Annotated in this window: 406 protein-coding genes, 3 tRNA genes, 15 pseudogenes and 1 riboswitch (2 of these 425 only partly in view); of the genes and pseudogenes, 182 read left to right on the top strand and 242 right to left on the bottom strand. The window is 60.2% G+C overall.

All coding sequences use genetic code 11. From position 1 onward, the window contains the following. Together OKW98_RS18120 and OKW98_RS18115 are read right to left on the bottom strand one after the other, a co-directional pair. Positions 1 to 700 carry the 5' portion of a MotA/TolQ/ExbB proton channel family protein gene (locus OKW98_RS18120; protein WP_265386016.1) on the bottom strand. It extends 8 nt beyond the left edge of the window, so 700 of the gene's 708 nt are visible here — the first part of the coding sequence; it begins with the start codon at positions 698 to 700; its stop codon lies off the left edge, out of view. Positions 701 to 752: 52 nt separating this feature from the next. Beyond that, complete coding sequence (locus OKW98_RS18115) at positions 753 to 1,592, bottom strand: energy transducer TonB (RefSeq protein ID WP_265386015.1); 840 nt, start codon at positions 1,590 to 1,592, stop codon at positions 753 to 755. A 1,198-nt stretch (positions 1,593 to 2,790) separates the two neighbouring features. Here OKW98_RS18115 and OKW98_RS18110 point away from each other — a divergent pair. After that, on the top strand, positions 2,791 to 3,903 hold the full coding sequence (locus tag OKW98_RS18110) for a DUF2817 domain-containing protein (protein ID WP_265386014.1): 1,113 nt from the start codon (positions 2,791 to 2,793) through the stop codon (positions 3,901 to 3,903). An 81-nt stretch (positions 3,904 to 3,984) separates the two neighbouring features. On the opposite strand, the gene OKW98_RS18105 is transcribed toward OKW98_RS18110, so the two are convergent. Together OKW98_RS18105 and OKW98_RS18100 are read right to left on the bottom strand one after the other, a co-directional pair. Continuing rightward, positions 3,985 to 4,827, bottom strand: a complete 843-nt coding sequence (locus OKW98_RS18105) for an NAD-dependent protein deacetylase (RefSeq protein ID WP_265386013.1) — start codon at positions 4,825 to 4,827, stop codon at positions 3,985 to 3,987. Positions 4,828 to 5,606: 779 nt separating this feature from the next. Next, complete coding sequence (locus OKW98_RS18100) at positions 5,607 to 6,431, bottom strand: HDOD domain-containing protein (RefSeq protein ID WP_265386012.1); 825 nt, start codon at positions 6,429 to 6,431, stop codon at positions 5,607 to 5,609. Between the two features lie 280 nt (positions 6,432 to 6,711). Between OKW98_RS18100 and OKW98_RS18095 the strand changes: the two genes are divergently transcribed. Continuing rightward, complete coding sequence (locus OKW98_RS18095; RefSeq protein ID WP_265389767.1) at positions 6,712 to 7,731, top strand: branched-chain amino acid aminotransferase; 1,020 nt, start codon at positions 6,712 to 6,714, stop codon at positions 7,729 to 7,731. A gap of 758 nt (positions 7,732 to 8,489) precedes the next feature. Here OKW98_RS18095 and OKW98_RS18090 read toward each other — a convergent pair. The 5 genes from OKW98_RS18090 to OKW98_RS18070 form a co-directional block, all read right to left on the bottom strand. Then, complete coding sequence (locus tag OKW98_RS18090; protein ID WP_265386011.1) at positions 8,490 to 9,416, bottom strand: LysR family transcriptional regulator; 927 nt, start codon at positions 9,414 to 9,416, stop codon at positions 8,490 to 8,492. A gap of 36 nt (positions 9,417 to 9,452) precedes the next feature. Further along, complete coding sequence (locus OKW98_RS18085) at positions 9,453 to 10,382, bottom strand: AEC family transporter (RefSeq protein ID WP_265386010.1); 930 nt, start codon at positions 10,380 to 10,382, stop codon at positions 9,453 to 9,455. Between the two features lie 169 nt (positions 10,383 to 10,551). Beyond that, positions 10,552 to 10,872, bottom strand: coding sequence for an RcnB family protein (locus OKW98_RS18080; RefSeq protein ID WP_265386009.1), 321 nt, complete (start codon positions 10,870 to 10,872; stop codon positions 10,552 to 10,554). Between the two features lie 82 nt (positions 10,873 to 10,954). Next, positions 10,955 to 11,263, bottom strand: a complete 309-nt coding sequence (locus OKW98_RS18075) for an RcnB family protein (protein WP_265386008.1) — start codon at positions 11,261 to 11,263, stop codon at positions 10,955 to 10,957. Between the two features lie 117 nt (positions 11,264 to 11,380). Next, positions 11,381 to 12,238 (bottom strand): SDR family oxidoreductase, encoded by an 858-nt coding sequence (locus OKW98_RS18070; RefSeq protein WP_265386007.1) that lies wholly within the window; start codon positions 12,236 to 12,238, stop codon positions 11,381 to 11,383. Positions 12,239 to 12,321: 83 nt separating this feature from the next. Here OKW98_RS18070 and OKW98_RS18065 point away from each other — a divergent pair, with 83 nt between their 5' ends. The 5 genes from OKW98_RS18065 to OKW98_RS18045 all read left to right on the top strand — a co-directional run bounded on the left by OKW98_RS18065 (position 12,322) and on the right by OKW98_RS18045 (position 19,451). Continuing rightward, a complete protein-coding gene (locus OKW98_RS18065; RefSeq protein WP_265386006.1) occupies positions 12,322 to 12,735 on the top strand; it encodes a winged helix-turn-helix transcriptional regulator in 414 nt (137 codons plus the stop codon). 333 nt (positions 12,736 to 13,068) lie between these two features. After that, positions 13,069 to 17,706: an RHS repeat-associated core domain-containing protein gene (locus OKW98_RS18060; RefSeq protein ID WP_265386005.1), complete on the top strand. Its 4,638-nt coding sequence runs from the start codon at positions 13,069 to 13,071 to the stop codon at positions 17,704 to 17,706. Between the two features lie 4 nt (positions 17,707 to 17,710). Further along, a complete protein-coding gene (locus tag OKW98_RS18055) occupies positions 17,711 to 18,061 on the top strand; it encodes a hypothetical protein (protein ID WP_108123085.1) in 351 nt (116 codons plus the stop codon). A 248-nt stretch (positions 18,062 to 18,309) separates the two neighbouring features. Next, entirely contained in the window at positions 18,310 to 18,810 is a 501-nt protein-coding gene (locus OKW98_RS18050) for an SUKH-3 domain-containing protein (RefSeq protein WP_265386004.1), read from the top strand. Positions 18,811 to 19,115: 305 nt separating this feature from the next. After that, on the top strand, positions 19,116 to 19,451 hold the full coding sequence (locus OKW98_RS18045) for a hypothetical protein (protein ID WP_265386003.1): 336 nt from the start codon (positions 19,116 to 19,118) through the stop codon (positions 19,449 to 19,451). A 233-nt stretch (positions 19,452 to 19,684) separates the two neighbouring features. Here the strand turns inward: OKW98_RS18045 and OKW98_RS18040 are convergent, their stop codons facing one another. The 4 genes from OKW98_RS18040 to OKW98_RS18025 all read right to left on the bottom strand — a co-directional run bounded on the left by OKW98_RS18040 (position 19,685) and on the right by OKW98_RS18025 (position 25,186). Continuing rightward, entirely contained in the window at positions 19,685 to 20,794 is a 1,110-nt protein-coding gene (locus OKW98_RS18040; RefSeq protein WP_265389766.1) for an SMP-30/gluconolactonase/LRE family protein, read from the bottom strand. A 652-nt stretch (positions 20,795 to 21,446) separates the two neighbouring features. Continuing rightward, positions 21,447 to 22,673 (bottom strand): c-type cytochrome, encoded by a 1,227-nt coding sequence (locus tag OKW98_RS18035; protein WP_265386002.1) that lies wholly within the window; start codon positions 22,671 to 22,673, stop codon positions 21,447 to 21,449. Next, positions 22,670 to 24,433: a GMC family oxidoreductase gene (locus tag OKW98_RS18030; protein ID WP_265386001.1), complete on the bottom strand. Its 1,764-nt coding sequence runs from the start codon at positions 24,431 to 24,433 to the stop codon at positions 22,670 to 22,672. Before OKW98_RS18030 ends, OKW98_RS18035 begins: the two co-directional genes overlap by 4 nt. 6 nt (positions 24,434 to 24,439) lie before the next feature. Further along, the gene (locus OKW98_RS18025) at positions 24,440 to 25,186 is read right to left on the bottom strand and encodes a gluconate 2-dehydrogenase subunit 3 family protein (RefSeq protein WP_265386000.1); all 747 of its coding nucleotides are present in this window, start codon (positions 25,184 to 25,186) and stop codon (positions 24,440 to 24,442) included. A 521-nt stretch (positions 25,187 to 25,707) separates the two neighbouring features. Here OKW98_RS18025 and mrdA point away from each other — a divergent pair. The 9 genes from mrdA (at position 25,708) to OKW98_RS17980 (ending at position 37,761) form a co-directional block, all read left to right on the top strand. Next, entirely contained in the window at positions 25,708 to 27,642 is a 1,935-nt protein-coding gene (mrdA, locus tag OKW98_RS18020) for a penicillin-binding protein 2 (RefSeq protein WP_265385999.1), read from the top strand. 323 nt (positions 27,643 to 27,965) lie between these two features. Next, positions 27,966 to 29,687 (top strand): ubiquinone-dependent pyruvate dehydrogenase, encoded by a 1,722-nt coding sequence (gene poxB, locus OKW98_RS18015; protein WP_265385998.1) that lies wholly within the window; start codon positions 27,966 to 27,968, stop codon positions 29,685 to 29,687. 774 nt (positions 29,688 to 30,461) lie between these two features. Further along, positions 30,462 to 31,313, top strand: coding sequence for a MurR/RpiR family transcriptional regulator (locus OKW98_RS18010; protein ID WP_265385997.1), 852 nt, complete (start codon positions 30,462 to 30,464; stop codon positions 31,311 to 31,313). Positions 31,314 to 31,417: 104 nt separating this feature from the next. Beyond that, the gene (gene ddpX, locus OKW98_RS18005) at positions 31,418 to 31,936 is read left to right on the top strand and encodes a D-alanyl-D-alanine dipeptidase (protein ID WP_265389765.1); all 519 of its coding nucleotides are present in this window, start codon (positions 31,418 to 31,420) and stop codon (positions 31,934 to 31,936) included. Between the two features lie 210 nt (positions 31,937 to 32,146). Then, positions 32,147 to 33,703 carry an ABC transporter substrate-binding protein gene (locus tag OKW98_RS18000; protein ID WP_265385996.1) on the top strand — a complete coding sequence of 519 codons (1,557 nt, stop codon included), beginning with the start codon at positions 32,147 to 32,149 and terminating at the stop codon, positions 33,701 to 33,703. A 123-nt stretch (positions 33,704 to 33,826) separates the two neighbouring features. Then, complete coding sequence (locus tag OKW98_RS17995; RefSeq protein WP_265385995.1) at positions 33,827 to 34,843, top strand: ABC transporter permease; 1,017 nt, start codon at positions 33,827 to 33,829, stop codon at positions 34,841 to 34,843. A gap of 1 nt (position 34,844) precedes the next feature. Next, a complete protein-coding gene (gene ddpC, locus OKW98_RS17990) occupies positions 34,845 to 35,744 on the top strand; it encodes a D,D-dipeptide ABC transporter permease (RefSeq protein WP_265385994.1) in 900 nt (299 codons plus the stop codon). Next, positions 35,741 to 36,781: an ABC transporter ATP-binding protein gene (locus OKW98_RS17985; RefSeq protein WP_265385993.1), complete on the top strand. Its 1,041-nt coding sequence runs from the start codon at positions 35,741 to 35,743 to the stop codon at positions 36,779 to 36,781. Before ddpC ends, OKW98_RS17985 begins: the two co-directional genes overlap by 4 nt. Beyond that, a complete protein-coding gene (locus OKW98_RS17980) occupies positions 36,778 to 37,761 on the top strand; it encodes an oligopeptide/dipeptide ABC transporter ATP-binding protein (RefSeq protein ID WP_265385992.1) in 984 nt (327 codons plus the stop codon). Before OKW98_RS17985 ends, OKW98_RS17980 begins: the two co-directional genes overlap by 4 nt. Positions 37,762 to 37,831: 70 nt before the next feature. Here the strand turns inward: OKW98_RS17980 and OKW98_RS17975 are convergent, their stop codons facing one another. The 7 genes from OKW98_RS17975 to urtA form a co-directional block, all read right to left on the bottom strand. Next, positions 37,832 to 38,179 carry an FmdB family zinc ribbon protein gene (locus OKW98_RS17975; protein WP_265385991.1) on the bottom strand — a complete coding sequence of 116 codons (348 nt, stop codon included), beginning with the start codon at positions 38,177 to 38,179 and terminating at the stop codon, positions 37,832 to 37,834. Between the two features lie 76 nt (positions 38,180 to 38,255). Then, a complete protein-coding gene (gene fmdA, locus OKW98_RS17970) occupies positions 38,256 to 39,485 on the bottom strand; it encodes a formamidase (protein ID WP_074887566.1) in 1,230 nt (409 codons plus the stop codon). Between the two features lie 176 nt (positions 39,486 to 39,661). Beyond that, a complete protein-coding gene (gene urtE, locus OKW98_RS17965; protein WP_133775383.1) occupies positions 39,662 to 40,351 on the bottom strand; it encodes an urea ABC transporter ATP-binding subunit UrtE in 690 nt (229 codons plus the stop codon). 10 nt (positions 40,352 to 40,361) lie between these two features. Beyond that, entirely contained in the window at positions 40,362 to 41,123 is a 762-nt protein-coding gene (gene urtD, locus OKW98_RS17960; RefSeq protein WP_265385990.1) for an urea ABC transporter ATP-binding protein UrtD, read from the bottom strand. Then, positions 41,120 to 42,301: an urea ABC transporter permease subunit UrtC gene (gene urtC / locus OKW98_RS17955; RefSeq protein ID WP_265385989.1), complete on the bottom strand. Its 1,182-nt coding sequence runs from the start codon at positions 42,299 to 42,301 to the stop codon at positions 41,120 to 41,122. The genes urtD and urtC overlap by 4 nt, the downstream gene beginning before the upstream one ends. Before the next feature lie 23 nt (positions 42,302 to 42,324). Beyond that, positions 42,325 to 43,242 (bottom strand): urea ABC transporter permease subunit UrtB, encoded by a 918-nt coding sequence (gene urtB / locus OKW98_RS17950; protein ID WP_265385988.1) that lies wholly within the window; start codon positions 43,240 to 43,242, stop codon positions 42,325 to 42,327. 156 nt (positions 43,243 to 43,398) lie between these two features. Beyond that, positions 43,399 to 44,643: an urea ABC transporter substrate-binding protein gene (urtA, locus tag OKW98_RS17945; RefSeq protein ID WP_133775380.1), complete on the bottom strand. Its 1,245-nt coding sequence runs from the start codon at positions 44,641 to 44,643 to the stop codon at positions 43,399 to 43,401. Between the two features lie 233 nt (positions 44,644 to 44,876). Between urtA and OKW98_RS17940 the strand changes: the two genes are divergently transcribed. From OKW98_RS17940 to OKW98_RS27600, 19 genes and pseudogenes are all read left to right on the top strand, one after another. Further along, positions 44,877 to 48,278, top strand: a complete 3,402-nt coding sequence (locus tag OKW98_RS17940) for an ATP-binding protein (protein ID WP_265385987.1) — start codon at positions 44,877 to 44,879, stop codon at positions 48,276 to 48,278. Continuing rightward, on the top strand, positions 48,253 to 48,924 hold the full coding sequence (locus OKW98_RS17935; RefSeq protein WP_265385986.1) for a response regulator: 672 nt from the start codon (positions 48,253 to 48,255) through the stop codon (positions 48,922 to 48,924). The genes OKW98_RS17940 and OKW98_RS17935 overlap by 26 nt, the downstream gene beginning before the upstream one ends. A 532-nt stretch (positions 48,925 to 49,456) precedes the next feature. Continuing rightward, a pseudogene (locus OKW98_RS27615) lies at positions 49,457 to 50,443 on the top strand (cache domain-containing protein); the annotation flags it as partial. Positions 50,444 to 50,584: 141 nt separating this feature from the next. Continuing rightward, complete coding sequence (locus OKW98_RS27610) at positions 50,585 to 51,349, top strand: methyl-accepting chemotaxis protein (RefSeq protein WP_416148510.1); 765 nt, start codon at positions 50,585 to 50,587, stop codon at positions 51,347 to 51,349. Between the two features lie 1,586 nt (positions 51,350 to 52,935). Then, positions 52,936 to 53,769 (top strand): phosphonate ABC transporter ATP-binding protein, encoded by an 834-nt coding sequence (gene phnC / locus OKW98_RS17925; RefSeq protein WP_265385984.1) that lies wholly within the window; start codon positions 52,936 to 52,938, stop codon positions 53,767 to 53,769. Positions 53,770 to 53,842: 73 nt separating this feature from the next. Beyond that, entirely contained in the window at positions 53,843 to 54,847 is a 1,005-nt protein-coding gene (gene phnD, locus OKW98_RS17920; RefSeq protein ID WP_265385983.1) for a phosphonate ABC transporter substrate-binding protein, read from the top strand. A gap of 90 nt (positions 54,848 to 54,937) precedes the next feature. Further along, the gene (gene phnE / locus OKW98_RS17915; RefSeq protein WP_265385982.1) at positions 54,938 to 55,726 is read left to right on the top strand and encodes a phosphonate ABC transporter, permease protein PhnE; all 789 of its coding nucleotides are present in this window, start codon (positions 54,938 to 54,940) and stop codon (positions 55,724 to 55,726) included. A 39-nt stretch (positions 55,727 to 55,765) separates the two neighbouring features. Continuing rightward, positions 55,766 to 56,500 carry a phosphonate metabolism transcriptional regulator PhnF gene (gene phnF, locus OKW98_RS17910; protein WP_265385981.1) on the top strand — a complete coding sequence of 245 codons (735 nt, stop codon included), beginning with the start codon at positions 55,766 to 55,768 and terminating at the stop codon, positions 56,498 to 56,500. A gap of 14 nt (positions 56,501 to 56,514) precedes the next feature. Next, the gene (gene phnG, locus OKW98_RS17905) at positions 56,515 to 56,997 is read left to right on the top strand and encodes a phosphonate C-P lyase system protein PhnG (protein ID WP_265385980.1); all 483 of its coding nucleotides are present in this window, start codon (positions 56,515 to 56,517) and stop codon (positions 56,995 to 56,997) included. Between the two features lie 26 nt (positions 56,998 to 57,023). After that, positions 57,024 to 57,671 carry a phosphonate C-P lyase system protein PhnH gene (gene phnH / locus OKW98_RS17900; protein WP_265389764.1) on the top strand — a complete coding sequence of 216 codons (648 nt, stop codon included), beginning with the start codon at positions 57,024 to 57,026 and terminating at the stop codon, positions 57,669 to 57,671. Next, on the top strand, positions 57,671 to 58,744 hold the full coding sequence (locus OKW98_RS17895) for a carbon-phosphorus lyase complex subunit PhnI (protein ID WP_265385979.1): 1,074 nt from the start codon (positions 57,671 to 57,673) through the stop codon (positions 58,742 to 58,744). Before phnH ends, OKW98_RS17895 begins: the two co-directional genes overlap by 1 nt. Further along, positions 58,741 to 59,634, top strand: a complete 894-nt coding sequence (locus OKW98_RS17890; protein WP_265385978.1) for an alpha-D-ribose 1-methylphosphonate 5-phosphate C-P-lyase PhnJ — start codon at positions 58,741 to 58,743, stop codon at positions 59,632 to 59,634. The genes OKW98_RS17895 and OKW98_RS17890 overlap by 4 nt, the downstream gene beginning before the upstream one ends. Next, positions 59,631 to 60,461 carry a phosphonate C-P lyase system protein PhnK gene (phnK, locus tag OKW98_RS17885; RefSeq protein ID WP_265385977.1) on the top strand — a complete coding sequence of 277 codons (831 nt, stop codon included), beginning with the start codon at positions 59,631 to 59,633 and terminating at the stop codon, positions 60,459 to 60,461. Before OKW98_RS17890 ends, phnK begins: the two co-directional genes overlap by 4 nt. A 22-nt stretch (positions 60,462 to 60,483) precedes the next feature. After that, positions 60,484 to 61,233, top strand: coding sequence for a phosphonate C-P lyase system protein PhnL (gene phnL, locus OKW98_RS17880; protein WP_265385976.1), 750 nt, complete (start codon positions 60,484 to 60,486; stop codon positions 61,231 to 61,233). After that, on the top strand, positions 61,227 to 62,402 hold the full coding sequence (locus OKW98_RS17875) for an alpha-D-ribose 1-methylphosphonate 5-triphosphate diphosphatase (RefSeq protein WP_265385975.1): 1,176 nt from the start codon (positions 61,227 to 61,229) through the stop codon (positions 62,400 to 62,402). Before phnL ends, OKW98_RS17875 begins: the two co-directional genes overlap by 7 nt. After that, positions 62,402 to 62,968, top strand: coding sequence for a phosphonate metabolism protein/1,5-bisphosphokinase (PRPP-forming) PhnN (gene phnN / locus OKW98_RS17870; protein ID WP_265385974.1), 567 nt, complete (start codon positions 62,402 to 62,404; stop codon positions 62,966 to 62,968). Before OKW98_RS17875 ends, phnN begins: the two co-directional genes overlap by 1 nt. After that, complete coding sequence (phnP, locus tag OKW98_RS17865) at positions 62,959 to 63,708, top strand: phosphonate metabolism protein PhnP (protein WP_265385973.1); 750 nt, start codon at positions 62,959 to 62,961, stop codon at positions 63,706 to 63,708. Before phnN ends, phnP begins: the two co-directional genes overlap by 10 nt. 137 nt (positions 63,709 to 63,845) lie before the next feature. After that, a pseudogene (locus OKW98_RS27605) lies at positions 63,846 to 64,679 on the top strand (cache domain-containing protein); the annotation flags it as partial. Between the two features lie 33 nt (positions 64,680 to 64,712). Further along, positions 64,713 to 65,852 (top strand): methyl-accepting chemotaxis protein, encoded by a 1,140-nt coding sequence (locus OKW98_RS27600; RefSeq protein WP_416148508.1) that lies wholly within the window; start codon positions 64,713 to 64,715, stop codon positions 65,850 to 65,852. Between the two features lie 379 nt (positions 65,853 to 66,231). Here the strand turns inward: OKW98_RS27600 and tssA (OKW98_RS17855) are convergent. Then, a pseudogene (gene tssA, locus OKW98_RS17855) lies at positions 66,232 to 67,110 on the bottom strand (type VI secretion system protein TssA); the annotation flags it as partial. Positions 67,111 to 67,181: 71 nt separating this feature from the next. Between tssA (OKW98_RS17855) and ltrA the strand changes: the two are divergent. After that, the gene (gene ltrA / locus OKW98_RS17850) at positions 67,182 to 68,675 is read left to right on the top strand and encodes a group II intron reverse transcriptase/maturase (RefSeq protein ID WP_416147332.1); all 1,494 of its coding nucleotides are present in this window, start codon (positions 67,182 to 67,184) and stop codon (positions 68,673 to 68,675) included. 682 nt (positions 68,676 to 69,357) lie between these two features. Here ltrA and OKW98_RS17840 read toward each other — a convergent pair. The 45 genes from OKW98_RS17840 to OKW98_RS17630 form a co-directional block, all read right to left on the bottom strand. Beyond that, on the bottom strand, positions 69,358 to 70,452 hold the full coding sequence (locus OKW98_RS17840) for a fatty acid desaturase family protein (protein WP_265385971.1): 1,095 nt from the start codon (positions 70,450 to 70,452) through the stop codon (positions 69,358 to 69,360). Next, positions 70,445 to 71,578, bottom strand: a complete 1,134-nt coding sequence (locus OKW98_RS17835) for a sterol desaturase family protein (protein WP_265385969.1) — start codon at positions 71,576 to 71,578, stop codon at positions 70,445 to 70,447. Before OKW98_RS17835 ends, OKW98_RS17840 begins: the two co-directional genes overlap by 8 nt. Beyond that, a complete protein-coding gene (locus OKW98_RS17830) occupies positions 71,575 to 72,195 on the bottom strand; it encodes a phosphatase PAP2 family protein (RefSeq protein ID WP_265385968.1) in 621 nt (206 codons plus the stop codon). The genes OKW98_RS17835 and OKW98_RS17830 overlap by 4 nt, the downstream gene beginning before the upstream one ends. After that, the gene (locus OKW98_RS17825; RefSeq protein ID WP_265385967.1) at positions 72,192 to 73,475 is read right to left on the bottom strand and encodes a F390 synthetase-related protein; all 1,284 of its coding nucleotides are present in this window, start codon (positions 73,473 to 73,475) and stop codon (positions 72,192 to 72,194) included. Before OKW98_RS17825 ends, OKW98_RS17830 begins: the two co-directional genes overlap by 4 nt. Then, positions 73,472 to 74,278, bottom strand: a complete 807-nt coding sequence (locus tag OKW98_RS17820) for an MBL fold metallo-hydrolase (protein ID WP_265385966.1) — start codon at positions 74,276 to 74,278, stop codon at positions 73,472 to 73,474. Before OKW98_RS17820 ends, OKW98_RS17825 begins: the two co-directional genes overlap by 4 nt. Next, entirely contained in the window at positions 74,271 to 75,287 is a 1,017-nt protein-coding gene (locus OKW98_RS17815) for an NAD-dependent epimerase/dehydratase family protein (protein WP_265385965.1), read from the bottom strand. The genes OKW98_RS17820 and OKW98_RS17815 overlap by 8 nt, the downstream gene beginning before the upstream one ends. Continuing rightward, entirely contained in the window at positions 75,284 to 76,291 is a 1,008-nt protein-coding gene (locus OKW98_RS17810) for a 3-oxoacyl-[acyl-carrier-protein] synthase III C-terminal domain-containing protein (protein WP_265385964.1), read from the bottom strand. The genes OKW98_RS17815 and OKW98_RS17810 overlap by 4 nt, the downstream gene beginning before the upstream one ends. Positions 76,292 to 76,430: 139 nt before the next feature. Further along, complete coding sequence (locus tag OKW98_RS17805) at positions 76,431 to 76,859, bottom strand: DUF2628 domain-containing protein (protein WP_265385963.1); 429 nt, start codon at positions 76,857 to 76,859, stop codon at positions 76,431 to 76,433. Between the two features lie 292 nt (positions 76,860 to 77,151). Next, entirely contained in the window at positions 77,152 to 78,015 is an 864-nt protein-coding gene (locus OKW98_RS17800; RefSeq protein WP_265385962.1) for a hypothetical protein, read from the bottom strand. Further along, entirely contained in the window at positions 78,012 to 78,293 is a 282-nt protein-coding gene (locus OKW98_RS27595; RefSeq protein ID WP_416148506.1) for a hypothetical protein, read from the bottom strand. The genes OKW98_RS17800 and OKW98_RS27595 overlap by 4 nt, the downstream gene beginning before the upstream one ends. A 59-nt stretch (positions 78,294 to 78,352) precedes the next feature. Beyond that, on the bottom strand, positions 78,353 to 78,730 hold the full coding sequence (locus tag OKW98_RS27590; protein ID WP_416147328.1) for a DUF2515 family protein: 378 nt from the start codon (positions 78,728 to 78,730) through the stop codon (positions 78,353 to 78,355). After that, complete coding sequence (locus OKW98_RS17795; RefSeq protein WP_265385961.1) at positions 78,727 to 81,492, bottom strand: type VI secretion system Vgr family protein; 2,766 nt, start codon at positions 81,490 to 81,492, stop codon at positions 78,727 to 78,729. The genes OKW98_RS27590 and OKW98_RS17795 overlap by 4 nt, the downstream gene beginning before the upstream one ends. A 187-nt stretch (positions 81,493 to 81,679) precedes the next feature. Further along, positions 81,680 to 82,021 carry a hypothetical protein gene (locus OKW98_RS17790; RefSeq protein WP_265385960.1) on the bottom strand — a complete coding sequence of 114 codons (342 nt, stop codon included), beginning with the start codon at positions 82,019 to 82,021 and terminating at the stop codon, positions 81,680 to 81,682. Between the two features lie 167 nt (positions 82,022 to 82,188). Further along, positions 82,189 to 83,172, bottom strand: a complete 984-nt coding sequence (locus tag OKW98_RS17785; RefSeq protein WP_265385959.1) for a T6SS immunity protein Tli4 family protein — start codon at positions 83,170 to 83,172, stop codon at positions 82,189 to 82,191. Positions 83,173 to 83,182: 10 nt separating this feature from the next. Further along, on the bottom strand, positions 83,183 to 84,874 hold the full coding sequence (locus OKW98_RS17780) for an esterase/lipase family protein (protein ID WP_265385958.1): 1,692 nt from the start codon (positions 84,872 to 84,874) through the stop codon (positions 83,183 to 83,185). A 54-nt stretch (positions 84,875 to 84,928) separates the two neighbouring features. Further along, positions 84,929 to 87,637: a type VI secretion system Vgr family protein gene (locus tag OKW98_RS17775; RefSeq protein WP_265385957.1), complete on the bottom strand. Its 2,709-nt coding sequence runs from the start codon at positions 87,635 to 87,637 to the stop codon at positions 84,929 to 84,931. 188 nt (positions 87,638 to 87,825) lie between these two features. Beyond that, positions 87,826 to 88,167 carry a hypothetical protein gene (locus tag OKW98_RS17770; RefSeq protein WP_265385956.1) on the bottom strand — a complete coding sequence of 114 codons (342 nt, stop codon included), beginning with the start codon at positions 88,165 to 88,167 and terminating at the stop codon, positions 87,826 to 87,828. A gap of 115 nt (positions 88,168 to 88,282) precedes the next feature. After that, complete coding sequence (locus tag OKW98_RS17765; RefSeq protein WP_265385955.1) at positions 88,283 to 89,368, bottom strand: T6SS immunity protein Tli4 family protein; 1,086 nt, start codon at positions 89,366 to 89,368, stop codon at positions 88,283 to 88,285. Between the two features lie 297 nt (positions 89,369 to 89,665). Beyond that, the gene (locus OKW98_RS17760; RefSeq protein WP_265385954.1) at positions 89,666 to 90,751 is read right to left on the bottom strand and encodes a T6SS immunity protein Tli4 family protein; all 1,086 of its coding nucleotides are present in this window, start codon (positions 90,749 to 90,751) and stop codon (positions 89,666 to 89,668) included. After that, the gene (locus OKW98_RS17755) at positions 90,732 to 91,250 is read right to left on the bottom strand and encodes a hypothetical protein (protein ID WP_265385953.1); all 519 of its coding nucleotides are present in this window, start codon (positions 91,248 to 91,250) and stop codon (positions 90,732 to 90,734) included. The genes OKW98_RS17760 and OKW98_RS17755 overlap by 20 nt, the downstream gene beginning before the upstream one ends. 225 nt (positions 91,251 to 91,475) lie before the next feature. Continuing rightward, complete coding sequence (locus OKW98_RS17750; RefSeq protein WP_265385952.1) at positions 91,476 to 91,703, bottom strand: hypothetical protein; 228 nt, start codon at positions 91,701 to 91,703, stop codon at positions 91,476 to 91,478. A 158-nt stretch (positions 91,704 to 91,861) separates the two neighbouring features. Next, positions 91,862 to 92,191: a hypothetical protein gene (locus tag OKW98_RS17745; RefSeq protein ID WP_265385951.1), complete on the bottom strand. Its 330-nt coding sequence runs from the start codon at positions 92,189 to 92,191 to the stop codon at positions 91,862 to 91,864. Positions 92,192 to 92,282: 91 nt separating this feature from the next. Continuing rightward, positions 92,283 to 93,305, bottom strand: coding sequence for a sel1 repeat family protein (locus OKW98_RS17740; RefSeq protein ID WP_265385950.1), 1,023 nt, complete (start codon positions 93,303 to 93,305; stop codon positions 92,283 to 92,285). 3 nt (positions 93,306 to 93,308) lie between these two features. Continuing rightward, positions 93,309 to 95,267 carry a phospholipase D-like domain-containing protein gene (locus OKW98_RS17735; RefSeq protein ID WP_265385949.1) on the bottom strand — a complete coding sequence of 653 codons (1,959 nt, stop codon included), beginning with the start codon at positions 95,265 to 95,267 and terminating at the stop codon, positions 93,309 to 93,311. A gap of 3 nt (positions 95,268 to 95,270) precedes the next feature. Then, positions 95,271 to 98,171, bottom strand: a complete 2,901-nt coding sequence (locus OKW98_RS17730; protein ID WP_265385948.1) for a type VI secretion system Vgr family protein — start codon at positions 98,169 to 98,171, stop codon at positions 95,271 to 95,273. Between the two features lie 49 nt (positions 98,172 to 98,220). Then, positions 98,221 to 99,060 carry a hypothetical protein gene (locus OKW98_RS17725; protein WP_265385947.1) on the bottom strand — a complete coding sequence of 280 codons (840 nt, stop codon included), beginning with the start codon at positions 99,058 to 99,060 and terminating at the stop codon, positions 98,221 to 98,223. A gap of 182 nt (positions 99,061 to 99,242) precedes the next feature. Further along, positions 99,243 to 100,040, bottom strand: coding sequence for a hypothetical protein (locus OKW98_RS17720; RefSeq protein WP_265385946.1), 798 nt, complete (start codon positions 100,038 to 100,040; stop codon positions 99,243 to 99,245). Between the two features lie 52 nt (positions 100,041 to 100,092). Next, positions 100,093 to 101,088, bottom strand: coding sequence for a DUF2515 family protein (locus OKW98_RS17715; protein ID WP_265385945.1), 996 nt, complete (start codon positions 101,086 to 101,088; stop codon positions 100,093 to 100,095). Next, positions 101,085 to 102,242 (bottom strand): hypothetical protein, encoded by a 1,158-nt coding sequence (locus OKW98_RS17710; protein WP_265385944.1) that lies wholly within the window; start codon positions 102,240 to 102,242, stop codon positions 101,085 to 101,087. Before OKW98_RS17710 ends, OKW98_RS17715 begins: the two co-directional genes overlap by 4 nt. Positions 102,243 to 102,252: 10 nt before the next feature. Then, entirely contained in the window at positions 102,253 to 102,507 is a 255-nt protein-coding gene (locus tag OKW98_RS17705) for a PAAR domain-containing protein (RefSeq protein ID WP_265385943.1), read from the bottom strand. A 33-nt stretch (positions 102,508 to 102,540) separates the two neighbouring features. Then, on the bottom strand, positions 102,541 to 103,629 hold the full coding sequence (tssA, locus tag OKW98_RS17700; protein ID WP_265385942.1) for a type VI secretion system protein TssA: 1,089 nt from the start codon (positions 103,627 to 103,629) through the stop codon (positions 102,541 to 102,543). A gap of 104 nt (positions 103,630 to 103,733) precedes the next feature. Continuing rightward, a complete protein-coding gene (locus OKW98_RS17695; protein WP_265385941.1) occupies positions 103,734 to 104,252 on the bottom strand; it encodes an Hcp family type VI secretion system effector in 519 nt (172 codons plus the stop codon). Between the two features lie 147 nt (positions 104,253 to 104,399). Then, entirely contained in the window at positions 104,400 to 106,895 is a 2,496-nt protein-coding gene (tssM, locus tag OKW98_RS17690; protein WP_265385940.1) for a type VI secretion system membrane subunit TssM, read from the bottom strand. Further along, a complete protein-coding gene (tagF, locus tag OKW98_RS17685) occupies positions 106,895 to 107,815 on the bottom strand; it encodes a type VI secretion system-associated protein TagF (protein WP_265385939.1) in 921 nt (306 codons plus the stop codon). Before tagF ends, tssM begins: the two co-directional genes overlap by 1 nt. A 34-nt stretch (positions 107,816 to 107,849) precedes the next feature. Beyond that, the gene (locus OKW98_RS17680) at positions 107,850 to 111,743 is read right to left on the bottom strand and encodes a type VI secretion protein IcmF/TssM N-terminal domain-containing protein (RefSeq protein ID WP_265385938.1); all 3,894 of its coding nucleotides are present in this window, start codon (positions 111,741 to 111,743) and stop codon (positions 107,850 to 107,852) included. 27 nt (positions 111,744 to 111,770) lie between these two features. Continuing rightward, positions 111,771 to 112,484, bottom strand: a complete 714-nt coding sequence (gene icmH / locus OKW98_RS17675; protein ID WP_265385937.1) for a type IVB secretion system protein IcmH/DotU — start codon at positions 112,482 to 112,484, stop codon at positions 111,771 to 111,773. Next, positions 112,481 to 113,824 carry a type VI secretion system baseplate subunit TssK gene (gene tssK, locus OKW98_RS17670; protein WP_265385936.1) on the bottom strand — a complete coding sequence of 448 codons (1,344 nt, stop codon included), beginning with the start codon at positions 113,822 to 113,824 and terminating at the stop codon, positions 112,481 to 112,483. The genes icmH and tssK overlap by 4 nt, the downstream gene beginning before the upstream one ends. After that, positions 113,821 to 114,531, bottom strand: coding sequence for a type VI secretion system lipoprotein TssJ (tssJ, locus tag OKW98_RS17665; protein ID WP_265385935.1), 711 nt, complete (start codon positions 114,529 to 114,531; stop codon positions 113,821 to 113,823). The genes tssK and tssJ overlap by 4 nt, the downstream gene beginning before the upstream one ends. A 79-nt stretch (positions 114,532 to 114,610) precedes the next feature. Then, on the bottom strand, positions 114,611 to 117,214 hold the full coding sequence (gene tssH, locus OKW98_RS17660; RefSeq protein ID WP_265385934.1) for a type VI secretion system ATPase TssH: 2,604 nt from the start codon (positions 117,212 to 117,214) through the stop codon (positions 114,611 to 114,613). After that, positions 117,211 to 118,281, bottom strand: a complete 1,071-nt coding sequence (tssG, locus tag OKW98_RS17655; RefSeq protein ID WP_265385933.1) for a type VI secretion system baseplate subunit TssG — start codon at positions 118,279 to 118,281, stop codon at positions 117,211 to 117,213. Before tssG ends, tssH begins: the two co-directional genes overlap by 4 nt. Further along, positions 118,245 to 120,077 carry a type VI secretion system baseplate subunit TssF gene (tssF, locus tag OKW98_RS17650; RefSeq protein WP_265389763.1) on the bottom strand — a complete coding sequence of 611 codons (1,833 nt, stop codon included), beginning with the start codon at positions 120,075 to 120,077 and terminating at the stop codon, positions 118,245 to 118,247. The genes tssG and tssF overlap by 37 nt, the downstream gene beginning before the upstream one ends. Further along, complete coding sequence (tssE, locus tag OKW98_RS17645; protein WP_265385932.1) at positions 120,077 to 120,559, bottom strand: type VI secretion system baseplate subunit TssE; 483 nt, start codon at positions 120,557 to 120,559, stop codon at positions 120,077 to 120,079. The genes tssF and tssE overlap by 1 nt, the downstream gene beginning before the upstream one ends. 31 nt (positions 120,560 to 120,590) lie before the next feature. Further along, on the bottom strand, positions 120,591 to 122,093 hold the full coding sequence (tssC, locus tag OKW98_RS17640) for a type VI secretion system contractile sheath large subunit (protein ID WP_265385931.1): 1,503 nt from the start codon (positions 122,091 to 122,093) through the stop codon (positions 120,591 to 120,593). Positions 122,094 to 122,107: 14 nt separating this feature from the next. Further along, the gene (gene tssB / locus OKW98_RS17635) at positions 122,108 to 122,641 is read right to left on the bottom strand and encodes a type VI secretion system contractile sheath small subunit (protein WP_055010619.1); all 534 of its coding nucleotides are present in this window, start codon (positions 122,639 to 122,641) and stop codon (positions 122,108 to 122,110) included. Between the two features lie 68 nt (positions 122,642 to 122,709). Further along, positions 122,710 to 123,459 (bottom strand): hypothetical protein, encoded by a 750-nt coding sequence (locus OKW98_RS17630; protein ID WP_265385930.1) that lies wholly within the window; start codon positions 123,457 to 123,459, stop codon positions 122,710 to 122,712. A gap of 595 nt (positions 123,460 to 124,054) precedes the next feature. On the opposite strand from OKW98_RS17630, the gene OKW98_RS17625 reads away from it, so the two are divergent. Continuing rightward, positions 124,055 to 124,822: a hypothetical protein gene (locus OKW98_RS17625; RefSeq protein ID WP_265385929.1), complete on the top strand. Its 768-nt coding sequence runs from the start codon at positions 124,055 to 124,057 to the stop codon at positions 124,820 to 124,822. Between the two features lie 413 nt (positions 124,823 to 125,235). On the opposite strand, the gene OKW98_RS17620 is transcribed toward OKW98_RS17625, so the two are convergent. The 4 genes and pseudogenes from OKW98_RS17620 to OKW98_RS17605 all read right to left on the bottom strand — a co-directional run bounded on the left by OKW98_RS17620 (position 125,236) and on the right by OKW98_RS17605 (position 126,737). Continuing rightward, the gene (locus OKW98_RS17620) at positions 125,236 to 125,796 is read right to left on the bottom strand and encodes an HD domain-containing protein (protein ID WP_265385928.1); all 561 of its coding nucleotides are present in this window, start codon (positions 125,794 to 125,796) and stop codon (positions 125,236 to 125,238) included. A 5-nt stretch (positions 125,797 to 125,801) separates the two neighbouring features. Continuing rightward, positions 125,802 to 126,157, bottom strand: a pseudogene (locus tag OKW98_RS17615) (immunity protein Tsi6 family protein). Positions 126,158 to 126,170: 13 nt separating this feature from the next. Further along, positions 126,171 to 126,434: a hypothetical protein gene (locus tag OKW98_RS17610; RefSeq protein WP_265385927.1), complete on the bottom strand. Its 264-nt coding sequence runs from the start codon at positions 126,432 to 126,434 to the stop codon at positions 126,171 to 126,173. Positions 126,435 to 126,476: 42 nt separating this feature from the next. After that, positions 126,477 to 126,737, bottom strand: a complete 261-nt coding sequence (locus OKW98_RS17605; RefSeq protein ID WP_265385926.1) for a hypothetical protein — start codon at positions 126,735 to 126,737, stop codon at positions 126,477 to 126,479. A gap of 156 nt (positions 126,738 to 126,893) precedes the next feature. Between OKW98_RS17605 and OKW98_RS17600 the strand changes: the two genes are divergently transcribed. Further along, positions 126,894 to 128,144, top strand: coding sequence for an IS256 family transposase (locus OKW98_RS17600; protein WP_265385925.1), 1,251 nt, complete (start codon positions 126,894 to 126,896; stop codon positions 128,142 to 128,144). Positions 128,145 to 128,288: 144 nt separating this feature from the next. On the opposite strand, the gene OKW98_RS17595 is transcribed toward OKW98_RS17600, so the two are convergent. From OKW98_RS17595 to OKW98_RS17565, 7 genes and pseudogenes are all read right to left on the bottom strand, one after another. Next, complete coding sequence (locus tag OKW98_RS17595) at positions 128,289 to 128,795, bottom strand: SRPBCC family protein (RefSeq protein ID WP_265385924.1); 507 nt, start codon at positions 128,793 to 128,795, stop codon at positions 128,289 to 128,291. Positions 128,796 to 128,863: 68 nt separating this feature from the next. Further along, positions 128,864 to 129,250, bottom strand: coding sequence for a nuclear transport factor 2 family protein (locus OKW98_RS17590; RefSeq protein ID WP_265385923.1), 387 nt, complete (start codon positions 129,248 to 129,250; stop codon positions 128,864 to 128,866). A gap of 61 nt (positions 129,251 to 129,311) precedes the next feature. Continuing rightward, entirely contained in the window at positions 129,312 to 130,055 is a 744-nt protein-coding gene (locus OKW98_RS17585) for an SDR family oxidoreductase (RefSeq protein WP_265385922.1), read from the bottom strand. A gap of 114 nt (positions 130,056 to 130,169) precedes the next feature. Next, positions 130,170 to 131,273, bottom strand: coding sequence for an alkene reductase (locus OKW98_RS17580; RefSeq protein ID WP_265385921.1), 1,104 nt, complete (start codon positions 131,271 to 131,273; stop codon positions 130,170 to 130,172). 57 nt (positions 131,274 to 131,330) lie between these two features. After that, positions 131,331 to 131,912: a TetR/AcrR family transcriptional regulator gene (locus OKW98_RS17575; protein WP_265385920.1), complete on the bottom strand. Its 582-nt coding sequence runs from the start codon at positions 131,910 to 131,912 to the stop codon at positions 131,331 to 131,333. 70 nt (positions 131,913 to 131,982) lie between these two features. Continuing rightward, on the bottom strand, positions 131,983 to 132,468 hold the full coding sequence (locus OKW98_RS17570; protein ID WP_265385919.1) for a GNAT family N-acetyltransferase: 486 nt from the start codon (positions 132,466 to 132,468) through the stop codon (positions 131,983 to 131,985). A 49-nt stretch (positions 132,469 to 132,517) separates the two neighbouring features. Beyond that, positions 132,518 to 132,691: pseudogene (locus OKW98_RS17565) on the bottom strand (LysR substrate-binding domain-containing protein); the annotation flags it as partial. A 107-nt stretch (positions 132,692 to 132,798) separates the two neighbouring features. Between OKW98_RS17565 and OKW98_RS17560 the strand changes: the two are divergent. Beyond that, positions 132,799 to 133,494 carry a tRNA (adenine(22)-N(1))-methyltransferase gene (locus OKW98_RS17560; protein ID WP_265385918.1) on the top strand — a complete coding sequence of 232 codons (696 nt, stop codon included), beginning with the start codon at positions 132,799 to 132,801 and terminating at the stop codon, positions 133,492 to 133,494. A 26-nt stretch (positions 133,495 to 133,520) separates the two neighbouring features. Here the strand turns inward: OKW98_RS17560 and OKW98_RS17555 are convergent, their stop codons facing one another. Both OKW98_RS17555 and OKW98_RS17550 read right to left on the bottom strand, forming a co-directional pair. Then, on the bottom strand, positions 133,521 to 134,942 hold the full coding sequence (locus tag OKW98_RS17555; protein ID WP_265385917.1) for a sugar porter family MFS transporter: 1,422 nt from the start codon (positions 134,940 to 134,942) through the stop codon (positions 133,521 to 133,523). A gap of 108 nt (positions 134,943 to 135,050) precedes the next feature. After that, positions 135,051 to 137,714, bottom strand: coding sequence for an ATP-binding protein (locus tag OKW98_RS17550; RefSeq protein ID WP_265385916.1), 2,664 nt, complete (start codon positions 137,712 to 137,714; stop codon positions 135,051 to 135,053). A gap of 280 nt (positions 137,715 to 137,994) precedes the next feature. On the opposite strand from OKW98_RS17550, the gene OKW98_RS17545 reads away from it, so the two are divergent. Next, positions 137,995 to 140,898: a chemotaxis protein CheB gene (locus OKW98_RS17545; RefSeq protein WP_265385915.1), complete on the top strand. Its 2,904-nt coding sequence runs from the start codon at positions 137,995 to 137,997 to the stop codon at positions 140,896 to 140,898. A gap of 14 nt (positions 140,899 to 140,912) precedes the next feature. Further along, on the top strand, positions 140,913 to 143,162 hold the full coding sequence (locus tag OKW98_RS17540) for a putative bifunctional diguanylate cyclase/phosphodiesterase (RefSeq protein WP_265385914.1): 2,250 nt from the start codon (positions 140,913 to 140,915) through the stop codon (positions 143,160 to 143,162). On the opposite strand, the gene OKW98_RS17535 is transcribed toward OKW98_RS17540, so the two are convergent. Next, positions 143,122 to 143,958, bottom strand: a complete 837-nt coding sequence (locus OKW98_RS17535; RefSeq protein ID WP_265385913.1) for a phosphatase PAP2 family protein — start codon at positions 143,956 to 143,958, stop codon at positions 143,122 to 143,124. The genes OKW98_RS17540 and OKW98_RS17535 overlap by 41 nt on opposite strands. A 353-nt stretch (positions 143,959 to 144,311) precedes the next feature. On the opposite strand from OKW98_RS17535, the gene OKW98_RS17530 reads away from it, so the two are divergent. Beyond that, the gene (locus OKW98_RS17530; RefSeq protein ID WP_265385912.1) at positions 144,312 to 144,998 is read left to right on the top strand and encodes a histidine phosphatase family protein; all 687 of its coding nucleotides are present in this window, start codon (positions 144,312 to 144,314) and stop codon (positions 144,996 to 144,998) included. Positions 144,999 to 145,020: 22 nt separating this feature from the next. Here the strand turns inward: OKW98_RS17530 and OKW98_RS17525 are convergent, their stop codons facing one another. The 6 genes from OKW98_RS17525 to OKW98_RS17500 form a co-directional block, all read right to left on the bottom strand. Then, entirely contained in the window at positions 145,021 to 145,314 is a 294-nt protein-coding gene (locus tag OKW98_RS17525) for a winged helix-turn-helix domain-containing protein (RefSeq protein WP_265385911.1), read from the bottom strand. A 90-nt stretch (positions 145,315 to 145,404) separates the two neighbouring features. Then, on the bottom strand, positions 145,405 to 146,784 hold the full coding sequence (locus OKW98_RS17520) for an ATP-binding protein (RefSeq protein WP_265385910.1): 1,380 nt from the start codon (positions 146,782 to 146,784) through the stop codon (positions 145,405 to 145,407). After that, the gene (locus OKW98_RS17515) at positions 146,760 to 147,425 is read right to left on the bottom strand and encodes a response regulator (protein ID WP_265385909.1); all 666 of its coding nucleotides are present in this window, start codon (positions 147,423 to 147,425) and stop codon (positions 146,760 to 146,762) included. Before OKW98_RS17515 ends, OKW98_RS17520 begins: the two co-directional genes overlap by 25 nt. 123 nt (positions 147,426 to 147,548) lie before the next feature. Further along, on the bottom strand, positions 147,549 to 147,989 hold the full coding sequence (locus OKW98_RS17510; protein ID WP_265385908.1) for a hypothetical protein: 441 nt from the start codon (positions 147,987 to 147,989) through the stop codon (positions 147,549 to 147,551). A 27-nt stretch (positions 147,990 to 148,016) separates the two neighbouring features. Continuing rightward, positions 148,017 to 148,781 (bottom strand): hypothetical protein, encoded by a 765-nt coding sequence (locus tag OKW98_RS17505; RefSeq protein ID WP_265385907.1) that lies wholly within the window; start codon positions 148,779 to 148,781, stop codon positions 148,017 to 148,019. A gap of 160 nt (positions 148,782 to 148,941) precedes the next feature. Beyond that, the gene (locus OKW98_RS17500) at positions 148,942 to 150,873 is read right to left on the bottom strand and encodes an LTA synthase family protein (RefSeq protein ID WP_265385906.1); all 1,932 of its coding nucleotides are present in this window, start codon (positions 150,871 to 150,873) and stop codon (positions 148,942 to 148,944) included. Between the two features lie 455 nt (positions 150,874 to 151,328). On the opposite strand from OKW98_RS17500, the gene OKW98_RS17495 reads away from it, so the two are divergent. Beyond that, a complete protein-coding gene (locus OKW98_RS17495; protein ID WP_265385905.1) occupies positions 151,329 to 152,807 on the top strand; it encodes an ArnT family glycosyltransferase in 1,479 nt (492 codons plus the stop codon). A gap of 700 nt (positions 152,808 to 153,507) precedes the next feature. On the opposite strand, the gene OKW98_RS17490 is transcribed toward OKW98_RS17495, so the two are convergent. The 9 genes and pseudogenes from OKW98_RS17490 to OKW98_RS17450 form a co-directional block, all read right to left on the bottom strand. Then, positions 153,508 to 154,902 (bottom strand): UDP-glucose dehydrogenase family protein, encoded by a 1,395-nt coding sequence (locus OKW98_RS17490; protein WP_265385904.1) that lies wholly within the window; start codon positions 154,900 to 154,902, stop codon positions 153,508 to 153,510. Continuing rightward, positions 154,880 to 155,279: pseudogene (arnF, locus tag OKW98_RS17485) on the bottom strand (4-amino-4-deoxy-L-arabinose-phosphoundecaprenol flippase subunit ArnF). Before arnF ends, OKW98_RS17490 begins: the two are co-directional and overlap by 23 nt. A 53-nt stretch (positions 155,280 to 155,332) precedes the next feature. After that, positions 155,333 to 155,677, bottom strand: a complete 345-nt coding sequence (gene arnE / locus OKW98_RS17480; RefSeq protein WP_265385903.1) for a 4-amino-4-deoxy-L-arabinose-phosphoundecaprenol flippase subunit ArnE — start codon at positions 155,675 to 155,677, stop codon at positions 155,333 to 155,335. Continuing rightward, the gene (gene arnT, locus OKW98_RS17475; RefSeq protein WP_265385902.1) at positions 155,674 to 157,326 is read right to left on the bottom strand and encodes a lipid IV(A) 4-amino-4-deoxy-L-arabinosyltransferase; all 1,653 of its coding nucleotides are present in this window, start codon (positions 157,324 to 157,326) and stop codon (positions 155,674 to 155,676) included. Before arnT ends, arnE begins: the two co-directional genes overlap by 4 nt. After that, positions 157,323 to 158,204, bottom strand: coding sequence for a 4-deoxy-4-formamido-L-arabinose-phosphoundecaprenol deformylase (gene arnD / locus OKW98_RS17470; protein ID WP_265385901.1), 882 nt, complete (start codon positions 158,202 to 158,204; stop codon positions 157,323 to 157,325). Before arnD ends, arnT begins: the two co-directional genes overlap by 4 nt. Next, on the bottom strand, positions 158,204 to 160,216 hold the full coding sequence (gene arnA / locus OKW98_RS17465) for a bifunctional UDP-4-amino-4-deoxy-L-arabinose formyltransferase/UDP-glucuronic acid oxidase ArnA (RefSeq protein WP_265385900.1): 2,013 nt from the start codon (positions 160,214 to 160,216) through the stop codon (positions 158,204 to 158,206). The genes arnD and arnA overlap by 1 nt, the downstream gene beginning before the upstream one ends. Continuing rightward, positions 160,213 to 161,226 (bottom strand): undecaprenyl-phosphate 4-deoxy-4-formamido-L-arabinose transferase, encoded by a 1,014-nt coding sequence (gene arnC, locus OKW98_RS17460; RefSeq protein WP_265385899.1) that lies wholly within the window; start codon positions 161,224 to 161,226, stop codon positions 160,213 to 160,215. Before arnC ends, arnA begins: the two co-directional genes overlap by 4 nt. Beyond that, positions 161,223 to 162,371, bottom strand: a complete 1,149-nt coding sequence (gene arnB / locus OKW98_RS17455) for a UDP-4-amino-4-deoxy-L-arabinose aminotransferase (protein ID WP_265385898.1) — start codon at positions 162,369 to 162,371, stop codon at positions 161,223 to 161,225. Before arnB ends, arnC begins: the two co-directional genes overlap by 4 nt. 1,161 nt (positions 162,372 to 163,532) lie before the next feature. After that, positions 163,533 to 164,912 carry an HD domain-containing phosphohydrolase gene (locus tag OKW98_RS17450; RefSeq protein WP_265385897.1) on the bottom strand — a complete coding sequence of 460 codons (1,380 nt, stop codon included), beginning with the start codon at positions 164,910 to 164,912 and terminating at the stop codon, positions 163,533 to 163,535. A 299-nt stretch (positions 164,913 to 165,211) separates the two neighbouring features. Between OKW98_RS17450 and OKW98_RS17445 the strand changes: the two are divergent. Then, a pseudogene (locus tag OKW98_RS17445) lies at positions 165,212 to 166,120 on the top strand (ATP-binding protein); the annotation flags it as partial. A gap of 3 nt (positions 166,121 to 166,123) precedes the next feature. On the opposite strand, the gene OKW98_RS17440 reads toward OKW98_RS17445, so the two are convergent. The 3 genes from OKW98_RS17440 to OKW98_RS17430 all read right to left on the bottom strand — a co-directional run bounded on the left by OKW98_RS17440 (position 166,124) and on the right by OKW98_RS17430 (position 168,957). Continuing rightward, the gene (locus tag OKW98_RS17440; protein ID WP_265385896.1) at positions 166,124 to 166,939 is read right to left on the bottom strand and encodes a DUF1206 domain-containing protein; all 816 of its coding nucleotides are present in this window, start codon (positions 166,937 to 166,939) and stop codon (positions 166,124 to 166,126) included. 334 nt (positions 166,940 to 167,273) lie between these two features. Further along, on the bottom strand, positions 167,274 to 168,248 hold the full coding sequence (locus OKW98_RS17435) for an alpha/beta hydrolase (RefSeq protein WP_265385895.1): 975 nt from the start codon (positions 168,246 to 168,248) through the stop codon (positions 167,274 to 167,276). Positions 168,249 to 168,321: 73 nt separating this feature from the next. After that, the gene (locus tag OKW98_RS17430) at positions 168,322 to 168,957 is read right to left on the bottom strand and encodes a LysE family translocator (RefSeq protein ID WP_265385894.1); all 636 of its coding nucleotides are present in this window, start codon (positions 168,955 to 168,957) and stop codon (positions 168,322 to 168,324) included. Between the two features lie 406 nt (positions 168,958 to 169,363). On the opposite strand from OKW98_RS17430, the gene OKW98_RS17425 reads away from it, so the two are divergent. Continuing rightward, complete coding sequence (locus OKW98_RS17425; RefSeq protein ID WP_241090298.1) at positions 169,364 to 169,666, top strand: transposase; 303 nt, start codon at positions 169,364 to 169,366, stop codon at positions 169,664 to 169,666. Further along, a complete protein-coding gene (locus OKW98_RS17420; RefSeq protein WP_322114189.1) occupies positions 169,663 to 170,499 on the top strand; it encodes an IS3 family transposase in 837 nt (278 codons plus the stop codon). Before OKW98_RS17425 ends, OKW98_RS17420 begins: the two co-directional genes overlap by 4 nt. Positions 170,500 to 171,028: 529 nt before the next feature. On the opposite strand, the gene gspD is transcribed toward OKW98_RS17420, so the two are convergent. The 12 genes and pseudogenes from gspD to OKW98_RS17360 all read right to left on the bottom strand — a co-directional run bounded on the left by gspD (position 171,029) and on the right by OKW98_RS17360 (position 181,456). After that, positions 171,029 to 173,368, bottom strand: a complete 2,340-nt coding sequence (gspD, locus tag OKW98_RS17415; RefSeq protein WP_265385893.1) for a type II secretion system secretin GspD — start codon at positions 173,366 to 173,368, stop codon at positions 171,029 to 171,031. Next, positions 173,365 to 173,880 (bottom strand): general secretion pathway protein GspN, encoded by a 516-nt coding sequence (locus OKW98_RS17410; RefSeq protein WP_265385892.1) that lies wholly within the window; start codon positions 173,878 to 173,880, stop codon positions 173,365 to 173,367. The genes gspD and OKW98_RS17410 overlap by 4 nt, the downstream gene beginning before the upstream one ends. 134 nt (positions 173,881 to 174,014) lie before the next feature. Next, positions 174,015 to 174,605 (bottom strand): annotated as a pseudogene (gspM, locus tag OKW98_RS17405) (type II secretion system protein GspM); the annotation flags it as partial. After that, the gene (locus OKW98_RS17400; RefSeq protein ID WP_265385891.1) at positions 174,595 to 175,626 is read right to left on the bottom strand and encodes a PilN domain-containing protein; all 1,032 of its coding nucleotides are present in this window, start codon (positions 175,624 to 175,626) and stop codon (positions 174,595 to 174,597) included. The gene OKW98_RS17400 and the pseudogene gspM, both read right to left, overlap by 11 nt. Further along, entirely contained in the window at positions 175,623 to 176,351 is a 729-nt protein-coding gene (locus OKW98_RS17395) for a type II secretion system protein GspK (RefSeq protein WP_265385890.1), read from the bottom strand. The genes OKW98_RS17400 and OKW98_RS17395 overlap by 4 nt, the downstream gene beginning before the upstream one ends. Continuing rightward, a complete protein-coding gene (locus tag OKW98_RS17390; protein WP_265385889.1) occupies positions 176,348 to 176,959 on the bottom strand; it encodes a prepilin-type N-terminal cleavage/methylation domain-containing protein in 612 nt (203 codons plus the stop codon). Before OKW98_RS17390 ends, OKW98_RS17395 begins: the two co-directional genes overlap by 4 nt. Then, positions 176,956 to 177,324, bottom strand: a complete 369-nt coding sequence (locus OKW98_RS17385) for a type II secretion system protein (protein WP_265385888.1) — start codon at positions 177,322 to 177,324, stop codon at positions 176,956 to 176,958. Before OKW98_RS17385 ends, OKW98_RS17390 begins: the two co-directional genes overlap by 4 nt. Continuing rightward, positions 177,321 to 177,758, bottom strand: a complete 438-nt coding sequence (locus OKW98_RS17380) for a GspH/FimT family pseudopilin (RefSeq protein ID WP_265385887.1) — start codon at positions 177,756 to 177,758, stop codon at positions 177,321 to 177,323. The genes OKW98_RS17385 and OKW98_RS17380 overlap by 4 nt, the downstream gene beginning before the upstream one ends. A gap of 1 nt (position 177,759) precedes the next feature. Beyond that, positions 177,760 to 178,185: a type II secretion system major pseudopilin GspG gene (gene gspG, locus OKW98_RS17375; RefSeq protein WP_265385886.1), complete on the bottom strand. Its 426-nt coding sequence runs from the start codon at positions 178,183 to 178,185 to the stop codon at positions 177,760 to 177,762. A gap of 10 nt (positions 178,186 to 178,195) precedes the next feature. Beyond that, complete coding sequence (gspF, locus tag OKW98_RS17370; RefSeq protein ID WP_265385885.1) at positions 178,196 to 179,398, bottom strand: type II secretion system inner membrane protein GspF; 1,203 nt, start codon at positions 179,396 to 179,398, stop codon at positions 178,196 to 178,198. A 2-nt stretch (positions 179,399 to 179,400) separates the two neighbouring features. Further along, positions 179,401 to 181,125, bottom strand: coding sequence for a type II secretion system ATPase GspE (gspE, locus tag OKW98_RS17365; protein ID WP_265385884.1), 1,725 nt, complete (start codon positions 181,123 to 181,125; stop codon positions 179,401 to 179,403). 103 nt (positions 181,126 to 181,228) lie between these two features. After that, positions 181,229 to 181,456, bottom strand: a complete 228-nt coding sequence (locus tag OKW98_RS17360) for a hypothetical protein (RefSeq protein WP_265385883.1) — start codon at positions 181,454 to 181,456, stop codon at positions 181,229 to 181,231. A gap of 468 nt (positions 181,457 to 181,924) precedes the next feature. Here OKW98_RS17360 and OKW98_RS17355 point away from each other — a divergent pair, with 468 nt between their 5' ends. After that, positions 181,925 to 184,666, top strand: a complete 2,742-nt coding sequence (locus OKW98_RS17355) for a beta-glucosidase (RefSeq protein ID WP_265385882.1) — start codon at positions 181,925 to 181,927, stop codon at positions 184,664 to 184,666. Between the two features lie 141 nt (positions 184,667 to 184,807). Here the strand turns inward: OKW98_RS17355 and OKW98_RS17350 are convergent, their stop codons facing one another. After that, positions 184,808 to 185,434: a TetR/AcrR family transcriptional regulator gene (locus OKW98_RS17350; protein ID WP_265385881.1), complete on the bottom strand. Its 627-nt coding sequence runs from the start codon at positions 185,432 to 185,434 to the stop codon at positions 184,808 to 184,810. Between the two features lie 290 nt (positions 185,435 to 185,724). Between OKW98_RS17350 and OKW98_RS17345 the strand changes: the two genes are divergently transcribed. After that, positions 185,725 to 185,946, top strand: coding sequence for a hypothetical protein (locus tag OKW98_RS17345; RefSeq protein ID WP_265385880.1), 222 nt, complete (start codon positions 185,725 to 185,727; stop codon positions 185,944 to 185,946). 29 nt (positions 185,947 to 185,975) lie between these two features. Here OKW98_RS17345 and OKW98_RS17340 read toward each other — a convergent pair whose 3' ends face one another. The 6 genes from OKW98_RS17340 to OKW98_RS17315 form a co-directional block, all read right to left on the bottom strand. After that, the gene (locus OKW98_RS17340) at positions 185,976 to 186,116 is read right to left on the bottom strand and encodes a DUF2256 domain-containing protein (protein ID WP_265385879.1); all 141 of its coding nucleotides are present in this window, start codon (positions 186,114 to 186,116) and stop codon (positions 185,976 to 185,978) included. Continuing rightward, entirely contained in the window at positions 186,113 to 187,651 is a 1,539-nt protein-coding gene (locus OKW98_RS17335; protein WP_265385878.1) for a cryptochrome/photolyase family protein, read from the bottom strand. The genes OKW98_RS17340 and OKW98_RS17335 overlap by 4 nt, the downstream gene beginning before the upstream one ends. 147 nt (positions 187,652 to 187,798) lie before the next feature. Beyond that, complete coding sequence (locus tag OKW98_RS17330) at positions 187,799 to 188,104, bottom strand: protealysin inhibitor emfourin (protein WP_265385877.1); 306 nt, start codon at positions 188,102 to 188,104, stop codon at positions 187,799 to 187,801. A gap of 38 nt (positions 188,105 to 188,142) precedes the next feature. Continuing rightward, positions 188,143 to 189,207, bottom strand: a complete 1,065-nt coding sequence (locus OKW98_RS17325) for a M4 family metallopeptidase (protein ID WP_265385876.1) — start codon at positions 189,205 to 189,207, stop codon at positions 188,143 to 188,145. Between the two features lie 1,002 nt (positions 189,208 to 190,209). After that, positions 190,210 to 190,956 carry a response regulator transcription factor gene (locus tag OKW98_RS17320; RefSeq protein WP_265385875.1) on the bottom strand — a complete coding sequence of 249 codons (747 nt, stop codon included), beginning with the start codon at positions 190,954 to 190,956 and terminating at the stop codon, positions 190,210 to 190,212. After that, on the bottom strand, positions 190,941 to 192,239 hold the full coding sequence (locus OKW98_RS17315) for a GAF domain-containing sensor histidine kinase (RefSeq protein WP_265385874.1): 1,299 nt from the start codon (positions 192,237 to 192,239) through the stop codon (positions 190,941 to 190,943). Before OKW98_RS17315 ends, OKW98_RS17320 begins: the two co-directional genes overlap by 16 nt. A gap of 245 nt (positions 192,240 to 192,484) precedes the next feature. Here OKW98_RS17315 and OKW98_RS17310 point away from each other — a divergent pair, with 245 nt between their 5' ends. From OKW98_RS17310 to OKW98_RS17290, 5 genes are read left to right on the top strand one after another with little or no spacing between them, the layout of a single operon-like run. Continuing rightward, positions 192,485 to 193,525: an ABC transporter substrate-binding protein gene (locus OKW98_RS17310; RefSeq protein WP_265385873.1), complete on the top strand. Its 1,041-nt coding sequence runs from the start codon at positions 192,485 to 192,487 to the stop codon at positions 193,523 to 193,525. 59 nt (positions 193,526 to 193,584) lie between these two features. Next, entirely contained in the window at positions 193,585 to 195,042 is a 1,458-nt protein-coding gene (locus tag OKW98_RS17305) for a sugar ABC transporter ATP-binding protein (protein ID WP_265385872.1), read from the top strand. Continuing rightward, positions 195,039 to 196,028, top strand: a complete 990-nt coding sequence (locus OKW98_RS17300) for an ABC transporter permease (RefSeq protein WP_265385871.1) — start codon at positions 195,039 to 195,041, stop codon at positions 196,026 to 196,028. Before OKW98_RS17305 ends, OKW98_RS17300 begins: the two co-directional genes overlap by 4 nt. Beyond that, on the top strand, positions 196,025 to 196,981 hold the full coding sequence (locus tag OKW98_RS17295; RefSeq protein WP_265385870.1) for an ABC transporter permease: 957 nt from the start codon (positions 196,025 to 196,027) through the stop codon (positions 196,979 to 196,981). The genes OKW98_RS17300 and OKW98_RS17295 overlap by 4 nt, the downstream gene beginning before the upstream one ends. A gap of 16 nt (positions 196,982 to 196,997) precedes the next feature. Then, on the top strand, positions 196,998 to 197,909 hold the full coding sequence (locus OKW98_RS17290; protein ID WP_265385869.1) for an SMP-30/gluconolactonase/LRE family protein: 912 nt from the start codon (positions 196,998 to 197,000) through the stop codon (positions 197,907 to 197,909). Between the two features lie 46 nt (positions 197,910 to 197,955). Here the strand turns inward: OKW98_RS17290 and OKW98_RS27585 are convergent, their stop codons facing one another. Then, the gene (locus OKW98_RS27585; RefSeq protein ID WP_416148504.1) at positions 197,956 to 198,660 is read right to left on the bottom strand and encodes a methyl-accepting chemotaxis protein; all 705 of its coding nucleotides are present in this window, start codon (positions 198,658 to 198,660) and stop codon (positions 197,956 to 197,958) included. A gap of 159 nt (positions 198,661 to 198,819) precedes the next feature. Next, positions 198,820 to 198,930: pseudogene (locus tag OKW98_RS27580) on the bottom strand (HAMP domain-containing protein); the annotation flags it as partial. 1,048 nt (positions 198,931 to 199,978) lie between these two features. Here OKW98_RS27580 and OKW98_RS17280 point away from each other — a divergent pair. Beyond that, entirely contained in the window at positions 199,979 to 200,221 is a 243-nt protein-coding gene (locus OKW98_RS17280; RefSeq protein WP_265385867.1) for a hypothetical protein, read from the top strand. Positions 200,222 to 200,482: 261 nt separating this feature from the next. Beyond that, positions 200,483 to 202,321 (top strand): EAL domain-containing protein, encoded by a 1,839-nt coding sequence (locus tag OKW98_RS17275; RefSeq protein WP_265385866.1) that lies wholly within the window; start codon positions 200,483 to 200,485, stop codon positions 202,319 to 202,321. Between the two features lie 140 nt (positions 202,322 to 202,461). Here the strand turns inward: OKW98_RS17275 and gloA are convergent, their stop codons facing one another. Further along, positions 202,462 to 202,992, bottom strand: coding sequence for a lactoylglutathione lyase (gloA, locus tag OKW98_RS17270; RefSeq protein WP_265385865.1), 531 nt, complete (start codon positions 202,990 to 202,992; stop codon positions 202,462 to 202,464). 200 nt (positions 202,993 to 203,192) lie between these two features. Between gloA and OKW98_RS17265 the strand changes: the two genes are divergently transcribed. Beyond that, the gene (locus OKW98_RS17265; protein ID WP_265389761.1) at positions 203,193 to 203,696 is read left to right on the top strand and encodes a DUF4946 domain-containing protein; all 504 of its coding nucleotides are present in this window, start codon (positions 203,193 to 203,195) and stop codon (positions 203,694 to 203,696) included. 481 nt (positions 203,697 to 204,177) lie between these two features. Here OKW98_RS17265 and OKW98_RS17260 read toward each other — a convergent pair whose 3' ends face one another. The 6 genes from OKW98_RS17260 to mexE all read right to left on the bottom strand — a co-directional run bounded on the left by OKW98_RS17260 (position 204,178) and on the right by mexE (position 212,877). Continuing rightward, positions 204,178 to 204,543, bottom strand: coding sequence for a histone-like nucleoid-structuring protein, MvaT/MvaU family (locus OKW98_RS17260; RefSeq protein ID WP_265385864.1), 366 nt, complete (start codon positions 204,541 to 204,543; stop codon positions 204,178 to 204,180). A 423-nt stretch (positions 204,544 to 204,966) separates the two neighbouring features. After that, on the bottom strand, positions 204,967 to 205,668 hold the full coding sequence (locus OKW98_RS17255) for a haloacid dehalogenase type II (protein ID WP_265385863.1): 702 nt from the start codon (positions 205,666 to 205,668) through the stop codon (positions 204,967 to 204,969). Positions 205,669 to 205,733: 65 nt separating this feature from the next. Continuing rightward, positions 205,734 to 206,831, bottom strand: a complete 1,098-nt coding sequence (locus OKW98_RS17250; RefSeq protein WP_265385862.1) for a tetratricopeptide repeat protein — start codon at positions 206,829 to 206,831, stop codon at positions 205,734 to 205,736. Between the two features lie 203 nt (positions 206,832 to 207,034). Further along, positions 207,035 to 208,432: an efflux transporter outer membrane subunit gene (locus OKW98_RS17245; protein ID WP_265385861.1), complete on the bottom strand. Its 1,398-nt coding sequence runs from the start codon at positions 208,430 to 208,432 to the stop codon at positions 207,035 to 207,037. Further along, positions 208,432 to 211,623: an efflux RND transporter permease subunit gene (locus OKW98_RS17240; protein ID WP_265385860.1), complete on the bottom strand. Its 3,192-nt coding sequence runs from the start codon at positions 211,621 to 211,623 to the stop codon at positions 208,432 to 208,434. The genes OKW98_RS17245 and OKW98_RS17240 overlap by 1 nt, the downstream gene beginning before the upstream one ends. A 12-nt stretch (positions 211,624 to 211,635) precedes the next feature. Further along, positions 211,636 to 212,877: a multidrug efflux RND transporter periplasmic adaptor subunit MexE gene (gene mexE / locus OKW98_RS17235; RefSeq protein WP_265385859.1), complete on the bottom strand. Its 1,242-nt coding sequence runs from the start codon at positions 212,875 to 212,877 to the stop codon at positions 211,636 to 211,638. Between the two features lie 478 nt (positions 212,878 to 213,355). Here mexE and OKW98_RS17230 point away from each other — a divergent pair, with 478 nt between their 5' ends. The 4 genes from OKW98_RS17230 (at position 213,356) to OKW98_RS17215 (ending at position 217,914) form a co-directional block, all read left to right on the top strand. After that, the gene (locus tag OKW98_RS17230) at positions 213,356 to 213,865 is read left to right on the top strand and encodes a sigma-70 family RNA polymerase sigma factor (RefSeq protein ID WP_265385858.1); all 510 of its coding nucleotides are present in this window, start codon (positions 213,356 to 213,358) and stop codon (positions 213,863 to 213,865) included. Then, entirely contained in the window at positions 213,862 to 214,827 is a 966-nt protein-coding gene (locus OKW98_RS17225; protein ID WP_265385857.1) for a FecR domain-containing protein, read from the top strand. Before OKW98_RS17230 ends, OKW98_RS17225 begins: the two co-directional genes overlap by 4 nt. A gap of 68 nt (positions 214,828 to 214,895) precedes the next feature. Continuing rightward, complete coding sequence (locus tag OKW98_RS17220; protein WP_265385856.1) at positions 214,896 to 217,298, top strand: TonB-dependent receptor; 2,403 nt, start codon at positions 214,896 to 214,898, stop codon at positions 217,296 to 217,298. Positions 217,299 to 217,467: 169 nt separating this feature from the next. After that, positions 217,468 to 217,914 (top strand): NUDIX hydrolase, encoded by a 447-nt coding sequence (locus OKW98_RS17215; protein ID WP_265385855.1) that lies wholly within the window; start codon positions 217,468 to 217,470, stop codon positions 217,912 to 217,914. A 95-nt stretch (positions 217,915 to 218,009) separates the two neighbouring features. On the opposite strand, the gene OKW98_RS17210 is transcribed toward OKW98_RS17215, so the two are convergent. After that, positions 218,010 to 219,179: a mandelate racemase/muconate lactonizing enzyme family protein gene (locus OKW98_RS17210; RefSeq protein WP_265385854.1), complete on the bottom strand. Its 1,170-nt coding sequence runs from the start codon at positions 219,177 to 219,179 to the stop codon at positions 218,010 to 218,012. Positions 219,180 to 219,279: 100 nt separating this feature from the next. Here OKW98_RS17210 and OKW98_RS17205 point away from each other — a divergent pair, with 100 nt between their 5' ends. Beyond that, entirely contained in the window at positions 219,280 to 220,188 is a 909-nt protein-coding gene (locus OKW98_RS17205; RefSeq protein ID WP_265385853.1) for a LysR family transcriptional regulator, read from the top strand. 5 nt (positions 220,189 to 220,193) lie between these two features. Here OKW98_RS17205 and OKW98_RS17200 read toward each other — a convergent pair whose 3' ends face one another. From OKW98_RS17200 to namA, 3 genes are all read right to left on the bottom strand, one after another. After that, a complete protein-coding gene (locus OKW98_RS17200; RefSeq protein ID WP_265385852.1) occupies positions 220,194 to 221,738 on the bottom strand; it encodes a Fic family protein in 1,545 nt (514 codons plus the stop codon). Between the two features lie 137 nt (positions 221,739 to 221,875). Next, positions 221,876 to 222,259 (bottom strand): nuclear transport factor 2 family protein, encoded by a 384-nt coding sequence (locus tag OKW98_RS17195; protein WP_265389760.1) that lies wholly within the window; start codon positions 222,257 to 222,259, stop codon positions 221,876 to 221,878. Between the two features lie 124 nt (positions 222,260 to 222,383). Further along, positions 222,384 to 223,496: an NADPH dehydrogenase NamA gene (gene namA, locus OKW98_RS17190; protein WP_265385851.1), complete on the bottom strand. Its 1,113-nt coding sequence runs from the start codon at positions 223,494 to 223,496 to the stop codon at positions 222,384 to 222,386. Positions 223,497 to 223,539: 43 nt separating this feature from the next. Between namA and OKW98_RS17185 the strand changes: the two genes are divergently transcribed. Further along, positions 223,540 to 223,929: a winged helix-turn-helix transcriptional regulator gene (locus OKW98_RS17185; RefSeq protein ID WP_265385850.1), complete on the top strand. Its 390-nt coding sequence runs from the start codon at positions 223,540 to 223,542 to the stop codon at positions 223,927 to 223,929. 210 nt (positions 223,930 to 224,139) lie between these two features. Here the strand turns inward: OKW98_RS17185 and OKW98_RS17180 are convergent, their stop codons facing one another. From OKW98_RS17180 to OKW98_RS17165, 4 genes are all read right to left on the bottom strand, one after another. Beyond that, positions 224,140 to 225,117: an IS5 family transposase gene (locus OKW98_RS17180; RefSeq protein ID WP_265385849.1), complete on the bottom strand. Its 978-nt coding sequence runs from the start codon at positions 225,115 to 225,117 to the stop codon at positions 224,140 to 224,142. 86 nt (positions 225,118 to 225,203) lie between these two features. Further along, complete coding sequence (locus OKW98_RS17175; protein WP_265385848.1) at positions 225,204 to 225,794, bottom strand: SMI1/KNR4 family protein; 591 nt, start codon at positions 225,792 to 225,794, stop codon at positions 225,204 to 225,206. A gap of 58 nt (positions 225,795 to 225,852) precedes the next feature. Beyond that, entirely contained in the window at positions 225,853 to 226,359 is a 507-nt protein-coding gene (locus OKW98_RS17170; protein WP_265385847.1) for a DUF4303 domain-containing protein, read from the bottom strand. Positions 226,360 to 226,608: 249 nt separating this feature from the next. Further along, entirely contained in the window at positions 226,609 to 227,058 is a 450-nt protein-coding gene (locus OKW98_RS17165; RefSeq protein WP_265385846.1) for a hypothetical protein, read from the bottom strand. A gap of 311 nt (positions 227,059 to 227,369) precedes the next feature. On the opposite strand from OKW98_RS17165, the gene OKW98_RS17160 reads away from it, so the two are divergent. Then, entirely contained in the window at positions 227,370 to 227,930 is a 561-nt protein-coding gene (locus OKW98_RS17160) for a hypothetical protein (RefSeq protein WP_265385845.1), read from the top strand. 27 nt (positions 227,931 to 227,957) lie between these two features. Continuing rightward, positions 227,958 to 228,107, top strand: a complete 150-nt coding sequence (locus tag OKW98_RS17155; RefSeq protein WP_265385844.1) for a hypothetical protein — start codon at positions 227,958 to 227,960, stop codon at positions 228,105 to 228,107. Between the two features lie 49 nt (positions 228,108 to 228,156). Here OKW98_RS17155 and OKW98_RS17150 read toward each other — a convergent pair whose 3' ends face one another. Together OKW98_RS17150 and OKW98_RS17145 are read right to left on the bottom strand one after the other, a co-directional pair. After that, positions 228,157 to 228,534 (bottom strand): hypothetical protein, encoded by a 378-nt coding sequence (locus OKW98_RS17150; RefSeq protein ID WP_265385843.1) that lies wholly within the window; start codon positions 228,532 to 228,534, stop codon positions 228,157 to 228,159. A gap of 40 nt (positions 228,535 to 228,574) precedes the next feature. After that, entirely contained in the window at positions 228,575 to 229,489 is a 915-nt protein-coding gene (locus tag OKW98_RS17145) for a LysR family transcriptional regulator (protein WP_065990323.1), read from the bottom strand. A gap of 474 nt (positions 229,490 to 229,963) precedes the next feature. Here OKW98_RS17145 and OKW98_RS17140 point away from each other — a divergent pair, with 474 nt between their 5' ends. The 5 genes from OKW98_RS17140 (at position 229,964) to pgm (ending at position 239,282) form a co-directional block, all read left to right on the top strand. Next, positions 229,964 to 230,986, top strand: a complete 1,023-nt coding sequence (locus tag OKW98_RS17140) for a zinc-dependent alcohol dehydrogenase family protein (RefSeq protein ID WP_265385842.1) — start codon at positions 229,964 to 229,966, stop codon at positions 230,984 to 230,986. 528 nt (positions 230,987 to 231,514) lie between these two features. Further along, positions 231,515 to 233,017 (top strand): hypothetical protein, encoded by a 1,503-nt coding sequence (locus OKW98_RS17135; protein ID WP_265385841.1) that lies wholly within the window; start codon positions 231,515 to 231,517, stop codon positions 233,015 to 233,017. A 103-nt stretch (positions 233,018 to 233,120) separates the two neighbouring features. Continuing rightward, a complete protein-coding gene (locus OKW98_RS17130) occupies positions 233,121 to 234,518 on the top strand; it encodes a PLP-dependent aminotransferase family protein (protein WP_265385840.1) in 1,398 nt (465 codons plus the stop codon). 675 nt (positions 234,519 to 235,193) lie between these two features. After that, entirely contained in the window at positions 235,194 to 237,464 is a 2,271-nt protein-coding gene (locus OKW98_RS17125) for an ATP-dependent DNA helicase (protein WP_265389759.1), read from the top strand. Between the two features lie 174 nt (positions 237,465 to 237,638). Further along, positions 237,639 to 239,282: a phosphoglucomutase (alpha-D-glucose-1,6-bisphosphate-dependent) gene (pgm, locus tag OKW98_RS17120; protein ID WP_265385839.1), complete on the top strand. Its 1,644-nt coding sequence runs from the start codon at positions 237,639 to 237,641 to the stop codon at positions 239,280 to 239,282. Between the two features lie 832 nt (positions 239,283 to 240,114). On the opposite strand, the gene OKW98_RS17115 is transcribed toward pgm, so the two are convergent. Continuing rightward, positions 240,115 to 240,810 carry a pirin family protein gene (locus OKW98_RS17115; protein WP_265385838.1) on the bottom strand — a complete coding sequence of 232 codons (696 nt, stop codon included), beginning with the start codon at positions 240,808 to 240,810 and terminating at the stop codon, positions 240,115 to 240,117. 374 nt (positions 240,811 to 241,184) lie between these two features. On the opposite strand from OKW98_RS17115, the gene OKW98_RS17110 reads away from it, so the two are divergent. Continuing rightward, on the top strand, positions 241,185 to 243,647 hold the full coding sequence (locus OKW98_RS17110; RefSeq protein WP_265389758.1) for a UvrD-helicase domain-containing protein: 2,463 nt from the start codon (positions 241,185 to 241,187) through the stop codon (positions 243,645 to 243,647). Here OKW98_RS17110 and OKW98_RS17105 read toward each other — a convergent pair. Continuing rightward, positions 243,634 to 243,897, bottom strand: a complete 264-nt coding sequence (locus OKW98_RS17105) for a DUF1652 domain-containing protein (protein ID WP_265385837.1) — start codon at positions 243,895 to 243,897, stop codon at positions 243,634 to 243,636. The genes OKW98_RS17110 and OKW98_RS17105 overlap by 14 nt on opposite strands. Positions 243,898 to 244,305: 408 nt before the next feature. On the opposite strand from OKW98_RS17105, the pseudogene OKW98_RS27575 reads away from it, so the two are divergent. After that, positions 244,306 to 245,028, top strand: a pseudogene (locus OKW98_RS27575) (MCP four helix bundle domain-containing protein); the annotation flags it as partial. Positions 245,029 to 245,067: 39 nt separating this feature from the next. Then, positions 245,068 to 245,931, top strand: a complete 864-nt coding sequence (locus OKW98_RS27570; protein ID WP_416148501.1) for a methyl-accepting chemotaxis protein — start codon at positions 245,068 to 245,070, stop codon at positions 245,929 to 245,931. Between the two features lie 351 nt (positions 245,932 to 246,282). Here the strand turns inward: OKW98_RS27570 and OKW98_RS17095 are convergent, their stop codons facing one another. The 5 genes from OKW98_RS17095 to OKW98_RS17075 form a co-directional block, all read right to left on the bottom strand. Next, positions 246,283 to 247,263 (bottom strand): 2-hydroxyacid dehydrogenase, encoded by a 981-nt coding sequence (locus OKW98_RS17095; protein ID WP_265385835.1) that lies wholly within the window; start codon positions 247,261 to 247,263, stop codon positions 246,283 to 246,285. Between the two features lie 15 nt (positions 247,264 to 247,278). Then, positions 247,279 to 248,595, bottom strand: a complete 1,317-nt coding sequence (locus OKW98_RS17090; RefSeq protein ID WP_265385834.1) for an MFS transporter — start codon at positions 248,593 to 248,595, stop codon at positions 247,279 to 247,281. 69 nt (positions 248,596 to 248,664) lie between these two features. Continuing rightward, positions 248,665 to 249,630 (bottom strand): sugar kinase, encoded by a 966-nt coding sequence (locus tag OKW98_RS17085; protein ID WP_265385833.1) that lies wholly within the window; start codon positions 249,628 to 249,630, stop codon positions 248,665 to 248,667. Further along, positions 249,623 to 250,444 carry a sugar phosphate isomerase/epimerase family protein gene (locus tag OKW98_RS17080; protein ID WP_265385832.1) on the bottom strand — a complete coding sequence of 274 codons (822 nt, stop codon included), beginning with the start codon at positions 250,442 to 250,444 and terminating at the stop codon, positions 249,623 to 249,625. The genes OKW98_RS17085 and OKW98_RS17080 overlap by 8 nt, the downstream gene beginning before the upstream one ends. A 117-nt stretch (positions 250,445 to 250,561) precedes the next feature. After that, a complete protein-coding gene (locus OKW98_RS17075; RefSeq protein ID WP_322114188.1) occupies positions 250,562 to 251,545 on the bottom strand; it encodes a LacI family DNA-binding transcriptional regulator in 984 nt (327 codons plus the stop codon). A gap of 938 nt (positions 251,546 to 252,483) precedes the next feature. Between OKW98_RS17075 and OKW98_RS17070 the strand changes: the two genes are divergently transcribed. From OKW98_RS17070 to OKW98_RS17035, 8 genes are all read left to right on the top strand, one after another. Then, entirely contained in the window at positions 252,484 to 253,128 is a 645-nt protein-coding gene (locus OKW98_RS17070) for a hypothetical protein (protein ID WP_416148499.1), read from the top strand. Between the two features lie 261 nt (positions 253,129 to 253,389). Next, on the top strand, positions 253,390 to 254,310 hold the full coding sequence (locus OKW98_RS17065) for a DNA-3-methyladenine glycosylase family protein (protein WP_265385829.1): 921 nt from the start codon (positions 253,390 to 253,392) through the stop codon (positions 254,308 to 254,310). 148 nt (positions 254,311 to 254,458) lie between these two features. Beyond that, complete coding sequence (locus OKW98_RS17060) at positions 254,459 to 254,998, top strand: methylated-DNA--[protein]-cysteine S-methyltransferase (protein ID WP_265385828.1); 540 nt, start codon at positions 254,459 to 254,461, stop codon at positions 254,996 to 254,998. Between the two features lie 84 nt (positions 254,999 to 255,082). Further along, complete coding sequence (locus tag OKW98_RS17055; RefSeq protein WP_265385827.1) at positions 255,083 to 255,886, top strand: isocitrate lyase/PEP mutase family protein; 804 nt, start codon at positions 255,083 to 255,085, stop codon at positions 255,884 to 255,886. A 121-nt stretch (positions 255,887 to 256,007) separates the two neighbouring features. Beyond that, positions 256,008 to 256,625: a transcriptional repressor LexA gene (gene lexA / locus OKW98_RS17050; RefSeq protein WP_265385826.1), complete on the top strand. Its 618-nt coding sequence runs from the start codon at positions 256,008 to 256,010 to the stop codon at positions 256,623 to 256,625. Further along, positions 256,625 to 257,242 carry a translesion DNA synthesis-associated protein ImuA gene (imuA, locus tag OKW98_RS17045; protein ID WP_265389757.1) on the top strand — a complete coding sequence of 206 codons (618 nt, stop codon included), beginning with the start codon at positions 256,625 to 256,627 and terminating at the stop codon, positions 257,240 to 257,242. Before lexA ends, imuA begins: the two co-directional genes overlap by 1 nt. Before the next feature lie 7 nt (positions 257,243 to 257,249). After that, positions 257,250 to 258,677, top strand: coding sequence for a Y-family DNA polymerase (locus OKW98_RS17040; protein WP_265385825.1), 1,428 nt, complete (start codon positions 257,250 to 257,252; stop codon positions 258,675 to 258,677). After that, the gene (locus OKW98_RS17035; RefSeq protein ID WP_265385824.1) at positions 258,674 to 261,775 is read left to right on the top strand and encodes an error-prone DNA polymerase; all 3,102 of its coding nucleotides are present in this window, start codon (positions 258,674 to 258,676) and stop codon (positions 261,773 to 261,775) included. Before OKW98_RS17040 ends, OKW98_RS17035 begins: the two co-directional genes overlap by 4 nt. A 938-nt stretch (positions 261,776 to 262,713) precedes the next feature. On the opposite strand, the gene iolG is transcribed toward OKW98_RS17035, so the two are convergent. Together iolG and OKW98_RS17025 are read right to left on the bottom strand one after the other, a co-directional pair. Further along, on the bottom strand, positions 262,714 to 263,712 hold the full coding sequence (iolG, locus tag OKW98_RS17030) for an inositol 2-dehydrogenase (RefSeq protein WP_265385823.1): 999 nt from the start codon (positions 263,710 to 263,712) through the stop codon (positions 262,714 to 262,716). A 58-nt stretch (positions 263,713 to 263,770) separates the two neighbouring features. Further along, the gene (locus OKW98_RS17025) at positions 263,771 to 264,796 is read right to left on the bottom strand and encodes a LacI family DNA-binding transcriptional regulator (RefSeq protein ID WP_265385822.1); all 1,026 of its coding nucleotides are present in this window, start codon (positions 264,794 to 264,796) and stop codon (positions 263,771 to 263,773) included. Positions 264,797 to 265,013: 217 nt separating this feature from the next. Between OKW98_RS17025 and OKW98_RS17020 the strand changes: the two genes are divergently transcribed. After that, positions 265,014 to 265,865: an urea carboxylase-associated family protein gene (locus OKW98_RS17020; RefSeq protein WP_265385821.1), complete on the top strand. Its 852-nt coding sequence runs from the start codon at positions 265,014 to 265,016 to the stop codon at positions 265,863 to 265,865. Between the two features lie 54 nt (positions 265,866 to 265,919). Here OKW98_RS17020 and OKW98_RS17015 read toward each other — a convergent pair whose 3' ends face one another. Next, positions 265,920 to 266,321, bottom strand: a complete 402-nt coding sequence (locus OKW98_RS17015; RefSeq protein ID WP_265385820.1) for a hypothetical protein — start codon at positions 266,319 to 266,321, stop codon at positions 265,920 to 265,922. Positions 266,322 to 266,622: 301 nt separating this feature from the next. On the opposite strand from OKW98_RS17015, the gene OKW98_RS17010 reads away from it, so the two are divergent. From OKW98_RS17010 to OKW98_RS17000, 3 genes are all read left to right on the top strand, one after another. After that, the gene (locus OKW98_RS17010; protein WP_265385819.1) at positions 266,623 to 267,633 is read left to right on the top strand and encodes a zinc-binding alcohol dehydrogenase family protein; all 1,011 of its coding nucleotides are present in this window, start codon (positions 266,623 to 266,625) and stop codon (positions 267,631 to 267,633) included. 11 nt (positions 267,634 to 267,644) lie between these two features. Beyond that, positions 267,645 to 268,775 (top strand): mannitol dehydrogenase family protein, encoded by a 1,131-nt coding sequence (locus tag OKW98_RS17005; RefSeq protein ID WP_265385818.1) that lies wholly within the window; start codon positions 267,645 to 267,647, stop codon positions 268,773 to 268,775. Between the two features lie 587 nt (positions 268,776 to 269,362). Then, complete coding sequence (locus tag OKW98_RS17000) at positions 269,363 to 270,070, top strand: FadR/GntR family transcriptional regulator (RefSeq protein WP_265385817.1); 708 nt, start codon at positions 269,363 to 269,365, stop codon at positions 270,068 to 270,070. Between the two features lie 269 nt (positions 270,071 to 270,339). On the opposite strand, the gene OKW98_RS16995 is transcribed toward OKW98_RS17000, so the two are convergent. Next, positions 270,340 to 271,383, bottom strand: coding sequence for a mannonate dehydratase (locus OKW98_RS16995; protein ID WP_265385816.1), 1,044 nt, complete (start codon positions 271,381 to 271,383; stop codon positions 270,340 to 270,342). A 338-nt stretch (positions 271,384 to 271,721) separates the two neighbouring features. Here OKW98_RS16995 and OKW98_RS16990 point away from each other — a divergent pair, with 338 nt between their 5' ends. Next, entirely contained in the window at positions 271,722 to 273,011 is a 1,290-nt protein-coding gene (locus OKW98_RS16990) for an MFS transporter (RefSeq protein ID WP_265385815.1), read from the top strand. Between the two features lie 371 nt (positions 273,012 to 273,382). On the opposite strand, the gene OKW98_RS16985 is transcribed toward OKW98_RS16990, so the two are convergent. After that, the gene (locus tag OKW98_RS16985) at positions 273,383 to 274,291 is read right to left on the bottom strand and encodes a LysR substrate-binding domain-containing protein (protein ID WP_265385814.1); all 909 of its coding nucleotides are present in this window, start codon (positions 274,289 to 274,291) and stop codon (positions 273,383 to 273,385) included. Positions 274,292 to 274,472: 181 nt separating this feature from the next. Here OKW98_RS16985 and OKW98_RS16980 point away from each other — a divergent pair, with 181 nt between their 5' ends. Continuing rightward, positions 274,473 to 275,816: an MFS transporter gene (locus tag OKW98_RS16980; protein ID WP_265389756.1), complete on the top strand. Its 1,344-nt coding sequence runs from the start codon at positions 274,473 to 274,475 to the stop codon at positions 275,814 to 275,816. Between the two features lie 45 nt (positions 275,817 to 275,861). Then, entirely contained in the window at positions 275,862 to 277,136 is a 1,275-nt protein-coding gene (locus tag OKW98_RS16975; RefSeq protein ID WP_265385813.1) for a glucarate dehydratase family protein, read from the top strand. Positions 277,137 to 277,654: 518 nt separating this feature from the next. On the opposite strand, the gene OKW98_RS16970 is transcribed toward OKW98_RS16975, so the two are convergent. The 5 genes from OKW98_RS16970 to OKW98_RS16950 all read right to left on the bottom strand — a co-directional run bounded on the left by OKW98_RS16970 (position 277,655) and on the right by OKW98_RS16950 (position 283,155). Then, positions 277,655 to 278,461 (bottom strand): ABC transporter ATP-binding protein, encoded by an 807-nt coding sequence (locus OKW98_RS16970; protein WP_265385812.1) that lies wholly within the window; start codon positions 278,459 to 278,461, stop codon positions 277,655 to 277,657. After that, positions 278,458 to 279,489, bottom strand: coding sequence for a FecCD family ABC transporter permease (locus tag OKW98_RS16965; RefSeq protein ID WP_265385811.1), 1,032 nt, complete (start codon positions 279,487 to 279,489; stop codon positions 278,458 to 278,460). The genes OKW98_RS16970 and OKW98_RS16965 overlap by 4 nt, the downstream gene beginning before the upstream one ends. Positions 279,490 to 279,500: 11 nt before the next feature. Beyond that, positions 279,501 to 280,502: an ABC transporter substrate-binding protein gene (locus OKW98_RS16960; protein WP_265385810.1), complete on the bottom strand. Its 1,002-nt coding sequence runs from the start codon at positions 280,500 to 280,502 to the stop codon at positions 279,501 to 279,503. 142 nt (positions 280,503 to 280,644) lie between these two features. Next, a riboswitch (cobalamin riboswitch) is annotated at positions 280,645 to 280,841 on the bottom strand. A 535-nt stretch (positions 280,842 to 281,376) separates the two neighbouring features. Then, positions 281,377 to 282,099 carry an aspartate/glutamate racemase family protein gene (locus OKW98_RS16955; RefSeq protein WP_265385809.1) on the bottom strand — a complete coding sequence of 241 codons (723 nt, stop codon included), beginning with the start codon at positions 282,097 to 282,099 and terminating at the stop codon, positions 281,377 to 281,379. A 60-nt stretch (positions 282,100 to 282,159) separates the two neighbouring features. Further along, positions 282,160 to 283,155 carry an aldo/keto reductase gene (locus tag OKW98_RS16950; protein WP_265385808.1) on the bottom strand — a complete coding sequence of 332 codons (996 nt, stop codon included), beginning with the start codon at positions 283,153 to 283,155 and terminating at the stop codon, positions 282,160 to 282,162. Positions 283,156 to 283,369: 214 nt separating this feature from the next. Here OKW98_RS16950 and OKW98_RS16945 point away from each other — a divergent pair, with 214 nt between their 5' ends. After that, positions 283,370 to 283,534, top strand: coding sequence for a hypothetical protein (locus tag OKW98_RS16945; protein WP_265385807.1), 165 nt, complete (start codon positions 283,370 to 283,372; stop codon positions 283,532 to 283,534). Positions 283,535 to 283,546: 12 nt separating this feature from the next. Here the strand turns inward: OKW98_RS16945 and OKW98_RS16940 are convergent, their stop codons facing one another. From OKW98_RS16940 to OKW98_RS16915, 7 genes and pseudogenes are all read right to left on the bottom strand, one after another. Continuing rightward, entirely contained in the window at positions 283,547 to 284,347 is an 801-nt protein-coding gene (locus OKW98_RS16940) for an endonuclease/exonuclease/phosphatase family protein (protein ID WP_265385806.1), read from the bottom strand. A gap of 183 nt (positions 284,348 to 284,530) precedes the next feature. After that, on the bottom strand, positions 284,531 to 285,757 hold the full coding sequence (locus tag OKW98_RS16935; RefSeq protein WP_265385805.1) for an MFS transporter: 1,227 nt from the start codon (positions 285,755 to 285,757) through the stop codon (positions 284,531 to 284,533). A gap of 449 nt (positions 285,758 to 286,206) precedes the next feature. Continuing rightward, positions 286,207 to 287,793, bottom strand: coding sequence for an ABC-F family ATPase (locus OKW98_RS16930; RefSeq protein WP_265385804.1), 1,587 nt, complete (start codon positions 287,791 to 287,793; stop codon positions 286,207 to 286,209). A 333-nt stretch (positions 287,794 to 288,126) separates the two neighbouring features. Then, positions 288,127 to 288,657, bottom strand: a complete 531-nt coding sequence (locus OKW98_RS16925; RefSeq protein ID WP_265385803.1) for a GAF domain-containing protein — start codon at positions 288,655 to 288,657, stop codon at positions 288,127 to 288,129. Between the two features lie 147 nt (positions 288,658 to 288,804). Further along, positions 288,805 to 289,236: pseudogene (locus tag OKW98_RS27565) on the bottom strand (methyl-accepting chemotaxis protein); the annotation flags it as partial. Positions 289,237 to 289,344: 108 nt separating this feature from the next. After that, positions 289,345 to 290,025, bottom strand: a pseudogene (locus tag OKW98_RS27560) (PAS domain-containing protein); the annotation flags it as partial. A gap of 320 nt (positions 290,026 to 290,345) precedes the next feature. Next, positions 290,346 to 290,714: an NUDIX hydrolase gene (locus tag OKW98_RS16915; RefSeq protein ID WP_265385801.1), complete on the bottom strand. Its 369-nt coding sequence runs from the start codon at positions 290,712 to 290,714 to the stop codon at positions 290,346 to 290,348. Positions 290,715 to 291,299: 585 nt separating this feature from the next. Between OKW98_RS16915 and OKW98_RS16910 the strand changes: the two genes are divergently transcribed. The 8 genes from OKW98_RS16910 to OKW98_RS16875 all read left to right on the top strand — a co-directional run bounded on the left by OKW98_RS16910 (position 291,300) and on the right by OKW98_RS16875 (position 297,937). Further along, the gene (locus OKW98_RS16910; protein ID WP_265385800.1) at positions 291,300 to 292,148 is read left to right on the top strand and encodes a transporter substrate-binding domain-containing protein; all 849 of its coding nucleotides are present in this window, start codon (positions 291,300 to 291,302) and stop codon (positions 292,146 to 292,148) included. A 75-nt stretch (positions 292,149 to 292,223) separates the two neighbouring features. Next, positions 292,224 to 292,886, top strand: coding sequence for an amino acid ABC transporter permease (locus tag OKW98_RS16905; protein ID WP_265385799.1), 663 nt, complete (start codon positions 292,224 to 292,226; stop codon positions 292,884 to 292,886). 12 nt (positions 292,887 to 292,898) lie between these two features. Then, complete coding sequence (locus OKW98_RS16900) at positions 292,899 to 293,561, top strand: amino acid ABC transporter permease (protein WP_265385798.1); 663 nt, start codon at positions 292,899 to 292,901, stop codon at positions 293,559 to 293,561. Then, on the top strand, positions 293,558 to 294,349 hold the full coding sequence (locus OKW98_RS16895; RefSeq protein WP_265385797.1) for an amino acid ABC transporter ATP-binding protein: 792 nt from the start codon (positions 293,558 to 293,560) through the stop codon (positions 294,347 to 294,349). The genes OKW98_RS16900 and OKW98_RS16895 overlap by 4 nt, the downstream gene beginning before the upstream one ends. A gap of 24 nt (positions 294,350 to 294,373) precedes the next feature. Then, on the top strand, positions 294,374 to 294,763 hold the full coding sequence (locus tag OKW98_RS16890; RefSeq protein ID WP_237254455.1) for a RidA family protein: 390 nt from the start codon (positions 294,374 to 294,376) through the stop codon (positions 294,761 to 294,763). Between the two features lie 192 nt (positions 294,764 to 294,955). Beyond that, the gene (locus OKW98_RS16885; protein WP_265389755.1) at positions 294,956 to 295,720 is read left to right on the top strand and encodes an IclR family transcriptional regulator; all 765 of its coding nucleotides are present in this window, start codon (positions 294,956 to 294,958) and stop codon (positions 295,718 to 295,720) included. A 57-nt stretch (positions 295,721 to 295,777) separates the two neighbouring features. Next, complete coding sequence (locus tag OKW98_RS16880) at positions 295,778 to 296,983, top strand: amino acid deaminase (protein WP_265385796.1); 1,206 nt, start codon at positions 295,778 to 295,780, stop codon at positions 296,981 to 296,983. A 12-nt stretch (positions 296,984 to 296,995) separates the two neighbouring features. Continuing rightward, a complete protein-coding gene (locus tag OKW98_RS16875) occupies positions 296,996 to 297,937 on the top strand; it encodes a sugar kinase (RefSeq protein WP_265385795.1) in 942 nt (313 codons plus the stop codon). A 169-nt stretch (positions 297,938 to 298,106) separates the two neighbouring features. Here the strand turns inward: OKW98_RS16875 and OKW98_RS16870 are convergent, their stop codons facing one another. Then, the gene (locus OKW98_RS16870; RefSeq protein ID WP_265385794.1) at positions 298,107 to 298,382 is read right to left on the bottom strand and encodes a peptidylprolyl isomerase; all 276 of its coding nucleotides are present in this window, start codon (positions 298,380 to 298,382) and stop codon (positions 298,107 to 298,109) included. Positions 298,383 to 298,662: 280 nt separating this feature from the next. Here OKW98_RS16870 and OKW98_RS16865 point away from each other — a divergent pair, with 280 nt between their 5' ends. Further along, a complete protein-coding gene (locus tag OKW98_RS16865) occupies positions 298,663 to 299,829 on the top strand; it encodes a PilT/PilU family type 4a pilus ATPase (protein ID WP_265385793.1) in 1,167 nt (388 codons plus the stop codon). 198 nt (positions 299,830 to 300,027) lie between these two features. Here OKW98_RS16865 and OKW98_RS16860 read toward each other — a convergent pair whose 3' ends face one another. The 11 genes from OKW98_RS16860 to OKW98_RS16810 form a co-directional block, all read right to left on the bottom strand. Next, positions 300,028 to 300,798 (bottom strand): 3-hydroxybutyrate dehydrogenase, encoded by a 771-nt coding sequence (locus OKW98_RS16860; RefSeq protein ID WP_265385792.1) that lies wholly within the window; start codon positions 300,796 to 300,798, stop codon positions 300,028 to 300,030. A gap of 10 nt (positions 300,799 to 300,808) precedes the next feature. After that, positions 300,809 to 302,200 (bottom strand): GntP family permease, encoded by a 1,392-nt coding sequence (locus OKW98_RS16855; protein ID WP_265385791.1) that lies wholly within the window; start codon positions 302,198 to 302,200, stop codon positions 300,809 to 300,811. A gap of 257 nt (positions 302,201 to 302,457) precedes the next feature. Then, positions 302,458 to 303,873, bottom strand: coding sequence for a sigma-54 interaction domain-containing protein (locus OKW98_RS16850; protein ID WP_265385790.1), 1,416 nt, complete (start codon positions 303,871 to 303,873; stop codon positions 302,458 to 302,460). A gap of 63 nt (positions 303,874 to 303,936) precedes the next feature. Continuing rightward, complete coding sequence (locus tag OKW98_RS16845; protein WP_265385789.1) at positions 303,937 to 305,520, bottom strand: ABC transporter ATP-binding protein; 1,584 nt, start codon at positions 305,518 to 305,520, stop codon at positions 303,937 to 303,939. A gap of 1 nt (position 305,521) precedes the next feature. Beyond that, positions 305,522 to 306,544: an ABC transporter permease gene (locus OKW98_RS16840; protein WP_265385788.1), complete on the bottom strand. Its 1,023-nt coding sequence runs from the start codon at positions 306,542 to 306,544 to the stop codon at positions 305,522 to 305,524. Continuing rightward, a complete protein-coding gene (locus tag OKW98_RS16835) occupies positions 306,544 to 307,608 on the bottom strand; it encodes a microcin C ABC transporter permease YejB (RefSeq protein ID WP_265385787.1) in 1,065 nt (354 codons plus the stop codon). The genes OKW98_RS16840 and OKW98_RS16835 overlap by 1 nt, the downstream gene beginning before the upstream one ends. After that, positions 307,608 to 309,476, bottom strand: a complete 1,869-nt coding sequence (locus tag OKW98_RS16830; RefSeq protein WP_265385786.1) for an extracellular solute-binding protein — start codon at positions 309,474 to 309,476, stop codon at positions 307,608 to 307,610. Before OKW98_RS16830 ends, OKW98_RS16835 begins: the two co-directional genes overlap by 1 nt. Positions 309,477 to 309,688: 212 nt before the next feature. Further along, a complete protein-coding gene (locus OKW98_RS16825) occupies positions 309,689 to 309,970 on the bottom strand; it encodes a peptidylprolyl isomerase (protein WP_265385785.1) in 282 nt (93 codons plus the stop codon). A gap of 107 nt (positions 309,971 to 310,077) precedes the next feature. Beyond that, positions 310,078 to 310,959, bottom strand: coding sequence for a triacylglycerol lipase (locus OKW98_RS16820; protein ID WP_265385784.1), 882 nt, complete (start codon positions 310,957 to 310,959; stop codon positions 310,078 to 310,080). A gap of 337 nt (positions 310,960 to 311,296) precedes the next feature. After that, a complete protein-coding gene (locus OKW98_RS16815; RefSeq protein WP_265385783.1) occupies positions 311,297 to 312,382 on the bottom strand; it encodes a 3-deoxy-7-phosphoheptulonate synthase in 1,086 nt (361 codons plus the stop codon). Positions 312,383 to 312,971: 589 nt separating this feature from the next. Further along, the gene (locus tag OKW98_RS16810) at positions 312,972 to 313,202 is read right to left on the bottom strand and encodes a DNA-binding protein (protein WP_265385782.1); all 231 of its coding nucleotides are present in this window, start codon (positions 313,200 to 313,202) and stop codon (positions 312,972 to 312,974) included. A gap of 81 nt (positions 313,203 to 313,283) precedes the next feature. Here OKW98_RS16810 and OKW98_RS16805 point away from each other — a divergent pair, with 81 nt between their 5' ends. The 6 genes from OKW98_RS16805 to OKW98_RS16780 all read left to right on the top strand — a co-directional run bounded on the left by OKW98_RS16805 (position 313,284) and on the right by OKW98_RS16780 (position 317,143). Further along, positions 313,284 to 313,634: a helix-turn-helix domain-containing protein gene (locus OKW98_RS16805; RefSeq protein ID WP_265385781.1), complete on the top strand. Its 351-nt coding sequence runs from the start codon at positions 313,284 to 313,286 to the stop codon at positions 313,632 to 313,634. 191 nt (positions 313,635 to 313,825) lie between these two features. Further along, positions 313,826 to 314,470, top strand: coding sequence for a UvrY/SirA/GacA family response regulator transcription factor (gene uvrY / locus OKW98_RS16800; protein ID WP_265385780.1), 645 nt, complete (start codon positions 313,826 to 313,828; stop codon positions 314,468 to 314,470). Further along, positions 314,471 to 316,294, top strand: a complete 1,824-nt coding sequence (gene uvrC, locus OKW98_RS16795) for an excinuclease ABC subunit UvrC (protein WP_265385779.1) — start codon at positions 314,471 to 314,473, stop codon at positions 316,292 to 316,294. It abuts the gene before it with no gap. A gap of 32 nt (positions 316,295 to 316,326) precedes the next feature. Beyond that, the gene (gene pgsA / locus OKW98_RS16790) at positions 316,327 to 316,887 is read left to right on the top strand and encodes a CDP-diacylglycerol--glycerol-3-phosphate 3-phosphatidyltransferase (RefSeq protein WP_265385778.1); all 561 of its coding nucleotides are present in this window, start codon (positions 316,327 to 316,329) and stop codon (positions 316,885 to 316,887) included. Between the two features lie 61 nt (positions 316,888 to 316,948). Beyond that, a tRNA-Gly gene (locus tag OKW98_RS16785) sits at positions 316,949 to 317,024 on the top strand. A gap of 45 nt (positions 317,025 to 317,069) precedes the next feature. Next, positions 317,070 to 317,143: transfer RNA gene (locus OKW98_RS16780), tRNA-Cys, on the top strand. Between the two features lie 174 nt (positions 317,144 to 317,317). Here the strand turns inward: OKW98_RS16780 and sodC are convergent. Next, positions 317,318 to 317,836, bottom strand: coding sequence for a superoxide dismutase [Cu-Zn] SodC (gene sodC / locus OKW98_RS16775; protein ID WP_265389754.1), 519 nt, complete (start codon positions 317,834 to 317,836; stop codon positions 317,318 to 317,320). A 233-nt stretch (positions 317,837 to 318,069) separates the two neighbouring features. Here sodC and OKW98_RS16770 point away from each other — a divergent pair. Together OKW98_RS16770 and OKW98_RS16765 are read left to right on the top strand one after the other, a co-directional pair. Beyond that, positions 318,070 to 318,156: transfer RNA gene (locus tag OKW98_RS16770), tRNA-Leu, on the top strand. A 163-nt stretch (positions 318,157 to 318,319) separates the two neighbouring features. Then, a complete protein-coding gene (locus tag OKW98_RS16765; RefSeq protein WP_265385777.1) occupies positions 318,320 to 319,546 on the top strand; it encodes a tyrosine-type recombinase/integrase in 1,227 nt (408 codons plus the stop codon). On the opposite strand, the gene OKW98_RS16760 is transcribed toward OKW98_RS16765, so the two are convergent. From OKW98_RS16760 to OKW98_RS16735, 6 genes are all read right to left on the bottom strand, one after another. Next, positions 319,543 to 319,758, bottom strand: a complete 216-nt coding sequence (locus OKW98_RS16760; protein WP_265385776.1) for a helix-turn-helix transcriptional regulator — start codon at positions 319,756 to 319,758, stop codon at positions 319,543 to 319,545. The genes OKW98_RS16765 and OKW98_RS16760 overlap by 4 nt on opposite strands. A gap of 21 nt (positions 319,759 to 319,779) precedes the next feature. Next, positions 319,780 to 320,037 carry a hypothetical protein gene (locus tag OKW98_RS16755; protein ID WP_265385775.1) on the bottom strand — a complete coding sequence of 86 codons (258 nt, stop codon included), beginning with the start codon at positions 320,035 to 320,037 and terminating at the stop codon, positions 319,780 to 319,782. A gap of 281 nt (positions 320,038 to 320,318) precedes the next feature. After that, entirely contained in the window at positions 320,319 to 321,062 is a 744-nt protein-coding gene (locus OKW98_RS16750; protein ID WP_265385774.1) for a morphogenetic protein, read from the bottom strand. Beyond that, on the bottom strand, positions 321,059 to 321,445 hold the full coding sequence (locus tag OKW98_RS16745) for a hypothetical protein (RefSeq protein WP_265385773.1): 387 nt from the start codon (positions 321,443 to 321,445) through the stop codon (positions 321,059 to 321,061). The genes OKW98_RS16750 and OKW98_RS16745 overlap by 4 nt, the downstream gene beginning before the upstream one ends. Positions 321,446 to 321,510: 65 nt before the next feature. Then, positions 321,511 to 321,948, bottom strand: a complete 438-nt coding sequence (locus tag OKW98_RS16740; RefSeq protein ID WP_265385772.1) for a hypothetical protein — start codon at positions 321,946 to 321,948, stop codon at positions 321,511 to 321,513. Continuing rightward, entirely contained in the window at positions 321,945 to 322,415 is a 471-nt protein-coding gene (locus OKW98_RS16735) for a hypothetical protein (protein ID WP_265385771.1), read from the bottom strand. The genes OKW98_RS16740 and OKW98_RS16735 overlap by 4 nt, the downstream gene beginning before the upstream one ends. A 219-nt stretch (positions 322,416 to 322,634) precedes the next feature. On the opposite strand from OKW98_RS16735, the gene OKW98_RS16730 reads away from it, so the two are divergent. After that, entirely contained in the window at positions 322,635 to 323,747 is a 1,113-nt protein-coding gene (locus OKW98_RS16730) for a hypothetical protein (protein WP_265385770.1), read from the top strand. 7 nt (positions 323,748 to 323,754) lie between these two features. Here the strand turns inward: OKW98_RS16730 and OKW98_RS16725 are convergent, their stop codons facing one another. After that, positions 323,755 to 325,944 carry a DNA cytosine methyltransferase gene (locus OKW98_RS16725; RefSeq protein ID WP_265385769.1) on the bottom strand — a complete coding sequence of 730 codons (2,190 nt, stop codon included), beginning with the start codon at positions 325,942 to 325,944 and terminating at the stop codon, positions 323,755 to 323,757. 74 nt (positions 325,945 to 326,018) lie between these two features. Here OKW98_RS16725 and OKW98_RS16720 point away from each other — a divergent pair, with 74 nt between their 5' ends. After that, entirely contained in the window at positions 326,019 to 326,741 is a 723-nt protein-coding gene (locus OKW98_RS16720; RefSeq protein ID WP_265385768.1) for a DUF4145 domain-containing protein, read from the top strand. 17 nt (positions 326,742 to 326,758) lie between these two features. Here OKW98_RS16720 and OKW98_RS16715 read toward each other — a convergent pair whose 3' ends face one another. After that, complete coding sequence (locus OKW98_RS16715) at positions 326,759 to 327,877, bottom strand: DNA-methyltransferase (protein ID WP_265385767.1); 1,119 nt, start codon at positions 327,875 to 327,877, stop codon at positions 326,759 to 326,761. 128 nt (positions 327,878 to 328,005) lie between these two features. On the opposite strand from OKW98_RS16715, the gene OKW98_RS16710 reads away from it, so the two are divergent. Next, a complete protein-coding gene (locus OKW98_RS16710) occupies positions 328,006 to 328,203 on the top strand; it encodes a hypothetical protein (RefSeq protein ID WP_265385766.1) in 198 nt (65 codons plus the stop codon). Positions 328,204 to 328,207: 4 nt separating this feature from the next. Here the strand turns inward: OKW98_RS16710 and OKW98_RS16705 are convergent, their stop codons facing one another. Beyond that, a complete protein-coding gene (locus OKW98_RS16705) occupies positions 328,208 to 328,609 on the bottom strand; it encodes a hypothetical protein (protein WP_265385765.1) in 402 nt (133 codons plus the stop codon). A gap of 123 nt (positions 328,610 to 328,732) precedes the next feature. Here OKW98_RS16705 and OKW98_RS16700 point away from each other — a divergent pair, with 123 nt between their 5' ends. After that, complete coding sequence (locus tag OKW98_RS16700) at positions 328,733 to 329,017, top strand: hypothetical protein (protein ID WP_265385764.1); 285 nt, start codon at positions 328,733 to 328,735, stop codon at positions 329,015 to 329,017. A gap of 359 nt (positions 329,018 to 329,376) precedes the next feature. Here OKW98_RS16700 and OKW98_RS16695 read toward each other — a convergent pair whose 3' ends face one another. The 12 genes from OKW98_RS16695 to OKW98_RS16640 all read right to left on the bottom strand — a co-directional run bounded on the left by OKW98_RS16695 (position 329,377) and on the right by OKW98_RS16640 (position 339,149). Continuing rightward, positions 329,377 to 329,685 carry a LexA family protein gene (locus tag OKW98_RS16695; RefSeq protein WP_265385763.1) on the bottom strand — a complete coding sequence of 103 codons (309 nt, stop codon included), beginning with the start codon at positions 329,683 to 329,685 and terminating at the stop codon, positions 329,377 to 329,379. 97 nt (positions 329,686 to 329,782) lie between these two features. Next, positions 329,783 to 330,595 carry a DUF2303 family protein gene (locus OKW98_RS16690; protein WP_265385762.1) on the bottom strand — a complete coding sequence of 271 codons (813 nt, stop codon included), beginning with the start codon at positions 330,593 to 330,595 and terminating at the stop codon, positions 329,783 to 329,785. Between the two features lie 29 nt (positions 330,596 to 330,624). After that, on the bottom strand, positions 330,625 to 330,972 hold the full coding sequence (locus OKW98_RS16685) for a hypothetical protein (RefSeq protein WP_265385761.1): 348 nt from the start codon (positions 330,970 to 330,972) through the stop codon (positions 330,625 to 330,627). 243 nt (positions 330,973 to 331,215) lie between these two features. Beyond that, positions 331,216 to 331,458 (bottom strand): hypothetical protein, encoded by a 243-nt coding sequence (locus OKW98_RS16680; protein ID WP_265385760.1) that lies wholly within the window; start codon positions 331,456 to 331,458, stop codon positions 331,216 to 331,218. Continuing rightward, positions 331,455 to 333,104 (bottom strand): YqaJ viral recombinase family protein, encoded by a 1,650-nt coding sequence (locus tag OKW98_RS16675; RefSeq protein WP_265385759.1) that lies wholly within the window; start codon positions 333,102 to 333,104, stop codon positions 331,455 to 331,457. Before OKW98_RS16675 ends, OKW98_RS16680 begins: the two co-directional genes overlap by 4 nt. Beyond that, positions 333,101 to 333,988, bottom strand: coding sequence for a RecT family recombinase (locus tag OKW98_RS16670; RefSeq protein WP_265385758.1), 888 nt, complete (start codon positions 333,986 to 333,988; stop codon positions 333,101 to 333,103). Before OKW98_RS16670 ends, OKW98_RS16675 begins: the two co-directional genes overlap by 4 nt. Before the next feature lie 361 nt (positions 333,989 to 334,349). Continuing rightward, positions 334,350 to 334,574 carry a hypothetical protein gene (locus OKW98_RS16665; RefSeq protein ID WP_265385757.1) on the bottom strand — a complete coding sequence of 75 codons (225 nt, stop codon included), beginning with the start codon at positions 334,572 to 334,574 and terminating at the stop codon, positions 334,350 to 334,352. Beyond that, a complete protein-coding gene (locus tag OKW98_RS16660) occupies positions 334,571 to 334,807 on the bottom strand; it encodes a hypothetical protein (protein ID WP_265385756.1) in 237 nt (78 codons plus the stop codon). The genes OKW98_RS16665 and OKW98_RS16660 overlap by 4 nt, the downstream gene beginning before the upstream one ends. Then, positions 334,804 to 335,091, bottom strand: a complete 288-nt coding sequence (locus OKW98_RS16655) for a hypothetical protein (protein ID WP_265385755.1) — start codon at positions 335,089 to 335,091, stop codon at positions 334,804 to 334,806. The genes OKW98_RS16660 and OKW98_RS16655 overlap by 4 nt, the downstream gene beginning before the upstream one ends. Positions 335,092 to 335,144: 53 nt before the next feature. Beyond that, entirely contained in the window at positions 335,145 to 335,348 is a 204-nt protein-coding gene (gene csrA / locus OKW98_RS16650) for a carbon storage regulator CsrA (RefSeq protein ID WP_265385754.1), read from the bottom strand. An 834-nt stretch (positions 335,349 to 336,182) separates the two neighbouring features. Then, entirely contained in the window at positions 336,183 to 338,171 is a 1,989-nt protein-coding gene (locus OKW98_RS16645) for an ATP-binding protein (RefSeq protein WP_265385753.1), read from the bottom strand. Between the two features lie 105 nt (positions 338,172 to 338,276). Further along, on the bottom strand, positions 338,277 to 339,149 hold the full coding sequence (locus tag OKW98_RS16640) for a LexA family transcriptional regulator (RefSeq protein ID WP_265385752.1): 873 nt from the start codon (positions 339,147 to 339,149) through the stop codon (positions 338,277 to 338,279). A gap of 107 nt (positions 339,150 to 339,256) precedes the next feature. Here OKW98_RS16640 and OKW98_RS16635 point away from each other — a divergent pair, with 107 nt between their 5' ends. The 9 genes from OKW98_RS16635 to OKW98_RS16595 all read left to right on the top strand — a co-directional run bounded on the left by OKW98_RS16635 (position 339,257) and on the right by OKW98_RS16595 (position 344,329). Beyond that, complete coding sequence (locus tag OKW98_RS16635) at positions 339,257 to 339,463, top strand: Cro/CI family transcriptional regulator (RefSeq protein ID WP_265385751.1); 207 nt, start codon at positions 339,257 to 339,259, stop codon at positions 339,461 to 339,463. 278 nt (positions 339,464 to 339,741) lie between these two features. Continuing rightward, positions 339,742 to 340,173 carry a phage regulatory CII family protein gene (locus tag OKW98_RS16630; protein WP_265385750.1) on the top strand — a complete coding sequence of 144 codons (432 nt, stop codon included), beginning with the start codon at positions 339,742 to 339,744 and terminating at the stop codon, positions 340,171 to 340,173. Positions 340,174 to 340,236: 63 nt separating this feature from the next. Beyond that, positions 340,237 to 341,082, top strand: a complete 846-nt coding sequence (locus tag OKW98_RS16625; RefSeq protein WP_265385749.1) for a replication protein — start codon at positions 340,237 to 340,239, stop codon at positions 341,080 to 341,082. Continuing rightward, the gene (locus OKW98_RS16620) at positions 341,063 to 341,881 is read left to right on the top strand and encodes an ATP-binding protein (RefSeq protein ID WP_265385748.1); all 819 of its coding nucleotides are present in this window, start codon (positions 341,063 to 341,065) and stop codon (positions 341,879 to 341,881) included. The genes OKW98_RS16625 and OKW98_RS16620 overlap by 20 nt, the downstream gene beginning before the upstream one ends. Further along, entirely contained in the window at positions 341,881 to 342,084 is a 204-nt protein-coding gene (locus OKW98_RS16615) for a hypothetical protein (RefSeq protein WP_265385747.1), read from the top strand. The genes OKW98_RS16620 and OKW98_RS16615 overlap by 1 nt, the downstream gene beginning before the upstream one ends. After that, positions 342,081 to 342,482, top strand: a complete 402-nt coding sequence (locus OKW98_RS16610; RefSeq protein ID WP_265385746.1) for a recombination protein NinB — start codon at positions 342,081 to 342,083, stop codon at positions 342,480 to 342,482. The genes OKW98_RS16615 and OKW98_RS16610 overlap by 4 nt, the downstream gene beginning before the upstream one ends. A 114-nt stretch (positions 342,483 to 342,596) precedes the next feature. Beyond that, a complete protein-coding gene (locus OKW98_RS16605; protein WP_416148496.1) occupies positions 342,597 to 343,166 on the top strand; it encodes a recombination protein NinG in 570 nt (189 codons plus the stop codon). Further along, complete coding sequence (locus OKW98_RS16600; protein WP_265385744.1) at positions 343,163 to 343,744, top strand: hypothetical protein; 582 nt, start codon at positions 343,163 to 343,165, stop codon at positions 343,742 to 343,744. The genes OKW98_RS16605 and OKW98_RS16600 overlap by 4 nt, the downstream gene beginning before the upstream one ends. Before the next feature lie 9 nt (positions 343,745 to 343,753). Then, on the top strand, positions 343,754 to 344,329 hold the full coding sequence (locus tag OKW98_RS16595) for a hypothetical protein (RefSeq protein ID WP_265385743.1): 576 nt from the start codon (positions 343,754 to 343,756) through the stop codon (positions 344,327 to 344,329). Between the two features lie 110 nt (positions 344,330 to 344,439). Here the strand turns inward: OKW98_RS16595 and OKW98_RS16590 are convergent, their stop codons facing one another. After that, entirely contained in the window at positions 344,440 to 344,826 is a 387-nt protein-coding gene (locus OKW98_RS16590; RefSeq protein ID WP_265385742.1) for a hypothetical protein, read from the bottom strand. Positions 344,827 to 344,949: 123 nt separating this feature from the next. Between OKW98_RS16590 and OKW98_RS16585 the strand changes: the two genes are divergently transcribed. Together OKW98_RS16585 and OKW98_RS16580 are read left to right on the top strand one after the other, a co-directional pair. Beyond that, complete coding sequence (locus OKW98_RS16585) at positions 344,950 to 345,279, top strand: MFS transporter (protein WP_265385741.1); 330 nt, start codon at positions 344,950 to 344,952, stop codon at positions 345,277 to 345,279. Continuing rightward, positions 345,276 to 345,626, top strand: a complete 351-nt coding sequence (locus OKW98_RS16580; protein ID WP_265385740.1) for a hypothetical protein — start codon at positions 345,276 to 345,278, stop codon at positions 345,624 to 345,626. The genes OKW98_RS16585 and OKW98_RS16580 overlap by 4 nt, the downstream gene beginning before the upstream one ends. Positions 345,627 to 345,884: 258 nt before the next feature. Here the strand turns inward: OKW98_RS16580 and OKW98_RS16575 are convergent, their stop codons facing one another. Continuing rightward, complete coding sequence (locus OKW98_RS16575; protein WP_265385739.1) at positions 345,885 to 346,160, bottom strand: hypothetical protein; 276 nt, start codon at positions 346,158 to 346,160, stop codon at positions 345,885 to 345,887. A gap of 74 nt (positions 346,161 to 346,234) precedes the next feature. On the opposite strand from OKW98_RS16575, the gene OKW98_RS16570 reads away from it, so the two are divergent. Genes OKW98_RS16570 through OKW98_RS16550 form a run of 5 tightly spaced genes read left to right on the top strand, consistent with a single transcriptional unit; the run spans position 346,235 to position 351,165 of the window. Further along, complete coding sequence (locus OKW98_RS16570) at positions 346,235 to 346,858, top strand: putative metallopeptidase (RefSeq protein ID WP_265385738.1); 624 nt, start codon at positions 346,235 to 346,237, stop codon at positions 346,856 to 346,858. Between the two features lie 31 nt (positions 346,859 to 346,889). Then, on the top strand, positions 346,890 to 347,366 hold the full coding sequence (locus OKW98_RS16565; RefSeq protein WP_172612037.1) for a DUF2280 domain-containing protein: 477 nt from the start codon (positions 346,890 to 346,892) through the stop codon (positions 347,364 to 347,366). After that, complete coding sequence (locus OKW98_RS16560; RefSeq protein WP_265385737.1) at positions 347,338 to 348,639, top strand: terminase large subunit domain-containing protein; 1,302 nt, start codon at positions 347,338 to 347,340, stop codon at positions 348,637 to 348,639. The genes OKW98_RS16565 and OKW98_RS16560 overlap by 29 nt, the downstream gene beginning before the upstream one ends. After that, entirely contained in the window at positions 348,639 to 350,105 is a 1,467-nt protein-coding gene (locus OKW98_RS16555) for a DUF4055 domain-containing protein (protein ID WP_265385736.1), read from the top strand. Before OKW98_RS16560 ends, OKW98_RS16555 begins: the two co-directional genes overlap by 1 nt. Then, positions 350,080 to 351,165: a minor capsid protein gene (locus tag OKW98_RS16550; protein ID WP_265385735.1), complete on the top strand. Its 1,086-nt coding sequence runs from the start codon at positions 350,080 to 350,082 to the stop codon at positions 351,163 to 351,165. The genes OKW98_RS16555 and OKW98_RS16550 overlap by 26 nt, the downstream gene beginning before the upstream one ends. On the opposite strand, the gene OKW98_RS16545 is transcribed toward OKW98_RS16550, so the two are convergent. Next, entirely contained in the window at positions 351,160 to 351,702 is a 543-nt protein-coding gene (locus OKW98_RS16545; RefSeq protein WP_265385734.1) for a hypothetical protein, read from the bottom strand. The genes OKW98_RS16550 and OKW98_RS16545 overlap by 6 nt on opposite strands. 105 nt (positions 351,703 to 351,807) lie before the next feature. Here OKW98_RS16545 and OKW98_RS16540 point away from each other — a divergent pair, with 105 nt between their 5' ends. From OKW98_RS16540 to OKW98_RS16465, 17 genes and pseudogenes are all read left to right on the top strand, one after another. Beyond that, entirely contained in the window at positions 351,808 to 352,524 is a 717-nt protein-coding gene (locus OKW98_RS16540; RefSeq protein WP_265385733.1) for a hypothetical protein, read from the top strand. A 10-nt stretch (positions 352,525 to 352,534) separates the two neighbouring features. Then, the gene (locus OKW98_RS16535; RefSeq protein ID WP_265385732.1) at positions 352,535 to 353,500 is read left to right on the top strand and encodes a major capsid protein; all 966 of its coding nucleotides are present in this window, start codon (positions 352,535 to 352,537) and stop codon (positions 353,498 to 353,500) included. A gap of 42 nt (positions 353,501 to 353,542) precedes the next feature. After that, positions 353,543 to 353,893, top strand: coding sequence for a hypothetical protein (locus OKW98_RS16530; RefSeq protein ID WP_265385731.1), 351 nt, complete (start codon positions 353,543 to 353,545; stop codon positions 353,891 to 353,893). Next, on the top strand, positions 353,890 to 354,393 hold the full coding sequence (locus OKW98_RS16525) for a DnaT-like ssDNA-binding protein (protein ID WP_265385730.1): 504 nt from the start codon (positions 353,890 to 353,892) through the stop codon (positions 354,391 to 354,393). Before OKW98_RS16530 ends, OKW98_RS16525 begins: the two co-directional genes overlap by 4 nt. A gap of 439 nt (positions 354,394 to 354,832) precedes the next feature. Then, positions 354,833 to 355,201, top strand: coding sequence for a hypothetical protein (locus OKW98_RS16520; protein WP_265385729.1), 369 nt, complete (start codon positions 354,833 to 354,835; stop codon positions 355,199 to 355,201). Then, positions 355,198 to 355,854 carry a hypothetical protein gene (locus OKW98_RS16515; protein ID WP_265385728.1) on the top strand — a complete coding sequence of 219 codons (657 nt, stop codon included), beginning with the start codon at positions 355,198 to 355,200 and terminating at the stop codon, positions 355,852 to 355,854. The genes OKW98_RS16520 and OKW98_RS16515 overlap by 4 nt, the downstream gene beginning before the upstream one ends. Further along, the gene (locus OKW98_RS16510) at positions 355,851 to 356,261 is read left to right on the top strand and encodes a phage tail terminator-like protein (protein WP_265385727.1); all 411 of its coding nucleotides are present in this window, start codon (positions 355,851 to 355,853) and stop codon (positions 356,259 to 356,261) included. The genes OKW98_RS16515 and OKW98_RS16510 overlap by 4 nt, the downstream gene beginning before the upstream one ends. A 69-nt stretch (positions 356,262 to 356,330) precedes the next feature. Beyond that, the gene (locus tag OKW98_RS16505; RefSeq protein ID WP_265385726.1) at positions 356,331 to 356,981 is read left to right on the top strand and encodes a phage tail protein; all 651 of its coding nucleotides are present in this window, start codon (positions 356,331 to 356,333) and stop codon (positions 356,979 to 356,981) included. A gap of 3 nt (positions 356,982 to 356,984) precedes the next feature. Further along, on the top strand, positions 356,985 to 357,377 hold the full coding sequence (locus OKW98_RS16500; RefSeq protein ID WP_265385725.1) for a phage tail assembly chaperone: 393 nt from the start codon (positions 356,985 to 356,987) through the stop codon (positions 357,375 to 357,377). Between the two features lie 17 nt (positions 357,378 to 357,394). Then, on the top strand, positions 357,395 to 357,688 hold the full coding sequence (locus OKW98_RS16495; RefSeq protein ID WP_265385724.1) for a DUF1799 domain-containing protein: 294 nt from the start codon (positions 357,395 to 357,397) through the stop codon (positions 357,686 to 357,688). A 10-nt stretch (positions 357,689 to 357,698) separates the two neighbouring features. After that, a pseudogene (locus OKW98_RS27350) lies at positions 357,699 to 358,818 on the top strand (phage tail length tape measure family protein); the annotation flags it as partial. 288 nt (positions 358,819 to 359,106) lie between these two features. Then, complete coding sequence (locus OKW98_RS16490; protein WP_416148494.1) at positions 359,107 to 360,849, top strand: phage tail tape measure protein; 1,743 nt, start codon at positions 359,107 to 359,109, stop codon at positions 360,847 to 360,849. Position 360,850: 1 nt separating this feature from the next. After that, the gene (locus OKW98_RS16485) at positions 360,851 to 361,189 is read left to right on the top strand and encodes a phage tail protein (protein WP_265385723.1); all 339 of its coding nucleotides are present in this window, start codon (positions 360,851 to 360,853) and stop codon (positions 361,187 to 361,189) included. A gap of 9 nt (positions 361,190 to 361,198) precedes the next feature. Further along, positions 361,199 to 361,948 (top strand): phage minor tail protein L, encoded by a 750-nt coding sequence (locus OKW98_RS16480; RefSeq protein ID WP_265385722.1) that lies wholly within the window; start codon positions 361,199 to 361,201, stop codon positions 361,946 to 361,948. 1 nt (position 361,949) lies between these two features. Then, the gene (locus tag OKW98_RS16475; protein ID WP_265385721.1) at positions 361,950 to 362,708 is read left to right on the top strand and encodes a C40 family peptidase; all 759 of its coding nucleotides are present in this window, start codon (positions 361,950 to 361,952) and stop codon (positions 362,706 to 362,708) included. 245 nt (positions 362,709 to 362,953) lie between these two features. Beyond that, the gene (locus tag OKW98_RS16470) at positions 362,954 to 363,439 is read left to right on the top strand and encodes an ImmA/IrrE family metallo-endopeptidase (protein ID WP_265385720.1); all 486 of its coding nucleotides are present in this window, start codon (positions 362,954 to 362,956) and stop codon (positions 363,437 to 363,439) included. After that, a complete protein-coding gene (locus OKW98_RS16465) occupies positions 363,436 to 363,855 on the top strand; it encodes a hypothetical protein (RefSeq protein ID WP_265385719.1) in 420 nt (139 codons plus the stop codon). The genes OKW98_RS16470 and OKW98_RS16465 overlap by 4 nt, the downstream gene beginning before the upstream one ends. Before the next feature lie 207 nt (positions 363,856 to 364,062). Here OKW98_RS16465 and OKW98_RS16460 read toward each other — a convergent pair whose 3' ends face one another. Next, on the bottom strand, positions 364,063 to 364,524 hold the full coding sequence (locus OKW98_RS16460; RefSeq protein ID WP_265385718.1) for a hypothetical protein: 462 nt from the start codon (positions 364,522 to 364,524) through the stop codon (positions 364,063 to 364,065). Between the two features lie 270 nt (positions 364,525 to 364,794). Here OKW98_RS16460 and OKW98_RS16455 point away from each other — a divergent pair, with 270 nt between their 5' ends. The 11 genes from OKW98_RS16455 to OKW98_RS16400 all read left to right on the top strand — a co-directional run bounded on the left by OKW98_RS16455 (position 364,795) and on the right by OKW98_RS16400 (position 373,905). Beyond that, positions 364,795 to 365,217 (top strand): hypothetical protein, encoded by a 423-nt coding sequence (locus OKW98_RS16455; protein ID WP_265385717.1) that lies wholly within the window; start codon positions 364,795 to 364,797, stop codon positions 365,215 to 365,217. 112 nt (positions 365,218 to 365,329) lie between these two features. Then, complete coding sequence (locus tag OKW98_RS16450) at positions 365,330 to 365,926, top strand: tail assembly protein (RefSeq protein WP_265385716.1); 597 nt, start codon at positions 365,330 to 365,332, stop codon at positions 365,924 to 365,926. Positions 365,927 to 365,985: 59 nt separating this feature from the next. Beyond that, positions 365,986 to 366,228 carry a DUF4177 domain-containing protein gene (locus tag OKW98_RS16445; RefSeq protein ID WP_172612060.1) on the top strand — a complete coding sequence of 81 codons (243 nt, stop codon included), beginning with the start codon at positions 365,986 to 365,988 and terminating at the stop codon, positions 366,226 to 366,228. Continuing rightward, the gene (yidD, locus tag OKW98_RS16440) at positions 366,228 to 366,431 is read left to right on the top strand and encodes a membrane protein insertion efficiency factor YidD (RefSeq protein WP_265385715.1); all 204 of its coding nucleotides are present in this window, start codon (positions 366,228 to 366,230) and stop codon (positions 366,429 to 366,431) included. Before OKW98_RS16445 ends, yidD begins: the two co-directional genes overlap by 1 nt. A gap of 44 nt (positions 366,432 to 366,475) precedes the next feature. Continuing rightward, positions 366,476 to 370,039: a host specificity protein J gene (locus tag OKW98_RS16435; RefSeq protein WP_265385714.1), complete on the top strand. Its 3,564-nt coding sequence runs from the start codon at positions 366,476 to 366,478 to the stop codon at positions 370,037 to 370,039. Between the two features lie 320 nt (positions 370,040 to 370,359). Next, entirely contained in the window at positions 370,360 to 371,040 is a 681-nt protein-coding gene (locus OKW98_RS16425) for a hypothetical protein (protein ID WP_265385713.1), read from the top strand. 34 nt (positions 371,041 to 371,074) lie between these two features. Then, positions 371,075 to 372,190: a phage tail protein gene (locus OKW98_RS16420; RefSeq protein WP_265385712.1), complete on the top strand. Its 1,116-nt coding sequence runs from the start codon at positions 371,075 to 371,077 to the stop codon at positions 372,188 to 372,190. Continuing rightward, positions 372,190 to 372,537 (top strand): hypothetical protein, encoded by a 348-nt coding sequence (locus tag OKW98_RS16415; RefSeq protein WP_265385711.1) that lies wholly within the window; start codon positions 372,190 to 372,192, stop codon positions 372,535 to 372,537. The genes OKW98_RS16420 and OKW98_RS16415 overlap by 1 nt, the downstream gene beginning before the upstream one ends. After that, entirely contained in the window at positions 372,534 to 372,902 is a 369-nt protein-coding gene (locus OKW98_RS16410; RefSeq protein ID WP_265385710.1) for a phage tail protein, read from the top strand. The genes OKW98_RS16415 and OKW98_RS16410 overlap by 4 nt, the downstream gene beginning before the upstream one ends. Positions 372,903 to 372,964: 62 nt before the next feature. After that, positions 372,965 to 373,390 carry a cell wall hydrolase gene (locus OKW98_RS16405; RefSeq protein ID WP_265385709.1) on the top strand — a complete coding sequence of 142 codons (426 nt, stop codon included), beginning with the start codon at positions 372,965 to 372,967 and terminating at the stop codon, positions 373,388 to 373,390. Beyond that, positions 373,387 to 373,905 (top strand): lysis system i-spanin subunit Rz, encoded by a 519-nt coding sequence (locus OKW98_RS16400; protein WP_265385708.1) that lies wholly within the window; start codon positions 373,387 to 373,389, stop codon positions 373,903 to 373,905. The genes OKW98_RS16405 and OKW98_RS16400 overlap by 4 nt, the downstream gene beginning before the upstream one ends. Here the strand turns inward: OKW98_RS16400 and OKW98_RS16395 are convergent. Further along, positions 373,902 to 374,264, bottom strand: coding sequence for a hypothetical protein (locus OKW98_RS16395; RefSeq protein WP_265389863.1), 363 nt, complete (start codon positions 374,262 to 374,264; stop codon positions 373,902 to 373,904). The two genes, OKW98_RS16400 and OKW98_RS16395, sit on opposite strands and share 4 nt — an antisense overlap. Before the next feature lie 91 nt (positions 374,265 to 374,355). After that, positions 374,356 to 375,041: pseudogene (locus OKW98_RS16390) on the bottom strand (SOS response-associated peptidase); the annotation flags it as partial. 98 nt (positions 375,042 to 375,139) lie between these two features. Between OKW98_RS16390 and OKW98_RS16385 the strand changes: the two are divergent. The 3 genes from OKW98_RS16385 (at position 375,140) to OKW98_RS16375 (ending at position 378,412) form a co-directional block, all read left to right on the top strand. Then, positions 375,140 to 375,436 (top strand): hypothetical protein, encoded by a 297-nt coding sequence (locus OKW98_RS16385; protein WP_265385707.1) that lies wholly within the window; start codon positions 375,140 to 375,142, stop codon positions 375,434 to 375,436. 19 nt (positions 375,437 to 375,455) lie between these two features. Further along, positions 375,456 to 375,779 (top strand): LexA family protein, encoded by a 324-nt coding sequence (locus tag OKW98_RS16380; protein ID WP_265385706.1) that lies wholly within the window; start codon positions 375,456 to 375,458, stop codon positions 375,777 to 375,779. 980 nt (positions 375,780 to 376,759) lie between these two features. After that, on the top strand, positions 376,760 to 378,412 hold the full coding sequence (locus tag OKW98_RS16375) for a methyl-accepting chemotaxis protein (protein WP_265385705.1): 1,653 nt from the start codon (positions 376,760 to 376,762) through the stop codon (positions 378,410 to 378,412). A 163-nt stretch (positions 378,413 to 378,575) separates the two neighbouring features. Here OKW98_RS16375 and OKW98_RS16370 read toward each other — a convergent pair whose 3' ends face one another. The 7 genes from OKW98_RS16370 to OKW98_RS16340 all read right to left on the bottom strand — a co-directional run bounded on the left by OKW98_RS16370 (position 378,576) and on the right by OKW98_RS16340 (position 386,385). Continuing rightward, a complete protein-coding gene (locus tag OKW98_RS16370; RefSeq protein WP_265385704.1) occupies positions 378,576 to 381,242 on the bottom strand; it encodes an excinuclease ABC subunit UvrA in 2,667 nt (888 codons plus the stop codon). 37 nt (positions 381,243 to 381,279) lie between these two features. Next, a complete protein-coding gene (locus OKW98_RS16365; RefSeq protein ID WP_265385703.1) occupies positions 381,280 to 381,453 on the bottom strand; it encodes a hypothetical protein in 174 nt (57 codons plus the stop codon). Then, positions 381,450 to 382,520: a DNA topoisomerase IB gene (locus OKW98_RS16360; RefSeq protein ID WP_265385702.1), complete on the bottom strand. Its 1,071-nt coding sequence runs from the start codon at positions 382,518 to 382,520 to the stop codon at positions 381,450 to 381,452. Before OKW98_RS16360 ends, OKW98_RS16365 begins: the two co-directional genes overlap by 4 nt. Before the next feature lie 96 nt (positions 382,521 to 382,616). Continuing rightward, on the bottom strand, positions 382,617 to 383,705 hold the full coding sequence (gene modC / locus OKW98_RS16355; protein WP_265385701.1) for a molybdenum ABC transporter ATP-binding protein: 1,089 nt from the start codon (positions 383,703 to 383,705) through the stop codon (positions 382,617 to 382,619). Next, the gene (modB, locus tag OKW98_RS16350; RefSeq protein ID WP_265385700.1) at positions 383,702 to 384,388 is read right to left on the bottom strand and encodes a molybdate ABC transporter permease subunit; all 687 of its coding nucleotides are present in this window, start codon (positions 384,386 to 384,388) and stop codon (positions 383,702 to 383,704) included. The genes modC and modB overlap by 4 nt, the downstream gene beginning before the upstream one ends. Further along, complete coding sequence (gene modA / locus OKW98_RS16345) at positions 384,389 to 385,156, bottom strand: molybdate ABC transporter substrate-binding protein (RefSeq protein WP_265385699.1); 768 nt, start codon at positions 385,154 to 385,156, stop codon at positions 384,389 to 384,391. Between the two features lie 152 nt (positions 385,157 to 385,308). Further along, positions 385,309 to 386,385, bottom strand: a complete 1,077-nt coding sequence (locus tag OKW98_RS16340; RefSeq protein ID WP_265385698.1) for an NAD(P)H-dependent flavin oxidoreductase — start codon at positions 386,383 to 386,385, stop codon at positions 385,309 to 385,311. A gap of 80 nt (positions 386,386 to 386,465) precedes the next feature. Between OKW98_RS16340 and OKW98_RS16335 the strand changes: the two genes are divergently transcribed. Together OKW98_RS16335 and OKW98_RS16330 are read left to right on the top strand one after the other, a co-directional pair. Continuing rightward, positions 386,466 to 387,104, top strand: coding sequence for a TetR/AcrR family transcriptional regulator (locus tag OKW98_RS16335; RefSeq protein ID WP_265385697.1), 639 nt, complete (start codon positions 386,466 to 386,468; stop codon positions 387,102 to 387,104). A 48-nt stretch (positions 387,105 to 387,152) separates the two neighbouring features. Next, positions 387,153 to 388,136 (top strand): MDR family oxidoreductase, encoded by a 984-nt coding sequence (locus OKW98_RS16330; RefSeq protein ID WP_265385696.1) that lies wholly within the window; start codon positions 387,153 to 387,155, stop codon positions 388,134 to 388,136. Here the strand turns inward: OKW98_RS16330 and OKW98_RS16325 are convergent, their stop codons facing one another. Next, on the bottom strand, positions 388,137 to 388,580 hold the full coding sequence (locus tag OKW98_RS16325; RefSeq protein WP_265385695.1) for an RES family NAD+ phosphorylase: 444 nt from the start codon (positions 388,578 to 388,580) through the stop codon (positions 388,137 to 388,139). Continuing rightward, positions 388,580 to 389,029, bottom strand: a complete 450-nt coding sequence (locus tag OKW98_RS16320; protein ID WP_265385694.1) for an antitoxin Xre/MbcA/ParS toxin-binding domain-containing protein — start codon at positions 389,027 to 389,029, stop codon at positions 388,580 to 388,582. Before OKW98_RS16320 ends, OKW98_RS16325 begins: the two co-directional genes overlap by 1 nt. 256 nt (positions 389,030 to 389,285) lie before the next feature. On the opposite strand from OKW98_RS16320, the gene OKW98_RS16315 reads away from it, so the two are divergent. Continuing rightward, positions 389,286 to 389,558, top strand: coding sequence for a CopG family ribbon-helix-helix protein (locus tag OKW98_RS16315; RefSeq protein WP_265389752.1), 273 nt, complete (start codon positions 389,286 to 389,288; stop codon positions 389,556 to 389,558). 41 nt (positions 389,559 to 389,599) lie between these two features. Here the strand turns inward: OKW98_RS16315 and ada are convergent, their stop codons facing one another. The 5 genes and pseudogenes from ada to OKW98_RS27555 form a co-directional block, all read right to left on the bottom strand. Then, a complete protein-coding gene (gene ada, locus OKW98_RS16310) occupies positions 389,600 to 390,691 on the bottom strand; it encodes a bifunctional DNA-binding transcriptional regulator/O6-methylguanine-DNA methyltransferase Ada (RefSeq protein WP_265385693.1) in 1,092 nt (363 codons plus the stop codon). A gap of 108 nt (positions 390,692 to 390,799) precedes the next feature. Next, on the bottom strand, positions 390,800 to 391,663 hold the full coding sequence (copD, locus tag OKW98_RS16305) for a copper homeostasis membrane protein CopD (protein ID WP_265385692.1): 864 nt from the start codon (positions 391,661 to 391,663) through the stop codon (positions 390,800 to 390,802). Between the two features lie 4 nt (positions 391,664 to 391,667). Then, positions 391,668 to 392,054: a copper homeostasis periplasmic binding protein CopC gene (gene copC, locus OKW98_RS16300; RefSeq protein ID WP_265385691.1), complete on the bottom strand. Its 387-nt coding sequence runs from the start codon at positions 392,052 to 392,054 to the stop codon at positions 391,668 to 391,670. Positions 392,055 to 392,276: 222 nt separating this feature from the next. Continuing rightward, positions 392,277 to 393,461, bottom strand: a complete 1,185-nt coding sequence (locus OKW98_RS16295; protein ID WP_416148492.1) for a methyl-accepting chemotaxis protein — start codon at positions 393,459 to 393,461, stop codon at positions 392,277 to 392,279. Beyond that, positions 393,453 to 393,914: pseudogene (locus OKW98_RS27555) on the bottom strand (MCP four helix bundle domain-containing protein); the annotation flags it as partial. The gene OKW98_RS16295 and the pseudogene OKW98_RS27555, both read right to left, overlap by 9 nt. A 637-nt stretch (positions 393,915 to 394,551) precedes the next feature. Here OKW98_RS27555 and OKW98_RS16290 point away from each other — a divergent pair. Further along, positions 394,552 to 395,874: an OprD family porin gene (locus tag OKW98_RS16290; RefSeq protein ID WP_265385689.1), complete on the top strand. Its 1,323-nt coding sequence runs from the start codon at positions 394,552 to 394,554 to the stop codon at positions 395,872 to 395,874. A gap of 244 nt (positions 395,875 to 396,118) precedes the next feature. On the opposite strand, the gene OKW98_RS16285 is transcribed toward OKW98_RS16290, so the two are convergent. The 3 genes from OKW98_RS16285 to gcl all read right to left on the bottom strand — a co-directional run bounded on the left by OKW98_RS16285 (position 396,119) and on the right by gcl (position 399,869). Further along, positions 396,119 to 397,021 (bottom strand): 2-hydroxy-3-oxopropionate reductase, encoded by a 903-nt coding sequence (locus tag OKW98_RS16285; protein WP_265385688.1) that lies wholly within the window; start codon positions 397,019 to 397,021, stop codon positions 396,119 to 396,121. A 223-nt stretch (positions 397,022 to 397,244) separates the two neighbouring features. Next, entirely contained in the window at positions 397,245 to 398,027 is a 783-nt protein-coding gene (gene hyi, locus OKW98_RS16280; RefSeq protein ID WP_265385687.1) for a hydroxypyruvate isomerase, read from the bottom strand. A gap of 66 nt (positions 398,028 to 398,093) precedes the next feature. Further along, complete coding sequence (gene gcl / locus OKW98_RS16275) at positions 398,094 to 399,869, bottom strand: glyoxylate carboligase (protein ID WP_265385686.1); 1,776 nt, start codon at positions 399,867 to 399,869, stop codon at positions 398,094 to 398,096. A gap of 108 nt (positions 399,870 to 399,977) precedes the next feature. Here gcl and OKW98_RS16270 point away from each other — a divergent pair, with 108 nt between their 5' ends. Then, positions 399,978 to 400,886, top strand: coding sequence for a LysR family transcriptional regulator (locus OKW98_RS16270; RefSeq protein WP_265385685.1), 909 nt, complete (start codon positions 399,978 to 399,980; stop codon positions 400,884 to 400,886). Between the two features lie 276 nt (positions 400,887 to 401,162). Here OKW98_RS16270 and OKW98_RS16265 read toward each other — a convergent pair whose 3' ends face one another. Together OKW98_RS16265 and OKW98_RS16260 are read right to left on the bottom strand one after the other, a co-directional pair. Continuing rightward, entirely contained in the window at positions 401,163 to 401,927 is a 765-nt protein-coding gene (locus OKW98_RS16265) for a 2-keto-4-pentenoate hydratase (protein WP_265385684.1), read from the bottom strand. Positions 401,928 to 402,205: 278 nt separating this feature from the next. Then, positions 402,206 to 403,117 carry a LysR family transcriptional regulator gene (locus tag OKW98_RS16260; protein ID WP_265385683.1) on the bottom strand — a complete coding sequence of 304 codons (912 nt, stop codon included), beginning with the start codon at positions 403,115 to 403,117 and terminating at the stop codon, positions 402,206 to 402,208. Between the two features lie 222 nt (positions 403,118 to 403,339). On the opposite strand from OKW98_RS16260, the gene OKW98_RS16255 reads away from it, so the two are divergent. Further along, a complete protein-coding gene (locus tag OKW98_RS16255) occupies positions 403,340 to 404,227 on the top strand; it encodes a DMT family transporter (RefSeq protein ID WP_192173934.1) in 888 nt (295 codons plus the stop codon). A gap of 12 nt (positions 404,228 to 404,239) precedes the next feature. On the opposite strand, the gene OKW98_RS16250 is transcribed toward OKW98_RS16255, so the two are convergent. Next, positions 404,240 to 405,517, bottom strand: a complete 1,278-nt coding sequence (locus tag OKW98_RS16250) for an MFS transporter (protein WP_265389751.1) — start codon at positions 405,515 to 405,517, stop codon at positions 404,240 to 404,242. A gap of 332 nt (positions 405,518 to 405,849) precedes the next feature. On the opposite strand from OKW98_RS16250, the gene OKW98_RS16245 reads away from it, so the two are divergent. The 6 genes from OKW98_RS16245 (at position 405,850) to OKW98_RS16220 (ending at position 411,859) form a co-directional block, all read left to right on the top strand. Then, the gene (locus OKW98_RS16245) at positions 405,850 to 406,533 is read left to right on the top strand and encodes a TetR/AcrR family transcriptional regulator (protein WP_265385682.1); all 684 of its coding nucleotides are present in this window, start codon (positions 405,850 to 405,852) and stop codon (positions 406,531 to 406,533) included. A gap of 40 nt (positions 406,534 to 406,573) precedes the next feature. Further along, positions 406,574 to 407,968 (top strand): DHA2 family efflux MFS transporter permease subunit, encoded by a 1,395-nt coding sequence (locus OKW98_RS16240; RefSeq protein WP_265385681.1) that lies wholly within the window; start codon positions 406,574 to 406,576, stop codon positions 407,966 to 407,968. A 141-nt stretch (positions 407,969 to 408,109) separates the two neighbouring features. Beyond that, the gene (locus OKW98_RS16235) at positions 408,110 to 408,877 is read left to right on the top strand and encodes an SDR family NAD(P)-dependent oxidoreductase (protein WP_265385680.1); all 768 of its coding nucleotides are present in this window, start codon (positions 408,110 to 408,112) and stop codon (positions 408,875 to 408,877) included. Between the two features lie 16 nt (positions 408,878 to 408,893). Continuing rightward, positions 408,894 to 410,105, top strand: coding sequence for an acetyl-CoA C-acyltransferase (locus OKW98_RS16230; protein WP_265385679.1), 1,212 nt, complete (start codon positions 408,894 to 408,896; stop codon positions 410,103 to 410,105). An 84-nt stretch (positions 410,106 to 410,189) separates the two neighbouring features. Further along, the gene (locus OKW98_RS16225) at positions 410,190 to 410,963 is read left to right on the top strand and encodes an enoyl-CoA hydratase (RefSeq protein WP_265385678.1); all 774 of its coding nucleotides are present in this window, start codon (positions 410,190 to 410,192) and stop codon (positions 410,961 to 410,963) included. 191 nt (positions 410,964 to 411,154) lie between these two features. Next, a complete protein-coding gene (locus OKW98_RS16220) occupies positions 411,155 to 411,859 on the top strand; it encodes a YebC/PmpR family DNA-binding transcriptional regulator (protein WP_265385677.1) in 705 nt (234 codons plus the stop codon). 361 nt (positions 411,860 to 412,220) lie between these two features. Here the strand turns inward: OKW98_RS16220 and OKW98_RS16215 are convergent, their stop codons facing one another. Further along, positions 412,221 to 413,504, bottom strand: a complete 1,284-nt coding sequence (locus OKW98_RS16215; protein ID WP_265385676.1) for a leucine-rich repeat-containing protein kinase family protein — start codon at positions 413,502 to 413,504, stop codon at positions 412,221 to 412,223. Positions 413,505 to 413,595: 91 nt separating this feature from the next. Continuing rightward, positions 413,596 to 414,144 (bottom strand): TetR/AcrR family transcriptional regulator, encoded by a 549-nt coding sequence (locus tag OKW98_RS16210; RefSeq protein ID WP_265385675.1) that lies wholly within the window; start codon positions 414,142 to 414,144, stop codon positions 413,596 to 413,598. Positions 414,145 to 414,249: 105 nt separating this feature from the next. Between OKW98_RS16210 and OKW98_RS16205 the strand changes: the two genes are divergently transcribed. Then, positions 414,250 to 415,455, top strand: a complete 1,206-nt coding sequence (locus OKW98_RS16205) for an MFS transporter (RefSeq protein ID WP_265385674.1) — start codon at positions 414,250 to 414,252, stop codon at positions 415,453 to 415,455. Between the two features lie 6 nt (positions 415,456 to 415,461). Here the strand turns inward: OKW98_RS16205 and tspO are convergent, their stop codons facing one another. After that, positions 415,462 to 415,902 (bottom strand): tryptophan-rich sensory protein TspO, encoded by a 441-nt coding sequence (gene tspO, locus OKW98_RS16200; RefSeq protein ID WP_265385673.1) that lies wholly within the window; start codon positions 415,900 to 415,902, stop codon positions 415,462 to 415,464. A gap of 98 nt (positions 415,903 to 416,000) precedes the next feature. Further along, positions 416,001 to 416,936, bottom strand: coding sequence for an aromatic alcohol reductase (locus tag OKW98_RS16195; RefSeq protein ID WP_265385672.1), 936 nt, complete (start codon positions 416,934 to 416,936; stop codon positions 416,001 to 416,003). Between the two features lie 47 nt (positions 416,937 to 416,983). On the opposite strand from OKW98_RS16195, the gene OKW98_RS16190 reads away from it, so the two are divergent. Then, the gene (locus OKW98_RS16190) at positions 416,984 to 417,475 is read left to right on the top strand and encodes a winged helix-turn-helix transcriptional regulator (RefSeq protein ID WP_265385671.1); all 492 of its coding nucleotides are present in this window, start codon (positions 416,984 to 416,986) and stop codon (positions 417,473 to 417,475) included. On the opposite strand, the gene OKW98_RS16185 is transcribed toward OKW98_RS16190, so the two are convergent. The 4 genes from OKW98_RS16185 to OKW98_RS16170 form a co-directional block, all read right to left on the bottom strand. Next, on the bottom strand, positions 417,472 to 417,714 hold the full coding sequence (locus OKW98_RS16185) for a hypothetical protein (protein ID WP_265385670.1): 243 nt from the start codon (positions 417,712 to 417,714) through the stop codon (positions 417,472 to 417,474). The genes OKW98_RS16190 and OKW98_RS16185 overlap by 4 nt on opposite strands. Before the next feature lie 86 nt (positions 417,715 to 417,800). Then, positions 417,801 to 418,823, bottom strand: a complete 1,023-nt coding sequence (locus tag OKW98_RS16180; protein ID WP_265385669.1) for a sensor histidine kinase — start codon at positions 418,821 to 418,823, stop codon at positions 417,801 to 417,803. Continuing rightward, a complete protein-coding gene (locus tag OKW98_RS16175) occupies positions 418,816 to 420,315 on the bottom strand; it encodes an ATPase domain-containing protein (RefSeq protein ID WP_265385668.1) in 1,500 nt (499 codons plus the stop codon). Before OKW98_RS16175 ends, OKW98_RS16180 begins: the two co-directional genes overlap by 8 nt. Further along, positions 420,312 to 420,746 carry a hypothetical protein gene (locus OKW98_RS16170; RefSeq protein ID WP_265385667.1) on the bottom strand — a complete coding sequence of 145 codons (435 nt, stop codon included), beginning with the start codon at positions 420,744 to 420,746 and terminating at the stop codon, positions 420,312 to 420,314. The genes OKW98_RS16175 and OKW98_RS16170 overlap by 4 nt, the downstream gene beginning before the upstream one ends. A 692-nt stretch (positions 420,747 to 421,438) precedes the next feature. On the opposite strand from OKW98_RS16170, the gene OKW98_RS16165 reads away from it, so the two are divergent. From OKW98_RS16165 to OKW98_RS16155, 3 genes are all read left to right on the top strand, one after another. Next, positions 421,439 to 423,034, top strand: coding sequence for a lactate dehydrogenase (locus tag OKW98_RS16165; protein WP_265385666.1), 1,596 nt, complete (start codon positions 421,439 to 421,441; stop codon positions 423,032 to 423,034). A 302-nt stretch (positions 423,035 to 423,336) separates the two neighbouring features. Further along, the gene (locus tag OKW98_RS16160) at positions 423,337 to 424,422 is read left to right on the top strand and encodes a catalase family peroxidase (protein WP_265385665.1); all 1,086 of its coding nucleotides are present in this window, start codon (positions 423,337 to 423,339) and stop codon (positions 424,420 to 424,422) included. Continuing rightward, positions 424,419 to 424,964 (top strand): cytochrome b, encoded by a 546-nt coding sequence (locus OKW98_RS16155; RefSeq protein WP_265385664.1) that lies wholly within the window; start codon positions 424,419 to 424,421, stop codon positions 424,962 to 424,964. Before OKW98_RS16160 ends, OKW98_RS16155 begins: the two co-directional genes overlap by 4 nt. 112 nt (positions 424,965 to 425,076) lie before the next feature. Here the strand turns inward: OKW98_RS16155 and OKW98_RS16150 are convergent, their stop codons facing one another. The 3 genes from OKW98_RS16150 to OKW98_RS16140 form a co-directional block, all read right to left on the bottom strand. After that, entirely contained in the window at positions 425,077 to 426,219 is a 1,143-nt protein-coding gene (locus tag OKW98_RS16150; protein WP_265385663.1) for a M14-type cytosolic carboxypeptidase, read from the bottom strand. A 156-nt stretch (positions 426,220 to 426,375) separates the two neighbouring features. Continuing rightward, positions 426,376 to 426,915: a DUF4880 domain-containing protein gene (locus OKW98_RS16145; protein ID WP_265385662.1), complete on the bottom strand. Its 540-nt coding sequence runs from the start codon at positions 426,913 to 426,915 to the stop codon at positions 426,376 to 426,378. Between the two features lie 448 nt (positions 426,916 to 427,363). Continuing rightward, positions 427,364 to 427,831, bottom strand: coding sequence for an Lrp/AsnC family transcriptional regulator (locus OKW98_RS16140; RefSeq protein ID WP_265385661.1), 468 nt, complete (start codon positions 427,829 to 427,831; stop codon positions 427,364 to 427,366). Positions 427,832 to 428,042: 211 nt separating this feature from the next. On the opposite strand from OKW98_RS16140, the gene OKW98_RS16135 reads away from it, so the two are divergent. Then, positions 428,043 to 431,528, top strand: coding sequence for an indolepyruvate ferredoxin oxidoreductase family protein (locus OKW98_RS16135; protein WP_265385660.1), 3,486 nt, complete (start codon positions 428,043 to 428,045; stop codon positions 431,526 to 431,528). A gap of 122 nt (positions 431,529 to 431,650) precedes the next feature. Here OKW98_RS16135 and OKW98_RS16130 read toward each other — a convergent pair. The 8 genes from OKW98_RS16130 to OKW98_RS16095 form a co-directional block, all read right to left on the bottom strand. After that, positions 431,651 to 432,834, bottom strand: a protein-coding gene (locus tag OKW98_RS16130; RefSeq protein ID WP_265385659.1) for an IS3 family transposase whose coding sequence is annotated in 2 segments (ribosomal slippage) — positions 431,651 to 432,570 and positions 432,570 to 432,834 — 1,185 coding nt in all. Because the reading frame shifts where the segments join, the coding sequence is not laid out codon by codon here. Between the two features lie 747 nt (positions 432,835 to 433,581). Then, positions 433,582 to 435,558 carry an acetyl/propionyl/methylcrotonyl-CoA carboxylase subunit alpha gene (locus tag OKW98_RS16125; RefSeq protein WP_265385658.1) on the bottom strand — a complete coding sequence of 659 codons (1,977 nt, stop codon included), beginning with the start codon at positions 435,556 to 435,558 and terminating at the stop codon, positions 433,582 to 433,584. After that, positions 435,558 to 436,397: a gamma-carboxygeranoyl-CoA hydratase gene (locus tag OKW98_RS16120; RefSeq protein ID WP_265385657.1), complete on the bottom strand. Its 840-nt coding sequence runs from the start codon at positions 436,395 to 436,397 to the stop codon at positions 435,558 to 435,560. Before OKW98_RS16120 ends, OKW98_RS16125 begins: the two co-directional genes overlap by 1 nt. Before the next feature lie 17 nt (positions 436,398 to 436,414). Next, positions 436,415 to 438,022 (bottom strand): carboxyl transferase domain-containing protein, encoded by a 1,608-nt coding sequence (locus OKW98_RS16115; RefSeq protein WP_265385656.1) that lies wholly within the window; start codon positions 438,020 to 438,022, stop codon positions 436,415 to 436,417. 16 nt (positions 438,023 to 438,038) lie between these two features. Beyond that, positions 438,039 to 439,202 carry an isovaleryl-CoA dehydrogenase gene (locus OKW98_RS16110; RefSeq protein WP_108119325.1) on the bottom strand — a complete coding sequence of 388 codons (1,164 nt, stop codon included), beginning with the start codon at positions 439,200 to 439,202 and terminating at the stop codon, positions 438,039 to 438,041. Positions 439,203 to 439,889: 687 nt separating this feature from the next. Beyond that, entirely contained in the window at positions 439,890 to 440,789 is a 900-nt protein-coding gene (locus OKW98_RS16105) for a hydroxymethylglutaryl-CoA lyase (protein ID WP_265385655.1), read from the bottom strand. A gap of 54 nt (positions 440,790 to 440,843) precedes the next feature. Continuing rightward, on the bottom strand, positions 440,844 to 441,224 hold the full coding sequence (locus OKW98_RS16100; RefSeq protein WP_265385654.1) for a MerR family transcriptional regulator: 381 nt from the start codon (positions 441,222 to 441,224) through the stop codon (positions 440,844 to 440,846). A gap of 778 nt (positions 441,225 to 442,002) precedes the next feature. Continuing rightward, positions 442,003 to 442,950 (bottom strand): LysR family transcriptional regulator, encoded by a 948-nt coding sequence (locus OKW98_RS16095; RefSeq protein WP_265385653.1) that lies wholly within the window; start codon positions 442,948 to 442,950, stop codon positions 442,003 to 442,005. 157 nt (positions 442,951 to 443,107) lie between these two features. On the opposite strand from OKW98_RS16095, the gene OKW98_RS16090 reads away from it, so the two are divergent. Continuing rightward, a complete protein-coding gene (locus OKW98_RS16090; protein WP_265385652.1) occupies positions 443,108 to 444,316 on the top strand; it encodes an acyl-CoA dehydrogenase in 1,209 nt (402 codons plus the stop codon). A gap of 125 nt (positions 444,317 to 444,441) precedes the next feature. Here OKW98_RS16090 and OKW98_RS16085 read toward each other — a convergent pair whose 3' ends face one another. Together OKW98_RS16085 and xthA are read right to left on the bottom strand one after the other, a co-directional pair. Next, entirely contained in the window at positions 444,442 to 445,788 is a 1,347-nt protein-coding gene (locus OKW98_RS16085; RefSeq protein ID WP_265385651.1) for a phosphate ABC transporter substrate-binding/OmpA family protein, read from the bottom strand. Positions 445,789 to 446,043: 255 nt separating this feature from the next. Further along, the gene (xthA, locus tag OKW98_RS16080; protein WP_265385650.1) at positions 446,044 to 446,856 is read right to left on the bottom strand and encodes an exodeoxyribonuclease III; all 813 of its coding nucleotides are present in this window, start codon (positions 446,854 to 446,856) and stop codon (positions 446,044 to 446,046) included. Positions 446,857 to 447,077: 221 nt separating this feature from the next. On the opposite strand from xthA, the gene OKW98_RS16075 reads away from it, so the two are divergent. The 3 genes from OKW98_RS16075 (at position 447,078) to OKW98_RS16065 (ending at position 453,214) form a co-directional block, all read left to right on the top strand. Next, complete coding sequence (locus OKW98_RS16075; protein WP_265385649.1) at positions 447,078 to 447,728, top strand: GNAT family N-acetyltransferase; 651 nt, start codon at positions 447,078 to 447,080, stop codon at positions 447,726 to 447,728. Between the two features lie 66 nt (positions 447,729 to 447,794). Next, entirely contained in the window at positions 447,795 to 449,525 is a 1,731-nt protein-coding gene (locus tag OKW98_RS16070) for an autotransporter assembly complex protein TamA (RefSeq protein ID WP_265385648.1), read from the top strand. 62 nt (positions 449,526 to 449,587) lie between these two features. Further along, positions 449,588 to 453,214: a translocation/assembly module TamB domain-containing protein gene (locus tag OKW98_RS16065; RefSeq protein WP_265385647.1), complete on the top strand. Its 3,627-nt coding sequence runs from the start codon at positions 449,588 to 449,590 to the stop codon at positions 453,212 to 453,214. A gap of 115 nt (positions 453,215 to 453,329) precedes the next feature. Here OKW98_RS16065 and OKW98_RS16060 read toward each other — a convergent pair whose 3' ends face one another. Further along, complete coding sequence (locus tag OKW98_RS16060; protein ID WP_265385646.1) at positions 453,330 to 454,325, bottom strand: aldo/keto reductase; 996 nt, start codon at positions 454,323 to 454,325, stop codon at positions 453,330 to 453,332. Positions 454,326 to 454,451: 126 nt separating this feature from the next. On the opposite strand from OKW98_RS16060, the gene OKW98_RS16055 reads away from it, so the two are divergent. The 4 genes from OKW98_RS16055 to OKW98_RS16040 form a co-directional block, all read left to right on the top strand. Further along, on the top strand, positions 454,452 to 455,381 hold the full coding sequence (locus OKW98_RS16055; RefSeq protein ID WP_265385645.1) for a LysR family transcriptional regulator: 930 nt from the start codon (positions 454,452 to 454,454) through the stop codon (positions 455,379 to 455,381). 87 nt (positions 455,382 to 455,468) lie between these two features. Beyond that, positions 455,469 to 455,969 (top strand): thiol peroxidase, encoded by a 501-nt coding sequence (gene tpx, locus OKW98_RS16050; RefSeq protein ID WP_265385644.1) that lies wholly within the window; start codon positions 455,469 to 455,471, stop codon positions 455,967 to 455,969. A 197-nt stretch (positions 455,970 to 456,166) separates the two neighbouring features. Next, the gene (locus OKW98_RS16045) at positions 456,167 to 457,504 is read left to right on the top strand and encodes an MdtA/MuxA family multidrug efflux RND transporter periplasmic adaptor subunit (RefSeq protein WP_265389750.1); all 1,338 of its coding nucleotides are present in this window, start codon (positions 456,167 to 456,169) and stop codon (positions 457,502 to 457,504) included. Beyond that, positions 457,501 to 459,316 carry the 5' portion of an MdtB/MuxB family multidrug efflux RND transporter permease subunit gene (locus OKW98_RS16040; RefSeq protein WP_265385643.1) on the top strand. It continues 1,280 nt past the right edge of the window, so the window shows 1,816 of its 3,096 coding nt (coding positions 1-1,816); the start codon lies at positions 457,501 to 457,503; the stop codon falls past the right edge of the window. The genes OKW98_RS16045 and OKW98_RS16040 overlap by 4 nt, the downstream gene beginning before the upstream one ends.

Below are 459,316 nucleotides of genomic sequence, written 5' to 3'. Positions count from 1 at the left end.
CCTCCCGCACAGCCTGGCTGTGCTTGCTGGCGATGGCCTGACGGTTGATGGCGAAGGCGCTGCGTTGGGCGAGGGCGTCGAAGTCGTGGGCGAAATCATCCATGTCGGCGACGGCGAGCTTGAGGCGACGCAGGAAGAAGTTGTAGATCAGCACTGCCGGGACTGCGACGGCGATGCCGACACCGGTGGCAATCAGGGCGTGACCGATAGGGCCGGCCACGGTTTCCAGGCTCGCCGAACCGCTGGCGCCGATGCTTTGCAACGCTTCCATGATCCCCCAGACCGTGCCGAACAGGCCAATGAACGGCGCGGTGCTGCCGATACTGGCGAGGATGGCCTGACCGGCTTCCAGGGCGCGGCGTTCTTTCTGGATCTGCTGGCGCAGGTTGCGTTCCAGGCGGTCGGAGCGGTTGATGGTGTGGGCGAGTTGCTGGGTGTTGCGCGGGGTGTCATCCACCGCCATCGCTTCGAAACCGCTGTTGGCGATCCGCGCCAGTGAACCCGGGTACTGCGTGGAGTGCTCGGCGGCGGTGAGCAGATCCGGCGCCGCCCAGAAGGCTTTGGTGAACTGTTTGTTCTGGGTCTTTAAGCGTAAGTACTGCGCGGATTTGATCAGCAACAGTCCCCAGCTCAGCACTGAAAACACTACCAGCGCCCAGAGTACGCCGGGGACAATCATCGAAGAGATCGATTCGTTCATGGTTACACCTCACCCGCTCTATAAAAAGTTGTTGTTGATTGGCTGACCGGGTTCATTCGGGCAGCTTGAAGTCGATGGTTTGCGTCGCGAAGCCTTCGATCGGGGTGTCGCCGCGCTTGGCCGGAACAAACTTCCAGTTGCGCACCGTCTCTACCGCCGCATCGTCCAGCACCTGCTTGCCGCTGGATTTGGTCACCTCGACCGTGCCGGCGCGGCCGTTCGGCAACACCTTGATGCGCAGGATCACGCGGCCTTCCATGCCTTTGCGCAGCGCCGCGCCGGGGTATTCCGGTGGCGGGTTGCCCAGGCTGGCGAGCCCGGAAATCGCGGCCGATTCCTTGGCCGGTGCCGGTGCCGGCGCTGGCGGTGCAGGGGATGGCGACGGTGCGGCCGGCGCAGGTGTGCTCGGCGCAGCGGGTGCAGCAGGGGCGGGCGGTGTTGGCTTTTTCACCGGTTCAGGCTTCTTGACCGGCTTGGGCTTCTCGACCTTCGGCTTTTCCACCGGTTTTGGCGGCGGCTTGGCGGCGTCGGGGTCCTCGACCGGCTGCTCCGGTTCAGGAGGCGGCGGTGGAGGCGGAGGTGGCTCAGGTGGAGGCGGCGGTGGTGGTGGCTCAGGTGGAGTTTCCGGGGTTGGCGGTGTCGGGCTGGTCAATTCCACGGTCATTTCGGGCACTTGCGGCGCAACTTCCGGGACGTCGGCTTTAGCGGTCTGCATATACCACCAGAGGGCGCCGTGAATAAGGACCGAGGCGGCAATCAATATCAACACGTGCGTGCGGCTTAGTTCACCAGGGCGCGATGTGTTTTCCTTGAAAGGAATACGCGGCCAGGCCATGGACAGTGCGTCCGGCGCCGGGTCAGGTATGGCTTTCGTTTTTACCGCGTCATTCATTAAAGCTCCCTCGGGTGGTTGAAGGGCAATAAGGGTCCGTTCAAACAAGTTGCCGTGTTTGAAGTTGACGTCCGTGCTGTCGGTAGCACGAGGCCTGGGGGAGCAGGTCTTTAAAGAACCACTCTTATATAAGTGCTGCTGCGCGTTAGCTATGGAGACGACATTGCAGTTCCCTGAATGCTTGTTGAGTACGGAGATGTACGTCTTTGTTTCAGAATGACTACCTAACGATGATCGCTATTGCAACCGCTATGCCAGTGCAGGGCTCTGGGCCGCCATTTCTGGCCTGGATCGGGGCGATGTCGCATTCCTGTAACTTTTTAGCGAATTTCATCAGTTCTGTCTCAGTTGGCTCTATAGAAGCAGGGCAAGTTGCCTGACCAGGGGGCGAACCTATCCACTCAGGTTCACCGCGTGTTTGCGCGTTGACCTGTTCCGGTTGGATCAGAAGTGCAATGCACCAAACGTGATTAAGTAGGTGCAAGTTGGTGCGTGAGCGTTCAAGTGATCATTGTGGTGTGTCCTGAACGTGTGACTTGTCGGTCAGAGTGTGAAGGGTCGTTATCGTTCGCGCGCACTTCTTAAAAACGATCAGTGATGGTTTTTAGTGTGCGTGAATGAACAGCGAGCGATCCCGCGCTATTAAAACTTTTAGTGGGGTAGGCGCACCTGTGCCGAACAGGAGCAATAAAAAGTGGCTACCTGATCGCTATAAAAGCGACAGCCATTAACATCAAAAAAATGTCGGGCACTGCAGCGAATAGGCGTTGCGTTTCAGCCGGAGCGCTGAAGGGAGATGGGGCGGATGGCAGGCTCGCTGACGGATGCGTGCAGCGGAAAAAGCAAGGCGCGGTGTAGGCGGATCGGGTGTGAAGGGCGCATGTCTGGCACGAATCGAATTCCTTATCGACGGACGCCAGACTTCTGGTCGGCGTCCTGCACTGTTTCGGACGGGGTAATGTCCGGTTCCTGCCCATGGGTGCGTTGTGCGCACCGTTTGGCAGCGTAGACTCGCGGCAGCTTGGGCTGGACGCGAAGCGTTTCGTGGTACTGACGTTCCACAAGAGAAACACTAGAAAGAAGTGTGCCAAAACGTGTCCGGTTGTAACATTTTTGACGCAGTGCCCTTTTTAGCGTGGCTGTCGGCTTGTCTATCCCGGCTATGGCCGCGCTGTCGCATGGTCTATGGAGAGCATCAATGAGCCACTTTTTTCCTGATCGTCCGGGTTATCGCCAGCTTCGCGAGCGCTTCCTTGCAGCCGCGACGGCAGCTGGGGCGCGGTTAAGCGAATACGTCCACCCGATGCCGGGGCCGTTTGGCGAGACCCTGACCACGGACGTGGCCTGGCTGGGCGACCCGGATGCGCAGCGGGTGCTGGTGGCGTTGAGCGGCACCCATGGCGTCGAGGGTTATTACGGCTCCGATTGCCAGAGCCGCTGGCTCGAGGGGTTTGACCCACGCTCGCTCCCCGAGGGCGTGGCGATCTTGATGATCCACCTGATCAACCCTTGGGGCACGGCGTGGATGCGCCGGGTCAATGAGGACAACCTCGATCAGAACCGCAACTACCTGGACTTCAGCAAGCCGCTGCCGGACAACCGCGCCTACGCCGACGTCCACAACATTTATGCCTGCGAGCAGTTGCGCGGACCAAAGCGCGATCATGCTGATGCGATGTTTCAGGCAGCGATCGACGCGCGGGGTTGGGCAGGGTTGATGTCGGTGGTGGAGGCGGGGCAGTACGCATTCCCTGACGGCCTGTTTTTCGGCGGCAGCGAGCCGAGTTGGTCCAATCGCACCCTGCGCGCCATCGTCGGGCGTTACTTGCGGGACGCCGAAGTGGTGACCTGTTTCGACCTGCACACCGGCGCCGGGGATTACGGTCATCCGATGCTGATGAGCATCGTCGAGTCAGCCTATCCGGCGCTGGACGATGCCAAGGCGTTGTTCGGGCCGTGGCTGTTCACGCTGATCACCGGTGCCAATCGGGTTAGCGAAACGGGTGTCGCGGCGACATCGACCGGCTATACCTCGCAGATGCTCCTCGACGCGCTGCCGGGGGTGCACTTGATGCCGTTTGTCATTGAGTGCGGCACATACCCGGGCGCGGCGGTGCACGGGCATTTGCGTGATGATCACTGGCTGCACCTGCACGGCGATCCGCTGGACGAGACCGGGCGGCGGATCAAGGAAGGGCTGCTGGAGCAGTTTTACCCCGCGGACCCGGACTGGCAGGAAGTGGCGTGGGTGAGGACGCGGCAGGTATGGGACCGGGCTTTGGCGGCGTTGCCGGGGATTCGCTGCGTTTAGACGTGTGACTGGCTGTATGCCGGATTTTCTTCAACACGGTCTTTGTAGGAGCGCGCTTGCCCGCGAAGAGGCCTTCAATGCCTACGCCTCCAGCAACCGTTCCGCCAACGCCGGCAACAGCACCTCGCACGACGCTTCGATCTTCAGATTGAGCAGGTCATCCGCCCGGGTTTTGCCCAGGTTGATGGCGATCAGCGGTTTGCCCTGATCGCGGATGGCGCGGCACAGACGAAACGCCGAAAACGCCATCAGCGATGAGCCCACGACCAGCAGGCCCTGGGCTTCTTCCACGCGCTGCATGGCCTTGGCCGCCGTGGGTGGCGCGACGTTCTCGCCGAAAAACACCACGTCAGGTTTCATGCGTTCACCCCCGCAGTGGGGGCAGTGGGGCACCTGGAAGCGCTCCTCGAAAGCCGGGTCGAGCAGGGTATCGCCATCGGGCGCCTGCACCGCATCAACCCCCGCCAGGTAGGGGTTTTGCTCGACCAGGGTCAATTGAATGATGTCGCGCTCGGTGCGCTGGCCGCAGTCCAGGCACAGCACCCAATGCAGGCTGCCGTGCAATTCCACCACATCATGACTGCCGGCCTGATCGTGCAAGGTGTCGACGTTCTGGGTGATCACGCCACTGATGAGGTCGTGCTGCTGCAAGCGCGCAATCGCCTCGTGGGCCGGATTGGGTTGCGCGACACGAACACGCGGCCAGCCGAGCATTGCCCGGGCCCAGTAACGACGCCGGGCTTCAGGGGCATTGAGGAATTCCTGAAACATCATCGGCTGCCGACCCCGGCGCACGCCCTCGCTGTCGCGGTAATCCGGAATCCCGGAAGAGGTGCTGATACCGGCGCCAGTTAGCACGACGAACGAGCGGTCGTGCATCCAGTGAAGCAGGGTATCGACGTGGGTGTCAGGAACATCAGGCATGCACAGGTCCTCAAGAGCGGCTGTGCGCTGATACTAGTAGGACCGGCTTCAACCGGGAAGAGGCCCGAGTGAGCGCCATCAGTTTTGCAGCGTGACGCCTGCAGCTTTCCCGGCTGAAGCCAGTCCTACAGTCGAGGTCTCCGCCGGTCTTTCTGAGTGCATGCGATCTGTTAGTGGGACCGGCTTCAGCCGGGAAGGGGCCTGAGTGAGCGCCATCAGTTTTGCAGCGTGACGCCTGACGCTTTCCCGGCTGAAGCCGGTCCCACAGTCGAGGTCATCGCCCGTTTTTCTGAGTGCATGCGATCTGTTAGTGGGACCGGCTTCAGCCGGGAAGAGGCCCGAGTGAGCGCCGTCAGTTTTGCAGCGTGACGCCTGACGCCTTCCCGGCTAAAGCCAGTCCTACAGGTTGACCGCGTTGTGTCAGTCAGACCGCGATCCATTAGTGGGACCGGCTTCAGCCGGCAAGAGGCCTGAGTGAGCGCCATCAGTTTTGCAGCGTGACGCCTGACGCCTTCCCGGCTAAAGCCGGTCCCACAGTCGAGGTCACCGCCTGTTTATCTGGGTGCATGGGATCTATTAGTGGGACCGGCTTCAGCCGGGAAGGGGCCTGAGTGAGCGCCGTCAGTTTTGCAGCGTGACGCCTGACGCCTTCCCGGCTGAAGCCAGTCCTACAGGTTGACCGCGTTGTGTCAGTCGGACCGCGGTCAATTTGTGGGACCGGCTTCAGCCGGGAAGAGGCCGGTTCAGGCGCCATCCACTTCAGACCATGATTGCTTTCCCTAACTCAACAACTCCGCAAACGCCTTGTCATCCTCCAGCACCTTCGGCAGCGCGGTGAACACCGCATCCAGGTCAACCCCCTCCAGCAACGGCCCATCCACTTCCTGCTTGGCCTGCGCGGTGGCGCCGCCGTGATTCTCCAGTGCCGCAGAAATGGTCAATGCCTGAGCCACGATGCGGGGCTGGATCGCGTTACCCGGCGCCTGCATGGGCCGCGCCTGATACGCGATGGCGTTCTGGATGACCTCGGGCAATCCCCAGCGCCGGGCCAGTTCTGCGCCGACTTCCGGATAACCAAAGCCCAGCTGCAACGTTTCAATGGCCGCGCGGCCGGTTGTGCCGGTCTTGGTCACGCTGTTGATGCGCTCGGCAACGGCTGGCGCCCCGGTCTGGATCAGCAGTTCGCCGATGTCGTGCATGACCCCGCAGGTGAAGGCGATTTCCGCATCCGCACCGGACTGTTTCGCCAGCAAACGGCAGATCCCGGCCACTTGAAAGCTCTTCAGCCAGAAGCCCTTCAAATCAAAACTCGGCCCTGCCTTGAACGCGCCGGTCACCGCCGACGCCAGCACCAGCGTGCGCAAGGTATTGAAGCCCAGACGCATGGCCGCGTCCTCAATGCTCGACGATTCCCGCGCGCCGCGAAAACGCGCGGAGTTGGCCAGCCGCAGGATCTTCGCCGCGATCACCGGGTCCTTTTCGATGTTGCCGGCGATGCTGCCCAGATCCGACGACGGGCTGTCGAACTGCTTGATCAGGTCCTGCGCCACCTTGGGAATGCTGGGAAGACTGCTCAAATCGGCGAACAACTGATCGATACCCATGGGTGCTGCTCCTGTCTCAGACGATGTACACACCATAGGCAACATTGGCGAATCTGCACACGTCCAGTAGTGCTTTTGCTACAGACGGCACAAACCTCGGCGCTTGAGGCGGGCCGCAGCGTATCTTTTTCAGCTCATCTGCCGCCTAGGCGGTTTGCAGGGAGAAAAATCAGTAAGATGGCGACACACCGGAACGGGTCGCGTCCTGTACCGGGCCTTATTGATGAAACGCCAGACGCCGGAACCTACCGGCCGCGCTGGCCTGGACATAGAGGGTGTCATGGGTAACGAAAGCATTAACTGGGACAAGCTCGGCTTCGACTACATCAAGACCGACAAACGCTACCTGGCTCACTGGCGCGATGGCGAGTGGGACCACGGCACCCTGACCGAAGACAACGTGCTGCACATCAGCGAAGGCTCGACCGCGCTGCATTACGGCCAGCAATGCTTCGAAGGCCTTAAGGCCTATCGCGCCAAAGACGGCTCGATCAACCTGTTTCGCCCCGACCAGAACGCTGCGCGCATGCAGCGCAGCTGCAGCCGTCTGCTGATGCCCCACATGCCGACCGAGCAGTTCATCGAAGCGTGCAAGCAAGTGGTCCGCGCCAACGAGCGTTTTATCCCGCCGTATGGCACTGGCGGCGCCTTGTACCTGCGTCCGTTCGTGATCGGCGTTGGCGACAACATCGGCGTGCGCACCGCGCCCGAGTTCATCTTTTCGGTGTTCTGCATTCCGGTTGGCCCGTACTTCAAGGGCGGCATGAAACCGCACAACTTCGTGATCTCCAGCTACGACCGCGCCGCGCCACAAGGCACCGGCGCTGCGAAAGTCGGCGGCAACTATGCGGCGAGCATGATGCCGGGTGCCGAGGCCAAGAAAGCCAACTTCGCCGACGCCATCTACCTGGATCCGTTGACCCACACCAAGATCGAAGAAGTCGGCTCGGCCAACTTCTTCGGGATCACCCACGACGACCAGTTCATCACACCGAAATCGCCGTCCGTGCTGCCGGGCATCACCCGTCTGTCGTTGATCGAACTGGCGCAAAGCCGTCTGGGCCTGAAGGTCACCGAAGGCGAGGTGTTCATCGACAAGCTTGACCTGTTCAAGGAAGCCGGCGCGTGCGGCACCGCTGCGGTGATCACCCCGATCGGCGGCATCAGCTACAAAGACAAACTGCACGTGTTTCACAGCGAAACCGAGGTCGGTCCCGTGACCCAGCGCTTGTACAAAGAGCTGACCGGCATTCAGTCCGGCGACATCGAAGGCCCGGCGGGCTGGATCGTCAAAGTCTGATCCGACGCGTCCTGCACGCCTGAAAAACCACCGCCTTTGTGCGGTGGTTTTTTTTCGCCTTCGATACGGTCAGGTGTGCAATCGCCGACGTCGGGCTATGAAACGACTGAACTGACCCCCCAGTGCAATTCCGGTGGGTGGGCTATGGTTCTAGCGGGCTGCTTTGGTCTGCAGTCTGATAGCATCCACACCATCAGCACTGCTTATATTGGACGTAAGAGGACGTTTTTTAAAAAACTCGCTTAAGAAGTTTTATAACAATCATCCATTAAGAGTTGGGGCGCCGGGGAACGTGGTTTCTTCCTCGTCTGGAGAGCTAAATTGAAAAAAACGCTAAAAGAAAAAGTTTCAGAAATGGATTTAGAAACCAAAAGGCAATTCTTTAGAAGCTCCTGGCTCACAGGTACTTTTGTCTTCGGCGTCATAATGACGTGTGTGATGTTCAGCGATGGTATTGTGGACACTCCGAAGATAACGATCGCGGCAGTGGTCTTTTCGATTGTGTCGCTATTACTGTTTTTCCACTTTAAAACGTTGGTGTATTCAAAGTCATGAGTGCGGGGCAAAACTTACTGAACATTTTCAGAGCTTTTAGTGGGTTTTTGATGTGGTTTAGTTTGATCTACGCTGAAATGTTGTAAATAAACCAGTCCCCTTTAAAAACACTGGATGTACGCGATCCTTAGTGGGACCGGCTTCAGCCGGGAAGAGGCCGGTGTGTGCGCTATCAATTTCACGCTGTGACACGGGACGCCCGGCTAACGCCGCTCGCGCGAGCCCTTCGGCTCGACCCCATATTCCGCGAGTAACACCTCCAGCCAATCCATGAACACCCGGCATCGCTGGGGCAGGTGCCGGCGGTGGGCGTAGAGCAGTGACACTGGCATCGCCGTCGGCCGGTACTCGGGGAGGATTTCGATCAACGCGCCGCGTTGCTGCTGGTAAGCGTCGGCCAGGCGCGGAATCTGGATGATCCCGAGCCCGCCGACACACGCCGCCTCATAAGCTTCGATGTTGTTGACCGTCACGCTGCAGGGCATCGGCACATAGAAGTCCTTGCCTTCGCGGCAATACTCGAACAGCGCATCGGCAGTGCCAAACGCGGGCGCATAGTTGACCAGCCGGTGCTGCTGCAGCGCTTCCAGATTCTGCGGAATGCCGAAGCGGTCTGCATACCCTTGGCTCACGCAGTTGATCATCCGGAGCAGGCCAACGTTGCGCGCGACCAGCGGCGTGTCCGGCAACGCGCCGATGCGCAGTACGCAATCAAACCCCTCGCGGACCAGATCGACGCGCCGGTCCGTGCTGCTGATTTCAAGCTCGATCAGCGGGTGCCGCTCAAGAAATTCACTTAGCCGGGGCATCACCAGCCGCCGCGCGATGGCGGTGGGCATGTCGACCCGCAGACGCCCGCTCAGCACCGAGCTGTCCTGCCGGAACAAGCCTTCAAGCTCGTCCATCTGGCCAAGCAGATCCTTGCTGCGTTCGTACAGCGCCTGGCCGTCGGGGGTCATTTGCACCTTGCGCGTGGTGCGCAAGAGCAGACGCGCGCCGAGCAATTCTTCGAGGCTGCGAACGTGCTCCGACACCGTCGAGCGCGGCAGGCCCAAGGCATCGCCGGCGTGGGTGAAGCTCGACAGCTCGGCGACCCTGACGAAGGTTTTCAGCAAGTCCAGCTTGTTCATGGCGACGCACCCCACCTTATGCCCGACGTCAGCCCGTCAGCCGTTGATGTAATAAATGCACAGCGACAGCGTCACCAGCGAGCCCAGCGTCGAGATCAGGATCGTGCTCGACACCACCGACGCCTCGCGCTTGTAGTACTCGGCCAGCATGAACGGCCCGGTGCCGGTGGGCAGGGCGCTCAACAGCAGGGCCGAGTTGGCCCACAGCGGCGACAGGTGGAACACCCGAAACGCCAGAAACCATGTGAACAGCGGGTGAGCGATCAGCTTTATCAGCACCAGCAACGTCGTGCCCTCACGGGGGCCTTGCTGTTTTTGAGCGAGAAACAGGCCCAGGGAAATCAGCGCACAAGGCGTCGTCGCGGCACCCAGCAGGCTGAGGAATTTGTCCAGCGCGCCCGGCAATGCCACGCCGGTCGAGGCCCAGCAGGCGCCAAGGATCGGTGACACCACCAGAGGATTTTTCGCCAGCGCCAGCAGCACTTTGAGCACGATGCGATGCACGCGGGCCTCGCTTTGCAGCCCGATTTCGATGCACACCAGGGCGATGCCGAATACCACGCAGACCACCAGCAACGAGGCGATGAGCGCCGGTTCCAGGCCTTCCTGCCCCAGGACCATGACGCACAACGGAATGCCGATGTAGCCGGTGTTGGCGTAGGACGCGCTGAGGGCATCAATGCTGGCATCGGCGAAATGCCCGGCCTTTCTGCGCCGCAGCAGCAAGGTAATGACGAACATCGCCAGGGTCGACAGGGTGAAGGTCAGCACGAAACCCGGGTGCCAGATCTGCGCCCAGGTGGCGTGGGCAGTGGCGGTGAACAGCAGGGCCGGCAAGCACAGCCAGACCACCATTCGGTTGATTTCAGAGGCGGCGGTCGGCCCGAGGCGGTTGGTGCGGCGACAGAGGTAGCCCACCAGAATGAGCGCGAAGATCGGAAGTAGGACATTCAAGACGGAAGACATCGAACCCGGGCCTATGGCGCAACAAACGAGAGCCGCAGAGTAGAGGGCGCAATCGTTAGGGTGCAACCTTTCTTGTCAGCGGTAACCGGAGGGGAAGGGCGTTTGCACGAGTCGGGATGGCAAAGCGGTGCCCGACGGGTATCGGGCACGGTGGACGGTATATCGGCAATTACTTTTTAAGCGGTTTGAGGTTGCCCGGCGCGATGTCGAGGACCTTGCCGTCTTCCATGTTGATGAGCGCGTATTTATCGCTGATCAGCACCCATTGCGTGCCTTCCTTGGGTGCGGTCAGGCCTTTGCCCTGCCAGTCCTTGACGCCGACGCGTTCGTCTTTGTAGAGGTCATGGGTGGTATCACCGACCTTGTACTGTTCATTGGTGTGTTCCGCCTGCACGCTTTTGGTTGCAGGGGTTTGCGCCATCGCCGCGAAGCTGGTGCCGCTCAGACATGTGACCACGGCCGCGCAGGCCATCAGGTTTTTCATGTTCATGGGAATTCCTTTGGGCGTTCTTATAGGTTCTTTTCAGCGATGCGCGCCCTGTGAACCCGGCGCGCTGGGTCAATGACCCGACTTATTTCTCGATCGGGACAATCTTGGTGATCTGGCCGTTGGTGGTCTGCACTTCGACGTATTTGTCGTGGATGCGCGTCCACTGGCTCATCTTGGCCGGTTCTTCCAGGCCCTTGGCTTTCCAGTCTTTGATCGCGGCGTCTGGACGCTGAAATTCCTGCGGCGAACGGCTGCCGACTTCTAGCTCGCGCATGTTGTCTCTGGAAGGTTGAATGGTCGGCTCCGTTGCGTTGGCGGCCTGCACCGTGAAACTCGCGACGGAAATGCTACCCAGAATCGCCAGACCGGCAATGAGCGATTTGCTGTTCATTCGAAACTCCTTGGCCAGCGCGTGGTGCGCTGTCATTAGTTCCGACCGTGGTGAGCGCAAATCATTCAGTGGACGTGCTGGCGCGCCGCCCGCTGTTGCAGGTGGTGGCGGCGAATGTCAATGGGACAGCGCCTCAGTAATGCTGGTGGACAGTGGCGTGGTCGGCCGGCCCATCAGGCGGCTCAACTGCCCACCGTCGTCGAACAGCGCACCTTTGGCCGCGGCGGCATCGGAGTTGGCGAGCAACTCGGCGACGAACTCCGGAAGCCCGGCCTGCAGCAACGCAGCCTTGTACTCAGCTTCTGGAAGATCGGTGTAGACGACAGGCTTGCCGGATTGCTCCGCGATTTGAGCGGCGAATGCCTTCAGCGTGTAAGACTCGTCGCCGGCCAATTCGTACACCTTGCCCGCCTGATCCTCAGTTGACGTCAGCACAACGGCCGCCGCCGCTGAGTAGTCCGCCCGCGCGGCTGAGCTGATCCGGCCTTCACCTGCGCTGCCGTAATGCGCGCCGTTCGCCACCGCGTGGGCCACGCCGGCCGTGTAGTTTTCGTGATACCAACCGTTGCGCAACACCACCGCCGGAACGCCGGACTGCGCCAGCGCCGCCTCGGTCTGCTTGTGCTCCTCGGCCAGGCCCAGCGCGGAGGTGTCGGCGTGGAGCACGCTGGTGTAGCCCAGCAGTTTCACGCCGGCGCGTTTGGCGGCATCGATCACCGCGCGATGCTGAGCCACGCGCTGGCCCACTTCGCTGGAGGAAATCAGCAGGACCTTCTCGGCGCCTTCGAAGACGCGGTCCAGCGTGTCCGGCTGCGAATAATCGGCTTGACGGACCTGCACGCCTTGGGCGGCGAGATCGGCCACTTTCTCAAGGTCACGGGCGGCCGCAATGATCTGCGAGGCAGGCACGGTTTCGAGCAGTTGAGCGATGACGAGGCGGCCCAGCTGGCCTGATGCACCGGTGATGACGATCATGATGATTCCTGAACAAGGTGAATGAGCGATCAGCATAGTCAGCGTGCTAACCTTTCGTAAGTACGTACGAAAAGGTAAGTGTGATGAACGATATTACTTCTCCCTCTGTAGGCACTGTCTCTTTGCTCGAGAGAATCCGTACCGGTGAGGTGCTGGCTCGGGATTGCCCGTCGCGGGACATCCTCAATCATGTGTGCAGCCGGTGGGGTGTACTGGTGCTGGTGGTGCTGCTGGACGGCATGCACCGGTTCAGCGAGCTGCGCCGCAAGATCGGCGGCGTCAGCGAAAAGATGCTTTCGCAGACACTGCAGAGTCTGGAACAGGACGGGTTCGTTGATCGCAAAGCGCTGCCGGTGGTGCCGCCCCATGTCGAATACCGACTGACCGCGATGGGCGAGGAGGTGGCGTTGCAGATGGACGGGCTAACGACTTGGATCGAGGAAAATCTGCCGCGCATTCTGGCGGTGCGGGAGGGTAGAGCGGTGGTGCTTGAGTGATCGGGTTAGCCCGTTTAGAGCGTTGGTATTTTATTGCCATGATGCGCAAGAAGTTGCGCACTTGATTGTATGTTTTAGGGTGCCTTCTGCTCTGTAAGCCACGTCTTTTGTGGCTTGCATGCGAGTGCGCAAGAAGTTGCGCAGGGGTGCGCAACTTCTTGCGCACTTTTACTTTGTTATCGGGTTTGGCGTTCGCTAAAGCCTGCTGTTTTCTTTCTTAAGCTATTGATTTTGTTTGACTAATCTCTAGTTGGCATAAGCCTTGATATCTCCGTGGCCCCCGGTTTGGCATTCACGCCTTTTCGGATGGTTTTTTGAGCACGGAGAGCATCCTTGGCGACCCCCCTAAATCTGCCCGTTGGTGGTGAGAAACGCGAACCTCAAGTGGCGATCGTTCCACTTGATCAGATCCAGCTTGAGGACGTCGGGCTGGGTGCGGCGAATGTCGATGCGTGGCTGCAGGACATCAGCGGCGGGGTTGTCACGCTTGAACGGATCAAGACCGTGGCCGGCGGACTGCCGGTGGTGGGCAACATCATGGCGCTGGTTGATGCGCTGAATGACATCGTTCGGCTTTCTACAAGCTCGGAGCGAGACCCGCTGGATTGGGTGAGTCTGGGCATCAACCTGATCGGGATGGTACCGATTCCGCCGGGCATGGCGGCGGCGAGGATGAGCCTGCGGCCGATGCTGTTTCTGGTGCGCCAGGAAATGCGTCAGGCGGGGAAGATGGTGTTGGGCGACGCGCTGATCGAGATTCTGATCGGGCACCTGAATGCAACCATTGTCGGCACCCTTGATGACTTTGCGACACAGGCGCAGGGGAAGCTCCCCGGGATTCTCGAGGATGCGGGGAAACTGGGCGAAGGCGTGCTGCTTCAGCTTGCAACTGGCCTGGAGAGGTTGGCCAATCCGGATCTGAACGCCAAGGCAGATTTGCTTGAGGCGGAGCAGTTGGTTCAGGCCGCTGGTGATCTTTGGGCCTACGATCCTCAGGCTGCGATCGGCAATATTTTCGCGGCGGCTGCGGATGTTTGCGTTGCGGCGGGTAAGGGTGCGGTCAACGGTGCTGCTGAATACCTCGTGCCTGAAGCGGTTAAAAAAGAGGTGGGCAGGCAGGCCAAGTTATTGCGTGATCTGGCTCCTCAGCTTCGCACGCAGATCACAGGGTTGGGGAATCCCGGAGCTCAGCATTCTATCGCTGCGTTGCTGGTTAGTTTGGAGGGTGCGGTCGTCAGCTGGCGCTCGCGCAACGGGCATGGGCAATCTTTCAACATCAAGCCTGGCGTTACTAATCAGGCCAAGCGCCGGGGCGGGGAAGGCAAGCTTGAGGCTGTTCAGTTCGAGAAACCTGCCAAGGGCTTGCCTAATCCGGAAATAAACTGTGCCTGTGCTTATACGGGCCACAGCATCAGCTTTGCGATGGGCTCGGAGTCGGTCAGTCATACCGATTTCAGTTTGCCGGGGCCGTTTCCCATTGAATGGACGCGGACTTATTGCTCGAGTCTGGATGCGTTCGATGGGGATGTTATCGGCGCACGCTGGATCACGCCGTTTACGACACGCTTTGATCTCGTCGGTGATGGTTTGGTGTTTCATGACTCCGATGGGCGTAGCCATGAATTCCCTCTTCCCAAGGTCAAGCTGTTTCACTTCAACGCCATTGAAAACCTGACCGTCGTTCGCCTCAGCAAAGATCGGTTATTGCTGATGCGGGGCCTTGAGCACAGGGAAACCTATGTTCGTCGAGGTGATCGGTTTGTCCTGATCAACAAGGTTCTGCCCAACGGCGCCGGAGTCATGCTGCATCACGAGCATCGGCATGATGGGGATTCGGTGCTCTCCGAGTTGGTCACTTACTCGGAAAAAGATGCCAACAAGGTCCATCTTCGCTTGGGCACTTTGATTGATGATCTGGGGCGGCTGACGGGTCTTTGGGAAATTCGGGACGGCGACGTCAAACGCCAACTCTGTGCGTATCAGTACGATGATTCCGGCGATCTTGTTCTGGCCCAAGACGAGCACGGCTCGGCCTGGCGTTATCAGTATCAAAATCACCTGATCACTCGCTACACCGACCGCACCAATCGTGGCTTGAATCTGCAATGGCAAGGAACAGGCCCCGACGCGAAAGCTGTCCGTGAATGGGCTGACGACGGCAGTTTTGATACGCGATTGGCGTGGGATAAAAACATCCGCCTGACCTACGTCACTGACGCTTTGGGCCACGAAACCCGGCATTACTACGACAGCCTTGGTTATACCTATCGCATTTGCCACGCGGATGGCCGCTCCGAGTGGTTCTTTCGTGATCAGGCGAAAAACATCATCCGCCACGTCCACACCGACGGCAGCACCGACCGTTATCGCTACGACAAGCTAAGCAACCTCACCGAACACACCCGCGCTGATCACAGCGTGATGAATTACGCCTACGACGACAAAAGCCATCTGATCAAGATCAGCGATGGCGAAGGTGGGCTGTGGAAGCGTGACTACGACCTTCGCGGAAATCTGATCGAGGCGATCGACCCGCTAGAGAACGTTACCGAATACGCCTACAACAAATTCGGCCTTCCTACCGCGATCAAGGACGCCAACGGGAATACCAAGAAACTTGAGTACAACGCTGCGGGCCAGTTGCTTAAGTACGTTGATTGCTCCGGTAAAACCAGCAGCTGGGAATACGACGAACGCGGCCAGATGGTTCGCTTCGCCGATCCCGCAGGCCACGCGACTGAGTACGAGTACAAAGCCGGCCACCTGGTGCTGATCAAGCACCCGGACAAAACCGAAGAGCGCTTTAGCCGGGACGCCGAAGGTCGTTTGCTGGCCCATTCCGATGGCCTGGAACGCTGCACGACATGGCGTTACAACGCTGCCGGCTTCATCGCCGAACGCGTGGACGCCGCCGAGCAAACCCTGCGCTACCGCTGGGACAAACTCGGCCGGTTAATTGCGCTGGAAAACGAAAACGAACGCAGCGCCCATTTTCACTACGACCCGGTTGGGCGCCTGCTGGAAGAGCGCAGCTTCGACAATCGCTCGACCCGCTATCAGTACGATCCGGAAACCGGGCGTCTTGCCGAGATTATCAACGTCCAACGCAGCATTGCTCTGACCTTCGACCCCGTGGGCCGCCTGACCGAACGCCGCGCCACCCTCGGCGAACAGTCCCAGAGCGAAACCTTCGCCTACGACGGCAATGGCCATCTGGTCATGGCGACCAACGCCATCAGCAAGCTGCAATGGTTTCACGACCCGGCCGGCAATCTGCTGCGCGAGCATCAGCATTACTCGAATCTGGACAAGCCACTGGTTGCCGTTTGGCAGCACGAGTACGACGCGCTGAATAACCGCGTCGCCACTGTTCGCCCGGATGGACACCGCGTCAGTTGGCTCACCTACGGCAGCGGTCATCTACTCGGCCTGAAGCTCGATGAGCATGAACTGCTCAGCTACGAGCGCGACGACCTCCACCGCGAGATCAGCCGGCACCAAGGCAATAACCTGCTGCAAACCCAGCAATGGGACCCGGCAGGACGCCTTCAAGAACAGCTACTGGGCCGAGCAGACGATAAAACCACGCTCATCAAACGCGCATACACCTACGACGCCGCAGGCCAACTTACCGATATCAATGACAGCCGTCGCGGTCCGCTCTCATATCGCTACGACCCGGTCAGTCGTCTGCTCACCGCCACCAGTCGTTTGGGTATGGAAACCTTCGCCTTCGACCCTGCAAGCAACCTGCTCAACGAAACCGCCGCGCCGGTCCGCCGGCCTTTAGATCCTGAGCCAGTCCGCCACAAGCTGATCGACAACCTGCTGCGCGACTACGCCGGCGGCCACTACGAATACGACGAACGCGGTAACCAGACCGAGCGCTGGACCAACGGCCTGCGCAGCGAACTGCACTGGGACCTCTTCGATCGTCTGGTGCACTTCTGCGATCCGCGCCTTACCGCAGACTTCGGTTACGACCCACTCGGACGGCGCCTCTACAAACTCTCAAAAGCCCATTACCGACCTCGTCCAGAAGCCGGTACTGGCTGGAACGAAAACGAACACGCCCGTAAAGAGCGCGAGCTCGGCTGCGGCTTCACGCTATACGGCTGGGACGGCGACAACCTGGCGTGGGAAAGCAGTCCACCGCCGTACGCCGGAGCTCTCGGCCGCACGGTGCATTACATCCACGAGCCCGGCACTTTCGTCCCGGTGGCCCAGGCCATTCGCCACGAAACGATTCGTCTCGTCAGCCAGCCGACCTATCAGGGCCGCTACAACTTCAAGGAAGACCCGCTCTGGACCTACAAACCGGTCGCACTGCCCATCGACGTCCTCGCCTGGTACCAATGCGACCACCTCGGCACACCCCAGGAAATCACCGACCAGAACGGCAACACCGCCTGGAGCGCGCAATACAAAGCCTGGGGCGAAGCAACCGAACAGCGCTCCGAATTCGCTCACCAGATCGGCCTGACCAACCCAATCCGCTTCCAGGGCCAATACCACGACCACGAAACCGGCCTGCACTACAACCGCCATCGGTACTATGATCCAGAGCTCGGGCGGTTTATCAGTAAGGATCTGATTGGTTATGAGGGTGGCATTAATGTTTATCAATACGCGCCGAATCCCTCAGGCTGGACAGATCCGTTGGGGTTGGCTGCCCATCGTGGCCGGATCCAGGCTCAAGGTGCGAAGCTCGAGGAGTCGGTCGCTTGGAACCAGGATAAGCCCCTGACCGCGAGTGAAGCCAAACAAAAGCTGAGTGAGCTGAAGGCAAAACTTCACAAAAAGGACCTTTCCGTCCGTGAGGATGCTTTCAAAAAAGCGGAAAAATACATCGACAACGCGGCTAAGTGCGGGGGTGCAGATGCTTCCATCAGTCACACTTTTAAGGTGAAGGACACTAAGCACGAACGTGTTGATATTGAAGTAATCACTGGCAAGGCGTTTACGGAGTAACTGAATGTTTGATGAGTACTTGAATGACGAGCAGTGCTATATTGAACTGGAGCAGTATCTATATGATCGGTTCTTTCTTGAGTGTGACGCGAACGGCGTAGAATTAAAAAAGTTTAAAGTGCCTTTTTATAATACGGCCTTTTCTAATGGCACGCCGTTCAGGGAGGGTAATCCTATATTCTCCGCACGAAATGAAGCCGCCGGCACTATTCTCAGAATAGTCCTTGATGAAGACACTGATTCATTAGTGTCTTATCGCGACAAAGATATGGGGTGTGAGCTCGTTATTATAGCGAGGATAACTTCATTGGCGGACATCACCGAAAAGATGGCCGAATGGGTTAGATCTCAGTAACTGAGTTCGGAGCTGTTGGGACTTTATCTGTTTAACGGAGACGAGTGTGTAAGACGAAGGACCTTACGATATGCGCGTAATACAAGAGGAGTTTAAGGGGACGGACCCCTTTAACTCTCATTTGCGAGCCCTTGTGCAAGGAGGAACCTCAACGACACTTAGAAACGACGCAAAGCCGCTCGTTTTTGTGGACTTAAGGGGATAGACCCCTTTAACTCTATAGCACCCACTAACAGCTTGGTAAAATCGTGACCGACACACTAAACGTACCCCCGCTGATCGAACTCCCTGAAAGCCTGAGCCCACTTTTTCTTGCAGCAGGCTGGCCCAGCACTTCCACCGTGCCACTACCGCGTTACGTTCCACACGACCATCCTGCCGCTGCTCTACTTAAACAGCTTGCCGGGGTGCAAGTGGGCATCTGCGGCGCAGGAGAGGAGTGTGCTACCAGCGATGTCGCCTTTGGCACATTTGAACATCTGCATGAAAGCGAAGATTTCCTTGAGTGGGAGCAACGCCTAGGCACCACCTTGGTGAGCATCGCCGAAGTCCATCACGGCCACGGCGCGCTGTTGATCGACGAAAAGGGTTGCTGCTACCTCTTGAGCCTCATCCACGACGGGCTTTGGATACAGGGACTGGGCTTTGTTCAAGCCATGGAGAACTTGATATTTGGGCGTAAGACGGGTGAGCAGGCGCAACTCGCAACGCCAGGCGCAATACCGATCTTTTTTACCGGCACCCTATGACAGACCTATGCTGCGTTCGGGGGCAGAAAATCTCGCAGGGTTAAAGGGTTAAAGGGGACGGACCCCTTTAAATCTAACGGCCAAGTAGCGCTGAATAACTCAGTTCAAGTTAAAGAAACATCCCATAGACGAGTCGGGGTAGATGTAGAGAATAAGGAGTTTGTCGTGCTGGATAGGACCGAAACTTACCCAAATGGAGACGAAGAATTTCATGGGCACGTACGTTGCTGGTGCGATTTGCACAATGAACAACAATCGGCATTCAGAAAAGCTGGCATGGTAACAGGCAAAGGGAAGATCAAAAAATGAGCGCTACCACCCCCCCATATAACCAAGAGGAGCTAGATGTTATGTTGCGGTCGGAAGATGCGGAGGTAGCTACGGATGCACTTATGTATCTGTGTTTTAACATTGATGATCCGCAATGGATTCAGCTTAAGTGCATAGAAGCAATAAGGAATCATCGCGACGAGGACGTCAGAGGACTGGCCCTGACATGCATAGGTCATGTTGCCCGCATGCACAAAATAATCGACAAATCTTTAGTCATGCCGGTCCTACTAGAAAAACTAAAGCACAGGACCTTGTCTGGTAGAGCTCAGGATGCTCTTGACGACATTGAAATCTTTATCAACCGATGACTATGCCTAAAGTGAGAGGGGCGACCCCCTTTGACCCTTTGAGGCGCAAACCATTTGAAAGATATAGCAGCAGCTCCATTACTCTCTAATGCGTTTAAACATCAGTTTGCTTTCTTTGTCAGCGTTTTGGATACATCGGAAATCTACTTTGCGGTCTAAAGGCGCGGACCTTTTAACGAGAGCCCAACCCAAGTCGACGGCCGCTCGGCCGCCGATCCAGCAAGTAAATACCCCTACACCGCAAACCCAGTCCCGCGCGTATTCACAAACAGCGAGTAAATCGAGTGACTGCTCGCCATGAACAACCGATTCCCTTCGCGTCCGCCGAAGCACAGGTTCGGGCAGCGCTCAGGCAACGAGATGTGCCCGATGGCCTTGCCCTGGGGATTGAACACGCGCACGCCGTCGAGTTTCTCCAGGTCGGCCTTCGGGTCGCCGTTGCCGCCCCAGCCGCACCACAGGTTGCCGGCTTCGTCGCATTTGATGCCGTCGATGGCGGCGTAGTCCAGGCCTTCGATGTGTTTGCGGCGTTCGCCCAGGGTGCCGTCGTCCTTGACCGCGATGGCCCAGATCAGGCGGTTCGGTTTGGCGCGGCCTTCGACGACGTACAGGGTCTTTTCGTCAGGGGAGAAGCACAGGCCGTTGGGACCCGCCAGGTCGTCGATCACCCGGGTGACTTTCCTGCTCTCGCCGTCGATGCGGTAGACAGCGTGGGGTTGAGTCGGGGTGATTTTGTGGCCTTCGTAGTTGTTGCTGGTCTGGAAGGGCGGGTCGCTGAACCAGATCGAGCCGTCGCTTTTGCAGGCGATGTCGTTGGGGGAGTTGAAGGGTTTGCCGTCGAAGCTGTCGGCCAGCACGGTGATGGTGCCGTTGTATTCGGTGCGGGTGATGCGGCGGCCTTCGCTGGTGGTGGTGGAGCCCTCGCAGACGATGAGGCGGCCCTGGCGATCGCGGCACATGCCGTTGGAGAAGTTGGAATGCTCGCGGTACACGGTGAAGGTGTCGGTGATTTCGTCCCAACGCATGATGCGGTTGTTGGGGATGTCGCTGACCAGCAAATAACGCCCGTCGCCGACCCACACCGGCCCCTCGGCCCAACGCATGCCGGTGGCGAGTTTTTCCACGCTGGCGTTGAAGACGCGCAGTTCGAGAAAGCTGTCGTCGAGAATGTGAACGAGCGGATCCGGGTAGCGCTGGCTCAGGGGCTCTGCAGCAGACCCGAGGCGGGGCAGAGCGCCGCTGCCAACCGCGGCCAGTGTGGCAGAAACGGCGAGGGATTTTTTCAGGAAACTGCGGCGGGTGTTGCCGCTTGAGCGCTCAAGGGTTTCAGCGTGTTCGGGCATGGCGGACAGGGATGAGTCCATGTAGCGATCTCCGTTCTATTATTTTTTTACGGGTCGCTAGTAATACCTCGTGATAAGACATCGTACAAGTGAATGATGGGAGGGGTATTCAGCTCGCCGTCAAAAAATATCGGTGCCCAGACTGGCCTCTTCCCGGCTAAAGCCGGTCCCACTAAAAGCATCGCGTGCAGCCAGTGGGACCCGCTTTAGCCGGGAATGGACGCAGAGCGTCCTGGGATGCATGCCCACGCGGAGCGTGGGAACGATCATCAAATGATCACAGAGGGTTGAGCAGCAAGATTGATGGTGCCCGAGCGGGCGTCTTCCCGGCTGAAGCCGGTCCCACTAAAAGCAACGCATGCAGCCAGTGGGACCGGCTTTAGCCGGGAAGCACCGGGACTGCACGTGATCTGCTTTTGATCTTCATACGCAGGAAGTTCATACACCACAGATCGCGACTTGGGTGCAGGCTGAACGCAGGGCCCACGGAGCGAGACCGGAGTGAAGGAACCCCGACGAAGGAGGGGCCCAACCGAGAGCAAGCACCCTTGGTTACTTGGGGTGCTTTTCCAAGTAACTCGCCGAAGGCGAAACGTCTGCCCCTAGGCAGACGCTCTTGATCTTGATCTCCAACGTCAGGCAAACGAAAAACCTACTTCGCCCTCAACCCCTCACGTACATCCTTCACATCCGAAGCCGAGACCGCCGGCGCCGCATTGCCCCACGTATTACGCACATACGTCAGCACATCCGCGACATTCTCATCCGACAGATTCCAGCCAAACGCCGGCATCGCCGGAGCCGTCGGCGCAGCATCCGTCGCACCCGCCCGACTGCCCGCCAGCACCACACGAATCAGCGACGACGGATCATTGCTATTCACCAACGGCGCCATCGCCAGTTTCGGGAACAGATTGGCCGCGCCTTCACCCGTCGGCGTATGACACGCCGAACAGCGATCCGCATAAATCGCCTTGCCCGCCACCATCGCCCCATCGTCCGCAGCGACTGGCTTGGCTGCCTCGACCGGCTTGGCGCCATCCTTCAAGTACACCGCCACCGCCAGTAAATCCTCATCCTTCCAGTGCTGCGAAGAATGCTCGACTTCCTCGGCCATCGGCCCGGACGCGATGTCGAAACGGTTCGCGCCGGTCTTCAGGTACTTGACGATGTCCGCCTCGCTCCACGCGCCAATGCCATCGTGGCCAGTGGAGGTGATGTTCGGCGCCACCCAATTCTGCAGATTGGCGCCAGTGAGGAACTGATCGTTCTTGTCACCGCCAATCAGGTTCTTCGGTGTGTGGCACGTGCCGCAGTGACCCAGACCTTCCACCAGATACGCGCCGCGGTTCCACTGCTCGGACTTCTGCGGATCGGCCTTGAACTCGCCTTCCTTGAAGTTGATCAGGTTCCAGCCGATCAGGCTGGTGCGCACGTTGAAGGGGAAGGGCAGCTGGTTGGTTTCAACCTTGTTCTCCACCGGATCGACCGTCTTCAGGTACGCGAAGATCGCCAGGTTGTCCTCACGCAGCACCTTGGTGTACGCGGTGAACGGCATGGCGCCGTACAAACGCTTGCCGTCCAGGCCGTGGCCCTTGGACATGGCGTTCTGGAAGTCGTCGAAGCTCCAGCGGCCGATGCCGGTCGCCAGGTCCGGAGTGATGTTCGCGCCTGCCAGCTTGCCGAACGGGGTATCAAGAATCACGCCGCCGGAAAACAGCGGCTTGCCCGGTATCGTGTGGCACGCCGTGCAGTCGCCCAGAGTGGTCAGGTAGCGGCCCTTTTCCACGATGTTGTACGAATCGGCGCCAGTTGCGCCATGAGCCAGGGAAACAGACAGGCCGATAACGCCTGCGCAGACCGTCAGAAGAGTCTTCATACGCTGATCATCTCCCCTGGACGCTTGAGGTAGCGGGTGCGGATGGCATCCGCCGCTTTGAAGGCCAGTGCCGCGACGGTACCGGTCGGGTTGTAGCCCGGGTTTTGCGGGAAGGCGGAGGAGCCAACCACGAACAGGTTCGGCACGCCCCACACTTGCAGGTGTTTGTTCACCGAACTGTTCTTCGGGTCGGCACCCATGATGAAGCCGCCGACGATGTGCGACGACTGATACGGCGCGCTGTTCCAGTGCCCTTGCTGGGAGCTGGGCACCATCTGCCGCGGGTTCATGCTCTTGGCGATCTCACCGACCTTGCCGGTGACGTACGCAGCCATCTTGCGATCGTTCTCCGGGAAGTCGAAGGTGATGCGCAGCAGCGGGCGACCCAGCGGATCTTTGTAGGTCGGGTCCAGCGACAGGTAGTTGGTGCGGGTCGCGTAACTGCTCGCTTCGCAGCCGATGGACATGGAGCTGGCGTAGTTCTTGACCGTGGCTTTCTTCCATTCCGAACCCCAGGCCGGGGTGCCGGGCGGGAGAGGGCGGGAGTCGATGGGCGCTGCGCCGATGGGCGTCACGCGGGTGCTGCCGCCGCCGACGAAACCGAGACCCGAGTGGTCGAAGTTGTCGTTGTTGAATTCGTCGATGCCCATGCCGATGGCACCGCCGCCGATAAACGGGTTGAAGTTCTTGTCATCGAAGAACATGCGCACGCTGTTGGCGGTCTGGTAGGCGTAATTGCGGCCCGTGGTGCCGGTGTTGGTCACCGGGTCGTACGGCTGGCCGACGCCGGACAACAGCATCAGGCGCACGTTTTCGAAGATGAACGCGCTGATCACCACCAGTTCGGCGGGCTGTTCCCACTCTTCGCCGTTGGAATCCATGTAGACGATGCCGGTGGCGCGTTTGCCGCTGCTGTCCATGGTCACGCGCAACACTTCGCAGTTGGTCATCGCGGTGAAGTTCGGCTTGCGCACCAGCACCGGCAACACCGTGGTGATGGCGCTGGCCTTGGAGTAGTTGGCGCAGCCGTAGTTGGTGCAGAAACCACAGAAGGTGCAGGCACCCATCGCCACGCCGAGGGAGTTGACGTAAGCGCGCGATTGCAGCGCCGACGGCACCGGGAACGGTTTGTAACCGAGATTCTTGGCGGCCTCGGCGAACAGCGTCGGCGCGTAGGTCTGTTGCGTCGGCGGGTTCGGGTATTCCTCGGAGCGCGCGCCTTCGAAGGTGTTGCCGCCTTCCTGAATCACGCCCTTGATGTTGCCGGCCTTGCCGGAGATCCCCGCCAGGCGGTCGAACTTGGTGTAGAACGGCTCCATTTCATCCCAGTCGGTGCCCCAGTCCTGCAGGGTCAATTCAGGCGACAGCTCTTTGCCGTAACGCTCGGTCAGGTGACTGTGCAGCCGGAACTCATGGGGCTGGAAGCGGAAGGTGATACCGGCCCAGTGATTACCTGCGCCGCCGGTGCCGTTGCCCGGGTGAAACGAGCCCCAGCTGCGCATGGGTAGCGCTGTCTCGGTGACGCTGTTACGAATAGTCGTGGTGTTTTGCCGGGTTCTTGCCATCAAGTCCTGACGGCGGCTGTAGCGCAACTCGTCCGCAGCCGAGGCCACGTTGAAGTCAGCCGCGGTATCGCGCCATGGGCCGCGTTCGAAGCCGATGATTTTCAGATTTTCATCCGCCAGTTCATTGGCAATGATGGATCCGGCCCAGCCGAGCCCGACTACCACGACGTCCGTGGAAGGTAGTTTTTTGGCCATGTCGAATTAACCCTTTTTGGTCCAGGCGGAGCTGCCGATGATGGAGAGCGGCACCAGATTCAGCTTCTGGTTGTGCAGACCGATGTACTCGCGGTAGTCGTAGCGGGCACCGGGGAAGCCGATCATTTTCCACGACACCATGTCGCGGTTGCCGCCGTAGACCGGGTCGGCGAAGAAGCCTTCCATGGTGTTGCCGAGCACTTGCTGAAAGAACAGTTTGGCGTCGATGCCATCCAGCGTGATCTCGGCTTTGTCCAGACCGGTCAGGACCTTGTCCTGTTGTTCTGCGGTCAGGGCGCTGAAGTTTTTCTGGAACTGCTTCTGGCAGTAGCCTTCGAGGCCGGCGAGGCCCAGGCGATAACGCTGGCGCGGCACCAGTTCCGACTGGTCACCCTGCATCGGCGTGCCTTGAACGAACGGGCCCTGCATGTAAAGACGGCTGAAGGTGCCGTACTCGCCCGCCAGCTGGCGGTCGATGAACACCGCGCAGCCGGCGTCCTTGCCGCTGACGCTGAGGTCATCGGCGGGGATCAGTCGGGCGACAATGGCTTCCACGGCAGTGGCCTCGGCGTCGGTGAAGAACTGCCAGCCGGGGGTGTCGTAGTGCATCGGACCGTTGTGGTCGAAGGGCACCCACTGCGGCACACCGACGACGGTGGCGGCCTGGGCCGTGGCAGCTGCACCGACGGCCAGCGTTGTGGCTGAACCTTTCAGCAACTGGCGGCGGGTGAGGCCTTTGGGTTTTTCTGTCATTCTGGGCTCCTGCAAAACCACGCCCCCACAGTCCATTGGGAATGGTCCGTGCCGGGGCTGTGCTCTGCGTTCTTTATCACGGGTATTGCCGCGCATACGATGTGCACGGCAAGTGGCTCTTGGCGGGGTGTGACACTGGGTCTCTGGCAGGCCTGCGAGCGAATAGCGCACGCTAGGCGGGGAATTGCCGAAACTGATCCGCATCTTTTCACGCCAACTGCCATGATAGATGTGTTACCCCGTGTTGCAGCCGGTCAAATCGGTAAATCACTCTTACCGATTGCGCAACAGTCGCCTCGCAATCGAGTAACAATGGGTCAGATCGGGGTTGGTGGCATTTCGCCGATGCAGTCCCAGGGTGGTGCAGGTGGGGCCGACAATGGCCTGAACCTGACAGAATCTTCATAAAGCCAAGTCCTTTGCCACGGCGACTTCTTGGTATCGTGCACGCCATTTGCGTCCCGCCTATTCACACGGGGTGCTGACTGTGCCGTCCATCTGTTCACCGAGTAGCGACAGAAATGCCCGATCCGATACCCTTAAAAGACCACGAGAAGGAAACCCGGCTGGTCAATAAACGCTTGATCGCCTGCGCCGTGTTCGTGGCCATGCTCAGCGTCGCGCTGGTGTGCCGCATGTATTTCCTGCAAGTCACCGAATTCGCATACCACTCCACCATTTCCGAAAACAACCGCGTCCACGTGCTGCCGATTCCGCCGGAGCGCGGGCTGATCTTCGACCGTAACGGCGTGATCCTGGCCGACAACCGCCCCAGCTTCAACCTGACCATGACCCGCGAGCGCGCAGGGGACTGGCACGCGGTGATCGACGAACTGATGCAGATCCTCAACCTGCCGGACGAGGACCGCATCATCTTCGACAAGGCGATGAAAAACTCGCCGCACCGCTTTGTGCCGGTGACGCTGCTGTATGAGCTGACCGAAGAGCAGATCGCCCTGTTGGCGGTCAATCAGTTCCGCCTGCCGGGGCTGGACGTCGAGGCGCAATTCGTTCGCCACTATCCGCTGGCTGAGCATTTCGCCCACTCCATCGGCTACGTCGGGCGGATCAACGAGAAGGAAGCGACCCAGCTCGATCAGGTGGAATACCGCGGCACGCAGTCCATCGGCAAGACCGGCGTCGAGCGGTTCTACGAGAGCGAGCTGCACGGTCATGTGGGCTACGAAGAAGTCGAAACCAACGCCCAGGGCCGCGTGTTGCGGGTGCTTAAGCACACCGATCCGGTCGCCGGCAAAAACATCACGCTGAGCCTGGACATCAAGCTGCAAGAGGCCGCAGAGCACGCGCTGGGGGATCGTCGCGGCTCGGTGGTGGCGATTGATCCGGCCACCGGCGAAGTCCTGGCGATGGTCAGCAAGCCGAGCTTCGACCCGAACCTGTTCGTCACCGGGATCAGCTTCAAGGAATATTCGGCGCTGCGGGATTCGGTCGACCGGCCGCTGTTCAACCGCGTGCTGCGCGGGTTGTACGCCCCGGGTTCGACAATCAAGCCGGAGGTGGCCATTGCCGGCCTGGACAGCGGCGTCATCACGCCATCAACCCGAGTCTTCGATCCGGGTTATTTCCAGCTGCCGGACTTCGACCACAAGTACCGCAACTGGAACCACAGCGGCGATGGCTGGGTGGACCTGTACGCGGCGATCATGCGCTCCAACGACACCTATTTTTATGACCTGGCGCACAAGCTGGGCATCGACCGCCTGCACGATTACCTGACCATGTTCGGCATCGGCCAGAAGGTCTCCCTGGACATGTTCGAAGAATCGGCGGGCCTCATGCCGTCCAAAGAATGGAAGCGCATCACCCGCCGTCAGGCGTGGTTCCCGGGTGAGACCGTGATCCTCGGCATCGGCCAGGGCTACATGCAGGTCACACCGCTGCAACTGGCCCAGGCGACGACGCTGATCGCCAGCAAGGGCATCTGGCACCGCCCGCATCTGGCCAAGGAGATCGGCGGCGTGGCGCCGGTCGATGAGCACCCGATGCCGAACATCGTGCTGCGCGATTCCCACGAGTGGGACCAGGTCAACAACGGCATGCAAGCGGTGATGCACGACCCGCGCGGCATCGCACGTGCCGCCGCGCAAGGCGCGCAATACCGCATCGCCGGCAAGAGCGGCACCGCGCAGGTGGTGGCGATCAAGCAGGGCGAACGCTACAACCGCAACAAAACCCTGGAACGCCACCGCGACAACGCCTTGTTCGTCGGTTTCGCCCCGGCGGCCAATCCCAAGATTGTCGTCGCGGTGATGATCGAGAACGGCGAGGCGGGCGGGCGCGTGGCCGGTCCCGTGGTGCGTGAAATCCTCGATGCCTGGCTGCTGGATCCGGACGGCCACCTGAAACAGCAATACGCCACGCCAAGCGCAACGCCGGTGAACCCCAAAGTGCAGATCGCCGAACCGAGCAAGGCGGTGGGCCAGCCGCCGGTGTGATGTGCGGGGCCTCATTGCTGCCTTCGCGAGCGATGCGGTGCCTGGCGCATGACGCATTCCCTGCACGGGGGATGCGGACCTGGCTCATGACGCATTGCCCTGTAGGAGCCGGCTTGCTGGCGAACCCGATCCGTCAGTTACGCAACCGGTGACTGACACAACGCGTTCGCCAGCAAGCCGGCTCCTACGGCATCCGACCCTCTCAAAAATGGCGCCCGCCCACACGCACTGAACTGTCCCCGGCGCGACAGGTCGATTTGAGACCACGCGCGATGTCTGTTCCGGCCTCGCGCGCTCATTCGACTCGACAAGGAACTTACCCCATGTCCAGCAGAACCATCGCCGATTACCTCGCCCAAACCCTCGCCGCAGCCGGCGTCTCGAAGATCTGGGGCGTCAGCGGCGACAGCCTGAACGGCCTGACCGACAGCCTCCAGCGCCTGGGCAAGATCAAGTGGATGCACACCCGTCACGAAGAGGTCGCGGCGTTCGCGGCAGGGGCGGAAGCAGCGTCTACCGGCAAGCTGGCGGTGTGTGCGGGCAGTTGCGGTCCGGGCAATCTGCACTTGATCAACGGCCTGTATGACTGCCACCGCAGCGGCGTGCCGGTCCTCGCCATCGCTGCGCAGATCCCGTCCTCCGAGATCGGCCTGAATTACTTCCAGGAAACCCACCCCACCGACCTGTTCAAAGAGTGCAGCCACTTCGTCGAAACTGTCAGCACCCCGGAGCAATTCCCCCGGGTGCTGGAGCGGGCCATGCGCGCGGCCATCAGCCAGCGCGGCGTCGCGGTGATCGTGATTTCCGGCGACGTCGCCCTGAGCGCGGCGCCCGACATCAAGCCCCAGTGGGTTGATCACGCGCCTGCGCGGGTCATCCCGGCAGAAGCCGACCTGCAACGCCTGGTGGACCTGCTGGACACATCCAAAGCCGTGACCATTCTCGCCGGCGCCGGCTGTGCCGAGGCCCACGATCAAGTGGTGGCGCTGGCGGAAAAACTCTCCGCACCCGTGGTTCATGCCCTGCGCGGCAAGCAGTACATCGAATACGCCAACCCCTTCGATGTCGGCATGACCGGGCTCATCGGCTTCAGCTCCGGCTACCACGCTATGATGGCCTGCGACACGCTGGTGATCCTCGGCAGCAGCTTCCCGTACCGCAATTTCTACCCGGAAAAAGCCAAAGTCATCCAGATCGACATCGACCCGACCGCCATCGGCCGTCGCGTGCCGGTCACCCTCGGCCTGGCAGGCGGCATCGCTGAAACCCTCGACGAACTGTTGCCGCGTCTCAAGCCCCACACCGACCGCAAATTCCTCGACAAGGCGCTGGATCATTACGCCAAATCCCGCGAAGAACTCGACGAACTGGCCACGCCATCGGGCCATGGCGAGCCGATTCACCCGCAGTATCTGACGCGACTGGTCGATGCCTACGCTGACCCGGACGCGATCTTCACCGTCGATGTGGGGACGCCGACTTTGTGGGCGGCGCGCTACCTGACCATGAACGGCAAGCGCTCGCTGTTGGGCTCGTTCAACCACGGTTCCATGGCCAATGCCATGCCCCAGGCATTGGGTGCCAAGGCGGCATTCCCACAACGGCAAGTGGTGGCGCTCTGCGGCGATGGCGGCTTGTCGATGCTGATGGGCGACCTGCTGTCGATCCGCCAATTGAACCTGCCGATCAAGCTGGTGGTGTTCAACAACAGCTCTCTGGGCTTCGTGGCGATGGAAATGCAAGCCGGCGGTTACGTGCCCCATGACACCGATTTCGACAGCACCAATTTTGCCAACATCGCCATCGGCGCAGGGATTCTGGGGATTCGCGTGGAGGACTCGGCTGACCTGCCCAATGCCCTGAAGAAAGCCTTCGAACATCCGGGGCCTGTGGTGGTGGACGTGGTGACTGCGAAGCAGGAACTGGGCATGCCGCCGAAGATCAAGCTCGCCCAGGCAAAAGGCTTCAGCCTGTTCATGCTCAAAGCCGTCATGAACGGCAAAGCCGACATGGTGCTGGAATTGGCGAAAACCAACCTGCGCTGAATTGGGTAGGTAATGGGTCCGCGGATACACCGCGGACCCATTGCAGGATCGCGCACTCATTGTAGGACCGGCTTCAGCCGGGAAAGCGTCAGTCGATACACCGCAAAAGCGAGGGTGTTCACACGGGCTTCTTCCCGGCTAAAGCCGGTCCCACAATTACACCGCGCACCCATGTGGGACCGGCTTCAGCCGGGAAAGCGTCAGTCGATACGCCGCAGAATTCAGGATGTTCACACAGGCCTCTTCCCGGCTAAAGCCGGTCCTACCAGTACACCGCGCACCCATGTGGGACCGGCTTCAGCCGGGAAAGCGTCAGTGGATACGCCGCAGAATTCAGGATGTTCACACAGGCCTCTTCCCGGCTAAAGCCGGTCCCACAATTACACCGCGCACCCACGTAGGACCGGCTTCATCCGGGAAAGCGTCAGTCGATACACCGCAAAAGCGAGGGTGTTCACACGGGCTTCTTCCCGGCTAAAGCCGGTCCCACAAATACACCGCGCACCCCTGTGGGACCGGCTTTAGCCGGGAAGAGGCCGGTACTCCTGTTACCCATTTACAACCTGCCACACCCCTCATTTTCGCCCCGCAATCGCGCATTTTTCCTCACCCTCGCACCACCCTGAATCACGAAAATTACCCGCCTGAAATCTTTTGAAAAAAGCGTTGTAAGCCCTCGAAACGCGATGTTATGTTGCTAACATTCTGTCGCAAAATGACCGTCTAGTAACATTAATCCGGTCCCTATAACCCGGCTCCACTGGCGAAATTCCCATGGATAAAAGCCCTTTCCTCGATGCTCTGGAACAGCGGTTCAGTGACCTGACGCCGACGGGCAAGCGCATCGCCGGCTACCTGCTCGCCAATCCGCAGAAGCTGCCGTTCGAGACCGCTGACAGCATCGCCCAGCAGACCGGTACCACCGGCATTTCGGTAGGGCGTTTTCTGCGCTCTCTTGGCTATCGCAACATCGACGACGTCAAACAGAGCCTGCGCGGTGACAGTGCCAGCCCCTGGGTGATCACCGATCGGCTCGGCGCGTTTCGCGAAGAAAACACCCAGGGCGATGCACTGGAGCGCTCGATGAACCGCGAACTGGAAGCCATCCAGCGTGTTTACGCGCTGGCACGCGGCGAAACCTTCGCCCGCATCGTCGATCGGCTGTACAGCGCAGACGCCGTGTTCATCGTCGGCATCCAGACCACCCGCGGCATCCTCAACGCCTTTTTCAGTCACCTGGAGTACATCCGGCCCAAGGTGTATTACGTCGACGGCCTGTCCGGCACCTACGCCGAATCGTTGAACTCCCAGTTCGAAAACCCCTACGCCGTAATCGCCGACTTCCGCACCTATTCCGCTGTCACGCGGACCTTCTGCGAAGTCGCCCATCAGCAGAACGTCGGGCTGGCGTTCATTACCGACTTTCACTGCCCGTGGGCCCGGGATTACCCGAGCGATCTGCTGCAGCTCAACGCCGACGTGGGGCAGTTCTGGGATTCCCTGGCGCCGCTGACCTGCCTGTTCAATTTGATGGTGTCGGCGGTGGCCGAGCGTTATGGCGACCGGCTCGACCAGAGGCTGGCGAAGAACCGTGAGCTGCAACAACTGTTTGGCCAGTTTGAATAGATAGAGCTTCCCGGCTAAAGCCGGTCCTACTGAAGCAACTCGCACACGCTGATCTGGAGTGCCGTTACGTGAATAGCCCCCTCGTCGAAGTCGATGCCCACGCGATGCAGGTCGAGATCGACCTGATCTACGCCGGTGTCGACAACCTCGCCGGCAAGCAGATTTACCAGGACCCGCGCTGCCTCCTGCACCGCGACGCCGAGCAGTGTCTGCGCAAGGCCAGCACCCTGGCGAGGCAGGCCGGGTTGCGGTTGCGCATCTTCGACGCGTATCGCCCGGCTTACGCCCAGTACCTGCTCTGGCAGGCGCTGCCCAACCCGGAATACGTGCGCGACCCCGCTTTGGGTTCGCACCACACCCGGGGCGTGGCCGTGGACCTGACCCTGATCGATGCCAGCGGCAACGCCCTGGACATGGGCACCGGCTTCGATGACATGCGCGAGCAGTCCCATCAGTTCTTCGCCGACCTGCCCATCGACGTGCAACGCAACCGCCTGCTGTTGCTGGGGATCATGCTGGCGGCAGGGTTCACCTACATCGACAGCGAGTGGTGGCATTACGAACTGCCCGACGCCGAGGACTATCCGCTGATCGACGACGGCTCGATCCAGCCCGCTGACTGAACGCCCAACACGCAGTACTCAACACAAAACAAAACACACGAACACACGATCGGGACGACCACGAATCCCGGCTGAATCTGGCGCCACCCGACCTCGCAAGAGCAGGGCACGCCATTTCGCAGGCCTTAGGCCTGTGAGCTTTAACTGCCCGGTATAGCTTCAATAACAAACCTGACGAACTTTCAGACATCGAACGATCAAGGAACCGGCATGAAATCAATCCTTACCCCACGCACGCTGGCGATGGCAGTCCTCTGCACCGCCATGGGCCTCGGCGCCTGGCAATCGGCCAGCGCAGCCGTGCCCCAGGACACCCTGATGATCGGCAAACCGTCCGACCCGCAGACCCTCGACCCGGCCGTGACCATCGACAACAATGACTGGACCGTGACCTACCCGGCGTACCAGCGGCTGGTCACCTACAAGGTCGAAAACGGCAAGGGCAGCACCGAAGTGGCGGGGGAGCTGGCCAGCGGCTGGACCACCTCGGCAGACAACCTGACCTGGGAATTCAAGCTCAAGCCCGGCAACAAATTCGATGACGGCGCCGAGGTCAATGCCGAGGCGGTGAAGTTCTCCTTCGACCGGGTGATGAAGCTCAAGCAAGGGCCGTCCGGTGCGTTCCCCGATGACATGGCGGTGTCGGTGGTCGATCCGCTGACCGTGCGCTTCACCCTGAAAGCGCCGTACGCGCCGTTCCTCTCGACCCTGGCCCATAACGGCGCGGCGATCATCAACCCGGACGTGGCGAAGAAGGCCGAAGGCGCCGACGCGTACCTGTCGAACCACACCGCAGGTTCGGGCGCGTTCAAGCTGGTCAACTGGCAGAAAGGCCAGGCCCTGACCATGGAGCAGAACAGCTACTACGCCGGCCCCAAACCGACCCTGAAGAAAGTCGTGGTGAAGATCATCAGCGAGGCCTCCGTGCGCCGTCTCCAGCTGGAACACGGCGACCTGGACATCATCGAAGACATGCCCGAAGACCAGCTCGAAGCGCTGGCGAAGAAGTCCGGCATCGTCGTGGGTGACTACCCATCGCTGCGGGTGACGCTGCTGTACCTCAACACCCAGAAAGCGCCGATGAACAACCCGGATGCGCGGCGTGCCATTGTCGAATCCCTGGACTACGACGGCATCATCAACGGCATCCTGAAAGGCAAGGCCAAACCCCTCAATGGCCCGATCCCCCAAGGCATGTGGGCGTATGACGAGAAGCTGCCGGCGTTCAAGCAGGACATGGACAAGGCCAAGGCCGATCTTGCGAAAGTCTCGCCCAAGGTCAGCAACCTCACGTTCATGTACTCCGACAAAGACCCGAACTGGGAACCCATCGGCCTGACGCTGCAAGCCGGTCTGCAACCCCTGGGCGTGAACCTCAAGCTGGAGAAGCTCGCCAACGCCAGCATGCGTGAGCGCCTGGGCACCGGGGACTTCGACATCGCCATTGGTTCGTGGAGCCCGGACTTCGCCGACCCCTACATGTTCATGAACTTCTTCTTCGACTCGAAGCTGAAAGGATTGGCCGGCAACCGTTCGTTCTATGACAACCCGGCTGTGGACAAACTGATTCGTGAATCGGCGACCACCAACGACATGGCCAAGCGCACCGAGCTGTACCAGCAGGCGCAGAAGATCGTGCTCAACGACAGCGTCTACGCCTACCTCTACCAAAAGGCCTACACCTTGCCGATGAGCGACAAGGTCAAGGGTTACGTGTTCAACCCGATGCTGGAACAAGTGTTCAACGTCGGCACGATCACCAAGTAAGCGCTGCATCCCGTATATCGCTGTGACTCACAGGACCCTGCAAGGGAGGCGGGGTCCTGTGACGCAGCGCTGTGTCCGCGAGCTGTTTCGCGTTATTGATCGACTGCGTGACCGAGGTGCCCCATGGCCTTCCTGAATATGCTGCGCAAACGCCTGGGCGGCCTGCTGCTGGTGGTGTTCGGCGTTTCCCTGATTACCTTTTCCATCTCGCACCTGATTCCGGGCGACCCCGCGCGACTGATCGCCGGGGACCGCGCCACCGACGCCATCGTCGACAACATCCGCCACCAGTTGGGGCTGGATCTACCGCTGTATCAACAATACGGCCGCTACATGCTCGACCTGCTGCACGGCGACCTGGGCACGTCGATTCGCACCCATCGTCCGGTGCTCGAAGATTTGCAGGCGTTCTTCCCGGCAACGCTGGAACTGGCGCTGGCGGCGCTGACCTTGTCGATTCTGGTGGGCGTGCCGTTGGGCGTGCTCTCGGCGGTGTACCACAACCGCTTCATCGACCAGGTCGCGCGCACCCTGGCAGTGACGGGGATTTCGACCCCGGCGTTCTGGCTCGGGCTGGGCCTGATCGTGTTGTTCTACGGCCACCTGAACTGGCTGCCCGGTAGCGGGCGTCTTGACGAAGGGCTGGACCCACCCCGCACCATCACCGGCTTTTACCTCATCGACACGCTGCTGGCCGGCGACACCGCACTGTTCGCCAATGCGCTGCAGCACCTGATTCTGCCGACCATCACCCTGGGCTTCGTCAACCTCGGCGTGGTCGCTCGGCAGATCCGCTCGGCGATGCTCGACCAGCTCGGCGAAGACTACATCCGCACTGCGCGCGCCTACGGCCTGTCGAAATGGGCGGTGATTCTGCGCCACGCCTTGCCCAACGCGCTGATTCCCTCGGTGACCGTACTGGGCCTGACCCTGGGGGATCTGCTCTACGGCGCGGTGCTCACGGAAACCGTGTTCGCCTGGCCGGGCATGGGCGCCTACGTGGTCAAGTCGATCCAGTCGCTGGATTTCCCGGCGGTGATGGGCTTCGCGATCATGGTTTCCTTCATTTATGTGCTGCTGAACATGGCGATCGATCTGCTGTACCGCCTGATCGATCCGCGCATTGGCGAGGTCAACTGACATGACTACCCCGATCACCGCGCCCACCGTGGCGCCACTGCCGGCCGCCTCGCGCTGGCAAGACAAATGGGCCTACCTGGCCCATCAGATCCGCCGCAGCCCGCTGACCATGGCCGGGCTGCTGATCACCGTGATGGTGCTGTTGGTCATGGCTTTCGCACCCTGGCTCGCGTCCCATGATCCCAATGCGCTGAACCTGACCCAGCGCCTCGCCGCGCCGTCCGCCACCCATTGGTTCGGCACCGACGAAGTGGGCCGGGATCTGTTCAGCCGCGTGCTGTACGGCAGCCGGCAATCCGTCGGCGTCGGGCTGTTCGTGGCCTTCGCTTCGTGCTTTGCCGGCGGCTTGCTGGGCTGCCTGTCCGGGATCATTGGCGGACGCTTCGACGGGCTGATCATGCGCCTGATGGACATCATGCTCTCGGTGCCGTCGCTGGTACTGATCATGGCCCTGGCCGCCGCGCTGGGCCCGAGCCTGTTCAACGCCATGCTGGCGATCACGCTGGTGCGGATTCCGTTCTACGTGCGCCTGGCCCGGGGTCAGGCTTTGAGCATTCGCCAGATGGGTTACGTCAAGGCCGCCGAAACCTTCGGCGCCGGTCGTTGGCACATGGTCATCTGGCACGTGGCGCGCAACGCCATGCCGCCGTTGCTGGTGCAGCTGAGCCTGGACATCGGCAGCGCCATCCTCATGGCCTCGGCGCTGGGCTTCATTGGCCTGGGCGCGCAACAGCCGACGGCGGAGTGGGGGGCGATGGTCGCGACCGGGCGCAACTACATCCTCGATCAATGGTGGTACTCGACCTTTCCCGGCGTGGCGATTTTGATCACGGCCACCGGTTTCAACCTTTTGGGCGACGGCGTGCGTGACTTGCTCGACCCACGGCAGCAGGGGAAATGACCATGCAGGCTTCCGTTCAAACACCCCTTGCCGAGCAAGCCCCGGTGCTGGTCATCGACGACCTGCGCATCGAATTCCCGGCTTACAAAAGCACGGTCAAGGCGCTCAACGGTGTCTCGCTGCACGTCAATCCCGGCGAGATCGTCGGGGTCATCGGCGAGTCCGGCTCGGGCAAGTCGGTCACCGCGATGCTCAGCCTGCGCCTGCTGCCGGAGCGTTCCTACGACGTGAAAAGTGGCAGCCTGAGCATTCTGGGCCGCGACATGCTCACCGCCAAAGAGAAGGACCTGCTCAGTGTGCGTGGCCGTGACGCCGCGATGATCTTTCAGGAACCCATGACCGCGCTCAATCCGACCCGCCGCATCGGTCGGCAGATGCTCGACGTGATCATTCATCACCAGCGCCTGGGCAAGGCCGACGCCAAGGCCAAGGCCATCGCGTTGCTGCGGGACATGCACATCGCCGACCCCGAGCAGGTGATGAACAGCTACCCCTTCGAGCTCTCCGGCGGCATGCGTCAGCGGGTGATGATCGCTCTGGCTTTTTCCTGCGATCCGCAATTGCTCATCGCCGACGAACCGACCACCGCGCTGGACGTCACGGTGCAGCGGCAGGTGCTGTTGCTGCTGCGGGAAAAGGCGCGCGCGCGGGGCACGGCGATTTTGCTGATCACCCACGACATGGCGCTGGTGTCGCAGTTCTGCGACCGGGTGTACGTGATGTACACCGGTGCGGTGGTGGAGCAGGGCGTCACTGCGCAGGTGATGGCCGACCCGCAGCATCCGTACACCCAAGGCTTGCTGAGTGGCTTGCCGGAGCAGGTCGAACCGGGCCAGGACCTGATGACCATTCCCGGGCAGGTGCCCAACCTTTCGGCGTTGCCGGAGGGCTGCACGTTCCTGGATCGCTGCGCCTTCGGCACGGCCCAATGCCTGCAACGCCCGCCGATGCAGATCATCGACGAAGCCGCCGACCGCAAAAGCGCTTGCTGGTTGAGCGCGCCCTCACACGCCACCGTACAGGAGTCGCGGCCATGAACCGTTCAGCCCTGCAGACCTTACCCGGTGAAAGCCCGACCATCCTCGGCCTGCAAGACGTGCGCGTGCATTACCCGATGGGCAAGGACTGGCTCGGGCGCCCGAAGGCCTTGGCCCATGCCCTGAACGGCATCGATCTGCAGGTCTGCGCCGGTGAAACCCTCGGCGTGGTCGGGGAGTCCGGCTGCGGTAAAAGCACCCTGGCGCAGTTGCTGATGGGCTTGATCAAGCCAACATCCGGGCGACTCGACTGGATCTACAACAGCGACAAGGAACGCAGCAGCAACGTGCAGATCGTCTTTCAGGACCCGCAGTCGTCCCTCGACCCCAGGCTGCCGGTGTGGAAAATCATCACCGAGCCGCTGTTCGTGCAGCGTTCGGCGCCGCGCCACGAGATGCGTGCCATTGCGGCGAAGGTGGCGGCTCAGGTGGGCATTCGCACGGAGTACCTGGACCGTTTTCCCCACCAGTTTTCCGGCGGTCAGCGTCAGCGCATCGCGATTGCCCGGGCGCTGTCCTCCAACCCGGACATCATCGTCCTCGACGAACCGACCTCGGCGCTGGACATCTCGGTGCAGGCGCAGATCCTCAATCTGTTGGCAGAGCTGCAGCGTAGCCGCGACCTGACGTACATCCTGATCTCCCACAACGTCTCGGTGGTGCGGCACATGGCCGACCGGGTGGCGGTGATGTACCTGGGGCAGATTGTTGAGTTGGGTACGGCGGCGGAAGTGCTGGAGCGGCCGCGTCATCCGTATACGCAGCTGTTGCTGGAGGCCGTGCCGCGTCTGGGGGTGTCGGTGGACGAGGGGCAGGTGTCGGCGCCGACTGAGCTGCCGGGCAATCGGACGCTGCCGACGGGGTGTTACTTTCGTGACCGCTGCCCGAAAGCCACCCACGGCTGCGAAAAGCCGCAAGCGTTAGTACCGGCCAAAGACGTTGGGACATCCGTGCGCTGTCATCTGGCCTCCCACCACTGATGCGCGGCCACGGCCCCTTTACTGCCCCCTTCACCTGACGTGAAGGGGCCGGTTGACCCCCATGAGTCGATCAATGGCTGATCATCCACGGTCGGCCCGCTGGCTTGCCTTTCAGGGCGTGTGGATTGGCTTTGGTGGGTTCGAGTCTTTTCGTCGGGCCGCAGCAACTGCAACCGCTGGGGTGGCCCCGGCTTTCCTTGTACTGGTCCAGGGTTTTTGGCGCGTGGGCGCTTTGCTCGTTGCGGGCGATGGCGCTGCGGGTGTTGCCGGCCATCGTGCTCAGCCCCGGCGCGGACAGAATCACCCGCAGGCTCGAAGCGCCGCATGCCGGGCACTCGCACGGCAGCGCGCTCTCGGCCATGGGCCGCAGCGAAGTGAAATCCCCACAGTCGGGGCAGTCGTATTCGTACATGGGCATGGCTAAAATCCTTTAGTCGGCGTGCGTTCTGCAGGCGCGAATTCATTCGCGCCTGCAGGGGGGACTCAGCCCGGCGTTACTTATCCTGCGCGATCGGCAAGTCCACGGTGCCGTCGATGAATTTCGTCGGGCCGTTGGCGTTGGGGTTGATGTCGAATTTGAATATCTCGGTCGGCAGCCACAACGTCGCGCACGCGTTGGGGATGTCGACCACGCCGCTGATGTGACCCTGCACCGGTGCCGAGCCCAACAGCGAATAACCCTGGGCCGGGGAGTAACCGAACTTGGTCATGTAGTTGATCGCGTTCAGGCACGCCTGGCGGTAGGCGACGTTGACGTCCAGGTAGTGCTGCTGGCCGGCTTCATCGACCGAGATGCCTTCGAAGATCAGATAGTTGTTGTAGTTCGGCACGATAGGGCTTGGCTTGAAGACCGGGTTTTTGATCCCGTACTTGGCCATGCCGTCCTTGATCAACTCGACGCGCATGTGCACCCAGCCGGCCATTTCGATGGCGCCGCAGAAGGTGATTTCGCCGTCGCCCTGGCTGAAGTGCAAGTCGCCCACGGACAGACCCGCGCCGTCGACGTAGACCGGGAAGAACACTTTCGAGCCCCGGGACAGGTCCTTGATGTCGCAGTTGCCGCCGTGCTCACGGGGCGGCACCGTGCGTGCGCCCGTGGCGGCGGCCAGGTCGCGGGCCGGGCCTTTGAGTTTGCCCAGGTGCGCCGTGCTGGCGCAGGGCGGACAGGCCAGTGCCGGGACGCGGTCCGGGTCGGTGTCGATCAGTTCCTGTTCGCGGCGGTTCCACTCGGCGAGCATCTTGTGGTCCGGCAGACAGCCGATCAGGCCGGGGTGAATCAAGCCTGCAAACTCGACGCCGGGAATGTGCCGGGAGCTGGTCATCATGCCTTTGAAATCCCAGATGGATTTCTGTGCCAGCGGGAAATGCTCGGTGAGGAAGCCGCCGCCGTTCTGCTTGGAAAAGAAGCCGTTGAAGCCCCATTGCGAATCGGCTCGGGCGCCGATGTCCAGCAGCTCCACCACCAGCAGGTCGCCTGGCTGAGCGCCATGCACACCCACCGGCCCGGACAGGTAATGCACGGTGGTCAGGTCGACGTCGCGCACGTCGCTGGCATCGTCGTTGTTCTTGATCGCGCCAGCGGTCCAGTCGTAGGTTTCGAGGATGAAATCATCCCCCGGCTTGACCCAGCAGGCCATCGGGATGTCCGGGTGCCAGCGGTTGTGGATCTGCTCGTTTTCGGTGACAGGCTGGTTGAGGTCGACTTTGATCAAGGTATCGGTCATGGGGGGTTCTCCTTGGGTTTCGGGTCAATCCGATAGAAATGTGTTGGTCCGGGTGACGTCTTCGCGGGCAAGCGCGCTCCTACAGTTGGCCGCATTCCTCTGTAGGAGCGACCGGGGTGGCGGCCCACCTTGCTCGCGATGGCGTCCGATCTAACGCTGCATATCTCCGGGCATTACTAAACCGACAAATACCGACTGATCGTCGCTTCATCGACATTGGCCCGGGTTTCTTCGATGACGAAGCGGCCTTTCTCGATCACCAGCAACCGGTCGGCGATTTCCAGGGTGAAGGACAGCACCTGCTCCGAGACGATGATCGTCAGGTTGCGCAGGGTGCGGATCTCTTTGAGGGTGCGGGCGATGTCCTTGATGATCGACGGCTGGATGCCTTCGGTGGGCTCGTCGAGCAACAACACCTTGGGATTGGTCGCCAGGGCCCGGGCGATGGCCAGCTGCTGTTGCTGGCCGCCGGACAGGTTGCCGCCGCGTCGGCCGCGCATGTCGAACAGCACCGGGAACAGCGCGTACAGGTCTTCCGGGACCTTGCCGCCGGCTGAGGCGGGGAGGCCGGTCTGGATGTTTTCCAGCACGCTCATCGACGGAAAAATCATCCGGCCCTGAGGCACGTAGGCCATGCCCTGGGCGACCCGGTTGTGGGTTTCCAGGCCGGACACGTCTACGCCGTCCAACTGAACCTGGCCGCCCCATTGCGGCAGGATGCCCATCAGGCTTTTGAACAGCGTGGTCTTGCCCATGCCGTTGCGGCCCATGACCGCGACGATTTCCTGTTTCTGCACCGAGAGGTTCAGGTCGTGGAGGACCTGACTCTGGCCATAACCACACGCCAGCTGCTGAATGTTGAACATGCTGCGCTCCTTAATGGCCCAGATAGACTTCGATGACTTTCGGGTTGCTCTGCACCGACTCCATGCTGCCTTCGGCCAACACCTTGCCCTGATGCAGCACCGTGACCTTGTGCGCGATGCTCTTGACGAACTCCATGTCGTGCTCGATCACCAGCACCGAGCGGCCCTGGCTGATGCGATTCAGCAGGTCGGCGGTTTGCGCACGCTCGCTGACACTCATGCCCGCCACCGGCTCGTCGAGCATCAGCAGTTCCGGGTCCTGCATCAGCAACATGCCGATCTCCAGCCACTGCTTCTGGCCGTGGGATAACAGGCCCGCCTGTTGCTGCAGCAAGTCACCGAGAAAGATGTCGGCGGCCACCTGATTGACCCGGTCCAGCACCGCCTGGGTGCGCTTGAAAAACAGCGCGCCGAACACCGACCGGCCCGCCGGAAACGACATCTCCAGGTTCTCGAACACGCTCAGGTTGTCGTAGATCGACGGCGTCTGAAACTTGCGCCCGACCCCTGCACGGACGATGTCGTACTCGTTCATTTTGGTCAGCTCGCGGTCCTTGAACTGGATGCTGCCGCCCGTGGCCCGGGTCTTGCCGCAGATCAAATCCAGCACCGTGGTCTTGCCCGCGCCGTTGGGGCCGATGACCACGCGCACTTCGTTGCGGTCGATGTACAGGTTGAGGTCGTCCACCGCCTTGAAGCCGTCGAACGAAACGGTCAGCCCTTCGATGGCCAGGACCGGTTTGTTCATCTGAAAGCCTGTGGGGCTGGTCATGGCTGAATCTCCATCGGGCTGGCGGCTTTCTTGTCAGCGGGGGCGGGCGTTGGCGTGATGGTCGGGGCAGGGGAGGCCAGTACCGGGGCAGGTTTGCGCTTGAGGCCCGACAACCATTTGCGCCCGTGGCTTTCCCATAAACCGGCCAGGCCGTTGGGGAAATACATGACCACGGCGATGAACAGCCCGCCCATGAGGTACAGCCACAATTCGGGGAACGACTCGGAAAAGTAGGTCTTGCCGTAGTTCACCAGCAGCGAGCCGTACACCGCACCCAGCAGCGACATGCGCCCGCCGACGGCGGCGAAAATCACCATCTCGATGGACGGCACGATGCCCACGAACGAGGGCGACATGAACCCCACCTGCAAGGCGAACATGGCCCCGCCGATGGCCGAGAAACAGGCCGCGACGCAGTACACGAAGACCTTGAACGCCGCCACGTCGTAACCGGAAAAGCGCACCCGCTCTTCCTTGTCGCGCATGGCCATCAGCAGCCGGCCCAGCTTGGAGTTGAGGATGAATTTGCCAAACAGGATGCAGCCGAACAGCAGGCCTGCGTTGATGAAGTACAACACCAGCTTGGCGCTGTCGCTGCGGATGTCCCATCCCAGCAGCGTCTTCAAATCGGTGATGCCGTTGATCCCGCCGGTCAGCCCTTGCTGGCCGATGATCAGCACCGTGAGGATCAAGGCGATGGCCTGGGTGACGATGGAAAAATACACATCGCCCACCCGGCGTCTGAACAGCGCGACGCCAATGATCAACGCCAGCAGGACCGGCAGCACGATGACCGCCATCACCGTGAACGTGAAGCTGTGAAACGGCACCCACAACCAAGGCAGTTCGGTGATCTGGTTCCAGTCCATGAAGTCCGGAATGCCCGGGGTCGACTGGATCTTGGTGCTCTCCGGATCAGACGCTTCCAGCTTGAGAAACATCGCCATGCAGTACCCGCCCAGGCCGAAAAACACGCCTTGCCCCAGGCTGAGAATGCCGCCGTACCCCCAGCACAACACCAGACCCACGGCGACGAACGCGTAGGTCAGGTATTTGCCGACCATGTTCAGGCGAAAGGCGTCCAGGGTCAGGGGGAAGACCACCAGAATCAGGGTCGCAAGGATCAGCAGGCCGACCACGCCCTGGCGTCCGCCGAGCATTTTGTTTAGCGCGTTCATGGGGCTACCTCTCTGGCGCACACTTATTTACGAACCTTGCTGGCAAACAACCCTTGGGGGCGCATCAACAGGATCAGAATCACGATGGACAGGGTCAGGACCTTGGCCATCGAGCCACTCATGAAAAATTCCGACAGCGATTGGGTCTGGGCAATGGCAAACGCCGAGGCAATGGTGCCGAACAGGCTGGCTGCGCCGCCGAAAACCACCACCAGAAAGGTGTCGACGATGTACAGGGAGCCAGCGGTGGGGCCGGTGGAACCGATGGTGGTGAACGCCGCGCCCGCGACCCCGGCAACGCCGCAGCCCAGGGCGAAGGTCATGCGGTCGACCTTGCGGGTGTTGATGCCCACCGCCCGGCTCATGATGCGGTTCTGCACCGTGGCGCGGACATGCAGGCCCCAGCGGGTGCGGTACAGCATCAGGAAAATGCCGCCGGTCATCAGCACGGTCAGGCCCATGACGAACAGGCCGTTGCGCGGGATTTCGATGGCGTCGGTGAGGTTGACCGCGCCCATCAGCCATTCCGGCGGGTTGGCGCTGACTTCGCGGGCGCCGAAGATGGAACGGAAGGCTTGCTGCATGACCAGGGACAGGCCCCATGTCGCCAGCAGGGTGTCGAGCGGTCGGTGGTAGAGGCGACTGATCATCACCCACTCCACCACCCAGCCCACTGCACCGGCCACCACGAACGACAACGCGATGGCGAAGAAGAAATAGTACGGCTGCATCCACGGGCAATAGCTCTGCACCAGGGTCGACAGCATGTAGGTGGTGTAGGCGCCGATGGTGAGGAATTCACCGTGGGCCATGTTGATCACGCCCATCTGACCAAAGATGATCGCCAGCCCCAGGGCCATCAACAACAGCACGCAGAACACGGAAAGCCCGTTGAACCCCTGCATGGCCGCGATGGCACCAAATTCCGATAGCCATTCCATGATGATGGTCTCCGAGGTGAGGTATATGAGCGCCGCACGTGTAGGAGCGCGCTTGCCCGCGAATGCCATGTGTCAGGCGCTAGAAATGCAGCGGATGTACTGACGTCTTCGCGGGCAAGCGCGCTCCTACAGTGGAGCGCGCGGTTCCATCAACTGTTATTGATAACCTTTTGGAAACGGATTCGGCTCGATCAGATCCGACTCGTAAACCACTTTGAACTGGCCGTCGGCCTGGACTTCACCGATGCGGGTCTTGCTCCACAGGTGATGGTTTTCGTGAATCTTCACGTAGCCTTCAGGTGCGGTTTTCAGCTCGATGCCCGGGGACGCCGCGACCACTTTGTCGACATCGAAGCTGCCGGCTTTCTCGACCGCCGCTTTCCACAACCACGGACCGAGGTAGGCGGCCTGGGTCACGTCGCCCATCACCGAATCCTTGCCGTACTTGGCCTTGAACGCCTCAACGAACGCTTTGTTGTTGGGGTTATCCAGGCTCTGGAAGTACTTCATGGAGGCGTAGAAGCCCTTCATGTTTTCGCCGCCAATGCCCAGCAGTTCGTCTTCGGTGACCGACAGGGTCAACAGCGTCTGCTTGGTGGAATCGACGCCCGCGGCTTTGAGCTGCTTGTAGAACGCCACGTTGGAACCGCCCACGACCGCAGCGAACACCACGTCAGGTTTCTTCAATTTGACTTTGTTGATCAGCGAGCCGAACTGGGTGTTGCCCAGCGGGTAGTAGTCTTCGCCGACCACGGTGCCGTGGAGCACGTTTTCGATGTGCTTGCGGGCGATCTTCATCGAGGTGCGCGGCCAGATGTAATCCGAACCGATCAGGTAAAAGGTCTTGGCGCCCTTGGTCTTGGCGATCCAGTCCAGGCTGGCAAGGATCTGCTGGGTGGCTTCCTGGCCTGTGTAGATCACGTTTTTCGACTGTTCCAGCCCTTCGTAGAAGGTCGGGTAATACAACAGGCCGTTTTCTTTTTCGAACACCGGCAACACCGCTTTACGCGACGCCGAGGTCCAGCAGCCGAACACCGTGGCCACCTTGTCGTTGACCAGCAGCTTGCGGGCTTTCTCGGCGAAGGTCGGCCAGTCGGACGCGCCGTCTTCCTGAATGATCTTGATCTGGCGCCCGAGGATGCCGCCCGACGCATTGATCTGGTCGATGGCCAGGCGTTCGGCCTGGATCGAACCGGTTTCGGAGATCGCCATGGTGCCGGTGGCCGAGTGCAGCTGGCCGACGGTCACTTCGGTCGGCGTGACGGCCAGGCCGGTGGTGTTGGCGTCATCGGCCAGGGTCATCTGGCTGAACACGCTGGCGGCGATCAGCGAAAGGGCTGCCGCCCCCAATGCCAGCCGTCGGGGGAAAAAGCGCGTGGGGCCTGTCAGTCGTGAATCCATGTTCCCGCTCCTGTGCTGGTGATTCGCGGCGGCCGGGTGAGGGTCCGTCGCGAGCTGCGAGCAAGCATGAGGCGGGCGCGGGAATCGGGGTATACGCAGCGTGACGTATGCGCGTACGTCATTTGACGTAGGGCCGGTAACGCCGGACAAAGGCATGATTGCGCCCGCGGCACAGAAGTTGCTCTTTGAATTTTAGCGGTCTCAATTCGCTCCCTCTCATCAGGAACCCCTCAGTGCGACCCTCCGGCTCTCAACGCATCATCAAGGTGCGCCGCGATTACAATCGTCTGGTCGCCGACGAGACCATGGAAGACTACGCGTTGCGTTTCACGCCCAAGTCCTTTCGCAAATGGTCGGAGTTCCGCATCGCCAACACCGCAGTCGGTGCCGTGTCATTCCTGGCACTGGAAGCCATCGGCGGCGCGCTGGTGATGAGCTACGGCTTCACCAACACCTTATGGGCCATCATCGCCATGACGGTGGTGATCTTTCTCACCGGGCTGCCCATCAGCTACTACGCCGCGCGTTATGGCGTGGACATGGACCTGCTGACCCGTGGCGCCGGCTTCGGCTACATCGGCTCGACCATCACCTCGTTGATCTACGCCAGTTTCACCTTTCTGTTCTTCGCCCTCGAGGCGGCGATCATGGCCCTGGCGCTGGAGCTGTACACCCACATTCCGTTGGCGCTGGCGTACGTGATCTGCTCGATCATCGTCATCCCGCTGGTGGCCTACGGCATCACCCTGATCAGTCGCCTGCAAATGTGGTCGCAACCGTTGTGGCTGACGTTGTTGATCGTGCCGTACGTGTTCGTGATCTGGAAAAACCCTGACGCGCTGTCCGACCTCACCAGCTTTGCCGGGCGCGAAGGTGAGGGCGGCACCTTCAATCTGCTGCTGTTCGGCGCCGCGTTCAGCGTGGCGTTGTCCCTGGTGACGCAGATCGGCGAGCAGGTGGACTACCTGCGCTTTCTGCCGGAAAAAACCCGCCGCAACCGCAAGCGCTGGTGGGCCGCGCTGCTGATGGCCGGGCCCGGCTGGGTCATCCCCGGCGGCCTGAAAATCATGGCCGGGGCCTTTCTTGCTTTCCTCGCCCTGCAACATCAAGTGCCCATCGAACGCGCGGCTGAGCCGACGCAGATGTACCTGGTGGCGTTCAATTACGTGTTTGCCTCCCCGGAGTGGGCGCTGGCGGCCATGGTGCTGTTCGTGATCATTTCCCAGATCAAGATCAACATGACCAACGCCTACGCCGGGTCCCTGGCCTGGTCGAACTTCTTCGCCCGGGTCACCCACAGCCATCCGGGCCGGGTGGTCTGGCTGGTGTTCAACGTCGCTATCGCGCTGATTCTCATGGAACTCGGCGTGTTCGACGCCATTGAGGAAGTGCTTGGCCTCTATGCCAATGTCGCCATCGCCTGGATCGGCGCGCTCGTGGCCGATCTGGTGATCAACAAGCCCCTCGGTCTCTCGCCCACGTACATTGAGTTCAAGCGCGCGCACCTGTACGACATCAACCCGGTGGGCGTCGGCGCGATGTTTATTGCGTCACTGCTGTCCATGTGTGCCCATTTCGGTGCGTTGGGGGAGGTGGCCCGCGCCGCGCCACCGCTGATTTCCCTGACCACGGCGCTGATAGCGGCGCCGTTGATCGCCTGGCTGACCAAAGGCCGTTACTACATCGCCCGGGAAAGCGACCCCGGCCTGCTGTTCCCCCTCGGGCGCCAGACCAGCCTGCGCTGTGGCGTGTGCAGCAATAGTTTCGAAACCCCGGACATGGCCTGGTGCCCGGCGTACGGTTCGCCCATCTGCTCGTTGTGCTGTTCGCTGGACGCCCGCTGCGGCGATCAATGCAAAACCCGCTCGCGGCTGTCGATGCAGTTCGAGGACCTGATCGGCCGCCTGCTGCCCCGCTTGCCACGCCAATACCTGCACACCCGGCTGGCGCAATACCTGGGCCTGCTCACCGTGCTGGTGCTGACCCTGACCGGGGCGCTGACGATGATTTACAGCCAGGTCTCACACGGGCTGATCGATCAGTCGCCTCAGGTGCATCACACCCTGATGCTGGCGTTTCTCAAGGCGTTCCTGACCTTTTGCGTGTTCGCCGGCGTACTGGCCTGGTGGGTGGTGCTGACCCGGGAGAGCCGGCGCGTGGCCCTGGAAGAATCCGAGCGGCAGACGGCGTTGTTGATACAGGAAATCGAGGCGCACCACAAAACCGATCAGGCGCTGCAGGAAGCCAAGGAAGCCTCGGAGGCCGCCAACGCCGCCAAGAGCCGCTATGTCACCGGGCTGTCCCACGAGCTGCGCACGCCGCTCAACAGCATTCTTGGTTTCACCCAGATCCTGCAACGGGACAGCGCCACCCCTAGCAAACATCTGGATTCCCTGGCGACCATCATGCGCAGCAGTTCGCATTTGTTGTCGCTGATCGACGGCCTGCTGGACGTGGCCAAGATCGAAGCCGGCAAACTGCGGCTGGAGCCGACCGAAATCCTGTTCCAGGAGTTTCTCGACGACCTGGAGAAAATGTTCGCCAGCACGGCCCGGGAGAAAGGCCTGCACTTTCGCCTGGAGCTGATCGGGCGCATGCCGGAAGTGGTGCGCGGCGACGAGAAGCGGGTGCGGCAGATCCTGATCAACCTGCTGGGCAACGCGATCAACTTCACTGACAGCGGGGAAGTCTGCCTGCGGGTCAGTTACCGCCGCGAAACAGCGACCTTCGACATCATCGACACCGGTATCGGCATCGCGCCGGAACAGATCGAGCGGATTTTTCAGCCGTTCGAACGCGGCGGGCTGGTACGGCAAGACAACGGTGTGGGTCTGGGGCTGACCATCACGCGGATGCTCACGGCGTTGATGGGCGGCGCCCTGTCCGTCAGCAGCCAGCCTGATGAAGGCACGCGGTTTCAGGTGCGGCTGTTCCTGTCCGAAGTGCGGGTGCCCAAGGCGATCATCGACGTCAACCACGACGTCATCGGTTACGACGGTCAGCGGCGGCTGATTCTGGTGGTGGACGATCACATCGAGCACCGCAAGGTCATCAGCGGCATGCTCATGCCGCTGGGTTTTGACGTGGCGCAGGCGGCCAACGGGCAAGAAGCGGTCAGGCAGGTGTCGCTGCTGCACCCGGACCTGATCCTGATGGACCTGTCCATGCCGGACATGGACGGTTGGGCGACCAGTCGGATGATCCGCCGCAACGCGCTGTCCCTGGCGCCGATCATCGTGCTGTCGGCCAACGCCAATGCCTTCGCCGATGACAAGGAACGCAGCTTGCAGGTCTGCAATGACTACCTGGCCAAACCCCTGCATTTGCCGCAACTGCTGGACCGGATTCAGCACCATCTGCAACTGACCTGGCAGCGGCGTTTGCGCAGTGCCCCGTTGCTGGTGCAAACGCCGGGGGTGTTGCCGTCGCGCGAAGATCTGGAAGAGCTGTATGAGCTGTGCGGCCTGGGCTATATCCGTGGCATTCAACAAAAACTCGACGCCATCGAGCGCGAGAACATTTACAGCGCCGGTTTTGTCACCCGCCTGCGAACCCTGGCGTCAGGTTTTCGCCTGGATGAACTCAGTCTTCAATTGAAGGAGGCCCTTAATGGACGCCATGACCCGAGCCGCTGAAAACGGCGTCATCCTGATCGTCGATGACGTACCCGATAACCTGGCGCTGCTGTCCGATGCGCTCGACGAGGCGGGGTACATGGTGCTGGTGGCGCTGGACGGGCACAGCGCGTTGACCCGCATCCAGCGTCGGCGTCCGGACCTGATTCTGCTGGACGCGATGATGCCCGGCCTGAACGGCTTCGACACCTGCCGCCTGATCAAGGCGCAGCCGGACACCGCCAACATTCCTGTGCTGTTCATGACCGCGCTGACCGACAGCGAGCACGTGGTGCAGGGTTTCGAGGCCGGCGCTATCGACTACGTCACCAAGCCGATCGAGTGCGCCGAAGTGCTGGCCCGGGTCGCTTCGCACTTGCGCACCGCGCGCATCCTGCAATCCGCCCGCACGGCGTCGCAGCCGGTGACGTTTGAAGACAAATCCGCCTACGGCAAACTGTCCCGGCGCTTCCAGCTCACCGACCGGGAAATCGAAGTGCTGCGCTGGGTGTCCTGCGGCAAAACCAACAAAGACATCGCCGACATCCTGCAACTGAGCCCGCGCACGGTGAACAAACACCTGGAACACATCTACATCAAACTCGGCGTCGAAACCCGCACCGCCGCCACCTCCGTGGCCATGGCGGCGATGACCGATCGGGTGTGATCCCCGGGATACGAAGATCAAAAGCAGATCAAGAGCTTCCCGGCTGAAGCCGGTCCTACAGTCGGAGTCGGTCGCAATGAATGCACGCGCTGCTGTTAGTGGGACCGGCTTTAGCCGGGAAGAGGCCGGTTTGAGCGCTGCCAATTCTGCGGTATGAACCTTGATCGCCTGATCGTTCCCCCGCCCCGCGTGGGAATGCATCCCCTGGCGCTCCGCGTCGCAGGTCTCACTGACGGGATGCGGTGCTTTTGTAGGACCGGCTTCAGCCGGGAAGGGGCCAGTCTGCACACCCTCAATCTTTGGATCCAGCCACCACGTAAACGCCCCTCATTTGGATAGAGACTCAACCGCTTAACCCCTCAAATAACCACCCTGAATCTTCATTAGTACCCGGCCCTAAACTCCCTGCGTCCGCTGCCGAAACATCTTTCAGGCCGTGCCTTCTCTTTCCCTGCAGCACCCGTGCAAAGCGCAGCGCACCTATCGGCATCGCACTCTCGTCGCTGTCATCTCTGGTTATGGACACACGCATATGATCAAACGTCTGGGTTTCAGCAAAAAGATCCTGCTGGCCGCTGCACTCATCGTGGTAGTTGCTTTCTCGTGTTTCATTCTGGTGAACGATTATCGCCAGCGCGAAACCCTGAAGAACAGCGTCGCCTCCGAACTTCAACAGATGGGAAGCCTGACCACTCAAAACATTCAAACCTGGCTCGACAGCCGCACGCAGTTGCTCAACTCCATGGCCCAGCAGATCGCGGTTGACGGTCCGGCGGCAGGCAGCCTGCAGCGGGTGATCGGTTTGCCGGTGTACCCGGACAATTTCCAGCTCAGTTATTTCGGCAGCAAGGACGGCGTGATGTTCTCCGTGCCGACGGGCAATCGCCCGGCCGACTATGACCCGCGGGCCCGTGGCTGGTACAAGGCCGCCGACGCGGCGCAGGGCATTATCGTGACTGAACCGTACATCGCCGCGTCGTCGGGCAAGCTGGTGGTGACACTGGCCACGCCGGTGCGACAGCAAGGGCAGATGATCGGCGTCGCGGGCGCGGACATCTCCCTGGACGCGATCAGCAAGACCATTAACTCGCTGAACTTCGGCGGCCATGGCTATGCGTACATCGTCAGCGCCGACGGCAAGATTCTCATCCACCCGGACAGCAAGCTGATCCTCAAGAACGTCAGCGAGGCTTACCCGAGCGGCGCGCCGACCATCGCGCCGGGCGTGGCGGAAATCGAATCCGGCGGCAAGGCGCAGATCATCTCGTTCACCAAGGTGGAAGGGCTGTCCTCGGCGAACTGGTACGTGGCACTGGTGCTCGACCGCGACGCGGCCTACTCGATGCTCAGCGAATTCCGCTCTTCGGCGATCTTGGCAATGGTCATCGCGGTGGCGATCATCATGCTCCTGCTGGGCCTGCTGATCCGTACCCTGATGCAGCCGTTGCACCAGATGGGCCGGGCAATGCAGGACATGGCCGACGGCGAGGGCGACCTGACCAAGCGTCTGGCCATCGTCTCCCAGGATGAATTTGGCGCGCTCGCGCAGTCGTTCAACCGTTTCGTGGAACGTATCCACGGCTCGATCCGCGAAGTGGCCTCGACCGCTGGGCAACTGGGTGAAGTCGCGGCGCGCGTGGTTGGGGCTTCCAACTCGTCGATGGGCAATTCCGATCAGCAGACCAGCCGCACCAGCAGTGTGGCCGCCGCGATCAACCAGCTCGGCGCCGCCGCCCAGGAAATCGCCCAGAACGCCGCGCTGGCGTCCCAGCATTCCAGCGAAGCCACGCAACTGGCCAGTGAAGGTCAGAGCGTTGTCAGCCAGACCATCAAGGCGATGAACCAGCTGTCCGAGAAGATCAGCGAGTCGTGCGCCAACATTGAAACCTTGAACAACAAGACGGCGAACATCGGGCAGATTCTGGAAGTGATTACCGGTATTTCCCAGCAGACCAACTTGCTGGCGCTCAATGCCGCCATCGAAGCGGCGCGGGCAGGGGAAGCGGGCCGTGGTTTTGCGGTGGTGGCGGACGAGGTGAGGAACCTGGCTCACCGTACCCAGGATTCGGCGCAGCAGGTGCAGGGCATGATCGAGGAATTGCAGGTCGGTGCGCGCGACGCGGTGATCAACATGACCGAGAGCCAGCGCCAGAGCGAGAACAGCGTGATCATTGCCAATCAGGCCGGTGAACGCCTCAACAGCGTGACCCGCCGGATCGGCGAAATCGATGGCATGAACCAGTCGGTGGCGACTGCGACCGAGGAGCAGACGGCGGTGGTCGAGTCGATTAATGTCGATATCACTGAGATCAATACGCTGAACCAGGAAGGCGTCGATAACCTGAAGTCTACGCTCGACGCTTGTACGCACCTGGAGCATCAGACGGCGCGGTTGCAGCATTTGGTGGGGACCTTCAGGATCTAGATCAAAGGCGTCTGCCTGGGGGCAGACCGTTTCGCCTTCGGCGACTTACTTTTGAAAAGTCGAAAGTCGCACCATCCAAAAGTAAGCAAAAGTGCCTGCTCCTGGTTGGGCCCCTCGTTCCTCGGGGTTCCTTCACTCCGGTCCCGCTCCGTGGGCCCGCCGCCATCCGCCATCCATGGCGGGGGGCGGCTCTCGCGGCATCCATGCCGCTCGGCCCACTCCGCGAGACCTGCGTTCAGCCTGCACCCAAGTCGCGATGGGCGTCGTCTGAACTATTTGTGTTTGAAGATCAAGATCAAAAGCACATCAAAGGCTTCCCGGCTAAAGCCGGTCCCACTAGGTACGAGGTGATCGTTCCCTACGCTCCGCGTGGGAATGCATCCCCTGACGCTCCGCGTCACAGGTCTCACTGACGGGATGCGGTGATCTTGTGGGACCGGCTTCAGCCGGGAAAGGGCCAGTCTCCACACCCTCAATCCCGCAGCGCGCCACCTGACGCTTTCCCGGCTAAAGCCAATCCCACCAACGCAGGCACGACGCGAAACTGAGCCGGCTTGCTGGCGAACCGGTTTCGTCATCCGACACTTTCGGTTCTGGCCCACCGCGTTCGCCAGCAAGCCGGCTCCCACAGAATGCCGCCCGACCTCAATTCTGCAGCGCGCCATCCGACGCCTTCCCGGCTAAAGCCGGTCCTACGGTCGAAATGCATTTCCATAGTGGGACCGGCTTCAGCCGGGAAGAGGCCAGTGTGTACACCCTCAATTCTGCGGCGTGACGCCTGACGCTTTCCCGGCTAAAGCCAATCCCACCAACGCAGGCACGACGCGAAACTGAGCCGGCTTGCTGGCGAACCGGTTTCGTCATCCGACACTTTCGGTTCTGGCCCACCGCGTTCGCCAGCAAGCCGGCTCCCACAGAATGCCGCCCGACCTCAATTCTGCAGCGCGCCATCCGACGCCTTCCCGGCTAAAGCCGGTCCTACGGTCGAAATGCATTTCCATAGTGGGACCGGCTTCAGCCGGGAAGAGGCCAGTGTGTACACCCTCAATTCTGCGGCGTGACGCCTGACGCTTTCCCGGCTAAAGCCAGTCCCACCAACGCAGGCACGACGCGAAACTGTAGGAGCCGGCTTGCTGGCGAACCGGTTTCGTCAGCCAACACTTTCGGTTCTGACCCACCGCGTTCGCCAGCAAGCCGGCTCCTACAGAACCGCTGCCAGGCATCAGTACGGCGGCGTAACACCCGTCGCTTTCCCGGATAAAGCCAATCCTGCTAGGGCAACAGACCAACGGCACGAATTATTTGTTTCAGGCCCATCCTTAACCCCGCCATCCAGCCTTCAACATCCGCGCAACTTGTCTAGCCCGCACAGCGGCTAAACCGCCCTTCGACGTCCTGATGTCCACAAAACCCCCGAAAAATCCCGTAGCAAAGCGTCTCCGAACTGCCACCCCGCGGTCATCTTCGATTCATGGAACTGCCACAGCCTACCCCTAATGTCACTCGCACCGAACGCGGCCATGGACGGTCGTGCGGCTGATCACTCACCCCGGCAGGACGCTGGAATCACAAGACCAGAGAAGCCCATGAACGCAGCCATCCACGTCGACCGCTTGAACAAGACATTTGCTGGAAAGTCCGCCTTGGTTGACCTCGCATTGTCTATACAACACGGGGAAATGGTGGCGCTGATCGGCGCTTCCGGTTCCGGCAAGTCCACGCTGTTGCGCCATCTGGCCGGGCTGGCCTGCTGCGATCGCAGCAACGGTGGCAGCGTCCAGGTGCTGGGCCGCGAAGTGCAGGCTTCGGGCCGCCTCAACGGCAAAGTGCGGCGCCTGCGCGCCGACATCGGCTACATCTTCCAGCAATTCAACCTGGTCAACCGCCTCAGCGTGCTCGACAACGTCCTGCTCGGCTGCCTCGGCCGTATGCCGCGCTGGCGTGGCAGCCTGGGCCTGTTCAACGCTGAGGAGAAAGCCCGCGCCATGGCCAACCTCGACCGCGTCGGCCTCGCCGATCTGGCACCGCAGCGGGCTTCGACCCTGTCCGGCGGCCAGCAGCAGCGAGTGGCCATTGCCCGCGCGCTGACCCAGCAGGCCGAAGTCATTCTCGCCGACGAACCCATTGCATCCCTCGACCCCGAGTCCGCCCGCAAGGTGATGGAAATCCTCGCCGACATCAATCGCAAGGACGGCAAGACCGTCGTCGTCACCCTGCATCAGGTGGATTACGCCGTGCGGTATTGCGCGCGTGCCGTGGCACTCAAGGGCGGGCGCATTCACTTCGACGGCAACGGCTGCGAGCTCAACAGCCAGTTCCTCAACGACCTGTACGGCGCCGACGCTGACACCAGCCTGATGTTCGACGGCAGCGCACGGGACTCTGAACGACCCCCGCAACTGATGATGGCCCGCGCCTGATTCAGCTGCAGCACTGACAAACCACATAAACCAGACAACACCCCAACAACCAACCCAGCTCCGGGAGTTCCCCATGTTGAACCGTATCGGGCGCGTATTCGCGTCTGCCGCTGTCGTCGCCGGTTGCCTGATGGGCACTGCGCAGGCCGACGACAACGTCATCAACTTCGGCATCATGTCCACTGAGTCCTCGCAAAACCTGAAGAGCGTCTGGCAGCCGTTCCTCGACGACATGACGAAAAAGACCGGGCTGAAAGTCAACGCCACATTCGCCTCCGACTACGCCGGCCTGATCCAGGGCATGCGTTTCAACAAGGTGGATGTGGCCTGGCTCGGCAACAAGGCGGCCATGGAAGCGGTTGACCGGTCCGGCGGGGAGATCTTCGCCCAGACCGCTGCCGCCAACGGTGCGCCCGGCTACTGGAGCGTGATCATTGCGCGCAAGGACAGCCCGATCAATTCGGTCGAGGACATGCTCAAGCACGCCAAGGAACTGACCTTCGGCAACGGCGACCCGAACTCCACCTCGGGCTATCTGGTGCCGGGCTATTACGTGTTCGCGCAGAACCACGTCGACGCCGCCACCGCCTTCAAACGCACGCTGAACTCCAGCCATGAAGTCAACGCCCTCAGCGTGGCCAAAGGGCAACTGGACGTCGCCACCTTCAACACCGAAAGCTGGGACCGTCTGGAAGTCACCCAGCCGGACAAGGCCGCGATGCTCAAGGTGATCTGGAAATCGCCGCTGATCCCGGCCGACCCGATGGTCTGGCGCAAGGGCCTGTCGGACGCGGACAAGAACAAGATCCGCGATTTCTTCGCCAACTACGGTGACACCGACGAAGAAAAGGCCGTGCTGAAGAACATGCAGATGGGCAAGTTCCTCAAGTCCTCGGACGACCAGTTGCTGACCATCCGCCAGCTCGAGCTGTTCAAGCAGAAGACCGAAACCACGGCCAGCAACACCCTCAGCGCCGACGAGAAGGCCACCCGCCTGAAAGACATCGACGCCGGGCTGACCAAGCTGCAGGACCGTATTTCCGAGCTGGAAAAACAAGGCACCGCCAAGGCGGGTTGATGCACGGGGCGCGCTTGCCTGTGTGGGTAAACCACGTGCAGGCACAGCGCGCCAGTCATGACGCTTTACCCGTTCGCAACCGGACTTTTTATGACCACTCACGCTGCTTACATCCAGGCCGCTGGCAAGCGCAGCTGGCCGCAATACCTGGGCTGGGGCCTGTTCCTGGCGATGATGGCCTGGGCCTGGCACGGCGCGGAAATGAACCCGCTGGCGTTGTACCGCGACTCCGGCAACATGGCGACCTTCGCCGCCGACTTCTTCCCGCCTGACTTCCACGAATGGCGCGCCTACCTCAAGGAAATGATCGTCACCGTGCAGATCGCCCTCTGGGGCACGCTGCTGGCGATCGTCTGCTCGGTACCGCTGGGCATTCTTTGCGCCGACAACATCACCCCGTGGTGGATTCACCAGCCGCTGCGCCGGGTCATGGATGCCTTCCGCTCGATCAACGAAATGGTCTTCGCGATGCTCTTCGTGGTGGCTGTCGGCCTGGGCCCGTTTGCCGGGGTCCTGGCGTTGTGGATCAGCACCACCGGCGTGCTCGCCAAACTGTTCGCCGAAGCGGTGGAAGCGATTGATCCGGGCCCGGTCGAGGGCGTGCGTGCCACCGGCGCCAGTGCCTTGCAGGAAGTGATCTTCGGGGTCATCCCGCAGGTCATGCCGCTGTGGATTTCCTACGCGCTGTACCGCTTCGAATCCAACGTGCGCTCGGCGACGGTGGTGGGGATGGTCGGTGCCGGCGGCATCGGCGTGATCCTCTGGGAAAACATCCGCGCCTTCCAGTTCACCCAGACCTGTTCGGTGCTGCTGGTGATCATCGTGGTGGTGAGCGTCATCGACATCTTCTCCCAGCGCCTGCGCAAGCAGTTCATCTAATGACCACGACAGGAGAGGGTGCGAACCCTTTTTTTAGCCATGCAGTTGTCTAGACAATCCGAACCGCTTCATCGAGAACCCATTCACCGGGAACCCAGGTACCGCGAACTGGCGCAGACCCTGCGCAGTGAACTTGACCGCTACATCGCCGGCGAATACCTGCCCGCGGAAGTCCAGCTGGCCGCGCGCTTCGAGGTCAACCGGCACACCGTGCGCAGGGCCATCGACGAACTGGTGCGCGAAGGCAGTTTGCTGCGCCGCCAGGGCAAAGGCACCCAGGTACTGGGGCGTCCGCTGGTGTACCCGGTTGCCGCCGGCAGCGCGTACAGCGAATCCCTCGCCGCGCTGGGCCACGGCGTTGAAGCGGTGCTGCTGCAACGCAGGCTCTGCACGGCGACGGCGGAGGAGGCCGGGCACCTGGGCCTTGAACCCCACGCGCCGCTGATCGAACTGCAAACCCTGCGCCGCCTCGACGGCCAGCCGGTCTGCCTGATTCGCCACCGTTACTGCGCCACCCGCGCGGCGTTGATCGCTGACTACATCAGCGGCTCGGTGCGCCAGTTCCTTGCCGAACGCCAGTTGCCGTTGACCCGCACCTTCAGCCTGATCGGCGCGCGCCTGCCCAGTCGCGAAGAGGCCAGCGTGCTGCTGATGCCCCGTCATTTGCCAGCGCTGACGGTGCTCACCCTTTCCCACGATGCGCACGGAAACCCGGTGGAGATTGCCCATTCCACCAGCCGCTCCGACCGCTTCCAGTATCAGATCGTCACCTGACGGAGATGCCCTCGATGACTGCCACATCCGTTTCCTCCAGCGCGCCCGACGCTTCAGCCCCCGAACAGTCTGCCCGCCAGCACTGGATTGGCGTGCTCTCGCGCAGCCGCCGCGCCGAACTGCTGGCCCACGAAGCCGCGTTGCGTGACGCCGACTACCAACTGATCCGCGCCCCGGAAATCGGCATGACCCTGGTGCGGGGCCGCATGGGCGGCAGCGGCGCGCCGTTCAACGTCGGCGAGATGACCGTGACCCGTTGCGTGGTGCGTCTGGCCGACGGCCGCACCGGCTTCAGCTACCTGGCCGGGCGCGACAAGACCCACGCCGAACTCGCCGCCCTGGCCGACGCGCATCTGCAGGGCGCCCAACAGGCGCACTGGATCAGCGACCTGATCGACCCGCTGGCCCGCGCGCAAGACCTGCGCCGGGCCCAACAACAAGCCGAAACCGCCGCGACCAAAGTGGACTTCTTCACCCTGGTCAGAGGAGAAAACTGATGAGCACGTCTCTCGCAACTCAATCCTTGCCCGCCTCGCTGTTGCAGCCGGCATTCGCCGATCCGGTGCTGGATGCCCAGCGCAGTTTTCGCGCCGCCCTCAAGGCGCTGGCCGGGCCCGGTGTCGCCCAGAGCCTGCTCGCCACGCAAACCCCGCCGCACCTCGAAGGCCTCGCCGCGGCCAGTCACGCCCTGTGCCTGGCGCTGTTGGATATCGACACGCCGCTGTGGCTCGCCCCCAAGTTCGACACCCAGGCCATTCGCGCCAACCTGACCTTTCATTGCGGCTGCCCGATCGTCAGCGACCGGCAGAACGCCCGCTTCGCGCTGCTCGACGACAGCCAGCTGCACGACCTCAGCGGTTTCGACCTGGGCAACGATCGCTATCCCGATCAGTCCTGCACGCTGCTGGTTCAGTTGCCGAGCCTGCAGGGCGGCACGCAACTGGCGTGGCATGGACCGGGCATCGAAAGCAAAAACCACGTCAGCCTGCCGTTGCAGGAAGCGTTCTGGCACGAGCGCGAAGCGCGCAATGACTTCCCCCGCGGCATCGACGTGTTCTTCGTCGCCGGCAGCGAATTGCTCGGCCTGCCGCGCAGCACTCAGGTGGCGTTCAAACCGTTGCCGCCCAAGCCGCAGCCGTCGAGTCCTCAACCCACGAGAGGAGCCGCCTGATGTACGTCGCCGTCAAGGGTGGCGAACAGGCCATCGACAATGCCCACAAACTGCTGGCGAAACAGCGCCGGGGCGACACCTCCGTTGCCGAGCTGGGCGTTGAACAGATCCGCCAGCAACTGCCGCTCGCCGTCGCCCGGGTGATGACCGAGGGCTCGCTGTACGACGCCGAACTGGCGGCGCTGGCGATCAAGCAGTCGGCCGGCGATCTGGTTGAAGCGATCTTCCTGCTGCGCGCCTACCGCACCACACTGACCCGCTTCAGCGCCAGCCTGCCGATCAACACCTCCGCCATGCAGCTCAACCGGCGTCTGTCGGCCACGTTCAAGGACGTGCCCGGCGGTCAGTTGCTGGGGCCGACCTTCGACTACACCCACCGTTTGCTGGACTTCACCTTGCTGGCGGAAGGGGAGTTTCCCGGGCCTGAAGTCCAGGCCGATGCCGCCGTTCAGGACTGCCCGCGGGTGCTGGGGCTGCTGGCCAAAGAAGGCCTGATCAAGGAAGAACAGGACACCGGCGCGCCGGTCGCCGACATCACCCGCGAGCCGCTGGAGTACCCGGCCAGCCGCGCCGAGCGCCTGCAAGCACTGGCCCGGGGCGATGAAGGCTTTCTCCTGGCGCTGGGCTATTCGACCCAGCGCGGCTACGGCCGCAACCACCCGTTTGCCGGCGAAATTAGGGTGGGTGACGTGGAAGTGTGGATCGAGCCGGAAGAGCTGGGCTTTCCGATCGCCATCGGCGCCATCGAGGTGACCGAGTGCGAAATGGTCAACCAGTTCGTCGGGTCCGCCACCGAGCTGCCGCAGTTCACCCGCGGCTATGGCCTGGCCTTCGGGCACGCCGAACGCAAAGCCATGGGCATGGCGCTGGTGGACCGCTCGCTGCGCGCCGGTGAATACAGCGAGGAAATTGTCTCGCCGGCCCAGCAGGAAGAGTTCGTGCTCGCCCACTGCGACAACGTCGAGGCCGCCGGTTTCGTCTCGCACTTGAAACTGCCGCACTACGTGGACTTCCAGTCCGAACTGGAACTGATCCGCAAACTGCGCAAGCCCTCCAAGGAGCAGGCTCAATGAACGCCGCCACGCAGCCACGTCCGCAGCCACAACCACAAGCCCCGCGAGACGAGGCCTACAACTTCGCGTATCTGGATGAACAGACCAAACGCATGATCCGTCGCGGCCTGCTCAAGGCCGTGGCCATTCCCGGTTATCAAGTGCCCTTCGGTGGCCGTGAAATGCCGTTGCCCTATGGCTGGGGCACCGGCGGCATGCAACTGACCGCCGCGATCCTCGGCGCCGAAGACGTGCTCAAAGTCATCGATCAGGGCGCCGACGACACCACCAACGCCGTGTCGATCCGCCGTTTCTTTGCCCGCACTGCCGGTGTCGCCACCACCGAGCGCACCCCCGAAGCGACGATCATCCAGACCCGTCACCGCATCCCGGAAACGCCGCTGCACGCCGATCAGATCATGGTCTATCAGGTGCCGATCCCCGAGCCGCTGCGCTTCATCGAGCCCTCGGAAACCGAGACCCGCACCATGCACGCCCTGAATGATTACGGCGTCATGCACGTCAAGCTCTACGAAGACATCGCCACCTTCGGCCACATCGCCACGGCCTACGCCTACCCGGTGACCGTCGACGGGCGCTACGTCATGGACCCGTCGCCGATCCCCAAATTCGACAACCCGAAACTCGACATGAGCCCGGCGCTGATGCTGTTCGGCGCCGGTCGCGAGAAGCGCCTGTACGCGGTGCCGCCGTTCACCCGCGTCACCAGCCTGGACTTCGAGGATCACCCTTTTGAAGTGCAGAAGTGGGAACACAACTGTGCGATCTGCGGCAGCCATGACTCGTTCCTCGACGAGCTGATCCTCGACGATCAGGGCACCCAGAGCTTCGTCTGCTCGGACACCGATTACTGCGCGCAACGGGTCAGTCAGGGGAGGGCCGCGCAATGAATGCTGCTCAACCGATTGACCGGGATGCCGCCAGCGATCGCACCCAGCCGCTGCTGAAAGTGCGCGGACTGACCAAGTTGTACGGCCCGGAGAAAGGCTGCCAGGACGTCAGCTTCGAGCTGTACCCGGGGGAGGTGCTGGGCATCGTCGGCGAATCCGGCTCGGGCAAATCGACCATGCTCTCACTGCTCAGCGGCCGTTGCCCGCCCGACCGCGGCGTCATCGATTACCGCCTCGCCGACACCCATAAAAATGCCGGTGAATGGCTGGACCTGTACAGCGCCAGCGAGGCCGAGCGCCGCACCTTGCTGCGCACCGAGTGGGGCTTCGTCGAGCAGAACCCCCGCGACGGCCTGCGCATGGCGGTGTCGGCCGGGGCCAATATCGGCGAGCGGCTGATGGCCCAGGGCGTGCGCAATTATCAGGCGCTGCGGGCGGCGGGGCTGGACTGGCTCAATCAGGTGGAGATCGACCCGGCGCGCATCGACGACTTGCCGCGGACCTTTTCCGGCGGCATGCAGCAGCGCCTGCAAATCGCCCGAAATCTGGTGTCCGGCCCACGGCTGGTGTTCATGGATGAGCCCACCGGCGGCCTCGACGTGTCGGTGCAGGCGCGTTTGCTCGACCTGATGCGCGGGCTGGTGCGTGAGCTGGACCTGGCGGTGGTCATCGTCACCCACGACCTGGCCGTGGCCCGCTTGCTCGCCGATCGGCTGATGGTCATGCGCCGTTCCCACGTCGTGGAAACCGGCCTGACCGACCAGATCCTCGACGACCCGCAACATCCGTATTCGCAGCTGCTGGTGTCTTCGGTGCTGCAGCCATGATCCGACTTTCAGGATGCCTCCAATGAACGCTCTGATCGAGGTCCGTGACCTCTCGAAAACCTTCACCCTGCACCAGCAAAACGGCGTCGTGCTCAACGTGCTGCGCGGCCTGAATTTCTCCGTCAGCGGCGGCGAATGCCTGGTGCTCCATGGCCATTCGGGCGCGGGCAAAAGCACGCTGCTGCGCACCCTGTACGGCAACTACCTGCCGGCCGGCGGCAGCATTCGCGTGCAGCATCAGGGCGAGTGGCTGGAACTGGTCGGTGCTGCGCCCCGGGACGTGCTGCAAGTGCGCCAGCACACCCTCGGCTACGTCAGCCAGTTTCTGCGCGTCATCCCGCGCGTCGCCACCGTCGATGTGGTCATGGAACCGGCCCTGGCCCGTGGCTGGAAGCGCGAAGACGCCCAGGCCCGCGCCGAGCATCTGCTCGCTCGGCTGAACATTCCCCAGCGCCTCTGGCAGCTGGCGCCGGGGACGTTTTCCGGTGGCGAACAGCAACGCGTCAACATCGCCCGCGGCTTCATGGTGCCGTGGCCGGTGATGCTGCTGGACGAGCCGACTGCCTCGCTGGACGACGGCAATCGCCAGGTGGTCCTCGAATTGATCAATGAAGCGAAGTGCGCCGGCGCCGCAGTGATCGGCATCTTCCACGACCGACTGGCCCGGGAAGCGGTGTCCGACCGTAATCTGGACATGACCCCACCCGACCTTGACCCGCAGGCGTCGATGGCGTCGATGGCGTCGAGCCTGAAGGAGACCGAACAATGCTGAACGAACAAATCCTGACCAACGCCAAGATCGTCACTGCCAAGCACGTCTTTATCGGCACCGTGGTGCTGCGCGACGGTTTGATCAGCGAAGTCGATGACAGCATCAGCCAGCTGTCCCAGGCGCAAAACCTCAACGGCGATTACCTGCTGCCGGGGTTGGTCGAGCTGCACACCGACAACCTCGAAAAACACCTCAGCCCGCGCCCCGGTGTGGACTGGCCCTCGGCCTCGGCGGTGATGAGCCACGATGCGCAAATCATCGCGGCGGGCATCACCACGGTGTTCGACGCGCTGTCCATCGGCGACGTCAATCCCAAGGGCAAGCGCATGCAGCAACTGCCGGGCATGATCGAGGCGATCGCTTCGGCAAACGCTGCCGACCTGACCCGCGCCGAGCACCGCCTGCACCTGCGCTGCGAGGTCTGCCACCCGGACACCCTCAGCGTGTTCCGCGACCTGGTCGAGCAGCCGCTGGTTCAACTGGTGTCGGTGATGGACCATTCGCCGGGGCAGCGCCAGTTCGCCCTGAAATCCAAGTACCGTGAGTACTACATGGGCAAGTACCACCTGAGCAGCGAGCAGATGGACGCCTTCATCGTCGAGCAGGTGGCCAATTCCAAGACCTACAGCGACCGTTATCGCCGGGCCATCGTTGACATCTGCCTGGCGCGCGGGCTGTCGGTGGCCAGTCATGACGACGCCACCCTGGCTCATGTAGAAGAGTCGGCGGCCTACGGCATGAGCATCGCCGAGTTCCCGACCACCCTTGAGGCGGCGCAGGGCTGCCGGCGTCTGGGCATGAGCGTGTTGATGGGTGCGCCGAACATCGTTCGCGGTGGCTCGCACTCGGGCAACATCGCGGCGGCGACATTGGCCAAAGAAGGGCTACTGGATATTCTCTCCAGCGATTACTATCCGGCCAGCCTGCTGCAGGCGGCGTTCACCCTGGGCGCCCAGTTGGATGAGTCGCAGGTGTCAGCGGATGCGTCGACAGGCGCCGGACTGGCCCGCGCGGTGACCACGGTCAGCCTGGCGCCGGCCCGCTCAGCGGGCTTGCACGATCGCGGCGAAATTCGTGTCGGCCTGCGCGCCGACCTGATCCAGGCACGGGCTCTGGGCACACTGCCGATCATTCAACAAGTCTGGCGACAAGCGAAGAGGGTGTTTTGATGGCAGGCAGGTTGATCTATCTCATCGGGCCCTCGGGTTCGGGCAAGGACAGCCTGCTGGACGCGGCCCGCGAGGCATTGGCCGCGCGGGACTGCCGCATCGTGCGGCGGGTCATCACCCGATCGGCGGAAGCCAAGGGCGAAGCGGCCCAGGCCGTCAGCATTGAGCGCTTCGACGAACTGCAGGGCCAGGGCGCGTTTGCCTTGAGCTGGTCGGCCAACGGCTTGCATTACGGCATCCCTATAGAGATCGATCAATGGCTGGCCGGCGGTCACGACGTGCTGGTCAACGGCTCGCGCGGCCATCTGCCTCAAGCGCGGTCGCGTTATCCGTCGCTGTGTGTGGTGCTGCTGACCGTGGATCAATCGGTATTGCGGCATCGATTGCTCAGTCGCGCGCGGGAATCGGCCGAAGACATCGAAACCCGACTGGCGCGCAATGCACAGTTTGCTGACGACGTGCAGGTGAGCGACCCGTCGTTGATCGTGCTGGACAACTCCGGCGCGCTGGAGCAAACCGTCGCCCGATTGATGCAGCGACTGGAGCGCGCCCCCGCATGCGCCTGACCCTTTTGGGCACAGGGGATGCGCGGCAAGTGCCGGTCTACGGCTGTGAATGCGCAGCCTGTCACGCCGCCCACGCCGACCAACGCCTGCGTCGACGCCCGTGTTGCGCGCTGGTGGAACTGGGCGAACAGCGCTGGCTGATCGACAGCGGCTTGCCCGACCTGACCGAACGCTTCCCGCCGCGCAGCCTCAGTGGAATCCTGCAAACCCACTACCACGCCGACCATGCTCAAGGTCTGCTGCACCTGCGCTGGGGGCAGGGGCTGGTCATCCCGGTCCACGGCCCGGTGGACGCCGAAGGGCTGTCGGACCTGTACAAACACCCCGGCATTCTCGATTTCAGCCAGCCGTTCATGCCCTTCGAAAGCCGCGCGCTGGGCGAACTGCAACTCACCGCACTGCCGCTGCTGCACTCCAAACCGACGCTGGGTTATTTGCTCGAAGGCGGCGGCCGGCGCATCGCCTATCTCACCGACACCGTCGGCTTGCCCCACGACACCCGGGCTTTTTTGCAGCGCGAGGCGCTCGACGTGCTGGTCCTCGACTGCTCCATGCCGCCGCAACCGCAGACGCCGCGTAACCACAATGATGTGAATCTGGCGCTGCAGATCATTGAAGCGCTCAAGCCTACGCGAGCCGTGCTGACCCATGTCGGGCATACGCTGGATGCGTGGTTTTTGGAACATGCCGCGGAACTGCCCGACCACATTCAGGTGGCGCGGGACGCAATGGAGGTCTGACCGGGGGGCGGGGAGACGCTTGGCGAGTCGTCCTATAACCACCTGTCGCCGATGTCGCTTAAACATCGTTCCGGCTTCAACTTTTTCCTGTCACGGCCGTTGCAAATGTAGCCCTACATTTCCTTCGGAGTTTGACCATGTCTTTGATTCCCCGCCGTATTGCTGGACGAATGACTCTGGGGATCCTGGCATTGCTGGTGCTCACGGCGGTGGCGATTTTTGCGGTCATGACCCTGGGGGGCAAACCCCAACTGGTGGCCGCCGGCACTGAGTCGGCGGAGCAGTCAGCCAGCGCCATCACCCGTCAGCTGGCGTTGCCCTTGAGCCGCATCGAAGGGACCGCTGCTGCCATGGCGCTGCTGGCAGAGACGCTGCCCCGCGAAGAAACCCTGTACATGAGCAATTTCCCCGCGCTGATCGACAGCCAGGGGGATTCCGCCATCGCCGGTGGCGGCGTGTGGCCGGAGCCCAACGCATTTGCTGCAGGCACCGAGCGTCGCAGTTTTTTCTGGGCACGGGACGCGGGCAATCGGCTGGACTTTTCGGACGAATACAACCAGGCCAAAACGCCGCCCTATCAGGCTGAAACCTGGTACACCGGGGCCAAATCTTCACCGGCAGGCCGTTGCGTCTGGTCCGATGCGTACCAGGACCCGGTCAGCGGCGTGGCCATGACCACCTGCAGCGTCCCTTATCGGGCGCAGGGCGCGTTTGCCGGGGTCGCGACCATCGACCTGAAACTTGACGGTCTGGCGGCTTTCCTCAAAGAGAAAGGCGGCGTCACCGACGGCTACGCATTCGCGGTGGATCCTTCAGGCAACGTGCTGTATTTCCCCGATGCGAAAGGCACCAAGGGCCTGCTGACCATTACCGGATTGAGCCAGGAGCAACCTTGGTTGAAGCCGGTGGCTGATCAGCTCGCGAGCAACACCTCGGCCCTCTCAACTCTGAGGATTGAGCAGGATGGCCGGCTCAACGGCCCGGCCTACGTCACCTTGGCGACCATGGCCGGCACGGGCTGGCGCATTGGCCTGGTGACCCCGGAAGCCCGCGTCGTCGGCCTGGCCAACCGCCTCACCGGACAAATTCTGTTATTCCTGTTGCCGCTGTTGGGCGTGCTGCTGGGTCTGGCCTGGCTGGCAGGCAAGCGGCTGCTGGCGCAACTGGAGGAAACCACCGCGCAAATCGACAGCCTGGGGCAGGGCGGGCGTACCGACACTCAACTGGCGATTTTGCGGGCTGACGAGATCGGCGCGCTGCGTGAGTCGGTCAACCGATACGCAGGTTCCCTGCGCAACATGCTGCACCGCATCGCCGAGGAATCGGTGTCCCTGGAACGCCAGGCCAACGACCTGGCGCAGCTGTCCCAAGGCGTCGCCGAGCGGGCCGAATCCCAGCGCCAGGACAACACCTTGCTGGCGACCGCGATCACCGAGATGTCGGCCAGTGCCAACGAAGTCGCCCAGAACACCACGGACTGCTCCGACACCGCCCGCCGTTCGCTGGGCGATGCGCAGAAAAGCCAGGATCAGGTCAACAGCAACAGCCAGTCCATCGAAGTACTGGCAACGGACATTGCCGGGGCGGCGGGCGCCATCACCCAATTGGGCGATGACATCGAGCGCGTGGGCAGCGTGCTGGAGGTGATCAAATCGATCTCGCAACAGACCAACCTGCTGGCCCTCAACGCCGCCATCGAAGCAGCGCGCGCAGGCGAACAGGGGCGTGGCTTTGCGGTGGTGGCCGATGAGGTCCGCACCCTTGCAGGGCGCACCCAGGCCTCGGCGAACGAGATTCAGGAGATGATCTCGCAACTGCGTCAGGCCTCCACTGCGGCGGTCTCGACGATGCAGAACGGCGCCACGCGCACCCGTGAGTCGGTGCAACAGGCCGTCAACGTCGCCGCCACACTGGGCACCACCGTCTTCAGCTTCGACGACATCGTGCAACGCGCCCATCAGATCGCGGTGGCCGCCCAGGAACAGAGCCATGTCACCCACGAAATCAATGAGCTGGCGGTGCGCATTCACGCCTCCAGCGAACAAGGCGCGCGGGATGCCGGCACCTTGCGCGAACTGGGCAAAGGCATGCAGTCGATCTCCGGTCGCCTGGGTGCATTGAGCCGGGGTGGCAATCAGACCTGAGGTACCTTGTAAGGCCGCGACATCGCGACTGGCCACACCGGCCTCTTCCCGGCTAAACCCGGTTCCACTAGAAAGACTGCGTGCGGTCACCAGGACCTGCTTCCGCCTGGAAGCCATTGATCCGATTTATTCGGTTTGTAGGAGCCGGCTCGCTGGCGAACGCAGTGGGTCAGTCGGCATCTCCAGTCCAGCGCCACCACGTTCGCCAGCAAGCCGGCTCCTACAGTGAGTGCGCGTGCATTCAGTGGAAATGGTGGTGACACCAGCCTCTTCCCGGCTTAAGCCGGTCCTGCAGTCAGAGCTGTTTATGGGGACAGATTGATTTACAGGGCTTCACCCTAAATCAATCTGTCCCCGGCAACCGCACTTGCGTGCCGTATCAGCCCTTCGGCTCTTTGGTCCCCAGCACGTCGCGAATGCTGTCCACCACGTTGCTGTCCTTGATGACGTCGTTCAGCCAGCCTTCCAGCGGCATGTTGCCCCATTTGATCGCGCGTTCGATCAGGTACGGCACCGGGCTTTGTGGCTCGGTCTGTTTGAAGAACTGGGCGACGCCGGCGAGCATGGTGAAGGCTTCGTCGCGGGTCAGCGGGGTGGTGCGCAGGGGCACTGACGCGGTGTCTTTCACGGTGATGGTCATGGCAGGCCCCGCAGCGGGTTGATCGGCTGTTTCGGCGACAGGCTCGACGGTCGGTTGCGCGGGCGCCGGATTGACCTCCACGCCACGGTCCTTGAGCAGTTTTTCCGCCAGTTGCGCGGCGCGGGAAAGGATCTCGCTCAGGCCGGCGAAGCTTGGCGCCTCAACACCAAACAGACGATCCGCCGTGGCTTGCAACGCCCGGCAGGCCTGCAGGCTGTCGGTGATTTCCGAGGCCTTGCGCAGGAAGTGTTCGGTGTCGGTCAGCACCACCGAACGCTGGAAGATTTCCGCGTTGATCTTGCCTTCGTCCAGCGCGATGCGCATGGCCTGGGGGTTTTGCAGCGCCAGGTTCTCGATGTGCCGGGACTCGTCGTAGCGCAGCAGGCCGAACGAGTCGCCCTGGGTGATCGGCAGCCCGCCCACCACGTCGGCCAGGGTGGTCTTCAGCCAGGCCAGGCGCGCGGCGCGTTCTTCCAGGCCTTCGTCCAGCGCCGGGAACAGGTCATCCCAGAAGCGTTCAAGAATCCGCTCGGCCAGGGTCAGGCCGAAGGTGATGCCGAGAAAGTGGTATTTGTGCGCCAGGGCTTCGCTGAGCCAGGCGACGAGCATCAAATCGCGAGGTGCAGGGTGAAGCGTTGACAGGGGAAACCGATGGGCCAGCCATTGAGCCGCGTAATCAGGAATCCGGGATGCCGATGCTGTTAAGCGAAGCAGAAGGCAATACGGAGCATGGCGCTATACGCCAGTCATTCTCTGATCCCGCGCGGTCGGAGACCCTGTGCACGTCGGGAAGTCCTTTGCACAGAAACTGGGAGATCTCAGCGGCGCCCGGTGCGCAAGCACCGGGCGGAGCAGGAAAGGCCAAAAGCCGTAACCCTGCTGCTTACGCCGCTGAGAAGTCGGATACGTCCGTAGTACCTGAGAAGCCATCGAACAAAGGGCTTGGCCCTGCGGAGATGGTGGAGGAAAGGGACGTAGCCAAGGGAAACACCGACAGGCCTCCCGTGCCCCGGACACAGAGCCGGATCAGTTGCGCGTCGATGGGGCTTGAAGGTGTACGTGAAGCAGTCCGCAGGAACAAGGGCATGCAGTTCACGGCATTGCTACACCACATCACACCACAGTTATTGGCGCAGAGCTTTTATGCGCTGCGTCGCGATGCTGCGGTAGGCGTGGACGGTATGTCGTGGCGAGACTATGAGGAAGGTCTTCTCCAGCGTGTGACGGAGTTGTACGGAAGGCTTCACAAAGGAGCTTTTCGAGCAACGCCATCGCGGCGGGTCTACATTCCCAAAGCCGATGGCAGGCAGCGCCCGTTGGGTATTGCTTCTTTGGAGGACAAGATCGTACAGCAGGCGGTTGTCACCGTTCTGAATGCGATCTATGAGGAAGACTTTCTTGGGTTCTCGTATGGGTTTCGACCGGGCCGCAGTCAGCACGATGCGCTAGATGCGTTAACGGTCGCGCTGAAAAGTCAAAAGGTGAACTGGATACTTGATGCGGATATCACATCGTTCTTTGATGAGATCGGCCATGAATGGATGCTGATGTTTCTGGGGCACCGGATTGCAGACCGGCGCTTGCTCGGGCTTAGCTGCAAATGGCTTCAAGCGGGTGTTATGGAGGATGGCCGTAGGGTGGCTGCGACCAAGGGGACGCCCCAAGGGGCAGTGATATCGCCGCTGCTGGCAAATATCTATCTTCACTACGCGCTGGATCTATGGGCAAGGCAGTGGCGCGAGCGCCACGCCCGTGGCGATGTGATTGTCGCGCGCTATGCGGATGACAGTGTGGTGGGGTTCAGGACGAAAATGCAGGCTCAGCAGTTTCTGGTGCAGTTGCAGGAACGGTTGGCCAGGTTCGGTCTATCGCTCAACACCTCGAAAACACGACTGATTGAGTTTGGTCGTTTTGCCGTGATGAATCGCAGGAAACGAGGTTTGAGAAAACCGGAGACTTTTGATTTCCTGGGTTTCACCCACTGTTGTAGTGTCAGCCGACGCGGTGACTTCCAAGTACTGCGACTGACTGTCAAAAAGCGTATGCGTGCGACGTTGCTGGCTATCCGGGGTGAGTTGAAATACCGGCGTCATGAACCCATCCAGGTTCAAAGGCAATGGCTTACCCGGGGGTACGTGGGTACTTCAATTACCACGCGGTACCGGGAAACTCAAAGCGGCTGAGTGGCTTCAGGAAAGCCGTTTGTCGATATTGGCGCCAGGCGCTCATGCGACATAGCCAGCGGAATCGGCTGCAATGGTCTCGCTTCGGGTTGCTCACAAATCACTACATATCCAGCCTAAAGAATGCACACCCATATCCTGAGGATCGCTTCGCGTCACGTACCCGAGGCAGGAGCCGTATGCGGTAGTTCCGCACGTACGGATCTGTGCGGGGGGGGCGGGTAACTGCCATCCCTACCGCGATCACGCGGTGGAGGGATTTGGCCATTTCCGACCTGGTCCGTCCCCCGTAGCATTGGATCCATCAAGTGGTGAGCAGGAGTTCACCAGGATCAAGGACGATCGACCATCGCCTCGGAGGCAGCCGACAGGGAGTCGGGATGGTCTTGGAAAAACCCGCTTCGGCGGGTTTTTTGTTGGGGGCGGGAAAGTCCTCGGTCATCCCGGATCATGTGCGCGTTACCTTCCACTTGCGCAGGCTCTGACGATGTTTCTCGAGATATTTACGGCGACAAATCTCCAGACAGATCTCCTTGCGCTAGGACCGAATGAGCGCCCACTGCACACTCAATTCGCGACTGCGCCGGCTGTTGAGCGACAAAATGCCCCACAACGGGAAAAGTAGACAAACAATATTAATGCGGTGGTGCCAGAAGTCACAAAGCTTCTGGGTCTGAGTTCTTCAGGTGATATTCGTCACCTGCGTGCTCTGCCCCATGCTGCGCAGGAACTTTCGCTGCTGCCTGAGCAACTCACGGTAGTCAATACAGCGATAGTGCATGCCGTGGCGGGGGGCCAGATCGGCGATGATGTTTGCCAGCGCCGGGTAGTGTCGATGACTCCAGCCAGGGAACAGGTGGTGAGTCAGATGAAAATTCAGCCCGCCCACGACATGGTGCAGCCAGCGTGGATTGGTTTGCCAGTCACAGGTTGTCGCGAAGTTATGTCGATACCAGCCGTGTGGCATCAACGGACTGCCTGATGGCTGATAGAACTCTGCTTCTGCCCAGTGCGTACCGAGCAGCAGAAATACCACCCATAGAGAGGCGAGCATCTGGCTCACAAAGTAGGCGATCAGTACCGTCGCCCAGCTACCCTCGAATATCAACAGCGGCACTATCAGTACCAGCAGCAAATGGCATGCCTTACTGGCCAGAAATACTGCCCAGCCTTTGTTTCCCGGAAGAGTTCTTTTGACTTTTAGCGGCGTCTTCCCAAGGCGGTCCGACCAGTCGAATATCCATGAGATGTAGGGCAGCGACAGCGCTGCGACCATGGGCCAGTAAATATGTTGATAGCGCATGTGTTTACGCCAGCCCTGGAAGGGCGACTGTCGCAGGACGCCATTTTCCTCGGTGTCCAGATCGTAATGTTCAACGTTGGCATAGGCATGATGAAACTGCACATGCCTGACTCGCCAATAATCTGGATCAATCCCGAGCGGCAACGTCATCAACCTCCCCACCAGTCGGTTTGCCCAGGCTTCCCGGAAAAAGGCATTGTGGGTGGCGTCGTGAAACACCATCACGTTGAGTAGCATGCCTGTCAGGACAAACATGAAATAGCAGCCCACGAATGCCCACGCATTGTGTTGCATAAGGCTCGAGGCATAAAAACCACCGCACAGCAGTATAAGAAGCAATGCCGTCACCTTTTGCCGAATGCTTGCGTAGCGATGATCGTCTGCCAGATAGGCATGGGCCGCTCGTTTGAGGGCGTGGTGAAATGCCTGTTCGCCATCGGCAGGGAATGACAAGGGGGCAAGTGACTCAGCCATGATGTTTTTCCACCGGATTTGCGGTTGAAAGGTTGTAGCCGCGAGAAGAAAGGGCCACCCATGCCCCGTGCAAGGCCAGGGCGACCATCGGCAATTGCCAGTACACCTGCGACCAGCCGTAATAACCCAGAAACAGCAACGCCAGCCCCAGGCATACTACCAGCCAGACAGGAACACTCCAGGTCCTCGCTTCGGTCATTCCCCCCAGCGCCACCGAGCCCATCACGAGAAAGACGAACAGGACGACCTGCGGCCAGGTGATGTCGCTGTAGCCATAGCCGTACTGATAGATGTAACCCACCACCAGCGCGAAAAGCAGCAACGCGCCGCTGAAAATGCTCAAGCCCGAGACGCGCGAGCGGGTCGGCTCGTCCGATGTTATCGACAGTCGCAGGTAACGCAGGAAGGGCACGTTGCTGGCCCAGAACGGGTTAGCGGAAGAGCGAGGTCCACCGATTCCGAATGTGTAAGGGGTATCGGGCAGGCTGGAAAATGTACCGAACAGCTTGTCCCAGAAAATGAAAGTGCCACCGAAGTTCTTATCGGAATAGGCCCTGTCTTTGACGTGATGCACACGATGATGGGTTGGGGTGACGAAAATCTTCTCCAGCACGCCCAGCTTGGGTATCAGCGCATTATGGTTAAAAAACTGCATCGAGTAATGCAGGATCGACACTGCGACAAACACATGCAGTGGCACCCCCAGCACGGCCAGCGGAATGAAGAACGGAATCGAGGTGAGCGATGAATACCACGAATTACGCACACCCAAGGACATGTTAAAGTGCTCACCCTGGTGATGCACCACATGCACGGCCCAGAGCAGGCCAACGTGGTGGTGAAGGCGGTGCAACCAGTAGAAACAGAAATCCCATGCCAGCAACGCGAACGCCCAGACCAATAGTGGCGGCCATGTATCCAGCAGGCCAAGGCTCAAGTAAGTCACAGCAAGTCCGTAACAGGTTACTTCCATGCCACGGAACAGCCACAGCATGAGGTGGCCGGAATTCAGATTGAACACCACGTCATGCCAGTCAACCGGCTTGCGCTGCATCCACTGCAGAATGACGGCTTCGCCTGTTACGGCCAGCAGCATGATTATGATCGGAATGGCCAGATCACTCATTGCATATTCCCTTTGAGTGCGACTTGCCTGCTTCGGCCGAGCGCATCGACCAGCAAGCCCGACACCATTGCGAGCATGGCGCCACTGACCACGTCGATGAACAGATGGCGGCGCAATTGCAGGATCGAATAGGCAATGGCGGCCACCCATAAGATAAACACTGCAGTACGTACGCTACGCTTTGCGGCACTGATCCCCCAGACTGCCAGCACCATCAGGGCCATGTGCAGGGATGGCAGGCAATTCTGGGTCGAGTCCACATAAGTCAGCGTTGCCAGCAGGGTAGAGCTTAATGTTGTGCCCTCATCGACCGGATACACCATCGTTGTTGGCCACAGCAGGTAGACCGTTCCGGCACTCAGTGCGGTAAGGCGCATGGCGCGAGACAGCCAGCGTACTCGATCGAGTGGGGTCATCAGATAGCCCAGTGGAACAACCACGAAGAACGACAGGTAAAGCCAGATTGCGTGCGGCGTGAATGCGATCATCCGGTCGAGCGGTGAGGGTGTCATGACTTGGCCGGTCCTCTGCAAATGGTCGGTCAGCGTATAGATCAGACCGACTGAACCCCAGCCAAGCAGCATGTGCCACAACCGGAACATCACGGGGTTGCTCATGCTTCTGCCTGCCGGACAATACGGCGTCGTTTGCGATCGAAGTTCGGCATCACGTTCTGCACCGTCAGTTGCCATTCCAGTTTGTCAGTGGCGATACCCTGTTGTGTGAACAGTGCGACAAGTTGTCTGCGGCCGTGCTCCAGTTCGGTTTGCGTACAGTCTGCAATCAACTGCAACCGGGTTTTCGAGAGCTGAATCAAGCGGTAGTCACTGGTCAGAGGCAGTGCATTGGCAATTGCCCGACTGCACAGGTCGGCAAAGATAATCTGCATCTCACCGTGCTGGTCAGGCAGCGAAAGCTGATCGTCGCGGCGACCTTCGATTCGGGAAATTGCCATCGAATGCTGACCGCACGGGCAGGGCGCGGATTGCCTGACCAGTACATCATCCAGTCGGTAGCGTACGATAGGTTGGGTACTGCGAGTGAAGTCCGTGATCAACGGCGTGAAGCGATGCTCATCAAGCCACTGGGGCTCAATATGCACGAACTCTTCGTTCAAATGCAGCGTGCCATGAGAACATGTGGCCGCCAGAAAACCTTCGGTTGCCTGATAGACCTCGCCGACCTCGCGGAACACCGTGTTCAGCAACTGGCGATCCTGCGCATCCAGGACTTCGGCGACGGAGATCACTTTCTTCACGTCGAGTTGGATCTGCCCGCCCAGAGCGGCCAGGGCCAAAGCGCGCAGCACCTGTGCTGGCGCAACGATAATGGTAGGCGCCTGCGCCTGTAAGCGAGGCAACTGCTCAATGAACGGCGTGAACAGGTCATAAAAGGCCAGGCTCAGCCAGCGATTGTCGACGCTGTGGTACAGGTTATTGTCCGCACGTAAAAACAGCGCCACTCGCTCACCCGCGAAAATACCGTCTGGCAGCATCTTGGCAAGCATCCCGCCCGCCCAGATCTGCTGTTCCTGCGGGCTCACAACAAAAACGCCGCGCTGCCCTGACGTGCCCGAGGACAGCCCGACGCTAAAGCGGCCGATGCGTGGCGTGAAGTCGCGTTCGGCTTCGCCGCGCCTTGCGCAGGCCAGCAACTGATCACGTTGCAGACCTGCGGTGTTCATCTGGTCGAACTGCGTCATCATCAGCGCTTTGTCCATCAGCGGCCATTCGTTGAATGGCAGAGCGCTGTAAGCCCGAAAATAAGGACTTTTGGCCAGCAACCTATGGGCAAAGCGCTTCAGTTGCCTGTTCTGAAAATGCTCTAGTGCCTGACGACTGGAAAAGCGCCGGCGGCGCGCTCGCCAGTAGTGCCAGAGCGTCATCACCGGGATCATAAATCGCCCTCGTGGCACAATCGGATATCCACATGACCTGCTGCCCACAACAGGTTCAGACGATTCAGCGTCTGGTAGTAGGCCTTGCTGTCATCCATCAGCACGTTGGCAAGCACAGAAGGCCCGCGCAATTCTTGATAGCTCAGCGGCGACCATGCGGAATCACTGGCCAGCAGTGTCCAGCCATCTTCTGTAAGAATAAATGCACCTATGTGTCCGGCCGCATGACCTGGTAGTGGCACCAGAAAAATCTGCCCGTCACTGCCCGGTAGTTCGTAGCCATGTGTAAACGGTGCCAGTTGCCCGGCCAGGCTCACCTGCTCAAAGCCCTCGACGAACTGCAACGCTGCCTCGAAACCTTCGGGAATCAGTCCCGGTACGAAGGCGCGCTTGAGCGCGGCGATGCCACGTAATGAGCGGGTTTTCTGCCAGCCTTCGCCCGAGCAGATAAAGTTGAGATGACTGAAGTCCCGCAGGCCGGCGATGTGATCGGCATGGAAGTGGGAAATGATCAGCGCCTGAATATCGTTGGCTGCGTAACCCGCATTACGCAGTTGATCCAGTAGCGTTTCACCCGCATCCAGATATACCGGGGTAACCTGGCTGTAGATGCGGAAAACCCCCGACCGGGTATGCTCCTGAAAATGGTTGGCGTAGCCGGTATCCCATAACCAGCGGCGATCGCCAACCTCCAGCAGATATGCCCTGGACGGAAATTTGCAGACCCGCAGGCCGGCGCCTTGCAACGCCATACAACCGATATGCGTGCAGTAACCCACTTCAAAGGTGGTAATGCTAGCCATAGGGTTTCACCGCGTGAGACTTAAGCCACTCTCCCGTGAGCTGAACGCCTTCTTCCATCGAGTACCGAGGCCGGTAGCCCAGTTCTTCAATGGATCGCGTCTGGCTTAGGGTCATATCGAAGTTCACCGCCGCCACACTGTATCGAGTCAGCACGGGCTCCTTGCGCGTTATACAGGCCAGAAGCTCGAGTGCCGTCGCCAGCGAGTGCAGCAATCGGTAAGGCACGCGCTGCACACGATAACGAATGCCGAGTTGTTCGTGCAGTAACAACTGCAAGCTATCCACCAGTCGCATGGGCTGATGATTGGTAACGTTGTAGGCAGCGCCGGAAGACAACGAATTGTTATGGCTCGCCAGGTCCATGGCGTGCACAACGTTCAGTACGAACGTCAGGTCCAGCACCGCCTGACCACCACCCGGCAAACGCAAAACGCCATGATCGCGTTCTATCTGGCTCAGGATCCGGGGCAGAATTACCCGGTCATAGGGGCCGAACAAGCCACGAGGCCGCAGGATAATAAACGTGGTCTGTGGATAAAGCGGTACCAGCGCCTGTATGGATTGCTCTGCCTGGTACTTGCTGTTGGCGTAGTGATTGGCGAATCGTCGGGCACGGTATTGCTCGTCAATACACTCATGGTCTTGAAAGTTGAAATAGATCGCAGGGGTGGATATGTGCACGAAGCGCGAAACGCCGCAGCGGCCAGCTGCCTCGGCCAGATTTTCTGTGACGACTACATTGGCCTCATGAAACTCGGCCTCGCTACCCCAGGGAGAAGACTTTGCTGCGCAGTGCCAGACCACGTCACTGCCGAGCATCAATTGCTCACATTGCTGTGCTGTAGCCCGGGTCAGATCCAGGACGGTGAACTCCGCTCCTTTTTCTCGCAGCAGATTCCCCACTGCCGAGTCCCGTCCGGTGGCATGTACCTTATGGCCTGCGCTCAACAGCCACTCTGCTGCATTACGTCCGAGGCCGCTGGTGGCGCCGGTCAGCAGAACCTTCATGGCAGCAGCACCATGCCCGCCAATGTCAAACCGGCAGCGGTACCGATCAGCATTACTGGTTTGCCGCTTGTAAAACGACCGGTGGTAAAAGCAGCGTGCAGCGCCGTCGGAATCGATGCCGAGACCTGGTTACCGTGATAGCGATAAATATCCACCAGTACCTCAGGTCGTACTCCAAGCCTTTTCCGCATGTGCTCAAGCGACAGATGGCTGGCCTGATGGGGGACCACGGTGGCGATCTCGGCAAGCGTCAATCCGCTCCTTTCCAGAAGGCGTGCGAGGTAGCCCTCAATCAACGCGGCAGCCTGACGAAACAGCTGCTTGCCCTTCATATGGAACAGAAAGTTTCTGTCAGTCATGCCTGTACGTGGATTGCGACGTGTGCCGCCTGCTTGAATCTCGCACAGGTCGCTGCCCTGCGGATAAGTCTCGGATAGGCTGCTCAGAATGCCGCTGCTCCCGTCACCGCGTTCGACAATGGCACAGGCTGCTCCGTCGCCAAGGATCAGCGAGCTTTCTTCGTCATCCCAGTCGATACCGCGCGAAACGAGATCTGCCGACACGATCGCGATGCGCTTGTAGATTCCGGCATTGAGCAAGCCTGCGGCGACCTGTAGCGCTGTAATGAAGCCGACGCAACTGCTGTTGATATCAAAGCCGGGGGTACCCGACGGCAGGTGTGCCGCTTTGAGAATCAATGCTGCCGTGCAGGGTAGGGCCTGCATGGGTACTGCCGAAGCCGAGATCAACAGATCAATCGAATCCGCCGGGATCTGCTCTCTTCTCAAGGCATCCTGAAGTGCTTGTGCTGCAAGTTCGGCCTGGCTGGCATCGAGTGTTGCGTGAAAACGGCAATATACGCCCGAGCGCTTTTCGACATAACCCGCAGGCTTGTTCAATAACGTGTCCAGCGCAGACGAGTCAACTCGATTTGCGGGCACCGCTACGCCCGTCGCAATAATTTTCAGTGGCAGCAAGGCTGCGTGGGAAGAGGGCGCTGTCATTGGAGTCCTGGCTTCGCATCCATGTGGCAATTACCTGAATGACTGATTCAAATATGACGCTGGTTGAATAGGGTATTGGTCGATGGACTGCGAACCTTTATGCTCGGCAGGGGGCGGTGCCATCGGTTACCTTTTCGGATTAGAGACGCATGCCTTTGAACGGATTCCAGCCTTGCTCGCCTTTTACTTCTTTTAGGTAATAGGAGTAGTTGACGGTCAGGGCATACATCAGGGCGTAGGCCACATTCAGACCTCCCCCCAACGCGTAAGGAACCTCGGTTCCCAAAAGCGTGCATACAAGAAGGATCAAGGCGTTGGTCGCGAGCATTATGCCAATCAACGCAATGCCTTTTTTCCACAGGCCCAGCACGAAGAAATAAACGGGACCAAAGAAATACGCGATGACGTTGAGGTTGATGAGCATTTTCTTCCTGAAGCCGGGAAGTGATTTGAGGCCGGCCTTGAAGCGTGGATCGTTCGGCGCACCATACGTCTCGAAGAAATTGAAGCGCTCCTGCCACTTGGCGCTATACGTGCCAATGCTGCGCGTCTGATCTGCTGTGCTCATGGTGCTGCTCCTGATGTTCCATAGGGTGACGTTTTCTTCCAGGAAATCCTGTGTTCTGGCGTTTTTCTGATCAGGGTGCTGAGTGTATGGAGTTTTTGGGTTGTGTACTACGCAACCGCGTAGCCTGGGCGCTAAATCGCCACAATTCTTCATCTGGTCAGCTCCTGATAGGCGGCCATTGCCTAAAGCCGCTCGTTTTTTCTGGGCAGGTTGCTGCCAGCTTATCGGCTGTCGTGGCTGACCCGTCCCCATGACCGGACGTGCATCAATCATCTTGCCAAGCGCATCAGGTTCAATGCTGTGCTTCCAGGATGCTGATCGTTGGATTCTGGTAACGCTCGTCAATGGCGACTCCCAGTTTCTTCAATTGGCTTTCCGCGGTCGCACGTTGCGATGCCAGCTTTTTCAGTAGGTCGGGTAACAGCTCTTTCATGCGATTGCGATCAGATGAATCAAAATATTCTGAAAAAAATCTTTTTTCGGATTTGAAGGTGAGCGTAAAAAGATAGGTCCCGGTTTTAGAGGGTTCTTTTTCACTGTCTTCCCGTTGAACACTCACTGTAAGGTATTCATTACCACGGTAAAATGACCAATCACTAAAGATGGGCATTGACCGCCATAGCTCTTCGGGTAGGCGTATTGACGGGTCACTCCAAGGTCCTGTCATGACAGGCTTACCGAGCACTTCATTCACCGTGTCAAGCTTGTTTATTTCCGTTCCGGAAATTCGTGGTTCACCGAGACGTATATACCGTTTCCAACCCGCATTTTGGAGTGACGTCAACAGCTCATAAAATTTTGATTCCGCTTCGGTGTGTAATGAATCTTCGGGTACTTCGAGGGGGTTCAGACTGATCAGCTCGATTTTGTTGCCGTCCTGAGTGTAGATCGGTACTGAAAAAGCAAAGACTCGCTGGATTTCAAATCTGGATTTTTCTCCACCTAACATCATGGTCAGAAATTTTCCGCTACGTACGGGTTGTCGATGCCGATACCAGCACAGCTCAGAGTCACAGTCACTGGAAAGATCTGATCCTAGATTTTTCTTGGTGGTCTCGATAGTATCTCCAAGCCAGAATTGCACAGCGCTGTTTTTTGGCACGTTATCCCAGCATCCAGAGAGCAAAAGAAAGGTTAGGCATAAAACAAATCTCATGTTCGCTCGTTCCAGGTGGAAATAGTACTGATTGCCGAGTTCATATAGGACGCTGAAGAAAACATTTTCTCGTGATAGCTGTTCGCAATTTCAGTAATAAAGACCATTCGGTCAATTTTGTCATAAAGTTCCCCCTTGGTCATGACTTTGAGATTATTGATTTTTGGTACGGCCGCACTAAACCAGGGGAGTTTTTTAAAGCTTGCTTGAAAGTTATCTTCACAGTCTCCAATGCTTCGACTGTCTATGCATTCAAAGAGCTGCTCGGGGTGGTTTATATAGAACCAATACCAAACAAAAATATCTTGAAAAAGCCAAAATTCCCCATGCCTAAAAACTATTTTGACAAGTCCATCGATAAGTCCATTAACGGAACCGCCCTCATCTTAGTGTGGGTCGTATAGTCCAGCGCACACATGACCTGCTTGCTGGCGAATGCTGCCAACCCGGTCCAGTAGAATCGCCCTTTTAACTCAGGTTTTCCTTTGTGCTCAAGCTCAAGATAGATTCGGGCGTAATTACCTGCGATACGCGCAGCGCGCGTGCTGAAGTCGCTTATCAACTGGTATCGGGGTGGTTGCTGATAAGGTGCGCGTGTCTGTACGCTCAACCGCCTTACGGCGACTTGCTGACCGATGGACCACAACTGTCTACACTTCGGGTTCAGATCGTTGATCGAGCAAGCCTGAGTGTTAAATTTAAAGTCATTCTTCATGGTTTTTTACTCGGAGAATATTCGTCCGATCCCGCGGGCACGACCAACTCGTCAGGCACAAGCGTAACCTTGCCATTACCAGGCTTGTCGCTAAAAATCCGTGGAATATTACCGTCTTGGTCGGTAAAAAATATTTTCTTGCCTTCGTCAGGAATATCAACCTCGACCGCGACATCCTCAAGCGGTACACCGTGGGTGGTCATGAGGCGATTTTGCTCGTCATACAGCCCTGCGGGCACTGCGATGGGAAGCTCCTTATTTGCGTAGTCCATGCTTGCGGGACCGCTGAGGGTCTTTTTGGCACCTTTGATGTCTATTGTGCCTGGCGCATGCACCTCGATATTGCCGCGTATGATCCTGATATAAGCGCCGCCACTGGTCAGCAAAATTTCCTTCTGTGCAGACATTTCTACTAACTGTGCAAGGGAGGTGATTTTCATGCCCTGCTGCGCGGTCAGCTCCATCGCATCACTCTGCGCCTGCAACTCGATCTTGCCCTTTGCCGCAAACAGTTTGGCCCCCGCGTTCTGTGCAAACAGGCTGATGCTTTGCGCCACGCTGGCCAGCAAGGATTTACCGCTGGCGATGCTTACGTCTTCGCCGGTGCTCAGGGTCAGGTGTTTGCCGCTGTGCAGGTGGGTGCTTTTCGGCGTGGCGGTGGCGATATCGGCAGGGGAGGAGGCGATCAGCAGAGGTTGCTGGTAACCCGGTGTCTTGCCGCGTCCGCCGCTGCGTATTGCCCAGGCGGTGTCGCCGCCGTTGCGTTGTTGTTCGCCGGGGCCCTGGCTCGGGGTGCCGTCGTCGCTGCCGTAGGTCACATCGGCGTCGCTGTTGAGCTGGGTCAGGCTGTCCAGGCCTTCCTGCATGGGTAGGGCATTGTGCTGTTGCGCGGTGTCGGACAAGGTCTTGACGCGCTGCTCGCTGTTTTTCAGTTGTTGCTGCGCTTCGCTGGCATCGATCTGTGCGCCCTGGGCTCCGCTGCGTTTCCAGGTGCTGAGGTAAAGACCTTGCTGAGCGCGCAGTGCGCCGTAGGCATCGGTGCGTAACTCGAAACCCGTGCCGCGCAAGCCACCCCGGTTGTTACCTCGCTGGTCGATCAGGTAACCAAGGTTAAGCTGCGTATGCCCGTGGCTGCTGTGGATCTGGGTACGGACCTGTCCGGTTGAGTCGTCCATCACCCACTGGTTGAAGCCACCGCCGCCGACTTCCTTGCTCTTGTAACCGGCCATCAGCCCGCTGGAGTGCCAGGCCGGCTTATGACCGCCGTAGACCTGGCCCATGACCAGTGGCCGATCAATGTCGTTATCCAGGAAGGTGATGACCACCTCTTCACCGGCACGCGGCACATGCACACTGCCCCAGTCCGGGCCGCTGCTCGGTTGCATCATGCGCAGCCAGCATGAGCCCAACTCGCCATCCTGAGACAGGCGGTCCCAGTGGAAGCGTACGCAGACCCGGTTCAGAGTGTCTGTAAACACCTCATGACCGTTGGGTGTGACTACCACGGCGGTCTGCGGGCCGGGATTATTCGGCTTGAAATGCTCAGCGGGGCTGCGAAACGGCACGCTGTGCAACTGGCCTTCGAAGCGGTTGAGGAAGAAACCATGACTGCCCACGCCCAAGGTGTCCGCTACCTTGTTCACGACCCCAATTCCTGAAGGCTCAGGACGAACAGTTCTGAACAGCGCCGCCAGACTGCCCGGCACTTCGCGTCTCTCCTTGGCCAGCGGCAGGTTGCTCTCGGCGAAGATCTCGACTTCGATCAGCAGGAACTGACGCTCTTCAGCCGCCTTGCGTTCGTACAGCGGATGCTGGGTCAGCTCAAACCAGCGTCCGGCTTCCATCTGCCGCACGCCGCTTTGACCTTGCACGCGACGAGCCTGCGACTCACGCTGCTCGATCTGTACCCGGCTCAGCCATTCGCCGCGATCCTGTTTCTGCCAGCCGTACTGGCCCTGATACTCGTAACGCTCCAGCGCCTGCGGTGCCGAAGCGGCCTGCAAGGCAGGCATCACGGTCTCCCGCGGCTGGCCGTGGGCCAGGTAATCGACACTGCGCCAGTGCAGCTTGCCACTCAACAGTTGTGAGCCGCTGCTCCATTGGGTAATGCCGTCCTGTTTTTCGGTGACGTTCTGGGTATGAAAGCGAATGCTCTGCGGCGCCAGCGCGGGCAGGGTATCGACGGTGTCAGTGAAGACAATGCAATGCTTGTCCGCGGTGTGTTCGATGTACCAGAAAATGCCTTCCTGTTCGCACCAGCGCTGCACGAAGTTGGCATCGCTCTCATTGAACTGGGTGACGTAGGAAAGCGGGGCGTATTCACGACGCAGGTCCAGGCGGTAGTTGCCCTTGGCCTGTTCATACAGTGAGAAAACGGCTTCCAGAATCGTCGGCAGGTTCTTGTCCTGCCAGATGCGGCAGTCGAGGCGGTATTCAAGCAGGCTGAACCAGGGGGCGAAGACCAGTTGCCAGTCGTGCAGGCCGCCGTCATTACCCAGATAACGCACGCTCTCGACCAGGCCATGGCGCTGCGCGGGAGAACCGTCATCGCAGAGAATGGCCAGGCTGACGGGCTGGCCGATGAGTTTTTCAGGATCGTATTCGGTGTCCTGCACCACCACGTCGAGGGTGTAGCGAGGCACGCGCCCGATGCGCTCGACCCCGTGCACGCGCAGGGCCTGGAGCTGATGCTCGCCCAGCGGCGTGGTGAGTTGCAGCAAGCGTCCGCTCTGGCTGAGGGCGGTGCCGAAGGTCAGATCCATGATGTAGCTCCTTTACTCTGGATATATCCGCGTAACTTTGACGCGGCCGAGGCAACCGCTCAAGTTTTTTTACGCGCGAATCTGCCTTAGTGGCCAAATGGTCTGGATAAAAAGGCAATGTCAATGGCAAGATAATGGGTAATGGCCGTGTATTAGGCGAGTAAGCCCACTATCCTGATTGACTCATCTATAGAAAATTTTTCTTATGGGCATAACTGATCAGCGCCGCTATGGCTAAAGCTAAACTTGCGTATAGACAGAATTCACTAATATGTGATGCTGTATCAAGGAGTTGTTGGTTTTCTGTGCTGCCTCCTGATCCGCTAATGCCGCTGGCAGATCCGCCTAAAAAAATAGCTCCCGATGTTATACCTACCGCCAAAAATGAGAGTGACATTTTAAATAAAGTAGTGCAGGTGAGAATGTTTGAAATGCCTCCTTTGGCATCCGCATTGACAATACGAAAAATTACGGTTGCCACATAAGCTATTCCAAACAACGCAGCTGCGAAAAGAGCGACTGTTATCATTGTTTTTCTCCGTAAATTAATTGTCTAATATTTTTATTGGTATCGATCGTGAAAAGCTGTATCGATTAATCGGGTCGATAAGTAGGTAAGCTACAACGTCAGGCATTTGATTGCTTCGCATAAGCTGCTATCTACACTTACAATGGCTTAAGGTCGAGATAACTGGATCAGGGCAGTGGTTTCAAACTGTCTACTAACTTATCCCAAAAAGCCAACGCTTCATCGTCTGACTTGAAATCACTGCCCTTTTCGTGAGTACCTAATTCTAAAGCTATATAGGGTTCAGTATTAGATTTCAAAGTTCCCTGGTATTCAACTTGGAAATTGTAAAACGTTTTTCCATCGGTTAACGCCTTAACTGCAACTTCCTCGGCTTTGATATTGCCTATCATTCTTTCCTTTTTTCTGAGTGTTTTAGTTATGCTCGCCAATGCTTTCAGTTCTTTGGAGAGTGCGCTATTTTGCGGGTTTTCAAAACGCTGTATCAATCCGTCTTCTTTTTTGGCTATGCGCTGTGTTAATAAGCTTACATATGTGCCGGGATGTCCTGCTATCTGTGCTCCCATATAAATTGTTTCTTTTGCATAGGTGTTTGGTAAAGTAGTGTAACCCGCCTCCAATGCGAACGCACCAGGCGCTGGTGCATCTTGAGGTCTTCTAAAAAAAATAGCATCACTGAGTTTTCGAATTTTTTCGATAGCACTCTCGAGATTTTCTGCAGATATGGCAGTTGCGGTCATGTTATAAAGAGTGTTTTTAGTAGTCAGCAAATAAACGTTTAGTGTGTAGTACTCTTGGCGCTTAGACAGAACAAGAGCGCTGCCATTGCTAAGAGGGATAGTTTTCTCGTATACAGTGGATTTGCCGCGGACTAAATCATCTTTTAAGTCGATTATGTTTTTTTCTATGTTGTAGTTGATATCCTTTTTTCCGTTTTTGCTGATCAACTTAATTTTTTCATTAAAGATTTTATAGTCTGTCAAGATGTCGGAGTTGCTGGGTAAATCTATTTTGAATCTGCCAAAATAATTTGTGGTCCATGGAGTCATAAAGTCACCTTCTACTGGATTGGCCAAAGCAGCTTGATTTTGAGTTAGGGCAAAAGCTAAAATACAAAATAAGTTTAGTATTTGAAAGGATTTTTTTTTCATGTTGATCATCTCAATATATTTTTTCAGATAACCTGACTAAGCTGTACAGAGTAGAATAGAGGGTTCTTCCTGCTTTGTCAGTATAGGCACCTTGGTGAACATAGCCGGTTGTATTATTAAATTTTCCTTCTTTGCAATAACTATTTAGAAGGCTGGCATTCTTGCCGTGAGCGAATGCGCCAAGTACTCCTGGCTTTCCTCTAGGAGCCGAAGCAGAGTACACCGGCACAGTGCCGTCCCCAGCATGAGTTTTTTCACCGACGATAAGCTGAAGTTTCCCATTTAGTTGAATGTGAGCATCAAGATTATCGCTAGTTAGTTTAGCAGACTCAAGGTCTACGTCATTTAGGTTCTTAGTGGTCCATTCTATGCCGCCCCAAGTAAAAAAGTCTTCTGACTTAGCCTCGGCGCAATAATGAACGTAAGTTTTTTCATGGTACTTTGATTCAAGCAGTTTGTGAACGTCTTTTACTGAATTTATTATGTCATAAAACTTATCGCGTAAGGAGTTACCTTTGCTGTGTAAGTCGCCGTCATCTTCTCCGCTAGTTTCAACAAGGCCCGCTGGGTCGAATAAATTATCATTGCTCTCTGGGATCAATGCCCACCATTGTGTAGACTTGTAAATTTCTTCGTAGGGGCATTTTTTAGGTAGGTTTAACTCTTTTTTTCCAGTTGATTGTTCTCGTACAAACAACCACGGTTGCGCATCGTTATAATCTCTAGACGGTAGTAGTTCCATAAGCCCCTGAGCAAATGCCATAACTGCTACGGCATCGGCGGCATCACGGCCTAGTATTTTTTTCTCTGCGAGCGCCTCAAAGCCGGCCCGTACACGCTTATAACTAGCTGGCGCACCTGTGGCAGGCATTGCCCCATGTACAATACCATATATATTACTGTAGCCATGGCAGGCGACCATCGCTCTTGCAACAAGTCCACCCATGGAGTGGGTGACAATCAACACCTTTTCTGCTTTTCCAGAGTAGTGAGGTATAACAGTATTTTCTATATACTTGATTATATCTCCTGCCGAGAGTTCGTTGGATTGTAGCCAGTTGTAACCTGCTGGCCAAACTTCATATTGCACATCTGCAGCAGCCTTTAAACCGCTTGCGTCTCCCAATTGGGAGAGACTTGGGTTTTCTTCCCAGTCTCCCCATTCCGACGGTGCTTGCTCAACACGAGCCTTCCATTCACCCTGAAGTACTCGCTCTATCATGATGTTGTTCATCTGACGTTGCATTTCATTAATGATCGGATGATATGAGGTTCGCATGATTGAACCCCACTTACGGGTACGTAATTCATCTTCAGTTAAGCCACTTTCGCCGCCATCAACTTCACCATCTTCATAAACGCCAACCGCGCCCGGCGTAGAGTCTAACTCGGCTTGGCGTTGCTTTGCTGACTTGAACACGCTTCCAAGTAACAAGCCTAACGTTTTGATAACAGGAAAAATACCGTCAACATTCGGTGCCACCCACACTGGCTTTCTGGTCTTCATATTCATCAAATTAGTACCCATCACTCCAGGTATGAAGATAATGGGCACAACCTTCCCGCTTTTACACGGAATAGATTTCTCAACCGGATCGTTTGACCGTGACATGGTCGTCGTTGCCATTAGCTCGCCATCTGCATCATGTTCCTGAGGCAGATGGAGCGTATTATCAGTTGGGGGTGAACTGTTATTTCCCATGGTTAGCCTCCATGCGTTGGTCTGTCTGGGTTACGAAGAAAGAGGAGTCAAGCATTACGCCTCTCCCAGCACTTTGATTTTTACGAATTCTGCAATCTGACTTTGCTGAAGCGGTATCTTGCCAGCGGCATCAGAAACGTACTGCATGACACTCCCATCTGCGCGGGTCACTTCGACTTTCATACCAGCAGCAGGTTCTCCAGTGCTCTGTTTGCGAACCACATAAGGGTCCGCAAAGTCGGTCTTGGGCATTTCGTTGTAACTGTGCGACAGACTGGTCGGCCCGCTAAACGTCTTCTTAGCCCCTTTGACATCAATTGTCCCTGGCGCATGGATCTCGATGTTGCCGTCCTTGATGCGAATATAGCCGCCACCGCTGGTCAGCAAAATACCTTCCTGTGCAGCAATTTCTATTCCGGCTGCGGTCGAGGTGATTTTCACCCCCTGCTGCGCCGTCAGCTCCATTGCATCACTTTGCGCCTGCAACTCGATCTTGCCCTTTGCCGCAAACAGTTTGGCCCCCGCGTTCTGTGCAAACAGGCTGATGCTTTGCGCCACGCTGGCCAGCAAGGATTTACCGCTGGCGATGCTTACGTCTTCGCCGGTGCTCAGGGTCAGGTGTTTGCCGCTGTGCAGGTGGGTGCTTTTCGGCGTGGCGGTGGCGATATCGGCAGGGGAGGAGGCAATCAGCAGAGGTTGCTGGTAACCCGGTGTCTTGCCGCGTCCGCCGCTGCGTATTGCCCAGGCGGTGTCGCCGCCGTTGCGTTGTTGTTCGCCGGGGCCCTGGCTCGGGGTGCCGTCGTCGCTGCCGTAGGTCACATCGGCGTCGCTGTTGAGCTGGGTCAGGCTGTCCAGGCCTTCCTGCATGGGTAGGGCATTGTGCTGTTGCGCGGTGTCGGACAAGGTCTTGACGCGCTGCTCGCTGTTTTTCAGTTGTTGCTGCGCTTCGCTGGCATCGATCTGTGCGCCCTGGGCTCCGCTGCGTTTCCAGGTGCTGAGGTAAAGACCTTGCTGAGCGCGCAGTGCGCCGTAGGCATCGGTGCGTAACTCGAAACCCGTGCCGCGCAAGCCACCCCGGTTGTTACCTCGCTGGTCGATCAGGTAACCAAGGTTAAGCTGCGTATGCCCGTGGCTGCTGTGGATCTGGGTACGGACCTGTCCGGTTGAGTCGTCCATCACCCACTGGTTGAAGCCACCGCCGCCGACTTCCTTGCTCTTGTAACCGGCCATCAGCCCGCTGGAGTGCCAGGCCGGCTTATGACCGCCGTAGACCTGGCCCATGACCAGTGGCCGATCAATGTCGTTATCCAGGAAGGTGATGACCACCTCTTCACCGGCACGCGGCACATGCACACTGCCCCAGTCCGGGCCGCTGCTCGGTTGCATCATGCGCAGCCAGCATGAGCCCAACTCGCCATCCTGAGACAGGCGGTCCCAGTGGAAGCGTACGCAGACCCGGTTCAGAGTGTCTGTAAACACCTCATGACCGTTGGGTGTGACTACCACGGCGGTCTGCGGGCCGGGATTATTCGGCTTGAAATGCTCAGCGGGGCTGCGAAACGGCACGCTGTGCAACTGGCCTTCGAAGCGGTTGAGGAAGAAACCATGACTGCCCACGCCCAAGGTGTCCGCTACCTTGTTCACGACCCCAATTCCTGAAGGCTCAGGACGAACAGTTCTGAACAGCGCCGCCAGACTGCCCGGCACTTCGCGACGTTCCTTGGCCAGCGGCAGGTTGCTCTCGGCGAAGATCTCGACTTCGATCAGCAGGAACTGGCGCTCTTCAGCCGCCTTGCGTTCGTACAGCGGATGCTGGGTCAGGTCAAACCAGCGTCCGGCTTCCATTTGCCGCACGCCGCTTTGGCCCTGCACGCGACGAGCCTGCGACTCACGCTGCTCGATCTGTACCCGGCTCAGCCATTCGCCGCGATCCTGCTTCTGCCAGCCGTATTGGCCTTGATACTCGTACCGCTCCAGCGCCTGCGGGGCCGAAGCGGCCTGCAAGGCCGGCATCACGGTTTCACGTGGCTGGCCGTGGGCCAGGTAATCGACACTGCGCCAGTGCAGCTTGCCGCTGAGCAACTGCGAGCCACTGCTCCATTGAGTAATGCCGTCCTGTTTTTCAGTGGCGTTCTGGGTGTGGAAGCGAATGCTCTGCGGTGCCAGCGCGGGGAGGGTATCGACGGTGTCGGTAAAGACGATGCAATGTTTGTCAGCCGTATGCTCGACGTACCAGAAAAGACCTTCCTGCTCGCACCAGCGCTGCACGAAGTTGGCATCACTTTCATTGAACTGGGTGACGTAGGACAGCGGGGCGTATTCGCGCCGCAGGTCCAGGCGGTAATTGCCCTTGGCCTGTTCGTACAGCGAGAAAACCGCTTCCAGAATCGTCGGCAGGTTTTTGTCCTGCCAGATGCGGCAGTCGAGGCGGTATTCGAGCAGGCTGAACCAAGGGGCGAAGACCAGTTGCCAGTCGTGCAGACCTCCGTCATTGCCCAGATAGCGCACGCTCTCGACCAGGCCATGACGCTGCGCGGGAGAACCGTCATCACAGAGAATCGCGAGGCTGACGGGCTGGCCGATGAGTTTTTCAGGATCGTATTCGGTGTCCTGCACCACCACGTCGAGGGTGTAGCGAGGCACGCGCCCGATGCGCTCGACCCCGTGCACGCGCAGGGCCTGAAGCTGATGCTCGCCCAGCGGCGTGGTGAGTTGTAGCAGGCGTCCGCTCTGGCTGAGGGCGGTACCGAATGTCAGATCCATGGTGTAGCTCCCTTACTCTGGATATCCGCGTAACTCTGGCGCGGTCAGGACAATCGCTCAAGTGTTTTCTTTAAGCGGGAGCCTGCCTTAGTGGCCGAATAGCCTCGATAAAAAGGCAATGTCAATGGCAAGATAATGGGTAATGGCCGTGTATTAAGCGAGTAACCCCACTATCCTGATTGACTCATCTATAGAATATTTTTCTTATGGGCATAACTGATCAGCGCCGCTATAGCTAAAGCTAAACTTGCGTAGAGACAGAATTCACTAATATGTGATGCTGTATCAAGGAGTTGTTGGTTTTCTGTGCTGCCGCCTGATCCGCTGATGCCACTGGCAGATCCGCCTAAAAAAATAGCTCCCGATGTTATACATACGGCCAAAAATGAGAGTGACATTTTAAATAAAGTAATACAGGTTAGGATGTTTGAAATGCCCCCTCTAGCATCCGCATTGACAACACGAAAGATCACGGTTACCACATAAGCTATTCCAAACAACGCAATGGCAAAAAAAACGAGCATTATCATTGTGTTCTCTATAAATTAATTGTCAAATACTGTTCTCAGTGGTAGCACATGATGTGCTGCATTGATTATGTACGCGGGTCAGTCATTCACCCTAGTCCTGCTTCTGGCAGCCATACTATCGAAAGCTAAAAGAATCAAGAGCTGTGTCCCAGATATGCATAAAGTCAGCTTCGGTTATGTCACTACCTGCGGTCTTGTCAAAAAAACCTGCAGGGCTTGAAGGTTTTTTATCTACGGTATAACTGTAATCTAGCTGTATCGTAATTTCTGGTTTTTCAGCAACGCCTGGAATGCCTGGGTAATACCATTTTGCGTTGACTTCAATCAGATAATTCCCCGCTGATTTTTGAACGCTTGCCTCGATAACCTCTTCACCAGATAAGTCGTGCAAAATGCGTTTCGCATTTCGATAAGTGTGGTGCTGATAGTCCGATTTCATAATCCAGTCAGCTTCATCACCTAAATCAATTAGGGTAGAGCTTAGCTTCCTTTCAGACAAGGCTGAATTAGCTTCACCGCCATACTGATCTGATTGAAATTTCGCTTTAAGATTTGCTATATCTGAAAGCTCAAAATTTATGTCTATGGCCTCATCTCCAGTTTTTTGGCTTATGCAACCTGTCACGTAGCAAAGAGATGATTCTTTAAGGTCTTTTGACTCTGCTTCAAGCTTGTTGATCAATGCTTTAATTTCGTTGTCTTTATTTAGCGCGCCATCTCCACCTAAGGTGAAGAACGTATTGTCCCTCCAGATGTAGGCAAGTGTCGAAAAGGCGATTTTATCTATCGCTGAGCCGTCAAGCCCTTCGCCCTGTATGCGAATGTGGTTATACTTTAAAAGTTGTGTATTGTTAGGTAGGATTTCTCGTTCCGCAGATTGTATTTTGTTAGTGATATTTTTTTCATATATTGATGTCCATTCCTTTTCGGCAGCGTGTATAGCTCGAGCCTTTAAATAGTCAGGCTGGATTTTTATGGGTACACCACTAACCACTAAGTTTGCCTCCACCATTTTGGCACTAGCCGGCAAGCTAATTACGTAACGTCCAGTTAAAAATTTTTTCATGTCCGTCTTTCTGTCGGAAATCATTTCCTGCTGCTCCTTACATGTGTTTAATGTCGTAAATAATAGCGCTAGTAAAAACATTGAAAATAGGATTAGTATGTTTTTTTTGCTTCTTTCCGTATTGAGCTTTAACATAAATTTTGAGCTTCTTTAGCGATTTTATCTGGGATTTCCCGTTTTTTCCGATTAGTTAAATGTCTTCGTTGTATATCTTGTAGTCGGTTATAACTTTAGAACTTGCAGGAAGCTCTAGTTTGAATCTTCCAAAGTAATGCGCATCCCATTTTTCGGTAGTTATGTAGTTTTTTCCGCACTCTTGAGCTAAGGTTGGCTCGCTATGAATAGTAATTAATATTGCCGAAAATACGCACAATTTTATGAATTTGAATAGGCTTTTCATGTGTTATCGGTATTCTAAGTCTTAGCGGATTTTTAGAGTTTATTCGGATGGAAAGACTCAAGCAAATTGTTCCAAGATGAGAGAAATTCTTCTTCAGTCAAAACTTTTTGTGATCGGCTTGGGAAACTAGGGGCGATGTCAGGTAAATGATCGGAGGTGAACGAGTAAGTCGCGGTTATCCTGATTTCTGGTTTCTGAACGTCTTCCGGCATGCCGGGGTAGTACCACATACCGGTGATTTCAGTTAGGTACGTGCCATTCAGCTTTTGAGTTGTGCCTTCAATAATCTCTTCTCCATTAAAATCGCGTATCACTCTACTGGAGTTTTTAAATTTTTTGATTCTATTGTCTGAGTCACTGAGCCATTTTAACGCGCCAGGTAATTCCAAGTCAGGGACGCTTGGCGTCCGATCAGAAAGTGGAAGGTTAGGTTCGCCTTGGTAGGTGTCAATGTTGAATCCGATATTAAATCCCTTGATGTTAGTGTCTTCAAAAGAAACACTTACGGACTCACGTTCATTTTCGTTACCTTCAATACAGCCTTTGACAAAACAAAACCCGCTATTCCTATCATCTGATACATCAAAGCGTGACATTAAGAAAGCAATGCGAGATGGATCTTCTAAAGTGCGCTCTCCGCCTACCTCCAGCAGTATATTTTTTTTCCACACAAATCCTAGAGAGCTGTTTGAAATCTCGTTCATCGGTTTACCATAGACATCAACACCTGTCACGCGTTTGTGATTATATGCAATCATCCACGCAGTGTCCGATGGGCGTGATATCTCCGCTGGCTTTTCTATAGTTTTACGGCCTGTCTCATTATTCTTTATCGCCGCCAATGAACTGTCGACTAATCGTTCTGTACGCGGTTTTATATAATCAAAGTATACCTTTATAGGAATGCCATTCTTGTTGAGTGCAACATCAGCGAGCTTCATGCTCTCTGGTATCTCAACACTGTAGCGAGCGATGGCCGCGGAATATGTTTTGGTATTTTTGGCGGTTCGCATTTTTGCGAGTTCCTCTTTGTAAAATAGCATAAAAATAATTGATAGGCTGATGGCAAAGCCGAGTGCTATGATTACATAGTTCTTTTTAGGTTGCGCGGTCAACATAGCTTTTTGCTCTTTTAGCTATATTTATTATAGAGTGTACGGTTACTGCTCTGACTGTTTGGTTATCATATGATGTGCCGTGGGCGAAACCTTTAAGCATTGCAGAAAATTTTACGTGAGCAGTAGGCGCTTGTCCGGACAGTGTTGACACCGTTCCATCGCCGCCCTCATCTTGCTTGCCCATGTGGGCACGGTAAGCATCCCCAGCATAATCTGCGCCGATTACGCCTTGCCCATTAAACGTGCTATAGGCTATGTTCCCTGCAGTTTCAAGATTTCTCACGACTAAGCTATTACTGCCAGTATCAGAATTTAATTCTAGACTTGGAGTCTGCTGTTGATTCAGTTTTGATGCCCAAATCATGGCGTTATTTTTTAATGGAGTAATTATCCAGGTTATTTTATTCCAGGCTGGTTGTTTTCTATCTGCTCCAAAATGCACATAAGTTGGGTTAAAGTAGTAGTTTTCGAGTTCCGCATGGAACTCTTTTGCTGTCATAAGATCCGTAATATATTGTTTCCAGGGTCTATAAGATAAGGATTCATTAGGCGCTACCACTTGTTAGGGATAGCATAAATCTCGTTATAAGGATCGTTGTTTTTAGTGATTGCATTAGTAAGCCACCAGTATTATTTTCCCACCGTGCTGATAGCCAATTGTTACCATATAAATGATTAGTCAAAAGCTGTAGCGGTCCTGGAGACGCAAATATTGGGGTCACTTCTACAGCGTTTGCACCGATCGCCAAGCGGCCTGCGATATCTTCCCATCCCGCACGCACCCTGTAATAAGCCGTTCCTGCGCCGATAGCAGGTTGAACACCATGTACAATACCCATAATATTATGTGGGTTTTCTTTGCACACATTCTTGCTACTAACCCACCCATTGAATGAGTTACTATGATTACTTTTTCACATGTATATTTAAGACGAGTCTTGCAGTCGTTCAATACGAAATTTATATAACTCTCAAGATTCTTTGCGGAGTCTTCGTTGCTTTTTAACCAGTTATAGCCGCATGGACTTTTCTAGGTTAAGGAATGAGGCAATCTTACGTCAGCAACTGGGGCAGTCCAAGATCAGCGTCCACACATATCATGATAGACATTCATTTCAAAAAACGCCTGATCAAGGCTGCCGCTGCTAAAGCTAACGTCGCATATACGCAAGACTCACTTATGCTCAGCATCGTCTCTAGCATTTCCCGACCCTCGGCACTACCTCCGGAACCGCTGATTGCGCCAGCAGTGCCTCCCATAAAGACAGCCCCTGAAGCAATACACAGGGTGAGGAACGCGCAGGCCATTTTTAATAGTGTACCGGCAGTCAATACGTTTAAAATGCCCCCTTTTTTGTTTGACCTGATGACCCAGAAAATGACGTAGCCGATGTACAGCAATCCAAAAGAAACACTAGCGAACAGAAATAATGGAAACATGGTATTCACCTCACGTATATATTTTTTCTTGGTCGTACGCGCCACGTCGCTTACGTCTGTTAGCACCCATTAGAAATCGCATGATGGTTTTTCAATTTTTCGGCAAGGGTAGGCCCGTCGCGGGGTCCAGGTTTTTTTCTTTGCTCAGCCGTTGAATCAATGCGTCGTCAGGATTGTTAGGAACTGCTTTTGCGGTACGTTCTTTTTGCCATTGAAAGGTTCCATCCCAAGCGGGAAGTTTGGCAGGGGGGAGCGGAACTATAGAGTCAATATCTGGGACTTTGGGACTCAGTTGTTCGTTTTGCTCAAGGAAATTATTAATAGCAGCATACCTTTTTGTCCGCTCTTCGTCAGCAGTTAATTTCATGTAGTAAAGGTCATCCGTTGATGATGGACCTTTAAACGCCTCAGCAAGTCTTCTAGCTGAGGTAGCATCACCCGATTTTGCGCCTTGATGATATGCACTAACGGTTTCTTCATATTTTTTTCTTACACGCAAAAAACCCGCCAATTCACGTGCCGCTTGTGTATGGCCTTGGTAGGCCGCGCAGCGTCGCATTTGGACCATGACATCCTTGGGACCTGTCATTCTACCTAGTAATTTTGCTATATAGAATTGTGCATCAGGACTTCCCATATCCGCTGCTTTTCGAAAATATGCATTAGCTTTTTCATTGTCCTGCTCAACGCCGTAACCTGCTTCAAGATAATGCGCCATATCGTAGTAGGCACCGGGAACGCCCAGTGCCATATACTGCTCAACCAGATCAATAGTTTCCTTTTGAGCATTTGGAGAGCGGGCGAGGCCTTCAGAAATCAGCGCTTGCAAATTGGTAGCCGCCTTATAGTGTCCGTTAGCAGCGGCTATTCGGTAATATCGAGCGGCTTCGTTGAAATCCTTGGGACCCTCTTTTTGCTGAAGGTAGAGACCATATTTATAGATAACATCCACCTCTTGGCTAATGGGGGGGAGTGCATCTGCCTGTCGGTGGCATTCAAAGGCGAGGTTTTCCTGAATGATATCTTGTTCATTTTTATTTGACATGGCATTAATCTCAGGTATCACGAATAAATAAAGTAGGATGGGCAGGGAGTAAGCTATTAAGTTGTGCATGATCTAGTCCATGTTCGTACGCGCGTCGCTGTCTCGATAAAACTCGACAAGCGAAACTATTGGCGATAACTTTTCTTTTACTTCTGGGTCGTTATTGCCTTCTCGTCGGTTATTGTTCTCTTCGAGCATATCTAGCCACTTGCTAAAAGCAACCGCTACATCGTCCTGCCCACCTTTATTATCCGTATGTATATTCCATAGCTCCTGGCGAAGCTTCTTGGACAGACCTGGATGTTCGTGACAGATATTCAGCTCACTGTCAACCTCCATGCTTCGTATGTTGATATTCGCAGAACCAAGCGTTGTGAAGACGTCATCAATGATGGCTAGCTTGCTATGAATATAAACCGGCATCCAGTTTCCTGGTGGGGAGTCGGGAGCTACCAGCGTACATATGTGAATTTTTAGCCCTCGGATGGGGATCGGTACAATATTCTCTTCTTTTGCAGAGGGCATTGCATGTTCTAGTTTTTCTTGATGTTCCTGCGCCTCATCCAATTTGGCCTGTCGATCTGCCTTTAATTTCTCAAGCGCTGTGGGGCTTAAGCGCATCCGAGGGTCGCTCAGACGAGCAAGGGATTGTCGCGCATTGATTGTTTCAATTTTCGCAGCTTCCAGCTCGTGATCCAGCGCCTCGTTTCTTTCTATTCTGGATACACTGGGCAGCACATTTTTTTTTCCTAAACTGTCTAGCATTCTATAAGTGTTCATAGTGCCTGGTCCTATTCCTTCATCGTTAGAGTTCGTGACGACGAACAGATGAACCGCCCCATGCTTGTCAGGATCACGTCCTCCTTTGATTTGGTCTTGCACCGACTTTTTGATAGCCGCGGCGAGAGGTTCCCATCGAAAATACTGATTTTCTAAATATATATAGCTAGTGACATTGTTCACAGCATTCAAATAAAGCTGTTTAATGTCATGAACACCTTCTTGGCTTTGAGTCCTCAGTATTTGCGCCATGACTGGTGTTCCTGCCACTGAGTTAAGCCTTAACTCGGCAGCTAATGCCTTTCGTGACAAAAGCAAGTCGATACTCGTTTGTCGTTTCCATGCGTCGCAAAAATTGTGGTTCAAGTGTTCCAGTATTGGACCGGTTACCATGCTCGAGATATCCTGTCTCGGAGTTGCACCATTCCTGCCAAATCGGGCATGCATTCTAACATAACTGTGTCTGTCCTTATCCCAGTAAGCATCTAGCGTGTTATGACCCATAACAAAGCCTACTGCTCTCTCTGGCTTTTCGTAATCAACCAATACTACTTTTTGATGATGGGTTGGCCAAGCAGCCATCACTGCCGTGCTCTGCAGTTTGTTGTTTGTGGTGTTTTTCTTGTCAGTGCTGTGAATTGCCAACTGCCATATGATTTCTGCGCGATCTTTGGCATTAAAGTCGCGCGTTGCAAATTCAATATTTTTCAGATATGAACTTTCGTCTCTCGATGGTATCCGCATTTTTTCCAGAGCGACACGCTCAAGCATACCTTGGTTCGTCTTGTTCAATTGCTTAACTTTTCCGTACCACTGTTTATCGTAATCCTCTTGAGCGTCGTTGCGGTTTTGCTTGCCTTTTTCAAAGTAACTTATAGTGTTGTTTCCGGGTGTCGGATTTTCTTGAGTTTGCGCCACATGCGTTTTGTCATACCAGCACAAGATTCGAACCTTTACACCTTCCAGTCCTTTTTTAATTAATAAGTCACCGATGCAAAGCTCACCTGCGCTTCCGGTTCTTTTAAAATACATGGACGGCTGAAACCCCCAACAAACATAGTCAATGCTCACTTTCGCCGCCATTATTGACTTGTAGAGCGCGCCAAATGCTCGCTCTCCGTTTACTAGAGGTCTAAAAGTTGCAGGAACTGGATGATACTCAGTACGTTGCAAAAACCAAGGTAGGTTCAAATTGGCCGAGTTCTTTTTACAGATTGCTATCGGAGTGGTGATTGAATTAGACGATGTCATTTATTAAATCTCCGGCTCTGACATTGAGTTATTTAGAAGTGCGTAGTTCGCCCGAAAATCACTTCGACTTCCGGGCTGTGTAACGTCAGGATGTGTATTACTTTCGTGGCGATGAAACCCGCTATTGGCGAGTTCAGCATTCGACTCCTCACCTTGGTACTGCCCGCCTACAGGTATTGCATAACGAAGGCCATTCGCTAACTCGACAGTGTAATCACTGGTAGAGGGATGGTGATCCACCTCCACTATTCCGGTTTTGTCCATCACGCCCTGTTTGACCACCGCCCCTCCGGCAAGAAGCTTATAAGGCATGCCCGCCCACGCGTTAGAGCCTCCTGCATTGGATTGCCCTGCGTAAAACGAAAGGGATTGGGTTACAGAGGATTCTGGCCAGCCAGGGTTATCACGATTAAGCTGGGCTGGCCCGCTAAAAGTCTTCTTCGCCCCTTTGACATCAATCGTCCCCGGCGCGTGAATCTCGATGTTGCCGTCCTTGATGCGGATGTAGCCACCACCGCTGGTAAGCAATATGCCGTCCTGGGCGGCGATCTCTATTCCGGCGGCGGTCGAGGTAATCATCACCTTCTGTTGCGCGGTCAGTTCCATCGCATCACTTTGCGCTTGCAACTCGATCTTGCCCTTGGCTGCAAACAGCTTCGCTCCCGCATTCTGCGCGAACAGGCTGATGCTTTGCGCGACGCTGGCGAGCAGGGATTTGCCGCTGGCGATGCTGACGTCTTCGCCGGTGCTCAGGGTCAGGTGCTTGCCGCTGTGCAGGTGGGTGCTTTTCGGGGTCGCGGTGGCGATGTCGGCGGGGGACGATGCGATTAACAGCGGCTGCTGGTAACCCGGCGTTTTGCCACGTCCGCCGCTGCGGATTGCCCAGGCGGTGTCGCCGCCGTTGCGTTGTTGTTCGCCTGGGCCTTTGCTCGGGGCGCCGTCGTCGCTGCCGTAAGTCACGTCGGCATCGCTGTTGAGCTGGGTCAGGCTGTCCAGGCCTTCCTGCATGGGCAGGGCGTTGTGCTGTTGGGCGGTATCGGACAAGGTCTTGACGCGCTGTTCGCTGTTCTTCAGTTGTTGCTGCGCTTCGCTGGCATCGATCTGTGCGCCCTGCGCGCCGCTGCGTTTCCAGGTGCTGAGGTACAAACCCTGCTGGGCGCGCAGTGCGCCGTAGGCATCGGTGCGTAACTCGAAACCCGTGCCGCGCAGGCCGCCACGGTTATTACCGCGCTGGTCGATCAAATAGCCAAGGTTAAGCTGGGTATGCCCGTGGCTGCTGTGGATCTGGGTACGAACCTGGCCGGTGGAGTCGTCCATCACCCATTGGTTGAAGCCTCCGCCGCCGACTTCCTTGCTCTTGTAGCCCGCCATCAAACCGCTGGAGTGCCATGCGGGCTTGTGGCCGCCGTAGACTTGGCCCATGACCAGCGGCCGGTCGATGTCGTTGTCCAGGAAGGTGATGACCACCTCTTCACCGGCACGCGGCACATGCACACTGCCCCAGTCCGGGCCGCTGCTCGGTTGCATCATGCGCAGCCAGCAGGAACCCAGTTCGCCATCTTGGGAAAGGCGGTCCCAGTGAAAACGTACGCAGATCCGGTTCAAGGTGTCGGTAAACACTTCATGGCCACTGGGCGTGACGACCACGGCGGTCTGTTGGCCGAGGCTCTTAGGCTTGAAATGCTCCGACGGGCTGCGAAATGGAACGCTGTGCAACTGGCCTTCAAATCGGTTGAGGAAGAAACCATGGCTGCCGACGCCCATTGCATCGGCCACCGCTGCCACACCTGGCAACCCCGACGGCTCAGGGCGCACCGACCTGAACAGCGCGGCCAGACTGCCCGGCACTTCGCGTCTCTCCTTGGCCAGCGGCAGGTTGCTCTCGGCGAACATCTCGACTTCGATCAGCAAAAACTGGCGCTCTTCAGCCGCCTTGCGCTCGTAAAGCGGATGCTGGGTCAGCTCAAACCAGCGTCCGGCTTCCATCTGCCGCACGCCGCTTTGACCTTGCACACGACGCGCCTGCGATTCGCGCTGTTCGATCTGCACGCGGCTCAGCCATTCGCCCCGGTCCTGCTTCTGCCAGCCGTACTGACCCTGATACTCGTAACGCTCCAGCGCCTGTGGTGCTGAGGCGGCTTGCAAGGCAGGCATCACGGTTTCGCGGGGCTGGCCGTGGGCCAGGTAATCGACACTGCGCCAATGCAGTTTGCCGCTGAGCAACTGCGAGCCGCTGCTCCACTGGGTAATGCCGTCCTGTTTCTCGGTGGCGTTCTGCGTGTGAAAGCGAATACTCTGCGGCGCCAGCGCGGGCAGGGTATCGACGGTATCGGTAAAGACGATGCAATGCTTGTCTGCCGTATGTTCGACGTACCAGAAAAGACCTTCCTGCTCACACCAGCGCTGCACGAAGTTGGCGTCACTTTCATTGAACTGGGTAACGTAGGAGAGCGGGGCGTATTCACGTCGCAGGTCCAGGCGGTAGTTGCCCTTGGCCTGTTCGTACAGTGAGAAAACGGCTTCCAGAATGGTCGGCAGATTCTTGTCCTGCCAGATTCGGCAGTCGAGGCGGTATTCAAGCAGGCTGAACCAGGGCGCGAAGACCAGTTGCCAGTCATGCAGGCCGCCGTCATTGCCCAGATAGCGCACGCTCTCGACCAGGCCATGACGCTGCGCGGAAGAACCGTCATCACAGAGAATCGCCAGGCTGACGGGCTGGCCGATAAGTTTTTCAGGATCATATTCGGTGTCCTGCACCACCACGTCGAGGGTGTAGCGGGGCACACGCCCGATGCCCTCGACCCCATGCATGCGCAGCGCCTGGAGCTGATGCTCGCCCAGCGGCGTGGTGAGTTGCAGCAGGCGTCCGCTCTGGCTGAGTGGGGTGCCGAAGGTCAGGTCCATGGTGCATTTCTCCTTTGCTGCTTGAATCGGTTTGCGACGTATCTTCGGTTTAACCCGCTTCTACGGGAGGTTTGGCATCTATATAGTTTTCATCAATCTCGATACCCATTTTTTTCAGTTGTGCCTCTGTCTTTTGACGCTCTTTTGCCATTCGGGTTAATGTTGCGGGTAGCAGTTCTTTCCAGAGTTTACGGTCGTCGGCTTTCACAAATAGGGCGTAGAATTCTTCTTCTGATTTGAACGTCCATGAGAATAAGTAAGATCCACGGTTCTGTGGATCGTCTTGGCTATTTTCCCGTTGTACCATCAGGTCAAGGTATTCATGGCCGTTGTAAAACATCCAAATATTGGTCGTGGGCAGTGAGACCCACATCTCCTTGGTAAGTTTGAGGTTTGGGTCCATCCCGGGGCCTGTGCCAACAGATTTACCTAGTACTTCATCCAAGCTGTTAAACTTGCTGGCCTCTGAACCGGGTATTCTCGCTTCATTAGGCAGAATATAACGCTGCCATCCCGCAGCGTTTAGATTCTGTACTTGTTGATGAAAGTACGCTATTGCGTCTTCATGTTTCGCATTGGTTGGCACTCCTGCTACATACACGTCCATTTCTGTAATGAGCCCTGAGGGAGTGGTAACTATAGTGGTCGAGCTAACATTGTCTATCGCTAATGTGCTGGATGCTGAGTGCATCTTGACAGTGATCAGTTCAGAGGATTTGGATGGCACCACGAAGTGGTAGAGGCACATCGTATCATCACAGTCTTTTCGCAGTTTTACTGATGTTGAAGCCAGGACAGTCTCTATCGACCCTCCAAGAGAAAGTTCGATCTCACGACTTTTTGAATTCGTCTCCGAGGCCCCACACCCGGTCAGTAAAATGAAGACCATGGCCAGATACCTGGTCATAGCCGTTCACTCAATTCGCGCACGCACGAGACCTTCAACTGATTTTCACCCAGTGGCGTGGTGATTTGCAGCAGATGTCCGCTCTGGCCGAGGGCGGTGCGAACGCAAGGTCCATGGTGCATTTCTCCTTTTGCTACGTGAGTCGTTTTGCGACGGAATTTGATTCAATCAGTCTCTACGGGAGGTTTGGCATCTTTATAGTTTTCATCGATCTTGATGCCCATTTTTTTCAGCTGCGCCTCTGTCTTTTGGCGCTCTTTCCCCATTCGGGTTAATTCAGCAGGCAGGAGCTCTCTCCAGCGTTCACGGTCTTCGGCTCTCACGAATTCGGCGTAGAACTCACTTTCTGATTTGAACATCCATGTGAATAAGTAAGAGCCACGGTTCTGCGGGTCGTCTTCGCTGTTCTCGCGTTGTACCATCAAGTCAAGGTATTCATTGCCGTTGTAAAATCTCCACGGATCGAACATGCGCATCGAGACCCAGATCTGCTTGGAAAGCTTGAGGTTCGGGTCCATCCAGGGGCCTGTACCGACATTTTTACCTACCACTTCATTTAAGTTGGTAAATTTGCTGGCTTCTGCACCGGGTATTCTCGCTTCATTAGGAAAAATGTAACGCTGCCATCCCGCAGCGTCTAGATTCTGTACTTGTTGATAAAAGTACGCCATTGCGTCCTCATGCCGTGCGTTACTGGGCACACCCGCTGTATAAATGACAAATGAGGTGATAGCGCCTGAAGTCGTAGTGAATATTTGCAACCCCGACACCTTGTCCAGATGCAAGTTCTTTTTGCCCGAAATGATGTTTGCGGTGGGAAGGTTGACGGAAGCCGAAGGGAGATCGAAGTTGTAAGCACAAAAAGAAGAGTTACAATCCTTCGTCAATTTGATTGACGTCGATGACAGAGAGTCTTGGATGCTGCTGTCAAGCTTCAAATCAATTTTTAATTTATTGTCCATGTCCGGCTTCCCGCAGCTTGTTAAAAAAAATGCCATTAGTAACGTTACAAATCTAATCAACACGCTCACTCCATGTCGCAATAGTACTTATTATCTGCTCCATCTGAGCAGGGCGTTTGATCATCAATTTATGGTAGGTAACGGCGATTGTAGTTATGAATTTCATTCTGTCAGTCGGGTCATAGAGATCACCCTCTGTCATCACTGCCTCTGTCTGCGGGTCCCCCGTCTCACACTGGGTACTGAATGCAGCAAGTCGACGCGGGACGCCAAGATGGCCCTCGAGTAGGGCTTGGCTATCTAATAGCTTTCTGAATAACGTACTGTCGTATATTAGCGGCTGCAATATCTTCAGTTGTTCATGTTTGGCAATTTTTACCAGAGACTGAAACTTGTAAGTTTCACGCCCTGCACCTTCTGGTGTCTTTTCAATGAGCGATATCAGTTCAAAGCCTTCTCGCAGATAATCAGTCACTTTCAAGTTGTTTATCCTTGGCAGTGCATCATCAAACCACGGCAGTTCGGCAAAGTTTTGCTTGAACGCCGGGTAGCAGGCGTCGAGATTTCGATTTGTTATGCATTCATTGAATTGCTGTGGGTAATTGATATAAAACCAGTGCCAGACAAAAATATCCTGGAACAACCAGAAATTTCCTTTTCCTAAGTATTGCTTTGTCATTTCAAAAGCGGCTATTGCAACAGGGCTTGCATAACGCCATTTGGAAGTGCTGGAATAGTCCAGCGCACACATGACCTGTTTGCTTGCAAACGCCGCTAACCCTGTCCAGTAAAAACGTCCCTTTTGATCAGGCTGACCGTTGCGCTCCTGCTCCAGGTAAATACGTGCGTAATTACCTGCGATCCGCGCAGCCCGCGTACTGAAGTCCTTGAGCAGTTCGTACCTGGCTGGTTGCTTGTATTCAGCGCGGGTCTTTACGCACAAGCGCCTGACAGCCACTTGTTGGCCAAGTGTCCACATTTCAACACAACCTGGATTCAGGTCATTGACGGAGCAGGGTTTTGAATTGAGTCCAAAGTCTTCTTTCATGAATCTTTACTCTGTCCATCTTGTTCGATTCCAAGCGGGTCGGCGGTCTCATCGTCGGCCTGCGCCGTCGCCGTGCCCCTACTCACTAACCAGGCTTGTGTTTGAGTGGACGCGTACCTGTCGAACGCCAGAACTGATCCGTCTTGTGCTTTGGCGGCGTGAAAAGCAAGCGCAAGCGAAGTGAGCTGACGCGCACTCTTTCCTCGCTCGCCTGCCAATGACGCCTGGCCGGCAACGTGCTCCGACACTACAACGTGTGGCAGGTGGGTACCGACGTAATGAGAAAGCTGCTCGAGACGCCTGTCGTGAAGATGACCGTCGATGATGAGTGCCTGGATGTCGTTCGATGTAACACCACCCTGTTCGCAAAGGGCTTCTGCGAGCTGTTGCAGATCAGCGCTACTTTGCCTTGGCTGCAATGCACGTGGAGAGTGTTCGCGGGTCATTGCCGGATAGAGTTGCCAGGTATTTTCTTCGTCAGGGTTGGCATGGTCCACGCGCTGCAGGTGCACTATTGCAATGCTTTCACCGACCATGGTGTCGTTGGACAAAGCGCCAGCCCGGGTTTTTGTCGCCCAGGTGTCTATGCTGACGCATAGCAGGCCCGACGCGTCCGTATTGTTTTGAAGCGCCCAAGGCAACCATTCATCGAAGTCTAACGACGGACTGTCGAAACCCTCTCCAGGCAGGTAATCAAACGGCCAGATTTCTACGACTTTGTTCTCCCAGGCTGATGGGGAGACGTCCGTCGGCGCAAACAGGATGACCTTTGTGTTTTCCCAGTCGATGTTGGCTGTGAAATCGTCCCATTGTGCGAGCATGCCTTGAAGTAGCTGCAATGCCCGGGGCAACGTATCTATTTCCGGCTTGTGCTGGGGCAGACGAACGCGGCGCAGGTTATAACGGTGGCCCGATTGGCTGACCAGCCTGGGGTCGTGTTCAAAATCTCCGTTAACGGCTCCCAGCCATGTGCCTGACGCCGCTTGAGCCGGCTCCAGGTTCGGCAGCCACAGCCAGGCGTTGTCTATTTTGACGCGTGTCAGGTCGTAGTCCGCTGGTGGGCGCGCCGGAGGTGCCAGACGTTGTTCCTGTTCGCGTCGTTCGCCAATGACATCCCATAAAGAGCGATGGCCTTGTCCATAGGGCTTCAACATGCTGATGTCCTTAAAATATTCCACAGTCGCTGTTGGTGGCGATCAGACTTGAGCCACAGGCAGTTTTGTCGCCATGGCGGGCAATTGCTCTGCCATCCACCAGCGTTGAGGCGTCCCCAGTGGCGATTGCACAGACCCCGTGCGGGCACATGACCTTGTCGCCAACTCTGGCCACAAGTCGGCCATTGACCAGAGTAGTGGGTGACCCTTCAACGACGACGCCGGCCTTGTCGGTCGGATCGTTCAGCAAAATGATCGGGCGCATGTTGATACTCCTTGTGGTTGGCTGTCAGAACTTTCAATCGCGCTGCGGCAGAGTGCCCAGCACATCGCGAATGCCATCGACGACGCTACCGTCCTTGATCACGTCGCTCAGCCAGCTTTCCAGCGGCATATTGCCCCACTTGATGGCGCGCTCTACCAAGTAGGGCACCGGGCTATGTGGTTCTGTCTGTTTGAAGAATTGTGCGACGCCTTGCAACAAGGAAAACGCTTCGTCACGGGTTAGTGGCACGGTGCGCATGGGGGCGTTGGCTGCCGGGTTTTCGACTCGCGTTACGGGACGCTCGCTGACTGGTTCGACTTCAGCTTCATCTTTTTGTTGATTAGCGGGTGCTGCCACCTCGACACCCCGATCCTTAAGCAATCGTTCTACCAGTTGTCGGGCGTGGGTAAGTACGTCGTTGAGCGCAAGAAAGCTGGGTATGTCGCGCGCGAAGACGCTGTCGATGGTCGACTGCAATTGTTTGCAGGCAACCAGGCACTCACTCATTTCGGCGTACTTGCGGTTCAGGTGCTCGGTATCGGTAAGCACGACCGAGCGCTGGAACAATTCCGCGTTGATCTTGCCTTCCTCGAGCGCCTGATTCATCGCCGATGAGTTCTGTCGAGCCAGGTTTTCCACCTGTCGTGACTCATCATATTTGAACAGACTGTAGCCTTGCCCTTGCGTAATAGGCAGCGTGCGAACCACTGCTGCGAGGGTTGTATTGAGCCACCCCAAGCGAGCGGAGCGCTCTTCAGTGCCATCCTCCAAAGAGGGAAACAGTCCATCCCAGAAATCTTCCAGCAGGGCTTGAGCCACTGCCAGGGAAAAGCGGATACCGCGAAAATGATACTTGTGCGCCAGCCCTTCACCCAGCCAGGCTACCAGCATCAGATCCTTGCTTTGTTCTGTGATACCTGCAGCTGCCAGTTGCACAACTTGTTCCCAGTCGGCCTGTTTCAGATCGGTCTGCCAGTCGCCCTGAGTCAGGTAGTCGACATCGGCGCGGCGTGCCTCCTTGATCTGATCGAACAGGCTGGAAAAACTCAGGTCTTCGCCCGCACCGCCCTGGATGGGGGTGCGTAATGTGTCCAGCGATAGGTCGTCAAGGATGTCAGACATGGACGGCTCTGCATTCAAAGGTGAAAAGAGAAGGCCGCCGCGCCTTTTCAAGCGCGGGACCCTCGATTGGGCGGCCGAACAACTTCAGTCGCCCGAGGCCTTACTCAGGAGTAGACCTTGTTCAGCGAGCGGTCCCAGCCGCCAGCAACTTTACCGCCGCCTGCGCCATCGGAACGCTTCTGCTGGGTGTAGGCGATCTTGATGCGGGAGAAGTTGAACTTGATCTCTTCCATCGGCAGATCACTTTCAGCCTTGGTTTCACCAGCCACAGGCATGTTGCCCAGGAAGGTGACGGAAGAGATCACTACTTCTTCCAGTGTGATGGTCATGTAGGTCAGCTTGTCGCCGCCAGCACGGTTCAGGTTAAGAACAACTTCCTTGATGTGCTGGCCTTTGCAGCATGACTCGAAGGCTTTTGGAGAAGCCTTGTCAACGTACTTGATCACCGTGAAATCGCTCAGGTTAACGCGCTCGGAAGATGCGCCCCCAGACGAGCTGGCAGTAGCCGAGGTCGCCTGTGTAGCACCGTGCGTGTAGCTCAGGATTTCGATCCAGTCCTTGAACTTGTCGTCCAGACTTTCACCCGGGATACCGTCAATTTTGAGGAAAGCGTCAAATGCCATTTTTCATTTCTCCTTAAAAGGGCTTTCGTTGATCCACGTGTTGGATCGCCCTGTGTTTGACCCTGCCATTTGATGGCTGGGCCGTTTTGAAGCCATGCATGCCGAAGCAGGCGCACACATGACGATCGTTTTTATCTCGAGTGGGGCTCAGTTAAGCGCGCGCACCTCGATTTCCACTCGTCTGTTGGGCTCAAGGCAGTGAATCAGCTCGGCGCGCGGCATCTGCATGTCGCAATGCACCAAGGGCTTGTTGCTACCTTCGCCGACCGCTTCGACCAGCTCACTTGGCAGGCCTTTGCCTACCAGGTAGGTTTTGATGGTTTGCGCACGCTGTTTGGAAACCTGCAGGTTGCTCTGCGCGTCGCCAATCTGGTCGGCGTGACCCGTGATCACGATCTTGCCCACGTTCGGTGTGTTCAGCAGTTTCCCTGCGATGGCGCTCAACTGGCGTTGCCCGGCAAGCTCAAGGCTTTGAAAGTCCGCGCGGCCAAATGCGAACAGGGTGTCGGACTCCAGCGTGATGGTTTCGATAGCGCGCAACGACTGTGAGAGCAGGCTATTTATGTAATTGCGCGAGCTGGAGATCAAGAATGCATTGTTGAGAATGCGTGGTACGTCAAGCTCACGGATCTGATCGCTATAGAACGCTATCTGACGCCCGGCAAACTGATAGTCATCGACCTCACCGGCCGCTTGCGCGGACATGCCGTTGGCGCGGGGTACCTGTTTGTAGATCGCCGGATACCAGTAGTCCGGAATACGCGCTTTGAGTACTGCGGGATCGGCTTGCTCTCGTTGTGCCTTGGACAGCATCAGATAAGTGTCGAGCGTGGTTTTGCCAAAAGTAGCAACAGACTGGGCACGGTTATCCACCGGCAGCGCGCGGGGTTCGACGCTGTCGATTCCGGTGACTGTTGTCAGTGTCGGAGCATTGCGCTGATATATCTTGATACTGCTCAACAGGTAGAGCGAGCGGGTCAGGTTATCAGCGGTCGGCTTGAGCATTACGCTTTCAAGACGTGCGAAATATCGCTGGCGTACAAATGGCTCTATGTCATAACCCTTGTATAGCCCCAAACGCATACTCAAAGGCACTCCGCCGCCATGATGGCGAGCATAGAGGTCTGCCGCAGTCTGTCGCAGTTGATCCAGCGTCTGCCACTGGGTGTATTGGCCATTGGTTTGTTCGTCTTTTTGCTGCCCTGCGGCCAAACCGCTGGAGATTGTCTGGATAGCTGTTTTGTTGTTGCTATACGAAACTCCCCAGCCTGCGCAGAGAAGCAGGCCTGCCAATGTGGCTGCACCGACCCATATGCTTTTGCGCCGTGTTTCGCTGCGATTGCTGGTGTACAGCGCCACAAGATGTTGATCAGGAATAATGACTTTCTGGAACAGGCTATTGATGAAAATAGGTTGCGCCTGAGCAGATACAGGCAGCTCGGCTGACGAGTCCTCCAGCGCGAAGCGCTCGGTGACATGCCGTGCATACAATCCTTGGGTGGCCTTGTCAGCGTCGAGAGCGCTGGTGAAATAGAAGCCGCGGAGCAGCTCTGCACTCTGATACGGGTTCGCTCTGAGCAAGTCGGTAACGAAAGTCTCAAGCAATGGTTTGAGCGCTGTCAGTTCCAGAGGGAAGCGATACGCCGCCGGGTCCTGTCTGGTCAGCTGAATGTCCTGTTGCACCAATTGCTGATCGGCAATTTGCTGCCAATGGTCTACCAATTCGCCCATTGCCGCGGTGAAGCGCTTGGCCCAATCGGACTGCCTGAAACCTTCGTGAGCAAACGTCTTGCCCATTACTTCGCCACGAGTCTGGTTATCGAGCTGACGATAGAAGTGAGTGAAGCCTGGTATCAGGTCGCATTTGGTGAACACCAGATAGATAGGCAGGCGCAGCTCAAGCAGATCATGCGCTTCCTGAATGCGTTCGCGCAGGCGCTTGGCAAGACGATCGAGGCTGTCGGGCGTTGACTTCAGAACATCTTCTACACTCACTGCGACGATTAGGCCGTTAAGCGGGCGCCGTTGCCTGTGTTGTCGAAGCAGACTTAAAAACGCACGCCATTTGCCAGCCTCTTCCTGGTTATCCATATAGCGGCCGGCAGTGTCCAGTAACACTGCTTCAGAACTGAAAAACCAGTCACAGTTGCGAGTGCCGCCTAGTCCTGCGACGCGTGCGCCTTCGCGCTCCGCATAGGGAAAATTCAATCCGGACTGATACAGCATGGTGCTTTTGCCGGACGCGGGCTGGCCGATTACCAAGTACCAAGGCAGGGCATAGAGTGCGTCTTTACTGGATGCGTTCTTCCCTGAATTGCCCTGCAGGCGCTCGATGCTTTGCAGCAGGCGCTCGCGTAGCAGGCTGACTTCCTCGCGATCCTGCGGGCTGGAATTCAACACGGCCTGATCGGCGTCATCACGTAGCAGCGCTTCAAGGTCGTGGCGAGGTGCGTGGCTTCGTCCCATAAAAAGGACATAACCAGCCGATAGCAACAGAAACACTCCTATCCCGGCCAACAGGCTGTGAAGGGAAGAAAACCCCATCGCTACACCGATCGACCACACCAGGAAGATGGCCAGGAAGAATGCAATCCCCAGAACATATGGCTGGTACTTGAGAAAGTAATATTTGAGCCTGTTCATCAATACTGTTCATCCCGAGCGCCTATAAAGCGCTCAATAAAGTCGTTCAATGCGAGGTGATCGGCAGGCAACAACAGGGCGGTTGCAGATGCAGGTTCCGGTAGAGGGTCCAGCAGGTTGTAGCGATCCTCGGGTGCCGCAATACCGGTAAGCATCCGATACATTTCACTATTCCCCCGCGACGGAAAGCACAGCAGTCCCGGACGCATAAAGCTGTCTACCAGCACGCTGACATCCGGCATGCCCGTTTTGCCGCGCAGACGTGATAGAAATGTGCACCACAAGTCAGCCATCGGGCGCTTCAGACCGCTCTCTGCTGGCAGAGGCAGGCTTATTGCGGGCGGCTCATTGTTCCTCATGGCCGTGCGCAGTTTGTAAAGGCTGGCCAGCCCCGACTGGGTACCGAACTCCGGATAGCTATGTCGCAGTGGCCGCGACACATCACGCAGGTTAAAGTCCATAAGAAACTTGTCATGCACACGTCGATAGAGATCCAGATCGTTGGCGGTCCACAGACGCATGGTTCTGAGTCGAGCAAAAATCTGTTCTATATCCGCTCCTTGCGCGCCCTGCATGAGAAGCGGTTTGATCTGCCCGGCGAACAATTCGCACAATGTGTGCGGATTGATGAACGGGTCGCTCGAATCCACCTTTATGCTTTGAAACACCATAAATGGATAACGTCTGCCGCTGGCGTCCTGCGAGCTTATGAATCCACCCAGCAGCCACTGTCCATTGCGACTGCGGTATGAGAAAAAACACACGGGCAACTCGTCAAACAATTCCCGCCAATCCTCACGCGTCTGCATGCGTCCCAGACTGTTTTGTAGCCACAGATCGAACTCACATACCTCAGGCATGGCTCCGTTCAAACTGACGAAGTCGGCACTCGCGGGCACTTTGCCAAAACATCCGATCATCAGCCTGTGCCCCCTCTGCGATGGCTTGCCATAGTCAGTTTTTCTGTCCGGAGTCGTTAAGCACGCTTAATGATTTGACCTGTGCCAGGTCAGTCATCTTCACACCCCCATAGTTACGAACGACCAGGCTTACCGGCCCGGCGGCCGACTGCCAGTTGAAACGTTGCTGAACCGTGTCCAGATCGGTGACGCGAGCACTGTCGTTCATCTTCAACAAGCCCCACCGGCCTGGGTAGTCGAAAACAGTGATGCGCTGGCCTTCCAGAGTTACTACTTCCAACCGTGCTCCAGGCGCATTGGTTGTGCCCGGCCAGGAAAACCTGTTCCAACTGGTGCGACCGTTTCGATAATGCTGTTCTTGCCCATCAAGGGTAAAAATGATGTCGGTGTAACGAGCTGACGGCTCCAGCATGATTTCGAAGCCATTTTCACGATCAGACAGACTTGCGATGACCTGTCCGACGGAACTGGCTTTGTCGATGCTGTCGATCATCCGCGTATTGACCAGTGGAGCAGGGCTAGTTCCTGTGCCCATGCCCAAGCCTTCCCCTCCAGCCAGGTTGCCGATTTCGTTGCGCTTGAATGCTGGCAAAATACCGGTTTCGGGGTCAACGAATCGCTGTAAATCCTTGACTGAAGCCTCATTCTCACTGCCAGCCACGATGGGGTAACGGTAGGCCATGACTTGTGTCCAGGGACGAGCGACATCCTGCGACCATGCCTTTGCAATCTGTTGTCCAGCTGGGTCGCGCAGCGTTTCCCACGCATATTGCAGTGGCGAGTTGAACAGACGTTGCAATGAACTCGACAGACCGCCTTCACTAGTGTCGACGCTGGTCTCAATGTAATTGCGCACCTGCGTGACTTCAGACGGCTGACCTTCCAGAGTTTCACTGATCAACAGCTTGCTGTTCTTGCCTACGTCTTGCGATCGTTGAATATTGGTCAGACGTACTTTGAGCTTGCGCAACGCTGCCAGATACCGGTCCATAACCGTGCTGTCCGCGCCCTCAGCATTTTGCGTGGCGAACAGGCGTGCGACGGGTTCGAAGCGTTTTGCCAGACTCCCGTCGTCGACACGGGGCAATGTCACTACCAGGCTTTCGGCTTGCTCGCTCTGGGTACTGAAGGTGCCTTTGATTCCACTCCAGAGTCCGTCATCCGCTTTATTCTGTGAAGCGGTCGAGTTGGCTTTGGGCAAGTCCCAGATGGTGTTCTGATTCACCGTGTGTAGCAGGCTTTTTACCGGTGAGTTCTGTACGTCACTGAGCACTGATAGGCGCTCGGTAGCATTAGCCATGTCATTGAAATGACGTACGCCCACACCTCTTAGCATCCGGTACCAAGCCTCTGCATAATCGGCCTTGTAGCGAGCCATCAGTTCACGAACGAAGTTGGCTTTCTGAACCATGCCATTACTCCCTTCGCTATCCAGTACCCAGTCGCTGTCGTTTCGCAGATTGCCTGACAGCAACTTGATCAACTCGGGTTGCATGAACTCCTCCCAACCCTGCCGGGTGTAGATGGCAGGCACAGCCTCCGCCGAAAACAACTGATCGCGTCCCGCTGCGGGCACCATGTCCGATAGCGTAAGCGACGGGAACTGACGGCTCGACTCCAGCTGAAGGCGCAGATACTCACGGTCCACAAGTGAGCTCGCGATCATAAACGAACGCAGGCTCTGGCGCGTTTCAGTCACCAGCTGCTCGTTACGACGTAGAGCAGGCGCGGTGCCTTGTTGCAGGTAGCGCACGTACATGGCGGTATTGGCTTCAATCAGTGCTGGACTGATCTCCTGGCCCTCTGCCTGTGCCGCCAGTGCCCAGGCTTGAGGAAGTTCATCAGCAACGAATTCGGCATCGCGGTGTTCATCCGGGCGCGACAGAATCAAGTAAAGTTTAAGTGCGCTGTAAGCCTTGATCACTGAAGACACTTGTTGCTCTGTCAGCCGGCTGAGACTGTCTTCCGACAGTGACAACCCGGCAGTCAGTGCGGTGTCTTCGGCAAGATCCGTAGTTGATTCGGATTTGGCGTTATCGCGAAGAGCATCCAGCGTTCTGCGACGTCCGGCTTCACCTGCTTCGTTGATTCCCGAGCGTAGCTGTCCGGTCAGATCTGCGCTGTTACGCGGAAGTCTGACAGCCGCTGTCAGCGCGCTGATGCTCGGTGTTTTTGCCGGTTTTTTTAGCGGGGACTTGGTCGAGCGACGTTTGTCGGTCGGCGCCAGTGGGCTCCGATCCACTGTCTGGGCAAACTGGTTAAGCTCGCGCAGTTGCACCTGCAAGTACTTGCCAATAGGCTCCAGCGCTTGGGTGCGTAGCTGCTGTAGGTACGCCTCACGTAGCGGGAGCAGCAGATCATCGCCGCTGTAAAGGCCTGCGCCTAAAGCGAAGGGTACGCCGTGATTGCCGTATCCTTCGAACTCACTAAGGTAAACACGCAATGTTTCCATCGCCTGCCCTGAGCGCAACCGATTTGACCGATCGGGTGCAGTCTCAAGCTGTGTCAATTCGTTTGCGATGCCCGCCAGCATTTCACGGTTTTTGTTATAAGAAACCGCCTCCCACGCTATCAAGCCTATACCTGCCAAAGCCGCTATCGCGATCAATGCAGGGGTCAAAGATCGTGTACGACCCAAGCGTGAGTAGTAAAGGCTCAGGTTGCGATCCGGGAACACCACCTGACGAAATGTCTCAGTAATGAAGTAGCTCTTGTCGCCTGTCTTTCTACGTGTATCGCTGTGTATTGGATGCTCTTTGGGCTCAAGCGCGTAGTAATCTCCAAGAGCATCCTCATAGACAGGTGGCAACTGCTCATCTGTCTGCAGGGCGCTGGTGAAATAGACCCCTCGCACGATGGGAGGCGTATGCCCTTGCGCTGAGCGTTCAAACTGGTCAAGAAAACCGGATATAACGGTCGACAGCTCGGCAAAGTAATTGGGAAATTGCAGCAGCTCGGCGCTGGCGGTTTTGCTCCCGATAATGAGCTGAGTATCCACGTGGTGTCGCACGCTCTCCAGCAAATGGGCAAACTTGGCTTCCATGACTGCTCGCAGGCCTTTGGCGCGCACATCCGACAAGGCGAACGTCATGCCCAGAGGCTGCTGGCGTTGTGCAGTGTCCATACCGTCGAAAGCCTGGTTGAAGCCTGGTAGCAGATCTGTCTTGCTGAGCATCAGATAAAGCGGAGGGTTGACGCCCAAGCACTCGCTGTATTCATCGATACGAGAAACCAGACGGGCAGCCAGGGCTTCGCGTTCGGCCAACGTGGCAGAGACAATCTCTGGGAGGCTCACCACCAGAATCAACCCGTTAACGGCGGGTTTGGCGCGTTGTTTGCGCAGTAGCTTGAGGAACGAGGCGAATTCGCTGGCTGACTGGTCGTCGCGCAAGTAACGGCCCGCAGTATCAATCAAGACTGCGTCAGGACTGAAATACCAGTCGCAGTGCTGAGTCCCGCTGTCCATGCCGCTCGCCTGAGCACCGGCAATGGTCGCTGACAGACCTGAACGTGTCAGTAGCGAGGTTTTGCCCGATGCTGACATGCCGACGACCAGATACCATGGCAGATCAGAAAGCGCAGATGCTCCTCCGCCACCCGCAGAGCGCGATGAGCGCAGCATCGATATCGCGTGTTTGAGGCGCTCGCGCAGTACGTGTTGGTCACGAAACTCGCCCTCGGCTCCTAGCGACCTGTCTACTTCAAGTTGCACCAGGCTTTCGATGTTCTGTTCGGCGCGAATTCTGCGGTACTGACGCAGCACAATAAGCAGCAGGCAGAAGGCGCTGATCAGCGCCATCGCTACGTAAATGTTTTCCCGCGTGAAATTCCAGCGCGGGAGTGCCAACCAGCAGGCGAGTAAACCGACGGTCCACAGGAGTGCCAGTGCAAACCAGAAATTTTTCAAACAACGCAATAATGCTTTCATGTCTTCCTGACCGGATCCGTAACTGAATTAAACGCCGAACAGCTGACGGACCTGTTCGGCCAGTGCTGCCACCTCTTTGCCCAGAAGCCAGTCCAGGGTCAGGTAAACGGCACCGCATATCAGTGCGATGAGTACCAGGTAGAGCCATAAGGGGACTTCATAACGGAACATCTGAGACACTTGGTCGGGCAGTGCCCAATCAGGGGAAAGCGCCTTGCGTGGGGTTCGGTAACGAGCGATGTCCTGCCCCAGGGTATTGGCGACGTAACGAAGTTGATCTTTTTTCTCGAGGCTGTATTTGCCTTCAAAGCCCAGTGCCAGGCACAGGTGATAAACCTCTAGGACATCAAGGTTGCGCTTCACGTCGGTACGTAGTGTCTCGAGTTTCTCGAAGAAACCCTGACCAGCCAAATGCACACCAAAATACTGAAATTGCAGTGGATTAACTTCAATCTGATTGCGTATTTCACTCTGTCCGGCATTCAGGACGCTTTCATCCAGAAACGCACATAGCGCGTATTGCGCATCCCTGACCTGTTCGACGCTGTAGTTGGCGCGACGCGCATCCCGCTCAAGCGCGGGAAAGAATTCGTCTACGCTGGCACGCAGCCTGGAGACGTCGCGTACCTTGCTTCCGCGACGGATCATCAGCGCCATGGTCATGAAGTCCTTGACCATATCCTTGAGTGTCAGTGTTTGCGCTGGGGCAGTAACGCCGCCTTGCATCACGGCATCATTCATTTGAGCACCGCCATCAGTTCAAGCTTGAGATTTTTAAATGCGCTGGGTACATAGAACGCGATGGCGTTAGCTTTCATCATGCGTTCGTAGACCCGGCCATGGGGTTCGATCGAGAAGTATTGATTGTCCAGACGAACGGGAATGGCATTTGGGGTTCGCACGCAGTGACTGAGCGACGCCCCCGGCATTGCCGTGTTGACCACTACTTCAATGTCTTCCGGCGAGCCGACCTTGAAGGCACGTGGTACCAGTTCAAGAACCTGAGCACCTGGCATGTCTGCATGAACCGCAATGTAAAAGTCAGCCTCACTCAAGCGTGGATCGTTCAGGCGGCCCACAAAATAGGACGTACGAGTCTGTTCGAGGCTGATCGGAATATATTGGTTGGGCACAACACTGTTGAGCAGTTCGCGAACCAGCCTGTCGAGCTTTATCATCGAAGCGGCGGGATCATGATGATCGTAGGCAGGGATGTCATTGAGCTGCGCACTCAGGGAAAAAGTCAGCAGACTGCCCGCAAGCTCAGCCAGAAAGCGATACAGTTGCTCCGGATGCAGCCTCGGGTGCTGAAGCAGGTGAGCAAGACCCGGATACGCGCGATTGACGGTATATAACAGCCAGAACAGGCTGACATCGCTAGACCCGAATTCAGCGATCTGGTCAGCTCTTTCCCGGCGGCGACCAGACAGTGTTTCGCTCTTGCTCTGCAGAAGTGCGAGCAAGCGCTGGGCAATTTTCAGCAACGTCTCATGCGACCCGATGTGCAGGGCAGGATGAATGAACTGAGTATCCAGGCTAAATCCATTAATGTTATTGCGCTGTAACAAGGTCAGAGGGCAATAGCTGTAGCCATCGAGTGAATCACCATCGATCAGCAGCACCACATTGAGTCGCAGGCTGGTGATTTCGTTTTCCAGCTCGCCTTCGTTGATATCAGGCAACATATCAAAGGCTTTACGGTATCGACGCGCACCTTTGCGCTCTTCGCCTTCGTCGAGGTAATTGGCGCTGTACGGTTCGGCCAATTTCAACGCCGCATACACCTTCAGCTCCGAACCGTGCTGCACATCTTTCAAATCGCGCGCAGCAGGCAGGGGGTCGTGTTGCGGTGCGTCAAAAAGCGAGCCGTCCGGGAAAACCATCTGTAGCCGCTTGAGTTGCAGCACTCCGTTGACCAAGGCTTGCTCATCCACCTCCAGAAGCTGCACGCCCCAATGAAATGGTGACGAGCGCAGCGTCGCCTGAGCCAGCTGGTTCTGGTGGAACTCATCCTGATACTGGAAGTGCTGTGGCAGAAGGAACATGCCCTCTGACCACATTACACGGCTCTTTTTACTCATTTAGCACCTTCCAGAGCTGAATCAAATGTATTGCTCAGCGACTTCTTAATAGAATTGTTGGCAGCGTCTTCGGCAGATTCAGCTGCCTTTGACTGCATGCGCTCCATAACCCCAGGCTCCGTACGCTCTGGCTGGGCTGGCTGTAATGGCGCGATGATTTGTTCTTCAGGCATCTGCAGCACATCTTGCCCTCGCTCGGCACTGATGCGGTTCACGTCCAGAAGCACGCGACCGCCCTTGGATGAAAACAGAATTCCGTCCTTGCGAAACGCGTCGGCATTGAATGCCATTTTCCAGCGGCCGCCGCTGTCATCACGAAAGAATGCCGCTACTGCGATGTACCGTGCTTCCTTGGCCAGTGGCCAGGTCTGGACCTGACCCATCCCGGGCAAAACCACGAGTTCGCGGGTATCGAGCACGGTGTTCCCGAGCACCTTTTCTGGGTGGTCCAGCAGCGTGTTTGAGTCCGCACTGTTGAACTTGTCCAGCGAGGTCAACTGATAAACCCTGGTCACGACGGACAAAGGCATGCCGGAGGTATTGGGGTTCAACTGGTTACCGCCGTCCACGGTCAGAACGATCTTTTCATCGCTGCTGAACAGCATGTCGCCTGCCCATGTGTCATCGACTCGTTTGCCTACACGGTCAGTGATGCCGCAGGCGGTCAGCCCTAGCAACATGATTAAAACACCCAAATACCTGCCCATTTTGCTGCTCCTGAAACACTTCCCATCGACGCCCGGCAATTCGGACGACGCTGAATCTCATCCGGATTCCGGTTGTCGTCTACGCCACGGTGTACGAAAAGCCTCCGGCCTCATCAAGGCCGATGCTCATGCTATTGACGGGTTTATCTTCTGCCATCCGCGCCAGCACATGCTCTGCCAATTCAGGCATCAATGTGCCGGACAGAATGTTGTCGATGTTCCGGGCTCCACTGTCGACTTCTGTGCAGCGCGCGGCGATCGTGGGCACCAGCTCTGGGCTGAACTCTAAAGAGGCTTGATGATTTCGCTCGAAACGCTCACGGATACGCGCGAGCTTAAGACCGACAATGCGCTCGAGCACGGCATCCTGTACCGGGTAATACGGAACAATACTCAAGCGTCCGAGAAATGCAGGTTTGAACACGTTGTTGAGCTGGTCGCGCAGGTCTTCGACGATCTGGGCAGGTGCGGGCAGTTCGCTGACCCCGAGACACGTTTGCATGATGTGTTCGGTGCCAACATTGGATGTGAGGATGATCACCGTGTTACGGAAGTTGATTTCGCGTCCTTCGCCGTCATCCAGTACGCCTTTGTCGAATACCTGGAAAAACAGTTCAAGCACGTCCGGATGGGCCTTTTCGACTTCATCCAGTAATACGACGCTGTAGGGTTTGCGACGCACAGCTTCAGTCAGTACGCCGCCTTCGCCGTATCCGACATAGCCCGGTGGTGAGCCCTTGAGACTGGAGACAGTATGTGCTTCCTGATACTCGGACATATTGATCGTGATGACATTGCGTTCACCGCCGTACAGCGTATCGGCCAATGCCAGTGCGGTTTCCGTTTTGCCAACACCGCTTGGGCCAAGCAATAGAAATACGCCGATTGGCTTATTGGGGTCTTCCATGCGCGCACGGGAAATCTTGATGCGTTTGCCTATTTCATGCAGAGCATGGTCCTGACCAAGAACGCGTTCGGCCAGCAGTGCAGGTAAGCGCTGGACGGTATCAATCTCGTCGCGCAGCATTTTGCCAAGTGGTATACCTGTCCAGCCGGAGATCACTTCACCAATGGTGGCCCCGTCTACCAGCGCATGCACCAAAGGCTGCTCACCCTGAACTTTTGCAAGCTCGGCCCGGAGGTCGGCCAGATCGGCGCGGTTGTCCTGCCCTGTGGTCTGGTCGCTAAGTTCGTGCAACTGTTTGACCAGTTCCAATTCGCGTTGCCACTGTGTGACCAGTTCCTGTTCGCGTTTCTCTGCGTCGGTCAGTTCTGCACTGAGTTGAGCAAGTCGGCGCTGATGGTCGCTGCCTTTGATCTGTTCCTTTTCCAGCAGAGATATTTCAGTGCGCAGGTTGTCAATCATGCGCCGGCAATCTTCGAGCATGCCGGGCTGTGAGGTCTGGCCCAGCGCGACCCGCGCGCAGGCGGTATCCAGTACGCTGACAGCCTTGTCCGGCAATTGCCTGCCCGTGATGTAACGATTGGACAGGCGGACAGCCATGACGAGCGCTTCGTCCATCACGGCTACCCGATGGTGCTCCTGCATTTTTTCCAAGAGGCCACGCAACATGTAGATTGCCTGATCTTCTTCCGGCTCCTCTACTTTTACGACTTGAAAGCGACGGGCGAGGGCAGCATCCTTCTCGAAATATTTTTTGTACTCGGCCCACGTAGTGGCGGCAATAGTTCGCAGTTCGCCGCGTGCCAATGCTGGTTTGAGGAGGTTGGCCGCATCGTTCTGTCCTGCTTGGCCACCTGAGCCAATCAGCGTATGGGCTTCATCGATAAAAAGAATGATTGGATGTACGCTGCGCTTTGTTTCTTCGATCACTGATTTGAGACGGTTCTCAAACTCGCCCTTGATCCCTGCTCCTGCCTGCAGCAGGCCCAGATCAAGCGTGTGAATAGCGACATCCTTGAGTGGCGTCGGCACATCGCCCAGAGCAATACGTAATGCCAGGCCCTCAACTACCGCGGTTTTACCGACACCGGCTTCTCCCGTCAAAATCGGATTGTTCTGCCGCCGACGGGTGAGGATATCAACCATCTGGCGCACTTCGAATTCGCGTCCCAGTACCGGATCGATACGTCCTTCCCGCGCGCTGCGGGTCAGGTCCACAGTGTATTGATCCAGAGCTGGAGTCTTGCCGTTGCCCTTGCTTGCCGGTCGAGGAATATCACTTCCCGCTGGCAAAGAAGCGCTTTGCTGTGACTCGTTACTGGCTGAAATGAAGTCCTCGAGATTGGCTTTCAGATCGTCGACATTGATCTTTTCCAATTCTGGAGCTGAAGCGGCTATGACCCGGCGCAGTTCCTTGTCGTCGAGCAAGGCCTGTAGCAAAAAGCCGCTTCGGATAAGGCTTTGGCCATATTCGATCGAAGCCAGTACCCAAGCTCGCTCGATCAGTTGGGTTATGTGCGGGGACAGGGCGGGGGTGCGTGTGTTTCCGGTCTTGAAGTCACTCATTGCACTCGCCAACTGCGACTGCAAACGCTCCATCACTACATCGTAATGACGCAAGATCGGCAGCAGGTCGTTATCGTCGCCTTCGAGAAGCTGCAGCAATACATGCTCGATATCGACTTCGTAGTGACGTTCCGCGAGGCACAGCGCAGCAGCGCTTTCGGTTGCGTTGCGGCAAGTGTCATTGAGCTTGGCAAAGAGTGACTTAAGGTTCACAGGGCGACCCCATCAAAAGGAATACGGAAAACAGCGCAACGTGACGGATTTACTTTCTCGCCAGGCCGTTTCAGCCAGCCAAGCCAGCCCAGCGCTGTGTTTGTGTTGCGGCCTAGACGCGCCAAAGGGATCGCCTCAGGCTTGAGCTGCGGAGCAAGTTCAAAGTCAAGGGTGGGACCGAGGTAGAAACGCACCACATCAACCAGCTTTCTATAGTCGTCATTACCTGGTTGAAAACGCTTATATTCAGCGAGGTCCAAGGGACCAATGTCGATACGCACGCAGGATTGGTAGTCCCATACGCGATTGCCAGCTACCGCGCTTTCACCGAGAGTTGCATTGGCACGTCCCAGTTGCGAGCACTGCTCCGGTTCAAGTTTCAGCCAGCGTCCGGCAAAGGGGCGCAGTGAGAAGGGCTGTCCAAAGTAGAAGCTCAACATCACTTCCAGGTTGTGTGGATTGCGAGGTCGCTGTGTGAACAAACCCGAGAAATAAGTGAATAACTCCTGTCGAACAGGTGAGGCGCTCGCGCCAAATTTTCTCTTTTGACTTTGCTTGCCAAAGCCCACCAGATTGAGCATGTAGCGCTCAAAATCCGATGAGCCTTTGCGCTCATGGTCGATGTGAAACTTGTACTTCTGCCAGGACTGATAGAAGAGAGCGATCATGCGATGCGAGAACACGTCCAGAAATGCATGGGCACCATCGTCCCGCTGCTGAATATGCCGGTTCAGGAGCATTTCAGTGTAGGGACGGGGCAATACTCCTGAGGGCCCTATCAATCCCATGAACGTGACCTGTACTTCGGTCAATGCCTGTTTGGCAGCAGTCGAATCCTCGAAGCGTTCAAATTTGAGATCGCTGACTTCGCTTACCGGAAAATTCAGCGAGAGCTGGGTACGGAAACGTAGCGGGTCCTCATGGGGGCGCGCTTCCGGATCAATGCGTCCTGCTCTGCTGTAATGCAGGCGCAACAACCTGACCAGCTGGAAAAACTCAAACCGGTACGGCTCTGCGCGTGCCTGATCGATCAGACCAGAGGTTGATCGCCCGTTCTGGGTGGCCATTGCACAATTCTCTTTTCCCGCTGGCGGGTACGAAGGGTAAGTTGGGTAAAACTGTTGACGGTGCAGTACTGACCGAAAAAGTGATCAAGGACTTTGCCGAACAGGAATACGCCGCTGCCGATGTATTGGCTTTCGTCGAGCTCTAGAGTAATGCCTACCCCACGCACGAAGTTGGGACGGGGGTGACCGATACGCACCACCACAGCCTCACTCTTGATCGACAAGATTCCGCTGATCTGTTTTCTAACTGCCAGTCCGCGTCGATAATTGTAGAGGCTCAGCATTTCCTGAAGCACTTCCTTGCCCTGCGACACCAGCGACATGTGATTCAGGGACAAGTGAGAAATCAGCCGCCATATCAAGCCATCGCCCAGAGGGACGCGCGCTGTCACCGTAGGTTTGCGCAGTAGGCGGATACCGTCGACCACACCATCATTTTCAAATATGAAGTCGCTCTGGCTGCCTCCGTAACTGAGCAGTTGCGGTAAGTCCCGGTTGCTGCAAGTTAGGGAAATGCTCAAGGAGTCGCTGCCCGCATCAATCAGATCGAGTTCTCGGTCTACAACGCGGATCACCATTTCTGTGCCGCCCTGTTTGCTATGTCTGGACGGTCGTCTACGACCAATCCAGTAACAAGCATTAGGGCCGAGGTCGCCACGAGGTTCAAAAAAGGGATTGCACTCGCTGACTGTATCGATACCGGCGATCTTCTTGACCCGCTGTACTCTGTCAATGGACACCACCTCCGCATGCCCTTGCAGACGAACGTCCGGCGTAACCTGGTACTCGTGGCGTGTATGGGTAAGCTTGATTGGCTCGGCTTGTTGCTTGAACAGATTGATGATCGGAGTGCAGCCGAGTTTGAAATTATTACGTCCCAGGTTCTGCGCGAGACGTGCAAGTCGATCTCCCATTTCGTAATGAGCAAAATAGAAGTTGATCTCGATATCCTTAAGGTCTTTTCCGGCCAGAGAGCGCTGTAAGCCCCCGATATCGACGAACATGAATTTGTCCGGAAACGTGAAGTAGTCGTGCAGCAACCTGTAGCCGAGGAATGAGCGTTCCGAGTAATCCACCAAGCCTTCATCGCGCTCGAAGCCAACTGCTTTCAACGCCCCCTGTGGCAAGCCGATTTCCCGGCGTTTTCCCTGCTCTGTAAAGCTCACGGTGGCTTTGGCCAAGTTGTTGAACAGCAACTCGTAAAGCTGCAGCATCAGCGTGCTTTCTCCATCCAGGAAAAAGCGCAAGGTATCGACACTCAGTTGGCCGAAGTGAAGGTGAGTAGTGGCGGTGAGGCCGATTTTCAGGCACGCCACGAGGTCAGCGCTGTGACCGTTAAAGGCCGAGCGCTCTAATTCAATGAACGAAGCGTCGCGCACTGCGATAGGCCAAAGATCGACCGGATAGCATGTTCTGAACTTGCACGACACGCCCTCAACGTTCTTTGAGCTGATTTCTGTATGCCGCTCGATGGTGTAGCAGGTCGTCAGCGTAGAGGTCGTTCCACTGCTGAACTCTGCAATGGACAGTGCCGGTGTAGGCCGTAAATAGTGTGGATAAAGCACTTCCAAAAAAGCCTCGACGATCTCTGGAAACTCGTCATCAAGTTTTTTGTGTATACGAGCAGCCAGAAAAGAAAAGCCTTCAATCAAGCGTTCAGCATGCGGATCTTCACAGTTATCACCCTCGATTAGCAATCGTGAGGCAATCTTTGGGTACTCGCGCGCAAACTCCTGCCCCAGAAAGCGCAGGTGCGAGAGTTCCTTCTCGTAATAGGGCAGCAGATCGTCGAGAATCAATTGAGGTTCTGCACTTTGTATTCCTGGGTATTGACTTGCAACACCGCGTCGAATGAAACCTGACGAGTCGCATCTTGAAGATGCAGCACTGCGTCAACCCTAAAAGTAAGCATGCGATGACCAGCTTGCTGATTCAGCAACTGTACCTTCACAGCGCGAAAGCGCTGATCGCCAACGGTGATGGCTCGCTCCAACTGAGCCTGAATCTGACGCCTGTCTTCAGGATTCAGCACTCCCTTGCTGGTAAAGTCTGGCATGCCATATTCGAGTATTGTTCCCGCCAACTCTGGATAGTCCTCAAGTCTTGATGCGACGAGGCATTGGCGTGTATTGACCAATATTTCGAGATCCCGGATCAAACTAGCCTTGTACTCACCCAATGAGCACAGCCGCTTGGAAACCGCCTCGCTTGTTTGATGAGGTGCATCATCAAGCAAGCGATCAAGTAACGTTGGTACTAACTGAGGGGAACGACTCATTCAGCTATGCCTCCCTGGCTAATGAATAGGGTCAGCTGCGCGTTGACTGTGGCAGTTCTGCCACAAGACGTAGCGAGGCTGTCAGCTCATCTAACTGATAATGAGGTCGCAGGAACGCAACGGCTTTATAAGCACCTGGTTTTCCGGGTACTTCGACTACTTCTACGCTTGCTTCGCGTAAAGGAAACTTGGCTTTGGCTTCCTGGCTGGCGGTGTCATCAAGCAGGACATAGTCAGACAGCCATTCATTTAGGAAAGACTCGACATCCTTGCGAGAGGCAAAGCTACCGATCTTGTCGCGCATGATCGCTTTCATGTAGTGAGCGATACGCGAGGTCGCGAAGATGTATTGCAGTTGCGCCGAGAGACGGGCGTTGGCGTTTGCAATATCGGTGTTGTACTGCTTCTGCTTCTGGGTTGACTGGGTGCCGAAGAACGCCGCGTAGTCAGTGCCTTTGCAGTGCACCAGCGGAATGAACCCCAGGTCCGACAGCTCTTTCTCGCGACGGTCGGTGATGGCAATTTCAGTCGGGCATTTCAGCGCGATTTCGCCGTCATCGGTCTTGAACGTGTGAGTCGGCAAGCCTTCAACCAGGCCACCGCCTTCAACACCACGAATCGCAACACACCAGCCGTAGCGGGAAAATGCGTCGGTTACGCGGGTGCCCAGGGCATAGGCAGCATTCATCCACAGGTATTTGTTGTGGTCACGGCCATCGACGCTTTCGACAAAGTTGAATTCTTCGACAGGCGTGGTATCCGGACCGTAAGGCAGGCGACCCAGCACGTGCGGCAGAGTCAGGCCTACATACCGGGAGTCTTCGGAAGCACGGAAAGACTTCCATTTGGCGTACTCGACAGTGTCGAAGATCTTCGCCAGATCGCGCGGACCAGCCATGTCAGTGAATGAGTCCCAGCCGAACAGTTCAGCCGAGGCTGCCGAAATGAACGGTGCATGGGCTGCAGCGGCAACATGGGAGATCTCTTCCAGCAGGTACATGTCCTCAGGGCTGCGGTTGAACTCGTAGTCACCCAGCAACATGCCGAACGGCGCACCACCGAAGGTCCCGTACTCTTCTTCGTAGATCTTTTTGAAGAGTGCGCTCTGGTCAAACTCGGACGAGGCTTTGAGGTCTCGAACCAGATCTTTCTTTGAAGCGTTGAGCAAGTGAATCTTCAGCGTGGTGCTGGTCTCTGTCTGGTCAACCTGATATTTCAGGCCGCGCCAGGACGCTTCCAGTTGCTGGAATTCACGGGCATGCATGATCTCGTTCATTTGCTCGGAGAGCATCGCATCGATTTCAGCGATGCGCGCGTCAAGCACGGCAATCAGATCCTTGCTTGGCGTCATTTCGCCTTCCAGGACCTGCGCCACAAGTTCGCCGATCAGATCGCGAGTGCGGGTACGCTCGGTTTCGGAGCGCGCGACGCGGCTTTCGGAAATGATGCTGTCGAGCAAAGAGGATTGCGGGGCGAAGTTTTCAACTTCTACCAAAGCGCCGTCCTGCTGAGTCGCGGTTTGCTTATCGGTCATCGTCAGGCTCCTCCTTACTCTTTGCTGTCAGTGGCTGGCACGGCGGCTTCGCGGCCGAATTCCTTGCCCAGGGTTTTAAGCTTTTCAGTGTTCTGCAGCACGTCCATCAACAGCTCTTCAAGCTTGTCGTTGCCGCCCATCTTGTTACGCAGGTCTGCCAGCTTGTTGCGCACTTCCAGCAGCTTGCGCAGTGGCTCTACCTGACGCACGACGTTCTGCGGTTCGAAGTCTTCAAGCGCGTTGAAATTCAGCTCGACACCGAGCTGAGTTCCGTTCTTGGCCAGGGTGTTGTCGACGCGATACGCCAGGCGCGGCTTGATGCCTTTGAGGACGCCGTTGAAGTTGTCGCGATCGATGAAGATGAACTTGCGATCCTTGAGCTTGGGCAGCGGCTCCAGCGGGTTGCCTGAGAAATCTCCCATGACACCTACGACGAACGGCAGCTCTTTCTTTTCCTGAGCATCGCCAATTTCCACGTCGTAAGTGATGTGAACCCGAGGGGCGCGAACGCGGTCGAGTTTGTGCTGGGTACTTTCCTTCTTCGCCATCGTGTTCTCCTGTGCGAGCAACTCGCTGCAAGTCATTTGCGTGTCGGCTCGACGTTGAGCCGAGTGCTTTACAGTCCTTCGATCGTCATCAGCAGCCGCTGACGAATCTCATCTTTCATGTCCATGATGCTGTCCTGGCCCACCAGTTCTTCAAAACTGGCGTTGCCGGCAATCTGCGTGCTGCTGCGAATGACCGAGTCGTCCGGCAGCGTCGAGCGCACCGGGGAGCTGATCACGCAGAACGGCAGGTCGCCAAAATCCTTCAGTCGCTCGAAGCTCACCGGAAACCGCAGGCCGTCGAACAGACGCCCCAGGCCCGGTGATTTGCTCACGCAGTAAAACAGCACCAGGTAGTGCACGACGAAGCGGTACAACTCGGCGCTGCTGCGGTTGGGGTCTTTGATGACGCTGCGAAAGCGCGCCAGGTCAAAGGAGTTGAACCCGATCACCCAGCGCGTCGGGCTGGTGATGCGGATGGTCTGACCGCTGTCGGCCAAGACCTTGTCGTATTCCAGCGGGAACAGTTCGGGCGTGGTGCTGATCAGGTTCAGTGGCACTTCCATCTCATTGACCAACTGGAACGGAGACGCCGAACCAATCCTGTCGCACAGCTCTTTGAGTTCCTTGAAGTGATGCTGAGTCTCCCGGCCACTGCTGCGCTGGGCACCCTGAAGGTACTCACCGAACAGATTCTGGGGACGAATCAACAGCGCCAGCGTGGCCAGGTAATCGGACGCCTGTGCTTTAAGCACGTCGGAAATAGCCCGGGTCTGGCTGCGCAGCTTTATGAGTGCTTCTACGTCAAACGTTTGAGTCATGGGTACTTCGTCCCTGAACCTTTCTCAACAATGCGGCGAATGCGGCGAGACATAGTGAAGAGATCGCGTCGCCCGGCTGGCACACCTTCTCGAAAAGCTGATTCGGATCAACGTCATCCCGAAAACTCGCTGCGAAGGTTAGGTGCATGAAACGTGGCCGAACACCGATAGCTAGTAGCCAGCAGTGTCAGCTCAGGCAGTTAATTGTGTGGGAAAGTTCCTACAGACGCGAAGTTTTTCTCAAAATTGATACAGGCCGCAATGATGCTTTATGGCCACTATGATTCTGGCGGTGGGCCTGAAAATGGCTCCAGGCCTTATGGTTCAAGGGCTGCAGGGTTTTATTGGATCCCTTCGGCAGGTGTAAAGAAAAGGGTGGAATGGTGAATCGGTTCACCTACTGATCTGAACTAGTTGGGCAACTAAGGAAAATCGATGCAGAAGGTTCTTCCGCGAGCGTTGAGGAATCTGGGTTTTTTTGGAGGGATATGGATTTCCTTGGGGCAGGGGTGGTGTAGTTTGCCGGGGTGTGGCTTGAGTGGATGGCTTGGGTTGAGCGTGGCTTTGTGGACGGAATTTACTGAGGGAGCGGGTTATGGAAGTGCGAGGCTGGTCGAGGGCAGTTCTGGGGCGCGAGGGGCGGGTGGAGGAAGTTGTGCCGCGTGCGGAACCGGATTCAGCTTCTGCCGACGGCGAGAGACGCTGTCAGGAGCCGACGGACGAACCGTTGTCGCGTGTTGAGCAGAACCTAAGCTGGCTGCCGGTTTATCAGGAGCCTTCACCTTTTTCGTTGCCTTTACCCGGCTGGCCGCTGCACTGGAAAGAGGACGCAGCGTTGCACCGCCGCTACCTGGCTTACGTGAACAACGCGGAACGGATTGGCTGGCAATCTCTTGCAGAGGCTGACCGGCAGGCAGGGCGCGAGCTGGCGTCGCAACTGTCGTCCAGGGCGATCGATCTGGCAAGCGCCAAAGCCACCGAGCAATTGGCCGAGAATTACTGGTTCTTCCAGGCCGCCGCCGTGGCGTCGCTGTTCGCGGACGGACCGGAATCGGAAGCCTTTGCCCGCTACAGCAGGGATGCGGAATCGTATCGGGGATGGCGCAGGGTGAGCGGTCAGGTGCAGTTGTTTGATGAGTATGTGAGCGTGATTGCGTCTGGCGCACAGCTCAGACCGGGCACCAGAGAATTTGGTGCGCCGAGTGCTACTTGTGCGATTGACCGGGGTGGCGCTCCACCTTGCTCACGAAAGCGGTGTGTCAGTCGATACGTCCGTTTCAGCACCATCGCTTTCGCCAGCAAGCCGGCTCCTACGGATTGCCTGAGCGCCGACAATTGTGTGCGTTGCCAAAATCCCCTGTAGGAGCGCGCTTGCCCGCGAACGCAATCTGCCTGTGACGAATGCCTTGCCTGACACCGCGCTTTCGCAGGCAAGCCGGCTCCTACGGATTGCGTGAACGCCGACGATGGTGTGCGCTGCCAAAATCCCATGTAGGAGCGCGCTTGCCCGCGAACGCAATCTGCCTGTGACGAATGCCTTCCCTGACACACCGCTTTCGCAGGCAAGCCGGCTCGGATTGCCTGGGCGCCGACAATTGTGTGCGTTGCCAAAATCCATTGTAGGAGCGCGCTTGCCCGCGAACGCAATCTGTCTGTGACGAATGTCTAGCCTGACACACCGCTTTCGCGGGCAAGCGCGCTCCTACAGGGAATCAGGTGGCATCGAAGATCCGCACTGGACGCAACACCACTGAGACCCTGCTCACAAAGAACACTTCAGATATGTTCGCGCTGCTCATCAACGTACAAAGATTTGTACCGCGCCATGGCATCCGTGAGCCGGCGATTCAGGTAATCATTGGCATGCCCAAGCGCCGCCAGAATCTGCGCAGATTCCTCATGATAGGACGCGCGCTTTTCCAAAGACCACGTCGATGGCGCGGATTGAAGATTGGTAATCCGGTCGCACAACTTGATCGCTGCCGCTTCCCGGGAATGCGCGGCGATTGCCTGGAAATAGCGCTCATCCGAGAACGGCACGATCAGGTTCTTGCTCAGGCAGGCGACGGTCGATGCGACAGCGGCGCCGAACACTTCAGCCAATGCCTCTTCTGACGTTCCAGTGTCCTCGATCACGTCGTGCAGCAGCGCGGCAGGCATCGCGATTGCCAGATCACCGATGTCACTTTCCCTGTCCGCGAAAATCAGCTCGTTGGCGACCATCGCGACATGGGTGGTATACGGCAGATCTGACCCCTTCATCATCTGCCCGACGTGGGCGTGAGAAGCGAACAGCCAGGCTTTGTTGTAGAGATGCTGCAGGTCGGTGCACGTCAATCAATTCACTCCTGAGATGGGGGAGATGGGCGGTGAAGGCTTTCCAGGGGCTGGCCGTCGGGTAGCTTGATTTTTAAACCGCGACCGATCTGGATGCCGATGTAGTAGGCGATGCCGAGTGCATGGGCAAACTCCGGATCCGTCTCCTCGAACTCCTTCCCGGCCCACGCGCCAATGGTCAATTTGTGCAGGCGGCTCTTGTCTTTTTCGGTGCCCAGCAAAATGTTTCTGATGAAGTCGAGTTGGATCAGTGAGCTCGAATAAGGGGGAACGCTGGGCACGATGCCTCCCTCAGGCGGGTGATCGCAATAGCTTCGTCGATGTAGTCGATGGCTTTTTTCAATTCGTCGTTCCCTGTCATGCGGCCGCGTTTGCTAGATCGCGCTGCCTCGGTTCGAACCTGGCTTCTGCATTAATAATTCGTCCAGCTCTCGCCGGCGGCAGCGGTTGACGAATTGAAGCGCCGAGGGGAGATCGTGCTGGAAGCGTTCGAACATGTGCGCGTCAATTGCGTAATATTCTTCGTAGTCCGCGAAGCCGCTGCTCACTGGAAATGATACGTAGAATTGGCCTGAGGTTTCTTCAACTCCCAGGGAGAACATTTCTTCTCGGTTTACGTGGATCCGGCTGAATTTCATGCTGAGGTACCTAAGATCGTTTGGGAGTGCGCTGCATTGCTATCAAGCGAAGCCTCGTTTCGAGCCTGGCTTTTGCATCAGCAACTCGTCCATCTCTCGCCGACGGCAACGGTTGACGAATTCAAGCGCTGAGGCGAGATCGTGGTGGAAGCGTTCGGACATCTGTTGGTCTATTGCGTAATATTCCTCGTACTCGATCAGGCCGTTGAATACAGGGAATGACGCAAAGAACTGGCCTGAGGTTTCCTCGATGCCCAGAGAAAACCTTTCTTCACGGTTTACATAAGTGTCATTGAATTTCATGCTGAAGAACCTACAGATTGTGAAGTCGTCTGTGAGCGGCGCCTCATCGTGAAGCTGATGCGCCAGATGCTGAATATGTTCGGCGATGGGTCATCGGGTTGCCTGGGGGTGTCAGAAATTTTGTGTTCGGGCATAACATGAGTAAGAGGTGCATGTATGCCAACCAAAAAGAAACCTGCGCTACGCGAGCTACCGAAAATCCCAAAAGAGCTGCTTGAGCAGTTCGGCGGCGGATTGATGACCGCTGAAGCCATCGAAGACGCCTCCGCGGCGTTCAAGAAGGCGCTAATCGAGCGAGCCCTCAATGCTGAGCTCGGTCATCACCTGGGCTATCCGCCGGGCGCGCAGCGCCCAGAGGATGAAACAAACCAGCGTAATGGCAAAAGCGGCAAGACGGTTTTAACGGGGGATGGCCCGATCCGGCTGGACATCCCCCGTGACCGGGACGGCAGTTTTTCGCCCATTCTGATCCCCAAGCACGAGCGCCGTTACACCGGTTTCGACGACAAGATCATCGCGATGTACGCCCGAGGAATGACGGTCAGGGAAATCCGTGCATTCCTCTCCGAGCAGTACGGTACGGACGTTTCGCCTGACTTCATCAGCTCTGTCACCGACGAGGTCATGGCAGAGATCGGTGCGTGGCAACAGCGGCCTCTGGAGCCGATGTATCCGGTTATTTTCTTCGACGCCCTGCGGGTCAAAATCCGCGAAGAAGGACTGGTTCGCAACAAAGCGATCTACTTGGCGCTGGGTGTTCTACCTGACGGCACACGGGATATTCTCGGCATCTGGATCGAAAATACCGAAGGCGCGAAGTTCTGGATGAAGGTTTTCAACGACCTCAAAACACGTGGCGTTGAAGATGTACTGATCGCCGTTACTGATGGACTCAAGGGCATGCCGGAAGCTCTTGGCGCGGTCTTTCCAGCCACGACACTGCAAACCTGTATTGTTCATCTGATCCGTAACAGCCTTGATTACGTGGCGTGGGATAAGCGTCGCGAACTGGCCAAGGCGCTCAAGCCGATCTACCAGGCGGTCACCGCCGAAGCGGCCGAACAGGCGCTGGATGCGTTCGAAGCCGGGCCATGGGGCAAGCAATATCCAACGGTAGTAGCTTCATGGCGGCGTGCGTGGGATCGCGTCATTCCATTTTTCGTTTTCCCGCCAGCGATCCGAAAGGTGATCTATACCACCAACGCCATCGAGAGCATCAACGCTCAGCTACGAAAGATCATTAAGACTCGCGGCCACTTCCCGACCGACGATGCGGCAACCAAACTGATCTGGCTTGGGCTGCGCAATATCACTGCAAACTGGGGCTCTGCAGCCCATGACTGGAAAAGTGCGATGAATCAATTTGCGATTCTGTACGGAGATCGATTTATCAGGCCGACCTGGTAAAAAACAGCGGCCTGCCTAACGGCAGGCCGTAACGGCCTGCACACAAAAAATCTGACAGTCCCGGTTGCCTTACTCATGTTATGCCCGAACACAACATTCCTGACACCCCCCGCCGGCCCCCAATTCACTCGCAGACCCCCACCATCAACCCCGAACAACCCCCTCCAAACCCTCATGCCCCTGCACAATCAACCCCCTGACCAACTCCTCGAACGCCTCTTCAGTGCCAGCCTCCCGCACCTCAAACCGCGCGCTCCAGCGCACAACACACTGCTCCACCAAGCCCGCAACCTCATCCACCCGAACCTGTGCCCGATACCCATCCACCGGCAACGGAGATTCCTCAAACACATAAGCCAACTCCCGACCCCCATCATCAAGCTCGATCAACCGCTCCCGCAACACCGCACCGTCCGCAAGCGCCAGCCGCCTGATCGCACCCACCCGCAAATCCCCAGACTCACCCTCAATACCACTCTTCACAATCGCCGGATGCCAATCCGCGATCCCGCCAAACGCCCGCAGCACCTTCCACGCCTCATCCGCACTGCACGGCAAACCCGCGTTGTACTCAACTAAAACCATCTCTACTGTCTCCCAAATAATTAACACTGCAGCGCTTAAAACCAAACGCGAACTAACAAGCTGCACTAACCCGTCCCGCAAGCCCCGAAGCCAAAGCCCCAAGACCTGCGTCCATAACAAAACCGCTGTAAAACCTACCCCTCAAACTGGTGGTAAACCTTGGCAATCACCTTCCAGTCCCCATTGATCTTGATCAACGTCAGGTAGTCGTTGTAATCCGCGCCGATCGCATCCTTCTCCATATCCACCCGCACCACTGCCGTGGTCGGCGTAATCGCCAACACGTCCAGACGCGTCGTGATGTCCGCCGCCTTGCCGTTGCTCTCGACAAAGTCATACAGGTTGCTGATCGGCCCACCCAGCAGTTCGCCGTTGGTGAAACCGTACATCACCGCCTCTTCATGAAAGGCCTGCTTGATCGTCGCAACACTGCCTTCGCGCAGCCCTTCAACGTAGCGGCTGGCGATGGTGATGACGGCGTTGTAGTCGTGGGTGGCAACGGCTTTGATGTTCTTGCTCATGTTTATGACTCCAGGGTTTGAGTTAGATAAGCGATAGCTTCAATGACCAACAGCCGCGCCATCACCAGTCCTGTCGGGTGGGTGAAATGATCAGGTCGTTGACGGTGACGTTGGCCGGCTGATTCAGCGCGTAGATCACGGCGCGGCTGATGTCTTCCGGTGCGATGGCAATTTCATTGAGCGCCTGGGCGGCTTTGCGGCCAGCGGGGTCGGTGACTTTGTCTGCCCAGCCGGTGTTGATGACGCCCGGGCTGACGGTGTTGACGCGGATACCGTGCTGCACGCCCAGTTCTTTGCGCATGGATTCGGTCATGGCCTGGACGAAGAATTTGGTCGCGCTGTAGACGCCGGCGCCGGGGCCGACCTGGTGGCCGGCCACCGAATTCATGTTGAGGATCTGCCCGGACTTCTGTTCGAGCATGAAGGGCAGGGCGGCGGCGATGGTGTTCAGGTAGCCCTTGATGTTGACGTCGATCATGGCGTTCCAGTCCTGTGTCACGAGATCGACCCAGTTGGAGAACAGCATCAGGCCGGCGTTGTTGACGAGGATGTCGACCGAGCCATAGGTGTTCTTGGCGAACTGAGCCAGGGCGCGGGTCTGTTCAGCGTCGGTCACGTCGGTGACGAAGCTGGATGCCTCAAACCCAGCCGCGCGGAGTTCACTGACAAGGGCTGCGAGGCCTTGCTCATCCAGTGCAGCCGCTACGACGTTGACCCCTTGAGCCGCCAATGCGCTGGCCGTTGCAGCGCCGATGCCTGATGAAGCGCCGGTGACGATGGCGGTTTTCTTTTCCAGATAATTCATGTTCTTGTTTCCTCAAATTCAAGGCGTGCGGGCAGCGTCGGCTTTCCTGGGAAAGCCTAGCCGTTTAGCCGTTATTGAATGCGGTACTTGAAAGCGGTGCGGTTGCCAGCGCTGTTAGTAAGTGCCCAGCGGCCAGTCGGTGTAGCCCTTGGCGCCGCCGCCGTAATAGCTTTCGCGCGGGGCGATGGTCAGTTCGGCGCCGTGGCGCAGACGCGCGACAAGGTCCGGGTTGGAGATGAACAGGCGACCGAACGCGACGGCGTCGATCTTGCCCTGGGAGCGGCGCTCGACGGCCATGTCCAGGTCGTAGTTATTGTTGCCAATGAACGGGCCGTTGAACTGGGCACTCAGCGCGTCCATGTCGACGCCTTCCGGCACTTCACGGGAGGTGGCGGTCGCGCCTTCGACAAAGTGCAGGTACGCCAGATTGAAGCGGTTCAACTGCTGAATCAGGTAACCGTGCAACGCCATGACGTTGCTGTCCGGCGGCGTGTTGCCCGCGTCGGGCGTCACCGGCGACAGGCGAATGCCCACGCGGTCGTTGCCCCAGATGTCGACGATGGCCTGGGTGACTTCCAGTGTCAGCCGGGCGCGGTTTTCAATGGAGCCGCCGTATCGGTCGGTGCGCTGGTTGGTGGAATCGCGCAGGAACTGGTCAAGCAGGTAGCTGTTCGCCGAGTGAACCTCAACACCGTCAAAGCCTGCGCGCTTGGCGTTCTCGGCAGCGTGTTTGTACTGCTCGATGATGCCGGGGATCTCGTCGGTCTCCAGCGCGCGGGGCATCGACACCGGGACGAAGCCGTCGACCGTGTAGGTGTTGCCCTCGGCCTGAATGGCGGACGGCGCGACCGGGGCTTCGCCGTTGGGTTGCAGGTCCACGCTGGAGAATCGGCCGACATGCCAGAGCTGGCTGACGATCTTGCCGCCGGCCGCGTGCACGGCGTCGGTGACGGTGCGCCAGCCGGCGACCTGCGCTTCGTTCCAGATCCCGGGCGTCGCCGCATAGCCGCGTCCCTGGGCCGAGATGTTGGTGGCTTCGGCAACGATCATCCCGGCGGTGGCGCGCTGGGCGTAATAGGTGGCGTGCAGTTCACCGGGCACGCCGTCTTCTTCGTAGCGGCTGCGGGTGACGGGTGCCATGACGATGCGGTTGGCCATTTTGATGGCGCCCATGTGCACGGGGGAAAACAAGTCGGTGTTGTTGCCGATGTCAGTCATCGATAATTACTCTCATATTTGACCGGTCGTCTACAAATCTTTCAAAAAAAGCGCCTGCTACCGGAGCAGGCGTTGGGTCAGGCTCATGGCCGTGTCGAAGGATGCGGTGGACTTGTTGACCTTCACCAGAAGGGAAGCGCCCAGCCACAGTTGGTACAGGGTTTCGGCGAAGGCTTCGCTGCCCTCTTCGATGTGCAGACTGCCGTCTGCCACGCCCATGTCCACGCAGGCGGTGATGCGCTTGATGATCTTCGCGGTGCCGGTCTCCAGCACCCTGCGCATGTCCTCGGACAGGTCGCAGACTTCCGGGCCCAGTTTGACCACCAGGCATTTGCCTTCCGGGTGATCGGTGCCCTGGGTCTCGATCCAGTAGTCGAAGTAGGCCAGCAGTTTTTCGACGCCGCTGCCTGATCGCGTCATGACGGTGTCGACGCGGCCCAGGTACTCGGAGAAGTACTCATCGAGCAACGCGGCGCCGAACTCTTCCTTCGATTTGAAGTAATAGTAAAACGAGCCCTTGGGCACGCCCGCCGCGCTTACTACTTCAGCCAGGCCCACGGCGGTATAGCCCTTGTGGGTCATCAGCGACTTGGCGACGTCGATGAGGTGTTGGCGCATTTCCAGGTTGGGTTTCTTCATAATGCGAAGCACCTTAAAACAAAACTGACCGGTCGTCTACAAAGTGTCGGGTGCGTACGATGAATGGTGCTCACGTCAGGTGCATGCCCATTTCAAAGGCCCGCGTCTCAAAGCCGAGCTCTTCATACAGCCGCCGCGCATTGGTATTGAAGCCCCACACCGTCAGCCGAATATCCTGGGCACCGCGCTCCAGCGCCCAGGCTTGCACGTGCTGGATCAGGCCACGGCCCAAGCCTTTCCCCCAGTAAAGCTGAGCCACGCACACCGAACCAATCCGCGCGAACGCCATCGGCCGCATCAACGGGCCACCGGCTGAAAACATCCCGGCACTGACAAAGCCCGCCGCTCGATCCCCGACAAACGCCAGGAAAATAACCTGCTCCGGATTGTTCAGAAAGCTCATCCAGTGCGGGGCATCGCGCGTGTAATCCAGTGTTTCAGCCGCATAGATGTCAGGGCGCTCCGCGTGGTGAATCGCGTTGAGTAACTGCCCCAATTCGCAGATCGCCGCCACATCCTCGACCGTGGCTTCTCGGTAGCTGATCACTTCGTCCATGGCGCGTTTGTCCTTGTTCAATCGTTGCGGAAGATCGGCTGTTGTACCCGTCGCCCATCAACTCCACAACCCAGTCGATGAACACCCGCAGCTTGAGGCTGATATGCCGGTTGGGCGGGAAGGCCACGTACATGGGCATCGATTCCAGCTGCCAGTCCTCGAACAACGCGACCAGCTCACCGCTGAGCACGGACGGTTGGGCCATGTATTGCGGCAGCCAGAGTGGGCAGCCCCGCGTCGCCGCAGTTGAAATCCTCGCCACCGCCCGACAGACTCACGGCCCGTTTCGGCAGGTCGTGCCGGGCGGTGGCGAGCAAAGGGGCTGCAACGTTGAACGAACACACATTGTCCAGGCGTCTGGAGCGCGTGGCGGCGCTGGTGCCGGCCGGCGCGCGACTGGCCGACATCGGCTCCGATCACGCCTACCTGCCGGTGGCGTTGATGCGCCGCGGAACCATTGCGATGGCCGTGGCGGGGGAGGTGGCGACGACGCCGTTCAGCGCCGCACAACGTACGGTGCGCGAGAACGGTTTCGAGCAGCACATCCATGTGCGCCTGGCCGATGGCCTTGCTGCGATTGAGGTGGAAGACGGTATCACCGCGATCAGCCTCTGCGGCATGGGGGGCGAGACCATTCGCGACATCGTCGAGGCCGGCAAAGGGCGGCTCAACGGAAGGGAACTGTTGATTCTGCAGCCCAATGGCGGCGAGCCTGAGCTGCGCCAGTGGTTGATGGACAACGCGTATCGCATCGTCCACGAGGACGTGCTGCGGGAGAACCGCTTCGACTACGAAATCATCGTCGCCGAACCCAGCGGGCCGGTGGTGTACAGCCCTGAAGCGCTGTACTTCGGCCCGCTGTTGATGACGGAACGCAGCCCGGCGTTTCTCGAAAAGTGGCGGCGCCTGCTGCGTTACAGGCAGCGCACGTTGGCCAACTTGCAGCAGGCGCGGCAGGCAGTGCCGGAAGACAAGCTTCGCGACACCGCGCAGCAAGTGCGCTGGATCACCGAATTGCTCGGCTGAACGCGCGCGGTTTCAGGAGCGGGGGCTCACAGCTCCTTCTTCATGTGCTTTTCGATCTGCTCAAGGGACTTGCCCTTGGTTTCCGGCAGGCACAGGAACACGAAGATCAGCGAGCCGATGTTGATCGCCGCAAACACGAAGAAGGTCGGGTTGCCAAGGGTGTCCACCGCGATCGGGAAGAGGAACGCGACGGTCGCGTTGAACAGCCACTGCATCGACACCGCCGTGCCGGTCAGCAAGCCGCGCGCCTGCATAGGGAACAGCTCGGACATCAGCAGCCAGTACACCGGCGAAATGCACATCTGCATGAACAGCAGGAACACCAGAATGCACGCCAGCGCGGCATAGCTCTGGGTCAGGTTCTGCGGCATGAACATCAGCACGCAACCCAGCGCGGCCTGCATCAGGACCACGATGACCAGACCGGTCATCAGCAAGTGCCGACGCCCGTAACGGCCGATCGCCCAGATCCCCAGCAGCGTGGCGATCACCGAAACGATGCCGTTGCCGATGGTCGCGGTGAGTGCAGCGTTGGTGCCCATGCCGGTGTGTTTGAGGATGATCGGCGTGTAGTACATGAACGCGTTGACGCCGGTGAACTGCGCGGTAAAGCCAAGCCCGACACCAATCATCAGCAGCTTCAACACCCACGGCTGACGCAGCAAATCGCGCGCGGCGACGCGCTTGTGGGCCTCTTTCTCCTGGGTTTTCATTTCCTCGACTTCGCGCTTGGCGGCGTCTTTGGTGTCACGCAATTGTTCGAGCACCTTCTGTGCTTCGTCGAAGCGGCCTTTCGAGGCCAGCCAGCGCGGCGACGGCGGCACGAAGAACGTACCGATCAGCAGCAACACGCCCGGGACCATGGCGATGGCCAGCATGTAACGCCAGATGCCGGGGGTGTGCAGCAACGCCGCGAGCACCGCGCTCAGCACGTAGGCCAGCAGCTGGCCGCTGACGATCATCAGCTCGTTGCGGCTGACCAGTCTTGCGCGGCGTGACGGCCCGGCGATTTCGGCGATGAACACCGGCACTGTGGCCGAGCCTCCACCGACGGCGATACCCAGCAGAAAACGCGCGGCGACCATGAACGGCACCGACGGCGCCGTGGCTGTGCCGAGGGCGCCGACGATGAACAACAGCGACAGCATGCGCAGGGTCACGCGGCGGCCAAAACGGTCGGAGAGGTAACCGCTGGCCAGTGAGCCGAAGGCGGCGCCGACGATCAGCGATGCCGTGATCAGCCCTTCGCTGACGGGGTTCAGGCCGAGACCGCCCTGATCGAGGGGCAAGGTCATGAAGGGCAGAGCGCCCGCGATAATGCCCGTGTCGTAACCGAAAGCGAGTGCGCCCATGGTGGCGACAAGGACCGAGATGAAAATCAGACGACGCGGCGAGGTGCGCTGCGCGTCTGGTTGGCCTATGGCGGCGGATGGGTTGCTGGAAGACATGGAAACCTAAACCTCTCGTGGAACAGGCGTTATGCCGGTTCGCTGACGTCGTGGTTAGGGGCATGCCGGCCCTGTGAGTTCCGTGGCTGGGCGAAAAAAACTGACTGATCAGTCGTGAGCGGATGCGCCAGCCTGGAGCATCTCGCCGACCTTCTGCGCGAAACTGGTCATGCCAAAGGGCTTGAGCAATACCGCCATGCCGGTCTCCAGTTGATCGCCGCCCACTGCCGAGTTCTGCGCGTAACCGGTGACGAACAGCACGTCCAGGGAAGGCAGCAGGGCGCGCGCGGCGTCGGCGACCTGCCGGCCATTCATGCCGCCGGGCAGCCCGACGTCGGTCACCAGCAGGTCAATCGATGCCATCGACCGCAGCATCTGTAACCCCGACGGCCCGTCCATGGCTTCGCTGACCTGATAACCGCGTTCGCGCAGGGCGTCGCACATCAGCATGCGCACGTGAGGCTCGTCGTCGATTACCAGCACGGTTTCGCCCGCAGTGCCGGGCTGTGACGGGCAGCGGGCCGGCGCCTGCTCGCCCTCACCGTGAAAGCGCGGCAGGTACAGCGAAATCGTCGTACCGGCGCCCTGGGTGGAGCGCAGGTGGACCGTGCCACCTGACTGGTGAACGAAACCGTGGATCATCGACAGCCCAAGGCCGGTGCCCTGGCCAATGGGTTTGGTGGTGAAGAACGGGTCGAAGACCCTGTCGAGAATCTCCGGGGCAATGCCGGTGCCGGTGTCGCTCACGCTGATTTCCACGAAGTCGCCGTCGGGCAGTTGCGCCGCAACACCCGCAGCGCTGGTGCCCGAGACGTTGCGGGTCTGCACGGTGAGTTCGCCGCCGTTCGGCATGGCGTCGCGGGCGTTGAGGGTCAGGTTGACCAGCGCGCTTTCCAGCTGCGGCGCGTCGATCTTGCTCAGCCACAGGTCGCCGCTGGCGATGGTGCTGATGCTGATGGACGGCCCGATGGTAGACGAGATCAGCTGACCCATGCCCGCGACCAGCCGGTTGACGTCCGTGGGCTTGGGGTCGAGGGTCTGGCGACGGGAAAACGCCAGCAGCCGCTGGGTGAGGTTGGCGGCGCGATTGGCCGAGTCGTGGGCGGCGCCGACGTAGCGGTCCAGGCCGTCCACCCGGCCATTGGCGATGCGCCGCTCGATCATTTCCAGACTGCCGATGATTCCGGCGAGCAAGTTGTTGAAGTCGTGGGCAATACCGCCGGTGAGCTGCCCGACGGCTTCCATCTTGTGCGCCTGGCGCAGAGCCAAATGGGCTTCGGACAGTTCCTGCGAGCGGGCCAGCACCCGCTGTTCGAGGGTTTCGTTGGCGCTCTGAACCTGCTGGAACAGCGTGGCGTTATCGATGGCAATGGCGGCTTGAGCGGCCAGGGCCGACATCAGTTTTTCATGGCGCGGGGTGAATTGGCCGGGCTCGGGATGGCCATAGAACAGCCCGCCCAGCACTTCGCCCGAGCGCGACACCACCGACACGGCCAGATAACTGCGCAGCGGCACGTGGCCTGTCGGCAGGCCGAAATGCGGAGAGATCCGCCCATAGCGTGGGTCCCGCAACATGTCGTCGGAACGCATCACGCCCGCCGTCAGGAACGCGGGCGCGAACACCGGGCTGGAACGCGGGCCAGGCAGCAGGGCCAGTTCCGGCGAGTGGACACCAGACAGGGTGAAGAGATCAAAATGATCGTTCGCGGCGTTATGAAAGTATCCGCCGATCTCGGCGCCGGTCATCTCGCGGCCGGCGTCGGTCACGGTCTGCACCAGTCGCTTGAGGTCCAGTTCGAGAGCCAGTTCGGCATTGACCCGGTTGAGCGTTTCCAGGGTGCGGGTTTCCTCGCGTAACGCGGCTTCGCTGGCCTCCAATGCGGCCCGAGAGATATGCGCCTCGGTGACGTCGTAGCCTTCACAGAAAATACCCGTCACTTGGCCCGATTCATCCAGCAGCGGCTCATAGATGAAATCCAGGTAACGCACCTCGCTCGGCGCATCGGGGTGATTGAGCTGGATCGGCGTGCGTTGCTGCACCAGCCGCTCGCCGGTGCTGTAGACCCCGTCCAGCCACTCGTAAAACCCTTGACCGGCCAGCTCCGGGAACGCTTCGTAGATGGTTTTGCCCACGTAATGGCGCTCGCCGAACAGCCGAGTGTAGGACTGGTTGACGAATTCGAAGCGGTGCTCGGGGCCGTTGAGGACGGTAATGAAACCGGGGGCCTGCTCGAACATCTTGCGCTGGCGGACCAGTTCCTGCGCCTTGCGCCTCTCGGCCAGGATCCGTTCGGTGACTTCGTGACCCTGGTTGAGGATCCCTGCGATGCGCCCGTTTTCCCCACGGATCGGCGTAAAGCTATAGTTCCACCACGTCTCGTGCAGGCGCCCGCCGCGCTCCATCATCAACAGCTGGTCGAATGCTGAAAAGCCTTCGGCATTTATGACGGCGTCTTCAAGCTGCGGCCCGACGATGTCCCAGATACTCGACCACACTTCCTGCCCAGGGCGGCCCAGCACCGCCGGATGGCGTTCTGCCGGAATCGGCGCCCAGGCGTCGTTGTACAGCAGGCAGAAATCTTCGCCCCAGTAGATCGCCGTCGGAAAACTCGAATGCAGGCAAATGCTGATGGCCGAACGCAGCGACTGCGGCCAGCCCGCCGGATCGCCCAGTGACGTCGACGCCCAATCGAAGTCCCGGATCAGCTGCCCCATTTCGCCGCCGCCAAGGAGGAAATCCAGGGGGCCGATGTGTACGGTGTCCGACTTCATGGGCGACATCTCGACACAGTGATTCAGAGAAAGGGATGGACTGGGGAAGCGGGAGGAGATTTCCGCGACTGGATGAACGGCATTGCCGCGCGACGCTGCGACCCGACATACGCAGAGTATGGCACAGAGCTATCAGGGGCAGCCGGGCGCCAGTCTGACATCAATATGATCGCCTGTCCGGCTTATTGAGCCGCCAGCGGGGTCTGGCGGCATATCCGCCATTGCCCGGCTGACCGGCAGCGGGCATCATCCCCGTCCATTCGACACATGGAGGCGTCCCGTGCCCGATACCGCGCTGCACAACCGCCCACAAGGCCGCCTGCTCGTCGGGCTTGGCGCTTCAGCGGGGGGCCTGGAAGTGTTGCAGCGCTTCCTGCGCTTGATGCCGAGCGATTCCGGCATGAGCTTTCTGGTCATCCAGCATCTTGCGCCGGCCACGCCCAGCCTCCTCACAGAAATCCTCGCCCGTTCGACGCGCATGACGGTCGTCGAGGCCACCCATGGCGCAACCCTCGACGCCGACACCCTTTACGTGATTCCGCCGCAGCACGCCTTGAGCGTCACGGCCAATGCGCTGGTCCTGACCCGCTACGAAGGCGAGCGCGGCCACCATTTGCCCATCGACGCCTGCTTCGCGTCGATGGCCGAGCACCACGGGACGAGGGCGGTCGGCGTCATTCTGTCCGGGACCGGTGCGGACGGCACCGCGGGCTGCCGGGCGATTCTCGACCATGGCGGCAGAACCCTTGTGCAGTGGCCGGAAGAGGCGACCTACAGCGGCATGCCCAATAGCGCGATTCAGGCGGGCAACGCCAGCCATGTTCTGAGCGTCGAGCAGATGCCCGGCGTACTGACTGGCGCCAAGGATCCGGACGGCCCCGCACCGTCAATGACGCCGGGGGATGCCATGCAGCAGATTCTTCTGCACCTGCGCAGCATGACCGGCCATGATTTCACGCAGTACAAAAAGAGCACCATCGCCCGGCGGATCGAGCGGCGCCTGCAGATCATGCACCTCGCCAGTGAGGATGATTACCTGCGGCTGCTGAAGGGATCGGCGGAGGAGTGCAAGTCGCTGTTCAACGAGTTGCTGATCAATGTCACTCAGTTCTTTCGTGACCCTGCCGCGTTCACGGTCATGCAGCGGGAGATCCTCCAGCCGATGATCGACGCCAAGGCTGCCGATGAGCCGCTGCGGGTATGGATCGCCGGTTGCGCCAGCGGCGAAGAGGCCTACTCGGTGGCTATTGTTCTGCACGAACTGCTGCACGCGCAGGATCAGGCCGCCGGGGCGCCGCCGGGCATTCAGGTGTTTGCCAGCGACCTGGATGCCGAAGCCATCAGGACCGCCCGCGCCGGGTTTTACCCGCTGACCATCGCCAGTGACGTCAGTGCTGAACGCCTGGAGCGCTATTTTAGCCGCGTTGAAGGCGGCTACCGGGTGAAGACGGAAATCCGCGAGATGATCGTCTTCGCGGTGCAGAACGTGATCAAGGATCCGCCCTTCACCCGCATTGATCTGCTGTGCTGCCGCAACCTGATGATCTACCTGGGGCATGCGCTGCAGAACCGCCTGATCCCGACCTTCCATTACGCGCTCAAGCCTGACGGCGTGCTGTTTCTTTCACCTTCCGAGAGCATCGGCGGGCATGTCACACTGTTCACGCCGTTGCAGCGCAAATGGAAATTCTACCGGGCCGTGAAGACCCGAACCCCCAAATCCATGCCGATGGACAGCACGCTGTCGTGGCTGCCCAGCCCCATCAGCCGACCTCCGGACCGCCCCGCGACCATGACCAAGGAAACCAACATTGCCGAACTGACCCGCCGGGCGCTGCTGCAGGACTTTGGCCCTGCCTCGGTGGTCACCGATCTGGCTGGCAACATTCTGTATGTACACGGCGACACTGGCCGCTACCTGCGCCCTGCGCCGGGGCAACCCAGCCTCAACGTCGTCGAAATGGCCCGCGAAGGCCTGCAGCTGGATCTGCGCGGTGCGGTACAACGTGCCGCCCTCAGCGCCGAACCGACCTCGACCCAGCCGCTGCCCGTCACCAACGATGGCGCGAAGCGCTGGGTCAGCCTCAGCGTGCGCCGGATGGGCAACACCGCGCAGGGAGAGCAATTGCTCCTGATCACGTTCCAGGAACCGGCCAGCGGCGCGGATATCCCGCTCGACTCAGTGCCCGACACCGCCGCACATCTGGCGCCCGAACGGGTCAGGCTGCTGGAGCACGACCTGGCTTACACCCGAGAGAACCTGCAGGCGACCATCGACGAATTGCAGCACCTGAACGAGGAGCTGGGCGCGGCCAACGAAGAGATGCAATCGACCAATGAAGAGCTGCAGTCATCCAACGAGGAGCTGGAAACCTCCCGTGAAGAGCTGCAATCGGTCAATGAGGAACTGGTCACCGTCAATGCCGAGCTTCAAGCGAAAATCGAGCAGCTCGGCGACATGCAAAATGACATGAAGAACCTCCTCGACAGCATCAATATCGGGACTATATTCCTTGATACAAAGCTGATTATTCGCCGCTTTACGCGCGATGCCGTGAAGATCTACCGCCTGATTCCCAAGGATGTGGGGCGGCCATTGGCCGATATCTCTTCGTACATCCACTCCATTGACCTACTGGTCCCCGCGCAGGAGGTGCTCGACATGCTGATCCCGCAAGAGATCGAACTGTGCACTGTCTCGGGCAACTGGTTCCTGGCGCGGCTGGCACCGTACCGCACGCTGGACAACGTCATCGACGGCGTGGTGATGACCTTTCACGACATCAACAGCCGCATCGCCAACCAGAAGGCCGTGCAGGCTGCGCGGGAACTGGCCGAGGCCATCGTCGACACGGTGATCGAGCCGTTGCTGGTGCTGGATGAAAACCTCTGCGTCGTGTCCGCCAGTCGTTCCTACTACCGGACCTTCCCGACCACCGAGCCGTTGACCACCGGCCGCAGGCTCTTCGAACTCAACAATCGCCAATGGGACATCCCTGCGCTGAGGCAAAAGCTCGGCACGATTCTGGAGAGCGACACCAGCTTCGATGGTTTCGTCGTAGAGCATGAGCTGACCGGCTCAGGGCCGCGGGCGATCACCCTCAATGCCCGTCGGGTAGCGGGGGACGGTACCCGCCCGCACCTGATTCTGCTGGCGATGCAGCCTGAACGTTCTCTCACCTGAGGCCAGGGAGGACTATGAAGACGCCGCCCCCCGCGCCCCCTATCGTCCACTCCGCGAATCCGCCTGACAGCCTGGACGCAAATGCCCGGCTGCTGCATGACTTGCGATTGCACCAGGTCGAATTGCAGATGCAGAACGAGGAACTGCGCGCTACGCAATTCGCCTTGGAAGCCTCGCGCGATCTCTATCTGGATTTGTATGAGAACGCGCCGGTGGGCTACCTGACGCTGACCCCGCAAGGGGTCATTGAAGCCGTCAACCGCACCGGCGAGACACTGCTGAGCTACCCGCGTCACCGCCTGTTGCAGCGCCGTTTTGCCGCCCGCGTCGTCAGCCGTGACCGCGATCATTGGCAGCAGGTATTCGGCCGGGTCTGTCGCAGCGGCCAGGCGCAGGAGTGCGATCTGAGCCTGGAGCGCACCGACGGCACGCACTGGCAGGCGCGACTGAACTGCGTGCGCCACGGCGGTGAGTCGGGCGGCATCCGAGTCACCCTTAGTGACCTCACGGCACGGCGGGAAGTCGAGCAGCGTCTCAACCTCGCCGCGAGCGTCTTCACCCACGCGCGGGAAGGCATCATGATCACCGATCCGGCCGGCGCAATCATTGAAGTCAACGAAGCCTTCACGACCATCACCGGCTATGAACGCAGCGAATCCATAGGCAAAAATCCGCGCTTTCTCTCCTCCGGCATGACTCCGCGCGCGCAGTACGTGGGCCTGTGGAGCCGTTTGCTGTCGGAACATTACTGGCAAGGCGATCTGTGGAACCGTCGGCGTGACGGTTCTGCCTACGCCGCGCGCCAGACCATTACCGCCATTGTCGACGCTGATGGCGTGACCCAGCATTACGTCTCGCTCTTTACCGACGTCACCGAACTGCACAGTTACCAGCGGCAGCTCGAATACGTGGCCCACTACGACCCGCTCACCCACTTGCCGAACCGCGTTTTGCTGGCCTCGCGCATGCAACAAGCCATGGCCAGCGCGTTGCGCTCGGGCACGACCCTGGCGCTGGCGTATCTGGACTTGGACGGTTTCAAGGCCATCAACGACCTGCACGGGCATGACGTAGGTGATCGGGTGCTGTCCAGCGTCTCCCGGCGCATGCAGCACGTGCTGAACGACGCCTGCACCCTGGCTCGCCTGGGCGGGGACGAATTCGTGGCGTTGATCGTCGATCTCGAACATGTGTGCGACAGCGCGCCGACCCTTGAGCGGCTGCTGGCGTCGGCCAGCGAGGTGGTGCAGTTGGGGGCGTTGAATGTTGCCCTGTCTGCGAGCATCGGCGTCAGTTATTACCCGCAGGACGACGACATCAGCGCCGACCAGTTGCTGCGCCAGGCGGATCAGGCGATGTATCAGGCCAAGCTGGAGGGGAAGAACCGGTTTCACGTCTTCGACGCGCAGCACGATCAGGAAATGCGCGGGCATAACGCTCGGCTTGACCGCATCTATCAGGCCATCCGCGATCAGGAACTGCGCCTGTATTTCCAGCCCAAGGTCAATCTGCGCACCGGCGCAGTAGTCGGCGTGGAAGCATTATTGCGTTGGGAGGATCCGGAGCGGGGCCTGCTATTGCCCAGCAGTTTCCTGCCACTGATCGAAAGCAACGCACTGTCGGAAGTGGTGGGTGACTGGGTGCTTGAAACGGCTCTGGATCAGATCGAGCGCTGGCAACAGGAGGGGCTGCAACTGGCGGTCAGCGTTAACGTCGGCGCGCGGCAGCTTCAGCACCCCGACTTCGTGACGAATCTGACCAAACGGCTCGCGGAGCATCCCGGTGTTTATCCCGGGATGCTGATGATCGAAATCCTCGAAACCAGCGCGATGGAAGATGTAGAGGGCGTCTCGCGCACGCTGCGCAACTGCGAGCAACTGGGCGTGCGCTTTGCTCTGGATGACTTCGGTACGGGGTATTCGTCGCTCAGCTACTTGAAGCGATTGCCGGTCGCGCAGTTGAAAATTGATCAGACGTTTATCCACGGCATGCTCGACGCGCCTGGCGATATTTCGATCTTGCAGGCGATTCTCGGGCTGGCCAATGCGTTCGGTCGGGAGGTCATCGCTGAGGGGGTCAACAGCCTGGAGCAGGCGCAACGCCTGCTTCAATTGGGCTGCGAAATCGGTCAGGGTTTTGGCATCGCCGAGCCGATGCCGGCCACCCAGATGCGCGGCTGGATCGACGGATGGACGGCTGATCCGCTGATCCGGTGGCTGCAAGTCAGTGACTCTGTTGAGTCTGAACGCCGCCCGCTTGGGTAGCACCGGGCATGTGCCCCTGGGCGGGCGAGGGCGCAAGCTGCCGCCAACCATAAAAGGCGAGGGCAGTGAGCAGTGCGCTGATCCACACAATCACGCCGGCCCAGAAGGTGTGCGACATGAAATGCCAGCCCTGCAGGACGCGGGTGGTGCCGTAAATCGCACCCAGGACCATCGACGCGTAGAGGATCGCCCGTGCATGGCGCCATTGGTAGCGGCGCGCAACGAAGTACAGCGCGACCATGGTGAAGCCGCCCGACGCATGTCCGCCCGGCCAGCAACGACCGGGGCCGGCTTCATGGAACAGGCTGAAATTCTCGAACCATTCTTTTTTCTCCATCGTCCCGCCGTACAGCGTGGTTTCGACCGGGCAGTAGATGCTGGTGTGGCTTTTAAAAAAATGGATCATGCCGGTGATGATTGCGAACGACACCACGATGAACAGGAAGTCCCGCCGGTGGCGAGCGGCGAAACGCAGCACCGGGGCAATGCGCAGTGTCTCCAGCAACCTGATAAGCCGGTCGTGCCGCCCTGGTTTTAACAGCGGCCAGAGGAACGACAGGATTGATCCGATGATCGCGGCTTCTCCCGTGAGATCGGGAATAATTCGCGGCCAGCGGTGGGTCAGGTTTTCGAACAGGCGACTGTGGCCGAACGGGAATTCATGGTTTGGGTAATACAGCCAGTTGCTGATGACCTCGTCCAGTGACGTGAGGTCAAAGACTACGAAGATCGCCAGCGCAATGGCGATCGGCAAACCCAGGTTCCACGCGTAAAATCTTGATCGTTCGTTTGGCACGCTTAGTGTCCCGATGAGTGTGGTTCATAAACTTCGCCGGGAGGGTATCCGGCGCTGACTGAACATACGCGTTTGCAGGTCAGCCGGCAGTGAAGAAGATGTGAAAACTCCATTCATGTTTACACCCTTCTGCGGGCTCTTTAAGCATGGAGTAAAGAGGGCTGTAAAACTGGGTTGACGCATGGTTTTAACCCCGCGCATCTTGCCCACGGGTGGAAAGTGCGCGACGTTTAAAAATCACTGTTTTTTTCACGTGCCGTTTACCAAATAACCATGCATCGCTGCTTACGCTTGTTGTCATTCAATGACGCAGACTTCCATCTGCCGATGGACTGAACAGTCGGAGCAACACGATGCGCGAACACGTCAATGTCCCGCCCGCACGCAGCGCGGGCAAGTTACTCAAAAGCGCCAAAAAATACCGTGTTCTGTTGACCGCTGGTGCGATCGTCGTGTCGCTGCTGCTGTTGACGGGTTACACCTACTGGCCACGCTCGCCGATTGACCTCGTCAGGGGCCAAAACATGAGCAGGGCGGGGCTGTACGAAAGCTGGAAGAGAGGTGAAGTGGTCGTGCTGGTGCGCCATGGCGAACGCTGCGACCGTTCGGATAATGAGTGCCTTGGGCCAAAGGACGGGATAACCCGCAACGGCAGCGAAGTATCTGCCGACGTGGGGCGTTCGCTCAGCCAGTTGGGTTTGGCGCAGACCGACATCCTCGCCAGCCCGTCCACACGCACGGCGCAGACCGCCGAATCCCTGTTCGGCCATGCGATACCTGCCGAGGACTGGCTGTTTGATTGCGAGAAGATGAACCTTCCCCAGGTTATGTCGCACAAGGCGAACAACCGTAACCTGGTGCTGGTTACCCACAGCGGTTGCATCAGTCAGATAGAAAGCAAGCAGGGTTACCCCCACGCCGATACCAGCGAATACGACAGCGCGGTATTTATCTCGCTGGACAAACGCAGCAGGCCCGTCATCAGAGGCGTGCTTAATCCGCAGGACTGGAAGCAACTGGCGATGAAGGGAAATCAGTAAAAACGAGGTAAGAGGGTTGCGGCTATTTACGAAGTTGATACCCGACGCCATAGACCGTATGAACCAGCGGGAACGCAAAACCGTCATCAACCACTTTTCTGATTTGATGGACCCGCGTACCCAGGCCGCTGCTCTTGTTCACGCCCAGTTCGCCCCACAGCATTTGCGCGATCTCTTCCTTGCTGACAGTGCCGGGACTTCTCAGCATCAGCAGCGCGAGTATGTCGATATTGGTCGGGTTGAGCTTGAGCGATTTTTGCGCGCGGGTCGCCCGGTATTTGCTTGTGTCCAACACCAGATCCTCGACAACCAACATAGATAAAACCCGCCACTCTAAACGTTGCGCGATCCTAGACAGGCGTTTGTCAAAAATAGGTTCGGCTGCCGTGAATATCTTGTCGTTTGCTCAGGTGCTGCTGTCGGCATCAGCGGGTTTAGCGCCGGTGGGCAACCAGACCGTCACGCACAAGCCGCTGCGGTTGAGTTCATCGGTGTAGTTCAAATGAACGGTTGCCCCCGCACGCTCCACGATGGTCCTGACGATTGAAAGGCCAAGTCCGGAACCCACCTGTTCTGTGCCCAGCGTCCGATAGAAAGGGTCGAACACGCGCTCCCGTTCTCCGATGGCAATGCCGGGCCCTGAGTCGCTTACTTGCAATTTTGCCTGGCCACCTGCGAGGTCAACCGACAGATCCACACGACCGCCGGACGGGGTGTAGCGAATTGCGTTGTCGACCAGGTTCTTGACCAGCGTGAGCAGGTCCACCTCATGCATGAACACGTGCACATCCTGATCACCTTCAATGCCGATATCGAGCTGGCGGGCCTCGGCCAGCGCCATCAGATCTTCAAGCACGCGCCGATAGACGCCCCGCACCGAAATCGCCTGTGTCGGTGAGCGGGTTATCGACTGAGCCGTGGCAAGGGACAACAGCTGATCGATAAGCTTGCGACCGCGCTCGATACCCCGGCGCAACGGTTTGAGACGTTCGTGTGCGTGTGCCGGCATTTCGGTCTGCGCCAGGCGCTCAGCCTGCAAGGAAAGCGCCGTGAGGGGCGAGCGCAACTCATGGGCAGCGTCGGCCACAAAACGGCTCTGGGTTTCCATCGCCTTGCGCACCCGCTCCAGCAGTCGGTTGATGGCCACGACAAAGGGCCGGACCTCGAGCGGCACGTGACGTTCGTCGATGGGGTGCAGTGCCTGACTTTCGCGTAGGTCAATCTCCCGAGAGAGCAGGGCGATAGGGCGAAACAGTTTGCGGACCAAATCGCTCATGACCAGCAGCAGCACCGGGAACAGAATCAGGAATGGCAACAGGCTGCGCCAGGCGCTTTCCCGCGCATCCTTGTCGCGAGCCCCGACTTCCTGAGCCACGGCAATACGCTGGCCATCGGTGGTGGTCTTCACCAAAACCCGAAAGGGTTCGCCACCGACATCAAGCGTCCGGAGTCCATCTGACAAGGTTGTCGGCAGTGGCAACGGGGTGCTTGCATCACCGTTGTGACTGGCGTTGGCGCCATCGGCCAGATACTGGATCACCACACGAGACTCTTCATCGTCGTCTTCGGTGGCAGAGGGCTCCGCGTAGCGCAATGTCATGCGCTGACGCTCGAACAGGTCGGCGACCTGGCGCAGGGTGGCGTCCTGCATCTCATGCGCTTCATCGAATGCGGACACGAACGCGAACACGCCGGCGGCCATCGCGACAATCAGGAGTACCAGCGACAGTGACGCCGAAAGCCTGAGCTGGACCGATTCCCTCAGGCGGGTTTTGAAACCATCCATCCCACACCTCTGACGTTCTTGATGACATGGCTGCCCAGCTTGCGCCGCAAAGCGTGAATCAGAAACTCGACGGCGTTGCTTTCGACCTCGTTACCCCAGCCGTAAATACGGTCTTCGAGATCGGCCCGGGAAAGAATGGCCCCTGGCCGGATCAACAGCGCGTGCAGCAGTGCAAACTCACGGCCGGAAAGTTGCACGGCAGGCTGTTGCTCGGTACTCGCCTGCCTGGAGCTGGGGTCGAGCGTCACCACGCCGTTGCCCAGCAAGGGTGAGGCGCTGCCGCCTTTGCGGCGCATGACCGCGCGCATCCGCGCCAGCAATTCAGCCATCTGGAACGGTTTGAGCAGGTAGTCGTCTGCGCCGCCGTCCAGGCCTCGCAAGCGTTCATCTAGGCTGTCGCGTGCGGTAATGATCAACAGTGGAACGGGGTTGTTCTGCGCACGAATGCTGCTCAGCACGGACTGACCGTCTTTGCCCGGAAGTCCGAGATCGAGCAGCACCAGATCGTAGTGGTGAGTGTCCAGCGCAGCAAGCGCGACCAGGCCGTCTTTGACCCAGTCAGCGGCGTGACTGGCGTCCATCAGCGCGCCTTGAATGGCTTCGCCGATCATCGGGTCGTCTTCGACAAGCAATATGCGCACGTGGGTCTCCATCGCGAACGCCCTCACAGGGAGGGCGTCCATTGAAACATCAAGCCTGGCGGGATTAAACCCGGTGGAAGGCGCGGCGCCTGAAACGACAAGGCGGGCCAGCGAGCAGGCCGATCACTTCCCTTGCAGCGAGTCGAACGTCTTCATGAGGTCGCTCATGGCCGCCTTGCAATCATCCTGCCTGGGGTTGGTGGCACGCAACGCCGACAGCGCGCGGTCGATGGACTTGTCCAGCACGTGCCAATCGCTTGCTGCACGGGGTTTGATCCCGGCCTCGGCGGCGTCCCATGTCGATTCCAGGTCCTTGATACGCGTTTTTGCGCCGGACAGATCGTTTTTGTCGACCTTTCCGGCGACGTCCGCTGCGATGGTCCTGAATTCAGACAGATCGCCCAGACTGGATACGCCTGGCTGGCCGCTGTTGCTCTGTGAGGCCGTCGCGGTCCCGGCAGCATGTGGCGGCGTGGCCGGCTTGGAGCAGCCTGCGGCCACACTGAGCAGAAAGATCGAGGAGACGATAGCAATGTGGCGGATAGCGTTCTGAAAATAGCGCATGGTTTTACCTTTCTGAGTATTCAAGAGTTATTGAGCCGTTGCTTTGCGGTGGCCGACAGTGAGCTGTGCCGCGACCACCAGAATGAGGATGACGCAGAGGAAAATCGCACTGGTCCAGGTCGCGCCCATTCCCAGGCCACCGTAGGTTTTAGCTTGGGTCAGAAGGTCGCCCAGGGAGGCACCGAAGGGTCGGGTGAGGATGTAGGCCAGCCAGAACGTCAGCACGGGATTGCTGCCCATGCGCCAGGCAATCAGAGTCGCGGCGATCAGCGCGCCGAAAATCACTGCGCCTAGCGTGAAGCCCAGTCCCAGCGCTTCGGTGGCCAGGTCCCCGGCGGCGGTGCCAAGGGCGAACGTGCAAAGCACGGTGGTCCAGTAAAACAGCTCCCGCCGACGGGACGTGATCTGGCGAATCGACAGGCTGCGCTCGGTCTGGTACCAGACCAGAAAGTTCACCGCCAGCAGCACCGAGAACACCACCGTGCTGGTGTCCAGACTGACGTCCAGCACGTCGGTGAGCACATCGGTTATCTGCGTGCCAACGATGCTGACCAGCACCACGGTGAGCCAATAGATCCAAGGCGTATAAGCGCGGGTACGCAGTTGTCCGAACAGCGCGATGGCCAGCAGCAATGCCATGCCCACCGTGGTCACACCTGCGCCAAGGCCGGCGTCGACGGCAAGAAAATCGGCGACGGTTTCACCCACCGTCGTGGACAGGATCTTGATCACCCAGAACCCCAGAGTGACTTCGGGCACCTTGTTCAGCCAGGCGGCAGTGGTTGAATTCATGTGGAACGCTTCTCCTTGGCAGCGCAGCAATTGCGCAGGGGAGAAGGTACGCCGCGAAACTTAGCGCAGACTGAGGGCGCCGTATAAATGAGCGACGGAGGTTGTGGGCGGGCAATTCACGACGTGGTCGCGTCTTGCCCGCTCCGCATTGGCAGGGTGATTACGGCTTTGGAACGTCAGGCTTCCAGTCCAGCAAATGCTGTTTGAACCCCTCGCTTGCCACCTGGTAATAGGCGATGGCGCGCGCAATCAGTGGATCGGCAGAGGTTGATTGGCTTTCGACACTTTCCCCCAGCGCGTTGTCGTGGCGGCGCAGGGCCTGGCGCGGGCTGAGAATGGCCAGATCCTTGCCGTCGAACAGTCCGAGGTGCTGGTAATTACCGACCACCACCCGGGGCGGCAAGGCCGAATCGAGGAACAGGTTGCGGCCAAAGAAGGTGGACTGATAGTCCAGATTCAGCAGCCCCAGCAGCGTGGGCGCCAGATCGATCTGGCTCGCCAATTGAGAGAACTCCCGGGGCTGGAGCATCTTCGGCGCGTAGATGAACAGCGGAATGAGGTAGTTGTCGATGGGCAAGTCTTCCTTGCCTGCGCTGCCGGCCGTGTGGTCGGCGACGAAGACGAACAGCGTGTTGTCGAACCAGGGTTTCTGGCGGGCGCTTTCAAGGAACTTGCCGATGGCGTAATCGGTGTATTTCACCGCGCCATCGCGACCGTTGCCCGAAGGGATGTCAATGCGCCCCTCCGGGAACGTGTAAGGACGGTGATTGGACGTGGTCATCAATTGCAGCAGGAACGGCTTGTTCGCAGCGAAGTCGGCATCCGCCAGGTTGAGCGCCTGCTGGTAGAGATCTTCGTCGGCCATGCCCCAGGCATTTTTGAAGTGAATGTCCTGTTCATTGACGCTGCTCTGGTCCACCACGCGGTAGCCGTTGCCGCTGAAGAATGCATTCATGTTGTCGAAATAGCCGCGGCCGCCGTAAACAAAAACGCTGTCGTAACCGACGCCCGCCAGCTGCTGGCCCAGGCTGGCGAAACCGCTCTCGCGACCGACGCGCTTGACGATGGAACGTCCGGGCGTCGGCGGAATGGACAGGGTAATGGCTTCCAGGCCGCGATCGGTTCGTGTGCCGGTGGCGTAGAAATTATTGAAGTACACGCTTTGCTTGCGCAGCGCATCCAGGTAGGGCGTCAGATTGCGCGTGTCGCCGTTGCTGCCCAGGTATTTGGCGCTCAGGCTCTCAATGGTCACCAACACGATGTTGGCTTTGCGCGTCGTGCCCGGGTTGTCGATCGCGCGCCGGATATCCACCGGGTCATTGCCGACAAATCGGCTGTTCGGCTCGGCCAGCTCCCGGCGCATCTGCTCGGCGACTTGAGGGTCGGGCAGGGTGGCGTAGAACTGCTGATAATCCAGCTCGTTGTTTCTGAACGCTGCGAAAAACTGGTACGGGCCGTTGCTCGCCAGTTCCCGCTGATAAGCGTTGCCGCCCAGACCGCGAGGATTATCCTGATCGACAAATTGCAGGCTGATGGCCGCCAGCGCCAGCAACAGTGCGATACCGGCCAGTCTGCTGCGCAGCGGCGGTGTCGGGGCTTTGATCGAGGCCGCGACGGCGCGGCTGATGATCGCGCTCAGCACTATTGCCACGATCGCCAGGGCGGTCAGCAGTTTGCCGATGGGGTAGGACTCGAGGATGTTATTGAGGACCTCGTCGGAATAAACCAGATAGTCCACGGCGATGAAGTTGAATCTCACGCCGAACTCGTCCCAGAAGAGCCATTCGGCCACAGCGACAAACAGCATCACGAAAATACTGAGTGTCATCAGCCCTTGCAGGAACCAGCGATGCCCGCGAGCGCGCCATAAGCGTGGCGGGCAGAGCAGGACATAGATACCCAGTGGCACGGCGGCGTAGGTCAGGAATGCCAGGTCATAGAGCAAGCCGGTGGCAAAAGTGGCGACTACTTGATGGCCGGCCTCATCCAGATGGGTGGTGAATAAAACGAGACGGGTGAGAAAGAAGAGAGCGAGCCATGTGCCGGTTGCCAACAGCAGGAATCGGGCAGGGGCCGATGAGTGAATCCGCATGTGTCTAATCCTTTGGACAGGTGTATCCGGTTGCAGTTATCTGGCGCTGCGGCTCCTTTACCGTTGTTCAACGGTGGGCACATAGCGCAAATACTTTTATTGTCAAATTCTGATGATTTTAAATACGTTTCAAATTGTCACTCCTTTGCACGGGTACATTCATAACAGCCATCCATGGACTGTCGGGCGGGCGGCGTAAAAGTTATGTGGCCTGAGTGTGAAAACCCCGTCAGTGTTTAATGTTCGATTGAACACTTATAGGTGCCTGGGCGCTTTGAATTGCGGTGAAGAGTATGCCAGTGATCATCCGTGAGTGCGCGTCTGTCAGCTATCCTCTGAAACACTCGGCCGCCCGATCAGGTGTTGACGGGGCGTTGACAAGACTTCAACAAAGCGCTGCCCATACTGCCGGCAGCCATCAATTGATGATTCTTTCCCCAGCCGGTGTTGCCTCGATGACGTCCCGTGCGCTCTCGCTTTTCGTACTCGCTGCTGTGCTGTTTTTTTTCGCCTTGGGCAATCACCAACTGCAAAACTCGACGGAGCCGCGGGTGGCAGGCATCGCCATGGAGATGCACCTGAGCAACAACTGGGTAACCCCGACCCTCAACGGACAGCCTTTTCTTGAGAAGCCACCCCTGAGCGTCTGGCTGGATGCGGCGGCGATCCGCGTATTCGGCGCCAACCCCTGGGCGGTGCGCCTGGCGTCGGCGTTCGCCGGGCTGTTCAGCGTGTTGCTCCTTTACCCCATGCTGTTGCGCTTCGGACGCCCGGCCTCTGTGGCCTGGCTGGCGGCGTTCATGCTGGCAACAACGGCCAGCTTCTGGAGCAATGCGCGGCAAGTGGGCGAGGACGCGTTGCTGTCCCTCGGCGTGACCCTGGCGCTGCTGGCGTTTTTCCACGCCAGCGAGCGCGCGCGACGTGGGTCGCCGGCACTGTGCCCCTGGCTTGCGTTCACGCTGGGCATCGTGATTTCGACCTTGAGCAAAGGGGTGCTGGGACTGGCGCTGCCGGGCGTGGTGATCTTCTTCTGGCTCGTCGTTGAGACGGTTCGGCACAGACGCCTGGAGGTGGCCGACTGGGTTCGCCCGGCAGCCTTCACGCTGCTGGCGTTGGTGCCGCTTCTCGTCTGGTTGGGTTTTCTGTACGGGCAGGGCGGTGCCGAGTCGCTGAAGGAGGTGCTGTGGACCAACAGCGTTGGCCGGTTCAGCGGCTCGTTCACCGAAGCCGGGCACTACGAGCCGTTCTATTACTACCTGGCGAAACTGCCGGAAGCGTTTCTGCCGTGGAATCTGTTGGTGTATCTGGGGCTTTGGCACTTTCGCAAGCAACTGCTGAGCAACCGCTATCTGTTGTTCTTCAGCCTGTGGCTGGGCGCGCAATTCCTGTTGCTGACGCTGGCGTCGAGCAAGCGCACGGTGTACCTGATGTCCCTGGCGCCGGCCGCTGCGGTGATTGCTGCCGAATATGCCTGGGTGCTCTGGGCCAGGATTGGCACGCATTCAGGCGTATCGGCGTTTGCGGCGGCGGTGATGCGCCATCGTCGAAGCATCAGCGGGGCGGGTGTCTTGCTGGTGGTCGTCACCTACCTGGGTGCAGCGCAATGGCTGGCGCCGCGCGAGGACAGGCAGTTGTCATTTCTGCCCTTGACGGAAAAAATCCATGACCTGCAACAGCAAGGGGTGCAGGTGGCACTGTTTCAACCCAGCGAGCGACTGGCGGGCGCCGGCGTGTTCTACAGCCAGAGCCTGCTCGACAGTGTCATGGCGGGGGCGGACCTTGAGCGCTTTCTGGCACTGGGCGCTGACCGGGTGGTGGTGATGGAAAGCGAATCCGCGCCGCAGCCTCCTTTGCGGGTGCTCGACCGGTTCGAGATTGGAGGGCGCATCTACTATTTCGTGGCTGGCACCCCGGGTGCAGACCGCCGTTCATGAACGCGGAGCGTCCCGGGCTGCATTCCCACGCGGAGCGTGGGGACGATCATGCATCCAGGCATCGCGTGCATTGAGTAGGGTGGGCGCCGGACACCATTGTGGGACCGGCTTCAGCCGGGAAGGCGTCAGGCGTCACGCTGCAAAATTTACGGCGCACTCAAGGGCCTCTTCCCGGCTGAAGCCGGTCCCACTAAAAGCAACGCGTGAATTCAGTAAGGTCGGCGCCGGACAAAACTGTGGGACCGGCTTCAGCCGGGAAGGCGTAATGCGTCACACCGCAAAATTTACGGCGCACTCAAGGGCCTCTTCCCGGCTGAAGCCGGTCCCACTAAAAGCAACGCGTGAATTCAGTAAGGTCGGCGCCGGACAAAACTGTGGGACCGGCTTCAGCCGGGAAGGCGTCAGGCGTCACGCTGCAAAATTTACGGCGCACTCAAGCGCCTCTTCCCGGCTGAAGCCGGTCCCACTAAAAGCATCGCGTGCATTCAGTGGGCTGGTGCCGGTCCCACTAAACGGATCGAGTGCATTCAGTAGGGTCGGCGCCGGACACCATTGTGGGACCGGCTTTAGCCGGGAAGGCGTCATGGGTCACACCGCAAAATTTACGGCGCACTCAAGGGCCTCTTCCCGGCTGAAGCCGGTCCCACCAAAAGCATCGCGTGCATTCAGTGGGGCCGGCGCCGGACCCCATTATCGGCCGCTACACCATCACCCCACCCGCCACGTTTTTGTACGGCAGCCACTGTTTCTGCGGGATCGGCAATTCGCAGGATTCCCCACGGCCGATCGGGAAGTAGTGAAACCCGCTCTGCGCCAGCCGTTCTGTGTCGTACAGGTTGCGGCCGTCGAAGATCACCGGCGCGGCGAGGCGTTGCTGGATCAGCTCGAAATCCGGGGCCTTGAACTGTTGCCACTCGGTGCAGATGATCAGCGCGTCCGCATCGTTCAACGTCGACTCCGGCGTGCCCATCAGAATCAGGTCCTTGCGGTTGCCGTAGAGGCGCTGCGTCTCTTGCATGGCCTCGGGGTCAAACGCCCGCACCGTGGCGCCGGCGTCCCACAAGGCTTCCATCAGCACCCGGCTCGGCGCGTCGCGCATGTCGTCGGTGTTCGGCTTGAACGCCAGCCCCCACAAGGCGAACGTCTTGCCGCGCAGATCACCTTCGTAAAAGGCTTTCACTCGCTCGAACAGTTTGTTCTTCTGCCGCTCGTTGATGGCCTCGACCACCGCCAGCAGGTCGTTGGAGCAATGGGCTTCACGGGCGCTGTGGATCAAGGCGCGGATGTCCTTGCCGAAGCACGAGCCGCCATAACCGCAGCCGGGGTAGATGAAGTCGTAGCCGATCCGTGAGTCCGCGCCGATGCCCAGCCGGACCGATTCGACGTCTGCGCCCAGGTGTTCGGCCAGTTCGGCGATCTGGTTGATGAAGCTGATCTTGGTCGCCAGCATGCAGTTGGCCGCGTACTTGGTCAGCTCGGCGCTGCGCAGGTCCATGAACATGATCCGGTCATGGTTGCGGTTGAACGGCGCGTACAGCTCGCGCATGACTTTGCGCACGGCGTCGTTGTCGCAGCCGATGACGATGCGGTCCGGGCGCCGGCAGTCATTGACCGCCGAACCTTCCTTGAGAAATTCCGGGTTGGAGACGATATCGAACTGCAGCAAGCGGCCGGCCTGGCGCAGCGCCTTGTCGATGTGCCCGCGCAGGGCGTCGCCACTGCCGACGGGCACTGTGGACTTCTCGACGATGATCAGCGGCTCGGACCGGTACGTCGCGATGGCCTCGCCAACCGCGAAGAAGCCTGTCAGGTCGGCCGAGCCGTCATCGCGGGACGGGGTGCCGACGGCGATGAACAGCACCTCGGCGTGCTCGACCGCCAGCTGGGTGTCGGTGGTGAACTGCAGGCGCTTGTTCTCCAGGTTCTCTCGCACCAGGCTGGCCAGCCCCGGTTCGAAAATATGCACCTGGCCCTGGCGCAACTGCTCGACCTTGGCCTGATCAATGTCCATGCAGACCACGTCGTGGCCCACTTCAGCAAGCACGGTGGCTTGCACCAGACCGACATACCCGCTACCGAAAACGCTGATTTTCATGAAGAAACGCCCTGTGAAGGTGTGCTGGAAATGCGCCGAAGGTTGATGGTCAGCACACCCATCACGATCAGCATGACGCCCAAAGTTTTCGATACCGTGAACGTCTCATGGAAAAATGGCAGTGCCGCAGCAAGCCCATACACCAGCACGTAGCTGACGCTGAGCAGGGAATAGGCGCGACTCAATGGCAGATCGCGCAGGGCCAGCAGCCAGGCCAGCATCGACAGCGCGTAGGCGAGGACCGATCCGCCGATCACCAGCACCGCCGCGAGGTCCAGCTGCACCTTCGGGTCCAGCCAAAGCTCAGGCGAGGGCAGACGACTCATGCCCCAGCGCATGCCCAACTGCGCCGAACTCACCAGCAGCACGCTGCCCATCGCCCACGCCGTTGCCCCGCGTCTCCTGCCCGACTGGCAAATGTTTGAGCGGCTCATGCCTGACGCCCCAACAAAACGACGCCAGCCAGAATCAACGCGACGCCCAACCAATGGACGGCGTCGGTGGATTCCTTGAAAACAAAACGGCCGGCCAGGGTGATCAGCACCACGTTCAGGCCCAGCATCGGGTAGGCGATGCCGACGTCCAGTCGCTGCAACACCAGCAACCAGCTGATGAGGCCCAATCCCAGACAACCCACCGCCAGCCACAACCAAAACGAGCGCGCCGCGGCGCGCACGCCGGGAAAGGTGCCGCGCCAACGCTCCACTGCGCACTTCTGCGCGACCTGGCCCAGGCAGGTCAGCCCGCAGGTGGCCAACAGCAGCAGCCAGGTCATGGCGCTGACTTCGCGTAAATGAGGATGATCAGATTGCCTTCGTCGTAGCGCTCGGCGTCCTTGGGCAGCAGTTCAAGTTCGCGCAGTTCCTCGTCGGTTCTGCCGCGCATGACCACCCCGACCTGGCCCTCGCTCCGGGCTTTAGTCATCCAGGTGTTGATCCTTTTCAGGGTCACTTCGCGTCCTGTCGCGTCGGGATAGGCCAGGCCATATTCCAGCTCGTTCCAGGTGTTGAAAAACGACACGTCGGTTCTGTTCAGGCGCCAGGCCAGGGCCGACGCAGCGCCCAGATCATTGCTCAACAGGTGCGTGCTCGCCGCCAGTTGCGCCTGATGGGCAAGCACAAACTGGTCGGGTGTCTTGTTGTGCACGACGTCATAGGGAAGGGCCGCGGGCAACAGCGCGACCAGCAACCAGCTGCCCAGTGCCGGTGCGGCCCAATACTTCCAGGGGCGAATGCCTTGCAGCGCATTGCTCGCACACCAGCCTGTCAGCACGATGATCGCCAGCAGCAGGTTCAGCGGCTCGTGTTCGTACACCGGCTGTTTGAGTTGCAGGTACACCAGCGCCAACAGCCCGATCAACCCGGCGGTAGCGTTCAGCCACCCGTTGATGCGCAAGGCAGTGAGCTGACCTTGCTTGAGGCGTTCGATCAGCGCATCGGCCATCAACAGCGCCAACGGCAGCAGGCACGGCAGAATGTAGGTCGGCAGCTTGCCGTTGCTGAGGCTGAGAAACGCCAGCGGCAGCAGCAGCCAGATCAGGAGAAAGCCGGTTTCAGGGCGACGCTTGCGCTGCCAGGCCTGGCGGAACGTGACCGGCAGCAAGGCGGCCCACGGCAGGCAGGACACCACCAGCAGCGGCAGGTAAAACCACCAGGGTTCGGCGTGCTGGGCATCGGTCCCGGCAAAGCGACGGATGTGCTCGTGCCAGAAGAAAAACCGCCAAAAGTCGGGTTCCTGCCCATGCACCGCGAGCACCCACGGCAGGCTCACAAGGATGGCAATCAGCACCGCCAGCGGCCCGTAGCGCAGCAGTTCGCCGAGGCGCCGCTGCCAGAGCATGTAGGGCAGGGTGACCATCACCGGCAGCGCCCAGGCCAGAAATCCCTTGGTCATGAAGCCGATGCCGCAGGCCAGGCCGATCAGCGCCCAGGCACCCAGTCGAGCACGCCCGCTGCTGTGGACAGCACACCAGAACCCCACCAGCGTCAGGTTGGCCCACAGGGTGAACTGAGGATCGAGGTTGGCGTAACCGGCTTGCCCGGCGATAAACGCGAAGCTCATGAACAGCAGCGCACTGGCGAAGCTCTTGCGCGGATCGTTCCACATCCGCGCGGCGAGCCAGTAAGCGAGCATCACGCTTAGACCGGTGCTCAGCGCTGAGACGATGCGCACGCCAAACAGGTTTTCACCCAAGATGGCTTGCCCCACGGCAATCAGCCAGTAGCCCGCAGCGGGTTTCTCGAAATAACGCAGGCCCATGAAGTGTGGTGCGGCCCAGTGACCGCTGTGCAGCATTTCCTGACTGATCTGCGCGTAGCGGGTCTCATCGGGAATCCACAACCCGTGGGACCCCAGCGGCAGCAGATAGAACAGGACGAAGGCCAGCACCAACAGTGCGATGTTGCGGTGTTCGGCTTTGATCATCGCTGCACCCCCAACCAGCCTTCGCGACCGCGCAATGCGCCACGCACCAGATGGCCCGAAGGCAGCTGATCCAGCGAATCCGGCAGCAGCGCGCCAAGGGGCTGAAACTCAATGCTTCGGGTTTTCGCCTCACTCAATAGCGCACGAAAAGCCGGGGCCATGACGATGCCTTCGACCTCGGCGTGAACGGTGTAGACGTTCAGCTTCCAGGCCGCGAAACGCCGAAGTATGTCGTCGTTGAAAGACTGTGCGTCGAGCTGTGGCGACACCAGTTCGTCGTAGGTCGGCAGGTCCACCGGAATCTGCGGCGTGCCCAACGCGCGGTCGGCCAGCACCGGCCGGAATATCGACATGCCCCGGCAGTCGCTGTTGTAGCGGAAACCAAATGCCTCTTTCGCCTGCACCACGCGTTCATCGGCGCGCCAGCCGGCGGCGGCGGAGCAGGTCACCGGGTGGCCGAGAATGTCGCTGAGAACGTCAACGCCGCGCTGGATCTGATCGCTCAGCTCGGCCTCGCTCCAGCGCCCGGCATGGGCCTGCCAGGCGTGGTGATCCCAGGCGTGCAAGCCGACTTCATGACCGGCGTCCCGGGCCCGGCGCATCAGCGGCCCGAGGTCGCGGCCAATGGGTTTGCCCGGCCACGCGGTGCCCGCCAGCAGGATGTCCCAGCCGTACAGACTGGCCGCCCGCGAACGCAGCATTTTCCAGAGGAACTGCGGCCGCGCCAGACGCCACAGATGTCGCCCCATATTGTCAGGGCCGACGCTGAAGAAGAATGTCGCCTTGACCTGGGCTTCGTCGAGCAGGTCCAGCAAGCGCGGCACGCCGTCGCGGGTGCCGCGCCAGGTGTCGACGTCGATGCGCAACCCGGCCTTCATCAGCCGCGTGCGCCGGGGGTAACGGTCACTTCGGCCTTCTCGGCCATGGCTTCGCGGAGGAAGAAGTCCAGGGTCTTGCCGATGGTTTCGCTCAGTTCGATGGTCGGCGTCCAGCCGATCAGCCGTTTGGCGTTGTCGATGCTCGGCTTGCGGTGGCTGACGTCCTGATAACCCTTGCCATAGAACGACTGGCTCTCGACTTCACGGAAACCGGCGAAGGGCGGGAAGTTATTGCGCAGCGGGTGGGCCTCGAACTGGCGCAGCAACTCGGTACCCAGTTGGCGAATGCTGGCTTCGTTGTCGGGGTTGCCGATGTTGATGATCTGGCCGTTGCACTGGCCGCCCTTGTTTTCGATGATCCGCGCCAGCGCTTCGATGCCATCGACGACGTCGGTGAAGCAGCGCTTCTGCGCGCCGCCGTCCACCAGCCGGATCGGCGTGCCTTCCACCAGATGCAGAATCAGCTGGGTAATGGCGCGGGAGCTGCCGATGCGCGCAGAGTCCAGCCGGTCAAGCCGTGGCCCCATCCAGTTGAACGGACGGAACAGGGTGAACTGCAAACCCTTCTGCCCGTAGGCCCAGATCACCCGGTCCAGCAACTGCTTGGACACCGAGTAGATCCAGCGCTGCTTGTTGATCGGCCCGACCACCAGATTCGAGGTGTCCTCGTTAAAGCTGGCGTCCTGGCACATGCCATACACCTCCGAGGTCGACGGGAAGATCACGCGCTTGTTGTACTTGACGCAGTAGCGGACGATTTTCAGGTTTTCTTCGAAGTCGAGTTCGAAGACCCGCAGCGGGTTGCGCGTGTATTCGATGGGCGTGGCGATGGCCACCAGCGGCAGCACCACGTCGCACTTCTTGATGTGGTACTCGATCCACTCGGAGTGGATGCTGATGTCGCCTTCGATGAAGTGGAAATTCGGTCTGGCGCGCAGCCGTTCGATGGCGTCCGAACCGATGTCCATGCCATAGATTTCGTAACGGTCATCCTGCAGCAAACGTTCCGACAGGTGATTGCCGATGAAGCCATTGACGCCGAGGATCAGCACGCGGGTGCGTCGGACCGAGCGTCGCAGGTCCATGCCCTGCAAGCGCGAACCCTCCACCAGACCAAACTCGCGGGCCAGTTGCGCGCCGCTGAGGTACAGACCGTCGTCGCCACGCTGGCCGGCGCTGATCACCAGGGAGCCTTCGCCGCAGGCAATGCGCAACGGCTCGCAACCGAGCACGGTGCCGGGCGCCTCGCCGCTGTTGCCGGCCTCTGAACGCGCGGCCCAGACAATCAGTTTGTGCTCACCCACCGGGCAGAAAGCGCCGGGGTAGGGCTGGGTGACTGCCCGCACCAGATTGCCCAGCCGGGTTGCCGGCAGCGACCAGTCGATCAAACCGTCGGCAGCGGTGCGCCGGCCGTAATAGGTGGCGGCGGATTCATCCTGGGTTGTCCCCGACAATTTACCTTGAGCGAGCAACGGCAGGGTTTCCGAGAGCAGGTCCGCAGCGGCTTCACGCAACTTGCCGTGCAGGGTCAGGGCCGTTTCAGTCGGACTGATGGAGATCCGCTGTTGCGCCACGATCGGCCCTGCGTCGGCGCGCTTGACCATCTGGTGCAAGGTCACGCCGGTTTCGCTTTCGCCGTTCACCAGCACCCAGTTGGCCGGCGCCCGGCCGCGGTATTTGGGCAGCAGCGAACCGTGCAGGTTAAACGCGCCGTCTTTGGCACAGGCCAGCAGCGGTTCGCTGAGCAACTGGCGGTAGTAGAACGAGAAGATGAAATCGGGTTCGAGCCGGGCGATGCGCTCAAGCCACAGCGGGTGATTGGGGTCTTCCGGCGCATGCACGGGAATCTCGTGGCGAGCGCACAGCTGGGCCACCGAGCCGAAGAAGGTTTTTTCCTTCGGGTCGTCGGCGTGGGTGAACACCGCAGCAATCTCATACCCGGCGTCGAGCAGGGCCTGCAGGCCAACGCAGCCAATATCGTGGTAAGCAAAAACGACAGCTTTCTTGTTCATGGCGCAACCTTGTTGGCGTAAGCGGGGGCAGAAGAATGGGGGGCGTCGAGCGCAACCACGGGAGATCCGCGCACGACCTTTTCAATGAAGAAACGCGGCCGTGCGCGCACGTCGCTGTACATGCGGCCGAGGTATTCGCCGAGCAGGCCCATGCCGATGAACTGCCCGCCGGTGAAGACGAACAGCACCGCAAACAGGACGAAGGTGCCGTGCCCGGCCCACGGCGCGCCGAAGATCAGGCGCAGGACCACCAGCGCCAGGGCAAACAGCACACCCAGGACCGCCATGCCGACACCGACGATGCTCAGCAGCCGCAGGGGCGTGGTGGTCATGCAGGTGATCAGGTCGAACATCAGGTTGATCAGGCGCATGGGGCTGTACTTGGAATCGCCGTGCTCGCGCTCGGCGTGCTCGACCAGGATTTCCGTGGTGTGCCGGGCGAAGCTGTTGGCCAGAATCGGGATGAAGGTGCTGCGTTCCCGGCAGGCGAGCATGGCGTCGACGATGGTGCGCCGGTACGCGCGCAGCATGCAGCCGTAGTCGTTCATCGCCACGCCGGTGGAGCGCTGCACGGCGAGATTGATCAGCTTCGACGGCCAGCGCCGCCAGGCGGAATCCTGCCGGTGATTGCGCACCGTGCCGACTACGTCGTAACCCTGTTCGGCAAGGCGCACCAGACGCGGGATTTCTTCGGGCGGGTTCTGCAGGTCGGCGTCCAGGGTGATCACCACGTCGCCCTTGCACTGCTCGAAACCGGCCATGATCGCCGCGTGCTGGCCGTAATTGCGGTTGAGAATGACCGCCACCACATTGCTGCCTTGTCGCTCGGCAGCCTCTTGAAGCAGATCGGCGGAGGCGTCGCGGCTGCCATCGTCGACCAGCACGATTTCGAAGGCATGGCCGAGCAGGGCGCAGGCGGCCTCCGTGCGGCGCAGCAGTTCGGGCAAGCTTTGTTCCTCGTTGTAGACCGGGATGACGATGGACACACAACGGACGGGATAGGCTTTCAACGGCGCGCTCCGACGATGGACTCAATGGCGCGGACCACCCGCTCGACATCGTCGCGGGTCATGTCCGGGAACAGCGGAATCGAGCACAGCCGTGCCGAATTCCATTCGGTGTTCGGCAGGTGCACGGCCGGGAAGCGCTGGCGGTAATAGCGGTGCAGGTGCGTAGCGATGAAGTGAATGCCGGTGCCGATGCGGTGCTCTTGCAGCGCCTTCATGAACCCGTCGCGGTCCAGACCGCAGCGCTCGGGGTCGATGCGCAAAATGAACAGGTGCCAGGCGTGCTGTTGCGGGTAGGCGGGCTGCGCCAGCGGCATGACCGGGCTGTCTGCCAGTCGGTCCAGGTAGTGGCTGGCCAGCCGGCGGCGTTGCTCGTTGATGTGATCGAGCCGGTGCAATTGCACAAGGGCGATGCTGGCGTTGATGTCCGCCAGGTTGTACTTGAAGCCGGGTTCGATGACTTCAGCCTGGGGTTTGCGGCCCAGGGTCAGGCGGTCGTAGGCATCGACGCCAAGGCCGTGGAATTTCAGCTGGCGCACCCGGTCAGCCAGTTTCGCGTCATCGGTGACGAACATCGCGCCTTCTGCGCAGGTCATGTTCTTGATCGCATGGAAGGAAAAGATCGCCGTGCCGCGGCTGCCCACCGGCTGGCCCTTGTAGCCCGTGCCTGCCGCGTGGGCGGCGTCCTCGATGACAGCGATGCCGTGGCGGTCGGCCAGCGCGTAAATCGGGTCGAGGTCGCAAGCGGCGCCGGCGTAATGCACCGGAACAATGGCTTTGGTGCGCGGGGTGATGGCCTGTTCGATCAAATCGGCGTCGGTCATCAGTGTGTCGCGGTCGACGTCGACAAACACCGGCGTTGCCCCCAGCAGGCAGATCATGTTGGCCGTCGAGACCCAGGTCTGCGAGGGCGTGATCACTTCATCACCGGGGCCGACCCCCAACGCGAGCAAAGCGATGTGCATGGCGCCTGTCGCGGAGGAAACCGCCACCGCGTGCAGGGCACCGACCCGTTCGGCGAACTGCGCTTCGAGCTGCTGACATTCGGGGCCCGTGGTAATCCAGCCGGAGCGCAGGACGCGGGTAACCGCCGCCACTTCTTCATCGCCGAGGCTCGGTCGCGAGAAAGGAAGAAAAGCCTCATTCATAGTTTGAACGTCCCCGTGAAGTCCGATGTTTGGCAATGCGAACCGCAAGCAGAGTGATGCCCGGATCGTCAGTTTTTTATTAAGTACGTGTGGTGGGTCAGCAGTGTGATCTTCGCCGGATATACCGATCAGGAGCGTCGATTAAACATGTTCTGGCGGATCATTGAATCGCAGGTTAGTCGCTCAAATATGAAAATAATGTCTGTGGAGTGTAGGTATTCTGTCTTGCAGGTTTGCTGTCAGGGTCAATGATCTCGGGCGTACCAGCTCGTTGTGACAATTGTTCGTGCGGGTTCATATTTCAGCCTGTTTATCAACACTGGGGTCGCTGTTATTTCGATGGCAGACAGCATCTGTTCAGTAAGGTGTTTATTCAAGTTTGGTCGGATTCAACACCGTCTATGTCGGAAACAACACTACGCCCACCATTAATATGTAATGATCCACGCAGCAATTATCCTCTGCTTCCAATGGGTGTGTACATTTCAAGGTAGTCCACCTATCGGGATTTCGCGAATGTGTTCGTAAAGGCCTGCGTTTACAAAGAGCGGGGTCACGCTCTTTCATGGCCGCTCCCTTAACCTAGCGCCCGCATACTTAATCGCAGCTGAACATGAAGCACTGAAGTGATCCCGGCTAACGCCGGTCCCACAATTCGGCGTCGCCGCCAGTCTCACTGGGTACACGCGATGTTTTTAGTGGGACCGGCTTCAGCCGGGAAGAGGCCAGTGCATTCACCCTCAATTCTGCAGTGTGACCGCCGACGCCTTCCCGGCTAAAGCCGGTCCTACAATCGTGTTCCATCGCCAGTCCCCTCGGTGCATGGCATCTGTGGTGGAACGGACTGGACGAACACGCTGCTCTTCGTAGCCGGCTTGCTGCGGGCTCCTACAGATTGTGTGTGCGCCGACGATTACGTGCGTTGCCGAGATCCCCTGTAGGAGCGCGCTTGCCCGCGAACGCGGTGGGTCAGTCGACATCTTCGTTTCAGACCCCCCGCGTTCGCCAGCAAGCCGGCTCCTTGATTTTGTGTGCGCCGACGATTACGTGCGTTGCCGAGATCCCCTGTAGGAGCGCGCTTGCCCGCGAACGCGGTGGGTCAGTCGACATCTTCATTTCAGACCCGCCGCGGGCTTTGACGCGGTGATCCGTACCGGCAGATCACCCGACCTGAGTCCAGTGGGTTTTCGGCGGTTCTGAACCGGGAACATGCTCGGGCAGACGCACAAAAATGCTGTAGTGGGCCTTGTTGTCAATGGCTTCGAAAGCCGCCAGCTTTTCGATCAGCGCGGCGTTGACCACCTTGCCCGCGTTCAGCAGCAGCATGCCGTTGTCGGCGTTCAGGTTGCGCACCAGAATCATCCCCGGCACCAGTTCGCGGGTGGTCACGGCCTTGACGGCTGGGTCGTTGAGCACGGCATCGTCCAGGTACGCCGCGCAGGCGTTGGCGAAGTCCTCGATCAGGCCGGGGTCGTAAAGCTTGCCGGCGTAGCGGCGAATGAACAGCAAGGCCTCGCCGCTGCTCAGGTGCCGTTCCAGAATCAGCCCGCGCTGCAGTTCGATGAAGTCCACGGCCAGCTTGAGCAGCCGTGCGCCGTAGGGGATTGCTTCACCCTTGAGATGCGCCGGAAAGCCGCTGCCATCCCAGCGCTCCTGATGGTGCAGAATCAGGCTGGCGGCGTCCTGAATCGGTTCGAGGGTCATCAGCAACGATTCGCTCTGCCGCGGGTAACTGCGCCAGGTGTCACGGTCGGCGTGGCTGACCAGGTCCGACGGGATGTTGATCAACGCGTCGCTCCAGCCCAGTTTGCCGATGTTGTACAGCGCGGCGGCCATGCACAGGTCGCGGCGCGTGGACTCGTCCAGATTGAGGTGGTTGCTGCACGCATTGATCAGGTCGATGACCTCGCGGTTGGTCTGCTTGTCCGCGGGCAGGCGCTGATTGACCAGCATCGAAAACACTTCGGTACCGGTGGCGTAGCTGTGCTTGAGCTCTTCGTAGGCCAGGTCGAGCATGTCGGCGGTCTGCTGCAACTCGGCGGTGCGCGCCAGCACGCGTTTTTCGAGTGTGGCGTTGAGGCTTTTCAGCTCGTCGTTCTGCCGCTGGGTGAGCTGCTCGAGGCGCTGTCTTTCACGCTCGGAAAACTGGAACGCCAGGGACTGGCGCAGGGTCAGCACCAGTTCTTCGTCGGTCCAGGGTTTGGCGATGTAGCGATGCACATGACCCTGGTTGATGGCTTTGACGATGGTTTCGAGGTCGACGTAACCGGTCAGCAGGACGCGCGTGGTGTCCGGGTACAGGCTGTAGACCCGCGCCAGCAGCGCCGCGCCGTCCATGCCCGGCATGCGCGCGTCGCTGACGATCAGGTCGACCGGTTGTTCGGCCATGATCGCCAGGGCCTGTTCGCCACTGGTGGCCAGCAACACGTCGTAGGGTTGCTCGCGAAGCAGGCGACGCAGGCTGTTCAGAATCGACTCTTCATCGTCCACCAACAAAACGGTGGGGCGTTGCTGCACCGAAACACTGGCTGGGGCTTGCATGGTTGAGCCTCTCGTCGTCGCCATCTTGATCGAAACGGACGGCTGGATGCCGCAAGGTTAGTTGAGATATGGCCACTCTTCGCGGCGTCTGAGCAATAAATCAGGGCCTCAACTTCGCGCTCGACGGGCCGACACTTAGGCATGAGTCCACGCGACGAGGCGCTCGATTGATCATGTTGCTCCTGCAGATATTCTCGATCATTTCCGTCTGCCTGCTGGTGCTGCTGGGCCGATGGCTGTTGCACAGTTATCAGGTGATCAACCGGGTCAACGAGGACCTGCAGGCCGCCAACGAAAGCCTGGAGCGCCGCGTCGAGGAGCGCACCCGGGCATTCAAGCAGGCGAGCCACGCGTTACAGGTCGAGATCGACGAGCGCAAGCAGCTGGAAAGCCAGTTGATCGGCGCTGAAAAGCTGGCCTCGCTGGGGCAGATGGCCGCCGGCATCGCCCACGAGATCAACAACCCCATTGGTTTCATCTCATCGAACCTGGGCACGCTGGCGGTCTATTTCGGCAAGATCCAGGAAGTGCTCGAGGCCTACAAAGCCGCCGAGCATCAGTTGGGGTCGCCTGAATGTCTTGAGGTGCTGGAAGGCGTGAAAACGCGTCTGGACCTGGCCTTCATCGAGGCGGAAGTCCCGTTGCTGATTCAGGAATCCCGGGACGGCGTGGCCCGCGCTGCGCAAATCATCAAGGACCTCAGAGAGTTCTCCCGGGCCGACACCAACCCTCAGTGGCAGTGGGCGAGCCTGCAACGCGGTATTGATTCGACGCTGAACATCGCTGCCAACGCGGTCAAGTACAAGGCCGACATCGTCAAGCACTATGTGCCATTGCCGGACATCGAATGCCTGCCGGCGCAGCTTAATCAGGTGATCATGAATCTGGTGGTGAATGCCGCCCAGGCCATCGGCCCGGAGCGCGGCACCATTACGCTGCGCAACGGCGTGCAGGGGGACAGCGTGTGGCTGGAGATCAGCGACACCGGGACCGGCATTGCGCCGGAGGTGCTGCCGAAGATTTTCGACCCGTTCTTCACCACCAAACCGGTGGGCCAGGGGACGGGGCTGGGGTTGTCGTTGTCCTACGGGATTGTGCAAAAGCATCGCGGTACGATCAGCGTGCGTAGCCTGGAAGGGGTTGGCACCACCTTTCGCATCGAACTGCCGGTTCGCCAGCAGCGCCCTGAACAGGGCGCATTGAACTGAGACTCAGGCGTGGGCCATTCCGGGCACGTCCATGTTGATCCGCCGCCAGGCGGCTTCGGCAAAGCTGTACACCGAAAACGCGATCAGACCCAGCGCCATGACCATCAGCACCACGCCACCGGCCGGCAGGTTTTGCAGCGCGTTGAGCGCATCTTTCAGCCCGGGCGGGTGCATCGCCTGATAGCTCGAACCGCTGATGGCCAGCAGCACGCTTATTTCAACGAACGCCACCCCGCGCGCGATCAAGCCGAAGCGGGACACCGGGGTCACGTATTTCATGACCTCTTCGTCCGCCTCGAAATACTTTTCGAACGAGGCTTTCCAGCCCTTGAAGAAATGCGCGACGCCGACGCCGAACGGCACCAGCGCGACGAGGTACACCACCAGGTTCGAGTATTTCCATGACAGCAGAGAGGCGAGCAGGTCTTCGGTCTGACCGCCGCCGGAGCCCCCGGAACTGCGCAGGCCGTCGATCAGCAGGCCCAGGGCAAAGAACGCCAGCGCACCGTTGACCAGCCCGCCCGCGAGCAACCCGCCGCGAATGACCAGACCCTTGAGTTCGGTGCCGTGATGGTCAACATCGCGGGTGGCTTGCAACACCCGCCAGGCGGCGAATGCCAGCAGGCCGGCGACTACCAGCCCGACCAGAAAGTGGCCGAACGGCTGGCTGAACAGGGCCTCGAGGCTGCTGTGGCTGTCTTTGGGCCGTGATGAATCGCGGGCCGCCAGCAGGGCGAAAATACCGATGATCAGGTACAGAACGCCACGGGCGGCGTAACCGGACCGGGCGAGCAGGACAAGGGTGTGATGCGGGGACATCGAAGGTTCTCCGGGTAAGCGATAGATCAGCAGACCCGGGAGCGCGCGAGGGGTTCGATCGGGTTGCTTTTAGTGGGACCGGCACCACCGGGAATCCCAACCGCTGCAAGCGACGCTTTTTAGTGGGACCGGCTTTAGCCGGGAAGAGGCCGGTGAATACACCATGATCGTTCCCACGCTCCGCGTGGTAATGCATCCGCCAACGCTCCGTGTCAAGGCGGTGGGCGCGGAGCGTCCCGGGCGGCATCCCCACGCGGAGCGTGGGGACGATCATTATGCGGTGTGGCTGCCGGCGCCTTCCCGGCTGAAGCCGGTCCCACTAAAACCTATCCGGTCAACCCGCTGCGGTTTGAATGCGCTGGCGAATCCAGGCGCGGCTGTGCTCCAGCACGCGGTCCGCCATCATGGTGGGGAAATGGATGAAGCCATGGGGCGCTTCCGGCAACAGATGCACTTCGACACCGGCGGTTTTCGCCCAGCGATCGGCCAGTTGCAGGGTGTCATCGCGCAGCGGGTCCAGTTCACCGACCCACATCAACGCGGGCGGGAAGCCTGTGAAATCGCCATACAGCGGCGACAGCGGCGGCGCCTGACGCTGGGCATCGCTGATGTCCGGCGTCAGCATGCGCAGGGCGTCGACCATCCCAGGGCCGTCCAGCACCAGCGTGTCGGGGCCTGCTGTGCGCACGCTCGGCGTGCCGGTCAAGTCGTAAACGCCGTAATAGAGCAGGGCGCCGCACACCCGCTTGAACAGCTCGGGCCAGGCCTTGAGCTGCAACAGCGTCGCCCCGGCCAGATGCCCGCCGGCGGATTCGCCGACGACGATCACCGGCAGCCCGGCGAATTCCGGGCAACCGTCACCCAGCAACCAGCGCGCCGCGATCAGGCAATCCTCCATCAGCCCTTCCACCGGCGTAGAACCGGCGAGCCGGTAATCGACCGAAACCACCGCCACATCGCAGGCCCTCACCATGGCCATGTTGAGGTCGTCGTTCATCTGCGCGTTGCCGATCACCCAGCCGCCGCCATGAATGTCCAGCACCACGCCTTTGGCCGGGCCTTTGGGCCGGATGATCCGCACCGGCACCCGGTGACCGTCGACATGTGCCGTGGTGGTTTCAGCGTGGAGGCCATGGCGGGCCAGCTTGGCCGCACTGTTGAGCTGACCTGCGCGCAGCAGCGACTGAATCAAAAGGGGCGTGAAGCGATTGCGGATACGAAACCGCGGCAGCCAGCCCAGCTTCTTGTTGAACTGTCGCGCCTGCGCCAGTTCGTCGTCGTGAAAATGCAAACCGTCGTTGCTGTCCAATTGCGTGCGCTCTCTCGGGCTTATGCCCGCCAGTCAGGGGTACTGACTTGGTGTGCGCGGGCGGCTCAGAGTTTCACGCGCGTGACCACAGCAGTTTGACGCCGGCCGTTGCGTAAACCAGGGCGAGGGTGCCTTCGATCCAGCGCCGCGCCCTGCGGTAGGCGAGGATCATCGGCGCGGTCGAAAAGACCAACGCATAGCCACAGAAGATGGTGACGCTGAGCACCGCGCAACCGGCGAGGATGACGGCGATGGTCTGCGGCGTTGCCTGCGCGCCCAACCCCAGCGTCATCGTCGCCACCCAGCCTAGCAGCGCCTTCGGGTTGGTCAGGTGCATGAGCAGGCCACGCTGGTACAGGCGCACGCCCGAAACATCCGGCGCAGCCGCGATTGCGCGTTCGACCTGTTCACTCGACGTCATGGCGGAACGCGCCGCTTTGAAAGCGAGAAACAGCAAGTAGGCGCCGCCAAGGATTTTCAGCAGCGTCAGCGCCTCGGCGTATTGCGTCAGCACGGCGGAAACGCCGGTGGCCGCCATCGCACCCCAGAAAAACGACCCGCTGATCACGCCGGCCGCCAGCATCAGCGCAGCGCGCCGGCCCCGGTGCATGGCCACCGCCATGATGCGCATGTTGCTAGGTCCCGGACTCGCCGCGCCGACGATGTAGGCGGTGTACACCAGCAGAAGGTGATGGAGATCGAAGGGCATGGGCCTTGGTCGTTTAAGGTCGCGGTGAGCGGGTCGTTTGAAAACCTGTTTTACCACGGCCCTGCGGTAACAGAGGGGACAACTCCCCCCATGGTCCATCCCGTGCAACCCTGCACACGCCTCGTCGGCCACCCACCTGTAGGAGCGCGCTTGCCCGCGAAGGCGGTGTGTCAGTCAATCGATTCGTCACAGGGACAATGCTTTCGCGGGCAAGCGCGCTCCTACACTGATCTCGGCACCCCGCACAATCTCTGGCGTGCGCAAAATCCGTAGGCGCCGGCTTGCTGGCGAATGCACTCTCGCGTTGCCGGCCACCCACCTGTAGGAGCGCGCTTGAACTGGCTTAATGATTTTGGACATCTCAATCGGGCGCTAAGATAGCGCCCAAATCCGAGGTGTTATGGGCATGCGTACTTCTTACTCGAACGAATTCAAACTCAAGGCAGCGGCCATGGTGCTGGACGAGGGACAATCGGTCCCTGAAGTCTGCGACAACCTGAGCATTGGCCGAACCGCGCTGCGTCGCTGGGTCGAACAGGTGCGTGCGGAGCGCCAAGGCGCGACGCCTGTGGGTGCCAAGGCGATTACCGCCGAGCAACAGGAAATACAGCGACTCAAGACCTTGCTCAGGCAGAAGGACCGGGATATCGAAATCCTAAAAAAGGCCAGTGCTCTCCTGCTTTCGGACTCCAAAGATCATTCGAACTGATCAGCGAGCTGGGCGAGCACTACGGCGTTCACGATTGTTGCCGCGCGTTGGGAGTCAACCGCAGCAGTTTTTACGCCTGGCGCCAGCGCCAGGGCGTCGTCAACCGCACCCGTGCGAGGCTTAGAACTTTGTTAGTCAGATTTCATAAGGAGTCGCGGGGATCGGCGGGGGCAAGAACGCTGGCCAGTGACCTTCGCAGCGAAGGGCATCAGGTTGGCCGGTACATGGCCCGCACTCTCATGCGTGAATCCGGGGTCGTGAGCTGTCAGCGTCGCCCGCACAAATACAAATCTTCAGGGGTCGAGGCATTGGTGGCGCCGCATCTGCTCAAACGCAAGTTTGATGTGGATGCCCCCAATACTGTTTGGTGCGGGGATGTAACGTACATAAAAGTGGGTAAGCAATGGATGTATTTCGCTGCAGTGCTCGACTTGTTTGCACGCAGGATTGTGGGTTGGTCCTTTTCGATGACGCCCGACGCTTCGCTGACTTGTGAGGCATTGAGAATGGCGGTTGAGCTTCGCGGGCGCCCTAAGGACGTGCTGTTTCACTCGGATCAGGGCTGTCAGTACACCAGCCATAAATTCCGCAATGAGCTGGTGACCCATGGTTTGAGACAGAGCATGAGTCGCAAAGGCGAGTGCTGGGATAACGCCCCGATGGAGCGATTTTTTGGCAGCCTGAAATCGGAATGGGTGCCTAAAGAAGGATATTCGTCAGCGCATGAAGCACAGTTGGACGTGCAGCGTTATGTCATGCGTTACAACAACCGTCGCCCCCACAGCTACAACGGCTACCGGTCGCCTGTAACTGCGGAGCGGGCGGCAGCTTGAAAACCTAAACGGGTGTCCAGAATTACTTGACCAGTTCAGCTTGCCCGCGAAGGCGGTGTGTCAGTCAATCGATTCGTCACAGGGACAATGCTTTCGCGGGCAAGCGCGCTCCTGCACTGATCTCGGCACCCCGCACAATCTCTGGCGTGCGCAAAATCCGCTGGAGCCGGCTTGCTGGCGAATGCATTCTCGCGTTGCCGATCACCCACCTGTAGGAGCGCGCTTGCCCGCGAAGGCGGTGTGTCAGTCAATCGATTCGTCACAGAGACAATGCTTTCGCGGGCAAGCGCGCTCCTGCACTGATCTCGGCACCCCGCACAATCTCTGGCGTGCACAAAATCCGCAGGAGCCGGCTTGCTGGCGAATGCATTCTCGCGTTGCCGGCCACCCACCTGTAGGAGCGCGCTTGCCCGCGAAGGCGGTGTGTCAGTCAATCGATTCGTCACAGGGACAATGCTTTCGCGGGCAAGCGCGCTCCTACACTGATCTCGGCACCCCGCACAATCTCTGGCGTGCACAAACGATCAAACTACCGGGTACCCATCGGCGGCGTTGGCTTGATCAACTGCAGCTGCTGACGATAGTCATCGGTCACTTGTCGCGCCTGGCTGTTGCTGGTGATGACCCGTGGGGTGATCAGCACGACCAGCTCGGTGCGTTTCTTGCTCTTGACGGTGTTGCCGAACAGCCAGCGCAGGCCCGGGATGCTACCCAGATAAGGCACCGCGGACACGGTGTCGGTGTTGTCCTGTTTGATCAGGCCACCGAGCAAAACCGTCTGGCCGCTCTGCACCGCCACCTGAGTCGACACCGAACGCGTCGAGATCCGCGGGTTGCCGTTGCTGTCGGTGACGTTGTCGTTGGCGTCACTGACCTGCTGCTGAATGTCCATGTACACCAGACCGCCCGGATTGATGCGCGGCGTGACGTCAAGGATGACCCCGGTCTGCACGTATTCAACGCTGCTCAGGGTGGAGGTGGTGGTCGTTGTGTTGACCGTGGTCTGGCTGATCGGGATGTTGTCGCCGACCTGGATCTGCGCCTGCTGGTTGTTCATCACCACCAGCGACGGCGCCGACAGCACCTGCGTCCGACCACTGGTTTCCAGGGCGTGAAGGGCGATCTGCAGGTTATTGCTGACGAACGAATAAAACAGCGAATCGGTGGCGCCAAGGCCTGCGCCACCGCCACCGAGTGCGCCCTGACTGCCGGTGGTGTTCGCGACCGTGGTGCTGCTGGAATTGCCGGCCAGCCGGCCGAGGTACCACTGCACGCCAAGGTCCAGCTCACCGGTCAGGTTCACTTCAAGAATTCGCGTTTCGATCTGCACTTGCATCGGCGCGTTGTCCAGCCGCTTGATGGCGGATTCGATCTCGGCCCATTGCGCCGGGCGCGTGCGGATCAGCAGCTGGTTGCTGCTCTGCTGCGCCGTGATCCGCGTGCTGTCATCCAGACGCTTGCTGGCGCCCGAGCCGCTGGCTGCGGCGTCCGAACTGTCGCCCTGACCGCTGCTGTCGCCGCTGTCTTCGGAGCTTCCGCCGTCCTGCTCCTCTTCACCTTGGGTGCCATTCTGCAAACCGCCATTGCCGCTGCTGTTACCCATGCCAGAGCCCATGCCGCCGCCCAATCCGGAGCTGCCGCTCAGGCCCTGACCGCTGCCGCTCAAGCCGCCGCTGCTGCCGGTGCCAGTGCCGTTGAGCGAGGACAGCGAACGGGTGCGCAGGCCCGGCGCCACCTTGGCCGCGCTGTCTTCCTTGATCTGGCCGTTGCCGTAGATCTGCCGCAGGTATTTGGCGAGATCCGAGGCCTTCATGTTGCGCACGTCGTAGACGTACATCTGCGGCTCGTTGCCGCCGCCTTCATCGATGGTGTGAATCCAGTCACCGACTTCGCTCAGGTAGCGCGGTTGCGAAGAAATCGCCACCACCGAGTTGGTCCGCTCGATGGGCAGAAACTTGACCATACCGGCCAAGGGCATGCCGCTGTCCGGGCCGAACATCTTCTGCAGCTCGGGCATCAACTCGCCGACGCTGGCGCGCTGCAGGCCATACACGGCGATGGACATGCCCTTGAGCCAGTCGACGTCGAACGTATCGATGGTGTCCTGGTAGTTGGCCAGTTCATCCGGCGTACCGGCCAGGCTCAACACGTTGCGCGCCGGATCGACCAGCAGGAACGCATTGTCCCGGGCGAACGGCTTGAGCAGCTTCTGCATCTCGGTGGCCGAGATAAAGTGCAGGGGGAACAACCGCGCCGACAGCCCGGTGGCCGGTCGCGCCACCGGCATCTCCGGCACCAGCTTGCCGGCCACGGCCTGGTTGGCCGGGAGGATCACGTATCGGTCGCCCTGGCGGATCATCGCGTTGTCGGTCCACGACAGCAGCGTTTCGAGGATCGACAGGGCCTGCTGCTTGTTCACCGGTTGCGAGGTGGAGAAGCTGACGTCGCCTTTCACGCCCTGATTGATGCTGTAGTTCTCGTGCAGCAAATCGCCGAGAACGGTGTTGATCACCGCTTCGATGGGCTGATTGGCGAAGTTGAAGGTGATGTCGCCGGCCGGCGCCGACGCGCCTTTCGCACCCGCGCCGCTCTGCGCCGGGACCGAACCGCGCACGAACGTCTGGTTGCCACGAATGATCTGCTGGCGCGCGGGCGCAGGCCTGGCGCCGGGGTTGTTCGGGCTCGGCGCTTCGACCGGATCGCTGACCGGGCCTCGCTGCGAGCCGGTGCCATTGAGTGCTTCCTGCATCAGGGCCGGATCGTTTTCAAAACGTTCCGGAGTGGACGCGCATCCGGCCAGGGCCACGGCGGTGGCCAGGCACAACAACGGGCTGCGCAGACGGGAAAACTCAGGGGTGCGATTGTTCATGGTGTGGGTACGTTTGGAAGAGTAATAGGGGGGACTTTCGACGGCGGCGGAAGGCGCAGCATTGGCAGTCGCAGTTCGCGGGTCTGGCCCTGATGACTGAACGTGGCGTGTTGCGGCGTGACCGAATCCAGGGTCCAGCCATTGTCCAGCGTGCTGCCGACGGCCAGCTTCAGGCGGCGCTTCTGCGGCAGTTGCAGCAGCACCCACTGTGAAGCGCCGTCGATGATCACGGCGCTCAGGCTGATGCCGTCCAGGGACGAGGCCTGGGATTTGCCGGTGACCAGATCAGGCTTGCGGTCCGGGCTGAACATCGATTGCTGCCAGGTCAGGGTGAGTGCCTGGGCCGGCAGCGCAGGCAATGCCGCAGGCCCGGCGGTTGGCGCGGCTTCACGTGCCTCGCCGGCCGGCAACCAGTCGATGTCCTGACCGGCGCCCGTGCTCAGGCTGATGGCGACGGCGGCGAGGACAACAGTGGCAACGCCGAGCGCCAGAGTGAGGGAGTCGAACTTCATGCGTCAGGCTCTTCGGACGGTGTCGGTGGTTCAGATGGATCAGCCAGATCGGATTGCTCAGCGGGGTCAGGCTGCTGTCGTGACTCGGTCGGCGGCTCGTCGGCTGGCGCTTTGGACGGCAGCGCCTTGTGCGGCGCGGCCTGTTGCAGATAACCGCGCAACAGCAGATGCACCTGCAAGCGTCCGGCGCCGCCGCTGGCCGGTGCCGAGGTGGCCCGGCGAATGCTCAGGTTGTCGATAAACAGGAACGGCTGGCCGTATTCCAGTTCGTGCAGCAAACCCACCAGCGGCTCCATGGCGCAGTCCAGGGTCAGGCTGACTTTGACCTGACGATACGGCTCGGCACTGTCGCGCTCGGGGGTGATCGGCATGCGCTGGGTGACCTGGCAACCGGGGCCCTGATCGGCGTGGGCCTTGACCAGATCGAGACTGCGCTGCATCAGATCGGCCGCCACGGCGCTGGGGTCTTCGCCCGGCAACAGGCTGCTGCGGCTCGACGGGTCGCGGCGTGCCGCCTGCAACTGCTGCTCAAGGCTGTCGCGTTGAGCGAGCGCGCCGGCATAGCGTTGCTCCTGGTGGCGCAGGGTGTCGGCCTGGTCCTGCAGGTCGCTCAACGGATCGAGGAACCAGCTTTGCACCAACAGCCACCACGCTGCCCACAGCACCAGGGCCAGGGCGATCAGCGCGGCGCCGCGACGTTCGCGCGGGGTCAGTTCACGGCGCATCGGCGGCCTCCTTGTGCAACTGGGCACGCAGGGAAAAGCGCTCTTTGCCGGTTTGCGCGTCGGGCTGAATGATCCCCTGGAACTGCGCGTCGGTGAGGCTGCGGCAGTCTTTCATGCGGCTGATGAGGGCGCTGGCCTTGGCGCTCTGGCCGCTGATCGACACGCTGCCGCCGTCAGAGATTTCCAGTTGCTCGACCCAAGTGTCGGCACCCAGGCAACCGGTGAGGTCGGCGAGCACGCTGGAGGTGGTTGGCTGCGCGGCCTTTTGCTGGGCCAGGTAACGCGCGGCGCCCTGGGTGTTGATCAGTTCGCGGCGCAGGTTCTGCACGGCTTGCACCTGGCTGCGTTGCTCGTCGACGTGCTGTTGCATCGCTTCGACCTGGGCCGTGCGAGCATCCAGCCAGAGCACCATGCAGGTCAGCAGCAAGGCGCCACAGACCACGGCGAGGACACGCGGCAGGCGCGCGGAACCTGCGGATGCCGGCTTCAGCTCGGCCGGCAGCAGATCGACGTTGAGCCGTTCGCCCTTGGCGTTTCGCGCATCCACGGCATACAGCGAAACACCCTGCTGACGACAGGTGTCGATGATCGGCTGCAAACGCTCGCGCAGCACCGCCACCAGCAGCACCTGGGCCAGGGTTTTGCCCTTGGCGGTGACGCGCGCGACGTATTGCATCTGCTCGCGGGGGTAGGGCGTGTACTTGTCCAGTTCGAAGCCGACCACGCTGTGCAGATCCCGCAGCGCCGCCAGCGGCAGTTGCAGCGGCTGCGCCAGCACCATGCCGGCGGGGAGCATGAGGATCAGCCGCTCGCCGGTCTCGTGTTCAATGTGCTCGGGCAACGGCCAGTCAATCAGCCGCTCACGCACCTGGGGCATCAGCCGTGCGCGGACACTGGCGGGCAGCAGCGCCTGCAACTCCTCGAGCCAGGCCTGCCACAGGTGCTGCGCCGGGCTGTCACGCCACTGACTGCGCACCCGGGCCTGCAAGGGCGCCAGCTGCTGTAAAAGTGATTGCTTCATTCTTGCCAACGCAGAACGCGATACGGTCGCGCTCCCTCCTTCGATGGGTTCAATAACAACGTGACGTTGAGCGTCGTGGTGTAACCACCGGGCAATGTCGCCTGGCTTCGAATACTGATGACCGGGCCTGCGTCTTCGGTCGCCGGCCCCGCTTGCGGCAGACCCAGCGCTTGCCGCAGCCAAGGCGACGTCATGCGGGGATCCGGCGCGCTCAGGCCGCTCCATAACGTGACGTGCGGGCTGGCGCACTGGTACAGCGGCTGGCCGATGCCCGGCAGTTCGCGCACTTCCTCGACCATCCGCAGCGGTGCCCGGCCGCCGCCCCGCCGTTGCTCCAGGCCCTGCGCCACTTGCCGGGCCATGTCCGGATTCGCCCCGCACGCCACCAGCAGGCGGGCGAAGGATTCGGCGGGCGCCGCGTTGAGGTCCAGCTTGCCGGTCTCGCTGCCCAGGCTGACCGCCAGCGCGGCATCATCAAAACGCAATTCGTGGGGCTGATTGTCGGCTTTCCAGTGCCGCTCCGGGTCGCGGTCCAGCTGCGCCAGCACCGCCATGCCGATGCCGGCTTCTGCAGAGAGCACCGCCTGGGTGTGCTGGCGCTGCCACAGCGCCTGACGATTCTGCAGATGCACCCAGCCGAGCAAACCGGCGAGCAGGGTACTGAGCAACGCCAGCACCCACAACACCAGCAGCAGCGCGACGCCCTTTTGCCGACGGACGTTCATAAGGTGTGCGCCTCGCCGGACAGGTCCAGGCGCAGATTGATGCTTTGCAACGGCCACGGCACGGGGCCGGCCAGTTGCGCGTCGATGCGCACGCTGATGGGTAATCGTCCCGGCCACGGCCAGTGATCCAGCCACGCCGTTGATTCACCGGTGGGGGACACACCGCGGTAGCTCAGTTGCAGCGAGCGCACGTCATGCAACAGCACCTGCGGCTCTTCGGCCGGCAGCAAAGCCTGACCGCGTAACCGCTCCAGGCTGATCTGCAACCGCTGACCGGCCGCCAGCGTCACGCTGTGCCGGTACAAACCGCCGCCCAGGGTGGCGGGCAGCGGCGCATAGAAACTCAGGGTCTGGGCGTCACCCTCGAAGACTGGCGCCTGGCCGGGCTCGGATCCGCCGGCCGCCAGTGGCAACGCCTGGCCGATGGCGTTGCGCAGAAAATTCTGGGTCGAACGAATTTCGTCGAGCCGCGTGCTGTAACGCTCGGCCTTGGCCATGGCACGGTTGGCCCCGGTGATCGCGGCGCCGACCATGGTCAGCAGCACGCCGAGCAGGCTCAGCACCACCAACACTTCGAGCAAGGTAAAACCCTGAGCGCTGCGCTTCATTGCGCAGCACCTGAGGCAGCGCTGCGCACCTGGAGGCTGCTGTAATGGGCGCGGCGCGCGCCGTCGCTCACTTGCAGATCCAGTCGCCACGCCGTCGCCGGGTTGTTGCCCCGGGGCAGGGCGCTGACATCCATCTGCCAGTTCACGCCGCTCCAGCGACCTTCAGTCCGGCCCGGCTGCAAGCGACCGGCGCTGGCTTCATCGATGAGCGAGCGCGCCGCCAGGCTCAGCCGGTCGCTGCGTTGCGCCTGTTGCAAAGCCCGCGCGCTCTGCCCGAACGCTACTACCAGCACGCTGCTGCACACCGCCAGCACGGCCAGGGCAGCGAGCATTTCCAGTAATGTGAAACCGCGCTGACGCGTCAATTGAGCGTGCGCAACTGAACGTTGCCGGTCAGCCAGTTGATGTCCACGCGCCAGTGTTTGTCGCCCCGAGCCAGCAGCAGATGGCCGCCGCTGGAACCGCCGTCGGGGTAGAACTCGAACGCCGGGCCCAGGCCGTCAGCGGTCTGCAGTTGCACGCGCATGTCGGTAGGCAGTTGCACCGGCTTCAGGTGCGGGCCCTGTAGGCGGCCGTGGCGCAGGTCAAAGCGCGTCTGCGCCGGTTGCCCGGTGACGATCGCCTGCACCCGCGCGGCGCGCAGGGACTGCACCACTTCGCTCAACGCGCGACGTTCACTGGCTGCCTGCAAACCCCGACCCACGCCGAAGCTCACCAGGCCGACGCTGATGCCGATCAGAACGATCACCACCAGCAATTCGAACAGGGTGAAGCCGCGGGCGCGGGGCAGGGCGTGCATGTTATTCCCAGTTACCGATGTCGGCCTTGTAGCCTTCACCGCCAGGCTGGCCGTCCTGACCGTAGAAGATCAGGTCAAAGCTGCCGTGCTCGCCCGGGTAGCGGTAGCCGAACGCATGGCCGAACGGGTCTTTCAGGTCCGAAGGCTTGGCATACGGCCCGGCCCAACCGGTGGCGTTGGCTGGCTTGGTGACCAGCTGCTGCAGATTGGCCGGCGGCGTGCCGACATCCAGGCCGTAGCTTTCGACCTTCATGCCAAGGCTGGCGAGTTGTGCCTTGCCGGCGCCGTATTTGCCCTTGTCGACGTTGCCGCCCACCTGACGCACGACGATGGTGGCGACGATGCCCAGCAGCACGATGACCGCGAGCATTTCCAGCAGGGTGAAACCGCCCTGGCGACGGCCTTGGGCAGCGTTGAATCGGGACATGTTTATTTCCTCAAATGTTACTGGTAAGGCTCATCAGCGGCAGCATGATGGCGAGCATGATCACCGCCACCATCACCGCCATGACAACGGTCAGGCTCGGCACCAGCGCCGCGAGCAGACGGTCGATGCCGCGCTTGGCTTCGACGTCGAACACGTCGGCGACCTTGAGCAGCATGCCGTCCAGATTGCCGGCCTGTTCGCCGACTTCGATCATCTGCAGCGCCAGTTCAGGCAGCAGCGGTTGCTCGCCGAACGCCTGGGCCAGCGTACCGCCACCCTTGACCCACTCGGTGGCCTGCTCGACCTGCGCACGCAGGGCGTAGTTGCCGCACACCTGACGGACGATGGTCATCGCCTGCAACAGCGCGACGCCGTTGCTCAGCAGCGTGCCGAGGGTGCGCGCCAGACGCGCGGCCTCGATCCGCTGCAACAGCGGGCCGATGACTTTGATAAAGAGCAGGCGCCGGTCATGACGCTGGCGCCGTTGCGGATCGCGGCGCAGCACGGCGACGGTCCAGATCAGCCCGACGATGGCGCCGAGCAGCAGCAATCCGTAGGCGCTGAGAAATTCACCCAGCCACAGAATCGCCTGGGTGATGAAAGGGATCGGTACGCCCAGGTCGCGAAAGATCGGCACGAACTGCGGCACCACGTAGGCCAGCAGCAGGGCCAGCGAACCGAGCACGCCGACCACCAGAAAGATCGGGTAGATCAGCGCATTGATGACTTCGCCGCGCAGCATCTGGCTGCGCTCCAGGTATTCGCTGAGCTGACGCAAGGTGTTTTCCAGGGACCCGCCGGCTTCGCCTGCGCGGACCATGCTGATGTACAGGCTGGAAAACTGGCCGTGCTCTTCTTCCAGCGCCTGACTCAACGGCTTACCGGCCTTGACCTGTTCACGAATCCGTTCGAGCAGCGCCTGGCGCTTGGGCTCGTGGGTCTGCTTGAGGAGGATGGTCAGCGCGCGTTCCAGCGGCTGGCCGGCACCGAGCAGGGTCGCCAGTTGCTGGGTGAAGCTCACCAGCGCCGCGCCGTTCATGGCGCCACGGCGCATGGCCGCGCGCAGGCCGCTGTTGGCACTGGCTTCGAGGCTGAGCAGCAACAGGCCGCGCTTGTGCAGCGCTGCTGTGGCCGCGGTCTGATCCGCCGCTTCGAGGGTGCCGTGTTGGGCGACGCCGTCGGCGTCCAGTGCGCGGTATTTGAAATGGGCCATGGTCAGTCGCCACGCGTAACGCGCAGCACCTCTTCAAGGGACGTCACACCGGCCACCGCCTGGCGCAGGCCTTCTTCATATAAAGTGCGCAGTCCACCACGGCGGGCAGCCTGTTCCAGCGTCGAGGCATCGGCCTGACGCATCAGCAAGCCGCGCAGTTCTTCGTTCATGACCAGCAATTCGGTGATGGCGCTACGGCCGTGATAACCGCCGCCGGGCAACTCGCTGGCGGGGCGATACAGGGTAATCGGGCGCTGATCGGTAAAGCGATCCAGACCGTGTTCGGCGACGAGTTCCGCCGGTGCTTCGAAGGCGATGCGCGTGAGCGGATCGAGCCTGCGCACCAGGCGCTGGGCCAGAATGCCTTTGACGGTGGAGGCGATCAGGTAGCTTTCGACGCCCATGTCCAGCAGCCGCGTGATACTCGCGGCGGCACTGTTGGTGTGCAGGGTCGAGAGCACAAGGTGACCGGTCAGGGACGATTGAATGGCGATGCGGCAAGTTTCCAGGTCGCGCATCTCACCAATCATGATCACGTCCGGGTCTTGCCGGACAATGGAGCGCAGGGCACCGGCGAAGTCCAGGCCGATGGCCGGCTTGACCTGAATCTGGTTGATGCCCTCAAGCTGGTACTCGACCGGGTCTTCAACGGTGATGATCTTGCGCTCGGCGGTGTTGAGCCGTGACAGCGCGGTGTACAGCGTGGTGGTCTTGCCGGAACCGGTGGGGCCGGTGACCAGCAGAATGCCGTGGGGGTTTTCCAGCACGTCGAGGAAATTCTGCAGACGCTCGCCGTCCATGCCCAGGCTGGGAAAGTCGAAACTGACGGTCTGCCGGTCCAGCAGACGCATCACCACCGATTCACCAAAACTGGTGGGCACCGTACTTACCCGCAGGTCCAGCTCTTTGCCCTGGATACGCAGCATGATGCGGCCGTCCTGGGGCAGGCGCCGCTCGGCGATGTCCAGCCGCGCCATGATCTTCAGTCGCGAAATGATTGCCGCCGAAGAGCTGGAAGGCGGTGCTTCCGCTTCGTGGAGCACGCCGTCAATGCGGTAACGCACTTTCAGCTGGCTTTCAAACGGCTCGATATGAATGTCCGAGGCGCGTTGCTCGACGGCACGTTGCAGGATCAGGTTGACCAGTCGAATGACCGGTGCCTCGGACGCGAGGTCCTTTAGATGCTCGATGTCTTCTTCGGCGCCGCCGTGCTCATCGAGGGTCTCGATCAGCGAGCCCATGGCCGAACGGCCCTGGCCGTAATAACGCTCGATCAGCCCGTCGACTTCACTGCCAGCACCGACCGACACATACACCGGCGCCTGGCAGGCGTAGGCCACGGCGTCCAGCCCGTAGGCATTGCCCGGGTTGGCCGCCAATACATGCACGCCATCGGCATGGGCGCCGATGGGCAGCAGGCGATAGTGCCGCAGGAAGCGTTCGCTCAACTCTGGCAAAGGCTCGCCGGACAACGTCACGTGTTCCGCCAGCAGCAACGGCGCTTGTAGCGTCGAAGCCCATGCCTTGGCCAGGTCCAGTTCGGACACCAGCCCCAGGCGCGTCAGCAATTCAGTCAGCGAACTGCCTTCGGATTCCTGGGCCAGTCGCTGTGCCCGCTCCAGATCACCTGTCTTGAGCCCGGCATTGGCCAACAGCCACGCACACAGCGCTTCGGCCGAGTGCGCGGTGAGTTGTTGGCTATTGATGGGGGACAGATGAGTGGACACAGCACCGGTTCAAATAAGAGAGGCCTCTGACGAGACCTCTGGGGTGTGAATTAACAATGTGGAATAACAGTATGCTGCTTAACCACAACTAAACGGCAGTGCGTTAGTTTGTCGCGGACGAAGTTTTAGCGGTCGGACGGCCACGCTTGCTTTCATCAGGCTGATTCTGTTTGGTGGATTTCTTCGCGGCTTTTGCATCTTGCGTCTGGGTCATGACGGTAGAATCTGCTGCGCCGGAAACAGTTTCCTGAGTGTCGGAATCAGCGGCCATTGTTGCAGTTGCAAACGACAGGGTCAGTGCGGCGATGGCGCCCAGTACTGGCAGTTTCATGTTAAGTTTCTCCAATGTTTGTCATGTGTTTGAAATGATCGCAACGCTGGGCTTCAGCGCAGGTTCGCTGCCTTCCCCTGGGATCTTGCCCAGTGTTTACGGGGGTTAAGGCGGCGATACGTGAAAATTGCTAAACCTACAGACCTGTAGGTTTAGCAAGAGTTCAGCGGATGTATCAAAAAATGTCGCGTTTGTTGAAGATTGATTATTTTGTTTGACATCAACTGAAAACAATTGCCTTAATTTAAACGTCTCGGGCAATGCTCGTGCGGTTCGGTGGCTCATCGCCATTAACGTTAGTTACATAAGATCATATTGCCCCCGCTTTTCGTGTTGTTGTGACGCCACTTTTCCGTCGCCGAGGTTCTTTCGAGAAACTTTGGTGCAGGTCGGATAATGCCTGAGATAAAGGCCTGTGGCGTGTCAACTGCGACAAAAGAGCGCGGGCGATACTTGGAGAGCGTCCCCATGCAAAAACGTAAATCTTTCGGTGCCCACTCGGCACTGGCTTTGTTGAGCCTGGCCATCGGCCACGCCAACGCAGCCGACACCACGACCCAAGAGCAACTGGCGGCCAAGGAACTGCGCGCTGACAAAGCAGCAGAAAAAACCCTGGCGAAAATGACTCAGGAAGAAAAGCTGAACTACATCGGCGGGATCGGCGGCTGGGACGTCAAGCCGCTCACCCAGTACGGCGTACCGCAGATCCACGGCGCCGACGGCGGCGCGGGCGTCCGTTACGTCAGCGAAGGCAATGATCCGGGCGTGGTCTATCCGTCCGGCCCGAACCTGGCGGCCACCTTCAACCCGCGTCGCGCCATCGACTTCGGTCGCGCACTGGGCTATGACACCGCCAGCGGCGGCTACCAGTTCGTCACCGGTCCCGGCATGAACCTGTACCGCATGCCGTGGAGCGGCCGTGCCTTCGAATACCTCTCCGGTGAAGACCCGTTCCTCGGCGCCAGCCTGGGTCCTGCGGTGATCAACGGTATTCAGCAGCGTCGCGTCTGGGCGGAAGCCAAGCACTACGCCGGCAACGACCAGGAAACCAACCGTTTCATCCTCAACCAGATCATGCCTGAGCGCGTCCTGCGTGAGATGACCCTGCCGCCGTTCGAATCTGCCACCAAGAACAGCGCCGTGGCGATGATGATGTGCTCGTTCCAGAAAGTGAACGGCGAGTACGCCTGTGAGAACAAGCACCTGATCGCCGATATCCTGAAGAAGGAATGGGGCTTCAAGGGCCTGGTACAGAGCGACTACAACGCCGTTGTCGACGGCCTGCCAGCGGCACAAGCCGGCACCGACCTGGACATGATGGGCTACCAGATGAACAGTACGGTGCTCAAGCCGTACCTGGACAGCGGCGAGCTGGACATGGCGACCATCGACGACAAGGTCCGCCGCATCCTGAAGAACATCTACCTGTACCAGTTCGACAAGTTTGCACCGCTGACCACGCACAACATGAACAGCGCCACCAGCAACAAGGTCGCTCTGAACATCGCCCGCGAAGGTATCGTGCTGCTGAAAAACCAGGGCGACGTGCTGCCGCTGGACAAGAACAAGGTCAAGCGCATCGCCGTCGTTGGCGACCTGGCCAAGTACGCGCCGCCGACCGGTTTCGGCAGTGCTCACGTTGACGCCATGCGTTACATCAGTGAGCTGAGCGGCCTGCGTCAGATCGCCCCGGGCGCCAAGGTCGAGTTCCTCGACACCCTGTCCCTCGATCCGACGGCGATGCACTGGACCACCACCGACAGCAAAGGCAATAGCGTTGCTGGCATGAAGACCGAGTACTTCACCAACGCCACCTGGTCCGGTGACCCGTCGGCCACCCAGATCGACACCTACGTCAATCTGGACTGGGACACTGACACCGTGCCGAGCAACGGCGACACCGCCAATACTTCGATTCGCTGGAGCGGTCAGGTCACCCCGACCATCAGCGGCGACCAGGTCTTCAAAGTCCGTGCCGACGGCGCTGTGCGTCTGTGGGTCAACGGCGAGAAGATCATCGACAACGGCGACGGTGAGAACATCACCAACAAGAGCATTCCGCCGACCATCCCTGTTTCCGGCAAAATCAAGCTGGAAGCCGGCAAGGCCTACGACGTGAAGCTTGAGTACTCGCGCCGTGACGGTTACCTGGCGTCCTTGGGCGGCCTGGTGGGCGTGCAATTGTCGACCGCTTCGCTGACCGCGCCTTCTGACCTGTCGCAATACGACGCCGTCGTGGTTGCCGTGGGTAACAGCTCGGAATACGAAGGTGAAGGTTTCGACCACAGCTTCGATCTGCCTGAGTACCAGAACGAGCTGATCCAGAGTATCGCCAAGGCCAACCCGAACACCGTGGTGACCATGCACGGCGGCACCGCGCTGAAAATGGGCGACTGGATCGACCAGGTTCCGGCCGCGCTGCACGCGTTCTACCCGGGCCAGAACGGTGGTCAGGCCCTGGCCGAGATCCTGTTCGGCAAGGTCAACCCGTCGGGCAAGCTGCCGATCAGTATCGAGCGCAACATCGAAGACAATCCGCTGTATAAGGATTTCCCGAACTTCGATAACACCCGCACCAAGGTCAAGGAAATCACCTACGCTCACGACCTGACCATGCTCGGCTACCGCGGCTACGACAAAACCGGCACCAAACCGCTGTTCGCGTTCGGTCACGGCCTGTCGTACACCCAGTTCACCTACAACAACATCTCGGTCACCCCGGGCGTTGCAGTGGCCAACACGCCGATCAAGGTCTCGTTCGACCTGACCAACAGCGGCAAGCGTGCCGGTTCCGAAGTTGCCGAGCTGTACGTCGGCCAGCAGAACCCGACAGTCGAGCGCGCCGTCAAAGAGCTGAAAGGCTACAAGAAGGTGTTCCTGCAGCCGGGCGAAACCCGTCGCGTCACCATCGAACTCAACGACCGTTCGCTGGCGTACTTCGACGAGGCAAGCAAGCAGTGGGTGGTCGATGCTGACACCTTCAACATCAGCCTGGGCGCGGCCTCCGACGACATCCGTCTGAACGCCAAGCTGGTCAACTCTTTCCGTCAGGAACTGTCGACCACCACCAGCAACCCGCTGCCACGTTCGGCGCTGAACTCGGTCAAAGTGACCTTGCCAGCAGTGAAGACCGGCGGTGTGCTTGATCAGACCGAAAGCACCGACGCAGCCAATGGCAGCACGGACTACGACGGCAACACCGAGTACTGATTGATCACAACGGGAAAGGGCTGAAACACTGGCCGGCGTCGGGAATTGATCCTGGCGCTGGCCGAGGCCTGAACCGGGTGACAACCAGAGCTTGAGAGACAGAGAGTGAGGCGATCCGGCCAGCCCGGATCGCCTCATTTTTTATGCGCGGATATCGCGCTCGACCTGCGCCATGTAGCTGTCGAAACGCTGCACCAGATCCACTTTCTCAGGGAAGCGCAGCCATTGCAGCTGCAGCCCGTCCATCATCGCCAGAATCTGGTGAATGAGCGCGTCCAGATCCACATCCCCACGCACTTCGCCGGTGGCCACCAGATGGTCGAGCCGCGCGCGCATGCGCCCGTGAATCGTCACGTAGCGGGACTGAAACCACTCCCACCCCGGATGACTGTCCACCAGGCTCTCAGCGTTGAGCATGCTGAAGGCGCGAATCACGCCGGGCGCCGTCGCGTTGGAACGGTTGATCTGCCGCAGGCCGCTGACGAAGCCCTGCAGCGTCGGCTCGCTGTGCAGGCTGCTTATCACCTTGCCATTGACCTCGTCGCGGCGGGCCAGCACCCCCATCAGCAGGGCCACCTTGTTGGGGAAGTGATGCAGCACCCCGGCCACCGAGATACCGACGATGTCGGCGATGCGGGCAATGGAGGCACCGGTGTAGCCCTCCAGTGAAAACAGTTGCAATGCGGCGTCGAGCAGCTCTTCGCGGCGTTTTTCACCCTTGGGTGCGCGACGGGTGCGGGGGAGTGTGTCTGACGTATTTCCTGTCATCGGGTTTACCTGGCGTCTCCATGATTTGCAGGTGGTGTGGCGGTTCAGCAGGCCCGCCGCCACGCCGGGTTGCGTGGAAGCAAAGGGCACCAGGGGCATGGCAAGTGGTCGCGGGCGCTGAGACGGCAGGGTCTGTTTAAGGGCGTAACCGGTTTTTGGCAAGCGAAAACTGATATTCAGCATCGACGGCAGGGCAGGACCACCGTTCGGATGGGGCCTGTTTAGAAAGTGGGAACTCCCGCAGTGCGCACCCCTCCTTTGAAGTAACTGCCATGCAAGGAGGATCCACAGTGAACGACCAAACCCATCCAGGAATTGCCTATCTGATCGAATGCGCCGGGGAGACGAATATTGATTCGCGGCTGTTTGCCATTTATGAGGCGCTGGCCGAGGCAGGCGGGCTCATACCCCAGGAGTATTTGATCAAGGTGGCGCGCGAGACCTCGGCAGGTCCCAAGCAGCAGTTACTGATCAGACTGATCGGCAGGGCCAGTCGCGCGCAGGTTTATTGATCGAACCGGGCAGGCGACTGTGCCACCTTTCACTGCTCGGAGTGCTTGCCCCGCCGGCAACGCTCCGAGCAGTAACGCACCTCATCCCAGCAGCGCGCCCATTTTTTTCGCCAGGTGAAGGGCAGTCCGCAGACCACGCAGGTTTTGACCGGCAGCTCGCTCTTCTTCAAATCGCCTCTCCGGCGTCGAGTTTGCCCAGCAGCGACTCGCCCCTCTGCCACAGCGCATCCTGTTTCGCTTCGGTCATCCGCTCAAGATTCTTGTAGACCATGCCCATGCGCTGATTGGCGCGCAGCAGGTTGCTGTGGCGCATCACGAAATGCCAGTACAGGGAATTGAACGGGCAGGCGTCCTCCGTCGTGCTTTCCTTGACCTTGTACGCGCAGCTGCCGCAGTAGTTGGACATGCGCTTGATGTACTGGCCGCTGGCGCAATAGGGTTTGGAACCGAGGTAGCCGCCGTCCGCGTGCATGACCATGCCCAGGGTGTTGGGCAGCTCGACCCAGTCGAAGGCGTCCATGTAGATCGCCAGGTACCACTCGCAGATCTGCCTCGGCGCGATGCCGGCCAGCAGGGCGAAGTTGCCGGTGACCATCAGCCGTTGAATGTGATGAGCGTAAGCGTGTTCAAGGCTCTGGCCGATGGCCTGGCTCATGCAGTTCATCTTCGTCTGGCCGGTCCAGTAGAATTCCGGCAGCGCGCGGGTGTTGCCGAATGCGTTGCCGTCGGCGTAGTCCGGCATCTTCAGCCAGTAGACGCCGCGCACGTATTCCCGCCAGCCGATCAGCTGGCGGATGAATCCCTCCGCCGCGTTCAGCGCGACACCGCCGGACCAGTACGCCGACTCCACGTCGTTGCACAGTTGGCGCAGGTCGAGCAAGCCGATGTTCAGCGCCGCGCTGATGCGCGCGTGGAAGAGGTACGGCTCGTCGATGGCCATGGCGTCCTGGTAGTCGCCGAAGGCCGCCAGCCCGTAATCGAGAAAGTACTGCCACAGCGCCTGGGCGTCGGCGTGGGTCACCGGGTAGTCGAAATCGTCCAGCGAGCCGTAGTGACCTGAAAATCGCTCACGCACCCGCTCAAGCACCTCGCGGGTGATGGCGTCCGGGGCGAAACGCGCGGGGTAGGGCGCCGAGACCTTCTTGGGCAGCGCCTTGCGGTTTTCGGCGTCGAAGTTCCACGCACCGCCCACTGGCGTGCCGTCGCTGTTGAGCAGCAGCCGTTGCTTGCGGCGCATCTCGCGGTAGAAGAATTCCATCCGCAGCTGAACCTTGCCGCTGGCCCACGTGGCGAATTCCTCGCGGGAACACAGAAAGCGCGTGTCGCTGTGCCACACCAGCGGCAGGCCGCACTCCCTGATGGAGTGCTCCAGACGCCAGTCACCGCACTCGGTGGCGTGGACTTCTTCGGCCTGAAACGAGGCGTGCCAGCGCTGCAGTTCGGTGGGCACCGAGCCGCTGTTCAGTGGGTCGTCCAGCGTCACGTATTGGACGATGATGCCGCGCGCCTGCAATGCCTGAGCGAAATGGCGCATGGCGCTGAAGATCAGGGCGATTTTCTGCGGGTGATGGGGGACATGGGTGGCTTCTTCCATGACCTCGACCATCAGCACGGCGTCGCGCTCAGGGTCGAGTTCAGCGAGGCAAGCCAGGTCGAAGGACAACTGGTCGCCGAGGACCAGGCACAGACGGCGAACAGGCATCATCGATCATTACCTTGTAACGGCGAGGGCGTACCGGGCATCGGGTTGGCCTGAGCGGCAGGAGGCGAGTGGAGTTCGGACACGGGATTCCTGAAGCGCAGGGAGTGAAGGCGCCAAGCATAGCGGTTTGCTCCGCGCGCGGTCATGGGACTAGCCGGAGACGTGGCGCCTGACGCACTGCATCAACCCCTGCAACGGCCCGGACTCCACTGGCGCAGGAACGCAAACCGTGCGCTCCCGGTCGCCTTCGCTGATGGTCAGCGTGTAATGCTGCATGCCGCGCAGCGCACGGGCCGGGCGCCGACCTTCCGGCATGGCGAAGAATTCGGACGCGGCGACCAGCTGGCGCAGCTCCTTCTGGTCGCCCTCGGGCAGGGCGTCCACTTCAATGGTGTTGGGCTTGTTCAGCCCGGGAAAAAAGGCGACCCCGCCGCTTTCGCTGAATGAGATGCGCATGTTCGTGGTTCCTCGTAGTGGCTCCTCGTCATGGCGGATCATTGCGCGTCGATGCCCACGGCCGCCCAGCCTTCTTTTACCGCGATTTGTGCTGCTTCGCCTACACCGTACAGCCGGCCGGCCACATCGTGGGTGATCCGCGCAAAGCGCACGAACCCTGCGTTGGGGCGCAGACGTGAGTCGCGCAGCGCGTCGTACCAGATGCGCCCGGCTTTTTCCCAAGCATGACCGCCAATGCGCGTGGCGACTTGATAAAACGCATGGTTGGGGATGCCTGAGTTGATGTGTACGCCGCCGTTGTCATCGTAGGTGTGGACGAAGTCGTCCATATGGCCGGGTTGCGGGTCCTTGCCCAGCACTTTGTCATCGAAAGCGGTACCAGGGGCTTTCATCGAGCGCAGGGCACTGCCGGTGATCTGGTCGGTAAACAGGCCTTCACCGATCAGCCAGCTTGCCTGCTCGGCGGTTTGTTTCAGGGCGTACTGCTTGATCAGCGAGCCGAACACGTCAGACATGGATTCGTTCAGCGCGCCGGCCTGGTTGAAGTAGACGAGGCCGGCTTCGTCTTCGGTGACGCCGTGGGCCAGTTCGTGGCCGATCACGTCCAGGGCGATGGTGAAGCGGTTGAACAGCGACTGGTCGCCGTCGCCGAAGACCATCTGCGCGGAGTTCCAGAAGGCGTTGTTGTAGTCCTTGCCGAAGTGCACGGTGGCGTCGAGGGCCATGCCGGCGTCGTCGATGGAGTTGCGGTCGAAGACGTCGAAGAAGAAATCGAAGGTGGCGCCCAGGCCGTCGTAGGCTTCGTCGACGGCCACATCGCCGCTGACCGGTTGGCCTTCGCCGCGCACCAGCGTACCGGGCAGGGTTTCGCCGCCGTCGGCGGTGTAGATCGAACGGCGTTTGCCGGTGAGTGGCGCGGCGGCCAGGTGCACGAGGCGCCGGTCGGGTTGCGCGCTGAGGCGCAGGGAGCGAAAGGTGTTGTCCTTGGCCCGCGTGCGCAGTGCCGCGTCGCGCTGGGCCTTGTTGCCGTTGCGGGCGATCTGATCGAGCAGATACGGGGGGATCAGGCAGAGAATGGGGTTACGCGTGTGGTTCCTGCACATGGGCAATGCTCCTGGGTGGCATCGTTCGATTAAGCGACGCGTCGCGGTCTCGCTTTAATCGACAAGCGGGGATGCTGTCGTGTTCCCCGGGGTCAAAAGCGTCTGCCTGGGGGCAGACTGTTTCGCCTTCGGCGAGTTACTTGGAAAAGCACCCCAAGTAACCAAGGGTGCTTGCTCCTGGCTTGGTTCCTCCTACGTCGGAATACCCTCACTCCGACGACGCTCCGTGGGCCCGCGCCGAACGGACATCCATGTCCTGACGGCGCTCTCGCCGCATCCATGCGGCTCGACCCACTGCGCGTCTTCTACGTTCGGCCAGCGCCCAAGTCGCGATTGGTGGCGTCTGAACGTTATGTGTATGAAGATCAAGATCAAGTACAGATCAAAGGCTTCCCGGCTAAAGCCGGTCCTACAGTCGGCGCCCATCCCGCTGGATGCATGCGTTTTTCAGTGGGACCGGCTTTAGCCGGGAAGAGGCCAGCTCATGCGCCGACATGATCGTTCCCCCGCTCCGCGTGGTAACGCAGCCCCGGAAGCTCCGCGTCCCTAAGACGACGCGCATTCAGGCCTGAGGAGGTGACGCGGAGCGTCACAGGATGCATTCCCACGCGGAGCGTGGGAACGATCACCAAAGCTTCCCGGCTGAAGCCGGTCCCACAGTGTACGCGGTGCTTTTAGTGGGCGGCTTCAGCCGGGAAGCCTTTGATCTGCTTTTGATCTTCGTACACAAAAAGTCCAGTCACCGCAAAACGCGACTTGGGTGCAGGCCGAACGCAGACGACGCGCAGTGGGCCGAGCGGCATGGATGCCGCGAGAGCCGCCCCCCGCCATGGATGGCGGATGGCGGCGGGCCCACGGAGCGAGACCGGAGTGAGGGTACTCCGACGCAGGAGGAGCCAAGCCAGGAGCAAGCACCCTTGGTTACTTGGGGTGCTTTTCCAAGTAACTCGCCGAAGGCGAAACCGAGGCCCTTAGGCCGACGCTCTTGATCTTGATCTTCCCTCAGTCCCCCCTAAACAGTTGCCGCCCGGGGTTTTTCAGCCACAGTTGCAGTTCGGCCTCTGCCTGTTCCAGCGCGGTGCGGTTGAGCAGGCGGCGGAGCAGGGCGATGTTGACGGCGCGGGCGCGGAGGTTGAAGGCGGTGCTGCGCTCGCCAGCCGCATCGGGCTGGTAGACACCGAGCTTTTCATAAAGCTGCTGCAGCCGGTTCTGCACGCTGCGCAGCGACAGGTTGCGGCGGGTGGCGATGGTGCGGTCGGTCAGGCCGAGGGCGATGTCCTGCAGCACTTCGTATTCGCCATCACTGAGCCCGGACAACTGATCGTGGGCTTTCAGCTGCACGCCGCGAATCTCCCGGTCGATCACGCACTGCTGCTCGATGAACAGCCCCCGCAATGCCAGACGCAATCGCTCCTCCGAGGCCGTCTTGAGGATGTAACCGTAGGCCGCGCCCTGGGGCACGATCCGCGCGATGCCCCGCACGTAGGCCTCGTCCGAGTAATTGGACCAGAACAGAATCGACGTATCCGGCTGCTGTCGCCAAATGGTTTTGGCCGCTTCGACGCCAGTGCGGCAGGGCATCTGCAGGTCCATCACCACCGCATCCACCGGGCTCTCGCTGAACAACCGCTCGCCGATCTGACCGTCTTCAGCCTCCAGCAAGCGCGTGCATTCCGGCAGCGCCACTTCGATCACTTCACGCAGGAACGCCCGATGCACCGGGTCGTCTTCAATCAGCAGGACTTGCATGGCACCTCCGTTAACACCGCAGGCCCGGAAACAGCTGCCGCCTCATCGACAAGGGCGAGGGCAGCCAGCGGCAGACACACCCTGACCCGCGTGCCTCGCTCATGGGGCCCGCGTTCGATAAACAACTGTGCCGCCATCAGTTGCGCGCGCACCTGCATGTTCTGAATGCCGCCGCTGTTGAGCCGGTGGCCCACGTCCAACCCAATGCCGTCATCGTCGATGGTCAGTTGCAACACGCCGCCTGTGTGGCTGATGTGGATGACAATGCTGTCCGGCATCGCGTGCTTGATCGCGTTGTTCACCGCTTCCTGAATGATGCGGAACACCGCGACTTTCACCGACTCCGGCAAGCGGTCGCCCATGCCGTCGGTGCTGTCCTGCAGGCGCGTTTCGATGCTCAGGCCGCTGTCGCGTACGCTGCGCCGCAACAGGTCTTCGACGCCTTCTTCAAAGCCGAACAACTGCAGCACGGTCGGCTTTACCGCGTCGATCAGTTGCCGCAGCTCCTGCATGCTGTCCTTGAGTGAGCGTGCGATGCCGCGCAAATCCTCGCCCGGCACGCTGGGCAGGGTTTGCAGGCGGGCGATGCGCCGGTGCAGGCGGGTCATGTCGGCGAGGGTCTGGTCATGCAAGTCCATGCCGACCCGCTGACGTTCGCGCTCCAGCTCCTCGGTCAGGCGCAGCGCACCCTGACGCAGGCCTTCCTCCCGCGCACGCACTTGGGCTTCGGCGATTGCCAACTGCTTGGCCTGTTCGGTCTGGCGCAGGGCGTACACGTAAGAGGCGAGGAGATCGGCGACGTGCTGGGTGTGGCGCACGTCATCGAGGGTGTAGAAATGCTCGGCGTGTTTCGAGCAGCTCAGGGCACCGATGATTTCACCGCGCGCGCGCAAGGGCACGTGCAGGCGGCTGCGCAAGCGGGCGTCGAAAATCGGGTGGTTGACGGCGCCGGGGAAGGCAAAGCGCGCGTCGTTCATGGCGTCGTGGGTCAGCAGAAACGCCTGCTCGCCCAACAGCACGGCGCGAATGGGGCTGGTGTGCACTGGCATCGGCTGGGCCACGTCGCCCCACAGCGTGTGGACGCCGCTTTCGTAGGTGATGTGCTCGCGGCCGTCGAGGATAAACAGGCACACGTCGAGGTGGTCGTGGGGCAGGATCGGGCTGATTTCCCGGGAGACGGCGTCGATCATCGACTGGAAATCCAGCTGACCGGCGAGGGCGCGGGAAATACCGAGAAAATGATGCAGCACGTCTTCGGCAAGGGTGTGCGGTCGCTGTGCCATGGGCTCCAACCTGTTTTTATTTTTTGGAATCAAACGAGAGGGCAGCCGGGACAGTATGGCCCCTGTGGGCTAAAAAGAACGCAGGATCCTGCAGGTCGGTTGCGGGATCCCGCATCAGGTCTGCACGATTGACCACTGACGCTCCGCACCGGCCAGTGCAGACTCGCCGCGTACTGTTCGTAATAAGGTGCGACCGACGCCGTCGGCCACCCTGCAGCCCCCATAAAAATAACAAGGGTTCAACTATGAAAAGTCGTCTTCATCCGCTACGCCGTTCGTTGCTCTGTGCCGCCCTGGCGGTGGCGCCCCTGATGGCTCTGCCCGTCGCTGCCCACGCCGATACGGCCGACAAGAAGATCGCGCTCTCCAACAATTACGCCGGCAACTCCTGGCGCCAGCTGATGCTCGCCAGCTGGCAGCAGACCACCGACAAAGCCGTCAAGGATGGCCTGATCGCGTCGGCTGACAGCTTCACCACGGCGGAAAACCAGGCCACCGAGCAAGCGGCGCAAATCCAGAACCTGATCCTTCAGGGCTATGACGCCATCGTCATCAATGCCTCGTCGCCGACGGCGCTCAATGGCGCGGTGAAGCAGGCCTGCGACGCCGGCATCATCGTCGTCTCCTTCGACGGCACCGTCTCCGAACCCTGCGCCTACCGCATCTCCATGGACTTCAAGCAGACCGGCATCGAGCAGATGGACTACCTCTCCGAGCGCTTCCCCAAGGGCGGCAATGTGCTGGAAGTGCGCGGGCTGGCCGGCGTGTCGGTGGACGAGCGCATTCACTCCGGCATCACCGCCGGCGCGCAGAAACACCCGAACCTGAAAGTGGTCGGCGAAGTGAACGGCAACTGGTCACCGACCGTGGCGCAGAAAGCCGTTTCCGGCGTGCTGCCGAGCCTGCCGAAAGTTGACGCGGTGGTGACCCAGGGCGGTGAAGGCGTCGGCATTGCCCAGGCCTTTGTCGCGGCAGGGCGTCCGTTGCCGTCGATCATCTTCGGTAACCGCGAAGAAGAGCTGAGCTGGTGGAAAAAGCAAAGCGACACCCAGGGCTATCAGAGCTTCTCGATCAGCAGCGGACCGAGCATTTCCAGCCTGGCGTTCTATGTCGCGCAGCAGTTGCTCGACGGCAAGCAGATGCCCCATGACCTGTTGTCGCCTGCGGTCACCGTCACCCAGCAGACCCTCGACGCCAGCCTGAAGGACCTGCCAAAGGGCGGGATCGTCAGCGAGACCTACAGCGTCGACGACGTCGCCAAGCTCAAGCCCGCCGCTTCCCTGTGAGCTTCTCCCTGTGAGCATCGCGGGCCGCGCTGCCAGCGGCCCGCCAAGGAATTCCGACCATGAACGCAAATGGACCTGTGCGGGTGGCCTTCGCCGGCGCCGGCAAATCGTTCGGCGCCGTGCGCGCCCTGAGTGACGTCGACCTGAGTGTGCGCGCCGGCGAGTGCCTGGGCCTGATCGGCCACAACGGCGCGGGCAAATCGACCCTGATGCAAGTGCTCGCCGGCACCCTGGCCGCCGACTGCGGCCAGTTGTTGATCGAAGGCCGCGACCTGCGCGAAGGCTATTCGGTGCACGTGGCGCGGCAGCACGGCATTCGCTGTGTGTTTCAGGAGCTGTCGCTGTGCCCGAACCTCAACGTGGCAGAGAACACCCGGCTGATGTCACCGGCCCTGCGTGGCTTTGGCTGGCGGCGTAAGGCCGGTGCGCTGATCGAAGCCATGCTGGAGCAGATTTTCCCCGACCATGGCATCCAAGCCGATGACATCGTCGCTGACCTGTCCATCGGCAAGCGGCAGATGGTGGAGATCGCCCGGGCGTTCATCAACGTCGACGAGCGCCTCGACCTGATCATCCTCGACGAGCCCACTTCATCCCTTGACGCGCGAGTCGCCGAACAGCTCTTGCGCCATGTGCGACGGTTCGTCGAGGGCGGCGGCAGCATCGTGCTGATCAGCCACATCCTCGGCGAAATGCTCGGCACCTGTGACCGCATCGCGGTGATGCGTGACGGCAGAATCGTCGAAACCCGTTCGGCACGGGACTTCACCCATGATTCGCTGGTGGACGTCATGGGCGGCACGGCGCGCGAACAGCAGCAGGCTACACAGGATTTCGCCTCTCGGCGTGAGCAGGGCAGCCCGCGGGTGCAACAGCGCCCGGCGCGGCAGGCCGATGGCCGCTCCGTGCAGGCGTTTGCCGGGGAGATCGTCGGCCTGTCCGGGCTGGCCGGGCACGGCCAGAGCCAATTACTGACCCAGGTGCTGCGCGACTGCGTCAAGCACGGCACCGGCGCCAGTTTCGTCGCCGGCGACCGCCAGACCGATGGCGTGTTTGCGCTGTGGTCCATCGGCGAAAACATCACCATCGGCTCGCTCAATCAGCTCAAGCGCGGCCTGCTGCTGAACCCCGATGCCGAGCAGGCCATGGCCGACGACTGGATGAAGCGCATGAGCATCCGCACCCCGGACATGGGCAATCCGATCCTGTCGCTGTCCGGCGGCAACCAGCAAAAAGCATTGTTTGCCCGGGCCTTGGCGTCCGACAGCCAGATCATCCTGATGGACGACCCCATGCGTGGCGTCGACGTCGGCACCAAGCGCGAGGTGTATTCGATCCTGATGGAAGAGGCCGCCCGCGGCCGCACGTTCATCTGGTACACCACCGAGCTTGAAGAGCTGACCTATTGCGATCACGTGTATGTCTTCCGCGACGGCCAGGCCGTGCTCGACATGCCGCGCAGTGAATTGAGCGAGGAGCGCATTTTGCGCAGCTCCTTCGCCGAGGAAACCCCATGAATGCCCCGTTGAATCCCGTTGCCCGCGCACCCGTCGCGACGCGCAACAATGCCGCGCGGCGTGCCCGCATGCTTCGCGCCGCTTTGCCGGCGGTGTCGCTGGTGGTCTTGCTGGCAACCATCTTCATCATGCAACCCCGTGCCATGAGCTACATGGGCCTGAACCTGATGCTCAACCTGGCGGTGCCGATCGCGCTGGCGACCATCGCGCAGATGCTGATCATCAGCGTCAACGACCTCGATCTGTCCATGGGCAGTTTCATCAGCTTCGTCGCCTGCGTGGCGGTGACGCTGCTCGATCAGCACCCGTTCCTCGGCTGGCTGGCACTGGCCGGGTGCGTGGGCGTGTATGCCTTGCTCGGCGCACTGATCCACAGCCGCAATCTTCCGTCGATTGTCGTCACCCTGGGCATGTCGTTCATCTGGGTCGGCGGTGCGATTCTGCTGTTGCCGTCGCCCGGCGGGACGGCGCCGCAGTGGCTGCAAGCGCTGGTGCGGATCAAGCCACCGCTGATTCCGCTGGCGATCATCGTGTGCATCGTGCTCGGGCTGGCGATGCACTTTTTCCTGATGCGCTCCACGGTCGGCGTGGTGCTGCGCGGCGCTGGCGGCAATCCCCTGGCGATCGCCAAGGCCGGATGGTCGCTGCTGCGCATCAAAGTGGCGATGTACGCCATGGCCGGGGGTTTCGGCGTGCTGTCGGGGTTGTTTCTGGTGGGGCTGACCACCTCGGCCGACGCCAACGTCGCCCTGCGTTACACCCTGTTGTCCATTGCCGGGGTGATTCTCGGCGGCGGCGAGTTCGTCGGCGGCCGCGTGTCGCCCATGGGCGCGGTGCTCGGTGCGCTGACCCTGGTGTTGGCCGGTTCGCTGCTGTCGTTCATCCGCATCTCGCCCGACTGGCAGATCGGCGCCCAGGGCGCGATTCTGATTTTCGTGCTGGCGCTGCGTGCGGCGGTCAATCGTCTGGAGGTACGCCCGCTATGAGCACTTCAACCTTCGCAGCGCTGCGCGGCAAGCCGTGGCTGTGGTCATTCCTGGCGGCGTTATTGATCTGGGCGGCGACGCTGGTATTCACCGGCGGGCAGGGCGCAGGCGCCTTACTGTCTGGGGCGCTGGCGTTCTCGACGTTTTTTGCGATTGTCGGCATCGGCCAGATGTTCGTCATCAGCACCGGGCCGGGCAACATCGACCTGTCGATCCCGGCCAACATCGCCCTGAGTGGCGCGCTGGGCATGAAGCTCATGGACGGCCAGGACGCGAACATCTGGCTCGGCGTGATCGGCGTGCTGGGCATCGGTGTGCTGGTGGGTTGCGGCAATTTTGCGCTGATCCGCCTGTTGCGTATTCCGCCGATCATCGCGACCCTGTCGGCGAGTTTCATCCTGCAATCCCTGGCCATCGCCTATGGCCGCAGCGTGCGGGTGCCGCCGCCGGACAGTTTCTACACCTTCGCCACCGGCCGCGTGTTCGGCGTGCCGTATCTGGCCCTCGTGGTGATCGCCGTGGCGGTGCTCATGGGGTATGTGCTGACCCGCACTCGCTACGGCCGGTCGGTGCTGGCCATCGGGCAGAACGCCCGCGCCGCTGAACTGGCCGGCATTCGGGTCGGGCGCATGCGCTTTGCCACCTACGTGCTTTGCGCGGTGTTCGGCAGCCTGTGCGGCCTGACCCTGGCCGGGTTTTCCGGGGGCGCGTCGCTGGGCATGGGCGAGGAATACCTGCTGGCCTCCATCGCCGTCGTGGTGATTGGCGGCACCTCGGTGGCCGGCGGGTTTTCCAACGTGCCGGGCATCTGGGGCGCGTCGCTGTTTCTCTACCTGCTGGTAAGCATGCTCAACACCTTTGGCGCCAGTGCCGGGGTGCGGCTGATCCTTACCGGCCTGATCATCATCGCGGTGATTACCGCTGTCAGCGGGCGCAAACATGCCCGCGCCTGAAACAAGGATCGACCTCGTGTCCGACGACCTCTACGAATGCCATGACAAGCGTTTCCACCGCCTGATCCTGCCCAACACCCAGCTCGAGCGCCTGTACGACCAGTGCCGCTGGGCCGAAGGGCCGGTGTGGTTCAACGACGGCGGGTACCTGCTGTGGAGCGACATTCCCAACCAGCGCATGTTGCGCTGGACCCCGGAGCAGGGCGTGTCGACCTTCCGCAGCCCGTCGAATTTCGCCAACGGCAACACCCGCGACTTGCTCGGCCGGCTGATCACCTGCGAGCACGGCACGCGCAGCGTCACCCGCACCGAACCGGACGGCTCGATCACCGTGCTGGCCGAGCGATTTGAAGGTAAACGCCTGAACTCGCCGAATGATGTGGTGGTGCACCGCGATGGCGCCGTGTGGTTCACCGACCCCAGTTACGGCATCCTCACCGACTACGAGGGCTATCAGGCCGAAGAAGAGCAGCCGGGCCGCCACGTCTACCGCATCGACCCGGACAGCGGCGAGATCGCCTGCATGGCCAACGATTTCGTGCAACCCAACGGCCTGGCCTTCTCCCCGGACGGGCAGACTCTGTACATCGCCGATTCCGGCCGCTCCCACGACCCCGATGGCCCTCACCACATCCGTGCATTTGAGGTCATCAATGGGCGTGAGTTGGGGCAGTCGCGGGTGTTTGCGGTGATCGAACCGGGCGTGCCGGACGGTATGCGCGTGGACGTGCAGGGCAATGTCTGGACCAGTGCCGGCGATGGCGTTCAATGCTTCGCCGCCGACGGTACCTTGCTGGGCAAGATCCGCCTGCCGGAGAAGGTCGCCAACCTGACCTTCGGCGGCCCGCGCCGCAACCGCCTGTTCATCACCGCCAACACGTCGTTGTACTCGGTGTACGTGGCAGTGGCGGGGGCCCAGGTGCCTTGAGCGATGGCTGCATGGCGCGCGGCGGTTAGCGCCGCGCGCCCGGTCCTCAGAGCTTGAAGCGACCGACCACGGTGCGCAGTTCGCCGGCCAGCAGCGACATTTCATCCGCCGTTACCGCGTTGTCCTCGATGCCTTCCATCAACACGAAGGTGCCGTTGCGGATCTCGGTGACGTTGCGGTTGATGTCCTCGGACACGGCGTGCTGCTGAACGGCAGCGCTGGCGATCTGGGTATTCATGCCGACGATCGACTCCACGCCTTCGTTGATCGCGTTCAGGCTTGAGGACGTCTGATCGGCCGACGTCAGGCAATCCTGCGCCCGGTCTTTGCCCGCTTTCATCTGCTCCACGGCGGCGCTGGTTGCCACCTGCAATTGCTGGATGATCCGCTGGATTTCGGCGGTGGAGTTCTGCGTGCGGGAAGCCAGGGTTCTCACTTCGTCCGCGACCACGGCAAAGCCACGGCCTTGCTCGCCGGCGCGGGCGGCTTCGATGGCGGCGTTGAGGGCGAGCAGGTTGGTCTGGTCGGCGATGTTGCGGATCACTTCAATGACCCCGCCGATCTCCTGACTGTGCAGCGCCAGCGCCGCGACTTTCTGCGCGCTGAGGTCGACTTCGCCGGCCAGCGCCTCGATGGTCTGGCGGGTCTGCTGCATCACGCCCAGGCCTTTGCCCGAGGCCTGGCTGGCTTGTTCCGCTGCACGTGCCGCGCCTTCGGTGTTCTGGGCGACGTCGGCGACACTGGCAGTCATTTCGTTGATGGCGGTGGCAACCTGTTCGGTTTCGCCTTGCTGGGCGTTCATCGACACCTTGGCGCGGTCGATGGACGCCGTCAGGCGTGTCGCCGCGTCGGACACCGAGCGCGAACTGCGCTCGACCTGGCCAAGGGATTCGCCGAAGGCCTGGACCATGTGGTTCAAGCCGGTGCCGATGTCGGCCATTTCGTCTTTACCGACCACGTTGACCCGTGCAGTCAGATCGCCCTGGGCGATGCGGCGGGTGGCGCTCAACATGTCTTCCATGGCCCGGCGCATGGCGCTGTAGATGCCGCTGAAGGCGTAGATCAGCAGCAGGCCGGCGATGGCGAACATGGCCAGCATGGCGGCGCGTTCTGCCGACTTGTCCTTGAGCCGTTGCTCCAGCACTGCGGACAAGGCCGCTTGCAAGGCGTCCTGCGCCTTGTACAGCTCGGCCACGACGGCGTTGCCTTTTGCCGGCAGACCCTGCACGCCGGAGACGGTGCCTTGAGGGGAGGCGATCAAGGTGTCCAGGTCACTGCGAAAGCTGTCCAGGCTCGAAAGCCCGCTGCTGACGGGCGACTGGATGCGATCCGTGAGGGCCGGTTCCTGACGACGGAGCAGGCTGAGACTCTGCAGCAATTCCTGGCGAATCTGGGTTTCTTGCTTGAGCAACGACTTGATTGTGCCCCGGGTGGCGTCCGTCAGCGGCTGCCCTTCGTGGAGGCCGCTGGACAGGCCGCGCAACTGGCCAACCACGTTGATCTGGCGCGGCAGGCGTATGGTGCTTTGATCGATCAGGAACAGCGAAGCGTAATCTTCGTCGAGGACCATCCCGGAGGTGGCGGAGACGAAGTAGATGAAATTCAGGGTCTGGGTCAGCTGGTCACTCCACCCGTCAAACATGCCCGCCTGATCGGCGCCCGCACGGGTCTGGTTGATCAGCCCGTCGGCCCCGGAACGCAGGCGCTGCACGCGGTCGCCGGTTTCCAGCTCGACGGTGAACTGGCGGTCCGTGCTTTCCAGTTTGGTGAAGGCTTCCTGCAGTTTGGCCTGGTTGGCCGCGAGGTCAGGCTGGGCTGTTTGATCCCCGCTGAGCAGGCGGTTGGTCAACGCCCGTTGCAGCATCGACAGGCGCAGTACGGGGGTGACGTCCATCAGGTAGCGCTGACCCACTTGCTCGGAACTTATGTTCTCGATGCTGGCGTTGAGCTGATGCAGCAGACGCGCACCCAGGAGGGTCAAGGGCAGCAGAACGATGATGGCCAGGAGTGCGAACTTGGCGGGAAAGCGCAGGCGGTTGGTCAGGTACACGGCAGGGGCAAGAATATTCATGCAGTTCTCACAGCCCCTTAAATGGGGCGCTTGGGTTGTTGTCGGTGAGAACGGTCCTTTTTCTCGGGATTCACTGGCGTTGGCGACGTTATTGCGGAAAGCGCTATGGCTGGCTGCGCGTTGCTCTGATCCATCTGTCGGCAGCGATCGTATTAACTTTATTAAATCTTGTACAAAACTTTATTTCTGTATAGCTTTGGAACTGAAACGTTTAAGTGATGTCTTTGTGCTATCGGTCTGATTAGCCTGATTTTCTGGGTCCTTGCGGCCGTTTGTGATTAATGGCCACCAGGATGCCGCCATGCGTGGGTTGTACAAATCGACGCGTGCTCAGGTATTTCGCGCGTTCATTTTCAACATCGCGTCCTGAGTTCCGTGCCCTGCACATGCCGCCGATTTACAGCTGATCGCCACACCTGACCTTCCGTCCTGACGAGGTGTCAGTGATGATGGCTATGCGATATCATTCATCACGTATTTTTTAGAGTCGAGGGCACACGCCATGACCTGTTCGCTGAGCATTGAGCAGAAGCGCCTTTCGGCTGTTCATGCATTGCAATGGCTGGAAACCGCACATAACGAGGATTTTGACCGTCTGTGCCGCTTGGCCGCTGCGCATTTTCGCGTGCCGACGGTGCTGGTCTCCCTGGTGGAAAAAGACCGCCAGTGGTTTCCCGGCCGGGTGGGTTTCGGCCCGAGCCAGACGCCGATCGAACAGTCGTTCTGTCGCTACACCATCCAGAACTCCGAAGTCATGGTGGTCAATGATGCCCGCCTGGATCCGCGCTTTGCCGATAACGCGCTGGTCACCAAGCCTGATGGCATCCGTTTCTACGCCGGGGCGCCCCTGTGCAATCCGCACGGCGATGTGCTCGGCAGTTTTTGCCTGATTGATAAAGTACCCCGCGAGCTTCAACCGGCCGAAGTGGCCGTCCTCGAAGATTTTGCGCAATTGGTCATGGGGCAGGTCGAACAGTGCCAGATGATGCGCTACCGCCACCCGGTCAGCCGTCTGCCCAATTTGCAGCAGTTCTTGCTGGACACCCAGGGCGTTGCGGTCACCGGGAGCCAGGTGCGGCTGATGGTAGTCATCCGCACCCAGCCGGTGGCGAGCGCTGCGGATGTCAGCGTGAGCAGCAACCTGGATGCGCAACAGACGCGCCACGACATGGCCGCCTGCTTGCGTCGCCGTCTGGATGGCATCGCGGAGCTGTATCACGTCAGCGACCTGGATTTTTGTGTGCAGATGAGCTGCGACCGGTCTCGCCGGGACGATCTGGTTCGCATGCTGTTGGCGCTGATCACCGAGCCTTTCACCCATCAGCAGGTTGCCGTGGGGCTGGCGTGCTGTGACGACGGTCAGAACTCCGCCGCTGCGCTCATGGGCAAAGCGACCCGCGCGGCGGGGAGGGCGGTTTATCGACAGGTGCCGTGGGCGGCCTATGACGAGGCCGAGGATTGCGCCCAGCGGCGCGCCTTGACCCTGCTCAACGAACTCGCCGAGGCGCTGGTCAGTGGCGATATCTATCTGGAGTACCAGCCCCGCTTCAGCCTGCAGGATGGTCGTCTGCTCAGCGTCGAGGCGTTGATTCGCTGGGTGCATCCGGTGATGGGCAAGATCTGGCCGGGCGAATTCATTCCGCTGGTCGAGAGCGCCGGCAAGATCAGCACTGTGACGCGCTGGGTGATCGACCGCGCGCTGACCGACCTCAGCGGCTGGATCGACGAAGACGTGCGCCTGTCGCTCAACCTGTCGCCGCTGGACTTCGCCGATATGGACATCGCCCTGACGCTGCAAAGCGCCTGCGACAGACACGGCGTCCAACCCACACGGCTGGAAGTCGAGATCACCGAAGGCGAGTGGATTCGTGCCGACAAGCGTGTGATCGAGCAGCTCACCCGCATCCGCGAGCTGGGCGTCGACGTGGCCATTGATGATTTCGGCGCGGGCTACAGCAACTTTGCTTACCTGCACGAGATTCCGGCCAACATCCTCAAACTGGACAAATCCCTGGTCACGGACCTTGAGACGAATCCGCGCAACCGCATCATCGCCCGATCGGTGCTGCACCTGGCCCGTGAGCTGGGCTATCGGACGGTGGCGGAAGGCGTCGAAACGTTCCGTTGCATGAGCCTGGTGCGTGAGTTCGGCTGCGAGGAAGCGCAGGGCTATTTCCTGAGCCGGCCGCTGAAGCTGCAACAGCTCAAGGAGCAGTGCCAGAATATCGCGCTGACGTTCATCGCCGAGGTCATCAGTGGGCATGCCGATGATGATCTGGAGGGCGAGGTGTTGGTGGATGAAAGTCTGATTGATGTGCATCAAACGACAGAAGCGGCGTGACGCCTGACGCTTTCCCGGCTAAAGCCAGTCCTACGGTCGAGGTCAGGGCCGGTCCCAGAGTCGAGGTCATGGCCGGTCCCACAGTCGAGGTCGCAGCCAGTCCTATCCCTATTAAGGCCCGTCCCACCGAGCGATCGTGATTACTCGCCCGTTACCGGCGTTGGCTGGATGATTTCGACCCAGTAGCCATCCGGGTCTTTGAGGAAGGCCAGGCTTTTCATGCGGCCGTCGGTCAGGCGTTTCTGGAAGTCCACGCCCAGTGCCTCAAAGCGCGCGCAGGCAGCCTTCACGTCGGGCACCGAGATGCAGATGTGCCCGAAGCCGCGCGGGTCGGCGTTGCCGTTGTGATAGGAAAACTCAGGGTCTTTTTCGGTGCCGTGGTTGTGGGTCAGTTCGAGCACGCCGGGGATGCCTTTCATCCAGACGTTGCGCGCAGCATCGTCCTGCGGGATTTGCGCTTTGTCCACCAGCGCCAGGAAGTACAGGCTGAATTCCGCTTCCGCGAAGTCGCGTTTTTCCACCAGGCTAAAGCCCAGCACGCGGGTATAGAAGTCGAGGGAAGCGGTGGCGTCCTTGACGCGCAACATGGTGTGGTTGAACACGAATTGTGCGGTCGAGGCGTCCGGGGTGGCCGTGACGCCGGGGAAAGTGTTCAGGTCGTGCAGACTCATGGTGGTCTCCGGGTTAACGCTAAAATGTTGCGTAATGATACGGGCTCATGGCCGGCGCGCCAAACCGAAGGCGCATAAAGCGCGGCGTTCCGCTTGTGGGCAAGGGATGACCGGCTCACACTTCTCGGCTCGACATTCAGGTACCGCCCATGCATCTCTCATTGCGCTCATGCGCCCGCGTTGCTTTCTGTTTCGTGCTGATGATCCCGGGCGTCGCGTCTTCGGCGGACGCCATGGTCATCTGGCCCGAAGGCTGGGACGTTGAAGCGCTGCCCCAGCCGCCGGCGAGCGAGGGCCAGCCGGCCGTGCAACTACGACAGCGTGCAGTCAAAAACGATCAGAACGGTGATCCGGCCATGGTGGTCGAGCTGACCCAGACGCAGCTGCAGCCCGGTCATTCGGTCAACGTACAGAGCGTGTTGCTGGAAATGCGCAAGGCGGTGCAAGTCAATTTTGCCCGCGGCGGCTTTCAGAGTGTCTGCACGCGGATGAAGGACAGCACACTGAGCAACGTCCCGGCGATGGAGACCACGTGCACGATCACCCAGAACGGCAATCACGTCATGACCCAGACGCTGGTGGCGGCGGCCAGTCCGGAACTGGCGTGGTCGTTGTCATACGCCGGCTCGGCGCAAGGCTATGCGGCCCATAAAGACGAAGTGTTGCAGATCAGGAATGGCCTGCGCCTGGGGTCGGCGCCTTAGATCGAGGCGGGGTTACACAAATCGCGGGCATAAAGAAGCCCGCCGAAGCGGGCATTGGGGCACTAATCCTTTAGTAGCCTCTATCCTGTACAAGCCGGTGTGAAAAAAATGTGAAGCTCAGGAGCCAATCATCCGTAGAGGGGAAAATTTCATCCGTCGATGTATGAAGGCTTATAGCCAGCTTTAACGCTCACCCAACCCTACTTGATGGTATTAAGAAAGCTGGCCTAGCTAAACATTCGAGGATGCTTTAAGCCATCGGTGTAAGGAAAGCGATATATCTCGCTAATAGAAATCTGTTCAGCTAATTGTCAGGTTGAATATTCAATGCCGGGGCTGCACCCGCACGCATTATTTAAAATCCGCAAGACGTCGGTTGCTATCATCAGCGTTAACGCGCTTGTTTCATTGCCCTATCCCTACACTTGCAGAGAAGCCCCGCGAGCAGAGCGTCCTCTCCAATGTTGTTGGGAGTGCAGCACTAGCGGCCGCGCAACCAGGCATCAACGGTTTCAGCGCCGTACTGTAATTTCCAGTTTTTCAAACCGCGATGGTTGCCGCCTTTGGTCTCGATGACTTCGCCGGTGTGGGGATTCTGATAGACCTTGACGACCCGCGGACGACGGCGTTTCGGGGCCGCTGGCGTGGAGTTGGACGCACCGGTATGAGGGTCCAGGATGGCGATGATGTCGCGCAAGGTCTTGTCGTACGTGCTCATCAGGGCCTGCAGCTGTTGCTCGAACTCGATCTCCTTTTTCAATCCGACGTCGTTCTTCAGAGACTCCAGCTGGGCCAGCTGCTCCTGAAGGGCTTTTTCTGCTGCGCGAAATTCGGCAAGTCTGGACACAATGATACTCCGGCAATTAATGGCTGTTGTCAGCGCAATACAAGCAACAATGCAAGCAGCAAGGACGCGCCTCTGGGTCTGCTGCTTTTGGTTTCACCACGTTCTACCGCGCCCTGGACATCAGGGTCAGCCGTCGGCACTAACTTCATGAGATGAACGCTGGTATCACGACGGGGTAGTTCAGTTGTGGTGCGAGCAAATAATGCACGTTTTTTACGCGTTGTAAAATAGCGGATGACTTATTGTTAAGTGAAACATCCCGATGACGATAAGCGGGTCTGACAAAAAAACAATAATGGGCGCAATTCGTTGTAAGTAATTTCTTATACTTTAGCGTCGTTGGAAACTATCCATCTAGAAGAGCAGCGGCAAACAGCCGTCTCTTTGCACCGGGCGAACCACGCCGGCCAGGAAGGCCTCAGGCTACGCCTGTCCGCCCCAGCGTTGAATGATCTGCTCGGTCAGGCCTCCCAACTCGGGTGCCATCAGGTCTGGCATTGGCACTTCGTCCATGAACAGCGGTGCGTTGTGCGGCCGGGTCAGCAGGGCGCCAAGGCACCCCGCAGCTTGCGCGCCTGCCGTATCCCAAAGATGACACGCGACCAGAAGCAAGTCCGCCAGTTCGACATTCAGCTCCCTGGCAACCATCTGATAGGTTTCCGGTGCAGGCTTGAATTTTTTAACGGCCTCAACACTGAAACTGCGCTCAAAAAATGTCGCTAACCCGGCGCGCTCGAGGGCCGAAGGGGATGCACCGCTGGCCGAGTTACTCAGCGTCACCAGCCGAAAGCCGGCGTCACGCAAGCAGTTAAGGGCGGGCAGCACATCAGGGTGTGCTGGCAGGGTGCTCATCCGAGCCTGCAGTTCGTCAATATCAGTGGCGTCGAGGGCGACATGATGGATAGACGCGAGCATGCGCAGAATGCCCACCGCCAGTGTGCCAAAAGGGCTGTAACGGCCACTGAGCGTCATCGTTTGCGAGTAGAGGATGAGGTTGGCGAACCACTCGCGCAAAATCGCTCGGTCACCAAAGACACGCTCAAACAGCGGCTCAAGGGTGGTGATATCAAGCAACGTTTCGTTCACATCGAAAACGATGATCGGCGCTGATGTTTGCACGGCCATAAATATCCTCTGCCAGTGAGTAGTGCACGGGTGCTTCAGCCTGATCGAAACGTGTACAGACTGTCTTAGAGCCCTTGCTGCAGGGCAGGATCATCGGCGTTCAGCTGTTCCAGTTCAGCCAGCAGCACCTGCACTTTCTGTAGCTGCCCGGCCTCGGTCCAGTAACGAATCAGCAGAATCCTCGCGCGGCGGTCGGCGGGTTGGCGCCGGAGGATGTCCTCCAGTTGACGCTGGGCGGCTTCGAGCTGGTCGAGATCGTGGAGCGCGACGGCCAGATCGTAACGGTAACCGATGTTGTCCGGTTCCAGCTCAATGGCCCGGGTCAGCGGGAGCAGGGCGTATTCGGTTTGTTTATGACGCAGCAGCCATTGGCCGAGTGCGTGTTGCGCGAGGGACGACTGGGGCTGTTTTTCCAGCCACTGGGCGAGCAACTGACGCGAGCGATCGGCCTGGCCCTGGCGGTCGAGCAACTGCACCAGCGCCAATCCGGTCTCCAGGTTGTCGGGTTCCAGTTTTGCGGCCAGTTCCAGCGCCTCGATCGCTTTTTGCGGCGTGCCGTTGTTGACGTAGAGCCGCGAGAGCGCGAGCTGGCGTTGCGCGCTCGGCGGCTCGGCGATCAGGGCCTGTTCATATTGCTGAGCGGCTTCCTGCAACGCGCCGTAGTACAGGCCCACTTCATCCGGGCTCAACGGCAGCAGAGCCCGCACCGCGCCGAAGCGCACCTCATCGTCGGCATCGTCCAGCAGCGGACCGATCAGCATGCTGCGTTGTTCTTCCGGCAGCATGGCCGTCACCGCCTGGATGGCCGCCTGTTGAACCAGCGGAGCGGGGCGCGTGAGATCGCCGCGCAGAATTTTCACCGCCTGCGCGCTGGGGTAATTAACCAGTTCGGCGAGCAGCCCCGCACGACGAATGTCGGACAGGTCGGTACGGGTGAATTGTTGATACAGCACCCGCGCGGCGCCTGGCTTGCCGCCATGGGCCTGCTCCAGTGCTTCGGCGTAGCTGTGATTGACCTGCGGGGCAGCCGGCGGCGCATGCCAGTTTCGCACCAGCATCGCCATGGCGATGATCAGCAGCAACAGCGCCAGCGCAATGACCACCTGCCAGCGGCGTCGAGCCTTGAGCTGAGCGGGTGTGCGCCGGGAAGACGATTCAGACATATCGGTTTCCGTGTGTGCGTGTGCAGCAGCTTCGGGGAGAGACCGCCGAGTGTCAAACGCTGTGGGGAGTGATGGGGCCCTCGGCCGCTCGATCGGTGTTTATCAACGGTCCAGAAAAAAGCCCCGAACCTTGTGGGTCCGGGGCTCCTTCATGGCTACAGATGGGCCGCCGTTTGAGCGACCCTGCCGTTCATCCCATGACGTCAGGCGTTCGGCTGCCAGCCACCACCGAGGGCTTTGTAGATCGCGACGATGCCGCGATACAGATCGATCTCGGCCAGGGCCTGGCTGTCTTCGGCGGCCAGACGCTCACGTTCGGCGTCCAGCAACACGAGGAAGTCAGCCGTGCCTTCACGGTACTGGATGTTCGCCAGATTGGCCGCCGAACGGCTGGCTTCACTCTGCCGCACCAGCGACACCAGACGCTGCTGACGCTTGTCGTAGTCGCTGAAGGCATTTTCGGTTTCTTCCAGGGCCAACAGCACTTGCTGCTCGTAATTGGCCAGTGCGCCTTCGGCATCGGCGTTGGCGCCGCGAATCCGCGCCCTTACGCTGCCCAGGTCAAACGCCGCCCAGGTGATGCTTGGGCCGAGGCCCCACGCCTGAGCTGCGCCGGAGCCGATCTGCGAACCACGGCTGGCCGTGAAACCAAGGAAACCGCTGAGGCTGACCCGTGGGAAAAGGTCGGCGGTCTGCACGCCAATGCGCGCGGTCTGCGCTGCCAGTTGCCGTTCGGCACTGCGCACGTCCGGACGGTTTTCCAGCAGCTTGGTCGGGTCACCGATCGGCAGGGCCTTGGAGATCGCCGGCAGTTTGGCCGGGGCGAGGGTCACGGTCATGGCGTCCGGACGTTCGCCGAGCAGGGTGGCGATGCGGTTGCGTTCGCGCACCTGTTCCGCCTGAAGCTGCGGAATGGTGGCTTCCACCGCCGCCAGACGTGCATCGGAACGCACCACGTCGAGTTCGTTGCCCACGCCTTCGTCACGCAGTTGTGCGGTCACTCTGCGGGATTCCTGCTGGTTTTTCAGGTTGTCCCGGGCAATGTTCTCGCGCAGTTGGGCGCCGCGCAGCTGGCCGTAAGCGTCCACCAGTTCGGCGATCATTGTCACCTGCAGCTGATAGAGGTTGGCCTCGGCGGCCTGCTGGTCGGCGTCGCTGGCTTCCAGTTCGCGCTGAATGCGGCCGAACAGGTCCAGTTCCCAGGCCATGTCCAGGCCCAGGTCGTAACGTTCCTGATTGACCCGTTTCTCGGTTTCACCCGGCACCTGAGCGCGGCCGATCTGGCTGCTGGCGCGGCTGGTGACCACCGGCATGGCGTCGTTGCTGATGTCGTCCCGAATCGCACGGGACGCCTTCAGACGGGCGAAGGCGACGCGCAACTCGCGGTTGCCCTGCAGCGATTCGGCGACCAGTTTGTTCAGGGTCGGGTCGTCGAACTGCTGCCACCAGATGGTCTCGATGTGGCTGCGGTCATAGGCCCGCTGTGTGGCGGCCTGGATGTTGGCCGCCGCGGTTTCCGGTTTCTTGTAGTCCGGGCCGACGGCGCAGGCCGCCAGCGCCAGCACCAACAGGCTCGGCAGGAAGAGTTTTGCAGCCTTCATCAATGAGCCTCCGGGGCGGTGGTCTGAATGCGTTGAGCCTTGGCCGCCTTGCGTGCCTCTTTGCGTCCAACGTAGTTACGAATCAGTACATAGAAGACCGGCGTCAACAGCAGGCCGAAGAAGGTCACCCCGAGCATCCCGGAGAACACCGCCACGCCCATGGCATGACGCATTTCGGCACCGGCGCCACTGGAAAGGACCAGCGGAACCACACCCATGATGAACGCGAAGGAGGTCATCAGGATCGGCCGCAGACGCAGGCGGCAGGCTTCAAGCACAGCCTCCAGCGGGGTCTTGCCCTTGTCTTGCTCATCCTTGGCGAACTCGACGATCAGAATCGCGTTCTTGCACGCCAGGCCCACCAGTACGATCAGGCCGATCTGGGTGAAGATGTTGTTGTCGCTTCCGGCAATGATCACACCGGCAATGGCCGACAACAGGGTCATCGGCACGATCAGGATCACCGCCAGCGGCAGGCTCCAGCTTTCATACAGCGCCGCCAGTACCAGGAACGCCAGCAGTACGCAGAGCGGGAAGACCAGCAACGCGGTGTTGCCCGACAGGATCTGTTGGTAGGTGAGGTCGGTCCACTCGTAGGTCATGCCGTTGGGCAGTTCTTCCTTGAGCAGTTTTTCCATCGCCACCTGCGCCTGACCCGAGCTGAAACCCGGACCCGCCGCGCCGTTGATCTCGGCGGTGATGAAGCCGTTGTAGTGCATGACGCGGTCCGGGCCCGAGGTGTTGGTGACTTTCAACAGCGTCGCCAACGGGATCATTTCGCCGCGGTTGTTGCGCACTTTCAGCTGACCGATCTGCTCAGCGTCCTGACGGAACTGCTGTTCAGCCTGCACGTTGACCTGATAGGTCCGGCCGAAACGGTTGAAGTCGTTGGCGTACAGCGAGCCCAGGTAGACCTGCAGGGTGTCGAAGATGTCGCTGATCGGCACGCCAAGGGTCTTGGCTTTTTCGCGGTCGATGGCGGCATCGACCTGGGGCACGTTCACCGTGTAGCTGGTGAACAGCGCGGCCAGTTCCGGCACGCTGCGGCTTTTGCCGATGATGTTCATCGTCTCTTTGTACAGCTCGTCGTAACCGAGGTTGCCACGGTCCTCGATCTGCAGACGGAAACCGCCGATCGTGCCCAGGCCTTGTACCGGCGGTGGCGGGAAGATCGCCATGTAGGCTTCCTGAATCCCGGCGTATTTGGCGTTGAGGGCACCGGCGATGGCGCCTGCAGACTCACTGGCCAACTTGCGCTCATCAAAGGATTTGAGCGCGACGAAGACGATGCCGGAGTTGGGGCTGTTGGTGAACCCGTTGATCGACAGGCCGGGGAAGGCAATCGCGTTTTCCACGCCCGGTTGTTCCAGGGCGATGGCAGACATCTTCTTGATCACATCTTCGGTACGGTCCAGGCTCGCGGCGTCCGGCAATTGTGCGAAGGCGACCAGGTACTGTTTGTCCTGGGCCGGCACGAAACCGGTTGGCGTGGTGGAGAAACCCAGCCAGGTCATGACGATCAGGCCTGCGTACACCACCAGCGCCACACCGCTGAAGCGGATGACCCGGCCGACCGAGTTCACATAGCCGTTACTGGCCTTGACGAAGAAGCGGTTGAACGGTCGGAACAGCCAGCCGCCAAACAGTTTGTCGAGGACGCGGGAGAAGCGGTCTTTCGGCGCATCGTGAGCGCGTAGCAGAACCGCGGCCAGCGCCGGCGACAGGGTCAGGGAGTTGAAGGCCGAGATCACCGTCGAGATGGCGATGGTCAGCGCGAACTGTTTATAGAATTGCCCGGTCAGGCCCGAGATGAAGGCCGCCGGAATGAACACCGCACACAGCACCAGCGCCGTGGCGATGATCGGGCCGGTCACTTCACGCATAGCGATCTGTGTGGCCTCCATCGGCGGATGGCCGAGCTCGATGTTCCGCTCGACGTTCTCCACCACCACGATGGCGTCGTCCACCACGATACCGATCGCCAGTACCAGCCCGAACAGCGACAGCGCGTTGAGGGAGAAGCCGAACAGGTGCATGACTGCAAACGTACCGATCAATGACACCGGCACGGCAACCAGCGGGATGATCGAGGCACGCCAGGTCTGCAGGAACAGGATCACCACGAGTACAACGAGGATCAGCGCTTCGAACAGCGTGTGTACCACCGCTTCGATGGAGCCGCGCACGAAGATCGTCGGGTCATAGACGATGCTGTAGTCCATGCCTTCCGGGAAGTTCTTCTTCAGCTGTTCCATCTCGCCGCGCACTTCGTTGGAAATGTCGATGGCGTTGGAGCCTGGGCGCTGGAAGATCGGGATCGCCACCGCCGGCTGGTTGTTCAGCAACGAACGCAGTGCGTACTGGCTGGAGCCCAGTTCGACGCGAGCAATGTCTTTGACCCGGGTGATTTCGCCGTTGTCGCCGGCGCGAACGATGATGTTCTCAAACTCTTCTTCAGAGACCAGACGGCCCTGGGTGTTGATCGACATCTGGAAGCTGGTGGCGCTCGGGGAGGGCGGTGCGCCCAGTTGACCGGCAGCCACCTGACGGTTCTGCTCGCGAATGGCGTTGACCACGTCGGTCGCCGTGATGTTGCGCGAAGCGGTTTTGTTCGGATCGAGCCAGACACGCAGCGAGTAGTCGCCCATGCCGAACAGCTGCACGTCGCCGACACCGTTCAGGCGCGCCAGCTCGTCCTTGATGTTGAGGACCGCGTAGTTGGACAGGTACAGCATGTCGTAGCGCTGATCCGGCGAGGTCAAGTGGACCACCATGGTCAGGTCAGGCGAGGCCTTGTCCACGGTGATACCGATGCGCGTTACTTCTTCCGGCAGCTTCGGCTCGGTCCGGGTGACCCGGTTCTGCACCTGCACTTGCGCGGTGTCGAGGTTGGTCCCCAGCGCAAACGTGATGGTCAGGGTCAGCTTGCCGTCGGCCGTGGCCTGGGAGGACATGTAGAGCATGTTCTCGACGCCGGTGATCGCCTGTTCCAGTGGCGCGGCGACGGTTTCGCCGATCACTTTCGGGTTGGCGCCGGGGAAGTTGGCGCGCACGACAACGGTCGGCGGCACGACTTCCGGGTATTCACTGATCGGCAGCTGGAACAGCGAGATCGCGCCGGCGATCAGGATCAGCAGCGAGAGCACCGCCGCGAAGATCGGTCGCGTGATAAAGAACTTGGAGAAATTCATCGAGTGTGTCCCTTAACCGCGTGGCGTGGCGGAAGCAGCCACCTTGGCGTCCAGCTTCGGCTGGGCCTTGGGTTGGTTGCTGGCTTCTAACGCCTGGCGTTGTTGTTGCAGTGCGGTGAGTGTTTCGGCGCTGGCCATCGGCGTGTCCTGCGGGTCAACCGGCGAACCCGGACGTACGCGCTGCAGGCCGGTGACGACGATGCGGTCGTCTTTGCTCAGGCCGCTGCGCACGATGCGCAAGCCCTCAAGCTTGGGCCCCAGATCGACGCTGCGGTAGATCGCCTTGTTGTCCTTGTCGACCACCAGCACGAATTTCTTGCCAAGGTCAGTGCCGACCGCTTCGTCCTTGATCAGCATGGCCGAGTAGGTGCCGCTGCCGACCAGCTTCAGGCGTGCGTACAGGCCCGGGGTGTATTCGCCCTTGCTGTTGTCGAACACGGCGCGGCCACGGATGGTGCCGGTGCGCGGATTGACCTGGTTGTCGACGAAGTTCATCTGACCCAGGTGCGGGTTTTCCGCTTCATTGGACAGGCCCATGTACACCGGCGTGGTCGCGCCGCGTTTGCCGTCGCGGGCCAACTGGTTGTACTTGAGGAACACGCGCTCATCGGCGTCGAAGTAGGCGTAGACCTTGTCGGTCGAGACCAGGCTGGTGAGGATGCTCTGGTCGGCGGTGACGATGTTGCCGGCGGTGATTTCCGCGCGGCTGACGCGGCCGGTGATCGGCGCAGTGACGCGGGTGAAGCTCAGGTTCAGGCGCGCCAGATCAAGCTGCGCCTGGATGGCGGCAACGGCGGCTTTGGATTCCTGGGCGGTGGTGGTGCGTGAGTCGGCGAGTTCGGCGGAGATCGCATTGTTGGTGCGCAGACGTTCGCCGCGCTGTGCTTCGTTGGTGCTGCGCTGGGCTGCGGCCCTGGATTGCTGCAGTTGCGCTTCCAGACGATGCACTTCGGCTTCGAACGGGCGGGGGTCGATCTGGAACAGCAGGTCGCCTTTTTTCACCAGCTCGCCGTCAGTGAACGCAACCGAATCAATCTGGCCGGAAACACGCGGGCGAACCTGAACGGTTTCCGGCGATTCGAGGCGGGCAGTGACTTCGTCCCACTCGTTGACCGGTTGCTCGATCACCTTGGCCACGTTGACTTTCGCCGCCGCCGGCGCAACCGTCGCTTCAGGCGTCCGGCCGCACGCGCTGATGACCACCAGGGTCAACGCGGCGAGGGGATAGCGCAAAGGAGTTAAAGACTGAAGCATGGGAGAATCCGCCGATGTTATTGAGATGGGCGGATAATGTTCTCGGGGGTGTTATTGCACGAATCGAATGGCGCGAAGGTAACTATCAGTATTAATGATGTTCGGCGTAATAAAAGGTCTGTAATCGATAGTCTGCACCTTCATGCAGCATAAGCCTGTTTTGCCCGGATGCGCGGTGATTTAGTAGGACCGGCTTTAGCCGGGAAGGGGTCGCAATGAACACCCTCACATTTGCAGCGTGATCACTGATTCATTCCCGGCTAAAGCCAGTCCCGCTAATGCACGCGGGTGCTCAGTGGGAACCGTAGCAGGCCTATTGGCGTGCGCAGCAAATTCACGGCCTGTCCCGCGTTTCAGGCCCCAATCACGGATGATGTGGGCAATCGAAAGGGGCCATTTAAAAAAGAGCGTGGACTCGGCATAGGCCAGTGATTAGAATCATTCTCATTTGGCGCATCCATCGCTCAAGGCTCTTGTCATGATTGACACAGCGACGCTACCTCCGCAGACCCTTCACTCCCTGTACCGCGACCACCACGGCTGGCTTGAACACTGGCTGCGCAGGCGTATGGGCAATGCCTGGGATGCTGCAGACCTGAGTCAGGATACCTTTTTACGGGTGCTGTCCAGCTCGCAACAGATCGCCGATATGCGGGAACCACGGGCGTTTTTGCTGACCGTGGGCAAGCGCCTGCTCAGCAATTTCTACACGCGGCGCAGTCTTGAACAGGCTTATCTGGAGGCGCTGGCCCAGTTGCCTGAGGACAGTGTGCCGTCTCCCGAGCAGCGTTGGCTGCTGCTGGAAACCCTGCAGGCACTCGACCAATTGCTGGACGGTCTGCCAGCGCCGGTACGCCGGGCATTTCTCTGGAGTCAGCTCGAAGGCCTGGGCTATCGCGACATTGCGCAGCGCCTGGAGGTGTCCGAGCGCACCGTCAAGCGCTACATGGCCCAAGCCTATGAGCACTGCCTGCTGGTGGATTGGTGATTCGTTCGGCACCCTCGAACGAAGAGCGCGAGGTGGTTCGCAGGGCTGCACGATGGCTGGCCCTGCTGGAATCTGGCAGTGCCAGTGAGGAAGATCACGTCATGCTGCAGCACTGGCGCGACAGTTCGGTTGGCAACGAGCGTGCCTGGCAAAAAGCTCAGCAGCTGCGTCAGCGCTTTTCGGCCTTGCCCGCCAATCTGGCGATGGCGACGCTGGACCGTCCCGACAAGGCTCGACGCACCGCGCTTAAAAGTATATTGGGCGTTGCCGCACTGGCTCCGGCGGTATGGCTGTTGGGACGTCAGTTACCGCTGGAGGTCTGGCGCGCCGACCTGCACACCGCCATTGGCGAACACCGGCGGCTGACACTGGCCAATGGCAGCGTCCTGGAACTGAACACTGACAGCGCCGTCAATGTCGATCTGGGTGCCCGGCAGATCACGCTGATACGCGGAGAAATCGCACTCAACGTGACGGGCAGCGCGCCTTTGTCCATCGACGGTCCATACGGTCGTGTTGTGGTCAGTCAGGGTGAAGTCTGCGTCCGTCTTGACGCGAGCGACTGCCGGGTCTCGGTGGTCCGCGGCTCGGTGCAGGTGCATCCGCTGCAAGGCCCTGCGCTGGTTTTGCAGGCGCAACAGCAGATCAGCCTGCAACGAAACGGCGCAGGGCCGGTCACCGCCTTCGACGCCATGCTGCCCGGCTGGCGTGACGGCGTGCTGACTGCGCAGAACCAGCCGTTGGGCAATTTTCTTCGAGAGCTCGGTCGATACCGCCCCGGTCTGCTGCGCTGGGAGCCCGAGCTTGAAGGGTTGCGGGTCACCGGCAGTTTCCAGCTCGATAACACTGACCGGGTCCTCTCGCTGCTGGCAGCCAGTCTGCCGGTAGACATTCACATGCGTACCCGCTACTGGGTCACCCTGGCTCCACGAAAAAACACACCCGCAAAAAATAATGCGTGAAGCCTGTCCCTTTTTTTCGTCCCACTGGTCATTCCAGGTAGTGAACAAAATGACGAGAGCTTCCCTTTATGTCCGCAGTTTCTTCCCATCGTTTGCGGCCGCTGCTGCATTTCAGTCTGCTACTGACCCTGAACTCAACGCCTCTGTTCATCTCGACCAGTTGGGCCGACACCGCGAACAGGCGCGCCTATGAAGTGCCCGCTGGCACGCTGAGCGCCGCGCTGACCCGGTTTGCCGGGCAGGCTGGCGTTAACCTGTCGGTAGACCCTGCGCTGGTGAACGGACGCAACAGCGCCGGGTTGTCGGGCGACTTTGCCGTCGAAGAAGGCTTTGCGCGACTGTTGCAGGGCACCGGTCTGCAATTGGTGTCCGTCGGCGATCACGCGTACACGCTGATTCCAGCCGTTCAGAGCACGAGCATGCAGCTGGCGCCGACGTCGATTGTCGGCGACGGCGGCTCCACAGACGGTCAGGAATATGCAGGCGGTCAAGTAGCGCGCAAAGGCTCACAAGGCATGCTCGGCTCGCGGGATTTCATGGAAACGCCGTTCAGCATGACCACTTACACCAAGGATGCGGTGAAAAACCAGCAGGCCCGCACGTTGGGCGACCTGATTGCCAGTGATCCGTCGGTGCGCTCCACCAACCCGGCGGGCGGACGCTACGAACAGTTCACCATTCGTGGTTTCAGCCTGTTCAACAGTGACGTTTCCTACAACGGTCTTTACGGCATTCTGCCCACCTACACCATCGACATGGAAATGGCCGAGCGGGTCGACATCCTCAAAGGCCCGAGCCAGATGATCAACGGCATCTCGCCGCGTGGCAGTGTCGGCGGCGGCATCAACGTGGTGCCGAAACGGGCAACCGACAAGCCAATCACTGAATTCACCACCAGCTATGCCTCCAAGGGGCAGGTCGGTGGCGCCGTGGATGTGGCTCGCCGGTTCGGTGAAGACGACAAATTTGGCATCCGCTTCAACGGCGTGAAGCAGTCCGGCGATACCGAGTGGGATCACCAGAGCGTCGACCGCGAGATGGCTGTGCTGGGGCTGGACTTCCGCGGCGAGCGTTTGCGCCTGTCGACCGATATCGGCCACACCGAACGTGATACCGACGCACCCCAGGAGCGCGTGCAGGTCGGTGCCAATGCCAAAGTGCCAAACGCCAACGATGTGCGAGACAACTATGCGCAGGCCTGGAGCAAGGCGCGCACCCGTGACACGTTCGGGGCGGTGAATGCCGAGTACGACGTCAATGATTCGGTCATGCTCTATGGCGGCGTCGGTGCGCGCAAAAGCAACCATGAGTTCCTGCGCCATGCGGTGTCGGTGACGAACAATGCGGGCGATTTCAGCGTGCAGCCCCGCGACTTTACCCGTGACGAAAATGTCCGGACGGCCAACGCCGGGGTGCGCAACTGGTTCCACACCGGTCCGGTCAGCCACGAGGTCAATCTGTCTGCCAGCTATTTCTACATGGACTTCGAGAACGGCGGCGCGCGCTATGCGTCCTCGCCCAGCAATCTTTACGACCCGGTCGAGACGCCGACACCGGTCAACCCGACTCGATCCGACGCCAAGGTCTACACCGAAAACCGTTTTAGCGGCGTGGCCTTGACCGACACACTGGGTTTCTTCGATGACCGCCTGCTGCTGACACTCGGCGCGCGCTGGCAGCGGGTCAAGGTTGATGACTGGACTGACAACGTCAAGGGCGACACCGCCTACGACGAAGAGAAGGTCTCGCCTTCAGGGGGCATTCTGTTCAAGGTCACTGATGACTTTTCGGTGTACGCCAACTACATGGAAGGCCTGAGCCAGGGCAAGATCGCGCCGTCGACCTCGATTAACGAAGACGAGATATTCCCGCCCTTCGTCAGTCGCCAGGTTGAAGTCGGTGCCAAGTATGACCTGGGATCGTATGCGTTCACCGCCAGTGTGTTCCGTATCAAACAGCCGGCTTACGAGACCAACACCACGTCGCGGGTCTTCGGCCCCAATGGCAAACGTCAGAATGACGGCGTCGAGCTAACGATGTTCGGTGAACCCCTCAAGGGCTTCCGCCTGCTGGGCGGGGTGATGTACATCGACAGCACACTCACCCATACCGTTAACGGTCAGTTCGATGGCAACCGGGCACCTGCCACGCCCGAATACAATGTCAACCTGGGTGCCGAGTGGGACGTGCCGCAGGTCAAGGGCCTGACCCTTACGGGGCGGGGCATCTACACCAGTTCGCAGTATCTGGACCAGGCCAACAGCAAAAGCATCGGTTCTTCCGAGCGTTTCGATGCAGGTGCGCGTTATGCCTTCAAGGTCGACCAGAAGGACATCACGCTGCGGGCCAATATCGAAAACGTCATGGACAAGCGTTACTGGGCCTCCGCCGGCGCCTCGGATGACAGCGAGCCCGGCCTGACGCTGGCCACTCCCAGAACCTACCTGCTGTCAGCAACCATCGGTTTTTGAATGCAGTTGACTGCCCCGACTATCGGGATACGCGGTGCTCTTAGTGGGACCGGCTTTAGCCGGGAAGAGGCCGGCATGAGCACCCTCACATTTGCGGCGTGGCGCCCAACGTCTTCCCGGCTAAAGCCTGTCCTGCATCCGACTTCAGCATTCACACACTGGAAACCCCATGTCGCCACCTCGCATTCGCAACATCGCCATCTGCGTCTTCCATCACCAAGGCAAGATTCTCGTCAACGCGTTCCCCGACCCAGTGAAGCAGCAAACGCTGTTTCGTCCTCTGGGCGGCGGCATCGAATTCGGTGAGCGGAGTGCCGACGCCATCGTTCGGGAAATCCGCGAAGAGCTGAATCTTCCGATCCGTAACGTTCGTCTGCTCGGCACCCTGGAAAGCCTGTTCACCTACCTCGGTAACCCCGGCCATGAAGTGGTTCAGGTGTACGACGCCGAATTCATGGACCCGCAAGTCTACGAACAAAACGGCCTGGAAGGGCAGGAGAGTAACGGCGAAAGATTCACCGCCGTGTGGCTCGACAGCAACAGGTTGAGCCACGACGGCGTGCTGGTGCCGGAGGGGTTGCATGAGTTGCTGCGGTCACTGTCGCTGCTGCCATAATTCTTTTTAGAGCAAGCAGGACCCGCTCTCATCCCGCCCGGTGCGCCGAGTCTCGCGAGTGCATCCCAACTGCCGACCACCGACGCCATCGCCGGTCAGCCTTCACCCAACTCGCGCATCACGGCGTACAAGGCGGACTTCGCTTCAAAGCCAACCCCAGGAATATCCGGCAACCCGACATAGCTGTTTTCCACCTTGATCCCGTCAGCGAAACCGCCGAAGGGCTGGAAGACGTCCGGGTAGGATTCGTTGCCGCCCAGGTGCAGGCCGGCGGCGATGTTCAAGGACATCTGGTGACCACCGTGGGGCACCACGCGGCGGGACGACCAGCCCATGTCTTCCATCACCTTCAGGGTGCGCATGTACTCCACCAGTCCGTAGGACAACGCGCAGTCGAACTGCAGAAAGTCGCGATCAGGGCGCATGCCGCCGTGGCGCAGCAGGTTGCGGGCGTCCTGATGGGAGAACAGGTTTTCACCGGTGGCCATGGGCAATTCGTAATGATTGGCGAGTTCGGCCTGGAGCCCGTAATCCAGCGGATCACCGACTTCTTCGTACCAGAAGAGGTTGTACGGCTTGATCGCTTCGGCGTAGGCAATGCCGGTTTCCAGATCAAAACGGCCGTTGGCATCGACCGCCAGCCGACGGCCGTCCCCGACCACCTCCAGCACCGCTTCGATACGGCGGATGTCTTCGTCCAGTGGCACCGCGCCAATCTTCATTTTGACCACGTCATAACCGCGATCCAGGTAGCTCTGCATCTCTGCCTTGAGCTTGGTCTGGTCCTTGCCGGGGTAGTAATAGCCGCCTGCGGCATAGACCCAGACTTTGTCATCGGCCACGCCGTTGCGGTAACGGTCAGCCAGCAGGCGATACAGCGGTTTTCCTTCAATCTTGGCGACCGCGTCCCACACCGCCATGTCGATAGTGCCCACCGCGACCGAGCGCTCACCGTGGCCGCCCGGCTTTTCGTTGGCCATCAGCGCTTTCCAGATGGCAAACGGGTCGAGGTTATTGTTTTCGTGATCGACGAAGGTGTCGGGGTCTGCTTCGGTAATGCGCGCCAGAAAGCGATCCCGCATCAGCGCGCCCTGGCCATAGCGACCGTTGGAATTGAAGCCGTAACCGATGACGGGTTTACCGTCGCGAATCACATCGGTGATCACCGCAACCACCGAGCAGGTCATCTTGGAAAAATCGATGTACGCGTTGGCGATGGGCGAGGCAATCGAAACGGTTTTCTCACGGATGTCGACGATGCGCATGACGAGCTCCTCTTGTTGTTCGTGGCCCCACGTTAGGCTTTGCGACGCCACCCGCCCAATGCTATTAATGCCGCACCCTATGCAAAGGAGGCATGGCCCCTTGGAACTCGTCTGGCTTGAAGACCTTTCAGCGCTGGCGGAGTACGGCAGCTTCGTCCGTGCCGCCGAAGCACGGCATGTCACCCAGCCGGCCTTTAGCCGCAGGGTCCGCTCGCTGGAGAACTGGATGGGGGTGGAGCTGTTCGTGCGCACACCCCAAGGCGCAACGCTGACGGAAGCCGGCCGGCAGATTTTGCCCAGTGCCCAGGAGGCCGCCCGGCACCTGTACCGGATGCGCAACGAGGCGCAAGAAGCAGCCGGGATGGCCGCACGGTCACTCAAATTCGCGGCCACCCATTCGCTGTCGTTCACCTTCTTTCCCAAGTGGCTGCGAAGCTCGGAAAACGGCGCGCTCATCGAGGCTGTGCAACTGCACTCGGACAGCATGGCCGTTTGCGAGCAGATGCTGATCCACGGCCAGGTGCAGTTTCTGCTCTGCCACCGTCACCCTGACGTTCCGCCGCTGCTTGCCCCTGATCAGTTCATCAGCAAGAAGGTGGGTGAAGACGTGTTGGTGCCCCTGGCGAGCACGTCGACCCGTTTCGGCACCGCGACTGCGGCACTGCCGTATCTGGCGTACACCCATGAATCCGGTCTGGGACGTATCGTCGCGCACAGACTGCGGGGCAAGGAAGATTACCTTCACCTCAAACCGCTATTCAGCAGTCACCTTGCGGCGGTGCTGATGTCCATGGCGCTAGAGAGCAAAGGCGTGGCGTGGCTGCCGAAAAGCCTCACCGAGCAGGAAGTGCTGGAAGGGCGCCTGGTCAGAGCGCTCGATGAAAGCTGGGACATTCCGCTGGAGATTCACCTGACCCGGCCAAAGGCGCAGCTGAGTCAGGCGGCGGAGGCGTTTTGGGGGGAGGCGGGCGGTGACGCCAGGCTGGCGTTGGGCGGACGGGCGGGTTGAATCAATCACTCTTCGCTGCGACCCGATTCTCGTTCTTCGAATGCCGAGCGCACGGCCGCCACCACACGTTCGGCCCGATCAGTGTCGTCCAGGAGCGGATACGCTTTCTTCAATTTGCCGGAGACCTGCCAGCCGTTTTCTTTGAGAGAACGAATGATACGGTTCGCGTCCTGATCCGGCATTTCAAGCACCTCTTTGAGGCGCTCCTGAGCACGCTGGAAAATAACCAGCACACGGGCCTCATCGGCCATCTCGGTACGGATCGTATGGGCCACGACCTCTGCCGTATAAAGGACGTGTTCGGTTAAATCGAGATAGCGCCATGCAAATTGAGCGTCGGCATAGTCATCGAACACCAGGTTGCTCGAGGTGCCGTCCTCATAGACGAAGAGTTCGCCAAACCGGTAGGACGCGGCGTAGCGCTGCATGAAGGGACGCGAAAACACTTCCAGTGTCCGGTCGTAGCGCGCCCTGAAATCGATTGAGCTGGTGATGGTCGCCGAAACCGGCAGGATCACCCCTTCTGGTACTGCCTTATCGCGGATCAGCGTGTCGTTGATCAGAAACCGGTGGATCCGGCCATTGCCGTCTCGCATGGGGTGGATATACACGAAAGCGAATGCAATCGCCGCCGCTCGAGCCAGCGGCTCGGCGCCTTGTGTGGCCAGTTCGAATGCTTTCAGTCCTTCGAGCAGTTGGCTCAGCACCTCAAATGGCGGCGCAATGTAATGCACGATGTCCTCGCGCATGGTCGCCTGTCCTACGAACACCGGCGAGCGACGCAAACCCAGCCCAATGGACTCGTGACCCAAAATACCGGTTTGCAACGTGTGGAGGCTGGTGTTGCTCAAAGGATCTTTGATCTGTCCACAGTATCTGGCGATCACGTGGGCAAACCGCTGGATCCTGTCGGCCTGGTCCGCTTCTTTCTCGATCAGAAAGCTTGCACGTGATTCCTTGAACGTCAGCCAACTTGCCGTGCGCATCAGGATGTCAGCGCCGAAGGTCTGGTTCAGCTGGCGCAGTGCCTCATCCAGGTCAAACTGCAGCGCTTGCTGTACGGCATCGGTACGACGGACCAGAGGGCAGAACTCCGGTGCGCCGGGTAGATTGTCGTTGATGCGCCAGCGCCGTATCCGCAGAGGCTCAACGCGAGTCAGGTACTGCTGCGATGAAACGGCATCGACATAACCGCCGTTGGTGACATCGGGTACATCCAGTTGCTGGCCTGTTAGCCACTCGTACAAAAAGCCGGTCCGACGGGCGTATTGCCCAAAAGGCGCTTGTCGGCACCAGGCTTCGATGGGCTCCGGTCCGACCGCAGCAAACAGACGGGCGAAAAACTCGAGGTGAATTTCCTCGTATTTCAGCCCAAACTCGAAATGCCCCGCAAAGGTGTCGATTGGCTGGTAGCTGGCGGGGTACTTGTTTTCGACGTGGCCGTTGCTCTCGCGGCTCATGCGTGTCGTGGCGATCACCGATTCAACACGCAGGGGTTGTGCGAGAACGATGGCGTAGTGATCGGCAAGTGCCTTGAAGCCTGCCTGCATGGTCGAATCCCCTAACGAGAGCTAAAAAACGGTAACGAGAAGGGGATGGTACGCGAAAACAGTAACGAGGTAGTGCTGGAGAGTTGCCGTCGGCGCGACAAGCACCCACCTCGGGACGTCAATCTATGTGGGCTCCATCAAGACCCATCATGGGCCTGGAAAATCTTGCTGACCACCGTCCACTTGCCCTCGACTTTCAGCAGATGGAAGAAGTCAGTGAAAGAGAGGCCTGACATGTCATTGGCGTCGATCCGGGCGCTGGCTGCAGCACCCACGATCTCGATACGGGTTATAGCGGCCTTGGCCTCAGGAGACGGCCGAAAATCCTCATCGATGCCCTTGAACAGAATCGGAATCGCACCGCCTGCGAGCTTGCCATCGGCACCGACGCTGTACATCGTCGCCTGCTCGTCGAAAGCGGGTTTCATGATGCTGCTTTTGGCCTGCTTGCAGCCTTCGATGTATTTATTGAGCACCTCGGTGATGGCCTGGTATTCATCTACGTAGGTAGGTTTATTCACGACGGTATGACTCACTTGTTTTTCATGGGGTTGGGTATCTGCCTGAGCAATTGCGCCCAGACTGGAAATCAGGGCGACAAAAAGCCAACTCGTCATTGAAGTCATTTTCATGTGTTCACTCTTATCAATGAGCAGTGGTATCCAGCCAGACAGATCCATAACGCGTGTAGGCGGTAGGTATTTCGATGATTTCTTTTAGATCATCGGCAGCGGTGCGAACCCAGAATGGATCCCGCAGGATTTGCCGGCCCACGAACACCAGGTCAGCTCGGCCGTTTTGTAGAATTTCTTCGGCGTGGCGTCCACTCTGAATCACACCCACGGCGCCTGTAGCAATATGCAGTTCTTTGCGCAGCAACTCTGCGGCCGGCACCTGATAGCCCGGGTAGGTCCGCACCTTGACCATCTTGATACCGCCGGAACTGCAGTCGATCAGGTCGACACCTTGCTCTTTCATCCACCGACCGTATTCAAGGAACGACTCAGGCGTGTTGCCGCCTTGCGCATAATCAGAACTTGATATGCGAACGAACAGTGGGCGATCCCCCCAATGGGTTTTGACTTCCTCCAGCACTTCGCGCAGGAAACGATAGCGACGTTTGGCATCGCCGCCATATTCGTCGTCGCGGGTATTGGCCAGGGGCGAGAGAAACTCGTTCAGCAAATAACCGTGCGCGGCATGGATCTCAAGGACGTCGAATCCGGCGGCGCTGGCGCGTCGTGCGGCATCGCCGTAAAGCTTGACCAGCCCCGGAATTTCCTCCGCCGCGAGTGCACGGGGAACCGGGCTGGTGTCGGTGAAGGGAATGGCCGATGGCGCGATGTGGATCAGATTGGGCAGATCAGCGTTGCGCCCGGCATGGCCGATCTGGGCGCCGGCCTTTGCGCCAAAGCCATGAAGCAACTCAACCAGCGCTTTCAAGCCGACGACGTGTTCATCGCTCCAGATACCGAGGTCACCGGCGCCGATACGCCCGTCAGCGTGGACAGCCAGTGTTTCTGGAAAAATCAGCCCCGCCTGACCCAACGCGCGAGCGCCGTAATGAACGCGGTGCCAGTCAGTGACGAAGCCATCGTCCGCCGCCATGTGCATGCACATAGGGGACATAACAACGCGGTTTTTCAGTGTGAGGCCTTTGATTTCGCAAGGGGACAGCAACAAGCTCATCTGGCGGATTCCATAGTGATCAATATGGAATGATGCTAGCGTACGCAGCACTGGCGAGTAAGTACGCACAATAATGTGCTGTAGGCACACTTTTTATACCGTGGTGATAAACGTGAAGAAATGTAATCCTCAGGACGAACTTGAAGCGTTCGCATGCCCCGTCGCGTTTACGGTCGATGTCATTGGCGGAAAGTGGAAATCGCTCATCCTGTTCCACCTGATGTCAGGCACGCAGCGCTTCAATGAGCTGCGTCGCTCAATACCTGACATCACCCAGAGGATGCTGACACTGCAACTGAGAGAGCTGGAAACTGACGGGGTTATTCATCGCGAGATCTACCGCGAAGTACCGCCCAAGGTGGAGTATTCGCTGACGCAACTGGGCAACTCTCTCGTGCCATTGGTGAGTGCCATGCGCGAGTGGGGCGCGGTGCATGAACGCACGATTCTGGAACTGCGGCGGTCCGCGGTTGCTGACGATAAGCTGGAATCTATGGCTTGAGTCTGGGCGCTTCCGCCATGGATTGAAGTTGCCGCGTTTGCCGTTCAGGGTCCGCAGATCCTTAGGGAAGGTCTGAAGTAGGCACGCGTTTTTAACAGCCCCGTTGCTTGAGGCTCAAAAAATGTCGACTCAATCGAAAATTAGACCTTTTGCTCTCTCAATCCCCGCTTTTTTCTGCGTACAAGCGCTTTTCAGCACTCATTTTCCGCATTAAAGGCGTACCTCTCCTGCATTGAGTAATCGTTTTCGCATCATCCACAGGTTCGACAGAGCAAACAGCGTGGTCTGCTGCGCAGTGTTTTTCAGCAGGCCTCGGAAGCGTACTTTCGTATAACCAAACTGGCGCTTGATTACTCGAAACGGATGCTCAACCTTGGCGCGCAGTTGAGCTTTCGCGTATTCGATTTTGCGACGCATGCGCCCGATCAGACTCTTCTTTGCATGCTTTTTATAGCTGCTGGGCCGCGCAGCAATCGACCAGATCATTTGGCGATCTTGATGCTCGGGGCGCTTTTCGACGCCGGTGTAACCGGCATCGCCAGAGACGTAAGTTTCTTCTCCGTGCAGTAACTGATCGACCTGGGTTACGTCCGCCACATTCGCCGCAGTGCCCACTACGCTATGCACCAAACCGGATTCGGCATCGACACCGATGTGCGATTTCATCCCGAAATAGTATTGATTTCCCTTCTTGGTTTGATGCATTTCAGGGTCGCGTTTGCCGTCCTTGTTCTTGGTCGAACTCGGCGCATGAATGATCGTCGCATCGACCACGGTGCCTTGGCGCAACAACAAACCACGGTCGCCCAAATAGCCATTGATGACCTGCAAAATCCCACCGGCCAGCTCATGTTTTTCGAGCAATCTGCGGAAGTTGAGGATCGTGGTTTCGTCTGGAATCCGATCCAGATGCAGCCCGGCAAACTGGCGCAGAATCGTAGTTTCGTACAGCGATTCTTCCATAGCTGGGTCGCTATAACCGAACCAGTTCTGCATCAGATGAACCCGCAACATCGCCATCAACGGGTATGCCGGACGACCACCTTCTCCCGTTGGATAGTGCGGCTCGATCAGTTTGACCAAGCCATTCCAGGGCACGACCTGATCCATCTCGATCAGGAAGCGTTCACGGCGGGTTTGTTTGCGTTTGCCAGCGTATTCGGCGTCAGCGAAGGACATCTGCTTCATCGGGACTCAACCGTTCAGTGCTTGGGACTGGCGTATTTCACCAGATTTGGAAGTCTTTTTCAGAGTTTCCTTAGCGGCACGCGGACTTAATCTTCATCGTCGAACAGGAAGGCGTAGTCGTCATCGATCAGCTGTTGCAGGTAGTGATCGAAGCTCGGCGCAATCACCTCATAGTTATCCGGGTCATGCAGAAAGCGCATGACCTGACCCACCGTGCCGCCTGGCGTGGGATTGAAGTCGATGTACAGCTTCGAGCTTCCCCCATTGTTCATGCAATGTGAGAAACATAGCCGCTCATGCATGCCCAGCGTTATGTCGATTCCGGGGCCGATCAAGTCGGGCATCTCATCCAGATAGCCTGCATATATTTGCGCAATGCTCCGGGTGTACGTGTCACTTTCTTCAAGGATTTGATCGATCGAACTCAGGTAGTAGGGGTACTCCAATACATCGGAGCCTAGTACCAGCACCAAGACTTTGCCGTCCGGGTAATCCCGATAATGTGTGCCGTCAATCCGGCCAAGCAGTTCCACCAGGCTCGCGGAGCACAATGGATAACGCTCGGTTAGCCGCTGCACGTCTGCTGCACAAGCCCCGTGCGCATGCTTCAGCTCACTGAGTTTTTCGGCTGGCAATGCCTTGCGCAGACCGGCGAGGTAAGTATCGACGAGGCTCATGATTGGAGTCCTTGCAAACATATTGACTATCCAGTGATCCGAGTCTCCAGCTGGACGCTTATTCCATCCATGTCCTGAACTCGTCGGCCTGGTCTGGAGTGTTAAGAGCGGTTACCCAGGCAATCTGATCTTCTATGCTTTCAAAGTCAGACACCAAAAATACATAAATGGCCGTGTCGAACGTCGTCGTCAGTTTTTTCAGGGCGATGACACATTGCTCAAATATATGCCTGCGATGCGCCACGAAATTGCTTTCGGTGGTCGCGTCGGCCATGTTCCAGAGCATTTTCGACAGATCGTTAAAGAATTCCCCGCCGTAGGCTTCGTGGCTCCATTCGGCGGGGGACCACTTGAAGTATTGCTCCTCACCCGGGTATTCGGCTTGGACGCGGGCCAGATAGTCTTGAGTGTTGAAAGAGGGTGCCAGTGTTCGTGCATCGGCGTCGGAATACAGCGCGAATCCACAGACCTGCGTCTTCGGAAAGTCCGCTCGAAACTGTTCGATGGCGCTCATGGACGCGCTGAGGACATCTCGTTGAAAATGCACGATATTCAAAGTGGACATGGGTCTCTCGTCGCAGGTTTGGCTAACCATTATTGGGGCATCAGCGCAGGTCTGGGCGTCATTTCAGAAACGTAGCGTCTTTCTATAGCGCCTAACGTCGGGCTCTTCAGTCAAGCGCCAAACCACCGCCACCAGGCAGACAACAATCACAGCCTAAGGGGTGAGGACAGTGATGCGATCAGCTCAAGGCTGGCGGGCACTGCCGTAGGGGTTGCTGCCAACTGCGCCAGCAGGTCATCGAAAGCACGTTCAATTAAAAAATTCAGGCCGCCCGGCTGCATTCCAGGCCGCGAAGCGTGCGTCCATCACGCCCGACAGCTGATCGTAATTAGCCCAGCTGTCCTCAACGCCGTAGAGGGTTTCAAGGCCGACACCGAAGGTCAGCAGGTAGTCGTCAACGTACCGACTGTCGTTGTTCAAACCTTCGTAATAAGCAACGGCAAACGCATTGCCGGCTTCAGAGAACTCCTGGTCAGTCAGTTTTTCGTCCAGCACGGTCATTACGAACTGTGCCCCGGTGAGGGTGCGATCCTTGAGTTGGGCGAGTTCGCTCTCGGCGTCTTCCTCCAGTTCTTCGCTGGCCAGGCCATTGATCAGCATCCATGCGAGAAACATACCGATATGCGTGGCGCCAGCTGTCTTTGGCAGATGTTTGGGGAAGGTGCCCCCGTAGTGCCAAGAGGCATCGTCGTATTTCATGTGTGCTCCAGTGATAGGGGGTAGATGATCTTCAGTGACTGGATAATCATGCTCGCAGCGAGTCCCTTCAGAACCATTGGCCTGACGGCGCGTTGCCTTTAATCAGGCTGAGGACATTCAAGAAGGTACTCTTCCTTGCGCGGCTCGGGCTCATCGTCGCATTAGAGATCGGCTTTTGAAATGATGGTTCAATAGTCTGCTGATTCGAAACGTCGCGAAAAGGGTTCTGGAGCCATGTCACAAGTGGGAGCAGCACTACCCGATTGATTTCCGGGTCATGGACGAAACGAAGCTGGCTCTTCGAAAGCGCGATGCTGCAGATCAACCAATTTGAAAATGAGATTGAAACCGTAGAGCGCGAGTCCCTGATGGAGGCGTTTTACCAGTTGGGGAAAGAGTCGGTCTGTCCAGAGACACCGAGTTTCTCGAAGAGTGGAGGGGAGACTGGTAGCGGCGGGGCGCTTTCTTTATTGTTTCGCAATACCCCGGCCCAGCGCCCGTTACAAGAGCACACACACGTGAGCGACATCGAAATACTGTCCCTGTCTCCAGACGGTCGCTACCAAGTCCAGGCGATCCCGTGGGAAGCAGGCAACTCCCATTGGGTGTTCCCGCCGCAAATCATTGATACCCAAAACGGGAACGTGGTGTTTGGCTTCGAGGATGATCTGTGGTCGGCAGACCGCAGCACCTGGCTAAGCCCGACCCGGGTTGAACTCAAGCTGCGTAAATACCCGGGCCACCGGGGACGTCTGGGACTCACGGTGATAATAGAATGCGCGCTGCGCACCGCCGAATATGGCGATGGCACCCACATCGAATTGGCGCTTCTGGAAAGCACCCTTGATGGCATGCTCGACCTGCTCGGCTGAACCCAGTAGTCAGCAAGGAGCTGAATGATGAATTGGAAAGCTCTGGAACAGGCGCTGTTCGACGCCGCCAGACGTACATTGCAAATCCTGCTCGATGAAGGCGTCAGCCCTTTGTACGCTGCAGTGTTTCATGCCAACTATCGGGAAGAAGAGGCGGTTCTGTCGGTGGCCGGCTGAGCCGCAAATTGCCGGGAAGATAGCCCAGTAGCTTTTTATGATTCAACTTTCATTGCCTCGGCAGCGAGTAGTGCTTGATGCGGCAAGGATAAGCATTACCGTCGCCTTTACAGGTGCCGTCCAGGTACCGGTAATCAAAGCGCACCACTTGCCCTTTTTTTGGCCAGCTTCGGCGTGGAATCACCGCCTGATAGTCCGACGTTTCGGGCGTAAACATGAAAGTCGTGCCCTGCTTCGGGCAGATGACATTGGCCGCCTTTGCGCTTACTTTCAGGATATCGGCCTGCAATTGTGGAAAGGGTTGTGTCACGACATCAGTAATACGCAACTCCATCCTGCAGATTTGCCACGACGATGCCAGGACGGGTTGGCAGAACAGTGAAAGCATCACAGTGAACAGCGCGTAGCAGGGAGTTGGATGTTTCATTGTTGGCGCTGCTCTTCAATAAATGTCCACGGGCCATCCATCACAAGCTATCCGGATCCCCAAAAAACATCTGAATCCGCGACCTTAACCATCTTTCCCCCGGATCATTGTCCTGCGACCCGCGCCAGGCCATGTGCAGCTCAAACGTACGCGATTCAATCGGCAACTCTTCCGAGCGCACCCCCCCTGCAGCCGTCAGCACGGCGGCGGCGTAGTCCGGCACGGTCGCGACGATGTCGGTCCCGGCAATCAGCGTCGCCAGCCCGTTGAACTGCGGCACCGCCAGCACCACGTGACGTTTGCGGCCGATTTTTTCCAGGTGTTCGTCGATGAACCCGCCCAGGTCGCCGGCGAAGGACACCAGGGCGTGGGGGCGGGCGCAGAAGTCGTCCAGGGTGATCGGCCCCGGCATGGTATCGGCGCGCAGCAGTTTGGGTTTGCTGCGGCGCAGCACTTTGCGCTTGGCGTTGGCGGGGAGGTCGTCGGTGTAGCTGACGCCGATGGAGATTTCGCCGGAAGACAACAGCGCCGGCATGAGGATGTAGTTGGTGCGACGCACCACCAGCACGATGCCCGGTGCCTCCGAGCGCAGGCGCTTGAGCAGTGACGGCAGCAGGGCGAACTCGACTTCATCGGACAGCCCGATGCGGAACACCGCCGTGCTGGTGGCCGGGTCAAAGTCGGCAGCGCGGCTGACAGCGGTGGAAATGGAGTCCAGGGCAGGGGACAGCAGGCCGAAGATCTCGATGGCCCGAGCAGTGGGTTCCATACTGCGCCCGGTGCGCACGAACAGCGGATCGTCGAACAGCCCGCGCAATCGCGACAACGCCGCACTGATCGCCGGCTGGCCGAGGAACAGCTTCTCGGCAGCGCGGGTGACGCTGCGTTCATGCATCAGTGTTTCGAAAACGATGAGCAGATTGAGGTCGACGCGACGCAGGTCGTTGCGATTCATGACGGGGGTCTCGGGGGCATAGGTCGATACATGTTCAAAACAGCAGCGGCGGCCCAGACGCGCGCCACGTGTTCACCTCAGGCAGGGATATTACGGGTAAATACCGATTGTCTGCATTGTTGAATTTTCCCACACCGGTATAAATGCGCTTTGCGCCATGCCGCTGATAGGCGCCCATGAGACCTTGACGGGTAAAAAGACACCAATCCCTAGGTACTGGCCCTTTGTAATCGGCTCCGATGCAGGCGGCGTGGAGCCCTGGATTCATTGATGTTCGACCTTCGGGTTGCAATGTCGCGGCGAGCACCCAACAATGTGCGGCCTGCAGGCCCGGGACGGCCGCTTCGGATTCAGCGGGCGCCTGCATCATCAGAATCGACAGCAGGCATGTTGACTATTAATAGCCACTGATAGTGTTACCGGCGGCGTCCGGATAGAGTTCATGGCATCAAGGTTCATAAGGCGAGGTTCGAAATGTCCCGCACGATCCGTTTTCATCAGTTCGGTCCGGCCGAGGTGCTCAAAGTAGAAGAGCTGCCGGTCGCGTTGCCTGCCCCCGGTGAGGTGCAAGTACGCGTTCAGGCGATCGGCGTTACCTGGTACGACGTGCTGTGGCGACAAAATCTGGCTTCATCCCAGGCGCGCCTGCCGGCCGGTCTGGGTTCCGAAATGGCGGGCGTCATTACCGCCATCGGCGATGGCGTGACCGACCTGAAAGTGGGCGACAAGGTCGCCAGTTTCCCTTCGGCTGACGTCAATGTGTACCCGGTCTACGGCGAGCTGATTCTGATGCCCCGGACTTCAGTGACCCGCTATCCGGACGTGCTCACGCCCAATGAGGCGGCCGTTCACTACACGCCGATGCTGGTGGCGTACTTTGCTTTCGTCGAACTGGCACGGGCAAAACCCGGGCAAACGGCGCTGGTCACCGATGCCAGCCATTGCGCGGGCCCTGCGTTCCTGCAACTAGGCAAGGCGCTCGGCATCAAGGTGATCGCGGCGACCAAGACCGACGCGTGCCGCGAATACCTGTTGAAAATGGGTGCGGACAAGGTGATCGTGACCGAAGAAGAGGATTTGCTTCTGACGATTAACCGCTACACCGACAACCGTGGCGTGGACATTGTCCTCGACGGTCTGGGTGGCCCGCAGATGTCGATCTTGGGTGATGTGCTGGCGCCACGGGGCAGTCTGATTCTCTATGGCCTGCAAGGCGGTAACCAGACGCCATTCCCGGCGTGTGCAGCGTTTCAGAAGAACATCCAGTTCTTTGTGCACTGCGTGGGCAACTTCACCGGCAAGCCTGAGCTGGGCATCAAGCAGGACGAAGAGGCGATCAAGCGTGCGTTGCGCGACATCAACCAGATGACGGCTGATGGCATGCTGGTGCCGCAGATCACCAAGGTGTTTCCCTTCGATCAATTGATCGAAGCCCACCGTTTGATGGACGGTTGCCCGGTGGGCGGTCGCGTGGTGATTGAGGTTGATCCATCCTGAGTGCAGACCATCGCGCTCATTGCATGCTCGACGCTTTTGACCAAGCGTCGGCATTGAGGTGTCGGAGCCCGGTTTGAAGGTGTCCGCCCTGTCAGTCACGGGTCATGTTGTCTCACTTGAGCCTTCCCGAATATTCTGGAGGGCTTTTTTGTTTATGGGGTGTTTAATTTATTGATCAAAGCACTAAGTGTGTGATGTTGATGAATATTTAAGTGCCCTTGAATCAAGCTACTGTTCTGTTAAATAAACGCTCATTTAAACATCCCTGTTTAATTTGGATACGGATTCGTGGAAAAGAGAACCTTCACGTGTCGGTGACGGCTGGCTTGTAATTGTGCTTCAAGCGTCGATAATAGTTCCAATAATTAACTGCTCAAGGAACGAGAAGATGCTAGTTGATCTGTCGCCGTCTGCGTCGCGTGATAATCAATCCGCCGCGCCCGTCACTGTTGGGTCCGTCGTCTGCCTACCTATTAAGCCTTTCATGGAGGACAGTGTGGCCGGGCTGATCAACCAGGTATTGAAACCATGAGTTCAATGCATGAACAGGCAATGAACTACGTCTATCAGCAAGTGCTGCAACGCCTCTCGGGCTATATGAATCGCAACGAACGAACCGCGCTTCAGTTATTGATTCAGCGTCTGATTGTTGCTGCGGGCGGAATTGACAGGATCGGCGGTTATAAAGCGCTGGTCGCCTTCAGCGGTGGCAAGGACAGCGCCTATACCGTGGCCATGTTGCGTGCCGCGCAACTGAGCATTGCCGCACGGGGGCCGGCAACGTTCAGGCTGCGGGTGGCCAATATGCGCCATGCGGGCATTACCTCGGCGGTGATGGGCAACATCGACCGCTGTTATTCAGCACTGTTTCTGCACGACGACCCGAGGGTCGAGCTGCTGGTGATCGATCATCAGTACGTGCAGATCTTCGAGCCCGACTTGCCATTTTCGACGGCGGGTCGTGAGCAGAATCGCTCCGACCTGCTGCTGGGCGGGCACCTGACGGCGGGTGATGCGCGGACCACCTTCTGCAACAGCTGTTATCTGGGCATGGCGGATTTCATGGTCCGCGCCGCCAGCTGGGGGGACGGCGTCAATGCGGTGATCAGCGGCGACTCGCTCAAGGAGCAGAAGCAATATGCGACGTGGATCATGCGTCTGGCGCGCCATGGCGGGCAGAAAATCGAGCCTTGGCACACGTTGGGTTTCAGCGGCGCGTTGAGCGTCATCGACCGTGTGGGTCGCGCTTACTACGAGGAGCTGTACGGCGAGTCAGCCGACGCGTCGGACTATGGCCGGCCACCGATCTACCTGAACCGAACCATCGCCCCGACCTTGCTGACCGCCGCGGACCTCATTGGCTTTCGCACGGAAGAACACTGGGGGCTGCTCACTGACTTTCTGGGCTTCCGGTTCGATGACCTGGCGTTTAACTTCAGTGAGTCCGACTGTGCCAACCCGCTGTTGATGGCCCATCTGCGCGGGCTAAAGGCCGAATTCATTGAGGGGCGGGCGTACAGCGACGGCATCGCCGAGTACCTGGAGCTGGCGGCAGCCATGATGCGCCGCAAACGGATGCCGGCGCGATTGATCGCCCAGGCGCTGGCAGCCTACGACAGCCCGGAAAAAATCGGCGATCGCCGCCAGCTTGCCGAAGGCTACGGCCAGGAGGCGTTTGGCCTGGGCGAGACCCAATGGGTGTGCCTGCTGTTTTCACCCTTTGTGGACGGAGGCGCGCGGCTTGAGGATTTCCTGCGTCGCTATCACCCCGGCATGCTGGTCGGGCTCAGCGATCTGCACAAGACGCTCGCCGGACAGCTCGTCCCGGACCTGGTGCCGCACTGGCTGGTGGAAGTCAGCGGTCTGAGCCTGAAGGGCCTGCAATCGCTGTACGCCAAACGCCATGTGGACTTCAACGACGACCGATCGATCATCGCCCGGGTACGCGCCAGCGATCCCGACAAACGCCGGGTGGCGACGGTCGATCCGCACACTGGCGCCCTGACCACGGAATTGATTTCGGGGCGCTGAAGGCTGCCCGATGAACTGATGCGACGTGCTGCGCTGAGCCTCGGGCGGTGGACGCGGCGCTTTCTCAATGACCCTGCGCCTGGCGCACGGATGGGGGTGTTCGATGAATAACAACAAGACCGATTTTGCCTACCAGATGGTGTACCGCTACCTGCTCAGGCTGACCAACGAGCTGTCCGCCGGGCCGGCTGTGCGCCTGCCTTCGTTGCGGTTGCTGGCACGACGGCTGCGGGTGTCGATTTCCACGGTGCAGAACGCCTACAGCCTTCTCGAAAAGGAAGGGCGCATCTGCTCCGTACCCAAATCCGGCTATTTCGCGCTGCCCAACCCCTGCAACGATCTGCCGCTGGAAGGCGGTGACGTGTTCACGCGCTTTCATGCCAGCGCCCGGCGCCCGGACATGTTCGTCTTCGGCGCCGATGAGCCGACGCTGCTGGTGTCACTTCACGGCGCGCTGCTGAGCGTTGAGCGCGACCTCATGCGTCATTATCCCTGCCAGCCCGACCCGCGTTTTCAACCCTTCGGCGATGTCGAGTTGCGCACGGCGCTGGCGGCTCACTACACCTCGTCGACCGAGCATTGCTGGCACCCGGACAACGTGTTCATCGGGCCGGACAAAACCGGTGTGCTGAAGACCGTGATCGAAGCCCTGCAACTGCGCGACGGCGCCGTGCTGGTGGAGTCGCCGTGCGGCTGGAGCATCCTGCGTACGCTGCAGGCATACGGGATTCAGGTGATTGAAGTCTGTACCGACGCTCAAGGGGGGGTCGACGTCGATGAGCTGGGTGCGGTGATCCAGCGGGAAGACGTGAAGATGGCGATTGTGTCGTCGCAGATGGACCCGGTTCGCGGGCAGAGGATGCCGTGCGCCCAGCGCGCGCGGATGGCGCAGGTGTTGAACCTGCATGGGTTGTGGGTGCTGGAGAACGATACCCATGGCGCCCTGTATTTCGAGGATGACCGTTCGCCATTCCGGGAGTTGATTGATCCGCAGCGGCTGTTGGTGGTGGGTGCGTTCGACAAGATGATCGGGCTGGAGGCGCCGTTCGGGTATCTGTTGAGCCGGCATTCACGAACGCTGTTGCATCAGCAGTGGGTGTTGCGTTCGTTCCGTTTGCCGCCGGTCCGGCAGAAGGCGATTGCGCGGTTGTACGCGTCGGGGCAGCTGGACCGGCACCTGCGGGATTTACGGGGCGGGCTTGAGCAACGGGTCGGTGAGTTGGTCAGCGGGGTGGAGCAGTATCTGGGGGATGAGGTGGCGTTTGTGCGTCCTCGGGGTGGGGCGTCGATCTGGCTGGAGAGTGTGCATCGGGTGGATACGGCGCGGGTGTTCGATCGGTTGCTGGAGCAGCGGATCGTGGTGGCGCCGGGGGAGTTGTTCAGTGTGCGGGGGTTGCATCAGCAGTGTTTGCGGATCAGCGGGACGGTGGATTGGGATCAGAATATTGAGTCGATGCTGGTGATTATTCGCAATGCGTTGGTGCAAGAGCGGCTTCTTTAGTTGCGTGGCTTATGTAGATCAAGATCAAGGGCGTCGGCCTAACGGCCTCGGGTTTCGCCTTCGGCGAGTTACTTGGAAAAGCACCCCAAGTAACCAAGGGTGCTTGCTCCTGGTTTGGCCCGACTTCGTCGGGTTCCCTCACTTCGACGACGCTCCGTGGGCCCGCGCCGAACGGACATCCATGTCCTGACGGCGCTCTCGCCGCATCCATGCGGCTCGGCCCACTGCGCGTCGTCTACGTTCGGCCTGCACCCAAGTCGCGTTTGGTGGTGTCTGGGCTTTTTGTGTATGGAGATCAAAAGCAGATCAACAGCGGATCAACAGCTTCCCGGCTAAAGCCGGTCCTACAGTCAGAGTCAATCCTACTGACTGCACGCGCTGCTTTTCGTGGGACCGGCTTTAGCCGGGAAGAGGCCAGTAGGTGCGCCATAAATTTTGATGGTGAAAACCAGCTCCAGACTGCACGCGTTCATCGTACCCATGCTCTGCGTGGGGATGCATCCCTTGGCGCTCCGCGCCGAAATCCGGCCGCCAATCCATTTCCGTTTGCCTCGACCGCGTTGAGCTGTTATCTGTACGTCCGTCCAGTGTTCCGATCGACGGCCAGCCTTTTCAGTGACTTCCATTCCCAGCATTTCCCCCGATACCCGCGCAGCTTCTGTCGAGCCTGGGGCGGTGGCGGCTGTCGATCCGGAGACGGGGTATCGGGTCGCGGTGCGGGAGTTGTGTGAGTTCACGGCAAAGGCGGGGGATCTGGATTTGCGGTTTACGCCGTCGCCCACGGCGCAGGAAGGGATTGCCGGGCATCGGACGGTGGCGGCGCGGCGGGGGCCGCAGTATCAGGCCGAGGTGGCGTTGAGCGGGGTTTTTCATGAGCTGAAGATTCGGGGCAGGGCAGATGGCTACGATGCTGCGCTGAACCAGCTCGAGGAGATCAAGACCTATCGCGGCGATCTGAGCAGCATGCCCGCCAACCACCGGCAGCTGCACTGGGCCCAGGCGAAGGTCTATGGCTGGCTGCTTTGCCAACAGTTGCAGTTGGCCGAGGTCAATCTTGCGCTGGTGTATTTCAACATCATCAGTGAGCAGGAGACGCTCATTCAGCAGCGTTTCACGGCGGCCGAGTTACAGGCGTTCTTCGAAACTCAGGCAGGGATCTTTCTGCAGTGGGCGCGGCAGGAACTGGCCCACCGCGATGCCCGCGACCACGCGCTGAGCGCTCTGAAGTTCCCCCACGCCGATTTCCGTACCGGGCAGCGGGCGTTGGCCGAGTCGGTGTACAAGGCGGTCAGCACCGGGCGCTGTTTGATGGCTCAGGCGCCCACCGGCATCGGCAAGACCATCGGCACGGTGTTCCCGATGCTCAAAGCCGCGCCGACGCGCAAACTGGACAAGGTGTTCTTTCTCACTGCGAAGACGCCCGGACGCAAGCTGGCGCTGGATGCCTTGAGCGTGATTGGGCGGAGTGCTCCGGAGCTGAACCTGCGGGTGCTGGAAATGGTTGCCCGGGACAAGGCCTGCGAATACCCGGACAAGGCCTGCAACGGGGATTCATGCCCGCTCGCCAAAGGTTTTTACGACCGGCTACCGGCCGCACGCAGCGAGGCAATGACCAAGCCGTGGCTCGATCAGGCGGGCGTGCGTGAGGTGGCGCTGGGTCATCAGGTCTGTCCGTATTACCTGAGCCAGGAACTGGCGCGCTGGTCGGACGTGGTGATCGCCGATTACAACTACTATTTCGACCTCAGCGGCATGCTGTTCGGGCTCAGTCAGTTCAATCAGTGGCGCGTCGCCGTGCTGGTGGACGAGGCGCACAACATGGTTGAACGGGCGCGGTCGATGTACAGCGCGACCCTGGATCAGCACAGCATGAACCAGGTGCGGCAGAGTGCGCCGGAGCCGGTGAAAAAAGCCTTGCAGCGGCTCAACCGCGACTGGAATGCCCTGCACAAGGAACAAGTCGCCCCTTACCAGGCCTACGCCGCCACACCGGCCAAATTTCTCAACAGCCTCAATTTGTGCATCACGGCGTTCGGCGACTATTTCAACGAGCACTCCCACGCGGCCAACGGCGAGCTGCAAAGCTTCTATTTCGAGGCGATCCAGTTCGGTCGTATTGCCGAGCTGTTCGACGAGCACTTCCTGTTCGATATCAGTAAGCGTGAGCTGGGCAGCAAGTCGCTGTCCCGGCTGTGCCTGCGCAACGTCGTGCCGGCCGGTTTTGTGCGTCCGCGCCTGACGGCCGCGATCAGCGCGGTGCTGTTCTCCGCGACCCTCAATCCACGGCATTTCTACCGGGACTTGCTGGGCCTGCCCGACACCACGGCGTGGGTCGATGTCGAGTCGCCGTTTCAACGCTCGCAGCTGGACGTCGAGATCGTCAGCCGCATTTCCACCCGCTACACCCACCGGCAGGCGTCGCTGGCGCCCATCGTCGAGTTGATGGCGCGGCAGTTCGAGGCGCGACCGGGCAATTATCTGGCGTTCTTCAGTAGCTTCGATTACCTGCAGCAAGTGGCCGAGTTGATGGAGCGCAGCCACCCTGATGTGCCGGTGTGGAAGCAGTCCCGGGGCATGGCGGAGGCCGAACGGCAGGCGTTTCTGGAGCGCTTTACGCCGGCCAGCCAAGGCATCGGTTTTGCGGTGCTGGGCGGGGCGTTCGGCGAGGGAATCGACTTGCCGGGCGCGCGATTGATCGGGGCGTTCATCGCCACCCTGGGTCTGGCGCAGATCAACCCGGTCAATGAGCAACTTAAACAGCGGATGAGTCTGTTGTTTGCCGCCGGTTACGACTACACCTATCTCTACCCCGGCATGCAGAAAGTGGTGCAGGCGGCCGGCCGAGTGATTCGGGGTCTGGACGATCGCGGCGTGGTGGTGTTGATCGACGATCGTTTCGCCGAGCGCAAGATTCAGCAGCTCTTGCCGGCATGGTGGCAGCTGTGATGTGGGTCAGCTAAATGTCTCAGGACGTTACGGATCAATAGCCGCGCGCCATGGTCCAACTGCCAGTAAACTGCCGCGCTAATGGCGTTTCAGGCGGCGGTTAAGGTTGTTTCCCGCCCCGTCGGGACCTTTTCTTTTTGTCATTTCCCTATTTTTCATCCACGGAGGTTTCGCATGAGTATCAGTCCATTCGCGGGCAAACTGGCGCCTGCAGAATTGCTGGTCGATCTTCCTCGTCTGGTGACGGCCTATTACACCGGTCAGCCCGACGCGTCGGTGGCGACCCAGCGTGTTGCCTTCGGTACCTCCGGGCACCGCGGCAGCTCCTTTGAATTGAGTTTCAACGAGTGGCACGTGCTGGCCATCAGTCAGGCGATCTGCCTGTACCGCCAGGCCAACGGTATCGACGGGCCGCTGTTCCTCGGCGCTGACACCCACGCCCTGTCAACCCCGGCGGCCGCTTCGGCGCTGGAAGTGCTGGCGGCCAACGGCGTCAACGTGATGATTTCCGAGGGTGACGAGTACACCCCGACGCCGGCGATCTCCCACGCCATCATCTGCTACAACCGCGGGCGCACCACGGGCCTGGCCGACGGCATCGTCATCACGCCTTCGCACAACCCGCCGGAGAGTGGCGGCTTCAAGTACAACCCGCCCAACGGCGGCCCGGCTGATTCGCACATCACCAAGTGGATCGAGAACAAAGCCAACCAATTGCTCGCCGAGCGCATCGTCAACGTCCAGCGCATCACCTACGAGAAAGCCCTGCGCGCCGACACCACCCATCGCCACGACTACATCAACACCTACGTGGCGGACCTGAAAAACGTCATCGACATGGACGCCATTCGTGGCGCCAACCTGCACTTGGGCGTTGATCCGCTGGGTGGGGCGGGCGTGAATTACTGGTCGGCGATCGGTGAGCACTACGGCCTGAATCTGGAAGTGGTGAACAAGTTCGTCGACCCGACTTTCCGCTTCATGAGCGTGGACTGGGACGGCAAGATCCGCATGGACCCGTCGTCCAACTTCGCGATGCAGAGCCTGATCGGTTTGAAGGATCGCTTCCAGGTGGCCTTCGCCTGCGACCCGGACCACGATCGCCACGGCATCGTCACGCCGACCGGCGGCCTGTTGGCGCCGAACAACTATCTGGCGGTGTCCATCGATTACCTGTTCCAGAACCGTCCTGAATGGCGTGCGGATGCCGCTGTCGGCAAGACGGTGGTCAGCAGCGGCATGATTGATCGTGTGTCCCAGCGTCTGGGCCGCCGCCTGTATGAAGTGCCGGTGGGCTTCAAGTTCTTCGCCGAAGGCTTGTTCGAGGGTTCGCTGGGCTTTGGCGGTGAGGAAAGCGCCGGTGCGTCGTTCCTGCGTCGTGACGGGACGGTCTGGACGACGGACAAGGATGGTTTGATCCCGGCATTGCTGGCAGCGGAAATCCGCGCGCGCAAGGGCCGTGACCCGAGCGAGATGTACAAGTCGTTGACCGATGAGTTGGGCGAGCCGGTGTCGACCCGGGTCGAGGCGAAGGCCAACTTCGAGCAGAAGGCGCTGTTGAGCAAGCTGTCGCCGGAGCAGGTGACGTCCACTGAGCTGGCGGGGGAGAAGATCGAAAGTATCCTGAGCAAGGCGCCGGGCAACGATCAGGCGATTGGTGGCCTGAAGGTCATTACCGAGAACGGCTGGTTTGCCGCGCGGCCGTCGGGGACTGAGGATATCTACAAGATCTATGCCGAGAGCTTCAAGGGCGAGGATCACCTCAAGCGTCTGGTGGCTGAGGCGCAAGTGCTCGTGGACGGCGCTATAGCGCCTTGAAGCTTTTGTGTCGTCCCTGAGATCGCGGCGTGGCTGAGAGAGTCTGCCTAACGGCAGACGTTTCGCCTTCGGCGAGTTACCTGGAAAAGCACCCCAAGTAACCAAAGGTGCTTGCTCCTGGTTAGGCCCGACTTCGTCGGGTTCCCTCATTCCGACGACGCTCCGTGGGCCCGCGCCGAACGGATATCCATGTCCTGGCGGCGCTCTCGCGGCATCCATGCCGCTCGGCCCACTGCGCGTCGTCTGCGTTCGGCCTGCACCCAAGTCGCGATTTGTGGTGTTTGAGCCATCGCGGCAGAAGATCAAGATCAAGATCAAGATCAAGATCAAGTGCAGATCAAAGGCTTCCCGGCTAAAGCCGGTCCTACTGCAGGAATTCGGTCTGTGGGAGCCGGCTTGCTGGCGAATGCATTCTGTCAGTGGCTCTATTCATACCTGACCCACCGCTTTCGCCAGCAAGCCGGCTCCTACAGTGAAATCGCATTCACCCAGTGGGACTGGCTTTAGCCGGGAAGTCTTTGATCTGCTTTGGCTCTGCTTGTGATCTTCGTACACAAAAATCCCAGTCACCGCCAATCGCGACTTTGGTGCAGGCTGAACGGAGGTTTCGCGGAGTGGGCCGAGCGGCATGGATGCCGCGAGAGCCGCCCCCCGCCATGGATGGCGGATGGCGGCGGGCCCACGGAGCGGGACCGGAGTGAAGGAACCCGACGAAGTCGGGCCCAACCGAGAGCAAGCACCCTTGGTTACTTGGGGTGCTTTTCCAAGTAACTCGCCGAAGGCGAAACAGTCTGCCCTTAGGCAGACGCCCTTGATCTTGATCTACCGCTTTTCAAGCCACATCCACGAGGACGATCTCGCTGTCTTCGAGGGCCGTCACCCGCAACACACGCTCATCTTCAACCGCCACACCATCGCGCGCTTCAGCACGAACGCCGTTGACCTCGACAACGCCTGTCGCAGGCACCATATAAGCCCGGCGGCCCGCATCCAGTACGTATTCAGCCGTCTCACCGGCCTTCAGATTCGCCGCCACCAACCGGGCATTCGCCCGAATCCGCAGCTCGATATCATCGTCCGCCTTGCCGCTCGCCAGCGTCACAAAGCCTTCGCGGTCGCCTTTCGGGAACGGCTTGGCACCCCAGGACGGCGGAGCACCGACCTCGTCCGGCATGATCCAGATCTGGAAAATCCGCGTCTCCTTCGACTCCAGATTGTATTCACTGTGGGCCACACCCGTGCCGGCACTCATCACCTGCACATCGCCCGCTTCGGTACGGCCACGGTTACCCAGGCTGTCCTCGTGAGTAATGGCGCCCTCACGCACATAAGTAATGATCTCCATGTCCCGGTGCGGATGACGCGGAAAGCCCGTGCCGGCTTCGATTACGTCATCGTTCCACACACGCAGCTGGCCCCAGTTCATGCGGCTCTCGTCGTAGTAACTGGCAAACGAGAAATGGTGATGGGCGTTCAGCCAACCGTGGTCTGCGCCGCCTAGGGATTTAAAAGGTCGAAGTTGCAGCATGATCAGTTCCTCCGAAGCAGGGCCAGGCCTGTGGCAGGGCGCCGCTGGTGATGACTTGTTCAGTCGATGGACTAATGATCCATCAACCAAATATCGATAAAAAGCGTAAGTTCTGCATGAATGCAATCGGTTAATTCGATGTATAGACGGGTAAGCAGGCGATAAACACGCTGCCCTTGATCGGCTAACTCCCTGACGGCAAAGCATTTCACTGGAGCTGAAACAAGAATGGGGCGACCATAGGCGCCCTGTCGAAAACGCTGATACCCGGAGCCCGCGTGCCACACGATTTTTCCGCCGAGCTACCCACCGAACCAAACCCACTGCCGCCCGACCTGAACACCCCCGAACGCCTGCCGTTCTTCAAACGGCTCATGGCCCGCATGATGGGTGGCGGCTTGTCGCGCATGCAGGCGCAGCACGTGCCGTCCTGGCACCAGGGCCACGCCGATGGATACCTCAACGGCCATGCCGAGGGCATGAACGAGGGTTACGCCGAGGGTCATCTGGATGGCATCGAAGCAGGCCGTCAGGTGCTGGTCATCCGCGACACCCGGCCCCTTGAGCACCGCAGTCCGAGGGTTGACGATCACCTGTTCGACGACTGGCGCCTGCCACTGACTAACGAGCTGAAGAAGCGGATCAAGGCAGACGTCGCCGAGAAACTGCCCGCCCACGCGCAACCCACCGCCGCCCAGTGGAAGATGATTTTCAGCGACACCCCGTCGACCTACGTGATCGCTGGCGCTGGCGCGGGCAAGTCGACCTCGCTGGTGTTGCGGGTGCTGCTGCTCAACCACTACCTGGGCTTTGAGCTGGACTCGATGACCGTGGTGACCTTCACCCGCGAGTCGCGCAAGGACTTCATCAACAAGCTCATCGAGATCATGGCGCTGTGGGGCCATGAGCTGACCCCGCGTCAGGCCCGCGAGGTGGTGCGCACCTTCCACTCGCGGATCCTGCCGCTGGTGCGCAGCCTCCCGGGTTTCGAGCAATTGCAGGCGTTCGAGAACCTCAGCAGCCAGTCCGGCCAGCTGTTCGACGACAGTGCCGACAGCAACCCTTTCGACCTGCGCATCAATGACGCGCAACGCCAGCAGATGAACCTCTGCTACCGCGATCTGTACGCCGCCAATCCGCGCTTTCGCGAAGTCATGGCGCCCTTGTACCGGCAGTCCCTGCAACTGAAAGAGCTGGACCGCGATCACCCGGACGTGCAGAAGCGCATCACTGTGATGGGCCTGTCGTCCAAGCGCGACGAGGAGCTGTGTGACGTTATCGAAGACCTGTGGATTCGGGCCGGCGCGTGGCCGATTCAGGGCGTCGAGCCGATGCGCCAGACCGTCGAGGTCAGCGGCCTGACCTTCCATGTCCACGGTTATGCGGCCGAGCTGGATGCCTGGATCGTCCTTGGCTTCGACCCGAGCGAGGACCAGCACCTGCGCCGCCCGGACGCCAAGCTGCCGGTGTGGGCCGAGTGGGTGATCAAGCGCACGCTGTTCCAGGCGTTCTGCCGCAAGCCGGTCATCTGGCTGGAAAACTACCAGGCCTCGCGGGGCATGATGCAGTCATTGTCCGGCGCGGCAGTGGCGGGCCCGGGGTTCGATTACAAAGTCAAAGGCGAGCTGAGCGCGGCGCCCCTGCTGGACTGTTTCGTGGCTGCGGCCAGCTTCATCGAAAACCTCGGGCTGGACGTGCCGGACGCCGTAGCGCAGATGAGCTTTTCCGATCAGGACCCTGACCGGTTTTTCTTCGAAGCGCTGAGCCTGTTCTGGAAGGCCTTCGAGAATCACCTGCTGGAGCAATCGCCGCCGGTGATGACCTACAACCGGATGTTCTCGCTGTTCGGCGAAAACTCCCCGGAGAACCTGAAGCTGGTCAGCGATGCAGGGCTGCGACCGCTGTCGCATTTGATGATCGATGAGTTTCAGGACGTCTCGCCGCAAATCGTCTCGTGGATCCGCGCCAGTCTGCGCGAGATCCGCAGTCGCGGCCCGGCGCTGCATGTCGGTCGTGGAGCGCAGCGTTCATCGCTGCTGTGCGTGGGCGATGACTGGCAGTCGATCTACGGCTGGCGGGGCAGTTCGCCGAAGTTCTTCATGGAGTTTGCCAAGGAGTTTTCCTCGCCATCGACCACCAAGGTCATGCTCAGCGACAACTTCCGCAGCCACCAGCACATCATCGACGCCGCCGAACACATCGTTCGCGCCGCGCCGGCGATCAGCGGCAAGAAAGCCCGCGCCAGCGGCCCGGAGCAGGAGCTGATGCCGGTGACCGTGCTGGACCGCGATGACGACCGATTGCTGGCCAGCCTGACCGAGCATTACCAGGCCGGCGACTCCGTGCTGCTGCTGTACCGCAAAGGCAGCGAACGCAGCCGCTTGCCGCAAGCGCTGCAGGATCTCGCCGATGCCGATTACAGGCTCCCGCCCCAGGATCGTCGCCTGAAGCAACTGACCTATCACAGCGCGAAGGGCCTACAGGCCGACGCGGTGTTTCTGCTCGGTGACTGTCAGCATCTGACGCAATCGCCCTACAAGAATCAGGTCTATCAGCTGGCGGGTCTGGGGCGGGAAGGGGATCTGGAAGCGTTCGACAATGCGCAGAAAGATGAGGTGTTGCGCCTGGCCTATGTGGCCATCACCCGCGCCGTTCGCCACTGTTACTGGTTCATCGACGCTGCGGGCAATGACGATGGGAATAACCCGCGCGCCTCGGCGCGGGTTGCAGGAGACAAGGCATTTTTCGATGATCGCCGAGGGGCCGCTTCACTTGGCGCACCCGTGGATGAGGGCAGTCGAACAGGGCAGAACGCCCAGTCGCTCAGGCCCGATTGAGGTACAGAGAGCGCCTCGGAATGAAGGTTTCGACCTCCAGCTCAATGGCCTCAATGATGCGTTCCACGTCTGCCGCATTCATCACGGTGGCGCAGGGGATGGCGGCGATGGCAATGACGGTCTCGCCGCTGGCCCGGTCAAAAAGACGGGCCACCATGCTGCCGGGCGCATCCATGTTGGCTTCGAAGCCCACCGGATGAAAATGCCAGCGCATCAGCTGGCAGGCGTTCGGGAACGTGACTTTGTTCATGGCCCACCTCGTTCAATCAAGCACTTCACAAGCTCCGCAGGGTACGAAAACGGCTGGTCTGTCCAGGCTTCTGCAGCGATCGACACGTCGCTTGAGTACGCCTGGCCCGCAGACCACGAGTCAGGTAAAGGTAGCACCGCGTTCTGACAGTGTCGGGAAATAAATCCTGCATAACTGAGAATTTCATGTTTCATTTAACTTTGTCATGAACCGCTTATATCCAGGCGCATGGTTTAACAAGGGCTGAATCGTTATAGCTATCTAAAAGCGCTGGCACCCCGTTAGTTAGCGTAAATATAGGTCTCTCAGTGATTAAAGTTCCCGCATGAAAGATGATGCGCGGCCGATAGCAGGGCGAGCGTCAATAAAAAGACTCGACGCCACATTTGCCTTCCAGAGAGATCATCCATGTCGATAAGAAACATGAACATTGCGCCTCGCGCATTCCTGGGATTCGCGTTCATTGCCGCACTGGTCATTGGCTTGAGCGTTTTCTCGGTCAACCGGATGGCGGCGATTCGCCAGGCCACCATCGACATGGAGTCCAACCAACTGCCCAGCATCGCCAGTCTGAGCGAGATGCTGGAAAACACTTTGCGCTTGCGCATCACCTCATTCCGAACCCTGGTCAACCGTGAGCCTGCGTCGCTGCGTGAAACCGAGGCGCGCATTGCCGAACTGATCGGCAAGTTGCAGAACGCCAGGAAAAACTACTCAGCGCTGCCTGCGGATGGCGAAGAGCTAGCGGTGTACAACCAGTTTGAAGCAACACTTGCAACGTTCCTTGATGTTCAGGCCAAGGTGCTGGACTTGTCGCGTCAGGACAAGACTGAAGAAATGCGCGCGATGATCAACACCCGTATGAAAGAGGCCACCGACCTCATGGGTGTTCAGATCAATCAACTGATTGCCATCAACAAGAAAGGCGCCACTGATGCAGCGGCTTTTTCCAGGCAGGAATACGACAGCGCCAACGTGAGCATCATCGCTGTTTCGGTTGCCTCCGTGCTGCTGACGATACTGCTCGCGTGGTTGCTCACCCGAAGTATCGTCAACCCGATGACCCGAGCGGTTCGCGCCGCAGAAGACATTGCAGCCGGTGATCTGACCCGTCCCATCGAAGTCGACGGCAAGGATGAAGCGGCGCAGCTGTTGCGTGCCCTGGCGACGATGCAGCGTAGCCTGCGCCAGACCATCGAGTTGATTTCCGGCTCGTCCACGCAGCTGGCGTCGGCGGCTGAAGAGCTGAGCGCGGTGACAGAAGAGTCCTCACGCGGTTTGCAGCAGCAGAACAACGAAATTGAGCAGGCGGCAACGGCGGTCAACGAGATGACGGCGGCGGTCGAGGAAGTCGCGCGCAACGCGGTGTCGACGTCCGAAGCGTCAACGCAGTCGAACCAGACCGCGCGTCAGGGCCGTGATCGGGTGGTCGAGACGGTCAAGTCAATTGAGGACATGGCCCAACGGCTCCAGGCCACGTCCGGATTGGTCGAAGGCCTGGCGGCCCAGGGTCGTGACATTGGCAAGGTGCTGGACGTGATTCGTTCGATCGCCGAGCAGACCAACCTGTTGGCACTCAACGCCGCCATCGAAGCCGCTCGTGCGGGGGAGGCGGGTCGCGGGTTTGCCGTGGTCGCCGACGAAGTCCGCGCGCTGGCCGACCGCACGGCGCAATCGACCACGGAAATCGAACAGATGGTCGCCGGCATTCAGACCCGCACCGGCGACGCCGTGCAATCAATGGCACACAACACCGACAGCACCCGCACCACGCTGAGCCTGGCGAGTTCCGCGGGCGATGCACTGGAGTTGATTACCGAAGCCATTGCGCAGATCAACGAACGCAACCTGGTGATCGCCAGTGCATCGGAACAACAGGCGCAGGTGTCGAGGGAAGTGGACCGCAATCTGGTCAACATCCGCGACCTCGCCGCGCAAACGGCGGCGGGCGCTAACCAGACCAGCGCGGCCAGCCATGAGCTGTCACGACTGGCGGTGGACCTGAAAGCCATGGTGGCGCGGTTTGTGATTTAACGCAGACGGCGCACGCCGGGATTTTGTGTGCGCCGACGATTACATGCATTGCCGAGGTCCATGGTAGAAGCGCGCTTGCCCGCGAATGCGATCTGCCAGCGCCAGCCATTTAGCCTGACCCAGCGGATTCGTCCGATCGCGGCCCGCAGCAAGCCGGCTTCGGGTGGGATCTTCGGCTCACCCTTTCACTGCGTCGAACGCAAACTATCCTGTAGGAGCAATCGGAGGTTACGACGGTCGCGAAGGCGGCGGGTCTGTGACGTCGGCGTTGTTTGACCCAATGCTTTCGCGGGCAAGCGCGCTCCTACAGTTTTGTGCGCGTGCTCGAGCCGGCTCCTGCCGTCTGGATCCTCAACCGCGCCAAGCTTCGGGGTTGACCAGATCCTTCGGCCGCTTGCCTGCCAGGGCCGCCAGCACGTTGTCCACGGCGCAGCGGGCCATGGCCTCGCGGGTCTCATGGGTCGCCGAGCCCATGTGTGGCGTGGCCACCACGTTGTCCATCCTCAGTAACGGCGAGTCCGGGTTCACGGGCTCGTGTTCGAAGACGTCCAGGCCCGCCGCCCGTATCTGGCCGTTCTGCAACGCGGCGATCAGCGCCTGCTCGTCCACCACCTTGCCCCGGGCGATGTTGATGAAGATCGTCTCCGGGCGCATCAGCGCGAACTGCTCGGCACCGATCAGCCCCTCGGTTTCGGCGGTCAGCGGCACGGTCAGGCAGACAAAATCAGCCTCGCGCAGCAATTCATTCAACGTGCGATAGCCCGCGTCAAACCGGGCTTCCACCGCCGGCTTCGGTGAGTGACTGTGATAGATCACTGGCATCCCGAAACCGAAATGACCCCGTTGCGCCACCGCCTCGCCAATCCGCCCCATGCCGATGATCCCCAGGGTCTTGCCGTGCACGTCTGAGCCGAAATGCAGCGGCCCAATGTTCTGCTTCCACTGTCCGTCGCGAACCATATTCGCCAGCTCCACCACCCGGCGCGCCGTGGCCATGATCAGGGCGAAACCGGTGTCGGCTGTGGTTTCGGTCAGCACATCCGGCGTGTTGGTGAGGAGAATGCCGCGCCGGGTCAGGTACTCGATGTCGTAGTTATCGACGCCCACCGAGACGCTGGACACCGCCTTGAGCTTCGGCGCCAGGTCCAGCAATTCAGCGTCCAGCTTTACGCTCGCGCCGAGCAGGGCATCGGCGTGGGGCAGGGCGTCGCGCAGGCGGGCCAGGCCGGCGCTGGATTTCGGGTCATCGATCAGCGTGACCTCGGCGTGGCCCTGCAGGCGTTGCATCAACGGGGCCGAGAGTTTCTTGTAGAGCACAACATGGTTCGTCATCAAAAGGATTCCCGATCAAGAATGGGCAGGCGCAGGACGAGCGCCGGGCTTGTCGCTCAGGGGCCGGGCCTTGCTGTCCGGCTTGAGCAGCAGCGTCAGCACCACCGACACCAGCAGCGCGCCGCTCATGAACAGGTACGAAGCGCTCAGGGTGCCGGTGACGCCGTTGAGGTAGCCGACGAGGTAGGAGCCGGCGAACGAACCCAGCGCGCCGAGGCTGTTGATCAATGCCATGGCGCCGCCCGCGACGTTGGCCGGGAGGATTTCCGGGACGATGGCGAAGAACGGGCCATAGGGCGCATACATGCAGGCGCCGGCAATGACCAGCAGCGAGTAGGACCACCAGAAGTGTTCGGTGCCCAGTGCGTAGGAGCCGTAAAACGCGACGGCGGCCAGCAGCAGTGGCGGCCAGACAAACGCTTTGCGCTTCTGGGTTTTATCCGACGCCCACGACACCAGCACCATGCCGATCACGGCCGCCAGATACGGCATGGCCGAGAGCCAGCCGGCTTCGACCATGTCCATCTGCATGCCTTTCTTGATGATCGTCGGCAGCCACAGCACGAAACCGTAAACGCCGATGCTCCAGCAGAAATACTGCGCGGCCAGCAGCAGGACGCGCGGAGAGCGGAAGGCTTCGGCGTAGTTTTTCACCGGTTTGATACCGACCTGTTCGGCGTCGAGGCGCGCTTGCAGTTCGGTCTTTTCTTCAGCGGTCAGCCACTTGGCCTGGGCCGGACGCTCGTCCACCAGACGCCACCAGATAAACGCCCAGATCACTGCCGGCAAACCTTCGACGATGAACATCCAGCGCCAGCTGAAGTGCGCCACCAGATAGCCGGAGACCACCGACATCCACAGCATGGTCACCGGGTTGCCGAGGATCAGCACGGTGTTGGCGCGCGAGCGTTCGGCCTTGGTGAACCAGTAGCAGAGGTACACCAGCATGGCCGGCATGACGGCCGCTTCGACCACGCCGAGCATGAAACGGATGCCGATCAGCATGTAGGCGTTGGAGACGATGCCGGTCAGTGTGGCCAGGCCGCCCCACAGAATCAGGCTGACGAAGATGAGTTTCTTGACGCTCTTCTTCTGCGCATAGATCGCGCCGGGCACTTGGAAGAAGAAGTAGCCGAGGAAGAACAACGCCCCCAGCAAGGACGACATGCCCGGCGTGATGTGCAGGTCTTCGGCCATCCCCGAGGCCGCGGCGAAGCCGTAGTTGGCGCGGTCCAGGTACGCCAGGCTGTAGGTGATGAAGACGATGGGCATGATCAATAGCCAGCGACGTTTGAGGCCGGCGTGTTTCACGGATTCGAGTAGCTTTTCCATTTCAGGCTCCCTGAGCATGTTGTTTTTGTCGCAGCAGGTGATGGAGGTTCGGTGTGCGAAAGCGAGGTGTCAGGCGCTCTGTCGTCGTGCGCCTCCCGAGATGTCGGCGGCCTCGAGCCAAGCACGGGTGGGCAGGCCTTCCATGTCGCCACGGCTTTGCACCGCCTGGCTGCCGACCCAGTTGCCACGGGCAGTGGCCTGTTCGAACCCGAGGTTTTCCAGCAGTGCGCTGATCACGCCGACGGCGAAGCCATCGCCTGCGCCCACGGTGTCGACCACGTTGGCCACCGGCACGCCGGGCAAGAACGCCTCATTGAGCTGGGTGCGGTAATACGCGCCCTTGGCGCCGAGCTTGATGATCACCGCCTCTACGCCCATGTCCAGGTAGAAACGGGCGATGTCAGCCGGCGTGTCGAAACCGGTGAGCAATTCACCCTCGGCCAGCCCCGGCATGACCCAGTGGGCGTGGCTGGCGAGGTGGTTCACTTCGCGGATCATCGTCGCCTGGCTCGACCACAGCGAAGGCCGCAGATTGGGGTCGAACGACACGCTGCGACCGGCGTCGCGCATTTGCGTCATCAACACGTGGGAAAGCTCCCGGCAGGTGTCGGACAGTGCCGCCGGAATGCCAGTGGCGTGCAGGTGCCGTGCCTTCAGCAGCTCGGGGACGATGTCGTTGACCGACAGGTGACTGGCCGCCGAGCCGCGACGGAAGTACTCGACCACCGGGTCGGCGCCTTCCAGCTCCAGTGATTTGAACTGGAAGCCGGTGGGGTGGGCGGCGTCCACGGTGACGTGGGCACAATCGACGCCTTCCTGCTGCAGGCTGTCGGTGACGAAGCGGCCCATGGAATCGTTGCCGACCCGGCTCAACCACGCCACTTTGAAGCCGAGCCGCGACAGGCCGATCGCCACGTTGCTGTCGGCGCCGGCGATGCGTTTCTCGAAGTGGCGGACCTGCGCCAGATCTCCGGTTTGCTCGGCCACCAGCATGGTCATGGTTTCGCCGAAGGACAGAATGTCGATCTCAGACATGGCTCAGCGCCTCCGTTTCCGTCGCGTTGGAGTGAGTGGGTCGCGACTGGCCAAGGCGGGCGAGCAGGGCAACCTGTTCGCGGGTCACCTGCAGCAGGTCCTCGCCTTGCAGCGGGTATTCAACGGCGCGGGGCAGGTTCACTGGCATGTGCTTGATGAGCTGCTCCCACTGCTGCAGATCCGCCGGCGAAGGCGGCACGGCGATGAGCTTGCCCGCTGCGTTCAGCGTGATCGCCTTGCAGTGCAGGTACTCAACGTAACGCCCCAGCTGTTGCGCGGCGTCGCTGGCGGACTGGTCCTGCCAGCGCCAGTTGCCGATGTCGAAGGTCATGCCGATGGGCATTTGCAGTGCGGTGATCTGCGCAAAGAACTGCACGAAAGGCTCGATGCGGCCGCCGTGTTCGGTCTGGTCGTTTTCCACCAGCAAGTGAACGTCGTAGGGCGCCAGGCGATCGGCCAGCGCGGCAACGTCGCAGTGCTCGCCAAAATGCCCCAGCGACACTTTGAGCCAGAACGCACCGCACTCGGTGGCGCGTTCAAGGGTTGGCTTAAGTGCGGGGTTCGGTTGACTGTTGCCTTCTAGCCACAACTCAAGGGGCGCCGAGTACAGGCATTCCAATCCCTGGGCCTGAATGGCGTGGGCGAGGGCAGGGAAGTCTTGATCGTTGATGCCGGGGCTGAACAGCTCCTCACGCAGCTCGATGCGCTTGACGCCAGCATCGACGAGTAACGGGATAAAACTGGCCTGGCCTTGCGCCCGGACAAGATCTGCACCGAAGGCGCCGAGGCTGATGGCAACGGATGGTAGGGTCATTATTATTGTCCTCTGAAACCGGTTACATTTTTGTTCGAACGAGCGAACCGGGTAAAAGTTCGCGTCGGTGTGCAGGGTCTGACCTGCGGTATCTGTTGGGGATTGTCAGTTCTGTTGTCAGGTCTGTCGTCGGGTCGATCCGCGCGCGATCAACTGCGCGGGGAAGTCGTACAGACGCACCGGCTCCTGGTCGCCACGCAGTCGATTGAGCAGGCACTCGAAGGCGGTGATGCCCATTTCATGGGTGGGTTGCGCGAGCGATGTGATGCCGCTGCCGACCAGCGGGTACCAGTCCAGCTCGTCGAGGGCGATCAGGCCGATGTCGTTGAACAGGTGGCAGCCCAGTTCGTGCAGTTGGCGGGTGGTGATCAGGGTGGCGATGCCGTTGGCGGTGAACAGCGCTTTAGGGCCGGGGCCTTGTTGCACGAGGAAGTCGCGCAGCCGATCACGCAACGACTCGCCGGTCTCGCAGACCTGCCCACGCATGTCGGTTCGCTGGGCAATCTGGCCTTTGAACGCGTCGACCCGCTCGATTCGCGAACTGGTGCCGTCCTGGGGTTCGGTGACCATCAGCACGTCGCGATAGCCTGCTTCATGCAGATGGTCCAGCGCCTGCCGGATCGCGGCGACGTTATCCAGGCCGACGAGGTCGCTGTGCAGTTCATCGACCTTGCGGTCCACCAGCACCATCGGCAGTTCGCGGTGCAGTTCACGCAGTTCGTCCAGGTGATGGCCGAGGGTGTTCACGATCAGGCCTTCGATGTTGTACGAGCGAAGGGCCGCGAGGTGCAGGCGTTCCTGTTCGTCGTCGCGGTCGGTGTTGCACACGACGAGGCTGTAGCCGTGCTTGCGGCAGGCCGTTTCGACACCGTGCATGACGGCGATGGAGTAGGGGTTGCGGATGTCGGCGACGAGCATGCCGATCAGGCGGGTGCGGCCGCGTTTGAGGCCGCGGGCCATTTGATTGGGGCGGTAGCCAAGGGTGTCGATGGCGTGTTCGATGCGTTTGGCGATGGCGTCGGACAGCAGTTGGCGGTTATCGCCGATGAAGCGCGAGACGCTGGCCTTGGAGACGCCGGCGAGGTCGGCGACGTCGTTCATGGTGACGCGGGTGCGCGTCGGGATGGAGATGCTGTTCACGGCCTGGACCTTATTGGATTTATCAGCAGGCTTAATGGAGAGAGCTATTTGGCTCTGAAACCGGTTTCAGGAGACACCAGATTCGGGGTTGGCGTCAATAACGCTTTAAGAGCATCTGCCTAACGGCAGATATTTCGCCTTCGGCGAGTTACTTGGAAAAGCACCCCAAGTAACCAAGGGTGCTTGCTCTCGGTTGGGCCCGACTTCGTCGGGTTCCTTCACTCCGGTCTCGCTCCGTGGGCCCGCCGCCATCCGCCATCCATGGCGGGGGGCGGCTCTCGCGGCATCCATGCCGCTCGGCCCACTGCGCGAGACCTGCGTTCAGCCTGCACCCAAGTCGCGATGGGTGTCGTCTGGGCTTTTTGCGTAGGAAGATCAAGATCAAGAGCGGATCAAGAGCAGATCAAGAGCTTCCCGGCTGAAGCCGGTCCCACAATGTGTAAGCGGTGATTTTCTTGATGATCGTTCCCCACGCTCTGCGTGGGAATGCATCCCCCCGACGCTCCGCGTCACCGGTTTCACTGATGCAACGCGTGCTATTAGTGGGACCGGCTTTAGCCGGGAATGGACGCGGAGCGTCCTCGTATGCATACCCACGCAGAGCGTGGGCAGGATTAGAACTCGCTGAAGGCGAAACCCGAGGTCATTAGGCCGCCGCCCTATGTCATAAGGCCTTCAGTTGACCGTTCGGCGATTAATTCGGCAAATCAGGCGGTTGCGTGCAACCTCTTGAGCGTTTTCTGATCTGATGGGCATTCGTTATACGGAAATATTTGCTCGCCATACTGCACCGAGCCGCACGCTGACAAGGACGTTGCATCGGGCGTCATGCCCATCACGAGCCATCAGAATTCCATGCCGATATGAGCCTTTCAACGTCTCCCCTGTGGTCCCGCGCGATGCAGCGCATGACCTATTTTCTGTTGCCGACCCTGCTGATCGCTTCGGCGATTTTCTGGTTCGCCGCCGGTAAAGGCGTGCACGCCGAGGCGAAGAACGGCACCCAGACCCTGGTGTTTCTGCGCCACGCCGAGAAGCCCGAAAGCGGCCTGGGTCAGCTGAACTGCCAGGGCCTGAACCGCGCCATCGACCTGTCCACGGTGCTGCCTAACACGTTCGGCAAAGCCGACTTCATCTTCGCGGCGAACCCCAGCCGCCATGTTGAAGAGGGCGAGCACGATCATTCCTACAGCTACCTTCGCCCGCTCATGACCGTCGGCCCCAGCGCAATCAAACTGGGCCTGCCGGTCAATATCGACTTCGCCGCCAACGACACCGGTGATCTGGCCGATGAGCTGATGCGCGACAAATACCACGACGCCACCATCTACACCGCCTGGTCCCACGGTTACCTGCCGGAGCTGATCAACAAGGTCGCCGAGGAGGCGTCGGGCGAGAAGATAAAACTGGTCAAAGACTGGGTCGCCGAGGACTTCGACTCCGTGCTGGTGCTCACGCTCAAGTGGAACGACGGCAAAGCCACGCTGCAGTACGAAAACTACAAGCAGAACCTGGATGGCGGGGCAGTGGGCTGCCCGAGCTGATGGGCATCTCCGCGATGGCATTGTAGGACCGGCTTCAGCCGGGAATAGGCCACTTTGCTCACCCTCAATTTTGCGATGTGACGCCTGACGCTTTCCCGGCTAAAGCCGGTCCTACAGTTAGAACGCGATTCCATGTAGGACCGGCTTCAGCCGGGAAGAGGCCCGTCAGATCACCCGCAATCATGACTACCAGCCCGAAAGGTTTGTGCCCCTCCATTGATTACGCTAGCGTCAGCCGACCCTGACTGACGGCGGTTCCCCATGCTTCAATCTCTCCAACCCCTCGCCTCGCGCCTGATCCCTTTCCATTCGCCGTTCGACTGGCAGCGCATGCTGGATTTCTTCGCGGCGCGGATGACGGCGGGCGTGGAGGCGGTGGTCGGGGGCGTTTACATGCGCAACATCGAGTTCATGGGCAGCGAAGGTGCCTTGACGGTAGAACTGGCGGCGGACGGGCAGCACCTGCTGGCGACGGCCCACGGTGAGGTGAGCCGGCACATTGATGAGCTGATCGTGCCGGTTTCACACATGTTCGATCTGTACGCCGAACCTCAGGTCATCGACAAAGCCCTGTCACAGGACCCGTGGCTGGCATCGCTGGTGCAGCGTCGTCCGGGGCTGCGCGTCCCGGGGGCGTTTTCCGGATTCGAACTGGCGGTGCGCACGGTCGTCGGGCAGCAGGTCAGCGTCAAGGGTGCCACGACGATTGTCGGTCGCCTGGTGCAGCGCGCCGGGGTTCAGGTCAGCGAGGGGCTGCATGAACAATTGGCCTGGCGATTCCCGACGCCCGACGCCCTGGCGCAGGCGAACCTGGACAAGATCGGCATGCCCGGCAAGCGCGTCGACACCCTGCAGCGTCTCGCGGCGGCGGTGGCCTGTGGCGAGCTGTCCCTCGACGTCCGCCATGGCGACCTCGGCGATGTGCGGCGACAGTTGCTGGCCATGTCCGGCATCGGCCCCTGGACCGTGGAATACATCGCCATGCGCGCCTGGCGTGACCCGGACGCCTGGCCGGCCGCCGATCTGGTGCTGATGAATCTGATGACCCTGCAGGAGCCGACGCTGCTTCGCCTGCCGCAGCACAAGGCGCGGGCCGAAGGCTGGAAACCCTGGCGCGCCTACGCCGCGATGCACATCTGGAATTCCGCAGCGGATGCGGCGGGCAGGCAGAAGGGTGGCTGACCCAGGAGTTTGAGCGCAAGAACCGGGTGGTTCGTGCAGAGCGCGCGAGTAGTATGTCGGCATTCGACTCGCCCGAACCATCTCGGATCATCTCGGATGATCCAGGCGCGCTGTTACCCAGAACAAGAGTCAGAGCAGGAGCCAGACGATGACCTTCACCTACCGTTTCATCGACTCCCCGGTCGGTCAGTTGAAACTGATCGCCAAGGGCCCGCGTCTGGCGGCCGTGCTGTGGCAAAACGACCGCCCGAACCGCGTGCTGCTCGGGGCGATGAGTGAAGACGCCGGCAGCGATATCCTGGACCGGACCGAGCACCAGCTCGCTGAGTACTTCTCCGGACAGCGTCAGCGCTTCGAGCTTGAGCTCGAATTTCATGGCACTGAATTTCAGCAGAAAGTCTGGCAGGCCTTGCTGACTATTCCCTTCGGCGAAACCCGCAGTTATCTCGACATAGCCCTGCAGATCGGTAATCCCGCCGCCGTGCGCGCCGTCGGTGCCGCCAATGGCAAGAACCCGATTTCCATCATCGCCCCGTGCCACCGGGTGATCGGCAGCTCCGGTGCGCTGACCGGTTTTGCCGGTGGACTCGACGCCAAGCACCTGCTGCTGACGCTTGAGGGTTATCAGCCCGCACGGCGGGGCAAGCGCGTCATGGCGACGGCTTCGACCCAGGCGTCCCTGTTCTAGACTGGCGCACCCACCTACTCGTACACCCACACGCACACCCTAGAAGTCACAACTCGCACAGAAACCGAATCAATGGAGATGATCATGCCCGGTTCCGCTCAGACGTTTCGCTCACTGCACCACCAATCCACCGTTTTGCGCCTGCCCAATGCCTGGGATGCCGGCAGCGCTCGACTGTTCGAAAGCCTCGGCGCCACGGCCATCGCCACCACCAGCGCCGGGGTCGCCTGGGCGCAGGGGTATGCCGATGGCCGCGTGTTTCCGGTGGACATCGCGGTAAGCGCTGCGGCCAGCATCGCGCGGCTGATCAAGGTGCCGCTGTCAGTCGACATCGAAAACGGCTACTCGGACGACCCGCAGACCGTGGCGGAAAACGTTAAGCGGGTACTGGAGGTGGGCGCGGTGGGCATCAATCTGGAGGACGGTTCCGACGCGCCGGAGCTGCTCGCCCGCAAGATCGAGGCGATCAAAAGCATGGCCGCCAGCAACGGATTTGACGTTTTTATCAATGCCCGCACCGACGTTTACCTGGCGAGTCTGGTTGCTGAACATGCGCGCGTCGAAGAAAGCCTGAAACGCGGCCAGATGTACCGGGAGGCGGGTGCGGACGGCCTGTTCGTGGCGGCATTGGTGGATATCGAGCAAATCAAGACCGTCGTTGCAGGCGTCAATCTGCCCATCAATCTGTTGGCGCGGCAGGGACTGCCCGCCGCCGACGCGTTGGCCGCATTGGGCGTACGCCGTTTGAGCGCCGGGTCCACCATCACGCAGACCTTATGGGGTCAGGCCGAGCAACTGGCACGGGGATTTCTGCAGGAAGGGCGATCGGAAGCGGTCACCGAAGGCAGCCTGACCTATCCGCAGATCCAGGCGTTGTTTGAGCGCTAGAGAGCACTCATCGCAAGCAGTGAAACAAGGGGTGGCGATTCTCAGGATTCGCCGCTCTGTTACAAAATTAGCGGCGGGATCGACGAGAGGCGCTAGCTAGGTTTAGTCGGAAAGAGTACAAATGTGCTCCATGACGAACCTATCCCCCAAACGCGCTGCCATCCTCACGTTCATTCGTGACCGCATCGCCCAGAACGGCCAGCCTCCCAGCCTGGCTGAAATTTCCGAAGCCTTCGGTTTTGCTTCCCGCAGTGTCGCGCGCAAGCACATCGTGGCCCTCACTGATGCCGGTTTGATCGAGGTCGTCGCCAATCAGGCCCGCGGCATCCGCCTGGTGGACACCCGTCCCCGGCCGCAGATGCTCGACATCCCTGTGCTCGGTCGGGTGGCCGCCGGTGCGCCCATCGGGCCCGACCTCGACAATCACGATATCTTCACGCTGGACAGTCGCACCTTCATGCGCGTCCCGGATTACCTGTTGCGGGTGAGCGGGGATTCGATGATCGACGACGGCATCTTCGATGGCGATCTGGTGGGCATCCTGCAAAGCGCCGAAGCGCGCGACGGGCAGATCATCGTGGCCCGGCTGGACGGCGAAGTGACCATCAAGCGCCTGGAACGCGGCGATGATCAGCTGCGCTTGCTGCCGCGCAACCCTGCGTATCAACCGATCATCGTGCGGCCCGACCAGGACTTCGCCATCGAAGGCGTGTTCTGTGGCCTGGTGCGCCGGGAATGATGGGCGCGGTGGTCAGCCTAGACGCGCTGCTGGACGAGCGACGTGTCTGGAAGGGGCGGCAGCAGGTGGCTTCGGTGGCCGCCCAGCCCACCGGCCATGCGGCCCTCGACGCGGCGTTGCCCATGGGAGGCTGGCCCCCTGCGGCGATGACCGAAGTGCTGGTGGCGGCCAACGGCAGTGGCGAGTTGCGGCTGATGTGGCCGACCCTGGCGCGGCTCGCTGACAGCGGCGAACGCATCGTGCTGGTCGCGCCTCCCTATCTCCCCTATGCCCAGGCCTGGCAGATGGCGGGCATCGACCTGAGGCAGTTGTCGATCATCCACGCCAATGAGCGCGATGCCTTGTGGGCGGTCGAGCAATGCCTGCGATCGGGCAGTTGTGGCGCAGTGTTGTGCTGGCCCACCAAGGTTGATGACCGTGCCTTGCGTCGGTTGCAGGTGGCCGCCGAAACCGGTGAAACCCTGGCCTTTGCCTGTCGCGGGCATGAGGCAGCGGCCAATCCGTCTCCGGCCGCGCTGCGCATTGCCATTGACGCGCGCCCCAGTCAGTTGCGGGTGCTCAAGTGTCGCGGCGGGCTGGCGCCTTCTTGCCCCGTTCCGTTCACCGCTGACGCGTGAGGTTGCCATGCTCTGGGCCTGTGTCCTCCTGCCGCAGCTGGCGCTGGACGGCGTCATGCGTCGTCGCGAAAACCCTGAAGAACCGCTGGCGCTGATCAGCGGCACGGCGCAGCGCCGGGTGCTGCAGACGGTCAACCCGGCGGCCCGCGCGATGGGCTTGCGGGCCGGCCAGTCGTTGACGGCAGCTCACGCCATGACCCGAGAATTCGCCACCGTCGAATACGACCCGGACGAAACCGAGCGCTGGCATCGTCTGCTGGCGGCCTGGGCCTACCGTTTCAGTTCCCATGTCAGCCTCAAATACCCGCGCGTGCTGTTGATGGAGGTGGAATCCAGCTTCGGCCTGTTCGGACCGTGGCCGATGTTCGAGGCGCGAATGCGTCAGGAGCTGACCGAGCTGGGCTTTACCCACCGCATCGTCGCAGCGCCCAATCCGCTGGCGGCCCGCATGCTTGCCAACGGCCATGATGGTCTCGCCGTGACCGATGGCGACACGCTGCATGAGGTGCTGGCACAGATGCCGGTCAACCGCATCGGCCTGCCAACCGAGGTGGCCACCGCACTGGCGCGCATGGGGCTGCACCGCGTGCGACAGGTTCATGGGTTGCCCCGTGACACCCTGGCCCGGCGTTTTCCGGCAGCCGTGCTGCAACACCTAGACACCCTGTTCGGACGCAGGCCCATGGGGCTGGAGTGCTATGTGCCGCCGGACCGTTTCGATACCCGGATCGAGCTGAATTTTGACGTCGAGTCCCACCAGGCGCTGCTGTTCCCGCTCAAGCGCATGATTGCCGATCTGGCGGTGTTTCTGGCCGGGCGCGACAGCGGCGTGCAACGTTTCGTGATTCATCTGGAGCACGTGCCGATCGCGGGTAGTGTGGCGCCGGACACGCAGATTCCCGTCGGCCTGCTCAGCGCCGAGCGTGAAGCCAACATGTTGTTCGAACTGGCACGCGGGCGTCTGGAGCAAATCGAAGTGCCGTCGCCGGTTCGCGCGCTGAGGTTGCAGGCCAAGGATCTGCCGGCGTTCGTGCCCACCCACCGCGAACTGTTCGACGACCGTCCGCAGCAAACCATGCCCTGGGAGCAACTGCGCGAGCGCCTGCGTGCACGGCTTGGTGATGAAGCCGTGGCAGGCCTGGGTTTCAATGCCGACCATCGCCCGGAACACGCTTCGTTGCCCGCTTCCCCGAGCAAACCGCTGGCGCTGACCCATAAAGTGCCGCGCCCCGGCTGGCTGTTGTCTGTGCCCGAATTAATGACCGAGCCCGGCTTGCGTGTGCTGGCCGGGCCGGAGCGCATCGAGTCGGGCTGGTGGGATGGCGGCGACGTGCGTCGCGACTACTACCTCGTCGAAACCCGCAACGGCCAGCGTGGCTGGGCTTACCGCAGCGTTGGCGACAGCAGCCTGTTGCTGCACGGCTGGTTTGCATGAGCGGGGGATACGCCGAGCTGCATTGCCTGTCGAACTTCACCTTTCAGCGTGGGGCGTCGAGTGCAAAGGAGCTGTTCGAACGGGCAAAGCTTCACGGCTATCAAGCGCTGGCGATTACCGACGAATGCACCCTGGCGGGCATCGTGCGTGCGTGGCAGGCCGCGAAGGAATGTGAGCTGCCACTGATCATCGGCAGCGAAATCACCGTCGAGAACGGGCCGAAAATCGTCTTGCTGGTGGAGAATCTCGCCGGTTACCAGGCCTTGTGTCGCTTGATCACCCAAGGTCGGCGCCGCAGCAAGAAGGGTGAATACCGCTTGCTGCATGAGGACTTTCAGCCGCCGCTCTCGGGGCTTTTGGCGCTGTGGCTGCCCGATCTTGATCAGGACGTCCCGACACGGCGGGAACAAGGCATCTGGCTGCGCGGGATCTTTCAGCAGAACCTGTGGCTGAGCGTCGAGCTGCATTGCGGTCCCGATGACCGAAAGCGCCTCAACACCTTGCTCGGCATGGCGCGGGCCATGGCGATTCCTGCCGTCGCCAGTGGCGACGTGCACATGCACGCCCGCGGTCGTCGGGCGTTGCAGGACACCATGAGCGCTGTCCGCCATCACACCACCGTGGCGGAAGCAGGGCATCGGCTGTTTGCCAACGGCGAGCGGCATCTGCGGCCGTTGTCGGTACTGAGCGAGGTTTACCCGGCGAGCCTGCTGATTGAAACCGTGAAGATCGCCCGGCGCTGCACCTTCGACCTCAGTGAGTTGCGCTACGAATACCCCCATGAACTGGTGCCACCTGACCAGTCCCCCAGCAGCTGGCTGCGGCATCTGACCGAACAGGGCGCGGGCCGTCGCTGGCCTCAGGGCGTGCCGGAGGTCGCCCGCAGCAACATCGAAAAAGAGCTGAAGGTCATCGCGGCCAAGCGGTACGAGAGTTACTTCCTCACGGTGCATGACATCGTCAGCTTCGCCCGCGAGCAGCACATCCTCTGCCAGGGCCGTGGCTCGGCGGCCAACTCCACGGTGTGTTTCGCCCTGGGCATCACCGAGCTGGACCCATCAAAAAGCAACCTGCTGTTCGAGCGTTTCATCTCCGAAGAACGCGACGAGCCCCCGGACATCGATGTCGATTTCGAGCACGAACGGCGCGAGGAAGTGCTGCAATACGTGTTCCGTCGATATGGCCGGGGCAGGGCAGCGCTCACCGCCGTTGCCAGTACGTACCACGGTGCGGGGGCCGTCCGGGATGTGGCCCGCGTCCTCGGTTTGCCGCCCGACCAGATAAACGCCCTGGCCGACTGCTTCAGCCGCTGGAGCGACAGCATGCCGCCCGCCGAACGCCTGCGCGAATGTGGTTTTGAACCTGACAGCCTGACTCTGCGCCGGGTGCTGACACTCACCGGCGAACTCATCGGCTTCCCCCGGCATCTGTCCCAGCACCCCGGCGGCTTTGTGATTTCCGAGCACCCGCTGGAAACCCTGGTGCCCGTGGAAAACGCCGCTATGGCCGACCGCACCATCATTCAATGGGACAAGGACGACCTCGATCTGGTGGGCCTGCTCAAGGTCGATATTCTGGCGTTGGGCATGCTCAGCGCGCTGCGCCGGACCTTCGATCTGGTCAGGGGTTATCGCGGTTACGACCTGACCCTCGCGACCATCCCCGCCGAGGACAAACCGACCTACGACATGATCACCCGGGCCGACACCATCGGCGTGTTCCAGATCGAGTCACGGGCGCAGATGTCCATGCTGCCGCGGTTGAAGCCCAGCACGTTCTACGACCTGGTGATCGAGGTGGCCATCGTCCGGCCCGGGCCGATTCAGGGCGGCATGGTGCATCCGTACCTGCGCCGCAAGAACGGCGAAGAGGCAGTGACGTACCCCTCCGACGAACTGAAAGTGGTATTTGAGCGCACCCTGGGCGTGCCGCTGTTTCAGGAGCAGGTCATGCAACTGGCGATTGTCGCCGCCGATTATTCCCCCGGCGAGGCGGACCAGTTGCGCCGTTCCATGGCGGCCTGGAAACGCCATGGCGGTCTCGAGCCCCATCGCATCCGCCTCAGCGAGCGCATGAAAGAAAAGGGCTACCCGGACGAGTTCATCCAGCGCATTTTCGAGCAGATCAAGGGCTTCGGCAGTTATGGTTTCCCGGAATCCCACGCCGCCAGCTTCGCCTTGCTGACCTACGCCAGTTGCTGGCTCAAATGCCACGAGCCGGCGGCCTTTACCTGCGCGCTGATCAACAGCTGGCCCATGGGCTTTTACAGCCCGGACCAGTTGCTGCAGGACGCCCGGCGCCACCAGATCGACGTGCACCCGGTGGACGTGCGACACAGCGACTGGGACTGTTCGCTGGAACCGGTGGCCGGCCGGGAATACAACCAGAACCTCGCGATCCGCATGGGCCTGCGCATCATTCGCGGCTTTCGCGAGGAGGACGCCAAGCGCATCGAACAGGCGCGTGGCGTACGTGATTTCAAAGACGTGGCCGACCTGTGCATTCGTGCCGAACTGGACAATAGGGCCCGTGCTGCGCTGGCGGATTCCGGTGCGCTGCGGGGGCTGGTGGGGCATCGGCATCGGGCGCGCTGGGAGATCGCCGGTGTCGAGATGCAACGGCCGCTATTCGGCGACGACTGTTTTGGCGAAGAGGCCCAGGTCGCGCTGCCACTGCCGAGTGTCGCCCAAGATCTTGCGGCGGACTACGACACCCTCGGCACCACGCTCGGCCCGCACCCGCTGGCCCTCCTGCGCCCTAAACTCGCTGCGAAGCGTTTTCGCAGTTCAAAGGATTTGCTGGATGAAGAGCACGGCCGAAGCTTCAGCGTCGCCGGGCTTGTCGTCGGTCGACAACGCCCCGGCACCGCCAGCGGCGTGACCTTTGTGACCCTGGAAGACGAACACGGCATGATCAACGTCGTGGTCTGGCGTGATCTGGCCGAGCGCCAACGCAAGGTGTTGGTGGGGTCGCAGTTGATGCAGGTGTTCGGCAAGTTCGAATTCCAGAAGGGCGTGCGCCACGTCATCGCCCAGCGATTGTTCGACCTCACGCCGATGCTCACCGGGCTCGACGTGCGCAGTCGGGATTTCAAGTGAGTCAAAGGGCATGTGGCGGTCCGCTCACCACGTGAGATCAGTCCCGGGCCGATCGCGCGGATGTGACTGACCACAACCACTCTGTAGCAGCCGGCTTGCTGGCGAACTCATTTGGTCAGTCAACACTGCTGCGGTTGACATGCCGGGTTCGCCAGCAAGCCTTCTCAGACTGGCCAGTGCTGCAAAATTGATGGCGTTTGCGCTGGCCTCTTCCCGGCTGAAGCCGGTCCCACTGGATGTCCTCGATTTCACCGTAGGAGCCGGCTTGCTGGCGAAGGCGGCCTTTCATTCAACACTGCAGTGAGTGGCCAGACCGGTTCGCCAGCAAGCCTTCTCAGACTGGCCAGTGCTGCAAAATTGATGGCGTTTGCGCTGGCCTCTTCCCGGCTGAAGCCGGTCCCACTGGATGCCCTCGATTTCACCGTAGTAGCCGGCTTGCTGGCGAAGGCGGCCTTTCATTCAAGACTGCAGTGAGTGGCGGGACCGGTTCGTCAGCAAGCCTTCTCAGACTGGCCAGTGCTGCAAAATTGATGGCGTTTGCGCTGGCCTCTTCCCGGCTGAAGCCGGTCCCACTGGATGTCCTCGATTTCACCGTAGGAGCCGGCTTGCTGGCGAAGGCGGCCCTTCATTCAACACCGCAGTGAGTGGCGGGACCGGTTCGCCAGCAAGCCGTCTCAGACTGGCCAGTGCTGCAAAATTGATGGCGTTTGCGCTGGCCTCTTCCCGGCTGAAGCCGGTCCCACTGGATGTCCTCGATTTCACCGTAGGAGCCGGCTTGCTGGCGAAGGCGGCCTTTCATTCAACACTGCAGGGAGTGGCCAGACCGGTTCGGCAGCAAGCCGGCTCCTACGGGTTATGCACCGTGGTTGAAGTACGCTGGCCGTCTGCTACGGCCCCTCATGCCCGTACCCAGAAACGGGCCCTGAACACCTTGGGACTCAGATATCCACCTTCACAGCCCGCCCGGTCTTGATCGACTCGATGGCGCAGTTGGCCAGATGCAAGGCTCGCAAGCCGTCCCGGGCGTTGGTCGGCAAGGTTTCGTTGCTGCGCACCGCGTCGATGAACTGGTTCAGCTCGATGCGATACGACGCGGCGTAGCGTTCGAGGAAGAAATTCTCCAGCGGCTCGCGCACTTCTGTTTGCGTGGCGCTGTAGCTGCGCACGGTGCTCGGGCGATGGTTGTCGTTGAGGATCATCCCCTTGGAACCGAACACCTCCAGGCGCTGGTCGTAGCCATACACGGCTTCGCGGCAGCAATTGATGTGGCACTGCTTGCCCGACGCGGTGCGCAGCAGGACCATCACGCTGTCGTAGTCGTCGATCTGCGCCAGTGCGGGCTCCACGAGGCGGCTGGCGATGGCGATGACTTCGATGGGTTCCTCGCCGAGCAGCGTGCGCGCGGTGTCGAAGTCATGGATGGTCATGTCGCGGAAGATGCCGCCGGAATGGGTCAGGTATTCCACCGGCGCCAACCCAGGATCCCGGCTGGTGATGACCACCTGGCGCACCTCGCCGACGTCACCGCGGGCAATGGCTTTGCGCATCTGCAGGGTGTCCGGGTCAAAACGGCGGTTGAACCCGAGCATCACCTTGCCATTCAGGCGCTCGATCTCTTCCACCGCGCGGGCGGCTTTGGCGAAATCCAGGTCAATGGGTTTCTCGCACAGCACCGGTTTGCCCAGCTTTACCGCCCGCAGCATCAGGTCGATGTGGGTGTCGGTCGGCGTGCCGATGACAATCGCATCCACATCGTCCCGGGCAATGGCTTCGGCGCAATCGTAGGCCGCGGCGCAACCCAGCTTGCCAGCCAGGGTGTCGACGCCTTCGCGCCATGGGTCAGCGATCACCGTCAGTTGCACGTTAGGGTTAGCGGCCACGTTGGCCGCGTGAATGTTGGCGATACGGCCTGCGCCGAGGACAGCAATGCGTAGCATGGGTGGATCTCCGGGATTGTTGTTATGGGGTGATCGGCGTAACGGGTGCGGCTGCACATCAGTGGGTCAGGTTGAACGGCGTGACCACCTGTACGTGGGAAACGGGCATCGGCACCGCCTTCCACAGGCGATGAAACTGCAGGATGTGCACAAACGCGTTGCGCGCGTCGGTTTGCAAGTTGTGATCGATGATCGCGGCAATCTTTTCCTCCGCCAGCAGTTGCCGGTTTTCCTGATCGAGGTCGTGCCCGATGAACACATCCAGGGGCCGATTGAGTGCGGCGAAGGCGTCGACGATCGCGCGGTTGCCGCCGCCGACGCTGTAAATGGCTTTGATCGACGGGTTGTCCTGCAACGCTCTGGTCACCTTTTCGAAGGTCGGCTCATGCACGCCGAACCCTCCGGTGACGTCGACGACGCGCAGATGGGCCGCACGGCTGCGCAGCCAGGTGCGGAAACCCATCTCCCGCTCTTCCTCGCCACGAAACAGCTCACTGCTGATCACCACGGCCACGTCTTGGGCGGCATGGTCGAGCCAGCGCGACATCAGGTACGCCGCCGTTTGCCCGGCGGTGCGATTGTCCATGCCGATGTAACCGATGCGCTCACTCTGGGGCAGATCGGAAACAAACGTCACCACCGGCACACCCGCCGCCGTGGCCTGATTCACCGCTTCGTTGATCGGCAACTCATCTGCAGCTTTGATGATCAGCCCCTGACTGCCTTTGCCGACGCAACGCAGAATCAGGTCGTGCATCTGCTGCGGGCCGATGGCCTGATACAGGTGAAAGCGCGGAAAGATACGAAACGGCGCGAGACTGCCGAGCTGCGCGAGAATCGCCTCCTGCACCGCGTCGCTGAAGCGTTTGGGTGTGTGCAGGATAACGTCGATGTGGAAGGTGCGGCCCACCGCAGGCCCGGACTTTTCCTGGGCTTCGAGTTCTTCGAGGGCTTGATGAATGCGGCGGTGGGTCTGGTGATGCACGCTGCCGCGCTGATGCAGGACGCGATCAACCGTTGCCTTGCTCACGCCGGCCTGGGTTGCGATCTGCTTGATGGAAAAACGTCTGGCGCGTTCGAGCATGTGAATCCCCTGAAGCCTCTCGGTGAGGTCTTGTTGAGGTCGATTCGGGGCCTCGGTGAGGCTGTCGCAATGCTAATCGCTGTTCTATTACTTGTACAGATGGAAATTAAATTCCAAATCCGAGATTGTTGATCTGCGTGTTGAACGACTCAAAGCCCTTGGCACGGGCTGTGCTGTGCTCAATGTGTCAGATGAAAATCATTCGCCAGGAGCACCCATGTACAAAGACTATCCCGCTGCGTATCAGGTCAGCAAAGGCTCGGCCCTGCAGGTCGACACGGCGTTTTACCAACGCATCCGCGAGGCCCGGGAAAGCCGCACGCTGGTCGAGCAGTTCGAAGTGCCAGTCCGCACCGGTCGGGCGTGGAAGGTCAAGGCCGGTCAGGTGTTCCGCGTGACCACCCCGGTGGGTCCGCAAGTGGGCGACTTCAATGTCTGGAGCGCCGATGATCCGCGCGAGAGGATGTGGGCTGCGCGCACCCGGCAATTGCAGGGCGCGCACGTCACGACCCATGACCGGTTGTGGTCGAATCTGCCGTTCCTGCGGCCGATGGTCACCATCACCGACGACAGCCTCGCCAGTTACGGCATCGACGAACACGGCGGTCGACTGCATGACCTGCTCGGCACCCGCTGTGATCCCTACGTCAACAAGATGCTCACCGGCGAGGACTTTCACCACCACTGCCATTCGAATCTGACCCGTGCCGTGTTGCCCCATGGCCTGACCGAATTTGACGTGCACGATGTGCTGAACATCTTCCAGTGCACCGGCTTGAACCACGACGACCTGTATTTCATGAAAGCCTGCCCGGCAAAACAAGGGGATTACCTTGAGTTCTTCGCCGAGATCGACCTGCTCTGCGCATTGTCGACATGCCCCGGGGGCGATCTTTCATTGCCGATGTGGGGCCCGGACGCCCAGGACCCCCTGACCGTGTGCCGGCCGCTGGGCGTCGAGATCTACGACATTGATCCGACGCTGCTGCAAGGCTGGGAGCAGCCCAAACGAGCGGCGTACAACGGTTTGCACGGATTGAAGATCGACAAGGCGGACTGGGAGAAGTAAGGCCGGACTTTTTGTGGTGTTTCAGTGAGAGGTCTCGCAGCCATCTCAACGCCTTCAGGCATCCCGAAACAAGTCGTGGGCGTTGAGCAGGCGCCAGGCGATTTCGGGGTTCTTTTCGAGGCCCCGGCGGATGGCGGCGGGGATGGCAGCGCGGGTCTTGCGGCACATGCCGGGCAGCTCGGCGATGTCGATGACCATGCCGCGCATGGTGCGCACTTCATTGAAGCCGGGGCCGATGTCCAGGCGGATGCCCAACTGGTCGAACATCCGCTGTTGCAGGCGCTGCAGATCTTCCAGCGTGGCGATATTTTCCAGACGCTCAAGCAGGCGCTTCTCTTCCTGACGGGTCAGGCGAAGGATGCGCATGTCCGCCCCGTCCAGCGCCAACAGTCGTTCGCGGTCGCATTGACAGGCGCCGGGCGGGCAGGGCGTGCGGATCGGCAATGGGGAAGTCATGGGCTGCGATCATAACCATGGGCTGCGGGGATTTATAGCCGTGGCACGGGCGATCGTGCTGAAAGCTCGAATGGCTAGTTTGGTAAGGCCAATATCATAATTATTTAATTGGTCTTGCCAATGACCGGGCGGCTGTGTAGTTTTTTCCTGCAGCGCCGCACGTGTCATCGCCCAAGCCACTGCAACGGCGGCCCGCGCTTCCAGAATCCATCCGTCACCTCACAACAACAAGATCACTGCCCGGTAACCGGCGGCTCTGGCCGTTTCAGCGATGCCGGCATGCCTGGTCTGGAGAGAGAAGATGCTCACCGTCGTCTGCGAAAAACCCGGTTCCCTGCTGGCCCTCGACCGTCCGAAACCCGAACGCGCACCCGGCGAGACGCTGGTCCGCATCAAACGGGTCGGGGTCTGTGGCACTGATCTGCATATCTTCAACGGCAATCAGCCGTTTCTCGAATACCCTCGGGTCATGGGCCACGAGTTCTCCGGCATTGTTGAGCAAAGTGAGGCGGGCAGCGGGCTGGAAGCCGGCGACGTGGTGTATGTCATGCCGTACCTGTCCTGTGGCGACTGCATCGCCTGTCGTCAGGGCAAGACCAATTGCTGCGTACGCATTCAAGTGCTGGGCGTCCACCGCGACGGCGCGTTCACCGAATACCTGAGCCTGCCCCACGGCTTCGTGCTCAAGGCCGACGGGGTCACGCTGGATCAGGCGGCCATGATCGAATTTCTGTCCATTGGCGCCCACGCGGTGCGTCGCTCGGACGTGCAATCCGGCCAGCGCGCGCTGGTGGTCGGCACTGGTCCGATAGGCATGGCCGTGGCGATTTTCTCCCGCCTGCGGGGAGCGAAAGTCACTGTGCTCGATACTCGCGAGGACCGCCTGGCGTTTTGCAAGCAGCACCTGCAGATCGACTCGGCCGTGCTGATCGGGGAGGACGACAAACAGCAACTGGAGCAACTGACTCAGGGCGAATTCTTCGATGTGGTGTACGACGCCACCGGCAACGCCAAGGCCATGGAGCGCGGTTTCGAATTCATCGCCCACGGCGGCAAATACGTGCTGGTGTCCATCGTTCGCGACACCATCAGCTTCTCCGACCCCGAATTTCACAAGCGCGAAGCGACGTTGATGGGCAGCCGTAACGCCACCGTCGAAGACTTTCGCTACGTCGAGCAGTGCCTGCGCGACGGCCTGATCCCTGACGCCGCGCTCAACACCCATCGCATGGCCCTGAGCGAAGTGACCGAGCGCTTCACCACGCTGCTCGACCCTGCGCAGCGGGTCGTCAAAGCCATCGTCGAATGCTAGGAGGCGCGGGCATGCATGCAACCCCGTTCACCCCGATCCTGCAGTTCGGCACCAGCCGCTTTCTTCAGGCCCATGCCGACTTGTTCATTTCCCAGGCCCTTGAGAAGGGCGAAGCGCTGGGCAGAATCACCGTTGTGCAAACCACTGGCAGCGCCGACAGTGCCCAGAGGGTTGCGGCGCTGGCCGGTGGCACGGGTTATCCGGTGCGCATCCAGGGCACGGAAAACGGTTGCACGGTGGATGAAGAGCATTGGTCGACATCGATTGCCGGCGCGCTGCAAGCCGGCCCCGACTGGGCGTTGATTCGTCAGGGGATACGGCACGACGTACAGGTGGTGATTTCCAACACCGGTGATAAAGGCTACGTGCTGGACGCGGCCGACACGGCGTCTTGCCTGGCTGCCGAGGCGCCGACACCCCACAGTTTTCCGGCGAAACTGCTGGTCTTGCTCCATGACCGCTGGCAGGCGAATCCTGAGACGCCGTTGTCGCTGTTCCCCTGTGAGCTGGTGTCGCGCAATGGCGATGTGCTGCGCGACCTGATCATTGAGCTGGCGGCGGCGTGGGGCATCGACGCCGGCTTTGCGCACTATCTGCGAGGCACCTGTCGCTGGGCGAATTCGTTGGTCGATCGCATCGTCTCGCAGCCCATCCAGCCTGTGGGCGCCATCGCCGAGCCGTACGCCATCTGGGCGATTGAGCGTCAGCCGGGGCTGGTGCTGCCGTGTACGCACCCTTGCGTGGTGGTGACGGATGAGCTGGAACAGTACGAGCAGTTCAAGTTGTTCATGCTCAATCTCGGGCACACTTGGCTGGCCGAGCGTTGGTTGAAGGATGGCCGGCCTGAGGGTGAAACGGTGATTCAGGCGATGAATGATCCGCGGCTGCGCGGGAGCCTGGAGGATCTGTGGGAGCGTGAGGTGCTGCCAGTGTTTGCGGCGAAGGGGCAAATGGACCAGGCGCGGGATTATGTGGGCAGCGTACGCGACCGCTTCCTGAACCCGTTCTTGCAGCACCGGATTGCCGACATCGCGCAGAACCACGAGGAGAAGAAACGCCGCAGGTTCTTGCCGGTGGTGGAGATGGGGCGGGGGATTACGGGGTTGGAGCAGCCGAAGCTTGAGGGTGCGTTGGCGGATTGATTCCCGGCTGAAGCCGGTCCCACTGACACATCGCGTGCATCCATTGGGACTGGCTGAACTCCAATTGTAGGACCGGCTTTAGCCGGGAAGGCGTAAGTGGGTGCACCCAACATTGCGAGTGCTCACACCGGCCATTTCCCGGCTAAAGCCGGTCCCACTAAAACACGGCGTGCATCCAGTGGTGTGCCGCCCGAGACGCTCCGCGTCAATCAAACTGACACACCGCGCCTTAGATAGTGGGACCGGCTTTAGCCGGGAAGGCGTCGGTGGGTACACCACAACATTGAGGGTGAACGCACTGGCCTCTTCCCGGCTAAAGCCGGTCCCACTAAAACACTGCGTGCATCCAATGGTGTGCCGCCCGAGACGCTCCGCGTCAATCAAACTGACACACCGCGCACTTAATAGTGGGACCGGCTTTAGCCGGGAAGGCGTCGGTGGTCACACCACAACATTGAGGGTGAACGCACTGGCCTCTTCCCGGCTAAAACACCGCGCGAATCCAGTGGCGACCGCGTCCATGGCCACGCCACAAGGCGCCTCAACGCCTGTGATATCCTCCGGCGCATCCTGATGGAACGTGATTGATGACCGCGCCAAGCCCTGCACCCGAACGCCGCCTTTACCAGATCACCGCCGACCGATTGCGCGAGCACATCCGCAAGCATGGCATCGCCCCCGGCGCGCGGCTGCCGCCCGAGCGCGATCTGGCGCAGTTGCTCGGCGTCTCTCGGCCTTCCTTGCGCGAAGCCCTGATCGCCCTGGAAATCGAAGGCAGCGTCGAGATTCGCATGGGGTCCGGCATCTACGTCTGTGAGCACCTGCTGGGCGTCAAAGGCAAAACCCGCACGCTGGGGGAGAGCCCGTCCGAGCTGATGCAGGCCCGGGCGTTGATCGAAGGTGAGAGCGTGATGCTGGCCTGTCTGCACGGCAGCAAGGCGGATTTTCGCTACCTGCAGGGGTGCATCGACAAGATGCGCGAAGGTGCGCTCAAAGGTGTGCCGGCGCTGGATGACGACCGCAAATTCCACCAGCGGCTCGCGAAAATGAGCGGTAACTCGACCCTGGTGCGCATCATCACCTCGTTGTTCGAAGAGCGTTACAGCCCGCTCACCGCCCACGTCAGCGAACACTCCGAAACCAGCGAAACCTGGGCCATGGCCGTTGCCGAGCACGAAGCCATCCTCCACGCCGTCCAGACCCGCGACCTGATCGGCGCCCAGACCGCCATGCGCGAACACCTGCGCCGGTCAGAAGCGCGCTGGCTGGACGGGATGGATGCGGAGTTGCGTTAGAGCGAGTGGCTTCGGCGAATCCCTTGGCGCTTCGTGACACCCCAGACGCCTGCGCCCTTTGGCTTAACGCTAAATCGCCTGTGAACCGGATGAAAGTGTAGGAGCGCGCTTGCCCGCGAACGCGTGGGTACAGACCCTGAAGATGCGTCGGATGTACCTACGATTTCGCGGGCAAGCGCGCTCCTACAGTTCGTGGGGATTCTGAGGACGGTTTCCAATCCGGGATCGCGAGCCCTGAGTCCTGAGCTACGAGTTACGAGTTACGAGCCTCACGCCATCGTCTTGCGAATCCCTTCCCACAAGCCATTCAGGTACACCGCGCCCAGCGCCCGGTCGTACAGGCCGTAGCCCGGTTTGCCGGTTTCGCCCCAGATCATCCGTCCGTGGTCTGGCCGGTAGTAACCCTCGAATCCCGTCTCCACGTAAGCCTTGACGATCTCGGCCATGTCCAGCGAGCCGTCTTCCGAGCGGTGCGCGGTCTCAAAAAAATCACCGGCTTCGTTGACCTTCACATTGCGCAGATGGGCGAAGTGAATGCGCCCCTGACCGCCGAATTCCCGCACAAGCGAGGGGATGTCATTGCCCAGATCCGCACCGAGTGAGCCTGAGCACAGGGTCAGGCCGTTGGCCGGGTCATCGACCATGGCCAGGATGTGCGCCAGGTCTTCGCGGTTCTTCACCACCCGTGGCATGCCGAACATCGAGCACGGCGGATCGTCCGGGTGCAGGGCCATCTTGATGCCCGCATCTCGCGCCACCGGAATGATGCGCTCCAGAAAGTACGCCAGCCGTTCACGCAGGGTGGCTTCGTCGACCTGGGCGTATTCGTTGATCAGCGCGCGCAGGACTTCCGGCTCATAGCTAACGTCCCAGCCGGGCAGGCTGATGCCGTTGTCCAGGTTCGCCTGCTCGATCACCGCCACGTCGAACGCCAGCGTGGTCGAACCGTCCGGCAACTCCATGGCCAGGGTCGAGCGGGTCCAGTCGAATACGGGCATGAAGTTGTAGCAGACCACCTTGATCCCGCAGGCCGCCAGGTTGCGCAGGGTCTGGCCGTAGTTGTCGATCAGTTGATCGCGGGAAGGCAAACCACGCTTGATGTCTTCGTGGACCGGCACGCTCTCGATGACCTCCAGATCAAGCCCGTGGGCATTCACCGAGGCCTTGAGGGCGGCAATTTTTTCCAGCGGCCAGACCTCGCCCACAGGGATGTCGTAGATGGCTGAAACCACGCCGGTCATCCCGGGAATCTGGCGAATATAGGGCAGGGTGACGGGATCGCTGTTGCCGTACCAACGGAAGGTCATCTTCATTGCGCAGTCCTTGTTGTTAGGGGAGGCAAGCCGCTCTAGACCGCGAGTGCCTCACTGAAGGCGGGCGGAAGGTGGCTTGCGCAGCAGCATAGATTGGTCAGGCCAAATTACGCAAATGCCGACCGTCGAGCCATAAATTGGCAATTAAATCGCCTTTTCGATTTCCATAACTCGGATTGCGGGTCTAGTATCCGCTGCATTCGGATATTTGGTCAGGCCAATTCTGCGGTTCTCGAAGGATGCTTTATCCCTCGTTGAACAGCGTGTGAATCAAGGGCTGGGCGCTAGACGAAGCTCTAACGACGTCTTACTCATAAAAATAATTAGGAGGACTCGCCATGCAGAAAGGGCGCTGGTTGGTAATTTTTCTGTGCTTCCTCGCGGTGGCCATCAACTACATCGACAGGGCCAACCTCGCGGTTGCCGCCCCCTATATCCAGAAAGAACTCGGTCTTGGCTCAGGGCAAATGGGCCTGCTGCTCAGCGGTTTCTTCTGGACCTACGCACTTATGCAAATGCCGTTTGGCTGGTTCGTCGACAAGGTCGGCGCGCGCATCGCGCTGCCCCTGGCGGTCGCCTGGTGGTCGCTGTTCACGGCGGCCACGGCAGCGGCCGGCAGCCTGGCGTCGATGTTCGGTTGCCGGCTGATGCTCGGCGTGGGCGAGGCGGGAGCGTATCCATCCTGCGCGAAAATCGTCAGCCAGTGGTTCGACGTCAAGGAACGTGGCTTTGCCACCAGCATCTTCGACAGCGGTTCACGGGTCGGTTCGGCGCTGTCCATCCCGCTGGTGGCGTTGATCATCGAGCTGTGGGGCTGGCGCGCGTCGTTCATCATCACCGGCGCTGTCGGCGTGATCTGGGTCGTGGGCTGGTTCCTGATCTACAAAGAGCCTCAGGCCGTTGCCGCCATCGAGCAGCACGAGGCGGGCAAGGCGGCGACCCTCGCGGCACGGCCCAAGGTCAAATGGGCGTCGCTGTTTCGCCACCGCACCCTGTGGGGGATGATGCTGGGCTTCTTCTGCCTGAACTTCGTGATCTATTTCTTCATCACCTGGTTCCCGACCTACCTGGTCACCGAACGCGGTTTCTCGCTGAAATCCCTCGGGACACTGGGCACCATTCCGGCGGTGGCTTCCATCCTCGGCGGCTGGATCGGCGGGCTGACCTCCGACGCGCTGTACCGCCGGGGCTGGAGCCTGACTGCTGCGCGCAAGACCTGCATCGTCGGCGGCATGCTGATGTCATCGAGCATTTCCCTGTCGGTGTTCGTCGACGGCACCTGGGCAATGCTCGGCTTTTTCAGTCTGGCCTACGCAAGTCTGGCGTTTGCCGGCGCGAGCATCTGGTGCCTGCCAGCCGACGTGGCGCCATCCCCGGCTCATGTGGCGTCGATTGGTGGCATCCAGAACTTCGCGTCGAACACCGCCGGGATCTTCATCACCACCTTCACCGGTTTCATGCTGGTGATCGGCAACGGCTCGTTCACCGCGCCGCTGCTCACCGCCGGGGCGTTTGCGCTGTTGGGGGCGTTCAGCTATCTGTTCATTGTCGGCAAGATCGAGCCGTTTTCCACGACGCCGGAGGATGCCGCGCCGCTGGACACGCCAGCGGTCGCCCAGCGCACCTGAGTGTTGAAACGGATGCGGACCTCACTTCTGTGGTGTGCCCACTGACGCTTTCCCGGCTAAAGCCGGTCCCACAGGTCGGCGTTCCAGCCAGTCCCATTGAATGCACGCGGATGGTTTAGTGGGACTGGCTTTAGCCGGGAAGAGGCCAGCGCAAGCAGCGTTACTCTCGCGGTGTGCCCACTGACGCTTTCCCGGCTAAAGCCGGTCCCACAGGTCGGCGTTCCAGCCAGTCCCATTGAATGCACGCGGATGGTTTAGTGGGACTGGCTTTAGCCGGGAAGAGGCCAGCGCAAGCAGCGTTACTCTCGCGGTGTGCCCACTGACGCTTTCCCGGCTAAAGCCGGTCCCACAGGTCGGCGTTCCAGCCGGTCCTATTGCGCGGTGCGCCCTTCGGCTTTCACCGCCGCGCGAATCGCCTCCAGCAGCATCTGACACGCTGGGTTGTCGTTGTCCGAGCGCCAGACCAGATGCAGCTCGCTCTGCACCCCCTCACCCAGATCGATATCGCGGAACGTCACGCCCTTGAACACCACATTGGTGGCGCAGCGTGGCACCAGCGCCAGGCCCATGCCGGCGTTCACCAGTGCCAGAATGGTCAGCGACGAACCCAGCCACTGCACGTACTCGGGCGCCACTTGCGCCGAGCGAAACATGCCGGTGAGCAGTTCGTTGAACGGCGGGTAGGCCGAGTGCGAGTACATGAGGAAGGGCTGGGCGTCGAGTTCTTGCACGCTGATGCTCCGGGCGTTCGCCAGTGGATGGCTGCTGGGCACCGCCAATACGAAAGGCTCGCGCACCAGGCATTCGGTCTCATAACCGGGTTGCAGCAGCGGCGCGCGCACGATGCCCAGATCAATACGCCGGGCGCGCAGGGCTTCGTGTTGCTGATAGGTATTGAGCTCAGTCAGGGAGATTTTCACGTGGGGCTGGTTCTGCCGGGCTTCGGCGATGACCCGTGGCAGAAACTCGTACACCGCGCTGCCGACGAAACTGATGGTCACCGAGCCGATGTCGCCTTCGGCAAAACGCCGCGCTGCGATGGCGGCCTGATGCGCACGCTCCAGCAGCGTCTGCGCTTCGATGAAAAACGCCCGGCCCGCCGCAGTCAACGCGACGCTGCGGGTGCTGCGGTTGAACAGCTGAACGCCCAGCGAATGCTCCAGCAACTGAATCTGCCGGCTAAGCGGCGGCTGGGTCATGTTCAGGCGTTCGGCAGCCCGGCGGAAGTTGAGTTCGGTGGCGACGGTGGTGAAGCAGCGCAGCTGGGCAAGCTCGAACATTGATCTAATCCAGGTATCAATCAACAGTCAATCTAGATTAGACGGGAACAATGCTGCGGTCCATGATCGGCTTATCACACGCTCTTCCTATGCCAATCCCACAAAAAATACAAAGACCGGGAGTCGCACCTTGAACCGCACCGTTCCCATCAATGAACCCATCCGCAGCGCCGATCCCACCGTGCTGGCCCGCGCGGCCACAAAAGTGAAGCGTCATGTGTTGCCGTTGTTCGTGATCATGTTCATCGTCAACTACATCGATCGGGTCAACATCGGCTTCGTTCGCAGCCACATGGAAACCGATCTGGGCATCGGCGCTGCCGCTTACGGGCTAGGCGCCGGGCTGTTTTTCGTCGGCTACGCGCTGTTCGAAGTCCCGTCGAACATGCTCCTGCAACGCTTCGGCGCCCGCGCCTGGCTGACGCGCATCATGTTCACCTGGGGCGCTGCGGCCATGGCGATGGCCTTCGTGCGCGGCGAAACCAGCTTCTATGTGCTGCGCTTCATCCTCGGCGCCGCAGAGGCCGGGTTCTTCCCCGGCATCATTTATTACTTCACCCAGTGGCTGCCTTCGAGCGAACGCGGCAAGGCCATGGCCATCTTTCTCAGTGGCTCGGCCATTGCGTCGGTGATTTCCGGGCCGGTGTCCGGCGCGTTGCTCGGCGTCAGCGGTATGAACCTGCACGGCTGGCAGTGGATGTTCATCATCGAAGGCTTTGCCTCCATCGCCTTGTGCGGCTTCGTCTGGTTCTGGCTGCAGTCCCATCCCCGCGAGGCCAAGTGGCTGAGCGAAGAAGAGAAGGGCGCACTGATCAGTGCCATCGACGCGGAGCAGCGTGCCCGGGAAGCGGCGCAAGTGGTCAAGCCGTCGATCTTCAAGCTGCTCGCCGATCGGCAGATCATGCTCTTTTGCTTCATCTACTTTTCCGTGGCCTTGACCATCTACGGCGCGACCTTCTGGTTGCCGAGCATGATCAAGAAGATGGGCAGCCTCACCGATTTCGAAGTCGGCCTGTTCAACTCGATCCCGTGGATCATCTCGATCATCGCTATGTACGGCTTCGCGGCGCTGGCCGCCCGGTTCAAGCATCAGCAGGCGTGGGTCGCCGTCACCCTGGTGATTGCCGCCTGCGGGATGTTCATGTCCACCATCGGTGGGCCGATCTTTGCCTTCGTCGCCATCTGCTTTGCGGCTATCGGTTTCAAGGCGGCTTCGGCGCTGTTCTGGCCGATTCCCCAGGGCTATCTGGACGCGCGCATCGCGGCTGCCGTGATCGCGCTGATCAACTCCATCGGCAACCTCGGCGGCTTCGTCGCGCCCACAGCGTTCGGCTTTCTGGAGCAGAAAACCGGCTCCATCCAAGGCGGCATGTACGGCCTGGCACTGACCTCGCTGGTGGCGGCCGTGGTGATCTTCTTCGCCCGTACCACGCCGAAGGGCGACCCACACCGCCCGAAGCTTGAAGACGCTGCGCCCCTTTGCGCAGCCACCTCGCTCAGCCCACCTTCGAGCCTTAAACCCTAGGCCTCAAGCCTTAGCCTCACACCCTGATTGACCGGGAGAAGTCATTTGAAAATCACACGCGTCACCGTCACCCCGATTGCCTTCCGCGATCCGCCGTTGCTCAACGCCAGCGGCATCCACGAGCCCTTCGCCTTGCGCTCGATCATCGAAGTCGAAACCGACAACGGCTACCTCGGCCTCGGCGAAAGCTACGGCGATGCCCCCGCGCTGGCGATCCAGCAGCACCTGCAGAGCCAGTTGATCGGCATGGACCCGTTCAACCTCAACCACCTGCGTGCGGTGGTCAAAGCGACCGTTGCTGCAAACAAACCGGCGAGCATTGCCGGGGCCGAGCTGGCGCCGGGTTCCCACGCCAGCAAGGCGGTGAGCAATGCCTATTCGGCGTTCGAAGTCGCCTTTCTGGATGTGCAGGCGCGCTCGATGAACCTGCCGCTGGTTGACCTGCTGGGCGGTGCCGTTCGCGACCGCGTGCCGTTCAGTGCGTACCTGTTCTTCAAATATGCCCAACACGCTGACTCGCCCTACGCGCCAGACAGCTGGGGTGAAGCGCTGAGCGAAGAACAGATCGTCGCCCAGGCGCGGCGAATGATCGAAGCCTACGGCTTCAAAAGCATCAAGCTCAAAGCAGGGGCGCTGGACCCGGAACACGAAGTGTCGTGCATCAAGGCGCTGAAAAAGGCCTTTCCGGGCTATCCGCTGCGCATCGACCCGAACGGCAACTGGTCGCTGGAAACCTCGATTCGCATGGCCGAACTGCTCGGCGACGACTTGCAATATTACGAAGACCCGACGCCCGGGCTGGAAGGCATGGCCGAACTGCACAAACGCACCGGCCTGCCGCTGGCGACCAACATGGTCGTCACCGACTTCGACGAATTCCGCCGCAGCGTTGCGCTGAACAGCGTGCAGATCGTCCTCGCCGACCACCATTACTGGGGCGGCTTGCGCGACACCCAGGCGCTCGCAAAAATGTGCGACACCTTCGGGCTCGGCGTCTCCATGCACTCCAACTCCCACCTGGGCATCAGCCTCATGGCCATGACCCACGTCGCCGCCGCCGTCCCCAACCTCGACTTCGCCTGCGACACCCACTACCCGTGGCAGGAACCGGACGAAGAAGTCATCAAAGGCGGCAAACTGCCCATCGTCGACGGCTGCGTCCACCTCACCCGCGAACCCGGGTTGGGCCTTGAGCTCGATTACGACCAGTTGGGCAAACTCAACGACCAATTTCTAACGTGTGGGATTCGTCAGCGTGATGATGTGCGGCAGATGCAAAAATACAAACCGGAGTGGAAGGCGGTGAAGCCGAGGTATTGAGGTGGGGGTGAGAGCTATCAGCGGGCCGCTGTCCGAAACGCGGGATGACGCCGAGCGTCACGGGATGCATGCCCACGCGGAGCGTGGGTACGATCAGCGTTGGGCAGCGAAATTCCCGTTGCCCATACCGGCCTCTTCCCGGCTAAAGCCGGTCCCACTAAAAAGCAACGCGTGCAGTCAGTAGGCCCGGCTTCAGCCGGGAAGCTTTGATCTGCTCTTGATCTGCTCTTGATCTGCTCTTGATCTGCTCTTGACCTGCTTTTGATCTTCCTGCGCAGAAGGTCCAGACACCGCCAATCGCGACTTTGGTGCAGGCCGAACGTATACGACGCGGAGTGGGCCGAGCCGCATGGATGCGGCGAGAGCGCCGTCAGGACATGGATGTCCGTTCGGCGCGGGCCCACGGAGCGTCGTCGGAGTGAGGGAACCCGACGAAGTCGGGCCAAACCAGGAGCAGGCACTTTTGGTACTTTTAGTGCTTTTTAAAAGTAACTCGCCGAAGGCGAAACAGTCTGCCCCTAGGCAGACGCTTGTGATCCTGGCGCCCTCAGCCTTAGCACTCGGGCCCCGTCAAACGGATCAACCAGCCAATGCCCCCGCACCCCAAAAACGTCACCCAATAGCGCCGGCGACAACACATCAAAGGGCGAACCCAGCGCCACCAACCGCCCACCGTCCATCACCGCCAGACGGTCACACCCCAACGCCTGATTCAAATCATGCAACGCCACCACCGTCGTCACCGGCAAATCCTGCACCAACCGCAAAATCGACAACTGCTGCTGAATATCCAGATGATTCGTCGGCTCATCCAGCAACAACACCTGCGGGTGCTGCGCCAACGCCCGCGCAATATGTCCCCGCTGCTGCTCCCCACCCGACAACGTATGCCACGCCCGATGCACCAGGTGCTGCAAACTCACATCCGCAATCGCCTGCGCCACAATCCGGTCATCGTCCTCGCCCCACGGCGCCAGCGCCGACAGCCACGGCGTACGCCCCAGCTCAACCGCCTGCAACAGACTGATCGAATCGCCGGTCTGCGCATGCTGCTCCACCACCGCCACCTGCCGCGCAATATCCCGCCGGTTCAGTGCCGACAAGCGCTTGCCGCCCAAACGAACTTCGCCTTGAGACGGCGTCTGAATCCCCGCCAGCAACTTCAACAGCGTCGACTTCCCCGAGCCATTGGGCCCGACGATCCCCAGGTTTTCCCCCGGCCGAATCGCCAGGCTCACCCCACTGAGCAGTGGCGCGCCCTTGACCGAGTAACTCAAGTCGCTGCCTTCGAGCATGGCGCCGGGCACCTCCTGACGGGCGTTCATCGAGGACGATTCCCACGGACCAGAATCATCGCAAAGACCGGTGCGCCCACCAGCGCCGTGATCACCCCGATCGGCAACACCTGACCCTTGATCAACGTGCGCGACAGCACATCGGCGGCGATCATGAACAGCGCGCCGATCAAGGCGCTGAGAGGCAACAACCGCGCATGGCGCACACCGGCCATCAGGCGCACCGCGTGGGGAATCACCAGACCGACGAAGCCGATGGAGCCGACGATCGACACCATCACCGCCGTCATCAGCGCGGCGGTCAGGATCAGCACGGCCTGCACCCGGCGCACCGGAATGCCCAGCGACGCGGCCGAATCGCTGCCGAACGTGAACGCATCCAGCGCGCGCCGATGCCACAGGCACACCAGCAAGCCGAGCACCACGACCGGTACCGACAGCGCCACCGACGACCAGCGCACGCCGCTGAGATTGCCCAGTAACCAGAACATGATTCCGCGGGCCTGCTCGGCATTGGCTGACTTGGTGATCAGGAAGGACGTCAGGGCGTTGAACAACTGGGACCCGGCGATGCCCGCCAGGATGATCTGGCCGGCAGCGGTCTGGCCCCGAGAGGCGCGGGCGAGCAGGGCGACCAGCGCGAAGGCAGCGATCGCCCCGGCAAACGCGCCGGTGGACAGGGAGATCGTCCCGGCGCCGATGCCGATGATCGCCACCAACACCGCGCCGGTCGAAGCGCCCGCGGAAATACCCAGCAAGTAAGGATCAGCCAGCGGGTTGCGCAGCAGCGATTGCAAGACCACGCCCGACACCGCCAGCCCTGCGCCGCAGGTGGCGGCAACGATGGCCCGGGTCAGTCGGTAATTCCAGACGATGCCCTCGTCGATAGGGTCGAGGGGATAGCCTGCGGCCCACAGCTTGTTGGCCAGGACCTGAACGATCACTGGCAGGCTGATCGACGTCTCGCCGATCGCCACGCCCGCCAGCACCGCGAGCGCCAACAACGCGATGGCCCAGGCACCATGCCCGAAGATTCGGACGACGCTGACGCGGGACATTCGCAATGACGTCATTGCGCTTGAGTGGCCTGGGCCAGTTGTTCGATACCGTCAAACAGCCGAACGCTGGACTCCATGGCGCTGGCGTCCATGATCACGATGCGATTGTTTTTCACCGCGTCCATGTTGCGTGTGACGGGGTCGGAGCGCAGGAACGCCAGCTTCTTTTCATGATCGTCAGCCGGGAAGCGGCGACGGTCCATGCGCGCGATGACCAGCACCGTCGGATTGGCCTTGGCGATGGTTTCCCAGCCCACGGTCGGCCATTCCTCGTCGGAGTCGATGACATTGCGCATGCCCAGGGTGTCGAGCATGAAGTTGGGAATGCCCTTGCGCCCGGCGACGTACGGGTCGACGTTGATGTCCGGGCTGGAGAACCAGAACACCGCCGAGACGGGTGGGGTGGCGTGGAGTTTTGCCTGCACCACAGCCCGGGCCAGCCGTGTCTGGTAATCGGCGATCAGTTGCTCGCCACGGTCCTGTACGTCGAAGATCTGCGCCAGATGACGCAGGCTTTTGTACAGCGTGTCGATGCGGAAGGCTTCGAGGCGCGTGCCGTCGGCGCCGACGCGGTTGTTCTTGCCCTCGCAGTCGGACGGCAGGATGTAGGCGGGAATGCCCAGATCGCGAAACTGCTCGCGTGTGCCGACGGCGCCCTGCGGCCCGACCATCCATTCAAACTGCACCGGGACGAAATCCGGGCGTTTGCCGATCACTGATTCAAAACTCGGCGCGTTGTCGGCCAGGCGCTCGATGCGGTCGTTGAGGGTTTGGTACTGGGGCAGGACGGGGTTGAACCACAGCGACGTGCCCACCACGTTCGGGCCCAGGCCGAGCGCATACAGCATCTCGGTGGCGGCCTGGCCGATGCTCACGGTTTTCTGCGGAGCGTGGTTGAAAGTCAGCGCTTGGCCGCAGTTGTCCACGGTCAAGGGGTAGACCGTTGACGCCGCCAGGGCGGCAGTGGGCAGTGTCAGCGTGACGAGCAGGGCGGCGAGGCGGCGCAGCGGCATGAACAGCGATCTCCAGAAAGCCTGAATACTGGGCGAAGCAGGCGCTGGAAAGTCCATCCCGACAGGCACACCACAGAAAAGGGCGAGCACAGCGTGCGCGCACGACGCGCAAACGGGAGTCCTTCCCCGGACACCCCGCCGGTGAATGAATATGCTGGCCGGCAGGTCTCCTGACTGGCGCTTCATTGCCTTGCTTCGGCCTTCCCGGAGTAACCCAGTGGCAAACAGGAAGCAGGGCTCGGCGCCTACAGTTGCGGGGACAGTTCCCTTCCAGCGCGCAGTACGCGCCTGGGGATTCCCTATTAATTCCGAGTGGAAACCGGCGGCGGCGATACTAAACGATTCGGCGGGTGGAGGCGAATGCAGTGGCGGGAAGGGGCGTTTTGCGGGCGGCACCGGGCTCATCATCTGCCCGAGCACTTGCGCAGATCCGGCACAGTACCCGATCCGTAGGAGCCGGCTTGCTGCGGGCCGCGATCGGACGAACGCGGTGTGTCAGGCTAAATGGCTGGCGGTGGCAGATCGCAATCGCGGGCAAGCGCGCTCCTACAATGGATCTCGGCAACGCGCGCAATCGTCGGCGCACACAAAATCCGTAGGAGCCGGCTTGCTGCGGGCCGCGATCGGACGAACGCGGTGGGTCAGGCTAAATGGCTGGCGGCCGCAGATCGCAATCGCGGGCAAGCGCGCTCCTACAATGGATCTCGGCAACGCATGCAATCGTCGGCGCACACAAAATCCGTAGGAGCCGGCTTGCTGGCGAATGCGTGGTGTCAGGCGACAGGAAGTTAACTGACCCACCGCGTTCGCCAGCAAGCCGGCTCCTACAGGCGTCGTCAGCCATTCCTTCGCGTCCGGCACCCGAAACCATGACCTACAACTTAAACGGCCAACCGACGATCTTCTTTGGCCGTGGTGTCGCGTAGGTCCGCACTTTCGAGGTCTTCAATCCCAGACGCACCAACGATTCCGCCAGTGCCACCGCTGCCGTGACGCCATCGACCACCGGCACGCCGGCGCGGTCGCGAATGAGTTGATCCAGCCCGGCCATGCCACCACAGCCCAGGCAGATCACTTCGGCCTTGTCCCGGGTCACCGCTTCGATGGCCTGCTCAAGGATCGCCTCAACCGCACGCTGCGGGGATTCCTCCAGCTCCAGCACGCTCATGCCGCTGGCCCGCACCGACGCGCAGCGTTCATACACGCCAGCCAGCTTCAGGCGGTCTTCGATCAAAGGAACGGTGCGGTCCAGCGTCGTGACCACCGCGTATTTATGCCCCAGCAACATCGCCAGGCTAGCCGCCGCTTCGGTGATGTCCACCACCGGTACGTCGAGCAATTCCTGCAAACCCTCGCGGCCATGCTCGCCGTAGCCGGCCTGAATCACTGCGTCATAAGGCCCTTCGTAGGACATCACCCGATCCATTACCGCGATCGCGGCCAGGTAACTTTCAAAGTTGCCTTCCACCGACTCGGCGCCGAAGCGCGGGGTCAGGCCGATAATTTCAGTGCCGGGGGAGGCCACGCTGCGGGCCTGCTCGGCAATGGTCTCGGTCATGGATTCGGTGGTGTTGACGTTGACGATCAGAATTCGCATGGACGGATCTCGCGCAGGGAACAAAGCCGGGCGTCTGGCCCGGCGTCGTTGGGCACGATATCAGTCTTTGCCGGGAACTGGCGCCTGCAGGGCAATGAAGCCCTGATCGCGCATGGCTTGCCAGAAACCATCCGGCATCTGTGCGTTAAGCGCCGTGACGTCTTCGATGATCCGCGAAGGCCGGCTGGCACCCGGAATCACCGCGGCCACCAGCGGATTGGCGAGGACAAAGTGCAGCGCCGCCGACTTGATGTCGACCTGATACTGCCGAGCGATTTCCTGAATGTGCGCGACCTTGTCGAGCATCGCCTGCGACGCCTCCTGATACTCAAAATGCTTGCCGCCCACCAGCACGCCGGAGCTATAAGGCCCGCCGACGACGAACTCGGCGTTGTACTGACGGGCCTTGTCGAACAGCCGTTGCAGCGGCTGCTCATGGTCGAGCAGGGAATACCGGCCGGCGAGCAGGAAGCCGTCGGGCTGGGCTTCTTCCAGGTCCAGCGTCAGTTCGCACGGCTCGACGCGGTTGACGCCCAGGCCCCAGGCCTTGATCACGCCTTCTTCGCGCAGGCGGGTGAGGGCGCGGAAAGCGCCGGTGCGGGCAATGTTGAAATGCTCGATCCACCCGTCGCCATGGGCGTCCTGGGCGACATCGTGGACAAACACGATGTCCAGCCGATCGGTGTTCAGCCGCTTCAAACTCGCTTCAATGGAACGCAGGGTGGCGTCGGCGGAGTAGTCGGTGATGATTTTGTTCTTCAGGCCTTCAGCGAACGGACCACTGCGGGCCTCGGTGTCGATCTCATCGGAAATCAGCCGGCCGACTTTGGTGCTCAGGGTGTACTGGTCGCGCGGGACGCCGGCGAGTGCCTTGCCCAGACGCTGCTCGGACAGGCCGGCGCCGTAGACCGGCGCAGTGTCGAAATAGCGAATGCCCTGATCCCAGGCAGACTGAACAGTGGCCGCGGCTTCTTCTTCGTCGATGGTACGGAACATGTTGCCCAGCGGCGCGGAGCCGAAGCCGAAGCGGCCGATGATCTTGTCGTGCAGACTCATGTCAGAGTGTCCTGTGCGGTGGAGCGTGTTTGATGGCGCGCGGTTCATGAGCCCGTTCGAGCACGATGAAACCGGCGACGCTTGTTTACTGACTTGTCGATTGCCCCAGGGGTTCTTCGTAGCCTGGACCGGTCTTGTTGCGCCTGAGGCGCCTGCTAAGCTCAAGGCATTAAAAGCGTCTTTATCGAACCTACCGAAACGAGAGGAAACTGCCATGCAATCCCACTCCCCCGACGCTGCGCCCCTTGCACCGCACCCTGAGCATCAGCCCGATGACGACGAAACAGAGTTCGATGCCGATATGGACCCGGGAAACGAAGACCCGGGCTCCCAGTTTGATCGTGACGCCACTGTTCCCCTCATTGATCCGGATAAATAAGGGCGCAGTTCGTTACAGATGCACTTCGACCGCCAGCGGCAGGTGATCGGACAAATGCGTCCACGGCCGCGTGCCGAGGATTTTCGGATCGTGGCTGGTGGCGTTGCGCAGGTAGATCCGGTCCAGACGCAGCATCGGGAAGCGCGCCGGGTAGGTCTTCGCCAGCCGCCCCTGACTGCGCTCGAAGGCCTCATGCAGATAGCCGCAGCGCTGCAGACGCTTGTTGCCCTGCAGCTGCCAGTCGTTGAAATCGCCAGCGATGACCACCGGGGCGTCCTCTGGCAGGGAGTCGAGCAGGTCGCAAAGCAGATTCAGCTGCAATTGGCGGTGGCTTTCCAGCAGGCTGAGGTGCACGCAAATCGCATGGACTTCGGCATGCCCCGGCACTTGCAGCACGCAATGCAACAGGCCGCGGCGCTCCGGCCCGGTGATCGAGATGTCCAGATTGCGGTGATGCAAAATCGGGTATTTGGAGAGCAGCGCGTTGCCGTGGTGGCCGTCGGGGTAGACCGCGTTGCGGCCGTAGGCGAAGTCCGTCCACATGCTGTCGGCGAGAAATTCGTAATGCGGCGTGTCGGGCCAGTCCTCATATTTGGCAGCGTGGCGGTCGTGGCCGCCGAGGACTTCCTGGAGAAACACCAGGTCGGCGCCGGTGCTGCGCACGGCTTCACGCAACTCCGGCAGGATGAAACGCCGGTTAAGTGCGGTGAAGCCCTTGTGGGTGTTCACGGTCAGCACGCGCAGTTTGTGGACTTCGCGCAACGTGGCCGGGTCCGGAGGGGTAGCGTTCGAGCCAGCGGGATCGGGGGTCACGCCCTCACTCCTGATCGGGGGGATGTGCTATTCCGACCGGGACGCGAGGCGGCAGTTCAGCTTTTAGGTGGGATGGGCTCTAGTCGGGGGATCTCAACAGCCAGTGGGGCCTGTTGCATGATCGCCAGCCTCTTCCCTCTGTAGGACCGGCTTTAGCCGGGAAGCCTTTATACCGCGCGTCCTCTACACCCGCGTATCGATTGGCGCCCTGCGCGACAGCACCACCGCCAGCGTCAACGCCGCCATCGACAACAACGCCGCAAAGAAGAAAATCCAGCCATAGCCCATGCCCAGCGCCACGGCGCCCATCAGCGGTCCGGCAATGGCCAGCGCCAGGTCGAAGAACACCGCATAAGCGCTGAGTCCCGCGCCGCGACTGCTGTTGGGCACTTGCTTGATGGCTTCGACGCCCAGCGCCGGATACACCAGCGACAGACCAAACCCGGTCAGGCCTGCGCCGATCAGGGCGAAGGTGGTGTCGGGTGCCAGCCACAGCAGCAACAGACCCAGGGTTTCCACCGAGATGCAGACGATCGCCGAGCGAAAGCCGCCGAAGCGGTTGATCGCGTTGATGAACAGCAGTCGCGCGACGATGAAGCAGATGCCGAATACCGTCAGGCACCAGGCCGCGCCTTCCCAGCCTCGGGCCACGTAAAACAGCGTGATGAACGTCGTCAGGGTGCCATAGCCGATGGAGGACAGGGTCAGGCTCAGGCCAAACGGCGCCACCCGGCCGAACACCGAGAAGAACGGCAGGCGCTCTCCGCGCACCACCGGGATCGCCGTTTTATTGCGTATCAACAGCAGCGCCCCGGCGGCCAGCACGGACAGCACCACGCCGAGGCTGGCAAAGCCCAGTGCGCCGACCATCACCACCCCGAGCGGCGCGCCAATCGCAATGGCGCCGTATGACGCAATGCCATTCCAGGAAATCGAGCGGGCTGTGTGCTCCGAACCGACCTGGCCGATGCACCAACTGATGGTGCCCACGCCGATCAAGCCCTGGGACGCGCCGAGGAACAGACGAGCGATAATCAGGATGGTCAGACTGGCGCCGGCGAAACGCTCCAGCAGGATTGCCGCCAGCGTCAGCACGCCGCTCAGCGCGATGCCGGATAGCCCGTAAACGATGGCGCGCTTGGTGCCGATGGTGTCGCAGATGCGGCCGGCCACCGGGCGACTCAACAGCGTCGCCAGGTATTGCGCGCCGATCACCAGCCCCGCGACCACCGCGCTGAAGCCCAACTGGTTGTGCACGTAGCCGGGCATCACCGCGATCGGCAGACCGATGCACAGGAAGGCGATGAAGGTGTAAACGACGATGGAGACGATTTGAAGCGTGATCGCCGTCGAACTGGCGTCATTGATGGGGGAGTTGGCAGGCGTATCGGGCGGCAGGGCGGCAGACATGGGGACGCTTCGCTGGAGCGGTGGGAGTGCCGCATCATCGCCCGTGAGGTCGGGAAATGAAAGCTGGCTAACGGTTTTATCTGGGCTGTGACGGCGCCCGGACTGGCCTCTTCCCGGCTAAAGCCGGTCCCACTAACTGACCGCGTGATTCCAGTGGGACCGGCTTTAGCCGGGAAAGCGTCGGATGTCACACCGCAGGATTGGGGGCGCCTGGCCTGGCTTCTTCCCCGCTAAAGCCGGTCGTACGGGTGCGCGCGTTATTTCAACTTCACCGGGCAAGCCCTATCCCCACTGACGGCATGCGTATGCCGGAGTAGGACCGGCTTCAGCCGGGAAGAGGCCAGTCCTGCCAAGACATCATGGGCGGCAAACGAGGCCCACAAAAAAGCCCCGTCACGATGGACGGGGCTCCTTGTTTTCAGCATCACTCGGTCAGCGCAGTTCCCTGATCAGAATGCGACGCCCTGGCTGCGCAGGTAATCGTCGTAGGTGCCGCTAAAATCGGTCACGCCACTTGGGCTCAACTCGATGATGCGGGTGGCCAGGGACGACACGAACTCGCGGTCGTGGCTGACGAAGATCAGCGTTCCCGGGTAGTTTTCCAGCGCCAGGTTCAGCGCCTCGATCGATTCCATGTCCAGGTGGTTGGTCGGCTCGTCCATGATCAGCACGTTCGGCTTCTGCAGGATCAGCTTGCCGAACAGCATGCGGCCTTGCTCACCACCGGAGATGACCTTGACCGATTTCAGAATCTCGTCGTTGGAGAACAGCATCCGGCCCAGGGTGCCACGAATGACTTGTTCACCTTGAGTCCATTGGCCCATCCAGTCGAACAGCGTGACATCGTCCTGGAAATCGTGTGCGTGGTCCTGGGCGTAGTAACCCAGCTCTGCCGCATCGGTCCACTTGATTGTGCCGGCATCCGGGGTCAGTTCATTGACCAAGGTACGCAGCAGGGTGGTTTTACCGATACCGTTCGGGCCGATGATCGCAACGCGCTCGCCCGCTTCAACCTGGAAGCTGAAGTTCTTGAACAGCGGTTTGCCGTCGAAGCCTTTAGCCATTTGGTCAATGATGACCGCCTGACGGTGCAGCTTCTTGTTCTGATCAAAGCGGATGAACGGGCTGACCCGGCTCGAAGGCTTGACCTCGGCCAGCTGGATCTTGTCGATCGCCTTGGCGCGGGAGGTGGCCTGCTTGGCTTTCGAGGCGTTGGCCGAGAAGCGGCTGACGAACGACTGCAGCTCGGAGATCTGGGCTTTCTTCTTGGCGTTGTCCGACAGCAGCTGCTCGCGGGACTGGGTCGCCACGGTCATGTACTCGTCGTAGTTGCCCGGGAACAGGCGCAGCTCGCCGTAATCCAGGTCAGCCATGTGGGTGCACACGCTGTTGAGGAAGTGACGGTCGTGAGAAATGATGATCATCAGGCTGGAGCGCTGGGTCAGGATGTTTTCCAGCCAGCGAATCGTGTTGATGTCCAGGTGGTTGGTCGGTTCGTCGAGCAACAGCACTTCAGGATCGGAGAACAATGCCTGAGCCAGCAGCACGCGCAGTTTCCAGCCCGGCGACACTTCGCTCATCGGCCCGTTGTGCTGCTCGATACCAATGCCCAGACCGAGCAACAACTCGCCCGCCCGGGATTCGGCTGTGTAGCCGTCCATTTCGGCGAATTCGGTTTCCAGCTCGGCAACGGCCATGCCGTCTTCTTCGGTCATTTCCGGCAGCGAGTAGATGCGATCGCGCTCGGCCTTGACCTTCCACAGCTCTTCGTGACCCATGATCACGGTGTCGATGACGGAGAAGTCTTCGTAGGCGAACTGGTCCTGGCGCAATTTACCCAGACGCACGTTCGGCTCGAGCATCACCTGGCCGCCGGACGGCTCCAGATCGCCGCCGAGGATCTTCATGAAGGTGGACTTGCCACAGCCATTGGCGCCGATGAGGCCATAGCGATTGCCACCGCCGAATTTGACCGAAACGTTCTCGAACAGCGGCTTGGCGCCAAACTGCATGGTGATGTTAGCTGTGGAAATCAATTGCTTATCCTGGATTGTTTACAAGGGGGCTGATTGGCGATGGCCTTTGACACCTGATGGCGATTGCTCGTGATCCAACCAGCAGCCTGCATGTCACCGGTGACGGGGACATGACCTGATGAAGATGGGTGAACGGGAGCAGCGTCCGATACGGGTTCAGCGGGGGACCGACATGCATCGGCCACGCTTGCTGTATGCCGCAAGACGCACAGGTCTGGGGCGCGCGCCGCGACGCCTTGAAAAGCTCAAGCGGCGCATGCGAATTCAAGGCGCGGCAGTGTAACACCGTCTTGGGTATCCACCTACCGCCGCTCGCCGGTGAGGATTATCTGATCAAGCGTGCTCGACCTGCGTCCTGACCTTGCTCACCGTGGAGTAATGGGAGAACACGATGCAGCCGATCAGCCGGGAGAACAGGCCCAGGGTCTCGACGAGGTCGGGGCTTTCGAAAGAGCTGGCTTTGGAGTCAAGCAGGCACAACGCGCCGAACAGCTGGCCGTCGGGGAGGGTGATCGGCACGCCGATGTAGCTCTCGATGGCGTATCGCTTGACCACCGGGCGACCCGCATAGCGCTCGTTTTTGCTGATGCTGGGGATGATCAGCGCCTTCGGGTTTTCGATCAGTTCGTTGCACAGGGTCGTTTCCAGTTCCAGCACTTCGCCTTCCTGGATGCCCATATGAATCTCGTCGTAGACCGCACAGGCGACCCATTCGGCGTCGGTGAACTTGGCGATGCCAGCAAAACGCATGCCGGTCAGCCGGGTCACGAGCTTGAGGATGTTCGTCGTCGCTTCAACCTCGGCGATCGCCGAACGCTCTGCGATGGTCAGCAAATCCGGGCAGAGCAGGGAATCCAAAGCCATTGTCGGCTCCATGTAAACGTGGGGTGGCATGCCGGATGGAGCCACATATGTGGCGCAGGTTAGCATTTTGTAGGGCAAGCGTATCTCCCGCTCAGCTCACTGCGACCATTTGCTATGGTTTTGCGTCAAAAAACAGGGCCGGCGCCGTCAAAGCTGGTGGGAGAACCGCTGTACCGCACCGACGACCTGTCGCGCGCCCTCCTGAATTTCAACGATTACATTGCCGGCCTGGTTGGCCAGCGACAGCCCCTGTTCAGCCTGAACCCGCGTGCTGCCCATGTCCTTGACCACGTCATCCACCAGTTTCTGGTTCTGCTGCACCACGGCGACAATTTCCTCGGTCGCGGTGCTGGTGCGCCCGGCCAGCTGACGGACTTCATCGGCCACCACGGCAAAGCCACGACCTTGTTCACCCGCGCGGGCGGCTTCAATGGCGGCATTAAGCGCCAGCAAGTTGGTCTGCTGGGCGATGCCGCCGATGGTTTGCACGATGGTGCTGATCAGCAGCGACTGCTTGCCCAGCGCTTCCATGCCATGGGAGGCGGAGAGCATCTGGTCGGCGATGCCGTTCATGGTTTCCACAGTGTCGTTGATCACGGCCGCCCCACGCTGCGCCGAGACATCGGTGCGCTGGGAAATCTCGAACGCAGTGCCCGCCGCGATGCTGATGTCCGTCTCGCGGCGTACCTGATCAGTGATCACGGTGGCGAATTTCACCACTTTATAGAGCTCGCCCTGGGTGTCGTGCACCGGGTTGTAGGTCGCTTCGAGCCAGACCTCTTCGCCCCGGCTGTTGATGCGCTTGAACCGGTCGGCGACAAACTCGCCATTGTTCAGCCGTTTCCAGAACACTTTGTAATCTTCGGTGGCGGCGAACTTCGGGTCACAGAACAGGCTGTGGTGCTTGCCGAGAATCTGATCCTGGCTGTAGCCCATTTCCTTGAGGAAGGACTGGTTCGCCTTCAGCACGTGGCCGCCGAGGTCGAATTCGATGACCGCTGTCGAACGCAGCAGGGCGTTGATGAACGACTCGTTCTCCCGAGCCTTGTTGATTTCGGCGGTGACGTTGGTCGCCAGGCATTTGAACGCGACGAGATGACCCTGCTCATCTTTCAACGGCGACCAGGTGGCGTGAATCCAGATCAGCGCCCCGTTTTTGCTGATGAAGCGGTAGTCGTCGGTCACTGCCGTGCCGTTGGTGGCTGCCGCCTTGAAGTTGCGGAAGCACGGCATGGTTGTCACGTAGGTTGGGATAAATGCCGACATGGGCTTGCCGACCAGTTCGTCGTGGGAGTAACCGATCGCTGCGCAGAACTTGCCGTTCGCGTCTGTGATGCGCAGGTCGGAATCCAGCGTCACCGACAACATTTCCTGCATGAGGGCGTCGTGAAAGTTTTTGAGCGCCACCAGCTCCGAACTCAGGCTGGACACTTGCTTTTTGATTTTGGAATTAAACATCTGCCGCTCCTTGGATATGCTCACTTAAATGTCGGCGTTCATATGCCGAAATTAAGTCCGGTCGTCAGAATGTTTATAGATCAGGCAAGGAGAAATGGAGGGCGCTGACAAGGAATTTTGGACAAGAAAAAGCCCGCGATGGGGGGTGCGGGCTTAAAGTCAGTCTTGGAGGAGCAAATGAAGAATACCGCCCTCGATGTGAAAAACCTGTGAACGCCTCTCAACAACAATTAATAAATAGCGTTGGTCAGAAAAGCCTTCACGATGGACTTCGCCGAGGGCCTGACTTTTTGGCCGCCCAGCTCTTCAGTGGTAAACCACTGGCAGTCGGCGATTTCATTATGCGGGGCGGGGGTGGCAATCATCGTGACCGACACCTCGAACACGTGGTGCATCACCGTGCCGCCTTCAAACCGGCTGACGTACGCCAGGTCCTCCAGGATCAGCCCGGTTTCTTCACGTAGTTCGCGAGCTGCAGCTTGCGCAGGCGATTCGTCGGCCTCGACCTTGCCGCCCGGCAGGTTCCAGCGGGATTTGGATTTGCGCACGTAAAGGATCTGGTTGTCCCTTCGGCAAATGACTGTGGCTCGTTCTTTCATTGGCATTCCTCCACCGTACGACCCGTAAAAGCGCCTGCCGTCCGTGCATGTTCATACGGTTGTAACAAAACTTTCATAAAGACGTTTGAAGCAGTATCGGTGCCAATGTTCCCCTGACCCTAATAAATCGGCAGGTCTTAAGAAAACCATAGCTGGATAGAGGAGAGTTTCGGGGTAACCGGCCCAACGGCGCGTTGTTCCGCCTGATGGGTGTACTGCCGGCATGCATCGACATGGGGCTATAGAGCTGACGCGCTGTTTAGGGTCGCCGCCGAGGGAAACGTGCCCTGGGCGCGATGGACGGTCCATCGGTGCCAGGCGTTGGTGCGCGTTATTGGCGCAGGGCGCACAGCGGTGGGGCCCGTTCACATCGCGTGGGGTGAACCGTAGCGCTGGACACTGTCGGCCCGCGCGGGTTTTCAACCTGTACGCACCTGCCGGTATACACAGGTTATTGAAAACAGCGGCAATTCTTGCGGCTTCTTTTGCCGTGCAAGTCTGTGGCACACTTTCTGCTGTCTATTCCGTTGTGGCAAACACAGTTCCGCTATAGCGGAAAAACATACAACCGGCGGAGTTTCTCTCATGCGGCGCGGATCCCTTTCTTTGAAAGCTTGTGCATTGGCCCTGATAACGGCAGCCACGTTTGCAACGACGGCTTACGCCGCCGACAGCAAACTGGACAGCGTCCTGCAGCGCGGCCATTTGATCGTAGGGACGGGGAGCACCAATGCCCCTTGGCACTTCCAGGGTGCAGACGGCAAGTTGCAGGGCTTTGATATCGACATCGCGCGCATCGTCGCCAAGGGCCTGTTCAATGACCCGAGCAAAGTCGAGTTCGTCGTGCAGTCCTCCGACGCGCGAATCCCGAACCTGCTGACCGACAAAGTCGACATGAGCTGTCAGTTCATCACCGTCACCGCCAGCCGCGCCCAGCAGGTGGCCTTCACACTGCCTTACTACCGCGAGGGCGTCGCGCTGCTGCTGCCGACCAACAGCAAGTACAAGGAAATCGACGACCTGAAAGGCGCCGGCGATGGCGTCACCGTTGCCGTGCTGCAGAACGTCTACGCCGAAGAGCTGGTGCATCAGGCGCTGCCCAAGGCGAAGGTCGACCAGTACGACAGTGTCGATTTGATGTACCAGGCCATCAACTCCGGTCGTGCCGATGCGGCTGCCACCGATCAGTCGTCGGTGAAATACCTGATGGTGCAGAACCCCGGTCGGTATCGTTCGCCCGCATTCGCCTGGAGCCCGCAAACCTACGCCTGCGCCGTCAAACGTGGCGATCAGGACTGGCTGAACTTCGTCAACACCGCGCTGCATGAAGCCATGACCGGGGTTGAATTCCCGATGTATGCCGAGTCGTTCAAGAAGTGGTTCGGCGTGGACCTGCCGACCCCTGCGATCGGTTTCCCGATGGAATACAAATAACCCGCGCCGCGTGCGTCGCCCACTGAAGGGGGCGTGGCCGGCCGTGGTGCCGTCCCGCCCCAGGTACTGCTGACCATGAATTATCAGCTGAATTTTGCAGCGGTCTGGCGGGATTTCCCCAGTCTGCTGGCGGGGCTTGGGCTAGGCCTGGAACTGGCCCTGATCTCCATCGCCATCGGATGCGTCATCGGCATGCTGGCGGCGTTCGCGATGCTGTCGCGCTACCGGGCTTTGCGCATCGTGGCGTCGATTTACGTCACCGTCGTGCGCAACACGCCGATTCTGGTGCTGATCCTGTTGATCTACTTCGCCTTGCCCGGCCTGGGCATTCGTCTGGACAAGATCCCGTCGTTCATCGTCACCCTGTCGCTGTATGCCGGGGCCTACCTGACCGAAGTGTTCCGCGCAGGGCTGTTGAGCATTCACAAGGGCCAGCGCGAAGCGGGCCTGGCCATTGGCCTCGGCGAATGGCAGGTGCGCGCGTACATCGTCGTCCCGGTGATGTTGCGCAACGTGCTGCCGGCGCTGTCGAACAACTTTATTTCGCTGTTCAAGGACACGTCGCTGGCCGCCGCCATCGCGGTGCCGGAACTGACCTATTACGCGCGCAAGATCAACGTCGAGAGCTACCGGGTGATTGAAACCTGGCTGGTGACCACGGCGCTGTACGTCGCAGCCTGTTACCTCATTGCCATGCTGCTGCGTTACCTCGAGCAGCGCCTGGCGATTCGCCGCTAGGAGGCCCGGACCATGTACGAACAACCCAGTTGGTTGCATGAATTGTGGATCGCCCGGGAGGCGCTGTGGGCTGGGTTTCTCACCAGCGTGCAGTGCGCGGGCCTGGCGATCGTGTTCGGGACGGTGATCGGCGTGTTTGCCGGTCTGATCCTGACCTATGGCAAATGGTGGGCGCGCCTGCCGTTTCGCACCTACGTCGATCTGATTCGCGGCACGCCCGTGTTTGTCCTGGTGCTGGCCTGCTTCTATATGGCGCCGGCGCTGGGCTGGCAGATCGGCGCGTTCCAGGCCGGTGCGCTGGGGCTGACGCTGTTTTGCGGCTCCCACGTCGCCGAGATCGTGCGCGGTGCCTTGCAGGCCATCCCGCGCGGGCAACTGGAAGCCGGCAAGGCCATCGGCCTGACGTTCGGCCAGTCCCTCAGTTACGTGCTGTTGCCTCAAGCGTTACGGCAGATATTGCCGACCTGGGTCAATTCGTCGACGGAGATCGTCAAGGCCTCGACCCTGCTCTCGGTGATCGGCGTGGCCGAGCTGCTGCTCAGCACCCAGCAGGTCATCGCGCGCAACTTCATGACCCTGGAGTTTTACCTGTTCGCCGGCTTTCTCTTCTTCGTCATCAACTACGCCATCGAGCTTCTTGGGCGGCAAATCGAAAAACGGGTGGCCTTGCCATGACACAGACTCAAACTGCACCTGCCGCCCCGGCTCTGTTGAGCATCGAAGGGCTGCACAAATCCTATGGCCCGGTCGAAGTGCTCAAGGGCGTCGACCTGAAGATGAACAAAGGCGACGTGGTCACGCTGATCGGCTCCAGCGGCTCGGGCAAAACCACGCTGCTGCGGTGCGTCAATCTGCTGGAAGAGTTTCAGGGCGGGCACATTCGCCTGGAAGGGCAGGACATCGGCTACAGCGACGTCAGCGGCAAGCGCGTGCGTCATCCGGAGAAGCTGATTGCCCAGCACCGAGCGATGACCGGCATGGCGTTTCAGCAGTTCAACCTGTTCCCGCACCTGACCGCTCTGCAGAACGTCACCCTCGGCTTGCTCAAAGTGAAGAAGCTGCCCAAGGATCAAGCCATTGCCCTGGCGGAAAAGTGGCTGGAGCGCGTCGGCCTGCTGGAGCGGCGCAATCACTTTCCCGGCCAGTTGTCCGGCGGCCAGCAGCAGCGGGTGGCGATTGCCCGCGCCATTGCCATGAACCCGAGCCTGATGCTGTTCGACGAGGTCACGTCGGCGCTCGATCCGGAGCTGGTCGGCGAGGTGCTCAGCGTGATCAAGGGCCTGGCGGAAGAGGGCATGACCATGTTGCTGGTGACCCACGAAATGCGCTTCGCCTACGAGGTGTCCGATCAGATCGTGTTCATGAATCAGGGCCGCATCGAAGAGCAGGGCCCGCCCAAGGCATTATTCGAACAACCCAAGTCAGCGCGTCTGGCTGAATTCCTCAAGAACATTCGTTTTTAAGACGCTCACTCAAAGGAGATTTTCATGAGCATTACTCGTTACGGTGCCGGCAGTACCGCAGGTGGCGGCCAGCCACGTCCATTCGCCCGTGCGGTCGAAGCCGATGGCTGGCTGCATGTGTCGGGGCAAGTGCCGGCTGAAAACGGTGAGATCATCAACGGCGGGATCGTCGAGCAGACCCACAAGACCATGCAGAACCTGGTGGCGATCCTGACCGAGGCCGGTTACGGCCTGGAAGACGTGGTGCGCGTCGGCGTGTGGCTGGAAGACCCGCGTGATTTCTGGAGCTTCAACAAGGTCTTCGGCGAGTATTTCTCCCCGGAACACGCACCAGCCCGCGCCTGCGTGCAGGCCAACATGATGGTCGACTGCAAGGTCGAGATTGATTGCATTGCGTACAAGAAGAAGGCGTAAGTAAGGTCAGGCACGCATCCTTGTAGGAGCGCGCTTGCCCGCGATTGCGGTGGGTCTGCAAACGAATTATTGCCTGACCCACGGCAATCGTCCGGATGCGGCCCAGACCAAGCGCGCTCCTACAGTTAGTGTCTTGCTAGTAAATTGCGTGCCTTACTTCAGGAAACAGCCGCCTCAATGGACAACGTCACCATGACCGAAGACACCATCAAACGCCGGGCCCGTGGTTTAGACCGAGCGTTCGATATTCTCGATTTCCTCAAGGAAACCGGTACGCCGTTGCGGCCTAACGAGATCGCCAGCGGCATCTGCAGCCCCAAATCGACGGTCTATGAACTGGTCAGTTCGCTGCTGGAACGGCGCATCCTCGAGACCGTCGGCAAGGACGGCCACGTGTATCTGGGCCGGCAGTTGTACTTCCTCGGGCAGGCGCATCTGCGCCATTTCGACTTCACCCGCGAGGCCGAAGTCAGCCTGGGTGAGATCGTCGAGCAGACCCGGGAAACCGCGCAGATGTGCCTGCTCAATGGTCGCAAATACACCGTCGCGCTGATGAAAGAGGGCGCGCGGCATTTCCGTATTTCATCCGATATCGGCGAGGACGCCCCAATCCCGTGGACGGCCTCCGGGCGTCTGCTGCTCGGGCACCTCACCGATCAGGCGATCATCGACCTGATCGACGACGAGGACTTCATCCTCCCGGACGGCAAGCGCCTGCCGATCGAGACGTTTCTGGCCGAGATCCGCAAGGCTCACGACGACGGCTTCTTTTCCTTCGACAGCATCGCCGACACCTTCACCCACTGCTTTGCCGCACCCGTGCGGGACAAACAGGGTATCTGCATCGCGACTTTGTGCATCGTCGCCCCGCGCGCCGACGCCACCGCCCATTACGCGCATTACCGCCGCGTGTTGATCGACAGCGCCAACGGTCTGGCCCGGCGCGTCATCGAATAGCGTCGCCGAACGTGTATACGCGTAAGGCACACGAACAAAAAATTCAGGAGAACAGAGATGAGCATTGCCGCGATTGAAAAGGGCGCCACGCAACCCGGCGACCACCTGGTGCGCGACGTCAGCCTGCCCGCGCTGGTCATCCACGACACGGCGCTGGAGCACAACCTGCGCTGGATGCAGAAGTTCGTCAGCGACAGCGGCGCGGAGCTCGCTCCCCACGGCAAGACCAGCATGGTCCCGGCGTTGTTTCTGCGGCAGTTGCAGCACGGCGCATGGGGCATGACCCTCGCCACGGCGGTGCAGACCCGTGCGGCCTATGCCCATGGCGTGCGCCGGATACTGATGGCCAACCAGTTGGTCGGCGCGCCGAACATGACGATCATTGCCGAGATGCTCACTGACGGGATGTTCGACTTTCACTGCATGGTCGATCACCCGGACAACGTCAAGGCGCTGGGGGAGTTCTTCGCCGCTAAGGGCCTGACCCTCAATGTGATGATCGAGTACGGCGTGGTCGGTGGACGCTGCGGCTGCCGCAGTGAAGCCGAAGTCATGTCTCTGGCCGACGCGATTGCTGCACAACCGGCGCTGAAGCTGACCGGCATTGAGGGCTACGAAGGCGTGATCCATGGCGACCAGGCGGTGAGCGGCATTCGCGCGTTTGCCACGTCGCTGGTACGACTGGCCGTGACGCTGCAGGACAAGGGCGCCTTTGCGCTGGATCGCCCGATCGTTACGGCTTCGGGCTCGGCGTGGTACGACCTGATCGCTGAAGAATTCGACAAGCAGCAGGTGCGCGAGCGCTTCCTGAGCGTGCTGCGTCCCGGCAGTTACGTGGTCCACGACCACGGCATCTACAAAGACGCGCAGTGCTGCGTGCTCGACCGCCGTCACGACCTGAGCGAGGGACTGCGCCCGGCGATGGAAGTCTGGGCCCACGTGCAGTCGATGCCGGAGCCGGGTTTTGCGGTGATCGCCATGGGCAAGCGTGATGTGGCCTTCGATGCCGGTATGCCGAACCCGATCAAGCGGTATGCGCCAGGCGTAGTGCCCGCGAGTGGCGAGGACGTGAGCGCCTGCAAAGTCACTGCCGTTATGGACCAACACGCGTTCATGACCGTGGCGCCAGGATGCGAGTTGAAGGTCGGCGATATCATTTCGTTCGGCACCTCGCACCCGTGCCTGACCTTCGACAAATGGCGCACGGGGTGCCTGGTCGGCGATGATCTGTGCGTCATCGAATCCTTCGATACCTGCTTCTGACAGGAGTCTGCAATGAGTGAAATGGTCAGTCACAGCTACCCGCGCGTCGCGCTGATCGGCGAATGCATGATCGAGTTGCAACAGCACGCCAACGGCACGCTCAAGCAGAGCTTCGGCGGCGACACGCTGAACACTGCGGTGTACCTGTCGCGCCTGCTGGGTTCGGCGGCGCAGGTGGATTACGTCACGGCGCTGGGCGACGACAGTTTCAGCGACGCCATGTGCCAGGTCTGGAAGGATGAGGGCATTGGTCTGAGTCGGGTGCAGCGCTTGCCGGGGCGGCTGCCGGGTCTGTATTGCATTCAGACCGATGCCAGCGGCGAGCGGCGCTTCCTGTACTGGCGCAACGAGGCGGCGGTGCGCGAATGCTTCACCACCCCGGCGGCCGAGCCGGTGCTGGCCGCGCTGCCGGAGTACGACGTGCTGTATTTCAGCGGCATCACCCTGGCGGTGCTGGGTGAGGTGGGCAGGGCGCGGCTGTTGTCGACCCTTGGCGACGCCCGCGACCGCGGCGCGCGGGTGGTGTTCGACAACAATTACCGGCCGCGCCTGTGGCGCAGTGTCGAGCAGGCCCGCCAGGCGTATCGCGCGGTCATGCACGAAGTGGATCTGGCCCTGTTGACCGAGGAGGACGAGCAGGCGCTGTTCGACTACACCGACAGCGAGCAGATTTTGCAGACCTATCGGGACATGGGCGTGAGTGAGGTGGTGGTCAAACGCGGTGCCCAGAGCTGTCTCGTCAGTGTCGACGCCCGGAGTTATGAAGTGCCTGCCCACGCCGTGCAGAAAGTCATCGACACCACGGCGGCGGGGGATTCGTTCAGCGCAGCCTATCTGGCGCGGCGTCTGCGCGGGGGCAGTCCAAAAGATGCGGCCGATGCCGGGCATCGGTTGGCGAGCCTGGTGATTCAACACCCCGGGGCGTTGATACCGCGGAGTGTGATGCCGGCCTGAAGTAGCTCATTGTGCCCACGCTTACTCTGTGGGACCGGCTTTAGCCGGGAAGGCGTCAGGTGTCACACCGCGAAATCGAGGGTGTGCATTCGGGCCTCTTCCCGGCTAAAGCCGGTCCTACTAATCCAAGGGGCCAGTGTGACCCCCACAAAATTGCAGAGACAGCCCCTCAATCCCGATAAAAGACCTGCACCAAGTGATACCCGAACTTGCTCTTGACCGGGCCATGCACAACCCGCAGCGGTTTTTTGAAGATCACCTGATCAATCGCGCCGACCATCTGGCCCGGCCGCACCTCACCCAGATCACCGCCGCGCTTGCCGCTCGGGCAGGTCGAGTACTTCTTTGCCAGCACGTCGAACGCCTCGCCCTTGGCAATGCGCTGCTTCAGTTGCTCGGCGTCTTCAGCGGTCTTGACCAGAATGTGGCGGGCTTGAGCTTTCATGATGAACCGGACGTCTCGATAAAAAAGCCGCGCATTATGCCTTTGCTGCGCGATTTGGGGTAATTTCCCACACCTTGACCGGACGAACGTGTGAATCGGCGCTCAGACAGGCCTGACCCGGCTAGTCAGGAAGCCCTGACCCGGCTAGTCAAACAGCCGCGACCCGGCTATTCAAACAGCCGGGACCCGGGCAGTTAAATAGCCCGAACATTGAAACCGGCCGAAGGTCCACACACTGTAGGCCTGTAGTCTCCTCAAACCTCTTGTGCGGTGTTGCCTTATGGATTTTCCGGCGTTGTTGAAGGTGCTTGCCACCCAGGATGGATCGGACCTTTACCTGTCCACCGGCGCGCCCCCCTGCGCCAAGTTCAATGGCGTGCTCAAACCGCTGGGCACTGAAGCGTTCAAGCCCGGCGACGTCGGCCTGATCGCCAACGCCATCATGGACGCCGAGCAGCGCATGGATTTCGAACGCGATCTGGAAATGAACCTGGCGTTTTCCCTGTCCGGTGTCGGGCGATTCCGCATCAACATCTTCAAGCAGCGCAACGAAGTGTCCATCGTGGCGCGTAACATCAAGCTCGACATCCCCAAATTCGAAGACCTGCACCTGCCGCCGATCCTGCTCGACGTGATCATGGAAAAGCACGGCCTGGTGCTGTTCGTCGGCGCCACCGGTTCGGGTAAGTCGACCTCGCTCGCCGCACTGATCGACCACCGCAACCGCCACGCCAGCGGCCACATCATCACCATCGAAGACCCGGTGGAGTTCATCCACAAACACAAGCGCTCGATCATCAATCAGCGCGAAGTGGGCGTCGATACGCGCAGCTTCCACGCGGCGCTGAAGAACACCCTGCGTCAGGCACCGGACGTGATCCTGATCGGCGAGATCCGCGACCGCGAGACCATGGAGCACGCGCTGGCGTTTGCCGACACCGGTCACCTGGCGATCTCGACGCTGCACGCCAACAACGCCAACCAGGCGCTGGACCGCATCATCAACTTCTTCCCGGAAGAGCGGCGCCCGCAGTTGCTCCATGACCTGGGCAACAACCTCAAGGCGTTCGTCTCGCAGCGGCTGGTCAAGACCACCGACGGCAAGCGCCGCGCGGCAGTGGAGGTGATGCTGGGCACGCCGACCATTCGCGATTTGATTCACCGCAACGAGCTGACCGAGCTCAAGGGCATCATGGAGAAGTCCACCAATCTGGGCATGCAGACCTTCGACAACGCGCTGTATGACTTGGCGGTGGAGGGCGCGATCACCGAAGAAGAAGCCCTGAAGAACGCCGACTCGGCCAACAACGTGCGCCTGCGGTTAAAATTGCACAGCGAGGACGGGCCATCGACCATCGCCACCGCGCCACGCGCGCCCCAGCCCGCTGCGCAGGTGAACGTGAAGGATTGGGGGCTGGTGGACGAGCGGGACGAGCGGGGGAGTTGAAAGATAAGCCTCGCTGCCTGCTGCGGGGTTAGTGAAAGACCGCGCACGATCCGTAGGAGCCGGCTTGCTGGCGAACGCGGTGGGTCATTCACATTTTCGTATCTGACACACCCAGTTCGCCAGCAAGCCGGCTCCTACAGACCATGCATTCAGCCAGCAACCGCCTGTGCCTTGGAGACATTCGACAGAGCATTGCGCCTACCGCGCCAGCCACCCGCCGTCGATATTCCACGCCGCACCGCGCACTTGCGCGCCCGCTTCGCTGCACAGAAACAGGGCTAATTCCCCCAGCTGCGAAGGCGTCACGAACTCCAGCGACGGCTGCTTCTCCGCCAGCAAGTCATGTTTTGCCTGTTCCAGGTCGCCCGTCTCGGCGGCGCGATCATCAATCTGCTTCTGCACCAGCGGCGTCAGCACCCAGCCCGGGCAAATGGCGTTGCAGGTGATGTGACTGGCTGCTGTCTCCAGGCCGACCACCTTCGTCAGGCCGATAACGCCGTGCTTGGCCGCCACATACGCCGCCTTGCCGGTCGAACCCACCAGGCCATGCACCGAGGCAATGTTCACGATGCGCCCCCAGCCCTTAGCCCGCATGCCCGGCAGGCACAGCCGCGTGCTGTGGAACACCGACGACAGGTTGATGGCGATGATCTTGTCCCAGCTCTCCACCGGGAAATCCTCCACCGCGTCGACGTGCTGAATCCCCGCGTTGTTGACCAAGATGTCGACGCCGCCGAATTCGCGCTCGGCATAGGCAATCATGTCGGCAATCTGCGCGACATCGCTGACGTCCGCCGGGTGGTGGCCGACCTTGCCGCCGTACTGCTTGACCTGCTCGATCACCGCCGACGCATCGCCGAACCCGTTGAGCACCAGATTGGCGCCGGCCTTGGCCAGCGTTATCGCGATGCCCAGGCCGATGCCGCTGGTGGAGCCGGTGACCAGTGCGGTTTTGCCTTGCAGACTCATGTTCAATTCCTCATACGATGCCGGTTGCATAGAAGACGCCGATCACCACAAACACCGCCAGTGTCTTGATGATCGTGATGCCGAAGATGTCCTTGTAGGCCTCACGGTGGGTCAGCCCGGTGACCGCCAGCAGGGTGATGACCGCGCCGTTGTGCGGCAGCGTGTCCATGCCGCCGCTGGCCATGGCCGCGACGCGGTGCAACACCTCCAGCGGAATGTTCGCCGCGTGGGCCGCCGCGATAAAGCTGTCGGACATCGCCGCCAGGGCAATGCTCATGCCCCCGGACGCCGAGCCGGTGATCCCGGCGAGCAGGGTCACGGTAATCGCTTCGTTGACCAGCGGATTGGGAATGCTCTTCAGTCCGTCGGCCAGCACGAGGAATCCGGGCAACGACGCAATCACGGCACCAAAACCGTATTCCGACGCCGTGTTCATCGCCGCCAACAGCGCGCCGCCGACCGCCCCCTTGCTGCCCTCGGCCAGCTTCGATTTGACGGTGCTGAAGGCGAACAGCAGTACAAAGACAATGCCGACCAGCAGTGCCGCCTCGACCGCCCAGATCGCGGTGATCTTGGCGATGTCGGTCTGCACCGGTGTCGCCATGCCCGGCAGCGCCAGGGTGTGGGTCTTGCCATACCACTGCGGAATCCACTGGGTAAACAGCAGGTTCATGACCCCCACCAGCAACAGCGGCGCCAGGGCGACCCACGGGTTGGGCAGTGCGATATCGGCCGGGGTGTCAGGCTCGTTGCGCAGCTCGGTGCCATAGCCTTCGCCCGCACGTTGAGCCCGGTTGCGCTGGCGTTGCAGAAACAGCATGCCGGCGCTGAAGACGAACGCCGTGCCGATCAGACCCAGCCACGGCGCAGCCCACGCCGTGGTGTTGAAGAAGGTCGAGGGGATAATGTTCTGGATTTGCGGGGTGCCCGGCAGGGCGTCCATGGTGAACGAGAACGCGCCAAGGGCGATGGTCGCGGGAATCAGCCGCTTGGGAATGTTGCTCTGGCGGAACATCTCGGCGGCAAACGGGTAGACCGCAAACACCACCACGAACAGCGACACGCCGCCATAGGTCAGCAGCGCGCAGACCAGCACGATCACCAGCATCGCCTGGCGGGTGCCGAGCAGGCGAATGGCAGCCGCCACGATGGAGCGCGAGAACCCCGACAGCTCGATCAGCTTGCCGAACACGGCGCCGAGCAAAAACACCGGGAAGTAGAGTTTGACGAAGCCGACCATCTTGTCCATGAACACGCCGGTGAAGGCGGGCGCCACGGCAGAGGGGTCGGTGAGCAGCACGGCGCCGAGCGCCGCAATGGGGGCAAAGAGGATGACGCTGTAACCCCGGTACGCAGCCAGCATCAGCAGCGTAAGGGCCGCTAAAGCGATGATCACACTCATCGAGTGTCTCCTGTTGTTTTTGTTTTGGGTGCGGCGAGGCCGCGCAACAGGAGGTATAGCTACTTTCATGCCATTACGCTAAGTGGCTGAATTTGAAACGATTTACGCGATGGCGTTAGGGCGCGGCGTCAGATATGTCCAGAAAACGAGACCGCTACTGTGCAAGCGAGAGCGTGAAAAACCAATTGCCCCGGATTGCGACAGCTCTAGATCGGGATACCTGGCAATCAGTCCGGAATCGTAGACAAACAGTCTCGCTATTGAGACTCAGCGATCCCCAGCGCGGCCATCTTTTTGTACAGCGTCGAACGCCCCAACCCCAACTGCCGAGCCGCGAGAATCACGTTACCCGCGCACTGCGCCAGCTTCGCCTGAATCAGCTCCCGGTCGAAATGCTGCCGCGCCTCGCTGTAGGTTTGATCATTGGACGCTGACCAACCCGGTACCGGCGGACTGGCCACCGGCACCAGCGTGCCGATGGCGGCGCGAATGTCGTTGGGGTTGAGCTGCAGATCGTCGCTGAGCAGCGCCGCACGCTCGAGCACGTTGCGCAGCTCGCGAATGTTGCCCGGCCAGGCATGTTGAGCGAGGGCCACCAAGGAACCGGACGCCAGTTCGTGATGGCTGTGAAGGTCCTCGAGAATCGCTTCGGCCAGCGCCGGAATATCATCCAGACGCTCGCGCAATGGCGGTACTTTTATGGGCAATACACTCAACCGGTAATACAGGTCGGCGCGAAACTCGCCACGCTTGATCGCCGCTTCGAGGTCGGTGGAGGTCGCGGCAATCACGCGCACATCGCTCTTGATCAGTTCGTTGGAGCCTACCGGCTCGTATTCCTTTTCTTGCAGCACCCGCAGCAATTTGCTCTGCAGCGGCAAAGGCATGTCGCCGATTTCGTCGAGAAACAGCGTGCCGCCCTCGGCCAGGTGCAGTTTGCCCTGGCGCCCCTTGCGGTCGGCGCCGGTAAACGCGCCAGGGGCGGTGCCGAAGAACTCCGCCTCCAGCAACGCCTCGGGAATCGCCGCACTGTTGATGCTGACGAAGGGTTTGTGCGCCCGTGGCGAGCTGTTGTGCACGGCGTGGGCGAGCAGCTCCTTGCCGGTGCCGGTCTCGCCGAGCAGCAGCACCGGAGAATCGGTGTTGGCGCTGCGGCGCGCTCGGCGTTTCACTTCGAGGCTCGCGGCACTGGTGCCGATGAAATGGGCAAAGCTGTATTTGGCCTGACGGGCGCGCAGCAGCGAGCGGGTCGAAGCCAGCTCCTGCTGCATGCTCGAATAGCGCTTGAGCAGCGGCGACAGCGCGTGCAGCTCGTCGAACAGGGCAAAGCCGATGGCGCCGATCACCGCGCCGCCGTCGTCATGAATCGGCAGGCGCATGACCACCAGCGGGTCCTTCGCCGTGTCCATCATGTCCAGCAGAATCGGCTGGCCGTTGCTCGCCACCTGGCGCAGAAGGCTGCCCGGAATTACCTGTTCACACGGCTGACCGACCGCGCGGCTCGGGTCTTCCAGGCCAAAGCGGCGGGCGTAGCGCTCGTTGATCCAGACGATGCGCGCATCGCGGTCGACGATCACCGTGCCTTCGCTGGACTGCTCGATGATCTCGAAGAGCGAACGGATCGCCAGTCGCCGAACGCGCCGGTAATCCTTCAGGCTTTCAGTGTCTTTCATCTGCGGTTCCATCCATCCTGTTCCTCGGCATCTGGCCGCACAGACTACTGGTTGGGACGAGCTTCAGTTGAAACCGGGGTGCGCCGCCGCCAGCAATTCCCGGGTGTAGGGGTGCTGCGGCGCATCGAACACATCGTGGCTCGCGCCGCGCTCGACCACTTTGCCGTCCTTGACCACGATCAGGTCATGGGCCAGCGCCTTGACCACGGCCAGGTCATGGCTGATGAACAGGTAAGTCAGGCCGTGCCGTTCCTGCAATTGACGCAACAGCGCGACGACCTGTTTCTGCACGGTGCGATCCAGGGCAGAGGTCGGTTCGTCGAGCAATATCAAGGCAGGTTTGAGCACAAGGGCGCGGGCAATGGCGATACGTTGCCGCTGCCCACCGGAAAATTCATGGGGGTAACGGTGCCGGCTCGACGGGTCGATGCCGACTTCCTCCAGCGCACGAATCACTTCGGCCTCACAGCTGGCCTTGTCCAGGTCGCTGTGAACTTCCAGGCCCTCGCTCATGATCTGTGCCACCGACATGCGCGGGCTGAGGCTGCCGTAAGGGTCCTGAAAAACCACCTGCATCTGCTTGCGCCACGGGCGCATCTGCTTCTGATTCAGGCTGTCCAGCGCGTGACCCTTGAAGCGGATACTGCCACGCGATTCCAGCAAGCGCAGGATGGCCTGACCAAGTGTCGACTTGCCCGAGCCGGATTCGCCAACGATGCCCAGGGTTTTGCCGCGCTCGATGCTCAGGCTGATGTCATCGACGGCTTTCAGGTATTCGTGGTGCCGGTTGAAAATCCCGCCGCCGAGGGAGAACCAGACCCGCAGGTTATCGACCTCCAGCACCTTCTCGCGGGTGTCGCGGGGCAACGGCTCGCCGGCCGGTTCCGCGTCCAGCAGCAAGCGGCTGTAAGGGTGTTGCGGGTTTTTGAACAGCGACTGGCAATTGGACTGCTCGACGATTTCCCCGGCGCGCATGACGCACACCCGCTGGGCAATGCTGTGCACCAGATTGAGGTCGTGGCTGATCAGCAACAGCGACATGTTCAGCCGTTGCTGCAGCTGTTTGAGCAGCAGCAGGATCTTGCGCTGCACGGTCACATCCAGGGCCGTGGTTGGCTCATCGGCAATCAGCAGTTCCGGCTCGCAGGCCAGCGCCATGGCGATCATCACCCGCTGGCGCTGGCCGCCGGACAACTCGTGGGGGTAGGCCTTCAGGCGCTTTTTCGGGTGCTGAATGCCGACCAGCTCCAGCAGCTCAATGATCCGCGCCTGAGCCGCCTTGCCTGCCATGCCCTTGTGCAGCAGCAAGGTCTCGCCGATTTGCCGGGACACCGTGTGCAGCGGGTTCAGCGAGGTCATCGGCTCCTGAAAGATCATCGCGATCTGATTGCCCCGGAGTTCGCGCATGACGTTGCCATCGGCGCCGAGCAACTCCTTGCCGCGATAACGAATGCTGCCAGTGCTCAGCGTGCCCGCCTGGGGCAGCAGTTGCAGGATCGAATGCGCGGTCACCGATTTGCCCGAGCCGGACTCGCCAACCAATGCCAGGCACTCACCGGCCGGGATGTCCAGGCTCAAGTGCTTGACCACGGTGTGGCCGTTGAACGACACCGAGAGGTCGCGGATTTCGATCAGGTTTTCGGACATCTCAGGACCTCGGGTCGAAGGCATCCCGCAGGGCCTCGCCAATAAACACCAGCAGCGACAGTATCAGCGCCAGTGTGAAAAATGCCGTGAAGCCCAGCCATGGCGCCTGCAGGTTCTGTTTGCCCTGGGCGATCAGCTCGCCCAGTGACGCGCTACCGGCAGGCATGCCGAAGCCGAGGAAGTCCAGCGCGGTCAGCGTGGAGATCGCCCCGGTGAGAATGAAAGGGAGGTAACTCAGGGTGGCGTTCATGGCGTTGGGCAGAATGTGCCGCAGGATCACCTTGCGATCACTCAGCCCCAGCGCGCGCGCCGCTTTGACGTACTCCAGATTGCGGCCGCGCAGGAACTCGGCGCGCACCACGTCCACCAGCGCCAGCCACGAAAACAGCGCCATGATCCCCAGCAGCCACCAGAAGTTCGGCTCGACGAAGCCCGACAGAATGATCAGCAGGTACAGCACCGGCAGGCCGGACCAGACTTCCAGCACGCGCTGGCCGATCAAATCCACCCAGCCGCCGTAATAGCCCTGCAATGCGCCGGCGGCGATGCCGATCAGCGCACTGATGAAGGTCAGCGCCAGGGCAAACAGAATCGACACCCGCGCGCCGAAAATGACCCGGGCCAGCACGTCCCGGGCCTGATCGTCGGTGCCCAGCCAGTTGATCGAGGAGGGCGGGCTCGGCGCCGGTTTGTTCAGGTCATAGTTGGGTGTGTCATCGCTGAACGGGATTGGCGGAAACAGCATCCAGCCATCGCCCTTGCTGATCAACTGGCGCACGTAATCGCTGCGGTAGTCCGGCTGAAAGGGCAACTGGCCGCCGAATTCCTGCTCGGTGTGGCGCTTGAAGGCAGGGAAGTACAGCTCATGCTGATAACTCAGCACCAAGGGTTTGTCGTTGGCAATCAGCTCGCCGCACAGGCTGAGCACGAACAGCCCGCAGAACAACCACAACGACCACCAGCCACGGCGGTTGTTGCGGAAGCGCTCGAAGCGACGGCGAGCCACCGGAGACAGTCTGCGCATCACGCATTCCTCGCGCTGAAGTCGATACGGGGGTCGACCAGGGTGTAGCAGATGTCCCCGACCAGCTTTATCAGCAACCCGAACAGCGTGAAGATGAACAGCGAACCGAATACCACCGGGTAGTCCCGGGACACCGCGGCTTCGTAACTCATGCGGCCGAGGCCATCGAGGGAGAAGATCACTTCGATCATCAACGAACCGGCGAAGAACACGCTGATGAACGCCTGGGGAATGCCGGCCACGATCAGCAACATGGCGTTGCGGAACACGTGGCCGTAAAGGACGCGTCGCTCACTCAGGCCTTTAGCGCGGGCGGTCACCACGTACTGGCGGGTGACTTCGTTGAGGAAGGAGTTTTTGGTCAGGATGGTCAGCGTCGCGAAGCCGCCGATAACCAGTGACGTCACCGGCAACACCAGGTGCCAGAAGTAGTCGGCGATCTTGCCCAGGGTGCTCAGTTGATCGAAATTTTCGGACACCAGTCCGCGCACCGGGAACCAGCTCAGCGACGTGCCGCCGGCAAACAGCACCACCAATAGCATGGCGAACAGAAAGGCGGGCATTGCGTAGCCGATGATGATTGCGGTGCTGCTCCAGATGTCGAAGTGGCTGCCGTGCTTGACCGCCTTGCGGATGCCCAGGGGGATCGACACCAGATAAGTGATCAGCGTCGCCCACAGCCCCAGCGAGATGGACACGGGCATCTTTTGCAGGATCAGGTCCGTGACCTTGGCGCCGCGAAAGAAGCTGTTGCCGAAATCCAGCTGGGCGTAGTTCTTCAGCATTAGCCATAGACGCTCATGCAGGGGTTTGTCGAAACCGTACTGATGCTCGATCTCCTTGATCAGCTTGGGATCGAGCCCGCGACTGGCCCGGGACTGACCAACGTTCATGGTTTCGCTGTGGCCCGCGCCAATGGTGCCGCCCGCGACGCCTTGCAGCTTGGCGATGGCTTGTTCCACCGGGCCGCCGGGCGCAGCCTGCACGATGAAGAAGTTGACCAGGAGAATGCACAGCAGCGTCGGAATAATCAGCAGCAGGCGCCTTATCAGGTAGCCGAGCATTACTTGACCTCCGAGGGAATGGCCGAAGCACCCCGTTGCTGAGCGAACTGTTCGTTGGTCAGGGCCTGGGGGCTGACTTCCCACCAGGTGTCGATGGCTTCGCTGTTGCTGGCCTGCACCTTGGGAATGCCGAAACGGTTCCACCACACCGTGGAAGAGCCGGGCGGGTAATAGTTGGGAATCCAGTAGAAGCCCCACTGCAGCACCCGGTCCAGGGCATGGGCGTAGTCGATCATCGCGGGCTTGTTGTCGGCTTTGGCCAGGCCTTCGATCAGGGTGTCGACGGCCGGGTCGCGCAGGACCATGTAGTTGCTGGAACCGGAATCGGTGGCGACTTTCGAACCGAAGTTGTTGTACAGCTCCATGCCCGGGGAGGTCGAAACGCCGTAGCCGGTGACGATCATGTCGTAATCCCGGGCCATGACCCGGTTCAGGTACTGCGCCGAGTCGATGCGGCGGATCTCGAAATCGATGCCGATCTGCGCCAGATTGCGCTTGTACGGCAGCAGGATTTTCTCGAAGCCGCTCTGGCCGTTGAGGAAGGTAAAACTCAACGGTTCGCCCTGGGCGTTGACCAGCCTGTCGCCCTGGGGCATCCAGCCTGCTTCTTCGAGCAACGCCAGGGCTTGCAGCTGTTTGTCGCGAATGAAGCCGCTGCCATCGGTTTTCGGGGTCTGGAACACCGTGGTGAAGACTTCCGGCGGAACCTGACCGCGCAACGGCTCGAGGATCTTCAGCTCAGATGCGGTGGGCAACGCCGTTGCCGCAAGATCACTGTTGGAGAAATAGCTGTTCTGACGCACATACACGTTGCGCATCATCTGTTTGTTGGTCCACTCAAAATCCCACAACATCGCCAGCGCCTGCCGCACGCGCCGGTCCTGAAACTTCGGGCGATCAAGATTGAAGATAAAACCCTGGGAGCTCTGCACCGCACCCTTGGCCAGGTGCGCCCGCTGCAGACGACCTTCGGTCAATGCCGGGCTGTCATAGCCGATCGAGTAACCGGTGGCAGAATATTCGCGGTTGTAGTCGTAACCGCCACCGCGTAGCACCTGACGCGCGACGTCGGTGTCGCCGAAATACTCGACGCTGAAATGATCGAAGTTGTACTGGCCGCGATTGACCGGCAAGTCTTTACCCCACCAGTCGGGGTTGCGCTCGAAGGTGATGCTGCGCCCGGGGTCGACCTTGCCGATGCGATACGGGCCGCTGCCCACCGGAATCTCGAAGCCGCCGCCGTTGGCAAAGTCGCGGTCCTTCCACCAATGCTCGGGGAACACCGGCAGCGAGGCCAGATCCAGGGGCAGGGTGCGGCTTTCACTGCTTTTGAAATCAAAGCGGATTTGCGTCGGCGACTCGACTTCAACGCCTTTGACGTCCTGAAACTCGGTGCGGTACGACAGGCTGCCCTGGGTCATCAGCAGGTTATAGGTGTAGCGCACGTCTTCGGCGGTAATGGCCGAGCCGTCGGAGAATCTGGCCTTGGGGCTCAGGTAGAAACGCAAGGACATGCCGTCGGGGGCGCGTTCCATTTTCTCTGCGATCAAGCCATAAACGGTGTAGGGCTCGTCCAGCGACCTGACCGCCAGCGGCGAGTACAGCAAGCCGTTGACCTGGGCGACGCCGGTGCCCTTGTCGAGGTACGGCATGATGTGATCGAACTGACCGATTTCCTGCGCCGAGCGGCGCATGCTGCCGCCTTTCGGGGCATCGGCATTCACGTAATCGAAGTGCTCGAAATTAGCCGGGTAGCGCGGCGCCTCGCCGTAAACGGTCAACGCGTGTTGAGGGGCGGCGGACAGAACCTGAAAACCTGAAACGAGGACGAGTGTTGCGACCATCAGCGATGACAAAACAAAACGCATTGCACGAATCCTGACTGACATTGGCGAGCAATATCAGGGTTGAAGGTCATGACGGCGAGGGTGGCCGGTCCGGTTTTTTTATTGATTACCCCGGTGGCAAGGTACCGCAAAGCCCAAGCCTTTGTAACCGGACAATACTGCGCTGGAGCAAGGATCCGATAAACAAACGGCCCGCTTTCAAGGGCGGGCCGTTCGTGCAGCAGCGCGGAGGATCAGTCCTGACGGCTGGTCACTTCCAGCAGGTGATAACCGAACTGGGTTTTCACCGGGCCCTGGACGACGTTCACCGGTGCGCTGAACACCACGGTGTCGAATTCCTTGACCATTTGACCCGGGCCGAAGGAGCCGAGGTCGCCGCCTTGACGGCTGGACGGGCAGCTGGAGTTGTCTTTCGCGACTTCGGCGAAATCAGCGCCGCCTTCGATCTGCGCTTTGAGTTCGTTGCACTTCTCTTCGCTGGACACGAGGATGTGGCGGGCAGTGGCTTTGGCCATTTGGAAGACTCCTGTTAAAAAAAAGAAACGAGCGTACCGGAATAAGGGCCGCGTTTCCCGAGAAAGTTCAGGCGCCTTTGTCTGGTCGTGACAGATGACATCGTCGGTCAAAGACCTTTGCTGAACAGGAGGGCAGCGTGGTCCACATACAGCTCCACCGGATCGACCTGCTTGCGCACCAGGCCGGCGCTTTGATTGATGGAGTCCACGTGGTCCATCGGGTAGTCGGAGCGGATCACCTTGCCCAGATGGGAGCTGAATCGGCCGACCAGGCCGTCATTGGAAGCCGCTTCTTTCTCGAACAGCCGCGCGTAACTGCGCAGCGCCAGGTGCAGCGGATCCAGCGCATTGCGGCCTTCGGACAACAACGAACCATCGATGCAGCCGCTCCACGAGTAATAGTGAACGCCGTTGACCCGTTCAGCGCCTTCACCGCCCCACGTCGAGGGCAGCCCCTGGGAATACGTGCGGTTAAATGCCGCTACGCCTTCGGTCGTCAGCGCATCGAGTGCCTGAATCGGGTCTTGAGGCAGCACCGAATTACCACTCAGCAGCGCCAGGAAGTGGGCAAAACCTGCGGTCAGCCGCGATGCCACCGCTTCAGGCATCTGCCCGGGCGTCAGCGCCCGACGCACCCGGTCGGCCACCTCCGAGCCGTGATTGGGCCCGCTCACGGAAGTGACCGACGCCACGATGTCCGGACGCATCGCAGCGGCATAGCGGGAGGTCAGCGCGCCCTGGCTGTGTCCGATCAGGTTGACCTTCAGGTAACCGGTGCGGCGCAGAAAGCGCTCGATCTGATCAATCAATTGCTTCCCGCGGGTTTCGTTGTCGTGGACCCCGGACAGCGCCGGCACGTGGACCCTGCATCCGGCTCTCTCCAGCGCCTCGGGTACGGCATGGAACATTTCAACCGCGCCGATCCGGTCAAAGCCGAACAAGCCGTGGACCAGCAAAATGGGGTACTTGGTGGTGACTTCCTTGTACATGTCGGTCATTCCTTCGATGAAAATGAAGGATCGAGCTTAACCAGGGGCAATACGGCGGGGAGGGCGCGCAGGAGTGCGGCAACGGGCCGATAGGTGCAGGTTGTGGAAAGCGTTTAACCGCTACAGGCCTTGTGTGACGGGGAGGCTGGAAAAGACGCTGGCGTTGCGCTGCAAATGCGCCGGGCGCTCGAGACGATTTCCCACGATCGGCGTCTTCGCGGTGACGGACCGTGGCTGACAACGGCGACGATTCTGAGGGAAGCCGGCGACACGGCCGGCGCCGGCTTCCTGTGTGCAAACGTTACTGCTGACGCTTCTGCGAGAGTGGCTGCAGAGGCTACCTGTAGCGAAGTTTGTTCACGGCGTCGCGCAGCAGGCGCTCGGTGGACTCCCAGCCCAGGCAGGCGTCCGTCACTGACACGCCATATTTGAGGGAAGCACTCAACGGCTGGCAGCCCTCGAACAGGTGGCTCTCCAGCATCATGCCGATCAGCGTCCGGTCACCGGCCAGTCGTTGCTGCAGCACGTCGTTGAAGACCGCCGGCTGGCGCAGCGGATCCTTGCCGCTATTGGCGTGACTGCAATCGACCATGATGCGCGCGGCCATGCGGTGCTTCGCCAGACTGGCGTTCACTGCTGCAATACTGGCGGCATCATAGTTGGGCCCGCCGTGACCGCCGCGCAGAACGATGTGGGTATCGGGATTGCCCGACGTTTCGATAATCGCGGGATGCCCTTGGGGATCCATGCCGAAATGGCGGTGGGCGTGGGCCGCCGAGCGGATCGCGTCGCAGGCCACGGAGATGCCGCCGTCGGTGCCGTTCTTGAAGCCCGTTGGTACACCGAGGCCGCTGGCCATTTCCCGGTGGATCTGCGATTCGGTGGTTCTTGCGCCAATGGCGACCCAGCTCAAGACGTCATCGAAGTAGCCTGCCGCCATCGGTTGCAGCAATTCCGTAGCAATGGGCAAACCTAACCGGACCATTTCTCGCATCAACTGCCGCGACAGGGCCAGGCCTTCGGCCATGTCGTCACTGCCGTCCAGGGCCGGATCGTATGCCAGGCCCTTCCATCCGACCGTGGTGCGCGGCTTTTCGACGTAGGCGCGCATCACCAGCAGCATCTGGTCGCTGACCTCGGCAGCCAGACGTGCCAGGCGCTCGGCGTAGTCGAGGGCGGCGTGGGGATCGTGGATCGAGCACGGGCCGACGACGACCAGCAGGCGCGAATCTTCACCGTTGAGAATGGCGCGAATCGACTGGCGGTGGGCGGCGACCTGCGCGGTCATGGCAGCATCCAGCGGCAGCTGATGTTTCAGCGCGAACGGTGTGGGCAGGCGTTTCGGGGCAGGGCGGCTGTCATGCAGGGTGACGGCGCCGGACGGCAGATCGATGAGGGTGTTGCTAACAACGGGCGAATTCATGTGCTGGCTTCCTGGTCGGCGGGTGTTCCCGCGCAGACCTAATGGGGTGTTCGACAATTGGCCGGATTGGCTGTGAGCAGGGCGATGCCACCTGTCAGTGACCGATCGGAGGCGGCAGGCTGTCCCGATCGGAGGTTGCTAAATCGCCAGGCGAAGTCGGTGTCGTAGCGGTAATAGTGGGTGTGGTTCATGTGCGGTTCCTCGAATCAGTCAGTCAGAAATGTGTGGCCCAGAAAAACAAAACCCCCGGTCGGGAAGCCGACCGGGGGTGAGAGTTATCTCTGGTGGGCGTCCCGAAGTTCAGGGCGCCGCTTGGGTATCAGGCGCGCCAGTGGCTAAACCAATACCCATAAAAATAAGAAGCAGGAGCGGTAGACGCCGTCGCATTCCAGGCAGCCGGGCGCCCAGCCAGACGTGAACCGTCGGCGGTGCTGAGCAACTGAGTGGAAAGGGAAGGCAACATGGTCTGTCTCCGTGGAATGCCGCCGAGCTTACTTCAGACCCGTCGGGTTCTTCAATTGGAAATTACAATGGGGCTGATTGGGGCCAGTCTGCTTATATGCAACGCTCAACACTGCAAAAGGCTGATTCAGTCCTCGGGCACTTCCACATAAGCGGTGGCTGGGGGTATCACGCCGATCTTCATTCCCAGCAGCACCGCTACTTTGTGCGACTCACCCCGGCGCCCTTTCTTGCGCCCGGACAACACTTGATAGGTCGTCGCCGGGTCCACGTTGTGCTCCCTGGCAAATTCTTGAACCGATTTGCCCTGCTGTTCCAGCCAAGCCCTGGCTTGTGCGGCAGTACGAATTCCGGGCATAGTTCAAAACCGTTCAAGTTCGTTCAAATTATTTCGATTCTATCACTCGAAAGGGTGATGTCAACAAGGCTATGCATCCAAATGAGTGGAATAGGTGCCCGAATTAGGGAAGAGCGCGAGCGGTTGGGGCTTTCACAACGCGCATTCGGTGAAATCGGTGGCGTGGAAGCCAACGCACAGGGCAAGTACGAAAACGGCGAGCGCACCCCCAAGGCCGATTATCTGGCCCGTGTCGCCCTTCGCGGTGTTGACGTGTTGTACGTGCTGACGGGCTGCCACACCCCGGTGCCCATCGTCGGCCTGAGCGAAAACGAGGAGTGGATGGTAGGCAGTTACCGCACCCTGGGAAAGGAGGAACAGGATGCCATCTGCCGGTTAACCACTACCCTGGCGGAATACCAGACCAGCTACGCCCCGGACAAGAAGCTATAAGGCAATCGAGGGATGCAGCAGTCGGGCGTTTGAAGATTTTTATCAAGTTTTGCGGTCGATGATGATAGCTTGTCCGCACCGATGTAGATCATCTGATACACATTCATGAGCAGTGCTCCAGAGCAAGTCGCTTACTTTCTTTTTGTCAACATGGCGGGTAGTCGTCATGAACTGTTCGGTGAGGTGTCTGCTTGATTAGGGTGCTGGTTGTCGATGACCATGATCTGGTTCGGACAGGTATCACGCGCATGCTGGCCGACATTGAAGGCTTGCAGGTGGTGGGGCAGGCCGAGTCCGGCGAAGAGTCGTTGCAGAAGGCCCGCGAGCTGAAACCCGACGTCGTGCTGATGGACGTCAAGATGCCCGGCATCGGCGGACTGGAAGCCACGCGCAAGCTCATCCGCAGCCACCCCGACATGAAGGTGGTGGCAGTCACGGTGTGCGAAGAAGACCCGTTCCCTACACGGCTGCTGCAAGCCGGCGCGGCGGGATACATGACCAAGGGCGCCGGTTTGACCGAGATGGTTCAGGCCATTCGCCTGGTGTTCGCAGGCCAGCGCTACATCAGCCCGCAGATCGCCCAGCAACTGGCGCTCAAATCGTTCCAGCCACAGACCAGCAATTCGCCGTTCGACCTCTTGTCCGAGCGGGAAATCCAGATTGCCCTTATGATTGTTGGCTGCCAGAAAGTGCAGACGATTTCCGACAAGCTTTGCCTGTCACCCAAAACCGTGAATACCTACCGGTACCGCATATTCGAGAAGCTGTCGATTGGCAGTGACGTGGAGCTGGCCCTGCTGGCCGTCCGTCACGGCATGGTCGACGCCAGCGCATAAATGACTCAACCGTTTGATCCCAGTGCTTTTCTGTCCACCTGCAGTGGCCGCCCCGGCGTATATCGGATGTTCGATATCGACGGTAAGCTGCTGTACGTCGGCAAAGCCAAGAACTTAAAGAAGCGCCTCGCCAGCTATTTCCGCAAGACCGGCCATGCCCCGAAAACCGGTGCGCTGGTCGCGCGGATCGCTCAGGTTGAAACCACCATCACCGCCAATGAAACCGAGGCGTTGCTGCTGGAACAAACCCTGATCAAGGAGTCGCGTCCGCCGTACAACATCCTGTTGCGCGACGACAAGTCCTACCCCTACGTGCACCTGTCCGACGGCGAATTTCCCCGGCTGAGCATTCACCGCGGCGCCAAAAAGGCCAAGGGTCGCTACTTCGGGCCTTACCCCAGCGCCGGCGCCATTCGCGAGAGCCTGAGCATTCTGCAGAAGACCTTCCACGTCCGTCAGTGCGAAGACAGCTTCTACAAGAACCGCACCCGGCCTTGCCTGCAATACCAGATCAAGCGCTGCAAGGCGCCGTGCGTGAACCTCGTCGAGCCGCAGATCTACAACGAGGACGTGCGTCACTCGGTGATGTTCCTCGAAGGGCGCAGCAATGCCCTCACCGACGAACTCAATGCGCTGATGGAAAAGTCGGCGATGAACCTGGATTTCGAGCACGCCGCCGAGCTGCGTGATCAGATCGGCCTGCTGCGTCGCGTTCAAGACCAGCAGAGCATGGATGGCGGCACCGGCGACGTCGATGTAGTGGCGGCATTCGTCAACCCGGGCGGCGCGTGCGTACACTTGATCAGCGTGCGCGGCGGGCGGGTGTTGGGCAGCAAGAATTTCTTCCCGCAGGTCGGCATCGAGGAGGAGGTGGGCGAGGTTATGTCCGCCTTTCTGGCCCAGTATTTCCTGGGCGGCGGCGAGCGAGAGTTGCCCGGTGAAGTCATCGTCAACGTGGTCAACGAGGATTTCCCGGCACTGATCGACGCGATTGATGCGTCGCGCGGCCGCGAAATCATCATCAGCCATCGGGTGCGTGGCACCCGTGCGCGCTGGCAGCAACTGGCGGTGACCAATGCCGAGCAGGCACTGATGGCGCGGCTGGCCAATCGTCAACACGTCACCGCGCGCTTTGAAGCGCTGGCGCAAGTGCTCAAGCTGGATGAGCCGCCGCAGCGCCTGGAATGCTACGACATCAGCCATTCCAGTGGCGAAGCGACGGTGGCGTCGTGCGTGGTGTTCGGTCCGGAAGGGCCAATCAAGTCGGACTACCGCCGCTACAACATTGAAGGCATCACGGCGGGGGACGACTACGCCGCCATGCACCAGGCACTCACCCGTCGCTTCAGCAGAATCAAGGACGGCGAGGGCAAGTTACCGGACATCCTGTTGGTGGACGGCGGCAAGGGCCAGTTGAGCATGGCCCGCGACGTGATGAACGAACTGGCCATCCCCGACCTGATTCTGTTGGGTGTCGCCAAGGGTGCTACGCGCAAAGCCGGTTTCGAGACGCTGTACTTGAACGATGCGGCCCATGAGTTCACCCTCAAGGGCGATTCCCCCGCGCTGCACCTGATCCAGCAAATCCGTGACGAGGCTCACCGGTTCGCCATCACCGGGCACCGTGCGCGACGTGGTAAAACCCGTCGAACGTCAACCCTGGAAGGCGTTGCAGGCGTGGGGCCAACCCGGCGTCGCGACTTGCTCAAGCATTTCGGCGGCCTTCAGGAATTGTCCCGGGCCAGCATCGAAGAAATCGCCAAGGCGCCGGGAATCAGCAAAAAGCTCGCAGAGTCGATTTATGCAAACCTGCACAGCGAGTAGAATGCTCGCTCACCTCGTAGCCAGTTGTGCCGATGAATATCCCTAATCTGATCACCGTATTACGTGTCCTGCTGATTCCGTTCTTCATTCTGTTGTTCTATCTGCCGTACCACTGGAGCTACATGGCCGCCAGTTCGGTATTTGCCCTGGCAGCCGCAACCGACTGGCTGGACGGATACCTGGCCAGACGCCTGGAACAAAGCACACCGTTCGGGGCCTTTCTCGATCCGGTGGCTGACAAACTGATGGTGGCCGTTGCACTGGTGTTGCTGGTGCAGGCTCACGCCAACCTTTGGCTGACCCTGCCAGCTGCGGTGATTATCGGTCGCGAAATCGTCATCTCCGCCCTGCGAGAGTGGATGGCCGAGCTGGGCGCGCGAGCGCAAGTGGCCGTGTCGAACCTGGGCAAATGGAAAACCGCAGCGCAGATGCTGGCGCTGGTCATCCTGCTGGCCAACCCGCCTGCGTTTACCTTCTGGGTGGTGTTGGGTTACGTGCTGTTGATGATCGCGGCGGGCCTGACGCTCTGGTCGATGGTGCAATACCTGCGGGCGGCATGGCCGCATCTGCGCACGACCACCGATGAAAAATAAGTATTTTTAAATCAAGGGGTTGACGGGGTCATTTGAGTGTATAGAATGGCGCCCACACAAAGCGGGAATAGCTCAGTTGGTAGAGCACGACCTTGCCAAGGTCGGGGTCGCGAGTTCGAGTCTCGTTTCCCGCTCCAGTTTGTATGCGTTTAGCGGTAGTGGTTGGATCGTTGAGCGTTTGAGGCCGAGTAGCAAAATGGTTATGCCGCGGATTGCAAATCCGCTTACGCCGGTTCGATTCCGACCTCGGCCTCCACATTTAAAGCCCGTAAGATCAACGTCTTACGGGCTTTTTTGTGGGTGGCGTTTAGTGAATCACTTCCGCAACTCTGACTATCGCTTCCGCAACACTCTATGAAGCGATAGCTCATATCCCAAGCCACTCTTCTCTGTCACCGGTTCAGCTGAGCCCAGGCAAGTTTGAGTGCCTTCAGATAACACCGCAGGCCATACGATCTCCGCCACCGCCCAATGGCATGGGCATATCGGAGTGATTGTCGCCGCCGACATGGATCATGAGCGCGTGACCCTTGATGTCGGAAATCTTCTTCAAGCGTGGTGCGAGCACGGGATAGTTGGCCACCCCATCGGCGTTGACGTAAACCGCCGGCAGGTCACCCAAGTGGCCCTCGCCATAAGGGCCGAGGTGCTTGCCGGTGCGCGCCGGGTCAAAGTGGCCGCCTGCCGCGAGTGCCGCGACTTTTTTGCCGTCTTTCATGCCTGGATCGCAACTCGCATTTTCGTGAACATGAAAACCGTGAATCCCGGCGGGTAAAGATTTCAGCTCGGGGGTGAACACCAGCCCGTAAGCGGTCTCGCTGATGGTGACCTCGCCAACAGGCTGCGGGCCGCCATCAGCGCTCACCAGGTTCATCGGAACATCGAACGATGCCGCCTGAGCGCTCACCGAAAATGCTCCCAGCAGACCAAGCCACAAAGCCGATTTCATAGACACCTCATTCAGTTCGTCAAAAGAAAGGGGCTGGGCAGCTGCGCCTGCCAATCCCCCCGTACAGGGAGAGAGCATAGACAGCGGATCGAGTTTGCGACGGTAAACAAACGTAACCAATTGAATCCGAACGCTTTGAACTTGCCTCAAGGGCTGGGGGTGTATATATTCCCCACTCTTGTCAGCTGGCCTCGCGACATGGCTCGCGAAGGTCAAGGTTGATATGTGCTACCGCCCTGATGGTGAAATTGGTAGACACACCGGACTTAAAATCCGTCGTCCGAAAGGATGTGCCGGTTCGACTCCGGCTCGGGGCACCATATTCGATTCTCATGCCCTCTCAGGCATGCTCAAAAGACCCCGCTAGCCCAGGCTAAGCGGGGTTTTCTGTTCTTAAGCTTCCGCAACTCTTCTCACGCCTGCTCAGAATTTTTAGTACATTTACCAGCACATTCTCAATTCGATTAATCTGGTGATGTACTAATGCCCCTCACTGACACGGCAGTCCGGCAAGCGAAGCCCCGCGACAAGGACTACAGCCTCACTGACTCGGCCGGGCTGTCGCTCTTCGTTGCTGCAAAGGGCGCGAAGTCGTGGCATTTCCGGTTCTCCTGGCACGGCCGCCAACCGCGCATCTCCCTCGGCACCTACCCTGAAGTCAGCCTCAAGCAAGCACGCGAACGCCGAGACCAGGCCCGCTCGCTCATAGCAAAAGGAGTAGACCCGCGATCCGCCCGGCGTGAAGAAAAGCTGACCGCCAGCACCGGCGCAGTGAAAACCTTCGAAGTTGTCGCTGAAGAATGGCATGCCTTCAAGTCACCGCGCATGACGGCGGCCCGGAAAGGCGGTGCAACTCAATCGCGCATGTACTTGGACAAAGACCTCATTCCGTCGCTAGGCAAGTTGCCGATATCTGATATCCGTCGCAGCGATGTGCTGTCGACCATGCGAAGGGTTGAGGCCCGGGGCGCGTTGAATGTCGCGAGGAAGTGCCGCTCGTGGCTGAATGAGATATTCCGGTTCGCTATCGCCTCCGGCTACATAGAGCACAACCCTGCGTCCGACCTGGACATCGTCGCGGTGAAGGAGCCGCCCGAGAAGCACAACCCGATGCTTCGGCTGGCTGAGCTTCCCGAGTTTCTCAATGCGCTGCGGACATTCACCGGCGCCGAATACACGCGCAGCGCGGTGAGGATATTGCTCTTGACCGGCGTTCGCACTGGCGAGCTAAGGTTCGCCACCCGCGATCAGTTCGACCTGGACGGCGGGCTGTGGACGATTCCGCCGACAGGCGTGAAGCAGTTGCAGAAGTTGATACGAGGTAAGGATGGGGCGAAAGTGCCGCCTTATCTGGTGCCGCTGTCGCGGCAGGCGGTGGAGGAGATACGCAACGTCATGGAAATGACCGGGGCCTACACACTGCTACTGCCGGGCCGAAGTGACCCGGCAAAGCCGATAAGCGACGGAACGGTCAACATGGCGTTGAAGCGTATGGGATATGAGGGCCGACTAACCGGGCACGGGATCCGCGCGACGATTTCGACTGCCCTGAACGAGATGGGTTACAACGAGGATTGGATCGAGGCGCAGCTGTCGCACGCCGGATCAAGCAAGATCCGGAAGACGTACAACCATGCCGAATACGTGGAACAGCGGCGGGAGATGATGCAGAACTGGGCTGACTACCTGGACAAGGTCGAGGCCATTTAAGGCACGTGCTTGCGCGCCTCAGCCTTGCTCGCCGCCCATTGCTCGACCTCTGAGCGTATCCAGGCGACAGCCTGTTCGCCGACCTTCGCCTGGCGGGGGAATCTCCCGCCGACGGCCATGCGATAAATGGTTGCGGTGCTGAGCCCGGTGATGCGCCGCACTTCTGGCAAGCGGATGTACTCGATAGGCTCGGCTTTTTGAGCTGTGTTCATGTTGGCTACTCCGTCTGGGATCTATGCGGGGTTCAGTGTTTGTGCGGCAACCCACTTAATGAGGCGGGCCTCGTCATCCTCGTGGTGCTTCAGTTGGCTCCAGCTCAGGCCTTGAATGATGCAGAGGATTTCGCAGGCGTTCATCCCGCCGCGTTTGGCCAGCCGCTGCAAAGACTGGCTGTGATTGCGCAGCGCCTGCTTCTCGAAGGGCTGCAGCAGTCGCATCGGAATCTGCTTGATGTTGACGCTGCGCATGACGGGCATGTTTTTGATGGGCATGAAAATTCCTCACCCGCCGTGCATCGGCAGGTATGTTGATAGATGGGGAAGGGGTTAAGAAAACAGGTCAGGTTTGGGGCGCTTGGCCCGGCGAAGCGGAAGGTTGTGTTTCGGAAAGAAGTTGCGGCGTGCTGCAAGCCAGGCCTTGTAACCCCAGCCACTGCGCGAGCTATAGGGGTATGACTCGTCGATAACTTTGCTCGTCGCCAAAGCATCCAGTCCTTCAGCCTTGCACCGCGAATACATCGATTCCATTCGCTGCCAGCACTCGGTGTACCAGGTCACGGCATCACCCGCTCGAACTCAACTACCCAGACCCATGGGTTGGCGTCCCAAGCGCCGGCGCCGTTGATTGATTCCCACAGCCCAGCGAACCCGTGAATCACGGCTTCCTTGCATTCGAACCTGCTAGGCGAGCTTTTGAGGTAGAGCTGGCACATCGCGACGTCAACTCCCTCTGCTTCCGCCTGGTCGCCGGTGATGTCCTGCAGCCGCTCGACGCGCACTTCCGTGATCCCCAACAAGATGCGACTGGCCCAACGCGGCATGTGGATACTGGGGCGCCATGCACCGTCATACTCCATGGCTTCGGTATCTGGCTTCCATTCCGCTTTCGCTGGGATCTGGTTCAGGCCGTAGTCGCCCGGCGGACAGCTCGCCCGGTAGATCCGAGCCGCACCACGCTCATCGCCTTTGACCAAGTTGTCTTGCCAGTCGATACAGCAGCCGTCCTCATTGCCGAGCAAGGCGAAAGTCTCGCGGACCCACAGCCGGTCGCTGGGTCTGCCGTAAGGGCAGCAGCCTGAGCGCGCCAGTTCTGCACCGCACGCCTTCGCGTCGTCCCCGCTTACTCCAAATCCCCACCTTGGATGACGTTGAGCGACTGCGAACCACGAGCCGTCATCTTCGATCTGAGGCTGTTGCCAGGCTTTAACGGCCCGTCGCGTGACTGTCTTCCTGCCTTCCAGGATGGCGCGCACCATCGGCGCCGAGAACAGGATGGGGCGTTCTTTGGCGCCGGTCATGGCGTCACCACCGGGAGCGCCCACCAGCAGACGGGGCCGTCGTCAGTGTCATGGATCGCCAAGCAGAACCAACCGTCACCTTCTGGACGGTCCGGCTCCCAGTAGCTGCAGTCCGGGTCGCCGGCCTCGAAGTACCGCTCGGCTATCGCTTCGTCGCTGTGGTATTCCAGGCTAACCATCGCAACTTCCAGTTCCTGCTCGGCAATCCACGCTTTGCACTTGTCGCCGTCGCCCTCATCGAAGTCCGGCAGATCGGGGTGCTGGAAAAATCCGTTCTCGTCGCGGATCACGGGTGCTGCCTCAATCAGGCCGGCTGAGCAGTGGCGGCCTGAAAGCCGGATGACTTCCGCGTGCAGATCCTCAAGTTCATTTTCTGTGAGCATGACTTTTCCTCGCCGCATACGCAGCAGGCAATAGGGATAGGGGTGGGGCCAAACGAGCGGCGGGGTTACTTGTTGAGTCTGGCGATATCGTCGAGGCAGGCGTTGTAACCTTCATCCTCCAGGCTGTAGATGCCGAGTTCAGTCTTTGGTCTGCGCCTCGGCAACACGACCGGGCGATGCGGGCGGCGGTAGAGCTTCGTGATTTTAAAGCCAGCCTCAATCGCAGTGGCAATATGTGTGTTGGAGTTACCCCATGGACCTTTACTTTCCCAAAGCAGAAAAGAACCCTGAAGAGGTAGATCAAAAGGGACTCGCCAGTATCCGAACGGAACCGGCTCCTCCACCACTGCGCGGAAATCCTCGGCAGGGGCGGAAAGTAAGGCGCGTACCTTTAGGCACTCGTCAATATCTGCATCTGAATTTTGGTTCGCTCGCTCAAGCCACGCACTGATGTTTTCCAGCAGCTCACGCGGCACGCTAACCAGTTCGACTTTATTGGTCATGGCTCGTCGTACTCCACCGGAGGGGTGTGCACGATGCCGGTCATGCTGGAATCGAGCTTCGCGGCTGGCGCGTATACCCAGTCGTTGTATTCGCGCAGCAGCTGATCAATTGGATTGTCGGGGATCCCGAGGCAAGCTTGAATCTCGCGGATTTCGTGCGGTGCCCCAGTCACTGCGATAAGCAATGCTCGGAGTGAAATCGGGTTGACCTCCAAGCGCTGGCCGCGAGCATGTTCAAGATCATTGATCTTCTGATCGGCGATGTTCAGGCGCTGCTGTAGGGCGGCTACGCGATCCTTGCCCATCTGCTCCCTGGCAATAAAGATCGAATAGGCCTCCTGCGACACGCGAACCGATCTGCAATCGATACCGAAGTCGACGCCATCACCTGCCGGCGCAACATCCTCACGGCAGACTGCCAAGCGCTCTGCAGCGCAATTGCTCAAACGCTTTGATTGATTGCTCATAACCCCTCCTGCGGCGAGACGATGCCGCTTGCTTGAATGACAGCCGTGCTGAGATGACCAGCGGGCTCGATTTCTAGTATTTGCCCTCAGACCGCAGCTATGATGTTTTCTATGTTTGGTGATAGCCGGCTAGCCCAATCGTTAACTAGCTATTGATATGCAGGTAACATCCAGAGCTTATTTGTTGCCTGCAATACTCCTTGGATGGATGAGCAACTTATGACTGAACCTGTAGTAGATAACGTAGACGCGATGTCTAGCCCTGTATTTTTTGACAATGACGCACTTCGCACTGCTTTAGCTAGAACCAGCGGGTTGATATTCGCAGACATTGAAACCCTTAACGTTGGGAATGATTCCGAGCAGGGTATAGTTATGCAGTTCGTTGCTCAGGCATTAGTTGCTATGAAGGCTCAGCCTGACGCATTTAATGCAGCGTGTTCATTTAATATAATCCACATCGGTGAGCGATTTAAGTCTGACGTCCAACAGTACTTCAAGTACGACAAGGCGCTGATGTCTCAGCTTTTATCGAGCTGCTACCGATTCATTACCGAATTCGAAATCAAAGCTAGATCAGGCTTGCACGATTCCCTCTCTATAGCTTGGAATCGACTGCTATTAGTCGATCTTTCCAGCTACTCCGAATCGTCATTTCAGATCAAATTTGCGCAATATCATATGCCAATTTACATAATGAGGGAGTACATTGCTCATCCCCACATGCAGGCCTTGAGCGAACTGCCGGCCGCGATTGTTTCTGCTAAGGTCACCACTGAAATTTACGAGCGTGAACTAAATGATCGAGAGGGCAGGGCTGATACTCTAGCCAAAAATCTAGAAGGTTACACTTCTCAACTCAACTTCCTGGGTTTAGTTAGAGGTTTTCAGCAGCTAAGGGATGTGAAAGATGAGGAGCGTAAGTGGAGTCTTCTATTTGTCCGTAGCTTAGGTGTTGTGCTAGTCGCTTTGCCCATAACAAAGATACTCAATTGGTTGCCTGTATCAGCTGATCCAGCTAAAGAAATAGCTAGCGGAATTGCCGTGGTCGCTCTTGAGCTTATGTTGATCTATTTTTTTAGAGTTACCCTCCAGAATTTTAGATCAGTCAAAGCGCAACTTCTTCAGCTGGACTTAAGGGTTACTCTGTGTCAATTCATTGAGGGGTATACCAAGTTCGCAAAAGAGGCAAAGAAAGATGATGATAAAGAGATTCTCACCAGATTTGAACAGGTTGTTTTTAGCAGCATTGTCACTGACGAGACCGGTATACCATCCACGTTTGACGGCATAGAGCAGATATCAGGGCTCATTGAACGACTAAAAAAATGATGCAGACTTACGTAGCCAAATGACGCTTTGTCAGGGCCGACCATGGATCGTTGGCCCGCGCTAAGGCAGCCATCGGTGGAGGGCTTACGCTGTTGCCGCACATATGGACCTGCTCCGTCTTCGTGAACGGCTTGCCGTCTGCGCCGTGGGTGATGATGTAGTCCGCTGGAAAGCCCTGCGCGCGGTACAACTCGGCCGGTTGCAGCATCCGCAGTCGGATGTCGACGATCACGTAGTGCGTGCCCTTGACCATGACGGTGACCAGGCCGAGACGATCCTTTGTGGTGATCGTCGGAGCGGGCTGGTCGCAGCCGCTCATGTTCTCCGTGCCGTAGTAACTGATAAGGAAGGCGGCAACACGCAACGCTCCTTCTTCGTGCTCCGGCGACAACTCAAAGCTGACCAGCGAACTCTTGCCTCCGCCGCCGGCCGTGATGGTCGGTGCGGGTTCATCCAGGTGCTGGCCAACACTGGCGCCAAACTGACGCTCCATGAAAGCGGTGACGAGTCCGTGGTGTGTCCCGCCGGCGCTGACCGTGTGGAGTGGATCGGCAGCTGCGCGGGCGTCGCAGTTGCCGCGCAGATGCAGAAGATGCGCCGTGGCGAGCATCTGGTGTTGCCCGGTCGTGAGCGTCGGTACCGGTCCTTCGATATCTGACGGGGCGTGGCCGGTCGTGTTGGTGACCAGCGTTGCCGTCACCAGCTGTTGCTGGCCGCCGGTATTCGTGACGGTGGTTACCGGATCCTCGAGGCTTTTCGCTACGGTGGTGTTGAAGCCACCGTTCATCTGCGTCATGAACGCGGTGGCGATGCCCATGGCGTGCGCCGCGCCGGCCGGGCGCTGATAGTTGCCGCCGCTGGTGATGGTCGGCAGCGGCTCGTCCAACGCTTTGCCTTCGTCGTTAAACCTGAACTTCACCAGGTGCGCAGCGGCGAGCGCGTGCTTTACGCCTCCAGCGACGACAGTCCCCAGCGGATGATCCAGTCCCGGCACGCGCGGTTGCTGGCCCGCGCGCTCCCCGTAGCCGGTCTGAACCAGCGTAGGACTGATCAATGTCAGTTCGCCGCGGTTGGCGCAGGTCACCGTCGGCAGCGGGTCAAGTGGATCGTTGATACGGTCGCTGCCCTGATGCGTGGCCGGTGCGATGATTGGGCTCACCACCGAGAACGCCCCGCCTTTCGGGTAAGACGTCACGGTGCGCAGCGGCTCGTTCAGCGACTGCACCGTCTCAGTCGACCAGTTCGCGATCGGCACAATGAACGGCGCGGGGTGGTCGATGACGAACTTCCTCATGCCCTTGGCGATTCGGCGTTTGGTGGCGTCGGCCAGCTCATCCTTGCGGCCGAAAATGCTCTTGCCCAAATCGCTGAAGTCGATGCACTCGGCGGCGGTGCGGTACTTCAGCTGGCCTTTGCCGGGCTTCTTCGCGTGGGTTGGCTCCGGCCACATGATTGGCTGTCCGTCGCAGCGAGCGATCATGAACAGGCGTTCCCGGCTGGTGGGCGCGCCGAAGTCGCACGCCTTGATCACTCGCGATTCGACCACGTAACCGTGCTGCTCCAGCAGCTCCACGAAACGTTGCCAGGTGCTGCCTTTGCGCTTGGGGTTTGGGACGAGGAACTGCTCGCCGACAGGAACGATCTCGCCGGGCGCGGCGACCACCTGCACCATCACTTTTTTGCCCTTTGTGTTGACGCCTGGCACCAGCTTGATGATGCGGCCGGTCACCTTGTCGCGCTTGGCGATCAGCGGGCCCCATTGCAGGATCTGCTTCACGTTTTCCAGGCTGATGACTCGAGGCCTCTTCTTGCCTGCCCACTTCAGACCGATCCACGACAGATTGCGGATCTCGCGCTTGCGCGGCTGTCCGCCGGCGGCTTGGCTGTGATGGGTGCAGTCCGGCGACATGTGGAACCAGCCAACCGCCTTGCCGCCGCATTCGGCGTCCGGATCACCATCGAACACGTCTGTGGTGAAGTGCTTGGCGCCCGGGTGGTTGATGGTGTGCATGCTGATCGCTTTAGCGCTGTGGTTCTTCGCCACGCTGACCTTCCGACCGAGGCCCATTTCCAGCCCGGTACCGGCGCCGCCACCGCCGCAGAATAAGTCCACGACGATCTCATCGTCTTGCGGGTCGAAGCCTAGGCCGTACTGGGTTTTGAAATCGAAGGGGTGTTTCTTCTGATGTGCAGACATGCGGGATCCTCGCCAGTGGCGTGATTCATGGAAGTGGGGTACTAATGCTCTGTAAAAACTGGTCGGAGCATCAGATGAGCGATGTAACTAAGGAATTTGAGCTACAGACAGATAAGCTTCTTGCGCACAACTATCCGTGTAGAAAATGCGGACTTGAAACAAAACACCAAACTGTCTCGCGGTATACAGAGCGCGGAGCTCAATATTATGGCGGACACCATATCGATTGGGCAGAGTCCAACGAGATAATCCAATGTCTAGGCTGTGAAGAAGTTTCATTTCGAAAATGTTCTACTAATTCCGAATCTCTTGATTACAACTACAAAACCGGTCAGCCCTACTATGTTGAGACCGTTGCTTTCTATCCAGGTCGCGCTCTTGGATCTAAAGTCATCGACCACTGGCTTTTGCCATGGTCAATCGGTGAGGTCTATAAGGAGGCCCGAACCGCAATCGAAAACGAACTATTTATCATTGGTGGCATAGCAATTAGGTCCTTGCTTGAGTCAATCTGTTCGGATGTAGAGGCCAAGGGTCGAAATTTAGCTAAGAAAATTGATGACCTCCACGCCCGTTCTTTAGTTACTAAAGAAGGCGTCGAAACGCTTCACAAGATTAGGCTTCTAGGGAATCTTTCCGCGCACGCTGCTAAACGCCATACTAAAGACCAACTAATGCTAGCGCTTGAAGTCGTCGAGCATATCTTGATCGGGACTTACATAATCCCTGCGCGTGCGAAAGACACCTTCAAAGGATTGGACGAAGTCAAGAAACTACTTGCTCCCGATGATCAGTGATGAGAGCAGCAAGCCTGTCAGGCGACAGGTGTGGCATCGCGAAATACATCCATCTGCGCCGCGCCGTTCAGCCAGGCAGCATCGATACGAGCCCGCGCCATGGCTGCGTAATCAGGGTTCAGCTCGCAGATGATCGAACGTCGACCCTCCTGCATCGAAACCAGCGACGTGGTACCGGCGCCGCCGAACGGGTCCAGCACGATGCCGCCTCGCGGCGCACCGGCCAGAATGCAAGGTCGTATCAGGTCGGGCGGGAAGGTGGCGAAGTGGGCACCCTTGAAACTGTGTGTGGCCACCGTCCATACGGAGCGCTTGTTTCGCTCTGTCGGCATGATCGCGAGGGCCGAGTTCATCGACTCATTGTCCTTGACCCTACCGCGCCGGCGCTCGTCGGCATCGGTGCCATGGCCCCAGCCCACGCCTTTGTTCTTTCGGGCCGTCGCCTTCATGTTGCCGTTGCTCTTCGTGCCGCCGTTGGCCCGCTCGCTGCCGATCTGCGCCTGGACGTTTTGAGACAGTCGAGCGTGGGTGTTCGGGGAGCAGGGTTCGAGGATGGCCGCCTGGTCGAAGTAGTACTTCTTCGTTTTGGTCAGCAGGAAGACGTATTCGTGCGACTTGGTGCACCGGTCGCGAACGCTCTCAGGCATCGGGTTCGGTTTGTTCCAGATGATGTCCTGCCTCAGATACCAGCCATCGTCCTGTAGCGCGAAGGCGAGGCGCCAAGGCATACCCATCAGGTCCTTTGACTTCATCCCCATCTCACGGCCGCGCACGCCGGTGCCCGACTTGAATCGCGGGTGTTCGTTGATCTGTCGCGCAGACGCCACGCTGCGGCCGGACATCTGTCCTTCACCTTGAGGCCTGCCTTGTGCTCCCCAGCTGCCAGCGTAGCTATCACCCATATTCACCCATGCCGTGCCGTCGTCGCGTAGCACTCTGCGCACTTCACGGAACACCGCCACCAGTCGCGCGATGAACTCGGCGGGCGTTTCTTCCAGGCCGATCTGACCCTCGACGCCGTAATCTCGCAAGCCGAAGTAGGGCGGGCTGGTAACGCAGGTGTGAACTGACTTGTCCGGCAGCGTCCGCATCATATCGATGCAGTCGCCGACCAGAATCTGATGCTGCTGGCTCATGGTTCGACTCCATGCGGTTGGGAAATGGACTACATCCGAACCAGCCCTTTGAACAGGTGGCCATGTTTACCTCGTCTGGAGGCGTGCGGGATAATGAGAGCATTAGGAAAACAAGAAGGGCTTCGGCGATGATTGAAGACAGTGTTTACATGCTTAAGCTGGCCCTGCGCTCTGTGCTGCTCGCGGCTTGGAAAACTGGGCTGGATGTAGATGAGTTCAGCGAGGCAGCCATCGAGGCGATGCCTGAAGACTTATCGTTCGATCCTGCTTACGCGGGACAAGCGGCTTTGGCTATTGAGGTGGCGATAGATGCGCTGCAGGTTTGATTGATCAGGCCCGGCGCACCTTGAAAAAGCACATCGCACCGGTATCTATGCAGCATTCCTCCAACTCACGGTAGGCCAAGTATTTCGCTTGGCTGCGAGTTGCCGCCCAGACCTCTGTCAGATAGCCGCGAGCCCTGGGGTTCCAGTCCAGCTCATCCCAGTCGAGCGCGAAGGGCAACACCTTCCATTTTTTGAGTGGCAGCTTCTCGGCCATGTCGCCGTACTGCATCTCCCAAGTGGGGTGGTAGTTGCGGATCCGCTTCTTCGGATCGTTGTCCAGCACCACGCCACTGTAGTTGCCCCTGTCGGCGAGGATGATGCCGGGCTCACCCTTGGCGATCACCCGGCGCCCGACTTCTGCCGGGACGTTGTAGTGCTGGCGCACGTAGGCGCAGATGTGGCTCATGGGTTTGCTCCATGCAAGATCAGGCCTCCGCCAATCGGTGGCGAATAGGTTGGGAGTAGCGCACGCGTCCGCTGGATAAGATAGAATTGGAAACGTCATTTCTTTTATGAGCGGTGAGTATCGATGTCATTAGAAATCAAAGAAGCTATCCGTCTGGCGATTGGTGTCGTGAACGAATCATTTGAAGGCCAAAGGATTGAGAATGTGTTGCTCGAGGAGGTTGAAGACGATGATGCTGGTGGGTGGCTGATAACCGTTGGTTTTGACCGCCACATGGAAAGTCGTGCGACCCCTGGAACTCTGGCGTCTATTGCTCAGCGGTTTATCAAAGAAAGAAAATATAAAATAGTTAAGATTACTTCTGATGGAAAAGTAAAATCGATTAAAGACAGAATGCTTGATAAATGAAGGGTCGGATTTTGATAGATACCAATCTGCTGATCTTACTAGCAGTTGGTATTTATGATCGTACGTTCATCTCTTCGCATAAGCGTTGCAGTAGCTTTAATGTTGATGACTTCGACTTGTTAATGATCCTGCTGGAAGGACACCAGTTGGTTGTCACTACGCATGTTTTGACAGAGGCAAGTAATCTCCTTTGGCAGACCAGTGAACCTCACAGTTCGAAAATTAGAGACACCCTCCGCGAAATTGTGTCAACTTCGGTTGAGCTTTCGGATGTGAGTTCGAAAGTCATGAATACTTCTAAATTCATGCAGCTAGGTCTGACTGATGCGGCAATATTGGCGCTGAGTGAAAAGAGTCTACTAATACTTACGGTAGACTTGGATCTGCATATAGCTGCGCTGGAGCTTGAACTGGAAACCGAAAATTTCAACAACTACCGTCCGATTTAGATCCGGATTGCCTGGGTCTAGTACTTCGCGCAATACCAAGTGTCTTGGTAAGCGCGCCTTTTGTATCAGCGCGGTGAGCCTACCTGAGATTGCATTGCCGTTAACATCGGTCGCCTTTGCCATTTCGGCAACTGTTGGCGAGTAGCCATGCTTGAGGATGTAGCTGCGGATGAAAGCGAGAGTTTCTGCCTGCATCTGCGTCAGTTCATCTTTCGTCACCTTTATCTCCCTCCCGCCTGGCCAGCGGGGCTGCACAAGCAGGGTCATAGTTATGTTTGCGTGACATCGCCGCTGCGATGCCACCCTGCGTTACATGTCAGGCCGAGAAGCTGCCAAGCGCAAGTTTTGCCGCCGAGCCAATCTTGTCTTCAAGCACTGATTTGAATTCCTGAGCGATGGCCTCGCGCTGCACTTCCTCGCCTACCCAGCGCAGTTTCAAGACCGGCGCCGGCCCACTGGTAATGACTGAGATACGCAGCGTGATGAGCTGCTCGGTCAGTCCCTCGAATGGCACAACATGGAACTGCAAAGCCGCCGGCAACGTTTCTTTGCTCCGCGCCTCGATCTGGTCCATCGCACTCCGGCTGGCGCTGGTTTCGCCGACCGTGGTTTCCGACTCGCTGGTGGCCTTGATGGTGATCGTGCGTACTGCGGCGATGGCTTTGGCGATCGGAATCGCGGTGCCTGCTTCGTCAACCGGTGTCAGGTACTGGTGCCAGTCCTCGATCCAGTCGCTCAGGTCCTTCTGCGCAAGACGGTTTCCCGCAATTTGCTGCGCGGCGGTGTACCCGGCGGTTGCCTTAAGCTTCAACAACGCGCGGTCATCGGCGTGGCCAGGTGCTGATGTGTTGCCGAGATTGAACAGCAGAACGCAGCTCATCTCTTCCTGATTGATGAAACCACGAGCTCCAGCCTCGGCACGGTCAGTTACATACGCGCTGAAGTCCGCCAGCGAGTGAGTGGCATAGGTGCCCCGGAAACGGCTGCGGCCGTCCTGGTATTTCTCCAGATCCACGATCTTGGTGCCTTCCGGCAGTACCGCCGTCGGCGTGGCGGTCGGCAGCGCCTTGCCGGTTGCTTCCAGCGCTGTGTCGGTGATGAGTTGAATCGCTTCTTTGCTCAGGGACATATCACAGGTCTCGTGTGGGGAAGGGGGGATCAGGTGCGGGGTTTGATGGGCGCTTCGTCACGACTGAACAACTGGTCGTGCTTTTCCTGGAACAGCGAAATCTTGCCGCCGGAGCCGACATGCATCGGCGTGTCGAGGCTAGTGTTCTCGCTACGGGTGCCGCGCTTGGTCGGCACCTTGTAGTCGAGCTTGTGTTTGATCTTCACCATCTGGCCTTCGCCGATCTGGCTGAAGTCGAGGGTGATGACTACCTTTCCGACCTTGCCGTGGTCGACTACGCCGGCGGCCACTTCAGACAAGGCGTGTCCGATCTGGCTGGCGAACGCGCCGCCGTTGAGTTCTTCGAGGAATTCGGCGGTATCGGTTGGAGTGGACATGCGTGCTTCTCCGATTGGGCGCGAAGCCCGCTTGGTGGGAGTTGATGTTGGGACGCTTTTTTGTTGCGCTGCGGCGTTTTGAAAATCCGCCTCACGCCGCTTTCACCCGACGCCAGGTGAAGCCCTTAGCAGTGAGCTTTTGGTTGTGCGATGTTCTGTCGGGTTGCGCGGCGCGGTGTGCGCTCTGGATGGCGCGACCGGTCTCACCGGTATGGGAGGAGAGGACGCGTGGTTGGCACTGACTCATACCACCCGCACCCTCCGCTGAAGCCGGCCACGCTCCGCCGCTGACAACACACGGGACCTGCGCTTGAGCACCGTGTCAGGATCAATCCAGTCCCGTCGCTTCGGCGGGATCGGATTCCCCGTGAAGCATTCCCCCTGGAAAATCTGCCCGCCGCGGCTCTCGAACTCCGCTACGGCCTCTGCCAGTTCGGCGGACTTGATCCGGTTTTCCGCATCAGGGTTCAGACTGAAGCTGATCATGCCGCCACCTGCTGCAGCTCGACGCCGTCCATGCTGAAGGCATCGCCTTGAATCAGCACCAGGTCGTCCAGCGCTCCCCAGTTCACCGTCAGCACCGCAAGTGGGGCGCGGCCTTCGTAAACAGCTTTCACCAGCGCCTCCAGGTCTGTGACCTTCGCTTCCAGTTTGGTCGGCTTCGGGGGGACTTTCGCCGATGGCGCGGCGGAGGTGACGCGCCGCGTGGGCGGCTGGGCCGTGTTGGCAGCAGGGGCAGACGTCTGCGTTTTCCCCGCAGCGTTTGCCGCCTCCGCGAGCTCGTTCGCCTCCCTTTCCAGCCGCCGCGCCTCTTCCTGACGAATCTGCTCGCGCTGCGCTTCGAGACGAATCTCTTCGGCGCGCTGGTGCTCGCTGATGCGCACCTTGATCAGCGGCACCAGGTCCTCGTTCTCCTTCAGCACCAGTTGCTGCAGGTCGTTGAACAGAAACACGTAGTCGGCAGCGAGCTCAGCGAAGCTGTTCAGGTTGGTGCGCATTCTGTCGCCGGTTTGACTGGCTTCGATTTTCGCCCGGGCCAGTTCGCTGTCCGCCGCATCGCGCAGGCTGGCGATCGTCTTTTTACCCTTGATGGCGCCGGCGAAGTCAGCAACGATCTTCGGCATCCGCGCCTTGCCGCCGAGCGTGTTGTTGATCTGGTCGACGTGCGTCTGCAGGGACTTCGCGGCGGTCATCACGATGTCTTCCCTGATCGCGACTTTGCGGGCCTTGACCAGCTTGTCGAGTTCCAGCCGCTTGGCGCGCGCTTCGCTGCTGATCTCGTCGATCGCGCGGAAGAGGGCGTCGATGCTCTCGGTCTGGCTCAGCGCGTGCTGCTTCGCCGCGGTCAGGCGATCTTCGACTTCGCCGCACCACTTCACGGTCTTCTCGGCGTCGGCGAAATGCTGGTCGGTCTGCAGGTCGGTGTTGATGGCTGCGAACACAGCCAGCGAGTGAGCCTTGAATTGTTCCAGGTTGCTGGCGGTCACCATGCCGGTGACTTCGATGCGCAACGCCGGAAGCGCGTCCGGCGTTTTGCCTACAGCCTCGGCCGCTGCTTCGCCCGGCTCATAGGCGGCCAGATCTGCTTTAAACTGCTTCCAGCCGGCAACGAGCTTCGCGGCACGGCCGCGCACGGGGAAATACTCCATAGAGACGAAATTCTCTTCAGTACCGTCGGAGCAGACGAAGATGACTTTTTCGGCTCCCGCGACGAGCAGTTGCTGTTCGAGCTGCCAGTAGTAGTGGGCGTCCAGCTCACCGGCGCGCACATCGGCTGCGAGCTGCTCGTTCCACATTTTGTGCTCGAACAGGATCTCGCCCAGCATGGTGCAGCCATCGAGGGAGGCCAGCAGGTCGCCTTCGGTACCGACGAGGGGGAACAGGTCTTCATCCAGGCGGGCCTCGAGTATCGGCCGCGCGCTGGCTTCGGCTTCATGGCCTTTGTCGAAGAGGTACTTCTGCACCCACCACGAGATATCACGATCAAGGCCGGTCTTCTTCGCGTGCAGCAGCTCGGTGCGTTTCAACTGCTTCGAAGCGCCCATCATCGCAGGGGCTTCCGAGGCGGTGTGGTAGTTGGCGCGCAGCGCGTGCCATTCGGGGCTTCCCTGCGCGACGTTGTGGATTTTCATGCGGATTCTCCTTCGATGGGCGCGAGGTTGTTGATCTGCTCGATCTGTTGCTCGCTCAGGGTGTATTTGCTGCTGATGGTGGCGATCAGGTGCCCGGGCGATGACTTGCGGTCGTCGACAGACTTCTGCCACTTGGGCAGGTTCTCGGCGAACTTGGCCTCGGGGTAGGGCGGCAGGCCTGCCGGCGCAGTGTTGCGGGCCGGGGAAACATCGCGGACGCGCGGGGCGCTTTCTTCCAGCTCGTCGGGGCTGTACACGCCGAGGATCACGTCGGGGCAGTAGAGGCGTGACCAGCGCTTGGTGGCGAGGTAGGCCAGTTGTTGGCGCGGATCGTCAGCCCACAGCGTGCTGTTGCGCGTTCGTGCCTGGGCCAGCAGCAGTTCGAGAACGCGCGGCTCGTCTTCGCCACGGAAGGTCGCCCAGACCTTCACGCCGAGGCCTTCCTCGTCGGCCATCTTCCAGCCCGGCACGCGGTACTCGCCTTTGTCGCCGGACTTGATCGTGAATTTGCCGATCACCTTTTCCCACGCGCCGAACCACTCGTAATGCAAGCGATCGAGAACCGGTGCACAGGTCGTGATGACGGCGTTAACGAGCTGCGCTTCATAACCGAGGACGCCGTTCACCAGGTGGGTTTTCTGGGCTACAGCGAAGGGGTTCATCTTCCACTGCATCGACTGCATCACCACGGCGAGGCAGTCGGCGGCATTGCCGTTGAAATGTTTCGGCATCGTTGCGCGGCCGCCGGCCATGACTTCTGCCAGCCGCATCATCTTGTCGAGGCTGTCGCCATCCAGCACCAGGGCGCTGGTGCTGGTCGCGGCTTGGGAAATGAGGTTGAGCTGCTGCTCGTGCGCCACGGGGGCGGTGTTTGGTGCGGACACGGTTACTCCTTGCGCCATGCCGTTGCCGGCGCGCTGCAATAAAACGGGGAAGGGGTTACTGTGTGATGTGCTGGGCGTAGGCGCTGACCAACATCCACAAAATGCAAACAAGAAAGGTGACTGCCGAACCGCGCCAGTACGCCGCGCGACGGGCGCGTTGCCGGCTCACACTGAACTCCATTGCACATCTGTCAGTTCAGGGCGGGGATCGCGATAGCCATCTACACGGCAGCGTTGCTGAGGCAGCATGATGGTTGCGCAAGCGCGTGGCCGAAGGCGTTTGCATTCCGGGCATTCGATGCCGAACATCGCCCTCAATCGTTTCTTGTGGTCTTTGATCGCGCTTTGCATTTCGCCGAAGTCACTCATTGCGCACCTCATACGCCAAGGTCCATTCGCCGCACAGCCACGCGCTTCGGCTCCAGGCCTCTGGGTTGGAAATGTGGGCCTGCTCAGCAGCACGCATCGCGTCCTGCATGGTCAGCCCCTTGAACACCATGAGTACGCGATCGGGTGCGACGGCCAAGTGCTGCGGCAGCTCCCAAATCTGCTCACTGAAACGCGGTTGGCCAATGGAAGTGCTCATGCCGACTCCTTTGCGTGTGACGTGCCCATGAAGCGCGCATCGATGTCGCGAATGCGCTCGCAGTAGCGTTTGAATTCGTCGCCGGTGATGGCCCGCAGCTCGTGGCTGACGTTGACCGCGGTGTAGGCGGCGTTCGAGTAGACCAGGTGCATTTCGGCATGCCCGGTCGCCAGAGTGCTGATGGCCGTGTCGATCAAGGCGGCGGCTTTTGTGTGGCTGGACTCGGTACTCATGCCGCCCACCGTGATCGCTGCGTGCGGCTGTCGATCTCGTGCCAGAGCGCAACGCGAATGGCGTTGTCGTGCTGGGCGGCGACGGTGCGCAGATCCAGAGGCTGGACGTCCTGCGGCTTACCGTTGCGGTCATAGGTGATGCCTGCCAGCACGAGGTAATCAAGCTCGCGAGTGCCCATGCAGTCCCAGTCGCTGTCGCGGTTATCAGGCTGGGGCGGCGTGTTCTCGCAATGAGTCACCTCCACCTCGAGGACGAACTCTTCCACAATAATTTCGTAAGTCATGGTCGCCTCCTGGGCGAGCTGGTTGAGCGGCCACAACGAGCGCCGCTTTGGGGTTATGAGGCCAGCTGGTTCGCAGGTTGGGCGGGGCCCGACAGCTGCTCTTGAATGCGCTGGTAGATTTCCTCCCGATGCACCTGGATTTCGCGGGGGGCGGTGATCCCTATCCAGACTTGCTGGCCCTGAGTTCGGGTGACGGTGATCTGGATGTCGTCGTTGATGCGGATGGTTTCGCCGGGGCGGCGGGTGAGGATGAGCATCTTGAAGTTCCTTCTGACGGTGGTTTCCCAATGCAGCCTGCTGCCAGGCTGCATCAGTGAAATCGCTTTCAGGGCCGCGATCCGCTGCTGGCGTCGATCGCGGGTTTGTATCGGATGTGTTCCTCGCCAAAACGCCGGCGTGCCGGACGCTCTAGCTGAAGGAGTCGCTTCGATCCGCTGTTACTCGCCACCTGCGGATTGGGCGCTGATTTCTTTCCATACGTTTTCGGTTTGGGCCTTCAGGGCTACTCGGATACGGCGCATCAAGGTGGGTATCGCCCACGCTCGGTGCGTTAGTCCTTTTGCTGGCTGGAGGCCTTTGAACTGTTTGGTTTTTAAAGAGCGACCCAGGGAGGGCGGACCGCTGGCCCTTCGCTGCGCAACCAGTCGCGCTTCGATGGAGGTAAATTAACCGGCGGTTTCCTTATCGTCAATACCGGCGGTTAATTTAGTTCGCGAAGTCTGGCTGTACCGACCTCGGTCTTTGCAGGCGGGACTGCTCGTGGGATGCTGGGGGAGATGACGTCGCGATCACGGCGCCTATGCACGCCGACCTGAGGAATGAGGATCGGCTTGTCGCAAAGGCTCCGCGAAATCGATTGGCTGGCTGCGTAGTTCCTGCCTTGCGTCAATCCTCAGTGGCTAAATGGGGACGGGGGGCCGAGGAAGGAGCCGCGGCGCTTATTGAACAAACGCAATGACCGCAACCACTGGGGTTTCAGCCACGTTCACGGTCAGGGTTAACGATAGGTGTGGAGCATCGAGGATTGAAACAGAGGTACTACAGCCGTTAGAACATGCAGCCCACCCTCACGGAGCGACCTCTTGCCGAATTCAAACTGATTCTTTTTGCAGACTTTCTAGAAGCTCCTCCTTCGATCTTGAAGATAGAGAGGCTCGCTGCGTTTTCAGGTTGTCCAAGAGGTAATCGTTGGTGATTTCAAATTCATCAAAGATGGTAGGCCAAGTTTTGATATATGTCTTAATCTTGTTGTCATTCGTAAGGAGTCCTGGCTCGCCGTGAATCTCCGAACTCTTTAGGCGGCTATGAATCGAGTACGCTCCTTTAGAAATGCTACGACCTATTAAAATCAATTCAAACCTAGTTAGTTCGCTGTTGAATTCTGGGTAATGACTCAAGATCGCAGCATATTCATCAAGCTGATTCAAATGCTTGTTATTAAGAGATACGCCCGGACGTTTGATTTCAACGATTACGCATCGGAAAAATCTGCGTCCTTTTGCATCAAACTGTAGCTTCTTGCGCACCAGCAATAGATCAACCTGCCGGTTAGCGCCATCAATATCAACTCCGCTAGCGAGATCGGCCAGCTCAATTGCAGTGATATCTTTGACTTTTGATCTCAGGTTTTTGGCGGTTGTGGTGAAAGTGTCTTCTTCAGCTCCGAGAATCTCGTAGGCCGGTCCAAACAACCAAGTGTTGTTTTCGATAATTTTTTGAAGATCTGGTGTCTCCAAAACATCCTTGTAATGAACATTCATAATTTCCTTCAACTGGCAAACGGCTAGCTCCCGGTGCTGGAGGATTTCGATAGTCTGTATGATGTTGTCAAGCTTCGTTTTTTTCAATTGATCAGCGAGCTGCTTCATGGCGGCGGCATCCAGATTGAGTACGCTTTCGAGCACTTCGAATATTCCGCTATTCTCGCTTGAGACCGAGAGCTTGTCTAACAATCGAATAATTAATCGCCGCTGGCGTTTGTTGCCTCCGACGAAAAGTCTTGGCTCGCGAATTAAAACAGCCTTAACTATTTCCTTGACATGGGATAGACGCCATTTTGATTCTGCTACGTCCAACGCATCATAGTCTGGAAAGTCACCTGCCTTTTCGAACGCATCTACCTGTTCCTGAGCTTTGCCGATCAGGAAATTTGCGTAGCTTGTCCGCAGGAAGCCATTCATTTCCCTAATGAGTATTCTATAGTCCTCGGAAACTAGAAATGCGTCGAATGGCTCAGACAAGGCTCCCTCTTCTTTCACGTAACGTTCGAGGAATGAGGATTTTACGAAAACAGAAGTATAGTAATCCCGCTTTTTGTTGAGGCTGCTATATTGTTTATATATTGTTTTGAGTTTTCGAGACACGAAATACAGAAACGATTTCTCAGCGCCAGGTTTATCCTCCCACTGAATTAGGTCTACATCGAAACTTGCCAGCTTCGTCTGGATAAGAGTTGACGACTTTGTATGAGGCTGGGGAAGAACTTTATCACCGTTTACGGTGATTTCTTTTTGCGGCATCAACACTAAATGCGCCCCAAACTCCTTGCTGAACTCATGGATTATCGAACCTGTTGGAGGTAAGTTCTTATCGAAGTGGCTAAGCGTAACACACGTGCCGGACTCGGCTCCTGCTAGCGCGATGAGTTGCTCGCTCGCACTAATGGTTGTCCCGCTGACAGCACTTAAATTGCTACTAAAAACCTGTATTTTTGCATCAACATTTTCGTAACGAGTATGCCAGGTAGCGGTGTTGCATATTTTGTGAAATGCCAATCGACCGCGACCTTGAGATCCGTGAGAGTCAAAAGAGTCCTTTTTCAACGAGTCATTGAACCGACGGAAATTATCATCTGGCTTATTGAAGTTGATTCCGCTGCCGTTGTCCACGATGGTCACTGAAATTGTCCCACCGGTATCGGTGCTTTCGACCAACACATCTATCTTGGACGCGCCTGCGTCTAGACCATTCCACACGAGCTCTGCAAGCGCTTGACATGGTGCGACATTTTTAAAATGTTTGGTGATACCACTGTGGGTAATCGAGTTTAATCCAGAAAAATCCTTTGCGACGAAATCCATAGTCAACCTGCTATCCTTGAAGAATTCTGAAAATTACCTTTAAGACGCAGCCTTATCTTTTACTAAACAGGCCGCTGCGAAGTTTTTCCTAGTATCTAAGGTTTCTCACAGCAGGTGAGCGTTCCACACCAGCAGCACCCGCCCTTGAATATGGGTATCTCCCGCCAAAATCGTCTGCGGCTGGTGCCGGGTATTGTCCGATATCATGTTTAGCTGCTCGTCGCCAAGCCATTGCAGACGCTTGATATACAGGCGGCCTTGCCAGGAGAAAATGTAAATTCCGTCAGCTGTGAATTCTCGGACGCTCATATCTGTCAGCAGCGAGTCGCGATGCCTTATGGTTGGCGACATTGACTGCCCCCAGCCTGTAACTATTCGCAAATTATCCGGCTCTTTGAACTCGACACCCATTTCACGAAGCTGCTGGGGGCTGACGCGGACCTCTTGCAACGTTTCGGGATAAGCGTGGGAACTGGGTGCGCCACCCATCGCTGCACGCACGTCATAATGCGAGATCCAGACCTCGTCTCCAACAGCTCCAGGACTGTAAGGGCCGCGCTGGGTGCCTACTCCTCGATCAGCCGATTCAGCAGCAACAAGTAGCGATTTCTTCGCCTCATCGCTCAGACTTTTGCCTTGCTTAGCCAACATCTGCCGGACCAGATCCGAGGCGGTAGCGCTTCCCCCAAGTTCAACTACCTGCTCAGTGGCAACGGTCAGACCGCTGATTTCTCTGGCGAGACGCTTGCTGAATTTCTCTACCGGCACACCGAGCAAACGCGAAAACACTACTGCGAATTTCGCGTTCAGGGGGTTGGTGCCGTTCAGGTACATGGCGACTGCTGCGGCCGAGATGTCAGCTGACTCCGCGAGGCTCGCTTGCGTGAGCCCGAGGGCATTCTTTCTCGACACGAATAGCGCCTTGGCGGCGTCGCACTCGGCTTTCAGCTCCGGGGATAATTCTTTCTTTTTACTCATGCGCGAAATTTAACCGTTGGTTACATTATTTGCGCTAACCGGCGGTGTTGCTCAGAAGCTAACCGCCGGTTAATATCTGCACACAAACCGCTTGTCGAGGCAGAGAAATGAAAAAGATCCCATTGCCAGAGCTGGTCGAGCGAATGGGTCAGTCCGCAGTGGCCAAAGGTCTTGGCGTCAGCGCTCCAGCTATTTCAAAAGCCCTCAAGGCTGCCCGGGAAATTCTCGTTATCGAGCACGAAAACGGGAGGCTGACCGCCGAGGAAGTTCGTCCGTTCCCATGCCAATTCGCGCCCCAGCGAACTGCCGCCTGAACGTGCTTGCGCTGAGCGAGAACGTTCAGGCGGCAGTTCGAAACCCCAAAGAGCCGGTCAGATCGGCGCCTCATGCGCTTCACTTGCCTCCGCATAAGGTGATCCGACGTGCCTTGAGATCAAGGGCAGGGCGGGTCTCGAAGGGGACGCAGCGTATGTCACGTTGCACGCTCTGGGTTTGGATGAGTCGTTCACTGGTACCCAAGCGAGCAAGTCACAGGCCAATGATCAGGTAACTGGTGGCACTTCACCACGCGAGAAAAAAAGAGGTTTTCGCAATGGAAGATTTTGAAAGAACGCTTCACCGCGAGGTGAAGGCCGGCGGCGGTACCGCGCTGGCCAAGCGTATAGGCGTAAACGAAACGCGGTTGTTGGACTGCGCAAACCCAAACAGGGAAGCGCACCGCATGAACCTGGAAATGTTCGGCCAGGTGCTCACGCATCTGTCCGATGCCGGCCGCCGGAGCGTGCTGGCTGCGCTGGCGAATGAGTTCGGCTTCGACATCGTCCCCAGAGTCACGCCGCCGCCTCAGGCGCTGACTGCGTCGTTGATCAACGTCGGCAAGGAGGTCGCCGATCTGACGATCGCGGTTCATCAGGCACTGGGCGACAACCACGTCAGCACCTTCGAGAAATCCCAGATCCGCGTCGAGATCGACCACGTTCGCAAGAGCCTGGACGTGATGGACGCGTCGGTTCGGGCAGCCTGAATTTCGGACATAAAAAAACCGCCGGGCAGGGCGGTTTGATCAAAACGGTAAGCGAGAAAAATCATGACAAACATCGTCTCCTTTGACAAGTCCCGAGGGTTTACCCGGATGGACAACGCTTTGATGGACGCCTTGATGGCCATCGACTTGCCAGGCCGGGAGCTGAAGGTCGCGCTGTTCATCGCCAAGGCCACGATCAACTTCCAGACGGGTGCGTTAAGGATCAAGGCCACAGACGTCGCCAAAGCCACTCACCTGCATCCTGACGTCGCATCCAAGGCGATCAGTCATCTGCTCAAGCGCAGGGTCATTTATCGAGAGGGCGGGTCGCGCGGTGACATCGGGCTTTGCGACACGAAGGAATGGGTTTATGCCGAACGTCCGAGTCGGATCAACCGGTCTGACTCGGATCAAATGGGCCGAGTCGTACTTTTCGCGAGTCAGACCAAAACCGACGACTCCCTTCTCTATTCCAAGAAATCTAACCCCAAAGTAACTCTTCCTTCGGAAGAGGTTACTTGCCCCCCGCAGCAGCCGTCGGCTGAGAAACCCGAACGCAAGAAACCGTTCGGCAAGCGCGACATGCTCGCCGCCAACCCCCACGGAATTCCCGAGCCGCTGCTGGACGATTACCTCGCCGTGCGGAAGGCCAAGCGGGCGCCGGTTACCGCACGCATCTGGTCTGCCCTGAACACCAAACTTTCCGGCTGCAAGGCTTTCGGCATCGGCGCCGAGCAGGCGCTGACCATCGCCGTGGACTCAGGGTGGCAAGGCTTCGAGGTGGACTGGGTTACCCGCCGCATCGGCGGTCACGCCCACGCCGCACCGTCCCGCCACACCGCGCTGGGCCAGATCGATCACCGCGCCAACCTCGGGGAGGCGAACGCCGATGGCTCGTACCGCATCTGAGATTGTGAGCTTGGTCGGAACGCTGGGCCAAGTGCTCAAGTCCGAAAAGCGCAGCTGCGCCACCCACGGCGAATACACCGATCACCTGACCGGTCTGGGCAAAGCCCGGTCAGCTGCCTGGCATGGCTGCAACCGCTGCAATGCGGCCAACCGCGCTGAAGACACGCGCCGGGAACAGCAAAGGCTGATTCGCGACAACTTGCGGCGGTCGATCGAGGGCCGGGTAGGGCGCTCCTGCATTCCGCGCCGCTTTGCGGACCGGTCACTGGCTGGATTCCGTGTTGACGGGGAAGGGCAAGCCAGTGCGCTGCGGATCTGCACGGATTACGCCGAGAACTTCCCCGCACATGCCCGGATGGGCCGCAGCCTGATGCTGCTCGGGACCGTCGGCACCGGGAAAACTCACCTGGCGACGGCGATCGGCAACCACGTGATACGCCGCCTGGGCATGACAGCGCTGTACCTGACGGCCAGTTCGGCGTTCCGCCACGTCAAGGCTTCCTTCGGCAGCGACAGCCCTCACACCGAAGTGCAGGCCTACGCGCTCTTCGAGTCCCCGGACCTGCTGATTCTCGACGAGGTGGGCGTTCAGAACGTGACCGAGTTCGAGAGGACGGTGATGTTCGAACTGATCAACTCACGCTACGAGGCGATGAAACCCACCATCGTGATTTCCAACCGTGGCAGGGACGAGCTGCCGATCTACATGGGCGATCGCGTCGTGGATCGACTGCGCGAGAACGGCGGGAAGCTGGTGCTGTTCACCTGGGAGTCGCAGCGCGGCAAGGAGAGTGTTTGATGGGTGACTATTCGAAGTTGAAGGCGCTGGCTCAGGGACAGGTCAACCCCGCGAACTGGTTTCAACCTGGCGAAGTGGTCGCGGGCATAGAGCTTGAAGACCTGGAGTACATTGCTGCCGCGAATCCAGCGGTGGTGCTTGGGCTGATCACCGAAGTCGAAGCCCTGCGTGCGCAGATCCAGACTCTGCAGGCTGCACCATGACTGAATTCGCGCTCAAGTCGCCTGCCGATATCGCCCGCATCATGGGCTATCTGCACGGTACCGATCTGTCCAAGCCGAAGCTGGTTGTGATCAAGGACGAGAAACGCCCGGACATCAGCAATCGCAAGATGTGGGCGATGCTGCGCGACGTGTCTCAGCAGGTCGACTGGTACGGCAAGAAGCTCTCGGATGAGGACTGGAAACACGTGTTCAGCGCCTCGGTCGAGAAGCAACGCGCGGTGCCCGGGCTTGATGGCGGGTTTGTGGTGCTGGGCATCTCCACCCGCAAGCAGTCGCAGCAGTGGTTCAGCGATCTGTTCGAAGTCATGCATGCGTTTGGCGCGGAGCATGGGGTGCGGTGGACGCAGGCTGATCTGTGGGCTGGTCGGTATGACTGAGTTGGCCAAGGTCTTCCATCAGGCCGGCGCAATGCTCGCGCATCTTCATGACTTGCCTCCCGGCCGCCGATGGTCTGGAGGTGAGTTGTGATCGGACAGGCAGCTAAGAAGTCACTGCTGACGCGCAGAAAACGCCAGTGCGCCAATCCCGTATGCACATCTGAGTTCGTTCCATTCCAACTGGGCCAGAAGGTGTGCACTTGGCAATGCGGCCTGGCCATTGCTGTTACGAACCAAGACAAAGCTCGCAAGTCGCTCGCCCAGGTCGAGCGCCGGGAGATCAAGGCCCGCAAGGAAAAGTTGAAGTCGAGATCCGAGCACATGAAGGACACGCAGACAGCCTTCAACGCTTGGGTGCGCGCCCGCGACGCCGGTCAGCCTTGCATCAGTTGTGGCCGCTTTCATCAGGGCAAGAACGACGCCGGGCACTACCGCACAGTCGCGAGCGCGCCAGAGCTGCGCTTCGAACCGCTGAACTGCCACCTGCAGTGCTCGCCATGCAACACGCACAAGTCGGGCGACATCGTGAACTACCGGATCAGCCTGGTGCAGCGCATCGGCGCGGAGAAAGTCGCGTGGCTGGAAGGGCCGCATGCGCCGAAGAAATACACAGTCAGTGACCTGAAGGCGCTGACTGCGCAGTACCGCGAACTGACCAGAGCATTGAAGAGGGGAGCAGGATGAACATCTTTTCCGCACGTCAGGCATGGCATGACTGCACTTACAACCCGGCGCCGGGACAGAGTTCGGACGTGGTGCAGCTCGGGGTTGTCGTCCAGAGCACGAAACGCGGCCCCACTGCGAACCACGCCATCCACAGCGCGTTGGCCGGGCACATCCAATCGGCGATCGCCAGGCTCCATCCCCAGGTCCGCGTGTTCGGCGAATACATGTATGCGGCCAATCGGGACGACGATATCCGCGAGGCCGCGGAAGAGGTCGTGTTTGGAATGGTGGTCTCGAAGTCCAAGCGCATGACTGCTGCCAAGCGCGAGAAGCTGGAGTACGTGGTGAAGGGCGTGATGTTCCGGTACCGCTACATGCATCAGGGCGGGCAGTCGGCCAACGAGGATCCGCTGATCAAGCCGGAGGGTTTTCGTGGTTGGCTGATGGCCGAGTATGGGGTGCGCCTTGAGTCCAGTGCCTGGGCGCGCGACTGGGAGCCTGTTATAACGCTAATATTCGAGTGTTGCGAGGATCTCGATGGCATGGCGCTCAGTCCTGTTGGGGCTGTAATTTATAGGATGAAGGAGGCGGCTTAGCCGATCAAGATGGATCAAGTTTCGATAGGTTGGTGGGATATTTCAAAGATTGTGCTCGCGAGCGGGCTGTTGTCGGCAGTAGTCTCACAGGGTTTGCAATGGCTAAAAGAAAGCCGAAAGGACGCTAGGAAGTACAAAGCCGAAGCTACTTTGAACGCCATTGGACTCGTAGGTATTCTTGATCGTTACGTCAGCCGATGCCATCAGAAAATTAAAAAATACGATGGCGACCCGACCTATTATTCGAGTTCCGAATGGTGCTACCCGCCAGACTTAGATTTAGCCGATGCTAAACTTGAATATTTCAATGGGAAAGTGCTATCCAAGCTTGCTTGGCTGAAAACTGAGAGGGCGCTGGCGCTTGATCTCGCCAGCGATGTTTTAGAGCGACAATCTGACCCGGAAAGTTACCAAGATCATTGTGTAAACATCACTGGATATTCCGGTTACGAGATCGCTCTGGTGAGCAAGCTTATCAGGAAAGAACACAAGCTTCCCGAGCTGTCATCAGGCCGGGCGATGAATGAAAAAGTTGAGGGTTTGCGCGTTTACTGGGAAAGAGCCAAAAAAACATTGCTAAGCTAATTGACTTCCCGCACGGCTGACGGCATCATTTTGCCACATTGAGTATTTTGCCTTCGGCAAGTTGCTCCAAAAGCCCGCCATTCGAGCGGGCTTTTTTGTGCCCGAGCCTGTCAGAAGTCGCTCTTCTTGAAGGACGCTGGGTTCGCTTGATCGTTAGTAATTTTCAGAATCCCGCCGTCAACGCTGTAAGTGGTCATCGCGTCGCCCGCAGCGTAGTTTTCGCGCCAGCGGCCCCACTCCCGAGTGTCGGTGAGGAACGTACGCCAGACCACTCTGTCGTCTTCAATCTTGCAGCGATATTTGAAGCTGTCGCCGTCAGGCCGCTTATAGGAAATCTCAGGTGGATCTACATTCACCATCTTCATGGATTTTGTTTTGCGCCCCATTTCGACCGATATGGTGGCCTTGCATAGTTCTGCAGCTGAGAAGTCGGCGGCTTGGGCAGCTGTCGCAGTTACAGAAACCGCTGCGGTGACAGCAATGAGAATGGCTTTCATATGTTTCGTCCGTGAGGCGTATTGCGGGAAGCGCATCCTATCGGGGGAACGGATCACACATCAAATTTGTGGTGCCAGACAGAAATCTGATGCCGCTGTGCATGCCTGTACGGAGTCGAGCGCATGGAGTTATTTCACCGCCTGCTCGACAAGCTCGACTGGCTTATTGCAGGTCTGATGGGGGCAATCGTCGCCAGCTGGTGGCACAAGGACGACCTCAAGGATCTGTGGTCGTGGGTGATCTTTCTCGTCACCGGGATTGCCTGCGCGTTTTACCTCACCAGTATCGTGTGCGACCAGCTCAGCGTCGTCGACCCCAGCGATGTAGCGGGCGTCGCGTTTCTGCTCGGCGCGTTCGGCGGGTCGCTGATGGCCGCCACCAACCGAGCCATCAAAGCCGCTGACCTTTGGGCGCTGATTCGTCAGCGGTTTGGGGGAGGTAATCCACCATGAACCTGGAAATGATCAACTCCATCGCGTGCGGGCTAATCGCGCTGTGGGCCACCTGGTGCGTGCTGAGCGGAAAGGTGCGCGACGGGATCATCGGCAAGATCATCTATTCGGCGATCGCCATCAGCGGATTTATTGTGATGACGCGCAACCAGACATTGTTCATCGGCGCGACGAATGCCGGGCTGACGTTTCACGTGTCCCTTTGTCTGGCTGGGATGCGCCATGTGTTCATGGTCACGTACTGGCAGGGAGTGAAGTGTTGGATGTGTTTGAAGCTGGGTTTTAAGCACGGCCTCCGGGGCAGGCACCTCGGCAGCCAGCCTAAGCAAGTCGGCCGTCGTCATTGAATTTGAATGGGCGCTGTACAAGGTGCGCGCGATTTTATCCGTCACTCATGTTGAGAATCGCCATGGCGATGAATCCAGAACGCCGATATGTAACCAGCGCGCCCAAATCGGTCAACGGGAACGCCAGCAAAATGAGTCGAATCTTGACGACATTGGCACGGGCCAGCATTTCGTTGGGCGGTAGCAACGGCGTTAACGAGGGATGGTTGACGGGTAGTCGGGGCGGGTGTGCCGCATGATCAGTGCGGCACTTTCAGATCAAGCAGGTCGGTTGATCATGTCAATAACGGCGACGATGTCGAAAGCGGTGCGGCTTTCGTGGCTATTGCCTTGAAAATTCACAGAGCCGTTAGTGAAAACATTCATCACCAGACCGCAACTGAACGTGAACTGATGCTGTGTTCCAGTAGGATGCTTCTCTGCGACATCTGGGTGTTTCTGCCTGACAACGCTTATTAAGAATGCCGGGTCAATACATTTGATAGCCATTTGGATCACTCGTTGATTTAGGGAAAACCGACCAACGAGCGCCATGACACTAGAGCCCTCCTTGGCCAGCGGGGACAATATGGTGGCATTCGGTCATCATTTCAAGGGCGAGGTGCAGAATGGCTAGACCCAATCCTCCAATATCTCTACTGGCACTGTCGGGCTATTCCGACAGTCCCACCTGTCTCGCGCCCGCTCCCGAGGTCTGGCCATGGGTCCAAACCGAAATCCTCGCCGACACCGGCAGCATCCACAACCCCGACCACGCCCACCTCATCGATGCTGACATCGCCGTCATGTGGGCATCGTCCAGCTTCGAAAAGGCAGGTCGTCGCGTACTGGGCCAGGCCGAGCAAGTGGCCTTCCGCGCCGGTGGTTGGCAGAAGGCACGCATGGAGCAACAGATGCGTGACTGGTTTGGCGATGTGCCGGCCTTCATCATCACTCTGGCTGCTGATTACTGCTCGACGTGCAGTGACTCCGAGTTCTGCGCCTTGATCGAGCACGAGCTCTATCACCTGGCTCACGCCACCGACAAATACGGCCAGCCTGCATTCACCCAGGAAGGCGGACCCAAGCTGAAACTCCAGGGCCACGACGTCGAAGAGTTCGTCGGTGTGGTCCGCCGGTATGGCGCGAGCGCCGAGGTTCAGGCTCTGGTCGATGCAGCAAACAAACCCGCCGAGGTGGGCAAACTGAATATTTCGAGGGCCTGCGGAACCTGTCTACTCAAGTCTGCCTGACCCCTGACAGACCCCAGACGGAATCCAGCCTATGGCCACCCTGAACAACGAGGTGAAGGCCTTTATCGTTCAGGCCCTGGCGTGCTTCGACACCCCCTCGCAGGTATCAGCCGCCGTCCGAGAAGAATTCGGCATTGAAGTGCCCCGGCAGAAGTGCGAAGCACATGACCCGACCAAGCGTGCCGGACGAGATCTGGCCAAGCGCTGGGTCACGCTGTTTGAGGACACCCGCAAGAGGTTCCGCGAAGAGACTGCCGATATCCCGATCGCCAATCGCGCGTATCGCCTGCGCGCCATGAACAGGTTCGTCGAGCGCGCCGAGAAGACGAAAAACATCGGGCTCGCCATGCAGATCCTTGAGCAGGCAGCCAAAGAAGCGGGCGACATGTACGTCAATCGGCAGAAGAAGGCCGATGCAGACGATGAGCCCGTTGTCCCAACCGCGGTGTCGGTTCATGTGATTGACGCGAGGAAGCGGGATGCCGAGCCTGAACGTTCCCCAGGCTGACTTTCTGCAACTGCCGCACAAGTTCCGTGGATTCGTCGCAGGGTTCGGTTCTGGCAAGACGTGGGTGGGCTGCGCGGCGCTGTGCAAGCACGTATGGGAATGGCCGGGCATCAACTCCGGCTACTTCGCCCCGACGTACCCGCAGATCCGCGACATCTTCTTTCCGACCATCGAGGAAGTGGCCTACGACTGGGGTCTGAAGGTCCGGACCAAGGAAAGCGACAAAGAGGTCGATTTCTATAGCGGCAGGCAGTACCGCAGCACGACGATCTGCCGGTCGATGGAGAAGCCGCAAACCATCGTCGGCTTCAAGATCGGGCACGCGCTGGTCGATGAGCTCGATGTGCTGCCGTCCCTCAAGGCGCAGCATGCCTGGCGCAAGATCATTGCGCGGATGCGCTACAACGTCCCCGGCCTGAAGAACGGCGTCGACGTCACAACGACGCCGGAAGGCTTCAAGTTCGTGTTCCAGCAGTTCGTCAAACAGCTGCGGGAGAAACCGGCGTTGACCGGTATGTACGGCCTGGTGCAGGCGAGCACGTTCGACAACGAGCTGAACCTGCCCGACGACTACATCCCGTCGTTGATGGAGTCCTACCCGGAGCAGTTGATCCGGGCCTATCTGAACGGTCAGTTCGTCAACCTGACGTCCGGGTCGATCTACCACGCGTACGACCGCAAGCTGAACCAATGCTTCGACACGGTCCAGGCGGGCGAGCCGCTGTTCATCGGCATGGACTTCAACGTTGGCAAGATGGCAGCGATCACCCACGTGAAGCGCGATCAGGGCATGCCCCGCGCGGTCGACGAGTTCACCAACGGTTACGACACGCCGGACATGATCAAGCGCATCAAGGAGCGGTACTGGCGGTACAACGGCAACACGTTTGAAAAGACCTGTGAGATTCGGATTTACCCGGACGCGTCGGGCGACTCGCGCAAGTCGGTGAACGCCAGCCTCACCGATATCGCCATGCTCAAGCAGGCGGGGTTCACGGTCATCGCGCCGGCCGCTAACCCGCCGGTGAAGGACCGCATCAACGCGATGAACGCCATGTTCTGCAACGCCCAGGGCGAGCGTCGTTACCAGGTCAACCCCTTCACGTGCCCGACGTACGCCGATGGCCTTGAGCAGCAGATCTGGGCGCCAAACGGCGAACCCGATAAGAGCCAGGGCAACGACCACGCGAACGACGCGGGCGGCTACTTCATTCACAAAGACTTCCCGATCATTAAACCGGTCACCACCTTGAACATGGGGTTCGCACGCTGATGGCTAACGACGTCACCTTCACTCGCCCGGAGTACGACGCGGCGAAGAGCCGCTGGCGGCTGGTGCGTGACGTGTGCAAAGGCTCGGAAACCATTAAGGCGGCTGGCGAGCTGTATCTGCCCAAGCCCAACGCCCACGACCTCAGCGACGAGAACAAGGAGCGGTACAAGGGCTACAAGGCGCGCGCGGTGTTCTTCAACGCCACCGGCCGCACCAAACACAGCCTGGTCGGCGCCGTATTCCGGACGTGGCCAACGCTGACCCTGCCGGGCGCGCTCGACTACGTTTCCCGGGATATCGACGGGCAGGGCGTCAGCATCTACCAGCAGTCCCAGTCGGTGATCGGGCATCTGCTGGAGGTGGGACGCCATGGCCTGTTGGTGGACTACGCCGCTGTCGAGGCTGGCACCGTCAGCCGGGCCGACGAAATCGCCGGCCGCGCCCGATCGAGCGTCAGCAGCTACCCGGCCGAGGCGATTCGCAACTGGAAGACCCGTCGTGTAGGCGGTCAGCATCTGCTGAGTCTTGTGGTGCTGCGCGAGACCGTAGATGTCGACACTGAAGATGGCTTCGGCAGCGAGCAGGTGACCCAATACCGCGTGCTCCGGCTCGACGCGGCGGGTATCTACACGCAGGAGATCTGGCAGCAGGGGAAATCGACAACCGAGCTGGTCACGCCGCCCTTCGCGCCGCTGAATGGCGCAGGCTTGCCGTGGACGGTGATCCCGTTCCAGTTCCTCGGAAGCGAAAACAACGACACCAGCATCGACGACTCGCCGCTGTACGACATGGCCGAGGTCAACATCGGTCACTACCGCAACAGCGCCGACTACGAGGACGCGGCGTTCCTGATGGGCCAGCCGCAAGTGTTCATGGCCGGGCTGGATGAGCAGTGGGTCAAGCTGCTGGAGGAGAAGGGTATCTACTTCGGCTCCCGGGCGATCCTGCCACTGCCGGCGAATGGCACGGCGGGCATTTTGCAGGCCCAGGCCAACACCATGATCAAGGAGGCCATGGACGCCAAGGAGGAGCAGCTCGTCGCCCTCGGCGCGCGACTGATCGAGCGTGGCAGCGCGGTAAAGACCGCCACCCAGGCCGACAGCGACAGTGCCGCCGAACACAGCGTCCTCTCGCTCGTGGTCAACAACGTCAGTGAGGGTTACACGCAGTGCCTGGCATGGATGGTCGAGTTCACCGGTGCGTCCGGCGAAGCCGAGTACAAATTGAATCAGGATTTCACCCAGATCAGCCTCGACGCCAACATCATGGCCGGGTTGTTCAACGCCGTGCAGGGCGGCCGTCTGCCGGTGACCGACTTCTGGCAGTACCTGCGTGATCGCGGTGTCATCAACCCGGAGAAGGATGACGACCTGATCCGCGACGAACTGCAGGCGGACGCCACTAGCCTGAATCTGGATGATGAGACAGGGGTGAAACCTGATGGCCGCCAACCAAGCGATCCTTGATGCGACCCTGCGGCACGCGGTCTTCCTGGAGCAGCTGAAGTCGGGCGAGGTTGAAAAGTTTGCACCATTTCTGAGAGAGATCGACCGCAGTCTCCGCGACCGCCTGGGCAAGGCCGATCTCACTGAGTACACGGCAGCACGCCTTGAACGTCTGTTGAAGGAAGTCGACAGCCTGTTACTCGGCATCTTCGGACGGTTCAGCGAGCAGCTCCATCTCGACTTGGTGGACATCGCCAACTACGAGGCAAAATTTGAAGCGACCAGCCTGACAAGGGCTGCGCCGCCCAGCATCACGTTCGACGCAGCGTTGCCCGGCACTGTGGCCATCCGCGCGGCCATTCTCACCAACCCGCTGAGCGTGCGCGGTGCGGACGGCGGCAGGCTGCTCAACTCGTTTATCGAGGGCTTCACTTCAACCGAAAGGCAACGCCTCACCGGCGCTATCAGGCAGAGCTTTTTCGAAGGCCAGACCAACTTCCAGATCATTAAAAACATCCGCGGGACCAAGGCGCTCAACTACAACGACGGCATCCTCGCCACGACCCATCGCAATGCCGGCTCGGTTGTCCGCACGGCGGTCCAGCACGTCGCCACCCAGGCACGGATGGAGACGCTGAAGGCAAATAGCGACGTGGTGCTGGCAGTGGAGTGGGTCAGCACTCTGGACTCGAAGACCACCGCCCAGTGCAGGACGCTGGATGGCCGACGCTTCAAACTGGCGGAGGGGCCTCGGCCCCCGATTCACATCAATTGTCGTTCGACGGTGGTGGCGATCACCCGATTCAGTGCGTTGCTTTCAAAGCACGGCACGCGGGCCTCGGTCGGTGACGGTGGTGCGCAGCAGGTCAGGGCTGATCTCAGTTATTACGAATGGTTGGTGCTGCAGCCGGCGGCGTTTCAGGACAAGGCCATCGGCCCGGTGCGAGCAAAGCTGCTCCGCGACGGCGGACTCAGCGTCGAGCAATTCTCCGAACTGCAGCTCCACCGCAATTTCGCACCACTGACCCTTGAGCAAATGAAGGCGTTGGAACCATTAGCTTTTCATCTGGCTGCGCTATAAGGAGCACTTGCTTCGGGATATGTCGGATGCTTTCAATGACTCTTGAAAGTCAAGGTTCCATTGTTTGTAGCTTTCAAAAACCGCGTTGTTGTATTCATTTATTTTCGCGGCGTCCGTCTGGGCTGCGCTGTTTTTCAGGCGGACTACCATTTTTTGAGTCGTTTCTGAAACTCCAGAAGGGGCGTAAGCGCTGAACGCATACCCAGCTTTCAACAGTTCATCAAGTCGCGAGTCTTTCACTTCGTCTTTTGGTATTTTGTGCCCATCAATGGCTAGGTAACTACCTAACGCACTCAAAAAAATATCAGCTTTGGCGCGCAAATTCTGCTCCTGTAGGTCGATCCGGGTAACGCATGCCTGCCGCTCTGCCAGTTTTGCAGCGCGCTCTGATAGTTTTGCTGTTTGATTTGAAGAAATCCATCCGACTAGGCTTGTACTCATCACGCCCGCGAGAGTGAGCGCTCCTGTTAGCGCTGCAATAGCGATTGCACTACTTACTTCAAGTTTCTTCGATTCCATAACTTCGTTGCTAGGCATTTACCCTTCCTGTGTCAGCTAACGCGAAGCGCATTCTCACCATTTTTTTTGATTGTCCACACCCCCGCAGGCAGGGCCTGCATTCTCGTCTCTGGGAGACAACCAATGCTGAAGTTCCAACTGGACACCCTTGACGGCGTCGACGATTCCGTGAGCGCCCTGTACACCGAAAAAGACGGCAAATTCGTGCTGGGTATTGAAGGCTTGCCGCAACAGGAAGACGTTTCTGGCCTGAAAGCCAAGGTCGATGAGCTGCTCGGCGAGAAGAAAGCCGCCGAGAAAGCCCGAAAGGATGCCGAAGAGGCAGCACGTCTGGAACGCGAAGAAGCAGCGCGCAAGTCCGGCAACGTCGAAGAACTCGAAAAGTCCTGGTCGGAAAAATACGACCGCCTCCAGGCCGAACTTGGTGGCCAACTGGAGCAGGAACGTACCGGCTTGCAAGGCCAGATCAGGGATCTGACCGTGGGCCGCACGGCGACCGACATCGCTGCAACGTTGGCGATCCCCGGCAGTGCGGAAGCGCTGTTGCCTCACATCGAACGCCGCCTGAGCGTCGAGCAGCGCGACGGTAAGCCGGTCGTGGTTGTTCTGGACAAGCAGGGCAAGCTTTCGGCCTCCACCCTGGACGAGCTGAAAGCCGAGCTCGCAAATAACCCTGCGTTTGCGCCACTGATCGCAGGTAGCAAGGCATCGGGCGGCGGGGCTGCCGGTGCAAAAGTCGTCGGCGGGGCCGCGCTAAAACGTTCCGAAATGTCCTCCGTCGCCAAGCGTGAATACATCACCGCGCACGGGCAGGACGCCTACCTCAAATTGCCCAAATAGGGAGTAACCCATGGCGACCACCGTCAACACGGACATGATCGTTTACAACGACCTTGCTCAAACCGCGTACCTGGAGCGCATTCAGGATGTCATCGATGTGTTCAACGCATCTTCCAACGGAGCGCTGGTGCTCGACAATGAGCTGATCGAGGGCGATCTGCGCAAGCGCGCGTTCTACAAACTCGGCGGCGCCATCGCGCACCGTGATGTGAACTCGACTGCGGCGGTCGCCAGCCAGAAGATTGGTTCCGGCGAAGTCGTCGGCGTGAAAGTCCCTTTCAAATATGGCCCTTACGAGACCACTGAAGAGGCATTCAAGCGCCGGGCTCGTTCGCCGGAAGAGTTCTCGGAGCTGGTCGGCCAGGACTACGCCGACGCGGTGCTGGAAGGCTACATCCAGTACGCCATGGCCGCGCTGAAAGCCGCCATCGGCTCAAACCCCAACATGGTCGCCTCGGCCAGCTTCGCAACGGACGGCAAAAAAGCGCTCACCAAAGGCATGCGTAAATTCGGTGACCGTTTCGGCCGCATCGCGCTGTGGACGATGGACTCGGCGACCTACTTCGACATGGTCGACCAGGCCATCACCGAGAAGGTGTACGAAGAGGCGGGCGTGGTCATCTACGGCGGCCAGCCGGGGACCATGGGCAAGCCCGTTCTGGTGTCCGACACCATCCCGGCCGAAACCATCTTTGGCTTGCAGGCTGGGGCGATCAAGATCACCGAATCCCAGGCGCCTGGCTTCCGCTCGTACAACATCGACAATCAGGAAAACCTGGCGATGGGCTTCCGCGCTGAAGGCACCTTCAACCTCGATCTGCTGGGTTACAGCTGGAAAGACGCCACCGGCGGGGTGAACCCGAATCTGGCGTCAGTCGGCAGCGGCGCCAACTGGAGCAAGTACGCGACCAGCGACAAGGTCACGGCTGGCGTCCTCATCGATCTGTCCGTCCCTGCAACAGGCGAAGGCGAATAAGCCATCAACAGGCGGCTCTGACGAGCCGCATTGGAGCGCGTCATGGAACTCGTTTACACCTCACAAAAATCAAACTTCGACCCCGCCAAGCGCTACCGCAATCCGGAATACTTTGAACGGCCAGAAGCCGGTGTCGCGAAGGTGACGGTCATCGGCGACTGGCCTGCGGTGGCTGAAGCGTACAAGACCGCGAATGTCGAGGTCGCCATCGTGAAAACGGCGAAGCCGAAAAAGGCAGCTGCGAATAAGCCAGCCCTTAAACGCATTTTCACGGTCGCGGAGGTAGCGGATGGCAAGTGGCTGGTGAACGCCGATGGCAAGCCGTTCGGCTCCCCGTTTGAATCACAGGACTTAGCTCATGCGGAAGCAAAACGGCTGACTGAGGCGGAGTGATGCTCATCATTGAAGACGGCGCCGGTTTGCCGGACGCGGAGAGCTATGCCTCGGTGGCTGAACTGGTTGTCTACGCTGGAAAGTTTGGCGTGACACTACCGGTGGAGGAGGCTGCACAGGAGGCGCTTTTGCGCCGGGCCGCTTTGGTGATGGAGGGCATGGGCTGGAAGGGTAGTAAGACGTCGGGCGATCAGGCGCTGGCCTGGCCTCGGCGCGGTGTCGAGCTGGATCGGGAGATCAAACCCGACAACCACATCTCAGCCCGGATTAAGTGCGGCCAGATGGCACTGGCTGCAGAGATCCACGCTGACGATATCGACCCAATCGAGCAGCGAAAAGGCGCAGTGACTAAGGAGAAGGTGGATGGCGCTGTCGAGCGTGAGTACGCAACCACCAGCAGCACCAGTAACCGACTGTTGCCCGCTGCGCCGGATCGGCCCAGTGCCACGCAGTTTGCGGACTACCTGCTTAGGCGCGGGCTGTTTGCTGTAAGGGTTTGATTCCAATCCGCGATTGACCGGGCGTCAGCCGCGGGTGATTCTGGCATCGCTTCCGGAAACAAGTAGGGCAGCGCAGCTTGCTGCTGAAATTCCGAAGCATCCCTCAGATAACTCAAGGCGTTATGCTCATGATCGAAAGCACTTCGAAGTTCAAGCTCAAGGACATTATTTTCAACGACGGACGGTAGCTTTGCTATAGCTGTCGGGAAATGGGACGGTATTGAGGGCACGAGTATTGCGTGTCGATGGCACGACGAGGGTATTGGCTACCCTCAGACATTCGGCAAGCCTCAGTGGATGCTTATGCCCAGCAGCACAAAGGTCGACATCCTTGACGCATTCAGTCCCGGCGTGAAAAAGCTCAACTTATCGTTCGGTTAACTGCCCGCACTTAAGAGAGCCCAGCCCCCGCGCTGGGCTTTTTACATATGGAGCCCCCATGGCCTTCTACGACGAGATGGCCTTGATGGCTCTCGACCTCATCACCGAGTTCGGTCAGCCAGTCACCCTCCGCGACACCATCAAAGGCGAGTACGACCCCGCCACTGGTAGTACCGGCCCAGACAAGATCATCGAGCGCGCCGCCCACGGCATCCTGCTCGATTTCACCGGTCAGGAATTCCAGACCAACAATCTCATCACCGCCGGCGACAAAAAGCTGAAAATCGCCGCGAGCGGCCTCAATGCGCCGCCAACGCTCCTCAGCAAAGCGATCATTCAGGGCAAGACCTGGTCGATCATCCCCCCGCTGAAAGAGATCAACCCGGCCGGCACGCCTCTGTTGTATGAACTGCAGGTGCGCTCGTGAGCGGCGCAGGTAGTGGGCGGTCCGGTAGCTTTGCCTTGAGCCTCGCCCGGTTCGCTCAGCAGGCCAATGAGGCCATCAACGCCAGCCTGCGCGAGATCATCATCGAAGTCGGCAACAGCGTCATCCGCATGTCCCCGGTTGGTAACCCGGAGATCTGGGCCGCCAACGTCGCGCACCGCGAACAGAACACGCGCGCCGCCGATGACTACGACTTCAAAGTGGCGGTGCGCAACACCGTCATCAATCTGGACGACAGCAACTTCACCAGGTCCGGCAAGCTCCGCAGAGGCGTCAAGTACGCCAAGCCGCTCACCAAGGCGGAGAGGGTGCAGAACTTCAACGTGAACGGATTGGTCGCCGGCCGGGGCTACGTCGGCGGGCGTTTTCGTGGCAACTGGATGTTCAGCATCGGCAGCCCGGACAACACCACGACTGATGACGTCGACCCGAGCGGGCGCAACGCTTCGGCGCGCATCGTGAATGGCGCGCTCGAGTTCAAAGCGGGAGAGACGGCCTACATCACCAACTCACTGCCCTATGCCATTCCGCTGGAATACGGCCACTCAACCCAGGCGCCGGGCGGCATGGTGCGCATCACCGTCGCGCGCTTTCAGCAGATCGTGCTGGAGGCCATCAGGAACAATCAGCTATGAGCCACAAAATCATTCGCTCGCTGTTCGAGCAACGCCTTGCCGCGTGGGCCGGCGCGCGCAATCTGCGCATCGCCTATCAGGGCGTAAGCTTCAGTCCCTCACCCGATGAAACCTACCTCGCGGCTATCACGCTGCCTGCCGGCACGAGCGCCAACACGCTGGCCGGCGACCACCGCGTCTATACCGGCGTGTTTCAAGTCAACATCATCACGCCCGCCGGCAACGGCGCCGGTGATGCGGAAGGACTGGCGGACGAGCTCGCCGATCTGTTTCCCGTGTACCTGCGCCTGAGCCAAGCCGACTTCAGGGTCATGGTGCTGACCCCCGTTGAGCCGGGCCCTGCCGTCCAGGCTGACAACACGCTCGCCGTGTCCGCGTCGTTCCAGTACCGGGCCGACGCCGACTAATCGCCCATGGGGCACATCTCAACCTCGCCGCGTGCGGGGTTTTTCATTTCTGCACGAGGATAAAACCCAATGAGCGCGATTCTTCCCAACGGCGCGATCTTCGAGATTGCCGCCACAAACAGCCCGCCGACAGACTTCACCGCGATTACCAACGCCAAACCGCCGGAGGTCACTGCGCCCGGCCACGGATTCAAGGACGGAGACGTGCTGGTTGTGACGTCCGGCTGGACCCGTCTCAACGACAAGGTCGTACGTGTCGCAGCCTCCACCGATGACGCCCTCACGCTGGAAGGCATCGACACCACGAAAACCACTGTGTACACAGCCGGGTCGGGCATCGGTGCGGTTCGAGCGGCAACCGGGTGGGCGCAAATCAGCCAGGTCACCGACAACAACAGTTCGGGCGGGGAACAGCAGTTTGCGACGTTCGGTTTTCTGGAAGAGTCGGACGATCGCCAGCTGCCAACCACCAAGAACCCCATCACCCTGACCCTTACCGTCGCCGATGACGATAGCCTGCCGTACGTGGCACCTGTCGAGGCTGCGGATGACGATCGCGAGCCGCGCGTGCTTCGTTTGACCCTGCCGAACGGTGCGACCATTTACTACAACGCCTACGTGTCGATCACGCCGACCCCGACGCTCACCCGCAACAACGTCATGGCTCGGGTCATCACTCTGTCGTTGGCGTCCCGCCCGACGCGTTACAAGGGGGCTTGATCCATGGCCACCAGGTTCAAGATTGCCCAAGCCGCGACGTTCAAAGCGGACGTCGAGATCCCCCGCGTCGGTGGCACCACGATCAAGGTGTCATTCGAGTTCAGATACCGCGATCGCAAAGCATTGGCGAAGCTGTTTGCCGGCTGGCAGCAGGCCGCAGAGCGTGATCAAGAGCGCTTCAAGCAGAAGGGCGACGAGGTCACGTTGATCGACATCACCGACGCCCACATCGAGCGACAGATCGAGCAGGTCAGCGAGTTGGTCGTGGGCTGGGGCTTCGACGACTCGTTCACGCCTGACGCGGTTCGCGCACTGGTGGAGACCTCCGCCGGCGCCGGCGATGCCATCGTCACGGCTTACCAGAATGCTTTCGCGGTAGCCCGCCTGGGAAACTGAGAACGGTCGCGCGCCTGATGTACGAGGCCGGGCCATCCGACGCCGATCTTGCGGCTTTCGGGCTGACGCGCGCCGATGTTCCGGATGAAGAGTTCGGGGTCTTTCCCGATGCCTGGCCGGCCTTCGTGACGTTCAACGCGCTGTCCACACAATGGCGCACCGGCTTCGGCGGCGCCGTTGGCCTGGACTACGGCGTCATCGGCGACGTGGCCACCTTCCTCGGCTTCAGCAAAAAACAGACGGCGACGCTTTTTCCGGACCTTCAGGTGATGGAGGCCGAGGCGTTGCTCGTCATGAGCGAATCGAAATAGCGGAGCACGCATGTCGGGAACAATCGCTGAACTGGGTATCGCGGTTGACTCCGGTGATGCCCTCCAGGCCGCGACCGATCTGGATAAATTGACGGAGGCCGGCAACAAGGCCGAGAAAGCCGCCGACGACGTCACTGCCGGCTTCAAAAAGACTGCCGATGCGGCAGACAAGCTGGCCGAAGCCGAGGCCCGGGCGGCGCAGGCGACGGCTGATGCGAAGGCGCGACTGATCGAGACCGCCACTGCGTCGCTGAAGAACAGCGAGTATTACCAGCGGCTGACCACCAGCGTGACTGGCACTGCTACCGCGATGGACGCGAGTCGAGATTCGACCGCGAGCCTGGCTGCGCTGCAAAAGCGCCTTCAGGCCGAATCGGACGCGCTGGTAGGCACCAACCAACAGGCCGCCCGGTCGGCCAAAGACGCCGCTGCCGCCACGGGTGTTCAGGCTGAAGGATTGCAGGCGCTGTTGGGCAAGATCAGCCCGGCCATGGCTGCACTGCAAAAGCTCGATGACCAGCAAGAGCAACTGAACAAACATCGCAAGGCCGGGACCATTGGCGAGGACGAGTTCAAGACTTATTCGGCCGACATTGATGCCGCGCGGCAGAGGATCAAAGGGCTGGGCGATGAAACCTCGACGTTCAGCCTCAAGACCAAACGTGCGCGGGAAAGTGTGCTCCAGTTGGGCAACGCGTTGGCGGAGGGCGACTTCCGTGTTGCGGCGCACAACTTACTGGAAATTGGCACAAGCGCCGGTGCTTCAGCCTTGCGCCTGGCCGGCATGCTCGCGCCCATCGCTGCAGTGGGCGGAGTGGTGGCTACGCTGGGCATTGCCTACTACAAGGGTGCTGAAGAGGCCAACCAGTTCAATCAGTCACTGATCACGACCGGCCATGCGGCGGGTCAGTGCGGGGCAGCTGGGCGCGCTCGCTCGGCAGGTCAGCGCAATCGTGGGCACCACCGGCGCCGCGGCCGAAGTGCTTGCCACGCTGGCGGGCAATGGCAAGATCGCAGGGGAAAGTTTCGGCGCGATCACCCAGGCCGCTGTCGGCATGCAGGAGGCGACCGGCGCCGCAGTCAACGAGACCGTCGCCGAGTTTGTGAAGCTGGCAGACGACCCGGTCAAAGCCTCCGCCGCGCTTAACGAGCAATACCACTATCTGACGGCCTCCGTTTACTCGCAGATTGCCGCGCTGGAAGAGCAGGGCGACCACGCCGGCGCCGTCAAACTTGCGACCGAGCAGTACGCAGACGCGATCAACGAGCGTACCCCTAAGATCCTCGAGAACCTGAGCATCTGGGAGCGCGCCTACCTGAAGGTGGCAAAGGCCGCCGACACGCTAAAAAATCTCGGCCGGCGGGACCTCGACTCGGATATCCAGAACGCAAAGGCGAGTCTTCTCGAAGCGCAGAGCATGGATGGTCTGTTTCAGTCCAAAACGTCCAAGGATGCCCTTGTCGAGTTTCGCCAATCCCAGCTCAATTACCTGGTCCTGCAGCGCGATGCCGAGGCCTCCCGGACCGAATACCTGGGCAAACAAGCGAAGCTGGAGCAGGACTCAATCGCTGCGATGGGCAAGGTCGATGCCCTGACGAAATCATCGCTGACGAACGAGCAACGGCGCACCGAGGCCCTGCAGGAATACAAGAAGTCGCTCGACGCCATCCGTGAGACGGATCCGAACGACCCGCGGCTGGCGCAGTCGGCGATCGACAAGAACGTCGCTTATCTCAACGGACAGTACAAAGACCCGAAAGCCCAGGCCACTCAGCCGGACCTGACCGGGTTCAACGATGCTCAGAACCGCCTGAAGTCGATCACCGGTTACTACCAGAACCTGGGGAAAGAACTGGAAGCGGCGCAGAAGGCCGGCCTGGTGTCTGCGGAGTCTTACAGCAGCAAGCGTATCGCGATCGCCGAGCAGCAAAAGGGCGACGTGACGGCGGCGTATGAAGCCGAGATCGCCGCCCTTGAGTCAGCACGCGGGAAATCCTCGACCACCGCTCAGCAGCGCATCCAGCTGGACCAGAAGATCGCCGACGCTCGCACCAATATGGTCAAGGCTCAGAAGGATGCGGACTCCCACCTCACGGTCCTGGCGACCAAGGAGGAAGGCAGGCTGGCGAAGCAAACGCGCTCGGTCGATGCCTACGTTCAGGCGCTGGGACAGCAGCAAAAAGCGCTCGCGCTCGCGGGTCAACGCGCCGTCGTAGGTGTGGGCCGCGGCGATCGCCAGAACGCGCTGGACGGTGAGCTGAACAGCCAGCAAGACCGGTTCGCCCAGCAGGCGCTGGCTTTGGAGAATCAACGGTCCGATCCCTCTCGCGCCATGTCGGACGATGAGTACGCGAAGAAGTCTCAGGCCCTGGCTGACGCCAACAAAAAAGCCACTGACCAGATCCGCCAGAACTACGCCGATGTCGAAGCCGCGCAGGGCGACTGGACCAAGGGCGCCACGTCAGCCTGGGAAAACTACCTCGACAGCGCCCGGAACGTTGCCGGGCAGACCAAGAGTCTGTTCACCAATGCCTTCAGCGCCATGGAAGACGCAGTGGTCAACTTCGCGCTGACCGGCAAGCTGTCGTTCTCGGACTTCGCCAAGTCCATCCTCGCCGACATGGCGCGCATCGCGACCCGGCAGGCGGCGTCCTCGCTGCTCGGCTCATTGGTCGGGGCCGGAATGAGTTACCTCAGCGGCGGCGCGGGCGGCGCGGGCGCTCAATCGCTGGGAGCCAGCCAAGCCGGGTATTCATCGGCTTATTTTCCCCAGGCCAAGGGCGGCGCTTGGTTGGATGGCGTGCAGATGTTCGCCAAGGGCGGAGCGTTCAGCAACGGCATTGTCAGCTCACCAACCGCGTTCGGCATGGCTGGCGGCGGCAAAGGCGTCATGGGCGAAGCGGGCCCGGAAGCCATCGTGCCCTTGACCAGAACCAGCAGTGGCGCGCTCGGGATTCGCTCAGTCGGCGGGGGCGGGTCAACGATCCAGATCAACGCGCCGGTCAGCGTGGTCACCGATGACCGCAGCTCGGAAGGTATGGAGCTGGATCAGACCGCGCTTGCGCAGAACCTTCAGACACAAATCAAACAGGCCGCCGAGAAGGCCGTCGCCGATTCCTGGCGGCCCGGCGGCGTGAGCTTCCGGCAGTCGAGGACCTAACATGGCCATTGAGACGTTCACCTGGCCGACCCAGTTTGGCGATACGCCGGACATCAGCTGGCGCACCCGCAAATCCCAGTTCGGCAATGGCTACAAGCAGGTTGCGGGCGATGGCCCGAACAACAAGGAACAGTCGTTCCCGATCACGCACACAGGCACCAAAGCGACCACCGCGAAAATCATGGCGTTTCTCAGCCGTCACGGCGGCGCCAAAGCGTTCTTGTGGACCAACCCTCTCGGCGAGCTCGGGCTTTACACCTGCGAAAAGGCCGCGCCAACGCCCATCGGCGGCGGCCAGTTCAAGGTCACCGCCACATTCGAGCAAGCCTTCCACCCTTGAGGAATCAACATGCCCTTGATCAGCGACCTGCAGGTGCTGGAACCTGGCAGCGAGGTGCTGCTGTTTGAGCTGGACGGTTCGGACTACGGGGCGGACGTTCTGCGCTTCCACGGCCATTCCATTCCGCACAGTCCCGAAGAGTTACAGGCGGCCGGCGTCGATGCCGATCAGCTTCCCGCGAAGTCGATCTGGTGGCAGGGCGAGGAGTACGGCGCCTGGCCAATGCAGATTGACGGCATAGAGGCGAACGGCGACGGCACCGCCGTGCGCCCGACGCTCTCCGTCGGCAACGTCAACGGACGGATCACCGCGCTGTGTCTCGCTTTCGACGACCTGCTCCAGTTCAAGCTGACCATGCGCCACACCCTGGCGCGCTACATCGATGCGGCGAACTTCCCGGCCGGCAACGCCGAGGCCGATCCCACCCAGGAATCGATTGAGGTCTGGTACATCGACCAGAAGGTCAACGAGGATGGCGAGACAGTTTCGTGGGAGTTGGCCAGCCCGGGTGATGTGGGTGGCGAGTCGATCGGACGGCAGATGACCACGCTGTGCCACTGGTGCCTGACCGGGGGATATCGCGGACCTGACTGCGGCTACACCGGTCCGTACTTCGATATGGACGGCAAACCCACGGATAACCCTGAGCACGACGAGTGCAACGGCCTGCTTACCACCGGCTGCGAGCCGCGCTGGGGCGCGAACAACGAACTTCCCTTCGGCGGCTTCCCGGCCGTCTCACTCATCGCCCGGAGCTGACATGCGCCAACACATCCTCAAGGCGGTGCAGGCGCATGCGGCTGCCGAATACCCGCGCGAGTGCTGCGGCGTGCTTGCGGCGGTCGGCCGGGGGTATCGGTATATCGCCTGCCAGAACACGGCGACGGACCCGAACGAAGAGTTCCGGATCGCGCCGGAGGACTACGCGGCGGCCGAGGACATAGGCGAGGTGATCGGCATCGTTCACTCGCACCCCGATGCGACCAGCCGGCCGTCGCCGCGCGACCTGGCGATGTGCGAGGCCACGGAGTTGCCTTGGCACATCCTCAGTTGGCCGGAGGGGGACTGGCGCACGATCGTCCCCACCGGAAATACGCCGCTGCTGGGCCGGCCGTTTGTGCATGGGGCTTGGGATTGCTGGCAGGTTTGTGCTGACTGGTACAAGCGCGAATGGGGGCTGGAGTTTCAGGATTTCAAGCGTGAGGACGGTTGGTGGGAGCAGGCGGATGGGCCGAGTCTTTATGAGCAGGCTTACGAGGCGGCGGGGTTTGAGCGTGTGGGTTCGCCGCAGCGCGGCGACATGATCGTGATGGAAGTAGGGCGGACGAAGCACCCGAACCATGCTGGCATCTATCTAGGGGCCGATGCGGCCTTGCCTGGCGAACCTGCTGATGTTCACGGCGCCGGGCCGTTTATGCTCCATCACATGTACGGCAGGCCGTCGGAGATCGTCGTGTTTGGCGGGCCATGGCATGACAGAACACGCCTGATCCTCAGGCAAAAGAAAGCAAAGCGTTGAGCAGCAGCAAGGCCGAAGGATAGAAACATGCGGCATCGAAAATTCCATGCTACGCGTGAAGATAGATCGTGAGTAGCTGGCGTCGCTGAGCCTCGCTCTTAGGGAGAATCTGCTAGCCGGGTGACCAGCGCGGACGGATCTACAATTGCACCGGTTTTGTGTCAAGTCTAATTTGACAGCCCCACTTGACTTCGGCAGACTCGCGCCTCATTTTTGAGTAACAGTTCAGCGAATCAGGAGGCCGTATGGAGCATCGCACTGCAAACGACGTCCTTCAGTCTCATTGGGATGGTCAGCTCCCTGTGAACCCATTCGTAATTGCTCGAAAAATGGGTATCGAGGTCAAAGCCTCCCAACCGTTCGGCTCGGGACGAATACTAGCATCGGGCGAGTGTGGTCATTATTCCTATCGCGAGGGAAGGCCGCTGATTGTGTATAGCTCTCTAGATCCTGACGTGCGGAAACGTTTTACGGTGGCCCACGAGATTGGCCATCACGTATATGGTGATCTAGATGCACCCCGTGATACGTCAACACATTTCAGTGCCCGCTCTCACGATCCTAAGGAAGTGGCTGCTAATAAGTTCGCAGCTGCTCTGCTTATGCCTGCGGCACTTGTCAAGCACATGGTCCTTGAGCAAAGGGTCACTGACATTTCGAGGCTTGCCAGAGCATTTGGAGTTTCAACTGCTGCTATGGAATTTAGGTTAAAGGCAATTGGTCTTCTATGATCGATAATAGTGATGATTTGGCCGGCGGCGAGGTAGAGAATCCGGGGTTAATCAGCGATTACCTGAGAAAAGAAGCTTGGCGTTTCCGGTGGGAAAAGAGGTTGACCACTGTAACCATCGTCTTAGTTTTAGTTTTCTACTTAGCCTTACTTGCGTTTGTGTTCATAGGTAACATTCGTGTAACGGTCGGATTTTGGTATTTCTTTTCCTCAGTCAGGCCCCACACCACTGGCGACATACCTATTGTCGTCTCGCTTTCTACTGTCCCGACATTGCTTTTGATCGCGTTATTGCGGTATTTCCATCACCGGCCCAAGCCAGAGCAAGACGACGATTTAGCGCCTCTTCCTTTGAGTGCTGAGATGATGAAAGAGGTCATCAAGGCAACGGCGGACGCGGTCAAAGGATCTAAATGACGGGTTGAGCTCACGACCTTCGAGTTTGACCATTACGGTTGATGGTCTCGGTTGCAGATTGCACAAAACATTTACCTGTGTACTTGATCAAGCCGCATCACGGATCTTGACGCTTGTATCTATGAAGGGCTTAGATCACACCTGCAGCCTTGGTATGACTAAAAACGAATAGAGCGGCTATGGAAAATAAGCTTTTTCGAATCGCGTCTAGTATAACCCGCGCCTTGATTGGCGAATCAATTTCCTGCTTTTCATAACATCATCTAAGCGGGATGAACTGGTAAGCCAGGCAAATTCAAACAGAAGAGCGGGGATTGCAAGAACCAGTCCTATCAAGACTGTCATGGAGTAGCTGCGCTGAATTTCCATCGGCAGATTGATGATCGCAGCTATCGTCGCAACCCCCGTCGTAATAAAGAGGACTAGGAGGGCCGAACTTAGAGTGATCTGTCGATTGATGGCCACGCTATCAAATCTAATTGCCTTGATCCGCTTCAAACGCTGACACTTTCTGTTGCGGTAGATCGATCGAATCCTTCCTTGGGCGCCAACCATTAGACGCTTCAATCCGAGTCGACAACTTCTGTAGAGGAACGGCATGACCGCCCCCATTACTGCTGCAACAGCAGTGCTCAGCCACCATTGCGGATTTATCACCCATCCGTCCATGAAAATTTCTCCATCGGCTTTGAAAGCGGAGGAGGATACCCGAACCGGTCGGATATTCCAGACTTCATCGACCCGGAGCGACCTCGGTTTTAAAAAACCGAGACATCATAGATTCGAACCGCCTGGTTAGGTCCTACGGCCAATGCAATTTGTAGGAATTAGTCGTAGACCCAGGTTTCTATGGCTTCGCGAGCAGCCGCGGCTATTTTTCTCGCAAGGCCGACGGCGTAAAATCCTTGCTCGGAAATTACAGAGCAACGGAGTTGCAAAATGCGCTTAACCCCCCTCAAAGCCTCACTCCTCGCTATCGCCGCGTTAGCCACAACCGGCTGCGCGAGCATCATCAGTGAGTCGAAATACCCGGTCGCCATCCACTCAAGCCCCTCAGGGGCGTCCTATAAAATCACTGATCAAAACGGTTTTCAGATTCATGCGGGACAGACGCCAGACCAAATCATGCTGGATTCGGGAGCAGGCTATTTCGATGGCGAGGCCTACACCGTCACCTACCGCAAGGATGGCTACGCGCCGAGCACGCAAATGCTCAACTCCGGCATCGACGGTTGGTACTGGGGGAACATCGTTTTTGGAGGGATCATCGGGATGCTGATTGTCGATCCGGCAACCGGGGCCATGTTCTCGCTACCAGAACGGGTCAGTGCTGAGCTGACCCCGACGCCGATCAAGTCGTAACTGCGATATCACCCCGTTCATTCGGTATTTGTACGCCGGGAGGAAGCTGCCTCTGCTCATGCTCACTACTCATTCAACCGCCTCCGGGCGGTTTTTTCTGCCTGGAGAAATCATGCGCGCTGCACCGAGTCAGCATTCCCCATTGACCACTATCTTGCTGTCAGGATCGCTGGCAAAAAAATTCGGCCGAGTCCACAAACGGCTGATTGAGTCAGGTCAGGTCTGGGAAGCCTTCAAGGCGTTAAGAGCCACACTGGACGGGTTCGACGCTGAAATCAAACGCCTCGACCGGCTAGGAATGCGCTTCGCCATTTTCCGTAACCGCAGGAACGAGTCCGCTGACAGCTTCGAGCTCGGCGGCACCCGCGAGCTTCGCATCGTCCCGGTGGTTTCGGGGAGCAAGCGCGCCGGGATTCTTCAGACGATCATTGGAGCAGTGATATTCGTCGCGTCGTTCTACGTGCCCGGCATGCAAGGCTGGGGACACCAATTGGGTGCGGCTCTGATGATGGGAGGGGTGATGCAGATGCTCAGCCCTCAGTCGTCCGGGTTAAAACAAAGTGGCGCCCCCGAAAATCTGCCGTCCTACGCGTTTGGCTCTGCCAAAAACACCACCGCCAGCGGCAACCCCGTTCCGATCTGCATCGGCCGGCGGCGCTGGGGCGGCGCGATCATCAGCGCGAGCATTTACGCCGAAGACAAAGTTTGAGTGTCAGCAGATTTACGCTGATAGGATTGCGCCTCCAAATCACTCGTAAGGATGCCGAAGTGTTCGTATATAAAATGGTGCAGGTTCCGCCAAACGTAGAAGTCCAGGCGAAGAATCAAAAAGGGAATGAGGCTGCTGCTTATCTACAGAATGTTGTGAATCAGCATGCAGGGGATGGGTGGGAGTTTTATCGAATTGACACGATCGGAGTGGCAGTACAACCAGGATGTTTTGCAGGACTCTTCGGACAAAAAGCTGAGCTTTCTCAATATTATGTAATTTCTTTCCGGCGACCTGGTTAATGGCGCGGTTGTCTGTAGCGGTAATTCACGCCTACCAGCGCTTTGCTCCACACCGCCTCAGATCCGCCTGCCGATATGAGCCTTCCTGCTCTAATTACGCAATATTGGCGATTGAAAAATACGGTGCGGTAAAGGGGTGGAAACTGGCTCTGAATCGCATCTGTCGATGCAAAGTCCCCTACGGGGGGACCGACTACCCATAAATTGAAACCCGCTCCAGCGGGTTTTTTTACGCCTGGAGAAAAGCATGGGCGCAGCCGCAAGAATTGACATCACCGGCGCCAAGGGCGGCAGCAGCAGCCCCAAAGCGCCCATCGAAGCAGCCGACAGCCTGCGCTCCACCAATCTGGCCAAGCTCCTGATCGCTGTCGGCGAGGGCGAATTCGACGGTGTGCCGACTGCGGCCGACATCTACCTGGATAACACGCCGATCAATGACGCCAGCGGCAACGTCAACTTCCCGAACGTGAAGTGGGAATGGCGCAGCGGCGCGGTCGATCAGAGCTACATCCCCGGCATCCCATCGGTTGAAAACGAAACCACCATCAACGTCGAGCTGCGCAGCGACACCGCGTGGGTGCGCTCGCTCAATAACATCCAGCTCTCGGCGGTTCGCCTGCGTTTCGCGTGGCCGGCGCTCCAGCGGCAGGATGACAGCGGCAATGTCGGCGGGTACCGGATCGAATACGCGGTCGATGTCTCCACGGACGGCGGCGCCTATCACCAGGTGCTGGAGGAGGCGGTCGACGGCAAGACCACCACCCGGTACGAGCGTTCTCGACGGATCGATCTGCCGGCGGCAACATCCGGCTGGCAGATCCGCGTCCGTCGCCTGACGCCGAACCAGAACACCAACAAGATCGCCGACACGATGTTGATCGCGGGTTACACCGAAGTCATCGACGCGAAGCTGCGATATCCGAACACCGCGCTGCTGTACCTCGAATTCGATGCAGAGCAGTTCACCAACATCCCGGCGGTGACGGTCGACTGCAACGCCCGCAAGTGGCAGGTGCCGAGCAACTACGATCCTGTGTCGCGGACATACGCCGGCGTCTGGGACGGCACGTTCAAGTCAGCCTGGACCAACAACCCCGCGTGGATCACCTACGGAATCTGCGTTCAAGACCGTTTCGGCCTTGGGCGGCGGATCAAACCGTGGATGGTCGACAAGTGGGAGCTTTTCCGCATCGCGCAGTATTGCGATCAGCTGGTACCGGACGGCGCCGGCGGGCAGGAACCACGCTTCCTCTGCGACATGAACCTGCAGGGCAAAGCCGAGGCGTGGACGCTGCTGCGGGACATCTCGGCCATTTATCGGGGCATGACGTACTGGGCCGAGGGCCAGATCGTGATGCAGGCGGACATGCCGCGCGCGCAGGACTTCGATTACGTCTTCACGCGCGCTAACGTGATCGACAGCAAGTTCTCGTACGGTAGCGCCTCTTCACAGACTCGTTACACCCGGGCGATCGTCAGCTTCGACAACCCGGCGAACAATTACGACACCGACGTCACTGCGTATTCTGATCCCGCGCTGCAGCGGCGTTTCGGTGACAAGCCTGTCGAGATCAGCGCGATCGGCTGCACCCGGGCGTCGGAGGCTCAGCGCCGCGGCAAGTGGGTGGTGATGAGCAACAACCAGGACCGGACTGTCACGTTCAAGACGGGCATGGAAGGCGAGATCCCGCTGCCTGGCTACATCATCCCGATTGCAGACTCGTTGCTGGCCGGGCGCGAAGTCGGTGGGCGTATCTCGGCTGGCGCTGGCCGCATTGTGACACTGGACCGTGATACACAAGCCAAGCCCGGCGACCGGCTGATCATCAATCTGCCGAGCGGCAAGGCGGAAGGGCGCACGGTGAATTCTGTGGCCGGCCGCGCCATCACCGTGACGACGGCCTACAGCGAGACCCCGACCCCACAGCTGCAATGGGCGCTGGACGCCGATGATCTCGCCATCCCGCTATACCGCGTGCTTAGCAGAAAGCGCACGGTCGAGGGCGACTACGAAATCGCGGCGCTGCAGTTCGAGCCCAGCAAGTTCGCATTCATCGACACCGGCGCCAGGCTGGAGGAGCGGCCGATCAGCGTCATCCCGATCACCGTCGTTCCGGCGCCGGCAAGCGTCGCGCTGGCGTCGAACACCGCGATCGCCCAAGGCCTTGCTGTTACCACCATGACGGTTACGTGGCCGGCGGTCGCCGGCGCGGTCGGGTACGACGTCGAGTGGCGCAAGGACAGCGGCAACTGGATCAAAGTGCAGCGCACGGGCTCGACGAGCATCGATATCGTCGGCATTTACGCGGGCTCGTACCTTGCCCGGGTGCGGGCGATCAGCGCCTATGACATCTCCTCGATCTGGCGGACTTCGGTCCTGACGCAACTCAACGGCAAGGAAGGGTTGCCGCCGGCGGTGACGTCGCTGACAGCAGCGCCGCTGATTTTCGGTATTCAGCTCAGTTGGGCGTTTCCGCCCGGAGCGGAAGACACCCAGCGCACCGAGATCTGGTACGGCCCCACGACAGACCTTGCTACGGCCACCAAACTCACCGATCTGGCCTATCCGCAGTCGGCGTACAGCATGCAAGGGCTGTTGGGCGGTGTGACGTTCTTCTTCTGGGCGAGGCTCGTCGACCGCACGGGCAACATCGGACCGTGGTACCCGGCCGGGCTTGGCGTGATGGGGCAGAGCAGCTCCGAGGCAGGGCCGATTCTCGACATGATCGCAGGGCAGATTGGCGAATCTGAGCTGGGTCAGGACCTGCAGGACCAGATCGACAAGATTGATGATTTGCAGGGCCAGATTGATGCGCTGGATGGCCTCAAAGCGTATGACCCTGATCGAACCTACGAAAAGGGCGAGATGGTCGTGGACGGGGGGCGCATCTACCAGGCCAGCGACGCTGTACCCTTGGAAACTCCACCGCCCGATCCGACGCACTGGATGGACGTGGGCGGGAGTATCGAAACCGCAAACGGCCTGGCACAGCAGGTCGCGAGCAACACCACTGAAATCACCGAACTTGACGGTGTCGTCACAGCGCAGGCGAGCAGCTTGCAGGCGCTGCGCGCGGCGGCTCGCGATGACAACGCTGAAGGGGATCTCACCGACGCCTTGGGCGGCTGGATCAGCACGGCGAGTATCGTCACCGAGTCGAAAGTGGCGGCCAGCGCGAATTCAGCCATGGCGAAAACCGTCACCCAGCTGACCGCGACCGTCGGCGACAACACGGCCCAAGTCACCAACTTGCAGCAGGTAGTCACAGATAACCAGTCAGCAACGGCGACCGCGATTCAGCAGCTCACCGCGTCGGTGGGGAACAACTCATCCGCGATCGAGCAAACCAGCGAGGCCGTTGCAACGCTCGACGGCCAAGTCTCCGCGTCCTACACCGTGAAGTTGCAGGTCAACGCTAACGGGCAGTATGTGATGGCCGGTATCGGCATTGGGATCGAGAACACCGAGGCGGGACTGCAAAGCCAGATCCTGATGTCAGCGGACCGGTTTGCGCTGGTCAACAGTCTGGCGGGTGGCGGGATCTCAACGCCGTTCGTTGCTCAGGGAGGCCAGCTTTTTCTTGGCCCGACGTTCATTCAGGACGGCACGATCACCAACGCGAAGATCGGCAGTTTCATTAGCTCGACCAACTACATCGCGGGGCAGCAGGGCTGGATTCTCAACAAAGACGGCACATTGGAAATCAACGGCATCGTGCCCGGACAAGGGCGGCTGGTGATCAATGCGCAAAACGTGTCGGTCTACGACGTCAACAACGTACTACGCGTGCGTCTCGGATATCTGGGGTAGCCAATGCCTTATGGAATGCGCATATGGGGCCCCGAGGGCGCCCTGCAACTGGACGAAAACTCTTTCACTTTGCGGGTGGTGCTTTCACAGGTGGTTACCTTCACCGGGACGCGGCAGGTCCAGACCTTTTCGGTACCGGGGTGCGGCCCGGACAATGCCAGCGCCGTCGTCATCCCCATCGGGAATTACGGTGAGTATGACCGTCAGTTCGAGGTTGCGATGGGGGCAGGTGTCGTGGAGGTCGCGAACTGGATGCGGAACTGGAGCCCCGGCACCTTCACCGCTACAGGGTCCATGCGCCTATTGGTAATGAGGTTTCGATGAGTTTCGGACTGAGCTTTAGCAATAACCAAAATACGGTGGTCCTCGATTCAGAGTTCTCCAGGTTGTGCATCATTTCAAGCGGACACTACTCGCCGACACAAGAGTCCGGACGCGGCTCAGTGACCGTTTTTCCCCGAGCAGTGACGTCGCAAGAACCGCCCCTGGTCTTCATCCGCCCTGACACATCGGGCGTCATGGGCGCAGCGGGGCAGATGTTTCTGACGGGCTCGCCTGGCAACTGGACGGGGTTTTACGTCCGAACGTACAGCAACAAAACCGCGCCTCCGAACGGCCGGTACTTCGTGGCGGCCTTCGCGGCACAACCCGTCGCAACTTATGGGATGAGACTGTGGGATGGGCAGAGCAAGCTGCTGTATGACACCGGAACGCCTACAGCGCTGTTCACCCGGGCTTTCACCAACTGGACGTACATAAAATCAGAGCAGTCGGATACAACTTCTTACTCCAATTACTACCGGGTGGATTTCGAGTTTCCAGAAAATGAATACCTGATGATCAACTCATTTGGCATGAACTTGCTCGCTGGAAGCACAGTTGGCCGAACCTTGTTTTCACTGTGGGATTTTGCGGGCGGCAACATGTGGGCGATCACTCAAGCGTTCGTTAACCCACGCGATTTTCACCTCCCGGCCGTATTCGCAAAGATGGCGGCTTAGCCGCGCCAATCACCTATTTCTAAAGGATTGTCATATGCCCTGGTACAAGGCCGGGACGGTTTCGGTCGTCCAAAATTCGAACACCGTTACCGGAACTGGAACCGCGTTTATTGCCAACAGTCGGGTGGGGGATGCGTTCCTGGGCCCTGATGGCTGCTGGTATGAAGTGACCAACATCGCCAGCGATACCGCGATGGCGATATCACCGAACTACCTGGGAGTCACAACCAGTGCCGGCACGTACGCCGTGGTGCCCATACAGGGGTATCCCAAAGCGCTCGCAGATGCCTTCAACGGTTTGAATAATGAGTTCGGAGCAACATTGGCTGCGCTCGGGACGACCGGTAATTACGACATCTTGCCCATGAGTAAGGGCGGTACTGAGGCTTCAAATGCTGAGGATTCCAGGACGAATCTGGGTCTTGGGGAGGTTGCAACGGAAAACATCCTCCCGATCGAAAAAGGCGGTACCGGAGCGACGACGGACGCCAGTGCGCTGGAGGCGCTGGGCGGAGTAAGACTAAGCGCTGCAAACGCTTCTGCTGGAACGGCATTTTGCTCAGGTGCGCCGCCTGGCATCGCGGAGATCAGCTCATCCGGTAACGACAGTAATACCGCCCTCCGAATCGCCAACGACGGTAATAACGGAGCGTCGTCGGTCATGACATTTATTCGGGACGGGACTTTTGCAGTCCACGTCGGAATAGACACTGACAACAAATTCAAGCTCGGCGGATTTTCAATGGGCGCCGTTGCGCGGACCTTTTTCCATGAGGGGAATGCTGTCGGGACAGTTTCTCAATCCGGCGGAATTCCTACCGGAGCGATTATTGAATCCGGCTCAACGGGCAATGGGTCCTACATCAAGTACCTCGACGGCACCATGATTTGCCGGCATGGCATTGCCTTTCCCTCGCTTCCTCCAAACGCAGCAGTCGCAGCTGCCTGGTATTTTCCAGCAGCGTTTATAGGACAGCCAACATGCGTTACCGCCGCAGGATCGGTAACCGGTAACGGCGGTTTTTTGAACGCTGCGCAGGATGTCGCAGGAACAGGGACACAAACAGCGATAGCCGTCGGGAACTCCCACCCGTCCGCCACTATTAGCTCGCCATACGTACATCTCATCGCCATTGGCAGGTGGTTTTAATGGTTATAAATCTCTCCCCCCAGCGCCTTGATGCCACGCTTGAAGTCTTCAGGTCGGGTTCAGTTCTGATCATCAACGGCGAGGCCTTTGACTTCACACCCATGGCTGACGGCGACACTCTTCCTGCTGAAGCTATCAGCTGCGATTGGATCATAGGCGACGTCCATAACGTCGATGGCGAGTTGGAGCTGACGCTTCTCTTGCCGCTTCCCGAAAATTACAGCCAGGCGCAGGCGTTTCCTTTGCCTCTGCTGGATGTGCCCGACGGGCCGGTCAAACTTCCGGAGCCTTTACCGCAGCGGCGTGAAGAGTTTGCAGCTCCGGACTTACAGAGGGGCGAAGCATGAGCACCATTGACTGGTCAAAACTGATTACGCGGAAGATGAAAGCCGCTGCTGCGGCAGCTCAGGCATTCGCCGCAGCGAAGGTGATTTTAGTAAGTCGCAACGCGGCGGCTTCCGAACAGATTCGGCGTGTTCAGGATCGGATTGATACTCTCGGCTACGGCATCGATATCGGCGCAGCCACCGAGCAAGACGAGGTCGAGCTGGCCGCCTTGACGCTCAGCCTCAAGGCCTGGAAGAGCTATAAGTTTGCGCTCGGCAAGGTCGCTACTCAGGCGACGTGGCCATCGGCACCGAACTGGCCCGCTGTCCCGGCCGCGCCTGAGATTGCCGCCGATCCATTAGCCTTGGCGCCCAACGCCGTCTGACCCGTCGCACACAGCAACGCAACCCGCCATTGAGCGGGGTTTTTTTTGCCTGGAGAGAAGTGATGACCGTTACGGAGCAAGATCGTGATGTGCTGGCGCGCACGCTGTGGGGAGAGGCGCGTGGGGAAGGAATAAATGGGATGGTGGCCGTGGCCTGGACGATCCGAAATCGAGTGGAGGATGCCAAGGATCGATCGTGGTGGGGCGAGGGTTATTCCGGCGTTTGCCAGAGGCCGTATCAGTTCAGCTGCTGGAACTCGAACGACCCGAATTACCCGTATCTCAGCGGCGCCAAGCAGATCCCCACCGCCGAGTTCGCCAAATGTCAGCTTGCTGCGCAGCAGGTCATCGAGGGGGCTGAGCCTGATCCAACTGGCGGCGCGACCCACTACTACTCGACGTATATGCCCAAACCTCCGACGTGGGTGGCTGGGTCGAATCGGACGCTGCGGCTTGGCCGCCACATCTTCTTCAAGGACGTGCCGTGACCGAAGCCCAGTTGAAGCTGATCGGCGTCGCCGTTGCTGCTGCAGCCCTGTTCGCGGCGGGCGCAACCGTCGCCTGGATCTGGCAGGCCAATGCATACGGCACGGTCATCGCCGCGAACGAAGCCAGCCGTCAGGCTGATCTTGCCTCTATCGCAAGCGCTGGAGCAGAACAAGCTCGCACGGCGCTCGCCAAACAGCAGGACGCCGAGCAGCGCCTCGCCGCTTTAGATCGGACCGCAACTGAAGAGAAGGTAAAAACCAATGCGGAAAACGAAACTCTGCGCCGGGCTGTTGCTGATGGCGCTCGCCGGCTGCGCATCGCGGGAAGTTGTGGTTCCGGTGGCGGGAACGTGTCCAAGGCCACCAGCGCCTCCGGCGTGGGTGATGCAGGCTCCGTCGAACTCTCTGCAGCAGCTGGACGATCTGTTTTCGATATCCGCGCCGGGATCATTGGTGATCAAGCAGCCCTGAGAGCGGCGCAGGACTACATTCGAACGGCCTGCACTGCACACTAATCACCGACGCCGTTGGCGTCGTGGTCGTGGTCGATTCTGCCGGTCTCATGACTGCTGCCTCTGCGTTTTGAGTAGAGGCCCATGAAAATGGCTGCCAGTACAAAAGCGCCCAAGGCTAACGGAATCGCATATCTCATCGGTATCCTCATCAGTTGCTCGCCTATCAACACGCAAGCCACCATGAGCGTCCAGCTAAGCGTCACCGCTGGCGCAGCCGCCAAGAAGAAAAGGTAAACAATCGCCGCCAATATCCAGAAGAACTTCAAAAACAACCCGAGACCCAGCAAAACGACAAGAAATGCCCAGCCCCCGCCAGAGTTGGGGAGGTTGTAAATGTGTTTTACGAAGACGATTTTCAAGTCCGCTCATTCCTTGATCGCTAAGGCTCAGAATTCTGGCAGGTCTCTGCATTGGCAGCCTAAAAATCTTCGGTTGCTGGTCTCCTTCCGCCGGAAGGGTCAACCGCGCCCCCTGATTCCTCACATTCCCCACGTCTTTGCTCACCTCGAACCAGGTGAATTGCTCGGTAGGCCTGCAGCATTCCTTCGCGATTTCGCCGGCGCGCTCTGGCGTGGTCTCTGGATCAATCCATTCCCGAGCATGCTCGTGCTCAGCACCACAGGCCGCCGATCGTGAATTTCGTCCATCCCCCGATCGCTGTCGGCGGTGATGATCACGAAGCCGTCCTGCGGGTCTGGCTCAAGCCCCTGATGTACTTCCGCCAGCGCGGCGAAGAACATTGGGCCTTCCTCTTTAAGCCTGATGAAGTAGGGCTACTTTTTCTTCGAGTCTCTCGGATCTTTCACCCATTCAAACCAGCCGTTCGCCGGGGCCAGCTCCCGGCCGTTCGGCCAAAGCTGCTTGAAGTACTTCGCTGTCATAACCGTTTCGACCCTGGCATTGATCGGCGCCGCACGCTTCCCTTCACCTTTCACCCAGAACGGCGACCATCCCCAACGCACCTTGTCCACACTCAAGCCGCCTTCCGCTGGCCTGATGATCTCGACGCGAGTCATCGGCGCGACGTTGTATCGCTCGATCGGCCGAAGGTCGTATCCATTGATCACCAGCTGCTCTGGAGCAAGCTCCTTGAGGTAGTGGTCCATCGGCTCGTAGATCGAGTAGCGTCCGCACATGAGGTCACCTGTCGCAAACTGGCTTATACAGTGTTGACCGCAATCGTCCCGCTTAGTTAACTGTACGCATATACAGTATCAAGAAGCGAAGCCTCCCCATGTACGTCCTCATCACTCCGCGCCGCCAGATGGGCGTCGCCGTACCGAAAGACCAGCTCAGCAGGATCCCGCCGTTCAGAGGCGACGTGCAGATCGTTGAGTCCCAGTGCTCCGCGCTTGGCCGCATCACCCGGGAAGCCTTCATCTTGAACAGCGTCGGCCACGCGCGGGATGCTTTGCCACGGCTTTTGGATGCCAGCGTGACGAGCATGGGTACCCAGGGTCTGATTATTTCCGGCATCGAGCAGGTGGAGGAGGCGTTCTACTTCCAGTCGTGGTGGTGCCGCTTTGAATAACGACATGGTTCCTGACCACTTGGACATTTCGCTGGACCAACTCCTGAACATTCGCGCGCCTGGCACCTATCTAGTGAAGGTTGAAGGGGACAGCATGGAGGGTGCGGGTATCTTTTGTGGTGATCTGCTCATCGTAGACAAGGGGATCGACGCCAAGGCAGGCCAAGTCATCATCGGCGTCGTCAACCAGCAGCCTCTGGTCAAGTACCTTGCCTTTGTGAGCTGTCACACGGTGCTGCGCTCGGCGAACCGAAAATACCCCGACCGCTTCATAATGGAAGGAGACGACTTCGATATCTGGGGAGTGGTCACGCACAGCATCCGAGACCATGCGAAGAATTGAGCATGTACGTCAAAGAGCATGAACTGAAAATCAGGAATAACCCGCTCGAGCATTAGGCGCGACGCGAGTACGCAGTCGACCACCGGACTGGCGAGACGGCCGGCCATGCCAAAGCATTGCAGCGGCTCGGATTCATCGACGAGTAGGAGTTACGGGAACGCTCGAGTACGCCGATGCGGGGTCCTCTCAATGTTTCGGGGGATCTCGCCTACCGGAATTGGCTGGGGATTGGTGAAGCGGGAAAAAATGGGGGCAGTGAACATCTGCGGGACGCCGGGGAGGGGGGCAAATAGTCCAGCGAAAGCGAAACAGTACATCCATCAGTACAGCAAAACACTGGATGTCCAATATAGCCCAGCAAATACTGGGCCTTGTTTAATCGGTTCGACTCCGGCTCGGGGCACCATTCAGAATCAGGCGCTTACGGAGCAATCCGAGGCGCCTTTTTTCTGTCCGGATTTCCGCAATCTGACTGTCTATCCCCAATTCACTTTCCGTCTGTAGGCACCTCCACGGCACCCTTGGCCTCATGGAAACGCTTGTGCAGGATGGCCGCACGCGCAGGCCCGCCGATGGGCGGGGATTTTTTCCCTGGAGAAACTGGTGCTTGTGACTGACAAAGACCGCGACGTGTTGGGCCCCGGTCGGGGCGAGGGCGCGCTGGGCTTGTCACAAACCGGATTAGCTTAACTGTTTAAACTCCAATCTCGCGGACCGATTAAAGACTGTTGGAATAAGTACAGAACGCTTCGCGTTTAGAATCGTATCGCTAAAGTTAGTATGCGACGAAAGTCTAAATATTCATTTAGATTAAAATAGCTTACACAAATAACTCGATTGAATCGTTTATATACTGGATCCCATATATCTTTAAAAGTTCTGATTTATTTCTTGAACTATTGGCGATGCACGCCCCATAGTGTCAGTGCGCCATATTCTTGGCCTGGCCACAAAATAATGAAAGTCAAAGGGGTTTCTACATGTTAGCTTCCTTGTCGGTGAAGACAAAGTTGGTGCTGGGTTTTGGCGTGATGGTGCTGATTATCTTTCTGATGTCTGCGCTATCAGTCATTAGTTTAAATGAATCGAATCTGCGTTTCTCAAACTATGTCGATGGTTTGAATAAGCGCATGGGTCTGATGAATAATCTGCTGCTCTCCGCGCAGCAGCGCGCTATCTCAGCCCGCAATCTTGTACTGGTCACGTCCGCCACTGAACGGCAGTCCGAGGCCGACATTGTAAATACCGAACATCAGAAAGTTAAAAGCCTGTTATCAGAACTCGTTGCTGCCGTCACTGCATTGCCTCCTTCCGCTAACAATGACAACGCGCGTAATTTAGTGGCTGAGATTGAGGGGATCGAGAAGGTCTATGGTCCTGTCGCCTTGGAGATTACGCGACTCGCCATGAGTGGCGATAATGGTGCGGCGATTACCATGATGAATAATGAGTGCCTGCCGCTTTTGAAGAAGCTGGTGGCCAGCGTCAATAATTACAAAAGCTTTAACATAAAAAATGCACTGGCTAGCGTCAGTGAGTCACAGGCCGAATATATAAACAATCAACGTTTCTTGATGTTTTTCTGCGCATTGGCAATTGCCATAGGGGTACTGCTGACCATTCTTATCGTACGGGGACTGTCACGCGCCCTGGGTGCAGAACCCATCCTCTTGTCTACCATCGCTCAGCGCGTTGCCAGTGGTGACCTGCGCCCGATTCCCGAAGCAGAAACCTCAGTGGCCGGCAGTGTGCTCTCATCCCTGGGTGAGATGCAGTCACGCCTGAGCCTGCTCATTAGCCAGGTCAACACGTCATCGGCGGTGATCTCTGCTGCTGCCGTGGACCTTTCCGCTGCGACAGAGCAGACCCGCATCGGCGTAGGCAATCAGAGAGTTGAAATCGACCAGGTCGCCACCGCAATCCACGAAATGGTAGCCACCACCCTTGAAGTTGCGCGCAATTCCGAAGATGCGGCCAATGCGGCACTCAGCGCTAACTCTCAGGCGCAAACCGGCGGCACCATGGCAAAAGACGCAATAGCCCAAATGAAACGTCTGGCCACTGAGGTGTCGAAGTCTTCCGCCGCCATGGCACAACTAAAAAAAGAGAGCTTGAATATAGGCGGGGTGTTGCAAGTCATAACGTCTGTTGCAGATCAAACCAACTTGTTGGCGCTGAATGCTGCTATCGAAGCGGCAAGGGCGGGCGATGCGGGTCGAGGATTTGCGGTGGTGGCGGATGAAGTGAGAACACTTGCCAAACGGACACAGGGCGCAACCCTGGAAATTGGCGCGCTGACCACCAATCTGCAAAAAATAGCCGAAGAGGCTGCCGGGATGATGGAAGTCTGCCGTGGTTTGACGGAGGAAACTGTCATACAGGTTTCAAACACGGGGCATTCAGTTGAGACCATCGTGGAGATGATTGATAACATCCAGCAGATGGTAAGGCAGATCGCAACCGCGGGTGAGGAGCAAAGCTGTGTAGCAGAAGAAATTAACCGCAGTGTGACGTCGGTTCGTAATATTGCGGATGATTCGGCCTTATCTTGCGAGAGAACGGCCAGTTCGAGCACCGAACTGGCAGAACTGGGGGTCGTACTCCAACGGCAAGTAGGTAACTTTAAGGTTTGAAATGTTCCTTAATACGATGTCTGTCGGGTTGAAGAATGAGCCAGTTTAATGGCACTGCTGGGTCAGACTGGAACAAATAGCCCGGAGAGGATAAAAATCAGCAAACAGGCACTTGAGGGCAGCCCCAAGTGCCTGTTTCTTTTCAACGCCTCAACAGAGCTCCTCAGCCCCGCAACACCTTGCGCAAAAACGGCGCCGTCCGGCTCTCTTCCACGTCGGCAACCACCTCAGGCGTCCCACACGCCACAACATTCCCACCCTTGTCCCCAGCCCCTGGGCCGATGTCGATCACCCAGTCACTCTGGGCGACCACGCGCATTTCATGCTCCACCACTATCACGCTATGCCCCGCATCCACCAGCGCATTCAACTGCGTGAGCAGGCGATCCACATCGGTGGGGTGCAGGCCCGTGGTCGGTTCGTCGAGCACGTACAAGGTGGCGCCGCGCTGACTGCGCTGTAGCTCCGTCGCCAGTTTGATGCGCTGGGCCTCGCCGCCAGACAACTCAGTCGCAGGCTGACCAAGACGCAAATACCCCAGACCAATATCACGCAGAACCGTCAGCGAGCGCAGCACGCCGGGTTGTTCGGCGAACACGTCCACTGCTTGTTCAACCGTCAGCTGCAACACGTCGGCGATGCTCAGTGCGTTCCAGCGAACGGCGAGGGTGTCCGGGTTGTAGCGCGCACCATGGCAGGTCGGGCAGGGCGCGTAGACGCTGGGCATGAACAGCAATTCAACGCTGACAAACCCTTCGCCTTCGCACACCGGGCAGCGGCCCTTGGCGACGTTGAACGAGAACTGCCCGGCGTCGTAGCCGGCCTTCTGCGCGTCGGGCGTCGCGGCGAACAGTTTGCGCACGTTGTCGAACAGCCCGGTGTAGGTCGCCAGGTTGGAGCGCGGGGTGCGGCCGATGGGTTTCTGGTCAACCTGCACCAGACGCTTGATCGCGCTCAGTCCGCCGGCGATGTGCCCGCCGGTGGGCTGCGGAGCGTCGTCTTCGAGGCTGGACTCTTCGGCTTCGACTTCCACGACTGGGCGGCCCAATTCTGCGCCCACCAGTTCCAGCAATGCCTGGCTGACCAGGCTGGATTTGCCCGAGCCGGAGATGCCGGTCACCGAGGTGAAGCAGCCCAGCGGGAATTCTGCGCTCAGTTCATTGAGGTTGTTGCGGGTGATGCCTTCCAGGCGCAGCCAGTCAGTGGGCTGCCTTCTCGCGGCGCGCAGTTCCGTGTGTTCGGCGAACAGATGCTGGCGTGTTTGCGACGCCTCGATCTTGGCCAGGCCTTCGGGAGGGCCGCTGTACAGCACGTGGCCGCCATGCTCACCGGCGGCGGGGCCGACGTCGATCAGCCAGTCGGCGCGGCGCATGGTTTCCAGGTCATGCTCGACGACGAACAGCGAGTTGCCGGACGCCTTCAGCTGCTGCAATGCCGTGAACAGCGCTTCGCTGTCCGCCGGGTGCAGGCCCGCAGAAGGCTCGTCCAGCACATAGATCACGCCGAACAGCTGCGAGCCTAATTGTGTCGCCAGGCGCAAGCGTTGCAGTTCACCGGACGACAGCGACGGCGTGCTGCGATCCAGCGCCAGGTAACCGAGCCCGAGTTCGGTGAGGGTGCTGACCCGCGCCAGCAAATCCTGAGCGATGCGTTGAGCGGCGAGGCGTTTCTCGACAGACAGGTTCGGCGTCGCGCGTACATCGGGCGCGGCATCGTGGGCCGCGCCGCCTGCAGTGACCCGCTTCTTTTTCGCCTTGGACATTTGATCGCGATCAAGCACAGCAGTCTCGCGACTCTCATCAGCGAAGACGCCCGCTGCCACGGGCCGCAAGACCTCGGCCAGCCGCAACAGCGGCATCTGCGCCAGCTCACCGATGTCGAGGCCAGCGAAGGTTACCGACAGGGCTTCGCGCTTCAGGCGTTTGCCATCGCACAACGGGCACGGGCTGCCGCGCATGAACCGCGAGATGCGCTTCTTCATCAGCGCGCTCTGCGTGGTGGCAAAGGTGTGCTGCACGTAACGACGGGCACCGGTGAAGGTGCCGTGATAGCTGGGTTCGAGTTTGCGCTTGAGTGCCAGTCGGGTTTCTTCCGGGGTCAGGCCCCCGTAAACCGGCACGTTAGGCTGTTCGTCGGTGAACAGAATCCAGTCGCGGTCCTTTTTCGGCAGGTCGCGCCACGGGGTGTCGACGTCGTAACCCAGGGTTACGAGGATGTCCCGCTGGTTCTGGCCGCCCCACGCCAGGGGCCAGGCGGCGATGGCGCGCTGGCGGATGGTCAGCGAATCGTCCGGCACCATCAGCTCTTCCGGTATCTCGTAGACACGGCCCAGGCCGTGGCACTCGGGGCAGGCGCCTTGGGGAAGGTTCGGCGAGAAGTCTTCGGCGTAGAGCATGGGCTGGCCTGGCGGATAAGTGCCGGCGCGGGAATAGAGCATGCGGATCAGGCTGGACAGGGTGGTGACGCTGCCGACCGATGAGCGCGTGCTCGGCGTGCCGCGTTGTTGCTGCAGCGCAACGGCTGGCGGCAGGCCTTCGATGGAGTCGACGTCGGGTACGCCCACCTGATCGATTAGGCGTCGCGCATAGGGCGCGACGGATTCGAAATACCGGCGCTGGGCTTCGGCATATAAGGTGGAGAACGCCAGCGAGGATTTGCCGGAGCCCGACACGCCGGTGAACACCACCAGCGCATCACGGGGGATGTCGACGTCTACGTTTTTGAGGTTGTGCTCACGGGCACCGCGAACCCGGACGAATCCGGGGCGGTTGGCATCTACAGTGAAAGAAGAAGGGCGGGCGTCGTCTGGCAGGTGCGGCGGTGTGGTCATGGGTGAGGCCTTTGAATCCTGAAATACAAGAACGGGTTTACTCTGCGAGGGGCACTTTGGGGGTGTGCCCGGCGTCGTCGTGATCGCCGCCGGTCAGCGGCTCGTCTTCACGCACGTCGTCGGTGCGATCGCGATCATCGGCCACGTCGGCAGGGCGTGCGTCCGGGTCATTGAGTTTTTCGCCCGGGATGTGAGCGCCGTGGGTGGTCATGCTGTTTCTCCTGTCAGTTCTTCGGATGCTTCGCGAATAACCTCGGCGGCCTGCAGGCCCTGAAGGAAACCGGCCAGCGCCACTTCTTCAATACGCAGGCCTTTGCGCTGGCGGTTGCGCGGCAGTTTCGACAGTTCGCCCATCGCAAAGGCCTCCAGCACGGCCGGGTGGATGTAGCACTTGCGGCAGACTGCCGGGGTGTTGCCCAGCAACCGCGCGACTTCCTTGACCATGGACACAACGTGTTTCTTCGCGTCGGCTTCCGGCTCCCAATGCAGCTTGCGCAGGGTCGCCAGTGCCATGGCGCTGCCGGCCCAGGTGCGGTAATCCTTGGCGGTGAAATCGGCGCCGGTGAGGGTGTGCAAGTACTGGTTAATGTCGTGGGAGGACACGGTATGCCGCTGGCCGTCGTCATCCAGGTACTGGAACAGGTTCTGGCCGGGCAATTCCATGCAACGCTTGATGATGGTCGCCAGGCGTCGGTCGGTCACGCTGAGCCGGTGCTCGACGCCGCTCTTGCCACGAAACTCGAAGTAGATCTTGCTGCCCTTCACGTCGACGTGCTTGTTGCGCAGCGTGGTCAGGCCGTAGGAGCGGTTGTCCCGCGCATACTGGCTGTTGCCGATGCGGATCAGCGTCTGGTCCAGCAACGACAGCACCGCCGCCATGACTTTCTCGCGGCCCATGCCCGGTTTGGCCAGCTGCGCTTCCAGTTGCTTGCGCACCTTGGGCAAGGCCTGGCCGAAGGCGATCATCCGCGAGTATTTGTTCTCGTCGCGGATCTCGCGCCAGCGGGGGTGATAGCGGTACTGCTTGCGCCCGCGGGCGTCGCGGCCGGTGGCTTGCAGATGGCCTTTGCGGTCGGCACAGATCCACACGTCGGTGTACGCCGGCGGGATCACCAGCGCGTTGATGCGCTTGATCTCGTCCTCGTCGCGAATGCGTTGGCCGTCGGTGTCGAAATAGGCGAACTTGCCGCGCAGGATCTTGCGGCTGAATCCGGGCTGGCTGTCGTCGACGTAGTGCAGATCTTTGGGCAGGTCTTCGCTGTGGATTGTGTCCGGCATGGAAAGGCAGTCCTGAATGCGGGTCTTTTTGCATTGACCGTGGCGCTGCGCAGTCGTGCCGAATAATTGCGTTCTGATGAGTGCGAGGGATCGGATCTAGGCCAGCAACGCCACCGACTTGATCTGCGCCCACAGCCGCTGCCCAGGCACCAGCTGCAGCTGGTCCCTGGAATAGCGGGTGATCCGCGCCAGCAGCGGCGAGCCGTCGGCATCGAGGCGGACAAGCACATGGGCGGTGTTGTCGGCGGCGATCTCTTCGATGACCGTCACTGGCAGGCGATTGAGGATGCTGCTTTGCGCGTCGGGTTGCAGGCTCAGGCTGACATCCCGCGCCTGCACTTTGAGGCGCAGCGGTTTGCCGGGCAGCAAGGCGGAATGGGCGACGCGAATACTCAGTTCGCTGCGCGGCAGTTGAACGGTGATGAGCTGATAGGCGGCGTCGTAGCCCAGCACGCTGCATTCGATCACCACGCCGGCGTCATCGCCCATCGCCAGCGGCAGATCCAGTCGCGCCAGGGTTTCGCCGATAGGGCCGCTGGCCAGCGGTTTGCCGTCGCTGAGCAGCACCAGATGATCGGCCAGTCGAGCCACCTCGTCCTGAGCGTGGCTGACGTAAATCACCGGAATATCCAGCTCGTCGTGGAGGCGCTCGAGGTACGGCAGGATTTCGCTTTTGCGTTGTGCATCCAGCGCCGCCAGGGGTTCGTCCATCAGCAGCAGGCGCGGACTGGTCAGCAACGCGCGGGCGATGCCGACCCGCTGACGCTCGCCGCCGGACAGTTTGTCGGGCGCGCGGCTCAGCAGGTGATCGATGCCCAGCAGCGAGGTCGCTTGCTGCAACGTAATGCGCCTGTCGCGCTCGGCAATGCGCTTGAGGCCGAAGCGCAGATTGCCCTCGACGTCGAGGTGCGGGAACAGGCTGGCTTCCTGAAACACGTAGCCTAATGGACGTTTGTGCGGGGGAAGAAAGACGTTGTTGGCGCTGTCCTGCCAAACCTCGCCGTTGACACGGATATACCCGTCTGCCGCCTTTTCCAGCCCGGCGATGCATCGCAGACAAGTGGTTTTGCCGGAACCGGAATGGCCGTAGAGCGCCGTAACGCCGCGACCGGGCAGGTTGAGGTCGACGTCCAGGGCGAACTCGGCGTAATTCACCTTGAGCCGCACTTCAATCGTCGCACTCATGCGCCGCTCCAGGTCGAACGAGCCTTGCCGCTGGAATACAGCGCCAGCAGCACCACAAAGGAAAACACCAGCATCGCCCCAGCCAGCCAATGGGCCTGGGCGTATTCCATGGATTCGACGTGGTTGTAGATTTGCGTGGACACGACCCGGGTTTTCTCCGGGATGTTGCCGCCGATCATCAGCACCACGCCGAACTCGCCCACGGTGTGGGCGAAACCCAGAATCGCGCCGGTGATAAACCCGGGGCGTGCCAGCGGCAAAATCACTGAGAAGAACGTGTCCCAAGGGCTTGCACGCAACGTAGCTGCCACTTCAAGGGGGCGAGGGCCGATGGCGACGAAGGCGTTCTGCAAGGGCTGCACCACAAACGGCAGGGAATACAGCACCGAGCCGATCACCAACCCGGTGAAACTGAAGGTCAGGGTGCCGAGCCCCAGGCTCTGAGTGAATTGACCGACCGCGCCGTTCGGCCCGAGCAACAGCAGCAGATAAAAGCCGATCACCGTGGGCGGCAATACCAGAGGCAGGGCCACGATCGCGCCAATCGGGCCTTTGAGCCATGAACGGGTGCGCGCCAACCACAGCGCGATGGGTGTGCCGACGATCAGCAGAATCACGGTGGTCAGGGACGCCAGTTTCAGCGTCAGCCAGATGGCCGCGAGGTCGGCACTGCCCAGCAGCATTTACAGCTGGTATCCGTAGGATTTGATGATGGCAGCGGCTTTCGGGCCTTTGAGGTAATCCATCAGCGCCTTGGCAGCGGCGTTGTCCTTGCCTTTGTTGAGGATCACGGCGTCCTGCTTTATGGGCTCATGCAGGTTGGCGGGCACGATCCACGCCGAGCCGCCGGTCAGCTTGCCGTCCTTGAACACTTGGGAAAGGGCGACGAAGCCCAGCTCGGCGTTGCCGGTCTGCACGAACTGATAGGCCTGGGCGATGCTCTGGCCTTCAACGATCTTGCTTTTGGTTGCCTCGGTCACGCCTAATTTGTCGAGCGTCTGGGTGGCGGCGAGGCCATAGGGCGCGGCTTTCGGGTTGGCAATGGACAGGTGTTCGAATTTACCGTCCTTGAGCACTTGGCCCTTGTCGTCGACATAGCCGTCTTTGGCCGACCACAGCGCCAAAGTGCCCACTGCGTAGGTGAAGCGCGAGCCTTTCACGGTCTCGTTTTCGCTCTCAAGTTTGGCCGGGGTGGTGTCATCGGCGGCGAGGAACACTTCGAACGGCGCGCCATTCTTGATCTGGGTGTAGAACTGGCCGGTGGCGCCGAAAGAAGCGACCAGCGTGTGACCCGTGTCCTTTTCGAAATCCTTGGCGATGGCCTGGATCGGCGCGGTGAAATTGGCGGCGACGGCCACCTGGACCTCATCAGCGAACGCTGTGCCCGACGACAGCGCTGTTAGGGCGATGACCAAAGAGGTGAGGGTGAAGCGATTTGAAACTGCGCGCATGGAACGGCTCCGGGATGGCGAACGGGGGTGAGGAAGAACGCCAACCGTACGCCGGTCAAACGCTATGCAGCGAAATATATAGCGACTCGTCTCCGCGCGAAAGCCGGATCTTGCCGCGCTCCTGTTTTAAATCGGCGGTTTTAAATCACCGGCTAGCGCCCGGCCAGCCGTTCAAGGGCGCCAATGCCCAGCGTCCGGGTGAGTTCTTCTGCCGACAGCGAGTGCTTGATGCCCACTGCCTGACCCGCCCAGAGATTCATGAAACCGTCGTCGCCCCGGGCTTCTGCCTTGCTGCGCAGCGGCATCAGCGCGCCGCCCGCGGTGGGGAAGGCGGGGGCGGCATCGGCCATGGGCCCGATTTCACCCATGATGCGATTGACGATGCCCCGGGCCGGGCGGCCGGTGAAGATATTGGTGATGGCGGTGTGGCTGTCCTGGGCGCGGCTCAGTGCCGCCTGATGCAGCGCCGAAGTCTTGGCTTCCGGGGTGAACAGGTAGGCCGTGCCGAGCTGAACCGCTGACGCGCCGAGCATGAACGCGGCGGCGATCCCGCGACTGTCGCCAATCCCGCCGGCCGCGACGACCGGCACCGTCACGGCATCGACAATCTGCGGCACCAGCGCCATTGTGCCGACCTGGGTGTGCAGCTGATCGCTGAGAAACATGCCGCGATGCCCGCCAGCCTCGTAGCCCATAGCGATGATCGCATCGCAACCCCGTGCTTCGAGCCACACGGCTTCTTCCACGGTGGTCGCCGAGGAAAGCACCTTCGCACCGGTGGCCTTTACCCGCGCCAGCAATGCGGGATCGGGGAGGCCGAAATGAAAGCTGACCACTTCAGGGCGCAGCTCTTCGATCAAGGCGCACGCCGCCTCATCAAAGGGTGCGCGATTGGAGGTGGGCGTTGGCGCGTCGAAGTCGGCGCCCAGTTCGTCGTAGTAGGGTTTGAGCAGGTCTTTCCAGTCGGCGTCGGCCTGTGTATCGGGCACAGGATTCTGGTGGCAGAAGAAATTCAGGTTAAGCGGCGCGTGGGTGCCCGCGCGTATCCGCGCCATCTCTTCACGGATCTGCGCGCGGCTCAGCATGGCGCAGGGCAGCGAGGGCAGGCCGCCCGCTTTGCCGACCGCGACGGCCATTGCCGAGCCGGACGCCCCGGCCATGGGTGCTTGCAGGATGGGCAGTTCGATGTCCAGCAGTTTGAGCAGGCGGGTGTCGGGCCAGGCAATCATCAGCAGGTCTCCATCGCGAAAAAGCAGCAAAAGCAAAGATGCGGTTGATTTAATAGACGCTCGGTCTAATATGCAACCCCATGAACGACATCATTGCAAAACCCAGACGCCCCGGCCGCCCGCCCAAAGTGGCACGCCCCGATGACTTCGACACCCGCGAGGCGCTGATCCGTTGCGGGGTCGAGGTGCTCACCGAACAGGGCTTCATGGCCACGGGCATCGACGGCATCCTCAAGCGCGTCGGCGTGCCCAAAGGCTCCTTCTATCATTACTTCGCTAGCAAAGAGGTGTTTGGCCTCGCGGTGCTGGACAGCTACGCCAGTTACTTCGCCCGGCGCCTGGATCGCTGGCTGCTCGATGAAACACTCTCGCCGCTGGAACGGCTGGCCGGGTTCGTTCAGGAATCGAAGGTCAATATCGCCCGCCACGATTTTCGACGCGGCTGCCTGGTCGGCAACATGGGCCAGGAAGTCAGCGTCTTGCCGGCGGGTTTTCGCGAGGCGCTGGAAAAGGTCTTCCTCAATTGGCAGGCGCGCCTGACGGTGTGCTTCAGGGCGGCGATTGCGGCAGGCGAACTTCCAGCGCGCACCGACTGTTCAGAGCTGGCGGCGTATTTCTGGATCGGCTGGGAGGGCGCTGTGTTGCGGGCTCGACTGGTGCAGAACGAGCAGCCGCTCAATACCTTCATCATCGGATTTCTGCGCGGTTTGCCGCGCTGATCTTTTCAGGTCTGGTTATAGACGAGCGGTCTAAATAGGAGAAGGGCAATGTTCAAAGGCATCCTGATCAACAAGGACGACAACGGCTACCGCGCCGAGGTGACGAACCTCGACGACAGCCAATTGCCCGAAGGCAACGTCACTGTGCGCGTCAGTCACAGCACGCTGAATTACAAGGACGGCCTGGCGATCACCGGCAAAGGCCCGGTCGTGCGGCAGTTTCCGATGGTGCCTGGGGTGGATCTGGCCGGCACGGTCGAGGACAGCAGCGACCCGGACTTCAAACCCGGCGATCACGTGCTGCTCAATGGCTGGGGCGTCGGCGAAGGTCATTGGGGTGGCCTGGCGCAGCGAGCGCGGTTACAGGGCAAATGGCTGATCCCGCTGCCGAGCGCGTTCACGCCAGCTCAGGCAATGGCCATCGGGACGGCCGGGTACACCGCGATGCTGGCAGTCATGGCGCTGGAGAAAAACGGGGTGACGCCGGACAAGGGCGATGTGCTGGTGACCGGCGCCAACGGCGGTGTCGGCAGTTTTGCCATCGCGCTGCTGGCGAAACTCGGATATCGCGTCGTGGCCTCTACCGGCCGCTTGAGCGAAGGCGAATACCTCACCTCCCTGGGCGCTGCTGAAATCATCGACCGCGCCACCTTGTCTGAACCCGGCCGCCCGCTGGCCAAGGAGCGCTGGGCCGGGGCGATCGATTCGGTGGGCAGTCACACCCTGGCCAACATCTGCGCCAGCACGCGCTATTGGGGCACGGTCGCAACCTGCGGTCTGGCCCAGGGCATGGACTTTCCGGCATCGGTGGCGCCTTTCATTCTGCGCGGCGTGACCCTCGCCGGCATCGACAGTGTCATGCGCCCGCGTCAGGACCGCATCGACGCCTGGGCGCGTCTGGCCCGGGATCTGGATGTGTCGCTGCTGCCGTTGATCAGCCGCGAGATCGGCCTCAGTGAAGTGGTTGAGACCGCGCACCTGCTCATGGACGGGCAGGTACGCGGGAGAATCGTGGTCGACACCCAGCGCTGATCAGCCGCAGGTGAAGGGGCGCACGTCGAGCACCCTGACCTGCGCCATGGCCGGGTGGCAGGGATTGAGCAGCAGGTTGCGCGTGTGGGTGATGGTTGCGGAAGGCACGATCAGGCCGAGTTGCTCGCGCCGCTCCAGCCAGGCGCCGCCGAAATCCATGCTGGGTCGGTCCGCCGGCGTGACGTCCCAACCAGGCGGCAGCTGGGCGAGGGCAGGCTGCCAATACAGCGCCGGGTCATCCGGCAACTGCAGGTGAACCAGATGGAAACCCGGCTGCGGCAGGCTCGCGCATTGAATGAGCGTGTCCAGCGCGCAGCCTGACGCGCTCAGCGCCAGGTAGACGGCAGGCTGGTCGGCATGATTCCAGCGCCCGCCGAACTGGGCGGCGCCCGTGCCGGACAGATCGTTGGCGGCACTGTCCTTGCTGATCCTCCAGGCCTGCATCAGACGACCCCGCCATGCTGCAAGGCGCTGAGCACCCGGCGTGCCTGGCGCGCGCCGATTTCTGTTTCGCACAGGGCGATGGGTGTCTGCCCGTTGAGTGCGCGGTTGGACGCGACCATCCAGCGGCGGGCGGTGTTCTGGTCTTCAAAGAGTTCGGCGGCGTGGGTGGCGAGGGCGGCTACCCGGTCGAGGCGTTCGGAGCCGACGACGTCCAACGGCCGTTGCTGGCGCTGGCGGCGTTCCAGGGTGGAGACCGAGGTCGCCAGCAACGCTTCAAGCTGGCTGTTGCTGAGGCGGAAGGCGTTGCGCAGCACCTTGACCCAGCCGGGCGGGAAGCCCGAGCGAATGTAGTCCAGACGTTCGGTTTCGTTGCGTGCATTGAGCTGGTCGGCGATCAACCAGAATGAGGGGGCGGTGTCGGTTATCGCTGCTTGAAGAGTCGAAGGCACGTCCATGCTCCTTTGTGAGATCCGGTGCAGGGACCTTACGCCGCTGTCAGGGTTTCTCAAGTGAGAAGCTGTTACCGGCGTTTGCGTGCTCGGGCCTTTTCGCGTGCTTGGATTCTTTTTAGGACCGGCTTTAGCCGGGAAGCTGCTGGCGGGGCGGGAACAGGCCAAAGCGTCACTTGACCCCGTCCCTGACGACTTCTCGCTGCGCACTATGATTAACTTTGAAACTCTCTCTCCATTTCAGAACTCTTCCATCATGGAACCACCTGCGAAGACCCTATTATTGACGGCTCACGTTCCCGAGGAACTGGCGAAGAAAGTTGATGTGATGACGAAGCGTCTGGACCGCTCCAAAAACTGGATCATCAATCAGGCGCTGTCGGACTGGATCGATCAGGAAGAGGAACGCGGTCGACTGACTCGCGAGGCTTTAACTGATGTTGATGCGGGCCGCGTGATTGAACACGAAGCCGTTCAGGCTTGGGCTGAGAGCCTGGGCTCAGACACGCCGTTGCCGGTTCCGCGCTAGGACCTTTGCGCTGGGCCAAAGGCGATCAAAAAACCTCAGCGTTAATTCTGTGGTTCCGTTTCTTGACCTTCACGATTCAGCAACGCGCGCTTGCGCTCGACACCCCACCGATAGCCCGACAACGCGCCATCGCTGCGCACCACGCGGTGACAGGGAATCGCCACGGCGATGTGATTCGCCGCGCAGGCGAGAGCGACCGCGCGACTGGCGGTCGGCGCGTCAATACGCTGGGCGATTTGCGCGTAACTGGCGGTCGTGCCCGGCGGGATCTGCGCCAGGGCCTGCCAGACCCGCTGCTGAAACGCCGTGCCCTGCAAATCCAGCGGCAGGTTCAGGCCCAGCTTCGGCGCCTCGATAAACCCCACCACCTCCGCCATCAGCTGCTCGAAGTCGGCATCGCCGCCGATCAGCGTGGCGCTGTGAAACTGATCCTGCAGGTCTTGCACCAGTCGGTTCGGGTCATCGCCGAGCAGAATGGCGCACACGCCGCGCGCACTTTGAGCCACCAGAATTGCGCCAAGAAAGCACTCGCCGACGGCAAAACGAATCTCCAGGTTGGCGCCGCCCGTGCGGTAGTCGGTGGGGCGCATGCCCAGCAGTCCGGCACTGGCTTCGTAGAAGCGGCTGTTGGAATTGAAACCGGCGTCGTAGAGGGCGTCAGTGATTCGCCCGCTGTCGGTCAGTTTGCTGCGTACCTTGTCGGCGCGGTGGGCGTTGGCGTAGCCCTTGGGCGTCAGGCCGGTGACGGCTTTGAAGACGCGGTGGAAATGCCAGGGGCTCATGCACGCATGGGCGGCCAGTTCGGCGAGGGTCGGCAGCAACTCCGCGTCGGCGATCAGTCGACAGGCGCCAGCGACCACGGCAGCATGCTGCTCGGCCAGACCGGTGCGGTCGGCGGCGGCGCGTTTGCTCGGGCGAAACCCGGCGGCTTCGGCCTCGGCGGCGCTGTCAAAGAACACCACGTTTTCCGGCCGTGGCAAGCGCGCGCTGCTGCTCGGGCGGCAGTAGACGCCTGTAGTGCGCACGCCATAGACGAACTGCCCGTCGGCGCTGGCGTCCCGGGACACCACGGCGCTCCAGCGCGGGTCGAGCTCGATGCTTTGGCGGGACTGATTGCGCGGCTGACGGCTCATTTTCGCGGCTCTCTGGTGGTTCACTGTCCTGTACGTTAGCCACATCGACGGAGGGCCACACCCCGACTCTTGCGTTCAAACTCTTGCGTTCAAGGCCATACGTTCAAATCAGCTCAACATCGGCGGCAAGGTGCCAAGCAACGACACCGCCGCCAGCGCAGCCGCGCCAAACAGGCATTCCAGAAACACGCTCAGCCTCAGGCGTGCCCATGGCAGATCAGCCGCCTGGGCCAATTGCCGGTTCAGCGCGGCGAGCAACAGCATGCCCACCACCATTGTTACTTTGACGGCCAGCACCAGGCCGAACCCGGCAAACGCAGGCTCTGGCCAGAATCCGCCGCTGAGTGCACGAACGTTGACCAGGCCCGTTGCGATGATCACCGCCACCAGTGCGTAGCCGATGCCGCTGAAACGCCGCAACACCACAACGAGGTCGACGCCATGATCAGCCCTCAGCAGCAGGGCCAGCATCCACAACCCGCCGAGCCAGGTGCCGACGCCGAGCAGGTGCAGCATCTGGTTGAGCATCAACAACTGGCCTTTCAGCCCATCGAACATCGCACCGTGACCGACCGGCGCCAGGGTGAGCAGCAACAGGGTGTTGAGAACCAGTAAAACGCTCGGTCTAACCCGGCGATTGAGGATGACCACCAGCGCGTTCAGCAGCAGATGAACCACCCACACATGACCGAACCAGGTATTGCCCAGCACCAGTCCGACAGTAGACGGATCAATCGCGCTGCTCCAGTCGCTGCTCAGATAAGCCGCCGTCAGCATCAGCCAGGCCAGCGCGCTCGCCAGGGCAATAGCGGCGAGCCAGCCGAGTTTTTGACTCAGGCGAGGTCCCGCCGGGCTGGCTTCAAACGCCAGCAGGTGGCGGGCAAACAACAGGCTGCGGAACGCGGCGACACCGAACAGCAACAGCACTGCGCCAAAGTGGATGAAGCGGCACAGGATCAGTCCTTCGTGCATGGGGTTATGGCGTCACCTGAAAGCGGTAGGTGCCTTCGCTCTTGTGGGTGTCCACCGACACGGCGTGCCATTCCACCTTGTATTTGCCCGGGACCATTGGCACGGCCGGGGTCACGATCAGAACTTTCTGATCGTTGGGGTCGGTTTCGACGTTGCGCGTCTGGATGATTTCAGTCGGCGTATCGGGCGCGTCCAGACTGATCACCACCTTGGTGAAGGTGGCTTCGACGCCTTCCGAGAAGGTCAGGCGCAGCTCTTTGGGCGCGCTCACTTCACTGTCGGCAGCGGGCCGCTGGCTTTCCAGATGGGCGTGGGCAAAGGCAGCAGTGGAGGTCAGACAGGCCAGCAGGGACAGGCAGGAGAGGGCGTGCTTGAAACGTTGGGCAGACATCGGCGGGACCTTTGCTTGGGCGGCAGTTGCAGCGAATGGATGACGGAATCGACGACAGTCGACTCGCGATGATCGGATCGCTACTAGACCAGAAAGTGCAGAAGGACTCCAGTGATTAAGCCGGGCGCGGCGTCAGAATCAAGAGGCCTTGAAAGCGGAAAACAAGGCGGGGGGTGATGGAGTAAAAGGGCTGCGCCGCCTGAGGGACGCAGCCTTGAAGGGTCAGACCTTGAAGAAACTCACGCGGTCGGTGAGCACGTCGGCCAGGGTCGACAGCTCGCGGCTGGAGCGCGCCACCTGGTTGGAGCCGACAGCGGTTTCCAGTGCCGCATCGTGGATGCGGTTGATGTTGACGCTGACGTCATCGGCCACGGCCCGCTGCTGCGCGGCGGCGCTGGCGATCTGCGCGTTCATGTCGTTGAGCGCGCCGACTTCGTGGCGGATCTTCACCAGCGCGGTTTGCGCTTCGTGGGTCTGCTCGACGGTGCGCTGGGCCATCTCGCGGCTTTCACGCATCAGGTCGGCGGTCTTCACCGCACCCGTTTGCAATTGACCGACCATGTCGCGGATTTCCTGGGTCGACTCCTGGGTCCGGTTGGCCAGGGAACGAACCTCGTCGGCGACCACGGCAAACCCTCGGCCTGCTTCACCGGCGCGTGCGGCCTCGATGGCGGCGTTGAGCGCCAGCAGGTTGGTGCGTTCGGCGATGGAGTTGATCACCGCCACCACGTTTTCGATGGCGCGGCTGTCGCTGGAGACCTGGCCCACCGAGTCAGCGGCGCTTTCCAGCTTGCGCGCCAGTTGGTCCATCGCCTGGGCGGTGCCTTCGACCACGCGCTTGCCGTTCTCGACTTCCTGATCGGCCGTCTGGGTGGCATTCGAGGCCTGGTTGGCGTAGTTGGCGACTTCTTTTACGGTGGTCGCCATCTGATTAATGGCGGTGGCCATTTGCTGGGTTTCGCTGGCCTGCAGGCGCATCTGCTCGCTGTTGCTGTCGGAGCTGGACAGCAACTGCGCCGAGGAGTGAGTCAGCGCTGCTGCGGCCGAGCGTACTTCGGTGATGGTGGCCGACAAGTGCAGGTTGGTCGCCTTGAGCGCGCCCATCACGCTGTCGGGGTAGGAGGTTTCAATCTTGTCGGTCAGCTCGCCGGCTGCCAGACGACGGATCGAAGCCGCGACTTGGTGGGGTTCGGCGCCGAGGGTCGACTTGAGGCTGCGGATGATCAGCAACGAGGCAATGATGCCCAGTACCACGGCGATGCCGGTGGACAGCAGCATCAGCGAAGCGAATTGCGAGGCCGTGGCCCGTACCGACGTGATGTGCCCACCAATGGAAGCCTCTTCGAGGTCAATCAGTGCGTTGATCCGGGCGAGCCAGTCCTTGTAGGCGCCGGACACTTGCTCCATCAGCAGCGTCTGGGCCTGGTCGATCTCGCCTTGCTGGCGCAGCTTCAGCAGTTTCTCGGTGGCGCTCAGCGAAGTGCGTTCGGCCGTCTTGATGTTGGCCAGCAGCTCTTGCTCACGGGGCGACGCACCTTTGGTCTGGTAGATGCGGTCCATGGGCGCGGCGGACGCCTGATAAAGGCCGTCCAGTCGCTCGATGTCACGCAAGTGCGTGGCGAGGCCTGCGTCATTGCGCACCAGCACGGCATCGCGCAGGGCAATGGCGCGGTCATGCACGCTGCCGCGGAAATTGATCGCGTAGCGTTGTTTGACGGTGGCGTCCTCGCTGACGTCGGTCAGGGCGGATTCCATCAAGTGAACACGGTTAACGCCGACCAGCGTGACGAGGATCATCAGCGCAAGGACCAACCCGAAGCCCAATCCCAGGCGCTTGGCGATCGAAAGATTTTTGAACATGGCATGCACCTGAAATGGGGGCGTTCATGATATTAGAACGCTATTACTTGGTGCGCTTTATATCGGACTTTCCACGGCGTTGCCTAGAGAATTTACCTATGGAAGCCATAGCGTCCGTTGGTACTTTGAGAGGGAATTTTTCTGTCGTTTCGTGTTCCCGGCGAATGGCTTCAACGCTTGACTGGAAAGGCATAAAAAAAGCCACCGCACTGACGTGGGGTGGCTAAAAGTCTTACCAAAGGAATGATGAAGCGGAGCATGATTCTATTGCCTGACGCTGCGGAGTCGTCCGGCAATTGATTCGTGTTCTTCATCGCCGACGACGGTAACACTGGCCGAAAGTTTTCGACTATTACGAACATTGATAGTGACTATCAAGACTGGTTGGGAAACCCGTCGGTCGGACAGTGCTAAAAGATTTTCTGCCTTCAACTGCGGGGCATACCGTAGGTAGAACGTGCATCCACAATAATCAATGTGCTCCTTTGCCTGGAACAGCCGTCCAGTCACTGGCATGTGTGTTTTGTTTCCATCTGCCGCAACGCCGCTCCAGCGCTGACTCGTCGCGTGAGCTTGAAACAGTGCTCCGCATCAAGGGGACGCACGCGCTGGGCCTTAATAGAGACAGGGGATAACAATGACTTTCGTGAAATGGAATCTGATGACGCTGGCGGTTTCGCTGGGTGTCAGTCAATTGGCAACGGCAGGGGTTGTCAGTGATCAATCGGAGGCCAAGGGCTTCGTCGACGACAGCAGTCTGACCGTTCACCTGAAGAATTATTATTTCAACCGGGAAAACATACACGGCAAGGACGACAGCAAGGACTGGACCCAGGGCGTGCTGGGTAATTTCAGTTCCGGGTTCACCCAGGGCACCGTGGGTTTTGGCGTTGATGCTTACGGTTACTGGGGCCTGAAGCTCGATGGCGGCGGCGGGACCACCGGCACCGGCAATCTGCCCGTGGACAGCCATGGCAATCCGCAGGATGAATACGGCACAGCCGGCGGCGCGCTGAAGATGCGCATTTCGAAAACCGAATTGCGCTACGGCAATCTGCAACCCCAGGCGCCGGTGTTTGCCGCAGGCGGCTCGCGACTGTTTCCGCAAACCGCGACCGGTTTTAACCTGCTGAGCAGCGACATTGCCAACCTGGACCTCGATGCCGGTCATTTCACCGGCAGCAACGGCCCGGTCACCACCAACAATGATCACGGCATCTGGGCGGCGTATGCCAACGTCGAAGCCAGCAGCATTGACTACGCCGGCGGTAAATACGCGCTCTCCGATAATCTTTCGGTCAGCCTGTACGGCTCGGATCTCAAGGATGTCTGGCATCAGTACTACGCCAATGCCAACTACACGATGCCGATCTCTGATCAGCAGTCATTGAACTTCGACTTTAATATCTATCGCACCAACGACAGCGGTGCCGCCAAGGCGGGGGATATCAGCAACACGACCTGGTCGCTGGCCGCTGCCTATTCATTCCTGACCGCCCACACGCTGACGCTGGCGTATCAGAAAGTGCATGGCGACACGCCGTTCGACTACGTGGCCTTTGGTAATAACGGCGCGGGCGACACCGGTGATTCGATACTGCTGGCCAACTCGGTTCAGTACTCCGACTTCAACGGTCCGGGCGAAAAGTCGTGGCAGGCGCGGTATGACCTGAACATGGCGAGTTACGGCGCGCCTGGTTTGAGTTTCATGGTCCGTTATATCCACGGTGACGACATCGATGGATCCCATATTCCGTCGAACAGCACGTACACCGGTTATGGCGATGACGGCGACCATCACGAAACCAACCTTGAAGCGAAGTATGTCGTGCAGTCCGGCCCGGCGAAGGATTTGTCCCTGCGCATGCGTCAGGCCTGGCACACCGCTAACGGCGATCAGCCGGATGTCGACGTGAAGGAATTTCGTTTGATCGCGGATTATCCGATCAATATTTTCTGATCGGGTGGCGGGGGGATTTAGAAACTCCGCTATAAAAGAAAGCCAGGCTGTCCGAGAGGAGGCCTGGCTTTTTTGGTGTTGTCATTGGCCAAGATAGGTACCAGCAGGGCGGGCCTCTTCCCGGCTAAAGCCGGTCCCACAAAGTGCATGCCGCTGCGTCCCTGCTGACTGCACGCCTTGCTTCTCGTAGGACCGGCTTTAGCCGGGAAGAGGCCGGTATGGACGACACAACTCCCAATGCCAGTCAGTCAGGCCTGTGATCCCCGCGAATCGAAAAATTCGCCATGTGCTCCAGGCCCTTGATCAACCCCGAATGATCCCAGCCGCTGCCGCCCAATGCCGCACAGGTGCTGAACACTTGCTGGGCGTTGGCGGTGTTGGGCAGATTCAGCCCCAACTCCCGGGCGCCTTCAAGGGCGAGGTTCAAATCCTTCTGATGCAGCGCGATCCTGAAGCCCGGGTTGAACGTCCCTTTGATCATTCGCTCGCCATGCACTTCGAGAATCTTCGACGAGGCAAAGCCACCCATCAGCGCTTCGCGGACTTTGGCCGGGTCGGCGCCGTTTTTCGACGCAAACAGCAGGGCTTCAGCCACTGCCTGAATGTTCAGCGCGACGATGATCTGGTTGGCGACCTTGGCCGTCTGGCCGTCACCATTGCCGCCGACCAGGGTGATGTTTTTGCCCATGGTCTGGAACAGGGGCAGGGCGCGTTCGAATGTCGCCTGCTCGCCGCCGACCATGATGCTCAGCGTGGCGGCCTTGGCGCCGACTTCGCCGCCCGAGACCGGCGCGTCGAGGTATTGCGCGCCGGTGGCGTTGATTTTCTCGGCGAACGCTTTGGTCGCCGAAGGGGAAATCGAGCTCATGTCGATGACCACGTTGCGGGCATCGACGCCCTCGCTCAGACCGTTTTCGCCGAACAGCACGTCGTTGACCTGCGGCGTGTCCGGCAGCATGACGATGATGAATTCCGCCTCTTGCGCCACTTCTCGCGGGTTGGCCAGCACCATCGCGCCGCCGTCCACCAGTGACGCGGGCGGAGCAACGAAATGCCGGGAAAGGATCAACTGATGACCTGCTTTCTGCAGGTTTTCTGCCATGGGCAGGCCCATGATGCCGGTGCCGATAAAGCCGATGTTAGCCATGAGAGGTGACCTCTTAGTGATGTCTTGTGCGGTCTCCTGTAGGAGCGTGGCTTGTCCCGCGATCTGCTACGTAGCAGCAGTAAAATCTGCTAGCGCGGTGTGCCAGACGTACATCGCTGGTTGATTTACGACCGGTTCCCGGCCGATCGCGGGACAAGCCACGCTCCTACAGGATTTGCATTCCGGGCAACGCCAGGTTGCGTTTTGGATCAGGTATCGGGTGTCAGATCAGGTTGTGCTCTTTCAGCCACCCCAGCCCCGCTTCGGTCGTGGTCAACGGCTTGTATTCACAGCCGATCCAGCCGCGATAACCCAGCCGGTCCAGGTGCTTGAACAGAAAGCCGTAGTTGATTTCCCCAGTACCGGGTTCATGCCGGCCGGGGTTGTCGGCCAGTTGCACGTGACGGATCGCCGGCAAGTGGTTTTCGAGGGTGCGGGCCAGGTCGCCTTCCATGATTTGCATGTGGTAGATGTCGTATTGCAGCGACAGGTTGGGGCTGCCGACCTTTTCACGAATCGCCAGGGCCTGGGCGGTGGTGTTCAGGTAGAACCCCGGAATGTCCAGGGTGTTGATCATTTCCATGACCAGATCAATGCCCTGGGCTTGCAGGCGGTCGGCGGCGTACTTGAGGTTGTCGACGAAGGTCTTTTCGATCAGCGCGTCGTCGAACCCCTGGGGCTTGATCCCCGCCAGGCAGTTGATCTGGGTGTTGCCCAAGACCTTGGCGTAGCCGATGGCCAGGTCGACGCCGGCATAGAACTCCTCAACCCGATCGGGGTGACAGGCGATGCCGCGCTCACCCTTGCCCCAGTCGCCTGCCGGCAGGTTGAACAGCACTTGGGTCAGCCGGTTGCGCTCCAGCTCGGCCTTGATCTGGGCGGAACTGAAGTCATAGGGAAACAGGTACTCGACGCCGCTGAACCCGGCGTCGGCGGCGGCTTCGAAGCGTTGCAGAAACTCCAGCTCAGTGAACAGCATCGACAGGTTGGCGCATAAACGTGGCATGACGTACTCCTTGTTCGTGTTCTGGGTTCGTGTGCTGAGCTCTTGTTTCAAGTAAGCCGAGCGCGATCAGTCCAGCAGGCTGACGGCGGTGGGGGCGTCGGCGCGGGTTTCGGCCAGGGACTCGAATTCGTTGATGGCGTTGATCTCGGTGCCCATCGCAATGTTGGTGACGCGCTCGAGGATGATCTCCACCACCACCGGCACGCGGTGCTGCTGCATCAAACGGGTGGCTTCGGCGAAGGCGGCCTGCAGGTGCGCCGGGTAAAGCACGCGGATTGCCTTGCAGCCAAGGCCTTCGGCCACCGCGACGTGATCGACGCCATAGCCTTCCAGCTCAGGCGCGTTGATGTTGTCGAACCCCAGCTGCACGCAGTAATCCATGTCGAAGTTGCGCTGGGCCTGACGGATGAGGCCCAGGTAGGAGTTGTTCACCACCACGTGGATGTACGGCAGCTTGAACTGCGCACCGACGGCCAGTTCTTCGATCATGAACTGAAAGTCGTAATCCCCCGACAGCGCCACGACCTGGCGATTCGGATCGGCCTTGACCACGCCCAGCGCCGCCGGAATGGTCCAGCCCAGTGGCCCGGCCTGACCGCAGTTGATCCAGTGACGCGGCTTGTAGACGTGGAGGAATTGCGCGCCGGCGATCTGCGACAGGCCGATGGTGCTGATGTAGCAGGTGTCCTTGCCGAAGTAATGATTCATCTCCTCGTACACCCGCTGCGGCTTGACCGGGATGTTCTCGTAATGGGTCTTGCGCAGCAGCGTGCGCTTGCGTTCCTGGCAACTCGCAAGCCATTGGCTGCGGTTCTTCAGCTTGCCGGCGGTGCGCCACTCGCGGGCCACTTCGATGAACATCGCCAGCGCGGCGCCTGCGTCGGAAACGATGCCCAGGTCGGGCGTCAGCACACGGCCGATCTGCGTGGGCTCGATGTCAACGTGGATGAACGTGCGGCCTTCGCTGTACACCGACACGGTGCCGGTGTGGCGGTTGGCCCAGCGATTGCCGATGCCGAGCACCAGATCGGACGCCAGCATCGTCGCGTTGCCGTAACGGTGGGAAGTCTGCAGCCCGACCATGCCGGCCATCTGCGGGTGATCATCGGGGATCGTGCCCCAGCCCATCAGCGTCGGGATCACCGGAATGCCGGTCAGCTCGGCGAACTCCACCAGCGCGTCCGACGCATCGGCGTTGATGATGCCGCCGCCGGCGACGATCAGCGGACGCTCCGAAGCGTTGAGCATCGCCAGCGCTTTTTCGATCTGCTTGCGGCTGGCCTGGGGTTTGACCACCGGCAGCGGTTCGTAGGTGTCGATGTCGAATTCGATCTCGGCCATCTGCACGTCGAACGGCAGGTCGATCAATACCGGGCCGGGTCGACCGCTGCGCATCAACTGGAAGGCTTTCTGGAACACATAGGGCACCTGGCCGGGTTCCATGACCGTGGTGGCCCACTTCGCGACCGGCGCGGCAATGCTGGCGATGTCCACGGCCTGGAAGTCTTCCTTGTGCATCCGCGCACGGGGCGCCTGACCGGTGATGCACAGAATTGGAATCGAGTCGGCGGAGGCTGAATACAGACCGGTGATCATGTCGGTGCCGGCCGGGCCCGAGGTGCCGATGCACACACCGATGTTGCCGGCGATGGCGCGGGTGTAACCCTCGGCCATGTGCGAAGCGCCTTCCACATGGCGCGCCAGCACGTGGTCAATGCCGCCGAGTGTCTTGAAGGCGGCGTACAGCGGGTTGATCGCGGCGCCCGGAATACCGAAGGCGGTGTCGACGCCTTCGCGACGCATCACCAGAACGGCGGCTTCGATGGCTCTCATGACGGTCATTTGTTAGTCTCCCGAACTCGATAGTTTTTGTACGTAAACAGCCTGATTTGAATCTGATGTTTTGTGAATGGCTGTTTTTATCCGTTCTATCGGTATCTGGAGTATCGAATGGATCGCTACACGGAGTTACGCAGCTACGTGCTCGTTGCCACCCGTGGCAGTTTTGCCGCCGCGGCGCTGGTGGAGGGGGTGACGCCGGTGATCATGGGTCGGCGACTGAGCGCGCTGGAGGATCGTCTGGGCGTGAAGCTGATTCATCGCTCGACACGGGGCCTGACCTTGACCGATGCCGGCGAGTCGTATCTGGAGAACGCCAAGCTGGTGCTGCAGTCGTTCGAGGAGCTGGACGCCAGCATCAGCGAGAACGAAAGCAGCGTGCGCGGGCACCTGGTGGTCTCGGCGCCGGCAGGTTTTGGCCGTCAGCACGTGGCGCCCCACGCGCCGGAATTTCAGGCGCGGTTCCCGGATTTGCAGCTGTCGTTCAACCTGACCGACAACGTGGTGGATCTGGTGCGTGAGGGTTATGACATGAGCATCCGCATCGGCGAGGTGCTCGACCCCAACTACGTCGCCATCAAGCTGTACGCCAACAAACGCGTGGTCTGTGGCTCGCCGGGGTATTTCGCCGAGCATGGATTTCCCCAGGTGCTTGAGGATCTGGCGCAGCACAATTGCCTGTCGTTCAACCTGCAGGGCGGGCAGCATCGCGGCTGGACGTTCCAGCGCGAGGGCAAGCCGGTGGCGATTAAGGTCGCGGGCAATCTGTACTGTAACGATGGCGAGCTGTTGTATGACTGGGCCAAGCGCGGGCTGGGCCTGAGCTGGCGCTCGACCTGGGAGATTCAGAACGAGGTCGCAAGCGGCGCGCTGGTCACCGTGCTGGACGAATTCGCCTTGCCCAGTTACGACATCCAGGGCGTGTACCCGCAACAGCATTACCTGCCGGCGAAAGTGCGATTTTTTATCGCGTTTCTGAAAGAGGTATACAACAGGCCGGGGTATTGGCGGCAGGGGTAAGCCGTCATGCCCGCGCTCGATTCAAAAGCTTCCCGGCTAAAGCCGGTCCCATAGGTCGTGCGCGGTCGGTAGGACCGGCTCCGGCCGGGAACAGGTCAGAAAGCACACGATGCTTTCAGCAGGACCCGCTTCCGCCGGGAACAGGCGAGAAAGCGCACGATGCTATTAGTGGGACCGGCTTTAGCCGGGAAGGGGCCGTAACTGCCGCTAAAGATAGGCCGGATGCACCGACGTCTTCCCGGCTAAAGCCGGTCCCACCAATGGCGAGCAAGTAACCTAAATCAACTCCACCGACACCGCCGGCAGGCCACGGATCTCGCCAACCGCCAGACCCGGCCCGCGGGTCTTGTACATCCCGGTGTAGGAACCGGTGGTGATCACCATCTCCGGCGTCACGCTCAACCCGTTCTGGGTGTGGTGATTGACCAGCCACGGCAGCAAACGGCGCGGGTCGCCGGCAGGGTTGGCCCCATCCCCCGGCACGATATCCTCGTCGCTATAGGTGAAGCTCAGCGCAGGCTCGACAAACGGAAAACTGGCGTCGTAATCAATAAATTCCCCGATGATCAACGCCCCATGGTTGAGCAGATCGCCCAGGGCCAGCAGCGGCTCGATCTTGGGCCAGGCGGCAAACCGGCTCGACACCACTTCGATGGTCGCGCCCATGGTCTTGATGCTGCCCAGCACTTCCTCGTCCGAATACGCCTCATCGCGGGGGGTGAATTCGCGACCCAGACGAAAGGCGATCTCCAGTTCCAGAATCGGCGAAGGGTAGTCAACGCACTCCACCTGACTGCCGCTGGCGAAAATACCGTCGTCCGGCAGCAGCGCGCCATTGATTGGCCCGGTCGGCGACTTCGCGCCGACCTTCCAGCCGCCCACAGACGTCTCACGCAGGCGCAGAATCTCGCGTTGCAGCGCATAGGCACTGGCCGCATCGGCGGGCACGTATTCAGGGCGGATTTCGGTGATTTTCTGACCGGCGCCCATGGCGGCAACGATCAACTGGGCAATGTTCGCTGGGTGAGACGATGGATTCACGCGGGTCTTCCTTCAGGCGATTGATGGAAAGCGCCCCGGTTCCGTTGCCAGTCAGGCGGAGAACGGCGGAGCCAGCGTGACCACTCTAACCCTATTTCATTAGTTGGGGAGAGACTGGGGTGCCCGGTGGGAGTGACCGGGGTGGCGCTCCACCTTGCTCACGAAGAAGCCGGTGCATTCAGCCACTTTCTTTGGGCCTGAAAGTAAGTATTCGCGAGCAAGCTCGACTCCCACGGGAGGGTGGGTTGACTCGATATTTCGGGTAGTTCGTCCCGGCCTCAGCCCGGCCCGGCGCTGTACGCCAGGTCCGCGCGCAAACGCTGAACGCAGAAATCAACGAACGAGCGCACTTTGGATGAGCCGCGCCGGCCTTCGACGTAGACCACGTAAACCGGCATCGGCGTGACCTCGAATTCATCTAGCACGCAGCACAACGTGCCCGTCTGCAAGTGCCTGCGAATCTGATAGGACGGCACCTGGGTCAGGCCCCAGCCATCAATCGCGGCATGAATGGACGCCGTGAACGACGTCATCGACAGCCGCGACTGCACCTTCACTTCCTGGTGCTGGCCTTCGATGCGGAAGGTCCACGCAGGGCTGCGGCCGGTGATCATCACCGAAACGGTCTCGCGCTCAATGAGTTCGCGGGGGTGCTGGGGCGTGCCGTGGGCGGAGAGATAAGCGGGGGAGGCGCAGACCATGCGCCGGACGGTGCCGACCTGAATGGCAGTCATCGACGAGTCGGGCAACTCGCCGATGCGCACCGAGACGTCGATGCCTTCCTCCAGCTGCCCGGCAATCCGGTCCATCAACAGCCCACGAATCTGCACCTGGGGATGCTGACTCAGGTAGTCGGTCAGGACCGGCGTGACGTGCAGGTCGCCGAACACTTGCGGCGCGGTAATGGTCAGCAACCCGCGTGGCGTCCCATGAATGCCGGCGGCAGCGCTTTCGGCCTCGTGCAGATCCGCCAGCAAGCGCCGGCAGTCGTCGGCAAAGCGCACGCCGGCTTCGGTCAGGCGCAACTGCCGGGTGGTGCGCACGATCAGCAAGGTGCCGAGCCGCGCCTCCAGCTGCGCGACGGCCCGGGTGACGGTGGCCGTGGACACGTTCAGGTTGCGCGACACCGCCGCGAAGCTGGGGCCTTCGGCGACGGCGGCGAAAAGGGTCATTTCCTGAATGCGGTCCACGGAGCGTCCGTTTTCGAGCCAACGAGAGCGGCAGTCTGCGGCAAATCCGGGAGAGCGGAAAGGTCTGATCCAGGCAGTCAGAAAAACACCTGCTCGGTCATGTTTGCTTGGTGCTGCGGCGATGGCTTCTATATTCTTGCTGACGCTGGACGCCTCGACGAAAGCCGGCACTCGACACGGCAAGGGACAGACCCGCATTCACGCAAGGCCAAAGGAACGCAGATGAGCACCACGAGTACGCCGCTCTCCGGCGTCAACCAGCCATTGAAGGGCATCGCACTGATTCTGTTTGCGACCTTTCTGTTTTCCAGTCATGACACGCTGTCCAAATACCTCTCCGGCATCTACCCGATCATGATGGTGGTCTGGGTGCGCTATGTGGTGCACACCGGGCTGATGGCGTGCATTTTCATGCCGTCGTCGGGGCTGCGCGTGCTGCGCACCAAGCGCCCGGGGTTGCAGGCGTTGCGCGCGGTGTGCCTGCTGGGCACGAGCCTGCTGTTCACCAGCGGCTTGATGTTCATCCCGATCGCCGAAGCAACGGCGGTCAACTTCCTCGCGCCGCTGCTGGTCACGGCGCTGTCGGTGCCGCTGCTCAAGGAGACGGTCAGCCGCGGTCAATGGATCGCCGTGCTGGTGGGCTTCAGCGGGGTATTGGTGATTGTCCATCCCGGTGGCGAGCTGTTCCGGCCTGCGGTGTTACTGCCGCTGGGCTCGGCGTTCTGTTTCGCCTGCTACCAGCTGCTGACCCGTCTGGTTGCGGCCCACGACAGCCCGACCACCAGCAACTTTTTCGCCGGGCTGTTCAACAGTCTGTTGATGAGCGCCATCGTGCCGTTCTTCTGGCAGTCGCCGGAGTGGAAGCACATTCCGTTCATGCTGGCGCTGGGCACCTGCGGCATGGTCGCGCACCTGATGCTGACCCAGGCCTTCCGCTTCGCCGCGCCGGCCATGCTGGCGCCGTTCGGTTACTGCCAGATCGTCTTTGCCGGACTGTGGGGCTACATCGTGTTCAATCACTCGCCATCCCTCGTCGCACAAGCGGGCATCGCGATTATCTGCCTCAGCGGCCTGGCGGCGGCGTGGCAACAGCGCAAGAAGGGCGGCTGACAACAGCGGGTTTCATGACCTGCGCGGCGCCATGAAATACATCCAGATCAGCGCAATGAAGTACATCGCCGGGATCAGGGTGAACAGCACGCTGTAATTGTTGTGCGTCGCGGTCAGGACGGCGCCGACGACCTGCGTCATGAACATGCCGCCAATGGCCGCGCACATGCCGCCGAAGCCGAACACCGTGCTGATCATGTGCCGGGGCGTGTAATCCATGACCAGGCTCCAGATGTTTGCGGTCCAGGCCTGATGCGCACCCACCGCCAGGGCGATCGCCCCTACGGCAACCCACAGACCGCTGGCATTGGCGGCGAACACCACGCCAATGATCGTCACCGCAAAAATCAGCATCGACAGCAAGCGCGCGGTCATCGGGCGCATGCCCCGGCCGATCAGCCACGACGACAGGATGCCGCCGCCGATACTGCCGAAGTCGGCGGTCAGCCAGATCAGCATCAGCGGGATGCCCATCTGCGTCACGCTGATGCCCAGGTGGTATTGCTGGTTCAGAAACGGCGGCAGCCAGTACAGGTAAAACCAGAACACCGGCGCGGTGAGGGCGTAGGCGAGGGCGAAGGCCCAGGTGCCGCGCATTTTCAGGATGCGTGAGAGCGATACTTTTTCTGCTTCAGGCTGCGTTTCAGGTTCGGCATCGCTGTTGATGTAGGCCAGTTCACTGGCGCGCGCGGTCGGATGTTCCTGCGGATTGAAATACGTCAGCCGCCAGGTGATGACCCAGACCAGCCCCAGCGAGCCCATGCAGATGAATGCCGCCTGCCAGCCCCACACCGTCAGGATCAGCGGCAGCAAGGCAGGCGTGACCATCGCACCGACGTTGGTGCCGGCGTTGAAAATGCCGGTGGCCACGGCGCGTTCTCCGGCCGGGAACCACACTCGGGTGACCTTGACGCAGGCCGGGTAATTGGCGGCTTCTGTCAGGCCAAGAATGAACCGGCAGACCATGAAGCCCGCGGCTGAAGTGGCCAGGCCGTGGGCGCCGGTGGCGACACTCCACAGCAGCACCGCGAGAAAGAACGCGCGCTTGACGCCGACCCGATCAATAAAACGCCCCTGCAGCAGAAAACCGATGGCGTAACCGACCTGAAACCAGAAATTGATGTTGGCGTAATCCATCGCCGTCCAGCTCATCTGCGCCGCGAGGATAGGCTGCATCACGCCCAGCGCAGCGCGGTCGATGTAGTTCAGGGTGGTGGCGAAGAACACCAGCGCCAGCATGCCCCAACGGGTTTTGCCGACGGCCAGGGCGCTGCGAATCTTCTCGCTCATGCCGGCATAAGCATGCGCAGGGCGGGAGGCAACCGGGGCAGGCGAAGCAGAAGGGGAACGCATAAGCATCAAGCCTGTGTTGGAATTGTTATGGTGGTGTCTGCGCTGCCAGGGCTTGACTTTGCCCCGCAAAGCGTCATGAAACTAAGCGGACGGTCCATCTGATTTGATGTCGTGTCCAACGGCGCGAATAATCCCACGAACACCCGCCAGGTTCGAGCCTCATCAGTTCGAAGCCGATGCCGACGTGCTGCTGCCCGACCCTTACGGTCTGGTGAAACCCACGGGTGCAGCCCATAATCCCGCGATTCCACCGTGGTCGTGAGCCCCGCATGAAAACCGTTGACGACAGCCTCGCCGAAGCGTCCGCAGATGACGTTCCTGAGGCGCCGCGCAAGTCCCGCAAGCACAATCCGGAAAAAACCCGCGAAGGCATCCTTCAGGCGGCCGTCGCCGAGTTCGTCGCCCAGGGGCTCTCCGGCGCCCGTGTCGATGCAATTGCCGAGCGCACGCAAACCTCCAAGCGGATGATCTATTACTACTTCAACAGCAAGGAGCAGCTGTACACCGAAGTACTGGAAAAGCTTTACGGCGACATTCGCACCACGGAAAGCAGCCTTGATCTCGCCGTGCTCGCGCCTGAGGAAGCGATCAGGCGCCTGGTGGAATTCACCTTCGATCACCACGACCGCAACGTCGACTTCGTGCGCATCGTCTGCATCGAAAACATCCACAACGGCGCCAACGTCAAACAGTCCCCGATCATCCGCGAGCTGAGCCGCAACGTCTTGCAGGCGCTGGACGACACTTTGCGGCGCGGCGAGCAGGACGGCGTGTTCCGTCCAGGCGTGCAGGCCGTTGACCTGCACATGCTGATGAGTTCGTTCAGTTTCTATCGCGTGTCGAACCGCCATACCTTTTCCGAGATTTTCCAGATCGACCTGGAGGACGAAGCGGTCAAGGCGCGGCAGAAGGCGATGATCTGCGAGGCGGTGATGCGTTACCTGCTGCCGTAACCGGGCGAGTTCCACGCCACGCTTGCCTGAGGACCCAACGATGTCGCAACGCCAATCCACGCTGATCGCCTTGCTCGTGGCCGTCACGTTTTTCATGGAAAACCTCGACGCCACGGTGATCGCCACGGCCATGCCGGAAATGGCCCGGACCTTCGGCGTCGCGGCGGTAGACCTGAATATCGGCATGAGCGCCTACCTGCTGGCGATCGCCGCGTTCATTCCCCTCAGCGGCTGGCTGGCCGACCGACTCGGTTCGCGGTGGGTGTTCGGCGGCGCAATCGTGCTGTTCACGGTGGCTTCTATGTTGTGTGGCATCAGCGACAGCCTCGAGACGTTCGTCGCCGCCCGCGTCCTGCAAGGCATGAGCGGCGCCATGATGGTCCCGGTGGGGCGCCTTGCGGTCATGCGCGCCACCGAGAAGAAGGACCTGGTGCGGGCCATTTCGCTGATCACCTGGCCCGGGCTGGTGGCGCCCATTCTTGGGCCGCCGCTGGGCGGGTTCATCGTCACCCACGCGTCGTGGCCGTGGATTTTCTACCTCAACCTGCCCCTCGGCGTGCTGGCGCTGATCGCCACGCTGATCCTCATTCCCAAGCGCAATGAAGTCAGCACCCGGCCCTTCGACCTGAAAGGTTTCTTGCTGCTGGGCGTGGCTTGCACGGCGCTGTTGTACGGGATGGAACGGCTGGGGCAGGGCCATGGCAGTCAGTGGCCCGGCCTTGGGGTAACGGCGCTCGGCGCGGTCTGCGGCGCACTGGCCTGGCGACACATGCGCCGGCACCCGCAGCCGCTGATGAACGTCGCCGTGGTGCACATCCGCACCTTCAGCGTCAGCCTGCTGGGCGGTTCGGTGTTTCGCATCGCCATCAGCACATTGCCGTTCCTCTTGCCGCTGATGTTCCAGCTGGGCTTCGGCCTGTCCGCGTTCGACGCCGGGCTGCTGGTGCTGGGAGTGTTCGCGGGCAACCTGGCGATGAAGCCCTTTACCAGCTTGATCATGCAGCGCTGGGGCTTTCGTCAGGTGCTGCTGGTCAATGGTGGCATCGGCGTGGCGGCGATTGCGGCCTGCGCGCTGCTCGACCAGGCCATGGGCTGGCCGATGATCCTGCTGATCCTTTTCATCGGCGGGCTGTCGCGCTCGATGCAGTTCACCGCGTTCAACACGCTGGGTTTCGCCGACGTGCCCAAGGCGCAGATGAGCGATGCGTCGACGATATTCAGCATGTGCTTCCAGTTGAGCATGGGCTTGGGCGTCGCGATTGCCGCGTTGCTGTTGCGTGGCGCGATGGTCCTGCATGGCAACGACGGGCACGCGGTGACCGCAGATTTCCAGCTGACGTTTATTGGCGTCGCGGTGATCGCGGCGTTGGCGCTGCTGGATAACCGCCGGGTGTCGGCCCAGGCCGGCGCGGCGCTGCTGCAACCCAAAGCCTGATCTGCTGGCAATCCGCTAGTCACTTCCCCCGCCACTGGCCAAAACCACCAGGCGTTCTGCGCGCTTTGACCATTGCCCATCGACGCGGCAGAGCGGAGTATTTCGCCACTCCAACAATAAACGTGTAAGGACGACACAATCATGCAGATCGAAGGCAAGGTATTTCTGGTCAGTGGCGGCGCGTCCGGGCTGGGTGCGGCCACCGCACAGATGCTCATCGACGCAGGGGCCAGGGTGATGCTGGTGGACGTCAACGCCGAGGCGCTCGCGGCTCAGGTGGCAAAACTGGGCGGCAATGCCCGCGCCAGCGTCTGCGACATCACCCAGGAGAGCGCCGTACAGGCCGCGGTGGACGCGGCGCTGAGCGCGTTCGGTCAGATCAATGGCGTCATCAACTGCGCCGGCATCGTCGGCGCCGAGAAAATCCTCGGCAAGGAAGGCCCCCACGGCCTCGACAGCTTCAGTCGTGTGATCAACGTCAACCTCATCGGCAGCTTCAACCTGCTGCGCCTGGCCGCCGCGGCCATCGCCGAAAGTACGGCGGATGCCGGCGGCGAGCGTGGCGTCATCATCAATACCGCGTCGGTTGCCGCCTACGACGGCCAGATCGGCCAGGCGGCGTACGCGGCCTCCAAGGGCGCCATTGTCAGCCTGACCTTGCCCGCCGCCCGTGAACTGGCGCGTTACGGCATTCGCGTCATGACCATCGCCCCGGGCATTTTCGAGACCCCGATGATGGCCGGGATGACCCCGCAGGTGCGCGAGAGCCTGTCCGCCGGCGTGCCATTCCCGCCACGGCTGGGCAAGCCCGAGGAATACGCTGCGCTGGCCCGCCACATCATTGAAAACAGCATGCTCAACGGCGAGGTGATCCGTCTGGACGGCGCCTTGCGCATGGCCGCTCGCTAATCGAGGAAACCCCATCATGTCTTTGAACAAACGCCAGACGTTGAACGACGACCCCGTGGTGATCGTGAGCGCTGCGCGCACGCCCATGGGCGCCTTTCAGGGCGATCTGCAAAGCCTGACCGCGCCGCAACTGGGCGCCGCTGCCATCCGCGCTGCGGTGGAACGCGCGGGCATCGATGCAGCGCAGGTCGATGAAGTGCTGTTCGGTTGTGTACTGCCGGCCGGGCTGGGTCAGGCGCCGGCGCGTCAGGCGGCACTGGGCGCCGGGCTCAGCGACGCCACGACCTGCACCACGTTGAACAAGATGTGCGGGTCGGGCATGCAGGCGGCCATCCTCGGCCACGACATGCTGCTCGCCGGGAGCGCCGACGTGGTCATCGCCGGTGGCATGGAGAGCATGTCCAACGCGCCGTATCTGCTGGAGAAGGCCCGCAGCGGTTACCGCATGGGCCACGGCCAGATCATCGATCATATGTTTCTCGACGGCCTCGAAGACGCCTACGACCGAGGTTGCTTGATGGGCACCTTCGCCGAGACGTGCGCCGGACTTGAAAATTTCAGTCGGGAAGCTCAGGACGGTTTTGCAGTTGCTTCGCTGACCCGGGCGCAGGAGGCCATGACGCGCGGCTGGTTCGCCGCTGAAATCGTCCCGGTGGAAGTCATGATCGGCAAAGAGCGCAAGACCATTCGCCAGGACGAACAGCCGCCCAAGGCGAAGCTGGACAAGATCCCGCACCTTAAACCGGCGTTCCGCGAGGGCGGCACGGTGACGGCGGCCAACTCCAGCTCGATCTCCGATGGCGCTGCCGCCTTGACCCTGATGCGTCAGTCCGAAGCGCATCGACGCGGGCTCAAGCCACTGGCAGTCATCCATGGCCACGCCGCTTATGCCAATGAACCCGGGTTATTTCCGACCGCACCGGTAGGCGCCATCGACAAACTGATGGGCAAGACCGGCTGGTCACTGGCCGAGGTCGATCTGTTCGAGATCAACGAAGCGTTCGCCGTCGTCGCGCTGGTCACCATGGCTCGCCTGCAGCTGCCCCATCACAAGGTCAACGTGCATGGCGGCGCCTGCGCGCTGGGCCATCCGATTGGCGCATCAGGGGCAAGGATTCTGGTGACATTGCTGTCGGCGTTGAAGCAGCGCGGACTGAAGCGAGGGGTCGCGGCGATCTGCATCGGTGGCGGCGAAGCGACTGCGATGGCCGTGGAGCTTATTGATTAATATCAATGACCTGGGTTGATTATTTAACCTAAATACTTGTTTTATGGTCCCTTTCAAGCAAAAAAAAAATAAGGAATAAAAACAATGGATTACACAACAATCCTCAAAGAAGTGAGAGGTCGCGTTGCGCTCTTGACCCTCAACCGCCCCGAGGCTCTCAACGCCCTGAACGCTCAGATGATCAGCGAACTCAACCATGCCCTTGACGAGCTGGAGCGCGATCACGGCATCGGCTGCATTGTCCTGACCGGCTCGGCAAAAGCGTTCGCTGCCGGGGCCGACATCAAGGAAATGGCCGAGCTGAAATACCCGCAGATCTATCTGGACGACCTGTTCAGCGACAGTGATCGGGTGGCCAATCGCCGCAAGCCGATCATTGCAGCGGTCTCGGGATTTGCCTTGGGCGGTGGCTGCGAACTGGCGCTGATGTGCGACTTCATCCTCGCCGCCGACAACGCACGCTTCGGTCAGCCGGAAATCAAGCTGGGCGTGCTGCCGGGCATGGGCGGCACCCAGCGCCTGACCCACGCGGTCGGCAAGGCCAAGGCCATGGAAATGTGCCTGACCGGGCGCCTGATCGACGCCGTCGAAGCGGAGCGTGCCGGGTTGGTGGCGCGTATCGTGCCCCAGGAGCAACTGCTGGATGAGGCGCTGAAGGTCGCGGCCGGCATTGCGGCCAAGTCGTTGCCGACGGCCATGATGGTCAAGGAAAGCGTGAACCGCGCGTTTGAAGTCAGCCTGGCCGAAGGCATTCGTTTCGAGCGCCGGGTGTTCCATGCGGCGTTTGCCAGCGAGGACCAGAAGGAAGGCATGGCGGCGTTCATCGAGAAGCGCGAGCCGGTGTTCAAGCATCGCTGATTCTGCTCAGGGCGGTGCGCGTCTCGGGGGTGTCTTCTGGCGCCAGCGTGTATAAAATGCGCCGGTCGCCGCGGTTCACCCTCGGCCTGTCATTATCGATCACCCTATTTTCAGCATTTATCGTCATCGGCCCGGCGTGCAAGACGCGTCGGAGCAGAGCGATTTATCGCCACCGGAACAAGAGAGCAAGCATGGGCGCACAGTGGAAGGTCAAACACAGAGAAGCGGCAGCCAACGCCAAAGGGCGTATTTTCGGCAAGCTGTCCAAGGAGATCATGATTGCCGCGCGCTCCGGCGCTGACCCCGACATGAACGCGCGCCTGCGTCTGGTGGTCGAGCAGGCCAAGAAAGCCTCGATGCCGCGCGAGACCCTCGAACGCGCCATCAAGAAAGGCGCCGGTTTACTCGGCGAGCACGTGCACTTCGAAAAGCTCACCTACGAAGGCTTCGCGCCGCACAAAGTGCCGGTCATCGTCGAGTGCCTGACCGACAACATCAACCGCACCGTGTCGGAAATTCGCGTGCTGTTCCGCAAGGGCCAGCTGGGCGCCGAAGGGTCGATCACCTGGGATTTCGACCACCTGGGCATGATCGACGCCGTTGCCGCCAAAGAGGATGCCGACGCTGAAGAGGCCGCTATCGAAGCCGGCGCTCAAGACGTTGAACTAGGCGAAGAGGGCGTCGCGACGTTCTATACCGACGTCACCGACCTGGACGCGGTGTGCAAGACCCTGCCCGAATTTGGTTTCACCGTTGAGTCGGCCAAGATCGGCTACCGCCCGAAAAACCCGGTTGAAGGCCTGACTGAAGAGCAGATGGCTGAAGTGGAAGCGTTCCTCGAAGCGATCGACAGCAACGATGACGTGCAGAACGTGTACGTCGGTCTGGCTGGCTAACGTTGCCCCGGCCATTGTAGGACCGGCTTTAGCCGGGAAAGCGTCTTCCCTCACACCGAGAAATTGAGGGTGCTCATGCTGGCCTCTTCCCGGCTAAAGCTGGTGCCACAGGTTGCGCGGGGTCATCTGGATCGGGTCCCGCTGACACGCTGCGTGCTTTTAGTGGGACTGGCTTTAGCCGGAAAGGCGTCTTGCGTCACGCCGCGAAATTGAGAGTGTCCATGCTGGCCTTTTCCCGGCTAAAGCCGGTCCTACAGGTTGCGCGGCGTCTTCAGACAGGGTTTTACTGACACACCGCGGGCTTAGTGGGACCGGCTTCAGCCGGGAAGGCGTCAGAGGCCAAACCGCAAAACGCCAGCGTTCAGAACTGCCGTTCAACCTCCGCAAACCCGGGCCGCTGCATCACATTCGCCTGCACGCAACGCCGCTCCAACTCCCGCAACTCCCCAGTTTGCGAATCGCTCTCGGCGCAGCAGTCCAGCAATTCCCCCAGCAATACCCCGAACGCCCGCACTTCAATGCGCTCCAGCCTTCTTCCCGTTTCTTCATCCGGGTAGAACGCCGCGGCGCCGAAATCCCCCAGCAGGCTGTCCCCACCCTCGTTCCAGAGGATGTTGTGGGCGTACAGATCGCCGTGGTTGATACCGTGGGCATGCAAATGTGCGCACGCTGCGGCGATCCCGGCGGCCATACGCTTCACGGTCGAAGCGCTCAGCCGGGTGCCGGTGTAGGTATCGCGTGTGCAGGATTCCAGGGTCGGGGGCCGTGCGAGGGTGACGAAAGAAGGCGAAATCAGCTCCATCACCAGCCCGCGAGCGCCTTGCGGTTGGTCCTGGATCTGCCCGAGCACCGGAATCAGATGAGCATGACGCCCCGCTGCAATGCACGCCTGCATCTCGTTCAATGGCGAGCCGTCGCTGGTGACATCGCCCTTGTACAGCTTCACCGCGACGTCCAGCGCCGAAGCGTCGTCATCAGCGCGCCACTGCGCCTGCTGAATCACCCCGGAAGCGCCTTCGCCCAGCACCTGTTGCAGCGCCAGTTGCGGCCACGGAATCTGCCGGATCGGCGCTTCGGTGTGGATGTCGTTCAGCGGATTGCCGGCAAACGCCAGCCACGCGAGTGCGGGCATTTCCAGCAGCCAGTGGGGCAGTTCATGGAAGTCGTTGACCGCGATCCGCACCAATTCCAGGCGCTGGCAGCGGGCCAGTGATGCCGGCAATTGCCGCAGCCGGTTGCCCGCGAGCATCAGCTTTTGCAGGTGCACACAGTCGCCGATGGCTTCAGGCAGGGTTTCGATACGGTTGTCGGTCAGCACCAGCGAGCGCAGCGAGGGCGGCAACGCGTTGGCCGGGACATCGACGATCTCGCAGGCCTTGAAGCCGACGAAGAACAGCTGCTCGCACTGCCCCAGGCATTCCGGCAGGCGGGTAAACGGATTGTTGGAGCAGAACAGGACTTTCAGGCGCTTGAGCCGGTGCAGGTCGGCGGGCAATTCGGTCAGCCGGTTGCCGCTCAGGTCCAGCACTTCCAGCGAATCGGCGAGGCTGAAAATCTCCTCGGGGAATTCGCCGAGGTCGGCGCTGAGAGTGAGCCGCGTGATGCCTGCCAGTTTGCCGGCACGCAGGTCTGCAAGGGTGTGCATGGGGGGAAGGGCGCCTGTGATCAATGAGCGCGCATGATACCCAGTCGCCGCGGCCGCTGCTCGTTTGGTCGCGAGCTCGACGGCCGGCGGATCAGCTCAGGGAGCGATCCAGCAATTGATGCATGCGCTCAAGGGACGGCGCCGATTCGGCGTACAGAATGCGGTAGACCATGGGCGCCACGACAGCGTCCACCAGTTCGTCCGCCGAAGGACTCTGTTCACCACGTTCCCGCGCCCGGTCGATGATGATCTGCAGTTGATCGCGGACCATGTTCAGGCACTTGCCCGAGCACAGGGTCGCGCTGCTGGCGACCACGTCGCGCATCATTTCGCGGCCCGGCGCCGAGTTGGTTTCTTCGAGGTAGACCTCGACCCAGGTGCGCAGGTCATCGCGCAGGTTGCCGCAATCTACTGGCTCATCCGGGCGCAAACGCTCGACAGCGGCGTCGGCCAGCAGCGAAGTCAGGTCGCCCCAGCGCCGGTAGATCGTCGACGGTGTAACACCGGCACGGGCCGCAATCATGGGCACGCTGAGGGCCGAACGCTCCTGCTCCTGGAGCAGATCGCGAACCGCCGCGTGAATCGATGTCTGCACCCGGGCACTGCGGCCGCCGGTGCGAATGCCTTCTTTGATAGCCATGCTGCGGACCCTAACACAAATTATTTGCTTTAAGCAGACGCTGCTCGCACACTGCTAACGCTAATTCATAGCTTTTGTGGCGTGCTTTTTCGGGAGAGTGTACTCGTGTCTGATTCTTTGCAGAACCCGCAAGTCGATGGTCGGGGGCGAAGCCACTTGGGTTTTCTGGCTTTCGTGCTGCTGTGTTTCTTTGCTGCCTCCAGTGCGCCCACGCCGCTTTACCACCTCTATCAACAGGCGTGGGGCTTCTCCTCGGCGCTGTTGACGGTGATTTTTGCCGTATACGCCCTGAGTCTGCTGGCGACGCTGCTGGTGTTCGGCTCGTTGTCGGATTACCTCGGCCGCCGCCCGGTGATATTGATCGGGCTGCTGCTGGAGATCATCTCGATGCTGCTGTTCATCGCCGCCACCGACGTCAGCTGGCTGATCGTCGCGCGGGTGTTGCAAGGCGTGGCGACCGGCATTGCCACCAGCGCGTTGGGCGCCGCGATGCTCGACAGCGATGCGCAGAAGGGCCCGCTGCTTAACAGCATCACGCCGATGTTCGGCATGGCACTGGGCGCGCTGGGGACCAGTGCGCTGGTGGAGTACGCGCCGCTGCCGATGGGCCTGGCGTATGGCTTGCTTCTCGCGGCGTTCGTGTGTCAGGCGGTCTATCTGCTGCGGGTCGCTGAAACGGTGACGCCGCAGCCGGGCGTGCTGAAAACCCTGCGGCCGCGGCTCGCCGTACCTGCGCAGGCGAGGGCGACGTTGTTGCTGGTGCTGCCCGCCGACATCGCCGCCTGGGCGCTGGGCGGATTCTTCCTGTCGCTGGCGCCGTCGCTGCTGACTGCCGCCACTGGCTCGACCTCGGTGCTCAACGGCGGCTTTGCCGTGGCAGCGCTGACCCTCAGTGGCGCGATTTCGATCCATCACCTGCGTCTGCGCGCGCCCCGGCTGGCCCTACTGGTGGGCTGCAGTTTTCTGGCGATCGGGGTTTCAGTGATTCTGGCGGCGGTGAACCTGGGCTGGTTGTGGCTGTTCTTTACCGGCGCCGTAGTGGCGGGCGTCGGCTTTGGCGCAAGCTTTCTTGGCGCGTTGCGCCTGTTGCTGCCGTTGGCCCATGCCCACGAGCGGGGTGCCTTGATGGCCGCCTTTCTGGCCTTGAGTTATCTGGCGTTCTGCATTCCGGCGCTGCTGGCCGGTGTGTCGATCAAAACGGCGGGGCTGGTGACCACCACCAATGTGTACGGTGGGGTGGTGGTCTTGCTCGCGGTGTCGGCGCTGGCCGGTCTGCTGATTCAGCAAGCCGGCAGGGCCCGGGCTACCTGATGCGTCTTACCGGTTATGGCGCAGAATCGAGAAATTCAGCGCCGCCGCCACGGTCAGCCAGACCAGGTACGGGAACAGGATCAGCCCGGTGATGAGGTCCAGCTGGATCCCCAGCACGACCATGGCGGCCACCACCAGCCACAGCAGCGAGATGATGACCATGCCCGCCATCAGTCGATGGGCGCCGAAGAACACCGGCGTCCACAGTGTATTCAAGGCAATCTGCGCGGCCCACAACGCCAGCACCGTTTCACTGCCGGGAATCAAGGTCAGGCGATAACCGGCCCAGGCCAGCAGCAGATAGATCGTCGTCCAGGCCACCGGAAACAGCCAGTTGGGCGGGGTGAAGCGTGGCTTTTGCAGCGATTCGTACCAGCTACCGGGTTGGAAGAGAATGCCGGTGCTGGCCGCTGCGCAGCAGGCGATGAGGAAGATGTAGAAGGTCATGTGGGGTCCTTTGCTGAAACCATTTGAAGTACCGGCCTTGGGGCCGTCTCGGCATTGGATACCTCTGCGCCGGAAAAATCCTTAGGCGCGCGCAGAGATTAATCCCGAGTCAGATGCGCCCGTGCCCAACCCTCGGCATCCGTGACCGCAATACCGTGCTGGCCATTGAACGTCTGCGCCCCGTCCCACGCGACCCCGCGCCCCATGGCGAACACTGCGCGGTATTTGCGCAGGTTGTCGCCGGGCTTTACCTCAAGGGCTGCCAGCAACTGCGGCACGCTGGAGGCTCGGCGCTCGAATGGCCCTCCGGTGACGCGCTCAAGCAGATCGGCGAGATCGCCGTAGGTGAGGGTATCGCCGGCGGTGTACACCACCTGATTGATGAAGCGCGGGCTGTGCAGGACGATAGCGGCAGTGAGGTTGCCGATGTCTTGCGGCGTCGTCACCGTGACCGCCGTGTCCAGGCTGCCCAGTGCATTGACCCGCCCGGCAGGCAGGTCAACCACTCCGAACGCCGGATCGAAAAGGAAGCTGGTGAACATGCCCGTGGCAATGATCAGCCATTCGGTTCGGGACTGAGCGCGCAGCAAGTCGCGCACATCCAGTTGCTCGTCGAACAGGTCTTGCGGGCTGCCACGGCCAATCACGTCGTAATCGACACCGAACTGCCAGGGGATGTAGCGCTTCACCCCAGAGGCGAGGGCGGCCTGGGTCAGCTTGCGCTGGGTGCCCCGGCCTGCGGCGAATCCCACGCAGCTGATCACGGTGTCGTAGCGGCTGAGTACCGCAGCAAGTTCCTCCATCGAGGCGTCGGCGATGTCAGCCACCTCAATGGCCACTCCAAGGGACCTGATCGCGGCGATTTCCTTTTGCTTTTCCGGGGAGGCGCTTTCGACACTGGCCTGGCGCAACAGCACGCTGATGTTCGCTGATTCGTCCGCACGGGCGGTGAGTCCTCGCAGCACGGCGAGGCCCAGTTCGCCCGCGCCCAAGACCAGAATGTGTGGTTTGACGTTTGGAATATCAGCCTGCATGGTGAGCCCCTTTTTGACGCACTTAACGTGAGGCTGGGGATCTTGTCATGGACATCGGCGGGCAAAAAGTAGGCACAGCGGTGATACCGAGCGGCCTGGAAGCGCAGGAAATCGTGCGGCTTTCGCAGAACGCCTGTCGCGCGCTCAGCGACGACGAGGACGGTCTCAAGCGCGATATCCTCGGCCACTCCGGCAACCGGTGGTCACTGGGCGTGGTGCACACGCTCGGCGTGACCAGCCCGTTGCGCCACGCCGAGCTGCGGCGCCAGCTGCATGGCGTCACACAGCGAATGCTGACGCACACCCTGCGCCAGCTGGAACGCGACGGGCTGATCAGTCGTCATGACTTCGGCGAGAAGCCGTTGCGCGTCGAATACGCGCTGACCGAACTGGGCATGGGCTTGCTGGTGCAGATGATTCCGCTGTGGACCTGGGTCATCGAACAGGCGGAGGGGTTTACAGCGGCGCGCCGACGCTATGACGCGGCAACGCTACGGCGCGCCAGTGAGGGAGGCTGCGAGCCGTCCGATCAGGATTAATCCGCCAGTTGGCTGAGCCGTTCCTGCACGGCGTCGTCGAAGATCATGTACAGCGTTTCTACATCGGCCGGGCGCAGGCGTTTGCTGGTCTCAAGGCTGAGGATGAAGCTGATCTCCATGGCGGCCTCGCGTTCGAGGTCTTCCTGGGTGGTGGCGGCGTTCAACGCACGCACCAGATCGTCGATCGGGCCTTGGATGGGTTTGGGTAGCCGAAGTGCAGCGATTCGCTCTTGGGGCATTGCTCAGTCCTGGGGGTGTCGGGTTTGGCGGCGAACCGAAAGGCGTGAAGCCCTGGAGCCTCGGATCGGTGCGTATTGTGGCCGAGTTACGGCGCAGATCCCACCAGAGGAAACAAAATAGTGAAATGGCAGCCCTTGCCTTCGCCCTCGCTGTGGGCGGTAACACTGCCGCCATGGGCTTCCACCAGTTGCCGGACCACCGTAAGACCGATGCCCAGGCCGGAGCCGTTGAAGCCCACTGCCTGGGTGTCCTGTACGTAAGCGTCAAAGATCACCGGCAGTGCGTGGGCGGAAATGCCCATGCCGTTGTCGGAGACGATGATCTCCAGCCCCTCGGCAACGGGGGTGGCGCACAGCCCGATGTTGCCGCCGCAGGGGGTGTACTTTGCCGAGTTGGTCAGCACGTTGGTGAAAATCTGCACGATCCTGATGCGGTCGCCGTTGACCAGCAGGGGCGAGTCGGGAAGGCTGACGCCAAGGTGCAGGTTTTTCTTGTGCATCATCGGCGCGCAGGCTTCAACGGCCTCGTGGATGATCTCAACGATGTCCACGTGGGCGTAGGTCAGACGCAATTTGCCGCTGCTCGCCCGGGAAACATCCAGCAAGTCTTCGACCATGCGCGACAGATGCTGCACCTGGCCTTCGATCATCGCGCGCATTTCCGGCAGTTTGTCGCTGGACGCGCGCACCATGCGCTCGGCGATCAGGCTGATCGGCGTCAGCGGGTTGCGCATTTCATGGGCGACCGACGCCATGGCGGTGCGATGCTGGGACAGGGACAGTTCGGCCTGGGCCTGCAGGGTTTGCGCGTGGAGCGCAGAAATCACCAGATGCTGGTTAGCTTCGCGCAACTCCTGATAGACGTCGGGGTGTGCACTGGCGGCTGGCGCTTGCACCTGCGCTGCCAACGCCGCCAGCACCAGTTTCTGATTGGCTTCCACCAGCAACTCAATGTGCATGACATTGCCGGCAGAGGCTTCAGCCTCAAACAGCTCTCGGCGCAGGGACGCCAGGTGCGCCAAGGCCTTCTCCTTGTTTTGAGCGAGCCGGACGAATTCGTGGTCTGCGCCTGCGCCCCCGGCTTCGTCATGGTTGTCGAACTCACTCATCAGAGCCTGCTCGTCGGACGTCATCCACAGCGCTTGCAAACCCTGGCGCCAGGCGCGTCGGGCGGCCGCCCAACAGCCCCTCCTGATTGTGCAGGCGGGTGCCTATCTGCAAGCCGTTGTCGTCAATACGGTACAGCCGTAACTCATCCGAGTGGGCGCTGGCCCGGACCTTGACCACCGCCATGATGCGCTGCAAGCGGCTGTCGATTTCAATGTAGCGCTGGACGATGATCGCATCGGTAAGAAACGCCGTTCCGTAAGGGCTGAAGCGCAGATCCGTGTAGCGGTCTTCCAGTTCCGAGGTCATCAACACACTGACCCCGCTGCTGGTCAACGCATTGACCATGCGCGACAGGGATTCGCGGAAGTCTTCACGAAACGCAGGGGCCACGGCCAGTTCGAAGCCGGACAGCGAGTCGATGACCACACGCGTCGCGTCCAGTCTGCGAATTTCGCCGAGCAACTGCTGCACGATCTCATCGATGGACAGGTCGGGCACGCGTCGGTCGACGACGCCCACTTTGTCCATTTGCACCAGACGCGTGAGTGCGGCGTTATGCAGATGGTTGGGTCGCTGTTCGAAGACCGCGATCACGCCCGTTTCGCCGCTACGCGCACCCTCTTCGAGAAAAGCCGCCGCCAGCAGGCTCTTGCCGGAGCCCGAAGGACCAGCCACCAGCAACGAATAGCCCCGGGGCAGGCCGCCGCCGAGCATGTCGTCCAGATGTGGCACGCCCATCTTCAGGCGCTGCTGCGGGCTGCCGATCAGCTCGGCGCGGTCCTGAAGCGTGACAGCGGCAGGCGGAAATACTGTGATCCCCGAATCGGCGATGCGGAAGGTGTGCAGCCCGGGCAGTGTTGGCTGGCCGCGCATCTTCATGATCTCCATCTTGCGCACCATGGAGTTGCGCTGAACGCTTTGACGCAGCCAGATCAGCCCATCGGCGACGGTGAAGATCGGATTGCTGTCGAGCTCGTTGAAATACTCCCCCAGCAGGAAGGTCGTCGCCTGCCAGGTGGTCATCAACATGCCCAGCTGTTGCACGAACTGCGGCAGGTTGTTGTTGGGGTTGCAGTCTGTTTCGCTAGCCAGCACGACAGAGCGGAACGAGTCGACGAACACCAGGGCAGGGCTGTGGGTTTCCACTTCGGCGACGATGCGCCGCAAGACTTCATCCAGATCACCGGCGAGGGTGTCGTCCGCCAGATTGACGTAGCGGATCGAGCGGTTCACCGCTTCTTCGTCGAAAAAGCTGAACTGCTGCTGGTAGCGCAGCATTTTCAGCGGCGGCTCGCCAAGCACTGTAAAGAAAATCGCGGGACGCTCTGGCGTCGCCAACGCGAACATCATCTGATGCGCCAGCGTGGTCTTGCCGCAGCCTGGCGGGCCGGCGATCAGGTTGAAGGAAAACTCCGGCAGGCCGCCACCCAGAATCTCGTCGAATCCCGGTACGCCCGTTGCCAGGCGATTGATTGTGACTTTGGTACTCATCGTGAAGTGTCCTGGGCAGGCGGGCCGCTGAAAGAATGTTCCCACACGTCAAGCAGCAGTCGTGCAGCGAGTGATGGGCCGATCAGGGTGGCCAGTAACGCGTAAAAGGTATTCAGAACTTCCTGACTGAAAAAGAGCGCGTCATCTATTGATTGCTCGGCCAGTAACGCTCTCAACTCTTGAATGTCCATGCCCACTACCAACAACGTGTAACTGTTCCCAAGCAGCGGATGCTTCGATATGCAAACGTGAAGGCTGCGGCGGTGCAGCGCAGCAACGCCTTTAGGCCCGAGGATGGGCGTCAGGGAGTTATTAATGTCTTCGAACATCGAGGTAATGGCTTTAGCGACTTGAGAAACTTCAGCGCTGCCGTTTACCCGACGTGCCAGGCATGCGGCGATTCGCTGGCCTGCTTCGCTTTCAGCAAACATGGGATTAAGTTCTGATAGGTGTCGATGGATAGTACACCTTCTCGCCAAACCGAACAGACGCATTGAGCGCGCGCCTCTTTGGATTGCGGGTCTGTGCCCACGCCGCCCGGCCGAGGCTTCTGAGCGCTCTCGAAGGTGTGAGGTCCTATTTGACCTGAGTTTCACTGTTCAAAGTAAAGGGTTTGTTGTTTTTTGATTCCTGGCCAAACCTCAGCCGCATCCGTGCGCCCGTTGCTACTTCTTTAAAAGATCTACCACGGTGGGGACGTATCCATTTGAAGTAGTGAAGTGCAAGTTTGTTAATGATGATTCAAATGAGTGGTTTGTCGGAAAGTGGTTGAGGTGCCGCTGGGTGCTCGGCGCTTGGTGTCGAAACCATAACTAATGAAGAAACTAACCGACTGAATAGTTTATAGATGCGTTCGCATATATAAGGCGCGGTTCAGGGTGTCGACAATGTGCCCTCTATGTTGTACGGGGCGGTCGCCTGTGTGCACTTCTGCCGCGGGGTGGCGCCGTATATCAAGTGCTGAACCATCGGATGGTTGAGGATGGCCAGGGTCTGCAGTTCGACGACTGCGTTTGTATCGCAATGCAGCGGGAATGCTCCAGCTTTGTATCGCTCAAGTTACAAACCCCTCCGCCGACACCCTTTTCAGGAAGTCTATTACTCACTTGAACAGGGAAGTGCCATGTCAGCGATTGCTTCGGTCAGCTCATCCGCCCAGTTGATGCCAGTGATTAAACCGGCGGCCACCGTCGCGGTCAATGATAACGCTGCTGCTGGCACCACCAGTACCACGCCGTCGTCCGTCGTCATGCTCGGCCAGGACACCAAGGTCAGTGACGCGCTGACCTATAACGTCCGTGGACTGATGCCTGACGCCAACGTACCGCCCGCCTGGGAGTACACCCGTCAAGACAAGGTCTCACTGGCGATGATGGGCAATTTCAACACCTCCGCCACGGCGGGGCGTTTCCAGGGCTTGGGCGCGACGCTGCTCAGTCAATTGGCCCAGACCGGGCAAAACATCTCCCAATCGGTGTTGCGCTCGACGACCGGCAAAGCGCTGGAGCCTGCCGAACTTGCCGCGGCTCAGGACCGCCTGCACAGTAATCCGGCCAACAGCATCAGCCTGACGCTGAAAACCGCCAGCGGCAAAACCATCGAGCTGAGCCTTTCCAGCCAGGACGACGGCCTGGCGGTGCAGGCTCAGGTGAGCGGCGGCAAGCTCAGCGACGATGAGTTGAACGCACTTAATGCCATGGCGGACGGTTTTCAGTCGGCTATCGACGGCCTCACGTCGAAGCCGCCTACCTTGAAGCTGGACGCCCTGACGCAGTTCGACACCAAGACGTTTGCCTCCGTTGATTTGAAAACCAGCCTCAAGCTTGAAGACGGCAGCGCCCAGACCCTTGAACTGCACGCCGATGCCGACCAGCGCTCGGTGCGCATGAGTGGGGCGCTGGGTAATCTTGATCTGTCGGTGGACCTGAAAAACGCGGCCATTCGGGGTGACAGCGCTCAGCAGGCCAAAGCACTGGACGGCTATGTCAGCCAGATCGAGGCGGCGCGCAAGCGCGGTGATGGCGACGCGCAGTTGCTGTCGATGTTCGAGGACGCCTTCAAAACGCTGCACAGCCATTACCCGGACACCCGCGTGTCTTCGGCGCCGCAGACGGTCAATTCGATTGAATTGACCGACACCGATCACAGCCTGTTGACCGGCCTCGGTGACTTCAGCGCGTCGGTCAGCGAGAAGAGCGTCGAAGGTAACCCCGCACGCCCCGGTGAACTGGACTCCTTCGCCTATACCTTGTCGCAAACAACGCAGTCCAAGGGACGCGACCAGTTGAACCGGACCATCGTCCAGGACCAGCAGTCCCAGCTCACGGCCAGTTATCACAAGCCCCTGCCGGGCGGGCAAAAGCTGGCGCTGAGCACCGATCCCACGACGCAGAATTACCTGTATTACCAGGTCAGCGACCAGGCGAGCAGCAAGACCAGTATCGGCTATAAAAAAGGCGAGCTGGTCGATGCGACGCTGAGCCAGTCGGCGAGCCATTCGACGCGTATTTCCAGGTACGTGATGGGCCGCCTGGAAAAAGACACCCACACGCCGATCTCTACTTCCAAGACCCAGAGTTTCCTCAGCGTGCTGCAGCAGGCCTTGCAACAGGACAAGGAGGCGAAGCAGGGGCGCGGGGCTTCCACGCTCAACGGTACCTTGGCGAGCCTTCATGCCAGGGTGCTGCTGCAGAGCGAGCCCTCGAAGCTGGATGGTTGATAGCGGTATAGCCTCGATTTTGTAGCGCGCCGTCCGACGCCTTCCCGGCTAAAGCCGGTCCCACCAAGGGCGCGCCGTTCCTCACATTGGGACACTGCCAGAACCATTGGCCGCGCACGATGCTTTTAGTGGGACCGGCTTCAGCCGGGAAGGGGCCAGTGTGATCAGCCGCTGATTCTGACTGTGCTCCGGCGGCTCACCGCTCCCCGCCCTGAACCTGACAAACCTCAAGCATCCGGCTATAAACAAAGCGTGCCAAGCACCTTGCTGTTTCCAGAGGCTAGAAGCCCGGAGTGTTATCGATGATTGACCGTGAGCCACCGTATCCCCGTAAGCCCCCGCTCAGTAATTCCGAAAAACTGGCGCGTCTGGCCGGTATCGGCCTGGTCGTACTGGTCGCCGCTGGCGCCTTCGCCTACGTCAATGGCAGCCTCGACCCACAGCGACTGACGCCTGCGCGGGTCGTTGACGTGTTCGAGCGCAACAACGGTGTGCACCCCGGCTACCGTCGCAATCACCCCAAAGGCATCTGCGTCGCCGGCGTGTTCGAGAGCAACGGCGCCGCCGCCAGCCTGTCCAAAGCCGAGGTGTTTGCCAGCGGGCGCACCCCGGTGATCGGCCGTCTGGCCGTGCCCACCGGCAATCCGTATTCCCCGGACAGCGCCGCGCCCCTGCGCAGTTTCGCCCTGCAGTTCACCCAGCCCAACGGCCAGCAGTGGCGCACCGGCATGAACAGCATGCCGGTGTTTCCGGTCGGCACGCCCGAGGCCTTCATCGACCTGCAAATCGCCACCGGGCCCGACCCCAAGACCGGCAAACCCGATCCGGCGAAACCCCCGGCGTTCTTTGCCGCGCACCCGGAAGCCCAGCCGTTTCTGGCCTGGGTCAAAACGGCCAAGCCCTCGGCCAGTTTCGTCACCGAGACCTACAACAGCGTCAACGCCTTCATCCTGGTCGATGCCAACGGCAAGCGTCAGCCCGTGCGCTGGAGTCTGGTGCCGGCAGCCACCGATGCGTCGTCTGCGCCCGACGCCAAGGAGTATCTGGACAAGGACCTCAGCGACAGACTGGCCAGCGGGCCTCAACGCTGGAAACTGGTGCTGACGCTGGCCAACCCTCAGGACCCGACCAACGACGCGTCCAAGGCATGGTCCGGTGAACACAAGACCGTGGACGCCGGGACGCTGGTGGTCAACGCCGACAGCCCGCAACTGAATGGCGACTGCCGCGACATCAATTACGATCCGCTGATCTTGCCCAGTGGCATTGAAGGCTCGGACGATCCGCTGCTTGCCGCGCGTTCGGCGGCCTACGCCGCGTCGTACATGCGTCGCACAAGTGAGGTCGATCAACTCAAAGCCGAACCCGCCCAGGAGAAACAGCCATGAGCACGCCCGTCAAGCATTTCGCCCCACTGGCGCGCCTGCTGCACTGGCTGATGGCGCTGATGGTCATCGCCATGCTGTTCATCGGCGCCGGCATGGTGGCCTCGGTGTCAGAGCGCCACGAGTGGCTGCTGAACCTGCACAAGCCCTTGGGCATTGCGATTCTGCTGCTGGTCATCGTCAGGATCATCGTCCGAGTCACCACCCAAACGCCGCCGTTACCCGCTGACTTACCGGCGGTGCAGGCGCTGGCGGCCAAACTGTCGCATTACTTGCTGTATACGCTGATGCTGGCGATGCCGCTGATTGGCTGGGCGATGATTTCCGCCGCCGGAGATCCGGTCATGCTCGGCAGCTCAGTGCGCCTGCCGTCCATCGTTGCCGCCAACCCGGACACCTTCGCGCTGCTGCGCAAGGCCCACGCCTATCTGGCGTACCTGTTCTTCCTGACGATCCTGACGCATCTGGCCGCCGCGCTGTTTCACGGCTGGGTGAGGAGGGATGAAGTGCTGGACAGCATGCTGCGGGGGAAATCGCGGGGTTGATCTTGCAGTGATTGCCTGCTGTGAATAAGGCAGACGACATCGCCAGTGGGCTTAACCCCGCTGGCGATGTTGTTTCCGGCCTCCGGTCAGCGTATCCGAATCAGGCTGCGATTCAGCGCAACACGGAAACCATCTGCCCCAGGGTGGTCAGCACATCGCGGGCCAGCTGTTTGGAGCGTTGGCCTGACCAGCCGGTGACGACATCGGGGGCGTCATCGTTGTCCTTGAACGGCATCTCCAGCGTCAGCGACAGGCACTTGTAGCGCTCGCCGACGCTGTTGCACGCCAGGTTCATGTTGGCCCGGCCCGGCGCCGATGTCGGATAGCCGTATCGGGTCTGGAAATCCCGGGTCAAGCCGCTCAGCCGCGCGCGGAAATCCGCTTCCAGTTGTGCCTGCTTGTCGGTGTATCCCGGGTTGCCTTCGCAGGCGGCGGTGAAGACGTAGGGGATTTCCTCATCGCCGTGAACGTCAAGGAACATGTCCACGCCGTATTTTTCCATCTGCGCTTTGACGAAGAACACTTCCGGGCTGTGCTCTGCGGTCGCGTCCTGCCAGGCACGGTTGAGGTCCTTACCCTGAGCGTTGGTGCGCAGATGCCCGTGGAACGAACCGTCCGGGTTCATGTGCGGCACCAGATACAGGTTCGCCGAGGCCAGCAGCCCCTGCAACTCAAGGTCGTTTTCCTGCAGTCGCTCGATGATGCCTTCCATGAACCACTCGGCCATGTGCTCGCCGGGGTGCTGTTGCGCGATGATCCAGATATTGCGCTTGCCCGCCGCGCCATCGCCCTTGCGAAGCAGCGGAATGTTACGGCCTTCGACGCTCTTGCCGGTGGCCAGCAACTCGGTGCCGGCTTTGTTCAGCGCTTGGTCAACAAGCCAGTTATGGCGCTCACGGCTGTAAGGTTCGAAGTAGGCGAACCACACCTGGGATTCGCTGGGCGTCAGCTCGAAGTTCAGCGCCTTGCCGTCGAACTGGCTCGGCACGCGGAACCAGGTTTTCTGATCGTAGGAGGCCACTGCGTTGTAGCCGGTCCATGCGCGGTTGTAGCTCGACTCGCCGGCGTTGGTCAGGCTGAAGCCGTGGGGCTCGCCGATGTGCAGGCCGTCGACCTTGAAATGGAACCACTGGAAATGCGCGCTCTTGGTGTCAGGGCGAATCGCCAGTTGCACCGCTTTAGGGTTGCTGGCGTCGAGCACGACGATGTTACCGCTGTCGAAATCGGCGGAGATAGAAAGGGCGGTTTGAGTCACGGGAGCGTCCTGATTGCATGATCTACCATTACGAGGCCATCGGAAGGCAATCCAGGCCAGGCCTGATTGTCTCGCTGGGCTGTTATGACAGTTACTTTACACGCAACAGGTTGAAGGGCGGCGACAGAATAGTTCGCCAAAGAGTCGGCTGCGGCGTCAGCTGTAAGCTTCGGCAGTAACCAGCAGGCCGCACAGCAGCATCGTCACCAACAACCAGCCGAAATACACGCGAGGTTTGCGTCGATGCCAACCGCTGGCGCCCAGAATTGCGGCGGGCGCATGCAGTGTGCGCCAGAATTGCTCGCTGTTTTGAAACGCCGCCAAGTGCCGGGGATCGGCGTCGAGCCAGTGACGGAACTCGATGCGCTGACTGGCGGTGGCCTGGGGGCTTTGCAGGTGCACGTACCAGCGCAGGGCCTGAAGCAGAACCGCCCGGGCCGGATCATGTTCGGCGGGCTCGCTGACGCAACGCTCAAGCGCCGCGGTCATGCAGCGTTCGACGGTGCTGGCGTCCAGGTCAAGCAGATGGGCGATATCGGTGTAGGAAAGGTCGTCGAGGCGGCTGAGCAGAAACACTTGCAGAACCCTGCGCGGCAGTCGCTGGAGGCGGCGTCGGTACAGATCGGTTTCGGCGCTCGCGCCCGGGGCAGGCAGTACGGGGGAGGCGGTTATCAACGAGTCGAGGAGCTGCGTCATGGCGTCTTGCTCACTGTTTGAATAGCGGCGGTCGCGGAAAACATTGTGGCGTGTTCTGGTCTTTACTGAGAATCTTTTACTGAATATGTCAGTTTTTGACAGCAGCAACGGTCCACTGGTCGGTCCATTTGCTATGATGCGCCCCATCGAAAAGACAGATCACTGTCGAACCCTCTTCATTAGCCTGAAGACGCAACACCAGACCGAACCCAGACCCGAAAAGGGCATAAAAAAAGACCCGGCTATAAGCCGGGTCAAAAACCGTGATTAGCCTGATGAGGAGATAATCCGGAAGCCGACCTAAGGCTTCTGGGTTACCAACCAGTCTCGCGACCGGTTGCGCTCAATAATAATCATTCCCATTTGAGAGTCAATGCTTTTTTCGCGGCCCAGTGAAAAGAGTTTTCTGCGTGGGCGCTCTTTGCATCCGCCTCATTCAATCGACAGCTCAGTCAATCGGCAATTCTGTTGTGCGCTTCACCACACTCATCGCGATATTCGAATGCGCTTCCTGCACATGGGGGCTTTGCAGCAGGTGGTGGCGCAAAAAGCGCTCATAGCTGGCGATGTCCTGCACTACGACCTTGAGCAGGAAATCCATGTCGCCGGCCATGGTGTAGCACTCCAGCACTTCGCGAAATCCGGTGATCGCCTCTTCGAACTCCGTCAGGTACTTACGCCCGTGACCGGACAGCTTGACGTCCACGAACACGGTCATGGTCAGCCCGAGTTTGGCCGGGTTGAGCAGGGCGACCTTGCGCTCGATGACGCCTTCTTCTTCCAGACGATTGATGCGCCGCCAGCAGGGTGATTGCGAGAGTTCGACGCGCTCGGCGATCTCGGCGGCCGAGAGATCGGCGTCGTGCTGCAACAGACGGAGGATCTTGCGATCGATGGGGCTGAGCTTGACCTGCATGAATTGACCCTTTTTTATTCTTGAACGGGAACGGGCATGCACGATATGAGCAGATTCACGGCGATTTAGGAAGAAAAAGCCTGCGGCGGGCAGGCAGTATTTTGTCTGTGACCGTTGGGCTGAACCGTCCTGACGGCGAGGCGCTGGCAAGGCTGCAAACGCCGCTGGCGCCGCATTCAAAACGCACTAATAAAAACAAAGGAGTGCCTGAATGTCCCTGGCTGATATTCGTCTGGACGATAAGTACCGACTCGCAACCGGCAATCTGTACCTGACCGGAACCCAGGCGCTGACCCGCCTGCCGATGCTGCAGAAGCAGCGCGACGAAGCCCGCGGGCTCAACACCGCCGGGTTTATCTCCGGCTACCGCGGCTCTCCGTTGGGGAACCTCGACAAGAGCCTCTGGGACGCCAAGGATTATCTCCAGCAGAACGCCATTCATTTCCAGCCCGGCGTCAACGAAGAGCTCGCCGCGACGGCGGTCTGGGGCAGCCAGCAAGTCAATCTGTTCCCCCACGGCAAATACGACGGCGTCTTCGCCCTCTGGTACGGCAAGGGCCCGGGCGTTGACCGCTGCGGCGACGTGTTCAAGCACGGCAACTCGGCCGGCGTCGCCGAAAATGGCGGTGTACTGATCCTCGCCGGCGATGACCATGGCTGCAAATCCTCGACCATCGCACACCAGAGCGAACACGCCTTCATTGCCTCGATGATCCCGGTGCTTAACCCGAGCAACGTCCAGGAAATCCTCGATTACGGCATCATCGGCTGGGAGCTCTCGCGCTACAGCGGGTGCTGGGTGGCCATGAAAACCATCGCCGAAAACGTCGATTCTTCGGCCGTGGTCGAAGTCGATCCGCTGCGCATCCAGACGAAGATCCCCGAAGACTTCCAGATCCCAGAAGGCGGCCTGCACATTCGCTGGCCCGATCCGCCCCTGGCCCAAGAGGCGCGGCTCAACACTTATAAAATCTACGCCGCCCGCGCGTTTGCCCGGGCCAACAACCTCAACAAGGTGGTGATCGATTCCCCACAACCGCGTCTGGGCATCATCACCACCGGTAAGTCGTACCTTGACGTGCGTCAGGCCCTGGAAGAGCTGGGCATCGACGAAGAACTGTGCGCCTCGGTGGGCATTCGCGTGCTCAAGGTCGGCATGAGTTGGCCGCTGGAGCCGGTGTCGGTGCACGGCTTTGCTGAGGGGCTGGATGAAATCCTCGTGGTCGAGGAAAAACGCAGCGTGATCGAGGATCAGCTCACCGGCCAGCTGTACAACTGGCCGGTGGATCAGCGCCCTCGTGTCGTTGGTGAATTCGATGAAGAAGGCCGCTCGCTGTTGCCGAATCTGGCTGAACTGACGCCAGCGATGATCGCCCGGGTCATCGCCAAGCGCCTCGCGCCGATCTACAGCAGCCCTAAAATCGACGCCCGCCTGCAGTTTCTGGCCGACAAGGAAAAAGCCCTTGCCGCGCCGCTGTTCAACACCCAGCGCACCCCGCATTTTTGCTCGGGCTGCCCGCACAACACCTCGACCCGCGTGCCCGAGGGCAGTCGCGCCCTGGCCGGTATCGGCTGCCATTACATGACCATCTGGATGGACCGGGAAACCGAGACCTTCACCCAGATGGGCGGCGAGGGCGTGACCTGGATCGGCCAGGCGCCGTTCACCGAAACACCTCATGTGTTCCAGAACCTCGGCGACGGCACTTACTTTCACTCCGGGCATTTAGCGCTGCGGGCGGCGGTCGCGTCGAAGGTCAACATCACCTACAAGATTCTCTACAACGACGCGGTCGCCATGACCGGCGGGCAGCCCATCGACGGCGTGCTGCGCGTGGATCAGCTCAGCCGGCAGGTGTTCAACGAAGGCGTGCTGCGCATCGCGCTGGTCTCGGACGAGCCGGAGAAATACCCGAGCCGCGAGCAGTTCGCGCCGATCACTACCTTCCACCACCGCAGCGACCTGGACGCCGTGCAGCGCGAACTGCGTGAGTTCAAGGGCGTCTCGGTGATCATCTACGACCAGACCTGCGCCACGGAAAAACGCCGTCGCCGTAAACGCGGGACGATGGTCGACCTGGACAAGCGCGCCATCATCAACCCGGCCGTGTGCGAAGGCTGCGGCGATTGCGGCGTCAAGTCGGGTTGCCTGTCGGTGCTGCCGAAGGAAACCCCGGAAGGGCGCAAGCGCGAAATCGACCAGAGCGCGTGCAACAAGGATTTCAGCTGCGTCGAGGGTTTCTGCCCAAGCTTCGTCACCGTGCATGGCGGCAAGCTGCGCAAGCCGCAATTGCCCAAACAGGCTCAGGCGTTCGCTGAACTGCCGCAGCCGACGCTGCCGAGCCTCGCTCAGCCCTACAACATTCTGTTGCCGGGCGTGGGCGGTACTGGCGTGACCACCGTCGGTGCGATGCTCGGTTATGCGGCCAATCTGGAAGGCAAGGGCTGCAGCGTGCTCGACCAGGCCGGTCTGGCGCAGAAGTTCGGCCCGGTGGTCAGCCACATCCGTATCGCCGCGCGGCAGGAAGATCTGTTCGCCGTGCGCATTGCGGCTGGTGAGGCTCATCTGCTGCTGGGTTGTGACCTGATGGTGGCGTCGGGCCCCGATGCGATTGCCAAGCTCAACAGCGCGAAAACCCATGCGGTGATCAACAGCCAGCAGACGCCGACCGCTGAATTCACCCGCAATCCCGACGCTGAGTTCCCGGCCGAAGCGATGATGCAGACCATCCGCGAGGCCGTTGGCGCTGAAAAAACGCACTTCGTGCAAGCAACGGACCTGGCGACCAAACTGATGGGCGACAGCATTGCCAGCAACCTCTTCATGCTGGGTTATGCCTTCCAGCTCGGGTTGATTCCGTTGACCTCTGCGGCCATCGAAAAAGCCATCGAGCTCAACGGCGTGGCGGTCAATCTGAACCAGCAAGCGTTTCTGTGGGGGCGTCGTGCGGCATTCGACCTGCCAGCGGTGCAAGCGGCCGCCAACCCGCAGACCCAGCCAACGCCGGACCCTGAGCATTTGACCCTGGAAGAGCGTGTCACGCGCAATGTTCACGGTTTGATCGCCTACCAGAATGGCGCGTTGAGCGAGCGCTACCTGACGCTGGTGAACCGTGTGCGGGATGCCGAAGCGCGGCTGTTCCCCGGCCAGCCGCCTGCGTTGACCGAGGCGGTGGCGTTCAACTACTTCAAGCTGCTGGCCTACAAGGACGAGTACGAAGTGGCGCGGCTGTACAGCAACGGCGACTTCACCCGTCAGTTGGAAGCGCAGTTCGAGGGCGATTACCGCATCGAGTTTCATCTGGCGCCGTCTTGGCTGGCCAAGCGCGACCCGAACAACGGTGCACCGCGCAAACGCAGTTTCGGGCCATGGATGCTGAAGGCGTTCGACGTGCTGGCGCGTTTCAAATTCCTGCGCGGGACTGCTTTTGATCCCTTCGGCCGCAGCGTAGAGCGCCGTCAGGAGCGCGAGTTGATCGATGCTTACGTGGGCGACATCGAGCTGATCCTCGGCCACCTGAGCGCAGGCAACCGGCATACCGCCCTGAACCTGGCGCGCCTGCCGGAGCGCATTCGCGGCTATGGTCACGTCAAGGAAAGCGCCATGAAAGCAGCGGCACTGCAGGCGGCGCGGATGCGTCAAAGCCTGGTCAGTGGCGAGGTTGAAGTGCTGAAGTTGTATGAAGTAGCGGCGTGAAGCACAGGGAGGAGGCCGGTCAGGCCTCCTCTACATCTCACGGGATGAATCGTTTAGTAGGACCGGCTTCAGCCGGGAAGAGGCCGGCATTGCCACTCTTAATTTTGCGGTGTATGTAGTGGTCAACTAATTCCGGACACCTCGATAGGTGGTTTCGACGCCATCGTCCGTTCGTAAACGGTCGGTGGCAGGTACCCCAGTTTCGAGTGCAGCCGCTCGTTGTTGTAATACCCAACGATGTATTGAGTGATGTCGCGTATCGCTTCGCCATGGTTAGCGTAATTGCGCCGCCATACCCGCTCCATTTTCAGGCTCAGGAAGAAACGTTCCATCACCGCATTATCCCAGCAGTTACCTTTACGGCTCATGCTTTGCTGCATGGCGTGTCTGGCCAGCAGCGATCTGTAGAGTGCACTCGCATATTGGCTGCCGCGATCGGAGTGGGCGATCAGGCCAGGTGGAGGTTGACGCTGGGCGACGGCCATCTGCATCGCGCTGCACACCAGCTCTGCAGGCATGTTGGGGGCCATCGCCCAGCCCACCACCTTGCGTGAGAACAAGTCCAGTACGACGGCCAGGTAGAGCCAGCCGCTGCGCGTTCGGATGTAGGTAATGTCGGCGACCCAAGCGGTATTCATAGCCTGCGGCTCAAACTGACGGTTCAACACATTCTCGGCGATTGGCAGGTCATGCTTGCTGTCGGTCGTATGCACAAACTTGGGTTTCCACGCCGAGCGCAAACCGTTGGCTCGCATCAGTCGGCGGACTTTATAGAGGCCTATTTTCATGCCCTTGGCCCGCAGGGCCCTGGTCAATGGGCGGCTGCCGGAGCAGCCGTCGCTTGCGGCAAAAGCTGCCTTGAGCTGCGCGACGATGGGGCAACTGAGCCGAGCAGGCCTTTGTGCACGGTTCTGGGCTTCGTAAAACCCCGACCGACTGACGTTCAGCAAACGACAGACATGCGCCACCGGATAAGCCTTCTGTTGCAGTTGCCGAACCAGCCGATACGTCACTTCAGTTCGCGGGCAAAGAAGGCGGTAGCCTTTTTTAAGATGTCGTTGTCCGTCTTGAGCTGCCGGTTTTCCTGCTCCAACTGCCGAATGCGCTGCTGCTCAGCCGTCAGCGGATTTCCAATCCCGGCCTGGCCCAACTGCTCGGCGTCGTACTGGCGGATCCACCGTCGTACAGCCGTCTCACCGAGATTCTGGTCCTGGCAAACCTGCGGAACGGTCAGGCCCTGATCCCTGACCATCTTCACGACTTCCAATTTGTAGCTGTCATCAAACCTGTTGCGTTTTCTGGTCATGAAAAACTCCTCGATAAATGTATTTTCCACTTATCGAGGTGTCCGGGGAAATTAGACCACTGCAGTAATTACGGACGTCTTCCCGGCTAAAGCCGGTCCTACATTCGTGTTCACGCTGGATCTCATTGCATGCCCGCCATGCGTGGGTGAAACCACACACAATCTCACTGACTGCACGCGATGCTTTTAGTGGGACCGGCTTCAGCCGGCAAAGGGCCAATGTGAACACCATCAATTTCGCGGTGCAACGACTGCCGCTTTCCCGGCTAAAGCCGGTCCTACAATTCGAGTTCAAGCCCAATCTCACTGGCTGCACGCGATGCTTTTAGTGGGACCGGCTTTAGCCGGGAAAGGACCAATGTGAACACCATCAATTTCGCGGTGCAACGACTGCCGCTTTCCCGGCTAAAGCCGGTCCTACAATTCGAGTTCACGCCCAATCTCACTGGCTGCACGCGATGCTTTTAGTGGGACCGGCTTCAGCCGGGAATAGGCCAGTTTTTACACCATCAATTTCGCGGAGTGATGACTGCCGCTTTCCCGGCTAAAGCCGGTCCTACAATTCGAGTTCACGCCCAATCTCACTGGCTGCACGCGATGCTTTTAGTGGGACCGGCTTCAGCCGGGAATAGGCCAGTTTTTACACCATCAATTTCGCGGTGTGACCACTGCCGCTTTCCCGGCTAAAGCCAGTCCTACATAACTGCGGTCAGTCAGCAGCCATAGCTGCAGCCAGCCAGCGGCAGGTCACTCGCCGTCTGCCAGAGCGGCCAGCGCCACCAACACCATCCCTTCCTTGACCATTTCGCCTTCGCCGCAATACAGCGCTGCAACGGTGCCCGCAGTGTTCGCGCGGATGCTGTGTTCCATTTTCATCGCTTCCAGTACTACCAGCGGTGTGCCGACTTGCACCTGTTCGCCCTCACTGACCAACACCCGAACGATGCTGCCGTTCATGGGCGCGGTGAGGCCGCCTTGCTGGCCGAGGCTTGCATCCACGTTGGCAATCGGGTCAACCGGGCGGATCGCGTGCAGGTCGCCCTGCCAGCGCAGGTACAAGGTGTCAGCCCGACGGATCGCAATTGTCTGGTGACGCACGCCGTCCTGATCGATCAGCAAGTGCTCGCCGTTCAGCCGAACGCCGTGCTGCGAATCACCGCGCAGCACGATGTTTCGGCTCTGCGTGCCACAGGCCAAATGCAACGTCACTTCGCCAGGGCCGCCAAGGCGCAGCCCGGTGCGGGTCGACCAGGGCGAATGGGCGTCGTCGGTTCTGACCGTCACTGGCGCAGTGCTCAGGTAAGCCTGCGCCGCGAGCTGCCAGAACGCCTCCGTTAAGCCCTCGGCCGGCGGGAGCAGATCGTGCTGATAACGAGGGATGAACCCGGTGTCCAGCTCCGCTTCGGCGAAGGCCGGGTGCGCGACAATGCGCCGCAAAAAACCCAGGTTGGTGCGCAAACCGCCGATGGCGAATTCATCCAGCATCGCCAGCAATCGCAAGCGCGCTTCTTCACGGGTCTGGCCCCAGGCGATCAGTTTGCCGAGCATCGGATCGTAGAACGGCGAAACTTCGTCGCCTTCTGCCACGCCGCTGTCAACGCGACGTCCCGGCCCCGCAGAGGATTCGCGATACAACGTAAGTGTCCCGGTAGCGGGCAAAAAGTCGTTCGCCGGATCTTCCGCATACAGCCGCACCTCAATCGCGTGGCCGTTCAGCGGCACCTCGGCCTGGGTGATCGGCAGCGGCTCGCCCTGGGCCACGCGAATCTGCCAGGCCACCAGGTCCAGCCCGGTAATCGCCTCGGTCACCGGGTGCTCGACCTGCAAACGCGTGTTCATTTCCATGAAGAAGAAATCGCCCCGGGCGTCCAGCAGAAACTCTACCGTACCGGCGCCGACGTAATTGATCGCCTGGGCCGCGCGCACCGCTGCTTCGCCCATGGCCTGACGCATCTGCGGCGTCAGGCCCGGCGCCGGAGCTTCTTCAACGACCTTCTGGTGACGGCGCTGAATCGAGCAGTCGCGCTCGTTGAGGTACAGGCAGTGGCCGTGCTGGTCGGCAAACACCTGAATCTCCACGTGGCGCGGCTTGAGCACGTACTTTTCGACGAGCATGCGCGAGTCGCCAAACGACGACTGCGCCTCACGTTGCGCCGAGGCCAGCGCTTCGGCCAGGTCCTCGTCGCGCTCGACCACCTTCATGCCCTTGCCGCCACCCCCGGCCGTGGCCTTGAGCAGCACCGGGTAGCCGATGCGGGCGGCGGCTTCGCGGAAGTTCGCGGCGTCCTGAGCGTCACCGTGATAGCCGGGCACCAGCGGCACGCCAGCGGTTTCCATCAGCGACTTGGCCGCCGATTTGCTGCCCATGGCGTCAATGGCCGAGGCGGGCGGGCCGAGGAAAATCAGGCCGGCCTGTTCCACCGCGCGGGCAAAGCCTGCGTTTTCCGAGAGAAACCCATAGCCGGGGTGAATGGCCTGGGCACCACTGGCCTTGGCGGCCTCTATCAGCTTGTCGATTTGCAGATAGCTTTCGCTGGCCTTGCTGCCACCCAGATTCACCGCGATGTCCGCCTCACGGACGTGCCGCGCGCTGCTGTCGGTGGCGCTGTGCACGGCGACGGTGGTCAGGCCCATGGCCTTCGCCGTGCGCATGACCCGGCAGGCGATTTCGCCGCGGTTGGCGATCAGCACCGAATTCAGCGGTGGTGTGTGCGGGACGCTCATCAGTGCGACTCTCCTTGTGGGGTGCGCGTGGCTTGTGGCGTGTCCGGATCGCCGCGCCAGGCCGGTTCGCGCTTTTGCAGAAACGCGCGCAGACCTTCCTGACCTTCGGCGCTGACGCGAATGCGCGCGATGGCGTTCTCGCAATAGCGGCGCAGGGCAGGGGTCAGCTCGCCGTCGGCGACTTCGCGCAGCAGGTCTTTGCTGACGCGCATGGCCTGGGGGCTGTTGAGCAACAGGTTGGCGATCCAGTGTTCCAGTTGCTGTTCCAGCTCGGCGGCGGGGTAACACTCGGCCAACAGGCCGATTTCCCGCGCCCGGCTGCCGTCGAAGCGTTCGGCGGTCAACGCATAGCGGCGCGCATGACGCTCGCCGATGGCCTGCACCACGAACGGGCTGATAACCGCCGGAGCAAGGCCGATCTTCACTTCCGAGAGGCAGAACTGCGCGTCTTCAGCGCCGATGGCCATGTCGCAGCAACTGATCAGGCCCAGGGCGCCGCCATAGGCCGCGCCTTGCACCACGGCCAGGGTCGGCGCCTTGAACTTGGCGAGGTTGTACATCAACTCGCCCAGCTCGCGGGCGTCGCCCAGGTTGGTGTTGTAGTCGAGGTTGGCCGACTCCTGCATCCAGGCCAGATCGGCGCCGGCGCTGAAGTGCCGGCCGCGTCCGCGCAACAGCAGGAAGCGCAAGCTGTCGTCCTTCTGTAGCTGATCCAAGGCGATGATCAGCTCGCGAATCATCTGCGCGTTGAAGGCGTTGTTTTTCTCCGGCCGGTTGAGCCAGAGCGTGGCGAACCCTCGTGGGTCGAGGGCGATGTCGAGGGTGGCGAAATCATTCATGGGGCGATTCTCTCGGGTCACATCCGGAACACGCCGAAGCGGGTCGGTTCGATGGCGGCGTTGAGCGAGGCGCTGATGGCCAGGGCTAGAATGTCGCGGGTCTGCGCGGGGTCGATGACGCCGTCGTCCCACAGTCGCGCGCTGGAATACCAGGGATGGCCCTGATGCTCGTACTGATCGAGGATCGGCTGGCGCAAGGCGTTTTCTTCCTCGGCGCTGAAGGTCTGGCCGCTGCGTTCGGCCTGTTCTCGCTTGACCTGCACCAGCACACCGGCGGCCTGTTCGCCGCCCATGACGCCGATCCGCGCGTTGGGCCACATCCACAGAAAGCGCGGGTCATAGGCGCGGCCGCACATGCCGTAGTTGCCCGCGCCAAAGCTGCCGCCGATGATCACCGTGAACTTCGGCACTCTGGCGCAAGCGACCGCAGTAACGAGCTTGGCGCCGTGCTTGGCGATGCCGCCGGCCTCGTACTTCTGGCCGACCATGAAACCGGTGATGTTTTGCAGGAACAACAGCGGAATACCGCGCTGGCACGCCAGTTCGATGAAGTGCGCGCCTTTTTGCGCGGCTTCGGCGAAGAGGATGCCGTTATTGCCGAGAATGGCGATCGGGTAGCCGTGCAGATGAGCAAAGCCGCAGACCAGCGTGGTGCCGAACAGCGCCTTGAATTCATCGAACACCGAACTGTCGACCAGTCGCGCGATGACTTCGCGCACGTCGAACGGCTGCTTGGCGTCTGCGGGAATCACGCCGTACAACTCGTCGTCGGGGTAAAGCGGGCCGAGGGGCGCGCGGGTCTGCAACTGGCCGAGCTTGCGCCAGTTCAGGTTGGCCACACAGCGGCGTGCCAGCGCCAGTGCGTGGTCATCGCTGTCGGCATAATGATCGGCCACCCCGGAAATTTTGCAGTGCACGTCGGCACCGCCGAGGTCTTCGGCGCTGACCACTTCGCCGGTGGCGGCTTTCACCAACGGCGGCCCGGCAAGGAAGATCGTCGCTTGCTCGCGGACCATGATGGTTTCGTCCGCCATGGCCGGCACATAGGCGCCGCCGGCGGTGCAGGAGCCCATGACCAACGCGATCTGCGCGATGCCCTCGGCGCTCATATTGGCCTGATTGAAGAAGATCCTGCCGAAGTGCTCGCGGTCCGGAAACACCTCGTCCTGGCGCGGCAGGTTGGCGCCGCCGGAGTCCACCAGGTAGATGCACGGCAGGCGATTCTGCTGGGCGATGGTCTGGGCGCGCAGGTGTTTTTTCACGGTCAACGGGTAATACGTGCCGCCCTTCACCGTCGCGTCGTTGGCGATGATCATGCATTCGACGCCTTCAACCCGACCGATCCCGGCGATCAGCCCCGCAGCCGGCACGTCTTCGCCGTACATGTCATGGGCGGCGAGCTGGCTGAGTTCGAGGAACGGCGAGCCAAGGTCGAGCAGGCGATTGATTCGCTCCCGGGGCAGCACTTTGCCCCGGGAGGTGTGGCGTTCCTGCGCCTTGGCACCGCCGCCGCGCTGGACGTGGTCGAGCAGGCTGTGCAGCGCGTCGAGTTGCTTGCGCATGGCGTCGCTGTTGGCGGCGAATTCCGGCGAGCGCGGGTTGATCTGGGTGTGCAGAGTGGTCATGGGGCCTCCGGCGCTGTCAGCGGGTTTCGTTGAACAGCTCACGCCCGATCAGCATGCGGCGGATCTCGCTGGTGCCGGCGCCGATCTCGTAGAGCTTGGCGTCGCGCAGCAGTCGTCCGGCCGGGAATTCATTGATGTAGCCGTTGCCGCCGAGAATCTGGATGGTGTCCAGGCCGAACTGGGTCGCCCGTTCGGCGGTGTAGAGGATTACCCCGGCGGCGTCCTTGCGCGTGGTCTCGCCGCGTTCGCAGGCTTGGGCCACCGCGTAAAGGTAGGCGCGGCTGGCGTTGAGCTGGGTGTACATGTCGGCGACCTTGCCCTGAATCAGCTGAAACTCGCCGATGCTCTGGCCGAACTGTTTGCGGTCGTGAATGTACGGCAACACCACGTCCATGCACGCCTGCATGATCCCGACCGGCCCGCCCGAGAGCACGACGCGCTCGTAATCCAGGCCGCTCATCAGCACCTTCACGCCACCGTTGAGCGCGCCGAGCAGGTTTTCTTCCGGCACCTCCACGTCATCGAAGAACAGCTCGCAGGTGTTGGAGCCGCGCATGCCGAGCTTGTCGAACTTGTTGCCGCGGGAGAAGCCGTGCCAATCGCGCTCGACGATGAACGCGCTGATGCCGTGGGCGCCTTTTTCCAGGTCGGTCTTGGCGTAGATCACGTAGGTGTTGGCGTCAGGACCGTTGGTGATCCAGGTCTTGCTGCCGTTGAGCACGAAACGGTCACCGCGTCGGTCAGCGCGCAGCTTCATCGACACCACGTCGGAGCCTGCGTTGGGTTCGCTCATGGCCAGGGCGCCAACGTGCTCGCCGCTGATCAGTTTGGGCAGGTAGCGGGCTTTCTGTTCGGGCGTGCCGTTGCGGTTGATCTGGTTGACGCAGAGATTGGAATGGGCGCCGTAGGACAGGGCCGCAGAGGCAGAGCCCCGGCTGATTTCTTCCATGGCGATCACGTGGGCGAGGTAACCGAGGCCCGCGCCGCCGTACTCCTCATCGACGGTTATGCCCAAAAGGCCCATGTCGCCGAACTTGCGCCACATGTCAGCAGGAAAGAGGTTGTCCTTGTCGATCTGGGCAGCGCGCGGGGCGAGTTCAGCGGCCACGAAGGCGCGCACCTGGTCGCGCAGCATGTCGAGGGTTTCGCCAAGGCCGAAGTTGAGCGTGGGGTAATTCATGGACTGCATCCCGTGTTGTTATTGGAGGGCTGTCAGGGGGTAAGAATGGGTGTAACCTTTACGTTAACGTAAGCCTGCAGTCATGGAGATGTCAACGGGGATGAATGGCTGCCGCGGGAATAACTGAAGGGAGAGGTTTACGAATGCCGGATAGCACGAAGGGGAGCCTGGGCTCCCCTTCAATTTCGACTGCATGCTCTTTTTTATTATTAGGTAGCCTGTTTTTGTTTTTGGCGACCAGCCTTTTTTGCTTTTCTGAGCGACCCCCAAACGGGGCCAAGAGCAAACGTATTTTTTTGAGCGCTGATCCGCTTCGATCTTTCGATCCGACTTGTCTGGTAGCTGCCTAAGCGCAGTCTTGTTGTTCTCAGTCCGGTCGTGAGGCCAGAGCCTCAAATAAAGCGATCCACTCCAAAAAAATCAGTTAGCTGCGTCTCTGTCCGTGTTGTTCTTGTTATGTCAGAGCCGATACGTCTTGTTTTTATTGGGTTATTGCATTTGTTATTTTTGTTGTACGTAAGACATAGCAGAAGCCATGCCAACTTTTCGGAGTTCCCGGATTCCGGGGCTTTGAGGATTTCACCGCCCTGGATTCACTGCTGAATCTGTGGCCAGGTGTTTCCGTGTTACCCGTTTCCCTGAACGCGATGGCGGGCAGGGTAACACTGTGTGACAACTTGTCGCACGTCAGGCCGACAGACGTGCCTTTGCCACGCGCGAGCCGTTTGCCCGACCCAGCGTGTCGCTGATGCGTTGGCCGGCTGCGATCAGCTTGTCCAGATCGATACCGGTCTCGATGCCGAGGCCGTTCAGCAGGTAAACCACGTCCTCGCTGGCCACGTTGCCGGTCGCGCCTTTGGCGTAAGGGCAGCCGCCGAGGCCGGCCACGGAACTGTCGAATACCTGAATGCCTTCGAGCAGGCTGGCGTAGAGGTTGGCCAGCGCCTGGCCGTAGGTGTCGTGGAAATGCCCGGCCAGCTTGCCGCGCGGGATCTGCCCGGCCACCACGTCGAACAGCGTGCGAGTGGCGCCCGGCGTGCCGGTGCCGATGGTATCGCCGAGGGACACCTCGTAGCAGCCCATGGCATACAGCTCGTTGGCGACCGCCGCCACTTGCTTCGGCGCGATCTCACCTTCATAGGGGCAACCCAGCACGCAGGACACGTAGCCGCGAACGCTGACGCCGTGCAGGCGCGCGGCTTCCATGATCGGCAGAAACCGGTCCAGGCTTTCGCTGATCGAGCAGTTGATGTTGCGTTGGGAGAACGACTCCGATGCGGCGGCGAACACGGCGATTTCCTTCACTCCGGCCGCCAGCGCGTCTTCGAACCCGCGCAGGTTGGGCGCCAGGGCGGCGTAGGTCACGCCGTCCTTGCGGTGGATGCCGGCGAACAGTTCAGCGGAGCCGGCCATCTGCGGCACCCATTTCGGCGAGACGAAACTGCCCGCTTCGATGTAGCTGACGCCCGCGTCGGCCAGATCATGCACCAGCTGCAGTTTGTCGCCGACGCTGACCGGGCGGGGTTCATTCTGCAGGCCATCCCGAGGGCCGACTTCAACCAGACGCACACGTTGAGGGAGAGACATATCGGCATCGTTCCTGAGAGGTTTGGCTTTAAGTTGTCGCGCTATCGGTTTGAATCAGATCGATATTTCCAGCGCGGCTTTGCAGCGTTCTTCAGCTGAATCGAGCTCCAGCTGCATCTGCTGGATGTCCAGAAGCTGCTGATCCAGCTGGGCGCGACGCTCGGCGATCTTCTCCAGCATGGTGCTCAGTTGCTTGTGGTTGCCGCCGGCGGGGTCGTACAGGCCGATGAGGTCGCGGCACTCGGCCAGGGAAAAGCCGATGCGCTTGCCGCGAAGGATGAGCTTGAGGGTGACCTTGTCACGGGCCGAATACACACGTTCCAGCCCGCGCCGTTCGGGGGTCAGCATGCCTTGTTCTTCGTAGAAGCGGATGGTGCGGGTGGTGATGTCCAACTCGCGGGCAAGGTCGGAAATGCTGTAGGTGGTGGCGGTCATGGCAGTGCTCGATACGGAAGGCCTGGGCGTAACGTAAGTGGGGCTTTACGTTAACGTCAAGGGGCGCTGTCAAACACTCCAGCAACGCATTCCCGTAGTGGGACCGCATTTTGATAGTAGGACCGGCTTCAGCCGGGAAGGCGTCGGCGGCAGCACCTCAAAATTGATGGTGTTCATACGGGCCTCTTCCCGGCTAAAGCCGGTCCCACTAAAAGACCGCGTGCACCCGATGTTACTGGCTGGAACATCAAATCGTAGGACCGGCTTCAGCCGGGAAGGCGTCGGCGGCAGCACCTCAAAATTGATGGTGTTCATACGGGCCTCTCCCCGGCCAAATCCGGTCCTACAAAGACCGCGTGCACCCGATGTTACTGGCTGGAACATCAAATCGTAGGACCGGCTTCAGCCGGGAAGGCGTCGGCGGCAGCACCTCAAAATTGATGGTGTTCATACGGGCCTCTTCCCGGCCAAATCCGGTCCTACAAAGACCGCGTGCACCCGATGTTACTGGCTGGAACATCAAATCGTAGGACCGGCTTCAGCCGGGAAGGCGTCGGCGGCAGCACCTCAAAATTGATGGTGTTCATACGGGCCTCTCCCCGGCTAAAGCCGATCCTACAAAGACCGCGTGCACCCGATGTTACTGGCTGGAACATCAAATCGTAGGACCGGCTTCAGCCGGGAAGGCGTCGGCGGCAGCACCTCAAAATTGATGGTGTTCACGGGCCTCTTCCCGGCTAAAGCCGATCCTACAAAGACCGCATGCGCTGCTGGACGCTTATTTCACCGCTGCTTCAAGGGTCTTGCCCAGCTTGCGTTCCTGCGCAGTCACCAACTGACAAAGCTCGATGATCTGCTCGCGCATCCAGCGGTTTGCCGGGTCCTGGTCGGTGCTTTCGTGCCAGTACAGGTGCGTCTCCACGGTCGGCACGTCGTTTACCGGCAGATAAACGAAATGCAGGTCATTGCGCCGGGCGAAGCGCTCGGGAACGGTCATCACCATGTCGGTTTGCTGCAGGACTTGCGAGGCCATCAGGTAGTGCTGCGAACGCAACGCGACCTTGCGCTGAATGCCCATTTTCCCCAAGGCCAGATCCACGTAACCCAAACCACTGCGCCGGCTGGAAATGTGAATGTGCGCGACGCCAAGATAGTCATCCAGGCTGATGGCCGCCTTGTTCGCCAGCGGGTGGCCCCGGCGCATGGCGCACACGTAGCGGTCTTCCATCAGCTTGACGTGGCGCACCTGCGGGTCGGTGTTCAGCGGTGCATCCACAGCAAAATCCAGCCGTCCCGCCGCGAGTTCCTTGGTGGTTTCCCGGCGCTTGGACAGAAAGCTCTCGATGGTCACGGCAGGCGCCAGACGCCGCAGCCGCTGGAACAGCGCCGGCAGAATCACCGCTTCGGTGAGGTCGGTCATGCTGATGCGGTAATTCTTGTTGGCCTGCAGCGGATTGAAAATCCTGCTCTCCTGCACAGACACCCGCAGCAGCGACAGGGCGTTGCGCACCGGGCCGATGATGTTCTGCGCCATCGGCGTGGGCACCATGCCCTGGGCAGTGCGCACGAACAGCGGGTCGTTGAAGGTTTCGCGCAGGCGTGCCAGGGCATTGGACACGGCGGGCTGGGTGATGCCGACGATCTGACCGGCGCGGGTCAGGTTGGCTTCGGTGTAGATGGCGTCAAACACAATAAAGAGGTTGAGATCGACCTTGCTCAGGTTCATTGCTGTGCGCCTCGTGCAGTTCTTGTTGTTTGGAATGCGCCGAATCATATATCGGTTATGAATGTTTATACACGCCGAGAATAGGTTAGATAAATGGGGGGCGCTGTTCTAGCATCGGAGCACGACCTGACAACACCTCATAGAAGGCAGCAGCCCCATGGATTTCGCTTACTCCCCCAAGGTTCAGGCACTGCGCGAGCGCGTGACGGCGTTCATGGACACTTACGTGTACCCGGCCGAGCCGGTGTTCGAGCGTCAAGTGGCCGAAGGCGACCGCTGGCAGCCGACGGCGATCATGGAGGAACTCAAGGCGAAGGCAAAAGCCGAGGGGCTATGGAACCTGTTTCTGCCGGAATCCGAACTCGGCGCAGGGCTGTCGAACCTCGAATACGCGCCGCTGGCGGAGATCATGGGCCGCTCGCTGCTGGGCCCGGAGCCGTTCAACTGCTCGGCGCCGGACACCGGCAACATGGAAGTGCTGGTGCGCTACGCCAGTGACGCGCAGAAGCAGCAGTGGCTCGAACCCTTGCTGCGCGGCGAGATTCGCTCGGCCTTCGCCATGACCGAACCCGACGTGGCGTCTTCGGATGCCACCAACATGGCCGCAACAGCGGTGCGCGATGGCGATGAGTGGGTCATCAATGGCCGTAAATGGTGGACCTCCGGCGCCTGTGACCCGCGCTGCAAAATCATGATCTTCATGGGCTTGAGCAACCCGGACGGCCCGCGTCACCAGCAGCACTCGATGATTCTGGTGCCGACTGACGCGGCCGGGGTGAAGATCGTCCGTCCGCTGCCGGTGTTCGGCTACGACGACGCGCCCCATGGCCACGCCGAAGTGCTGTTCGAAAACGTCCGCGTGCCCTATGAAAACGTCCTGTTGGGTGAAGGACGCGGCTTCGAAATCGCCCAGGGCCGCCTCGGCCCGGGCAGGATTCACCACTGCATGCGCTCGGTCGGCATGGCGGAGCGGGCGCTGGAACTGATGTGCAAACGCTCGGTGCAGCGCACGGCGTTCGGTCGCCCGCTGGCACGACTGGGCGGCAACATCGACAAGATCGCCGACTCGCGCATGGAAATCGACATGGCCCGCCTGCTGACGCTAAAGGCCGCCTACATGATGGACACCGTGGGCAACAAGGTGGCGAGAAGCGAGATCGCGCAGATCAAGGTGGTCGCACCGAACGTCGCCCTGCGGGTGATCGACCGGGCCATCCAGATGCACGGCGGAGCGGGGGTCTCCGGTGACTTCCCGCTGGCTTACATGTACGCCATGCAGCGCACGCTGCGCCTGGCCGACGGCCCTGACGAAGTCCACCGCGCGGCAATCGGGAAGTTCGAAGTCGGCAAGTACGCAAATCTGTAGGAGCCGGCTTGCTGGCGAACCCGGTCAATCAGCGATGAACGTGTCGACTGACCCAACGCGTTCGCCAGCAAGCCGGCTCCTACAGTATGTGCGTTCCGTGACCGGTATACAGCGGACTGAATCCCTCACTCCACCCAAACCTCGACGCGGCGATTCTTGATCCGGCCCTCATCGCCATCATTGGCCGCCACCGGCATTTCGTCGCCGAACCCGCGCACCTCATGCAGTACCACCTGCTGTTTCAGTAGCTCCCGGCGCACCGCCATGGCGCGCAGTTTTGACAGCAATTGCGCCCGCGCCGGATCGCTCTTGGCGTCGCCAAACCCTACCAGCGTGACCTTCTGGTCCAGCTTGTCATGGGCCTTCAGGTACTCGACCACGCGCTTGAGATCACGCATTGCCTTGGTGTCGAGGGTGGCGCTGCCCTGGGCGAAACGGAAATTGACCGACAGCCGTTCGGCCTCGCGCGCCAGATTCTGATACTCCAGCGGCATCTGCGCCGTCGCCCGTACCTTCACCGCCTGAACCGTCTGCGCCACAAAACCGTTCTGCGCCACGATGGACTGGCCCTGGGGACTCTGGGCGAACCGCACCAGCGCCTTGGCCCAGCGCTGCCTCGAGTCGGGCGGCAGGTAGAAATACAGGCGGCGCGACAGCGGATAATCTTCGGTGGCAATCAGGCTGACCGTGGGCAGCATCGGTTTTGACTCACCATCGATTATCGCCACGGCTTTGGCCTGCCGGACGTAGGGCAGGCCGATGAAACCGATGCCCTGGCGGTCCTGACTGACCTGATCGGACAGTTCCTCACTGGACTCGAACCGCCTGGCTTCCCTCGACAACGTCTTGCCGGCCTTGGCCAGCACCAGCTCGTTGAAGGTGTCGAAGGTGCCGGACTGCTGATCCCGCGCATACAAATGAATGGCGCCGGCCGGGCCGCCCAGTTGCTCCCAGTCGCGGATCTCTCCGGAGAAGATTTTCGCCAGTTGCGCCGTGCTCAGCTCCCGCAACGGGTTAGCAGGATGAAGAATCACCGCCACGCCGTCGATGGCGATCACCTGCTCGGCCTCATGACCGCGCAGCTCGCCCAAGGCAGCCAAATCGATGGCTTCGCTGTTCTTGATGGGCCGGGAGGATGCCGCCACATCGGCCAAGCCGTCCTTCAACGCTACGAAACCGGTGCTCGATCCGTGGGCCGCAATGTCGATGCTGACGTTCTGGCCTGACGGCAATTGCGCGCTAAGACGCAGCTCGTTGGGGTGCGCGCCGGGTTGCTCCTGGATCGACAATGCACCTTGCTGCACCAGCAAGCCTTTGACCAGCGCTGGCCCCAACTGCGCGCCAATCGTATTCGAACCCTGAATGCGCAAGGCCGGCGAGCCGTCAGTCGGCACGGGCAGGGCAGCCGCGTTCGCGAGTGTTGCGACCGGGAGCACTGAAGAGAGCACAAGGAGAACGAGGGTGCGCAGCATGTGCGGCATCTTTTTATGACTTGGAGTTGCCGGAGAATAAGACAACCCCATGACTGCCAGATGACAACTGGCATGCCGCACACTTTGTAGGAACCGGCTTGCTGGCGAACGCGGTCAGTCTGGCAGGGAGATGTCGAGTGACATCAGGTGTTCGCCAGCAAGCCGGCTCCTTGGATGGCGGCATTGGCGGGGCCAGCCAACGCAACTGACAGCGACGTCGCTACCGACGGCCAACACCGCGAGGGGCTGTCCTTATTACTCCAGCTCGAGCCAGATCGGCGCGTGGTCGGACGGTTTGTCCATAGACCGCAAATGGTAATCCACGCCCGCGGCCTTGATGCGTGGTTGCAGGCCGTGTGAGGCGAGGATCAGGTCGATGCGCAGGCCGCGCTTGGGTTCGTCTTCAAACCCGCGACTGCGGTAGTCGAACCAGCTGAACTGATCGACGACTTCCGGGTAAAGATGTCGGAAGCTGTCCACCAGGCCCCAATTCTTGAGTTTGCCGAGCCACTCGCGCTCTTCCGGGAGGAAACTGCACTTGCCGGTTTTCAGCCAGCGTTTGGCGTTGTCGGCGCCGATGCCGATGTCGCTATCCTCCGGGGAAATGTTGACGTCGCCCATGACGACCAGCGGCTGGTCATTGCTGAACCGCGTCTCCAGCAGATTCTGCAGGTCCGCGTAGAAGCGCAGCTTGGCCGGGAACTTGGTCGGGTGATCACGGCTTTCACCCTGTGGGAAATAGCCGTTCATGACCGTCACCGGATTGCCGTTGCGATCGGCGAACGTGCCCCAGATGAAGCGACGTTGGGCGTCTTCATCGTCGTTGTCGAAGCCCTTGTGAATCGACAGCGGCGGCTGACGCGAGAGCAGGGCGACGCCGTAGTGGCCTTTTTGGCCGTGGAAATGCACGTGGTACCCCAGCGCTTCGATATCGGCGTGGGGAAATTGCTCGTCGGAGACCTTGGTTTCCTGCAAGCCGATGACGTCGGGCTGATGCTTCTCGATCAACGCCGCCAGTTGATGCGGTCGGGCGCGAAGGCCGTTGATATTAAAAGACACAAGTTTCATGGGCGGCGGTCCTGGCAAAAACAAACGGCGATGCTAGCCGACCTGCCCGGCGACGGCCAGCGCCCGGTTCGCTGGCCAGTATTGCCGGCGGGGCGGACGCATTTCTGAATGGCGGCCATAACGTGGGAACTGCGCTGGCGGGCGGCGACTCGAAGCCTTGAAGACCACCACCCGAGCGCACCCGACGGGCCGCCCCGGGGCTCATCAAAAGGACGAACACCATGCCAGAACTGCCTAGCGAAACGGCGGAGATCCGTCAGCTCGACAGCGGCTACTCCCGCGAAACGCGCTCCCTGCTGTATCAGGCCTACCGTCAGGAGCCCAGTTTCGCCTACCTGTTCGAATCCGGCCGCTCCGGCTATGAGCATCGGGTCAAAGCGACCATCCGTGCGCTGGTCAAGCAGCATTTTCTTCAGGACATGCCGGCGTTGGGGCTGTTCGTCGCGGACCGTCTGGCCGGCGTTGCCCTGATTGCGCCACCGCAGCGGCGGCTGGGCATCACCGAAAGCTGGGCCTGGCGTATTCGGATGTTGGTGAGCACCGGCCTGCGCGGGACCCAGCGCTATCTGGAGTATTACCACGACGTGCTGGCCTGTGCGCCGTCGGAAGCGGTTCACGTGCTGCCGTTGTTCGGCGTCCACCCTGATTTTCAGGGCCAGCACTATGGTGAGCAGTTGCTCTTGGCGTTGCATGACTGGTGTGCGCAGGACAAGAACTCGAAAGGCATCGTCCTCGACACGGGAAATGGCCATTATCTGGATTTCTATAATCGACACGGTTACCAAGAAATCGGTGAAGTTGAAGTAGGACCCGTCCGAGAACGCATATTTTTCCACCCAAATCCCCAGGTTTCATTGGGTTCGGTGGCTTGAGCTGCACAAGCTTGTCAATTTCAGCGGGTTCCAGCAGCCCGCGTCGCTCGTGTAGCATTCGCGCCTATGAAGTTTCCCCATCGATACACCAGCGGCTTTCTCTTGATGTTGTCCAGCTGTGCGGCATTCGCCGATGCGCAGCTGGAGGTCCGGATCAAGCCGTCCAATGCCGCGCTCAAATCCAACATCGAAGGCTATGTGGGCAGCCTCGGCGAGCGCGACGAGCCGGCGCTCGAACGCTTCAGCGTGGGGGCCGTCGAGCAGGCGCAAAAGGCCGCTCAGGCCCTTGGCTATTATCAGGCGCAGATTCACAGCGAAGTCCGCCACGTCGACAACAACCTGCAACTGCTGCTGAAAGTCCAGGCCGGCGAGCCCGTCCACCTGCGCAACGTGTCTATCCGCGTGACCGGACAGGCCACCCAGCTCAAACGCTTCCGGGTGCCAGAGGGCGACGCCCTGAAACCCGGCGCGGTGCTCAATCATGGCGTCTACGAGGACGCCAAGCACCTGATCGAGACCCAGGCCGCGCGCTACGGCTTCTTCAATGGCCGGTTCGTGACCCAACGGCTTTCCGTGGATCCGCGCGCCGGTGTCGCCGACATCGAACTGGTCTACGACAGCGGGCCGCGTTTCTCCCTTGGCAAAGTGACGTTCAGTGGCGACGCGCCGTTCGATGAAGACCTGCTGCGGCGCATGGTGCCGTTCAAACAGGACACCCCTTACGACTCCGAACTGATCGCCGAACTCAATCAGGCCATGCAGTCCAGCGGCTATTTCGAAGGCGTGCGGGTCAACGCATCACCCACTGACGCCCAGGCTCAGGTCATTCCGGTCGACGTGCAGTTGCAGACCCGCAAGCCGCGGACCATGGGGCTGGGCGTCGGCTATTCCACCGACGTGGGGCCTCGGGTAAAAGCCAACTGGACCCGCCACTGGGTCAATCCCCAGGGTCACAGTTATGGCGCTGAAGCCGAAATCTCCGCCCCTCGGCAGAACGTCGGCCTGTTCTACGATATCCCGCTGGACCCGCCCCTGACCGACAAGCTGCGTTTCGCCGGCGGCTATCAATATGAAGAAATCGCCGACACCGACAGCCTCAGCAAACTGCTGACCGTCGGCCCTGAGTGGCACAGCAAACTGCCCAGCGGCTGGGAGCGGGTGATCTCGCTGAAATGGCAGCGCGAAGAATACCGACTGGGCAACGATGAAGGCCTCAGCACCTTGCTCATGCCCGGCGTCAGCTATTCGTACCTGCGTAGCGATAACCGCATCGACCCGCACAATGGCTACCGGCTGCAGTTCGATACCCAGGTCGCCAAAGAAGGGCTGGGCTCTGACGCCAACCTCGTGCACGGCACGGTCATGCTCAAAGGGCTGACCACCGTCGCGCAGAACCACCGGTTCCTCGGCCGGGTGCAGGTCGGCGGCAGTGCCACCAACGGCTACACATCGATCCCGCCATCGCTGCGTTTTTTTGCCGGTGGCGACCAGAGCGTGCGCGGCTATGACTATCAATCGCTGTCCCCGGAAAACTCCGACGGCGACAAGATCGGCGGCCGCTACATGATCGCCGGCAGCGCCGAGTACCAATATTCCATCGCCGAAAAATGGCGCGTGGCGGCGTTCGTCGATCAGGGCAACTCGTTCAATTCCCTGAACCTGCCGAGCCTCAAGACGGGCGTCGGCATTGGTGTGCGCTGGGTGTCTCCGGTCGGGCCCCTGCGCCTTGACCTCGCCCACGCACTGGATGAGGACGGCGGTATTCGTCTGCACTTCTCGATGGGACCTGAACTGTGACGAACAAGGCTTTGTTGAGACGCACAGCGGCCATAACGGCGATTACGCTGGTGTCGTTGATTATGTTGGTAGTGCTGACCGTGACCCTCCTGCTCGGTACGCAAAGCGGCAGCCGTTGGGCCCTCGGTCTTGTGCCGGGCCTGTCGGTCGAGGGGTTTTCCGGTCGTCTGGGCGGCGCATGGCAAGCGGACCATCTGGTCTGGCAGCAAGGCCAGAGCAAGGTCGAAGTGGATGCACCGGTATTTGACTGGTCCCCGGCGTGCCTGGCGCGCATGACCGTGTGCATCGACAACCTGCAAACGGGCGACATCAGTCTGCAATTCCCGCCCTCCAGCAACGAGGCGAGCAGCGGCCCGATCACGCTGCCGGATCTCAATCTGCCGCTGGCGCTACAGCTGGGTCGCGTACAGATCGGCAGTCTGCACCTGGACGGCACCGAACAGGTTCGCGACGTGCAACTGGCAGCGCACTGGACCGCTGAAGGGTTGAAGATCGACTCGCTGCACGCCGGTCGTGATGACATCGCGCTGGACCTGTCGGGCCTGCTCAAGCCCGAGGGCGACTGGCCGCTGACCGCAGAGGGGCAGTTGAAGCTGCCGGACGTCAGTGGTCAGCCGTTGTCGCTGGCGCTAAACATTAAAGGGGACCTGCTCAAGACGCTGACCCTCAACGCGCAGAGCAAGGGCTACATTGACGCTCATCTGGTGGGCGAGCTGCAGCCGTTGGTGGAAAACCTGCCGGCAAACATCGCCATCACCAGCGACGCGTTCAAACCCAGTGCCGATTTGCCAGACACGTTGCAGCTCAATCACCTGGCTCTCAACGCGAAGGGCGACCTTGCCCAGGGTTACGCCATCACCGGCAGCGCCAGCCTTCCCGCTGAAAAAGGCCCGGTGGCGCTGGCGTTGCAAGGCCGGGTCGACGCCAAGGGCGCTGACATCGCGGCGCTTGACCTGACCGCCAGTGACAACCAGCGCCTAAAGGCGAGCGGTAAACTGGACTGGCAACAGGGCCTGCGCGCCGACGCGAAGATCGACTGGCTGGATTTCCCCTGGCATCGCCTGTGCCCGCTGATCGACGAGCCCCAGGTCAGCGTGCATACGTTCACCGGGGAGGTGTCCTACACCGACGGCAAATACCTTGGCCATTTCGCTGGCGATTTCAAGGGCCCGGCCGGCCCGTTCACGTTGCAGAGCCCGTTCAGCGGGGATCTGCAGCAGATCTTCCTGCCCCAGCTTGAACTGGCAGCCGGGCAGGGCAAGGCCAGCGGTCACCTGAACCTGCAATTTGCCGACGGCATTGCCTGGGATACAGCGCTGGACCTCAGCGCCATCGATCCCGCTTACTGGGTCGCGGAATTGCCGGGCTCCCTGGCCGGTCCGTTGCGCAGCAAAGGCTCGATGCGCAACGAGCAACTGACGCTGAACGCCGATCTGGATCTGAAGGGGCGCCTGCGCGGCCAGCCTGCGGTACTTCAGGCCAAGGCAGATGGCGCCGACAACAAATGGAATCTCAACGCCCTGGACATGCGGCTGGGCGACAACCGGATTCAGGGCACGGGCAGCCTTCAGCAGAAAATCGCCGGCCAACTGGACATCAACCTCGCGCGACTGGGTCAACTGTGGCCCGGGCTTCAAGGGCAGATGAAAGGGCGCCTCGACGTCGCCGGCACGGTGCAGGCGCCTCAGGGACAACTGGCGTTGCAGGGCACTCAACTGGCTTTTCAGACCAACACGCTGCAAACCCTTACGCTGGCGGCCAAGCTCGACAACGCCCAGCGCGCGACGGTTGATCTGAAGACCACCGGCATTCAAGCCGGCGACACCGCACTGGGCGCCTTGAATGTGAACGGCCAGGGCGACATCAAGCGTCAGCAAGTCAAACTCGATCTTAAAGGGCCGCTGCTCAAACTGGCCCTCGCACTGGATGGCAATCTGGAAAAAGGCAACTGGCGCGGGCGTTTGGCCAGCGGCGACATCCAGAGCGGCGGGCAGGACTGGAAGCTGCAACAGCCGGCCAAACTGGAGCGCCTGGCCGACGGCAAGGTCAATTTCGGTGCCCATTGCTGGGTGTCGGGGCCTGCGAGTCTGTGTGGCGAAGATCAGCGTCTGATGCCTGAACCGCGCCTGCGCTACCACCTCAAGCGCTTCCCGCTGGAAAGCCTGGCGCAGTGGCTGCCCAAGGATTTCGCCTGGAAGGGCGCGTTGAATGCCGATATCCAGCTGGACGTTCCCGCCGCCGGCCCCAATGGTCAGGTGGTCATCGACGCCAGTGGCGGGACGCTGCGGGTCAAGGACAAGAATCAGTGGCTCGACTTCCCCTACGACACGCTGAAGCTGACCAGCAGCCTGACCCCGAAGAAGGTCGACACCAGCGTGGATTTTCGTGGCGGCAAGCTCGGTGAGTTGCTGGCCCGATTGAGCATCGACCCGATCGCCAGGAACAAACCCGTGACCGGTGACTTCACCCTCAGCGGCCTGGACGTGTCGGCCGCACGGCCCTTCGTGCCCATGGTGGAAAAGCTCAACGGCAAACTCAACGGCAGCGGGCGGATCTCGGGCAGCCTGCTGGCGCCCCAGGTCAACGGCAACGTGACGCTCAATGACGGCGAAGTCTCCGGTCCCGAATTGCCGGTGAGCCTTGAAAAACTCAACGTGCAGGCGCTGATTGCCGGCGAGCGCGTTGATCTGACCGGCAACTGGCGCAGCGGCCCGACGGGTCAGGGCAGCATTGGCGGGCATGTGGCCTGGGCCGATGCACTGGACGTCGACATGGCCCTGAAGGGCACGCACCTGCCGATCACCGTTGAGCCGTACGCCAAGCTGGAGGCGGCACCGGACCTGAAGATCACTTTGCAGGGCGACCGGCTCGCGGTGTCGGGCAAAGTCTTGATCCCAAAAGGCGAAATTACTGTGCGTCAGCTGCCGCCCTCGACCGTGAAAGTCTCCGATGACACGGTAATCGTCGGCCAGCAGACTAAACAGGGCAAAACCCCGCTGGCAATCGCCATGGACGTGAACGTCGAAGTGGGCCAGGAGACCCTGAGCTTCACCGGTTTCGGCTTGACCGCCAATCTCGTCGGCCACGTGCACATCGGCGACAACATGGACACCCGCGGCGAGTTGAATCTCAACGATGGCCGCTACCGCGCTTACGGCCAGCGCCTGACCATCCGCAAGGCGCGCCTGTTGTTCGCAGGGCCGGTTGACCAGCCGTATCTGGACATCGAAGCCATCCGCCAGACCGACGACGTGATTGCCGGCATTCGCCTGACCGGCAGTGCCGAACAACCGACCACCACAGTATTCTCCGAGCCGGCCATGAGCCAGGAACAGGCGCTGTCCTACCTGGTGCTGGGCCGTCCGCTGAGCACCAACGGTGAAGACAGCAACATGGTCGCCCAAGCGGCGCTGGCATTGGGCCTGGCCGGCGGTTCGTCGACGGCGGGCAAGCTGGCGTCCGGGCTGGGGATTCAGGATTTCGATCTGGACACCTCGGGCAGCGGCGACAAGACCGCCGTGGTCGCCAGCGGCAAGATCACCGACAAGCTCAGCCTGCGTTACGGCGTGGGGGTGTTTGAACCGGCCAATACGCTGACCTTGCGCTATCTGCTCAGCAAGAAGGTGTACCTGGAGGTCGCGGGCGGCGTGGCGAGTTCGCTGGACATCTTCTACAAGCGGGATTTTTGACCCGACGAGGCCAAAGGGAAGGGCACTGGCTTGCTGGCGGCGGAGCGTAGCCGCCAGCAAGCCGGGTATTGCGGGTCAGGCAGCGGTGATTGACGCGGCTACCGACTCACCCGCTTCACCCGTTGACCAGCTTCATCGCCGCATCGGGGTAACGGCCACCCGCGACGGCGTTAACCGGGAACAGGTCTTTCAACGCCTGCAACTCCGTCGCGTCGAGGGTCACGTCCAGGGCGGCGACGTTCTCTTCCAGGTATTTACGTTGTTTGGTGCCGGGAATCGGGATGACGTCATTGCCTTGGGCGAGCACCCAGGCCAGGGCCAGCTGGCCGGCGGTGATGCCTTTTTCTGCCGCCAGTTGCTCTACCTTCTGCACCAGCAGCAGGTTTGTGGCGAAGTTCTCGCCCTGAAATCTCGGGCTGCTGCGGCGATAGTCATCGGCGGCGAAGTCCTCCGGGTTTTTCAGGGCGCCGGTCAGAAAACCTCGTCCCAACGGGCTGTACGGAACGAACGCGATGCCCAGACGGCGGCAGGTCTCGAGCACGCCGTTTTCTTCCGGATCGCGGCTCCACAGTGAGTACTCGGTCTGCAACGCGGCAATGGGGTGAACCTTGTGCGCGCGCTCGAGGGTGCTGGCCGACGCTTCGCTCAAGCCGAGAAAACGCACCTTACCGGCCTTGACCAGCTCGGCCATGGCGCCAACGGACTCTTCGATCGCCACGCCAGGATCGATGCGGTGCTGGTAATACAGATCCAGGGTGTCGATTTTCAGGCGTCGCAGCGTGCCATCGATCGCCGTGCGGATGTACTCGGGACTGCCATTGACCCCGCGCGCGCCTGCATCGCCCGGCGTGCGCACGATGCCGAACTTGCTGGCGATAAATGCCTGGTCCCGCTTGCCGACCAGCGCCTTGCCCAACAGTTCTTCGTTGGTGTGCGGGCCGTACATGTCGGCGGTGTCGAGCAGGGTAACGCCCAGTTCCAGCGCTCGGTGAAGGGTGGCGATGGCTTCGTCGGGATTGCCGCCTGTCGTATAGAAGTCGGTCATGCCCATGCAGCCCAGGCCCAGGGCCGAGACCTGCGGTCCGTTTTTGCCAAGTTGACGCGTTTGCATGATGGATGCCTTGGTGATCAAGAGAACCACCATTCTTGCGCCTCGACAGCGTCGGGATAAACCGGCTAAAAGTGCTTTCACTATTGGTGATTTCTAAACAATCCTTCAGCGGACCCGTGACGAGCCATGGATAAATTCAATGCGATGCGGGCCTTCACGCGCATCGTCGAGCTGGGCGGTTTCGCCAGGGCCGCCGACAGCCTGCACCTGCCGCGCGCCTCGGTGACCATTCTGATCAAGCAACTGGAAGCGCAACTGGGCGTGCAATTGTTGATGCGCACCACGCGGCAGGTGACGCCCACGGCGGACGGTCAGGCCTATTACCAACGCTGCGTCCATGTACTGAACGAGCTGGAAGCAGCCGAATCGGTGTTCTCTTCGGTGGCCAAGGAGCCGGAAGGGGTGCTGCGCATCGACATGCCGTCGGGCATCGGCCGACTGATCATCATGCCGCTGTTGCCAGAGTTCACCGAACATTACCCCCGGCTGGAAATGGAGGTGGGCATGAACGATCGCCCGGTGGACTTGATCCGCGAGGGCTACGACTGTGTGATCCGTGGCGGGCAGCCCCTGGATCATTCGCTGGTGGCCCGACCCCTCGCGCAAATGCGCCAGGTGGTGTGCGCCAGCCCGGGCTATCTGCAACGCCGGGGCACGCCGCACAGCCTGACCGATTTGCAGCACCACCAGATCATCGAATACTTCTCGTCGACCACGAATAAGCGCTACGGGATCGAGTTCGTCATCGACGGCCTGACCCAGGCGCCGGACCTGCCGAAGGCCTTGGCGACCAACAGCGCCGATGGTTATCTGGCGGCATGCAGCGCAGGTTACGGGCTGGTGCAGACGCCGTATTACCACGTCGCCGAATTGCTGCGTCGTGGCGATCTGATCGAAGTGCTGGGCGACGTCGAGCAACCGCTGCTGCCCCTGACCGCCCTGTACCCGGCACACCGCCAGACGTCCCGGCGGGTGAGGGTATTCGTCGACTGGGTGGTGGAGGTCTGCTCGCGTCCGGGGCTGATGGACAAACCGGTAATGCACTGCGATTCCTGACAACAAAATCATTTCTGGCGGTAGGTTGCCACGGTTTTTCATGGTTAACTTCCGCCTTCGCATGCCACTCAAACAAGGACTCAGCTCATGCCACAAGTGACTCGTAGAGGCTCCCCGGTACAGATCAGCGGCGAACTGCCAACCGTCGGCAGCAAGGCGCCAGCCTTCACGCTGGTGGCGGGCGATCTGTCCGACGCCACCCTGGAAACCTTCGCCGGCAAGCGCAAGGTGCTGAACATCTTCCCGAGCGTCGACACACCGACCTGCGCAACCTCCATCCGCACCTTCAACGCCAAGGCCAACGAGCTGAACAACACCGTTGTGTTGTGCATCTCCGCCGACCTGCCGTTCGCCCAGGCGCGCTTCTGCGGTGCCGAAGGCCTGGAAAACGTGAAGAACCTGTCGACCATGCGCGGCGCGCAATTCATGCAGGACTACGGCGTTGCCATCGCCGACGGGCCGATGGTAGGCCTGACCACCCGTGCGGTGGTCGTGCTGGACGAAAACGACACGGTCCTGCACAGCGAGCTGGTACCGGAGATCGGGCAAGAACCGAACTACGACGCGGCCTTGGCTGTATTGAAGTAAGCTCGCAAAAGGCGTATTGCCATCATCGGACGGCAATACCCTGCAACAATCAGGCGGCCTGACACCCTCAGGCCGTTTTTTATTGGTACGTCAGCACGTTATCCAAAGTAAGCACGAGGTAAATTGCCGGTAAAGGCCCTTTGCCTGAGCGGTAACTGTGCTTATTGTTCAGCCTCCCGAAGACGCTCACGCGCACACTGGTTGATTTATTCATGCAATCGTCTGCCCCCCGCAATTCCCGTCGCTGGCTGATAAGCCTATTGGTTCTGTTGATCGTCGCCGGGCTGTGCTGGCGCTTCTGGCCGGGAGCTGCGTCGCAACCGAACGCCACGGCGCAGAAAGGCGATCAGGCCCAGGCCAGCGCAAGCCGCAGCGGCGGCGGCAAGGCGGTGGCCAAGCGTCCCGGGTTCGGCGGCTCGACCGCTCCGGTACCGGTGCGGGTGGCGGCAGCGAGCACCGGCGACTTCCCCATTTACTACAAAGCCCTCGGCACCGTGACGGCGCTGAACACGATCAACGTGCGCAGCCGTGTGGCGGGTGAATTGATGAAGATCAATTTTCAGGAAGGCCAGCAGGTCAAGGCCGGCGATCTGCTCGCGGTGATCGACCCGCGCAGCTACCAGATCGCCTTGCAACAGGCTGAAGGCACGCTGATGCAGAACCAGGCGCTGCTCAAGAATGCTCAACTCGACGTACAGCGTTATCGAGGCCTGTACAAAGAAGACAGCATCGCCAAACAAACCCTGGACACCGCCGAATCCCTGGTCGGTCAGTACCAGGGCACCATCAAGACCAATCAGGCGGCAGTGGGCGATGCGAAGCTCAACCTGGAGTTTTCGCAGATTCGTGCGCCGATCTCGGGGCGCATCGGCCTGCGCCAGCTGGACGTCGGCAACCTGGTCGCCGCCAATGACACCACCGCGCTGGTGGTGATCACCCAGACCAAGCCGATCACCGTCAACTTCACGCTGCCGGAAAAAGACCTCGCCGAGGTGCTTAGTCGTTATCGCAGCGGCGGCAAGCTGCCGGTCGAGGCGTGGGATCGCGGGGACCTGAAACTGCAGGCCACCGGCGTGCTCGCCAGCATCGATAACCAGATCGACATCACCACCGGCACGCTGAAGTTCAAGGCGCGTTTCGATAACGACAACGAAGCGCTCTTCCCCAATCAGTTCGTCAACGCACGCCTGCTCGCCAACACCCTGAAAAACGTGGTGCTGGTACCGTCGGCCGCGGTGCAGTTCGGCGTCAACGGCACCTTCGTTTACGTGATGGACGGCGACAAGACCGTGCGCATCCGCGCGCTCAAGACAGGGCCAAGCGACGAGAACTCCACGGTCATCACTGAAGGTCTGGTGGCCGGTGACCGCGTGGTGCTCGAAGGCACCGACCGCCTGAAAGACGGCAGCGCCGTGGACGTGGTCAACGACAGCAAGGACGTTCCGGCCACGCCGGGTCAGCAGTTGCAGGGCAAGCCCTCGAAGGAGCCCGGTGAGTCAGCGGGTGCCGAGACGACGAAGAAAGGCAACGTATGAACCTGTCACGCCTGTTCATCCTCAGGCCGGTCGCCACCACGCTGAGCATGCTTGCCATCGTACTGTCGGGCCTGATCGCGTACACGCTGCTGCCGGTGTCGGCGCTGCCGCAGGTGGATTACCCGACCATTCGGGTGATGACGCTGTACCCGGGCGCGAGTCCGCAAGTGATGACCAGTGCCGTGACTGCGCCCCTTGAACGCCAGTTCGGGCAGATGCCGGGCCTGACCCAGATGGCTTCGACCAGCTCCGGCGGAGCGTCGGTCATCACCCTGCGTTTCAGCCTCGAGATCAACATGGACGTCGCCGAGCAGGAAGTGCAGGCGGCCATCAATGGCGCGACCAACCTGCTGCCGACCGACTTGCCGGCGCCTCCGACGTACAACAAGGTCAACCCGGCCGACACGCCGGTGCTGACCCTGGCGATTACCTCGAAAACCATGCTCCTGCCCAAACTCAACGATCTGGTCGATACGCGCATGGCGCAGAAGATCGCGCAGATCAGCGGAGTGGGCATGGTCACCATCGCCGGCGGCCAGCGTCAGGCGGTGCGGATCAAGGTCAACGCCGACGCACTGGCGGCCAACGGTCTGAATCTGGCGGACGTGCGCACGCTGGTCAGCGCCTCCAACGTCAACACGCCCAAGGGTAACTTCGACGGCCCGACGCGGGTGTCGATGCTTGACGCCAATGACCAGCTCAAATCCCCCGAGGAGTACGCCAACCTGATTCTGGCGTACAAAAACGGCGGCCCGTTGCGGCTCAAGGACGTGGCCGAGATCGTCGACGGTGCCGAGAACGATCGCCTCGCCGCCTGGGCCAACGAAAGCCAGGCCGTGCTGCTGAACATCCAGCGTCAGCCGGGCGCCAACGTCATTGAGGTGGTCGACCGGATCAAGGCGCTGCTGCCGAGCATCACCCAGAACCTGCCCGCCGGGCTCGACGTCACCGTGCTCACCGACCGCACGCAAACCATCCGCGCCTCGGTCAGCGACGTGCAGCACGAGCTGATGATTTCCATCGTCCTGGTGGTGCTGGTGACCTTCCTGTTTCTGCGGCGCTTCAGCGCAACGATCATTCCCTCTGTGGCCGTGCCGCTGTCGCTGATCGGCACCTTCGGCGTGATGTACCTGGCCGGTTTTTCGGTCAACAACCTGACATTGATGGCGATGACCATTGCCACCGGTTTCGTGGTCGATGACGCCATCGTCATGCTGGAGAACATTTCCCGGCACCTGGAGGAGGGCGAGACGCCGTTGCAGGCCGCGCTCAAAGGCGCGCGGCAGATCGGTTTCACGCTGATCTCGCTGACCATCTCGCTGATAGCCGTGCTCATTCCGCTGTTGTTCATGGCCGATGTGGTCGGGCGGCTGTTCCGCGAGTTCGCCATCACCCTGGCCGTGGCGATCCTGATTTCCCTTGTCGTGTCCCTGACGCTGACGCCGATGATGTGCGCGCGCTTGCTCAAGCGGGAGCCGAAAGAAGAAGAACAGGGCCGTTTTTACCGGGCCAGCGGCGCGTGGATCGACTGGCTGGTGGCCGCCTACGGGCGCAAGTTGCAGTGGGTGCTCAGGCATCAGCCGCTGACCCTGCTGGTTGCCGTCGCCACCCTTGGGATCACGGTGTTGCTGTATCTGGCCGTGCCCAAGGGGTTCTTTCCGGTGCAGGACACCGGCGTGATTCAGGGCATTTCCGAAGCGCCGCAGTCGGTGTCGTTCGCCTCCATGAGCCAGCGTCAGCAGGCCTTGGCGAAGATCATTCTCAAGGACCCTGCGGTTGCCAGTCTGTCGTCCTACATCGGCGTCGACGGCG

Source organism: Pseudomonas sp. KU26590, from assembly GCF_026153515.1.
Taxonomy (GTDB): Bacteria; Pseudomonadota; Gammaproteobacteria; order Pseudomonadales; family Pseudomonadaceae; genus Aquipseudomonas.
The sequence above is the reverse complement of the archived record's forward strand: the minus strand, read 5'-3'. Positions and strand labels throughout refer to the sequence as shown.

Coding starts and splice junctions, on each gene's coding strand:
- OKW98_RS16140 (WP_265385661.1), bottom strand. CDS start 427,831: ATGCAGGTCAAGCTCAGCCCCATCGATCGCAAGATCCTCCGTCTGTTG.
- OKW98_RS16655 (WP_265385755.1), bottom strand. CDS start 335,091: ATGACTTACGAAATTATTGTGGAAGAGTTCGTCCTCGAGGTGGAGGTG.
- mexE (WP_265385859.1), bottom strand. CDS start 212,877: ATGCTTCAGTCTTTAACTCCTTTGCGCTATCCCCTCGCCGCGTTGACC.
- OKW98_RS16470 (WP_265385720.1), top strand. CDS start 362,954: ATGGAGCATCGCACTGCAAACGACGTCCTTCAGTCTCATTGGGATGGT.
- OKW98_RS16950 (WP_265385808.1), bottom strand. CDS start 283,155: ATGAGTCTGCACGACAAGATCATCGGCCGCTTCGGCTTCGGCTCCGCG.
- OKW98_RS16405 (WP_265385709.1), top strand. CDS start 372,965: ATGACCGTTACGGAGCAAGATCGTGATGTGCTGGCGCGCACGCTGTGG.
- OKW98_RS17555 (WP_265385917.1), bottom strand. CDS start 134,942: ATGTCTTCCAGCAACCCATCCGCCGCCATAGGCCAACCAGACGCGCAG.
- OKW98_RS16255 (WP_192173934.1), top strand. CDS start 403,340: ATGAGCACCACGAGTACGCCGCTCTCCGGCGTCAACCAGCCATTGAAG.
- phnK (WP_265385977.1), top strand. CDS start 59,631: ATGAATGCTGCTCAACCGATTGACCGGGATGCCGCCAGCGATCGCACC.
- icmH (WP_265385937.1), bottom strand. CDS start 112,484: ATGAATGATGCCGTGATGCAAGGCGGCGTTACTGCCCCAGCGCAAACA.
- OKW98_RS16170 (WP_265385667.1), bottom strand. CDS start 420,746: ATGTTTGCTGAAAGCGAAGCAGGCCAGCGAATCGCCGCATGCCTGGCA.
- OKW98_RS17410 (WP_265385892.1), bottom strand. CDS start 173,880: ATGAAGTTCGACTCCCTCACTCTGGCGCTCGGCGTTGCCACTGTTGTC.
- OKW98_RS17600 (WP_265385925.1), top strand. CDS start 126,894: ATGCCAACCAAAAAGAAACCTGCGCTACGCGAGCTACCGAAAATCCCA.
- OKW98_RS17530 (WP_265385912.1), top strand. CDS start 144,312: ATGCGCGAACACGTCAATGTCCCGCCCGCACGCAGCGCGGGCAAGTTA.
- OKW98_RS17220 (WP_265385856.1), top strand. CDS start 214,896: ATGTCCGCAGTTTCTTCCCATCGTTTGCGGCCGCTGCTGCATTTCAGT.
- OKW98_RS27610 (WP_416148510.1), top strand. CDS start 50,585: ATGGGCAATTCCGATCAGCAGACCAGCCGCACCAGCAGTGTGGCCGCC.
- OKW98_RS16420 (WP_265385712.1), top strand. CDS start 371,075: ATGCCCTGGTACAAGGCCGGGACGGTTTCGGTCGTCCAAAATTCGAAC.
- OKW98_RS17155 (WP_265385844.1), top strand. CDS start 227,958: ATGAATTGGAAAGCTCTGGAACAGGCGCTGTTCGACGCCGCCAGACGT.
- OKW98_RS16190 (WP_265385671.1), top strand. CDS start 416,984: ATGGACATCGGCGGGCAAAAAGTAGGCACAGCGGTGATACCGAGCGGC.
- OKW98_RS16480 (WP_265385722.1), top strand. CDS start 361,199: ATGCCCTTGATCAGCGACCTGCAGGTGCTGGAACCTGGCAGCGAGGTG.
- arnD (WP_265385901.1), bottom strand. CDS start 158,204: ATGAAGGCCGGGTTGCGCATCGACGTCGACACCTGGCGCGGCACCCGC.
- ltrA (WP_416147332.1), top strand. CDS start 67,182: ATGCCGATGCTGTTAAGCGAAGCAGAAGGCAATACGGAGCATGGCGCT.
- arnE (WP_265385903.1), bottom strand. CDS start 155,677: ATGACCTGGCTGCTGCTGTTGGCCACCTGCGGGCTGACCTGCCTGGGC.
- OKW98_RS16820 (WP_265385784.1), bottom strand. CDS start 310,959: ATGTACAAGGAAGTCACCACCAAGTACCCCATTTTGCTGGTCCACGGC.
- OKW98_RS17080 (WP_265385832.1), bottom strand. CDS start 250,444: ATGACCCTACCATCCGTTGCCATCAGCCTCGGCGCCTTCGGTGCAGAT.
- phnP (WP_265385973.1), top strand. CDS start 62,959: ATGCGCCTGACCCTTTTGGGCACAGGGGATGCGCGGCAAGTGCCGGTC.
- phnN (WP_265385974.1), top strand. CDS start 62,402: ATGGCAGGCAGGTTGATCTATCTCATCGGGCCCTCGGGTTCGGGCAAG.
- OKW98_RS17830 (WP_265385968.1), bottom strand. CDS start 72,195: ATGAGCAACCCCGTGATGTTCCGGTTGTGGCACATGCTGCTTGGCTGG.
- OKW98_RS17740 (WP_265385950.1), bottom strand. CDS start 93,305: ATGCACAACTTAATAGCTTACTCCCTGCCCATCCTACTTTATTTATTC.
- OKW98_RS16910 (WP_265385800.1), top strand. CDS start 291,300: ATGCGGCGCGGATCCCTTTCTTTGAAAGCTTGTGCATTGGCCCTGATA.
- modC (WP_265385701.1), bottom strand. CDS start 383,705: ATGAGTGCGACGATTGAAGTGCGGCTCAAGGTGAATTACGCCGAGTTC.
- OKW98_RS17210 (WP_265385854.1), bottom strand. CDS start 219,179: ATGCGCATCGTCGACATCCGTGAGAAAACCGTTTCGATTGCCTCGCCC.
- OKW98_RS16325 (WP_265385695.1), bottom strand. CDS start 388,580: ATGCAGGCCTGGAGGATCAGCAAGGACAGTGCCGCCAACGATCTGTCC.
- OKW98_RS16865 (WP_265385793.1), top strand. CDS start 298,663: ATGGATTTTCCGGCGTTGTTGAAGGTGCTTGCCACCCAGGATGGATCG.
- OKW98_RS16425 (WP_265385713.1), top strand. CDS start 370,360: ATGAGTTTCGGACTGAGCTTTAGCAATAACCAAAATACGGTGGTCCTC.
- OKW98_RS16945 (WP_265385807.1), top strand. CDS start 283,370: ATGCAATCCCACTCCCCCGACGCTGCGCCCCTTGCACCGCACCCTGAG.
- OKW98_RS16895 (WP_265385797.1), top strand. CDS start 293,558: ATGACACAGACTCAAACTGCACCTGCCGCCCCGGCTCTGTTGAGCATC.
- OKW98_RS17400 (WP_265385891.1), bottom strand. CDS start 175,626: ATGAAGCAATCACTTTTACAGCAGCTGGCGCCCTTGCAGGCCCGGGTG.
- tssE (WP_265385932.1), bottom strand. CDS start 120,559: ATGAGTCGTTCCCCTCAGTTAGTACCAACGTTACTTGATCGCTTGCTT.
- OKW98_RS17580 (WP_265385921.1), bottom strand. CDS start 131,273: ATGACTGACATCGGCAACAACACCGACTTGTTTTCCCCCGTGCACATG.
- OKW98_RS17935 (WP_265385986.1), top strand. CDS start 48,253: ATGGACGCCATGACCCGAGCCGCTGAAAACGGCGTCATCCTGATCGTC.
- OKW98_RS16880 (WP_265385796.1), top strand. CDS start 295,778: ATGAGCATTGCCGCGATTGAAAAGGGCGCCACGCAACCCGGCGACCAC.
- OKW98_RS17745 (WP_265385951.1), bottom strand. CDS start 92,191: ATGTTTCCATTATTTCTGTTCGCTAGTGTTTCTTTTGGATTGCTGTAC.
- OKW98_RS16115 (WP_265385656.1), bottom strand. CDS start 438,022: ATGACCACTCTGCACACCCAGATCAACCCGCGCTCGCCGGAATTCGCC.
- OKW98_RS17330 (WP_265385877.1), bottom strand. CDS start 188,104: ATGCGCATCTCATTCAGCGAAAGCGGCGGGGTCGCCTTTTTTCCCGGG.
- OKW98_RS16745 (WP_265385773.1), bottom strand. CDS start 321,445: ATGCTCACAGAAAATGAACTTGAGGATCTGCACGCGGAAGTCATCCGG.
- OKW98_RS17610 (WP_265385927.1), bottom strand. CDS start 126,434: ATGAAATTCAGCCGGATCCACGTAAACCGAGAAGAAATGTTCTCCCTG.
- OKW98_RS16545 (WP_265385734.1), bottom strand. CDS start 351,702: ATGCCTAGCAACGAAGTTATGGAATCGAAGAAACTTGAAGTAAGTAGT.
- OKW98_RS17395 (WP_265385890.1), bottom strand. CDS start 176,351: ATGAACGTCCGTCGGCAAAAGGGCGTCGCGCTGCTGCTGGTGTTGTGG.
- OKW98_RS27600 (WP_416148508.1), top strand. CDS start 64,713: ATGGCCGGCACGGGCTGGCGCATTGGCCTGGTGACCCCGGAAGCCCGC.
- OKW98_RS16135 (WP_265385660.1), top strand. CDS start 428,043: ATGTCCCTGGCTGATATTCGTCTGGACGATAAGTACCGACTCGCAACC.
- mrdA (WP_265385999.1), top strand. CDS start 25,708: ATGCCCGATCCGATACCCTTAAAAGACCACGAGAAGGAAACCCGGCTG.
- OKW98_RS17725 (WP_265385947.1), bottom strand. CDS start 99,060: ATGGTCTTCATTTTACTGACCGGGTGTGGGGCCTCGGAGACGAATTCA.
- OKW98_RS17495 (WP_265385905.1), top strand. CDS start 151,329: ATGACGTCCCGTGCGCTCTCGCTTTTCGTACTCGCTGCTGTGCTGTTT.
- OKW98_RS17780 (WP_265385958.1), bottom strand. CDS start 84,874: ATGGGAAATAACAGTTCACCCCCAACTGATAATACGCTCCATCTGCCT.
- arnT (WP_265385902.1), bottom strand. CDS start 157,326: ATGATCAAAGCCGAACACCGCAACATCGCACTGTTGGTGCTGGCCTTC.
- phnD (WP_265385983.1), top strand. CDS start 53,843: ATGTTGAACCGTATCGGGCGCGTATTCGCGTCTGCCGCTGTCGTCGCC.
- OKW98_RS17115 (WP_265385838.1), bottom strand. CDS start 240,810: ATGCTGCAACTTCGACCTTTTAAATCCCTAGGCGGCGCAGACCACGGT.
- OKW98_RS16530 (WP_265385731.1), top strand. CDS start 353,543: ATGGAACTCGTTTACACCTCACAAAAATCAAACTTCGACCCCGCCAAG.
- urtE (WP_133775383.1), bottom strand. CDS start 40,351: ATGTTCAACATTCAGCAGCTGGCGTGTGGTTATGGCCAGAGTCAGGTC.
- OKW98_RS17005 (WP_265385818.1), top strand. CDS start 267,645: ATGCATGCAACCCCGTTCACCCCGATCCTGCAGTTCGGCACCAGCCGC.
- OKW98_RS16845 (WP_265385789.1), bottom strand. CDS start 305,520: ATGTCCGAAAACCTGATCGAAATCCGCGACCTCTCGGTGTCGTTCAAC.
- OKW98_RS16510 (WP_265385727.1), top strand. CDS start 355,851: ATGAGCCACAAAATCATTCGCTCGCTGTTCGAGCAACGCCTTGCCGCG.
- OKW98_RS16090 (WP_265385652.1), top strand. CDS start 443,108: ATGGATTTCGCTTACTCCCCCAAGGTTCAGGCACTGCGCGAGCGCGTG.
- pgsA (WP_265385778.1), top strand. CDS start 316,327: ATGAATATCCCTAATCTGATCACCGTATTACGTGTCCTGCTGATTCCG.
- OKW98_RS16635 (WP_265385751.1), top strand. CDS start 339,257: ATGAAAAAGATCCCATTGCCAGAGCTGGTCGAGCGAATGGGTCAGTCC.
- OKW98_RS17015 (WP_265385820.1), bottom strand. CDS start 266,321: ATGACTTCCCCATTGCCGATCCGCACGCCCTGCCCGCCCGGCGCCTGT.
- fmdA (WP_074887566.1), bottom strand. CDS start 39,485: ATGACCGATACCTTGATCAAAGTCGACCTCAACCAGCCTGTCACCGAA.
- OKW98_RS16585 (WP_265385741.1), top strand. CDS start 344,950: ATGGAGTTATTTCACCGCCTGCTCGACAAGCTCGACTGGCTTATTGCA.
- OKW98_RS16120 (WP_265385657.1), bottom strand. CDS start 436,397: ATGAATGATTTCGCCACCCTCGACATCGCCCTCGACCCACGAGGGTTC.
- OKW98_RS17735 (WP_265385949.1), bottom strand. CDS start 95,267: ATGACATCGTCTAATTCAATCACCACTCCGATAGCAATCTGTAAAAAG.
- OKW98_RS16435 (WP_265385714.1), top strand. CDS start 366,476: ATGGGCGCAGCCGCAAGAATTGACATCACCGGCGCCAAGGGCGGCAGC.
- OKW98_RS18095 (WP_265389767.1), top strand. CDS start 6,712: ATGGGTAACGAAAGCATTAACTGGGACAAGCTCGGCTTCGACTACATC.
- OKW98_RS17075 (WP_322114188.1), bottom strand. CDS start 251,545: ATGAACGACGTCGCCGACCTCGCCGGCGTCTCCAAGGCCAGCGTCTCG.
- OKW98_RS16065 (WP_265385647.1), top strand. CDS start 449,588: ATGTTGGTAGTGCTGACCGTGACCCTCCTGCTCGGTACGCAAAGCGGC.
- OKW98_RS16360 (WP_265385702.1), bottom strand. CDS start 382,520: ATGCCGGACACAATCCACAGCGAAGACCTGCCCAAAGATCTGCACTAC.
- OKW98_RS17875 (WP_265385975.1), top strand. CDS start 61,227: ATGCTGAACGAACAAATCCTGACCAACGCCAAGATCGTCACTGCCAAG.
- OKW98_RS16145 (WP_265385662.1), bottom strand. CDS start 426,915: ATGACGCAGCTCCTCGACTCGTTGATAACCGCCTCCCCCGTACTGCCT.
- OKW98_RS17360 (WP_265385883.1), bottom strand. CDS start 181,456: ATGAAACTGCCAGTACTGGGCGCCATCGCCGCACTGACCCTGTCGTTT.
- OKW98_RS17090 (WP_265385834.1), bottom strand. CDS start 248,595: ATGGAAAAGCTACTCGAATCCGTGAAACACGCCGGCCTCAAACGTCGC.
- OKW98_RS17130 (WP_265385840.1), top strand. CDS start 233,121: ATGAATAACAACAAGACCGATTTTGCCTACCAGATGGTGTACCGCTAC.
- OKW98_RS16970 (WP_265385812.1), bottom strand. CDS start 278,461: ATGAACGCCCGTCAGGAGGTGCCCGGCGCCATGCTCGAAGGCAGCGAC.
- poxB (WP_265385998.1), top strand. CDS start 27,966: ATGTCCAGCAGAACCATCGCCGATTACCTCGCCCAAACCCTCGCCGCA.
- OKW98_RS17505 (WP_265385907.1), bottom strand. CDS start 148,781: ATGAATTCAACCACTGCCGCCTGGCTGAACAAGGTGCCCGAAGTCACT.
- OKW98_RS17065 (WP_265385829.1), top strand. CDS start 253,390: ATGCTTCAATCTCTCCAACCCCTCGCCTCGCGCCTGATCCCTTTCCAT.
- OKW98_RS16270 (WP_265385685.1), top strand. CDS start 399,978: ATGGATCGCTACACGGAGTTACGCAGCTACGTGCTCGTTGCCACCCGT.
- OKW98_RS17245 (WP_265385861.1), bottom strand. CDS start 208,432: ATGAAGGCTGCAAAACTCTTCCTGCCGAGCCTGTTGGTGCTGGCGCTG.
- OKW98_RS16125 (WP_265385658.1), bottom strand. CDS start 435,558: ATGAGCGTCCCGCACACACCACCGCTGAATTCGGTGCTGATCGCCAAC.
- OKW98_RS16285 (WP_265385688.1), bottom strand. CDS start 397,021: ATGGCTAACATCGGCTTTATCGGCACCGGCATCATGGGCCTGCCCATG.
- OKW98_RS16560 (WP_265385737.1), top strand. CDS start 347,338: ATGCCGAGCCTGAACGTTCCCCAGGCTGACTTTCTGCAACTGCCGCAC.
- OKW98_RS17355 (WP_265385882.1), top strand. CDS start 181,925: ATGCAAAAACGTAAATCTTTCGGTGCCCACTCGGCACTGGCTTTGTTG.
- tssB (WP_055010619.1), bottom strand. CDS start 122,641: ATGGCGAAGAAGGAAAGTACCCAGCACAAACTCGACCGCGTTCGCGCC.
- OKW98_RS16385 (WP_265385707.1), top strand. CDS start 375,140: ATGTACGTCCTCATCACTCCGCGCCGCCAGATGGGCGTCGCCGTACCG.
- OKW98_RS16835 (WP_265385787.1), bottom strand. CDS start 307,608: ATGCTCGGCTACCTGATAAGGCGCCTGCTGCTGATTATTCCGACGCTG.
- urtC (WP_265385989.1), bottom strand. CDS start 42,301: ATGAACGCGCTAAACAAAATGCTCGGCGGACGCCAGGGCGTGGTCGGC.
- OKW98_RS17280 (WP_265385867.1), top strand. CDS start 199,979: ATGCAGTTCTCACAGCCCCTTAAATGGGGCGCTTGGGTTGTTGTCGGT.
- OKW98_RS16195 (WP_265385672.1), bottom strand. CDS start 416,936: ATGCAGGCTGATATTCCAAACGTCAAACCACACATTCTGGTCTTGGGC.
- gloA (WP_265385865.1), bottom strand. CDS start 202,992: ATGAGTCTGCACGACCTGAACACTTTCCCCGGCGTCACGGCCACCCCG.
- OKW98_RS17035 (WP_265385824.1), top strand. CDS start 258,674: ATGAGCGGGGGATACGCCGAGCTGCATTGCCTGTCGAACTTCACCTTT.
- OKW98_RS16630 (WP_265385750.1), top strand. CDS start 339,742: ATGGAAGATTTTGAAAGAACGCTTCACCGCGAGGTGAAGGCCGGCGGC.
- OKW98_RS16060 (WP_265385646.1), bottom strand. CDS start 454,325: ATGCAAACGCGTCAACTTGGCAAAAACGGACCGCAGGTCTCGGCCCTG.
- OKW98_RS16725 (WP_265385769.1), bottom strand. CDS start 325,944: ATGTCTGCACATCAGAAGAAACACCCCTTCGATTTCAAAACCCAGTAC.
- OKW98_RS16715 (WP_265385767.1), bottom strand. CDS start 327,877: ATGAGCCAGCAGCATCAGATTCTGGTCGGCGACTGCATCGATATGATG.
- OKW98_RS16220 (WP_265385677.1), top strand. CDS start 411,155: ATGGGCGCACAGTGGAAGGTCAAACACAGAGAAGCGGCAGCCAACGCC.
- OKW98_RS16960 (WP_265385810.1), bottom strand. CDS start 280,502: ATGCCGCTGCGCCGCCTCGCCGCCCTGCTCGTCACGCTGACACTGCCC.
- OKW98_RS27590 (WP_416147328.1), bottom strand. CDS start 78,730: ATGAAGAATGACTTTAAATTTAACACTCAGGCTTGCTCGATCAACGAT.
- OKW98_RS16250 (WP_265389751.1), bottom strand. CDS start 405,517: ATGAGCGAGAAGATTCGCAGCGCCCTGGCCGTCGGCAAAACCCGTTGG.
- phnE (WP_265385982.1), top strand. CDS start 54,938: ATGACCACTCACGCTGCTTACATCCAGGCCGCTGGCAAGCGCAGCTGG.
- OKW98_RS16805 (WP_265385781.1), top strand. CDS start 313,284: ATGAGTGGAATAGGTGCCCGAATTAGGGAAGAGCGCGAGCGGTTGGGG.
- OKW98_RS16215 (WP_265385676.1), bottom strand. CDS start 413,504: ATGCACACCCTTGCAGACCTGCGTGCCGGCAAACTGGCAGGCATCACG.
- OKW98_RS18090 (WP_265386011.1), bottom strand. CDS start 9,416: ATGAACAAGCTGGACTTGCTGAAAACCTTCGTCAGGGTCGCCGAGCTG.
- OKW98_RS16830 (WP_265385786.1), bottom strand. CDS start 309,476: ATGCGTTTTGTTTTGTCATCGCTGATGGTCGCAACACTCGTCCTCGTT.
- OKW98_RS18080 (WP_265386009.1), bottom strand. CDS start 10,872: ATGAACATGAAAAACCTGATGGCCTGCGCGGCCGTGGTCACATGTCTG.
- gspG (WP_265385886.1), bottom strand. CDS start 178,185: ATGTCCCGATTCAACGCTGCCCAAGGCCGTCGCCAGGGCGGTTTCACC.
- OKW98_RS17315 (WP_265385874.1), bottom strand. CDS start 192,239: ATGGCACAGCGACCGCACACCCTTGCCGAAGACGTGCTGCATCATTTT.
- OKW98_RS17490 (WP_265385904.1), bottom strand. CDS start 154,902: ATGAAAATCAGCGTTTTCGGTAGCGGGTATGTCGGTCTGGTGCAAGCC.
- OKW98_RS16225 (WP_265385678.1), top strand. CDS start 410,190: ATGGATTACACAACAATCCTCAAAGAAGTGAGAGGTCGCGTTGCGCTC.
- OKW98_RS17165 (WP_265385846.1), bottom strand. CDS start 227,058: ATGAAATACGACGATGCCTCTTGGCACTACGGGGGCACCTTCCCCAAA.
- OKW98_RS17785 (WP_265385959.1), bottom strand. CDS start 83,172: ATGAAAAAAAAATCCTTTCAAATACTAAACTTATTTTGTATTTTAGCT.
- OKW98_RS16160 (WP_265385665.1), top strand. CDS start 423,337: ATGATTGACCGTGAGCCACCGTATCCCCGTAAGCCCCCGCTCAGTAAT.
- OKW98_RS16900 (WP_265385798.1), top strand. CDS start 292,899: ATGTACGAACAACCCAGTTGGTTGCATGAATTGTGGATCGCCCGGGAG.
- OKW98_RS16155 (WP_265385664.1), top strand. CDS start 424,419: ATGAGCACGCCCGTCAAGCATTTCGCCCCACTGGCGCGCCTGCTGCAC.
- copD (WP_265385692.1), bottom strand. CDS start 391,663: ATGCACGAAGGACTGATCCTGTGCCGCTTCATCCACTTTGGCGCAGTG.
- sodC (WP_265389754.1), bottom strand. CDS start 317,836: ATGAAATCGGCTTTGTGGCTTGGTCTGCTGGGAGCATTTTCGGTGAGC.
- OKW98_RS16625 (WP_265385749.1), top strand. CDS start 340,237: ATGACAAACATCGTCTCCTTTGACAAGTCCCGAGGGTTTACCCGGATG.
- OKW98_RS16465 (WP_265385719.1), top strand. CDS start 363,436: ATGATCGATAATAGTGATGATTTGGCCGGCGGCGAGGTAGAGAATCCG.
- OKW98_RS17795 (WP_265385961.1), bottom strand. CDS start 81,492: ATGGATCTGACCTTCGGCACCGCCCTCAGCCAGAGCGGACGCTTGCTG.
- OKW98_RS16070 (WP_265385648.1), top strand. CDS start 447,795: ATGAAGTTTCCCCATCGATACACCAGCGGCTTTCTCTTGATGTTGTCC.
- OKW98_RS17320 (WP_265385875.1), bottom strand. CDS start 190,956: ATGCAAGTCCTGCTGATTGAAGACGACCCGGTGCATCGGGCGTTCCTG.
- tpx (WP_265385644.1), top strand. CDS start 455,469: ATGCCACAAGTGACTCGTAGAGGCTCCCCGGTACAGATCAGCGGCGAA.
- OKW98_RS17060 (WP_265385828.1), top strand. CDS start 254,459: ATGACCTTCACCTACCGTTTCATCGACTCCCCGGTCGGTCAGTTGAAA.
- OKW98_RS16765 (WP_265385777.1), top strand. CDS start 318,320: ATGCCCCTCACTGACACGGCAGTCCGGCAAGCGAAGCCCCGCGACAAG.
- copC (WP_265385691.1), bottom strand. CDS start 392,054: ATGTCTGCCCAACGTTTCAAGCACGCCCTCTCCTGCCTGTCCCTGCTG.
- OKW98_RS16230 (WP_265385679.1), top strand. CDS start 408,894: ATGTCTTTGAACAAACGCCAGACGTTGAACGACGACCCCGTGGTGATC.
- OKW98_RS17145 (WP_065990323.1), bottom strand. CDS start 229,489: ATGAATCGCAACGACCTGCGTCGCGTCGACCTCAATCTGCTCATCGTT.
- OKW98_RS17695 (WP_265385941.1), bottom strand. CDS start 104,252: ATGGCATTTGACGCTTTCCTCAAAATTGACGGTATCCCGGGTGAAAGT.
- OKW98_RS17630 (WP_265385930.1), bottom strand. CDS start 123,459: ATGACTCAAACGTTTGACGTAGAAGCACTCATAAAGCTGCGCAGCCAG.
- OKW98_RS17710 (WP_265385944.1), bottom strand. CDS start 102,242: ATGTTGAAGCCCTATGGACAAGGCCATCGCTCTTTATGGGATGTCATT.
- urtB (WP_265385988.1), bottom strand. CDS start 43,242: ATGGAATGGCTATCGGAATTTGGTGCCATCGCGGCCATGCAGGGGTTC.
- OKW98_RS18045 (WP_265386003.1), top strand. CDS start 19,116: ATGAGCGCTACCACCCCCCCATATAACCAAGAGGAGCTAGATGTTATG.
- OKW98_RS16855 (WP_265385791.1), bottom strand. CDS start 302,200: ATGAGTGTGATCATCGCTTTAGCGGCCCTTACGCTGCTGATGCTGGCT.
- OKW98_RS17040 (WP_265385825.1), top strand. CDS start 257,250: ATGCTCTGGGCCTGTGTCCTCCTGCCGCAGCTGGCGCTGGACGGCGTC.
- OKW98_RS17720 (WP_265385946.1), bottom strand. CDS start 100,040: ATGGACAATAAATTAAAAATTGATTTGAAGCTTGACAGCAGCATCCAA.
- OKW98_RS16095 (WP_265385653.1), bottom strand. CDS start 442,950: ATGAACCTGAGCAAGGTCGATCTCAACCTCTTTATTGTGTTTGACGCC.
- OKW98_RS16490 (WP_416148494.1), top strand. CDS start 359,107: ATGGATGGTCTGTTTCAGTCCAAAACGTCCAAGGATGCCCTTGTCGAG.
- OKW98_RS16500 (WP_265385725.1), top strand. CDS start 356,985: ATGGCCACCAGGTTCAAGATTGCCCAAGCCGCGACGTTCAAAGCGGAC.
- OKW98_RS17010 (WP_265385819.1), top strand. CDS start 266,623: ATGCTCACCGTCGTCTGCGAAAAACCCGGTTCCCTGCTGGCCCTCGAC.
- OKW98_RS18040 (WP_265389766.1), bottom strand. CDS start 20,794: ATGCCCGAACACGCTGAAACCCTTGAGCGCTCAAGCGGCAACACCCGC.
- OKW98_RS16870 (WP_265385794.1), bottom strand. CDS start 298,382: ATGAAAGCTCAAGCCCGCCACATTCTGGTCAAGACCGCTGAAGACGCC.
- OKW98_RS17450 (WP_265385897.1), bottom strand. CDS start 164,912: ATGCAAGCCCCAGCCAGTGTTTCGGTGCAGCAACGCCCCACCGTTTTG.
- OKW98_RS17390 (WP_265385889.1), bottom strand. CDS start 176,959: ATGAAGCGCAGCGCTCAGGGTTTTACCTTGCTCGAAGTGTTGGTGGTG.
- OKW98_RS16890 (WP_237254455.1), top strand. CDS start 294,374: ATGAGCATTACTCGTTACGGTGCCGGCAGTACCGCAGGTGGCGGCCAG.
- OKW98_RS16340 (WP_265385698.1), bottom strand. CDS start 386,385: ATGATTGCCTGGCCCGACACCCGCCTGCTCAAACTGCTGGACATCGAA.
- OKW98_RS17680 (WP_265385938.1), bottom strand. CDS start 111,743: ATGAAAGCATTATTGCGTTGTTTGAAAAATTTCTGGTTTGCACTGGCA.
- OKW98_RS17890 (WP_265385978.1), top strand. CDS start 58,741: ATGAACGCCGCCACGCAGCCACGTCCGCAGCCACAACCACAAGCCCCG.
- hyi (WP_265385687.1), bottom strand. CDS start 398,027: ATGCCACGTTTATGCGCCAACCTGTCGATGCTGTTCACTGAGCTGGAG.
- OKW98_RS18105 (WP_265386013.1), bottom strand. CDS start 4,827: ATGCCTGATGTTCCTGACACCCACGTCGATACCCTGCTTCACTGGATG.
- OKW98_RS16485 (WP_265385723.1), top strand. CDS start 360,851: ATGGCCATTGAGACGTTCACCTGGCCGACCCAGTTTGGCGATACGCCG.
- OKW98_RS16185 (WP_265385670.1), bottom strand. CDS start 417,714: ATGCCCCAAGAGCGAATCGCTGCACTTCGGCTACCCAAACCCATCCAA.
- OKW98_RS16450 (WP_265385716.1), top strand. CDS start 365,330: ATGCGCGCTGCACCGAGTCAGCATTCCCCATTGACCACTATCTTGCTG.
- OKW98_RS16375 (WP_265385705.1), top strand. CDS start 376,760: ATGTTAGCTTCCTTGTCGGTGAAGACAAAGTTGGTGCTGGGTTTTGGC.
- OKW98_RS16505 (WP_265385726.1), top strand. CDS start 356,331: ATGAGCGCGATTCTTCCCAACGGCGCGATCTTCGAGATTGCCGCCACA.
- OKW98_RS17310 (WP_265385873.1), top strand. CDS start 192,485: ATGAAAAGTCGTCTTCATCCGCTACGCCGTTCGTTGCTCTGTGCCGCC.
- OKW98_RS16875 (WP_265385795.1), top strand. CDS start 296,996: ATGAGTGAAATGGTCAGTCACAGCTACCCGCGCGTCGCGCTGATCGGC.
- OKW98_RS16085 (WP_265385651.1), bottom strand. CDS start 445,788: ATGCTGCGCACCCTCGTTCTCCTTGTGCTCTCTTCAGTGCTCCCGGTC.
- OKW98_RS16885 (WP_265389755.1), top strand. CDS start 294,956: ATGACCGAAGACACCATCAAACGCCGGGCCCGTGGTTTAGACCGAGCG.
- OKW98_RS18075 (WP_265386008.1), bottom strand. CDS start 11,263: ATGAACAGCAAATCGCTCATTGCCGGTCTGGCGATTCTGGGTAGCATT.
- OKW98_RS17800 (WP_265385962.1), bottom strand. CDS start 78,015: ATGAGATTTGTTTTATGCCTAACCTTTCTTTTGCTCTCTGGATGCTGG.
- tssJ (WP_265385935.1), bottom strand. CDS start 114,531: ATGGGCAGGTATTTGGGTGTTTTAATCATGTTGCTAGGGCTGACCGCC.
- OKW98_RS16850 (WP_265385790.1), bottom strand. CDS start 303,873: ATGAAAGACACTGAAAGCCTGAAGGATTACCGGCGCGTTCGGCGACTG.
- OKW98_RS17765 (WP_265385955.1), bottom strand. CDS start 89,368: ATGTTAAAGCTCAATACGGAAAGAAGCAAAAAAAACATACTAATCCTA.
- OKW98_RS16620 (WP_265385748.1), top strand. CDS start 341,063: ATGGCTCGTACCGCATCTGAGATTGTGAGCTTGGTCGGAACGCTGGGC.
- OKW98_RS17590 (WP_265385923.1), bottom strand. CDS start 129,250: ATGAGCAAGAACATCAAAGCCGTTGCCACCCACGACTACAACGCCGTC.
- OKW98_RS17625 (WP_265385929.1), top strand. CDS start 124,055: ATGGAAGTGCGAGGCTGGTCGAGGGCAGTTCTGGGGCGCGAGGGGCGG.
- OKW98_RS17025 (WP_265385822.1), bottom strand. CDS start 264,796: ATGCTCGAACGCGCCAGACGTTTTTCCATCAAGCAGATCGCAACCCAG.
- OKW98_RS16905 (WP_265385799.1), top strand. CDS start 292,224: ATGAATTATCAGCTGAATTTTGCAGCGGTCTGGCGGGATTTCCCCAGT.
- tssC (WP_265385931.1), bottom strand. CDS start 122,093: ATGACCGATAAGCAAACCGCGACTCAGCAGGACGGCGCTTTGGTAGAA.
- OKW98_RS16315 (WP_265389752.1), top strand. CDS start 389,286: ATGGAACCACCTGCGAAGACCCTATTATTGACGGCTCACGTTCCCGAG.
- OKW98_RS18085 (WP_265386010.1), bottom strand. CDS start 10,382: ATGTCTTCCGTCTTGAATGTCCTACTTCCGATCTTCGCGCTCATTCTG.
- OKW98_RS17540 (WP_265385914.1), top strand. CDS start 140,913: ATGAAGACGCCGCCCCCCGCGCCCCCTATCGTCCACTCCGCGAATCCG.
- OKW98_RS17755 (WP_265385953.1), bottom strand. CDS start 91,250: ATGACAGCAAAAGAGTTCCATGCGGAACTCGAAAACTACTACTTTAAC.
- OKW98_RS18100 (WP_265386012.1), bottom strand. CDS start 6,431: ATGGGTATCGATCAGTTGTTCGCCGATTTGAGCAGTCTTCCCAGCATT.
- OKW98_RS17975 (WP_265385991.1), bottom strand. CDS start 38,179: ATGCCCATGTACGAATACGACTGCCCCGACTGTGGGGATTTCACTTCG.
- OKW98_RS16815 (WP_265385783.1), bottom strand. CDS start 312,382: ATGAATTCGCCCGTTGTTAGCAACACCCTCATCGATCTGCCGTCCGGC.
- OKW98_RS17815 (WP_265385965.1), bottom strand. CDS start 75,287: ATGAAGGTTCTGCTGACCGGCGCCACCAGCGGCCTCGGACGTAATGCA.
- OKW98_RS16415 (WP_265385711.1), top strand. CDS start 372,190: ATGGTTATAAATCTCTCCCCCCAGCGCCTTGATGCCACGCTTGAAGTC.
- OKW98_RS16740 (WP_265385772.1), bottom strand. CDS start 321,948: ATGACCAATAAAGTCGAACTGGTTAGCGTGCCGCGTGAGCTGCTGGAA.
- iolG (WP_265385823.1), bottom strand. CDS start 263,712: ATGCTACGCATTGCTGTCCTCGGCGCAGGCCGTATCGCCAACATTCAC.
- OKW98_RS17705 (WP_265385943.1), bottom strand. CDS start 102,507: ATGCGCCCGATCATTTTGCTGAACGATCCGACCGACAAGGCCGGCGTC.
- OKW98_RS16175 (WP_265385668.1), bottom strand. CDS start 420,315: ATGAGTACCAAAGTCACAATCAATCGCCTGGCAACGGGCGTACCGGGA.
- OKW98_RS16955 (WP_265385809.1), bottom strand. CDS start 282,099: ATGCGAATTCTGATCGTCAACGTCAACACCACCGAATCCATGACCGAG.
- tspO (WP_265385673.1), bottom strand. CDS start 415,902: ATGACCTTCTACATCTTCCTCATCGCCTGCTGCGCAGCGGCCAGCACC.
- OKW98_RS17095 (WP_265385835.1), bottom strand. CDS start 247,263: ATGACGAACCATGTTGTGCTCTACAAGAAACTCTCGGCCCCGTTGATG.
- OKW98_RS17250 (WP_265385862.1), bottom strand. CDS start 206,831: ATGTCTGAATCGTCTTCCCGGCGCACACCCGCTCAGCTCAAGGCTCGA.
- OKW98_RS16935 (WP_265385805.1), bottom strand. CDS start 285,757: ATGTCTGCCGCCCTGCCGCCCGATACGCCTGCCAACTCCCCCATCAAT.
- OKW98_RS27585 (WP_416148504.1), bottom strand. CDS start 198,660: ATGACTGCCAGTGTCGCCGACGTCGCCCAGAACACCGAAGGCGCGGCA.
- OKW98_RS17995 (WP_265385995.1), top strand. CDS start 33,827: ATGGCCTTCCTGAATATGCTGCGCAAACGCCTGGGCGGCCTGCTGCTG.
- ddpX (WP_265389765.1), top strand. CDS start 31,418: ATGCAGGTCGAGATCGACCTGATCTACGCCGGTGTCGACAACCTCGCC.
- OKW98_RS18110 (WP_265386014.1), top strand. CDS start 2,791: ATGAGCCACTTTTTTCCTGATCGTCCGGGTTATCGCCAGCTTCGCGAG.
- OKW98_RS16100 (WP_265385654.1), bottom strand. CDS start 441,224: ATGACCGCCACCACCTACAGCATTTCCGACCTTGCCCGCGAGTTGGAC.
- OKW98_RS16165 (WP_265385666.1), top strand. CDS start 421,439: ATGTCAGCGATTGCTTCGGTCAGCTCATCCGCCCAGTTGATGCCAGTG.
- phnF (WP_265385981.1), top strand. CDS start 55,766: ATGCAGTTGTCTAGACAATCCGAACCGCTTCATCGAGAACCCATTCAC.
- ddpC (WP_265385994.1), top strand. CDS start 34,845: ATGACTACCCCGATCACCGCGCCCACCGTGGCGCCACTGCCGGCCGCC.
- OKW98_RS17170 (WP_265385847.1), bottom strand. CDS start 226,359: ATGTCCACTTTGAATATCGTGCATTTTCAACGAGATGTCCTCAGCGCG.
- OKW98_RS16565 (WP_172612037.1), top strand. CDS start 346,890: ATGGCCACCCTGAACAACGAGGTGAAGGCCTTTATCGTTCAGGCCCTG.
- OKW98_RS16495 (WP_265385724.1), top strand. CDS start 357,395: ATGTACGAGGCCGGGCCATCCGACGCCGATCTTGCGGCTTTCGGGCTG.
- OKW98_RS17335 (WP_265385878.1), bottom strand. CDS start 187,651: ATGATGCCTGTTCGCCGTCTGTGCCTGGTCCTCGGCGACCAGTTGTCC.
- urtD (WP_265385990.1), bottom strand. CDS start 41,123: ATGACCAGCCCCACAGGCTTTCAGATGAACAAACCGGTCCTGGCCATC.
- ada (WP_265385693.1), bottom strand. CDS start 390,691: ATGAGCCGTCAGCCGCGCAATCAGTCCCGCCAAAGCATCGAGCTCGAC.
- OKW98_RS17295 (WP_265385870.1), top strand. CDS start 196,025: ATGAGCACTTCAACCTTCGCAGCGCTGCGCGGCAAGCCGTGGCTGTGG.
- pgm (WP_265385839.1), top strand. CDS start 237,639: ATGAGTATCAGTCCATTCGCGGGCAAACTGGCGCCTGCAGAATTGCTG.
- OKW98_RS16665 (WP_265385757.1), bottom strand. CDS start 334,574: ATGAGCACTTCCATTGGCCAACCGCGTTTCAGTGAGCAGATTTGGGAG.
- OKW98_RS16455 (WP_265385717.1), top strand. CDS start 364,795: ATGCGCTTAACCCCCCTCAAAGCCTCACTCCTCGCTATCGCCGCGTTA.
- OKW98_RS16995 (WP_265385816.1), bottom strand. CDS start 271,383: ATGAAGATGACCTTCCGTTGGTACGGCAACAGCGATCCCGTCACCCTG.
- OKW98_RS17160 (WP_265385845.1), top strand. CDS start 227,370: ATGCTGCAGATCAACCAATTTGAAAATGAGATTGAAACCGTAGAGCGC.
- OKW98_RS16555 (WP_265385736.1), top strand. CDS start 348,639: ATGGCTAACGACGTCACCTTCACTCGCCCGGAGTACGACGCGGCGAAG.
- OKW98_RS16690 (WP_265385762.1), bottom strand. CDS start 330,595: ATGTCCCTGAGCAAAGAAGCGATTCAACTCATCACCGACACAGCGCTG.
- OKW98_RS17275 (WP_265385866.1), top strand. CDS start 200,483: ATGACCTGTTCGCTGAGCATTGAGCAGAAGCGCCTTTCGGCTGTTCAT.
- OKW98_RS16645 (WP_265385753.1), bottom strand. CDS start 338,171: ATGGATTTCGTCGCAAAGGATTTTTCTGGATTAAACTCGATTACCCAC.
- OKW98_RS16475 (WP_265385721.1), top strand. CDS start 361,950: ATGCGCCAACACATCCTCAAGGCGGTGCAGGCGCATGCGGCTGCCGAA.
- OKW98_RS17255 (WP_265385863.1), bottom strand. CDS start 205,668: ATGGCCGTGCAAACATCAGCGCCGATCATCGTTTTCGATGTGAACGAA.
- OKW98_RS16535 (WP_265385732.1), top strand. CDS start 352,535: ATGGCGACCACCGTCAACACGGACATGATCGTTTACAACGACCTTGCT.
- OKW98_RS17240 (WP_265385860.1), bottom strand. CDS start 211,623: ATGAATTTCTCCAAGTTCTTTATCACGCGACCGATCTTCGCGGCGGTG.
- OKW98_RS17520 (WP_265385910.1), bottom strand. CDS start 146,784: ATGGATGGTTTCAAAACCCGCCTGAGGGAATCGGTCCAGCTCAGGCTT.
- tssM (WP_265385940.1), bottom strand. CDS start 106,895: ATGAACAGGCTCAAATATTACTTTCTCAAGTACCAGCCATATGTTCTG.
- OKW98_RS16180 (WP_265385669.1), bottom strand. CDS start 418,823: ATGAGTGAGTTCGACAACCATGACGAAGCCGGGGGCGCAGGCGCAGAC.
- phnG (WP_265385980.1), top strand. CDS start 56,515: ATGACTGCCACATCCGTTTCCTCCAGCGCGCCCGACGCTTCAGCCCCC.
- OKW98_RS18035 (WP_265386002.1), bottom strand. CDS start 22,673: ATGAAGACTCTTCTGACGGTCTGCGCAGGCGTTATCGGCCTGTCTGTT.
- OKW98_RS17510 (WP_265385908.1), bottom strand. CDS start 147,989: ATGCGCTATTTTCAGAACGCTATCCGCCACATTGCTATCGTCTCCTCG.
- OKW98_RS17550 (WP_265385916.1), bottom strand. CDS start 137,714: ATGAAGTCGGACACCGTACACATCGGCCCCCTGGATTTCCTCCTTGGC.
- OKW98_RS17020 (WP_265385821.1), top strand. CDS start 265,014: ATGTACAAAGACTATCCCGCTGCGTATCAGGTCAGCAAAGGCTCGGCC.
- OKW98_RS16760 (WP_265385776.1), bottom strand. CDS start 319,758: ATGAACACAGCTCAAAAAGCCGAGCCTATCGAGTACATCCGCTTGCCA.
- OKW98_RS16240 (WP_265385681.1), top strand. CDS start 406,574: ATGTCGCAACGCCAATCCACGCTGATCGCCTTGCTCGTGGCCGTCACG.
- OKW98_RS17215 (WP_265385855.1), top strand. CDS start 217,468: ATGTCGCCACCTCGCATTCGCAACATCGCCATCTGCGTCTTCCATCAC.
- OKW98_RS17760 (WP_265385954.1), bottom strand. CDS start 90,751: ATGTTGACCGCGCAACCTAAAAAGAACTATGTAATCATAGCACTCGGC.
- OKW98_RS17820 (WP_265385966.1), bottom strand. CDS start 74,278: ATGGCTAGCATTACCACCTTTGAAGTGGGTTACTGCACGCATATCGGT.
- OKW98_RS16710 (WP_265385766.1), top strand. CDS start 328,006: ATGATTGAAGACAGTGTTTACATGCTTAAGCTGGCCCTGCGCTCTGTG.
- OKW98_RS17715 (WP_265385945.1), bottom strand. CDS start 101,088: ATGAAAGAAGACTTTGGACTCAATTCAAAACCCTGCTCCGTCAATGAC.
- OKW98_RS18000 (WP_265385996.1), top strand. CDS start 32,147: ATGAAATCAATCCTTACCCCACGCACGCTGGCGATGGCAGTCCTCTGC.
- xthA (WP_265385650.1), bottom strand. CDS start 446,856: ATGAAACTTGTGTCTTTTAATATCAACGGCCTTCGCGCCCGACCGCAT.
- OKW98_RS17105 (WP_265385837.1), bottom strand. CDS start 243,897: ATGAACAAAGTCACGTTCCCGAACGCCTGCCAGCTGATGCGCTGGCAT.
- OKW98_RS27570 (WP_416148501.1), top strand. CDS start 245,068: ATGCAGCGTAGCCTGCGCCAGACCATCGAGTTGATTTCCGGCTCGTCC.
- OKW98_RS18070 (WP_265386007.1), bottom strand. CDS start 12,238: ATGATCGTCATCACCGGTGCATCAGGCCAGCTGGGCCGCCTCGTCATC.
- OKW98_RS16055 (WP_265385645.1), top strand. CDS start 454,452: ATGGATAAATTCAATGCGATGCGGGCCTTCACGCGCATCGTCGAGCTG.
- phnC (WP_265385984.1), top strand. CDS start 52,936: ATGAACGCAGCCATCCACGTCGACCGCTTGAACAAGACATTTGCTGGA.
- OKW98_RS16990 (WP_265385815.1), top strand. CDS start 271,722: ATGCAGAAAGGGCGCTGGTTGGTAATTTTTCTGTGCTTCCTCGCGGTG.
- OKW98_RS16410 (WP_265385710.1), top strand. CDS start 372,534: ATGAGCACCATTGACTGGTCAAAACTGATTACGCGGAAGATGAAAGCC.
- OKW98_RS17140 (WP_265385842.1), top strand. CDS start 229,964: ATGTCCCGCACGATCCGTTTTCATCAGTTCGGTCCGGCCGAGGTGCTC.
- OKW98_RS16335 (WP_265385697.1), top strand. CDS start 386,466: ATGAACGACATCATTGCAAAACCCAGACGCCCCGGCCGCCCGCCCAAA.
- OKW98_RS17790 (WP_265385960.1), bottom strand. CDS start 82,021: ATGATAACAGTCGCTCTTTTCGCAGCTGCGTTGTTTGGAATAGCTTAT.
- OKW98_RS17070 (WP_416148499.1), top strand. CDS start 252,484: ATGCAGCGCATGACCTATTTTCTGTTGCCGACCCTGCTGATCGCTTCG.
- OKW98_RS16105 (WP_265385655.1), bottom strand. CDS start 440,789: ATGTCTCTCCCTCAACGTGTGCGTCTGGTTGAAGTCGGCCCTCGGGAT.
- OKW98_RS16680 (WP_265385760.1), bottom strand. CDS start 331,458: ATGATCAGCTTCAGTCTGAACCCTGATGCGGAAAACCGGATCAAGTCC.
- OKW98_RS16755 (WP_265385775.1), bottom strand. CDS start 320,037: ATGCCCATCAAAAACATGCCCGTCATGCGCAGCGTCAACATCAAGCAG.
- OKW98_RS17230 (WP_265385858.1), top strand. CDS start 213,356: ATGATTGACACAGCGACGCTACCTCCGCAGACCCTTCACTCCCTGTAC.
- OKW98_RS16660 (WP_265385756.1), bottom strand. CDS start 334,807: ATGAGTACCGAGTCCAGCCACACAAAAGCCGCCGCCTTGATCGACACG.
- OKW98_RS16925 (WP_265385803.1), bottom strand. CDS start 288,657: ATGGCTTTGGATTCCCTGCTCTGCCCGGATTTGCTGACCATCGCAGAG.
- OKW98_RS17440 (WP_265385896.1), bottom strand. CDS start 166,939: ATGTCCCCGCATCACACCCTTGTCCTGCTCGCCCGGTCCGGTTACGCC.
- OKW98_RS17810 (WP_265385964.1), bottom strand. CDS start 76,291: ATGACAGCGCCCTCTTCCCACGCAGCCTTGCTGCCACTGAAAATTATT.
- OKW98_RS17325 (WP_265385876.1), bottom strand. CDS start 189,207: ATGTGCAGGAACCACACGCGTAACCCCATTCTCTGCCTGATCCCCCCG.
- tssA (WP_265385942.1), bottom strand. CDS start 103,629: ATGTCTGACATCCTTGACGACCTATCGCTGGACACATTACGCACCCCC.
- OKW98_RS17135 (WP_265385841.1), top strand. CDS start 231,515: ATGAGTTCAATGCATGAACAGGCAATGAACTACGTCTATCAGCAAGTG.
- OKW98_RS17425 (WP_241090298.1), top strand. CDS start 169,364: ATGCGTACTTCTTACTCGAACGAATTCAAACTCAAGGCAGCGGCCATG.
- OKW98_RS16640 (WP_265385752.1), bottom strand. CDS start 339,149: ATGAGTAAAAAGAAAGAATTATCCCCGGAGCTGAAAGCCGAGTGCGAC.
- OKW98_RS16550 (WP_265385735.1), top strand. CDS start 350,080: ATGGCCGCCAACCAAGCGATCCTTGATGCGACCCTGCGGCACGCGGTC.
- OKW98_RS16860 (WP_265385792.1), bottom strand. CDS start 300,798: ATGAGTCTGCAAGGCAAAACCGCACTGGTCACCGGCTCCACCAGCGGC.
- OKW98_RS17180 (WP_265385849.1), bottom strand. CDS start 225,117: ATGAAGCAGATGTCCTTCGCTGACGCCGAATACGCTGGCAAACGCAAA.
- OKW98_RS17175 (WP_265385848.1), bottom strand. CDS start 225,794: ATGAGCCTCGTCGATACTTACCTCGCCGGTCTGCGCAAGGCATTGCCA.
- OKW98_RS16365 (WP_265385703.1), bottom strand. CDS start 381,453: ATGACCACCCACGGCGCTCACATCCCGGGCGAAAAACTCAATGACCCG.
- OKW98_RS17775 (WP_265385957.1), bottom strand. CDS start 87,637: ATGGATCTGACATTCGGTACCGCCCTCAGCCAGAGCGGACGCCTGCTA.
- OKW98_RS18065 (WP_265386006.1), top strand. CDS start 12,322: ATGAACGATATTACTTCTCCCTCTGTAGGCACTGTCTCTTTGCTCGAG.
- OKW98_RS17380 (WP_265385887.1), bottom strand. CDS start 177,758: ATGCACGCCCTGCCCCGCGCCCGCGGCTTCACCCTGTTCGAATTGCTG.
- OKW98_RS18010 (WP_265385997.1), top strand. CDS start 30,462: ATGGATAAAAGCCCTTTCCTCGATGCTCTGGAACAGCGGTTCAGTGAC.
- OKW98_RS17730 (WP_265385948.1), bottom strand. CDS start 98,171: ATGGACCTGACCTTCGGCACCCCACTCAGCCAGAGCGGACGCCTGCTG.
- OKW98_RS16245 (WP_265385682.1), top strand. CDS start 405,850: ATGAAAACCGTTGACGACAGCCTCGCCGAAGCGTCCGCAGATGACGTT.
- OKW98_RS17265 (WP_265389761.1), top strand. CDS start 203,193: ATGATCCCGGGCGTCGCGTCTTCGGCGGACGCCATGGTCATCTGGCCC.
- OKW98_RS16840 (WP_265385788.1), bottom strand. CDS start 306,544: ATGCGCAGACTGTCTCCGGTGGCTCGCCGTCGCTTCGAGCGCTTCCGC.
- OKW98_RS17575 (WP_265385920.1), bottom strand. CDS start 131,912: ATGAAGAAACCCAACCTGGAAATGCGCCAACACCTCATCGACGTCGCC.
- OKW98_RS17835 (WP_265385969.1), bottom strand. CDS start 71,578: ATGAGTGATCTGGCCATTCCGATCATAATCATGCTGCTGGCCGTAACA.
- OKW98_RS16075 (WP_265385649.1), top strand. CDS start 447,078: ATGCCAGAACTGCCTAGCGAAACGGCGGAGATCCGTCAGCTCGACAGC.
- OKW98_RS16295 (WP_416148492.1), bottom strand. CDS start 393,461: ATGGAGCAAGTGTCCGGCGCCTACAAGGACTGGCTCGCCCGGATCAAC.
- phnL (WP_265385976.1), top strand. CDS start 60,484: ATGAACGCTCTGATCGAGGTCCGTGACCTCTCGAAAACCTTCACCCTG.
- modA (WP_265385699.1), bottom strand. CDS start 385,156: ATGCGCGCAGTTTCAAATCGCTTCACCCTCACCTCTTTGGTCATCGCC.
- OKW98_RS17605 (WP_265385926.1), bottom strand. CDS start 126,737: ATGAAATTCAATGACACTTATGTAAACCGTGAAGAAAGGTTTTCTCTG.
- OKW98_RS16520 (WP_265385729.1), top strand. CDS start 354,833: ATGGCCTTCTACGACGAGATGGCCTTGATGGCTCTCGACCTCATCACC.
- modB (WP_265385700.1), bottom strand. CDS start 384,388: ATGCTGCTGGGCAGTGCCGACCTCGCGGCCATCTGGCTGACGCTGAAA.
- OKW98_RS16730 (WP_265385770.1), top strand. CDS start 322,635: ATGACTGAACCTGTAGTAGATAACGTAGACGCGATGTCTAGCCCTGTA.
- OKW98_RS16915 (WP_265385801.1), bottom strand. CDS start 290,714: ATGAAAGAACGAGCCACAGTCATTTGCCGAAGGGACAACCAGATCCTT.
- OKW98_RS17300 (WP_265385871.1), top strand. CDS start 195,039: ATGAATGCCCCGTTGAATCCCGTTGCCCGCGCACCCGTCGCGACGCGC.
- yidD (WP_265385715.1), top strand. CDS start 366,228: ATGGCGCGGTTGTCTGTAGCGGTAATTCACGCCTACCAGCGCTTTGCT.
- OKW98_RS17570 (WP_265385919.1), bottom strand. CDS start 132,468: ATGGACGAAGTGATCAGCTACCGAGAAGCCACGGTCGAGGATGTGGCG.
- csrA (WP_265385754.1), bottom strand. CDS start 335,348: ATGCTCATCCTCACCCGCCGCCCCGGCGAAACCATCCGCATCAACGAC.
- OKW98_RS16570 (WP_265385738.1), top strand. CDS start 346,235: ATGGCTAGACCCAATCCTCCAATATCTCTACTGGCACTGTCGGGCTAT.
- OKW98_RS17980 (WP_265385992.1), top strand. CDS start 36,778: ATGAACCGTTCAGCCCTGCAGACCTTACCCGGTGAAAGCCCGACCATC.
- OKW98_RS17150 (WP_265385843.1), bottom strand. CDS start 228,534: ATGAAACATCCAACTCCCTGCTACGCGCTGTTCACTGTGATGCTTTCA.
- OKW98_RS18030 (WP_265386001.1), bottom strand. CDS start 24,433: ATGGCCAAAAAACTACCTTCCACGGACGTCGTGGTAGTCGGGCTCGGC.
- arnB (WP_265385898.1), bottom strand. CDS start 162,371: ATGAATGAGGCTTTTCTTCCTTTCTCGCGACCGAGCCTCGGCGATGAA.
- OKW98_RS17770 (WP_265385956.1), bottom strand. CDS start 88,167: ATGATAATGCTCGTTTTTTTTGCCATTGCGTTGTTTGGAATAGCTTAT.
- OKW98_RS16370 (WP_265385704.1), bottom strand. CDS start 381,242: ATGACCACACCGCCGCACCTGCCAGACGACGCCCGCCCTTCTTCTTTC.
- OKW98_RS17525 (WP_265385911.1), bottom strand. CDS start 145,314: ATGTTGGTTGTCGAGGATCTGGTGTTGGACACAAGCAAATACCGGGCG.
- OKW98_RS17000 (WP_265385817.1), top strand. CDS start 269,363: ATGACCGCGCCAAGCCCTGCACCCGAACGCCGCCTTTACCAGATCACC.
- OKW98_RS17585 (WP_265385922.1), bottom strand. CDS start 130,055: ATGAATTATCTGGAAAAGAAAACCGCCATCGTCACCGGCGCTTCATCA.
- OKW98_RS16290 (WP_265385689.1), top strand. CDS start 394,552: ATGACTTTCGTGAAATGGAATCTGATGACGCTGGCGGTTTCGCTGGGT.
- arnA (WP_265385900.1), bottom strand. CDS start 160,216: ATGAACAAGAAAGCTGTCGTTTTTGCTTACCACGATATTGGCTGCGTT.
- OKW98_RS17825 (WP_265385967.1), bottom strand. CDS start 73,475: ATGATCCCGGTGATGACGCTCTGGCACTACTGGCGAGCGCGCCGCCGG.
- OKW98_RS18055 (WP_108123085.1), top strand. CDS start 17,711: ATGTTTGATGAGTACTTGAATGACGAGCAGTGCTATATTGAACTGGAG.
- OKW98_RS17840 (WP_265385971.1), bottom strand. CDS start 70,452: ATGGCTGAGTCACTTGCCCCCTTGTCATTCCCTGCCGATGGCGAACAG.
- OKW98_RS17430 (WP_265385894.1), bottom strand. CDS start 168,957: ATGCCCTTCGATCTCCATCACCTTCTGCTGGTGTACACCGCCTACATC.
- OKW98_RS16965 (WP_265385811.1), bottom strand. CDS start 279,489: ATGTCCCGCGTCAGCGTCGTCCGAATCTTCGGGCATGGTGCCTGGGCC.
- OKW98_RS17055 (WP_265385827.1), top strand. CDS start 255,083: ATGCCCGGTTCCGCTCAGACGTTTCGCTCACTGCACCACCAATCCACC.
- OKW98_RS17500 (WP_265385906.1), bottom strand. CDS start 150,873: ATGCGGATTCACTCATCGGCCCCTGCCCGATTCCTGCTGTTGGCAACC.
- OKW98_RS16600 (WP_265385744.1), top strand. CDS start 343,163: ATGAACATCTTTTCCGCACGTCAGGCATGGCATGACTGCACTTACAAC.
- OKW98_RS16705 (WP_265385765.1), bottom strand. CDS start 328,609: ATGAGCCACATCTGCGCCTACGTGCGCCAGCACTACAACGTCCCGGCA.
- OKW98_RS16685 (WP_265385761.1), bottom strand. CDS start 330,972: ATGTCCACTCCAACCGATACCGCCGAATTCCTCGAAGAACTCAACGGC.
- OKW98_RS17350 (WP_265385881.1), bottom strand. CDS start 185,434: ATGACAGGAAATACGTCAGACACACTCCCCCGCACCCGTCGCGCACCC.
- urtA (WP_133775380.1), bottom strand. CDS start 44,643: ATGGATTCACGACTGACAGGCCCCACGCGCTTTTTCCCCCGACGGCTG.
- gspD (WP_265385893.1), bottom strand. CDS start 173,368: ATGAACAATCGCACCCCTGAGTTTTCCCGTCTGCGCAGCCCGTTGTTG.
- tssK (WP_265385936.1), bottom strand. CDS start 113,824: ATGAGTAAAAAGAGCCGTGTAATGTGGTCAGAGGGCATGTTCCTTCTG.
- OKW98_RS16615 (WP_265385747.1), top strand. CDS start 341,881: ATGGGTGACTATTCGAAGTTGAAGGCGCTGGCTCAGGGACAGGTCAAC.
- OKW98_RS16720 (WP_265385768.1), top strand. CDS start 326,019: ATGAGCGATGTAACTAAGGAATTTGAGCTACAGACAGATAAGCTTCTT.
- OKW98_RS16700 (WP_265385764.1), top strand. CDS start 328,733: ATGTCATTAGAAATCAAAGAAGCTATCCGTCTGGCGATTGGTGTCGTG.
- OKW98_RS17085 (WP_265385833.1), bottom strand. CDS start 249,630: ATGTCTGAGATCGACATTCTGTCCTTCGGCGAAACCATGACCATGCTG.
- OKW98_RS17200 (WP_265385852.1), bottom strand. CDS start 221,738: ATGCAGGCAGGCTTCAAGGCACTTGCCGATCACTACGCCATCGTTCTC.
- OKW98_RS18115 (WP_265386015.1), bottom strand. CDS start 1,592: ATGAATGACGCGGTAAAAACGAAAGCCATACCTGACCCGGCGCCGGAC.
- OKW98_RS18025 (WP_265386000.1), bottom strand. CDS start 25,186: ATGACAGAAAAACCCAAAGGCCTCACCCGCCGCCAGTTGCTGAAAGGT.
- OKW98_RS17110 (WP_265389758.1), top strand. CDS start 241,185: ATGGCCCGCATGATGGGTGGCGGCTTGTCGCGCATGCAGGCGCAGCAC.
- OKW98_RS17895 (WP_265385979.1), top strand. CDS start 57,671: ATGTACGTCGCCGTCAAGGGTGGCGAACAGGCCATCGACAATGCCCAC.
- OKW98_RS17985 (WP_265385993.1), top strand. CDS start 35,741: ATGACCATGCAGGCTTCCGTTCAAACACCCCTTGCCGAGCAAGCCCCG.
- uvrC (WP_265385779.1), top strand. CDS start 314,471: ATGACTCAACCGTTTGATCCCAGTGCTTTTCTGTCCACCTGCAGTGGC.
- OKW98_RS16735 (WP_265385771.1), bottom strand. CDS start 322,415: ATGAGCAATCAATCAAAGCGTTTGAGCAATTGCGCTGCAGAGCGCTTG.
- OKW98_RS16675 (WP_265385759.1), bottom strand. CDS start 333,104: ATGAAAATCCACAACGTCGCGCAGGGAAGCCCCGAATGGCACGCGCTG.
- OKW98_RS16580 (WP_265385740.1), top strand. CDS start 345,276: ATGAACCTGGAAATGATCAACTCCATCGCGTGCGGGCTAATCGCGCTG.
- gspF (WP_265385885.1), bottom strand. CDS start 179,398: ATGGCCCATTTCAAATACCGCGCACTGGACGCCGACGGCGTCGCCCAA.
- OKW98_RS17305 (WP_265385872.1), top strand. CDS start 193,585: ATGAACGCAAATGGACCTGTGCGGGTGGCCTTCGCCGGCGCCGGCAAA.
- OKW98_RS16575 (WP_265385739.1), bottom strand. CDS start 346,160: ATGGCGCTCGTTGGTCGGTTTTCCCTAAATCAACGAGTGATCCAAATG.
- OKW98_RS16810 (WP_265385782.1), bottom strand. CDS start 313,202: ATGCCCGGAATTCGTACTGCCGCACAAGCCAGGGCTTGGCTGGAACAG.
- OKW98_RS16330 (WP_265385696.1), top strand. CDS start 387,153: ATGTTCAAAGGCATCCTGATCAACAAGGACGACAACGGCTACCGCGCC.
- lexA (WP_265385826.1), top strand. CDS start 256,008: ATGTGCTCCATGACGAACCTATCCCCCAAACGCGCTGCCATCCTCACG.
- OKW98_RS16540 (WP_265385733.1), top strand. CDS start 351,808: ATGCTGAAGTTCCAACTGGACACCCTTGACGGCGTCGACGATTCCGTG.
- OKW98_RS16825 (WP_265385785.1), bottom strand. CDS start 309,970: ATGGCCAAAGCCACTGCCCGCCACATCCTCGTGTCCAGCGAAGAGAAG.
- OKW98_RS16110 (WP_108119325.1), bottom strand. CDS start 439,202: ATGAATTACCCCACGCTCAACTTCGGCCTTGGCGAAACCCTCGACATG.
- tssG (WP_265385933.1), bottom strand. CDS start 118,281: ATGGCCACCCAGAACGGGCGATCAACCTCTGGTCTGATCGATCAGGCA.
- OKW98_RS17805 (WP_265385963.1), bottom strand. CDS start 76,859: ATGAGCACAGCAGATCAGACGCGCAGCATTGGCACGTATAGCGCCAAG.
- OKW98_RS16235 (WP_265385680.1), top strand. CDS start 408,110: ATGCAGATCGAAGGCAAGGTATTTCTGGTCAGTGGCGGCGCGTCCGGG.
- gcl (WP_265385686.1), bottom strand. CDS start 399,869: ATGACCGTCATGAGAGCCATCGAAGCCGCCGTTCTGGTGATGCGTCGC.
- OKW98_RS16985 (WP_265385814.1), bottom strand. CDS start 274,291: ATGTTCGAGCTTGCCCAGCTGCGCTGCTTCACCACCGTCGCCACCGAA.
- tagF (WP_265385939.1), bottom strand. CDS start 107,815: ATGATCGGATGTTTTGGCAAAGTGCCCGCGAGTGCCGACTTCGTCAGT.
- OKW98_RS16750 (WP_265385774.1), bottom strand. CDS start 321,062: ATGACCGGCGCCAAAGAACGCCCCATCCTGTTCTCGGCGCCGATGGTG.
- OKW98_RS16610 (WP_265385746.1), top strand. CDS start 342,081: ATGACTGAATTCGCGCTCAAGTCGCCTGCCGATATCGCCCGCATCATG.
- OKW98_RS16460 (WP_265385718.1), bottom strand. CDS start 364,524: ATGGACGGATGGGTGATAAATCCGCAATGGTGGCTGAGCACTGCTGTT.
- OKW98_RS16595 (WP_265385743.1), top strand. CDS start 343,754: ATGGATCAAGTTTCGATAGGTTGGTGGGATATTTCAAAGATTGTGCTC.
- imuA (WP_265389757.1), top strand. CDS start 256,625: ATGGGCGCGGTGGTCAGCCTAGACGCGCTGCTGGACGAGCGACGTGTC.
- OKW98_RS16210 (WP_265385675.1), bottom strand. CDS start 414,144: ATGGCTATCAAAGAAGGCATTCGCACCGGCGGCCGCAGTGCCCGGGTG.
- OKW98_RS16590 (WP_265385742.1), bottom strand. CDS start 344,826: ATGAAAGCCATTCTCATTGCTGTCACCGCAGCGGTTTCTGTAACTGCG.